Source organism: Thomasclavelia ramosa DSM 1402 (assembly GCF_014131695.1).
Taxonomy (GTDB): Bacteria; Bacillota_I; Bacilli_A; order Erysipelotrichales; family Coprobacillaceae; genus Thomasclavelia; species Thomasclavelia ramosa.
In genome coordinates, this window is the sequence record NZ_CP036346.1 from 1440031 (window position 1) to 1901403 (window position 461373).

Genomic DNA, 461373 nt, shown 5'->3' on the forward strand with positions numbered 1-461373 from the left:
TGTTGTAGATCGACTTGTTTCAATGATAACAATGAAATCAAAAAAACTTCGCGATATTTTTGAAGGACGACCTACATACATTATTTTTAAAGGAAAATTGGATCAAGAAATAATGAAAAAGCAACGATATACTGTTGATGATTTATCACATCATTTACGAGTTAATGATATTGATAGTATTTCTAAAGTTGAATTTGCTTTATTAGAAACAAATGGTTCACTTTCAATTATTCCTAAAGATCAGTGTGTAGTAGAATTACCGGATGCTTTAATCTGTGATGGGATAATTGATGAAGATAATTTAAAATTGCTCAACCGGGATATAAATTGGTTAAAAAAAGAGTTGAAAAAACAAGGTGTAGATAAAATAGAAGATGTTTTTTATTGTGTGCCAGAAAAGGGCCACTTATTAGTAATAAAAAAATAGAGCTGGAATCAGCTCTATCCTAATAGCATGCGATCGTTGTCAAATTCACTACCGCTTGCTTCTTCGAATTTTTTAAGTAAATCATCAACTGTTAATTTGGCTTTTTCTTCACCGTTGACATCATAAATAATACGGCCCTTGTCCATCATAATTAAGCGATTACCGATATTAATAGCATCTTTCATATTATGTGTTACCATTAAAGCAGTTAGCTTTTGTTCAGTGACGATTTCCTCTGTTAAATCAAGAACTTTTTTAGCGGTTCGAGGATCTAATGCTGCAGTATGCTCATCAAGTAAAAGAATTTTGGGTTTTTGAAGTGTTGCCATCAGTAATGTTAAAGCTTGACGTTGTCCTCCTGATAACAAACCAACTTTACTTGACATCCTTGTTTCTAAACCTAAGTCTAAACGTTTTAGTGCTTCATGATATTGTTTTTTTTCTTCTTTGCTGATTCCCCAGCTTAAACCACGACGTTTACCACGACGAAAAGCCATAGCCAGATTTTCTTGAATTTCCATATTAGCTGCTGTTCCCATCATAGGATCTTGGAAAACACGTCCAATAAATTTGGCACGTTTATATTCATCGGCGAGCGAGATGTCTTGATTGTCAATAGTAATATATCCACAGTCAATTGGATAAACCCCAGCAATCATATTTAAAGTCGTACTTTTACCAGCCCCGTTTCCACCGATGATTGTAATAAAATCTCCATCATTAATAGTAAGGTTCAAATCTTGAAGAGCCTTTTTTTCATTAACAGTACCAAGGTTAAAAGTTTTACTTACATGTTCTAATTTAAGCATTCTCTTTCTCCTTTGTTAATTTTTTGTATGTAGCAATTTGTTTTCTTTTACTTACCATAACAGGTACAGTTAATGCTATACCTACTAATAAAGCTGTCAACAGTTTTAAATCATCAGTACTTAGACCCAATTGTAAAACAACTGCAACAATAATACGATACAAAATTGAACCAACAATAATAGCAGTTAAAGTAAACATGAAACCAGGCTTTCTTCCTAGTATTACTTCTCCAATAACGATTGAAGCTAAACCAATAACAATTGCTCCAATTCCCATCTTAATGTCGGCATAACCTTGAGATTGGGTTACTAATGCACCAGACATTGCTATTAAACCATTAGAAATCATTAAACCTAATAATTTAGTTGTATTTGTATTAGCACCAAGTGCTCGAACCATATGTTCATTATTTCCTGTAGCACGGATAGCACTACCAATTTCGGTTCCAAAGAACCAGTAACATATTAAAATAACGATTATCGCACAAATTATTCCGATGATTAAAGTAATCCATGCTTGTGATAGATTGAAAGTATTTGATAAACCTTTGAAGATAGTATCACTTTGAAGTAAAGGTGTATTACTTTTTCCCATGATTCGTAAATTAATTGAATAAAGGCCGATTTGGGTCAAGATACCTGCTAAAATCGCAGGTATTTGACATTTAGTGTGTAATAGACCAGTAATAGCTCCGGCAACAAATCCAGCAATTATAGCTAATAAAACAGCAAGAATAGGATTTATTCCATTGACAATAGCAACAGCACAAACAGCACCGCCAGTGGCAAAACTACCATCAACTGTTAAATCGGCAAAATCTAATAATCTAAAAGTGATGTAGACCCCTAAAGCCATAATTCCCCAAAGGATTCCTTGTGATGCTGCACCTTGAATAGCTAAGATAAAACTCATTACTTATTCACCATCTTTGCTTTAGATTTAAGATCATCAGGAATTGTAATGTTTAATTTTTTAGCAACTTTCTCATTTATTGTTAATTCACATTCTTCAGCAGGTAAATATTCAATTGCCATATCAGCAGGTTTAGCTTCGCCCTTTAAAATTTTTACAGCCTGAAGACCAGCACGATATCCTAGATTATAATAATCGATACCATAAGTGGCTAATCCCCCATTTTCAACCATCCCACTTTCACCAACAATACATGGTAAATTGTTTTCATTAGCAACTTGAGCAACGGTTGCCATACCTTCGGCTAAGAGATTGTCAGTTGGAATGTAAATAGCATCTACTTTTCCAATTAATGACTCAGTAACTTGTTGTATTTGATTAGAATCAGTAACAGATTTATCAACTACAGTTAAATTACGTTTAGCACATTCTTCTTTAGCAATGTCAGCTTGGAAAATTGAGTTATCTTCGGCATTACAATACATGATCCCGATTGTTTTGGCATCAGGAAGTAATTGTTGTAACAAATCAAATTGATCAGCAACCGGTGTTAAATCACTTGTACCAGTTACATTTCCGCCAGGTTTTTCATTGGTTTTTACTAATTTAGCACTAGCAGGATCTGTTACAGCTGATAAAACAATTGGAATTTCTGTTGTTTTGTTTGCTGCTGCTTGAGCAGTTGGTGTAGCAATTGCGAAAATCAAGTCAACGTTATCGTTAACAAATTTATCAGCAATGGTTGTACAATTTGATCCATCACCTTGAGCATTTTGGTCATCAAATGCAACATTGTCCTCACCATAGCCATTGTCTTCTAATGCTTTCAAAAATCCTTTTTTAGCATTATCTAATGCGGGATGTTCTGCGTATTGAACAATGCCAATATTAACATCCTTACTTCCCCCACAGGCACTTAGAGTTAGTGCCATCATTACAGTTAAAGATGCCTTTAATAATTTTTTCATATTTATTCCCTCCATATTTTCAATTATTAAACAAAAAGTCGCCCTCGATAGAGGACGACAAAGTCGCGGTACCACCCCAAGTTTATTATTAACTCACATTAATAATCTTCATAAGTGTAAAACTTTACTACGATAACGGCTAGCCACCGATGATTACCTACTTATCAGTATCCGACTCCATGATGAATTCAATATTTCTTAACGTATTGTTCGCACCAACCACAATATCTCTGATATCTAAGTCATATTTACTACTTCACTTCACTGTCTTTGTTTAATAGATTGTTACCTAAAATAATACGTTATGAAGTTCTATTTGTCAATATAATAAAACTTGTAAAATTAGGATAAATAGCTTTATTTCTAAAAAAGTATTTTTTGTTTAGGATTTAAACAAATTAAATTACTTTAAATAGTATTTATGATAAAAGAATGTCTAAAGACATCATAATGACAAAACCAATCATGAAACTTATTGTTCCCAAATCAATTCCTTCAGTTGCATTAGCTTCAGGAATTAATTCTTCAATACAGACAAAAAACATGGCACCGGCTGCGAAACAAAGAGCGAATGGTAAAACTCCATTGACTAGAGTGGCAAAAATAAAGCCTAATAATGCTGCTGGGATTTCAACAATAGCAGAAAATTGTCCATACATCATGGCAATAAAACGGCTTTTTCCGCATTGATGCATAGGTAAAGAAATAGCAGTACCTTCAGGAAAATTTTGGATACCAATTCCTAGAGCTAAGATTAAAGCTGGTAAGTAATTTCCATCGTGACATCCTGCAAATGCCACACCAACTGCTAAACCTTCAGGAATATTGTGTAAGGTCATAGCTAACATTAATAGCTTGTTTTTTGAAAAGCGACCTGGATTGATTCCTTCTTGTTCATGTGACATCATGTGTTCATGGGGGAGCAGTTTATCAATCAACATCAATAATGCTACACCACAAATAAAACCAAATGGAATGATTAGTAAATCAAGTTTACCTCCAGCTTCAAGCTGGTCTTTTGCTGGAAGTAATAATGAAAAAAATGAAGCAGCAACCATAATTCCAGCAGAACTGCCAAGAGCAATACAAATGAGTTTTTGACTGGCTTTGCGAACAAATAGAACTAACGATGCTCCAAAGAAGGTCATTAACCAGTTAAATGTTGCTACAATTAATACAATTATAAATGGATTTAACGATAATAAATATTCCATTTTTTCACCTCAATTATTACTATGCATAAAAGCCTATTGCATATGGGCATATAAGTTGCTGATGAAGTAATATTATGATATGATTATTCTTAATGAGGTGGAACAAATGGAAGAAATGTCAATTGCGATGCAAAACTATTTAGAATTAATTTATGAACTTTCATTAGATGGAAAAAAAGCTAGAGTCAGTGATATCGCTAAGCATTTAGGTGTATCTAAACCAAGTGTCAATAATGCAGTTGTGGTTTTGGCTAAAGATGGCTATGTTATATATGAAAAGTATGCGGATGTAAAACTAACGCCTAAAGGGAAAGAAACGGCTGAGTTTATCTGTGGTAAACATCAAACAATTAAACAATTATTTGTTGAAGTTTTGAACATAGACGAAGGAATTGCTGATAAAGACGCTTGTTTAATTGAACATGTGATTTCAAATGAGAGTATTAAAGCAATGCAAGAATTTTTAGATAGACAAAAATAATGGTTATTAGGAAGTTTCCTAATAACCATTATTTAATATCCAAAATCCAGATATTCTTCAGTAGTAATAATTAAAATAGCTTTATTTGTAATTTCGTTTTTCTTGTTGTCAAATGTTTCAATTGGGGTATATTCAACTTTATCACGACGTTGAACATCTTCATCGTAAACATAATCGGCTTGTCTAAAGAAAATACCATCTTCATCATAACGCGAGATAGTCCCAAGACCACGCTGATTATTATAATGAACAACTGTTCCTTCAACACGTTCTACATATTTACCTAAATTATTCATTACTTTTTCATATAATTCATCATATAATTCTTCTGATGTTTGATCGTTATATTTTTCACCATAATCAGCAACTGGAGTATATTCACGATTATTTTCAGCAGTTAATTTTGTTAAGAAAGCATCTACAATTTCAATTAACATCGGGTCTTCAGTACGTTGTGTAGCCTCCATCAAGCGTGTATAAATTCCTAAATGATTAATTGAATATCCATTTTCAAAAAATTCATATAGTAAATAAGCATTTGCTTCTTTAATGTTGCCTGTTTGAGCATTAGTTTTATAAAGAACTTCGTAGAAATTAACATTACGGATTCGGTTATGTAAAGATAAGAATACTTTTTTAGCTTCATCGTATTGTTCTAGTTCGACTAATGAACACGCTCTTTGATAATTAATCCATTGCAATGTATTAAAATGCCATTTTAAAGATAGAGATAGTGCATTGTTAGCAGTATCAACACATTCTTTTGAACGTTTGGCCTCGTATAGAGCTTTTACTTTTAATCGATAGTAGCGTTCTTTTTTAGATTCAAATTCTTTTCCTTCATCATTAGTAAATGGTTTATCATCTAATAGATTAGGATCAAGTAAATCAAGCATTTCAACTAATTTGTTAGGATCTTCAGGTTTTTCACGTTGTAAATATTTAATAGCACGATTTACTGAAGGTTCCATTGGAGAATAACGTTCCTGTTTGCATACAGCTAAAATATCTTTTAAGACACTAAAGAAAAGATCTTCATTATCTCTAATTTTTTCATCATCAATATTGATGAACTTATTATAAAGTGCATACCCATATTGATTCAGATATCCGCGAAGATTTGGACATAATGACATAAATGTCTTTCCAACCTCAATTGCCTCTTCATTGTTGTCGCTTTTCTTCAATAGTTTAATGTAATCATTGGCCTGAAAATCATTGAAGGAAGTTGGGTCTTCTTTAAACTTTTCATTGTATACTTCTAAACTTTTTAATTCATTTTCATTCATAAAATCACCTCTAATCAATATTATAGCATCTTTTTAATCTCTTTTGCAGTAGTTAAGTAATAAATTGTTTTGAAATGCAAATTTATATGTTATAATGGCTAGGATAATAGATGAGGTGAAAGAATGAATAAACAAGTGTTTAGTATGGATTTTTATGGTAAAAATCTAAGTGTGGAAGTAGGAGAATTAGCTAAGCAGGCTAATGGAGCTGTATTGGTAAGATATAATGATACAGTTATTTTATCAACTGTTGTGGCAGGGAAAGAACCAAAAAATGTTGACTTTTTTCCATTGACAGTAACTTATGAAGAAAAATTATATTCAGTTGGAAAGATTCCAGGTGGATTTTTAAAAAGAGAAGGGCGACCTAGTGAACATGGGACATTAACAGCTCGAATGATTGACCGTCCAATTAGACCATTATTTGCAGATGGGTTTAGAAATGAAGTGCAAAGTGTTAACACCGTTTTATCTGTAGATCAAGATGCAACTCCAGAAATGGCGGCTATGTTAGGTGCATCACTGGCTTTATGTGTTTCTGATATACCTTTTAATGGCCCTATTGCAGGGGTCAACGTTGGTTTGGTTGATGGTGAATTCATTGTTAACGGAACACCAGAACAGCTAGAGAATTCTTTAATAAATTTAGAGGTAGCTGGAACCAAAGATGCTATCAATATGGTTGAAGCTGATGCTAAAGAAGTTAGTGAAGAGGTAATGTTGGAAGCATTATTGTTTGGTCATGAAAAAATCAAAGAATTAATTGCTTTCCAAGAAAAAGTAGTTGAGGCTTGTGGAAAAGAAAAAATTGAAATTCCATTATTTGAATTAAATAATGATTTAGTTGAAGAAGTTGCAGTACGTGCTAAAGCCGAAATGGCTGCAGCAGTTTCAATTCCCGGTAAATTAGAGAGATATGGAGCAATTGATGATCTAATCGCTCAAGTGACAGAGGAATATGACAATAGAGAATATGAAAATGAAGAAATAAAAGCTGATGTGATGAAACAAGTTGGAATCATTTTACATGATCTAGAAAAAGATGAAGTACGTCGATTAATTACTGAAGATAAAATAAGACCGGATGGACGCAAAATCGATGAAATCAGGCCATTAGATTCGCAAATTGATTTGTTACCTCGAGTTCATGGGTCAGCGTTATTTACACGTGGTGAAACGCAAGTTTTATCGGTTGCAACATTAGGTGCAATTGGAGAACATCAAAAAATAGATGGATTAGGGTTAGAAGATCAAAAACGTTTTATGCATCATTATAATTTCCCGCCATATTCAGTTGGAGAAACAGGACGAATGGGTGCTCCAGGTCGTCGTGAAATTGGGCATGGCGCTTTAGGCGAAAGAGCTTTAGCACAAGTGATTCCTAGTGAAGAAGCTTTTCCTTATACAATTAGAGTGGTTTCTGAAGTATTGGAATCTAATGGTTCCTCTTCACAGGCTTCTATCTGTGCTTCGACAATGGCCTTAATGGCAGCCGGTGTTCCAATTAAGGCACCAGTAGCTGGAGTAGCTATGGGACTAGTAAAAAAAGGGGATGCATATACTATCTTGACAGATATCCAAGGAATGGAAGATCATTTAGGAGATATGGATTTTAAAGTTGCAGGAACTGATGCGGGTATTTGTGCATTACAAATGGATATTAAGATTGATGGTATTACGAAAGAAATTTTACAAGAGGCTTTAGCTCAAGCTAAAGTAGCTCGTAAACAAATTATGGCAAATATGATGGATGCGATTGCAGCACCACGTGATGAATTATCACCATATGCACCAAAAGTACAAATGATGAAGATTGAACCGGATCAAATCAAAGCGGTTATTGGTCAGGGGGGTAAAACAATCAATGAAATCATTGAACAATCTGATGGTGTTAAGATCGACATTGAACAAGATGGTACAGTTGTTATTTATCATTATGATCAAGCTGCAATCAATAAAGCAGTTGAGCTAATTGAAAAAATTGTTAAAAAAGCGCAAGTTGGCGAAGTTTATGATGGTAAAGTAGTAAGAGTAGAAGATAATTATGCTTTTATTAATTTGTTTGACGGAACAGATGGTTTTTTGCATATCTCTGATTATGCATATGAAAGAACTAAAAAAATGGGTGAAGTGATAAAATTAGGTGATATCATTAAAGTTAAAGTCACTAAAGTTGATGATAAGGGAAAAGTAAATGTTTCACGCAAGGCTTTACTTCCTAAACCAATCAAAAAAGAGGAACCTAAAGAGGAACCTAAAGAGGAACCAAAGGCAGAATAATGAAAAGGCTTGTTCTTGCTAGTAGTTCACCTAGAAGAAAAGAATTATTAGAATTACATAAGTTTGATTTTATAATCGACTTTCAAGAAATTGAGGAAGTGCTAGATGAAAGTTTGGCACTTCCTTTACGTTTAGAGAAGTTAGCTTATCAAAAAGCAGCACCCATTGCTTTAAAATACCCTAGTGATATTGTTATTGGAGCAGATACTATGGTATGTTTAGAAAATCAGATGCTGGGAAAAGCTGCTGATCGTCAGGCAGCTTATGAAATGTTAAAATTGTTATCTGATCAGACCCAAACTGTTTACTCAGCGGTAGCAATCATTGATAATGGAAAAGTTTCTACTTACCATGATGGAACTAAAGTCACTTTTAAAAAATTATCTGATGAAGAAATTAACGCTTATCTTGATTTAAACGAATGGCCAGGTAAAGCAGGAGCTTATGCAATTCAAGGTGAAGGTAAGGCATTAGTCGCTAAAGTAGAAGGAAACTTAGAGACTGTTATTGGAATGCCAGTTTGGATCATTGAAGAATATTTAAATAATCATAGATAAAAAATATTGAGTGACTAGAATAAAAAAGTATGATTTCTATTATCTGGAAATCATACTTTTTTGTGATGTTATGTAATCGGTTAGATTTATTTTATTTTGGTAAGCTGTTAGGATATTGTCGGGATCTACAATATTGGGAATTTTCTCTGTTAAAATATGTCCAATCAGCTGACTGTCATTATTAAATGTTTCAGGTCCCAATAAAAAATAAGTTTCACCATCACTAAAATAAAGTGTGATATCTACTTCATACATATCAGTGCTTGGGCCTCCAGTACCTAAACTATAAAGAGGGATAAAACGCTGTCTAGTTTGAACGACAAGTTTTTCAATATCTTGGTAGAAATAAAACTTTTGATATTTATAATGCTGATTAATCAAGGCAGAAAGTACATATTTAAAATGGTGAAAAGAATTTTTACGCTTGAAAATTCTTATTCCTTCTTCTAAAAATTCAATAGATTGGTTTCTTGATTTATCGTAAAGATGCATCATAAATTGGAAGTTAGCAAAAATAAAAATTAAAATATTTATTAAAAAGACGACTGCGACAAAATATAAATTTTCTAAATAATACCATTTTTCGCTCCAAATCCAAATATAAATACCGTAAGTAAAAATCGAAGCAATAATTCCTGCAGAAATGACCTGTCGTATTGCCATGGCTCTAGTTAGTGGGCGATTATAAGCTATTGTTTTACTTGTTTTTCGATATCCAAGCCCTTTTTTCTCTGGAACTAATTTAATATTTTCTAATGCAGGAATTAGTGGAATATGCATATCTTTGAATGTTGATATTGTATTTTGAAGATCTTCTAATTCAGAAATTGTTTGATCAATGTTGCGCTTATGAATCTTTAAACAGTCATCTAAACTGCATTTATTATTTAAGATTGCTTTGATATCATCAATTGAAATATCTAAATTACGTAAAAATTTCACAAGTTTTAACGTTTGTAAATCGTCATGGCTGTAGTTACGGTAACCATTATTTGTTCTTTTGGGTCGGATGATTCCCACTTTTTCATAATAAAGTATGGCATGTTTAGTTAAACCTGTGATTTTTTCAACTTCATTTGTTCTCATGGAGACCCCTCCTATAAAGATATTATAACGTAAAGTAGATATTTTTGTTTTTATAATAATAATTTAATTATTTATTGAATCTTTAAAAGTAATGTAGTCATCTTTATAATAAATAGATGTTGTTTATTTAAGGCAGAAGTTAATATTTTTTATAATATTTTGTTGAATTTTATAAATATTGCGTATTTTATGTAAACGGTAACATTTTTATTGAGTTTTATTATAAAAAATCATATAATAAAGTTTATGGAGGGATGTTTATGGCAGACGTAAAAAGAATCGCATTATTATCTGGAGGCGGAGATTGCCCCGGGTTAAATGCTGTTATTAGAGCAGTAACCAAAGCGGCTATTAATGAATACGGGTATGAAGTTATTGGCTATGTTTATGGTTATCGTGGTCTTTATAACAATGATTACATAGAATTGACAGTTGATAAGGTAGAGAATATTTATAAAGAAGGTGGAACTATTTTATATAGTTCTAATAAAGATAACTTATTCGACTATCTTGTTGATGATGGTCATGGCGGAAAGGTAAAAAAAGACGTTTCTGATGTTGGTGTCGAAAACTTAAAAAAAGCTGGTGTCGATGTGCTGGTTGTTTTAGGTGGTGATGGTACTTTAACAAGTGCTCGTGATTTTTCAAGAAAAGGCGTTAATGTAATTGGTATCCCTAAAACAATGGATAATGATTTGCCAGCGACTGATTTAACTTATGGATTTATCAGTGCTTCTTCAGTAGGAACTGAATTTATTGACCGGTTAAATACAACGGCAAAATCACATCATCGAGTTATCTGTTGTGAGCTGATGGGACGAGATGCTGGATGGATTGCGTTATATTCAGGAATGGCAGGAAATGCCTCATGTATCTTAATTCCTGAGATTCCATTTACAATTGATAACATTGTTAAGCACGTTGCAAAACGCGACGCTGAAGGTTATCCATACACTGTAATTGCAGTAGCAGAAGGTGCTAAATATGCTGATGGGACTAAGGTGATTGGAAAAATCGTTGAAGATAGTCCTGATCCAGTTCGTTATTCAGGATTAGCTGCAAAGGTAGCTGATGATCTTGAACAGGCAATTGCTAACCATGAAGTTCGTTCAGTTAATCCAGGACATATCATCCGTGGAGGAGATATCCAAGCATATGATCGTATTTTATCAATTCGTTTTGGTGTAAAAGCACTTGAGCTGATTAAAGAAGGTAAATTTGGTAATGTTGTTACTTTAAAAGGTGAAGAAATGTCTTATACATCTTTAGAGGAAGTAATCGGTGATGCTAAATTTGGAAAACAAAAACATGTAGATCCTAATGGTGAATTAGTAAAAGCTGCAAAAGCGATTGGAATTTGCTTTGGTGATGAATAAGACTGTAAAACAGTCTTATTTTTTATAAAAATGTAAATAATATTATATGAATAAAAACTATTAAGATTATTTTATTACATAAAAAGAATCAAAGATAGTCGAAATGAATAATTATTATTGCGGTAGATATTAGTCTAGTATAAGAAGTACCATTTGATAATATTTTTTTAAAAATTTTGAATTAAATATTAAAAATAGTACATAATATTATTGAGGTGAATTTATGAAAAAACCAAAACATGGGCAACAGTCAAGTAATGACAATGCTAAAGATCAATTAGGTGATGATGAAATAGTTGTATCAGGAAATCAAGAAGATTCTACAATTAAATATAGATAAGGGAAACTAACTTTAGTTTCCTATTTTTTTACATAATTGAACGATTTTATCCTTAACTATAGTTTGCTATATTTTTTTCAGGAGGTTAAGATATGTTAAAAAATGCATTTCTAAGTATTAAAAAGAATATTGGCAAGACAGTTTTATTATTTGTAATAATGACAGTAATTGCGAACTTGATTATTGCAGGTTTGTCAATCCAGAGTGCTTCGAAAAAATCAATGGAGCAAATTAGAACATCACTTGGCAATGATGTAACATTGACAACAAATATGCAAAATATGATGGGTCAACGTGAAAAAGGGCAAGCAGTTAGTGAAGTAGCAGCAAGTGTTACAATTGCGATGGCTGACCAGTTAAAAGATTTAAAATATGTAAAAAATTATAATTATGCTATTTCAACCACAGCAAGTAGCGATGATATTACAGCTGTTGAATTGACCACAAGTCAAGATAATCAAACAATGGAACGTCCTGATGGACAAGAAAATTTCCAATCAGCAAATCAAGGAGATTTTTCAATCAGTGCAAATACGACGATGGAATATTTAGATAGTTTCACAGAAGAAAGTAGTACTCTAAAACAGGGACGATTATTATCAAGTGATGATGCCGGAACAAATAATTGTGTCATTGAAACAAATTTAGCTACTGATAATGATTTAAATGTAGGTGATACATTTACAGTTTATACTACTATAAATGAAGAAACAGTAACACAACAATTAACTATTGTCGGAATCTACGAGGTGACAGATGCTAAAACAATGGGTGGACCAGGGCAAAGTAATCCGTTTAATACAATTTATACAGATTTATCTATTGGTCAAACATTATCGGGGAGTGAAACAAATATTACATCGGCAACTTATTATTTAGATGACCCTGAGAATATTGAAGCTTTTCAAACCTTAGCACAAAAAAAGAGTGATATCGATTTTGAGACATATACGCTTGATGCAAATGATCGTTTATATCAGCAAAATGTAAGTAGTTTAGAAAATACTCAATCATTTGCAACAATGTTTTTAATCGTTGTAATTGGTGCCGGAAGTGCTATTCTATGCTTGATTTTAATTTTAACAATCAGAAGCAGATATTATGAAATTGGTGTATTTTTATCATTAGGACAAAGTAAAGTGAAAATTATTTTACAACAATTATTTGAGATGCTTTTGATTGCGACTGTTGCCTTTGTTATTTCACTAGGTACCGGAAAGTTAGTATCAAATGTAGTTGGAAATATGCTAGAATCTGGAACGAACAATAATCAAGTTCAAATGCAGATGCCGGAAATCAGAGATCAAAATAACGATAGCAATAACACTGATTCGACATCCGGTAATGATAAAATGTTCGATCAAGCATTTAATGGACCGGAAAATACAGAATTAGATGTGTCTTTAACAACTACTACAGTAATGCAATTAGCGGGGATTACAATTGCAATTTGTCTTGTTTCAATCGCTATTCCATCTGCTTATGTATTACGATTATCACCACGTGAGATTCTTGTGAAGAAGGAGGGGTAGAGATGGAAACAATTTTGAATTTTGAAGATGTTTCATACCATTATTTAGATGGTTCTAGTAATGTAAGTATTTTGAATAAAGCTAATTATAGTTTTGAAAAAGGAAAAATCTATGCAATTGTTGGCGCTAGCGGTAGCGGGAAGACAACAACTATTGTATTGGCTGGTGGTTTAGATAAGCCAAAAGGTGGAAAAGTTATTTTTAAAGGCCAAGATACTGCAAGGATTGGATTAAATAAATATCGTCGGAATGACATTTCGATTGTGTTTCAATCATATAATTTGATTCATTATATGAATGCTTATGAAAATGTTGCTAATGCAATTGAAATAGCTGGACGGAAGGTCCAAAATAAAAAAGAATATTGCCTGGATATTTTAAAAAAATTAGGGCTTTCAAAAGAACAAAGTTTACGAGATATTCGCAAACTTTCTGGAGGACAGCAACAAAGAATTGCTATTGCTCGTGCAATTGCCAAAGATGTTGATTTAATTTTAGCTGATGAACCTACGGGTAATCTTGATGAAAAGAATTCTAAAGAAATTTTAAAAACATTTATCGATTTAGCTCATCAAGCTAATAAATGTATTATAATTGTTACTCATTCGCCATCATTGGCTCAAAAGTGTGATGTTCAATTAAAAATAGAGGACGGACAAATTGTTGAAATTTAAAAGGCTGCTCAAACAGCCTTTTAATCATTGATGGGACTTTTATAAGGATGACGGTGATCAAATAATTTATCACGATTAATTTTTTCATTAATATAATGATCATAATTCAATCTAAAGATACATGAAAAAATCAAATCAAGCAAATAAGAAATCGATGTTTTGGATGAATAAGGAGCTATCTTAGAAAATATCTTTTCTCGTGATCCTGTATTCATAATATAAGTGCAATATTTTGATAATTGATTATCCCCGATAGAAGTAATACCCAAAAGGGGAACATGCATCTTTTTTAAAAATTTCGCAAGTTCTACCATTTCATTCGTTTCGCCGGAATATGATATAAGAATGGCTACATCATCAGGACTACAAGTATATGATAAGAAACCTTGCTCACCAGCATGAGCTCGCATTTCCACCATTTTACCAATTCGCATCATTTTGTGTTGAAAATCAAAACCAGCTAATAAAGAATTACCATTTCCAAAAAGATAGATGCGTCTTGCTTGATCGAGTAAATTAATAATTTTGTCAAGGTTCTTAAAATCAACTAAGTTTAAGGTGTCTTCAATAGCTTCTTGATGCAGATTGGCAATCCGATATGCAATTTGGCTATTTGAGTCGGTGTTTCCAAAAGGAAAGTTGACGTCAACACGTTTTTTGTTTTTTTTATCAAACTGTAATTCAGCTGAATATTTGATTTTAAAGTCACCATAGCCATTAAGTCCTAATTTACGGCAAAGACGAACAATTGTTGCTGGAGAAGTATAAGTTTGTTTAGCTAATTCTTTTACTGATAAATTAAGAATATCTTCACCATTATCTAATATGTATTTCGCAATTGTTTTTTCAGAACTGGAGAAATCTAATTCAAATTCTAATTGAGTCATAATACTCATAAAATCACCTCTATTTAGTATATCATGAAACATTGTTTCATAAAACTGGTATTTATTAAATAAAATATGAAACTTGATTATAAGGTCAGAAAAACTCATTTACTTATCTTTACAGATTAACTAAAATGGTATGTGAAAGAGAGGTATTGTAATGGAAAAGAAATTACCAGATAATTTTTATTGGGGTGGCTCAGTATCAAGTTTTCAAACTGAAGGAGCTCGTAACGAAGGTGGAAAAGGCGTTTGTATTTATGACGTTAGACCAACTGATCCAGAATTTTCTGACTGGTCAGTAGGAATTGATGAATATCATCGTTATGATGAAGATATTGCTTTAATGAAAGATATGGGATTCAATTTTTACCGTTTTTCAATTTGCTGGTCAAGAATTATTCCTGATGGGACTTTAGATGAACCGGTAAATGAAGAAGGAATTAAATTTTACAGTGATCTAATTGATAAATTGATTGCTGCTGGTATAGAACCTATGATAACTTTAGTGCATTTTGATATGCCTTATAAATTAGTAAAAGAACATAATGGTTTTGCATCACGCTATGTTGTTGACTGTTTTGAAAGATATGCTCGTGTATGTATCGAACGATTTGGTAATCGAGTTAAACACTGGATGTCTTTTAATGAACAAAATTTACATGGGATGATGTTGCGTGTATCTAACGCTGAAGAAATTCCTGAAGGTGTGGACCCAGCTAAACATTTATATCAAGTCAATCACAATGTTTTTATTGCTCATTGTAAAGCTGTCAAAGCATTAAGAGAATTACAGCCAGATGCTCAATTCTGCGGTATGAATGCAGTTACTAATATTTATCCATATTCAAATACGCCAAAGAACAATTTATTTGCATGGAAAGCTTATCAATATATGAATGGTTTCCACTGTGATGTTTTTGCTAAAGGAAAATATCCAGATTATATGATAGCATATTTAGAAAACCGTGGATGGATGCCAACATTTGAAGAAGGCGATGATGAATTATTAAAGTATACTGTAGATTATATTGCTTTTAGTTATTATCGCTCTAATACTGTTACTGAAGGTGAATTTGATTATACAAGACCATATCATGAAGTAGTTGGAGAACATACAGTTAAAAATCCACATTGCGAAGCTAATGAATGGGGTTGGGAAATTGATCCTGTTGGTTTTAGATGGACTTTAAATGATTTAGCAACACGTTCTGATTTACCGGTTTTCGTTCTTGAAAACGGAATTGGATGGCGTGAAGATATGACGCAAGAAGAAGTTGATACAATGTTAGCAGCTAATAAAACAATCGAAGATGATTATCGTATTAATTATCATCGTGATCACATAAAAGAAATGAAAAATGCAATGTTTGAAGAAGGCGTTAAATGTCTAGGTTACATTACTTGGGGACCAATTGATATTCTAGCAAGTATGTGTAATATGGATAAACGATATGGTTTTGTTTATGTAAACCGTACTAATAAGGATATTCGTGATTTAAAACGTATTCCTAAAAAATCATATCATTGGGTTAAAAAAGCATTTGAATCAAATGGAGAAGATTTAGACTAAGAAGGAGAAATCCTTCTTTTTTTGCTGATAAAGTTAAAATATCCTAACTTTTTTCTTGGCAACTATTGACTTTTAAGTTAGGCAGGTATAACATAACAGTAGTTAGATAGGACTAACAAGAAAAAGCGAGGAAGTGATGATGATGCCTTTAACTATGGCGACAATTGGTGAAGTACAGACCATAAAAAAAGTCGGAGGAAAACAAGAAGTAAAATTATTTCTTGAATCGCTAGGCTTTACAACAGGAGCGACAGTTACTATTGTAAGTAAGAACCAAGGAAATCTAATTACTAAAATTAAAGAATCAAGAGTAGCGATTAGTCAAGAGATGGCTAATAAAATTATGATTTAACTATTAAAAGGGGGATAATTAATTGAAAACGCTAAGAGATGTAAAATGCGGAACTAGTGCGAGAGTCATGAAACTGCATGGAGATGGAGCTGTAAAAAGAAGAATCATGGATATGGGAATTACTAAGGGGACAGAAGTACTAGTTCGTAAAGTTGCACCATTAGGTGATCCAATTGAGGTTAAAGTACGAGGATATGAACTATCTTTGCGTAAAGCCGATGCAGCAATGATTGAAGTATTATAGTAGTAAAATATATAGGAGGGTGAAAAAATGTCAATTACAATTGCATTAGCGGGGAATCCTAATAGTGGGAAAACAACGCTATTTAATGCTTTGACTGGTTCCAATCAATTTGTTGGAAACTGGCCAGGGGTAACAGTAGAGAAAAAAGAGGGTAAATTAAAAGGTCATAAAGATGTTAAATTAATGGATCTACCTGGTATTTATTCTTTGTCGCCATATACTTTGGAAGAGGTAGTGGCACGTAACTATCTAATTCAAGAAAGACCAGATGCAATTATCAATATTGTTGATGGAACAAACTTAGAAAGAAATCTTTATTTAACTACACAAATTATGGAGTTGGGGATTCCTGTTATTATGGCAATCAATATGATGGATATCGTTGCTAAAAATAATGATAAGATTGATGTAAAAAAATTATCAAAAGAATTGGGGTGCCAAGTTGTTGAAATTTCTGCTCTTAAAGGAAAAGGAATAAAAGAAGCGGCTGATCGTGCTGTTACTTTAGCTAATTCTAAAAGAATAAATGCACCAATTCATAAATTTGATAGTGCTGTTGAAGAAAAATTAGACCAGATTGAAGCAATGTTGCCAAGTGATATTGCAGTGGAACAACGACGTTTTTATGCGATTAAATTATTTGAACGTGATGATAAAATTTCAGGATTAATGAGTAGTGTACCTAATGTTGAAACAATTATTGATCAAAGTGAAAAAGAATTAGATGACGATGCAGAAAGTATTATTACTAATGAACGTTATCAATTTATAACTTCTATTATAGATGATTGTTATAAAAAACATAGTCATGATCAATTATCAGTTTCTGATAAAATTGACCGCATTGTTACAAACCGCTGGTTAGCCTTACCAATCTTTGCAGTAGTAATGTTTGTGGTTTATTATATTTCAGTAACTACTGTTGGTACTTGGGCGACTGATTGGGCAAATGAAGGTGTGTTTGGTGATGGATGGAGTTTATTTGGACTAGCAGTTCCATCAATTCCAAGCTTAATTGAAGGATTATTAGAATCATTAGGAACTGCGGCCTGGTTAAATGGCTTAATTTTAGATGGTATCGTAGCTGGGGTAGGTGCGGTATTAGGTTTCGTTCCACAAATGTTAGTGTTATTCTTTTTCTTAGCGGTGCTTGAATCATGTGGATACATGGCTCGGGTTGCATTTATTATGGATAGAATTTTTAGAAAATTTGGATTATCAGGTAAATCATTCATTCCAATGTTGATTGGAACTGGATGTGGGGTACCAGGAATTATGGCATCACGTACTATTGAAAATGATCGTGATCGAAAAATGACGATTATTACAACTACGTTTATTCCTTGTGGTGCTAAGTTACCAATTATTGCGTTAATTGCAGGTGCATTATTTGGTGGTGCATCTTGGGTAGCACCGAGTGCATATTTTATTGGAATAGCTGCAATTATTACTTCTGGAATTATTTTAAAGAAAACAAGACGTTTTGCTGGTGAACCAGCACCATTCGTAATGGAGTTACCAGCGTATCATATGCCGACGATTACTAACGTTTTAAGAAGTATGTGGGAAAGAGGATGGTCTTTCATTAAAAAAGCTGGAACGATTATCTTATTATCAAGTATTTTAGTTTGGTTTACTTCATACTTTGGATTTGTCGATGGACAATTTACAATGTTAGAAGATACTCAGTTAGATCATAGTATTTTAGCATCAATTGGTAATGCAATTGCATGGATATTTACACCACTTGGTTGGGGTGATTGGAAAGCTGCAGTAGCTGCGATTACAGGTTTAGTTGCTAAAGAAAACGTTGTTGGTACATTCGGTATTTTATATGGATTTGCAGAGGTTGCTGACGATGGAGCAGAAATCTGGGGAACCTTAGCAGCAAGCTATACACAAATTGCAGCATTTTCATTCTTAATCTTTAACTTATTATGTGCACCATGTTTTGCTGCTATGGGAGCAATTAAAAGAGAAATGAATAATGGCCGCTGGACAGCGTTTGCAATTGTGTATCAAACTGTATTTGCTTATTTAGTAGCATTTAGTGTTTACCAAATTGGAAATTTAGTTATTACTGGAACATTTACATTTGCTACAGTAATTGCTATATTAGTAGTGATTGGTTTTGTTTATCTATTAGTTCGACCATATAAAGAAGACAATCGTTTAAATATCGATTTAAATAAAACTGTAACTGAAAAATAGAAAGGGTGATAACAGTGAACTGGCTAATTGAAAATTTATCGACTATCATCGTTAGTGTCATTTTATTATTTGCAGTCCTATTAGCAATCAATTCAATCAGAAAAGATAAAGCTAATGGTAAATCTAGTTGTGGCGGAAATTGTGGTAGTTGTGGTACTAGTTGTCATAGCCGCACTAATAGTTTAGTAGATAGTTATCATCATGATCACGGGAAGTGTTAGTACTTCCCTTTTTCTTTTTTTGTAAAAAGAATACAAATATTCTTTAAAATAGGTATACTTATATAATAAATAATCTTAAGGAGGAATGTTATGGAGAAAAAAGCAATTTTTTTAGATGTTGATGGAACATTGGTTGCTAATCATGGCAAAATGACTGAGCAGGTAAAAAAAGCAATCACTCTAGCCCGTAATCAGGGACATAAAGTATTTATTTGTACAGGAAGAAATAAGATAGGAATTAGAAATGAGTTAGAGGAAGTAAATTTTGATGGTTTTATTGCTAGTGCTGGAAGCTATATCGAAGTTGCTGATGAAGTAGTCCATAGCCGTTATTATGATCGTAAATTAATTGAAAAAGCTTGCGATGTATTTAATCGTAATAATATCGTATATAATTATGAGTGTACCGATATTACATATATGTCACCCAAAATGATGGAATTTTTTGTAGGTGGAAATAATGAGGAAGCGACTAATTCGGAGATGGAACGCTTAAAAGCTGAACAAAGTGATAAATTTAATGTAAGAGATATGAATGAATACGATGGTCGTGGAATTCATAAAATATCCTTTATTGCAATGAAGCAGGAAGATTTCGATCATGCTTTTAAAGAATTGAAAGAGAACTTTAACTTTGTAGTACATGATATGTTTGGCAGTAAAAATATTAATGGTGAAATAATGTCAAAACTTGATAATAAAGGAACAGGAATCAAACGAATTGTTGATTATCTAAATATAGATATGGAAGACACAATTGGATTTGGTGATAGTATGAATGATTATGAAATGATCGATGCAGTCAAATGTGGAGTGGTCATGGACAATGGCAGTGCTCGGCTTAAGGAAATAGCTGATCGAATTTGTAAAAGTGTTGATGAAGACGGAGTCTATTATGAATTTATTGATTTAGGAATAATTTAAGTTAAAAAGATTATAAAATATAAATTGAAATATTATTCTGATATTGGTTGACTTCTTATTGTTGCTGTGATATTATATATGAGTAACGAGCAATGAATATTTAACTTACAGATGTGAAAGTTGTATTTATAAGCAACTTAGCATCTGCTTTTTTTATAGTAATGCTTTTTATAATAAAAATAGGAGGTACGTCTGATGAATACAGGTACAGTAAAATGGTTTAATAGTGAAAAAGGTTTTGGATTTATTACAAAAGATACAGGTGGAGATTTATTTGTTCACTTTTCTGCAATCCAAGGTAGTGGATTCAAATCTTTAGAAGAGGGTGCTAAAGTAAGCTTCGATATCGTTGAATCTGATCGTGGTGAACAAGCAGCAAACGTTGCAGCTTTATAATTAACCAAAAGTCTCAATAGAGACTTTTTATTTTTGACTAATTTAGCACTTTCCTATTGACACTGCTAAATAGTTGTATTAGAATATCTTTAGCACAAATGAATGAGGAGTGCTAATATTTAGAATGGAGATGTGAGTATGGCTGAGAAAAAACAATTTAAAGCAGAATCAAAAAGATTATTAGATTTAATGATTAATTCTATTTATACACATAAAGAAATTTTCTTACGTGAATTGATTTCTAATGCAAGTGATGCAAGTGATAAATTATATTATAAAGCACTTACAGAAAATATTTCTTCAATTAATCGCAATGATTTAAAAATTATGATTGAAATCGATAAAGAAAATCGTGTTTTAACTATTAAAGATAATGGAATTGGGATGGATAAAGATGAATTAGAAACACATCTTGGAACTATTGCTAATAGTGGTTCATTTGAGTTTAAAAATGAAAATGAACATGATGATATTGATATTATCGGACAATTTGGTGTTGGTTTCTATGCAGCTTTCATGGTGGCAAAAAAAGTAGAAGTGATTTCTAAAAAATATGGAACTGAGCAAGGATATACTTGGGTATCTGAAGTTAGTGATGGCTATGAGATTTTTGAAACTAATGTTGCTGATCATGGAACTACAATTAAATTATACTTAAAAGATAATACGGATGATGATAACTATGATGAATATTTAAATCAATATCATATTCGTGATTTAGTTAAAAAATATTCTGATTACGTGCATTATCCAATTAATATGGATATGACAGTTTCAAAGAAAAAAGATGATAGTGATGAATACGAAGATGTTATTGAAAATCAAACATTAAATTCAATGGTACCATTATGGAAACGTAATAAAAAAGATATTACTGATGAAGAATATAATGATTTCTACAAAGATAAATTTAATGATTTTAATGATCCGTTGAAAGTGATTCATAGCCGAGTAGAAGGTAACGTTTCATATGATTCATTATTATTTATTCCTTCAAAACCACCAATGAATTATTATTCAAATGAATATGAAAAAGGGTTACAATTATATTCACGTGGTGTCTTCATCATGGATAAAGCTAGTGAATTAGTTCCTGAACATTTCCGCTTTGTTAAAGGATTGGTTGATTCAGAAGACTTATCATTAAATATTTCAAGAGAAATGTTACAACACGACCGTCAATTAAAAGTAATTGCTGATAAAATTGAAAAGAAAATTCAATCAGAATTAGAAACAATGTTGAAAAAAGATCGTGTAAAATATGAAGAATTCTTTAATAGTTTTGGTTTACAATTAAAGTTTGGTATTTATAATAGCTATGGAATGTTAAAAGAAAAATTACAAGATCTGCTATTATATTATTCTAGTAAAGAAGAAAAACTTATTACCTTAGCGGAATATATTGAACATATGCCTGAAGGTCAAAAGGAGATTTATTTTGCAAGTGGTGAAACTCGTGAAAAGATTGCCACTTTACCACAAGTAGAAGTAGTCAAAGACAAAGGATATGATGTTCTATATTTAACAGATAATGTAGATGAATTCTGTTTCCAAATGATGCGTGATTATAAGGAAAAACCATTTAAGAGTGTAGCTCAAGGTGATTTAGATATCGATAGTGAAGAGGAAAAGAAAGAATTAGAAAAAACTAATGAAGAGAATAAAGACTTATTGACAGCAATCAAAGATTCTCTTGGTGATAAAGTCGTTGACGTAAAAGTATCTTCACGATTAAAATCACATCCTGTTTGTCTAGTTTCTAGTGATGGAGTATCATTTGAAATGGAAAAAGTCTTAAATCAGATGCCTGAAGGTCAAGAAGTAAAAGCAGGTAGAATTTTAGAAATTAATCCTAATCATGATATTTTCAATGCTATGAAAAAGGTTTATGAAAATAATCCTGATAAAGTAAATGATTATGCAAGTATCTTATATGATCAAGCTTTATTGATTGAAGGATTCTCAATCGACAATCCAGTTGATTTTTCAAATAAAATTTGTGATTTGATGATTGAATTGAATAAATAATTGAAGAATTTTAAAGGGTAGATGTTAAGTCTACCTTTTTTTGTACTATTTAGTAAAAAAATTACTAAATACATTAAAAAATTGAGCGATTATGTGTATAATAGACATATATGAAAATAGAGTGAGAGGGTATATATGTTAAATATTTGTGGGATTATTGCTTTTTTTATGATGTACATTTATGATTTGAATTTAATTTATTTAGGTAATAAAATTTTTAAAAAGTTTTTTGCGATTGGGTCAATAATATTAGTATTTGCTACTTTAGCGAATATTATTATTTATTTTCCTAAAAAAATAGATGCACACTTTATTATCTTTTTGGGACTTGCATTACTGGCAGCGATAGGGTTAATCTATACGTTATTTTTTGCGTTAAAATTTGATGATGCATATAAAAATACTGAGAATAAACAGCCGTGTGTAAAAACCGGTGTCTATGCCTTATGTCGTCATCCGGGGGTGCACATGATGATTTTAATGTATTTATGTTTATATCTAGCTTTTCAAAATGAAACTATGTTATTTATGTTGATTGGATTTAATCTATTAAATATTGGGTATGTGATTTTACAAGACATAATTATTTTCCCCAAGCAATTTGTTGATTACGATGAATATAAAAAAATAGTACCATTTCTTGTTCCAACAATTAAAAGTATTAGAAGCTGTATTAGAACATTTGGGGAGGTGTCAAAATGAAATTTGAGGATAAATTAAAAGCACGGAGTCGAGAAGATGTTTGGAATGAATACTGTGGCTTTTTAGATTTATCGATGGATGAATTTGTTCAGATTCAAAATCGTCTGATGGAAGAACAAATTGCCTTATGGTCACGAAGCCCATTAGGGAAAAAAATATTAAAAGGAAGTACACCAAAAAATATTAAGGAGTTTCGTGGACTAGTTCCATTAACTTCTTATGATGATTATGCTAGCGACTTATTACAAAAGAAAAGCGAACTTTTACCAGATGAACCGGTTTTATGGATCCAGACAACTTGGGAGGGTGGTAAACATCCCATCAAGGTGGCTCCTTATACTGAAAGTATGCTGGATACATTTAAACGAAATGTCTGTGCCTGTTTGTTATTGGGAACTTCAACAAAGCGAGGGGATTTTAAAGCCCGTTCGACAGATACGATTTTATATGGTCTAGCACCATTACCTTATGCAACAGGCTTGTTACCATTAGCATTTGAAGAGGAAATCGGTATTGAATTTTTACCGCCTGTTAAGGATGCTGTGAAAATGAGTTTTTCAACTCGAAATAAAGTAGGATTTAAATTAGGATTGTCAAAGGGAATTGACTATTTTTTTGGTTTAGGAAGTGTAACTTATTATGTTAGTTTAAGTTTAGGAAAAATGAGTTCTGGTGGTGGCGGTGCTATTTCTTTATTAAAAAAATCTCCATTACGTTTTGCTAAGATTGTATTAGCAAAATGCAAATGCATAAAAGAAGGACGTGAGTTAAAACCTAAAGATATTTTTAAATTAAAGGGATTTATGGTAGCAGGAACAGATAATGCTTGTTATAAGGATGATTTAGAAGAATTGTGGGGTATTCGTCCAATGGAAATATTTGCTGGAACGGAACCAACTTGTATAGGCACTGAGACGTGGAGCCGAAATGGATTATACTTTTTCCCTGATGCTTGTTTTTATGAGTTTATCCCAAGTGACGAAATGGAGAAAAATTTAGCTGATTCTAGTTATCAGCCTCGAACAGTATTGATAAATGAGGTTGAAGAAGGAATGAGTTATGAATTAGTAATATCTGTTTTAAAAGGCGGAGCCTTTATGCGTTATCGAGTAGGTGATATGTATCAGTGTATTGATCTTAAAAATAAAGATGAGAATATTAAATTACCGCGATTTAAATATCTCGATCGGGTTCCAAATGTCATTGATATTGGCGGGTTTACAAGGATTACTGAAAATTCGATTGATCAAGTTGTCAAATTATCGGGACTTAAAATCACTAATTATATTGCTAAAAAAGAATTTAATCATAATAATCGTCCATATCTGCATCTATATGTTGAAATGGATCCACATGCTCAAATCACCCAAGCTATTTCAATTGAAATACTAAGGGAACAATTAAGCATTTATTTTAAATATGTAGATCAAGATTATCAGGATTTAAAGAAAATTCTAGGTATCGATCCGTTAAAAATAACAATTATAAAAGCTGGAACATTTGCCTATTATGAAAAAAATCATTCTCATAAAATTAAAAAAATTAATCCTCCAACTTTAGAAATTAATGAACTGTTAACGATTCAAGATCAGGATTATCGGGTTGAAATGGGAGGACGACTATATGAATAATTATACATATGTCTCGATTATTGCGCTGTACTGTTATATATTTTTATTTATTTCATTATCGGCTTCAAAGAAAACTAAGTTGATTAAAGCTTTTATGACATTGTTAATGGCGATGATGTTTTGGACTGGTGGTTCTTTCTTTATGCGTTCAATGTTTGGACCATCAGTCAAATTTTGGTATGATATTTCTTTATTGGGTTTATGTCTAGTACCATATGCGTTTATTAGTTTTGTCCATGAATTTTTATTTAATTCACCTCATAAAAAAGATACTATTTGGTTCTTTCTTTTTGTCGGACTTTTCATTATTAATGCTACAACAGAACTCTTGCTGCCAGCACCTGAATATACAATAAGGGCTAGCGGGATTCCAGCATTTTATTATACTTCTAATGTTTATACGTATATTTTTTATTGTTTCTTTCTAGCAAGTATTATTTATTGTGTTTCGTTGATCATAAAAGGCTTTAAAGAAAATCGTAATCAGGTGATCCGGCTAATGCCAATGTTTGCTGGGATTGCATGTTTAATATTTGGAAATACTTGTGTTATGTTGGGGTGGTTTGCTGGTTTTCCAATTGATATTGTTGCTGGGGTTATTAATGCAATATGTATGTTCTATACTTTGTATAAACGACGTTTATTTAGGCTTAATCTTTTAGTTTCACGACGTAGCAGTTATGTAATAGCTGGAATGTTGTCAATTATTTTATTTGCTAATTTAGTTGGTACATTTCAAAATATTTTATTTGAACATTTTGGTTTGATTACTAAAAATTATTATGTATTAGTAATTGCAGTAGCTTTTACGATTGTAACTGCGATAATTTATACAATGTTAAAAAAATTTATTGATGCAATTTTTATAAAAGAAGAAATTCAGCAATCAGATAGTTTAAAAGAGTTTTCTAACTATGTTTCAAAAACTTTGCAAGTAAATGAAATTGTCGGGGCAATGGGTGAAATAATTTTGAAATGTGTCGAAACCAAACAAGTGTATATTTGTCTTTTAGATGACAATGGTGATTATTCAATTGAGTACAGCAGTTCACCGTTAAGAAAAAATAACTATATTATTAATCATGAAAATCCTGTGGTGATTAAATTAATGAATAACGATGATATGATATTTTATAGTGAATTTAGACATTCAATAAATTATCGTTCAATGTGGGACAGTGAGAAACAATTATTTGAAAATCTAAATATTGAAGGAATTATCCCAGTTAAACAAGAGCAATTAATTGGGATGATCCTGCTGGCTCCCAAACCACGGCGCTCGGGGTATAGTTATGGAGAAATTAGTTTCTTGTCTTCAGTTGCTTCAATTAGTGCCATTGCTTTAATTAATTCAAAAATGTATGAGACAGTTTATAATGAAGCACGTAGTGATGAATTAACTGGACTGTTGAATCGTAAATATTTTTATGAGGCTTTGAATAATGAATATGAAAAATTGGGAGAACGCCAATTATCATTGATTTTAGTAAGTGTAGATGATGTTCGGCTTTATAATCAATTGTATGGTAATAAAGAAGGAGATATTGTCTTAATTAATGTAGCACGAATTATGGATGATTATGTAAATACACAAGGTTATACAGCACGTTTAGGGGGAAAGGAATTTGGGATTATTTTACCAAATTATGGACCTTTAGAAGCAAAAGATCTGGCCGAAAACATTCGCGAGCAAATAATGAATATGAATAAACGAGATAGTGACTATACTTTAAAAGTAGTTACTGCAAGCTTTGGTATTAGTTCTATTCCGGTATCTGCCAATACAATTAAACAATTATTAGATTATGCAGATCAAGCGCTATATCAGTCAAAGCGACATGGTAAAAATCGTGTATCAGTTTATAATGCAGGAGTGGTTGAAAGTACAAGTGGTGTGACGATTGTTGATGCACATCGAGAAAAACAGAATATTTACTTAGAGTATGCGCCGACAATTTATGCATTGACAGCTGCAATTGATGCAAAAGACCATTATACTTTTACCCATTCTGAAAATGTTGCTTATTATGCTACAAAATTAGCAATCGGATGTGGATATGATAGTGAATTAGTCGAGATTATTAATGAAGCTGCACTTCTTCATGATATTGGTAAAATTGGGATTTCAGAAAATATTTTAAAGAAAACTTCTAAATTAAGTGATGAAGAATACCAAATTATGCAATCGCATGTGGAAGCTTCAGTTAATATTATTCGACATTTACCTTCATTGGACTACGTTATTCCAATTGTCTTAACACATCACGAACGTTATGATGGGCGTGGATATCCAAGAAGAATTTCTGGTGAAGATATCCCGGCCGGAGGAAGAATTATGGCAATAGCGGATTCTTTTGATGCAATGACTTCAAGAAGGAGTTATAAAGAACCATATTCATTAGAGTATGCTCTTAATGAATTAAAGCGTAATCGGGGATTGCAATTTGATCCCGATTTAGTTGATAAGTTTATTGAACTGATAAATTCTGGTATAATTGAAGTAAGAGGTAATCAAAATAATGAGTAAGGAGGAAAAATAATGTCATTAGACCAAATTATTAAGCAGCGCCGAAGTATTAGAAAATATAAAAAGAAGCCTGTTTCTAACGAGCAGATACAATTGCTTATTCAAGCAGCAGTCGAAGCACCATCTTGGAAAAATAGTCAAACAGCTCGATATCATGTTATTACATCACAACCTTTATTGAATGAGTTTAAAGAGAGATGTTTACCGGAGTTTAATCAAGAAAATTGTAAAGATGCACCGGTTTTAATAGTAACATCTTTCATTCCAAATCGCTCAGGATTTGAACGTGATGGAACGCCTAGTAACGAACTGGCAAATGGCTGGGGCTGTTATGATCTTGGACTTCACAATCAAAATATTCTTTTAAAAGCGACAGAATTAGGATTAGGATCATTGGTCATGGGGATTCGCGATATTGATAAAATCAAGGGATTGTTAGATATTTCTAAAGAAGAAATAATTGTTTCAGTTATTGCTATAGGTATTAGTGATATTGAGCCAGAACGGCCTAAACGTAAAACGGTTGAGGATATTACAAGATTTTATTAACTATTACTTTTGTAATAGTTTTTTTGTGCATTTCTTTTGCATAAAATTTTATTTTGGGCTATACTATATCCGTACCCCCTAGGAGGGGGGAGGAGGTCTTATGAAACGTAAATATAGTGTAAAAGGGATGACTTGTTCAGCTTGTGAAAATCATGTTCATAATAGTGTTTGTAAATTACCGGGAGTTGAACATGTTGAGGTGAATTTATTAACAAATTCAATGAATGTTGAATTTGATGAAACAAAAGTTGATGATAGCATGATTATTAAAGCCGTAAAAGATGGTGGATATCAGGCGAGTAGTTATGATGATGCATTAGTTGATAATGACGACTTAAGTAATTTGAAAAGGAAATTAATTTATTGTTTCATCGCACTTGGATTACTGATGTATGTATCAATGTCATCAATGCTCAGTTATCCAATCCCTAATATTATTAGGGATAATGTTTATTTTAATATCATATTACAAATAATCTTTTTGATTCCAATTTTGATTTTGAAAAAAGATTACTTTGTTAATGGTTTTAAGAATTTGATCCATTTTGATCCAACTATGGATTCGTTGATTGCACTTGGTGCGGGAGCTGCTATTGTCTATAGTATTTATTCAGTTGTTTTAGCTTTAAGCGGATCTTTAATGGAGATGCATTTAGTCCATAATGTTTATTTTGAATCTGCTGGTATGATTGTTACATTGATTAGTTTTGGGAAATATCTTGAGGCTAAATCAAAGAAGAAAACAACTGATGCGATTGGGAAGTTATTAGAATTGGCTCCTGATGTCGCTTGTCGTTTTAATGATGGCAAAGAAGAAATTGTTAAAATTTCCGAATTAAAAATTGATGACCTGGTTCTAGTAAGGGCAAATGAAACAGTGCCAGTCGATGGTAAGATAGTACAAGGATTTAGTTCTATTGATGAATCAATGATTACTGGTGAAAGTCTTCCGATTGAAAAAGAAGTAAGTAGTTTAGTGATTGGGGGAACAAATAATCTCCAAGGTACTTTTATATATACTGTAACAAGAACGGTTGAGGATAGTACATTAGCCAAAATTATTGAATTGGTTGAAGAAGCATCTAGTTCCAAAGCACCAATGACTAGAACTATTGATAAGGTTGTTAAATATTTTGTTCCTACAGTAATCGTAATAGCCCTAATCACTTTTGTAGGATGGTTGATAATGGGAGAAGATTTGAATTTTGCTATTACTAGCGCAATTGCGGTATTAGTTATTTCTTGTCCATGTGCTCTTGGTTTGGCAACTCCAGTAGCAATCATGGTGTCAACAGGAGTTGGAGCAACTAATGGGATCCTAATCAAAAGTGCAGAAGTATTAGAAAATGAAAATAATATTGACGTAGTTGTTTTTGATAAAACAGGGACTCTAACTAAAGGAATGGCTCAAGTTAGTGATATTTATAGTCACAAATTAGAATTAGCACAAGTAATTGCGATCATTGCATCGCTAGAAAAGGGTTCTAGTCATGTTTTAGCGAATGCTTTTATTCAAAAAGCTGCTGAGATGAATTTAGAATTAAAAGAGATTACTGATTTTGAATCATTAAGTGGTTTGGGAATTAGAGGAACAATTGATAATGTTGAATATGCAGTTGGTAATTTAAGGATGATGAAAGAGAGTGGAATTGATTTAAGTCGATATCAAGAAAAAATTGATTTATATTTAATTCAAGGTAAAACATTAGTATTTTTAGCTCATGATCAAGAGCTGATAGGGTTGGTGAGTATTTTTGATGATATCAAAGATACAAGTCGTCAAGCAATTCAGCGTTTAAAAGAAATGAAAATTAAAACAGTTATGCTAACTGGTGATCTAAAAGGTACTGCAAATGCTATTAATAAACAATTAGGTTTAGATGAGGTAATTGCTGAAGTCTTGCCACAAGATAAAGAAAATGTAATCCAACAATTGCAAGCACAGGGCAATAGTGTTTTAATGGTCGGTGATGGAATCAATGATGCTCCTGCGCTAGTTCGTAGTGATGTGGGTGTTGCTATCGGTAAAGGAAATGATATTGCGATAGATGCAGCCGATGTTATCTTGATGAAAGATGATATTCGTGATATAGTGGCATCGATTGAATTATCAAAAAGAACAATTATTAATATTAAAGAAAATTTATTTTGGGCATTTATTTATAATGTGATAGGGATTCCAATTGCAGCCGGTATTTTCTATTATAGTTTTGGATTAAGATTAGATGCCATGGTTGGTTCTTTATGCATGTCATTATCATCAGTTTGTGTTGTTACTAATGCGTTACGATTAAAACGCTTTAAACCATACTATCAAAAGGAGAATAAGAAGATGAAAAAGGAAATTGTAATTGAAGGAATGATGTGTCAACATTGTAAAAAACATGTTGAAGAAGCTTTAAATGGCTTAGCAGACACAACTGCTGCAGTTGATTTAGAAAATAATCTTGCTCGTGTTGAAACAGTTCAAGATGATAGTATTTTGAAAAATGCTATTGAAAAAGCTGGTTATAAAGCGGTAGGAATTAAAAATGTCTAATGAAAAAGTCTTATTACGTTTAAAGACAGCGCGAGGACAAATTGATGCAGTTATTAAGATGATTGAAGATGAGCGTTACTGTATTGATATTTCGAATCAGTTATTAGCTATTCAATCACTAATTAAAAATGCTAATAATGAGGTATTATCTAATCATCTCAACCATTGTGTTAAAAATGCGATTAATGAGCATGATGCAGATCAGAAAATAGACGAAGTAATCAAATTATTAACTAAATTATAAAAAATCAGTTATTGAACTGATTTAGTAGTTAAATGATGTAATTTTTTGATAAGTATTGTTTTCAAGAAGATCTACTGTTGTTTGAACGATGATTAATCGCTTATTCTTAACAAAAGCAATGCAATTATAAATTGAATCATTTGAAAGCAGATAACCATTGGTTATTTGCTTTTTATTTTTAAAGTTAACACTGTTTAAATAATCGTTCAAAGCATTTTTAGCTTTTTTTTCTGAATTATAGTAATAATAATTAACAATCAAAGCATCATTATCATTTTCTTCATTATAACTTATTGCCTCTTTGATCATTAAACTGCTGCTTTTATTAAAAGTATTATATTCATCATTGTTACTAGATAGACCAAGTGCTGATAATGTAATGATCCTATCATTAAGCGGGAGTGTCTCACGCCCGATAAAATCGATTGAAAATCCAGCAATAATTAAAACAATTGAAACAATTAATAACCAATTTGATATAATAAATGGATATTTGCTAATTTTATTATTTGCTTTTTTATTACTTAAAGTTAGTTTGATCTTTTCAGTAGTGAGATGATGATTGAAGAAACGGATTAGTAATGCTGGGCAAAATAATAAGGGAATATAATGTAAAATTATTGACCCGTTCGTGATAAATTCCATTGGGTTTTGATTAGCAAAAACACCTGGAATCAGTAAAAAAGAAAGCAGCATAGCGACAAAAATAAAAATAATATTGGAGATGGTCTTATTGCGTTTAAAATAAGTTAGCAGCAGCGCTTGATCTGTACCCTTAATATTGGCTGCTTGAGCGGCTTTAAAAACATATATCTTTCGTGATTTACCAATAAATTCATAACCGTGGTTTACATAATTTAATAACCACTGATCACGCTGTTCACGATTGTTTTTAGAAGATTTTTTTTGAGGTACAAAAATATCTGCTCTATAATAGAGACGTTGCTCATCTTTTTTAAAAACTGTAAACATATCAACGCTTTTGCAATTATAGCCTGACTTTGATAAATTATTTAGCATATCTTCAAATTGTTTATACTCACTAGTATCATAATTAGTTAATCTTAATTTCATAATCGACTCCTTATAAATATATTATTAGATTATCATTTTTTATCCAAACAATAAAGAAAAACCGTGTAAAACACGGTTTACTTTGAAAATGCTGATTCTGGTTCTTCGTTAAGATAGGCTGATTCATCTAATAAATACGATTCAGAAATATTTTGACAATGATCGCCCATTCGTTCGAGATTAGCAAGAATATCGACGTAAGTTGAATTAACTAGTGCTGAATTTTCAATTTTACGACCAACTCGTTTGATATGACGCTGTTTAGCTTTTTTGTTGAAGTAATCTAAATCTGCTTCTTTGTCGTCAACATAAACAATATCATCCAAATCATGAGTATCAAAGGCTTTAACTGCGTGATTTAACATATCAATGACCATATCCATCATCGCTTCTAGATCTTCACGAGCTTCTGGTGAAAAATCTTCTTTTTCATCATAGATTGCTTCATAATATTTAACAATGTTAATACATAAATCACCAATTCTTTCAAAATCTTTAATAGTTTTCATATTTGCTAAATAGTCATTAGAATCATGGTCATTTAGAGTTTCATGCGAAATCAAAACTAAGTACTCAGTAATTTTACTGTCTAGTGTATTAATAGCATTTTCCATTTCATAAACACCATCTTTAGCTAATGGGTTTTTAGTTTCAAAATAAGCTCTAATTCCTTCAACTGCTTCAATTGTAATATGACCCATCTCGATTATCTTGTTTTTAGCAATAGCTAAAGCATGACTCGGGAATAACTGAACAACATTTTGATCTAATTCGCTTAAATCCATATTTATTTCTTTTTTACTGCTCGGTAAGATTTTTTTGATAAGTTTTACGATTGCTGGTATTAAAGGAAAAAAGAATGCCGTAGTTACAACGTTAAAGATTCCATGAGCTACTGATAATTGTAGCTCAGGTAAAATATTTAATGCTCCAGCAAGCCATTCTATCAAGAGCGTGAATGGCGATAAGACGATCATAAATAATAGTGATCCAACCACATTGAATAATACATGGAAGAAAGCAGCACGTTTAGCTGGTACTGTTCCACCAAATGAAGCTAATACGGCAGTAATCGTTGTACCGATGTTACTTCCAAAAAGGAATGGTAAAGCGATAGATAAACCGATTGCTCCAGCACCGTACATCTGTTGAGCAATTGCAATTACCGCTGCTGAAGATTGAACTGCTGTTGTTAATAATGTTCCACCCAATAATCCTAACCATGGATTTTGTGATAGATAATTCGCTACTTGTGTAAATTCTGGGACTTTTGAAATATTTGCTAAATTATCTCCCATTAACTCTAAACCATAGAATAAACATCCAAATCCAAAGATGATTTGTCCCATATATTTTGTTTTTTTGTTTTTTGAAAACATTAAAAAAGCTGCCCCAAGGATAATAAAGTATACTGCATATTGAGATACTTTTAACCCTACAAATACGGACGTAATAACTGTTCCGATGTTGGCACCCATAATTATTCCAATTGATTGTTCGAGGGTCATCAAACCAGAACGAATTAAACCAATTGCTAATGCTGTTGTTCCTGAACTTGACTGAATCAAACAAGTTACAAATGCACCTATTACTATACCTTTGAATGGACTAGAAGTATACTTATCGATGATATCTTTCATTTTATCACCTGAGTATCCTTTTAAACCATCGCCCATGTACTCAATTCCAAATAAAAACAATCCTAAACCTGCAAGTATCATCGGCCAATCAATGTCCGCTAACGTCATAAAATCACACTCCTATACACAAACATAATATAGAAATGTTAAGTAATTGTAAATTATTTGTAAAATAAATTAACACAATCTTAACATTTGGATAAAATACTTAAAATTATTGGATAAATATGTTATTATATGGTGAAATAAAGAGTACAGAAGGAGGTTGAATAATGAGTGAGAGATCTAAAAAATTTTTATCGTATTACCGTCCATATTTAAAATTATTTTTAGCAGATATGTTTTGTGCAATGATTGCTGCAGGAATTACATTGGTTTTTCCAATGATTATTCGCTACATTACAGGAACAGTTTTAATAGCTGATAATTTTGAAATGGGCATCATATATAAATTAGGGATTTTTATGGTAGTTTTAGTTATTGTTGAGTATTTATGTAACTATTTTGTGGCATATCAAGGTCATGTGATGGGGGTTTATATGGAGCGTGATCTGCGTAATGAATTATTTCAACATTATCAAAAATTATCATTTAGTTTTTATGATGAACAAAAAACGGGGCAATTAATGTCACGTTTAACAAACGATTTGTTTTCATTAACTGAACTTTATCATCATGGTCCTGAAGACATTGTTATTTCATTTATTAAATTTTTTGGTGCATTTATTATTTTAGCAACAATTAATCTTAAATTAACATTAATTGTTTTTGCTTTTATTCCAGTGATGGGTGCATTTATTTATTATTACAATCGTAAAATGAAAAGAGCATTTAAGCGAAATAAACAAAGAGTAGGGGATATTAATGCACGAATTGAAGATAATTTATCGGGAATTCGTGTGGTAAAAAGTTTTGGGAATGAAAGTCATGAAATTATTAAGTTTCATGATGAAAATAGTCGTTATGTAAGCAGTAAGAAAAATAGTTATTTTTATATGGGAAAATTTCATTCAGGATTAGGTGCTTTTACTAGTATGGTGACTGTAGCAGCGGTTTTCTTTGGGGCTATTTTTATTTCTAATGATGGATTAAATACAGCTGATTTAATTGCATTCTTGCTTTATATTAATAATCTTATTGATCCAGTTAAAAAGTTTATTAATTTTACTGAGCAATTTCAAGATGGGATTACTGGGTTTGAAAGATTCATGGAAATATTGGAAATTGAACCTGATATTAAGGATAAAAAAGATGCTCATAATTTATTAGATGTTAAAGGAGCCATTGAGTATCGGCATGTCGGGTTTAGATACAATCAAAAAAGTGATTATGTGTTAAAAGACATTGATTTAAAAGTTGCTCCTGGTGAGTATATTGCTTTAGTTGGTTCTTCAGGGGCAGGAAAAACAACCATTTGCTCATTACTGCCACGTTTTTATGAAGTTAGTGAGGGTGATATTTTTATTGACGGACAAAATATTAAAGATATTAAATTAAATTCATTACGTCAAAATATCGGGATTGTCCAACAGGATGTTTATTTATTCGCTGGAACAATTTTAGATAATATTCGTTATGGTCGCTTTGACGCAACAGATGAAGAAGTCATTGAGGCTGCTAAAAAAGCAAATGCTCATGATTTTATAATGGAATTACCAGATGGCTATGATACTGATTGTGGTCAGCGTGGAGTGAAACTATCTGGTGGGCAAAAACAGCGATTAAGTATAGCTCGGGTTTTTTTAAAGAATCCTCCAATTTTAATTTTTGATGAGGCGACAAGTGCATTGGATAATGAAAGTGAACATATTGTTCAGCAATCATTAGAATCACTGGCCAAAAATCGAACAACGTTAGTTATTGCCCATCGTTTATCAACGATAAAAAATGCTAAACGCATTTGTGTATTATCTACAAAAGGAATTGAAGAAGAAGGAACACATGATGAATTATTGGCAAAAAATGGCCAATATGCAACCTTTTATAAAATGCAGTTTAATAAATAGAAGTAGAAGAACTGAAATGAACTCAGTTATTTGGGTCTCCAAATGAAGAATGGTTTATTTCAGAACTTCTATTTTTTTATAACAATTTAAAGAACAGTATAAATAGTTAAAACAAGATTGTGATAATCTTTTTTATATCATTATTGTTGTGTTAAAAAGCTGAGAAGAGTAAACTGTATCTATACGATTAAAGGAGAAATAGGATGGAATTATATAAAATAATTGCCCTTAATAATTGGAAAAGATCAATGTATTGTCAGTTTTTTTTGAGATAGTAGTGAACAATGTTTTTGTCTGAACTTAGAAGTAGATACTGCGAATTTAAAAAAGAATTTGAGAGCAAAATTATTCATTCACAATGGTTTTGACCTATGCAGTAAGTAAATATGCAAGTGAGATAGAGGCATGCAGGTACTGATTTTTTGACGGTCAAATCGTTCTATATGATCAAATCGACACAGCCCTTACATATTTAGAGCTAGAGATGGGATTATTTGAAGTAGTCATAGTTGCAATACAGCCAAAGATAGAAGACTATATCCAGTTGGCTACAAAAATGGCAAAAGAACAAACTGAATATTTACTGATTCACTAGGAAATAATGTATTTTAATTTTCATTACAGTCTAGGATACCATATTAACATATATTACACACTAACTTTGGTAAGAAGGATAATGAGACTCTCTTATTCGACTAGAGAAAATATTTCTAATATGATGGTGAAATACTTTTACCATTTTTAATTCAAACACACCATCTACTTGTTGATGATCTACATATGGGTAAATGATAAAATATAGTTATCACTTTTTTTAAACTAAATTAAGATGGGAAAATATGAGAGGAATAGTATGATACAGATATTAAAAGATAAACAGTCGATGTATACAATTAATACATCGTTGCATGAGCTGCCTGTAGTAATCAGCTTACCGCATAGTGGAACATATATAACTTCTGAAATGGCTGAAAATTTAATGGACGATGTTATTTTTCCTAATACTGATTGGTATTTACCAAAACTGTATGGCTTTTTAAAAGAATTAGGGTTCACAATTATTATTAATAATATGAACCGGCATTTGATTGATGTGAATCGTGATATTAACGATAAAAAAGGTAGTTCTTATAAGACAAATCTAATTTATACAAAAACCACTCAAGGAGCTTTAATGTATAATCACGAATTATCAGTACAAGAAATTGAAAGACGGATTGCTGATTATTATTTACCTTATCATGAGGCGATTAGACAAGCATTGCTAGAGAAGCAAAAATATTTTAAAAAAGTTTATTTAATTGATTTGCATAGCTTTGGATTGAATTATGGCGCGGATATTATTCTTGGTAATGATAATGGTCGTGCTTGTACTTCTAAAACTACAAATTTCTTTAAAAAAATGATGAAGAAGCAAAATTTTAAAGTGACTGAAAATAATCCTTTTGCAGGAGGCTATATTACTAAATATTATGGAGCCAGTGTTGAAAATTGTGAGGCAATTCAAATTGAATTGTGGTATCAAACATATATAGATAAACGTTCTTTTGGCAATGAGGAGCTGCCGGTAATCAATAACGAGTTATTTGGTGAGACAAGCCGGAGGATGGAAAACGTGTTTATTGAATTAAAAAAATGGCTAAAGGATGAATAATTTTAATGAAAGAACAAGCTATAGATAGTGCATTGATTTTAAGAAAAAGCTTTGAGCATGGTGAAGCTTTTTCTGAAATAGAAATATCTGAATTATTAAAAGAATCTAAATTAGTTGAAAAATTGACAAGAGATTATGAAGACAGTTCCTTCTTTAATATTTTTAGACTTATTTGTTTATCAGAAATACCATTTATTGAACAATTGCCATATACTCAAAAAATCATTGATTTTATATCTAATAATTTAGCTGCTGATGAAGGTTTTTCATATAATGGACAAGGTGATTGCATTGTTCCTTGTTACAATGCAATGCTTTTAGAAGCATATACTCGATTGCAAATGGCAAAGAGTAATGAAGCACAGAATGCTCTAGATTGGATAAAAAGATATCAAGTATTTGAGAGAAATCAAAGAACATCTTGGCGATATGGAGAAATTTGCAAACATGGCGGATGTATGAAAGCTACACCATGTTATATTGGGATTGGTAAAACTGTACGAGCATTGATTACTTATGCTAAATATATTAAAAATGCTGATTCTCATGTCGAACAACTGATTGAACAGGGAATTGTATATATGTTAAAGCACAATATGTATCAGCGCTTATCAAATCAGCAATGCATTAGTAAATATATTGATAAAATCATGTTTCCTCAAGCATATATGTTATCATTGACAGATTTAGTATATATTGTAAATGAACGAAATTTATGGTGGGATCAACGTACGATTCCGTTGAAGAACCTCCTTGAAGAGAAGCAAGTAGGTTCAGGCCAATGGAAAATAGAATATATTTATAGTCATAAGGGATACAAAGCTTTTGAAACTAAAAGAAATTCCTCGAAATGGATAAATTATTTATATAACTTAAATAAGTAGGAAGAAAAATGTGTCAAGAATGTTATGTGGATGAAAGACGCTGTACGTCATTATTAAATTCGCTAGTTTGTTTAGAAAAACATACTCAGTATATTTGTGGAACGTGTGGAAGAAATATCTGTATAGAATGTGATTTAAACGAGGGTTATAAAGGTGGACTTTTCCATTTAAAAGCCTTGAAATTGCTAAGATGTATTTATGTACAGCTGATTATAGTTAAAAAAACATGTGTGATATATCGAATTGAAAATAATAATGGAGAACTTCTTATAAGATTTTTAGTAGTACTGGTTATTTGAAAGAGTATCTAAAGAAAAATAGTGATAAAGTATGAAAGAAATGGCACTAATATTTAAAATGGATAAATATATTAAGTATTCGGGAACTGAAGTGCGTAAATTAACTTTTGCGGAAATAGAAAAATATCTTGATGAAAGGCAATAGAATGTTTTGAAAGTGTAAATTACAAACAGTTTATGTGAAGAGCATGCTTAAATGGAGAAATTAGTGAGAAAAATAATTTTATATGTTGCAATACGCCTTGATGGTTATATTGTTCGTGGAGATGTGGCGTTACATGGGCAAGGTGTTAATTCAGATAATCAAAATAGCAATCAAGAATTTTTAAAGATATAGATACAGTAATTATGGGATGGAATACTTATCATCAAATTGTAACAGAATTGTCACCTAAGATGTGGGTCTATGACAATTTGATTACTCATGTTTTTACACACAAATATTATGAAAATGGAGCTAAAATTAAATTTACTAATGATGATGCTTACGATTTTTTAAATCTTTTAAAATCATAAGTAGGAAAAAATATCTGGATTTATGGAGGCACAAATCTGATTTCACAATTAATTGAAAAAGATTTTATAGATCGTTATCATATGACGATTATTCCTACAATTTTAAGAAAGGAAATTCGTCTTTTTGAAACTACTCATGATTATGAAATAAAACTAAAGTTGATTAAATCACTAAGTTATAATAGAATAAGTGATTGTTTTATGAACGAAGATAACATTTTATTATAAAAGAATTTATATTTTTGTTAAAAATGGTAGTGATGTTATTGATAATATCGCTACCATTTTTAAATTAAAACTAATTAAGTTATTTAATTGAATTATTTAAGAGATAAATTATTTATTATTGATCTTTCCTTGATAACATGAATTACCGACAAGATCATCTTCAATTTTTAATAGACGATTATATTTACAAATACGTTCACTACGAGACATCGAACCAGTCTTGATTTGTCCAATATTTAAACCGACTGCCAAATCACTAATAAAAGTGTCTTCACTTTCACCAGAACGGTGTGAAATAATTGGAGCAATCTGGTTTTTTACAGCCATTTCAATACAATCAATAGTCTCACTTAAAGTACCGATTTGATTTAATTTAATTAAGATACTATTGCTATAGTTTCCTGCGATTCCGGCTTTTAACCGATTGGTATTAGTAACAAATAAATCATCACCAACTAATTGAATTTTAGCTCCTAGTCTACTAGTAAGTTTTTTCCAACCAGTATAATCTTCTTGATCTAAACCGTCTTCAATAGAGATAATAGGGTATTTGCTTACAAGTTGTTCGTAATATTTAATTAATTCATCACTTGTATATTGTTTACCATTAATTGTGTAAATACCATTCTGGTATAGTTCACTGGCAGCTACATCGAGGGCAATTGAAATATCTTTGCCAGGTTCATAATTACATTCTTTAATAGCTTTAATGATTAATTCTAGGGCATCATCATTGGATTCGAGATTAGGCGCAAATCCACCTTCATCACCCACAGAAGTTGCTAGATTACTTCTTTTCAAAATATCTTTTAAAGTATGGAAAACATTTGTTGCCATTTCCATTGCTTGATAGAAAGAATTGGCACTGATTGGCATAATCATGAATTCTTGAAAATCTAGTGAGTTAGTAGCATGGCTTCCGCCATTTACAATATTGATCATCGGGGTTGGTAAGACATGAGCATTGCAACCGCCTAAATAACGGTATAATGGAATTTCAAGATAGTTTGCAGCGCAATTTGCAACCGCCAAAGATACTGCCAGCATGGCATTAGCACCTAATTTTTCTTTATTTTCTGTATTGTCAAAGCGAATCATTGCTAAATCAATTTCTCGTTGTTCTAATACACTTTTTTCTTTAATTAGTTTGGCAATAGTCTCATTCACATTGTTTATTGCTTTAAATACACTTTTTCCACGATACCGTGCATCATCGTTATCGCGTAATTCTAAGGCTTCATATTTTCCTGTTGAGGCACCACTTGGAACAATCGCACTTCCAGAAAATCCACTTTCCGTAGTTACTTCAACTTGAATTGTTGGAAAACCTCTTGAATCTAATACTTGTCTTGCATATACATTTGAAATATATGGCATAATTTTATCACTCCTTCATTTTTTATTATGAACGGCTTTAATTTGCTTTAATCAAATATATTATCTTGTTTTTAATAATTATTATACGGTAATAAAGGAGTTTTTTATTAATGATTCATGTAATTGTTAATTCAAAGGTACTTTACAAGATTGGATACAAGTGCTAATATGCAATTAATTTTAGAGATGTTAATCAAGTGCTAGATAAAGGGGAGAACACGAATGAAAATAAATGAAGAAAGAAATTTACCAATTGGATTCATTGATTCTGGTTTAGGGGGATTAAGTGTTTTAAAAGAGGCGATAAAGATAATGCCTCATGAAGATTTTATATACTATGGTGATTCTTTAAATGCTCCTTATGGAACCAAATCAGTAGATGAGATTAGAGATTTAACCTTTGCTATCGTTGATAAATTATTAAAATTAGGGATCAAAGGATTAGCAGTAGCGTGTAATACTGCAACAAGTGCAGCTGTTCGACAGCTTAGAATAATGTATCCTGATTTAACAATAGTTGGAATTGAACCAGCAATTAAACCAGCAGTTGAATCAAACCATGGTGGTGAAATCTTAGTAATGGCAACACCTATGACAATAAAACAAGAAAAGTTTAACCGGCTGCTAGATATCTATAAAGACCGTGCCAAAATAATACCAGTATCATGTAAGGGGTTAATGGAATTTGTAGAACATGGAAATTTGAATGGGAGCTTTTTAGAAGCATATTTTAATGAAACACTTGTCCCTTATTTAAATGATACTACTGAAACAATTGTTTTAGGATGTACGCATTACCCCTTTTTAAGACCGTATTTAAAAGAATTTTTAGGAGAGCGAAGAATACAGATTATTGATGGCAGTCATGGAACTTCATGTGAATTAAAGCGGCAGTTAGCAGGAAAAAAATTATTGCAGAAAGAAAATCATGAAGGGAAAGTAGTAATAAAAAATTCGATGGATGAACCAGAGATGATTGATTTGAGCTGGAAATTATTGAATTTGCCAATCGATTAAGTTACATACAAATTTTAAAAATGGCCGAATTGGCCTTTTTTAGTGTGATACAAAAAATGTTAAATTATGGTTAAATTTTCGTATAAGAGTGCAATAGAGTATACTTATAAATAAAGGTTAGTTTTAAAATATTTAGCGAGTAAAAGAACATGATTAAATTTTGAATGTTCTTTTTATACTGTTGGAAAATATAATATAACTGCTTATAAAGTGTAAAAAGATAATTCTTTGGGAGGATTCCTTTATGCGTAGAAAATTATTTTTAATTGTTCTAACTACGTCACTATTGTTATCTAGTATTATTTCGATTTATGTAATTCATAATCTTCAAGGAAATGCCAGAGTTATCAATTATACTGGTGTTGTTCGTGGTGCAACGCAACGATTGATCAAACAAGAATTAAGTAATAAGCCAAATGACAAATTAGTGAAAAAAAATAGATGATATTATTGATGAACTACAAACTGGACATGGTGAACTTGGTTTGATTCGTTTAGCTTCTGATGATTTCCAAGAAAATATGACTCAAATGAAATTTGATTGGGAGGGGTTAAAAAAAGAAATTTATTTGGTTCGAGAAGGCAGAGATAATGGGAATTTATATTTTTATAGTGAAGCCTTTTTTGAGTTGGCAGATAATACGGTACATTCTACGGAATTGTATTCTGAAAAGAGCGTGTATTCAGCAGAAGGAACATTAATAATTTTGAATCTAGCGTTAGCAATACTAGTGTTTTTTATTTATAAGTATAATACTAAACAAGAAAAAATACGAAAAAAATTAGAGAAAGAGGAAGAAAATAATAAACAACGTAAAGTATAACTTGCAAGACTGGCTGAAAACATGCGCGCTCCCTTAAATGATATTTCTGAACTTTTATATATTGTTGACTTAGAAACTTATGATTTATTATTTATTAATGAAACCGGAATGAAAATATTTGAGGTTGATTCAATCTATGGAAAAAATGTTATAAAGTCTTACAAGGAAGAGATGCGCCTTGTAATTTTGTACTAACTGCTATTTGAAAGAAGAGGAAAATTATACTTGAGAATTTACTAATCCGCTAACTAAACGGCATTACCTGTTAAAAGATCGTTTAATTGAGTGGGATGGTAAGGTTGCAAGAATGGAAATTGCTTTTGATACTACAGAATCTGAGATAGAAAAACAGCAGTTAAAATTTACACTTGAGGCTGAAAAAACGATTACAGAATGTATTGGTATATTATATCGTGAAAATGGCGTTAGTACTGCAATTATTGAAGTGTTGAGAAAGCTTGGGAATTTTTTATCAGCAGAAAGAACATACATAATCTATATTAAAGATGAACTAATGTATAATGACTATGAATGGTGTGCGGAAAATATTATATCACAAAAAAACACCCTACAAGGAATTCCTCTTGCAATGATTGATCGGTGGATTCCTTATTTTAAAAATGATAAATGTGTAATCATTGAAAATTTAGAAGAAATAAAAGAAATTTCATTGGAAGAATATGAAATACTAGACAGTCAGTCAATAACTAGCTTAGTGTAGCTCCGTTGGAACAAAATGGCGAACTGGCAGGTTATTTAGGAGTTGATAATCCACCTCCAGATAAAATTATTAATATTGCTTCATTGCTTCAAACATTATGTTATTTCGTTTCATTAGCATTACAACATGCAGAGAGTCAAAAAAAATTATCATATTTGAGTTATCATGATAATTCAACGACCTTTTATAATCGTAATCGTTATATTAAAGATACTCAAAAACTTTTTAATATGGATACTTCATTGGGAATTATTTATTTAGATGTAAATGGTTTAAAAGATGTAAATGATCAATTTGGACACGAAGTTGGTGACGCATTATTGGTTGAATGTGCTAGACGTATGAAAATGGTATTTAAAAAAGCTGATTTTTATCGTATTGGTGGGGATGAATTTATTATTATTTGTCAAAGCATAAAAAAAGAGTCATTTGAAAAACGAGTTAAAGAATTAAGTGAAAGTTTTTCTAAAAAACCAGTTTGTCAAGTAGCGATAGGAACACAATGGACTAATGCAGTAGGTAATATTAATGAGATGATTGCTGAGGCAGATGCAAGGATGTATGAAAATAAAAAAGAATTTTATCATAAGCATATGATTTCCAGACGGTATCGTCACCATAGCGATGAGATGCTGCATCTCACTAATATTGATTATCTAGAATCTGAGATTGAAAACGGTCATTTTGTTGTCTATCTACAACCTAAAATTTTATGTGAAGATCGCTCATGTGTTGGGGCAGAAGCATTGATACGTTACTGTGATAATGCTGGGACATTAATTCCGCTTTCAATAAATTTTTCTATAGAATCACTTCGTGGTAAATCTTTTGTTGAACGTATTTTAGAAACTTGTAAAAAATATCAAATACCTACTAAATATATAGAAATAGAAATAACAGAACGAGTACATGACGAAAAGAATTTTGAAATTAAAACGGTAATATCAAAACTTCGTAGTGCTGGATTTATTGTAGCTATTGATGATTTTGGAACGGAGTATGCCAATTTAGCATTATTATCGGATGCTGAGTTTGATATTCTAAAATTGGATAAGAGCTTAATTAGTAATGTTGCATTAAATCCAAGAACTAAGATAATCATGGAATATATTTCAAAAATTTGTCATCGATTAGGGCTGGATATGATAGCGGAAGGAATTGAATCTGAAGAGCAGTTTTTTACGCTGTGTTCATATGGGGTTGAAACAGTTCAAGGTTATTTATTCAGCAAGCCGTTGGCAATAAATGTTTTTGAAGAAAAGTATCTAAGTTAATTTTAAGAAGCTAATTAAAGTTTATTTAAGGTGTTGTATGTGAAGTGTATAAATAATAACATTTATTTGACTTTATTTTTTAGTTGTCATTGACATTGTCTATATAATTATCTAGAATATAAGTATATAGACGTGGTATTACCTTTAAATCAATTATAGCCTAAGTATTAGTATGAGCAATTTTTTTGCTTGCTTTACTTAGGTTTTATTCTTTTAAAAGTAATGAATGTTTACTGATTCAATCAAGTATGACAAAATAGATGGACAAGGAGTGTGAAAAATTAAGGGAAAACAAATATTGTTAGTACTTGGTAATAATCCGCAAGTATCAAATACTTGTTGCAATTTATTTAGGCCTTTGATTTATTTTAGACTAGAGAAGGGTAAAGGAGCAAAAAAAATGAAAAGGTTAGGGAAAAGGAGAATCATTTCGCTAATTATGGCTTTATCAATGGCTGTTACAACTGTATTTAGTGCAAACATTTCTAATGTTAGAGCGCTAACCAATGCAGAAAAAGCAAGGGAACTTGTCAGTAAAATGACATTAGAAGAGAAAATCGGGCAAAAGTTAATGTTATCTTTCCGTAGTGGATGGACAATGAGAGATGGAACTAAAATTTCATCGGTTCAAACTATTAACGATGAAATTCATGAGATTATTGGTGAATATGATATAGGGAGTGTTATCTTATTTGCTGCTAACTTTAATTCCGATGCAAAAGTAAATGTAGAATTGACAGATGGTTTACAAAAAGCAGCAATGGACAAAGATTTAGGTAAAAACAGTATTCCTCTATTAATTGCTACTGATCAAGAGGGAGGAATCGTATATCGTTTAACTGGTGGGACGGCCTTACCAGGAAATATGGCTTTAGGTGCTAGCGGTAATACTGAAAATGCTGTTAAAGCAGGTAATATTATTGGTAGTGAATTAAATGCGGTTGGTGTAAATGTTAATTTTGCGCCAGATGCTGACGTAAATAATAACCCTAATAACCCCGTTATTGGATTACGTTCATTCAGTAGTAATCCGCAATTAGCAGCTAAATTTGTTTCTGCTTATATTGAAGGAGTTCAAAGCAATAATGTGGCAACTGCCGCTAAACATTTTCCAGGGCATGGAAATGTAGCTACAGATTCGCATACAGGTTTACCTTCGGTTCCTGCGACTAAAGAAGAATTATATAAAACAGAGTTAGTACCTTTTCAGGCGGCAATTGATGCTGGAACAGATATGGTTATGACTGCTCATATCCAATTTCCGAATATTGTAACAGAAGAAATTTACTCAGATAAAAAAGATGAGCTGATGAGTCCGCCAGCTACATTATCTAGGGAAATTTTAACTGATTTATTAAGAGATGAAATGAAGTTTGACGGTGTCATTGTAACTGATTCTATGACAATGCAAGGTGTGGCTAATTACTTTGATACAAACGAAAGAAACTTATTAGCTGTTAAAGCTGGAGTTGATATTCTAGATATTCCATTTACGGATATTTCTTCTATGAAAGATATGGAATCTAAATTAATTCCACTGATTAATGCATTTGTCGATGCTTATACTAAAGAAGATGGTTATAATGGAATTAAATTATCATTAGAAGAATTGGATAAATCTGTGGAAAGAATTTTAGTTTGTAAATACAACAGAGATGTCATGGATTTAGCAAATGATACAACTACATTAGATGATAAAAAAGCAATCGCTTCGAAAGTGGTTGGTTCTGTTGAAAATCGTGAAACAGAGAGATTAATTTCTGCAAATGCAGTTACTGTTGTTAAAAATGAAAATAATGTATTACCACTTAAATTGACTAAAGATTCAAAAGTAGTATTTGCATCAACTTATTCAAGGAATAATAATCGTTTTATTTTGGCTTGGCAAAGAGCTAAACAGGCGGGAATTATTCCAGAGGGGGCAGATTATAAGATTTTGCAGCACTATAATTGGACAGGATTAAACGATAAGGTAAACAGTGCTATAAATTCTGACGGAACTAATTTTGTTGGGACAAATAAAGATGTGCTAGATTGGGGTACTGTTCTTGTCCATGCCTCAGAAATCAGTAGTGCTAGTGGAATAGATGGATATTTGGTAGCTTGCCCACAATTATTTACTAAGTATTGTAAAGAAAATGGAAAGCAGACGGTTGTTATTTCATTAAATCATCCTTATGATGTTCAAGCCTTCCCAGATGCTGATGGTATTTTAGCAGTGTATGGAACTACTAGTCTTGGGCTGGATATTACGGAATCATTCGGTGGTGGTACAGTTGGAGCAACAGCAGCATTTAGTCCTAACTTGACAGCAGGTACTGAAGTAGCTTTAGGTACATTTGGAGCTTCTGGGAAACTACCGGTAGATATCCCAAAATATGTTCCAAAATCTGGAGTATATTCAACTGACGAAAATGTCTATGAATTAGGATATGGTATAGAATATGATGCAATTGCTAAAGATCCAGATAAAAAAGGACTAGCAGATGCGATTGCACAAGCTAAAGCTATAGATAAAAGTGTATATACTACTGAGTCTTGGGAGGCAGCTGCAGAAGCTTTAAATACTTTAAAAGTCGTATTGCAAACGGCTGAAAATGTTAATTTGACTCATAAATTGGCACAGTCTGTTGTTGATGAAAATGAAACAGATTTACGTGATAAATATAATACGGTTTTATCATTATTAGTATATAAATCTGACAAAAAAGCTTTATCAGATTTGATTGCCGAAGCGAAGAAATTAGATAAAGATCATTATACTATTGAAACTTGGCAAAATTTTGAAAAAGCATTAGAAAATGCTGAATCTATATATGATGGAAATGTACCACAAGATGAAGTTGATTTAGCTAAAGAAGCATTAGAAAAAGCAAAAAATGAGTTACTTGAGAAAAATAAAAAAGAATTATCAGTTGCTCTTGAAATGGCTAAACAAGTAACACCAGAACAGTTAGATAAGGTTGTACCAGCTGTGGTGACTGAATTTAAGGCTGCATTGGAAAATGCTCAAATAATTTTTGATAAAAAGGATGCAAATGAACTTGAAATAAATAAAGCTTTTGAACGCTTATCTAATGTAATGCAAATGTTGGAATTCTATAAGGGCGATAAAACACAATTAAGTGCATTAGTAGAAAAAATTGAAAAATTAAACAAAAATGATTATTTAAGCGCAACATGGAAAAATTTAGAATCCGTCTTAACAACGGCAAAAGATGTTTTGAACAATCCTGATGCTTTAGAAATAGAAGTAAGTGAAACGCATGATCAATTAGTAAGAACCTTTTTACAATTAAGATTAAAGCCAAATAAAGATTTGTTAAGTGAGTTGATCAATAAAGCTGAAAATACAGATCAAACAAAATATACAGCAGTATCATTATTATCGCTTAAGAGCGCATTAGTAGAAGCAAAAGCAGTTCTTGATAATAACGAAGCAACCCAAGATGAAGTAACTGCTGTAGAAATATTATTGAAAACAGCATTAGACAATTTGGTAGTGAAAGAAATTACTCTAGATGATCCAAATGCTCAAACACCACCAGATGCTAAACCAGGTAATGGTGCTATAACTGCGACAAAAACAGGTGATGATTCTATGATGTTAACATTTGCCTTAGCGGGATTATTGGCTTTAGCTGGCAGTGTGATTGTATTGAAGAAAAAAGAAGAATAATTTATACTTAAGCTAAAAAGTCACTGTATATAGTGGCTTTTTTGTTTTGGTTTGTTTTGAGAAACAGGATGATTTATTTAATAAGAAATATGTTATAATATTCCTAATATTATTTTATAGTACATTGGTTTAAACAATATTTATTTAAAATACTAAATAAACTTCACATTTATTAGTTAGAAAGGGGAATTTTTAATGAAGCAGCAAAAATGGAATATTCATACGCATACAACAAGATGTGGGCATGCAACTGGACTAGATATTCAATACATTCAAAGTGCAATTGAGGCTGGATTTACAATGTTAGGATTTAGCGAACATCTGCCTTATCCTGAAATACGGATTTCTGGGGCACGAATGTTTTATGAGCAAAAAGATGAATATATTGCAACGATAAGAAAATTAAAACAAGATTATCAAGATAAGATTGATATTAAAGTTGGCTATGAGGTTGAGTATTTAAAAGATCATTTTAATGATTTGATGAATTTGAAAAAAGAATGTGATTATATGATTTTGGGACAACATTTTAAATATTTAATTTATGACTATGACAGTTATTGTTCTGATGAGGATGTATATGTTTATGCACAGTAAATAGAGGAGGCATTATCTAAAAATTTTATTACATATGTAGCTCATCCTGACTATTTTATGATGGGGAGAAGGAGTTTTTCAAATGCTTGTGTTGATGCGGCGCATCGAATAGCAAAAGCTAGCATCCGTTATGATACACCGTTAGAAATTAATCTAAATGGTTTTGGATATGGAAAAAAACAATATTATATAAACAATGAATTAAAGGCATGTTATCCATATCCGTTTCGTGAATTTTGGGAGATAATTGCTATGTATGGTTGTAAAGTAACTTTTGGATATGATGCTCATTCACCACTTACGTTATTAGAGCGTGAGCGGGAATGTTGGGCTCTAGATATTTTAAGTGATCTACCACTTAATTTTATTGACCATATCGAATTAAAATGAGCTTTATAGATAAAATATTATGCTTAAAAATTATTATTAACTATATTTTTTGATTCAAATAAGATTAGTAATTTAAGAAAAAGGAGATTAGAAATGTTGTACTCAAAGAAGATAAATATGGCAGATATTAGAGCAAGAATATGAGTATGTTTCTAATGTTCTAGAAGACAAAAATGATTTTGAAAATAAAATTTTGCCAGGTTATATTAATTCTTCCAACGGGATTGGACTTCTTGAGGGATGGGTTCCGGAAACAGAAGTGTTTTTATGGAAGATGATCAAATTATTGACTGATTTAGGATTGGACATTACTTGACTGAAAAGTTGGCTCATGGTACCGGACATATCGGATATGTAATAAAAAAGAATATAGAGGAAACGGGCATACTGTGAAGGATTAAAGGTAACTCTTCAAATAGCTAAAAATATTATTAAAGAGGATAAAATATATCTGTCAGTCCATAAAAATAATCTAGCTTCATTAAAAATCCAATAAAAAAATGGTGCATATATTCATCATGAAGACGATAAGAAATTTTATACACGAATAAAAAATCAGTTTAAAGCTACTCTATAATTAATTAAATACTAGTAAAGCCGGCTAAAAACAATGTACAATAAATAATGGGTTATTTTTAAATACTAATAAATAACTTGAATTAAAAAAATAACTATATTTTAATTTGGAAAGGAAGGTATGCATGCCTGTTAATTGCTAGTTTAGCAAAGCTAGGCAATTGAGATTATTAGTTGCGTACTAAAGGGAGTGGAATTATATATGAGAAAATATTTCTTTTTTGACATTGACGGAACATTAACTAATAGTAATCCTGGGGGAATTATTTTACCCTCAACTTTTGAAACATTAGATAAGTTAAGAAAAAATGGTCATTTTGTTGCAATTGCGACAGGAAGAGCGCACTGGATGGCAATGGATTTTAGTCATGAATCAAAAATTGATAATCTAGTTTGTGATGGGGGAAATGGTTTAGTCATAAATGGAGAATTACTAGGAATTGAACCATTAGATAAAAATATTTGTTTAGAAATAATTGATGAGTGCATAGAAAAGAAATTTCCTTTCGGTGTATCTTTAGGGGATGTTCCTGAACTATATACATGTAATGAGTGGCTAAGTAATTTTAAAATGCATACAAAAATTATTGTAGACCCACAGATTGATTTTCATCGGGTTGATAATATTTATAAGATTTTTATTATGGCTACACACAAGCAGGAAGCTGAGTTGACTGCAATCCATAAACTTGGTTATATGCGATATCATGGTGATCAATTAATTGTTGAGCCGTTGGAAAAATATCGTGGAATTTTGAAAATGATTGAAATACAAGGAGGAAAACCTGAAGATATAGTTGTTTTTGGTGATGGACATAATGATATTTCAATGATGCGACAAGCACCTATTTCAATTGCAATGGGAAATGCAATTGATGAGGTAAAAGAAGTAGCTACATATATAACTAAATCTAATCAAGAAGATGGGATTGAATATGCTTGTAAACATTTTGGATGGATAGATTAGCTAAATGTGGTATACTACTAGTAGGTGATGAAAAATGGAACTAATAAAATGGATTTTAATGATAGCAGGTATTTTGGCTTTTTTAATTATTGGCTGTATGATATTGCTACGTAGTGATGAAAAAAAGCGGAGTCGAACTAAACAGTACCAAGAAAATATTGATATGCTCAACGAAACTAATGAAATGTTAGATACTACATTAATGGAATTAGAATCTTATAATGAACCGCTAAAGAAGATATGTGAACATATTGATAACTTTAATCATAAATTTCTTGGTCAAAAATAACCGAAAACAGTTGACATAAGATTATTTTTTCATATAATACAGGTATATATAAAAACTCGTTGATAAAGAGAGTAATTTAATTAAGTTTCTTAGCGAACTGGCGTTGGTGAAAGGTCAGTAAACAAGATTAAATGAACCGCACTTTGAAGAGGACTGTTTGAACTAATAGTAGGGCAGTCAGTATGTCTACTTTACAGACAAGAGGGGATATAAGACTTTTTATATCAACAAGAGTGGTACCGCGGAAATTTCGTCTCTTAGCTTTTAATTAGCTAAGAGACTTTTATTTTACGCAAGGATAGGAAAGGAAAGGTAAGAAAAATGAAGAAATTATTAAAAGTATTATTAGTATGTACGATGGCATTTACACTTGCTGCCTGCGGCGGAAACAGCGGTAGTGATGGTACGAAAGAAATTTTGATTGGGATTTCTCCAGATTATCCACCATATGAGTCTTTAGAGGGCAAAGATATGGTTGGATTTGATATTGATATGACTAAAGAGTTGTTTAAAATTATGAATGATAACGGTGGTAATTATGAATATAAATTTAAACAAATGTCATTTGATACAATTTCTACAAGTCTGATTTCTGATCAAATTGATTTAGGAATTTCTGGATTTACAATGCATAAAGACTGGGATGTATTATGGTCAGACAAATACAATGATTCTAGACAAGTTGCTTTAGTTGCTAATGATAGTACAATTACTACTAAAGCTGATTTAGAGGGTAAAAATATTGGAGCTCAATTGGCTGCTACTGGTGAAAGTGTAGCTAATGATATTAAAGATGCTAAAGTTAAAGCAGTAAAAGATGTTAAAGTTTTAATTGAAACTTTAAATTCTGGTGGGATTGATGCAATCATCTTAGATGAAGCAGTTGCTAAAAACTATGTAGAACAAGGCGGATATAAGATGTTAGATGAAACTTTATTAGAAGAAGAAAATTTAATCATCGCTAATAAAGGAAGTGAAGATTTAATTAAAGACATCAACAAAGCACTTGCTGAATTCATTAAATCAGATAAATATCAAGAATTAAAAACTAAGTGGGGAGCATAAACGTGGATGCATTAGTTGCTTTTTGCACAGCAGACAATTTGATTTTTTTACTACAAGGGGCTGGTAAATCTTTATTACTAGCCGCTTGTGCTTTGTTTTTTGGCCTTATTCTTGGGGTTTTAGGTGCTGCTGCAAAAATTTCAAAACATAAAATACTAAGACTTATTGGAAATGTTTACGTTGAATTGATACGTGGAACGCCCATGTTGTTACAAATACTTTTTCTCTATATTGCTTTTCCGTTATTAATGCGTTCGATTACTGGGGAAAGATTTATTCCTGATCCATATGTTTGTGGTGCTATTGCGATGAGTATTAATAGTGGTGCATATTCGACAGAATTGATCCGTAGTGGAATTATGGGAGTTGATAAAGGTCAATGGGAAGCTTGTGAAGTATTAGGACTAAATTATACACAAACAATGAAATTAATCATTTTGCCTCAGGCGTTTAAAAGAATCATTCCTCCAATCGTCAGTGAGTTCATTACTTTAATTAAAGATTCATCACTAATTTCGGTTCTAGGAGCAACTGAATTATTATATTCAGCACAAATTTTGGGGGCGAATACATTTAATTTGATTCCGCCATTATTGGCCTCTGCTGTATTATATTTAATTATGACCTTAACAACATCTTATTTTGCGAGAAAGATAGAAAGGCGGTTATCTGTAAGTGATTAAAGTTGAGCATATTACTAAAAAATTTAACGATTTAAAAGCAGTGAATGATGTCTCTTTAGAAATAAGAAAAGGAGAAATCGTTTGTTTGATTGGACCTAGTGGAAGTGGGAAAAGTACAGTGTTACGTTGTATTAATGGATTAGAAATTCCTGAAGAAGGAACTGTTTTCATAAATGAGCAGCCATTGAATGCTAAAAACCCTCAAGCATTTAAAGAACTTCGTAGCAAAATGGGATTTGTTTTTCAGCATTTTAATCTTTTTCCACATAAAACAGTTTTAGAAAATCTAACATTAGCTCCAATTCAGGTTTTGGGAATGGAACAAGAGGCAGCGAATCAAAAAGCATTAGAGCTGTTAAAACGAGTTGGATTGAGTGATAAAAAAGATGTTTATCCAAATAAATTATCGGGTGGGCAAAAACAGCGTGTTGCTATTGCTAGAGCACTATGTTTAGGACCGGAAGTGATGTTGTTTGATGAGCCGACTAGTGCGTTAGATCCTGAAATGGTTATCGAAGTATTGGAAGTAATGCAGGAATTAGCAAAAGAAGGAATGACAATGGTGGTAGTAACTCATGAAATGGGGTTTGCAAGAACAGTTGGAGATCGTGTGATTTTCTTAGAAAATGGAAAAATTATTGAAGAAGCAAAGTCGGAGGATTTCTTTACACATCCAAAATCAGAGCGTGCAAAAGATTTCTTAAGTAAGGTGATGCATTAATGAAAATTGATTTATTTGATGTTGAAGCTTGGATGACTGAATATGAAACCAACTATCGATATAATTTGGCGGAAACTTGTGTAGCTTCAATGAGTATTAATGATTTATTAGAATTGGTTGAAAATAAAAAAGGAGTCATTGATAATTTATTAAATACTAAATTGGACTATGGACCTATTGTTGGTAGTCAAAGATTGCGGGAAGGGATTGCAAGATTATACCAAAATGGTGATGCCGATAACATTACGATTAGTCATGGCTGTATCAATGCTAATGAGATGGTTTTAATTTCTTTGCTCGAAGCTGGTGATCATTTAATTACGATTACACCGACATACCAACAATTTTATTCTTTTCCAGAATCATTAGGTGTTGAAACTACGCTTATTCCGTTGTTGGAGGAAAATGATTGGTTACCTCGGTTAAGTGATTTCGAAAATGCAATTAAGGATAATACAAAAATGATTTGTCTCGTTAATCCTAATAATCCAACAAGTACAAAATTTTCTAGAGAGTTTCTAGAAAATTTGACTGATTTAGCAAAAGAATACCACTTATATATTCTTTGTGATGAGGTGTATCAAGGATTAGGTGATGGTGAAGTCGCAATCAGTGATTTATATGATAAAGGGATATCTACAGCCTCTTTATCTAAAGTTACATCATTTGCTGGTTTACGGTTAGGCTGGGTAAAAGCTAATTATGAAGTAATTAAACTGATAAATGATCGTCGTGATTATCATATTATTTCAACAGGTTATCTTAACGATTATCTTGGAACTTTAGTTATTGAAAATTATCACAAGATACTTGAACGAAGTAGAAAAATTATTAATACTAATCGACAGATTCTCATTGATTGGTTAGCTCAAGAGCCATTGGTTGATTGCGTTGTTCCTGAAGCTGGAACAATAGCCTTTTTAAAATATCATCTTTCGATAAAGTCTAGGGAACTTTGTGCTAAATTACAACAGGATACAGGAGTGTTTTTTGTTCCAGGGGCATGTTTTGATCAAGAATATCATTTACGTTTTGGCTTTGCTAATAACAGTGACGAAATAAAAACAGGATTACAATTATTTTCAAAATGGCTTAAAGAAAATGCTTAATTTTATTCTTTAAGCTTTTTTATTATCGATAAATAGATATTTATAACAAGCGACCATATTAATAAATAGTGCAACGACAATGCCGATTAACATACTGACAGCTATACTGAAAACCCCTAGTGACTGACTAAGAAAATATATTAAAACTATTTCTAAAGTACATTGAATGATGCTGATTGCAAACATTAAACGATTTTTATTCAAAGCTTGAAGCAGTGCACTAAGAGGGGTTTCTAAATAAAAGATAGTGAATGGAATGCACATATATTTTAAATAAGTAGCTCCGCTTGTTGTATCATAAAGGATTTTTAAACAAACTTCTGGATATAAATAAAAAATCAATGTAAACGGTAGACTAATTAAAAAACTACCAATCATAGCAATTAGAATATGATATCTAGCAGCGCTGATTTTATGATAAACTACATCATTAGTGATGATCGGGAGAATCAGGCGATAAATTACGCCATTAAAAAAAGTGGGTGTAACTAATAATGATATGACATAACCGCTTATAATTGCATATTGTTGATGGATCATACTTTCTTTTAAACCGAATTTGGTTAAAACATAGACGAGGATGATTGGCTCTAGAAAGCTAACTAAACATTGATATAAACGTGAACCGGTTAATGGCATAGCGATATTTAACATATCTTTAATTTGCAAATTATTGACAATACTCTGCTTATTAAAGGTTGTAATATGATGGTCCTTGAGACGGGTTGTCAAATAGAGGATGGATGCTAATTCACCAACAGACATTGCCAGTGTTGCAAAACTAACTAGATAGGTATCTGTTAAGAAAGAAAATTGTCTAATCATTAAATAACTAAAACTTAATCGAGCAACTTCTTCGACAAAGCCAGCTTTAGCAACTAAAAAGACATTTTGTTTCGCTAAAAAATAATTTTTAATTATTCCACTAATCCCTACGAGCGGAATAAACAATGCCAGTGACAACAAAGGATAGAAAGCACCCTCATTTTTTAAAAGGTTATGACTAATAAATTTCGATGAAAAAAGTAAGGCACTCATGACAATTATACAAGTAAAAAGACAAATCGTTAAACCGGAGATGACAATTTTTTTATTATTATATTTAGGGTTTGCTACAAGTCGAAAGACTGCTGAAGGAATTCCTAATTGACCTAAGGTAATGCATAATGAAACCGTTGGCATTACTAAGATATATAGTGCCATCGCTTCTTGTCCTAATTGTCGCGCTAAAATCATGCGATTAAGAATACTAAACAATTTTGTGATTGCTGAACTAGCGGAAAGAATGATAAAAGAATTTATTAGTTTTCTTTTCATAAAGCACTTCCTTTCTGGTGAAATTTGTCATATAATATGTAAGTGACTTTTGAATGGAGGGCTGAAAATGGAATCGATTAATGATTTTAAATTTAATAAACGTGACCTAAATTTTTTAATAAAACTAAAAGCCCGTGATTTTAAACAGCAGAATATTCATAATATTTCTGAACAACAAATTAAAGACTACTTATTTGAGCGCAAATGGAAACAAAGAGATGCCGTTCCCATGTGTGAAATAATTGATGATATCATGAATTTAGATTTTTCTGAAATTTTTGATTATCTGAGTTTACAAGTAGTTAAAGAAGCATCTCGTTTGAGTATAAATGATTTTTCGGACTTTATTTCAAAATAGTTGCTAAGGCAACTATTTTTCTTTGAAAGGAGATTATATGGATTGGCGGATTATTAATGATTTAGACTACAACCACTATATGCAAGAATACAAGATTAATGCACTTTTAGCTAAGGTTTTTGCGTATAAACAATATTCATCTCAAGAAATTGAAACAATGTTATCAAGTCGTTTAGTATATCATGATTTTTCTTTATTTTCTGAAGCAGAAATGACATTAGAAAGAATTCATGAGGCAATTGGTAATAAAGAAAAAATCTGTATTTACGGTGATTATGATTGTGATGGGATTTTAGCAACATCAATTTTAGTTGAAGCTTTTAGACAATTAGGAGTGGAAGTGGGATACCATATTCCGAGTCGTTTAGAAGATGGATATGGATTAAATGCAAATCGTGTTGAACAAATGGCAAATAAAGGGTATACATTAATTATTACGGTTGATAATGGAATTAAGGCATATGAGGCAATCGAAAAAGCTAATGAATTGGGAGTGGACGTTATTGTTACTGACCACCATAATTATGATGATGAATTACCAGATGCTTTTTCTATTATTCATACAAAAATCTCACCCGATTATCCTTATAAAGAAATCTCGGGTGGTTTTGTAGCTTATAAATTAGCAAGTGCATTATTAAAAAAGCATGATAAATACTTATTTTCATTGGCAGCTATTACAACAATTTCTGATATGATGCCATTACTTGATGAAAATCGAGCATTGGTAAAAAGAGCATTGGAATTTATGAAAGAAAATAAATATCCTCAATTAGAATTGTTATTGGGGAGTAATCAGACCTATAGTGTTACTAGTATTGGGTTTATCATCGCCCCGAAGATTAATTCATTTGGTCGCTTAAGTGAAATTATTAATCCTAATCATCTCGTTAAATATTTTAGAAGTGATGCTTCAATTGGAATATTAAAAGCAGTTAGTGAAAAAGCAATTGAAGTAAATGCTAAAAGACAAGAATTAACAAATAAACAATATCAAAGCGTTTTAACAATGATTGACCCGAATGAGCAATTTTTATATGCTTATCAAAATGAAATACACGAAGGAATCATTGGTTTAGTGGCAGGAAAATATACTCGACAATATAACCGACCTAGCTTTGTGATGACATTTGATAGTGAAAAAAATCTTTATAAAGGCAGTGCTCGTGGAATTGAAGGGATACCGTTGAATAAAATTTTTGAAAATGTTCAAGATTTGTTAGAAAGTTATGGTGGTCATGCTTTAGCAGGTGGATTTAGTGTAGGTAGTGATAAAGTTGAGGAGCTAAAAGAAAAATTAGAATTGTATTTAAATAAACAATTAAAAGATTATACTCCTCCTTTAGTGGATGTAATTGAAGTTACAGGAAATGAGATTAGTAAAGTTAGTGTAAAACAATTAGAGTTATTAGAGCCACTAGGCAATGGCAATGAAGAAATGCGTTTTTTCATAAAAGATTTACCAGTAAGTAAAGTTACGTCGTTATCGAATGGTAAACATATTCGTTTTGATTTGTCATTACCGCAAGTCAAAGCACAAGCGTTATTTTTTAATCATGGAGATTTTTTTGAACAATTAAAAGATACTAAAATGATCAATGCAGTTGGTAAGTTTAATATTAATGTTTTTAATAATATTGAATCTGTCAACTTAATTATTGAAGATATTAAATAGTTTAAATTAAAGTATAAAAATGTTATAATTAAATATCATAGGATATTATGTGGAGGAAATAGAATGGATTTAACTAAGTATGTTGCAAGTATTGAAAACTTTCCTGAAGATGGTATTATTTTCAGAGATGTAACACCGTTGATGGCTGATAAGGAAGCTTTTAAAGAAACGATTGACCGATTTGTTGAGTGGACTAAAAATCTGGATACTAATGTTGATATTGTTGCTGGACCAGAAGCTCGAGGTTTTTTATTTGGATGTCCCGTTGCATATAATTTAAATGCAGGGTTTGTTCCGGTTAGAAAACCGGGTAAATTACCTCGTGAAACAGTAAGTGAAACTTATGCTTTAGAATATGGAACTAATGAAGTGCACATGCATGCTGACAGTATTAAACCAGGGCAAAATGTTATTATTGTAGACGACTTATTAGCAACTGGTGGAACAGTTGAAGCAACTGTAAAATTAGTTGAAAAATTAGGTGGAAAGGTAGTAGGAATTGCTTTTCTAATCGAACTTGAAGGATTAAAAGGACGTGATAAACTTCAAGGGTATAATATCTATTCAATATTGAAATACTAAAAAGAGATTAAATCTCTTTTTTAATAATAAGAGGGGGTGACATTATGGCTGAATATAAAGGTGCTGGCGATACAGTTACAATTAATGATGTTCTTGAAGTGTGTGGTAAATATATTACAAATCAAGAAAGTATTGATTTAATTAATCAGGCATACGATTTTATTATGGAGAAGCATGAGGGGCAAAAACGCAAAAGCGGTGAACCGTATACGATTCACCTGATTTGGGTAGCATATATTTTGGCAACGTTACAAACGGGACCCGCTACTATTGCGGCAGGACTTTTGCATGATGTCATGGAAGATTGTGGAGTATCTCGGGAAGAAATGGTAGAACGTTTTGGTGAGGAAATCACTACGTTAGTTGAAGGGGTTACCAAGATTGGTAAAATGCCATTTAAAGATGAATCTGATGTTTATGCTGAAAATCATCGTAAAATTTATATTGCTATGGCAAAGGATATTCGCGTTATTTTGATTAAATTTGCAGATCGACTTCATAATATGCGAACATTACAATTTATGCCACCTCATAAACAAAAAAGAATTTCTCGAGAAACGTTAGAAGTTTATACACCAATTGCTCATCGTTTAGGAATCAATGATATCAAAACAGAGTTAGAGGATTTAAGCCTATCTTATCTTGATCCTGTTGCATATAGCGAGATATCAAAATTATTAGCGACTAAACAAGAAGAACGGAAAGAATCAGTTGCAAAAATGATGGCATCGGTTAAACAAATATTGGATGATAATAGCTATCAGTATCGTATCTTGGGACGGGCTAAATCAATCTATAGTATTTATAAAAAAATGTTTGTAAAAAAGAAACGTTTTGATGAACTTTATGATTTATATGCATTAAGGATCATCACTCAAGATAAGATGGATTGTTATGGAATTTTAGGCTTGATTCATGATCAATATCGCCCGATTCCAGGACGGTTTAAAGATTATATTGCTATGCCAAAACCAAATATGTATCAATCTTTGCATACTTCAGTAATTGGTGAGGATGGAAATACCTTTGAGATTCAGATTAGAACTGAAGAAATGGATGAGCTAGCTGAATTAGGAGTTGCTGCTCATTGGCGCTATAAGGAAAATAAAGGCTATTCATCGAAGAAAGAACAACAAGAAATTGGTGAAAAATTGCAGTGGCTTAGAGAATTTATTTCTCTAAGTGACGATATTAAAGACGGTGATGCTAAAGAGTATTATGATTCATTAAAGCGTGATATCTTTGAGGCCAATGTTTATGTTTTAACACCGCAAGGAAAGATCGTAGAGTTACCGAATGGTTCTACACCAATTGATTTTGCTTACCGAATTCATACGGAAGTTGGACATAAAGCAGTTGGAGCTATCGTTAATAATGTTATGGTGCCTATTGATACTAAATTAAATACTGGTGATGTAGTCGAAATTAAAACTAATAAGCAGTCATTAGGACCTAGTGAAGATTGGCTAAAATTTGTTCGAACTGCAGGTGCGCGTAATAAAATTAGACAATTTATTGCTAATCGTGAGGCAGAAACTAAAAAAGAGACAATTGAAGATGGGCGTAAAATGCTTCGTGATGAATTGAAAAAACGCCAATTAGATGAAAAGAAATATATGGATCCAGATACGTATAAAACATACTTAGGTTCTTTTGGTGCCCGCTCATTTGATGATATCTTATATTTTATTGGTAAAAAAAGTTTACCGGCAATGAATCTGCTGGATCGAGTTGTACCTAAAAAGTCGGGGTTCTTTGACAGTATTTCGAAAATGCTTCAGCGAAATAATCAGGTAAATGAAAAACAGCAGTCTTCGCGTAATAATTCGGGTGTTGTTGTTAAGGGATTAGATGGACTAAGAATTCAACTTTCAAAGTGCTGTAATCCAATTCCTGGAGATGATATTATGGGCTTTGTCTCACAAGGTCAGGGAATTAAAGTACATCGTCGAGACTGCCCGAATATTCAACAGCCTGAAATCAAAGCAAGATTGATAGATGTTTATTGGGATTTTGCATCCATTTCAACGATGAAATTTCAAGCAGATTTAGAAATAGTTGGTTTGGATCGACCTAATTTATTGAATGATGTGGTAACATCATTAGGGCAGATGAAAATTAATATTTTGAATATCCATGCTGATGTTGTAGATATGAAAGCAATCATTAAATTAAAGATTTCAGTTGAAGATGCTAGTCGTTTACAACAAGCAATCGATAATATTGATCGGATTCAGGGAATCTATGAAATTAAACGGGTTATTCATTAGTTATTGCAATTTTATGAAATATTATATATAATCAATTTAATCCAATGAACAAGATTAAGTAGTTAAATCCTTTTATAGAGAGAATACGTCTGGTGAAAGTATTTAAAGGATCATTACGGGACACTTGGGAGGAGTTACTTTGAAATCTAGTAGGAGTAAACGTCTGTCGCGTTAAGACATAAGAGCGTGTTATTTAACACGAATTAAGGTGGTACCGCGTTAACTAACGTCCTTATTTTAAGGGCGTTTTTATATTATCAAGGAGGAAATGAAAGATGATGTATAAAGCACCACGAGGAACAGTGGATATTTTGCCAGAAAAGAGTGCTAAATGGCAAACATTAGAACAACTAATTAGAACAATATGTGCTAATTATAATGTTAAAGAAGTGAGAACTCCTATTTTTGAACACACCGAGTTATTCACTCGTGCAGTTGGCGATACAACTGATGTAGTAAGTAAAGAAATGTATACTTTCGCTGATAAAAAGGGGCGTTCAATTACATTACGACCTGAAGGAACAGCTGGAGTTGCGAGAGCTTATGTAGAAAATAAAATGTTTTCTAATCCTGATAAAATTAGTAAATTATATTATATTGGACCAATGTTTAGATATGAACGTCCTCAAAATGGGCGGCAACGTCAGTTTCACCAATTCGGGGTAGAAATGATTGGTTATGAATCACCATATTTAGATGTTGAATGTATGACAATGGCAGTAACATTAGTCGAGGCTTTAGGGTTACAAGGTGTCAAATTACATATAAATACTCTTGGTGATGGTGATAGTCGTGATGCTTATCGTGAAGCTTTGAAAGCACACTTTGCACCATATTTAGATGATTTATGTCAAGATTGTAAAAATCGTTATGAAGCAAATCCGTTAAGAATTTTAGATTGTAAAGTAGATCATAATCATCCAGCGATGGCAAATGCGCCAAAAACAGTTGATTATTTAAGTGAAGCGGCTAAGGCACATTTTACCAAAGTATGTGAGTTATTAGATGATCTAGAAATTGAATATGTTGTTGATACAAATTTAGTGCGTGGTTTAGATTATTACTGTCATACAGTTTTTGAAGTAATATCTGATGATCCACGCTTAGGTGCAGGAGCCACTGTTGGTGGCGGTGGTCGTTATAATGGCTTAGTACAGGAATTAGGGGGACCAGAAGCACCTGGAGTTGGATTTGCTTTTGGAATGGAACGATTATTGATTGCTATGGATGAAGAATTAGAAGAACCTGAGGGGTTGGATGTGTATGTTATGCCAATGGGAGATGAAGCAAGAGATTTAGCGGTACAGATCACGGCAATGCTACGAGCAAATGGCTTTAGTGTTGATATGGACTATCAAGGTCGTTCTTTAAAAGCACAGTTTAAAACGGTTGATCGTTTGAATAGTCATTTTGCAATGATCATTGGTGATCAAGAAATTGCTGACGAAGTAGTCAATATTAAATGTACACATTCAAAGACACAAGATATTGTACCAATTGAAAATATTGTTGCGTATATTGAAAATCATATGGAGGGACATGTACATGAATAGAACTCATAACAATGGTGAATTAAGAATTAGTGATGTTAATAAAATTGTTGAATTAAAAGGCTGGGTTGCTAAAAAAAGAAATTTAGGTTCTTTGGTTTTCATTGATTTAAGAGACCGTTATGGAATCACGCAAATCGTATTAAATGAAGAAATGGAAGCTCTAGGTAAGGATATTAAAAATGAATATGTCCTGCATGTAGTTGGTAAAGTAATTGAAAGAAGTTCTAAAAATCCTAATATGCCAACTGGGGATATTGAAATTGAAGCTGCTCAAATTGATATTATCAATACGGCTAAAGTAACACCTATTTACACAACTGATGATACTGATGCAAGTGAGGATGCAAGAATGCAATATCGTTATCTTGATTTAAGAAGACCGGTAATGCAGAATAAAATAATTATGCGTCATAAAATTACTAGCAGTATTCGAAATTTCTTAGATAATCATGAATTTATTGATATTGAAACGCCCTATTTAAATCGTTCTACTCCTGAGGGAGCAAGAGATTTCTTAGTCCCTTCACGGGTTCATAATGGTTCATTTTATGCTTTACCACAGTCACCACAATTATTTAAGCAATTATTGATGGTTTCAGGATTTGAACGTTATTATCAAATCGCACGCTGTTTTAGAGATGAGGATTTACGATTAGATCGGCAACCGGAATTTACTCAAGTTGATGTTGAAATGAGTTTCATGACTACTGATGAAATTATTAGTATTGGTGAACAGCTGTTAGCACAAGTAATGAAAGATGTTAAAGGAATTGAACTGCAACTGCCATTGCCACGAATGACTTGGCATGAAGCTATGGAAAAATATGGAATTGATAAGCCAGATATTCGTTTTGGATTAGAGTTAGTTAATTTAAATGAAGTGGTTAAAGATGTTGAGTTTATGGTTTTTAAGAGCGCGTTAGAAGCTGATGGGCATGTAAAAGGAATTAATGTCAAAGGTGAAGCTGACAATTTTTCTCGTAAAGCAATTGATAAATTGACGGATGTAGTTAAAACATATAAAGCAAAAGGATTAGCATGGTTAAAAGTTAAAGCTGGAAAGGCTGAGGGACCAATTGCTAAATTCTTTAACGAAGAACAAATGACAAAATTATTAAAAGCAATGGATGCAAGTGATAATGACTTATTATTATTTGTTAGCGATGCTAAATATAATGTTGTTTGTGATGCTTTGGCAGCTTTACGTAATCATTTAGGAAAAGAATTAAAATTATTTAACCCTGATGAATTTGCATTTTTATGGGTCGTAGATTTTCCAATGTTTGAATATGATGATGAAACTGAACGTTATTATGCGGTTCATCATCCATTTACTCGACCTAAAGATAGTGATATTGATAAAATTGAAAACGATCCTGCAAATTGTTTAGCTGATGCTTATGACATTGTATTAAACGGTTTTGAATTGGGTGGAGGTTCACAACGTATCTACGAACAAGAATTACAAGAAAGAGCCTTTAGAGCATTAGGTTTTACCCAAGAGAGAATTGATAGTCAATTTGGCTGGTTTGTTGAGGCCTTTCAATACGGTACTCCACCACATGGGGGATTTGCCTTAGGTCTGGATCGTCTAGCAATGTTACTTACTGGTAGTGAAAATATTCGTGAGGTTATTGCTTTTCCAAAAAATGCAAGTGCAGTATGTCCAATGTCAAAAGCACCAAGTGAGGTAGATAATGCTCAATTAGAAGAATTAGGAATCGCGGTGATTGAAGATGAACAAGAATAGAATTGATGCAGTTGTAAATAATATGAAGGAAGCTGGTCTTGATTATTTGTTGATCAGTGAACCTTCTTCAATTGATTATTTGATTGATTATGTAAATAACCCCGGTGAAAGAATGTATGTATTGATGCTTGCAGCAAATGGTGCCCATAAGTTGTTCTTCAATAAATTATTCTTTGTAGAAAATGATCTAGGGATTGAAATTGTTTGGCATAGCGATACTGATGATGCGACAAAAACAATTGCAGATTATGTTGAAAATTCTGGTACAATTGGAGTTGATAAACATTGGAGTGCAAACTTTTTATTAAGTTTAATGGAAAAACTACCAGATGTTAAATTTGTTAATGGCTCATTTTGTGTAGATTTTGTAAGAATGGTTAAAGATGAAAATGAACAGGTTTTAATGATTGAAGCAAGTCGGATCAATGATCAAGCAATTCATGAAGTGATTCATCAAGTATCTTTAGGATTATCAGAACTTGAAGTAGCCGGTAAATTGAGTGGTATTTATAGCAAATTTGGTGGTGATGGCAACAGTTTTGATGCTATCATCGCTTATGGAGCTAATGGTGCTAATCCTCATCATGAAAATGATGATAGCCATTTAAAACCAGGTGACAGTATCATTATTGATATGGGGTGTAAGTATAACGGATATTGCTCAGATATGACAAGAACTGTCTTCTATCAAGAAGTAAGTGAAGAAGCTAAAGAAGTCTATGGTTTGGTTCGTTTGGCTAACGAAACAGCTGAAGCAATGATTAAACCTGGGGTTAGACTTTGTGATATTGATAAGGCTGCTCGTGATATTATTACTGATGCTGGCTATGGCAAAGAATTTAATCATAGGTTGGGTCATTTCATTGGTAAAGATGTTCATGAATTTGGTGATGTTTCTGTTAACTTTGATTTGGAAGTTAAAGAAGGTATGATTTTTTCGATTGAACCGGGAATTTATTTGCCAGGTAAATTTGGGGTGCGGATTGAAGATTTAGTCATGGTTACAAAAGATGGCTGTAAAGTTTTAAATAGTTATCCAAAGGATTTATTTGTAATTTAATGATTAAGGGTTACAGCTCTTAATCATTTTCTTGTCGAATAAAAAAACATACTTTTTAGGGTTCGGTCAATACATTTATCTTAAATTGTGCTAAAATGGTGAAGTGAGGTGACATAAAGAATGTATTATTTTATTGGAATTAAAGGTTCAGGGATGGCGCCATTAGCTGAAATCCTTCATGAACTAGGAAATGAAGTGTGTGGAAGCGATATTGATAAATACATCTTCATTGAAGAGGAATTAAGAAAGAGAAATATCCCAATCTATTCATTTGATGCTAACAACATTAAAGATGGTTATACAGTTATTATTGGAAATGCTTTTGGTGATGATCACACAGAAGTTAAAGCTGCTTTAGCTAATCCGAATGTTAAATGTTATCGATATTTTGAATTTTTGGGAGAGTTTATGGAAAACTTCATCTCAATTAGTATAGCTGGAACTCATGGCAAAACAACGACAACAGGGATGGCTTATCATTTGTTTGAAGAATTTGATAAAACTACAGTTTTAATTGGTGATGGAACTGGTCATGCAGTAAAAGATAGTAAATATTTTATTGCAGAATCATGTGAGTTCCAAGATCATTTTTTACATTATTATCCTAAATATGCGATTATCAATAATATTGAATTAGATCATGTCGATTATTTTGGAAATTTAGAGCGTTATATTGAGTCTTTTGAAAAATTTGCTAATCAAGTAAAAGATACAGTAATTGTTTGGGGGGATGATCCAAACATTAAAAAAATAAATTTTAAAAAAAGAGTTATGAGATTTGGTTTAAATGACTATAATGACGTTAGGGCGGTAAATGTGCTTGAAAACAGTAATGGTTTATCGTTTGATGTATATATTCATAATGAATTATTTGGTCATTTTAATTTACCTTATTTTGGAATGCATATGTTGTATAATTCATTAGCGATCATTACGCTTGGTTATTTAGAAAATATGACTAATGATTATATTCAAAATAGAATGGCAACTTTCGAGGGAACAAAACGACGATACAGTGTAACTGAAGTAGGGAATAATGTTTACGTAGATGACTATGCCCATCATCCCACTGCAATTAAGTATGTAATTGAAGCAACCCGTGTTAGATATCCGAGTAAAAAAATTGTAGCAATTTTTAAACCTGATCGTTTTTCACGTGGCGCTCGTTTTGCCGTTGATTTTGCCAAATCTATGGATTTAGCTGATTATCCATATTTCTGTCCATTTCCCGAAAATGCAGTGAAAGAAGAAGGAATTGACATAGATATTTATGATATCGCTAATAATCTACCAAGAGCAAAAGTTATTGGTGAAGATGAAGAAGCTGCTAAAGAATTAGCTAAGTTCGATAATGTTGTGTTCTTGTTTATGTCTAGCAAAGATATTTATAAACTTGAAGAAAAAGTTATCGCGATAAAAAAATCTATATAAGTATCTAGAATTATGGTATAATTATTTGTAGAAAGTTGAGGTAATGCTATGACTGCAATTGATGTTTGTTACTGTGTTTTAATACTTTCTGGAGCATTTGCCTTAGTTAGCTTAGGAATTTTATTGCTTCGTAGTTCAACCACAGTTAAACAAGTGGGGAACACAGTCGAAATGGCTCAAAGCACAATTAATAAAGCGGATAAAATTATGGATGATATAACTTACAAGTTAGATCTTTTGAATGCGCCAGTAGAAACAATCGCGCGTTTCTTTGATCCAAATCGACCTAAGTTTAATCCTATAAGTGCTATTATTGGATTGTTCAAAAAGAAATTTTAGAAAGGTGAAATAATGATGAAATTAGGAAAATTTATTGCCGGTGTAGGTATCGGTGCAGTAATTGGAATGTTATGTGCTCCTAAAAAAGGTAGTGAGCTAAGAGGTGAATTAAAAGAAAAGTCTCAAGATCTATATGATAAAGCTCAAAACATGACTAAAGATGATGTTGAATCTTTGATCAACAATACTATCGAAGAAATCAAATTAGCAATTGATGAATTTGATGTTGATGAATTTAAAGATACAGCAGGAGAAAAATTAGGAGATATTAAAACTAAATTAGAACAACTAGCAACTTCGGTAAAATCTAGTGATGAATACGCAAGTTTTAAAGAATCGGTTGCTAAAGTTAGTGATGAGGTTACAACAAAATTTAAAGAAATCAAAACAAAAGTTCAAGACAAAGATTTTAATGTGTTACAAGAATTAGATGATGCAATGGATGATATTGAAGATGAATTAGATGTCATCATTGAGGATCTAAAAGATTAATGAAAAAAGTAACTATTTATGATGTCGCAAGAGAAGCTGGTGTTTCTCTTGCGACTGTTTCTCGAGTAATCAACGGTTCAAATGTTGTTCGAGAAAAAACAAAGCAAAAAGTCTTGGATGTTATTGATCGTTTAGATTTCAAACCAAATGATATTGCTAGAGGATTGGCTACTAGCAAAACAACAACAATTGCAATCGTTTTCCCACAATCACTATTTGCTCATGTCAAAGATATGATTGGTGGAATTGGCGATACTGGTAGACATTTAGATTATAATATCAATATGTATACGACTGATGATATTGGTGATGAAAATACAGTTGCTGATGTTACTGAAAGATTAGTAAAGTCACGTGTTGATGGAGTAATCTTATTTAATAATGATAATATTGACGAAACTGTTGAATCGATTGTGAAGTATAATTTACCTATCGTTGTTATCGGAACAAAAATGTCTGGTGAAAACATTGGTTCTATTTATATTGATGTTAAAAAAGCTGCTGAGGAGATTGTTGATAAATATCTAGCTAAAGGTAAAGATGACATAGTCTATATCTTACCAAAACAAAATTTAATTAAAAGTGATGAAATTATTGAAGGAATCAAGGATACATATAAAAAATATAACAAAGAGTTTACTACCGATCAAATTGTTACAAGCTCTAGCCATTATGAAAATACATATCCGAATTTTGTTGAATATTTTAAAAATCACAAACATGATTTAGTATTCTGTGGATATGATAAAGACGGTGTTGCGATTATTAATGCAGCTCAAGAAAATGGAATTAAAATTCCTGAAGAAATGGAAGTAGTAGGAATGCTGAATACAAGTTATTCAATTATGTGTAAACCGACCCTTTCATCAATGAATGTGCCTGTTTATGATATGGGTGCTTTAGCTGTTCGTTTATTAACTAAGTTCCTACAAGATGAAGAAATTACTTCAAAAGAAATTGCAGTACAACATATGTTTATTAAACGCAATTCGACAAATGACTAAGACTTTCATTATGAAGGTCTTTTTTTTGTCACGATTTATAATTTTCAATTGTTATTTAGATGAAGGGAGGAAATTTAATGGAGGAAGCAATGTTCGAACACCTATTCCAAAAGTATAAAGATATGATATATCGAGTCGCTTTTCTTTATCTAAAAAATGAGGCAGATGCTTTAGATATTGTTCAAAATACATTTATTAAGCTATTAAAGAAAAATGATTTTAACGATGAAGAGCATCTTAAAAGATGGTTATTAAGAGTTTGTATTAATCTTTGTAAAAATAATTTAAAAAGTTATTGGAAAAGAAATGTTAGTGTTTTTGAAGAAAAATTTTATCAATTAGAAAATAGTGATTTAAAATTGCAAGAACTAGTTTTTAAACTGGCTCCTAAATATAAGGGAGTGATTCATTTGTATTATTATGAGGGATATTCAGTGAAGGAAATTTCAGTCATTTTAAAAATTAGTGAAGCCGCTGTTAAGCAAAGGTTAAAGCGAGCTCGTACAAAATTGAAAATAGAACTGGAGGCAGAATCATGAAGAATAATGATTACAAAAAGATTGTCAATGGAATCAAGATACCAGAGCAAAAGCTTGATCTAGTAAAAAATAGTATTTTACAGAAAAAAAGCATCTGTAAATTTAAATATGCTACAGCTTTAATCGTGATAGCAGCTATGATCACGGGAACAATTTATTTTAGAACTTATCCAAGAGGAGATAATGAAACAAAAACATTAATAGATGTTGATTACTTCATTACAAATATTTATGCTAATGATGAAACCTATGAATTAACAGACGATAAAGTTAGTATTGACATGAGTAGTGATATGTTTGGAACAACCTGGAGATGTAATGCTAAACGCTCATGTTTACCATTTGATATTCGTATTGTTGGTGAAAACATTAAGAGTATCAGCTATTCTGTAATTAAGGGGACGAGCTTAGATTTTTATCGGGTTAAATCATTAGATTTATTTCATGATGATTTATCGGAGTTAAATAAAAAAAATGATTTTAGTATCCAATTTAAAATGTTTAACGAATTACGTGATCAAGATAAAGAACTTTTAAAAGAACGCTATCAGTTAACAGAAGAAAATTTAGAATCATACGTTAATGATCATATCATTGATATTATTAAAGATTACCGTGCAGCTTTAGAACAAGCAGGCTATAGTCAGGAAAGCTTAAATATGTATGGCGGACTTTTTTGGATAGAAATTAACCAAGGCGATAGGATGACTGTTCCTTATGATCAGCAAGATCCTCTAAACTATCGAAATATTCTTTATACTGAATTAAATTTAGAAAATAAAGATATTTCAGTAATAGATAACGAACAAATAATCTATCAAACAGTTAAACAGGAATTATTAAGCTATGAAATAAGCATGGTAATAGAGTATAATAATGGTGTTATCAAAGAAAAAATAATTACTTTTGAAGAAGGAACTTGTGAAGAAAGAAATAATGAATGTAGGGATACTATTTATATGAAAATAAAGTAAATCATTAAAATTAAATATGATTAAAATATTTAAATAGTATCAGGAACGATAAGTTTTGACAAAACTATTAGGGTATGTTGACTTATTTAAAAATATAGCATATAATTCTATTACGACGTTGAAGGAAAATAGTAATCAAAATAGGCATTTTAGAGACCTTGTGGCTGGTGTAAACAAGGATGTACTACTGATGAATACACTCTGGAGTTTCTAGGTGAAAAGTCTAGACGGGTAGTTCCGTTATGAATGATGAGTGCATGTATTTTATACGTGAATAAAGGTGGTACCGCGAGATTTCGTCCTTTTAGGAAGAAATCTCTTTTTATTTTATAAATGGAGGATAACGGATGAAGATTTATGATGAATTAGTATGGCGTGGATTAATCAAAGATGTTAGTTCACCAGATTTAGAAGAAAAATTAAATAATGGTGGGATGACTTTTTATATTGGGACTGATCCTACTGGTGATAGTCTCCATATTGGACATTTTTCATCATTTTTAATTTCAAAGCGATTAAAAGAAGCGGGACATAATCCAATTTTATTAGTTGGTGGAGCAACCGGATTGATTGGTGATCCTAAACCAGATACTGAAAGACCAATGATTACCAAAGAGACAGTTGAACATAATTTTGCTTGCTTAAAGAAACAAGCACAAGATTTGTTTGGTTTTGAAGTTGTTAATAATTATGATTGGTCAAAGGATCTTAATTTCATTGATTTTTTAAGAGATTATGGAAAATATTTTAATATTAACTATATGTTAAACAAAGATATTGTAAAACGTCGTTTAGATGCAGGGATTACATATACTGAATTTTCATATATGATCATGCAAGCAATGGACTTTGAATGGTTATACAATAACAAAAATTGTGTTATGCAAGTAGCTGGTCAAGATCAATGGGGAAATATTACTGCTGGAATTGAATTGATTCGCAAAAAAGATGGTAAAGAGGCATATGGTTTTACAATGCCATTATTGACTAAAAGTGATGGAACAAAATTTGGAAAAACTAATGGTAAGGCTATTTGGCTAGATAGAGAGAAAACATCACCATATGAAATGTATCAATTTTTTATTAACTCAGAAGATGATAAAGTAATTGATTATTTAAAATTTTTAACTTTCTTAACACCTGAAGAAATTATGGAATTAGAAGAAAAGAATAAAACGCAACCACATTTAAGAGAAGCTCATCAAGCATTAGCGCGTGAAGTAATCACATTCTTGCATGGTGCTGAAGCTTATGAGGAAGCTGTAAATATTTCAAAAATGTTATTTTCGGGACAAATTCAATCACTAACATTAGCACAGGTCAAGGTTTGCTTTGAAGGTGTACCAAGTATTGAAGTTAATGAAGAATTGAATATTTTAGATGCACTAACTACTTGTGGGGCAGCAAAGAGTAAACGAGAAGCGCGCGAATTTGTTAATGGCGGATCCATTTTAATAAATGGTGAACGAATTAAAGATGTTGAGTTCATAGTTACAAAAGCTAATGCATTTGGAAATGAGGCGACTGTAGTTCGTCGCGGCAAGAAAAATTATTTTGTAATTAAGCATATTTAAAAAAGTAAGTTTTATAACTTACTTTTTTCTTGGCGTTTTTTTCCATAACATTGTATTTTCTTCGTTTGTTAAACTGGTAAGGAGATTGCTTTTAGCTTGCGGATATTTTAAATATAGATCATTTAGTAAATGTTTAAATTCTTCTCGTTTAGTATGCTTATCAGCTGGACATGTTGAAGGGACAATAGGAACATGTGCTTCTTCAACAGCACTAACTATATCTGATTCGTAAGCATAAACTAATGGACGAATAAAGTTCATTTCAGTTCTTGTTAAATACATTTTGGGGGTAAAGGTTGCAATCTTACCACCGTAGATCATATTCATAAATAGTGTCTCAACAGCATCATCACCATGATGCGCAAAGGCAACTTTGTTGCATCTGTATTTCTTTGCACCATCGATTACAAGTGCTTTTTTAAATTTAGAACATAATGAACATTGTAGACGACCATCATCGGTCTTATTTAACTTTAAGATTTCATATACATCACTAGGTTCATGATAAAGTTCAATACCATTTTTTTTACAAAAAGCATCAGCTTCACTAAAATCCATATTTGGGAAGCCCATTTCAATATGTACTCCAATAACATCAAATTTTACAGTTGCGAATTTTTTATATAATGATAAGCAGTATAAAAGGAGCATAGAGTCTTTACCACCAGAAACGCCCACACATACTTTATCACCATCTTGAATTAAATTAAATTCTTCATCGGCTTTACGAATACAGCCAAGTACTTTTTTCATTGTCATTTTTATCACCTTGCTATATTCTAACAAAAATATCATTACTAAGCAAAGTTATTTGCAATTTAATGTAAAGATAGGTACAATGTAAAGCGGTGATGAAAATGGATGGAATTATTTTAGTAAACAAACCTAGTGGTATGACAAGCCATGACGTGGTTAATAAATTAAGACGAATATTAAAAACAAAAAAAGTGGGGCATTGCGGAACTTTAGATCCTGATGCAACTGGTGTTTTAGTTGTGTGTGTAAATAAGGCTACAAAAGTTTTGCAGTTTTTAACAAGCGAAAGCAAAGAATATGTTGCAACACTTAGTCTAGGAACAAGTACTGATACATATGATGCTAGTGGTAAAATTATTGAAACAAAAGAGTTCCATGCCCTTGATAATAATGAAATAGTTGCTTGTTTCAATAATTTTATTGGTTCTCAAGAACAAAAGCCCCCAATCTATTCAGCAATTAAAGTAAATGGTAAAAAATTATATGAGTATGCTCGTGCAGGAGAGCAGGTAGAAGTGCCAACACGATCAGTTACAGTTAATCATTTAGAAATATTACAAATCGAAAATAATTTAATTAAATTTAAAGTGGGATGTTCGAAAGGAACATATATTCGTTCTCTATGCTATGATCTTGCGAAGGCTTTAGGTTATCCGGGACATATGAAAGATTTAATTAGAACTAAATCAGGAAATTTTTCGTTAGAAAATTGTTTTACACTTGAACAGATTGAAAATGGTGAATACACAACAGTAAGTTTAGAAGAAGCTTTAAATTCATATCAACAATTAGTTGTAGATGATGAAAAAATAATTTTTCATGGAAAAAAAATCAAATCAGATTTAAATGAACAGGTTGTTATCTTAAATCGGCAGGGGAAAGTTCTTGCAATGTATGGCCCTGATGGAAATGGTTATTTAAAAAGTATTAGAGGTTTATGGTGATGAAAGTAATATATTTGAATGAAGAAAATATGATTGCTTTGGAACCAAGTTGTGTTGCTTTGGGTTTTTTTGATGGCATGCATCTAGGTCATCAAAAATTGATTGATGAAGTATTAAAAGTGTCAAAAATAAAGAATCTAAAAAAAGGGCTATTAACATTTGACGTTCATCCTAAATCATATCTTTTAGATAGTTCTTTTAAATATTTGATGAGTCTCGAAGATAAAATAGAATTTCTAGAAAAATTAAATTTTGACTATTTATTTGTATTACGTTTCAATCATCAATTAGCTAGTAAGGAACCACGACAGTTTATTGACGAATTTATTATTAAACCAAAAATCAAGCATGTTGTTTGTGGTTTTGATTTTCATTTTGGAAATCATGGTAGTGGCGATAGTGTTTATCTAAAAAATAATAGAAATAATGATTATGAAATTTCAATTATTGATAAATTAGAATATGAACAGCATAAAATCTCATCTTCATATTTACGACAAGTTTTAAGTAATGGTCAAGTTGAATTGGCTAGTCAATTGTTAGGTCGGCAATATCAAGTGACTGGAAAAGTTGTTCATGGACGTGAAAACGGTCGTAAAATTGGTTTTCCGACAATTAATGTGGCAGCAATAGATTATGTACTTCCTAAAAATGGAGTGTATGGTGCTAAAGTAATCATCGATGGTAAAGAATATATAGGAATGGCAAATTTAGGCTATAATCCAACCTTTACTGCTTTGAAGCAAGCTTCATTAGAAGTTAATATTTTCGATTTTGATCAGAATGTATATGGAAAACAAGTAAATGTTATGTTTATTAAACATATTCGCAGTGAGAAAAAGTTCCCTTCAATAAACGATTTAATTGAACAATTAAATAAGGATAAACAGCAGATAATTAATGAAATGATATGATTAGTACATATCATTTTTTTATGTTGCTTTCCTATATTTATTAGTTTTATTTATGAATATCTGGGGAATAATAAATTTGGTGATATGATGTTATATGGATGGTTAATCTTTTCTAGTTTTTTATGGGGTACCAACGTTCTTGTAATGAAATATATGTTAGAAAACACTACAACATATTTTTTAGCTGCTCTAAAAGTACTGTTGTCGGTTATTGCAATTTTTGTAATCATGAAATATAAAAAAATACCTTTTAAATGGTATAAAGGCAGTCTAGGAATAAAGGTATCATTACTTTCGATTACAATTAATTTTATACTTACCTTTGAGGGATTGAATTTAATTACCGGAAGTTCAAATGCAATTGTTAATTCCTTAGCACCGCTAGTGACAATCCTATTGACATGGCTTTTTTATCATACTAAGGTCAATCGTTACCAGTTGATTGCTATGATAATCGCATGCATTGGATTTCTTATTTCTCTAGATTTTAATATTAGTCAGATTTCTCTTGGTCATTTAATGATGATTGGTGGAATTGTGTTATATAGTTATGGTAATTTATTAATGCAGCACCAATGTAAAAAAGAAGACAGTTTGCCTTTTACATTTCAATATTTATGTTTGAGCTTCTTTCAATTAGCGTTAATTACTTTATTTATTCCTAGCAGCAATCATCTTGAAAATATTTCAATAACTTTATGGGTATTTTTCATAATTTTTTCTGGAATTGGATTTGCTATAATTCAATTAACGTATTTTCGAGCTGTTCACGAAATTGGAAGTGTTAAAACAAGTTTTTTATTAGGACTAAATCCAGTGTTTACATATATTGGTTCATTGTTACTACAAGAAAATTTTAATTTTAATAAATTTATGGCGATGATTTTAATGGTTGTAGCCATGGTTATTGCAAACAAAAAAAGATAGTTAGTTCATAACTATCTTTGATAATATTTAATAAGAGCTTGAGTGCCTAAGTTCTCAAATCCGTCGGTTTGTAATTGTTCAAACTGTTGTAAAACAGTATTTAAAACTTCTAAGTCAAGGTTGTTTGTATCATTAACAGCTTTGGCTATTTTCATATCTTTGATATAATGTTTTATGTAAAACCCCGGTGCAAAATCATCAGCAAGAATTCGTGGGGCATTATTAGTCATTTGCCATGAACCAGCAGCTCCACTCGAAATACAGTCAAGCATTATTTGAGGGTCCAAATTGACTGCTTTAGCATATGTAAGAGCTTCACAAACTCCAGCTAAAGCTCCGGCTAAAGCAATTTGATTGGCCATTTTTGTATGTTGACCGTTTCCGGCTGAACCAACATAATTAATGTTGCTTCCTAAGACTTCTAACACTGGTTCAATTTGTTTAAAGACATTTTCATCACCGCCAACCATAATTGACAATGTCCCTTTTTTGGCACCAATATCACCGCCTGATACCGGAGCATCAAGACTGGCTAAACTATGTTTTGAAGATTCTTCAAAAATTTTTTTTGCTAACAATGGACTAGACGTAGTGAAATCAATGAGAATACAATCTTTTTTAGCATTAGCAATTATCCCTTTGGAACTAAAGTAGATTTCCTCAATATCTTGAGGAAATCCTACCATAGTCATGACAATGTCTTGATCTTTGACACACTCAGCAACTGAATCGTGCCATATAATTTTATCACTAATAAGATCTTCAACTTTATTTTTTGTTCGCGTATAAATAGATACAGGATATCCTGCTTGACTCAAATTTTGAACCATTGCTTTACCCATTACTCCGACCCCAATAAATGCAATTTTTTTCATTTTTCTTCCTCCAGTAACTCTTTATATAATTTAATTAAATCTGCTTGAATTTTATCATGATTTTTTTCCGGATGCCATTGTACAGCAATAATATTATCTTTTTCAATGCCTTCAATAATTCCATCAGCAGTAATTGCACTGACAACAAAGCCAGGGGCAATATCATCAATTGCCTGGTGATGAAATGAATTGGTCATAAACTCATTTCCTAAATATTTATTTAGTTTTGTATGAGGAATAGTTTTCACGAGATGATGATATCCTTCTAAATTTTCCTGGAGATGATTATCATATTTTTTTGTCTCAGGAATATCCTGAATCAAAGTACCGTTAAATGCAACATTGATAGTTTGAATTCCACGGCAAATCCCTAATATAGGTTTATGAGCTTTTGAAAACTTATGAATCAACTTAATTTCTAATTCTTCCAATTCTGCTTCCTCTTTATTGGTTAGAGGATTTAATACTTGATGGTATAAAACGGGATCAATGTCAAATCCGCCGCTTAATAATAGACCATCACAGTGAGTGACTAAAAAATCTAGTGTATCATCACTGCTCGGTCCAATAATAATAGGATCTAGATTTGCAGTTTGAAGCATTCTAAAATATTCACGGTAAATATAATAAACTCTGCGTTGAGAATAGCTTCGCATTGGCGTTAAGATTTTTTTATTCATAAACTACCTCCTGTATTTATATATTACGCGAAACAAAAATAATGTAAAGAATTATAAAAATAATTTAAAACTGCACAGATATTACTTAGACATCATATGACACTTATGATATACTTTATTAGTAAGATTTATAAAAAAGAGGGATGTAATATAATGGACTTTTTAGATAATATATTAAAAAAATTTGGAACAAAAAATGTAATCATAGTAGGGGTAGTATTAATTGTAACTATTGTGATCTTAATAACATACTGGATGATTAAATTAAGAATATATCGTAAAGAAATTGTGGTTTTAGAAAATGATATGAATGCAATTAAAACTTTGCCAATTCAATACCGCTTAGGGCGGATTAAAGCAATTGGAAAAAACATGCCAGATGTTTTAGAAAAATATGATGATTTTGAACTAGAATTTAATGATTTAGTAAATCTACAAAGTAATGAAATTGCGCCATTGATCAATGATATTGATGAGCGATTGTTTTATCGAAAATTAAAAGGGGTTCGCAGAGATCTAAATAAATTAAGACAAGATATTGATAATTATGAGAAACGTTCTAAGGCGTTGCTTAAAGAAATTGAGGTGATCACTGAAATAGAAAATGTGCAACGTGTAGAAATTATTAAAATTAAAGAGAAGTTCCGTTTAACAAATGATGAATTTGCTGCTGTACGTTTTAAAATAGAAGATTTTGTACCTGCTATTCCTCAAAAATTTGCAGATATTGAAGAACGCTTTGTTCAATTAGAAGCATTGATGAATAGTCAGCGTTTTGATGAAGCTAAAGTATCAGCAGATAAAATTGATAAAGACATTGATTTATTAAGTGCTTATCTTCGTGATTTACCAACTTATATTTCAATTGTTCGAAAATATATTCCTAAGCGATTAGATGAATTATACCGTGTTATTACTGAAATGAAAGAACGTGATTTTTCAATTGAACGTCTTAATACAACAGTTCGCTATAATAAGATCAATGCTGATCTAGAAAATACGATCCAAGCTATTAAAGAGTTAAATCTAGAAAATGTTGGTGCTTCCATTGAAGTAATGACAGAAGATCTAAATTCTTTAACGGCAGACTTTGAAAAAGAGGAAGCTGCATATAGTCGCTATGAGGAATCACGTAATGCTTGTTACAAACATATTGGGCATTTAGATGAAGGCCTTCGAAATACTATTAATTCTTTAGGTGAACTTCAAAGGAATTATTTATTATCTGATTATGAAATTACTGTTAAAGAAGATTATGAGGCTTTTAAAGGGATTTTAGATGAATTAGATCAATTAACAGTAATAATTGAAAGCAATGATTTTTCATATAGTGTCTTGATTGAGCGTTTTGAAGAATTGATTGATCGTTGTAAACCTTTTGATGAGTCTTTGAATAAGTATATTGAATTAGAAAATTCTTTGAGATTACAAGAAAAACGTGCTTTAGATGAGTTAGATAATATTAATATTGTCTTACTAGAAATAAAATCGGAGATTAAAAATAAACATTTACCAATGATTAATGAATCTTATAAAGATTATATTGATGATTCTTATCAAAAAGCGGATGAAATTTTGAAATTTATCAGACGTCGACCAATTGATTTAGAGCGTCTCTCAGTTCAAGTTGATGCTGCACGAGATGTAATCTATAAATTATATGATAATGTTCATAATTTGATTGTTACTGCAGAAATGGTTGAAGATGCAATTATTTATGGTAATCGTTATCGTAGTTCTTTTTTAGAAGTTAACACAGAATTAACTAAAGCAGAGCTGTTATTTAGAAATGGTGAATATACTAAAGCTTTGACTACTGCAGTAGATATTATTGAAAAAATCAATCCTGGATCATATGAGATGTTGATTAATAAAAATAGTGCAAAATCATAAGATTTTGCCTTTTTTTATGGGTGAGAGTATAATTATGAAGAATGTACAAGGTATTATAGTTTAAAAGTAATATAATGGGGATATTAAAGCTTATTAATAAAAATAGGAGATAAAAATGAAAAAATTATTAATTTGGGGTGCAGGAGATCAAGGACTTGTGACTCTTGAGTGTGCTTTAGCCATGAATGCATATGAACAAATTGATTTTTTAGAAATCAAAGAAAAAGGAAGTAGAAAAATAATTAATCATACTGTATTTAAAGAAAGTGAATTCGATAAAGTAGTAAAATTATATGATGAGGTTATTGTTGCAACTGGTAGCAATGATTTACGAGAAGAAAAAATAAAAATGTTACTTGCTTTTGGTATTCCTTTAGCAACGATAGTCCATCCAACAGCTTTAATTAGTTCATCTGCAAAAATTGGTAGTGGTACAACGATATTGGCTAATGTAATAATTAATATTAATACAAAGGTCGGGATTGGCTGTATAGTCAATAATGGAGCAATTATTGAACACGATTGTATGGTAGGAAATTATGTTAATATTTGTCCTAAGTTTGCGATGGCAGGTCACAGTTCGATTGGATATAAATCTTATCTGGGAATAGGTAGTACTGTCATTGATGATATTAGAATTGGTAATCGGGTAACAGTTGGTGCTGGAGCGGTAGTTGTTTCAAACATTTCTGATAATATCGTTGCGATTGGTGTTCCAGCTAAGAAAATGCTGGTGGATAAGTAAAAAGTGTTGTGTTAAAATATTTAAGATAATTACAATTTGATGGTTTACGTTGGTTTTATAAAAGTAATTATATAGGAAAATTAAAGTACTTTGGAATTGCAAGTAAGAAAATGATTTTATTTCTTTACTTTCGTAGTAAATATTGTAGAATTATTTAATGTTGTTTGAAAGATATTTTGGTGGAGTCATAAGACTTTGGATTTTTATTGCATATAATAATGTAGGGGGTTACGATGATATATTTAGATTATGTGGCAACAACGCCATTAAATTCAGAAGTGTTAAATACTTATCATAATTTATTATCCAATTATTTTATAATGCTGATTCAATGTATGATAAAGGTATTGAGGTAAATCGTTTGATGGAACATTCACGTAAATTAATTAGTGAGTCCTTCAAAGTTAAAGAAGATGAAATTATTTTTACTAGCTGTGGTAGTGAAGCTAATAATATGGCAATTAAAGGTACAGCCTTTCAATATCAAAATCGTGGTAAACATATTATTACTACAGCTATTGAACATTCATCTGTTTATGAAACTTGTAAAGAGTTAGAAAAGTTTTTTGGATTTGAGGTAACTTATTTAGGGGTTGATCATAAAGGGCGGATTTCTTTAGAAGAATTAGAAAAAAGTATTCGTGATGATACGATTTTAGTATCAATTATGTATGTAAATAATGAAATTGGGGTCATTAATCCTATTGATGAAATTAAAAAAATTGTTAAAAAATACGATAAGGTAAAACTGCATTTTGATATGGTACAGGCTTTAGGAAAATTACCAATCGATTTAAATGATGTGGATTTAGCTTCTTTTTCGGCACATAAAATTTATGGTTTAAAAGGTAGTGGCTTATTATTCAAACGACGTTCAACGACAATTGTTCCTTTAATTAGTGGCGGACAACAAGAATTTAGTTTACGAGGTGGAACTTCTAATGCCTGTACTAATATTGTTTTTGCGAAAACTTTAAGATTAGCATTAGATAATTTTGAACAAAAAAATCAACATATTAAAGATATAAATGATTATTGTCGAAAATGTTTACAGGAGATAGAAGGAATTGTTATTAATAGTGATGAAAATTGCTGTTTACCATCAATTTTGAATTTCTCATGCTTAGGTTATAAACCAGAAGTTATTTTACATGATTTGGAAACAAAAGAAATATATTTATCAACGCGTAGTGCTTGTTCATCAAAAACGAGCAATGTTTCACGAGTCATGGCGCAATTACATTTAGATGAAGCAATTAGTTCTAGTGCGCTTAGAATTAGTTTTGGAGAGCATACTACAAGAGAAGAAATCGATCGGTTTTGTTATTATTTACAAGAAAGTATGCGTAAATTAAAGAAGCAGAGGTAGAATATGGAAGCAAATTATATTTTAGTACGTTTTGGTGAATTAACAACAAAAGGTAAAAACCGTAAATTATTTACGAATCGTCTTTTAAAAAATACTAAGGAGATATTAGCAGAATTTAATCATTTAACATATGATTTACAACATGATCGTATGTATGTTGTTCTAAATGGTACTGATCATGAAGCTGTATGTACGAAATTGAAAACAGTATTTGGAATCTATTCTTTTTCAGTAGCATATAAAATGGAAAAAAATCTCGAATTAGCTAAACAAGCGGTTTTACAAATAATTGAAAACAATGATGGGAATACGTTTAAGATTAATACTAAACGTTCAGATAAGAATTTCCCTGGAAGTTCTCAAGAAATTAATCGTGAAATTGCAGGATATGTATTTCATCACACTACAAAAGAAATAAAAGTTGATGTCCATGCTCCAGCAATTTTAGTAACAGTTGAAATTCGTTATGACGCGATATATGTAATGGATAATATTATTAAAGGAGCAGGTGGGTATCCAGTTGGAGTTGGTGGAAAAGCATTATTGATGATGTCAGGAGGAATTGATTCACCAGTAGCTGGATATTTAACATTAAAACGCGGTGTAGATATTGAGTGCATCCATTTTGCTGCACCACCTTATACTAATGAATTGGCACGAGAAAAAGTTTTTGATTTAGTTGATAAATTACGTCATTATACTCACGGTTCAATTAGAGTTCATGTAATTAATTTTACAAAATTGCAATTAGCTGTTTATGATAATTGTGACGAAAGTTATGCAATGACAGTCATGAGAAGGATGATGTATCGTATTAGTGAAAAAATTGCTAATAAAAATAATTGTCTTGCATTAGTCAATGGTGAAAGCATTGGACAGGTTGCTTCACAAACTTTAAATAGTATGCAGGTAATCAATGAAGTTGTTAAGATTCCAGTACTAAGACCAGTATTATGTCTTGATAAATTAGAAATTATTGATATTGCTGATAGGATCGATACTTATGAAATTTCGATTCGCCCTCATGAAGATTGCTGTACTATTTTTACACCTAAAGCTCCGGCAACTAAGCCTAAGTTATATAAAGCGGAAATATTTGAGTCTGGGTTTGATTTTGAAACTTTGATTGATGAATGTGTAGAAACTGCTGAAATTATTACAGTCGATCACAATTATAAGAAAAACGACGATATTTTTTAAAAATAATTAAAAAAGCGTATATCTTTTTTTGTTTGACACAAGATATTAGTGTCAGGAGGTGAAGATATATGTCACAAAGTAACTCTAGTAGAAACAAATTAGTTGTTCCTGGAGCTAAAAATGCAATCGATCAAATGAAGTATGAGATTGCTAACGAATTTGGCGTTAATTTAGGTCCTGATACAACTGCTCGTGATAACGGTTCAGTAGGTGGCGAAATCACAAAACGATTAGTCGCTATGGGTCAAGCACAAATGAGCTCATCAAACAAATACAATCAATCTAAATAATTATTTTTAAAACCCTAGTTAGCTAGGGTTTTTATCTTTAAAAAATAAATTTAAATTTTTTTATTAAAAATGTATATTTTAAAACAAATGACACAAAATATTACTGTCAGGAGGTGAAAATATATGTCACAAAATAACTCTAGTAGAAACAAATTAGTTGTCCCTGGAGCTCAAAATGCAATCGATCAAATGAAGTATGAGATTGCTAACGAATTTGGCGTTAATTTAGGTCCTGATACAACTGCTCGTGCGAATGGTTCAGTAGGTGGCGAAATCACAAAAAGATTAGTCGAAATGGGTCAATCACAAATGAGTTCATCTAATAACTACAATCAATCTAAATAATTATTTTTAAGACCCTAGTTCAATCTAGGGTTTTAAAATATTCTTAAATATAAAACAAATTTATTCGATAATTCCAATAAATACTTTAATAAATGGTGAAAGTGCTTTCAAAATATATTGAGTTTAGTGTTGAATTTAGGTACAATTAATATATGACATGAAGAAATAGGAGGAATTATAATGGTTAAAGTAATGGCAATCAATGCTGGTAGTTCATCTTTAAAATTCCAGTTGATCAATATGCCTAGTGAAGAAGTAATTACATCAGGGTTAGTCGAAAGAATTGGACTAGACCAAGGTAACTTCGAAATGAAATATAATGGTGAAAAATTTATTAAAGAGTGTCCAATTAAAGACCATAGTGTTGCAGTACAATTATTATTAGATGCTTTAGTTGATCACCATGTTGTTGAAAGTTTAGGTGAAATCGAAGCTTGTGGACATCGAGTTGTCCACGGTGGCGAATATTATAACGACGCGGTTAAAGTCGACGAGGAAGTTGTTGCTCGCGTAGAAGAATTAGCTGAATTAGCGCCACTTCACAATCCAGCACATATTGTTGGATATAATGCATTTAAAGCAGCTTTACCAGAGGTTGAACATGTTTTTGTATTTGATACTGCATTTCATCAAACTCTTGATCGGGAAAGATATTTATATCCTTTACCATATGAATACTATACAGATTTAAAAGTTCGCAAATATGGTGCCCATGGAACAAGTCATAAATATGTATCTCAAGTTGCCATTGATATGTTAGGAAATCCCAAACATTCGCGAGTAATTGTTTGTCATTTAGGAAATGGTGCAAGCATTTCAGCAGTTCAGGATGGTATATGTATTGATACTTCAATGGGATTTACACCACTGGCAGGAGTAATGATGGGAACACGCTGTGGTGATGTTGATCCATCTATTATGCCGTATTTATGTAAAAAATTAAATAAAACACCTGATGAAATTTTAGATATCTATAATAAGAAATCAGGGATGTTAGGAATTTCTGGAATTTCTTCAGATTCCCGTGATATTGAAAATGCATTATTTAAGAACGGTGATGAACGTGCACTTCTTACAGGCTTGTTATATGCACGAATCGTTTCAAAATATATTGGAAGTTATTTTGTTGAAATGGGTGGTGTTGATGCTATTGCCTTTACTGCTGGAGTTGGAGAAAATGCTTCTTATCTTCGTCGTTTGATCATTGATAATGTTTCACGTGCGTTAGGCGTTTTCTTAAATGAAGAAGAAAATGAACGTCGTAGTAAAGAAAATCGTCTAATTTCCCATCAATATTCTAAAGTTGATGTTTATGTAATCCCTACTAACGAGGAAGTAATGATTGCTCGTGATACTGTAAGAATTTTAGGTTTATAAGCTCTGATCAATAATCAGAGCTTTTCTATTTATAAATTTGGGTAAATATGGTATAGTCATCTTATTAAATAGAGGAGTTTTATAATGGAAGAAAAAATAATTGCTAAAATTGAAGAATATGATTATATTGCTATTTACCGTCATGTAAATCCAGATTTTGATGCTTTTGGCAGCCAATTGGGAATGTACGATATGATTAAAGCTACTTATCCAGATAAAAAGGTTTTTTTATGTGGTGATTTCAGTTCGGAATTAGTGAAAAAATATACAGTAGTTTTTGAACATCAAGAAGTTGATTATACTAAAGATATTTTAGGAATTGTTCTTGATACTGCTAATATTGAAAGAATTGATGATCAAAGATATCAACTTTGTAAAGAAATTATTAAAATTGATCATCATTTGGTCGTAGATAGTTATGGCACTTTAAATTACGAAGATAGTAGTGCTAGTTCAGCTAGCCAATTAGTTGGAACAATTTTTAAAGATACGGCTATGAAAATTACTAAAAGTGGTGCAGAAGCTTTGTATTTGGGAATTGTTGGAGATACAGCGCGGTTTATGTATCGAAATACTGATGAACGGACTTTTGCAGTAGCTGGAGCTTTGGTTCAAGAAGGAATTGATATTGTTGAAATCTATAATCGAATTTATATGAAGAAGGCTAAGGATTTACAAATTAATAAATTTATTTTAAATAATCATCAGTTTGATGGTGGTGTTGCTTATTATGTTTTAAGTGATGCAGATTTAAAAATGTTAGAAATTAGTCGTGAAAGAGGTTCGGATTTTGTTAATTTATTATCTGGTGTAGAAGAATATAAAATTTGGATGGCTCTAACTGAAAATGTCGCTGATCATAATTGGCGTGTTAGTTTACGTTCACGTGATTACGCAGTCAATAAGGTGGCTGAAAAATATAATGGTGGTGGTCATATGCTGGCAAGTGGCGCAAAGTTAGCTTCATTAGAACAGCTTGGTCAACTGCTTCAAGATTTAAAGGAGATAATCAATGAATAAATTTACTGACATATTTGCAAATTTTATTGAGGGTTTTTCATTTAGACAAGGTTCTCAAGATGTAAAACAAGTAAAAAAAGGTGCTTTTTTAAAGGCGTTTACAATAACTTTAATAATTGGATTGATTGGTGAATATGCTTTTTTGATCCCATTGAATCTTCGTTCACCACAATTTATAATTTATTTTTGTATATTATTATTAATATTTAATGGACTATATTTTATGTTAAGTCAAAGATTTAGTAAGATCACCAAATATAGTCTCATTGTGATTGGAATATTAATTGCATATGTGGCCATTGGAACATTTGTTAGTTCGCCTATCTTTAATGCAGGAAGTTATCAAAAACAATTAAAGTTAGATAAGAAAGCAGACTTCTATGCTGACAATAAAACTATTTCCTATCAATCGATTCCAGTGGTGGATCGAGATAGTGCGATTAAATTAGGTGATCGTAAAATGGGACAGATGGTTGATTATGTATCCCAATTTGAGGTTGATGAGTCGTATGAACAAATAAATTATCAAGATACGCCATATCGTGTGACACCATTAGAATATAGTGACTTGATCAAATGGTTTACTAACCGTAGTGATGGACTGCCCGCATATATCCGAGTAAATATGGTGACGCAAGAATCTGAAGTAGTTAAATTAAAAGAAGGAATGAAATATTCTAAATCAGAACATTTTGGACGTAAAATTGAACGTCATTTGCGCGCTAATTATCCAACTTTAATGTTTGATACATTGGCTTTTGAAATTGATGAAAAGGGGAATCCTTATTGGATTGCACCAGTATATAATTATAAAATCGGTTTATTTGGTGGAAAAGATATAACTGGAGCTGTATTAGTTAATGCAATAAATGGTGATCATGAATATTATGATATTGATAAAGTACCAGAATGGGTTGACCGTGCTTATCCAGCAGAACTGGTTTTAAGTCAATTAGAAAATTATGGTAAATATACAAATGGGTATTTTAATACTTTATTTTCGCAAAAAGGAGTATTACAGCCAACCTCTGGTTACAATTATGTAGCAATCAATGATGATGTCTATTTATATACTGGTTTAACATCGGTATCTAATGATGCTTCTAACGTTGGGTTTGCTATGATTAATTTGCGGACTAAAGATGGAAAGTATTATAATATTTCTGGAGCTGAAGAATATTCTGCAATGTCTTCGGCGGAAGGTCAAGTTCAAAACTTGAAATATACGGCAACTTTCCCGATTTTGATCAATGCGGGAGGGCAGCCAACATATTTCTTATCTTTAAAAGATGATGCTAAACTTGTTAAAAAGTATGCTTTTGTTAGTGTTGAAAATTATCAAATCGTGGCTACCGGTGACAGTGTTGCTCAAGCTGAACAAGCATATTATGCTTTATTAGAAGCTAATGGTAAAAAAACTGACTCAAGTGAATATAAGACTAATGAGTTGACTGGAGCGATTACTGCAATTAATGAAGCTGTCGTTGATGGTAACAGTACTTATTACTTTAAACTTGAAGGTAGTGATACGATTTTCATCGGAGATATCAGTTTATCTAATCAATTCCCATTAGCAAAAGTTGGTGATGTTGTAACCATTGAATATGTTAATAGTAAAGACAATAGCGAGGTAATTACTTCAATTAAATTTGGTTAGTCTTTAATAGAACAAGAAGCTATAACTTATATATAGGTTATGGCTTTTTTATATTTATTATCATCTCTTTAAACTCAAGCTATTTTGCTTTTGTAACTATATATTTAGTTAATAAAATGTGTTATAATCTTACAGTGAATTGAGGTGTAAAGATGAAAGCAAAAGTACTAGTAGTTGATGATGAAAAAGATATTAGGGAATTAATTAATTTTTATTTGAATAAAGAAGGATTTGAAGTTCTGGAAGCTAGCAATGGTGAAGAGGCTTTAGAAATATTCGAAAATGAATATATTGATTTAGGAATCATTGATGTCATGATGCCAGTTATGGATGGTTTTGAACTAGTAGAAAATCTAAAGGAATTTAAAGATGTTCCAGTAATTATGTTAACAGCGAAAGGTGAAAGTAAAGATAAACTTCGCGGTTTTTCTGTTGGTGCTGATGACTATGTAGTTAAGCCATTTGATCCAACTGAATTAATGGCACGAGTGCGAGCAGTTTTAAAAAGATATAGTGTTAATACATCAAATATAATCAAATTAAATGAAGTTGAGTTTGATGGCGATAAATATGAGATACGTTATCAGAGCGAAATCATTCATTTACCGTTAAAACAATTTGAATTAGTTTTTGAGTTAGCAAAGCATCCAGATCAGATTTTTAGTCGTGAACAGTTGATTGAAAAAATTTGGGGAATGGACTATGATGGCTTTGATCGTACTGTAGATGTTCACATTAAGCGAATTAGAGAAAATCTAGGACACTTACCAGGATTTAAAGTTGTAACGGTGAGAGGACTTGGATACAAGGTTGAAGTCGAATGATGAAATCTATTTATGGCAAGCTGATTTGCGGTTTTTTAATAACTATCGCATTTAGTTTTTCGGTTGCTGGATATGTAGCTTTACGTAATAATTATGATCAAATTGAAGATATGGCTAAGAGTGAGTTGAGTGCAACAAGTGAATATGTTGTAGGTATTTTAAATAGCCTTGATGATGCTAATATTAACGATATTATGAATAAATACGCAATTAGCTCAGAGGTTTATATAACGTTGTATTCACCAGAATTGGACTATTATACATATGGTGAAAACAAAGGATATTTTCCTAGTCGCGAGACAATGATTCAATATTATCATGATGAAAACAAAAACGGGCGTTTCGATGAGCGCAAAAGTGTGCAAACCTATGGCAGCAAGGCAAAAATCAATGGTTCTGATGTATATATATTTATTCAAAAGGATACTAGTTATGAAAAAGGAATTTTTGCTAATTCTGCTGTTTTGATTTTGGGTTGTGTCTTTTTATCAGGAAATCTAGTTTTTTTAGCGATTGCTGATATTATTGTTAAACCAATAACGAGATTAACTAACGCCACTAAAGAATTATCAAAAGGAAATTATAGTGTTCGTGTTAATTATGTGGGTGATGATGAAATTTCTCGATTGAATCAGGGATTTAATCAAATGGCACAGCAGTTAGCGAAACAAGAAGAAACAAGACAAAAGTTCATTTCTGATATTTCGCACGAATTTCAAACTCCATTGACTGCAATTCAAGGCTTTGCCAATATTTTAAAAGAGGAAGATCTTCCTAAAGAGCAGCGTCAAAAGTATGCTGATATAATCTTATTTCATTCAAAAAGGTTATCGACTCTTTCTAAGAATATGCTGCAGCTGACGTTGTTGGAACGAGAAGAGGTTGAGTTAGAATTTACAACATATTCAATTGTTGAGCAATTATCTCGGGTTATTTCTACTCAAGAAAACCAAGCAATTTTAAAGGATATAGAAATTCAATTTGAAAAACCGCGCAAAGATATTATGGTTTATGGCGATGAACAACGATTGGAACAAGTTTGGATCAATCTTATTTCAAATGCAATCAAATATACTGGTGAAGGAGGTCTTATTACAGTAACTGTTAAAAAGGCTTCTCGTGAAGTTGAAGTATCAATTGAAGATACTGGATACGGAATGTCTAAAGAAGTTGTTTCACATATATTTGAACGTTTTTATCGTGAAGAAAAAGCCCGTTCTGTAGAAGGAAATGGACTAGGGTTATCAATTGTAAAAACAATTGTAGATTTACATCATGGAAATATAGATGTTATTTCCCAGGTTGATGTTGGCTCTACTTTTGTAGTAAAATTACCAAGCGAACGAAAAGTTTTTGATATTAAAGAAAAACTATCGTTTAATAAATAATCGGAGGAATTTATGGAATTACTTAAAGAGAGAATATTAAAAGACGGGATTGTAATTATGCCGGATATATTAAAAGTGGATAGTTTTTTGAATCATCAAATTGATCCTACTTTGTATCGACAAATAGCTCAAGAATTCAAAACTCGTTTTAAAGACACAAAAATTACTAAAATCTTAACAATTGAAGCTTCGGGAATTGGAATTGCTTTAGCAACAGCTTTTGAATTTGATGATGCACCTGTTGTCTTTGCAAAGAAAGGGACTGCAAAAACAACAAGTACACATTATTATAGTTCTAAAGTACATTCATTTACTAAAGGAATTGATTATGATGCGATTGTCAGTAAAAAATATTTAGATAAAGACGATAATATCTTAATTATCGACGATTTTTTAGCTAATGGTCAAGCTGTATTAGGTTTAGTTGATATTGTTAAACAAGCAGGTGCAAATATTGCTGGTGTTGGAATTGTTGTTGAAAAAGGTTTTCAAACAGGTCGCCAATTAATTGAAGAAAAAGGCTATCGTGTGGAATCGTTAGCAGTAGTAGAAGCATTTAGGGATGGTGCGGTGATCCTGAAATAATGAGAGGAAGAAAGTAATGTATTTAAAAAGAATTGAATTACATGGTTTTAAATCATTTGCTGATAAAGTCAATGTAGAATTTCAACCTGGAATCACAGGAATCGTAGGTCCAAATGGTTGCGGGAAATCAAATATCTCTGATGCTGTACGTTGGGTTTTAGGAGAACAGTCAGTTAAATCGTTGCGTGGTGCAAATATGTCAGATGTTATTTTTGCTGGAAGCGAAGATCGTCGGGCACAAAATTTAGCTGAAGTTACCTTAGTTTTCGATAACAGTGATCGTTTTATGAAATATGATTATAATGAAGTCGAGATTACACGGCGACTTTATCGTATGAATAATGAAGCGGAGTATTTAATCAATAAACAATCTTGTCGTTTAAAAGATATTATTGATTTGATTATGGATACAGGTCTAGGAAAGGATTCGTTATCAATTATTTCCCAAGGTAATATTTCTTCTTTTGCGGACAATAAACCAGAAGAACGTCGTGGTATTTTTGAAGATGCAGCAGGAGTTTCTAAATATAAAAAAAGAAAATTAGAATCGATTCGTAAATTAGAACGTACTAACGAAAATCTTGAACGAATTGGTGATATCGTAGTAGAACTAGAAAAACAGGTTGGTCCTCTTAAACGTCAAAAAGACAAAGCAGAGAAGTATTTAGCGTTGAAAGAAAAATTAACAGCTATAGAAGTTAATGTTTTAATAAATGAGATAACTGAAGCAAAAAAATCACTAGATGAATTGAGTAAGGTAATCAAGGACTTAAATGAGCGTCAAGCTTCTTTAGAGGCTGATATTTTGCTTAAAGAGAGCAGTAACGATGAAATAAAAAAGAAAATGTTTACTCTCGACCAAGAAATAAATGCTTTACAAAGTAAACTATTAGAGGCAGTATCAAATGTCTCGAAACTAGAGACTGCCAAAGTCGAAGTTGATCAAAAGCGAAAACATGCACTTGAGACCTTAAGTAAAGAAAATTTAAAAGAAAATATCGCTAATATGAAGGCGATTTTAAGTGATGTTGTTAATGAATATAATGATCGTGTGGAACGATTAGATAACACTCAAGAAGAGTTAACCACGATAATTGGACAACAAGAGGAGCGTAATAAAAAATTACTTTTATTAAAAAATGAAATTGATCAATTATCAAACAATATTAATAAAAATAAATCACGAAAAGAGATTTTAATAGATGCGATTGAAAATAAATCAAATTATCATCATGGCATTAAAACAGTTTTAAGTCTTGCTAAAAGTAATAAAAATATTATTGGTGTTTTAGGTGATTTAATTACAACTGATGAAGGATATGAATTAGCGTTGTCGTCAGCTTTAGCAGGAGCAATAGAGTTTATTGTTACAACAGATGATTTAACTGCACGAGATGCAATTAAATTTTTACGTGATAATAAAGCGGGACGAGCTACTTTTTTACCAATCAGTGCTATGAAACCACGACATGTGCGTGAAGAACATTTAGTTGTTTGTCAAACCATGGAAGGATATTTAGGTTTGGCTAGTGATTTTGTAACATATGAAGATGAGATTGCTGCCGTTGTTTTAAATCAACTAGGGAATATCATTGTAGCTAAAGATATTGATAGTGCTAATGAAATCAGCAAAGCAACTTTTTCTCGGTACAAAGTCGTTTCTCTTGAAGGTGATGTTGTTAATGTTGGCGGTTCTTTGACGGGTGGAAGTTTTAATCGTCAAAAATCTTCAATAGTTCAAAAACGTGAACTTGAGCAGGTTGCTGTTACTCTTGAACAACAAGAAAAAGAACTTGGGCTTAAGCGTAATGAACATAATGGATTGGATAATGAAATCAAAGAAGTTTCACATGCTCTATTACAAAAGCAGATGGCATATGCTAAATTGGAAGTTGTTGTTCAAAGCAAGAAAGAAGAGTTGATCAAGGCAAAATCCGAGTATGAATCATTAGCTGATCAAAGTGTTGAATTAGAAGAATTTGCTAGTGGAAAAACAGAAAGTAAATTAGTTAATCAGTTAAATGAAGCGATTAAATATCGTGATAATTTAACTGAAGAAATTAAATCAAAACGTGAACTTAGAATGGCCTATGTTAATCAAAATGAAGCTTTAGATGTTGAATTGCGTGAATATCGTAATGATTTAAAAGAGGTTCAAAGTGAGGTTAATACTAGTGCTATTAATGCAACAAAATTAGAAGCAATGTTAAATAATCATTTAGCTAGATTAAATGATGAATATCGGATGACTTATGAGTATGCTGTCGAGCATTACCTTGATGAAATTGATGTTGAACAAGCTAAATTAGAAGTATACGAATTAAGAACAAATATTAATCGTTTAGGAAACGTTAATGTTGATGCAATTGAAGAATATCAAATAATCAGTGAGCGTTATGAGAACATGAATACTCAGCGTATAGATTTGATTCAAGCCCAAGATAGTATCCTTGAAGCGATTAAAGAGATGGATGAAATTATGGTTGAGCGTTTTTCAGAAACGTTTGAGAAAATCAACGAAGAGTTCAATCATGTCTTTAGGAGTTTATTTGGTGGAGGAAAGGCTAGAATAAAGTATACTGATCCTACAAATATTCTTGAAACTGGAATCGATATTGATGTTCAGCCCCCAGGTAAAGCAGTCCAGAATATTACATTATTTTCAGGTGGGGAAAAGGCCTTGATCGCTATTTCATGTTTATTTGCAATTTTACGGGTACGGCCAATTCCGATGTGTATCTTAGATGAGGTTGAAGCTGCATTAGATATTGCAAATGTTGAACGTTTTGCTAAATATTTAAGAGAATTTTCGGGAACGACGCAATTTATTGTGGTTACCCATCGTGAAGGAACAATGGAAGAATGTGACCTTCTTTATGGAGCAACAATGCAACAAAAGGGAGTTACAAAGTTAGTTAGTGTCAAATTAGAAGAAGCAATAGATTTAACAGATCAAAGTTAGGAGGAATCGTATGGGATTTTTTAGTCAAATAAAAGAAAAATTCGTTGGTAAATCTGCTAAACAAAACGAAAAATATGTAGCTGGATTAGATCGGTCTAATAGTACTTTTTCAGATCGAATCAATGAACTTGCAGCTCGCTTTAGAGAAATCAATGATGAGTATTTTGAAGAATTGGAAAATATTTTGATTATGTCCGATGTTGGAGTTTCGATGGTAATGAAGATAGTTGAAGAAATTAAAAACGAGGTACGTTTGCAAAATATTACTGACCCAAAAGAGATTAATGAGATCATCGTTGATAAAATGTTCGTTATTTATGCAAATGATAGTGTCATGACAACTAAGATTAACTATGCTGAGGAAGGATTAACAGTAATTTTAATGGTTGGAGTAAACGGGGCTGGTAAGACTACAACAATTGGGAAATTAGCTAATCGTATCGTTAATGATGAAGGTAAGAAAGTAATGGTTGCAGCTGGAGATACTTTTAGAGCCGGAGCGATTGATCAGTTAGCAGTTTGGGCACAGCGTGTTGGTGTCGATATTGTTAAAGGTAAAGAGGGCGGTGATCCTTCAGCAGTGGTATTTGATGCTTTAAAACAGGCAAAAGAAAAAAATGTTGATGTTTTAATTTGTGATACTGCTGGTCGTCTTCAAAATAAGGTCAACTTAATGAATGAATTAGAAAAAATGAATCGTATTATTAAACGCGAAGTACCTGATGCACCGCATGAAACACTGTTAGTTATTGATGCAACAACTGGTCAAAATGGTGTTTCACAAGCTGTGGAATTTTCTAAGATCACTGATGTCTCAGGGTTAGTTCTAACCAAAATGGATGGAACTGCTAAGGGGGGGATTGTTCTTTCTATCAAAGATCAATTGAATATACCTGTAAAATTCATTGGTCTAGGAGAAAGTGTTGATGATTTACAAGAATTTGATTTAGACCAGTATATATATGGGTTATGCAAAAACCTAGTTGAGGAATAGTATGGAATCAAGTTTAGAGAAAAAACAACGAGTTAATCTACTAATGGATTGTTATAGTGATTTGTTGACAGAAAAACAGCAAACATATTTAGAATATTACTATCAAGAAGATTACTCTTTATCGGAAATTGCACAAATTTTGGATGTTAGTCGTAATGCTGTATTTGATAATTTAAAAAAAGCAGTTCATAGTTTAGAAAATTATGAAGAAAAACTGCAGTTGTTAAAAAAACATCAAGAAAGGCTTGACTTGATCCAAAGAATTGAAGATGATATATCTAGTGATCATAAAAGTCTAGAAGAATATTTAGAATTATTAAGGAAGATTTAGAAAGGGGTATTTATGGCATTTGATTCATTATCAGAACGTCTGCAAGGGACTTTAAAGAAAGTTTCTGGACAAGGGCGTTTGACTGAAAAAAATATGGAAGAAATGCTTAGCGAAATTCGCTTAGCATTATTAGAGGCAGATGTAAACTTTCAAGTTGTAAAAGAGTTTATTGCTGCAACAAAAGAAAAAGCGTTGGGACAAGATGTTTTAGGTTCATTAAAACCGGGACAGGTTGTTGTAAAAATCGTCCATGACGAACTAGTTTCGTTACTGGGAACAAGTGTTGCGGAAGTTGATTTTGATAAGAAGCCAACTGTTATTATGATGGTTGGACTTCAGGGTTCTGGGAAAACTACAACTTCTGGAAAAATCGCAAAATTAATTACCAAGAAATATGGTAAAAAACCATTGTTGGTTGCTGCAGATATTTATCGCCCAGCTGCTGTGGATCAGTTAAAAACATTAGGTGAACAATTGAATGTTCCTGTCTACGAAAAAGGGACATCACAATCTGCTGAATCAATCGTAGAAGAAGCGATGACATTTGCTCGTGACCATAATAATGACGTAATTATTATCGATACTGCGGGGCGTTTACATATTGACGAACCATTAATGAACGAGCTGGCTAATATTAAAAAGATCGCTCATCCAAGTGAAATTTTACTAGTTGTTGATGCTTTAACTGGACAAGATATTGTTAATGTTGCCAGTTCATTTAATGAACAGTTGAGCATTACTGGGGCTGTTTTAACTAAATTAGATGGTGACTCTCGTGGTGGGGGAGCTCTATCAATTCGTCATATTACAAATGTACCAATTAAATTCATTGGTACTGGTGAAAAATTAGATGCTATCGATTTATTCTATCCTGATCGTATGGCTGATCGTATTTTGGGAATGGGCGATGTTGTATCTTTAGTTGAAAAAGTACAAGATGTATATGATGAAAAAGATACAATGAAAGCCTATAAAAAGATGCAATCGGGACAATTTGGTCTTGATGACATGCTTTCTCAAATGCAGCAGTTAAGGAAATTGGGGCCACTATCAGGAATTATGAAAATGATTCCAGGAATGCCTAAGTTACCAAAAATGAATGATGAGGACTCTGAAAAGAAATTAAAAATGACTGAATCAATTATCTTTTCAATGACCAAAGAGGAACGTCGAGATCCAAGTATTATCACTTTATCTAGAAAAGAGAGAATTGCTAAAGGTTGTGGTAAAGATGTTGCAGCAGTTAACCGCTTGCTAAAACAATTTGAAGAATCTAAAAAAATGATGAAGATGTTAGGTAATGTTGATCCTAATACAGGTATGCCAATGCCAGGGGGACGTGCAAAGAACCCTAATATCGGTAATCCTAATCGTAAAAAAATCCGTCATAAAAAGAAGAAAAAATAGCCTGATAAATTCAGGCTTTTTATTACTAAAGGAGAATATGAATGACTCAAAATAAATATGATGATCCAGCTTTTTTTGAAAAATATAGTCAGATGTCGCGGAGTAAAAATGGATTAGAGGGTGCAGGAGAATGGCATGTATTACAACGAGTTTTACCTGATTTTACAAATAAAACAGTATTGGATTTAGGTTGTGGATATGGCTGGCACTCTATTTATGCGATTGAACACGGTGCAAAAAAAGTTATCGCAAGCGATATTTCTAGCAAAATGATTGAAACAGCAAGAATCAAAAACAATGATCCGCGGATTAAATATGAATGCATTTCGTTTGAAGAAAGTAATTTTGGAGAAGCTGTATTTGATATTGTTATTTGCTCTTTAATGATTCACTATTTACCTTCCTACCAAGATTTTGTAAAAAAAGTAAATAAATGGTTAAAAACAGGTGGATATTTGGTGTTTAATGTTGAACATCCTGTATTTACTGCTAAAGGAGATCAAGACTGGTATTATAATGAAGCTGGTGAAATTGAGCATTTTCCTGTAGATAATTATTATCTTGAAGGAAAACGTGAGGCGGTGTTTTTAGGGGAAAAAGTAATTAAATATCATCGCACATTGACGACTTATTTAAATGAACTGTTAAATGGCGGATTTGAAATAATTCAAGTTAAAGAACCAACGGTAAGTTCAAATGCCCTTATTGCACATCCTGAGTTTAAGGATGAGTTACGCCGCCCGATGATGCTGATTGTTTCTGCTAGAAAAAAATAAACACTGTCAAGTAAAAAAGCTTGACACCTTATCTAGAGTATGATAAATTTAGTGAGTAAATTAATTAGGAGGATATGTATATGGCAGTAAAATTAAGATTATTAAGAATGGGTGCTAAGAAAGCTCCTTTCTATAGAATTGTAGCAGCAGATTCAAGAGCTCCAAGAGATGGACGTTTTATTGAACTATTAGGAACTTATGATCCACGCACTAACCCTGCAAAAGTTACAATTAAAGAAGAAGAAGTATTAAAATGGTTAAACAATGGAGCACAACCATCTGATACAGTTAAAAACTTACTATCTAAAGAAGGAATTATTAAAAAATTTGCTGATTCTAAATCAGGTAAATAATCATGGATTACGCAAAGATTCTTAAAGATATCGCGATTGAATTAGTTGAAGATAAAGACCATTTAGAAGTACGTGAAATGCCGTCGTTAGAAGAAGATGTAGTGGTACTACATGTTTATTCAGCTAAATCGGATATTGCGCGATTGATTGGTCGTAAAGGTATGATGGCTAATTCAATTAGACAGCTTATGTCTGTTGCTGGTCGCATGGCCAATAAAAAATTAGATATTAAGTTTGAATCGTATGAACAATAAAAGATGTGCTGAGCACATCTTTTATTATATGGAGGACTAATGGAAAAACTTAAAATTGGAAAAATAGTAGGAACACATGGCTTAAAGGGAGAACTAAAAATTAGATCAAATAGTGATTTTGCTGATAAAAGATTTAAAAAAGGAAACGAAATTATTATACGTTATCAAAATCAAGATTTGGTCTATAAAATTATTACATCGCGGATACACAAAGGAAATTATTTAGTATCATTTAGGGATAATCAAGATATTAATTTGGTTGAAAAATATATTGGTTCTTTTGTTTATGGGTATAAAGATGATGAACTCTTAGATGCTGATGAATATTTTTATACAGACTTAATTGGAATGCAGGTTGTTTCTACAGAGGGAACAAAAATTGGTCCAGTTACTTCAATTTATGATAATACTCGTCATGATATTTTAAATATTGATCATAATGGTAAAAATGTTGCAATACCGTATGTTGATGCATTTATTAAAGATGTTGATGTAGAAAAGAAAATTATTGTAGTTATGCTAATAAAGGGGCTTATTGATGAAGATTGATATTTTAACATTGTTTCCAGAAATGTTTACAGGTTTTTTAAATACGTCGATCATCAAAAGAGCGATTGACAAAGGTTTAGTTACTATTGAATTACATGATTTTAGAGAGTTTTCTATTGATAAACATAAGCATGTCGATGATTATCCTTATGGCGGAGGACAAGGGATGGTTTTAATGTGTGCACCAATTGTTGAATGTCTCAAAACAATTGCAACTGATGATAGTTTTATTATCTTAATGTCACCTCAAGGCATTACTTTGAATCATGGTTGTGCTGTAGAATTGTCAGCTAAAAAACATTTAATTATCATTTGTGGTCATTATGAAGGTTTTGATGAACGAATCCGTGATTATGTTGATATGGAATTATCGATTGGTGATTATGTTTTAACTGGTGGTGAACTAGGAAGTATGGTTGTTAGTGATGCAGTGATACGCTTATTAGATGGAGCAATCAAAGAAGACAGTCATATGGATGATTCTTTTAGCCATGGACTGCTTGAGTATCCTCAGTATACTCGCCCACAATGCTATGATGGTAATGAAGTACCTGAGGTACTAATGAGTGGGCATCATGAAAATATTCGCAAATGGCGCAAGTTCCAATCATTAAAAAAGACCTATTTGAAACGACCGGACTTATTGGAATCGTATCAATTTGATGCTGAAAGTATCGAAATGATGAAAAAAATAAAAGAAAATGATTGATTTTTATGATTGATTAGTCTATAATGTAACAGTCGCAAGACTGCAGATGTTCCGCTGGTTAATCGAATGAACGTTTAAGACAAAATTTTGATAAGGAGAAATAGTAATGAATTTACAATTAGTAGAACAAATCACTAAAAAACAAATGAGAAATGATATTCCTGAGTTCAAAGCAGGGGATACATTAAAAGTTTTCGTAAAAATTAAAGAAGGTGAAAAATTCCGTATTCAGTTATTTGAAGGAGTTTGTATCGCCAGAAAAGGTAGTGGAATTTCTGAATCTTTTACAGTAAGAAAAATCTCTTACCAAGTTGGAGTTGAAAGAACTTTCCCTGTCCACACTCCAATTATTGATCATATTGAAGTTGTTAAAGTTGGTAAAGTACGTCGTGCTAAACTTGGATACTTACGTGGATTATCTGGTAAAGCTGCTAGAATTAAAGAAATTAGAAAATAGAAATGGCTCGCCATTTCTTTTTTTTCTAATTTTTTGTATAATAGACATAATGTAGGAGGACTTTTTTATGTCAAAGAAAAAAGAAGTTATCAAGTTTTCACTACAACTATTGGCAATCGTTGCAGTTACAACTGTAACCTTTACTAAAATAATTATTCCGGTGAGGGTTGATGGTCAAAGTATGTATCCAACTCTTCATGATGAAGATATTGCAATAGTAAATGCGTTATCACTTGAGCGAAGTGATATAAAACGTTTTGATATAGTTGTATTGAAATGTGAAAAATTGGATAAGGATATTGTTAAACGGGTAATTGGGTTACCTGGTGATACTCTTGTTTATAGAGATGATAAACTATATATTAATGGAACATACTATGATGAAAAGTACTTGAATAAAGATTATATCGCAAAAGCTAAAATAAAATATCAAACGGAACTATTTACTAATGATTTTGAAATCACATTAAATGACGATGAGATCTTTGTATTAGGTGATAATCGGTTACAATCTGCTGATTCTAGAACTTTAGGTACATTTAAATATAGTGACATTATAGGCAAAAAAGGTTTAGTTATTTTCCCGTTAAAAAATATGAATTTAATTAAGTAGGAGGTTTAAAATGGTAAAACAGATTCAATGGTTTCCTGGACATATGGCTAAAGCTCGTCGGGAAATTAGTGAAAAAATGAAATTGATTGATATAGTGATAGAGCTTGTTGATGCTAGGGCTCCACTATCTTCAAAAAATCCAATGTTTAACGAAATTTGTAATAATAAGCCAAGGTTGATCGTAATGACGAAAAAAGATTTAGCGGATTCTAAGGCAACAAGTAAGTGGATTGAGTATTTTAAGGGAAAAGGTATTTATGCAATTTGTGTGAATTTAAAGAATTTTAATGAATATCAGTTGGTCATTGATGTATGCAAAGAAATATTGAAAGAAAAAATGGAACGTGAAGCTAAGCGGGGATTAAAACCACGGGCAATGCGAGCAATGGTTTTAGGAATTCCTAATGTTGGGAAGTCAACTTTTATAAATCGTTTAGCAAAAAGAAAAGCGACAGTAACTGGGAATCGACCTGGGGTTACTAAAGCTCAACAGATTATAAGAGTAGACAAAGATTTTGAATTATTCGATACGCCGGGAGTGTTATGGCCGAAATTTGATGATTTGAATGTTGCTCGAAACATTGCTTTGATCGGGTCAATCAAGCAAGATATCTTACCACTTGATGAATTGTTTATTTATGCTGTTAATTATTTAGAAACCCATTATGCAAACATTGTTTGTAATCGCTACAATATTATAATCGACTTAAATACCGATTGGGTAGAAAAAGCATATGATGATATTGCAAAAAATCGTAAAATCAAACCAGTGCGTGGCTATACTGACTATGATCGGGTTATGGAAGTGTTTTTTAATGATATTTTTGATGGTAATATGGGGAAAATAACTTGGGAGTTGCCAAATGGAACGCTATGAGTATGAAGAAAAGTATTATCAAGCTGGATATGACTATATCATTGGTTTAGATGAAGCTGGTCGTGGTCCGATGGCTGGAGAATTGGTTGTTGCTGGAGTGGTTTTTCCTAAAGGGTTTTATGATGAAAGAATTAATGATTCAAAGCAGTTAAGTGCTAAAAAACGAGAAGTATTGTACGATTTGATTATTGAAAATGCATTATATTATGATATTGAAATTATTAGTGTTGCAGATGTCGATCGTTTGAATGTGTACCAAGCAAGTAAACAGGGGATGGAAAAATGTTTAGAACTACTAAAAAAAGAGAAGATGTTTGCATTAACAGATGCAATGCCGATTGATTATCCTGACCATCTTTCAATCATTAAAGGTGATGCTAAAAGTATCTCGATTGCTGGTGCCAGTATATTGGCTAAAGTGACGCGTGATCGTTTGATGGAAGCTTATGCTTTGGAGTATCCTGAATATGGTTTTGAAAAGCATAAAGGATATGTTACGAAAGCACATAAAGAAGCTCTGGGAAAATATGGAGTTTGTCCAATTCATCGTAAATCTTTTGGACCGGTCCAAAAGATATTATCAAAACAGATGTCATTTGATTTTTAATGACATTTTTTTGATTTTTAAAAGTAATTTTAAGTTTAATGAAGTATATAATAATGAGGTGATAAAAATATGGAAGAAATCTTATTATATTTTTCATTAAAATATGCAGGTGATTTTGATTCGATTTTAAAAGCTTTAGAGTGTAAAGAAAAGATAGATGAAAAATTGAAAAAAGAATTGTTTAAAGATATTACAGCCAATTACACTACTTTGATCTCGCCAGATTATCCAACTGCTTTGAAAGAGATTGCCTGTCCGCCATTCGTTTTATTTTATTATGGTAACTTAGCTTTGGTTAAAAATAAATGTATTAGTGTAATTGGGAAGCGACATCCTAGTACATATGGCGTAGAATGCACAGCAGCACTAGCAGCACAGTTGGTTGAAGCAGGTTACACAATTATAAGCGGTATGGCAATGGGAATCGATACGATTGCACATCAAAGTACAATTACAGCTAATGGTCAAACAATAGCTGTTTTAGGAAGTGGTATTGATTATTGCTATCCACACAGAAATCAACAGCTGTATCAGGTTTTAAAAGATCATCATTTAGTTATCAGTGAGTATCCGGGAAAATTTATACCACAAAAAATAAATTTTCCAAGAAGAAATCGCATAATTTCAGGATTGAGTGAATCTATATTAGTAACTGAAGCAAATCAGCAAAGTGGTACGATGATCACAGTCGGGCACGGTCTAGAACAGGGAAAAGATATATATTGTGTTCCTAGCCGTATCAACGATGCTTTGGGTTGCAATTATTTAATTCAACAGGGTGCTAAATTAGTTATAAATGTGAGCGACATTCTTAATGGATAAAAACAGTTTTAAAAAATTTAGTTGACAAAACTTTAAAAAACACTAATAATTGTGTTAATCGCGTGGAGGAAATGAAATGAGCAAAAAATTAGTTATTGTCGAGTCGCCATCAAAATCCAAAACAATTGAAAAATATTTAGGGAGTGATTATGTAGTCACTTCGTCAAAAGGACATGTTCGGGATTTGGCAACTTCAGGAAAAGAAGGGTTAGGTGTCGATATTGAAAATCAATTCGAACCTAAATATGTTATAAATAAAGACAAAAAAGATGTTGTTAAGGAATTAAAACAACTTATAAAAGAATCAGATGATGTTTATCTAGCAACTGACCCTGACCGCGAAGGGGAAGCAATTTCATGGCATTTAGCTCAAGTATTAAATGTCGATATGGATAAAGAAAATCGTGTTGTTTTCAATGAGGTTACAAAGGATGCAGTAGTTGATGCACTAAGTCATCCTCGTAAAATTGACCAAAATTTAGTTAAGTCTCAAGAAACAAGAAGGGTTTTAGATCGGATTATTGGATTCAAACTTTCAAAACTGCTACAAAAAAAGATCAAATCTAAAAGTGCAGGTCGTGTTCAGTCTGTTGCGTTAAGATTGATTGTTGAAAGAGAACGTGAGATTGAAGCTTTTGTTCCCGAAGAATATTGGAAAATAAAAGCAGAATTTGAGAAAGACAAAATTGAATTTAGTGGTGAACTAGCTAAATATAATAATAAGAAGATTGAGATAAAAAATGGTGAAGAAGCTACTGCAATTTATGAAGCTTTAAATAAAGAATTTGAAATCGCTAGTGTCAAAAAAACGACTAAACGGCGTGAATCAAAACCACCTTTTATTACTTCGACTTTACAACAAGAAGCATCTTCTAAATTAGGTTTTAAAGCGAGAAGAACAATGTCAATTGCTCAAAAGCTTTATGAAGGGATTACTTTAGAAAATGAGACAGTCGGATTAATTACTTATATGCGTACTGACTCAACTCGTTTATCAGATACCTTTGTCAGTGCAGCTCAAGATTATATTGGTGAAAAATATGGTAAAGAGTATATTGGAAAAGTAAAAGTAGGAAAGAAAAAAGAAAATGTTCAAGACGCTCACGAAGGGATTCGCCCTACGAGTGCATTAAGAACGCCGGAAAGTGTAAAAGAATATTTAAAGCCAGAAGAGTTAAAATTGTATTCATTAATTTACGCTCGAGCAATGGCTTCATTGATGGCTCCAGCAAAATTTGATGCAACTTCAGTATCATTGATGAATAATGGTTATGAGTTTAAGACTAGTGGTTCAGTAATCAAATTTGATGGGTACCTAAGAGTTTACGGCGATTATGAAAAACAAAGTAATGAAATTTTGCCGGAGCTTAAAGAAAAAGAAATGTTATTAAGTAAAAACATTGAAAAAACTCAACATTTTACTAAACCACCAGCTCGTTATAGTGAAGCAAAATTAATTAAAGAGATGGAGGAACTGGGAATTGGTCGTCCTAGTACTTATGCAATGATTATTGATACAATTCAAACTCGTCAATATGTTGAATTGGTTGATAAAGCTTTCAAACCGACAGAATCTGGAATCTTGACAAGTGATCGATTAACAGAATATTTTAATGATATTATCAATGTTGAATATACAGCGAAAATGGAACATGAGCTTGATGATATTGCTGAAGGGCAAGATGAATATGCTCACGCTTTACAAAAGTTCTTAGATTTATTTCAACCGTTGCTTGATAATGCATATGATAAAATGGAAGTGATTGCACCGAAGAAAACTGGAGAAAAATGTCCTGAATGTGGACATGATCTAGTTGAACGTAAAGGACGTTATGGAACTTTTGTTGCCTGCGAAAATTATCCAGAATGCAAATATGTAAAAAAAGACCCTGTAGAGATTGAATATACGGGTGAAGAATGTCCTAAGTGTGGAAGTAAGATGATTTTTAAAAATGGTCGTTTTGGACGTTTTGAAGCATGTTCAAATTATCCTGAGTGTAAGTATATTAAAAACAGCAAGAAAAAAGAACCTGTTACGACGGATGAAGAGTGTCCAAACTGCGGTTCTCCGATTGTAATCAAACAAGGACGTTGGGGTGAGTTCAAAGCTTGTTCAAATTACCCGAAATGTAAGACAATCATAAAGTAGAACGAAAGTTCTACTTTTGTTTTCAAAATAGAAATGATAAAATTAGAAAAGGTGATAAAATGGAAAAAATTGTAAATGTAATTGGAGCAGGTCTGGCTGGTGTGGAAGCCTGTCATCAATTAGTAAAAAGAGGATATAAAGTTCGACTGTATGAAATGCGTCCTAAAAAGATGACCCCAGCTCATCATAGCGGTAATTTTGCAGAACTGGTTTGCTCTAATTCACTTCGTGCTGATGGGACTGGAAATGCGGTCGGTGTTTTAAAGGCAGAGATGGAAATGATGGATAGTCTCATTATTAAATATGCTAGAAAACATCAAGTCCCAGCGGGAGGATCACTTGCAGTTGACCGTAATAATTTTTCTCAAGCGATAACGGAGTACATTCAGAGTCATCCCTTGATTGAAGTAATTCATGAAGAGGCAAAAGAATTTCCTGCAGGTTACACAATTATCGCATCTGGTCCTTTGACAAGTGATGCTCTTGCAACAGCAATTAAAGAAAAGTTAGGGGAAGATTATTTTTATTTTTTTGATGCAGCAGCACCAATCATTGCAAAAGAAAGCATTGATTTTGCAATTGCGTATTATAAATCTCGCTACGATAAAGGGGATAATGAATATATTAATTGTCCTATGAATGAAGCACAATTCAATGCTTTTTATGATGCCCTAGTCAATGCGGAAGTTGTTAAACCTAAAGATTTTGAAGAAAAATTTTTTGAAGGCTGTATGCCTTTTGAAGAAATGGCTCGCCGTGGAAAACAAACGTTGTTATTTGGACCGATGAAACCAGTTGGACTTACTGCGCCGGATGGGACGCGCCCTTATGCTGTTGTGCAGTTAAGACAAGACAATGTCCAAGCAAGTTTATATAACATTGTTGGTTTTCAAACACATCTAACTTGGCCTGAACAAAAAAGAATTATTCAAATGATTCCAGGACTTGAAAATGCAAGTTTTGTTCGATATGGAGTAATGCATCGAAATAGTTTTATTTGTTCACCAAAACATCTATTAAAGACATACCAGTTAAAAAATTATTCTAATATATTTATGGCAGGTCAAATTACTGGAGTAGAAGGATATGTAGAATCTGCTCAAAGTGGTATGGCTGCCGGAATAAACATGGTCCGGTTATTAGAAGATAAAGAGCCTTTGATTTTTCCGGAGAATACTGTTATGGGAGCGTTGGCTAATTATATAACTAATGCCTCGAAAGAAGATTTTCAACCAATGAAAGCTAATTTTGGAATTTTGCCAGATTTTCCAATACGAATCAAGAAAAAAGAACGTAAAGCTGCTTATGCATCAAGAGCGTTGGAAACAATGAAGGGATTTGTTGATGAAAACAACCTTGGATAAATATTTCCGACAATATCTTGATTATTTACAATATCAGCGTCACTATGCTGATAAAACAATAGAATCGTATAAGCGTCAGATCGATCATTTCAAACAATTTCTTATTGAAGAATCTATTGATGATTATAATGATGTGAGTTATGCAATGCTACGTGGATATCTTACTAAGCTATATGAAAAAAATCTTTCTAAAACAACAATTAATCATAAACTCAGTGCGTTAAGAAGTTTTTTTAACTATTTATTAAAAGAAGAGTTAATAAATGATAATCCTTTTTTGCTGATTGAATCCCAAAAAGTTGCAAAGCGTAATCCGGATTTTCTTTTTCCTGAAGAAATCCTAGGACTATTAGATAGTATTGAAACAAAAGATGATCTGGGAATTCGTAATAAAGCGATGATGGAATTAATGTATGCATCAGGCTTGCGGTGTTCAGAGGTTGTAAATTTACAACTTTCAAATATAGATTTTAATCAAATGGTATTATTTATTCATGGAAAAGGGAATAAAGATCGTTATGTTCCATTTCATGATTATGCTGGAGAATGGTTGATTAAATACATACAAGAAGCTCGTGAAAATTTAATGATAAAAAATGAGGGGCATAATTTCGTCTTTGTTAATAAATTCGGTAATCCTCTAACTAACCGAGGAGTAGAAAACATAGTAGATCGAATAATGCGACTTTATGATTCAACCAAAAAAATTCATCCTCATACAATTCGACATTCCTTTGCTACACATTTATTAAATGCAGGAGCAGATATTAGAACTGTTCAGGAGTTGTTAGGTCATGAAAACTTATCAACCACTCAAATTTATACACATATTTCAAGAGATCATTTAAAAGAGGTATATTTAAAAGCACATCCACGAAATATTGAATAATTCAAGTTAAAATGATGAAAAATATGCTTGTATGATTGAAAAATCTATGATAAAATGTTTCAGGTATGAAAAATACACACATTATGAATTCATTTATCTAGTGCCGTAAGGTGATAAATGTTCGAAATAATGGAGGAAAAAAACAAAAGGAGGAAGTTACAATGTCAGTAATTTCAATGAAAAAATTATTAGAAGTAGGTGTTCATTTTGGACATCAAACAAAAAGATGGAATCCAAAAATGGCTCCATACATTTTCACATCAAGAAACGGGATTTATATTATTGATTTGCAAAAATCATCTAAAAAAATCGATGATGCTTATAAAGCAATGAATGAAATCGCTGCTAAAGGTGGAAAAGTATTATTTGTTGGTACTAAAAAACAAGCTCAAGAAGCTGTTAAAGAAGAAGCTATTCGTTCAGAAAGTTTCTATGTTAACTCTCGTTGGTTAGGAGGAACTTTAACAAACTTCAAAACAATTCAAAAAAGAATTAGAAGATTAATTGAATTAGAAAAAATGGAAGCTGATGGTACTTTTGATTTATTGCCTAAAAAAGAAGTAATCTTACTTAAAAAAGAAGCTGCTAAGTTAGAAAAGAACTTAGGTGGTATCAAAGAAATGAGAAGATTACCAAATGCTTTATTCGTAGTAGATCCTAAAGCTGAACATAATGCTGTAGCAGAAGCTAAAATCTTAGGTATCCCTGTATTCGGTATCGTTGATACTAACTGTGATCCTGATGAAGTTGATTATGTAATCCCAGCTAATGATGATGCAATTAGAGCAGTAAAATTAATTGTTGCTGCAATGGCTGATGCAATTTGTGAAGCTAAAAATGAACCATTAACTGTAGCATATGTTAAAGATGAAGATGATAAAGAAGTATCTATGAACGATGCAATCACTTCAGTTGAAAATAATCAAAGAAGAGCACCTAGAAATAAAGGTGGAAGACCTAATCCTAGAAGAAATAATGCTCCTAGACCAAATAAAGATAACACAGCTGGAACTGAAGGAAAATAATTCTGTAAAATAAGGGAAAGCAAAGCTTTTCCCTTTTTAATAAAAAAAACAAATAAAGGAGAAAATTAAAATGGCAATTACTGCAAGTTTAGTAAAAGAATTACGTGAAAAAACTGGTGCTGGAATGATGGATTGTAAAAAAGCTTTGGAAGCTTGTGATGGTGACATCGAAAAATCATTTGACTGGTTAAGAGAAAAAGGAATCGCAAAAGCTGCTAAAAAAGCTGATCGTATCGCTGCTGAAGGTTTAACTGCTTTCGTATTAGATGGGGATACTGCTGCAATTGTTGAAGTTAACTCAGAAACTGACTTCGTTGCTAAGAACGCTGAATTCCAAGGGTTAGTTAAAAATATCGCTGAAGTTGTTGCTGCTAATAAACCTGTTGATTTAGAAGCTGCATTAAACACTGAAGTAGATGGTAAAAAATTAGAAACTGTTATCGCTGAAGCTAGCGGTAAAATTGGAGAAAAATTAAGTTTCAGAAGATTCGAAGTTTTAACTAAAACTGCTGACGAAGTATTTGGTGCTTATTCTCATATGGGTGGAAAAATGACTGCAATTGTTAAAGTTGCTAATTCTACTGAAGATAAGGCTCGTGACGTGGCTATGCATGTTGCTGCTTCTGATCCTAAATATATTGATAGAACTGCAATTCCTGCTGAAGTTTTAGATCATGAATTATCTGTATTAAAAGCTCAAGCAATGGAAGAAAACGCAGCAGCTGCTAAACCTAAACCAGAAAATATTATTGAAAAAATGGTTGAAGGTAGATTAAATAAAAACTTAAAAGAAATGTGCTTAGTTGATCAAGAATTCATTAAAAATCCGGATGAAACTGTAGCTAAATTCTTAGGTGAAGGTAAAGTAATCAATATGGTTAGATTCCAAGTTGGTGAAGGTATCGAAAAGAAAGAAGAAAACTTTGCTGAAGAAGTTGCTGCTCAAATGAACGCAAAATAATAACTTTTAAAACACTATCATTAGATAGTGTTTTTTCTTTGGATAAGCGTCATTCGACTAGGAATGTACCTTGACTAAACGACGAAAATATGATAAATTTTTTAGAGGAAAAAGTAATCATTATTAGCTGATAATGATGTGCGAATTTAAGCATAAATCTTTTTTTATAAAATATAAATAAGGAGATTAATATGAAGTATAATCGGGTATTATTGAAATTAAGTGGTGAAGCATTGGCTGGAGATGATAAAACTGGTATCAACGCTCATACAGTAGCAGATATCGCTCGTCAAATTAAAGATGCCAAAGATTTAGGAGTTGAGATTGCAATTGTTTGTGGCGGCGGGAACCTATGGCGTGGTAAAACTGGTGCTGATATGGGAATGGATCGTTCAAGTGCTGACTATATGGGAATGCTGGCTACTGTAATGAATGGTTTAGCTGTTCAAAATGCATTGGAGGCCATTGGCGTTCCAACTCGTGTTCTTTCAGCGATTGAAATGCGTCAAGTTGCTGAACCATATATTAGAAGACGAGCAATTCGTCACTTAGAAAAGGGGCGAGTAGTAATATTTGGAGCTGGAACAGGAAGTCCTTTTTTTACAACAGATACAACAGCTGCTTTGAGAGCTGCAGAAATTAACGCAGATGTTATCCTAATGGCTAAAAACGGGGTAGACGGAGTTTATTCAGCTGATCCAAAAGTTGATCCTAATGCAATTCGCTTCGATACTATTTCGTATTTTGATGTATTACAAAAAGATTTAAAAATCATGGATCAAACAGCTATCACTTTATGTAAAGACAATAATATTGATTTATGTGTATTTAATATGTCTGTAGACGGAAACATTGCTAAAGCATGTAATGGCGATGATATCGGAACAACAATCTCAGGAGGAAAATAAAATGATAAATATGATTTTAGATGATACAAATGAAAGAATGACAAAGACGATTGAATCTTTCCAACGTGATTTATCATCTGTTAGAACTGGTCGTGCAAATCCTAATATGCTTGATCGAGTAATGGTTAACTATTATGGTTCACCAACTCCAGTGAATCAAATTGCTGGTATTTCGGTAGTAGAAGGCCGTCAATTAGTTATTAAACCTTATGACAAATCAAGTATTAAAGATATTGAACATGGCATTTATGAAGCGGATTTAGGTCTTACTCCACAAAACGATGGTGAGATTATTCGTATTATGGTTCCCGCTTTAACTGAAGAACGTCGTAAAGAGTTTGCTAAAAATGTTTGGAAATTTGCGGAGAATGCTAAGGTGTCAATTCGCAATATTCGCCGTGACAGTAATGATGAAATTAAGAAAACAGATGGTAGTGAAGACGAAATCAAAGCTGGTCAAGAAAGAGTTCAAAAATTAACAGATAAATTTGTTAAAGAAATTGATGAAATTGCAAAAGTAAAAGAAAAAGATATCATGACTGTATAATTAGATGGGCGTTTTAAACGCCCATTTTATCTAATTTATTTAGAAAGAAGAAAATATATGCATAAAAGACCATGTTCGGATTGAAATTTAGATAGCGAAATATTTCGTAGCTACTATTATTTAAAAGAAGAGCCTGTGGCATTTTGTCGAGTTAATGGATTACCTATGAGTGGTGGTAAAGTGGAAATTACAGAGAGAATTGGTTATTTTTTAGATACTGGTAATATTTCGGATTTGATAAGTTCGAATAAAAGTAAATGTCAAATAGGAATTATAACAGAAGATAGTAAAATTGAAGAAAATTTTGTTTGTTCACAAAAACATCGTGTTTTCTTTAAAGAAAAAATAGACAAAACTTTTTCTTTTAACGTCCCATTTCAAAAATGGTTGAAGACGAACACTGGTAAAATATATCTGATGCAATTAAAGCATATTATGAGATTTTAGAAGCAAAAAAGTCAACAAAAACTGTAATTGATAAAAAATTTGAATATAATACATATATTCTGATTTCTTTAAAAATAACAAAGGAAAGACATTAGAACAGGCAATCAGATGCTGGAATTATAAAAAGCTGTAAAGACCATAATCGTTATGAAGGTGTATATTTTCTTATTTTAATGTAGTAAATTAAATAAATAATTTATATGTACTAGGATGATTAAGTCTAGCAATGTTGCTTAGGCTTTTTTTTGTAATGAATTTATGGTATAATCTCGAATAGTTAAACAGGAGGACGACAAATGTTTTTTAAGAAAAAGAAGAATGAAGAATTTAATTATCATGTTCTTGATAAAGATAATATTCCTCAACATATAGCTTTTATTATGGATGGAAATGGTCGTTGGGCAAAAAAAAGGAAGATGCCACGCACTTATGGACATCATGAGGGGACTAAAACAATTCGAGATGTTGCTTTGCATTGTAATAAGTTAGGAGTCAAAGCTATGACTGTATATGCTTTTTCAACCGAAAATTTTGCACGACCAGAGCAAGAGGTACAGTATATTTTTAAATTACCAAAAGATTTCTTTGAATTGTATATGAAAGAACTGATAGAAAATAATGTAAAAATCTGTACAATCGGACATTTAGAAATGGCTCCTAAAGAAACTCAAGATATTATTAACTCTGCAATTGATAAGACTAAAAATAATACTGGTCTAAAATTATGCTTTGCTTTTATTTATGGTGGACGTGATGAAATTTTAGAAGCAACAAAAAAACTAGCAATGAAAGTAAAAGCTGGTGAATTAGGTGTAAATGAAATTAATGAAACTGTCTTTAATGATGAGTTGATGACTAAGGATCTACCGGAAGTTGATTTAATGATTAGAACTAGCGGGGAACAACGTTTGTCGAATTTCCTGTTATGGCAATTAGCATATGCAGAATTTATTTTTACAGATGTTTTATGGCCCGATTTTAATGAAAATGAACTTGATAAAGCGATTTGGATGTACCAAAATCGTGATCGTCGTTTTGGAGGATTAAAATAATGAAAGAAAGAATTATTACGGCAATCTGTTTGATGCTGGTTGCTGTTCCTTGTGTTATATTTGGGGGATATTATTTTAAAGGCTTGATTGGAGTGATTCTAGCATTGGCAGTGTATGAGATGTTACATATATGCACTCGTCCAAAAATAAAAATGTATTTATATCCAATCGTCTGTGGATTTTTTATCTATGGTTTTTTATTTGACCAGGATGATTTATTTTTAGCTTCTTATGGAATCTTAATCTATTTGATTGTCTTATTTGGAGCAACAATTTTTGATGACACCTTGACAATTGAACGCACTAGTTATATTTTTACGATGGGGGTACTAATATGTGCTGGTTTACACGCTTTAATGTCACTTCGTGATGTATATGGTTTTCAATATATTTTATTGCTTGCGTTAGCTACTTACGGTAGTGATACAGGCGCATATTTTGCAGGAGTTTTTTTTGGTAAACACAAGTTGATTCCTCGATTATCTCCAAAGAAAACAATAGAAGGATCAATCGGTGGGGTGCTGCTTGGGACTTTACTATCAGTTGGGTATGCTAGTTATTTAGGTTTGTTAGAAAATAATGTGATTTTAATTGCAGCATTTTTCGTTTTAACTTTCACTAGTCAAATTGGTGATCTAGTTTTTAGTGCTGTGAAACGTCATTTTGGAGTAAAAGATTACTCTAATTTATTACCTGGACATGGTGGCATATTAGATCGTATTGATAGTATTTTATTTAATGCAATAGTTTTTAGTTTCTTTTTAGTAATGGTGAGGTTATAAAATGAAAAAAATTACAGTATTAGGAGTTACTGGATCAATTGGAATGCAGACAGTTGATGTTGTAATGAATCATCCTGAACAGTTTAAGATTACAGCAATGGCAGCAGGGTATAATGTGGCTAAGGTTGAGGAAATTTTAGCAATGATTGATGTTGAGTATATCTGTATGGTAAAAAAAGAAGATGCTTTATATCTTCAAGAAAAATATCCTGATCTTAAAGTTGTTTATGGTGAAAGTGGATTGATAGAAATTGCAACTTTACCAGAGATTGAGATTGTATTAAATGCAATTGTCGGATTTGCTGGTTTAGTCCCAACAATTGAAGCAATTAAAGCAAAAAAAGATATAGCTTTGGCGAATAAGGAAACTTTAGTCGTAGCGGGGCATATAATTACTGAACTGGTAAAAGAATATGGCGTCAAACTTCTACCGGTTGATAGTGAACACTCTGCTATTTTTCAATCATTAAATGGCGAAGAACACAATAAAATTAAGAAGATTATTTTAACTGCTAGTGGTGGCAGCTTTCGTGATAAGCAACGTGATGAATTAGCAGGTGTAACTGTTAAAGAAGCATTAAACCACCCGAATTGGTCAATGGGAGCTAAAATTACAATTGATTCTGCAACTTTATTTAACAAAGGGTTGGAAGTAATGGAAGCAAAATGGTTATTTGACGTGGATTATGATCAAATTGAAGTTTTAATTCATCCTGAAAGCATCATTCATTCGATGGTTGAATTTGTGGATACTTCAATTATCGGACAATTAGGCAATCCAGATATGCGGTTACCAATTCAATATGCTTTAACTTATCCAGAACGTGATTATTTAATTGGTGGTGAAAGTCTTGATTTAGCAAAGATTGCATCATTAACATTTAAAAAGCCAGATTTTGAACGTTTTAGAGCATTAGCTTTAGCTTATCAAGCCGGCAAAAGTGGTGGAAGTATGCCGTGTGTGTTAAATGGTGCAAATGAACAAGCAAATGAGCTATTTAGAAATGGTAAAATTGAGTTTCTTGAAATTGAAAATTTAGTTGAGAAAGCATTGAATAAACATCAGTTAGTCAAAAATCCAACACTTGAACAGTTGATTGAAATCGATGCTTGGGCTCGAAACTTTGTTTTAAAAGAGATAGGAGAAGATTAATGCAGACATTAATTAATATTGTCGTTTTTATTTTGATTCTTGGAATCGTTGTGCTGATCCATGAGTTAGGACATTTTATTACGGCTAAATCGTTTGGGGTTTATTGTAGTGAATTTTCAATTGGGATGGGACCAAAGATATTTTCGCGCAAAAAAGGTGAGACAGAATATGAAATCAGAGCTTTACCAATTGGTGGTTTTGTATCAATGGCTGGAGAGGCTGATAATGATATTGAGGAATTTAAAGATGTTCCAATTGAGCGTACTTTAAAGGGCATTAGCTGCTGGAAAAAGTGTGTTGTTTTTTTAGCCGGAGTCTTTATGAATTTTGTTCTATCATTAGTAATTTTAATTGGTGTTTATTGTGTAATAGATGTTCAAACTAATACACCTGAAATCGGGAAAGTTACTTCGGACAGTCCCGCAATGATTGCAGGCCTTGAGGCGGGAGATACTATTTCTAAAATTACTTATGATGGTCATGAAAATATTATTGCATCTTTTGCAGACATTCGTGAAGTGTTGAATAATGATAATCTTAAATCAAAAAGTGCTACAATAATGTTGCAAGTTGAATTGGTCCGTGATGGTAAAACAATTACTAAAGAAGTTAATGCAAAATATAATAGTGATTCTAATTCATACACAATGGGTTTGACTCCAGCAACAAGAAATTTAAGCTTTTTTGAAGCTATTAATTATGGGGTAACTAAATTTGTAGAGATGGCGCTGTTGATTTTTACAACATTAGGTAAGCTATTTACAGACTCCGCTAATACAATTGGACAATTGTCAGGACCAGCGGGAATTTACAACGTAACGGCTCAAATTACTGAAACAGGATCAATTAGTCAATTATTAACATTGCTAGCTTTATTATCGACTAATATTGGAATGTTCAATTTATTGCCTATTCCTGGTTTAGACGGTTGTCAAGTTATCTTTGCTGTGGTTGAAAGAGTAATCGGGCGTGAATTACCGTTAAAGGTTAAATATGGTTTACAAATTGCTGGATTAGCCCTTGTTTTTGGTCTAATGATCTTTGTAACCTTTAATGATATTTCTAGAATATTTGGATAAAGGGAATTAATTTTCCCTTTTTTATGCTATAATGTTTGAGTGTTATATTGATAAGAATAATGAAGGATGATTTGATGGAAAATAAATTATTAATATTATTAAAAAATTTAAAGATTGAAAGCCAAGCTAATATTTTAAAAGAAGGAAAAATCAGTAAAGTTGTTGTAGCGAGAGATAATAGTTATACTTTTCACTTAGTGTTTAATCAGATTTTGCCATTTGAGGAGTATCAATTATTAATAAATAACCGCGATAATTTTCCTTATCCTACTAAATATAAAATTAGTTATGAAACTGAATTTTTTAATCAAAATGAATTATTATTATATACCGGATACCTTTTAGAAAAATTAAAAAAAGATTATCCTGTTTGTGCTACTTTAACAGTTGAAAGTTTTAAAATCGAAGATAAAGTTATTAGAGTAGAAACATGTAATGAAATTCAGTTAGAACAATTACGTCAGTTAAGAGCACAAATTGAAGATATGTTCAATGATGTAGGTATCGATAAAAATTTTGATTTTTATATTGATGAAGAAAACGATGTATTTAAAGATATTAAAGAAGAGATGGAAGCTTATGAACCAGTTGAAATTGACCTTTCTTTAATCCAAAAGCCAGATAAACCGGCGTCAGAACAAAATAATTATAAGAATAATTATCGTCAAAAAAATGCAGCAATCGATATGAAAATTGAAGAGATTACTAATCAGACAATGGATAATAATATTGTAATAAAAGGCTTTGTTTTTAAAACAGAAATGATTAAAACAAGAGCGGGAAAACATATTCAAAGTTTATGGGTTACAGATTATACTGATTCAATTATTGTTAAACGTTTTGAAAACAATTCTAATAACTCGTTAGAAGAATTAAAAGTTATCGGTAAAGGCGGAGTTTGGGTAAAAGTTCGAGGTGAAGCCCGTTTTGATAGCTTTGCACGCGAAACAGTTATGATGGCTCGCGAGGTTGAAGTGATTAAGAGCCCAGCACCACGTAAAGATACTAGTGAAGCAAAAAGAGTGGAATTACATACACATTCAAAAATGTCAGCGATGGATGGGGTTGGAACAATTACCCAATATATTAACGCTGTAGCAAGCTGGGGACATAAAGCAATTGCTGTAACTGATCATGGTAATGTCCAATCTTTTCCTGAAGCTCAAATGGCAGCTGGAAAAGCAGGAATTAAAATGATCTATGGTGTTGAATTCAATATGATCGAACCGATTTTGAATATTGTTTATAACGAAATAGATACCTCAATTGAACATGCAACCTATGTTTCTTTTGACTTGGAAACAACAGGTCTATCAGTTATTCACGATGGGATTACAGAATTTGGAGCTGTCAAAATTAAAAATGGAGAAGTAATTGATCGACTGCAAATGTTTGTGAATCCAGGGAAGAGCATTTCCTCAAGAATCACTAATTTAACTAGCATTACTAATGATATGGTACGTAATGAACCGACGATTGATGCATTATTGCCTAGAATTATAGAATTTTTTGATGATTGTATTTTAGTCGCTCATAATGCTAATTTTGATATTGGATTTTTAAATGAGAATTTACGGCGAAATAATATGCCTGAAATTACGAACCCAATTATCGATTCATTGGCTTTAGCACGAGCAATTTTGAAACCGATGAAATCGTATCGATTGGGGAATGTGTGCCGCAGTTATCGAGTAAATTATGATGATGAAGTGGCTCACCGTGCTGATTATGATGCTGAAGTATTAGGTGATGTTTTTAACATGATGTTACATCAAATTATGCAAAGCGGTAAATATAATCTTTTAGACTTGTGTGAATTAACAGGGGATGATGTTTATAAAATTGTTTATCCTTATCATATGACCGCATTGGCGTTAAATAAAGCTGGTTTAAAAAATATGTTTAAATTGGTTAGTGAAGCAAATACTAAATATTTTCATAATGGATCAAGAATTCCTAAAGAACGTTTAGAACATTATCGAGAAGGCTTATTATATGGCAGCAGTTGCTATAACGGTGATGTTTTTGAGGCGGCTCTGAACTTATCTGATGAAAAATTAGAACGGGCCATGGAATTTTATGACTATATTGAAATTCAACCACTTGAGGACTACTATCACTTAGTTGATCGTGGAAAATTGCAAGATACTGATGAGTTAATCAAATCTTTACATCGGATTATTGATTGTGCAAAAAAACTAGATAAATTAATTGTAGCAACTGGTGATGTTCACTTTTTAGAAGTTCGTGATAAAATTTTTAGAGATGTTTTTATCTCTAATCCGACGATTGGAATTGGTCACCGTGCTCATCCGCTGTGTGATCGACGCAATCCTAAGGCTAAAAATCCCTGCCAATATTTGAGAACAACTAATGAAATGTTAGAAGGTTATCCTTATTTACCACAAGACGAAGTATTTGAATATGTTGTTACAAATACAAATAAAATTGCTGATATGGTTGAGGAAATCAAACCAGTGCATGATAAATTGTTCACGCCTAAGATAGATGGTGCAGACGAAAATCTAAAGAAGATTTGTTACGATACTGCGCATAAGACATATGGTAATCCGTTACCGCAAATTGTTGAAAAGCGCCTTGAAAAAGAACTTAGTAATATCATCAAGCATGGCTTTGGGGTCATTTACTATATTTCTCATCTATTAGTAAAAAAATCAAATGATGATGGCTATCTAGTAGGTTCTCGGGGATCTGTTGGTTCTTCATTTGTTGCAACAATGTCAGGAATAACAGAGGTAAATCCGTTACCGCCCCACTATGTATGCCTCCATTGTTCGCATAGCGAATTTTTAGAAGAAGGAATTGTGGCTGATGGCTATGATTTGGAAGATAAAGTGTGCCCTAAATGCGGTAAAATAATGAAGGGTGAAGGACATAATATTCCATTTGAGACCTTCCTTGGATTTAACGCTGATAAAGTACCGGACATTGATTTAAATTTCTCAGGTGAATATCAAGCTAATGCACATGCTTTTACTAAAGAAATATTTGGTGAAGATCATGTTTTTAGAGCAGGAACGATTTCGACAGTAGCAGAAAAAACAGCTTATGGATATGCAAAAGGATATGCTGAATTAATGGGGACTGATCAAACAATTCGTTCTGCTGAATTAGAGCGAATCGCAGCCGGCTGTGGTGGTGTTAAAAGAACAACAGGACAGCATCCTGGTGGGATCATCGTTATTCCAGGGGATATGGATGTATTTGATTTTACACCGTATCAATTTCCGGCAGATGATCTAAATGCTGCGTGGAAAACAACTCACTTCGATTTCCATGCTATTCATGATAATGTTTTGAAATTTGATATTTTAGGCCATGTCGATCCGACTGTAACACGATTTTTGCAAGATCTGACAGGTGTTGATCCTAAGGATATTCCAACTAACGATAAAAAAGTTATGAGTTTGTTTACTAGCAGTGAGGCATTAGGATGTAATCTTGATTTTATTGGTTGCAAAAATGGAGCTTTAGGGCTTCCTGAATTTGGTACCTCATTTGTACGTGGAATGTTAGATCAAACCCAACCTAAAACATTTAATGATTTAGTTATTATCTCGGGGCTATCACATGGAACTGATGTATATTTAGGAAATGCTGAAACGTTAATTAAATCTGGGACTTGTACACTTTCTGAAGTAATTGGATGTCGTGATGATATTATGGTTTATTTGATTGAAAAAGGTTTGCCAAACAAGGATGCTTTCGATATCATGGAATGTGTCCGTAAAGGTAAGTCACCGGTAGTTTTTCCAGAAAAAAAATATGAAGAACTAATGAAAGAATACAATGTACCGCAGTGGTATATTGATTCTTGTAAAAAAATTAAATACATGTTCCCTAAGGCTCATGCTGCTGCCTATGTATTATCTGCAATTCGAGTAGCTTGGTGGAAATTATATTATCCACGAGAATATTATGCTGTTTATTTTACAACGAGATGTGATTTTTATGATATTGAAACACTTGTACAAGGTAAAGATGCTATCATGGCAAGACGAGCTGAAATAACGCAGTTAAGAGCTGAACGGAGTTCTTCAAACAAAGATGAAGGATTATGGGATATTTTTGAAATCGCACTAGAAATGATTGAGCGGGGATTCCATTTTAATCCAGTTAGTTTAGAGTATTCACAAGCTAGCAAGTTTATATTAGATCCAAACGATGAAAAAGGGTTGATTCCACCGTTTAGTGCAATTGATGCATTAGGTGAATCAGTAGCTAAAACAGTTGTAGATGCTCGAGCAGATGGTCCGTTTTTATCTAAAGAAGATGTTATTAAACGAACAAAGTTGAACAATTCACATATTAAAACACTATCTAAAATGGGGGTTTTTAATGGAATGCAGGAGCGTAATCAACTTTCACTTTTCTAAGTAGTTGCAATAATTAAAAAAATGTGGTATTATTTATTTAGTTTCATAGAGAAGCGAGTGGGGTGACCCACTCTTTATTATTGAATAGAGGTGAAAGAATGGAACTTTTAGATACGATTAAAACACTGATAAAACCAATTTTAGAAAATAATGATGTATATCTTGATGATATTGAATACCTTCAGGAAAATGGCGAATGGTATCTTCGCATTTTTGTTGAAAAAAATGAAGGTTCCCTAGACATGGACACATGTGTAGCAGTTAGTGAAGCAATTAGTTTAAAGATGGATGAAGAAGATCCGATCAAAGGAGAATATTATTTAGAAGTTTCTTCACCAGGTGTAGAAAAGCCCCTAAAGACTTTTGAGCAAGTTAAAGCTTCAGTAGGTAAGTATGTCTACGCTAAATTCATTAATCCAACTGCTGGAATGGATGAAGTGGAAGGATTTATTAAAACAATTGAAGATGAAACGATTGAATTTGAATATTTAGTTAAGAATATTAAGAAAAGAATTAAAATTGACTATAGCAATATTAAATTTATAAGACTAGCTGTGAAATTTTAGGAGGATAAAAAAGTGGCAAGTAAAAAATTCATGGATGCACTAAATTTATTAATTGAAGAAAAAGGGATTGAAAAAGATGTCTTTTTAGAAATGCTTAAAGAATCTATTGGTAAAGCATATAAGAAAAATTATTTAAACCCTGATGCTAATGTCCGTGTTGAAATTAATGAAAAAACTGGAAAGTTTAGATTATTTGAACTTCGAACAGTTGTTGATGATCTAGATGATGAAGATATTGAATTATCTCTAGAAGAAGCTCAAGCAATCAATCCTAATTATCAAATTGGAGATGTTGTTGAAACTGAAGCCGATATCGAACATATTGGACGTTTGGCAGCTATTCAAACAAAACAATTATTTAGACAAAAGATTCGCGAAACTGAAAAAGAAACACTTTATAACGAATTTGCAGATAAAAAAGATGATATCATCACAGGTATCGTTGATCGTGTTGAGGATAAATTTGCAATTGTAAATATTGGTAAAACAGGAGCTTTCTTAGCTTCTAATCAACAAATTCCTGGTGAAAAATTAAATGAGGGTCAACATTTAAAAGTGTATGTTAGCGATGTTGATCGTGGAACTAAAGGAACTCATATTGTTGTTAGCCGGACAGAGCCGAGTTTTGTTAAGAGATTATTTGAATTAGAAGTACCTGAAGTATACGATGGAACAGTTGAAATCAAAGCAGTTTCACGGGAACCAGGTGAAAGAAGTAAGGTTGCTGTTTATACTAGTAATGAAAATATTGATCCAATTGGCTCTTGTGTTGGACCAAAGGGAAGTCGAGTTAAAAATGTAGTTGATGAGTTAAATGGTGAGATGATTGATATTATTTTATGGAGTAGTGATCCGGTTGTCTTTATTTCTAATGCCTTGAGTCCATCTGATGTTAAGTGGGTATCTATTAATGAAGAAAATCACAGTGCTTTAGTAGTTGTACCAGATGATCAATTATCTTTAGCTATCGGTAAGCGTGGTCAAAACGCTCGTTTAGCAGTACGTTTAACAGGTTGGAAGATTGATATTAAATCTGTTAGTGAGGCTGTTGAACTTGGTTTAATTGATCTTCAAACAGTTAATAATACAGAAGAATCATCACCTGTTGATGCTAGTTTTGAAGAAGAGTTTGCTCAAGAAATGTTAGATGAAGCAGTTGAGGAAGCTGTTGTGGAAGAAGCTGTTGAAGTTGCAGAAGAACCAGAAATCGAAGAAGAAGTTGTTGAGGTTGAAGAAGAACCTACTCAATCGAAAAAGGTTATTGAATACGAAGATTTTGAAGATTTAGATGATGAATATAGTAAATATGATGAAGAAATCGATTACGATGAATATGATGAATACTATGATAAAGATTAAGGAGTGATTAAATTGCGAAAAATCCCTTTAAGAAAATGTTTAGCAACGGGTGAACAGTTGCCAAAACAACAATTAATCAGAATCGTACGTAATAAAGAAGGTCAAGTAGCTGTCGATCCAACTGGTAAGATGAATGGACGAGGAGCTTATCTGAAACGTAGTCATGAAGCGTTCGTGTTAGCAAAAAAGAAAAAAGTTTTAGCTCGGGCTTTGCAGGTTGAAATTCCTGAAGAAATTTTCGTAGAACTGGAAAAATTTGCGGATGAATAATTATTTAAATACACTTGGCTTGGCTGCGCGAGCTCGAAAAATCATTACTGGTGAAACTTTAATCACAAAGATTAGAAATAACGAAGTAGAATTTGTTATTATTGCTAGCGACGCTAGTGACAATACTAAAAAAAAGATCACCGATAAATGTACAAGTTATAAAGTTGAGTATGTTATAGCTTGTACTATTGATGAACTATCCAGTGCAATCGGTAAAAAAAATCGAGTAGCACTTGGTATCCAGGATACTGGATTTGCTAAAATATTAAAAGAAAAGATAGGAGGGTGAACATATGGCAAAACAAAATAAACAAACAAAAAATAAAAAAGGTGCGCCAAGAAAGAAACAATTAAAGTCTAATTTTCCGACCAAAAAAGAAGAAATAGTTGCTAAAGATGGTGTCATTGTTTATGAAGAAGGTATTACTGTTGGTCAATTAGCTGATAAAATTGGACAAACGCCTGCCAATGTTATTAAAGTATTGTTTCTATTAGGAACGATGGTAACTATTAATTCATCTTTAAATGATGAGCAAGTAGAATTAATTTGTCTTGAATATGGTTTTGAAGTCGAAAAACATGTTGAAGTTAGTGAAGTGAATTTTGAGGAAATTGATATTCAGGATGATGAGAAGGATTTACAGCCTCGTTGTCCAGTAGTTACAATTATGGGACATGTTGATCATGGTAAAACTACATTGTTAGATACAATCAGAAAGTCTGCGGTTGTAGAAGGTGAATTTGGTGGGATTACACAACATATCGGTGCTTATCAAGTTGAAGTTAATGGAAAAAAAGTTACTTTCTTAGATACACCGGGCCATGAAGCATTTACTGCTATGCGTGCTCGTGGAGCTCAAGTAACTGATATTGTTATTATTGTAGTAGCAGCTGATGATGGTGTTATGCCACAAACAAAAGAGGCAATTGATCATGCAAAAGCAGCAGGTGTACCAATTGTCGTTGCGATTAATAAAATTGATAAAGAAGGTGCCGATCCTGAAAGAATCAAAGGAGAAATGGCTGAGCATGGTCTGCTTCCTGAAGGTTGGGGTGGAGATACAGTATACTGTGAAATTTCTGCTAAAAAAAGAATTGGAATTGAAGAATTGCTAGAAACTTTAACTGTTGTTGCAGAATTAGCAGATTTAAAAGCAAATCCTAATCGTTATGCATATGGCAGTGTAGTTGAAGGTAAACTAGATAAGGGGCGTGGACCAGTTGCAACGTTACTTGTTGAAAATGGTACTTTAAGAGCGGGAGATCCAATTGTAGTTGGAACATCATTTGGACGTGTTCGTCAAATGCTTGATGATCGTGGAAAAATTATTAAAGAAGCACTTCCCGCTACTCCAGTTGAAATTACGGGTTTAAATGACGTTCCAGTTGCTGGTGATAAGTTTATGGCTTTTGAAAACGAAAAACAAGCTCGTAGTGTTGGTGAAACACGATTAAAAGCGAAACAAGATAAAGAGCGTAGTTCAGGAGCTGCCTTATCATTAGATGATTTATACTCTCAAATCAAAGAGGGCGAAATGATTGACTTAAACATTATTGTTAAAGCTGATGTCCAAGGTACTGCTGAAGCAGTTAAAGCTTCATTAGAAAAAATTGATGTTGATGGTGTAAGAGTAAATGTTATTCGTTCTACAGCTGGAGGAATTTCAGAATCTGATGTTCTATTAGCATCTGCTTCACAAGCAATTATTTATGGTTTTAATGTTCGTCCAAATGCAAAAGTACGTCAAAAGGCTGAAGAAGAAGGAATTGAGATTCGTTTACACAATATCATCTATAAAATGGTTGAAGAGATTGAAACCGCGATGAAAGGTATGCTTGCTCCAGAAATTAAAGAGGTTGTTACAGGTCAAGCAGAAATTCGTCAGGTAATTAAAGTTTCTAAAGTTGGAAATATTGCTGGATGTTATGTAACAGATGGTTTTATTCGCCGTAATTGTGGAATCCGTTTACTTCGTGATAGTGTTGTTGTATATGAAGGAAAATTAGGTTCATTAAAACGTTTCCAGGATGATGCTAAAGAAGTTGCAGCGGGATTTGAATGTGGTTTAAGTATTGAAAACTTCAATGATATTAAAGAAGGCGATATTGTCGAAGGATATATCATGGAAGAAGTCGAAGTTAAGTAGGTGAATTAAATGATTCTTAAAAAGGATAAGATGAATGGTATTATTCAACGCGAGTTATCACAAATCATTCAAGTTGAAGTACGTGATCCTAAGATAGGTTTTTGTACTATTACTGCAGTTGATACGACTACTGATCTATCAATTGCTAAAGTATATGTGACTTTCTTAGGAAAAGACTTTGATACGCGCAAAGGAATGGAAGCATTAAATCGTTCTAAAGGATTTATTCGTTCTTTATTAGCTAAACGTCTTACAATTCGTAAAGTACCAGAACTGATTTTTGTTAACGATACCTCTTTAGAGTATGGTAATAAAATCGAAAAAATTATTGATGATTTAAATCATCATGATAAATAATTCAAAAGAAGGTCAAATTGAAGTGAAGCCAATTTCTTGGACACTAATTTAGTTATGCTATTAATAAGGATTGATCCTGTATTGCACAGGAGTTGATCCTTTTAATTTTGTTGTTATTTTTTTGAGTATAGTATTGTTTTATACATTCTTCTATTGCAATCTTTAAATTATATAACGATCTAAAAGTATATTCATAACCATAAAAAATTTCATTTTTCCAACGGAATTCTTCATTGGTGAATTATCTAAACAATTTCTTTTTTAATATTGACTGTGGAATTTATTCTTTTCAAAAATTTTTTATACACAATATTTTTTTGTTATCTTGTGAGTTTAACCATAATAAAATGAACTCCACCATTTGAAATACCTAAATAATGGGACTACAATAAATCACCTTCTTTTTATTTGAGTCTTATTTGTTTCATCTAGATAGAATTGTGCTATAATACTATATAGATATAGGAGGACTAAAAGAAATGAAATACTGTATAACAAACGGGAAAGTTATTTTAAAAAATCAAGTAGTAGATGCAAATGTATATGTAGAAAATACAAAGATTACTGAGATTTCTAATCGTCAACCTGATGATGAAACAGTAATTGATGCAAAAGGTAGATATGTGTCACCAGGATTTATTGATGTTCATACTCATGGGCGTGGTGGCAGTGATACAATGTATAACACTTTTGAAGATCTTGATACAATTACAAGTACTGCCGTAAAAACAGGTGTAACAGGAATTTTACCTACAACGATGACGATGTCTAAAGAAGATACTTATGCGGCTATTAAAAATGTTGGAGATAACATGGATAAAGTTGGAGGAAGTAAAATCCTAGGAGTACACATGGAAGGTCCATTTTTTAATACAAAATATAAAGGAGCTCAACCTGAAGAGTTTATGATCAAACCTACAGCTGAAAATTATAGCAGTTTAGTTGGTGAATATGGTAAAATTGTAAAAAAATTAAGTTTAGCACCAGAATTAAAGGATTCTGATAAGTTAATCGAGTATTTAGTCAAAGAAGGTGTGGTTGTAAGTATTGGGCACACTAATGCAACTTATGACGAAGCAGTTGTTGGAATTAAAGCTGGAGCAACTTCAGGTACTCATACTTATAATGCAATGACACCATTAACACATCGAAATCCAGGAGTAGTAGGAGCTATCATGGAACATGATGAAGTTTATGCGGAATTGATTTTAGATGGAATTCATGTCAGCTATCCAGCTGCAAAAGTGCTTTTAAGGGCTAAAGGTTTAGATAAAGTGATTTTAATCACTGATTCTATTGAAGCTTCTGGTTTAGAAGATGGTCAATATAAATTAGGTAATCAGGCTGTATTTGTTAAAGATAATTCAGCTCGTTTAGAAGATGGGACTTTAGCTGGTAGTATTTTAGCAATGAATAATGCAGTAAAGAATGCATATCAACATTTAGGTTTATCAATTAATGAAGCTGTTAATTTAGCTAGTTATAATCCTGCTAAAAATTTGAATTTAATTGATTTAGGGGAAATTGCAGTTAACAAAACAGCGGACATTATTATGTTTGATGAAGAAATTAATGTTGATTTTGTAATGATTGATGGAAATGTAAAAATTGGAGGATAGTATGATTACATTAAAGAATGAAGTTTTAGAGGTTACTCTAGCTAATAAAGGTGCAGAAATTATTAAAATTGTTGGGCAGGATGATCAAATTAATTATATGTGGCGTCGTGATCCAATTCAATGGGCGAATAGTGCTCCAATCCTATTTCCTATTGTAGGTGCGCTACAAAATAATGAGTGTCGAATTGATGGTAAAACTTATACTATGACTCAACATGGTTTTTCACGTCATAGTGAATATGAGGCTAATCAAATTAATGATCAAGAAGTAGTTTTTACACTTATTTCAAATGAGGAAATAGCTAAACAATATCCATATTTATTTAAGTTAGATGTAACTTATAAATTGGATAAGAATGTACTTAGCTGTAATTGTAAAGTTACTAATACCGATAGTCAGACTATTTATTTCCAAATTGGTGGTCATCCTGCATTTGCTTGTCCTTTTATGGAAAATGAATCAAGTAATGATTACTATTTAGAATTTAGTGAGAATGAGACTGTTAATCAAAAAATTATTGATGTTGAACATAAAGGAATGTCAGATATAACATTACCGTTTTTAGATAACGAAAAGAGATTTTTTGTTCGTCAGCAATTATTTGATAATGATGCAATTGTTTTAAAGGACGTGAAATCAAAAACATTATCATTGAAGTCATTAAATCACAATAAATCTTTAGTATTCCATATGGAAGGTTTTAATCACTTAGGTATTTGGGCAGCTAAACATGTGGGTGGACTAATTGCCATTGAACCTTGGGTAGGTCATAGTGATTATGTTGGTTTCACTGGGGAATTTAAGGATAAAGAGGGTGTAGTTAGTCTAAATCCTAGTGAGATTTTTGAATGTACTTTTAAAGTTGAAATCAACCAATAATGACAAAAAAGGAATAAGATAAATTTTATAATTATCTTATGAAAGTAAAAATTATTGAAAAAACACACGAGTTAGATTTAGAAGATGAAATTAATGATTTTTTGGAAAAGAAAAATCCTAAAATTTTATCGCTGCATTATCAAGTGGCAATGACTTTTTCAAGTGAATTAGAATATAGTTTTAGCTGTTTGATTGAGTACGAGGATAAATAATCATATTTATCCTTTTCTTTTCGCATACTTTTAGTATTTTAGTTAAAACTATTTATGGAGGTGATTCCATGGCTAAAGGTGTATGTTGTCACGTTGATACTTGTGTTTACAATCATGATTGTAATTGTGAGGCAAAAGAAATTACAGTTTGTAATTGTAAATGTCACGAAGCGAAAGATATTCAAGAAACAGCTTGTGAAACTTTTAAATGTAAATAGAAAGTTTAATATGACATCACAAAAGGTAAGAAGTAACTTTTGTGATGTCTTTTGTTATAAGTATGAGCTTTACAAAAAGACATTTATATGTTTTATTTTTTGTATACATATAAAAACGTGATATAATAAAAAAGGTGATAAAAATGAAAAAAATTGCTTTGATTCTAATTTGTTGCCTAGTTTTAATAGGGTGCAAAAATAAAGACAATAACGATAATAAATTTTATCGACAATATAAAGAATATGAAAATAAAATAGATAATCATAATGAATTTTTGAATGCTACAAATGAATTTAATATACGTTTAGTAGTCAATAAAGTTGAAGATAAAAAATATCGGTATGATGTTATTATTGACACACCGACAATAAATATGTATCATTTACAAGCAATAGCAAAAGTTGCTGGTGATGATAATGAAAGTCTACCAACCTTAGGAATTCTTGAGGAAGATATTTTTTCATTAGTTCCTGAAGTAGTAGATAAAGCCAATGGAATTTATAAGGGTGTAAATCTATCTGGTATTACTAGTAAAAGTGAATTTAGTGTATTGGTTTATTTGACTTTTTCAACAGATAAACAATCTAATAACAAAGAAGAAAGGTATATTAAACTATATGGTAATGCGACTTGATAAATTGCTTGCAAACTATGGGATTGGTACTAGAAAAGAAGTAAAATCACTGATTCGAAAAGGTTTTGTAAAAGTAAATGGAATGATTATAAAGAAAGATGATTTTAAAGTTGATCATGAAATTGATGAAATAGTATTTGATGATGAGTTGATTGAATACCGGCCATATGTCTATATAATGCTGAATAAGCCAGCGGGATATATTAGTGCAACTAAAGACAATCTTCATCCTACAGTATTAGAACTGATTGAGGGCTATGAAAATTATGATTTATTTCCTGTCGGCCGCTTGGATTTAGATACAGAAGGACTATTGTTAATTACTAATGATGGTGATTTTAGTCATAAATTATTAGCCCCTAGTCGAAATCATTCAAAAATATATTTTGCAAATATTGCGGGAGTTATGGATGAACAAGATATTCAGGCATTTAAAGATGGGATTATTTTAAATACTGGCTATCACTGTAAACCTGCCAACCTAGAAATTATTAATAAAAACAATGATAGTTGTGATGTTAGAATTGAAATATTTGAAGGAAAGTTTCATCAAGTAAAAAAGATGGTTGAGGTTTGTGGTAAAGAGGTAATATATTTAAAACGCTTATCGATCCGCAATCTTGAACTGGATAGGAGTTTATCATTGGGTGATTTTCGAGAATTATCTAATGAGGAATTAGTCGACTTGATGGAGGATTTATGATAGAATATTTTTATATGTAAAGGGGAGTAATAATGCGTTTAAGAAATAATCCAAAAGCATATGATATTATGAAAGAAAATAAATCTTTTGTAATATTGGAGCCGGAAAATTGTAAAAATAAATGGAAAGATATTTTTGGAAATAATCATCCAATATATATTGAAATCGGGATGGGTAAAGGTGATTTTATTTATGAAAATGCTCGTCAATTTCCAGAAATAAATTTTGTTGGTATTGAAAAATACCCAAGTGTTTTAGCAGCAGCAATAAATAAGATAAATGCTCGTGAAGAAAAAGTAAATAATTTGCGTTTAATGCATTACGATGCAATTGAATTGCATCAAGTATTTGAAAAAGATGAAGTTGATAAAATATTCTTGAATTTTAGTGATCCTTGGCCTAAAAGTAAGCATGCTAAAAGACGACTTACATCAAGTAAATTTTTAGATGTATACAAGGATATTTTAATAGATGAAGGAAATATTGAATTTAAAAGTGATAATCGTGGACTGTTCGAATATTCGATTATTTCTTTAAACCAATATCCAATGGATATAGAGTACATTAGTTTAGATTTGCATAACAGTCCTGAAAGTGAAATCAATATTATGACTGAGTATGAGCGAAAATTTTGTGAGAAAGGGCCAATTTATAAATTGGTAGCAAGGTATCGTAAAAATGGATAAATTAGTAGAAATTAAAACAATCGAAGAATTTGACAATATTCGTGTAGGTAAAACGATTATAATGTTTACAGCAGACTGGTGTCCTGACTGTATGTTTGTAAAACCGTTCATTGGCGATATTGTTGATGCCAATCCTGAATACAAGTTTTATATGATTAATCGTGACAATATGATTGATTTGTGTAAGGATCTGGATATTTTAGGTATTCCTTCTTTTGTAGCTTATAACGATAAAGAAGAAAGTGGACGCTTTGTAAGTAAGTTACGTAAGACTAAAGAAGAAATACAGGCGTTTATTGATACGTTAAAATAAGAGGTGTAGGAATGATATTTCATGGATTTTATAATTTAAAACATGTTGGTGATATTTTATTAGCACGATGTGGAGAAGGTAGGACCTTTGATTATGATAAATATGATGATTTAGTCGTATTGAAAGATAGTAAAAATAGGATACTTGGTTTTAATTTGTTGAATGCTAGTAATTATTTGGGAGAATTAAATACTGGACTAGTTAATTTTTCAGATAATCAAATTGAAAAATTTAATGAACTTTTAACAACTCACGGACTTGATCCGGTTGTCTTAGACAAAGAACCTCGTTTTATTGTTGGTGAGGTAACTGCAATGGAAGAACATCCAGATTCTGACCACTTACATATTTGTCAGGTTGATTTAAAGAATACTACTACACAAATTGTATGTGGTGCCCCTAATGTTGAAGTTGGGCAAAGAGTGGTAGTAGCTACTATTGGCGCAGTTATGCCTAGTGGATTGGTTATTAAACCTTCAAAACTACGTAAAATTGATTCTAACGGGATGATTTGTTCAGCAAGAGAGTTAGGACTGCCTAATGCTCCCCAAATTAGAGGTATATTAGTTTTAGATAAAGATAAATATAGTATTGGAGATTCATTTTTCTAGAAAAGGGGGAAACAGTGATGTTTAGAGGCTTATTTAAAAAGCATGAAGAAGATGAAGATATTTTTGAAGTGGATCCTGTCGTTGAACAGCGACGTAAGGAAAAATTTAGCACGCCATTAATATATGATGAAGAATTTAAAGAGGAGCCAGAAGTGACTGTAACGCCTACCCCAAAGACTAAAGAAAAAACTAAGGTTGTTGAGGCAAAGCCTAAGGTAGAAGAAAAACCTCGTCAAATTTACCAAATGAGTGAAGTTATTTCACCAATGATGGGAATTACAAAAGGAAAAAATGATAAAAAAGCTGTAAAGCCAACAACTTCTTCAAAACCTAAAAAACGTAAAAATGTTGATCAATTAGTTCCTGTAATTAGTCCTTTTTTTGGAAATTATGAGGAAAAGGAACAAGTTGAATCAGAAGCAAAACTGACAACTATTAATGATGAACCTAAAGAAAAAAAAGTTATTGAAGATTTGCCTACAGTAGAAGATAATTTACGTAATATAGCTAAAATTGTGGAAGAAGAACAGGATCAGCTTAAAATTATTGAGGAGCGAACTGGTGAGTTCAAATTAGATTTTGGTACTAACGATGTTGAAAAACAAAACTCTTTGATTGATGAAATTGATGATGATATGTCATTGGATGAATTAATGAGTTTGTATGAAAAGAAGTTTAAAGACTAACAATGATAAGTGGTATTGGTTGTGATATTGTTGATCTAAATCGGCTGAATTTAGATAATGAATGTTTTGTTTTAAAACTATTAACAAAAAATGAATTTTTAATTTTTAAAAATAAAAATTCTTTAAAACAAAAAAAAGAATTTTTGGGTGGACGTTTTGCTGCCAAAGAAGCTTTTTTTAAGGCTCATGGGATTGAACATGGCATGCTGTCTTTTCATGATATTGAGATATTAAATGATAAAAACGGCAAGCCAAAAATTAATTATCCTAATACTTTTATTTCAATCGCTCATGAAAATGATTATGCAATTGCATATGTTGTTGTAGAAGAAGGCTAAATTGCCTTCTTTTTCAGTATATATTGGTAAATTTATTAGATAATTATAGATTAGAGCAATAATAAGATATTTGTAAAATTAGTTTTGAAGATTTTATAAAATTATTATATAGTTGGTATATGATTCTTTTATGAGTTACTTGTAATTGGGCAATAATTATATACAAGATACAATAAAAATATTGCAATATTAAATGAGGTATATTTTTATTTTCAACAGTTGTTATAATTTCATTTTTTGGTATAATAACATACGTAAAATTTCAAGTTTGTGATAGGAAGCGAAAATCATGTATGAAGATAAAGTTAAGAAAAGTCTTAGAAAAATAATTATTTTTGCAGTCATTATTGGGATATTTTTAGCATCAATTGGAGCTGGATTTTTCTATGTGATAAGAACAGCTTTTGATCGTTCAACTGATGAAAGAATGATTGAAGAAACAGATAATTATAAAAAGAGATTAGATAAACAAATTAATAATAATTTTCAAATGTTAAATACTGTCGCAAGCATTATTGGAAATTCTAATTTGGATGAGTCTGCTGATTTTGATTCCATTTTGGAAAGGGCATATATTGAAAATGATTTCTTGACAGTTGCTTTTTTTTACAATGATGAAATGGGAACACTATCTACAGGTGATCATATTATTTCTAGTGATATTCATTTATCGTCACTACAGCCTGAAGTACAAGAAGTTGTTCGTAAAGCTTTGCGGGGAAAGGAAAATGTTTCAGAACCATTCTATGGTGATTTTTCCGAAGAAGAGGTTTTTACTTTTGGCGTTCCAGTATATCGAAATAAACAAATTGTTGGAGCTATGATTGCTAGTAGTGTTGTTGATGTATTTTCAGAAATTATAGATGGCGAAAAGGTCTTAAATGGGAGTGCTTATATCCATTTATTGGATGTGAATGGGAAATTTTTGATTCGTTCCTCACATGCAGTTGTTAAAGAAAAAAAGACTGATATATTTAAAGAACCGTATTTGTCTGGAGATGAATTAACAAAAATTAAAAAAAGTATGAAAAATTCTGAAATAGTCCGTTTTACATTTACCTATGAAGGAAAAGAGTATCATTCAATTTTAGAACCGCTTGATGTTAATGAATGGTATTTGTTTTGTATTAACTCTGTTCAAAATAGTAATAGTGGAATTTACTCGGTTGCTTATGCAGTAGCTTGTTTCTTTGTCATTATAGTGTTACTAGTAGGTTATCTTTTAATTTATGGTTATCGGACAATGAAAAAGAATAACCAGCAATTAATGGATTTTGCATATTTAGATCGTCTAACAGGAATTTATAATTTAAATCGTTTTGGGGAATTGGCACACCAGCATATTGAAGAACATTCTGAATATGCAATTGCTGCACTAAATGTACGTAAATTTAAATTTATAAATGAGATTTTTGGAAAAGAACAAGCAGATAGGTTACTGTGCTACATTGGAAGAATTTTAAATGATAATATCAAAGATGGTGAACTTGTCTGTCGTGATAGTGCTGATGTTTTTTATATGTTTTTATTAGAGACTGAAAAAAACATTCTTGAAGTTCGTCTTAAAGAAATTTTAGAAAAAATCAGAACGTCATCGAATGATTCTAATAGTAATTATAGAATTACTATGAGTTGTGGTATTGCAACAGCTACAGACAAGCAGGAACTACAAGTGTCAATGACACATGCAATGTTTGCCTTAGAAATATCGAAAAATAATTTTAAAATACCGCTGTGGTTTTTCGATGCGGCTTTACATGAGCAAGAAAAAATGAATGACTATATCGAAAGGCATATGTACGAAGCCATAGAAAACGGTGAGTTTAAATTGTATTTACAGCCAAAAATAGATTTAAAAACTAATTCTCTTGCTAGTGCTGAAGCCTTGGTACGTTGGATAAGAAACGATGGGACTACAATTTTTCCCTCACAATTTATCCCAATTTTTGAACAGAATGGATTTTGTGTTAATTTAGATATGTATATGGTTGAAAAGGTTTGCCAATTGCTTCGCCAATGGATTGACGAAGGATATCAAGCTATTCCGATTGCAATTAATCAATCAAAATTAGTACTTTATGAAATTGGATACGTAAAGAATCTTTGTGGAATATTAGATAGATATAATATTCCAGCATCATTAATTACTTTAGAAATTCTGGAAGAAATTGCAATCGAAAATGTAGATGACTTAAATAAAAAATTAACAGAATTAAGAGATATTGGTTTTAAAATATCTATGGATGACTTTGGAACAGGATATTCTTCATTAAATACTTTAGGAAAATTAAATATTGATGAATTAAAACTGGATCGTAGCTTTTTAGTTGAGATAAAGGATACTAGAAATCAAAATGCACGTTTAATAATGGAGGAAATTGTTCAACTATCTAAGAAACTTTCTATCTTTTCTGTTATTGAAGGAGTAGAAACAAGTGAAGATGATTTATTGGTTAAAGAAATTGGTTGTGATTATGGACAGGGATACTATTATAGTCGTCCTATTGATTCAAATGATTTTACAAGCAAGATGCTAAATAAGTTTAATAAATAATTTTAATTGGGAGAATTTTAATGGAAAATTTATTAATAGATAATATGCTGGAAAATGCTAAAATTGGAATTTGGGTTATTGAATTGTCTCATAATAAAAAGAATGACCCTAAAATGTTTGGTAATACTCATATGAAATTACTGTTAGGAGTAGCGGATTCTTATTCGCCGGAGGAAGTTTATCAATTTTGGGTAGAACGAATACATCCAGCTTATGTTTCTTATGTAGAGGAAGCAGTTGAACGTTTAATAAGTGGGAATAAGGCAGAAGTCGAATATCCTTGGAAACATCCTGAAAATGGCTGGATGTATATACGATGTGGCGGGTATCTCAATACTAATTTTACACAATGTTATCGATTGGAAGGGTATCATCAAGATATTAGTAATTTAATTTTCCGTTTCGAACCATTCTCATTTGATTATCAAATTCAAGATCAACTTTTATTTAAAGAATATTCACGCTATTATATGGATATATACGATGAATTATGTGAAATTGATCCGGTTACGAATACGATGGAGATTGTTTTTCAACGAAAAGATAAATATTTATCCATATTTTCGGGAATTAATTTTTTTGAATTTATAAAAAAATATATTTATTCTATGGATCATCTTATCATTTGTGAAACTTATAATGAATTATCTTCAGCAAAAAAACAAAAAGTGACGATTGATGTTCGTATTCATAATAGTAATGATGGGTATTCATGGATACGGCTTGTTTTTGTACTAGCACAAATGAACTATAGTCCTAAAGTTTTAATGGGAATTATGGACATTCAAGAACAAAAACGAAATATGGAGTTTTTTATTGATAGTGATGCAATACTCTCAACGATTATCGAGGAAAATGCTTATATTTTTGATATAGATATAATGACACAAAACATATCTGCTATTAAAGGTGAAAATTTATCAATTCATGATATGTCTTATAACAAATTTTTATCTTTATTTATGCAGAGATGCAGTGATATTTCTGAATTAGAATATCTTAATAGTTTTTTATCATTTAACCATTTAAAAGAACTTGTTTTTCAAAAAAAGAATGCACATATCGATATCCGTGAAAAAACAGAGCATTTTCTTTATGGCTGGTATCGGATCCATTTAATGGTTCCTAAAGCATTAGAAGACCGTATTTTAATTCTAATTAAAAAAATCGATAAAGACGATGTATTTCAAACGGTAATTACAAAATATGTACAAAAGAATTTTGAATCGCTCTGTTATATTGATTGCGATAGTGGCAAATATTTACAATTTGTTACTGAAGGAATGAAGGAACTAATTTTTAATGAAAATGAATTTGATTATAAAGATGCCTTAGATACATTTATTGAAAGTCAGGTGGTTATAGAAGATCGCAAAGTAGCTCAAACTAAAATGAATCTCGATTATATTTTTTTAACTTTGCAAAAAGATGGCGACTATTTTTGTAATATACGAATTTTGGATAGTTGTGGAGAATTTCACCAAAAAACAATACACTATTATATTTATGATGAAGATACAAAAATCATATTAATGATGGTTGCAGATACCACAGAACAATATTTATTAAATCAAAGTGAAAAAGAGCAAATAGAAAGATTAAAGCTAAAAGCAAATACAGATGAGTTAACTGGACTATATAATCGATATTATTGTAAAACACATATTAATGAATATTTACAAGAAGTACCTCAAGGACAGCAGGCGGTTTTTTTATTAATTGATCTAGATAATTTTAAAAATCTTAACGATTCTTTAGGACATTTAGCTGGTGATCAAGCATTAGTTGATGTAGCAAATGTTTTGAAAAATTCATTTTGTGATGATGCTATTATTTCACGTTTTGGAGGAGATGAATTTGTGGTTTTTGTAAAAAACATTCAAGACATCAAGCTTTTTAATCGTTTAATATCCAGACTTCTTCAACAATTAGATTTGTATTATCAAAGTGAAAAGGATCAGATAAACATCCAAGCTTCTATTGGAATAGCACTAGCACCTATTGATGGTAGAGATATGAATACTTTATATTTAAAAGCAGATAAAGCGTTGTATCAAGCAAAAGAAGGCGGAAAAAATAGATACAAGTATTACAATAATTAGTTTTGTTTAGATAAGATGTTAACTAAATATTTAGCCCAATTTAATATTAATTGAACTCTAGCAAAATAAATTGGAATTCTAAAGATAAAGTATGTACAAGCAAGATGAGTTAAGGTACTATAATGGAGCATAATCAAAAATATATTTATTTCTGTGTTTAAGAAAGTATAAGAAAATATCTTTTTTATATTGTCCTCATTATGATGGGGTGGGAATAATAAAAAATGAATCTTAATTTGGGAATATTAAACTCTATTTTTATAGAGTTTTTTTTGTTATTGGAGGTATTGAAAAATATTATATAAAAATAAATATAGTAGTTATTTTGGGCGAAACAGGGATAAGATGGACTTTTTTTGCAAAATATGTATATTTTTTTCGACAATTTTTTATAGACTGATATAGTCTATTTAAGCATATCTGTTAACTTTTGCTACACATCTGAAAGAAAAAGTTTCACCAGTGACCCATTTTGACAATGTCGTTAATTATGGTTAATTTTACAGTGTTGTAATCTTTTTATAATTATGCCTATAATTTTGTCATAAAGGAGGGGTAAATAATGTTAAATACTGTAGCATTAGTAGGGAGATTAGTAGATATCCCGGAAATGAAAACAACGATTGGAGGTGTAAAAGTAGCAAATGCAACTATTCAAATCGAACAAGGTTTTAAAAATAGTCTTGGTGCATTTGAAAATGATTACATTGTTGTAAGTTTATGGCGCGGTATCGCTGAAATGATTATTGATTGTGCAAGACCAGGATGCATGATTGCAGTTAAAGGAAGACTGCATTCGAGAACATTAGAATGTGCCGAGTCAAAACAAATTACTTCAATTGAAGTAATTGCAGAACGAGTTTCTTTATTAGATAAATATTTCAAAAACTATGATTAAATATCATTTGAGTTTAACCGGCTTATTTGTTATAATGATTTAACGAAAGTGGGTGAAAAAATGACTATTGATCAAAGTAAAATTAGAAATTTTTCAATTATCGCACATATCGATCATGGTAAAAGCACCCTAGCAGATCGAATTTTGCAAATAACTGGAGCTGTCGCAGATCGTGAAATGAAGGCACAGTTACTCGATAGTATGGATTTAGAGCGAGAAAGAGGAATTACCATCAAATTAAACGCAGTTCAACTGAATTATACTGCTAAAGATGGTCAAACATATTTGTTACATTTAATTGATACACCAGGCCATGTCGACTTTACTTATGAGGTATCGAGATCGTTGGCTGCTTGTGAAGGTGCAATATTAGTTGTTGATTCAGTGCAGGGAGTTGAAGCACAAACGTTGGCAAATGTGTATTTGGCTCTAGATAATAATTTAGAAATATTGCCAGTTATTAATAAAATCGATTTGCCAAGTGCTGATCCGCAACGAGTTATACGTGAAGTTGAAGAAGTTATTGGTTTGCCGGCAGATCATGCACCGTTGATTTCAGCAAAGAGCGGTTTAAATGTTGAAGAAGTTCTTGAAAAAGTTGTACAGGAATTTCCTGCTCCTAGTGGAGATGTGAATAATCCAACACAAGCTTTGATTTTTGATTCTTATTATGATAGTTATCGCGGAGTAATTGTATTTGTTAGGGTTAAAGAAGGAACTATTAACGTTGGAGATCATGTGAAGTTTATGGCAACAGGAGCAACATATGAAGTAACTGAATTAGGTGTAAGAACTCCTCGTGAAGTAAAAAAAGAACAGTTAGTGGTAGGTGAAGTAGGCTGGTTTGCCGCTTCAATAAAATCCATCCAGGATATTCATGTGGGGGATACTGTAACTACAGTTGAAAATGAGTCTAATATTCAATTACCCGGATACCGCCAATTAAATCCGATGGTATATTGTGGTTTATATCCTGTTGATAACGCTCGTTATAAAGATTTACGGGAAGCGTTAGAAAAAATGAAATTAAGTGATTCATCATTAATGTTTGATCCAGAAACCTCACAAGCATTAGGATTTGGATTTAGATGTGGTTTTTTAGGCTTGTTGCATATGGATGTTATTCAAGAACGTTTAGAAAGAGAATTTGATCTTGATTTAATTGCAACGGCACCATCAGTTATTTATCATTGCTATTTGACAGATCGTAGTGAAGTAATCGTTGATAATCCAGCGATGATGCCTGAGCCGCAAGTAATTGATCATATTGAAGAACCTTATGTTAAAGCTTCTATTATGACTCCAAACGAATACGTAGGGGTTATCATGGAATTATGTCAATCTAAACGTGGAGAATATCAGGATATTGAATATATTGATGATACTCGACGTAATGTAATTTATGAAATTCCTTTATCTGAAATTGTATATGATTTTTTTGACAAATTAAAATCAGGTACTAAAGGCTATGCATCTCTTGATTATGAATTGATTGGCTATCGTACTAGCAAACTTCAAAAAATGGATATTTTATTGAACGGAGAAGTCGTTGATGCACTTTCAACAATTGTGCATAAGGATTTTGCATATGGACGAGGAAAAATTATCTGTGAAAAATTAAAAGAAATTATTCCAAAACAAATGTTTGAAGTGCCAATTCAAGCAGCACTACAAGGGAAAATAATTGCCCGTACTACAATTAAGGCGATGCGTAAAAATGTATTGGCAAAATGTTATGGCGGCGATATTTCTCGTAAAAAGAAATTACTAGAGAAACAAAAAGAAGGTAAAAAACGAATGAAGGCAGTTGGAAATGTTGAAATTCCACAAGAGGCATTCATGGCGATATTATCTGTTGACGATGAGTAGGATAAATTATCTATCCTACTTATTTTTTTGTTGTAAATAGTCTTGATAGCCATTACAATATAAATATATACGAATAAAGGAGAATGAAAATGACAATCAAATTACCAGACAATTTTTTCTTTGGGGCGGCTTTATCTGGTCCGCAAACTGAAGGTGCTTATAACGTTGGTGGTCGCCTAAGATCATACTGGGACATGTGGTCTGACCAGGAAATCAATGCTTTTCATAACAATGTTGGCTCATATGTCGGAAATGATATGTATCACCGTTATGAAGAAGACATCAAACTGTTCAAATCAATGAACTTTAAATCTTTTAGAACATCAATGCAGTGGACTAGACTGCTTGATCAGGATGGAAATATTAATCCAGAAGGAGCTGCATGGTATCATAAACTGATCGATTGTGCCAATGAAAACGGAATCGATATCTTTATGAACATGTATCATTTCGATATGCCTGAATATTTATATAAACGTGGTGGTTGGGCTAATCGTGAAGTTGTTGAAGCTTATGCAAATTTTGTTAAAAAGGCAATGGAGGAATTTGGTGGCAAAGTTAAATATTGGTTTACATTCAATGAGCCAATCGTTGAACCAGAACAGCAATATTTGCATGGGGTTTGGTTTCCCTATGAAAAGAACATTAAACGTTCATTGGATGTCCAATATAATATCACATTAGCACACTGTCTAGCAGTAATGAACTTTAGAGAACTGCAGGCTGAAGGGAAAATGGTTGAAGGAGCGAAGATAGGGATGATTAACTGCTTTGCACCACCATATACAAAAGAAGATCCAAGTCCAGAGGATCTGGAAGCAGTAAGAATGACAGATGGGTTGCATAACCGCTGGTGGTTAGATGTAGTAGCACACGGACATCTGCCAAAGGATGTAATTGATACAGTAGAAAATGAATGGAAGATCAAAATGAATCGTCGCCCTGGAGATGAAGCAATCTTAGCTGGAGGAAAAGTAGATTGGTTGGGATTTAATTATTACCAGCCGACAAGAATTCAGGCGCCAGATCAGAAATTTGATGAAAATGGATTGCCATGTATAGCGAAACCATATATCTGGCCAGAGAGAAGAATGAACGAACACCGTGGCTGGGAGATTTATCCGAAAGGAATCTATGATTTTGGGATGAAGATTAAAAATGAATGTCCGGATCTGCCTTATTTCATATCAGAAAATGGAATGGGGGTAGAAGGAGAAGAAAAATATATGGATGAGAATGGATCGGTACAGGATGATTATCGAATAGAATTTGTAAGGGATCATCTGGAATGGATTGCAAAAGCAATAGAAGATGGATCAAACTGTTTAGGATATCATTACTGGGGAGTAATAGACAACTGGTCATGGGCAAATGCTTTTAAAAATCGTTACGGATTCATTCGTGTAGCATTAGATCAGGGATACAAGAGAATTGAAAAGAAGAGTGCTAACTGGATAAGAGAAGTAGCGAAGAATAATGAATTCGAGTAGGAAGTGAGTAATCACTTCCTTTATTTTTTATTAATAATATTTTAATGTACTATCTAATTATTATAGTTTATAATTAATAACGAATAGGGTGATATCTCTAATTGTTGTATTAATATTTTTATTATTAGGAAATTAGTAACATGTTTTGTCTTTAATCAATGATATTTTAATTTTTAAAACCTATTTTGTCATAAAATATTTTAATAAAATTATGGCAGTTATTTTTACTTTGTGGTAAATTTTGTTTTTAATTTACTTACAAGTAAATTTGTTTTATAATGAACAAATGATAAGGAGGCGTAGAAATGGCATTTAATTTTCGAAATAAAATACCTAAGGTACGTTTTTATGGGGCGTCAGAACAAGAACGTGAACAAAAAAATTTACAAGATAACATTGTTAGTCGGCGATTAATCGGACTACTTTGTTTTGTTATTGCTGTTACTTCCGTAATGGCAATACGTTTAGGAATTATACAATTTAAACAGGCTGATGAATTGGCAGTAAAGCTGGAACAATATGGTACTACTACATATACGAGTGATGCTCCTAGAGGAGAAATTGTTGACCGTGAATATGTAAAATTAGTGGAAAATACAAGTGTAATTTGTGCAACATATTATGCACCTAAAAAAATTGATAATGATGTTTTAAAAGAATCAGCTGCTTTTTTAGCAAAAAATATCAATATTGATGTAAATGATAAAAAAATCATTTCTGATCGAGCAAAAAAGGATTATTTTATTTTAGCTTTTAAAGATGTTGCTGACGGATTGATTAGCGATAAAGAAAAAGAAGAAATCAAAGCTCAAGAAAATGCAGACAAAAGATTATATAGTCTTAAATTAGAGAGAATTACTGATGAATTAATTAGTCAATATATGGATGAAGCAACATTAAAATATACTCACTTTTTATACTTGATGCAAAATTGTACGAGTGGTTCGTCAATTTTGGCTGAAGGTTTAACTGATGAGGAGGCTAGTATTATTGGTGAAAATGCAGATATCTTACCCGGGGTGACAGTTACAACAGATTGGGCACGTCAATATTCAAATTCAACAGAGTTTGCTTCAGTTTTAGGCAAAGTGACGACTAAAAAACAAGGGTTACCTGTAGAATTAAAAAATGAATTATTAGCATTGGGATACCAAAATGATTCTAGAGTAGGAACTTCGGGCTTAGAGGAGCAGTATGAAGATATTTTACGAGGGAATGACAGTACCTATACCTTAAATTATGATAGCTCAGGAAACCCAATAATAACAAGTACTAAAGCAGGAACTGCAGGTTCAAATATTCGTATTTCAATTGATTGGGAACTTCAACAATTGGCTAATCAAAAAATCGAAGAGGAATTAAAAGCTTGTAATAGCAGTAATAAATATTTTAATAAAATGTTTTTTATTCTAATGGATCCATATACGGGTGAAATTATTGTAATGGCCGGCAAAACAATCGATAAAGCAACTGGTGAAGTTAGTGATTATGCTTCAGGGAATTACCTAGATGCAAATAAAATCGGTTCAACAATTAAGGGAGGTTCAATTTATACTGGTTTCAAAGAAGGAGTAATTGGACCAAACACTTATTTTGTTGATGAGCCAATCAAAATTAAAGGAACAAAAGCTAAAAAGTCTTGGAAATCTTTTGGAACTATTAATGAAGTTGATGCTCTGGCTTATTCATCAAATGTTTATATGTTTAGGATAGCAATGCTTTTAGGTGGGGCAAATTATGTTTATGATGGGCCGTTGAAAATAAATGAAGAAGCTTTTGATACTTTAAGAAATGATTTAGGTGAGTTAGGGTTAGGAGTTAAAACAGGATTAGATGTTTCAAATGAAGCATTAGGATATCGAGGAAAACAACGTACAGGTGGGTTGTTATTAGATGCAATGATTGGTCAGTATGATACTTACACAAATATTCAATTAGCACAATACGCATGTACATTGGCTAATGGCGGGAAAAGAATCCAGCCCCACTTACTTTTAGACTCATATACTACTGATGAGGATGGAGAAATACAAGTTAATTATGAGGCAAATACAAATGTATTAGATGATGTTAGTAATCAAGCGACGGCGTTTAGCCAAATTAAACAAGGAATGAGAGCTTGTGTTACCCGAACTGAAGGAACTGCACATTCTTGGAATTCAAAACCATATGTAACTTATGCTAAAACCGGAACAGCAGAAGATTATACAACTGATGATGGTAAGACTGGAACAACCGATTATCCTAATCATTTACAAATAGGTTATGTGCAAACAACGGAGGATTCTAGACCAGAAGTTGCTTTTGCTTGTATGAGTTATCGACAAACTACTGCAACAAGTGGATCTAGTTCTGCTCCGATCGTTGCTCAAGCAGTAATTGATCGTTACTGGGAGAAGTATCACTCAACAAATTAAAAAAAGTGCTAGTAATTATTTAAATACTATGATAATATATTAGACGGAAGTTTACTAATGGAGGTGTAACTAATGAGAGAAAATATCATTTATAAATGTACTGAATGTGGTGAAGAAAACTATATCAACACAAAAAATAAAAGAAATCATCCAGATAGAATGGAAATCAACAAATACTGTCCAAGATGTAATAAAAAAACTGTACATAAAGAAAAGAAATAAGCCTTATTGGCTTTTTTTCTTTATAGGAGGAAGAAGATGAAAATAAAAACATTACTGCTAGGTAATATGCAAACTAATGGCTATGTGGTAAGTGATGAGAATCATCATTGCTTAATCATTGATCCTGGAGCTAATGGTAAGAAAGTTGTGCATTATTTGACGGAAAATGAACTAGTTCCAGAAGCTGTTTTATTAACTCATGGACATTTCGATCATATTGGTGCGGTTGACTATTTATACGAACATTACCACTGTCCTATCTATCTTCATCAAGACGATTTAGAAATGCTAGATAATCCTCAGTTAAATTTATCAGTGTATGAAAATCCTTTTACTGTTAAAGCACCAGTTCAGTCAAGCCATGAGGAGATGAAGTTTGGGGATTTTGATGTACAATGGCTACATTTACCAGGACATTGTCCAGGATCGTCAATGATTTATTTAAAAGATGAAAATATAATTTTTTCTGGAGATGTATTGTTTAAAGGGTCAATTGGACGCTTTGATTTTCCAAATTCATCAAAGTATGAAACAATCGAAAGCATAAATAAAATAAAGGAATATGATTTTGATGCTGTTATTTATCCTGGTCATGGACCAAACTCTACGTTAAGTGAAGAACGCCTAAATAATCCATATTTAAAAAAGTCGTAATTTTTATAGTGAACTGCCTTTGTTGGACAAAAAATAATTTAAATTAATTGTAAGGCTTGATTCCTAATTTGTATAGGGGTTAAGCCTTTTCTTTTTACTGTAATTATAGAATTATTATGGTATTCGATATAATCTATAATATCTTGTTTTAACTCTTCTAATGATTTGAATGTATCTTCAAATCCATAAAACATTTCATTCTTCATTTTTTCCAAGAAGTTTTCTATTAGTAAATTATCCTGACCGTTCCCTTTCGAGACTTTGATTAAGTAATTCCTTTTTCTTTTAATTTATTTTAATATGAGAAATGTTGGTACTGCCATCCTTGATTACTATGGAAAAATTTAGAGAAAGCCATATCTAACATTCGGTATGTTTGAAATAGACTTGGTGTAGTTGATATATCGTATCCTACGATTTTTCTACTATGCATATCTAAAATTGGAGATAAATATAATTTACTCATAGCTGTTTTAAAATCAGAAACATCAGTTGTCCATTTTTGATTAACCGATGTAGTTTTAAGGTTTCTATTAAAATATGTTTTTCTAATATACTTATTCTCTCGTTTATCAAGAAGTAAGTTCTTACAAGTTCCATTCATTTCCCCCTTATAGGAGTTATAACGTTGCTTAGGAGTAGGATTAAGTGCATATAAACCCATATGTGACATAGTACCACTATTCTTTGTTTATTCGTAAGTTTGGACATATAAAAAGTGAACCGAATAGGTTGGACAACTTATTCGGTTCGCTATAATTTTTTACGATTTTTTTAATAATTCAATTATTGTAGTATTTTACAATAATGCGTGTTGATCGCTGTGAGTTTATTTTAGGAAAGAATCTCATGGTTGAAATAATAAAAAATGAGTCATGATATAATTATCTTAGTGTAAATATATTGCAACTTGATATTCTACTAGCTTATATAATTAATGAATATATTAACTTTTCTGCCCGCATGCTCTTTCAAATTATAAAACCTGCTTGCAAAAAATGAAAGCAGCTTGCATAAAGGAATGTGGCGTTCTTATTCCTTCTTCGGATAGAATGTTAGTGAAAGGAAGGGATAACATGAATAAAAAGAATTTGTTATTGTCAGTGGCATTATCAGGAACTATGCTAATGTCCAATGGTATTACCGCATTAACGGCTCAAAATGCTGTATATAGTCCGGGCGTAACGGTAGAGAAAAATACTAATCCAGACTGGGATGCCGATTATACCGCAACCTTTGTTTATGAAGACAAAGATGCACGTGACGCAGAAAGAGTAACAGTTTCAGGTAATTTTCAGTTTTACTCATTAAATGATCCGGTTGTTAAAAATTATGAAAAAACAGCTGATCCTACCGGAGCCAAGGTTTACAGTGCTTATGACTATGATAAGGATAACGCAATGTTCAATGTAAGTAGCGGACAAAATAACGATACACCCATTTATGAACTGGAGGAAACAGGAGACGAAAGATTCGAGATTACACTGCCGTTACCGGGCAATCAGTATTTTTATGATTATACAGTAGAGTATAGTGACGGTTCAAAAGTTACGATTCAGGATCCGGTAAATCCATCAAAGAAAAACAGCTTAACTGATCATGATTCGGGACACAGTGTTTTCTATGTTGGAAACAGTGAAAATACAACAGCAGGACAGGAGTATATTTATCCAAGAGCTGACGGTCAAACAGGGAAATATGAATTTATTGAATACAAGGATGCACATAACACAGATGAAGAAACACAGTCATTAGGTGTTTATCTACCATACAACTATGATCCTTCAAAAACATATAAAACGATTTATGTATCACATGGCGGTGGCGGAAATGAAGCCGAATGGATGGAAATTGGTTCATTGCCAAATATTATGGATAATATCCTTGCGGAAAAAGAAGCAGCAGAAAGTGTTGTTGTAACAATGGATAACAGTCACTTTGGATGGGATTATGATTTAATTGCGAAAAATTTCAAAGAAAATATCATTCCGCTGATTGAAGAGAGATACAGCGTATCTACGAAAGTGGAGGACAGAGCGCTGTGTGGTCTATCAATGGGAGCATTGACAACAGGGACAATCATGTTCAGTTATACAGACATGTTTGGAGCGTATGGAAATTTTTCAGGGACAGCAGATCCACTGATTTGTAAAGACTGGGAGTTATTAAAAACAAAGACAGTATATCTAACTGGCGGGAATCTAGATATGGCTATTCAGGCGACGCAGGAATCTGGAGATTCAGCATTTAACAGAGGGAAGACAGTAAGAGCACATGAATATTTAGAAGAGCTGGGAGTAGAGCATTTTTATGATTTAAAATACGGTTCACATGACTGGGGCGTATGGAGAGATGCATTTACAACATTTGTTAAAGATATTTTATGGGGTTATGAATATCCTGGAGAATCTACTTATCAAGCCGGTGTGACAGTAGAAGAAAACATTAATCCAGCATATGATGGTGATTATATAACAACTTTTGTATACGAAGATCAAGATATCAAGGATGCGGTCAAGGTAACTGTTTCAGGAAATTTACAATTCTATTCTAAAGATGATGAAGCGGTTAAAAACTATACTCAGACTTTAGATTTTTCACAAGCAAAAGTATATAATGCTTACGAGTATAAAGATGGAATGTTTAATACTGGCTATGGGTTAAATAATGATACTGCCATTTATGAATTGACAGAGACAAAAGATGAACGTTTTGAAATTACTTTACCATTACCAGGGAATCTTTACTACTATGACTATACAGTTACTTATGCTGACGGCACTACAGTAACAATTCAAGATCCAGCAAATCCGTCACTAAAAAATGACTACAATAATCATGATGCTGGCCACAGTTTGGTGTATGTTGGTTCTTCAAAGAATACTATTGATGGACAAGAATATGTTTATGCTAGAGATGATAATCAAAAAGGAACATATTCATTCGTAAATTATGATGCGATTGATGGAACAAAACAACCATTAGGTATATATCTACCATATAACTATGATGCTACTAAAAGCTATAAAACTATTTATGTATCACACGGTGGCGGTGGTAATGAAGTTGAATGGATGACAATTGGTGCGGTTCCAAATATAATGAATAATTTATTAGCTGATAAAGAAGTAGCTGAAGCAATTGTTGTAACAATGGATAATACATATTTTGGTTGGGACTACGATCAAATTAAAAATAACTTAATGAATCATATTATTCCATTTATTGAAGCTAACTATAGTGTTTCAACTATCAGCAATGATCGTGCATTCTGTGGATTATCTATGGGTGGTCTTACAACAACGTCTATTTATACGACCTTAGCAGATAAATTTGGATATTTAGGAATTTGGTCAGCAACTGATCCAAATACTGATATATCAGCAATAAAAAATGCGGACAAACCAACATTATTATTAGCAGCTGGTATTGTTGATTATGGTAAAGTTGGATTTACAGGAAATAAAGATTTTGCAGGATTATTAGCAAATCTAGATGAAGCAGGCATTAAATATGATTATATTGAAACTTATGGTGCTCATGACTGGGGAACATGGCGTAGTCTGTTTACAACATTTGTAAAAGACTATTTATGGGATATTAAAGAAGTAAAGGATGAGCCAACAGTAAATCCTGGAGATACGACAAAACCGGTTGTAAGTGTAAAAACTGGTGATAATGTTGATATAAATGGACTGTTACTCATTTCTGGACTATCATTATTAGGTATTTCTATTCAATACTATTGTAAGGCTCATAGAGGACATTAAAAGACTATATATTTTGAAGCGAACCCCAAAAGTTGGACATAACCAACGTGAGGGGTTTTTATTATGGTAAAGTTAACGAGAAAAAAGATGCTATAATTTATAGAGAGGGATTACAAAACCCGCTATAAATTATAATGAGAGATTATGAAGATAATCCATAATCTCTTTAAAGTATAGTGGGGAAAATGTCCGGATTATCATTCCTTTCACTTTTTTATTTTGTGGACTAATAGAATAAGATTCATATTTATTTTGTGAATAAATATTATCCTTTTTATTGACCTAAACCTTAGGGCATAATATGTAATAAGCGCAAGGAGAATGAATGCTATGAAGACCATGAAGTTGAAGAGTGGTTTCATATTACCAAGAAAGCACTCATATATTATGAAAAAGTTGGTTTAATAAAACCAGATAGAGATGATAATGACTACCGAAATTATAGTCAAAGCGATGCTGATAGTGTGAAACTTATTGTATTTTTAAGATCAATGAAAATATCACTAGAAGAAATAAAAAAATCAATATATCAATGTATAGCAGATTGGGAAAAAGATGGACGATACAATCATGTCGCTTTTGTAGTCGCATCTGGAAGTAAAATATCTAGCGGGTATGATGATGTAACAATTGCACAACATACAAGTAACTGTTGTGCTAGAGTAACCTCTTTCGTAACCGGATTGGGAAATACCTCTGCAGTATAAAATTTACAATCGAAGAACTACGAATGAGAATATAGAAATTGAAAAATAGTTACTTGCAGATTCTAGTACTAGATAAGAGTATAAAATATAGGCGCTTTAAAATAATGTAGGGTGCCTAACAAAAAGTAGGGTTGGAAGATGTAATGTCTTCATTAATAACCCTATTTTTTATGTGTCTAGATATATTATCCAATTTATATTTTATTTAGATTTGTTTTGCTTAAAAGGTTAGAATAATCGTATTTTTTTATTTTTTAAAAGTAATTTCTATATTACAGGCGTAAATGATAATAGGAGGTATTTTTATGGATGAACTATTTGAAAAAATCTTAAATCATGCAATTAATTATAAGACATCAGATATTCATATTTTAATGAAGCAAAAATGTTCTATTTCTTTTCGGCAACATGGTGATTTGGTATTATATGATACATTTGAAAGTCATATCGGATTAAAATTATTTAATTATATTCGTTTCAAGTCAAATATAGATATTAATTATCGTTTACGACCACAAACGGGTCATTTAAATTATATTTATCAAAATCAAATTTACTATTTACGAATATCTAGTTTACCTGGTAGAGAATTAGATAGTATTGTAATTAGAATTTTAAACAATCATCAACAAATTGCCCTTGATAAATTGACTATTTTTAAAGAAACAACTGTTTTTTTAAAACATATCACGACTTTAGAAGCCGGACTATTTATTGTAAGTGGAGCAACTGGTTCAGGAAAGTCAACCACACTATATACCCTACTAGATTCAATTAACGCTACTCAACAAAGAAATATTGTCACTCTTGAAGATCCAGTCGAAATAAAAAAGGAGTATTGCTTGCAAATTCAAATAAACGAAAAACTAGGAATTACATATAATAACTCTTTAAAACAAATCTTACGCCATGATCCTGATGTAATAATGATAGGTGAAATACGCGATGAGCAAACTGCTCGTCTAGCTGTTACATGTGCATTAACAGGCCATTTAGTATTAACAACAATCCATTCGTCAAATTGCCTTACAACAATCAGACGTCTTTTAAACTTAGGACTTTTAAAAATTGATATAGAGGATGTTTTAATTGGCATAATATGCCAAAAAATGCTCTATCACAAGTATACACATCAGCCCTTAATTTTACCAGAATATTTAAATCGTCAAAAAATTTTAACTTTTTTCAATAATGAACCTGTTAAGTATCAAACATTTGAAATGAATGCAAAATATTTATTAAAAAATAATTTAGTTGATTATACACAGGTTGCAGGAATTATTTATGAATGATGATTTACAATTATTAGAAAATATCGCTAACTTTTTAAAACAAGGTTATTTAATCAAAGATGTTTTAAATTTATGTCTGATAATCCATCAAACTGAAAAAATAAAGCTGATTGAACAAAATTTGGTTGCTGGTAAAGCATTTGATGAGGTTATTATAGAAATTGATTTTGACAATACATTTATTGAATACTTTAAATTTTTTCGATTTAAAAATAATATTTCAACTGCAATTGAGCATAGCTTAAAAATATGCAGAAAAAAGGAACAAATATTTACACAGCTAAAAAAAGAATTAACGTATCCAGTTTTACTCATTATTTTTTTAATGTTTTTTTCATTGTTTATTGTATATGGATTATTACCATCAATCATGCAATTGTTTGTCGAATTTAATATTAGTCCAAGTATTATAACTAGAATTATATTTAAGCTTTTTGAAATTATTCCAATTATAGTAATTTTCATTATACTTAGTTTTACAGTATTTTTCACAATAAGTATTTATGCTATTAAAAGAAAATATTTTAAACTTATTGATTTGTTAATTGAAAAAATAGTTTTAATAAGAAGGTTAATCCAAAAATACTATTCACTAAAATTTGCTCTGTATTATAATGAATTACTGATCAATGGCTATGATTCAACTGATATTATTGTCATGCTTTATGAGCAAATAGATGATAGTGATATTAAAATGATAATTTACGAAATTTATCGACAAGTTTTAGAAGGAGAAGCTTTAGAGGATATAATAAATGATTTTGAATATTTTGAACCATTATTTATAGCATATTTTAAATTATTAATTCATGATAATCAAAAAGATAAATCACTCGATAATTATTTAAGGGTATCTATTGATACTTTGCATATGCAGGTAACGAGATTGATTAAACTCTTTGTACCAATAATATATTGTTTTGTGGCTGGTTTTGTAATTTTAGTTTATGTTGCAATTGTTATTCCGATGATGAATGTAGTCAGTAATTTATAGGAGGTATGAAAGATGAAAAGGAATAATGGCTTTACATTGATTGAGATGATTTTTTGTATTTCAGTAATTTTAGTTATTTTGTTACTTGTTATTCCTAATGTAACTAGTAAGAATCGGGTTGTTAAAGAAAAGAGTTGTGATGCGCAAATAGAAGTAGTTAATTCACAAATAGTTTTATACGAAATTGAAAACGGAGAACTTCCAACAAGTATTAGTGATTTGACTTCTGGAGAACATCCATATTTGACAGAAAAGCAGGCAACATGTCCAAGCGGACTTAGGATTTCAATCAGTGATGGACAAGCATATGTACGATGATAGCGGATTCACTCTGATTGAAGTTGTCTTTACAATTAGTATAATCTTAATTTTAAGTACAATTACACTTCATTTTGTAATTAATTCAAAACCAGTAATTTCTTTACAGCAGCAATGTCAACAGGTAATTTCATTGTTAGAAGAAGGAAAAAGTAGAGCTATGATCAACCACGAGCAAATAAATATAGTTATTCAAACAAAACAAATTAGTTATAATGGACAAAAGGATCAACGAACTCTTACGATTAACGACAACTATTATATTGACGATTATTATGAGTTTCACTTTAATCATAATGGAAATATCAGTTCGGGTGGTCATCTAAAGATTTGTAGTTCAAATGGATGTAAAAGTATAATTTTAAATGTTGGAAGTGGAGCATTTTATGTTAAATAAGCAAGGGATGACATTAATTGAAACATTGATGGCTTTTTCTATTTTTATCAGTATTATAGTATTGTTTCTTTCTTGTTATAATAATGCAATAAATCATCATTATCAGATTAATCAGGATTATATGAACTATTTAAAACAGCAACAAGAAAAGGAGGTAGAGCTGTGGCAGACAAGTGGTTTGAGCGAATCAGTCAACGAGGTTTTACATTGATTGAAGTTCTTTTTTCTTTATCAATATGTTTATTAATTATTTTAAACAGTGTCCCCATTTTAAGAATAGTTACTGCAAAAGATAAATTATCCTTTAATCTTTCTAGTTATGCTCTTGGAGTTAAACAAATTTCATCAATTTTGCATACGGCTAAGGATATTGAAATCAATGATGATTTAACTTACACAAATGCAAATAACGAAATCTTTACTATTTCACTAAATCATCATAGGATAGTAAAAGAGCCAGGTTTTGATATCATTATACACAATGTTGATGAATTAAATTTTTATCAAAAAAATAAGAATATTTATATGAAAATAATAGTCGATAATAAAGAACATGTTTATCTTATTGCTACTGATTATCAAATAAGTGAGAATGAAAAAGATGAAGTTGAAACAGTATTGTAATAATCGGGGTACGATTCTTCAAGTCGTGTTAGTTATTTTTATTGTTTTAATCTTAAACATAAGTCTTGTTTTTAATAATATAATAGAGAATAGCCGCAGTCTAGAACGAATCAGAGAATTAGATAGGGCACGTTTGTTGGAAATAACAATACTGAGATATTATAAAGAAACAATTTTAAATGATCTTCTTTTTAGTGATGAAATAAGTATTGATGATTATTTCATTAATTATACAGTGGATGATATGGGGAGTTACTATTATATTGTTACAACAATCAAACAAAATGATTCATCATACAGTTTTAATTTGGAGATTAATATCGAAACGCTAGTAATATCATCGTTTGATTATCAATAGTTACTAAAATCACTTCACTTTATCGATGATTTTTGATATAATCACAAAGTAAATTACAAGTAAGGAGATTTTAAAATGATTAGTGTTGGAGATTTAAGACCAGGAATTACTTTTGAATATGAAGGTAACTTATATGTAGTGCTTGATTATTCTCATAATAAAACAGCTCGTGCGGCTGCAAATATCAAAGTTAAAATGAAAAATATGCGTTCTGGAGCAACTACTGAAATTACTTTTGGTGGAAATGATAAAGTAAAAAAAGCACATATCGATAAACGTAAAATGCAATATTTATATAATTCAGGAGATGCTTTAGTTTTCATGGATAATGAAACTTACGAACAAATCGAAATTCCTGCTGGAAACTTAGAATGGGAAATGAATTTCTTAAAAGAAAGTGATGAAGTTGAAGTAACTAGTTATGAAGGAGAAGTATTAGGGGTATCTTTACCAATTAATGTACCTTTCACTATTACAGAAACTGAACCAGCAGTAAAAGGTGATACAGCTACTGGGGCAACAAAAAATGCAATTATCGAAACTGGATTTCAAATTAAAGTACCTTTATTTATTTCTGAAGGTGAAGTTGTCATTGTTAATACGGTTGATGGAAAATATCAAGGAAGAGCTTAACACTAGTTTAACTAGTGTTTTTTTTCATATATTTTAACTTTTAGCATATATTAAAGTAGTTGATAAAAGGAGAAATAATATGAATAGACAAGCCATTACTTTTTTAACCCTATTTAGTCTAATTTTGGTACTTTCAATTTACTATATTCTTCTACCACCTGAAGGTGAAGCCAGTGAAGTATCTGTTAATAATGAAGAATTATCGCAAATTGAAGTATTACAACAAAATTTAGAAAAAGAAAGAGCAGATTTAATTAGTGAAAATAATGCAATTATTGCATCAAGTGATAGCGATAGTAATAAAATCGCTGCTGCTTTGGCTAATATTAGTGAAGCTAAAGAAACTGCTGCTTTAGAAGCAAAAATTACAAAGATAATTAATGATGCTGGTTTTAAGAATGCATTTGTTGAGGTTGAGAATAAAACGATTAAAGTAGTTATTGATAAAAAGGAAGCAAGTAGTAGTGATGCTAACAGTATTATTAAAACAGTTATGGAAAAGACTAAAAATGAGTATCAAGTTGAAGTCAAGTTTATCAGTGAGACTTGAATTTTATCTTAAATTTATATACAATGGGAGTATATAAAGGAGCATTTAATATGAGTCAAGAATATTATTCAGTAGAAAAAGAATCTAATTTAGGAGCTTTAAATATTGGTTTGAGCGTTTTTCAAGCTATAGTTGTAAAAGCAGTTGAGTCAGTTGATGGTGTTCAATTTGAAGGAAATATGATCCCAATGCCTGGAAGTGGGCCAGTTAGAACAAATATTAATAAAAATAACCAAGTAATTATTGATGTTGATGTACTAATTGATTATGGATTGAATGTTGCATCAGTGACTAGTGCCTTACAAAATAAAATAGCTCAAAGCTGTTTTGAAATGACAGGAATCAAAAATGTTAAAGTAAATATTGAAGTTAAAGGAATTAATTTTTAAGGTTATCTTCGGATAATCTTTTTTGTTTTATTATGATGCATTTCGTTTATTTTAAAGTGCAAATATGGTAAAATCATGATAGATATTTTGGAAGGACGGATTAGATGAAAAAATATAGAAAAAAAATAATTAGAGAAAAAGCAGTAATTGCAACTTATCAAAAACTGCTAGTAGATACAAATGAAGATGAGATTCGTGAATATTTAAACAGTGATAAGGATTTATCTAGCAATCAAGATGATTTTGATTATTGTTTTATGTTTATTATAAGTATTGCTAGTAACATTGAACGTTATAAAGCTGAAGTTGCTAAATATTTAAAACCCGGATGGACGTTAGATAGATTATCAAAAATGGAACTTGCAATTTTATTAGTTGGATGTTATGAACTTTTAGAAACTGAACAAAGTAAAGAAGTAATCATTAATGAAGCGGTTGAATTATCAAAAAAATATTGTGATAGTGATGCTTATAAATTCATTAATGGATTACTTAATAGGATTAAATAGTGGAAAAACGATATCTGACGGTTAGTGCACTTAATCGTTATTTAAAAGCTAAAATTGATTCTGATAGTCAATTACAGCGAATCTTAATCAAAGGTGAGGTTTCTAATTTTAAACATCATAGTTCAGGACATTTTTATTTTACGCTAAAAGATGAGCATTCAAGAATAAATGCAGTAATGTTCTCTTCAAAAGCTAGTAAAGTTCCTTTTGATTTGACCAATGGGATGAAAGTACTTGTTCAAGCTAGTGTGTCAGTATATGATGTAGCAGGCACCTATCAATTGTATGTTGATACAATTGAACAAGATGGATTAGGAAATTTATTTTTAAAATATGAACAATTAAAAAAGCAGTTAGCTAGCGAAGGTTTATTTAACCCTGAAAATAAATTAGTAATTCCTAAATTTCCTAGTAAGATTGCAGTTTTGTCAGCCTATCCTAGTGCTGCTCTTGCTGATATTATTAGAACCATTCACTTGCGTTTTCCTGTCGTTCGTGTAATCGTATTTCCAATTCCAGTCCAGGGTAAGGATGCATATTTGGAAATAATTAGAACACTTAGATATGTTGATACACTAGGATTTAGTGAAATTATTATTGCAAGAGGCGGAGGTTCATTAGAAGACTTATGGAACTTCAACGAGGAAGGATTAGCTCGAGCAATTTATCAATGTAAGACACCTATTATTAGCGGTGTTGGTCATGAAGTTGATTTTACTATTTGTGATTTTGTTGCAGATTATCGTGCTGCAACACCAACGGCTGCGGCAATTAAAGCAACACCGGACTTATTTGAATTACAGCAGGCTGTAGACAATATAAAATATACTTTAAATAATTTAATGAAACAAAAAATTATATTAAATAAAGAAAATTTAAATCGATTAAAGTCATTCTATTTATTTAAAAATCCTCAAAAAATGTTTGAAGATAAGACGGCTAAAATTGATTATTTATATGATCAATTAAATAATGTTTTTAACCATGATTTGATTGAAAAACAAAACAAAGCAAGCAATTTAATACAAACTTTTAATCATCAAGCCAATTTATTTACACTAAATCAGCGAAATCGTTTAGATACAATTAATCGAACGATGAGTCTTGAGATTAAACGTAAATTACAACATAATCAAGAAAAGTTTTATTATTCATTATCAAAATTAAATACTTTATCACCCCTTAAAACATTAGAACGTGGTTATGCAATTGTTTTAAAAGAAGATCATGTTATTTCATCAGTTGATGATTTAAATAGTGGTGATAAAATTGAATTAAAATTACATAATGGCATTAAAAAGGCCATTATAGAATAGAGGTTAATTTATGGACAATATAACATTTGAACAAGCAATGAGTCGCTTAGAAGAAATTATTGCGGCTCTCGAAAATAACCAAATATCACTTGAAAAAAGTGTAGATTTATTTCAAGAGGGAATAAAACTATCAAAGATTTGTAGTGATAAGTTAGCTAGAATTGAAGATAAAGTAGCAAAAATCTTAGTGGATGGAAAGTTAGAAGATCTAAAAATCGAGGAATAACATGGAAAATTTAATTGAACAAATTAATGAACGATTATTAGAAATCATTGAGGAATTTGGCGATTCTAAAGTTAAAGAAGCCATGAAATATTCTTTGATGGCCGGTGGAAAAAGGATTCGTCCGGTAATGATGCTGCAGGTGATTCGTAGTTATGATAAAAATTACCAAGATTATCTAGATATTGCTTGTGCAATTGAGATGATACATACGTATTCATTGATTCATGATGATTTACCAGGTATGGATAATGATGATTTAAGACGTGGGCGACTAACTTGTCATAAACAATTTGATGAAGCAACTGCCATTTTAGCTGGCGATGCATTATTGAATGAAGCTGTTAATGTAATTATTAAAACAAAAGTTCCTGATGAATTAAAAATCTCGTTGTTAGCAACTTTATATCAAGCCAGCGGTATTAACGGAATGATTTTAGGGCAAGCATTGGATATGGAATACGAAACTAAATTGGCTACTCGTGATCAGTTAGATTTGATTCATCACCATAAAACAGGAGACTTAATCAGTGCAGCGATGAAAATGGGAGCGTTAATTGCTAATCCCGATGACCAAAAAACATGGGTAGAAATCGGTTATAAGATTGGTTTAGCTTTTCAAATTCAAGATGATGTTTTAGATGTAGTTGGTGATAGTAGTTTATTAGGAAAAAAAGTTGGTAGTGATCAAGTAAATCATAAATCTACATATGTAACTTTGATGGGAGTAGAACAATCTCAAATGATTGTTGAGCAATATTTTAAAGAAGCAATGGAATTAATTTATAAATTAAAGATTAATCATGGATTAATTCTAGAAATAATGGAAAAATTAAAGAAAAGAGTGAAATAATGGATCTAGAAAAAATTACAGATCCCTCTTTTTTAAAAGAGCTGGATATTAGACAATTGAATCAATTAGCCGATGATATCCGCAAATTTTTGATTAATAATATTTCAAAAACGGGAGGACATCTTTCGAGTAACTTAGGAGTTGTAGAATTGAGCATTGCACTGCATTATGTTTTTAATTCCCCTAAAGATAAAATTTTCTTTGATGTAGGACACCAGTCTTATGTTCATAAAATTTTAACGGGACGTGCTGGTCAATTTTCTACACTACGCCAATATAAGGGACTTTCAGGCTTTCAAAAGCGTTGTGAAAGTGAACATGACCCTTGGGAAGCTGGTCATTCCTCAACTGCATTAAGCGGGGCCTTGGGAATGGCAGTAGCAAGAGACTTGAATCATGAAAATTATCATATTTTACCTGTGATTGGCGATGCTGCAATGGTTGGGGGTGAATCTTTAGAAGCATTAAATCATCTTGGCTCAATTAATAATAAAGTGATTATTATTTTAAATGACAACCAAATGGCAATTGGTAAAAGTGTTGGTGGTTTTGGTGATTTTTTATCTTCAATAAGAATTAGTGGTACATATAATAATTTAAAAGAGGATTATCGCAATATTACTTCGCACAATAAAATAGGTAAGATGATTTTTAATGTTTCCAAACGAGTTAAAGATTTTGTTAAGCATGGATTGATTGATGATACAATTTTTGAAGATTTTGGGGTTGATTATCTGGGTCCGGTAAATGGTCATGATTTTGATGATCTAATTAGGGTTTTAAATTTAGCTAAAAGTGCAAAAACTAGTGTTGTAGTTCACGTGGTTACGAAAAAAGGGCGTGGCTATAAATACGCCGAAAATGATATTGCCGGTAAATGGCATGGGATTGCCCCATTCAATATTGAAGACGGAACTATGAAAGGTGCGGGAACTAGTTCGAAAATAAGTTGGTCAAAAATGGTTGCTGATCATATTGAAAGGCAGATGAAATCAGATCAGGATATTGTTGCTATTACCCCTGCCATGATTCATGGTTCTGCAATGGATAATATTTTTATGCATTATCCTGAGCGAAGTTTTGATGTTGGAATTGCTGAAGAGCATGCTTTGACTTTTACAGCAGGGTTAGCAATTTCTCAAAAAAAGCCATTTATTTCTATCTATTCTTCATTTTTACAACGTGCATATGATCAAATAAATCATGATATTGCAAGAATGGATCTGGGCTGCTTGATTTGTGTTGATCGCTGTGGATTTGTTGGAGCAGACGGACCTACACATCATGGTGTTTTTGATTTAGGAATATTAACACCTCTGCCAAATGTAATAATTTGTACTCCAAGTAATAGTTATGATGCTAAACGCTTTATTAACACATATTTAAAGAATAACGATCATCCTTACATTTTAAGAATCCCTCGAGGCGATATTGAAGATATGAATGTAGGTGATGAGCTTTTAACTATTGGTAAATGGCAAGTTGTAAATCGAAAAGATTACGATGTAACAATTATTTGTTATGGTCAAAACGTTAACTTGATTCGTGAATTTTTTAAAGATAAAGAGATAAAAGTTAGAATTATTGATGCTTTATTTATTAAACCTATGGATGAAGATATGTTAAATGAAATTATTGATGAAAAACCGTTGATTGTTTATGAAACAGAATTAAAAACTGGTTCTTTAGCTAGTAATATTGCTTATTATTATAGCCAAAATAATATTTTAAAACGGATTCATAGTTTTGGAGTAGATGACCACTATTCTGTTCAAGGAACAGTTGCACAAATTTTACAAGATGAGGGTTTAGATATGGATACTTTTTATCAAAAAGTTAAGGAGATACTAAATGAAGAAGGAAAGAATTGATGTTTTATTAGTCGAACAGGGCTTTTTTGATTCTCGTGAAAAAGCTAAACGCGCGATTATGGCCGGGATTGTTCATGATGATTATGATATTATTGATAAACCGGGAACAAAAATTCCAATAGATTCAAATCTTCATGTTAAAGGAAACATAATGCCATATGTGTCACGTGGTGGCTTAAAACTGGAACGTGCCTTAAAGGAGTTTGAATTAGATATAACGGATAGAATAATGGTCGATATCGGCAGTTCAACAGGTGGGTTTACCGATTGTGCTTTACAGAATGGTGTAAAACTAGTTTATGCAATTGATGTTGGAACCAATCAATTAGTTTGGAAATTACGCAATGATCCACGTGTTATTGTAAAAGAACAAACAAATTTTAGATATGCAACAAGTGAACTGTTTGAACATGGAATTCCTACTTTTGCTTCAATTGATGTATCTTTTATTTCTTTGAAGTATATTTTTGATGCATTAAAAAATATTTTACATAGTGGTAATCAAGTTGTAGCACTAATCAAACCGCAGTTTGAAGCTGGACGTGAAGAAGTTGGGAAAAAGGGAATAGTCAAAGAACCATCTGTCCATCAAAAAGTAATTCAACATGTTATTGAATATGCAAATCATGATGGCTTTGTTTTAGAAAAGTTAACTTATTCGCCAATAACTGGTGGTGAAGGGAATATCGAGTTTCTAGGGCTTTTTGTTAAAGATGGTAATAATGTTGCCATTGACATAGAAAGAGTTGTAGAAACAGCACATAATTGTTTTAAAGGGTAGGTGAGATAATGTTAGAGAGTATATATATTGAAAATTTTGCTATTATCGACCGTCTTGAAGTCGATTTTCATAATCATATGACTGTTCTTACGGGAGAAACTGGGGCAGGAAAATCAATTATTATTGATGCGATTGGTCAATTAATGGGAAATCGTAGTCAATCAAGTTTTATTAAAGCTGATTGTGATGAATGTTTTATTGAGGGTGTTTTTACAATTGGTGCTAAGTCACCAGTCTTAAATAAATTAAAAGAATATCGTATTGATTATGAAGATAAATTAGTTGTTTCAAAATCTTTTAATCGTGATAATAAATCGATTATTAAAATTAATTATCGTAATGTTTCAAAAATGGTATTACAATCAATCATGGCTGATTTAATTGATATTCATTCACAATTTGAAACCCATAGTCTTTTTGATGCTGAAAATCATTTAATTATTTTAGATGAGTTCATTAATCAGCCTTTAAAAAAATTATTTCAGACATACTCACTAGCATATCGTACTTATAGAGAAATAAATCGTGACTATCAAAAAGCATTAAACGAAGAGCTGAGTGATGAGCAATTAGAATTTTATCAAGCTCAATTAGCTGAAATTAATAGTCTTGATCTTGAAGAATTAGATGAAGATGAGTTAGAACGTGAAAAAAAACTGCTTCAAAGTTATGAGAAAACAAATGAGCAAATTTCTAAATATCGACAATATATGAATGGTGATCGTGGTGCTCTAGCAACATTAAGCAATGCATTAAGCGAATTAGAAGAATTAAACGATAATCCTCAATATCAAAATACGTATGAAAGGATGTATGACCTATATTATAATTTAATTGATCTTGATGATGAAATAATCAATGAATTTAATAGTACTAATTTTGATGAATATCGTTTAAATGAAATTCAAGAAGTCTTTTTTAAATTAAATCGTTTAAAAAGAAAGTACGGACAATCAATTGAGGCGATTAAAGAAGCTAAAGAAGATTTAGAAATGAAAGTTGCAGCTTTTAACAATCGGGAAACATATTTGAATGATTTAAAAAAACAATTGGATATTGCTTATCAAGAGACCAAATCAATAGCTGAGCAAATTACTAGATTAAGGCAATCAAAAGCTAAAGAATTTACTGAATTAGTTACAAAAGAATTAAAATCTTTATATTTAGATAAAGTTGTTTTTAAGGTTGATTTTAAATTAGTTGATTTTCAAAAAAATGGACAAGATAATGTAGAATTCTTAATTTCTACAAATGCTGGACAAACATTAAAACCGTTGAATAAAGTAGCTTCAGGTGGAGAAATGTCCAGAATTATGTTGGCAATCAAGATATTGTCCTTATCTTCGAGCTCTGTGGAAACAATTATTTTTGATGAAGCTGATACTGGCGTTAGTGGTAAAGTGGCTGAAAGTATTGGAGCAAAGATGAAATATATTAGCAAGCAGCATCAAGTATTGTGCATTACTCATTTAGCACAAGTTGCCGCTTTTGCTAAAAATCATTATTTGATCCAAAAATCAAGTAATGACAATTATACAAATGTAAAGATTAAAGAATTATCTTATGATCAAAGTATTAATGAAATTGCTAAATTGATTTCTGGAAAAGAAGTATCTCAGGAATCAATAAATCATGCAAAAAAATTAAAAATAAGTAGTGAATAATTAAAAGCATAGAAACCAAACTATGATGTAACGAATGTTACAAGGAGGTTTCTATGCTTTTTAAAAAGCTAATCCTTTCCTTTATCTTAGCTTTAGCCATTATTAATCCAATTGCAATATATGCTATTTCTCTAGTACCTGGTGGAGATTCCATTGGAATCGAGCTAGATTATCAAGGTGTGGTTATTACAGGAGGATATAAGATCAAAGTCGGTAATGAAAGCTACGATCCACTAGCAAAAGATTTTAAAGTTGGAGATATTATTGTCGCAATTAACAATCAAAAGGTAACAAGTATTGAAGAATTAAGCAATGTTATTAAAGAAGGCGATATAGCTAATCCCAGATATGATTTAACCATTAAAAGAGGTAAAGAAACCCTCCACCACGACCTCCAGGTCGTTTATGAAAATCAGCAATTTTCTACGGGATTATATGTCAAAGATGCAATTAGCGGGGTTGGAACACTTACATTTTATAACCCGGCAACTAGTACTTTTGGAGCTTTAGGACATGCAATGAGTGACTCTAAACTTGACAGCGAAGAGCTTATTCAAAATGGTAATATTTTTGAAAGTACAGTAACTAGTATTAAAAAAGCAACAACGCAATCTTCAGGAAATAAAATTGCAGACATTTCCAATATTGAAATAGGTAGTATAAACAGCCATAGTCAATTTGGTATTTATGGAACTTATAATTATGATATTTCAAAACGAGAAATGATGGAAACTGCATCTATTGAAGAAACTAAATTAGGAAAAGCCTACTTTTTAACTGTTTTAGATGGTGATAAAATCCAGAAGTGTGAAATTGAAATCACTAAATTGAATGACCAGGATTCTATAAAAGAAAAGGGAATTGAATTTACTGTGACAGATCAAGAAGTAATTAATAAAGCTAATGGAATTGTACAAGGAATGAGTGGATCACCGATTATTCAAAATAACAAAATAGTTGGGTGTGTGACTCATGTATCAGGTAATAATCCAATTATTGGCTATGGTCTATATATAGATTGGATGCTTGAGATGGATAAATAAGGATAAAAAGGTGCTCAAATTGAGCACCTTTTTATTTCAATTTGGTGAGATTTTTAGTATAATTATACAGTTAAGGGGGAAACATGATGAATTTATTAACGATAAAAAGTGCATTTAAAGAAAGTATCCCCGTTATGATGGGATATTTAGTCTTAGGATTTGCTTTTGGAATGTTGCTTGTTTCTAAAGGATTTCCAATTTATTATGCATTTATTATGAGCTGTTTTATATATGCGGGAAGTATGCAGTTTGTAACAATTTCTTTATTAGCTGGTCAAGCTTCTTTTATTAGTTCATTTATTATGACACTGATGGTTAATGCAAGGCATTTAGTTTATGGATTATCAATGTTAAAAAAATTTAATTTTTTAGGGAAATTAAAACCTTATATGATTTTTTCATTAACGGATGAAACATTTTCTTTACTTGTGAAAAATGATTTTAAAAGTAAGAATGAGGTTTTTTTAATAAGTTTTTTAGATCAATGCTATTGGATCATTGGTTCTTTGGTGGGGGCAACAATTGGAAATAATGTATCTTTTAATACTCAAGGTTTAGAATTTTCAATGACAGCATTGTTTATAGTTATTGTAATTAATCAAATTAAAAATAATTCTAATCATTTAGCGACATTGATTGGTTTTTTTGTCAGCATAATTTGTTTGATTATTTTTGGTAGTGATAACTTTGTTATTTTTTCTATGATTTTAATCATGATAATATTAATTTTAGTTAAACCGAGGTTAAAAAATGAATAATGATGTCTTGATAATAATAGCAGTAGCTTTAGGAACAATCTTAACAAGGGTCTTACCATTTCTGATATTTAATGATGCTGAAAATTTACCACCGGCAATTAGTTATTTATCTAAAGTGTTGCCATATTCAATTATGGCAATGTTAGTTGTATATTGTTTAAGGGATACAACTTTTATTTCCGGAAATCATGGTTTTCCAGAAATAATTGCCGTTTCAATTACCATTATAATTCATTTATTAAAGGAAAATACTTTATTATCGATTTTAGTAGGCACAATTACATATATGATTTGCATTCAAGTGATTTTTGCATAAAGGAGGTATAGTAATGCAAGTTGTTTTCCACATTGATCTTAATGCATTTTACGCAAGTGCAGAAATATCACGTAATCCTGACTTAAAAGGAAAACCAATAGTTATATCTGGTAAATCACGACGAAGTATTATTACCACAGCTTCTTATGAAGCCCGTGAATTTGGCATTCACTCTGCAATGCCACTATTTCAAGCATTAGAATTGTGCAAAGATTTAATTGTTTTACCTGCCGATTTTGAATTATATCATCGTTTATCTAATGATTTTTTTTCAATAGTAGCTTCTTATAGCGAAATTTTAGAGGTTGCTAGTATTGATGAATGCTATGTAGATGTAACTAAAATAATTATAGATAAACAGATTCATCCAATATTACTTGCTAAAGAAATTCAAAAAAATATATATGAACATTTAAGTTTACGCTGTTCTATTGGAATCGCACCGAATAAATTTTTAGCAAAAATGGCAAGCGATATGAAAAAACCAATGGGAATTACTATACTTACAAGGTCTAATTTAAAAGAAATAATGTGGCCATTAGATATTAAGGATATGTTTGGAATTGGTAAAAAAACTCAGCCAAAGCTTAAAGCAGTAGGAATTAATACAATTGGTGATATTGCAAATTATGATAACTATAATAAACTAAGACAAATTATTGGCAAAAATGCGCTACTATTGTATCGTAAAGCCAATGGAATTGATAATAGCGCTGTTGATGCTAAACAAAATGAATTAAAGTCTGTAGGAAACTCAACTACTTTACCATATGATACAAATGATGAGGAAATACTAAGGGATACATTAAAGAGTTTAGCTCGCCAAGTTTCAGCGCGAGCTAATAAGCGCAACTTAATTTCAAATTCAATCTCGATTACTATAAAATATACTCGCTTTGAAAGTGTTACTAGACAAACTACTGTCAATTCATTTATTAATGATTATGAAACCATATTATCTACTGCAAAAATGTTATTTGATGCTAATTATAGCGGTCGACCTGTGCGTCTTTTAGGCATCAGTTTAAATAATACAATCAATAAGAAGAACTACAAAGAACAACTTAATATTTTTGAAATGGCGCAAGAGGATGAAACCAATGATGATTCTCTTGAACAGTTACTAAATGCTATCAATAATAAATTTGATAAGAAGCTGGTGACTAAAGCTTCATCATTTGCAAAAAAGACTCCCCAAAAGAAATATTTAAAATAAAAGAATAAAATAATGATTTGCTCATAAGTTGTATAAACGGAGGATAACTTATGAGCATTTTAAATAAAGTTTTTAGAAATGAAAAAGTTTTAATTAATATATTTTCTGCAATATTATTTGTTTTTGGTATCTTATTTGGCATTATTTATTATTTTTATGGTAATGAAGCCCTATTAAATTTATGTAAATATATCTTTTTTTTCAAAGATAATGAGACAACCAATAATTATAATCTATATATTACAATTACTAGTTTCTACATATTTTTATCTCTAATAATTTCAACTAGTTTTTTAGGAACAATTTTTAATAGTTTTGTTATTTTTACAAAAGGAATGCAATTATCGATTGCAAGTATTTTTTATTTTACTTTAAATACGTTTGATGCATCTATGCTTTTTTTAGGTTTTTTTCCACAATTAATTATTGAATTAGCATTAACTTATATTATTTCTATAATTTCTATTAGATTATCAATAAATTGTTTTACAATTTCATTTTTGACAACAGAAGTATTTAATAGTCGAAAAATAATTAATTATATCTTAGATTACGTAATAATTATCTTAATAATAGTCACATTATCAATGGCATTTAAGGTTTATGCACTTTAGTTAGCAAATCGTTAGTATGGTTAAATTTAAACGTGATATAATTATTAAGTGAAGGTGAGGTGAAAGTAAGTGTAGTACTTGCTAAATTTATGTTAATTAAAGATGCCTTAAGTGAATATAAGCAATATTTGATTGTTGAAAAAGGTTTGAGTAAGAATACTATTTATTCTTATCTACGAGATTTGATTGCTTTTTCTAATTTTATCGGTGAGGAATATGAAATTAATCAAATTGAAAATATTAATAAAGAACATATTCATCTTTATTTAAAGGAGTTATCGAAAACAAACTGTACTAATTCAATTTCTCGTAAACTTGTTTCTTTACGAATGTTATATATTTTTTTAGTGAAAGAAAATATTGTGAAAGAAAATCTCATGAGTAGTTTTACCTTACCGAAAAGAGATAAAAAATTACCTATTGTTTTGTCTCAAGAAGAAATGATAGAGATACTTGATGGGATCATTGTTTGTGATGCAATTAGTTCGAGAAATAGATGTATGGTTGAATTGCTATATGCAACGGGTATGCGTATTTCAGAATTGTTGAATCTTACTTTGAAAGATTTAAATATTAAAATGGGATTTATCAAAGTTATTGGAAAAGGAAACAAAGAGAGAATGATTCCAATCGGTTCATATGTTGGAGAGATATTGGAACAATACATAAATGATTATCGAGCTGAATTTAATATAAAAAATGATAGTTTATTATTTTTTAATAAGCATGGTCAAAGATTAAGTAGAGAAGAATTTTATTCTATATTACAAACAATTGTAAATTCAACTTCTATAACTAAAAAAGTCTCGCCTCATACTTTTCGGCATACGTTTGCAACTCATCTTTTAGAAAATGGTGCTGATTTGCGTTCTATTCAAGAATTGCTTGGCCACAGTGATATTAGTACAACAACTATTTATACACATATTTCGAATCAAAAGATTAGAAGTGAGTATCAGCAATTCCACCCACGCATAAAAAAGCATAATGATGGGTAAAATAATGTCTAGATATGGAAACAATTTAATGATATACTTATGATTGCGTAAAAAGTGACGCAAGGAATGGAGGACAAGATGAAATACAACAGAGTTTTTTTAATTGTGTGTGATTCCTTAGGAATTGGTAATGCAAAAGATGCTAATTTATATAACGATGAAGGATCAAATACTTTAAAACATATATGTAATGCCTGCAATGGCCTTGATTTACCAAATTTGGAAGGATTAGGATTAGGAAGTTTGGGTAATTTTTCTGGAATACATCAATTAACTTCACAATTAGGATATACTTTAGCTTTAAACGAGATTTCTAATGGTAAAGATACTATGACCGGTCATTGGGAAATGATGGGGCTTAAAACTGAAAAACCATTTATTACATTTACCGAAACCGGCTTTCCTCAAGAATTTATTGAACTTTTTGAAGAAAAAACTGGACGTAAATGTGTTGGCAATAAGGCTGCAAGTGGTACAGCAATTCTTGATGAGTATGGTGAACATCAGATAAAAACAGGTGATTGGATCGTATATACTTCAGCTGATTCAGTTTTTCAAATAGCTGCAAATGAAGAGATTATCCCGTTAGAAGAATTGTATAAAGCATGCGAAATTGCTCGTGAAATAGCCATGGATGAGCGTTGGAAAGTTGGTAGAGTTATTGCTCGACCATATGTAGGAAAAAGGGTAGGGAAATTCAAACGTACTGCCAATCGTCATGATTTGGCCTTAGCACCATTTGGACGGACTGTTCTTGATAATTTGAAAGATAAACAGTTTGATGTTATTGGAGTTGGGAAAATTCCGGATATTTTTGTTGATCAAGGAATTACTAAAGCAGTTAAGACGGTAAGTAATCAGGATGGAATGGAAAAAACTGTTGAACTTGCAAAATCAGAATTTAAAGGATTGTGTTTTGTTAATCTTGTAGATTTTGATGCAGTATACGGTCATCGGCGTAATCCTGAGGGCTATGGGCAAGCAATTGTAGATTTTGATAAGCAATTGGAGGAATTAATGAAATATTTAAATCATGATGATTTATTAATGATCACTGCTGATCATGGTAATGATCCAACTTATAGTGGTACTGATCATACTCGTGAACAAGTTCCATTAATTATTTATTCAAAGGAATTATTGAAGCCACGTCATTTACATGATATGGAATCTTTTGCTGTAATTGGTGCTACAATTGCAGATAATTTTGGTATCGAATTACCAACTATTGGCCAATCAATTTTAGAATTAATTAAATAGGAGAATTTATGGAAGATAATACAAAACGATTGATCGTGATGTCAATTTTAGCTTATGCAATTGGAACGTTTATCTTTGCTGCAGGATTAATGACCAAGACAGCCGTTAGCATAATATTATTTTATATAATTGCAAGCATATTAATAATTTGCGGTATTTTAGCATTATATAATAATTATAAAAAAAATCATCAAATTAAATTATACTTATACTTAATAGTGGTAGGAATTGTTTTCTTGTTTTTAAATACAACGGCATTAATTAATAACTTATAGTTTATAAAAGCATTCTAAGATTATTGGAATGCTTTTAATTAGGATTTATCGATCAATTTATTTGTGTTTGTCTATTAAAAATCAATTATAAAATTTACATAATATACATTATGCGAAGTAGTATATATTCAAAAAAATTAAATTTTATCTTTGATAAGGTTAACTAAGTCGTTAGCCTTTTCCACATTTAAATAATGATCATAATAGTCAGCTTTAAGAAACATAGTTAAATGAGGTCTAGCAATACCCGTCTCTTTACAAAAAGATGTAAGATTAAGATATTGTTTTCTTTCATTGATAAATTCACGACATTCGCTTTTAGATAACATAGGCAACACTCCTTTATAATATAAGTGTTCGCATATGTATATTATGTAATGTATAAGTATATAATTAACTTACAAATTAAATATATCATAAATAAAACTTTATGTAAATATAATTACATAAAGTTGATTAAATTATTTATATAATACAATATTGCCAATATAATTTATATAATTAAACATACTAATTTTTTTTATACATAAATAGTCAACTTCATTATGAATAAGCAAATCATAAACAATAGCAAATCTTTCAAAATCAACACAATAAATATATTTAATAGTTTTTTTAACAATATAACTAATACAATAGTATTCATAAGTTCTCATATTAATCACCTCATAAATAAATTATAATAAATTTATTTCTTATTTACTATTTTTATATAACAAAAATCATTCTCATATAAACCATCTTCGTCCAAAAAGAAATCTATATCTACCTCTTTATTATATATAACTTTAGGTTCACTAATTAAACCATTACTACAGTAATAATATTTACTAAATATCCTATCTTCCATTTTTGTAATATACTTACTAATATAACTAGAAATTTTAGAATGACTTTCCAACCCTTTATCTATTTTAACCGCAGTATTATAACCTTTATTATCTTGCCATGAAACAATATTATATACATCTCTATCCGTTTTACTTTTTATATTTGCATTTACCAATTGCATTTTATTATTACTATCCCGTATTAGCCCGTGCCAATGCAAAGCACCGTCCTTATGCAGTTCGGGAACAATTATATACTTAATACCATGTTTCTTAGACTGATTTTTTAAATACTCTAGTGTTCTTTTTTTTAAATCTTCCAAATTATACCTATCTTCTACTTTATCCTTAGAAAATGTAAGAGTTATAAAATAATCCCAATCATTGAGAATAGCCATATTAAACACCTTAGACTTAGAACGTCTCTTAGACCTTGCAATATTATATTTCCTAATATCTTCATAATCATAAAGCAAACCCAACTTTTTAAGAAACCTGTCTAAATCAGTTAAACCGTCATTGTAAACCGATATATCATACTTACCGTCTTTATCCTCTTCTATATAGTCCCTAATCTTGACATTATTCTTAAAAAGTATTTGCTTTTCAAAAGACCCGTAATCTTTTACAACGTAGTTAGTATAGACGTTACATTCTTTATCATGCAATCCACTTAAATCTATAACAATCACCTACAATCTAGGGGGTACCCCGATAGTGTCCCTATATCAAGTAAGGGACACGCCTTTAAACCATTTTTTTCACTCGCCGTTAGGCGTCCTAAAGTGTATATATACACTTTAGGGTTGCAACAGTGTTTATGCCTTACACTTCCACAACAACAAAAGTGCATAACCGCTGCGCTTTTATAACTTTTGCGGTTGTGTCGTTGTCGGCTACGTATTATAATTTAGAACCTACTCGGCTCGCTTTGCTCGTGGACCCTCGTTGGATCTAAATTAAAATACTATGTTTTTAATTTTTCACCATTATCCCAACCATAAGAATTATATAGAGAACGTATATAATCACTTTGAATGAACTTAATTTTCTTGAACGGGTGTATCTTCATTTTTTTATTAATATCGACTTCCTCATAAAGTGCTTTATAATCATAGTCCCGATACCACCGAACTTTTGTATATCGTCCAAATATAGTCTTGCACACTCCATATTCGATAGTTAATCTACGAATAGTCTTATGTACTAATTCGTGGTCTTGACTAGCCCAATAGAACATTTTGCCATTACCTTTGCGGTTTAAGGACAATGCTTGTCTTATCTCTTTAGGAAATACCTTATCAGTAGCGGGGAATTCATTTTGAACTTCGTCCCACATAAATACTATAGGTTTATCGTACTGCACACCCGTTTGTCTAACATCATTAAACTCAAAATCTTGGATTGACAAACCGAAATTAGTACAAATATAAATATCATTTCCATGTTTATTCCTTAAATTTAAAGCAATTTTAGTCATTGCCATAGTTTTTCCACAACCATACATACCCGTTAAACAACGTACACCGTACATGTGCAATTTTTTACCATATTTTTTAAATCTATATAAATCAATTAATTTCCATTTTATTAAATCTAAAAGTATTATCTTAAATTCAAATTCCTTTATCTTTTGTTTAGTTTCATTTTTCATAAAAAACCCCTTTATATAAATACTGTTGTTAATACACTGCGCCGTAGAACGTTGCGCAGTGTATTAATTAACACCAGGTATCTTTATATATACCCATTCTATAATTGCCCAAAGTATATCAATGCTAGCCCACAACACTACACTAGCGAATACCATTGCAAACGGCGAACTGCCAAAGAAATATATACCATACTGCAACAAATCATAAAATACACTTGTAATAGAGCCTTGCTCACTATTCATCTTAGGTAAAAGACCAATAAGAAAATTTGCAAAGCCAAAGAAAACTTTTAGCACCAATTCAGTTATCATTTTTCGCTACCTACCTTATTATTAGCATTTTGACCACTATGTCCGTCTCCCTCTATTGGTTTAGATTTTCTAATTAAAAACAAAACGTGAGAATAATGGTACCAACACAAGAATATAGCAACTAACCCCGTACCTAATGCACGAGTATAAGGCTGAGCATAAGAAAGGAAAGATAAGTCTATAGACTGTCTATGTCCAAAGATTGTAAAAACTATAGGAGTAAATATATCGCCCCTAACCTCTTTAGTTTTAGTAAGACTATCTAATATACTTAAATCTATACCAATTTTATTACTAAGAGTATCTTGTATAGTTTTAAAATTACTATCTAGAAAATTATCACTAGGAACAAATAGACCTTTTAATAAATTTCCTAACAACTCTAGAAAATAGCTAAGAACTTCCCCTAAAACATCAAAGAAAGTACCTATAAAATCAAATAAAGGCTGAAAAATAAGTTTGATTAAGTTACCAATAGCTGAAGTTAAAGAAGAAACAAGACCACCAAGAAAATCTAAAACTTTACCTACTGCACCCGTTACTTTATCAACTGAACCAACAACAAAATCAAAGCCACCGCTTATTAAACCGCCAATCGTATCGAACGCCGAACCAAGAAAATCAGTAAGCCCGCCGAAAATATCGCCAAACCAACCGGTAATATCTTCCCACCATCCGCTACTATCTTCCCCGGAATCTCCGCCACTACCTCCGGACGGATAACCGGTTCCACTAATAGCGCCGCATGAAAACCCATAGAATTAATCCTATCTAACAACGTAGTATCATTGGTTTCATAGCGAAATGAAGCATTAGAATTATTGACCTCTGCTACACCAACATTAGCAGTTGTAGCGTCGAACCAACCATCAGCAGAATTATAAATAGCATCACCAACAAATGAAATATTAAGAACAGGTTTACCACCGTAAGAACCTTCCTTAAAAGTGGCGCTATTATAATAATAAAATTCTATTTCCTTATCATTTTTTAATAAAATAAAACAATACTTGTACTCTTTATCTTGAACCGTATAAGCATTAACACTAGAACCAGTAATAAATATAGAACTAAATACAATACCTAAAGTAAGAAGTATTTTTTCAATTTTGTGATTTTCCTTAAATTTAAGAATATGATCACGCGCATTTTTTATAATTTTCATAAATTTTTATCCTTTCTATAAAATTAAAGGGCTAGGAATAAATATCCTAACCCAATATAAGAAGTTAATCTTATAAGAATTTATAAACAATTCTTGGGATAAGACTAACGCCAATCATAATTCCCATGATTGTAATGCCGACAGGTAATAAAATACCTAAATCCGAATTAATACTGTCAGTAATCGGCTTTAACATTTCAGCAGTTAACATTTTTGATTTCCTCCTTATATAAAATTTCTTAAGAATTTATAAAACATAACTAAGAAGAATACAGCTAGAGCAACAACAAGACCCAAGTAAACAACATTATTATTTAATTGTGTATTGTATTGAAGTGTTTCCAAGTTATGGTTTATACTTTGTAACTCAACCAATAATTGGTCTTGATTGTCTAACTGTTGGTTAGACGTTTCGTTTTGCATTTGGGCTTGTTCATCTTTTGTATAAAAATACTGACTAAGCAGTTGATTAAGTACCTCAATATCAATGCTTGATGTTTCATCAACTGAAGTGCCCTCTTGAATATCTTCATCCATAGTCACCTGTTACCTTTCAGCAATCCATAAATTGTACCAATAACTAAAGCACCTACAAAAAGCCATATCATACTCATATTATTGACCTCGTTTAATGAAACCACATACATTGACATAATTTCCATTTTTACGATAATTGAAATCGCCCTCTAAACCTAACATAGAAACAGTTTTTAAACCTTCGCACATCTGTTCATAAGCAACTGGTGTAAGCCATTCATAACCGCACAAACTGCCTTCAACATTATCCTTACCATGCTCCATATCGTTATAATGGACTTTTACACCCGTAACATGTTTACCTTGTTTATTTTCATAATCTAAACTTTCAATTCCTACAATCTTAATCATTTTCTTTTTCCTCTTTTCTTTATTTTTCATTTAATTAAATAAGAATACTTTATGTAAGAATAATTACGTATGTATACATTATGCGAAGTTATATATGTTATATCTACTTTACTAATTATAAGAGGTAAGGAGTTTTTAATATTCCTTACCTTTCTTGATTTTATCCATTTCAAATGAATCATATAAATTTGTTACATATTCACCATTGAAACAAGCTAAACATAAACTACATTTATGTTTTTCTTTATTAAAATGGATAGATTTATCAATTCCTTCTTCAGTAATAAAGGCAAGTGAATCAGCTTCAATATAATTGCATAATTCATTAACATTCAAACGATTAGAAATTAATTCGTCCATGGTTGACATATCAACACCATAAAAACAAGGATATTTGATTGCTGGTGAAGCAATTCTTACATGCACTTCTCTAGCACCAGCTTCTTTTAACAATCGTACAATTCTTTTAGAGGTAGTTCCACGTACAATTGAATCATCAATCATAACAACACGTTTTCCTTTAACAATTGAAGAAACCGCAGATAATTTCATTCGAACCCCCTGCTCTCTCATTTCTTGAGTAGGTTGAATAAAAGTACGACCTACATATTTATTCTTAATCAGACCCATTTCATAAGGAATATTAGCTGCTTCTGCATATCCGATTGCAGCAGAAATAGAAGAATCAGGAACACCAATAACTAAATCAGCTTCTACTGGTGCTTCTTTAAATAATTGTTTACCAGCAAGTTTTCTAGTTGTATGAACATTTATTCCATCTAAATTACTATCTGGTCGTGAAAAATAAATATATTCCATTGCACATATTTTATCAGTAACATCATTTGTATAAAGCTTTGATTTGATTTGACCGTCTTTGACTCTAACGATTTCACCAGGTTCTAAATCACGAACAAATTTTGCACCAACAACTTCAAATGCACACGTTTCTGATGAAAATACATATGCCCCATTAGGCAATTGACCAATAGAAACAGGTCGCAAACCATACTTATCTCTTGCTACATACAAAGCATTCTCAATCAAAATCAAAAAGGCAAATGCACCATCAAGTTTGTTTAAGGAATTACAAATACGATCAATCATATGACCTTCTTCACGCATAATTAAATGACCTAAAATCTCAGTATCTGAAGAACTAGAAAAAATGCTTCCTTTTTTTTCTAAGTCCGCCTTTAAGACATTGGCATTAACAATATTTCCATTGTGTGCAATTCCTAAAGATCCATTTAAGGTTCTAAATAATAATGGCTGAACATTAGCAATTCCACCACCACCAGCTGTTGAATAACGAACATGACCAATAGCATGATCACCTTTCATTTTGCTAATTTTATCTTGATCAAATACTTCAGTAACTAGCCCTTCACCCTTTTGAATTGACAAAGCTTCTTTATTTTTTACAACAATACCAGCAGCTTCTTGCCCCCGGTGTTGTAAACTATGTAATCCATAGTAGCACATTGCTGCAGCATTTTCATATCCACAAACTGCAAATACTCCACATTCCTCATGTAATTCTCGATCTTTTGAAAACATTAACTAACCTCCTCTTAAATACTTTTACATTTTATAATGCAGAGATAGGTTAGTCAATAAAAAATAGGTATTATAGGCACTCATTTATATAAAATTTATTATCTTGACAACTATTTTTTAAAAAATTGGTCAACATTGTACATATATACGTACAATCACCAATTATTTCATTGTTTAAATCACTTTCAATAATCAGTTCTTTGTTTGTTTTTGATAAGAAACAAACGATTTTATTTAGACTTTCATAATTAGTATAGATTATTTCACTGACCTCAATTTTAGAAGCACTTTCATGATAAATTGCATATCCAATTATTTTAGCATTATCATAAAATAATTTTATTTGATCGTTATAAGCACGGCAACGTGCAATTAAGTAATTTTGGTAATAGTCGATATCTCTTTTACGATAACCATTAAAATCTTTTGTGAAATCATTATATAATTTAAGTGAATTTACAAAATCCAGATCTTCAATAACTGTTAAATCATAATCATTTTGATATGATTTTTTGTCAACATTTGTAATTTTATGATAATAATCTTTATTAAATCCAAAATTATAATAAATTTCTGGCATGTAAGCTTGAAGTAAAATCTTTTGACCAGCATATTTTGGCAAGTTAAGCACATAGTTCATTAACTTTTTCATCATTCCTTGCTTTTGATAATTCTTATTAGTAGCAACACCAAGAATAAAGTATGCCTTTATCTCCTGATTATCCAGAACAATGGTATATGGGACTATTTGCATCATTGAAACAAGGAAGTTGTTATTTTTTAATAGATATGTATTTTCTTTGCTGTAACATTTCATAAAATAAAAGTTAGTTGTTTGCTTGTCTTCATCTTCAAAACTATCACGCCATAGGTCAATAATTGAATGCAGATCATTATCTGCTGCCGGCATAATTGATAGGTTACTAGGAACAATATTATATTTCTTAACCATTTTAACTGGGTGCAGCATTTGTTTAGCACGGCGTAGTGATTCTAATCCCATATCTTCCTCACGGTTAACAAATTCATAACCCTCAAAATTTCGTTCTAGGAAGAATTTACCAATCGCCACATATAATCCTCTAATATCTTTATTAGCCTTCTCTACGTGAATTTGAACGGTACTGTGTTTAAGTGGGGAACCAATAATAAATGCTTCTAACTGTCCGTTAATGTAAATACAGCCAGTTTTTATTTCCAATTCATGACGATGTACTAACAAGTAGACAATCCCGATATACTCAGAAATAACACTCTCTTCTATTCGATGAGAAAAATCCCATTTTTTGAGACACTGTAAAACATTATCAACATCTTCATCTTCAATTTCTTTATAAATATAATTCGGATTTTCTTTAACAAACGCATTAAAGTGATTTCTTCTCTTTTGCATTTTTTTTCCTGCCAAAGATTCTAGAGATTTTTTTGTATAGACATAATCATCAAAATCTTCATTATGCAAATACAAAAACTTATCTCCATATCTTTCTTTAATTAAACTCATAGATTCTTCAACAGCTAAATCGATTCTAAAAAGAAAGTTATGCTCTTTAGCATAGTTTTGCATATATTCGATTGCTTCATAGTAGTACTCTGGTTTGCAAAAAGGCATTGCAAAAAACTTTTCGTCTAAATATGTGTGTAACATAACCATGAAATTATCTTTTATTTCATAATATATTTCATATTCATGATCCCACATCATCATTGTGACAAAATTAGAATTATAGCCCTCATAATTTGCATCGTCTAAATATTTTTTTATTTTGTGATAATCGTTTAATAATAATTTTCGCATATTACTCCTATTGTTTTATTTACCTAGCATTGCATTAATAAATTGTTTGGCAGTTCTTCCTGAAAATCCACCGTGACGAATTTCCCAAGTTAATGCTTTTTGATGCAATTCGTTACGCTCCATCATTAAACCATATTGTTCGGCTAAACCATCAACAATATCTAAATAATTTTGACGATCTGGATGCATAAATAAAATTTTAACACCAAATCTTGAACTTAATGATGTTTTTTCTTGTTTAGCATCATTTACATTAACCTCATCCTGATCTTGACGATCACCCCATGTTTGTTTTACTAAATGACGGCGATTACTTGTTGCATAAATCAAAATATTATCAGGTTTCTTTTCTAACCCGCCTTCAATGACTGCTTTTAAGTATTTATACTCAATTTCAAATTCCTCAAACGATAAATCATCCATGAATAATACAAATTTATAATTACGTGACTGTAATTCTTGAATAATACTAGGAAGATTTATAAACTGATGTTTATAAACTTCTATCATTCTTAGACCATCTTTATAATATTCGTTTAATAAAGCTTTAATACTACTTGATTTACCAGTTCCACTATCACCGTATAATAAAACATTGTTTGCTTTTTTTCCTGCTAAAAATGCCTCGGTATTTTGGGTAAGTTTTTCTTTTTGGCTTTCATAACCAATCAACTGATCTAGTCGCCCATTACCTATATGTATTATAGGACTAATTTGCTCATTTTCATAACGAAATGCTTTATTTAATCCAAATTTTCCAACTCCATACGTTAAAAAGAAGTTTTCTAATACATTATAAAATGATTCAACATCATTACAGGCAGTTAAATTGTCCTGTAATGTTTTTGAAACTTCGAATAGTTCAATATTAATGACAGGCTTTGAAGGTGTGAATCCTGTTATCAAATTTTGTTGTGCTAATGGCAAGACACTAAAATCCGTATTAAACATTTTGAAAATAATCTTAAAATCATTCATAACAATTTCTTTTAAATTAGCAGCTATTGTTTTTTTTCTTTCTAATGCTAGAGTAAACGAATTTTCATTATTAATTAACAAATAAGTTAATAAACTATTAAATAGATTATCGTACAAGTTGTATTTTTCAGCTAATTTAATTAACAATGAAACAAATTTACTGCTATTTTCAAGTTTCCCATCTACTACTTCAGTATATAATGCAAAACACTCAGCAATATCTTTATTTTTATACAATGGATTAAAAACTATTAAATCATTCATTTTACATTTTCCTTTCAATATAATGAAAAAGACGAGTTAACGTCTTTTAATTTTTAAAACTATGAATTGGTGCAGGAATTCTACCACCACGATTAATAAATTCAGCACATCCAAATTGGTTTACTGGCATTACAGGTGCATAACCCAATAGTCCCCCAAATTCTACTACTTCACCAACATTTTTACCGATTACAGGAATAATTCTAACAGCTGTGGTTTTTTGATTGATCATACCAATTGCCATTTCATCGGCAATGATTCCAGATAAAGTAGTGACTGGAGTATCTCCAGGAATCGCAATCATATCAAGTCCAACTGAACATACACATGTCATAGCTTCTAATTTTTCAAGTGTTAATGCGCCACGGTTTACAGCATCAATCATACCTTGATCTTCACTGACTGGAATAAATGCTCCACTTAATCCACCAACATATGAAGAAGCCATAACGCCACCTTTTTTAACTTGATCATTCAAGATTGCTAATGCAGCTGTTGTTCCTGGAGCACCAACACTATCCAAGCCCATTCCTTCTAAACAATCGGCGATACTATCACCGATTGCTGGAGTTGGAGCTAATGATAAATCGATGATTCCAAAAGGAATCCCCAATTTTTCCGACGCTTCTAAAGCAACTAATTGACCTACGCGAGTAATTTTAAACGCAGTTTTCTTGATAATTTCACATAACTCTCCAAAATCTTTTCCTTTGGCATTGGCAATAGCATTTTTAACAACACCCGGGCCACTAACTCCAACATTGATAATTGCGTCTGCTTCACTAACCCCATGGAAAGCCCCAGCCATAAATGGATTATCGTCAGGTGCATTGCATAAAACAACTAACTTAGCACAACCAATAGAATCATTTTCCTTAGTTAAATCTGCAGTTTCATGAATGATTTCCCCCATTAATTTTACTGCATCCATATTAATACCAGTTTTAGTTGATCCAACATTTACCGAACTACAAACATTACTAGTAACTTTCATTGCTTCAGGAATTGAACGAATTAATAATTCTTCCGCCTTTGTCATTCCTTTGGAAACAATTGCTGTATAACCACCGATGAAATTAACTCCAGTTTCATGAGCACATTTATCCAATGTTTTAGCAATTTTAACAAAGTCCGCTGTTGATTTGCAAGCATTAGAGCCAACAAATCCAATTGGTGTTACTGAAATTCTTTTATTGACAATAGGAATTCCATATTTCATTTCGATTTGTTTACCCGTAGAGACTAGATTCTTAGCTACGGTAGTAATTTTTTTATAAATATTTTCACATAAAACATCAATATCATGATCCATACAGTCTAATAAACTGATCCCTAATGTAATTGTTCTCACATCAAGATTTTCTTGCTCAATCATTTTATTTGTTTCTGCTACTTCAAATAAATTAATCATTCCGATTCTCCTTAAATACGATGCATTTTATTAAAAATGTTTTCATGTTGTAATTTAATATTTACTCCGATTTCTTCACCTAATTTATCTAAATCTTCACAGATAGTTCCAAATTCTTCGGTAATTGAACTTAGTTCTACAATCATCATCATGTTAAAATAACCTTGAATGATAGTTTGAGAAATATCCAAGATATTAACTTGTTTTTCCGCTAAAAAACTACAAACCTTAGCAATAATTCCTACTTGATCTTTTCCTACTACTGTAATAATCCCCTTTTGCATACTATTACCTACCTCCTAATTATTTAGGATATTATATCATAGTTGTATACAATATAAAACCCCTATTTCTTGAAATTTCGTCAAAATAAAAACGGATAAATTTTATCCGTTTTTATTTAATCGTAAGGAATTATCTTCCCATTAATTTTTTAGCAAATTCGTAAACAGCTTTACCATTCATCATTCCGTAATCTTTCATTTCAATTACATCATAAGGAATATCTTTTCCAGTATCTGCAATAATTTTTTCAACTTCTTTTTTTGCATATCTAACTTGTGGGCCAAGTAATACACAATCTACAGTATCAATAATTTTTTCACCTTCTGTCAAAGGTAAAGCAAAGATTTCTACTTCTTCTCCAGCTTCTTTTGCTGCTACTTCCATTTTTGTTACTAATAAACTAGTAGACATACCTGCAGCACATACTAACATAATTCTTGTTGCCATAACTAACTCTCTCCTTTATTGTTAAATTTCATATAAAAAGGGCATCACAAAAAACGCCCGTTTTATCTTTTGTTATTTCAGTTTAAGCTTTTTGATTACCCAATCATTTTCATTGCAGCTTCAAATACAGCTTTACCGTTCATAGTTCCATAATCTCTCATATCGATTACATCAACAGGGATAGCTCCTGCTTTACGTCCAGCAGCCAATTTTTCAATAGCAGCTTTTTGGAATCTAACTTGTGGGCCAAGTAAAATACAATCTACTTCTTCTAATACTCTTGGTGCATCAGAGAATGGTAATGCAAAAATTTTACATTCAACACCTGCATCTTTAGCAGCACCTTCCATTTTTGTTACTAGTAAGCTAGTAGACATACCTGCTGAACACACTAATAAAATAGTTTTCATAATAATATACACTCCTTTTTTTTTACCTAAATTAATTTTACACCGAATGGCTTAGAATGTAAACACTTTCTTGGCTGAAATGCTTTATTTTTTTACAATTAAAAATGAATTTTTTAGTAAAAAATAACTTCTACTCTTAGTTAATAAATCTTACCATTTTAAAATTTTCCTTGTTAGAATCATCAATTTTTAAAGCTCTTTAACACCGTTTTTTTGAAGTGGAATTATAAAAAAAGAATCTAAAAATTTTAATTTTTCTTTTATAAAATATTTCAAATAAATCTTTTTTTATAGTATAACAGACGCTATTCTTCTGTACTTGTCTAGACCATTGGTGTCAAAGAATAATTATCTTTATTTTTATCCTTTTTCAAATATGTTATGATAGATAAAGAAGGAAGTGATTTTACATGCAGGTATTAGTAATTAGTGATACTCATTTACAAAATGAATTATTTCAAAAAATTAATCAAACATATCCTAAGATGGATTATTATTTACATTGTGGAGATTCATCCTTAAAAAAAGATGATTTCTTGTTAAACAAATATTATACTGTAAAAGGTAATCATGATGATGAAGATTTTCCAGTCAATATTATTTTAGAAATTGGAAAATATCGCTGTTTAATTACTCATGGAAATGCTTACGATATATACTACGGAAATGATAAAATAAAGCAATATATGATTGCTAATAATATTGATATCTGTTTTCACGGACATACTCATGTTCCTGCATATACCCAAATTGGTAACCGTTATATTATTAATCCAGGCAGTGTGATGATCAATCGAGGTTCATATGGTTTCGGAACCTTTGCAATCGTGGAAATCGGTGATACTATAAAAGTAAATTATTATAATAGTGAAACTTTTGAAGAATGCTCAAAAATGGTTCTAGACGATGGAAAAATCGTTTTAGAAGAATTTAAGCAAATACTAAAATAGAAGTGAGATTTAAAATTTCTCACTTCTATTTTTTTCTTCATTTCGCTTACGCTTATATTCAATCATAAACATTACTTCTTTTAAATCTTCATCCGGTAACTCTGTTAACAACCGTGCGATATTAGCAATATTATAGTAGTCGTATTTTTTACCACTCATTATTTCTTCTACACTTCGTCCATACAAGTTAGAAAATATTCTTAATTCCCCTACTGTAATATCCCTCTTACCATTTTCAATATCTGAAATGGCTGAATGTGGTACTTTTAAATAAGCAGCAACATCCTTTTGTGTCAGGTGTTTGAAATTCCGATAAGATTTTAATCGTGCCGCTAAATCTTTATCAATCATCATTATACCTCCGATAAATAGATTTTAGCATTTTCCTTATTTTTCTTCAATAAGATTTTGTATATTTATAATTTATTTCGACAAATAATAATTTTTATTTATATAATTAGATAATTAGTCATAAAAATATCCATTAGTTAGTTTTGTTTTTAAACTAATTTGTCGAGGTTTAGCAAACATAATATTATTTTTGAAATCCCTAAATACAGCTTTGGTGATTTCTGGTGCTTCATTACTAAATGAAAGCAAAATAAAATCAACTTCTAGTTTTTCTAAATGATCAATGTAAAGACAGTGACTATTGAATATTAAGTTATTACAGTCTTGATCTGGGAAAATATCAAATTGTTCACCTTTACGATCAATTAAAGTAAACTTTCCTTGTTTACAAAGATTACATTTGATTTTTTTACAATTAAAATAATGATCACTTATTAAGCAGTGTTTTAGATGCATATTGATTGTTTTGCCATACACTGTCATTATAATATTTTGTTTAATATTATTTAAATGATTAACTTGTTTTCTACTCATCTCGAGAGAAAGAATAGCATCATGATTATTAAAATAATTCAAAGCATAGCTATTATAAAGGTTGAAAGTACTATCTAAAATACATTTTTTATCTTTAAAAATTTGTAATGCTCCATAGTCACCTACTAAAATACTATTTATCTTATTGTATGAGACACTATTTTTAAACTTGATTAAAATATCCTGATTATTCAAAAAGCTTGTAAATGGGATTATTTCTTTATTTACAGAATGCGCTAAACTTATAGCTTCATCAAGTTCTTCGTTGATAGGAAAATAATATGCATCCACTTCCTCTGTTAACAATGCTTTTAATTGTGCCAAATTATAAATTTTTACCACAATCCCTTTAATTTGTTTATTAATATGATTATGTTTAGTTTTAATCATTGGTTTTTTAACTTTTTTTATCTTTACTATCATATTAGAAAGTTCATCTATTGCTTGACGACGCATTTCATTAATTTCTTTAATACTAAAAAAACCATTATCAGGAAAGTCAATAGTAATATCATTTGCCTTAAATACTGTATTTCCTAATTTTCCTAATTGTTGTCTGATTCTTTGAGGATCTAATGGCAATTTAGCTGCTGATTCAATTAGAAGATTAGAAACTTTTTCAACTTTTAAATCTTTATAGTTGATGGTTAATCGTGCTGGTTCGTTGATTTGACCTGAAAATGCCATAGTTACTGTATTTTTAATATTTTCATTTTTATAACTTGCTAAAGCTTCATTGATTAGATCTATATCAATAACCTTATATACTGTTTCATTCTTTTTTACTGGGGTATTCAATTCGATTTCAACAATATCACCAGCATTGCCTTGATTAATCAAATTATTAAATAAATATAACTTTGTAATAGTTCGAGTAAACCCAACACTCTTGAAATTAATCCGATCTCCTTGTTTCAACTTATCTTGTAATTGAATTTTTACAATTTTTCGATGTTTATCATAATCTATCACTGTACCAACTTCAATTCCTCGGTTTCCAGGATAATCTTTAGCCACAAAATTTTGATCTTTTAAAATATATCCACCAGTGAATCCACGGTTGAACATTTGCTTCATTTTTTTTATACGCTGCTCAAATGCATTAACTGTCGTATTTTTTAAATATGCATCTATTGCTTCACGGTATTGTTTAACGATTGTAGCAACATACTCAGGTCGTTTCATCCGTCCTTCTATTTTAAATGATGTAACACCAGCATCAATTAATTGCCCAATATTCTCAAAGGTACATAAATCTTTAGGTGATAATAAATAGCTTGGAATTTTATCTAAATTCATACTATCTTTTTGCAATTTATAAGCGAGCCGACAAGGCTGTCCACAAGCTCCTTTGTTTCCACTTCTTTTAGCAATCATACTCGACATTAAACACTGTCCCGAATATGACATACATAGAGCACCATGAACAAACACCTCAATATCTAGAATTGTGTTTTGACAAATATCAGCTATTTCATCAAGTGTATTTTCGCGCGCTAAAACAACACGATCAACACCAGCATCTTCAAAATATTTAACTGCTGACAAATTATAAATACTAGTCTGTGTTGACATATGAATTTCAAAATCTGGAAAGTATTGTTTAACAAAACTCATCAGTCCGATATCTTGAATAATTAAAGCATCAACTTTTATTGTTTGTAAAAACAAAAGATAATCTTGTAGTTTTTCAAACTGATTATCTTCATATAAAGTATTTACAGTTACATAAATTTTAACGTTGCGTAAATGGCCATATGCAACTGCAGCTTGTAATTCCTCGCGATTAAAGTTTGTTGCAAAAGCTCTGGCACTAAATTCATTTCCTCCTAAATAAATTGCATTTGCACCATTTTGAACCGCTGCTACTAAAGCTTCATAACTTCCAGCTGGAGCAAGTAATTCTATATTTTGCATATGTATTAATGCTCCGTTTCTGCAATTAATGCTATACACATTTTAGCTGACGCTTGGGATGCTTTTTTTAAATATTCATCAAATTGGACAGAAGAATCTCCCTTACCAAAAACATCACTTAAAGAACGTGTAATAATAAAACTAGTCCCGAATTTATAGCATGTTTGAGCAATTGCTGCTGCTTCCATTTCAGTACATTTTGCATCAGGAAAATTATTTTTAATGCGTGTTGCTACTTCCGGTGTAGCAACAAATTGGTCACCAGAAACAATTAGACCAATTTCGCAATTTAAATTTAAGTTTGATAATATTGTTTTAGCTTGAGTAATTAGTTGACGATCTGCTTCTATTCTTGGGGGTAAACCTGGAACTTCACCAATCACTCGATTGGGAAATGCCGTAATATCAAAATCATGTTGACAAACTTCATTAGAAATAACTATATCCCCAACTTCTTGAGTTAAACACAGTCCACCAGCAGAACCGATATTTATGACATAATCTATTTTATAGTTAGTCAGTAATAAAGTAGTACAAATAGCAGCATTAACTTTTCCTACTCCACCCTGTAACAAAACGACTTGGCGCTCTTTTATCGTTCCTTGATAAAATGTACAATCAAGAATAGAGCGTGTTTCAGTAATCTCCATATATTCTTTAATTGCTGCCACTTCTTCTTCCATTGCTCCGATAATTCCAATCATTCTACTTACCTCCCCTTCTTTTATGACATATAAAAATAATTCTTTGTGATTTATCATGATATTCCTCAAACTCACCATAATATTGTACATCCGTAAAACCTGCCTGTTTCAATAAGCTAAGATAAATTTCAATATCGTAAGTTTGCTGATAATGCATTTCTTTTATATGTTCATTATTTTCCTTATCAATTATCTCAATTTCATGTTCCACTTTACCAAGAGCAGTCTTTTCTACATGCCATTTAAAATAGAAATCATCAGCATCTTCTTCTTCAAAATAGCCATCTAGAATTTCATCCATCTTATAAAGACTATCAACATCAAATATAAAGGTTCCATTATATTTTAGTGATTCATATACATTTTTAAAAGTTCTTAATACTTTCTTTTTACTCAAAACATAATTAATTGAGTCACAAAGGCATAAAATCAAATCTACTGCTTTATCGGTTACAAAATCAGTCATATCAACTCGACCTAATAAAAGATTAACATCTGCTTCCATTGCTTTCAAACGTGAAACTTCAAGCATATCTTTAGAAAGATCAGTTGCATAAATCTCTTTACCTGCTTTAGCTAAACGAATTGCAATTTCACCAGTTCCACACCCAAGTTCAAGCACGCTTTTAAAATCAGCGTGCTCATTTATAAACTTGAAATAATCATCATAAAATTGTTCATCCATTAAGCTGTCATAGTAATAAGCAAAATTTTCGTATGACATTAAGCTAAATATTTTGATACGTCAATTCGTGGCATATCAGACCATAATTTCTCAAGATTATAACTGTTTCGTTCGTCAGCATCAAATATATGCACAACGATATCACCATAATCCATCAATAACCACTTGCTATTGCGTAACCCTTCAATTTTTTTAACTTCATAACCATTTTCATGACAGCTGTCTTCGACACTGTCACGTAAAGCATTCATCAATCTCTCGTTACTTGCTGAACAAATCACAAAAGTATCAAAAATAGGACTAGCTAACTGCATGTCAATTACTACAATGTCCTCTGCTAATTTATCATCTAATGCTTTTATAATTACTTCTAATTTATTCATTAATATCTCCTTTTGCATATTTATTATAAATTTCAAAAAAACATTCATCAATTTTTCGCCCTTTTTCATGGGAAAAATCATAAAAATCTTGTAAACACCCTTTAAAGCCAGCAACTACATCTTTTTTGCATAATGCAATTTTTTTTGAAGAATCGTAATCTCGACTTGGATCGTATTTATCAGCTTCATAAATACACATATCAAGTTTTGACATATATAAAGAAGCAGTTGTATGATGCCTAATTGCTTGTAATATTTCAGGATCATCAACTAAATACTCATTTTTTGCAACATATTCAGATAACCATTGATGCCAAACCGCCTCTGGTTTATTAAGATAATCTGGATAATTTTTTTGCATTATTACAACAGCTTCATCATGAGGCATTTCTTTAGCAATATCATGAAGCATTCCTGCTACATATGCTTTTCTACCATCTAGATTATTAGCTAATGCAATTTCTTTAGCTAAATGAGCCATGCTCACTGTATGACGATAGCGTTTTAAAGACATTTTATTTTTCACAATTGTTTCTAAATAAATACCATTATTAACAATATATTTTAAAACTTCAGGATTTAAAGCATGTAATGCACCATTCCGGATATTATTACTAGCGTCATCACTGGCAACCAAATCTAAGTGAATAAAATTATATTTATCTAAATTATCATTAATTTGATAACCTATGCGATCGAATACCACTAATTGAGCTAATTGACTCAATTCTTTAGCAGCAATCCATTTATGATATAAACTTGCTTGATCCATTCCCATCATAAAATATAACTGATCATTTGGATATATTTTTTTTAGATATCTAATTGTATCGATCGTATAATTTTTTTTACTACTATCTTGATCAATCTCGTAGCGGCAAATTTCAACATTTTTATAGCGCTTTAAAGCAATTTCCAACATCGCTAATCGTTGTTGTTTAGTTGCTCCTGTAGAGTCTTTCCATGGGTTGTTAGCAGTCGGCATAACTAAAATTTTATCTAACTTTAATTGCCTGATTGACTCTTCAATCACGCGTACATGAGAACGATGAATTGGGTCAAAACTACCGCCAAAAACACCTATTTTTATCATGGTAATTTATAAATTTCCTTTTCACTTGGGCGATATAAAATAATTGTTCTTCCTAAAATTTGCACAACATCTGCTTTTGTTTTCATACTTAACTCTAGCGCAATCTCATTTTTTGAATCAGCACATGATTCAAGAATTTTTACTTTGATCAATTCATGAGCTTCTAGAGCATCGTCAATACCTTCAATTTGAGTTTGATGAACTCCTTCTTTACCAATTTGAAAAATAGCATTTAAATTATGTGCTATCCCTCTTAAATATCTTTTTTGCTTTCCTGTTAACATAACCCGATTCCTTTCTAAATTAATGCTTCTCTAATAAAAACACCAACACCTTGTGGTGCATGAACTCTAACATTGGCATTGGGACAATTAACACTGACAAATCCTAGACCGGAAATAACAATATCAATTTTACCCTCTGGTAATTTAAAATCATAACTTGCCATTTCATTAATATCCTTAATACTTTCAATTTCCGGCATCAGAGTCAAGTGCCGATTATATAAATTATCACTGTTTCCCAATTTAGTTCTATGAATTTTTAATAATTTTGGAAAAAAACAAGTAAAAGAACTACGCGGTCCTTTAATGAAATCAACGCGTGCCAACCCACCAAAATATAGTGTTTGTTGGTCGTTTAATTGAAAATTAATTGGTCTTAATTCGCTTTTAGGAATAATTATTCTCAAATCTTCATCTTTAACTAAATGAGCCATCTGATGATTATTAATGATACCAGGCGAATCATATAAATAATTTTTATCATCTAGTGGAATTTCAATTAAATCAAGCGTTGTTCCAGGAAATTCACTTGTTGTTATTAAATTATCAGTTACTCCTGCATAATGTTTTAATAAAGAATTAATCAACGAAGATTTCCCGACATTAGTAACTCCAACAATATAAACATCTCGACCATGACGATATTCATTAATCTTATCTATTAATAAATCTAAATTATAATTTTTGGTTCCACTTGATAAAATAACGTCAATAGGTTTAATTCCTGATTCTTTCAACTGTCTTCTTAGCCAATGCTCAATTTTACGATCTTTTAGTGATTTTGGCAAAATATCTCGTTTGTTTCCAAGAACTAAAATATCATTATTATTAAGATGCCGTGATAATCCATTTATTAAGCTGCCATTATAATCAAATAAATCAACTAAATAAACAACAAGACAATCATGATTTCCGATTTCTTGAAGAATTTTTAAAAAATCATCACTAGTAAGATCTGTTTTTTGTAATTCATGATAATTTTTTAAGCGAAAACAGCGTTTACAAAGAATTACATCTTTTTCTAAAGCATTTTTAGGCACAAAACCTATCTTTTTTTCGTCTTCACTTTGAATTATGGCTCCACAGCCAAAACATCTAATCTCTTTAGTCATACTATCTCCTTTTCAAACCACTCCCATTGTACCTTATTTTAAGCCAATTTTAAAGTAAATAATCGTTAAAATAAAACTTGGTATAATTTTATTTATTTGGATGAATATAAAGATTTTTGTCCTAAATTAAAAGATTGACAATATATATGTATTAGAGGTGAAATATAAATGTTTTCAACATTATTATCCTTACTTACTAATGGTTTCTTTGTCTCATACATTAAATCAAAATCTTTTGAGTTACCACTAACAGCTAAAGAGGAAGAAAGATATCTTGAACAGTTTTTTAATGGTGACAAAGAGGCTCGGAATGTTTTAATTGAAAGAAATTTAAGATTGGTAGCTCATATTGCTAAAAAATACGAGAACAATAAAGATATGCAGGAAGATCTGATTTCAATTGGAACAATAGGACTGATTAAAGCAGTCGATAGTTATAAACAAAACCATAAAACTAAGTTAGCCACTTATGCTTCCAGATGTATTGAAAATGAGATATTAATGCATCTTAGAACTAATAAAAAGACTAACTTAGATATTTCATTAAATGAGACAATCGGTATTGATAAGGATGGCAGTGAAATAGTTTTAGGTGATATCATTGCCGCAAAACAAGAGGAGTTTATCGATATAGTAGATAAAAAGGATACTTTAGATAAATTTACAACATATTTTAGTGTTCTTGAACCCCGCGAAAAAGATACTTTGATTATGCGTTATGGCTTGAATAATACCAAAAAGTATACTCAAAAAGATATTGCTAAAAAATTAAATATCTCACGTTCTTATGTTTCACGTCTTGAAAAACGTGCATTAATTAAATTATTGCGTGAACATATGAAAGAAAAACCGTAAATTATATAATTTACGGTTTAAAAATCATCTTCTTTTAGAATATCTTCTAGAGATATTTTTTCATATTTAATTGGTTCTGTTTTTTTGGGTACTTTAACAACCGCTTTATTTTTGGTAGTTTCAACCTCATCACTTTCAAAATCATCTAATAAGGTATGCTCTTTGGGTTGTTTAAAGATTTCTAAATCAACTTCGGTTTTCTTAGCTACATCATAATCGCTTGTTGAAATTGGAGAATTTATATAAACATCATCAATTACTTGATTAGCCGTTAATTTATTAGCTACACTTGGTTTTTGCTCAAGATTAGCATTATTATAGTCAGTTGCTTTAAATTCAAATGAAGTCTGATCGTTTAAAGTGACTGTAATTAATTGTGAATTATCAACAATTACGGAATCTTTTACATAAATAATTTTAGATTTAGGATTCTTATACAATAAAGTTCCTTTTGTAGCACGATTGCAAGGTGTTATATCGCCAATTTTAATTCGTTTAACCCCACCTTCTTCGCTAATAACGATTAATGAACTGCTAACTAATGGATTAAAAATATTGAGACTAACTAACTCATCATTTTTTAAATTTACAGCTCTAATCCCAGCGGCTTTGATTCCAACGATTGAAACTTCTTGCTCTGAATATAATGCTCCATACCCAGCTTTAGTCGTTAAGATAATTCCTTGATTATTATCAGTCAATTTAACATCGACTACCCGATCATCATTCTTTAATCCCATACATTTAAGGGGCTTTGAATATCGAGTAACTTCAAAATCTTTTAAATTCGTCCGTTTGATTTGACCATTTTTTGTTGCTAGCATAACGTACAATGGTAAATTAAAATCTTTTACCAAAATAGTTCCGATGATTTTTTCACCAGCATTTAGTTTTACTAAATAACTAACATGTTTACCAGCATCTTTCCATTTAAATTCTTCAATCTTATGAACTGGAATAAAGAGATAATTTCCAGCATCAGTAAACAGCAATAAATGATCTAACGTATTGGCTTGATACATTGAAACTAGATAGTCATTTTCTTTTTTGCCGAACGGAATACCTTCACTAGCCTTGATAGAACGATTACTAATTCGCTTAATATATCCATCACGGGTAATAGAAACATTGATATCCTCAGATAGGATCATTGCTTTCTCATCTATTTTAATTTCTTGAACCTCATCACGAATTTTTGATAGACGTGGCATTGGATATTTTTTCTTAATACCTTTTAATTGATCAATAATAACTTTACGTAGAACCTCATCACTGTTTAAAATATTATTTAAATATGCAATTCGATTATCTAATTCTTTATTTTCATTTTCCAATGTGACAATATCAGTGTTTGTTAAACGATACAATTGTAACATTACAATTGCTTCAGCTTGTTTTTCGCTAAAACCATATTTTTCAATCAAGTTATTTTTAGCATCGCTTTTATCTTTTGATTGTCTAATTGTTTTTACAACCTCATCTAAAATTGAAATTGCTTTAATCAATCCTTCAACGATATGTTTACGCTCATTAGCCTTATTAAGATCATGAATTGAACTTCGTGTAACAACATCTATTTGATGTGCAATATAGCCATCTAAAATCTCAATTACCCCCATTAAGACTGGTCGCTTATCTTTGATTGCAACCATATTATAGTTGTAATTTTTTTGTAGATCAGTATTTTTGTATAGATAGTTAAGAGTATTTTGTACATTTATATCCTTTTTTAAATCAATAACAATCCGTAATCCAGTACGATCAGATTCATCACGAACTTCGATAATTCCATCGATATTGCGATTAAATCGAATTTCATCAATTTTACGAACTAATTCTGCTTTGTTTACTTCATAGGGAATTTCAGTAATAACGATTTTATTCATCGTTTTCTCTTCAATCATTTCACTAGTACTACGAACAATCACTTTCCCACGGCCACTTTTAAAGGCATTTAAAATTCCTTGTTTTCCTTCAACAATAGCTCCAGTTGGAAAATCTGGACCTTTAATAAATTCCATTAGTTTTTCCAAAGAACAGTTAGGGTATTTAATTCGATGAATCGTTGCATCGATTACTTCTTCAAGATTATGTGGAGGAATATCTGTTGCATAACCGGCCGATATTCCCGTTGCACCATTTACTAATAAATTTGGATAGGCCGCTGGTAATACAGTTGGTTCATATTCTGTATCATCAAAGTTTAAAGACATTAATACTGTATCTTTATCTAAATCTTTTAGTAATTCAACAGCAATTGCTGATAGACGAGCTTCAGTATAACGCATTGCTGCTGCCGGATCGTTATCAATAGATCCATTATTTCCTTGCATATCAACTAATGGAACACGCATTTTCCAATCTTGGGATAAACGGACCATTGCATCATATACTGATGTGTCTCCATGAGGATGATAATTACCAATAACGTTCCCAACTGTTTTTGCTGACTTACGATATGGTTTTGAATATAAATTTCCTTCTTTATACATCGAATAAAGAATCCGGCGCTGTACTGGTTTTAAACCATCACGAACATCAGGTAAAGCACGATCTTGAATAATATATTTAGAATATTTTCCAAAGCGGTCACCCATGATAGTTTCTAATGACATAATTATTTTTTTATCCACGCTTATTTTCTCCTTACTCAATTGCAAAATTATCTTCTAATGTAAATTGGACATTTTGTTCAATCCATTCTCGTCTTGGTTCTACTTTATCACCCATTAATACAGAAACTCGACGTTCAACAATTGCCGCATCTTCAATTGATACTTGAATTAAAGTCCGAGTTTCTGGATTCATAGTTGTTTCCCATAATTGAGAAGCATTCATCTCCCCAAGTCCTTTATACCGTTGTACATTATATCCACGACCAATTTTCTTCTTTGCTTCTTCTAATTCGTCTTCTTCCCAAGCGTAAACGATATCTTCCTTTTTCCCACTTTTCTTTGACACTTTATAAAGTGGTGGTAAAGCAATATATACTTTTCCTGCAGTAATTAGATCTCGCATATATCGATAGAAGAAAGTTAGTAAAAGAATTTGAATATGGGCACCGTCGGTATCAGCATCGGTCATGATGATTACTTTATTATAATTACTATCTTTTTCGTTAAAATCAGCTCCAACGCCAGCCCCAATTGTATTAATAATTGTTGCAATTTCTTCATTTTTTAAAATGTCAGCCATTGCTGCCTTTTCAGTATTAACAACTTTTCCTCGTAATGGTAAAATTGCTTGATATTTACGATCGCGACCTTGTTTTGCACTACCGCCTGCTGAATCTCCTTCGACTAAGTATAGCTCTTTACGTTTTTTATCTTTAGATTGAGCAGGTGCTAATTTTCCACTTAAAATTTTTTCTTGACGTGGGCCTTTACCTTTACGAGCAGCTTCTCGAGCTTTACGTGCCGCATCACGAACTTGAGCAGCTTTAATCATTTTCTTAACAAGATTATCTGCTGTTTCTTTATGCTCTTCTAAAAAATATGTAAGTTTTTCATAAACTACTGTATCTACAACATTTCGTGCCTCTGGCGTTCCTAGTTTAGATTTTGTTTGTCCTTCAAACTGTAAATAATGTTCAGGTACTTTAATTGAAATAATTGCCGAAAGTCCTTCACGAACATCATTTCCTTCTAAATTCTTGTCCTTTTCTTTTAATAACCCATATTTACGAGCATATTCATTAAACGTTCTAGTTAAAGCTGATCTAAATCCTGTTTCATGAGTTCCACCATCACCAGTTCTAACTAAATTCACAAAAGATAAAGTAGTTTCTTGATAACCACTAGTGAACTGCATAGCGACATCAACTTCTATTTCATTATTTGTACCCTCAATATTAATAATTTCATTAAGAGTCTCTTTTTCATAATTTAAATATTCAACAAATGCTGTTAAACCATTATCGTATTGATAACTTATCTCTTTACCTGTACGTTCATCAACTAAATCAATTTTGATTCCTTTTAAAAGGAACGCACTTTCCATCAATCGTTCACTAATCGTAGAAAAATTATATTCATAAACTGAAAAAATGCTTGAATCGGGCATAAAATGAATCGTTGTTCCAGTTTGATTTGATTTACCAATCACTTTTAACTTCCCAACTTTACTACCACCATCTTCAAATCTTTGCTGCCAAATTTTTCCATCACGATAAATTGTTACTTCAAGCCATGAAGATAGTGCATTAACGACCGACGCCCCAACTCCATGTAATCCGCCAGAAGTTTTATAACCGCCGTCTTCGTTAAACTTACCGCCGGCATGTAAAATCGTAAGGATTACTTCTGTTGTAGGCTTACCTGAAGCATGCATCCCTGTCGGCATTCCCCGACCATGGTCAGTTACTTTGATACTGTTATCCTTACAAATCGTTACTTGTATATTATCACCAAATCCTGAAAGTGCTTCATCAATTGCATTATCAACAATTTCCCAAACTAAGTGATGCAGTCCGCGTGCATCAGTCGAACCAATATACATTCCTGGTCGCTTACGAACTGCTTCTAAGCCTTCAAGTATTTGAATATTTGACTCATCATAATTACTTTTAGCTGCCATATAATTCATCTGCCTCCTTTAATCACTTGTACCATTATACCTAAATTTTAGGTTTTTTTCAAAGATTATTGCATTTTTATAATGATAATATATAATAGTCACAGGTGATAAAAAATGGATATAATGATTTCAATAATTTTAATTATACTCAGTTATCTATATGGATCGATTCCCTTTGCATTAGTTATTGGGCGATTAGTCTATAAAACTGATGTTAGAAACTATGGTTCCGGTAATTTAGGGGGAACAAATACTGGTCGTGTTTTAGGAAAAAAAGCTGGTGTTGCTGTAATTCTTTTGGATGCTTCAAAGGCATTATTAGTAATGCTTTTAACTAGTTACTTATGTTCACTATTAAAAATGAATAATGATTTAGCATATATATGTGCTTTAGCTTGTGTGATTGGGCACTGCTATCCTGTTTTTGCAAATTTCAAAGGCGGTAAAGCAGTTTCAACTGCAATCGGTTTTTTTATGGCTGTCAATCCTATAGGTGCTGTCTTAGCCTTAGTCGTTTTCTTCATTGTTCTAAAGCTTTCTAAATATGTTTCACTGTCTTCAGTTTTAGCATCGTCTTCAGTATTGTTTGCAATTCCGTTTTTAAATATGTCAATGACTGGTAAAATCGTAACTGCAGCGGTTATTTTACTGTTAATTTATCGACACAAAGAAAATTTAATTAGAATTAAAAATGGGACAGAAAATAAAATTACTTGGATGTAAATATGCTCGTTAATACATAAAGTTGTGAATTATCACGGCTTTTTTATTTAATAAAAATAAGGATGCATTATCCAAAAAGAGATGCATCCATTAGGTAATTATTTATATGTAATTATTTCACTACTTTTTAGATGACTATCATCACCAATATATTTAATCTTAAATTCTTTTCCATCATATTCAACTTCACTTAAAGAACAACCACGAACAACATATTTATTGATTTTTGTTAATTCGGATGTTTTATAATTAAGCATTATTCCGTGAAGAATAATAAATAACATCCCATGAATCGTAATAAAAATTGTATCATCATGATGTTTTTTATAAATATCATTAAAAAAATCTTTTAACCGCATTTGGACTTCATGATATGTTTCACCACCAGGAGTGCTAACATCATCATCCGGAAGATTCCATAATCGATTATAAATTGGATCATTTAATAATTCATTAATAAGGCATCCTTCGTATTTACCAAAATTCATTTCTTTTAATCGTTTGTCAACAAGAAAATGATCAAATAATATTTCACTTGTTGCTTTAGCACGTTCTATCGGACTGCTATAACAATAATCAATTTTAAGTTCTGTGATTCTTGCTTTTAGCAACTTAGCATCTTCTATGCCTTCTGCTGTTAGCGGTGAATCTTGCCATCCCTGTAATCTTTTTTCTTGATTCCACAATGTTTTTGAGTGTCGAGTAAGGTATATTTTCATAAAGTAAAAATAAGGGTTACCCCTTATTTATATTGTGACATAACAGATGACATGATTTTTTTAATTTGAGCCTCACTAGGTTTACGACCCATTTCCATATACATTGCACGAATCATTTTTTCGTTGATTGGTGGATTTTTTTGTAATTGTTTTTTAAACATATAACGTGCTGCGAAAAAACCGATAATCGCACCAACGATTAAACCCAAAATTATATTCAACATATTTATACCTCCAAGTTTTTAGATTGCTCTACCATTATAACATAACTTTTTGATATTTGGTATAAAATATCCAAGAATATATTTGTTTTTTTATTTGCTTCAATAATTATATAGTAATCATGAATAACGCAAATCATTTCTTCTTTTGTTAATTGATTATCAATAACATGTTTATTTTTATCCCGATGATAATCGTATCGGTCTTTTAACTTGTATTCGATAAAGTCACTAACTCCTTCATTATTTCCAAATAAACACTCCATTTGCTTCGTAAAAAAAACATTTTTAGGTTCAATATTAATGATTTGATTTTTCACCTCTGGATATTGTTCAAGTAATCCAACAACATTAGGATTTAACTTATATATTTTATATGTATTCATTTCTATCACCATGATTAGTGTATCAAAGAAAATCTAAGTATATTGTCAAATCATGCCCAAAAATCAATAAAAGTGATGTTATTACATCACTTTTACTAGTCCTTATAAAATATCTTTAACGTTTTTTACTACATTTTCAACTGTAAAACCATAGTTTTTAATAACGATATCAGCAGGTGCACTAGCACCAAATTTATTTACTGACATTGTTTTACCATCTAAACCAACATATTTATGCCAACCAAAATCACTGGCCATTTCAATTGATAAACGAGCTCTAACATTGTGTGGAAGAATCTCATCTTTATATTTAGCATCTTGCTGTTCAAATAACTCCATTGATGGCATTGATACAACACGAACATCGATATCTTCTTTCAATAATTCTTCTTTAGCTGCCATTGCTAAATTTACTTCACTACCTGAAGCGATAATAATTGCATCTAATTTATTGACTTCTTTACCTACAATGTAGGCTCCATGACAAACACCTTCGTATGAAGTTGCAGTCATTGTGGTAACATTTTGACGAGTCAAAATTAGAGCTGTAGGATTATTAGTTGATTCAACTGCTAATTTCCATGCAGATGCCATTTCGACAGCATCTGCTGGTCTAAATACTCGCATATTTGGCATTGAACGTAACATTGTTAGTTGTTCAACGGGTTGATGAGTTGGTCCATCTTCCCCAACTGCAATCGAGTCATGAGATAATGGTAAAATGATTGGCAATTCCATCAAACAAGCCATTCTCAAAGCGCCTTTAAAGTAGTCAGAGAAAACTAGGAAACCACCTGCAGATACTTTTATTCCTGTGTGTAAAGTGATTCCATTCATCATTGCAACCATAGCAAACTCACGAATTCCAAACGCTAAATTACGGCCATCATAATTTTCAACACTAAATGTTTTTTCGCCTGCAATATTTGTTTTAGTTGAAGATGCTAAATCAGCTGTTCCTGACATAAATGTAGGATTTTGTTGAGCAACTTCTTGAATCATTTCTAATGAAGTGTTTCTTGTTGCATCGTTATGACCAGGTGAATATTTTTTCATTATTTCATCTAAATCTAATGAAAAGTTCCCAGCAATAGCATTTTCTAATTCTTGAGCAAGTTCTGGATAAGCATTTCTATAGTCTTTCATTAACCGCTGCCACTTATTATAACGATTTTTTCCACGTTTAATACATGTATTAGCAAAATCATCATAAACTTCTTCAGGAACATAAAATTCGTCATGATCAAAGCCATAAGAAATTTTAGCATTTTTACCATCTTCTTTTCCTAATGGATTACCATGAACTTTATTAGTTCCTTCATTACTTGAACCAAAACCAATCACTGTATCAATAATGATCAAAGTTGGTTTATATAATTCTTTTTTCCCTTTACGGATTGCTTTTTGAATTGCACTAACATCATTTCCATCTGTTACACGAATTACTTGCCATCCGATTGCTTCATAACGCTTTTTCACATCTTCACTAAAAGACATTGATAACGGCCCATCAAGCGTAACTTTATTGGCATCATATAAAACAATTAATTTACCTAACGATAAATGCCCAGCTAAAGAAGCAGCCTCATAAGTAACGCCTTCTTGCATATCACCATCTCCGCATAATGCATATGTATAGTGATCGACAACATCATAACCCTCACGGTTATATTTTGAAGCTAAGAATTTTTCTGCTAAAGCCATTCCTGCTGCCATTGGAATTCCTTGACCCAAAGGTCCTGAAGAAGCATCGACACCATCAGTAATATCACATTCAGGATGTCCTGGAGTAATAGAACCCCATTGTCTAAAATTCTTTAAGTCATCAATAGAAATTTGATAACCAGATAAATGCAGCATTGAATATAACAATGCTGAAGCATGACCAGAAGCCAATACAAAACGATCGCGATTAAACCATTTTGATTGTTTGTGATAAAAATCCATTTCCTTAGTAAATAACGTATAGATTGCCGGTGTTGACCCTAATACCATCCCTGGATGACCAGAGTTAGCTTTGTTGATGGTATCAATACCTAACGCACGAATTGTTGCGATTGATAAGCTTGATGTTTCCATTAATTTCTAATTCTCCTTTTTTGCACATAAAAACTTATTCTTATTATACACAAAATCGTATAAATTAAAATAAGTTTTTCGACAAATTATATTAATTTTTTAATTTTTCATCTTTTAGCTTTTGTGGCGTGATATCATTTCCTTCTTCGTCAACAACTTTAACACCCATTAATTGTTGCTTAAACCCACTACGAAAAGCTTTTAAATATTTTTGACGTAATTCTTTTTGTTCTTCTAATTCAGCCTCACTGATTGTACCATCTTTTTTCTTTTTAGCCAATTCATTAATTCTTACAATTAATTCTGGATCTATATTACTCATTTTAATTTTCTCCTTAAATATAAAAAAGGTAGAGAGCTTTAGATATTTCCCTGTTAAGTACAGGTGGGCACCTTTAAATATACTTTAGGATCCCTATTCAAAGACAGGTTTTCAACACCGCAATTTAGATCAGGTTCCCTTATCTATGATGTGGAAATTTATTTACTCTCTAACCAAAATTATTATAACACAGCCACCTTAAGTGTCAACACTTTAAGCATAGCGATATGTGACAAAATTATTACTTTTTCTTAACAATACAAGTACTAGTGTATTCAATATCAAAATATTTAAAAGTGTTATAAATATCTTTAAGTTGAATATCAGCCACCTCATCGACTAAATTCAAAGCGATAGTTCCTTCAAAATAATAGCGACTGAATAAATTCGCAATACTTTCAGGACTATTAAATAAATTTATAAATAATCCAATATTTTTCTTTTTAATTCTTTCAAAGTCTTTTTCTTCAATCTTAAGCTCTTTAAAATTTTTAATTAAGTCGAGCAAATGATTTTTTAATGTTTCATAGTCATCACAATCACATCCAATTTGAATAAATGCATAGTCTCTTTCTTGCGTAAAACTTGCACTAAATGAATCGTTAATAATCCCTTTATTTAACCAGTCGTTATATAATTTTGAACTTTTTGAAAATAGTAAGTCAAACAATAGATTCATTGATAACTCACGTTTGATTTTTTCTTTAGGTTCAGAAAGAATTTCATTTATTTTAATTGAAACAATTATTTTATTCATTTCAACATCCATTGATAAAATATTTTCTTTTGTTTTAACCTTACAAGGTTCAATGTTTTTCTGGCAAATAATTGGTTGTGCTGTTTCAAAATTCTTTTTAGCCTGATTTTCTCTAATTACATTTATGGCTGTATCGGCATTAATATTACCTACGACAAATAACATCATATTACTAGGATGATAGAAAGTATTATAGCAAGTTTCCAACATTGTTTTATCAGTGCGATTTACGGTTTCAACTGTTCCCGCAATATCAATGGCTACAGGATGATTATTGTAAAGGTTTTGAATTGATCCAAAATAAACACGCCAATCTGGGTCATCATCATACATTTTTATCTCTTGACCAATAATCCCTTTTTCCTTCTCAACGCTTTCAGGAGTAATATCTAATCTTTGAACAAAATCTAATAGTAACTCAATACATGGATATTCATTTGAAGTAGTACTAAATAAATAGGCTGTTCTACTTGATGAAGTGAAGGCATTGGTACTGGCACCTAATTTAGCAAACTCATCAGAAGCATCAGTACCATTCATATCAAACATTTTATGTTCTAAGAAATGAGCTATTCCGTCTTCTACTTTAATCATTTCATTACCATTTAAAGGTACAAAAGTTGTATCAATAGCGCCGAATTTGGTTGAAAACAACCCGTAAGTTTTTTCAAACCCTTGTTTTGGTAAAAGATAAACTTCTAATCCGTTATCCATTTTTTCATGATATAAAGTTTCTTTTAAAGTATCAAAGTATATTTTTTCCATTATTTATCACTCCCTGTTAATAAGAAAATTGTATCTAAGTGTACTTTTTTGCTGGCAGCAATAATTTCTTCTTTGGATACACGCATTAATTTTTCTAAATATTCATCATTTGTTTCTTGAACACCTGTTAAATCCCGGTTATAAGCCAATGTAATCAAACTAATTGGTTCATCTTTAGTTTTTGTTAATGAGCTTTTTAACATCAGTTTTGCTAAATCAATTTCATCATTACTAAAATCACCATTTTGAATATTCTTTAATTCTTGGGCAATTAAGTCCTTAGCTTTTTGATAGTCACTGCCTTCAATTCCCGCATTAACTGTCATAATCCCACTAAATGCCCCATAGCTTGATGATATATAGTAACATAAACTATGCTTTTCACGGACAATTTTGAATAACCGTGATTGTGAAAATCCGCCAAAAATTGCATTAAATACAGTCATCGCATAAGTGCCAGGATCCTTAAAGTTACAATCAACAACATATCCCATATTTAATTTAGCTTGAGTAATATCTTGTTTTTCAACTACTTCTAAGATGTCATTCTTGCTTGATTTGAAATTAGTAACTGGATCAAGCGGTTGACTGCTGCTGCTAAAACTTAGATTTTCTTTAAATACATCTACAATACTTTCATCAACATCACCAACAACATATAAATGTTTAACATCATTCTCTAAGCATTCAACTAAGTATTTATAGACCTCTTCATTAGTGATTCGATCAAGTTCTTCTACATAGCCATTATTACTAATGGATAAAAAACCACCCTCACCCATATTTTTGAATAATTGATCTAATCCGTACATAAATTTATCATCATTTTGAACAATCAAACGCTCTTTTAATTCTTTTTTCTTAATAGCAAAAGTTTGTTCATCAAATTTTCCATTTCTAACATTGGGATGAAATAAAACGTCATTAAACATTTTGATTTGTTGCACTAATAAATTTTCTTGATACGGCAAAAATGTTTCATTAATACAAACACTTGAAATATTTAACACTTGTCCAATTCCCTTAGTCGCTAAATTAGTGCCAAAACTCATTCCATAAAGATCTTCCAAATGAGTTGATAATGCTTGAGTTGAGGGATAGTTTTCTGTTCCTCCAGTAAGCATAAAAGCCAATAAAGAACGTTTAGTAACATTTTCTTTTGTTAACTTTCCTTCTAATTTTAATGACATTGTTATATTCTTAAATTTTTTGCTTGGAATAACATGTAGTGTATATCCAGCTAATTGATAACTTTTTTTCATAAAAATCTCCTTTACAAACCTAATGTATATATTATACACTAAAAAATAAAAATTAAAACCGCATCTTAAAAAGAACAAGTTAAAAAGAACATCATGATGATGTTCTTTTTAACAAATTAACGTTTTGCTTTATCAAAAGGTTCTCCAGCAGCTTTTGGTGCTGCAGAATTTTTTGAAGTAAAAGCTAATAATATTAAAGTGGCAACATAAGGGAAGATTTTAAAAACTACACCTGGAACTCCAGAATTTAATAAAAATGGAATTGAAGCATATGTTACAGCTAAAGTCTTAGCAAAAGCAAAGAAAATTGCTGACAATGCGATTCGCCAAGGTGTCCAGTTACCAAAAATTAAAACTGCTAATGCTAAGAATCCATATCCAGCAACTGTACTAGAATACTCACTTGTTATTGGGATTACATAGATTAAACCACCCATACCAGCCAATATTCCAGATAGAACAACGCCTAAATAACGCATTTTATATACATTTACTCCAGCAGCATCAGCAGCTTGTGGGTTCTCACCACATGTCCTAATTCTTAATCCTGTTTTCGTTTTATAGAGATACACGTATGTAGCAATCAAAATAGCAATACCAATAAATGTAGAAAGATAAAAATCTTTAAAAAACATATCACCAATTATTGGAATGTCTGAAAGAACTGGAACTTTTTTTATTAAAAATTCATTACTGAACGGAATACTTTTCACTCCACCAAAAATAGTCTTAGCAACAAAAATTCCAAAAGCAGGAGCAAATAAATTCAATGCAGTCCCAGAAATAGTCTGATCAGCTTTCATACTGATTGCAGCAAAAGCATGTAACAGCGCAAATAATCCACCGATTACTCCAGAAATTAATAAAGCTACTAGAAACAATGCTTGCCCACTTAACCAGCCGGCATTTTGAGCAGTATGCATAAACCAAATCCCAAAAAAAGCTCCAAAAATCATAATTCCTTCTAAGGCAATATTAACTACTCCAGAGCGTTCACTAAACAACCCGCCTAAAGCAACGATCAACAGAGGGATCGAAAACATCAAGCTTTGTCTAAATAAGAAATAAAATAAATCCATTATTCATCCCCTCCAATCAAAGCTTGTTTTTTATCTTTTTTACGCCCCTTTCGGCGTTCTAAAATTAATCGAATAAACAATGTGAAAGAACTAAAATAAATAATTGCTGCAACAATTACATCGATAATTTCTACTGCAATATGTACTGCTTGAACATAGTTTCCGCCTAAATTGATATATGCGATAAATAATGCAGCGAAAATCACGCCAAGTGGATTGTTAAACCCTAATAAGGCAACAGGAATACCATTAAAACCTTCAGCGGCTAAAACTTCTGCTGTTCCTATTGTTCGTCCAGTTCCCGCCATATAAACCAAAGCTCCACCTAGTCCTGCAAAAAAACCGGCAATTACCATCGATAAAACAATACTTTTTTTCTCATTCATTCCCGCGTATTTACTCGCATCTGGATTATATCCAGTTGCTTTTAGTTCATAACCAAATGTTGTTTTATTCATAATAACATAAGCAAGAATACATACACCAATAGCAATGAACGTTCCTAAATTAATGCTCGAACCATTAAAAACCTGATCTAATCCTAAATTTGGTATTGCTAAACTTGTAGGAATAGTATACGATTCAGCGCCAGTGGGATTATACATAAATTTTTTTACTCCTTCAATTACTAATAGCATCCCAATATAATTCATCATGATACTAGATATTACAACATTAACATTGCGATAAGCTTTAAGTAATCCAGGAACACTGGCCCATAAGGCTCCTGCTAATCCTCCTGCAAGCACAGCAAAGATCCAACGAATAGATTCGGGGATAAAAGTTGCATTAAAAGCTATAAACATTGAAGCAAAGGCTCCTACAATATATTGTCCTGGTGTTCCAATATTAAATAGACCACATTTAAATGCAAAAGCCACTGAAAGACCGGTCATCATAATTGGTACTGATAAATATAATACTTCACCAACGCTTTTAATTCCACGATAAAAACCACCTCGAAGTAAGATTGAAAATCCTTCTAATGCCTGATTAGGAATTACTAAAAACATAATTAGTAGTCCAAAAATCAAACCGCATAAAATCGCAATCAAAGAAGATAAAAATGATTTTGTCCATGCTTTATTTTTCATATCCAACACCTCGCTTTGATCCCGCCATATACAATCCTAATTCTTCAACGTTAGTTTCTTTTGGATTTAAGTCAGTAACAATCTCTCCTTCATACATTACCAGAATTCGATCACTGACATTCATAACTTCATCAAGTTCTAAACTAATTAGTAAAACCGCATGTCCCTCATCGCGCTGTTGAATCAACTGTTTATGAATAAATTCTATTGCTCCAACATCAAGCCCACGAGTAGGTTGAACAGCAATCAATAAATCACAATTACTTTCAATTTCTCGCGCAATAATTGCTTTTTGTTGATTTCCACCAGACATTCCTCGAACAATCGAATGTGACCCTTGACCAGAACGAACATCAAATTTTTCAATCAATCTATCTGCATAATTATAAATGTTCTCAAATTTTAAGAAACCATGTTTCTGGTTATCTTTATTAAAATAATTTTTTAAAATCATATTTTCTGCTAAATTATAATCTAGTACTAGTCCATGCTTATGACGATCTTCAGGAATATGGGAAATTCCTTTTAAATTTCTTTGCCTAACCGAATAATGGGTTATATCCTCATTATTTAAAATTATCTTACCTGTATATCCAGTTAACATTCCAGTTAATGCATATACAAGTTCACTTTGCCCGTTTCCATCAATTCCTGCAATACAGACTATTTCACCACGTTTAACTTCAAAATTAATATCTGTCAAGGCATTTTTCATAGCGTTTTTCTTACAATAATTGAGATTTTCAACCTTTAAAACCGTTTGCCCAGGAGTTGCTTTTCCTTTTTCAACAATAAAATTAACATCACGGCCTACCATCATCTTTGACAATTCTTCTTTTGAGGTCGTTGTAACATCAACAGTAGCAACGTACTTTCCTTTTCTAATAACAGTACATCGATCAGCTACCGCTTTGATTTCATTTAATTTATGTGTAATAAAAATAATTGATTTTCCTTCGGCAACTAATCCTTTCATAATTTTCAATAATTCTTCAATTTCTTGAGGGGTTAAAACTGCAGTTGGTTCATCAAATATTAAAATCTCATTATCCCTAAAGAGCATTTTTAAAATTTCAACTCGCTGTTGCATCCCTACTGTTATATCTTTTATAAGAGCATCAGGCTCGATATTTAAATGATATTGTTTGGAAAGATCAAGAACCTTTTTACGAGCATTGTCTTTGGCTAATAATCCATTTTTAGTTTCTTCAACACCCAAAATAATATTATCCAAAACTGTAAATGTTTCGACTAATTTAAAATGTTGATGAACCATTCCAATTTTATAACGATTAGCATCGTTAGGATCATTTATTTCAGCAATTTCACCGTTAATTTTAATGCATCCCTCGTCAGGTTGATACAGCCCGAATAGGATTGACATCAATGTTGATTTTCCTGCTCCATTTTCTCCTAACAAAGCATGAATCTCACCTTTTTTTAGTTGTACGGTTATATTATCATTAGCCTTAATTCCAGGAAATTCTTTAGTGATATTCAACATCTCTATTACATATTCCATACCGTCACTCCTTTCTTATCTAATGTTGATTTTTCTCGGTTAGATTGAGAAATACTTTTAAAAAAAGCGAGTTGTCTCGCTTTTTATTATTTATCATATGTAATATTTACATTAGTGACAGGTACTTTAGTAGGATTACCATTATCATTGTCAGTAATATCTGTCATTGATTTGATTTTAATTTCACCACTTGCCACTTTATCAAATACTTCCTTGTATGCTGCAGCATTAAAATCACCCAAACGATCAAAGTCATCTGGTAAACCAACATAACCACCTGATGCATCTAATGTTTCGATACCACCTTTAAATTTATCATTTTTGTAATCGACTAATTTATCATAAACTGTCTTTTTTACATCTTTTAATGCTGAAGTAATAACAACACCTGTCTTGTCATCATTTTGGTTGCTATCAACACCAATTGCATATTTGCCAGCTTCTTTTGCTGCAGGGAAAATAGAGTTACAAATTCCACCACCGCATGAGAAAATAGCTTCAGTTCCAGCATCATACCACTTAGCAGCTTTAGTTTTAATCGCAGGATCTTCATTAAATGTTCCTGTATATGTATACATCATATCGACTGTAACACCTAATTCTTTTGCTGCATCATTTGCTCCTTGAATATATCCATAACCATAATTAATTACAGCTGGTAATGCAATTCCACCCATAAATCCAAGTTTAGTGTGACCTGCTTTGACAGCTGCATACCCTGCTAAATATCCAGGTTGTGTTTCTGTATACAATGCACAATAAACATTATCACCAGGATCAACTGGATTAGATTTAGTACTATCCTTCTCATCTGGAACTGTTGGTGTAGCATCAATCAAGATAAATTTGACATCTTTGTATTTATCTTGTAATTCACCAATTGCATTACAGAATTTAAAACCTGGACAAACAATAATTTTTGCCCCATTTTCTACAGCTTCTTCAATTTGTGATTTGTAGCCAGCATCATCAAAACTTGCTGGTTTATAGTATTTGATAGTTGCATCATGATCTTTTTGATACTGTTCAACAGCTTCCCATGCAGACTGATTAAACGATTTATCGTTAATATCCCCTGCATCTGTTACAAGTGCTACTTCAAATTCTTCACTGCTACTACCACCGCATCCCACTAATAGAAATGAGAATACAACAAGTGAAGCCAAAAGCTTTTTCATATTCAATTTTCCTCCTTCAATAAACTATAGCTTTATTTTAACATTCTTCCTTAAAAATTGAAAGCGATTACATTTATTATTCCCGTTTTTTTATAAAATATACAAAAAAAGACATCTATTTAGATGTCCTCTTCTTGATATCCGCGAATGTAAACTTCACGTGGCTTAGAGCCAATCTGTGGTCCAATAACACCGTCTGCTTCTAACTGATCGATGATTCGTGCTGCTTTATTGTATCCAATTCGAAACTGCCGTTGTAATAAAGATGTACTTGCTTTTTGAGCATTGATTACAAAACTGCGACACATTTCATATTCTTCATCTTCCTCTTCTTCTTTCGAAGCAGCACTTGGTGAAGTAGTATTTAATTTTACATTTATGTATTTGTCATCATAGCTAGCCTCCTGCTGAGTAGCAGTGTGGTGAGTAATTGCACTAACTTCATCGTCAGATACAAAAGCACCTTGAACCCGCACCGGTGAACTAGAACCCATTGGTGAAAATAACATATCTCCTTTTCCTAATAATTTTTCCGCTCCAGAAGCATCCAAAATTGTTCGTGAATCAATTCCAGAAGAGACTGCAAAAGCAATTCTTGATGGAATATTTGCTTTGATGACTCCAGTGATAATATCAGTCGATGGTCTTTGTGTTGCAACGATCAAATGAATCCCTGCTGCCCGCGCCATTTGAGCAATCCTCATGATACAATCTTCAACTTGTTTGCTTGCGACCATCATCAAATCAGCAACCTCATCTAAAATAACTACATGAAAAGGTAAGATCTCTAATTGTTCGTCCAAAGCTAATTCTTCATTTTTTTTACGTGCATAGTTATTATAGCCTTCGATATTCCGTACATTTGCCCCAGCAAAAAGGTCATAGCGATGCTCCATTTCCACTACAACTTCCTGCAATACTGCAGCTGCCTTTTTAGGATCAGTTACTACTGGAGCTAATAGATGAGGTATACCATTATAATTAGTTAACTCTACTTTTTTAGGATCGACAAGAATAAATTTCACCTCATCCGGTCGAGCACGCATCAAAATACTACAAATAATAGTATTTACACAAACTGATTTTCCACTTCCAGTTGCCCCAGCAATCAATAAGTGGGGCATTTTATTTAATTCCGCATAAATAATCTTACCACTAACATCCTTGCCTAAAGGAACTAACAACTTGTTATCCTGTAAATCTTTTGGAATGTCTTTAATTACTTCTTTGAAACTTACCATTGTTGCAACACTATTAGGAATTTCCACTCCAACTGCCGGTTTACCAGGAATTGGTGCTTCAATACGAATATCTTTTGCAGCTAAGGCTAATTTTATATCATCTTGTAATTGCATAATTTTATTAACACGCGTGCCCGTTTCCAATTTTAATTCATATTTAGTAACCGATGGTCCAATAAAAATATCACTAATTGTTGCGTTTACTCCAAATTCATGAAGAACATTTGTTAGTGCTTCAGCTTTAGATAATGCATTTCCTTTATTATCACCAGACTTTTTTGCTGTAGGATTTTTTAATAGGGATAAGGCAGGTAAACGATAATTCTTATTAATCTTTTTCTTAGGTTTAGACATATCATTTTCATGGATCTTTGGTTCTTTATCTTTAATTTCTAAAGTCATAGAATCCTCATCAAATTCAAATGTAGAGGGTACTGATTCATCTTCTTCTAAATGAGTAGTATGGATTCGAGCTGAACTCTTTCCAGGGGGATCTTGCTCTTGGCTTGAAGTATTTTCATCACCAAATATCTCCTCTGGAAAAAAGCCTTTTGCTTTATCTTTTTTAGGGGTAAAAAAATCTGTGAATTTACTAGCGCTTTGATGCATTTTAATATCTTTTTTAGTGGGTTTCTTTTTCTTTCTTTCAGCAACATTTTTACGATGTTCTAAATAAAACTTACTACCTAACAAAGTTAAACCAATTACTAAAATAAAACCAGCAGCAATCATTGCCCCCGTTTTATCAAACAAAGCACTTAAAATGCCATATAAAACAGCTCCTAGAAATCCACCTCGATTACAAGGTGCTGTTGAGACATATTGATTAATTACTTTCATTCCAACCATTAAATCATCATTTAAAGATGACATAAAAGTCAAAACTGCCCCTACCACCATGTATAATCCGATTGCACGAGGACCAGTAAATTTTGGTAATTTAGCAAAATAAATTACATACCCACTAATCAAAACCAATGAAATATAACTAATTCCAACAAAATTTCCAATTATATAAGTACACAAAAAATTCAGTTGTTCACCAATTGGTCCTAATTTCATTGCCCCGACAACAATTAAAAACAAGCCTACTGTAGCAATGATTCTTACTTTTAAATCCTCACTAATTTGATCTTGTTTTGATTTTTTTGAACGACTTGTTTTCGCCATGACTCACACTCCCAACTCTAACTCAATCATTATACCATATCATATCTATTTAGCAAAAGAAAAAGCAAGGATAAACTTGCTTAAACTTCGATGATAATTGGCAAGATTACAGGTCTTTTACCTGTCTCTTTAATAATAAACTTATTTGCTTTATCTTTAATATTTTGTCGAACTTCTACTGCTTCTAGTTTAGGATCATCTTTCATTTCACTAACACATTTTTCAGCAATATCAATAACTCCCTTAATAATATGTTCAGAATCCCTTAAATAAACAAAACCACGTGACTGAACATCAGTATTGGCAATAATTTCATGAGTTTTACTATCAATCGTGACTCCAATAATGACTACTCCATCATTTGACAACTGAATTCGATCATCAATAACTTTATCACCTACATCACCAACACCAATTCCATCAATCATTACATCTTCAACTTCAATAGTATCGCGATAATCTTCTAGTTTTCCACTTTTAAACGATAAAATTTCACCATTATCGATAATAGCAATATTTTCTGGTTTAATTGCCATATTTTTAGCAACTTCCAAATTTGAAATAAAATGTTGATACTCACCCTTAACTGGTACAAAATATGTCGGATTAAAAATTTGTATAATTACTTTAATATCTTCCTGCGATGCATGCATCGAACATAATTCTTTATTTTTTAATACATGAATATTTGAATCTGTCTTATATAATTCATTTACCGCTTTATTTGCAATTTTTTCTGTTCCAGGAATAACTGGAGAAGCAACAATAAATGTATCATTTTTATTTAATTTTAAAAACTCATCTCCACCATCAATGATATCACAAATATCATGATAGATTCTTTGCGGTGTCCCACTGAGCAACACTACTAAATTATCATCAATTCCTTTTTTACCAATATCAGTAGAAAAAGCAATAAGATTTTTTGGTACTTGAATCACTGCTTTTTTTAAACGCTGTCCAATGCGGACAATACTATTTGTGCTATCATATTTATCACGACCATAAAAAACAATTTTTCGATTATATTTCTTCGTCAGTTCAACAATTTCTTTAGTTCTAAAAATGTTTTGAGCATAACTTGAAATAATGATTCGTCCTTCACTATCTTCAAAAATATTATCAATTTTATCTGTCAATTTATGTTTTGGTGATGTATAACCTGGATTTTTAGAATAAGATGACTCACATAAAAGTGCTAATACACCTTTTTTTCCAATCTCCATCATTTTTTGAATATCACATCTAAATCCTTCTGGGGCACCAAAATCAACAATAAATTCACCGCTATAAACGATATATCCATTATCAGTCCATAAAGCCACTCCAACACTACCAGGAATCGAATGAGTTACTGGAAAAAATTCAACAGGAATGCCAGCAATAATAATTGAATCATTGCGTTTTACACGATTTAACTGATAACTCACTCTAAAATTATTATGTTTTTTATGTCGCTTGATCATTTGTTCAATTAGATCAGCTGTTAGTGCTGGAGCATAAACTGGGGCATTGACCGCTTCTAACAAGTAAGGCAAAGCTGCCATCACATCATCATGACCATGCGTTATGATGATAGCTACAACTCGTTCTTTATTTTCTTTTAAGTAATCAAAACTAGGAATAATGATATCCACTCCTAATTTACTTACTTCTGGGAATCTAAACCCGGCATCTAAAATAAAAATCTGTTCTTTTATTTCGATGCAGTACATACTTTTACCCATCTCAGCCTGTCCGCCAAGTGGTAAAATTTTAACAACATCTTTCTTCATTTTTTCCTCCATTATTATAATCTATATTATTTCTTAATCATCGCTGAAAAACAATCTTTACCATATTAACATATTATAGTATCGTTTGCTAATACTTTCTACGTTCATTGTATCAAAATTCTCAAGAAAAGAGAAATGATTTAATTTTTACTAACATCTTTAACATGTAATATTATTAACACAATAACCTTTTTTAGCCGTGTTCATTTAAGAAATTATTTAGCAAAAGTGAGATCGTAAATTTCATCTTGTTCTGGTAAATGCGTAACATACCCAATTGGTATTTTATTTTCCGTCACTTCAATTATAGTTTTAGCTCCTGCTTTTCCAAAAGCACCGCATAATTCGATGCAGTCAACTCCCTCAATAAATAATTTTTTGCCACAATACTTGCTTCTGCTAAATTAGTAACGCCAATTATTTGTGCTGTCTGTTGATGGATTGCGGCATGATCATATTTCAAATTAAAATCTCCCATGATTATAAATGCAAATTTCATTATATTGTCTCCTTAAAATTCAAACTCTAATCTTTAATTAGACTTTACGAGTATCTACTTTTTCATAGTTATCTAGCCGTTTTTAATAGTATATAACATCCGCCTCATTAAATAAATAAATTTAAAGTATCTTTTTTTATTTCGTGATTCAAAAATAATGGAGAAATAAATTAATATTTCTCCATTATTTTATTCAATTGTTCTTTTGACTCATCACTGATTTTAACTAATGGCAAACGTAACTTATAAAGAATATTGCTACTTTGGCTCAACGAATATTTTAATGTACTTACAATATTATCTTGATAAAAATATTTAACTATTAATTTAAAAAAATCAAAATATAAATCATTATGCTGAGTAATTAATTCTCTATACTTTTTATAACTTAGATTAGTTAAGTTACTAATAAGTCCATCATAATTATTAATTTCATTTTGCACTAGCATCTCTTCTATACCGTATAGACCTAACCCGTTATTTCTAATAATCTGATAACCTGTGCTATTTACTTCAGTAATCAAGCCAGTTATATTTTCATGTTTTTCTTTCAATTCCAATAAATGATTAACAGCAATCATATTTTGCTTATGTTGTTGAATAACAATCGATTTATTAGTTGCAGTAGCAATTAGATCAAGATGCCTAATCAATCCGTTTTGGGTTAAACTAAAAATTTCTGGTAACTCGATCATATAGCCAGCAAATTCGCTAATGTCTTTAAGGTCTCCTATCTGTTTAATTACTTTTTTTGTACATGATTCACTAAGCTGCATATATATTTCAAGACCAGGATAGTGATAGCAAACATATCGTAATAAGTGTTTTTGTTCTAAAAAAGTCAATGAAGCAGCTTCCCCTGTCCTGCTGCCAATAATAAATTTATTATTTCCTTGATTTACTAATTTTTCAATATGATTATCTAGCGCTTGATAATCAATCATATCATCAATATCAAAGGGAGTAATTAAATTAGTAAAAATATCTATTTTAATCACTCCTTACAACCAAATCATGTAAAAGATTCAAATCTTGTTTTTGATTTTTTGCTTTCACATAATAACTATCATGTTCATTTTTAGAAACAATTGCAAATTTTTCAAGAAAATTCCGATAAATCTCATCATTTTCTAATCCACAACCAACAAAATGTACTTTTGTATAAAGATCTATTTTAGTATAATCAGTTTCTAGTTTAGCTAAATCTTCTTCAAAAATTAAATAATCATCGTCAAAGCAATCATGAAGGAAACTATAATCGCTTTTAGCTATTGTTTCTTCAAAACGAATTAGCCAATAATTAAAATCAATTGACATTGTTCGGATATTTGTATCATCATGATTAATCAAAGTACCAATCCTATCATCTTTAAAAGAACGTAACTTGATTTTAAAGCCATCTTTTTTATACCCTTCCATCAATGCTTTGTAACAAATGATCCGAGCTTTGTGCTTGGCTAAATCAAGAGCTTGACGATAGCCAATATGCTTGATAAGTCGTGCTTCATTAATATATTTAGGATCACCAGTAAAAATGCCACAAACATCACTATAAATATATACCTCATCCAAATTCAAACGTCGTGCTAGGTATACTGCTGTATAATCGCTATCCCCTTTTTCTAGAATACGAATATTTTTAAATTTATCTATTCCCTGAAATCCTGGCACGATAATGACATCATATGTTTCAAAATACTTATTGATTACTTTGGTATCTAAGCCAACTAAACGATTATGCTTAACTTTAAGATTTAACTGCATACTTGAAAGCGAGATTGCATTAATTCCTTGTGATTTCAAATTACTAGATAACACGATACTACTTATTATTTCTCCACAACTAAGCAATCGACAATGTTCATCGTAGTTAGCATTAAGTGCTAGTGCATTTAATGTATCAGTGGCATAAGCATCTGGATAACGTCCCATAGCACTTACAATAACTAATAATTTATGATCCAAATTATTAATTATAACATTAGTAACTAGTTTGATTGAATCATTTGTTTTTAAAGCAGTTCCACCAAATTTTAAAACTCTAATCATCTTTTACACCCTCAAAAACGGGCTGGAGCTGATTATTATTAATTGCATTGATTACTGTTTGAATTACAAGAGTCTCATCAAATAACATGCTATTTGGTTTTTTTATGCAGTCATCTTGATACATTGGGACAAGATAAAAATGTTTAGTATTTAAAATTTGCATGATATTTTTACCAGAATTACTTAAAGCATCGTTTGTCGCGATTGCTAAAACAACATTATGTTCATTACGAAGTGTTGATTTACAAGCCATTGTGACAGCATTATCGTTTATCCCTATAGCTAATTTTGCTAATGTGTTGCCACTACAGGGCATTACAATCATTAGATCCAAAGGAATTTTGGGTCCAAATATTTCACTGTCTACAACATTAGTAATTACTTTTCTTTTAGAAAGTTTTTCTAATTCATCAATTAATTCGTCAGCTTTATTAAAACGAGTATTACAATTTAAAATTTTTTCACTTGCAAATATATATAAATCACATTCTAAAGCTGCTAATTCTTTTATTACAGCCAGCGTCTTTTGTAGCGAACAAAAAGACCCTGTTAATCCAATTCCGATTTTCTTGTTTTTAAGCATATTGATCAACTGCCCGTTTAATTGCTTTATAAAGCGCTTTTGCACTACTATCATAGGCATACTTAGTCGGAAGCTGCTTTAATAGATGATAACTTTCATCACGATCACAAGTTTTTAAACCATATGGTGTTGAAGCAACATCATAAATCTTACAATTAACATCTTTTGTTTTTAGAATATCGCTGTCAATTATTTGACTAGGAATAGTATTAATAACAAAATCATACCCATTTAAAGTGAGCTGATCCAACCGAATATAACGATATCCTTTTTCAACAACTTCATCATGATAATGATCACTGCGATTACTAATGCTGACTTTCGCATTAAATTTTTCAAGTTTAGCTGCTAAATCGCGTCCACAATGACCATAACCTAAGATTAACACATTAGAATTTGACAAACTAATTGAATTATCAATTATCATATACGCAATCACTGCTTCATCACTAATATGTGTATTTTCAACAACAAAGTCTTCATCACTATACAAGTAACGATAATTAAATCCCTTTAACTTACTTAAATAACATAATCGCTGATTCTTTAATAATGAAAGTACTATAGCATTATTTTTAAAATCAACTTGTTCAAACCCCTGACCATCTTTACCTAAATAAATAATATCACAAGAAGATATCAGCCTACTATCTTCTTGAATTTGATAACCATCTGCAATCATTAGCTTTGCTAATTGTTTACAACGATTATCATTTCCATTTATATAAACTATCATATTCCACCTCTACTATAAAATATGATAATTAATTTAGTTTGTTACTCGATAATCACTTTCATCATGAAAGTAATTCAAAACCCATTTCTTCAGTTAATAAGGCTAATATAATTTCAATACGTTCTTGTAAATTTTCTACTGCTTCATTTAAAATCTCTTTTTCAGACATTTCTGTTGAGAAATCAATCAAGACAAAAGAACACTTAATAACATATAAATGCCCACTGTTTTGCTTACCTACAGATATATGATAATTAAGCTGCAATCGATTTTTTTCATCGTGACTATATCCAATTTCTATCTGTGCTCGAACATCCGTGGCACTTGCTGATACGGTTTCATTAATAATGTTTGCATGAATACTTTTCATTTTGATTTTCATTTTAAAATCCTCCTATAATATTATTTACTATTCAATGTTCATTTTTTCTTTTATTATTTACAATTTTTTAGAATTTTATTAAAATAACATTATTGGGGGTTGAAAAATGTATCTATTTATGTTTATAATCACCTTTTTAATGTCGTTAAAAACCTCTTGGGCATATAATAATTTTACTTACTTATCTTATCAACCTCATTTAAGAATATATTATTTAATTTGGGTTACATTAATTTCATGTTTCTTATTATTTAAGGTAATTAAACTTTTTAAACATATTACGTATCTAACGATTGCAAATAAGTTCTTAATCGGGAGTTGTTTTATTTCCATGCTGACAGGTTCCTATTTACCTTATCATCCTGATAATGAAAATATTGTTTCGGTTCTCCATGTCCTCATTTCATCATCAGGAACCATCTCCCTATTATTTATTATCCAATTACTAATTAATCGTATCATGTTAGATGATTATCAGTTTTATAAAAAAATGTCTACTCTATTTAGGAGTTTAGTCTTATTAATTGGAATGTTTATCATTATGTTTGGCGTAATCAATAGTATTGTTGAACTTTTCTTTACTTTTACTGTGTTGTTTTCACTTGCTCAAATTGAAAAGCACTATTTTTAAATAAATTAAGCATAATAAAAAGTAGGTATACTTAAAGAAATTTTATCTTTTTATATACCTACTTTTATTGCTTTAATTTAAAAAATTATTCTTAATTATCCGAAATAGCGTTTTAATAATCCAGCAAACGCTTTTCCATGACGTGCTTCATCACGTGCCATTTCATGCACTGTATCATGAATTGCATCTAAGTTTAATGCTTTAGCTTTCTTAGCTAATTCTGTTTTACCCATAGTTGCTCCATTTTCAGCTTCAACACGCATCTCTAGGTTCTTTTTTGTTGAATCAGTTACTACTTCTCCTAATAATTCTGCAAATTTTGCTGCATGTTCAGCTTCTTCATAAGCTGCTTTTTCCCAATATAATCCAATTTCTGGATATCCTTCACGATGTGCAACTCTTGCCATTGCTAAATACATTCCTACTTCTGAGCATTCTCCTTCAAAGTTTGCTCTTAATTCTTTTTTGATCTCTTCATCTACGTCTTTAGCAACACCTACAACGTGTTCTGCTGCCCAAGTCATTTCACCTGTTTGTTCAACGAACTTGTCAGCCCCAACTTTACATACTGGACATTGTTCTGGAGCTGCATCTCCTTCATAAACATATCCACATACAGAACATACAAATTTAGCCATATCATTTTCCTCCTTATTTAACAGTAATATTATAATCCTATTCATTTACCATTTAAAGTAATTTGATTAAATATTTTTTTCTAAATAAGTATACTGCATTCCCTCTTTTATCACACTACTATCACACCCAAGTGCTTCTAGCAATGTGTACCCAAAAGCTAGAGCTGCTGCTGGTCCTTTTCCGGTAATAATATTCTCATCTCTTTGGACAAGTGTTTCTTGATAATTAGAACCAATTAACTGTTCTTCAAAACCTGGATAACAAGTTACGGTTTTTCCTTTAATAACATCTGCTTCCTGTAAAACAATCGGTCCCGCACAGATTGCTCCAATTATTTTACCATCATGATTAAATTGTTTAACAAGATCAATAACCCGTGAATCATCTCTTAAATTACTTGCCCCAGGCATTCCTCCAGGAATAACAACTGCATCATAGTTATCTAACCCATCATAGATTTGGTCCATTTTAATTTTAATTTGATGAGAGCTAGTGACTTCTAATTTATCCATTCCTACCATTGTGCATTCTACATTTGCTCGACGCATAATATCTACAACACTTAAAGCTTCAACTTCTTCAAATCCATCATGAAATAATACTGCGACTTTTTTCATTCAACTCACTCCATTTCTTTTTTTATTATTTTAGCACCAATCAGACAAAAGGTACAATTTAAATGATTGAATTATTATTCATTAAGTAATATAATGGCTTTATCATTTAGTGATGATCGCTCATCATTAATCATTTATAAATCATGATTGACACCGTATCTAGGAAGAACGGTAGTGGAGGCAAAATGAAATATAGAAAAGTTAATTATTATATATTCTAGTATTTAATCCAAGCTCATTCCCAATGAATAAAAGATGGTGATGAAGCATGATTGATACTAGAATTGTTTTTAAATTATTAATCAAATTTGAGATAGTTCAAAGATAGAAAGGAAGTAATATGAAAACAATTATTGTAGGTATTAGTGGCAGTGTTGCTGCTTATAAGACTTGTGATTTAGTTCGAGCCTTAAAAAAATTAAATTATGATATTGAAGTAATTATGACTGAAAATGCAACAAAATTTATCAGTCCCCTAACTCTTGGTGCTTTAATCAACAAACCTGTTCTGGTCGATGACTTTGACGATCAAGGTTATCAAATTAAACATATCAGCTATGCAAAGAAGGCAGACTGTTTTATCATTGTCCCTGCAACAGCTAATATTATTGGTAAAATTGCTAATGGTGTTTGCGATGATATTGTTACTTCAACCTTTTTAGCTGCTACTTGTCCTAAGCTGATTGCACCAGCAATGAATGTTAATATGTATGACAATTTAGCAACGCAACGTAATATTGAAAGATGCAAAACTTATGGCATTAAATTTGTTGAGCCTGGCTACGGGTTACTTGCTTGCGGAGATGTTGGCCGTGGAAAATTAGCTGATACTGATGATATTATTAACATGGTTGAATATTGTTTAAGTCCTAAGCCATTAAAACATAAACGTGTTTTAGTAACTGCCGGTCCAACTCAAGAAGCGATTGATCCAGTTCGTTACATCACTAATCATTCAAGCGGAAAAATGGGTTATGCATTGGCAAAACGCGCCTATCAATTAGGTGCTAAAGTAACTCTGATTAGTGGTCCGACAGATTTAAGGGTTCCGTATGGAGTTGAAGTAATCAATATTAAATCTGCCCGTGCTATGTTTGAAGCCGTCAAAGAAAGTTATGAAAAACAAGATTATATCATTAAAGCCGCTGCTGTAGGTGATTATCGGGTCAAAGAAATTGCTACTAATAAAATAAAAAAGCATGAAGATTCATTAATTTTGGAGATGGTTAAAAATGATGATATTCTTACTTATTTAGGCGCTCATAAAACAACTCAAACAATTTGCGGTTTTGCAATGGAAACACAAAATCTAATTGAAAATGCTAAGGATAAATTCAAACGTAAAAATTGTGATTTATTAGTTGCTAATAATTTAAATGAAAATGGTGCTGGTTTCAAAAAAGATACTAATAAAGTCACTTTTATTAGTAAAAATGACGTACAATCAATTGAACTTATGTCTAAAGATGAATTAAGTGATTTAATCTTAAAAAAATTAATAAAAATCAAGGAGAGTCATTCATGTTAATTGTAATTGATATTGGAAATACAAATATTACGATGGGATTAGTTGATAAAGATGAAATTATTGACAATTATCGTCTAACAACAAAATTAGAACGGACTTCTGATGAATATGGATTTATGCTGCTAAGTTTCTTGCAGGCATCTAGCATATTAGTTGATGAAATTGAAGACATTATTATTGCCTCAGTTGTACCTAAAATTATGTATTCATTTACTAATTCGATTAAAAAATATTTTAATAAAGAGCCGATTATTGTTGGTCCTGGCATTAAAACAGGAATCCGAATTAAAATCGATAATCCTAAAGAATTAGGAGCCGATCGCCTGGTTGATGCTGCTGGAGCATATTACATTCACGGTGGCCCTTGCCTTGTAATCGATTTTGGAACTGCGACTACTTTTGATGTAATAAGTAAAGATGGTGATTTTTTAGGCGGTGCAACAGCTCCCGGGATTGGCATTAGTATTAATGCGCTATCTAGTCAGGCAGCAAAATTACCAGAAATTGAAATCAAAAAACCTAAAAGTGTAATCGCCAAAAATACTGTATCTAGTATGCAAGCTGGAATAATCTATGGATATATTGGATTAACTGAAAATATTATTCGTGAAATTAAAGCCGAGTATAATGAGAAACTTAAAGTTATTTCTACTGGTGGACTAGGTCGGATTATTTTTAATGAAACCGATTTAATTGATATATACGACCCTGATTTAACCTTTAAAGGTTTGAAAATCATTTATGATAAATATCGAAAAAATAACAAATAGGAAGTAATAATACTTCCTATTTGTTGTCTAAATTTCAACTCACGCATTAATTAAATTTTTTTTCAATTTCATTAATAGTGTATACAACTAGATTACTATTATCCTCTTGATACATTAAAATAATATCTGATAACGGTACTCCTAAAACATTTAGTTCCCGCTCAAGCCAATCAACATCATGATTAATTGATTTTAAATTTTCATGAAAAATCGTTCCTTCTTTAACTAATAAAGTCGGCGGATTAACTTTATTAATTTTAATATTTAAATCATTGACCACAGTAGGACGATATTTTTCTTTTGGAAAAAAACTTAAGCTTCCATTTGTTTCTAATACAACCATCTGTAATTCATTTAAATCAAAGTAGCCCCCTATTCGACATTGCATTAAAAATTCATCAACATCAAGTTTAGCCTTTTCCAATTCTTCATTATATATTTGATCATTTTCAAATAAAACCACCGGATGCCCGTCAATAATATTTCTCATCGTTAAAGAAGTACTTGCTAGTTTGGAAAGGATAATTATTACAATTGTATATACGATCATAGCAATAAGCGGCTTTAACATATTATCAAACCCACCCATGACTAGCTCACTGGCAATACTCCCAATTGTAATTCCATTTATATAATCATACATATTTAATTGGCTAACTTGTCGATATCCCATCATTTTTGTTATTCCAAATAGAACTGCTAATGATATAACAGGGACAACTATATATTCTAATATCTGCATATTCTCACCAATTAAAGTATGTCCTTAATATGCAAAAATAAACGAAAAAGATTAATCTTTTTCGTTTACATAAATACTTTCTATTTCACCAATATAAATATAATGATAATCATGATCTGGATAATTTTTCACATCTAGAGAAACATCAATGAACCCTGTTGGTTCAATTTTACCCCGATATAATTTTTTACAAACCATTCCCATTGTGCCTTGTTTGAATAAAGGCTGTTCATTAATCATCTCAACATTAAAACCAACTTCTCTTATTTTATCACTGTCACGTCCAGATTTTGAACCTAGAACCCCTAATTCTTTTTTATAGCCATCAAAAAAAGTTAACGTGAAATAATCTGCACTATCTACAAATTCCTTAGTATATCGCTGTGGTCTAATATACACAGTCACAACATTTTTATTCCAGATCACTCCAACGCTACCCCAAGAGGCAGTCATTGTATTTATTTTTCCATCTTTGACAGCACTAATTAAAAGCCAATCTTTTCCGATTGTTTTAAACGGATTTAAACTTAATTCATTGACATCTATTTTTTTATAACTCATTTTAATCCTCACTTTTTAGTTTATTAAATAATTTAAAAGCTTTCTCAACTAAACTCATGTTTGATACACGATAAGTCCAATTGGTATCATTAACTTCTCCCGGAATATTAAACCGTTGTTCATTATCTACTTCCAGCAAATCCCAAACTGGAACAATTACATCACTGGCATTGGAATGTAAGCAGAATTTAATAATTGCTAAATTTAGCGGCAGTTTTTCATCAACTATTTTCTTTATTTTATTCAATGCTTCTTCATTAAGGCTATCGCTCCATCCTTTGATTGTTTCGTTATCATGAGTTCCGGGATAAAAATATGAATGTTCAAGATCATTAAAACCATCATCTAACATAAATTGAAAAACTTTCATTCCTTTGAGATGATAATGATTTTTTAATTCAATAACTTCAGGACGCAGATAACCTAGATCTTCTGCTACTAAATCAATACTTCCTAGAGAGGCATATAATTGATCAAATAGTTCGTAGCCGGGAGCATATTTCCAACTTCCTTCAATCGCTGTTGGTGCATCAACAGGAATATCCCAATACGAATCAAATGCTCGAAAGTGGTCAATACGAGTAATATCGAAGATCTTACTAGCCCAGCCAATTCGATCAGTCCAAAATTTAAATTTATTAAATTTTAGATATTTCCAATCATAAAGAGGATTTCCCCAATATTGCCCAGTTGGACTAAAATAATCGGGTGGAACACCAGCAACACTTGTTGGATAACCCGCTTCGTCCAATAAAAATGACTGATTATCCAACCATACTTCGACTGAACCGTGATCAACATAAAATGGCATATCACCAATAATTTTGATTCCTTTATCATTAGCATATTTTTTAAATGAAAACCATTGATGATAAAAAATAAATTGAACAAATTGATAGTAAGCAATCTGCTCTGTATATTTTGTTAAATTTACCTGATGATATTTAGGATAATCTTTAAATTCAGTCGGCCATGATGCCCAATCATAACTTTTATTAATTGAAGCAAACGTACAGTAGAGAGCATAATCAAAAACCCAAGGGCATTTAGTTAAAAAACGATCGTACTGATCATTGCCCTTAAAATTGTTATATGCCAATAATAAATATTTATGCTTAAATTTTCTGATTTTGTCATAATCAACATTTGATGTTTCAGAATAATATTCAGGTACTTCATCTAACAGCCCATTTTCGACTAAACTGTTTAAATTAATATAGATTTCATCTCCGGCATATGTACTTACCGCACGATATGGTGAATTAGCTTGAGTAGAAGGATGAAATGGCAAAATTTGAAGATATTGACCTTTATTTGCAGCAAGCTGGTCAATGACCTTATAAGCTTCTTTTCCTAAATCACCAATCCCATGTTTTGAAGGAAAACTTGATAAAGGAAATAAAATTCCACTCTTCATCTTAATAACCTAAATCTTGATCAACAATAACGATCTTAATTCGATTAATGTTACCTTGATACCCCAATTTGACATAGCTGCTGCATATTCTATCTGCTGATAAACAATTCATACATGTCCCTGTTTTAGTACATGGTGTTTTTTTATTTAAACGAACAGCATTTGCGGGAGCACTAATTGATTTAATGTGATTGATTGCTTCTTCTTCACTATCAAAAATCTTATTTTTCCCAGCGATTACAACAACTTCTTTTGGACCATAGATCATAGCTGCAACACGATTTCCATTTCCATCAACATTGTATAAACATCCATTTGTAGTTAGAGCATTTGTGCTCGTTATAAATAAATCGCTAGTAAAAGCTTTTCTGAATATTTCCTGCATTTGTTCTCGCTCTAATCCCTCTTGATAGCGATCATGCAATAAAACATCAGATTGATGAATTAAATCAATTACTCCTGTTTCAAATAAAGTCATCGAACCACCTAAGGCAACTGTTTTGTGATTACATAAATATTTTTTTAAATAATTATGTAATTGTTCAAAGTTATCAACAAAAGTAATTTGCATATTATTTTGTTCAAACGCTTTGATCATCCCATCTTGTTTAATTTTAATAATAGTTCCTAAATTTTTATCCATAATGTAAGTCCTTTCATTGGTTATCTATTTATAATTATATTATTTGTCAATCAAGAAATCAATAAAGCTAAATGATAAACAATAAAAGCAACTACGTAAGCAATTCCTGTTTGATAACCTGCTGTCAAGATTGCCTGTAGCCAAGAACCAAGTTCTCGTTTTGTTGCCGCAAAAGCAGCCACACAAGGCATATATAATACTGTAAAGGTTAAAAAAGCAAATGCACTTGCTGGTGTAAGTAAAGTATTCAAAGCATGATATAAAGCATCCGGGCTACTTGAATTAGTAAGGACAGATAAGGTTGAGACAACCGATTCTTTTGCTGTTATTCCAGTAATCAAAGATGTCGATAAGCGCCAATCAGAAAATCCTAAAGGTGCAAAAATAAATGATAGTTTATTTCCGATGTAAGCTAAAATACTTTTTGAACTATCAGTGACCATTTCAAAACGAAAATTAAAGCTTTGTAAAAACCAAATTAATAAAGATGCAATAAAAATAATTGTAAAAGCTTTTTTTAAAAAATCCTTTGCTTTCTCCCACATATGCATAATCACATTTTTAGCTGTTGGGATTCGGTAACTTGGTAATTCCATTACAAAAGGAATTGGATCACCAGGGAAAATTGTCGCTTTTAATAATAATGCAGAAAAAATTGCAACTAAAATTCCAATACAATATATAGTAATCATCACCAGTGGGGCTTTCGTACTAAAAAAAGCTGCAATTATCATCCCATATATTGGCAATTTAGCACTGCATGACATAAATGGTGTCACAATAATTGTCATTTTACGATCACGTTGAGACGATAATGTTCGTGAAGCCATAATTGCAGGTACAGAACACCCAAATCCAATTAACATCGGAACAAAAGATTTACCAGATAAACCTATTTTTCTTAACAGCTTATCCATTACAAAAGCTACCCGTGCCATATATCCGCTATCCTCTAACATCGATAGAAAAAAGAATAATACAACAATTAACGGCAAGAATGATAAAACACTTCCAACTCCAGCAATTACTCCATCTCGCAGTAGCGAAATTAGCCAAGGTGCAACTTGATGATTAGTTAAAAATGTAATAATCGTACTCCCGATAAAATCAACTGCTATTTCCATTAATGACTGTAACGGTGCACCAATAACATTAAAGGTCAGAAAGAAAATCATTAGCATAACGACAATGAAGATTGGTATTCCAAAATATTTATGAGTTAAAATAGAATCTATTTTTTCAGAACGTACTTGACCCGCAGTTTCTTGCTCTTTAAAAACAGTTTGTCGTGTGATATTTTCAATTACTTGATAGCGCATATCCACTAAGGCCGCATCTTTATCCAAGCCTTCCTTTTCTTCCATATCCTCAATAATATGTTTAATAATATGGAGTTGCTGAACATCAAGATGTAATTGCCTGATAATATCTTTATCACCCTCAATAATTTTTGTAACGGCAAAACGTTTTGGTAGTTTTGCCTTAACTGCATTATCTTCAATCAAATGGGTTATTGAATGTATCGCTTTGTGAATCTCACCTGAACAAAGATCTAAATGTGAACAGTTATTTTCTTTTAGAGTTGTTTCAATAGCCTCGATCAATTCTTCAATTCCCTCATTTTTACTTGCTGATAACGGAATAACCCGTATTCCTAACGCCTGTTGTAATCCTTCTACATCAATGCTATTACCACTACTAATAACCTCATCCATCATATTCAGCGCCAAAATCATTGGAATATTTAATTCTAAAAGCTGCATTGTTAAATACAAATTACGTTCAATACTAGTCGCATCGATAATATTTATTATCATTGATGGTTTTTCTTTAATCAAAAAATCAGTTGAGACGATTTCTTCCATTGTATATGGTGTTAATGAATATATTCCTGGCAAATCAACTAATTTAATCGATGGATGTTTTTTAATAGTTCCAGATTTTTGTTCAACTGTTACACCTGGAAAATTACCAACATGCTGATTCGAACCAGTTAAAGCATTAAAAAGAGTTGTTTTACCACAATTCTGATTTCCAATTAAAGCTATTGTTTTAGTTGGCATCACTAATCACCTCTACTTCAATCATCGCTGCATCATCTTTACGAATCGTTAAAACATAACTTCGTAAATAAAGTTCAATAGGATCACCCATCGGTGCAATCTTGCGAACTTTTACAACTGTTTTTGGAGTCAATCCCATTTCCAACAAACGACGACGCAATAAGCCCTCTCCGTGAACAATCGTAACTTTCCCACTCATTCCTGGAATTAATTTATCTAGTGTCATGTTACTCCTCCTACAACCTATATTCTTCCAGATCATCAGGCACAAAGATATTTCCATTAAAATATTGCTTTGCTTCATCAGTGTACAATTTTTTACGATGACTAAGATTTTTTTCCTCAGTATGATATAAAATCAAATTCTTGATATTTAATGTTTGTGCTAGTTCGCTAGCTTCTCTTACTGTTGAATGATACTTTTCGTATGGCTTAAAAAAATCACGTTCTTGATATAAACAAAAAGCTTCACTTAATAACCATTTTGAATCAACAGCATATTGATAACATAATTCATTGAATGGCTCATCACCTAAACATGTCAATTTTCCATCATCTAATTCAATCGAAAAACCAAATTGTTTTGCTTTTGTTGAGTAAATATCAAAGAAAGTCACAAGATGTTCACAAATTGTGATTTTTTGTCCATCTTGTACTTCATTAATAAATATGCGCTCATCAATTAAATTATAGAGTTTCTCTTGTACTGTTAGTTTGATAATTGTTTTTATTGTAGAAACCAATTCATCATGACAGTATATGTTGAAGTTACCGTCATATTCACCACTTTTGATTTTGGTTGCAACCATTCTAAAAATCCATACTACTCCCAATACATGATCAGTGTGGCTATGCGTAACAATCATATTTGTTATTTGGGATAATTCAATCTTTGCCAGTTCAAGCTGCTTTAAAATACCATTTCCACCGCCGGCATCAACCAATAAATATTCATTTTTATTTTTCAAAGCAAAGCAAGTATTATAACAATTTTTTACACCTGCATTTCCTGTTCCTAATATAATTACCTTCTCCATAAATATCCTCCGCGCTAAATTATACACCATATCAAATAAAGTTTATAGACTCTAACTTTAAATTAAAGAAAATTAGGACCGGCTAACCAGTCCTAATCAATTATCGTAATATTCTCATTGAATTTAAGATTGCAATCAATGTTACTCCAACATCAGCAAACACACCCATCCACATATTGGCGTATCCAAACATTGTTAATAATAAGACTCCAATTTTAATAATCAATGTAAAAGTCACATTTTGTTTTAGAATTTTATTTGTTTTTTGTGAAATACAGATTGCTTCACCAATCGTAACAATATCATCATTCATCAATACAATATCAGCTGCTTCAATAGCGGCATCACTTCCAACACCACCCATAGCAATTCCCAAATCAGCTCGAGCTAGAACTGGTGCATCATTAATACCATCACCGACAAATGATAATTTTGCTCCCTGATTGATTAGAGTTTCTACTTGAATTACTTTATCTTGTGGCAACAACTCACTATAAACTGTGTCAATTCCAATTTTTTTAGCAATATCTTCGGCTACTTCGCTACGATCCCCTGTCAACATTACAGTATTTTTAATACCATATTTTTTCAGATGTTTGATTCCTTCAATAGTAGTTTCTTTTATTTTATCTGCGACAACAATATTACCTAAATATTTACCTTGACAAACAATATGCACTACTGTCCCTACTGTAGATGGATTATTGACTGTAATTCCTAAACCTTCAATATAAGATTTATTACCTAAATTATATACTTTATCATCAATTTTAACTTCAATACCTTTACCTGCTATCTCTTTAAAGTCACTAATTCGCTTTTGATCAATTTCTTGACCATATTTTCTTAAAATACTTTTAGCAATTGGATGATTTGACATACTTTCACCATATGCTCCAAGCATCAATAAGTCATCGGCACCATTAATTTCTACAACTTCAAAGCTACCTTCTGTAAGTGTTCCAGTTTTATCAAACACAACAGTATCAATATCCTTTAATAATTCAAGATAATTACCGCCTTTGATTAATGCCCCAACTTTACTTGCTTTCCCTAATCCTGCATATAGTCCCAATGGAATTGAAATAACCAATGCACATGGACATGAGACAACTAAGAAAGTTAAAGCCCGATATAACCAATCTGTAAATACTGCATCTTTAAAAATCAGCATTGGAACAATTGCAAGTGCAACAGCCAAAAATACAACAGTTGGCGTATAGATTCTTGCAAAGCGTGTAATAAATTGTTCAATTGGAGCTTTTTTACTAGCTGCATTTTCAACTAAATCTAAAATTCTTGAAACAGTTGAATCTTCATAAACCTGAGATACTTTAAGATTAATAATTCCTGTTAAATTAACTACGCCTGCTAATACTTCGTCACCTTTGCTAACATTACGCGGCAGTGTTTCACCAGTTAAACTAGATGTATCTAGAGTACTAGCACCTTCAAGTACAACTCCATCAAGAGGTACCTTTTCACCAACTTTAACAATAATCTCGTCACCAATCTTAATTTCTTCTGGAGCAACTTTTTTTATTTCCTCACCCACTAATAAATTAGCATAATCACTTTTTAAATCCATTAATGAACTAATTGAAGTTCTTGTTTTATTAACTGCATATGCTTGAAAAATTTCTCCAACAGAATAGAATAACATAACTGCAATAGCTTCTTTATAGTCACTGATACAAAATGCTCCAATCGTTGCAATACACATTAAGAAATTTTCATCAAAAACCTCACCACGCCTGATATTCTTTAATGCTTTTAATATAACTTTATACCCTACTAATAAATATGCAATTCCATAAACAATTGCTGCATAATCAAACTCGCCCGCTATAATACCAGCAATATAAACTAAGGTTCCACCAATTAACCCAAGATGTTCCTTAGGAACAAATAATTTTGGTTTTTCAACTACTTTAATTTCATCTTTTAATGTCAAAGTCACATCGTCTTCAACTTGATCAACTACTTTTTGTAGTTTTTTCAATAATTCATTTTGAGCAATCGATGTCTTAGGTTTTACTTTCAGTGTTTCAGTAGAAAAAATAATCATTGCTTCATCGATTTCATTCATTTTATTAATTGCTTGTTCAACTTTCATAGCGCAATTTGCACAATCCAATCCACTGATTTTAATATTAATCGCACCTTTTAAATCACCATGTTGAACTGATTCAATATTATGCTCATGGTCATGTCCACAGCTGCATTCCTTGTGATCATGGTGATGTTCATGCTCGTGTCCGCAGCCACATTTCTCGTGATCATGATGATGTTTGTGATCATGTTCACCGTTACATTCTTCGTGATTATTAGAAACATTATAATCTTGACCATTTTTTGATAAATTGATTACTTCTACATCCGGTTCAACGCTTTTAACAGCTTCAACAATTTTTGATTCATCAAACAAATCAGTATCTGTTTCAACAAACATTTTTGTCGTTGCGAACACAACACTGCACTCTCTAACATTTTCAAGTTTACTAACTCGCTCTTGAACCTTTTGAGCACAATTAGCACAATCTAAACCTTTCAAACTATACTTAAGTTTCATAAATACCCTCTCCTTACTCAATTACATGTTTATACCCAGCGTCAAATATCTGCTTAACGTGTTCATCATCAAGTGAATAATACATCAATTTCCCATCTCTCCTAAATTTAACTAGGTTTGCTTGCTTTAAAATTCTTAATTGGTGTGAAATAGCAGACTGTGTCATATCTAAACACGCCGCTAAATCATATACACACATTTCTGATTCAAACAAAGCACAAATAATTCTGATTCTAGTTGAATCACCAAAAACTTTAAACAACTCAGCAACATCATAAAGAATTTCCTCTTCCGGCAATGCTGCAGCAACTTTATTAACAATAGCTTCGTTTACTACTTTATCCATTTCTTATCTCCTTTCGTATGAATATTTATTCATATGACAATATGATTATATATCCATATATTTACATTGTCAATCAATAATGATAAAATATTTTAAAAAGTATGGAGGGTTCACATGAAAAAATTACTAGTAGTGATTGATTATCAAAATGATTTTGTAAATGGTAGTTTAGGATTCCAGGAAGCAGTGGCCTTGGAAGACTATCTTGCAGATCTTATCAAGGAATACCATAATAACAACGATGATGTTATTTTTACTTATGACACTCATCAAAAAAATTATTTAACTACCCAAGAAGGAAAAAATCTTCCTGTGGCGCATTGTCTTGAAAACACTGAAGGATGGCAACTATATGGAAAAATCCATGATTTAGCAAAAAATGATAAAAAAATAATAAAAGAAACTTTTGGCTCATTAGCATTAGGTAATTATTTAAAAAATAAACAATACAATGAAATTACTTTAGTCGGTGTCGTTTCAAATATCTGTGTAATATCTAATGCAATAATTATTAAAGCAGCCTTACCCGAAGCATCTATCATTATTGATTGTTTAGGAATTGCAAGCAACGACCCCCTTCTTGAACAGAAATCAATTGATATTATGGAAAATTTACATATGAAAATTATTAATAAAAAAAGATAGCTGTATTGAAGATTTAAAACAGCTATCTTTTTTTATTAACATTTCGATATGCAACACCACGAGTAATCCGTAATAATTTCTCTTCGCCAGGAAAATGAACTGGATTATTAGGGAACGTCCGATAAATTTCAATTATATCTTTTGCATCTGCAACTATTTCTTCTAATTGCATAAAACCGTACATTTTAGGCGGTAACAGATAAATTGGAACTGATATGGTCGTCTCCTGTAAAAGACGTTCAACATAAATTTTTAAGTGAGGGCAGCACATAATTATGTCAAAATCAGCTTCTTTTTCTTTAACAAGAGAAAACGGATAAAATTCAAGATAAACCTCTTCTTGTAATCCTTTCTCAACTACTTCTTTTTTCATTCTCTCAGTTACATAACTAGAAGAGAATCCTCCGCCACAACATATTAATATTTTCAACATAACTATTCCTTCCTTTATAATTTACTATTCATAACTATTAATGGCCTTAGAATTTTAACTTCTGCAAATATTTATACTACTATATATCTTATCATATAATCTTCGTTTCCAACAAACTAATTGCTTTTTTTAGGATAAGAACATAATTAGTTACATTATCATAGTTTATTAGATAAATTCTATCTTGTATCACTAGCTAAATGAGAGTATACTTATAAATAAATTAAGGGGGTTGTTTAATAATGGAAATCAAAATTGAAAGAGCGAAAACTCTAAAAGAAAAACCAAATCAAGATAATTTAGGTTTTGGAAATTATTTTACTGATCATATGTTTATGATGGACTATACAGAAGGAACAGGATGGCATGATGCACGCATCGTTCCATACGCACCAATTCCAATGGATCCTGCTACAATGGTACTTCACTATGCCCAAGAGACTTTCGAAGGTTTAAAAGCATATCGTGATCCTAACGGTAACATAACTTTATTCAGACCAGAAATGAATGCTCGAAGAATGATTAATTCAAATAGACGTATTTGCATGGCTGAATTACCTGAAGAAATGTTTGTAGAAGCGGTTGAAGCAATTGTTAAATATGAACAAGATTGGATTCCAACTGCAAAAGATACTTCTTTATATATTCGTCCATTCATGTTTGCAAGTGAAGCTGGTGTTGGGGTACATCCTGCTAAAACTTATACTTTTATTATCATTTTATCACCAGTTGGTAATTACTATCCTGAAGGTGTAAATCCTGTAAAAATTTGGGTTGAAGATGAATATGTAAGAGCCGTTAAAGGTGGCACTGGATTCACTAAATGTGGTGGTAATTACGCTGCCAGTATTGCAGCTCAAGTAAAAGCAGAATCTCATGGTTATACTCAAGTTCTTTGGCTTGATGGTGTACATCGCAAATATGTCGAAGAAGTAGGAACAATGAATGTAATGTTTGTAATTGATGGTAAAGTTGTTACAGCACCTTTAGAAGGTTCAGTATTACCAGGAGTTACTCGTGATTCTATCATCCATATTCTTAAAGATTGGGGATATGAAGTCGAAGAACGTGAATTAAGTATCGATGAATTAATGGCAGCTGGTCGCAATGGTAAATTGACAGAGGCATTTGGAACTGGAACAGCAGCTGTAATTTCCCCTGTTGGTCAACTTTATTATAAAGGTGAAGAAGTTATTATCAATGATTTTAAAACTGGTGACTTGACACAAAAATTATATGATACTTTAACCGGGATCCAGTGGGGTCGTTTAGAAGATAAATATGGTTGGGTTCGTCACATCAAATAAAACTGGAGACACTCCAGTTTTTTCTTATAAATATAAAAATAAGAACATCGGTATGTTCTTATTTTCGTTTATTCATAGGTATATATTCATATGTTTCTCCAACATATTTAGCAGCGGGACGAATAATCCGTCCTGAATATAATTTATTTTCAATATTATGAGCTAACCATCCAACTGCTCGACCAACTACGAACATCAATGTATATAGTTCTGTTGGAATACACAACATATCATATATTAGTCCGCTATAAAAGTCGACATTCGCACAAACAGTAATTCCTTTACGATTTTTTATTGCCTGAATAGCAGCCTGTTCAAAACGATAATAGAAATCAAATTCTGCTTCTCGCCCCTTTTCAAGAGCTAGTTCGCTACATTGTTGTCTTAAAATAACACAACGCGGATCACTAACCGTGTATACAGCATGACCAATCCCATAAATCAATCCACTATTATCATTGTATTGTTTATCTAAAATTCTTTCGACGATCTCATTAATTTGTTCATCACTTGCATCTAGACCAATTTCATTAATTATCAGTTTCATTTGATTCATTACAGCAAGATTTGCCCCACCATGCTTAGGACCTTTTAAAGAACCAATTGCCCCAGCAAAACTCGAATAAATATCTGTTCCGGTCGAACTTATTACAACATTAGTAAACGTTGAATTATTACCACCACCATGATCAGCATGCAGAACTAAGCACATATCGAGTACTTCAGCTTCTTTAGGTGTGAAGTGTTTATGGTCACGCAATAAATATAAGATATTCTCTGCAATTGATAGATCTGGCCTAATTTGGTGAATATATAAACTTTCTTTGTCAAAATAATGCACTTTACTACGATATGCATAACAAACAATTGAAGGAATTTTAGCAATTAGATTCAATCCTTTGTACATTGTTGATGAAGGACTAATATTATCTGGATCCTCATCATACGAATATAACATCAAAACTTCCTGTTGTAATTTATTCATTAAATTTTTAGATGGAAACCCAAGAATTTTAGATTCCAAATAATGCGGTGGTAATTCATAACGCTCAGATAGCTCCTTTTTAAAATTTTCTAATTCCTCTTTGTTTGGCAAATAGCCAAACAAGATCAGAAAACAAGTCTCTTCAAATAAAAAGCGTTGATGCGGTTCGCGTTTATTGATAATGTCTGATACTGCGATTCCACGATAATAAAGCTCCCCATCACAGTCAACTTTCTTACCATCAATTTTTTTATACCCTACAACATCAGCAATCTTGGTTAAGCCTACTAATACCCCAGTACCATCCTCGTTCCGTAATCCTTTTTTTACATCAAATTTTGAATATAATTCATTATCTATCTTGTTATTACTTTCTTTTGCTTTTTCAATAAAACCATCAATAAATTGACTCATATAAGCACCCCCATAAATTTAAGTAGTTTTATTATAACACTTCTTCTTTTGATTGTATACAATCTTTGTGACAAATTGTATACAATAACAAGTTGTCCAATTAACTTTAGAATCATTTAATATATTCTTAAGTAAAATTAATGAGATGATTAATTTTAACTTATTGTTTAATCATTATAATTAAGTTAAAATATTCTAAAGAGGAGAATTATATGAAAATAAATAATCAAGATTATCATGGTTTATCAACCGCTGAAGTTAATCAGCGTATAAGTAATGGTAAAATCAACACGGTCGATAATAAAATCACTAAATCTTATAAACAGATTTTTTTAAATAATACAATTACTTTTTTTAATATTTTAAATGCTGCTTTACTCGGCTTAGTACTTTTTGTTGGTTCATATAAAAATACACTATTTATTTTAGTAATTATTATTAATACGATCGCTGGAATATATCAAGAGATTAAAGCGAAAAGAACGTTAGATCGCCTATCTATTCTTACTACCTCACACGTTGAAGTTATTCGTGATGATGAATTAAAAGAAATTGATATTGATCAGATCGTTCTGGATGATTATATTGTCTTAACTACAGGAGCCCAGATTCCAACTGATAGTATTTTAATTGATGGGCATATGGAGACTAATGAATCACTGCTCACTGGTGAATCAGATCCTGTTTTAAAACAAAATGGCGATACTTTGTATTCCGGTAGCTTTATTACCTCTGGTAAAGGAATTTGTAAAGTTATTCACGTTGGGGATGATAACTATATGAATCAGATTACACAGGAAGCAAAACGTTTAAAGAAACATAATTCTGAATTAAATCGTTGTTTAAATAAAATTTTAAAATATGTAAGCATCGTTATTTTACCGATTGGCGGTCTATTATTTTTAAAGCAATTTTTTTATGGAAATCAAACATTTAACAGCTCAATCGTTAGTACCGTTGCTGCTATACTAGGAATGATTCCAGAAGGTTTAGTGCTGCTTACAAGTGTTGCTTTGACCTTAAGTGTTTTACGATTAGCAAAACAGAATACTTTAGTTCAGGAATTATTTTGCATTGAAACTTTGGCACGTGTTGATGTCTTATGCTTAGATAAAACCGGGACTATTACTGAAGGAACAATGAAAGTTGAATTTGATGTTAAAATGAGCAATGTTGATATTAGTGAAATCGTTGGAAACTTAATGCATTCTCTAACAGATGTTAATGTCACTGCTCAAGCATTAAAAGAGCATTATCAAACAAAAACTAATTTTAATCCATATTTTGTTATCCCTTTTAGTTCTGATCGAAAATATAGTGGTACCTCCTATTTTAATCGTGGTACATATTATATTGGAGCTTATCAGTTTTTATTTCCAAAGGGAAATGAAGAATTGGAAGAAAAATGTGTTGACTATGCTAGTGAAGGCTATCGTATTTTAGTTTTGGCACATACTGATGAAGTAATGAGTAATGAAGCTTTGCCTGTCGATTTAGAGCCTTTAGGTATTATTGTGTTAAGTGATGTAATTAGGAAAGACGCTAAAGAAACATTAGCTTATTTTAACGAGCAAGGTGTTGATTTAAAGGTTATTTCTGGTGATGATCCGATTACAGTTTCATCTATCGCGAAACGAGCTGGATTGAATAATGCCCACCATTATGTTGATGCAACTACCCTTTCAACTTCTGAAGAAATAGCAGAAGCTTTAAATAAATATTCGGTCTTTGGGAGAGTCACTCCGCAACAAAAAAAGGCTATGGTCGTTGCCTTAAAACAACAGGGTCACACTGTTGCAATGACTGGAGATGGAATCAATGATGTTCTAGCTTTTAAAGAGGCAGATTGCTCTATTGCAATGGCATCAGGAAGTGATGCAGCTAAAAATGCAGCAAATCTAGTTTTGCTTGATAACAATTTTGATGCAATGCCTCATATCGTTGATGAAGGACGGCGTGTTATTAATAATATTACGATGTCAGCATCTATGTTTTTGATTAAAACTATATTTTCTGCTCTCATAGCTATTTCAACTATCTTTTTTGGTCAAGCCTACCCTTTTGAGCCAATACAATTATCACTTATCAGCGCATGTGGTGTAGGAATACCAACTTTCTTCTTGACATATGAAGCTAACTTTGCACGAGTTGAAGGAAATTTTTTAGAAACCGTTTTAGAAAAGTCTTTCCCTTCTGCTTTTACAATTGCCATAGGAGCTACTTTAATTACAAATATTGGTCTTGCTTTGAATTATGATCCTAACATGCTTTCAACTGTCTGTGTTTTATTTACAGGATGGAATTATACAATAGCTCTTTTAAAGATATATAGACCACTAACTAAATATCGCAAGTTTATTATTTATTCAACTCAATTTTGTTACTATATTTCAATGATGATCGGGCAGTCAATTTTAGAATTAACAGGCGTTTCATTTAACTGGCTAATGATACTATTAGGATTAATTGCGTTTTCATCAATTATTGTTGACTTGTCTGCTGAACTATTTAAATATATAAAAATATTTAAAGAATTTCTTGAAAAACGTCGAAAAAAGAGATTGTCAAAAGGTTAAGGATTTTCCTTAGCCTTTATTGTTGCCAAAATAACATAAATATTGATAGAATAGAATAAAGGAAGAAGGTATATTATGTATAATAAAATAAAATTATTGGCACAACAATACCACCAAGAAACAATTCAAACTCGACGTGATTTTCATAAATATGCTGAGCGCGGCTGGTTAGAAATGCGAACTGCTTCACTAGTAGCCCGTAGACTTGATAGTTTAGGGTACCAAGTCTCAGTTGGCAAGGAAGTTATGCGTGAAGAGTTCCGGATGGGATTACCAAGTAAACGCCTATTAACTTTAAATTACAATCGTGCCCTCCTTCAAGGAGCCGACCCCTATTACATAGAAAAAGTAAAGAATGGTTTTACCGGGGTCGTTGGAGTAATGCACAACGGAATTGGACCTGTTGTAGCAATTCGTTTTGATATAGATGCTCTTAGCATTACTGAAGATGATTCAGCAGATCATAATCCTGGTAAAAATGGCTTTATTTCTTGTAATCCTGGTGCTATGCATGCTTGTGGTCATGACGGTCATACTGCCATGGGATTAACTGTGGCCAAAATACTAGCACAAATAAAGGAACAACTACATGGAACAATCAAATTAATTTTTCAGCCTGCTGAAGAAGGTGTACGTGGCGCTAAAAGTATTGCTTTAAGCGGAATTCTTGATGACGTTGATTATATTTTTGCGGGTCATATTTGGCAGCAGGTCGAAGGGGAAGATTATGATATTTATTTGGGAATGAACGAAACATTTGCAACAACAAAACTTGATGTAACCTATCATGGTGTTTCTTCTCATGCTGCAGGAATGCCACAATTCGGCAAAAACGCCTTATTATCTGCTGCTTCATGTATCCTAAATCTTCATTCAATTCCACGTAATAGTGATGGTTGTACCCGTATCAATGTTGGTACAATTAGAGCAGGAACAGGAAGAAATGTAGTCCCAGAAACAGCTAAATTAGAAATCGAAGTACGTGGCGCCACTACAGAATTGAATAATTATATGGAAGTTTATGCTCGGGATGTTATTAGAGGAGCAGCATTAATGCACGATACCATTGTAGAGATAAACGAGATGGGAAAAGCTTATTCGCTTGACTGTGATAAAAAAATGATGGATTTAATTCGCCATATTTGTATCGATCATTTAGGTGATATTAAAGTTGCCAAAGAGGATTTAAGCCCGCTAGACGGTAGTGATGATTTTTCCTATATGATTGCCACTGTCCAAGCACATGGCGGAATAGGCACTTATATGAAATTGACAACTGATCTAGTCGCTTCACCTCATAACTGTACATATGACTTTAATGAAGATGTTTTGTTAACAGGAACAACTGTCTATAGTAGCATTGCCTACTATTTATTAAATCAAGATTAATATTTGTGATAGAATCAAGATTCTATCACTTTTTAAATTAAAAAAGAGCACAATTTGTGCCCTTATTTAAAGAAATCCATAAATTTATCAACTGCAGTATCCACACCACTATCAAGATCGGTTTTAAATTGATCAAATCGAACTTTAGCATCAGCTATAATGTCATCAACTTCTCCATCTTTAGCATTATAAACTTTTGCAGCGTATTCTTTTGTGCTGATCCCTAAATCTCTAATTGAATTATCATCGTCAACTTCTCCCTTATCTGCAGCCATTTCTAAATAACTACCATGTTCGTAAAGCTTTTTCGCAACCTCTTTGTCTTTAACATCATCGATATTATCGCGAATATAATTTACTGCTTCATTTACATCATCACGATTAACTTTATAGTCACTACTAAATTTATTTTTAACTCTACTATCAATTCCCTCTAATCCATTATCCTCATCTGATTCATTAGTGGTAGTATTGTTATTACTATCTTTGTTAGTATCATCATTGTTTGAACATCCAACAATCGAAAAACTCATTGCAAATAATAACAATAAACAGCATATTGATTTTAAAATACGTTTCATATCTATTCTCCTTTAACTTATCTATCTATATTTTTCACCAAAATTATTTTTTTAAACAAAATATCATAAAAATCATGTATAATGAATTTGGTGATTTTTATGAAAGAACAACAATTAGATGCATTACTAGAAAATATTAATTATGAAATAAGTTTATTATCCAATGCAAGTGCCTTTATCAAACAAGTCTTTTCTGATATATCTTGGGTTGGTTTTTACCTTTGCCAAGATAATCAGCTGATCTTAGGTCCATTCCAAGGAAAAACAGCTTGTACACTCATCCCCTTTAACAAAGGTGTATGCGGTGCCTGTGCAACAAATCTTAAAACTTACTGTGTTCCTGATGTTCATCAGTTTCCTAGTCATATTGCTTGTGATAGCGCAACAAACAGTGAACTTGTTATCCCGTTGATTATAGATAATAGCTTGTATGGCGTTCTAGATTTAGATTCTCGTTGTTTTGCACGGTTTCAACCTGATGACCAGGAAGAGCTAGAAAAATTAGCACTCATAATTATTAAACATTTAAAACGAATAAAGGAAGAAACAAAATAGTTTCTTCCTTTTAACTTTTTTTATCAAATTTTTGTTTACATTTAGGACAAGTAATTGTAATTTGTCCCCGACCACGTGGCACTCTAACAGTTTGCTTGCAGTTAGGACATAGAAAATATTTATGCATTTTATCATTTTTATTACTTTTAATAATATTAATTCTTTTTTTGACAGGCTGGATTAAAGATAAAAATTTATCATTTTCAGCTCGCCTTTTATAAATATTACGAGAATAGGTCCTAAAAATATTAATAATTAAAATTATCCAAATAATTGTTGCAAGATATGGATTGCGAATTACAAAAAGATTTAAAATTAATAAAATTAATGCAAATATTAATAAAAAATTGTTTAGTTGATCCGATCCATAACGACCTGACATAAAGCGATACAGCGCATTTTGAAACTTATTCGTGTTAACCCTCTTTTCAAATTATACATTAAGTATAATTTGAAATTATTAAATCTTTATGAATTATTTTCATTAGTATCTTTTTTCTTATGTTCTTTACGACTACAATCGTATGTCTCTACAATTAACGTTTTAAAAAATTGAATTAATGCATTTCTTGTATCGCTGTTCATATTTTTGATTTCTTTAATAGCCGTAATTAGATGTGATAATGATTTTTCTGAAAAATCATTAATTTTTTCAATTTTAGCTGCTTCTAAAATTGAAAATACTGCAGTAACTGCATCCTTTCGTGTTTTACTGTCGACTTTACTTAGCCATGATTTAAAAGCTGCATCCATAGTTTGGCTGTCCTTACTCATTTCAGTAGCACAAACAAATTGTGTTCCTTCTACTGACCAGCTAAAGCCACTATGTTGCATTAAACCTTTAGCGCTACTTTTAACTACTATTTTTTCTTCAAGATTCTCAAGCATTATCCCGAATACGGAACTTTCTGGAATGAATTTTTTTATCCTAGTAGAAATATTGCGGTAATTATCTGTATTTAGCATTTTTTGATTAAAACCAGGGCCGTCATTATTATAAATCTCAATAATTCGTTTAGATATTTTAGAATTCACACAACTAGATGCATAAACTGCTAAATTTCCTCCTTTTGAATGACCACCAACACGAATTTTAACACCAGATATCTTTTGGGTGATATATATCCTAAAAATTTGATACCACTTCATTTTATAATCACAATGGCATAAAAGATAAAAAAGTGATTTAGAAAAATCGATTTCAGCAATTTTAGCCAAATACTCAACTGCTCTTTGCTGAGAAGCAACTGGAAATTGATAAGTCATTTGAAAATCCTCACGCCAGCCTAAAATTGTATCATCAGTGCCACGAAAAGCAACATAAATACTACTATCTTCTAATTGAAAAGTAATTGCTGCAAATTGTTTTATACTTTGATAGTCCAGTTCATTAATATAATTAGATAGCAGAATATTTTGATAACGCGGACATTTAGCTAATTCTTGTAATAATGTAATTGATTCCTTAGTGAAAGATATCTCATCTAGTAATTCTTCAATATTATTTACTTGACTAAAATTATTAGCAACATCTTTTAAACAATAACTTTGTTCATTGGGAAATGTGGGAACTATTTTATCAAAATCAACATAAACTAATTCACTTAAAATCAAGCCATCAATATCATTAAATGGATCTATTCTCATTGACAGATCACCTCGCCATTTTAAATAATCATATATATTGGACATTTTTGTTCCCCCTTTCCTTTTTTGGCATTATACCATATTAAAAAAAAATTATACAACTTCATGACATTTATTGACAATAAGTTTTTGAGACCTATAATGTTTATGGAAAGGTCGAGAAAAATGAAGTTATTCAATAAATTTTCAAAAAAACAAAAAATTACCTTTATTTCAGTATTATTTATTTTAATTATTAGTACAGTTTATTTAATCTGGCAAAAAAATAACCAATTGTTAACTTTTGTCAAAGACCCAATACTAGAAATCAACCATGAGTTTGATTATCAAAAAATAATTAAAAATATTAAAAATGTCCAAACATCCGATATTAAGGTCGACACATCTAAATTAAAAAATGATAAAATTGGCAGCTATCCTGTTACCTATATTTATCAGGGCAAAAAGTTCACAGTAAATATTAACGTAGTTGATAAAACTAAGCCTAAATTTGAAATTAATAATATTGAAATAGATGCAGGAATGGATGTTGATCCAACAATGTTAGTTGATAACATTGTTGATGAAACAAAAACAACTATTTCTTTTAAAGATGCATATAATTTTTCAAAAAAAGGAAAAGTCAAAGTGACAGTAATTGTTAGCGATGAAAGTAATAATAAATCAACAAAGCACGCTACTGTTACAGTTTTATCTAAAGATACAACAAAACCAACTATTTCTGGTCTTAATGATCTAACTGTCACTTTAAATGGTAAGGTTGATTATTTAGCTGGCGTTAAAGGAAATGATAATCGTGATCCACATCCACAATTGACTATTGATAACAAAAAAGTAAGATTGGATAAATTAGGTGATTATATTGTAACCTATACTTGCAAAGATAGGTCTGGCAATAAAATAGTTGCTAAAAGGAAAGTTTCAGTTGTTGAAAAGAAAGAAATTGGAGTTTATGCTCAAACTGAAGAAAAAGTTATTTATTTGACATTTGATGATGGTCCTTCAAAAAATACCAAACGTATTTTAGATATTCTTGACAAATATCATGCAAAAGCAACTTTCTTTGTGACTGGTACAAACCAAAACTATAATTACTTGATCAAAGAAGCATATCAACGAGGTCATACAATCGGTTTACATACTTACAGCCATGATTATAAAACCGTTTATACTTCAGTAACCGCATATTTTAATGATTTAGAAAGAGTTGGAAACATGGTTAAAAATGAAATTGGCTTTATTCCAAAGTATATTCGTTTCCCTGGTGGAGCTTCAAATACAATTTCACGTAAATATTGTCCTGGAATCATGAGTATTCTAGCAAACGAAGTAATTGACCGTGGTTATCAATTTTATGATTGGAATTATGGTACAGGTGATGCCGGTGGAAACAATATTCCAGTTAATCAAATCATTGCTACTGCTACAGCTGGAAATGCCAATAATCAAGTGATTCTTGCTCATGATACAGATGCCAAAAATACCACGGTAGATGCCCTTCCGGCAATAATCGAGCATTATCAGGCACTAGGTTATTCTTTTAAAAGTATAGATGACAATTCTTATGTTCCTCATCATCATATTAATAATTAAAAGTAGTTTTCGAAATTGGCTCTAGAATTTGATTTTTCAAAAGATGGAACCTATTTCAATAAAACTATTTTTATTTTTAAGATTTATTAAGAGATTCTTAGGATTTATTATGATAGAATTTTTAAAATAGCGTGTTATGATTATAATTGTTATGTATTGGTTAATTCTTGCTAATTCATTGCAAAGCAATTGTAGTTATATTACAATTAGATAAATTTTGTTTTTTATGAGGATGTTATTTATGGGAAAAATTAAAGGTTTAAATAAACAAGAAGTTGCAAAGCGTATTAGTGAAGGGAAAGTGAACCTTTCCCCTAAACCAGTAGTTAAAAGTAATTTTCAAATTATTATGGGGCATGTTTTTAACCTCTTTAATGCCTATAATTTTATTATTGCTGCTGCTCTAATTGCTGTTCAAGCATATTCAAGTTTATTTTTTGTTGTTATTGTCATTTCAAATACTGTTATTAGAGCGCGACAAGAAATAAAATCTAAAAATATGGTTGCTAAATTAAACTTGATCGTTTCGCCAAAAACTAAAGTTATTCGTGAGGGAAAAACGATTTCAATCGATAACGAAGAAATCGTTCTAGATGATGTAGTTTATTTTGAAACCGGTAATCAAATCAGTGCTGATTCAATTATTATTGAAAATAATGTTGAAGTTGATGAATCACTTTTAACTGGTGAAGCTGATCCAATTTCTAAAGGGCCTGGTGACCATTTATTATCTGGTAGTTTTATTTTGAGCGGTGCTTGCTATGGTAAGGTTGAACATGTTGGAAAAGATAACTATGCAAATAAAATTACTGATCAGGCAAGAACTCGTAAGCCTGTTAGTTCTGTCTTATTAAACACTTTTAATAAAGTTACTCGTTATACTAGTTATTTAGTTTTACCATTAAGTATTTTAATGCTCTATCAGGCTTATATCATTCGTGATCAAGGAATTACAAGCACAATCGTCAACACTGCTACAGCTCTGCTAGGGATGCTTCCTAAAGGACTAGTTCTATTAACAAGTGTATCTTTAGCTGCTAGTGTTGTTAAATTAGGGAAAATGAACACTTTAGTTCAAGAAATGTTTAGTATTGAAACCTTATCACGAATTGATGTTCTATGTTTAGATAAAACCGGTACCTTGACTGAAGGAAAAATGGAAATCGAACAAGTCATTAAATTAAAAAATCCATTAAATCTTGATCTGGATGAGATTATGTGTTCCTTTGTTAAAGGATCTCTTGATAATAATATTACTTTTAAAACACTTAGTAACTATTTTACTGGCCCTGCAAAGTATGAAACATTAGACCGTATAGCTTTTTCTTCAGCCCGGAAATGGAGCGCCATTGAACTAGATTCAATAGGAACAATTATTGTTGGAGCACCAGAAATAATTCGTCCTGATTATCAATTATCACCAAGAATTATTGAGATGCAAAAAAGCGGCGCACGTGTTTTATTAATTGGCCATCACCCAACATTAAATATCTTACAGGAAACTTTAGGACAAACAACACCGATTGGGCTAATTGTTATTAAAGATCCTATTCGGAAAGATGCTCATGAAGCCCTTAAATTTTTCAGTGATAATGATGTTGCTGTAAAAGTTATATCTGGTGATAATCCAGCGACAGTTAGTGCAATCGCTAGTCAAGCAGGTGTTGCTAATGCAGAAAAATACATTGATGCTTCAACAATCGTTACTGATCAACAATTAGAAGATGCAATTTTAAACTATAATGTCATTGGTCGTGCTAGTCCTTTTCAAAAGCACCAGATGATCTTATGTTTACAAAAACATAATCAAAAGGTTGCGATGACGGGTGATGGAGTAAATGATGTTTTAGCATTAAAAGATGCTGATGTTTCAATTGCGATGGGTTCTGGTTCCGATATTGCCCGCCAAGTATCGCAATTTATTATTATTGATGGTAAATTACAAACATTAGTAGAAGTTGTTCGAGAAGGTCGCCTAGTTATTAATAATGTTACACGTTCTGCGTCAATGTATTACTTGAAAACAATTTACACGATTTTACTTTCAATATTATCTATTTTAATGAATATACCTTATCCTTTTATTCCTTTCCAAATGACTTTATTGGATATGTTTATTGAAGGTTTCCCTTCATTTATGATTTTATTTGAACGAAATATCGAAAAACCAAAAGAATCAATTGGTCATCATGCTATGCGTTTTTCCTTACCTAACGCATTAGCAATAGTTTTAAGCGTTGCTGGTATAAGATTACTCGCACCAACCTTACAATTGTCGTTAGCAGAAACTTTTTCAGTCCTATATTTTACAACTGCTTTTGTGTCTATTCACATGATTTATCGTATTTATAAACCATTAAACTGGTATCGAGGTGGAGTTTTAATAATTGATATTATTGGCTTTATCCTCTCTACACCGATTTTTTGGCCACTTTTAGAAATGCATGTATTAACACCTAAGTTAATTCAAATTATCCTAATTACGATTGTTATTAGCATTCCTGTTTTAATCATCCTGACAAGGAGTGTTAGTTATTATCTTAAGAACCTAAATAGTAAAAAAGCTTTATAGCATTAATAAGCCTGTTCAAGTTTTTCTTGGACAGGCTCCCATTTAAAACAAATCTATTTATCTAAACAAAAAGATATATTTAGATACATTACTGTACCTTCTATATCTATTTTTCATTTAAAAGTTGAATTAACTTAATCACATCTTCTTGAATCCGAGGTGGTAAATATTGCGGCTTGGCTAATAAAAAACCTTGAAGATAATCAACTTTAAGCTTAATCACCTGCTTTAATTCATCAATCGTTTCAATTCCTTCAGCAATTAATTTCATATCCCGTTCATGAGCATAATTAACAATGTTTTCAACAATTTTACACTTATCAGGATCACTATCAATATTACGAATTATATCCATATCGATTTTAATAAATTTAGGTGAAATCAGCAATAAGATTCGATCACTATTATATCCACTTCCATAATCATCTAATGCTAATTCTGCTTGCCATTTTTTCATTAATTCTGCTTTTTGCTGATGATAATTTTCGTCAATGTACTCAACTTCAGTAACTTCTAAAACAACATTTTTTAAATACTTTGAATACTCCTTTTCTAGCTCATCAATTTTTTTAGTACTTAAAATTTGATTTGAAATAGAATTAATAAATATTTTACAATCCTTATTAATTCGCTCATTTCGTAAATGGTTGGCAAAGGTTTCAAGTGATGAGGACCATGTTAATTCTTCAATTTCTGCTAAACGTCCCTCCTCTTTAGCTATTTTTAAAATATCAAGGGGATTTTTTAATGATGGCATAAATGATCTCATTAATGATTCATATGCATAAATAGTTCCATCTTTGCTACTTATAATTGGTTGAAAATAAAACTGAATTGCTCGATCTTCAATAATAGTGTTTAATTCTTCTTTACTTTCGCTTAAAAAAGAATCCGCAATATAATCATTGAGATTAAACTCTGTTAAATTACCTTTACTTGTACGTTTGATCTTATACATTGCATAATCAGCATAATGTTGGAGTTTTTCAAAAGATTCACTATCCCGTGGATACCAGGCAATACCGCCTGATGCATTGACATGAAAATTACTATTATCAGCCAAAGGAATAAAAGCCTTGCTAATTGCTTCCTTTAATTTATTAATTAACTGCTTAATTACATTTTCATCATCATAACCATAAAAGAAAACAAAAAATTCATCACCAGAAATCCGTGAAATAATAGTATTTTCTGGGGTGCTGTTTACAAATGTTTCAGCAGCTTTAGAAATGTAATTATCACCAATTTCATGCCCATAATTATCATTAATGTACTTCAGATTATCTAAATCTAACATCAATAGTGCTGCTATTTTTATTTTGTTTATTTCATTTTCAAATAAACTATTCATGATCCTAATAAATGCTCTCCGATTCAAAAGTCCAGTTAGAGCATCATGATCACGTTCATATTCAATCACATTCTTTTCAACAATTGTATTAGTTACATTCTCAATTACCCCAGTATATGCATTATCATTTACCAATAGCCGTAGATTCACAAAAACATAATTATCATCATCAGGAATTTTGAAGAGATATTCTTTTTTGCTATAATCATGTGAAACAATATATTGTTTATAGCCTTCAAATGTTTCTTTAAATTTTGTCATTGTTAATTCTGAAGTATTAACATCATATTTTAGTAAAACCTCAAAAAAGTTTTCTGATATAAACAATTCTTCAGTGTTTATATTATATTCGAACCCTGCTAGCTTAATACTTGCCATTTGTAATAAATTAGTGAATTTCAAGGCAGTATCACGAACATTTTGATTTAGTTGTTCCATCATATTTGCAAGATGATCAATTTCAGCAATATTTGTACGTCTGAAAGAAATCTTATTTTTAATATTAGCTTTTACGACTTCATCTGATAATTTTTTTATTGGTTTTGAAATGATATAACTAAAAATGAAACTTCCACCAATTCCAACTGTCAAGGTTAAAAAGATTGCGAACATCAAAATCGAAGTGATTTTATTTGTAAATGCAAATAAATCTGAAGTATCAACTATTCCTACTAAAGCCCAGCGTTGATTACTGTATGGTGTATTAGAATTATAAATATTCAAATATTTTAATGAACTATATAAAGTGTTAGAACCTTGATTGATATAATAATCATTCTCAGATTGCATTAATTCAGTTGTAGGACTTTTCGTCGTATAAATATTTCCATTAGTTAAAATATTACTTAAAATCAATGAATCATCTTGATTGATTGCCAACAAATAGCTTCCATTACCTTCATCAAGTAACTCTGTACTGGGCAATAATTTGTTCAAATAATCTAATGTAATATCAATTCCAACGACACCATAAACAGCTCCTTGATCGTTGATTAGCGGTAATGAGTAGGTGAAAGCCTCATTTTCAGAATCTCTCAGGCGAAAACTCCCACCCCAATAGCCTATATCAGTACTCGAAAATTCTTGTGAATTACTAATTGCCCGCTGGTATGGAGTATAGAAAAAATCATAATATTTTATGTTTGCTTTTTTAAATTCAAAACGTGGCCGCCATGATGAATCAGTAGCAATATTTAAAGATTTAACCACTTCAGTTGGAGCTCGTTCAATTAATAAATCCCCATTTTCTGCTGAAGCTTTTGATAATGGATCAAGATCTCTTAAATATATTCCAGGTTTATCTTCAAGTCCCTTATCCAAGTCATGATTATTAAAAATGATATATGCCCCTGTAACATGCTGAGAGCGCATTGTTGAAATCAATTGATCTACAACTGCCAAAATAAGTGGTGTTGCTGTTTCAGAGCTGTCATCAAGATGCTCATAATCAACCTTTCCTTCACTAACAAGCTGCTTAGCTGTCGTATTTATGTGGTCTGTCAATTGAGATAAATTGGACCAATTGTTTAACATTTCATTTTGAAGATAACTGCTTCGATTAATAACTCGCTGATCAACAATATCTTTAGCGTTCTGGTTTAATTTAGCAAACATTCCACCAGTTGAAAGGCTACCAACAAGGATTGTTGTCTCGATTAACACTAAAATACACATTACTACAAGTAAATATGAAAAAATTGATTTGTTTTTCATGATTTTACGAAACATCACAATCCTCCTTCTATAGAACTATTTAATTAATGATTCTAATTGGCTTTTAGTATTAGTATACCACTGATTAAAATAAGTATCATTATTAAATTGGCTAATTGCTTGTTCTAAATTCATTCCATTTGAAAGATTAGTAATAACTGTTTCACGATCTTGTTTAGCTAAATTACTCATTGTTGTTTCTAAAACATTTCTTGCATCAGTTCCCTTTTCAAAAGGAACTGATGTATACATATTATTATCTGAAATCATTTTAAGACTAGTATTTAACGTTTTCTTTACTGACTCATTGACTTCTACTTCATCAGTAATCTTATCAAGATCATTTGCACTTTTGGTAACTGGCAAATAACCACTAGCATTTGAAAAAGCAATATTTTGTTTATCACTAGTAAACCATTTCAAAAATTCAACAGCTGCCTGTTGTTCTTTTTCTTCACTTTTGAGAACAACCATTCCTGCTCCTTGTTGAACGACATAATCTTTACCATCTTTAAATTTAGGGCAAGCAAATGTCTCCAATTCAATTGAATGGCTTTCTTCGTCATTTAAAATAACTTCTTTAGGAAAATATGTGACACTCGAAGATGAAGAAACACAAGCAAGAATATTTCCGATTTTTATATCATCACTTCTAAATTTACCTGATGAACTAAAATAACCACTTATGTAAGGAACATAATAATTATCCCATAATTTTTTAGCAATATCTGCTTCAAAATTTAATACGATTTTATTATCCTTTTTACTAAAAATATCTGTTGCTAGCTGGCGATAGCCAACGAGCATATAATTTGCAAAAGCATCACGACCAAAAAATGCTTTTCCATCATTTGGAGCAGCTGTCAAACTATCAGTCCAGTTATAATATTGCTCTGCAACCTTAGTAACACCCTCAATTGTATTTAAATCATTTGTTGAAGCACCCGTAGCATTTGCAAACTTCTCCCAATCTGTTTTATTCAACATAAATAACTCTACTGATTTAGCCACTGGAAAAATTTTTAATGTATCTTTACTTGAAAAGTGTCCTTCTTCAAGATAACCATCGACATACTTAGATAGCTCGTCTTTACTAAAATATTTATTTAAATCTACTGCATAACCTAACTTATCCACTTGATAAGCTGTGTCACCATACGCTGCAAAAATATTCGGAATATCTGCAGCCCCAGCTTTTCCATTAATTGAATCTAAGACATTTCTTTCTAAATCAGAAATTGTTCCTTGACCAGAGCCCTCAACAATTATCCCTTTTTCTTTACCGACTGTTTTGTTAAATTCATCGACTAGACGATTAAATTCTTCTTGTTGCGCACCATTATAATAATGCCATACTTGAATCGTCGTTGGATCATCCTTGTCTAATAAGTTTTTATCCTCATTACTACATCCAGTTACAGCAAAAAACATTAATAAAGATATCAAAACTAATCTTACTTTTTTCATATGCTTATCTCCATTCCCTTATCCCCTAAAGGATAACACAAATTGGTCATTTATACAATCTTCACACTTTATCAATACAAAAAAGGATACCTATTGATATCCTCTATGACAACTCCATTTTTCCAGTATACAATTGATAATATCTTCCTTTTTGATTAATTAATTCATCATGATTCCCACGTTCTATGATTTCCCCATGATCGAGTACCATAATTGCTTTTGAATTACGAACTGTAGAAAGACGATGTGCAATTACAAAAACGGTACGATCTTTCATTAAACTATCCATCCCTTTTTCAATCAATTTTTCAGTATGAGTATCAATAGAACTTGTAGCCTCATCCAAAATTAAAACTGGGGGATTAGCAATTGCTGCACGAGCGATAGCTAATAGCTGACGTTGTCCTTGTGATAAGTTAGAACCATCACCAGTTAACATTGTTTGATAGCCTTGCGGAAGTCGCCGAATAAATGAATCTGCATTTGCTAGTTTAGCTGCTGCCACCACTTCTTCATCACTAGCATCTAATTTACCGTAACGTATATTATCTTCAATCGTTCCTGTAAATAAATGAGTGTCTTGCAAAACCATTGATAACGATTGTCGCAATGCTGCTTTTTTTATTAATTTAATATCAATTCCATCGTATGTTATACTGCCAGAATCTAATTCATAAAAACGATTAATCAAATTAGTAATAGTTGTTTTCCCAGCTCCTGTAGAGCCCACAAATGCAATTTTTTGACCTGGTTTTGCATATAAGTTTAAATTTTTTAAAATAGGATGGTTGGAGACATAACTAAAACAAACATCATGGAAGCGAACATCACCTTTTAACAAAACCAGTTCTACATCACCATTAGAACGGGGATGACGCCAAGCCCAAAGTCCAGTATTTTCATGACACTCAACTAGCTTACCATATTCATTGCGAACATTTGTTAAAGTGACATTTCCTTCATCTATTTCAACCTTTTCATCCATAATTTCAAAAATACGTTCTGCACCTGACATTGCTGCCAAAATAAAATTCATTTGTTGGGAAAATTGATTTACTGGCATCGCAGTTTGTCGAACAAAAACCAAATATGATGATAAACTTCCTAAATCCATAATCCCATAAATTGCCATAAACCCGCCTATTACAGCAGATAATGCATAATTCAAATATGAAATACTGACAACTGTTGGTATCATAGTTCCTGAATAAGTAACTGCTTTCGTAGCTGCTTGTCGTAAAGCTTGATTTCTTTTTTCAAACTCGGCAAAGTTCACCTGTTCATGATTGAAAACTTTAACTACTTTACTTCCTTCGACCATTTCTTCAATAAAACCATTTAAACTTCCCATATATTTTTGTTGTTGATTAAAATACTGCTTACTCTTTTTACTACTATAACGAATAAAAATAAACATCATTACCATTGAAGCAATTACAATGATTGATAGATAAGGATTTAAAATAATAATCATCGTAATTGTTCCTACAATCATTATAAAACTTTGAATCAACATTGCAAAACTATTATTTAAAGCTTCTAAAATTGTATCAATATCACTAGTAAATCGACTCATCAACTCACCATGAGTATGCTGATCAAAAAAACTAAGCGGTAAGTTTTGTATCTTATCAAATAAATCTTCACGAATTTCTTTAACGATTTCTTGAGCAGTTTTTACCATTAATTGATTATATAGATGACAAGCCCCGACACCAGTTAAATACATAATTGCCATCGTTATTATTGCTTGTAATAGTCCAGCATTATTACCTGGTAGAATGTAATCGTTAATAACCGGTTTTAATAAATAAGTACCTAAAATATTTGCACCTGCACTAATTAATACTAAAATAGCAATGATTATGAGTGTTCCTATATGTCGAGTTAAATAACTAGCCATTGCTTTTAAAGTTTTCTTTAAATTTTTAGGGCGTGGAGTTCCGTTTATTCTAGCCATATTATTTATCTCCTTCTTGAATTTTACATAAATCTTGATAGATATGATTACGATTTGCTAATTCTTCAGGTGTTCCTATATCATCAATTTTACCATCAGTTAAAATAACAATTTTATCTGCATGGGCAAGTGATGATAATCGCTGTGAAATAATAATTTTAGTTGTCTTAGGCAAATAGTATGCTAATCCATCTGTTAGTTTTCGTTCAGTTGCTGTATCTAATGCACTGGTAGAATCGTCAAGAATTAAAATTTTTGGTTTCTTTAATAATGCACGTGCAATACATAACCTTTGTTTTTGCCCACCAGAAACATTAACTCCACCTTGCCCTAAATCTGTATTGATTCCCTTAGGCAATGCATCGATAAATTCACTGGCACAAGCAATGTCTAAAACTTCATTAAGTTCGTGATCACTAGCATCTGCTTTACCCCATAAAATATTTTCCTTAATCGTTCCAGAAAATAGAGTGTTTTTTTGTAATACCATAGCAATTTCATCTCGAAGATGTTCGATTCCATATGATTTTATATCATGACCATCGATTAATAAATCCCCTGCTGTAATATCATATAATCTAGGAATCAATTGTACTAATGAAGTTTTGGCACTACCTGTTCCTCCGATAATACCAACAGTTTCACCAGGCTCAATTTCCAAATTTATATTATTTAATACATATTCTTTTGCTTTTAAGTCATATTTAAAAGCAACATTTTTAAATATGATTTTTCCCCTCGTAATCTTTATGTCACTTTTTTCATCTTTAATATCTATTTCTTCATCAAAAACTTCTTGAATCCGATATGCCGAAGCTAGAGAACGAGTTAACATCAAGAAAACATTTGAAATCATCATTAAGGAATTTAAGATTTGCATAATATAGCTTAAAAATCCTGTTAATTCACCTACTTGCATATTTCCAACCTGAATCATCCCACCCCCAAACCATAGAATTGCAATAATCGTCGAATACATCACAAATTGAAAACACGGCATATTCATAACTGCATAATGGAATGATTTACGTGAAACTTGTTGATAATTCAAATTAACTTCATTAAATTTAGCTTGTTCGTAATCTTTTCTAACATATGACTTTACAACTCTGATCGCAATTAGATTTTCCTGAACTATCGAATTGACAGAGTCTAAAGCTCTTTGCATTTTCCCATATAAAGGACGAACTTTTGACATAATTATAATTAAGCATGTTGCTAGAACAGGAATAGCTATTAAAAAAACAACAGCTAATTTAGCATTAATTAGTATTGCCATAGTTAGTGCAGTTAACATCATAAAAGGTGCTCTAACTAACGGACGAATCCCATTACAAATAGCGTTTTGTAAAATAGTAACATCACTTGTAAGTCGAGTAACTAACGATGAAGTACTAAAATGATCTGTATTTTTAAACGAAAATTCTTGAATCTTTTGATATTGTGCTTTTCGCAATTCATAGCCAAACCCCTGTCCTGCTTTGGCAGCAGTCTTTGCATACAATAAGCCTAAACCAAGCGACAAAAGCGCACATATAATCATTAATCCCCCTTTGATCAGAATATAATTTCTATCTTTATTTGCTACACCGATATCAATAATATCAGCCATTATCAAAGGAATAATCAACTCAAAAAGAGTTTCTAAAATAACAAACACTGCACTTAAATAAAGATATTTTTTATAGTTTTTAAAATAGCCAAAAAATTGTTTGAACATCTTATTCCTCCTTTAACAAGGCGTCATAAAGGCGCTCTAAGTAATTAATAAATTGTTTTCTTTCTTCCTTGCTAAAATCTCTCAAGGTAATATCTTCACGCTCATCTAGATATGCTTGCCATTTAAGAAAAGTGATTTTTCCTAATTCGGTAAGTTGAATATATACATTTCTCTTATTTTCCTCACTATAATTCCGTTTAATAAAACCATTACTTTCTAATTTGTTTAGCATAATTGAAACTGTAGCAGGCTCAATATCACAACCTTTAGTAATATCTTTTTGTAAACATTCTCTTTTCTGTTCATACAAATATCGTAAAACCTTTGGCTGTCCTGGTGCTAAATTCAGTTCTTTTAAAAAAGGAATATTCTTTTTCCTTTGTGTATGCGCTGTTTTAAATAATAAATAATATAATGAATTAGCCATCTTTCCTCCTATTATTAGTATCCTAACTATTAGTATACTAATCTTATTAATAAAGTCTGTCAAGGTATTTACTAAAATTAAAAACCGGCTTCTATTTAGAGCCGGTCATTTTATATATTTTACTTAGTGTATTATATGCTGTTTTAATCGTACCATCGTATTCCTCAGCAAAAACAATAGTCATTTCCTCTTTTAAAATAATAGCTAAACAATATTTTAATTTACGATTCAATCGTCTATCTAATAACGCCATTCGTCCAAATAATAAAACATTTACAGGATCCAGCTGTTTTTTTAATTCCTCGATTTCACCATATTTCACTTCAATAATATCGTTATAAGAAAACTTTCTACTTTTGAAGATACCATCAACTGAAAAGCTATTTTCTTTAAGATTTAAGGTATAAATAGCACGCTTTTGATATTCAGCAATACCACCAATATAATTAAGATTATATTTAAATGTTTTTTTCATTTTCAAACTCCTAATCCTGATTAAAATTCTTAAGTTCTTCTAATAAATAATTATGACTCTTAGGTTGTTTACGTCGGAATTCTTCTAATTTTTCTTGATCAAGTTGTGCTACTTCTAATCGAAGTTCGCGAGAAGATATTCTTTTCCCACCTTGCCCTAATACGATTAATTGTTCTAACGCATCAGATGTGGCCACTGTAATATTGTATTTACTTGCCAACTCATGAGTTGCCCGCTCAATATACATATCAGCAGTTTGTGCTTCTTTAGTATATGCGATATAAATATTATGATATTTAGTAGTTGAACCAATATTATCTTTAACCTTATATGCATCAAATACTAAAATCAAAATACATTTTTTGTAACCTTGATAGTTGCACATAATATCAATTAATCGCATTCTAGCTGCGTCTAAATTATCTTTTGCTAACTCTTTTAATTCTGGCCAGGCATGAATAACATTATAGCCATCAACTAATAAACATTCTGGAATGTATTTATAACTTGACTCATTAAATATTTTTTTAGTTACTTGATGTTCGCCAGATCTTTGTTTAACTGGTCCATAAGTGCGTGTGAAAATATTTTCTAACTCGTCATCAATATTATCAAATTTAGATTTATCCTGAATATTATTAGCGGTCTTCTTTATTTTTTTAAAAACAAATGGTATGTGCATATGTTGGGCAACTTGATCCCACCTTACATTATAACCAGCACCATGACTGCAAAATACTGATCCTGTTGGATTTTCTACATCTGCCTCACTATCATAGTTGAATGATTTAATTACTTCAGCCTGATTTTGACATGGGCGATAATCACTTAACTGACAAATTAGGCGCCCTTTTCCTTTAGTATATCTAACAACTTCACTTTGATAATTTTGCATTTTACTGACTGGTGCACTTCCGGTAATAACAGCAATGTCAGTTTGATTTTCCGGTAATTTAAAGTCCCCTGCCATTGCCTCAATATCATAAATCGCTCGACTCAGATATTCAATCGGTAATTCAAGTGAAAAATCAAAATACGGCTCTAGTAAAACCGATTTTGCTGTTTTCAAGCCTTGACGTATCGCCCGATATGTTGCCTCTCTAAAATCACCGCCTTCAGTATGCTTTAAATGTGCTTTTCCAGCCACTAAAGTTATTTTCATATCTGTGATTGGCGAGCCCGTAAGTACTCCCAAATGCTCTTTTTCTTGTAAATGCGACAAAATTAATCGTTGATAGTTATTCGCTAGAAGATATTCTTGACAATTTGTATCGAATTTTAATCCCGACCCTGGTTTCCCGGGTTCTAAAAGTAAATGTACTTCAGCATAATGACGTAATGGTTCAAAATGTCCTACCCCTTCAACAGTTTCTTCAATCGTCTCTTTATAAATAATTCTTCCATAATCAAAATCAACTTCAACTTTAAACCGCTCTTGGATTATATTTTTAAGCACCTCAATTTGAATTTCACCCATTAATTGAACATGAATTTCTTTGGTTCTAACGTTATAATTGATATGTAGCTGAGGATCTTCTTGTGCTAATAAATTTAACTTTTTTAACACTTGATGTTGATCACAATCAGGAGGCAATTTAATTTGATAATCCATGTATGGTGACAACAATGGCTGAGTCGTATTATCTTCTATACCTAATCCCTGACCAGCAACTATACTTTTAAGCCCTTTAATCGCACAAATATCCCCAGCCATCACTTCATCAGTTAAATGATACTTATTCCCAGAATAAATACGAATTTGATCAACTTTTTCATCATTTAAAAGTTGCGTTTTCACTTTTAAACTACCGCCAGTAATTTTTAAATGTGTCAATTTGTTTCCTTGTTCGTCATGACTTATTTTAAAAACTCGCGCTCCAAAAGATTCAGAATAATCCTTATTCTTTATATAATTAGTAAATTCATTAAAAAAATTATCAATCCGTTCCATTTTTAACGCAGAGCCAAAAAAACACGGAAATAATTGGCATCTAGCAATTTCATTAATTAACATCTCTTTGTTTAAGGTATTATATTCTAGATAATAATTCAATAAATCTTCGCTATTTAAAGCAACACTTTCATAAAATTCATCATTCAAATTACTAAAATCAAAACAATGTTCATCTAGTCGTTCTTTTAAATTCTGCATTAATTCAGATTGCTCATAACGACTAACATCCATTTTATTAATAAAAATAAAGGTTGGTATTTTATAATATCTCAATAAATTCCAAATTGTTTCACTATGACCTTGGACACCGTCTATCCCACTGATTACCAAAATAGCATAATCGAGCACTTGTAGCGTACGTTCCATTTCTGTCGAAAAATCAATGTGACCTGGCGTATCAATCAAAGTAATTTGGCTATCATGCCAATTTATTATTGCCTGCTTAGAAAAAATTGTAATCCCTCGATTTCTCTCTTGAAAATCATAATCTAAAAAAGTATCCCGATGATCAACTCGACCTAATTTTCGTGTTGTTCCTGTTAAATATAATATACTCTCAGTTAATGTTGTTTTTCCTGCATCAACATGTGCAAGAATTCCTAATACTATCTTTTTCATTTATATCATCCTACTTATTTTCTAATAATATAATTATAAAGAATATTGCTATAATTACAATTGATATTACCAATTTATCTAATTCAGCTTAAAAATATGCTTAATTCAACTAAAATTATTTTGAATTGTTGTAAAAGCATGAATCAATGACTCATGCTTTTATAATAGTTTAAACAAATTAATGATTTTTGTGCGACCCCAATATAATTAGCAATAACTTCACATTTAACCATCAATAAAAAATAAATATTTTTCTCTTGTTCACTCAAACTTTCAAAGTTTGCCTGCCCTTTAGCAATAACTATATCGGCACTTCGGTATATCCTTTTAAATTCATTACTCGTACGTTCTAATACCGTACCCAAAGAATTATCACCATTACTGATAATTGTAGCGTATTCATCCATTCCAACAAAATATGCATCAGCTTCAATTGAATCATTTACTACTGGTTTTCCTCTTACACCAAAATATATATCAATCTCCGGATTGAGTTTTTTAATTCTTCTAATTAATAATTTATCAAGACAAATTTCACCACAATTATCACCTAAATATAAAAGTACCTTTGCACTTTTTATATCAGTTATCATTTCTTCAAGCTGATTAATTGCTAATTTTAATTGATCAATATTTTCAAACCACTTATCAATGTCTTTAATTTGGGTATTATAGATAGGACTAAAATCAATAATATTTCCAATAATTGCATATTTAACAGCCGTTTCAAAAGAGTTGATCTTATTTTCAAATTCAGTACTACGTGATAAGAAAAGTTCGTTATAATATTTCCGAAGTTCAAAATATGGATCCTCATCATTAACTTGCTGCTTGATCATTTCAAATGTAGCACCAATTATCTCTGGATTAGTTTTAGTAAAATTTAGTTTTCCCAAATACTGAAATACTCCTCGATAAAACATATCACGATTTTTTATATTTGTAATATTGGCCACTTTAATAACTTGACTGATCAAGCATGGTAAACAATTTTCATTTATTTTCATTCGACTCACCCTCCTTTAGCATAGCATTCTTATATTTAAATAAATATTATTTCCAAAAAATGGAAATTCTATTTTATCAAATTTTTTTGATATTTCATAAAAATCAAATCAACAAGACATTGCAAAGTATAGTTATATAAATCATGTTTTATTGGAACCAAAATAACTTCATTGACATATTCGAGCTCCTGCACTAAATTATTTTTAGTAATTACGTAAACCTTTGCTTTACTACTTTTTAAATAATCATAAGTATGATAAAAACGTGAATAGCCATTTTTCATGACATAGTTACCAGAAAAGCTAAAAATTACAATTAAAGTATTACTATCTGCACTTTTAATAAAATCTAGTTGGTCTTGAAAGTTAGTGTAAGAAATGCAAATTTTTCCCCAGCCAATTAAATTATACTGTAATTCTTTTGCTCCATTATCACTATTTAAAATTCCAAAAATTGCTATTTTTGGATATTTGTAAAAATCATAGACAAGTTTATCCACTCGACTTTCATCAAAATTCTGATAAAAATACGTAATCTCCTCAGTAACCATTTTCTGATATACTCTATAATCAATTATTTCTCTTTGTAAACCTGTATGTCGCTTTTGCTCCCCGTGATATACCAAGGCTTCTTTAAAATCAGAAAAAGATTCAATCCCTAACGATCGTACAAATCGGCTTACTTGCGATATTGAAACATTTGTATTTTTCGCTAACTCACTAATTGATAGACTATTAATATTTTCGTGATTTGCTATTAAATATTTAGCAATATCACAATCAACTACACTATTGTGAGAATTATTTATTACATTTATTAACATTGTTGTCACCAAATTCATCCAATTTCTCCTATTCATAATTCAATACCAGGCTTTACTATTGTTTTTTATAAAAGTAATTTCATTTTGATAATAATTAATCTCATTATTTTTTGAAAAGCTTTATTTCCAGCCAATACCTCATGATTAGTCAAATTACAAAGTTCTTCGATTCAACATATCCCCCAAATAAAGAGATTATCTGGTATAATCATTCCGTAAGCTTTAAAAAATATTTTTATTCTTTCTTTTCTAAACAAAGTATCATTTGTCTTATAATCTCTTATTGTTCCATCCGAATTAGTCTGATAACTAGCATCATTGTGACAATATAATCTGTCCAAACAATTGCATGACAATTAAGAAAGTTGTTACCAGATATATATTCATGCAAAAAAGATAATATCTCACGATTATTTTCATCATCGCCTAAAAATCTTGGAACTCTATTACACTTTTTAAATTCTAAATATTGTGAAAAATCATGGATATAAGGTTTCCAATAGCTGTTACGATAGATTCTATCCCCTTTCTTTTCAATAGTTTGATTTACGTTTCCATTTAACCTTTCTATTTCTTTATTCCATGTAATATAAATACCTATTTATCATTAAAATTATCTTATCATACAATTTAAAAGGCAACAATTAAATGATCCATATCATTTCTATTTACAAGCTGCGATATGGATCAATAAACATAAATTTAGTTTTTATCCGCCATTTTTTAAATACTTAATTAATATGTTATCAATAACTAATGAATTATCCCTATTAGGATTAATAATTATTGCATTTTTCTCTTTAAATCTTTTCATTAACATAAAACAATCATAAATACTCAAAGTAACAAAATAGCGATATTTTGAATTGAATAAAACAGGACTAGAATATACAGGTAAATAATTTTGAGTAGTTTCTCCAGATAAATTATCTAAAATCATTATTAGATCATCATTGGGGATCTTTAGTAATTTTTGTTTTGAAATCTTAATTGTCGAAGGCATATAAATTGGTTTTGATTTTAAATAATCAAGAATATCTTTTAAACGATTGAGTTCAATATCATGATTGTATGCTTTTATTAGCTGGTTTAAATTATCATTAGTTTCTATAGTCATATACTCACCGACTTTCAAATTGATTTTCAAGGATATTATTGTAACATATCTAAGCTTATAAAGAAACGCGTTATTCACCTTTTCTTATACATTATGTTTAATACTAAATGATACGCGACTACCTTGCAATCACAGAGTAATTCACAAATTGTGAATTACTTGTGCATATTCTTAAATATTATAAAAAATGATGATATTTAACCATCATTTATATTTTTCTAAGATTTTATTCATTTCAAGATCATCGGTAATAAATTTACAATCAGGATCACTTTTAATTGATGTCACAAGCATATTTTTCATTTCTTGAACAAAGGTCTGATCAATTTTTTTTGCTGTAATATGGCGATATAAAGGAGAAGTATTGATATTCCATCCTTTATTAATTGCATTGAACATTTCTTTTAATATTTTTAAACACTCTAACCGTTTTTTACGATTTATACATAATTGAAAATGTGCAGTATAACTAGAATATTTCCATAATTTAAAAACTTCATGCATTTCTTTATATATATCGGCGATTATTTCAGCATCATCATACCGCTCTTGTTTAATTGCAATCTCCATTAAAGTTAAAAGCATAGTTGGAATCTCATTAACTGTCACTAAAAGTTTTTCTTCTTGTAATTTAGCGGCTACTTCTAATTTTGCTTGAGCTATGTAGAGATTGACTAACTTTTGTTTTTTATCTATTAAATGTTGTTCTGGTAATTCATTAATTAGCTTCTCAGCCTGTTCAAGTTTCCCTTGATTAATATACTTGTTGATCAAAACTGCTTGAGCTTGATTTTTAATCATTGGATTGTCACTAGTTAAACACTGTTCCAATAAACTGTCAATTTTTTGCTGATATTTTATAGCTTCATCCATCTCGTTTAATGAAAGCAATCCTTCTAAAACAACTGCTACATTAACAATTAGATTATCACAAGTTGGATATTCATTTATTTTATCTATTGCAATTCTATATGCCTGCTGAAAATCTTTGATTGCAGCTAAATCGTTTAAAAACAACACAACTTCATAATCTGACAAATCATCTTTAAATGACAATAGAGTATTTAAGTCTGTTTTTAGGATTCTTGCTAGAGCTGGTAAAATAGTAATATCTGGATAACTAATCCCCCGCTCCCATTTATTGACTGCTGGCGTAGTAAGATTTAAAAACTTGGCTAATTGCTCTTGTGTATACCCTAAAGCTAATCGCTTTTCTTTAATTATTTCATTAATTTTCATTAATTTTCACCTCATTATAGTAATATAATAACATATGCATTCTAAGATACAATTGACCGTTAGTTACTATTGCTGGGAAAAAATAAACGAATTGTTAATTAAACTGTTACTTCCTCGCTACTTTGAGTTACTTTTAATTCTTTACGTTTATAAATCCATCCACCAATAAAGACAATATTCGCAAAAAGCCACGCTAATGGATTTGCAAAACAAATTGCATTAAAACCAAATGATGAAACAAAAAAGAAAGCAACAATACAGCGAGCTATCATTTCTGCAACACCGCCAAACATTGCTAAAAAACTATAACCTAATCCCTGTAGTAAATTACGCAATATAAATAAAATACATAAGATATAATATCCCATCGAATTAATTAACAAATATTGTTTAATTTCTGCCATAATAACAACTTCTTTAGCATCGATAAATAACAATGATAGATAATCAGAAGTAAAGTAAACAAATATAAATACAATAGCACAATAAGCAGCGCCAATAATACAACTTACTCGTAATCCGGCGAAAATCCGTCCTATTTTATTTGCGCCTAAATTCTGACCGCCATACGTTGCCATTGTTAACCCTAAAGTTTCTAATGGCTGAGTCAACATAACAGAAATTTTAATCGCAGCAGTAACTGCAGCTACAACATCTGAACCTAAAGTATTAACAGCAGATTGAATCACAACACTGCCAATTGCAGTAATCGAAAACTGCATTGCCATCGGTAAGCCCATTTGTAATAATCGAATACTGTGTTTTTTACTGAATTTTTTATCATCATGTTCGAAAGTTAAAACGTCGGTTTTCTTTTTCATATAAATATAGCAGGCTGCTCCAGATAGAAATTGGGCAATTACTGTTGCATAGGCAGCTCCTACTGCTCCCATATCAAATTGAGTAATAAAAATCAAATCTAGAACAATATTAATTATTGATGATAAAATCAAAAAATATAACGGTGTCCTTGAATCTCCGATTGCTCTTAAAATACTTGATAAAATATTATATAGCATTGTGGCAAATAATCCAATAAAGATAACCACGATATAATCATATGCCTGCTGATAAATATCACTTGGTGTTTGCATCAACTCTAAAACTGATGGTAAAGCAATAACAGTAGCAATTGTCATAATTGCTGTAATTAACATACATAAATAAAATGAATTAACTATATATTTTTTCATGTCTTGTATTTTTTTACCACCAAAACTTTGGGCAATTGGAATTCCAAAACCACTACATATACCAATTCCAAAACCAATAATCATAAAGTTTAGTGATCCGGTCGACCCCACAGCTGCTAAAGCTGTTTTCCCAACATATTTCCCAACAATAATTGTATCAACCATACTATAAAACTGTTGAAAAATATTACCTATTACTAAAGGTATCCCAAAAGCAATAATCAGCTTAAGAGGACTACCTGTCGTCATATCCTTTTTCATCATTTTCCCTCCTTAAACATGTTTATTTATTATACATTATTTTCTAACAATGTTAAGAAAATTTATAAATATGAAAAACTATTTATATCAAGTAATCACTTTATTAAAAAATATAGTTTAATACATTTATTGACTAAAATTGACAGTATCTTTAATTTATTATATATTCATTTGCAGAAGGTAATATTTATGTTAATATTTACTGCTTTATTAGATAGGAAAAAAAGAAAATGAGTTTATTAACAATTAAAGATTTATCTCATGATTTTAGAGATAAAATATGATATAAAAATGTAAATTTTAAAGTTTTTAAAAATGAACATATAGTCATCTTAGGAGCCAATGGTGCTGGTAATAGCATATTAATGAAATTGCTTACCGGTGCTTATTTACCAGAGTATGGTCAAATTATTTGGCATTCTAATATTAAAGTCGCCCACCTTAATCAATATGCTACTCTTAATCAAGAATAAATAATCAAAGAATATCTTAGTCCTGTCTACAATGAAGAATATTTTTTAGAACAAAAAATGCTAACACTGTATCAAAAAAAGAAGTTTTAATAATAATGAAGAACTTTTGACTTTAGCTGGTAGATATCAAGAAAAATTGATTAACAGTGGTTATTATACTATCGATACTTCAATAAATATGGTAACTGCAGGACTTGGGATTAATCTAATTGGACTTGATAAAAAAATTAATAAAATCAGTGGTGGACAATGTGCTAAAGTGATTCTAGCTAAATTGTTATTAGAAAAACTAGATGTTTTATTATTGGATGAACTTACTAATTTTTTAGACACTAAACATATTAATTAGCGAGTTGACTTTTTAAATAATTTTATGGACACCTATATTGTTATCTCGCACGATTTTGATTTTCTAGATAAAATTACTGATTGTATTTTAGATATTGATTATTATACAATAAAAAATATCGTGGAAAATATTCATCTTTTTAAAACAAAAAAACGTCTTCGCACTGATTATCTAAGACGTTATCAAAAACAACAAAAACATATAAAAAACGGAACAATTTATCCGCAAAAATATAGCTGGGAATAATTCAGAAATAACTCAAGGAAGACGTAAACAATTAGCTCACTTTGAACGTCTAACATCACCTATTACAATTATAATACTAGATTTTAAATTTAAAAATCTACCACTTTTAACGAAACAAATTCTTAAAGCAGCTAATTTAACGATTGGATATCATAAGCCTTTACTTTCAAAGATCAGCTTTTCACTGTCCGCTCAAGAAAAATTGCCATTACTGGATTTAACAGTGTTGGAAAATCAACACTTAAAAAACGTTACTAGGTGAAATTATTCTGATATCAGGAACCTTTATTTTTAATGATCAAATAAAAATTGCTTATTATAATCAAGATTTAATTTGGACTAATGATTATCAAACACCGTTAGAAATAGTTCACGATAGTCATCCTAAATTAGGCATTAAGACAATTCGAACCAATCTTGCACATTTCAATATTACGACCGATCTTATTGATAAACCAATTATCCAATTAAATGGTGGTGAGCAGACAAAAGTAAAATTATGTATGTTGCTATTATTACTAGCCATTTATTGATTTTAGATGAACCAACTAATCATCTAGATCAAGAAATAAAAAAAGCATTGGCAAAAGCAATTAAAAATTATTCTAGTAGTGCTATTTTAGTTTGCCATGAGCCTGATTTTTATCAAGAATTAGTTGATCACATAATTAAAATAGAAAACTGTAATTTCTAATAAAAACCTACATAGTAGTTAATGATCTGATGCCTCTTTAATATTCAGCGTTTCATTTATTTACACAGTCTGCTTTAGAAGTACCATACCATAACATCTACTAGTAGGTTTTAGATTTATTAAATTTGAAAATTTTACTATAATAATTTTTTTCTTAATTCATCACCAGATTCAGGATGTAAGTAAGCAGGCGCTATATCAAAAACAGTTTTACATCCATGTTGACCCTCTTGATACATCCGATGCGCTGCTCGAGCATATGCAACTAATACACTTGACGTGAATTCCGGATTTGAATCTAAGGTTAATTTATACTCAATTACATGTTTGTTTTCTTGTTCGAATCCAGTTGTACCACTTCTTAATACAACCCCTCCATGAGGAATTCCTTGGTGATCACGTAATAATTCAGCTTCACTTATAAAATGAACAGTAGTATCATAGTCTGCAAAATAATTAGGCATTGTCTTAATTTCTTCTTCTATTCTTTGTAAATCAGCCCCTTCTTCAGCAACAACAAAGCATTCACGAGTATGTTTTTGACGTGTTACTAAAGTTGGATTCTCCCCATTACGAACACTTTGAAGAGCAGCTTCTACTGGAATAGTATACTGTCTTGCATCCTTAACTTCGTCAATTCTTCTGATTGCATCAGAATGTCCCTGACTAACCCCTTTTCCCCAAAAAGTATAATCATGACCCTGCGGTAAAATAGCTTGTCCATAAAGACGGTTTAATGAAAATAACCCTGGATCCCAGCCAACAGAAATAATACTTATATGTTTATTCTTTTTACTTGCCTCATCAACATTAGCAAAATGTTCAGGGATTTTAGCATGTGTATCAAAACTATCAACTACATTAAAATATTCTGCTAATTCTACTGTTTGTTTTGGTAAATCATTGGCACTACCACCACATAAAACAAGAACATCAATTTGATCTTTCATATCATAAACTTTATCCATACTATAAACAGGTACATCACTATGTGTTTTTACTGATTTAGGATTTCTTCTTGTAAAAACCCCAGTTAGTTCCATATCTTGACTATGTAATACTGCACATTCTACCCCACGTCCTAAATTTCCGTATCCTACAATTCCTATTTTTATCATGTTTCCACTCCTTATATTTTTTAATATTTTATCATTCTTTTATCAAAAAAACACGAATATGAAATTTTTCTTACATCAATATATTTTTTCTCATATATAAACTTCTACTATTAAATATATTTATTTTGGCAACTAATAACTATTAGCTAAAAAGGGGAGGAAATGATTTCAACAAAAGAAAAAATATTATTAGAAGCACTAACTTTATTTTCAAAAAATAGCTACGATGCAATAACTGTTAACCAAATTGCTCAAATCGTTGGAATCAAGGCTCCATCACTGTATAAACATTATCGAAGTAAACAATATATTTTTATATGATAACATTAAAAATATGAATGGTATCAAAAATTTGTCGAAAGTCTAGAAATGAATGGAATTGCTCTAGAACAAGAGATGTATCGATTCATTAATATTGATGAGAATATGTTTCCTTATTTTCTCCACGACGAATTTCAAAGTAAGTTTGAAAAATAATGACAGTTGAACAGTTTAAAAATAAAGATTTTGCCAACTAATATATCAAAGAATATTTTGACGATTCATTACCCTATCAACAATTCATTTTTCTGTTTTAACCAAGCATAATATTTCAAAAGACGAAAATTCATATATTATTACTTTACACTTTTATACTCCTATTTACATTCTTATCTCTTTATGTAACAGTACCCCAGAACGTGAAGATGAGGTAGTTAATATTTTGGGACTTCGCATTAAACAGTTTAATCGTTTATATGCTAATAATGGTAAAATTTAATGAATCGCATTAGCATTTTTACAAGTTGCTTTTTATTTGCAATTTATTATCATATTGAAAATCGAAATCTTCCTTTTGTTCTACCAGCATGATTATTTTTCCGATCACGATATGTTTTCTATGTTTAATTTAACTTTATGCAAAGGATACCAGTTTTTAAAAAAATATATTTCTAACCATCAGCTTAATCCAATACTTTTTAAAAGGACTGTTCAAATATATAATCACAGAACCGTCTTTACTTTGAGTTTCTAGATTTCTTTATCAAATTTCTCTGTCTTCTTTGCAAATTTTAGCTGGTATCCTTTTAACTCTTTATTTATCAAACCACAACGTTACATGGAATGCCGTATCTATAATTAAGATTCTATTTTCAGTACAGCCTTTTAGTTTTTATCCCTACTCCATTTACAATTTAGCTTTTTGTTTAGTGTCTATATTGGAATAAGAATATAGACATTATCATCATCCTGAGCATTTTTATAAAATCAGTAATAAACACTCAACTTGTGAAAACTACAACTTAGATACTTGTCATAAACATGAAACAAAATTATTTCATAAAGCACTCAAAGATAAATATCAAAATAAATAAAAAGATAACTACAAAATCTAATATATTTAAAGTTATCCTCTTATTTATATGATTTTAAAATTAATTTAATCGTACTCTGTTTTACTTAAAATTATTAAAGAGCTTATTTTATATTAATAATTTCCATAAGTATTTTGGAAATATCATCATAATCATTGATCCAAATGACATTTATCCCCAAACTATTAAAATAATGCTACCTTATAATTATAATAGTTTTTTATGTACTTATCGTTATTAGCTGCAATATCATCACAATTCTCTTCAATGATATCTATATTCTCTTCTAACTTTGAAGTCGGAATATATACTTGATTATTTCTTATTACCAAAACAACCGCTTTATCATCAATGTTTTCTCCATTATATATATCACTGATTTTCCAAATTTCTCCCCTATTATTCATATATTAGTTTAGTTATCTTTCAATATATAGTAATTCCAAGTATACTTAAGCTTTGATTGCCCATCTCATTTTTGTTGATTTAGCACGACTATTCATATGACACTCTTCTTTACTTGGTCTAATCACATTTCTAGCTACATCACTATAAATTCCAAGATTTTTCATTTCTTTAAATGCCTTTTTAACAATTCGATCTTCACCAGAATGAAATGTTAATATCGCAACTCTGCCTCCAGGTTTAAGAATCGTTGGGAGTTTATCCATAAATTCTATGAGAACATCAAATTCACGATTAACTTCAATCCGTAAAGCTTGGAATACCCGTGCAGCTGATTTCTTCACTATGTCTTTTCGTTCTGTCACTGGAATAGAAGACAGGCTTTTTTCAATTATTTTATACAGTTGTGTTGTCGTTGTAATTAATTGGCCTGATTTTAAGTATGAATCAATATTTCTAGCTATTTCTTTTGCGTATGGCTCATCAGAGTTTTCAATAAAAAGCTGCTCTAACTGATCTCTATTTAACTCTTGTAGCTTAATAGATGCTGGAACTCCTTTTTGAGGATTTAATCTTAAATCTAAGGGACCCTCTTTTTTATAGGAAAAGCCCCGTTCTGGATTATCTATTTGCATAGATGATACCCCTAGATCAGCTAAAACAAAATCAAACAAACCAACCTCTTTTGATATGATATCAATGTCTTTAAAGTTACAATTTTTTATTGTTAAAACATCTTCGCCATATCCTTTACCTAATAAGCGTTCTTTAGTTTTTATACTTTCAATTGGATCAATATCTAAAGCATACATATGACCAGTATAATTTAAACATTCCAGCATTTTTAAAGTATGTCCGCCATAGCCTAAAGTACAATCTAATCCTATTTGCCCTTCTTGAATATCTAAAAATTCTAAAATTTCATCAACCATGATTGATAGGTGCATACCTACTGGCGTGCTACCTTTTTTAATTACTTTTTCAATTGTTTCTGGATATAATTCTGGATTTAATTCTTTATACTTCTCATTGTATTTTTTAGGATGCGTTCCCTTATATCTAATCCTTCTTTTATGTTTAGGTTCCATAATTAGATTCCTCTCTTTTTTAGCTACTAATTTTTTATTTACTAACAACTATCTTATCATCATTAGATAGTAAATGTCTAGGATATATGCAAATCATCTATGCTTACTGAGATAATCAAAAATATTTATTAAGTAATTTAGAAAATTTTATATAAAAAGGATAAAATGTTTTAAAACTAACCTTTTATCCTTTCTTCAAAATTATCCTCTTTATATAATTTTTTCATTTCTACTGCAGTATTATTACCCAAATAAAATGCAATGGGTAGAACTCTCAATTTTTTTAATTTTAAGTAACAATTTTAATACTCTTTAAATTCCTCATATCAAAATTTATTGATATCTTTTAATATAAAACAGCATATTTATACAACACTTTATTATATATACAAAGCTTATAATTGATTATATTTTTTACTATTTCCTTTAGCTTTTTCAACAGGATATTTCTTTTCAGTCTTTTTCAATTTCTTTAATACTATATCTTCCAAATCAACATCTAACTTATCAGCCATCAAAATACAATAATTTACCACATCAGCCAATTCCATATACTAATCTTTCTATCTTTTCATCTATTTTATCATTATATACATCTAATAGAAATTGTTCTTTTGTTTCTTGATACACTATCATAACTTCACCCCAAATTTAAAATTATTTATTTAAGTATATCATAGATAAGTATATCATATATTATTTTTTTAATAATTATTATTAAAAATTCCTACAATCATATTAATCAACTAAATCAAATCATAAGTCTTTGGGTTATGGGTTATTTTCTTTATTTGTGAAAATCTACTATATGATTTATATTCATTTTAATTTTGAATAGCTATAAATTATATGATTATTTTCTCTATATCTTATTTACCACTACGCATGCCTGCATGCTCATCTCTCATATATGTTACAAATTCAAAAATTTTTAAAACTTACTAAGCCGTATTCATGATGAAAACTATCTTAATCATATTAAATATGTACAAAATATTAATAACAGCTACTGTTTTGTTGAAAGTATGTTCATTATATTATAATGATAATGTGGTTAAAATTTTCAATCTAGTTGTGCCAAACTTTTGATAAGTCACCTTGCAATCATGAAATCAAGAATAATTCAATAAGAAAATGCTTTAATATCACACATTTTAATCCTTAGTTACTGCTTTATACTTGTTGTTTTTTTATTTTCTCAATTTATTAATATTTCTTCAATAGATATCAATGCAATTAATCAAGAAATGTGTATAATAAACAATGTATTATTTATAGGAGGTTTTTTATGATACTTGATCAAATAAATCCGGATCTACTTACTTTAGCTAAAGAATCTGATACAGTTTTACATGATATCTACGAAAAGATCGACTCTATTTGTCTAACAAATTCTAATCGAATCTTATCTGCTTTTATTGAAAACAAAGTCTCTTACTCAGATTTTAGTGATATCAACGGTTATGGAAACTATGATGAGGGAAGAAATAAGATTGAAAAGATTTTTGCAACGGTTCTTGGTTGTGAGGATGCATTAGTACGGCCTCAAATTATGAGCGGAACAAATGCCTTATACATAACTCTTTCAGCCTTATTGAAACATGGTGATACAATGATTTCATTGTCTGGTGCTCCTTACGATTCGCTTCAGGAAATGATTGGGATAAGCGGAGATTCAAGTCAGTCGCTAAAAGCTGCCGGAGTGAAGTATGAACAAATTGAATTAATTAATGACGATTTTGATGATCAAATGATTATTGAACGCTTAAAAGAAAAGAATATTAAATTAGTTGAAATTCAAAGATCTAGGGGTTATTCGCATCGTAAGTCATTATCGATAGCAAAGATTGAACGGATCATTAAAAAGATTCGTGAAGTAAATGATGAAGTAATTATTATGGTAGATAATTGTTATGGCGAGTTGGTAGAAACCAAAGAACCTGGGCATGTTGGTGCTGATATTGTTGTCGGATCTTTAATGAAGAATCTTGGTGGCGGGATTGCTCCAACTGGAGGATATGTAGCCGGTAATCAAAATTTAGTTTATATGGTAGCGGAAAGATTAACAGCTCCAGGAATTGGAAAAGATTTAGGGGCTAATTTCAATTTAAACAATGCTTTTTTTAAAGGAATTTTTATGGCACCCAATGCTGTAAAAAACGCATTAAAAACTGCTATATTTACAGCTTATATGTTGGAAAAACTAGAATATTCAAACGTATCTCCTCGCTATGATGAACCACGGACTGACATTATTCAAACATTAGAACTTAAATCTAAGGAGAATTTAGTAAGCTTTACTCAAGGCATTCAACAAACTAGTCCGATTGATTCATTTGTCCATGTTTTACCAGCTCCAATGCCAGGGTATCCTTTTGATGAAGTTATGGCTGCCGGCAGCTTTACTCAAGGCAGTACGATTGAATTAAGTGCTGATGCCCCAGTTATTGAACCATATACCTTATATCTGCAAGGCGGTTTAACTTTTGAGTATGGAAAATTATCTATTTTATTAGCATTATCAAATATGAAAAGGAAGTTGAATTAGCAACTTCCTTTTTGTCCACCATCAATTCGAATTACGGTATTATTAATAAAATCAGCTTCTTTGCTTACTAAAAACTTTACTAAATAAGCTACTTCTTGAGGATCACCATAGCGATTGACCATGATTTTTTCAACTTCTTCTTTTAAAAATTGCTCATCATAACCATTCAGTTCATTTTCCGTACCAATGAAACCTGGAGCAATGCAGTTTACATTAACAAAGGGTGCAAATTCAAAGGCAAGATTATGTGTCATAGAAATCAATGCAGCTTTAGATGCATCATAATCAATACACATCGGATAATAGGTATTAATACCATTGGTCGAAGCGATATTAATGATTTTTCCATATTCTTGATCGATCATATGGCGATAAACACGTTTACTGCAATTAAATGCTCCTACTACATTTACATCTAATGTTTTTCTAAATTCTTCAGCATTTTTTAAATGAAATAAATTTGATAAATCTACGGCTGCATTATTGATCAAAATATCAACGCCACCAAGTTTTGACTCAATCAAAGATACCATTTCATCTACTTTATCTTCCTTAGAAACATCTCCTGCAATAGCCAAACAACGTACTCCATAATTATCAATAATCATATTTTTTAATGCCTCAGCTTCTTTTTTGGATGTTAAATAATTAATTACAATATCATATCTTTGTTTTGCCAATTCTAAAGCAATTGCTTTGCCAATTCCTTTAGCCCCCCCAGTAATCAATACAATTTTATTCATAATTTTAAAAAAGAGCTTATTAAGCTCTTCCAGCATACTTTCCATCAGTTGTAAACACAACGATTTTTTCTCCAGTATCAATGAACTGAGGAACCCGTAATGTTAACCCTGTATCAGTAACGGCATCTTTTGTCTGGTTAGATGGTGCACCCTTGATGGCTGGATCCGTTTCAACCACTGTTAATTCTACTTTTTCAGGAACAGATACTGATAACAATAACCCGTCAAAGAACATTAATGAAACAGTTGAACCTTCAATAATATAATATTTATTGTCCCCTACTTGATCCTCTGCCAATTCATATGTTTCATATGTTTCTAGATCCATAAAATAAAAAGTAGCATCTGCTTCATATGAATATTGCGCATCTTTTCTTGAAATATTTGCTGCTTCAAACTTAGTCGAAGCATTAAAGTTTCTTTCTTGAATCGATCCAGTTTTTAAGTTTCTCATCTTTGTTTTTAAGATGGCCGCTCCTTTACCTGGTTTTACATGTTGAAAATCCATAACTTGACAAGGATCACCATCAACAATCAAAGTTAATCCTGTTTTAAAATCACCTGCTAATATAGCCATATTTTCACTCCTAATCTTGCTCATATTAATATATACTTTATTCTATCAATTTTAACATCATTCCTCAAGACACATTATGATATTTGTGCTTGTTTCTCTGTTGTATGTTCCTTAATATATCTGCTCCACTTGATATAGCCATATGTTGTATTAGTAAAATAGCCTAATTTTAGAACTAATAAAACATATTGTCCCGAAATAATATTTATAACGGCTTCAAGAAATGCACAAATATACCATGCAATCCACTGCTCTTGCAACCTAAAGAAAATAAATAAACCATTTGCAATCCCTACTGCTGAGGCACAAGCATCAATATAGATAATGAATGTTTCTAATAATTCATTGTTGTAGAAATCCGTGGCAATATTTAAACCACTAATAAGATATCCAATTACAAACGTCCAAACAATGATTCCGATGATAACTAAAACTTCCTGGTATCCTCTTAGTTTTCTTACTACTGTTAATTCATTTTCTTCATCATCTTTATGTTTTGACCAATTTATGTAACTAATAATATCAATTGGCAGCCAGAAAAATAATGTTGTTGCCATTGTAGCAAATCGATACATTAATACTACACATATAGCAATTTCAACAATTTCAACTAATACCGAAACAAGAAAATTATATCGTGATTGTTTAGAAATCAATAATTCACAAAGAATATTTAAGAATGTATCCAATAAATAAAGCAGCATAATGATAATTCCATTTACCCCATTAGCACTTTCTTCTGGGAAAACTACGGAAAAAATCGTTGCTAGAACCATGATCGAAATAAACCATGATTTTTCATAGGTTGTAAATTGTTTTGCAAATAACATCATAATTAAAATGGATAACATCAAGATTAAAGAAGCAATCCCAAAGTTAAATAATGAGGCTAATTCATTAGCTCTTACTTGTTTGTAGGCATACTGTACTTCTTGATCGTTTATATTTTGGTGATCAAAATATAATTTTGTCCCATTTTTTGTTTCGTATTCATATGCTGTAATTATCTTATCATCTAATTTAACATAGTCTTCATATGAATAAGATACAATTAGCTGCTTGTCACCATTTATATAGGTAACATCACAAATCGTGTTATCTTCACTGTAGTCTTCTAAGTCAGTATCTCTTGTCATCTGGATACTTTGTTTAAACTGTATATCTTCAATATTAGCATTAATATCAAACAAGCCATATCCAATTGATATAATTGAAGCAATACATAATCCTATTGAAAATATTACTTCTATCATTCTCAACCTTTTTTTAGGTTCCATGTTTACTTTAAAAAATTTAATCATATCAAACCTTCTTCCCCTATATATTTACATTTTTAATGCTTTTACATTATAATATATTTTTGTAAATATGAAATAACTTTTTTATAAATAGTAAGAACAAAATAATATAGTGTATTAAAAAAGCCAATATTCTTTGTAACCAAAGAACTTAGCTTTTTATTTACATCTATTTATTCTTGAAAATTTTCTTTTATAAAAAATTCTTTTCTTCTTAAACTATTATCTAATTCACCAATTTCAAATTTACTTCTGACTTTTGAAAAATATCTTCGCAACCATCCTGTCAAGTAAATATCTTCATTTTTTCAATTTTCAAAATAGCTTTTGGAATCATCTATGTTATTCAAATAAAAATCTGACAAATAACGTTTTACAGTACATATTTTTATTTCTTTTGAATATTGTAATTTTCTACCTATAGTAAGTAAAAACCTCCTATAAAAAGCACCTATATCAGGTGCCAACACTGTTAGCGTGCTTATCCTTTCTACAGGTACTATTTTAGACATTGTCTTTTTTAGTATACAGACTTAACCATTTTAGTTCATTACAAATCCTTAAAAATACAGCACATGTTAAACAATATTTAAATGAAAAATATTCTCTATCAAATTATAATTTATCTCCAATATGTTTAAATTTCTCTACAAAAGCAGATATTTTCTGAAATACTGTTTGCTTTTTTGTTAAATACCCTGGATTAAGTGGGCTCATTTTAGGTAATATTTCATTTAAATCTATACCATTTTCACTCGCATATTCTCTTTTCAATGAAACTAGAATATATCTCTTTGCAGCATCTACATTAAGTCCTTCCTCGTTGATTAATTCCTCTGCTTCTCTTTTTTGCTCCTGTTGAGCAAACTCATAGAAGTCAGCAAGAATACTTACTTTATCCTGTATTTTATTTAAATCTGTTTGATTTATAAAATCCACTATCAAACTTTCTTTAGCACGATTTTCTATACTAGAACGAATAATACGACGTATTTCATCAACTAATGTATCTTTGTCTTTTACATCTTTATTCTTCTCATAAATTAATTCAAGAATATAATCCAAATTTATTTCTTGTGACTTTAATAAATCTATTTCAAAAATTACGTCATCCCAATTAACAGAAGACTTTTCTTTATCATTTCCTGCCCTTTCTCGATGAAGCCATTCGCGAATATCATTATATGTAGAACGATAATCTTGAATCACTCTCTCATCAGGAACAACTATTTGTTGCATAGCAGCAATATCCTCATCACTTATATAATGAGTTGTTTTAAATTCTTCTATAGCTTTTTCATCATTTACATCAATCTTTTGTAATGCTCTTAGATTTGTAAATTCATCAAAGTTTTGAAGAATATTTTCAATTCTTAAATATTCACTAAACAATTTTGTAAATTCTTTTTTATCACTTTCTGTAACTATTTTATCAACATTTGGGAAACGAGTATTTAATTCATTAACTACATCAACATAACCACGTCGTGCTTCTCCTGTAGATATATCTGTGAATCCTTCCATGTATTCTTTATAATTATTTTCAAGTATTATATTCTTTGTGTTATCATCACCAAAGCATTTGATTGCAGCAATTGTAGCCTGTTCTAAATCTCTAAAAGTAACAATATTTCCAAATGTTTTTGTAGAATCATAAATACGATTTGTTCTTGAGAATGCCTGTATTAACCCATGGTAACGAAGATTTTTATCGACAAATAATGTATTTAGTGTTGGGGCATCAAATCCTGTTAAAAACATACCAACTACAATTAAAAGATCAATTTCTTGATTCTTCACACGGTTAGCAAGGTCTCGATAATAATTTTGAAACTCTTTGCTTTCTACACTAAAATTAGTTTTAAACATCTTATTGTAATTTTTGATAGCTAACGTTAAAAATTCTTTTGCACTACTATCCATAGCAGTAGGTTCAAAGTTTTCATCAGCAATTTCTCCTATTGCATTTTGTTCTTCGTTTGCTGCATATGAAAATATAGTAGCAATTTTTAAAGGTTTTTCACTGTTTTTTTGTAAATCGTTGAGTGTTTCATAGTACAATTTTGCTGCATCAATACTACTTACAGCAAACATTGCATTAAATCCTTTTGCACCAATATGTCCACGATGTGTCTTAATTCTAAAATTATTTAAAATATATTGAGAAATCTCTCTAATTCTTTCAGGATGTAATAATGCTTCTTTAGTTTCTGCAGCAGATAATTTTTTCTCATCTTGCTCCATTTCGATAGATTTAAATTTAGGACGAACATCGTTGTAATCTACTTTAAATTTAAGAACTTTTTCATCTCTAATAGCATCTGTAATAACATAAGAATGTAGTTCACTCCCAAATACAGAAGCAGTAGTCTCTGCACCTAATGCATTTTCAGGAAATATCGGTGTACCAGTGAATCCAAATTGATAATATTTCTTAAACTTCTTCTTTATGTTTTTTTGGGCCTCACCAAATTGAGAACGGTGAGCTTCATCAAAAATAAAAACCACTTCCTTATTGTAAATTGCTAAATTCACGTCACTTTTTATAAGATTATTTAATTTTTGAATTGTAGTTACAATGATTTTATTATCCTCTTTTTCAATATTTCGTTTAAGTCCAGCAGTACTTTCAGAGCCATTTACACTATCAGGCGAAAACTTTTGATATTCTTTCATTGTCTGATAATCTAAATCTTTTCTATCCACCACAAAAAACACCTTGTCTATAAAATCAAGTTCTGTTGCTAAACGAGCAGCCTTAAAACTAGTTAAGGTTTTTCCTGATCCTGTTGTGTGCCAAATATAGCCACCGCTTTCTGTAGTACTCCATTTTTTTAACTCATGCGCACTTTTAATTTTCCATATAATTCGTTCAGTAGCTGCTATTTGATAAGGTCTCATGACTAATAAGTTATTACTTGAATCAAAAACAGAATATTGTAATAAAATTCTTAATATTGTATTTTTTTGAAAAAAAGTAGCAGTAAAATCTTTAAGGTCTTTTATTAAAGTATTATCAGCTTTTGCCCAATTCATTGTAAAATCAAAGCTATTTTTATCTCTTTTTGTCGTATTTGCAAAATATCGAGTATCTGTTCCATTAGAAATAACACAAATTTGTAAATACTTGAATAGAGAATGCTCTGAGTTATAACTTTCTTTACTATATCTATTTACTTGATTAAATGCTTCTCTAATAGCAACTCCACGTTTCTTAAGTTCCACCTGTATCAAAGGAAGACCGTTTACCAAAATAGTAACATCATAACGATTTGCTTGGGCTCCTGTTATTTCAAATTGTGAAATAACCTGCATTCTATTTTTGGTTATATCATCTTTATTTACAAGATAAATATTTTTTATATGACCATCGTCAAATACAAAATCATAAATATAGTTATTGTGAATTTTGCGAGTTTTATCTATATGGCTATCACTTGATTTATCTAAATATTCTTTACAGAATCTTACCCATTCTTCATCACTAAATACCACATTATTAAGTATTTGTAATTGTTCACGCACATTTTTAAGCATTGCTTCAGGGGTTGTTAACTCTGGTAAATATTCATATCCTTGATTTACTAAATCTTGAATAAACTCTTTTTCAAGAGAAGCTTCTGTTTGATAAATGGAAGCTTCTTCTCGTATAAGTGAATACTTTTCATACTTGTCGAGGACAATAAAGTTTTTTGATTCTACAATAGGTTTATATTCAAACATTTTATTCCTCCTTCCAAAAGCCATAATTATTTATTAAGTGTTCAAGTAATAATTTTACTGTTTGTTTCTCTTGTGGCGTAGGCTCAGCTACAATTTCATTTGCTAGCGTGGAATGACTAGTGAACTGGATGATTCGATTATAATAAGCCTCTTTGTTTTCTGGTAAGAGTTCTGACCATCTTGGAAATCCTAAGAAACTAGCAGTTTTTTCATAAAGGTTTCTTAATAAAGTAAAATGAAATTTTTCTATATTATCATTTGCAACTGCCTCTTCAAGTATTGCTTTTAGATGTAAATGATATGAAAAATTTTTATTGGAATCGCTTTTCTTTTCTGAAAGATCAAAAGTCCCATCTTCTAAACGTTCTAGCATATAACATTTTTTCTTATTTATTTCATTATATAATACATTATAAAATATAGGGTTATGTGTGGTAATAATAAATTTTAACTCAGATTCACTTTTCCTAATTACTTCCGCTAAATCAACTGCCATCTGAATCAAATGATTATCATCTAATGAGGTTACTGGATCATCAATAAAAATATAATTTAAGTTGTCAAATTGATTTGTTTCTCTATCACTTTCCTCTACTACATTTAATACGCTAACGACTTGTTCAAGCAATGCATAAAAAACACTCCATATAAAACAACTTTCTTCACCTTTAGAAACCTTAATATTGTTTGCAATTGAATTATTTCCACGTTTATATGAAAATATTACTTCTGTAAAAGCATTTACGGTTATTTCTCTTTCATCGTTATTCTTAGTAGTATACTGAGAATTAAAACTTGGATTTAATTTATCATCTGTATAGTGTTGAAAAAATTTAACAACATTTTGATCTTGTCCTTGATCTTCAAAAATCCATTTTGTAAAAACATTGGGATGTATTTTAAGTTTTGGTTTAGCATCTTCTTTCAAATCATTATCCCAATAGAATAAATCTTCTGTAAAAGCATTGTAATAAAGGATTTTTTTGTTTTCCAAACCTGCATCTTCAGTTTCCTCTTGATCTATTTCAATTTTAGGAGAAACAAGTGCTTTAAATTCTCTTGAGAGCCTTGTCTTTCCGTTTCCATTAAATGCATAAATTAACTGCACTTTTTTGTTATTATCTTTTAATTCCTGTGCGATTTCTTTTAAAGTCTTCCCCATATCTATACCTCAGCATTTATATTCTTAAACGTTAAAAGTTTATTCCTATAATATTCGTATTGTTTTTGTCTCTCCGCTATTTCAGCAGGAAGTCCTTTAGAAATATCGTTACAAAGTGTGTCAAAACGATCAAGAATGTCAACAATACGTTGTTGCTCAGATAAAGATGGAAGCGGTACTATAATATCACCTAATTTACTTGGTGTGACCTCTATAACTTTTGTACCATGAGCTAGTTTTTTCTTATCTTTAAAAAACATAGCAGTATGAAAATAATATGCAAGAAACTTTGCATTCTGATTGTGTTTGATTATTGCAGTGTGACCACTTATTGCAACTTTTTCCTCACCTAACCACACAACACATTTACAAACATCTTCTATATTTTCACTTGTAACAGCCATTATAATATCATTTGTATTCGCAAATTTAGATTTTTTTGCAACATCTCCATCTATAAAGGTTATAGTTTTAGTAGCAGATAAACCATATCTTGTATATATTTGCCCATAATGAATACAAGGTATCCCCTTCTCTGTAAAATCTTTCTTTTGAAAATTACCACCTCTGATAATTGTAGCAATTTCCCTAAGCGGTTTCCTTTCAACATCATCACCAAAGGTAAGTAAGCTATCCCTATAATACTCATACTGTTTTTTTCTTGCTGTAAGCTCTGCTGTAAGCTCTGCTGTAAGCTCTGCTGTAAGCTCTGTGAAATTATCCAAAATACGCACAATTTCCTCTTGTACTGGTAAAGGTGGGAAAGGAATTAATGTATTTTTAGCAGCACTCCAGTGACGAGTATATTTTCCAGTTGTCTTATAAAAATTAACAAAGCAATAGTACAAGTATTTGCAATTAATATTTTTACTTGTCAATATTTTTATTCCATCTGCGCCTTGTGCAAATGGAAAATCGACATATTTTATTATCTCTGTATGATCTCCAAAAATTATATATTCATTTTTAGGAAATAATGCAGTTTTATCATTTGTATAACCACTTATGTAATCGCTACCTTGATTTATTACAGGATAATCACCTGTAATTAAAATATTTTTAGATAATATTTTAATTGATGGTGTATTAATTGTTACAAGTTTAAACAAAGGTTTCAAGACTACTCCATCAGGACATAATTCATTTATTAGCTCATTTAGTTTACTCATTTATTGCACCTCGATTTCTGCAATTATCTCATCAATCTCAGTACGAAGTCTATCTATGTTAGCCACTGTTTTTTTAATTTTAGCATTTAATTCAACTATATCGATAACTTCTCTTGTATCCTTAGCCTCAACATAAGTACTTACCGAAAGATTATAATTTTCTAATGATATCTCACTATTATCTACAGATTTTGAAACATGATCGATATCTTTTTTATTAGCAAACAGCTCTAAAATAGCATTGATATGTTCTTCTGTTAAAATATTATTGTTTGTTTCTTTTTTGAAATAATCTTCACCACTTGCATCTATAAACTGAGTTTTAGTTTCCGTTTTGTGTTTTGAAAGCACTAATATATTAACTGCAATTGATGTTCCAAAAAATAGATTAGGTGCAAGTGAAATAACAGCTTCTACAAAGTTATTATCAACTAAATACTTTCTAATTTTTTGCTCTGCTCCACCACGATAGAAGATACCCGGAAAACATACAATTGCTGCTCGCCCTCTACTTGAAAGATAACTTAATGCATGAAGCACAAAAGCAAAATCAGCTTTAGATTTTGGTGCAAGTACCCCTGCTGGTGCAAAACGTACATCATTAATAAGAGTTGGATCACTGTTACCAATCCATGGTATTGAATAAGGAGGGTTTGATACGATTGCATCAAATGGTTTCTCATCTCCAAATTGTGGATTTAATAGGGTATTACCTAGTGCTATATTAAATTTATCATAGTTAACATTATGCAAAAACATATTCATACGAGCAAGATTATAGGTTGTATGATTAATTTCTTGTCCAAAGAAACCATCTTCAATAATATGCTCATCAAACTGTTTCTTTGCTTGTAATAATAAAGAACCCGAACCTGCTGCTGGATCGTAAATTTTATTAATTGTAGATTGACCATGCATTGCAAGTTTTGCTATAAGTTTAGATACACTTTGTGGTGTAAAAAACTCTCCTCCAGACTTTCCAGCATTAGCAGCATAGTTAGAGATTAAAAATTCATAAGCATCCCCAAATAAGTCTATTTGATTTTCTTCGAATTTACCAAAACTAAGCCCTTCAACTCCCTTAATTACAGCTGCTAAACGACTATTTTTATCTTTAACTGTATTTCCTAGCCTATTACTTGTTGTATCAAAATCAGCGAATAAACCTTTGATATCTGATTCAGAAGGATATCCACTTGCAGAACTTTCAATTGCTGAAAATATCTTTGCTAAATCTGTATTCAAACTATCATTTGTGTTTGCATTTTTTGCAATGTTGCAAAATAATTGGCTGGGATATATAAAATATCCTTTTGTCTTAATTGCATCTTCTTTTATTTCTTTTGTAATAATACTATCATCTAATTCTGCATAGTTAATACTATCGTCCCCTCCTTCAATATAATTTGAAAAGTTCTCACTAATAAAACGGTAAAAAAGGGTTCCTAATACATATTGTTTAAAGTCCCATCCGTCAACTGACCCTCTGACTTCATTTGCTATTTTCCATATCTGTGATTGTAATTCTGCTCTTTGTGCTGCACTTGACATTTCAATTCCTCCGTTTAATATAATTAATACATTGATAGCTTTAAAATCAATTTGTTATGTGCTATTTCACTTTATATTTAGTGTATTAATGTTTTTTTATTATAGCATATTTAAACCCTTTAAATCATTTTAATTTACAGTTTTATTTCATTTGTTGATATGTAGAAAATTCGACTTAATAGCAAGATACTCTCCCATGACATATGCCTTACGAACACTATTTCCTTAATTTAATCTATTATCACTTAACCAAATTTTCATACAAAATAGGTGTTTAAATTTCAAAGATTAAAAAGTATTTTAGGTGTCTACAATCTTTTATGTGCAATGACATAAAAAAGTTACAACAATGAATAAATCATATTTATTATTTGTTATTCATTGCCATAAACAAATAGTAATCCCTAGAAGCACTTACTGGTTCCATACGAGATAAAACTCTATTACACACTTCAGATTACCAATATATATTTAGATATTTCTTTGCCCTTGTTATAGCTGTATAAAATATATTATGAGTAATCTTTTCTTCACTGTCATCAGCTATTACAATCTTTACTGATTCATATTCTAAACCTTGTGACTTATGTATTGAAACAGCATATGCAATTTGAAATGGTAAAATAGATTCATCATCGGTATTTTCATTATCGCTATCAAACGGCTTACTTCTACTAACGTAAAATCCAATAACAGTAGATTTCTTATCTTTTTTTATTAGATATAAGCCGTCAGCAATATCTATTAATGATTCCGATAATACTATATCTACACTTATAGCAAAATATACTCTATCTTCCAAGTCATTTATATCCTCAATTCTGCCTTTTAAATTATTATAAAGTAATTCAAATCTTCCTGAATCATTAAATAATATAGGGTCATTTATTTTAAACTCATATATACCAATTTTAACTGCATTGTTTGGATTGTCTAGTTGAAGTAATTTATTGATATTATTTAAACCATAAAGCCCGTTATAATTTAAACAAAGAATAATCTCATCATCTGATTTACTAATAAAAATTTCTTCATCAATTTTATGCGAATAATCATTTTTAACAATTTGTTCTAAAATTAAATTATTATTTTTTATTTCTCTTGTTTCTTTCCAAAGGTCTATTAAATTTTTGTTCTCACTTCTAAATGGCTCTGTCAGTTCACTTATTACATTATCATCAAATACATACTTACAAAGATTAAACCAGTTTCCTAAACCAATTGATTCAATTTGATAGATATCACCTACTAATATTAGTATAGCATTATTGGTTTTATCTAAAATTTTAATCATATCTTCATTTTTTACTGTACTACACTCATCGACTACAATTAAATCGTATTCTAGTAAACTATATGAGGGCTGGTTTATGAATTTATCAATTGTCATATAATCTGAATTACCATCATCATTTATTTTTCTTCTTAAATTATTTACTGCCGGATTAGTTTTTGCAATAAATAGTTTCTGCTTATCTTTCATTAAAAAAGAAACATAATTAATAAGAGTAGTTTTACCTGTTCCAGCAGCACCATAAATCAATCTAACTTTTGTTGATAAAAACATATTTTTTAATATTTCTTCTTTTTTTATATCATCTAATTCAACAATTTCTGTACTAGTCTTTAAACTATTAATTTTATCACTAGAAAATAGTTCATTTAATAGTGTCGTACTTTCTGAAAGTATTGTTAATTTTGCTATAATTTCTTTTATAGCATTTAATTCACCTACCTTATATAAATACTTTTTATAGATTCCAATTTCACTAGCTGGTCGAAAGCCAGAATATAAAGAATCATTATATATCTTTATCAAACCTTTAATCTCATTCGTGTTTCCAAAAAAACTAAAATCTCCGATTGGTATAAAAATCTTATTCTCTGTAAAAGACTTTATATGAACTAATCTCGCAAGTAAATCTTCATGATAATTTTTTACATTAATACAATGATATAGGTCTGAAAGATTAGAGATATGTCTTTTAGGATTAAAAGAATATGGTTTTTTTTCAAAAGGATAACATTTTGCTGATAAAAACAAATCAGAAAATTCATTTTCTTTGCTAGTTGGCCATTGATCATGGATAAAAGAATTGTTCATACTAATTAGTATATACCTTATTATATTTTTCCCATTTAAATTATTATTTGATATATTTCTTGACTTTCTCAATAATATTGCTATTGAAGATTGTTTTGATTTAGTAGTATTATCTAAATCACTCATAAAATTATTAAACTCTTTATATGGTAGATCAATAACATCAACTAATGTAGCTCTCTTATCCTTTATATAATTCATTAGTAGTTTATAATCTTTGCTTCCTCTTTGAATATTAGTACTTATTTTTAAAATTTTAGCATAGTTATTTATCTCACAAGGTCTTATAGACACATGCCAATCAGTTATTAATCTAATGGGAAACTCAACTCCAAACATTGATATGGTAGTATCAAAAAATTCTAAAGCTACACAATAATTTTTAAATATGTCATATTTAGTAAAAGCCGTAATTCTATTAAATTTATTTTGCTTATCTGTTCCAGGTTCTAGTGTAACTTCAAAATAAGTATTTTGGTTGATAAAAAAAGGTTTAACAGCTCGAATATAATAATTATCAAAATTTTGAGTACTAATAGTAACCATATTTATTTTTTCAGCAACTTTTTCATAATATTCCTTTGTTTGAACATCTAAATCAGGCAAAAACAAATCGATATTTTGAACAATTTCCATTCCAAATCTAACTTTCATTAACTTTTTTAGTTCTAAAATATACTGATAATATTTTAATATTAATCTATCTGCACCATCTTCTGTAGGTGTAAAATGTGAAACAGATTTACTAAGGTATTTATGAAATATACTTATAAATTTATAATTTTTCTCACTTGCAAATTCTTTAGCAACATTTTTAACACTTTTCATCTCATTAGGGTGTAAATCTAACCAAAGTTTTAAAGCAATATTGTCATTGAGATTTCGAACTATAGATAATATTCGTATTGCTACTTCACCTCTATTACTTTTATTAAAAGATAGTAGAGCTTTATCAATAGCGTTGCTTGCTTTTATAATTTCACTATCTGTATCATTTAATATTTGTCGAGTTTTATTATCCATCATTGAAATTTTAATCCTCCTCTAAAATCTCGAGGACGCAAAGTTATTAAAAGAAAGTACTAAACAGTAATTACAATGATTTTTCAAAAATATATACAATTTTATATTTAAATAATATCCCTTAACTATATTGTTGGTATTTAATTATAATAAAGTGCTTTTTGCATCAAATAATATTTTAAAACCTATTTTCCATTAATTACTCTACTTTATCCCTCATAAAGATTTATATCCTATACAGTATATTGTATCAATGAAACTATACAAATACCAATAAATTAATAATATTTTACATGTACTATTCTTGATTTAAAAAAATGAAAACCCGATTTACATGTACTTCTTCTTAGTATTATAATATTCTTTAATGAAAATAATATTATATCTGCAGCTGATTTAAGTTCAATGCTTGATACACTGCACTACTTTTAGTAAGAGCCATATAGTATTCATCTACTAATAGGCAATTTTATAAAGTCACAACAAAACATGTCAAAAGTATTATTTAATTTTGATTAATAGTATCAAATACTAGATAAATTTTCTGAATTCATACATTTTACTAATTTTTTAAATTAAGAATTATTACCTATTCAAAATTTTACACTATTTTTATAATATTATTTTTGTTTTTATAAAAAAGATCATTTTAATATTTCCAACTTTTTCTTTATTGACAAGCTTTAATTATAATTTTTTAGCCATATATCTTCTACCATATTTCATTGTTTAATTATCTCTAATTTTTGATATAATAATATTTTTCAATTCATATACAATTTTATTTGCATTATTACTAAAAAAGCTTAACACCTTAAGATATTATCTTTAGGCGTTAAAAATACTAACTATATTTTATATAATAATTTAAATCAACTAATGATTTCTTAATTGTTTTCTAAGACTCTGAGTTTCTACAATCCTATAATTAGATAACCATAATTGTTTATCATTTCCTGCCAATTGAGGGTTATTATTTGATTCAAATGTATTTTGAATTATACTTGAGCCGACTTCATTCCAAATTTCAATTGGGTCAAAAATCCATTCAACTTCTTCAGATTCCTTTCTAAATTTCAAAAGAGCTCTAAATGCCCCAAATACTGGGTAAATATAACCACTAGAAATAGAATAATTACTCATATTACCTAAAAAGGAATATGAACGTTTAGGCTTCATTCTTGTACTTTCTTTGTTTTCCCTTGTCCATATCCATGTGAAAATCCCATACACCCCATACCTATTTCAGAAACTTCTAAATTTCTTATTACATTCATAGTTGTCTTCGGTATCAAAATAGCGTACAAAATCAGGACCCCTATTTTCCCCGATTTAAAGGCTGCGAACCCTTCTGAATCAAAAGATTTTATTTTCATTCCACTTGGACCATATAGATTTACATTATCATTTAATCGCAATCATCACTTAGCCCACAAAAAAAGCATCAGTTTTCAAGATTTATCTCAAGAAAACATTATGATTATAAAACCTGGAATCAGCCCTATTTACGATGAAATCAGAAATAAAATAATCAGTAAATATCCTGATATCAATATCATTGATATCAATCCATATTATGATATTTCTACATTTAACCACTGTGCTGAAAATCAAGATATTCTTTTATCGTTAGAATGTTGGAAAAATATACATCCATCATTAGTCACTATTCCATTAAAAGAAAAAATTTTATCTTCCTTATGGTATTGTTATTGCTAAGAAACATATACACAAAATGCAAGAATTTATACAAAATATTGAAAAAATTATTAACAGTAAAAAATCCTAATCAGTATGATAGGATTTTTTATTGATATTTAAGATTTGGCTTCATCTGGATTAAAACGCATTCCCCTACAATATGGAATAGCATCAATTATTTGCATATCTTGAGAACTTATTTCAAAATCAAATACCTGCATATTTTGAATCATTCTTTCTTCATGGGTTGATTTCATAATAGGTAAAATATTTTTTTGAAGAAGCCATCGGATACATATTTGTGCTGTGCTTTTTTATATTTATCTGCAAGTTGCTTTAATGTTTTATTTTGTAAAACTTCACCACATCCTAACGGACTCCATGCTTCAACAATAATACCATGTTCTTGATAATACTTAGCACTTTCAGTTTGACCAAATCTAGGATGATATTCAATCTGGTTTACCATTGGTTTTATATCAGTATCTTCAATAAGTGCTTCTAGATGATGAGCAAGGTAATTAGCAACACCTATTGATTTAATTTTACCTTGTTTATAATAGTTTTCTACTGCTCTATATGTATCTGCATTAATATCACTCCAATTGTCATGCCACTTTGCAACTGCTGGCCAATGTAGCATATAAAGGTCAATATAATCTAAACCAAGATTATCTAAAGATGTTTCAATTGCTTCTACTGCTTTATCATATCCTCTATGGTCATTCCACAACTTTGTACTTACAAATATTTCTTCTATTTTTATACCATATTCTTCCATTGCTTGACGAATACCTTCACCAACTTCCTTCTCATTATGATAAGCTGCTGCTGTATCAATATAACGATAACCTGCTTTTAATGCTAACTTTACACAATGTGCTGTCACTCCTTTTGGTATTTGCCATACCCCAAATCCTATATTAGGTAGTTTCATTCCATTATATAATTCTTGAAATTCATTCATTTCTTTTTCCTCCTTATCTCCTCTTGTATTTTATCCAGTTACACATGAAAATAGAAGTTTCAAAAATAGACATTCATTGTTAATGAAAGTTACAGCAAAATAAACTTTAAAAATTCTTCTTTATATTTTTATACTTTTTTTGATTAATTGTAAAAATATAATTATTATTATGAAGAAAAAACTCAAAAATATTTGTAGTCTATTTTACAATCAATATATTCTAGCTAAAAAAATTTGATGGGAAGGCAACTGCTTTCCCATTTCTTATTGATAAATATATTCTCTCTTTATAAACTCTTCAACACATTGTTGAATGTTATTCATCTCTTTAACCTATCTCATTTGATTCTTTTCTTTCAATTCTTCAGTAATATTGTAAGCGTAAAATAAAAGAGCCATATCACTTTTTAAGGTATATTTAAGGTCATTTATTATTTTCAATTCAAAAAACACCCTGTCAAAAGGCGTTTTTTCATTTCATCTACTATTCGAATTCAATCGTTCCTGGTGGTTTTGAAGTAATATCATACATTACTCTATTTACCCCACGAACTTCATTAATAATTCTAGACATAACCTTATTTAATACTTCATAAGGAATTTGAGCAGCTTCTGCTGTCATGAAATCAATTGTGTTAACAGCTCTAAGCGCGATAGCATGATCATAAGTTCTTTCATCACCCATAACCCCCACTGAACGCATATTTGTAAGAGCAGCGAAGTATTGACCGATTGAACGATCTAATCCTGCTTTTGCAATCTCTTCTCTGTAAATTGCATCAGCATCTTGAACGATTCTAACTTTTTCTGCTGTTACTTCACCAATGATCCGAATACCAAGTCCAGGCCCTGGGAACGGTTGTCTAAATACTAAGTATTCAGGGATTCCTAATTCAAGACCCACTTTACGTACTTCATCTTTGAAAAGATCACGTAATGGTTCAATGATTTCTTTGAAATCCACTGCATCAGGTAAGCCCCCAACATTATGATGAGATTTGATTACTGCTGATTCACCACCTAATCCACTTTCAACAACATCAGGATAAATAGTTCCCTGAACTAAGAAATCAACAGTCCCAATCTTTTTAGCTTCTTCTTCAAAAACACGAATAAATTCTTCACCGATAATTTTACGTTTGGCCTCAGGTTCTTCAACACCCTTTAACTTTTCATAATATCTTTCTTGAGCATTAACTCGAATAAAGTTTAAGTCATATTGACCATCAGGTCCAAATACCGTTTCTACTTCATCACCTTCATTTTTACGAAGTAATCCATGATCAACAAAAACACAAGTTAATTGGTTTCCTATTGCTTTAGATAATAATACCGCTGCCACTGATGAATCAACTCCACCAGACAAAGCACATAATACTTTACCATTACCAACTTTTTCTCTAATAGCTTTAATTTGTTCTTCAACAAATGAATCCATACGCCAATCACCACTACAATTACATACATCTAAAACAAAGTTAGATAACATTTTTGTTCCATATTCAGTATGTAAAACTTCGGGATGAAATTGAATTGCATACAATTTTTTACTTTCATCTTCACATGAAGCAACTGGACAGTCTTTAGTGTATGATGTAATTTCAAAGCCTGGAGCAATTTTTGAGATATAATCAAAATGACTCATCCAGCAAATCGACTCTACCGCCACATCTTTCATTAATTTAGATTCTTGTTTACTAACAATTAAATGAGATTTACCATATTCTCTAACATCAGCTTTTTCTACTTTACCACCTAACACATGCTGCATTAACTGAGCCCCGTAGCATAAACCTAATACCGGTATCCCTAATTCAAATAATTCTTTTTGATAAGTAGGTGAATCTTCTAAATAACAACTATTAGGGCCACCCGTTAATATAATTCCTTTCGGATTCATCTCTTTAATCTTTTCAATATCTACTTTATAAGAATAAATCTCACAGTAAACATTACACTCACGTACTCGACGTGCTACTAATTGGTTATACTGACCACCAAAATCAATTACAATTACTAATTCATTTTTCACTAGCTATCCTCCTATTTAAAAATTTCTCTTAACACAATTGTTTGCTCTCTATCAGGACCAACAGAGAAAATGGCAATTGGACAATTAATTAGTTCTTCAATTCTTCTTAAATACTTTTGACAATTTTCAGGTAATTCCTCGAAAGAAGTAACCTTAGTAATATCTTCATCCCAACCTGGCATTTCTTCATAAACAGGTTTAACTCTATTCAACTGTTTAATCGTTGAAGGTAATGCTTTGATGATTTTACCATCTAATTCATAAGCTGTACAGATTTTTAATGTCTTTATTCCCGATAATACATCTAATAACATTAAACTAATCCCCGTCAATGAAGACATTCTTCTTGATTGATTAACAACAACAGCATCAAACCATCCAATTCTTCTTGCTCTTTTTGTTACTGTACCATATTCATGGCCACGTTCACGGATTTGATCAGCCAATTCACCTTCAATTTCTGTTGGGAAAGCCCCACTACCTACTCTTGTTGTATAAGCCTTAACAATTCCCACTGCTTCATTAATATATAATGGGCCAATTCCAGAGCCTTCAGCTACTCCATTAGCACCGGGATGTGAACTAGTAACAAATGGGTATGTACCATAGTCAATATCTAACATTGTCCCTTGAGCCCCTTCAAATAATACATTTTTACCAGTTTGAAAACATTCATCTAAAAAAACACCAGTATCACAAACCATTGGTGCAATGATTTTAGCATATTCTTTATATTCTTCAAAGATTTCCTCGGCACTACATGTAAGTTCAGGATATTGCGCTTTTTTAGAAGCCAAAGCTTCTTCTAATCTTTCTTTAAATAATTCCTCATCAATGAATTCACCCATACGGATTCCCACCCGTTCATATTTGTCGACATATGTAGGTCCAATTCCTTTTTTAGTCGTTCCAATATTATTAGCTCCACGCCTAGTTTCTTGAATTTCATCGATTTCTAAATGATAAGGTAAGATAACATGAGCCCGATCACTAATCATGATCTTATCAGTGCTAATATTAGCATCATTTAAATATTTCATTTCTTCAAGTAAAGCTTTAGGATTAATTACCATTCCGTTACCTAAAATAACATCATTACCACTAAAAACCCCTGAAGGAATCAAACGTAAAGCAAACTTTTGACCATTAAATTCAATTGTATGCCCGGCATTATTACCACCTTGATATCTAGCAACGATATCTGCTTTTTGAGCCAGGTAATCAGTAATTTTACCTTTACCCTCATCGCCCCATTGACTTCCTACTACAACAACTCCAGCCATTAAATTCACACCTTTCTTATTTACTATTACATTATATACAATAAACTAACAAAATGCATCAATAAATATACATTAATATAATAGTTTGACTAGTTTACAGAATAATTATATTATAGTCTTAGCTATTAGTAAAATTAATATATTATAATTATGATATAAGGAGAACTTATATGTATATCAAACTAGAACAATACAAAATATTCAATGAAGCTGCTACGACCCTATCTTTTTCAATCGCAGCTAGAAATCTTTTTATTTCTCAATCTGCAGTTTCCCAAACAATCAGCAGTATTGAAAAAGAACTACAGACTCAATTATTTATTCGCAATTCTAAAGGTGTTAGTTTAACTAAAGAGGGTAAATTATTACATCAGCAAATTGACAAAGCTTTAGCATTGATTACCGGAGTAGAAAACCAGTTATCAAATTATCATGAATTAAAAGATGGTCAATTAATTATTGGAGCCGGTGATACTTTTAGTGAGTATTTTTTAACTAATTATATCGTTAAATTCAAACAACTATATCCTGGGGTTAAAATCAAAGTAATCAACCGAACCAGTCTAGAAACCCGTGAATTGTTGAAATCTGATCAAATAGATCTCGGTTTTTTAAATCTTCCCATCAAAGATGATTCTTTAGTAATTAAAGAATGCTTCCAAGTTCATGATATTTTTGTTTCTAAAAAGCCTGATAATCATATTTACACCTTCAATCAATTAGCTGATCAGCCCCTAATTCTTTTAGAAAAGTCATCAAATACCCGTAATCGTATCGATAATTACTTTGCTAATAAGGGACTATTATTAAAGCCAACAATTGAACTTGGAGCTCATAATTTATTGTTGGACTTTGCCAGAGCAGGACTAGGAATTTCTTGTGTCATTAAAGAATTCTCCCAAGAATTACTTGATCAAGGGATTCTTCATGAAATAAAAACATCACAACCATTGCCTAAACGCAGTATCGGTTATGCTTATCCAAAACGACGAACTCAATCTGTTGCTACAAACAAATTTATTGAACTAATTGCTAATGATCCAACTTTACATATCTAAAAACGTCACTGATTAATTTAGTGACGTTTTTTATTTATCCTTTTAACCCTCTTGACTGACGTTCCATATCCTCAACAACGATATCATAGATTTCACCAAGTGATGCACAATATTCCAACACTTGCCACGGTTCGTTAGTATGGAAATGAATCTTGATCAACTCATCATCACCAACCGCTAACAAACAATCTCCTTTAAAATGTTCAGTAATGTAATCATTGATAACATCTTCATCGAGATTTTTACCTTCAATCAATAGTTGAGTATCATATCTAAATTCTAGCATCTTATTCTCCTAATTATAACCTGGTTGAGTTAAAAATTTATAAACTCGCTCAATAATTTTTGATTCTAACTTATTATATGATAAAGTTGGATCTTTTAATAAAGGTATTTCGAAAACATCTTTTCGTCCTTGATAATCAATCGTTACTTTAATAATTGATCCTAAAGGATGTTCACGGCAATCGATTAATAAATTCATTGTATCTTCAGTATGGTTGTGACCAAGATTAAAATCATCTCTAAGCGTAAAATTATCACATTCATAAATTGTCCAATAAGATGGCATTATATTTGCTAAGGCCTCTTTTAAATTCTTCTCTTTGATAATATAATCTTTTAAAATCTTTTCAATTTCTGTCTTAATTGGAGCAATTTTTTTATCAGCAGTTTCTTTATCGCTTGCTTTACAACCTAATCGAACCCGCACTGTTTCTTCTGAAGCATAAAGAGCAATACTAACTTCTTCTTGGTGATCAATTAAATCTGCTAAGACCTCATCAACCCGACTTTCCCCTATTCCCATGGTTAGAAAATCATATGTGTAAATAATATCCTGCTTAAATTGACTTAAATAATCTTTTAAAACATGATCAACAACATAAGTCATTTCTTTAGGCGGACCAGGCAAATTAACAATCATCTTTTCATCTTTCGACATTACACAGCCATTTGCTGTCCCTACTTCATTTTCTAAAATATAACAATCTTTAGGAAAAAAAGCTTGTTTAAAATTATTTTCCGGAATATCACCCCATCCCGTTACAAATCGACATTTTTCTTCTACCTTTTTAGCTTCTTCTTCATTATATAATAATTCTAAACCCAAATATTCTGCCGATAATTCTTTTGTTAAATCATCTTGGGTAGGTCCTAATCCCCCAGTCGTAATTACACAATTAGCACCACGTTTAAAAGCTACATCTAGACATTCTTTAAAACGATCATGATTATCACCAACTGTCGTTTGATAGTAAACATTAAACCCCAAGTCTTTACACATTTTTTGAATATAAGTTGCATTAGTATTAACAATTTCTCCTAATAACAATTCTGTCCCAACATTAATTATTTCAACATTCATGAAATTATCCTCCTTAATGATTAACTATATTATAGTTAATTTTAATCATTTTGCTAGTCTTTTAATCATTAAAATTATTTCTTGCATATTTTCCTTCTAGCACCTAAGACCAAAGGTCTAGTTGAATACCAAAATAAACTAACAAAAATGACTAAACAAGCAATAAAAGTTAATTATTAGCTGAATTATTCCTAAATCGAATTCAATATACATATCACTCACTCCCTCGTCAACTTCACTTCAATAGTAATAAAAAATTTCTATCAGCTGACTTAGCATCTCTAAATAATCGTATTTGGCAATAAACTGACTATCACAAAATGCTAAAATAAAATCTTTGATAATAGTACTTTTGAATTCTAATAACCCCTTATCAATAATAGTTGCTATCCTCACTTTCGGACTATCCAAATATTACTTATAGCGATTTACACTCTATAAACGTTTCAGTCCTTCATCATTTCTGACTGCTATGACTTCATCTGATTTCTTGTGATAAATCTTTTTCTATCGATGGTATCATTACTGTTTTTAAAGTTTACTGGACTTCATCGTCCACAAGGCCTCCCGAGGTAAGGCATACATCCTTTTTATCTTCACAGGTTTTTGATTTACTGTCTTGGTTTTACGTTTACCTTTTGGACTTGGTTTGTTCTGCAACCTTGTCCACCATTCAGCCTCATCAAATTTCTTTTCGTAACCTCGAAGATTTTTCCACACCACTTCCTCCGCCCATAGCATCACTACTAACGGCTTGTGGTTCACTACTCTTGGCGGTAAATACCCGTGGTTGGACTTTCACCAGCTAGATGTATGCCATGCTCGACACACAGAAAAAGAAGTCATTGGTTTTACAATCAATAACTTCTTTTTTATATTTTAACTATTGAATCTTAGATAATCCAAGAACAATGATTCCTCCTAAAATAACTGCAATAATTGATGTCACAACTAAACTTAAATTATAACTTACATCAAAAGGAATCAATACTAATGATGAAGCAACGATCAATCCTAAAATCAAACTCAAGAATCCAGCTTTATGAGTTTTAGTGAAATATGAACATAATTTTGCACTAACAACTATTCCTACAGCAATACCAATTGCCATAAATCCTAGCGGCATAATAACATCCAGACTAAAACTAGTAACATTTGCTAGATAAGACTTAAATAGATAATATTCTCCTAAAATTAATAAAACCATACTACCGCTAACACCGGGCATAATCATAGTTGCTCCTGATACGGCACCAATAATTATCATTTTAACAAACAAACCAGCACTTAGAGCAGGAAAATCAGGATTAACAACTACTTTCCCTTCTCCAGGATTTAAAAATTCTAACCCAAAGATAATTGCTAAACCACAAATAAAAGGGATAATTACAAGTTTTTCACCTTTCATTTCCCCTTTTAAAAATAAAGGAATACTAAAAGCAATCAAACCAATAAACCAATAAATCGTCTGCGTTGGATAATATTCAAATAACACTTCCAATATTTTCGCAAATCCAATTATTCCAACTCCAGCGCCAACCAAAACCTGAAAAATAAAGATAATATCTTCTTTGCGATTAGGATTTTCTTTTTTAAAGATTCCACTAATAGCATCCATCATGCGATTAAAGATACCTAGAATTACCATCATGGTTCCACCACTAACGCCTGGAATAACGTTAGCAATACCAACAGCGATTCCGCCAATTATGTTTTTTATCATTGAAACTTCTCCTTTAAATACCTCATCATTATAATAAAATATCACCATTATCACAAGCAGTATTTTATTTCCCTTTTAAAATCAAGTGATAAATTGCTTCTTCACTCTCTAAATCATAATCTCCTAAATGGCTGTTAGGATAATGGTAAATTACTCCATTAGACTCATTTTTCCTTAAACAAGCAATTAATTTTTCTTCCCCATATTGTCCAATAAATTTACAAAATGTTCTAATCCGTAACTTGTGTAAAATACTATCCTGACAAGGAAAATCAGGACATTGGCAACAACTATCATATCCTGACTTTGTGCAGCACTGATAATTTTTACAAAAATCCTTTTCTGGACACCCACCTTTTTTACAACCAACACAGCTTTCATTTTCACTACACAGCCCACAAACAAGACCACAATATCCTAATCCTAATTCATCCTTCATATTTAATCCCTAATCCTTATGATGCTTTCGTAAATATTCAATTTGTTCCATCCGTTTAATCACCTTTGCCTCTGTTCCTTGATTAGTAGGAAAATAATAACGATGATCCTTAATATTATCTGGTAAACACTGCATATTTGTAATTTTATCATCATAATCATGCGCATACTGATAACCTTTACCATAATTTAATTCTTTCATTAATTTAGTTGGCGCATTGCGAATTTGTAAAGGAACGGGATCAGCAATTGTATTCAAAGCGTCATGTTTTGCTCGTTCATATGCATTATATAACGCATTAGATTTAGGTGCCAAGGCCATATAAGTTACACAATGAGCTAAATTAACATTACATTCTGGCATGCCATTATAATGGCATGCTTGATATGTTGCTACTGCAATTTCCAAAGCACGACTATCAGCCATTCCAATATCCTCTGAAGCAAATCGAATCAGCCTCCTTGCTACATATAGAGGATCTTCACCAGCTTCAATCATTCGTGACATCCAATAAATTGAAGCATCAATATCACTATTACGCATTGATTTATGCAAAGCACTAATAATATTATAATGTTCTTCACCTTTTTTATCATATAATAAAGATTTTTGATTGATACATTGTTCAATCGTTTCTTTATCCACTACGATTCGATCATGAGTAATTGCTCCATTTAAGACTGCCATCTCTAAAGTATTTAAAGCAACTCGAGCGTCACCGTTAGAAAAACCAGCAATCATGTATAATAAATCATCATCAATCATAACATTTTGATCTTTAAACCCTTTCGGACTTATCAGCGCATAATGCAATAAACCAAATAAATCATCGGTTGTTAGTGCTTTTAAAACAAAAACTTTACATCTTGATAATAAGGCAGAATTAATCTCAAATGAAGGATTTTCAGTAGTAGCCCCAATTAATATAATACTCCCCTGTTCAACATATGGTAAAAAAGCATCTTGTTGAGCTTTATTAAAGCGATGAATTTCATCTACAAAGACGATTGTTTTTTCGCCTAGATCCTGAACTTCCTGTGCTTGTTTCATAACTGCCCGTATATCTTTAATGCCGCTAGTCACCGCACTAAAATTAATAAACTTAGCTTTTGTTTGATTTGCAATAATGCGTGCTAAAGTTGTTTTCCCAACTCCCGGTGGTCCCCAAAAAACCATTGAGGGAACAACATCACTATTGATTAGCTGGTACAAAATCTTTCCCGGTCCAATTAAGTGCCTCTGTCCTACATATTCAGTCAAAGTTGTTGGTCTTAGGCGATTTGCCAGTGGTTCATTTGACATGTTTTTAAACATTGCTTGCTGCTTCATCATCATCACTTCCATTTCCTTATAATTATAACTAATTCCCGCTTTAAAAGCAAAAAAAGAAACAGTTGTTTAAACTGTTTCTATTCATCTGATCCCTCGAATTGAGAACGATACAATGAGGCATAGAAGCCATCTTTAGCCAATAATGAATCATGATTTCCAAGTTCTACAATGTCACCATCTTTCATTACAATAATTGTGTCAGCATCACGAATTGTTGATAAACGATGGGCAATGACAAAACTTGTTCTTCCCTCCATTAGCTTTTCCATTCCTTTTTGAATTAATACTTCTGTTCTTGTATCTACTGAAGAAGTTGCTTCATCAAGAATCAAAATTTTTGGATCTTTTAAGAAAGCACGTGCAATTGTTAAAAGTTGTTTTTGCCCTTGAGAAATGTTAGATGATTCCTCATTGATCATTGTTTCATATCCATTCTCTAATGTTTGTACAAAATGATCAACATAAGCGACTTTACAAGCCTCCTTGACTTCTTCATCACTTGCATCTAATTTTCCATACATTAGGTTTTCCTTAATTGTTCCATTAAACAACCAAGTATCTTGTAAAACCATTCCAAATAATGATCGTAAATCCTGACGTCCAAAATCACGAATATCTTTACCATCAATAAGAATCGAACCACTATTTAATTCATAGAATCGCATTAATAATTTTACGATCGTTGTTTTTCCAGCACCAGTCGGTCCTACAATTGCAACAGTTTGCCCCGCATGAACATGTAAACTAAAATCATTAATAATCGTTTGATCTTTTAAATACCCAAAATTAACATCAGCAAAGGTAACAGAACCTTCAACTTTAGCCACCTCATCAGCAGTAACTTTTGGTGTTTCTGGTTCTAATTCTTCTTCACCTAAAAATTCAAAAACACGTTCAGCCGCTGCTGCTGTACTTTGTAACATATTCATTGTCTGTGCTAATTGTGTTATTGGTTGATTAAATTGTCTTACATATTGAATAAAGGCCTGAATATCACCAATTGTGATACTACCACCACCAGCAAGAACACCACCTAATAAACATACCGCAACGTATCCAACATTTCCAACAAATCCTGTGATTGGCTGCATCAAACCCGAAAAGAATTGTGACTTCCAAGCACTTTCATATAAATTATCATTATACTCATTAAATTGTTCTACTGAAGCAGCTTCACCATTAAATGCTTTAACCACATTATGACCACCATACATTTCTTCAATATGACCATTGACATCACCTAAAGCAGCTTGTTGACGCGCAAAATATTTTTGTGAACGTTTCATTACTAAACCAATCAAAACCATTGATACTGGTAATACGCAAACTGCGATCAAAGTCATAACTGGTGAAATAGTCAACATCATGATAAAGATTCCAATTACCGTTACTGTCGACGTAATTACCTGTGACATACTTTGATTTAGTGATTGTGCGATTGTATCGATATCATTTGTTACTCGGCTTAAAATATCACCACTAGTATGTTTATCAAAATAACTTAATGGCATCCGATCCATCTTTTGAGAAATTGATGTTCTTAAATCATAAGCAACTCGTTGTGAAATAGTTGAAGTAATAAAACCTTGTATATAACTAAATAAAGCACTAATCAAATACAATCCAACTAAAATCAAAATAATTTGACCAATATAATCAAAATCAATTCCACCAGTACCAGCTACTTTAGCCATGATACCTTCACTTAATTTATCTGTTGCTTTAGCTAAAATCTTTGGTCCTACGATTGCAAAAACCGTTGATGCTGAAGCAAAAATCACAACTATAACTAAACGAAAATAATACGGTCTTAAATATTTAAATAATTTACCTAAAGTACCTTTAAAATCTTTAGCTTTTTCACCGCCACGCATTCCGTGCATACCACCAGGTCCGAATTTAGGACCATTTCTTTTTGGTTGATTACTCATGTCCTAATTCCTCCTTTGATAATTGTGAATATGCGATTTCTTGATAGACATCGCAATTTTTCATTAACTCTTCATGGGTTCCTTTTCCAACAATCTTACCTTCATCTAAAACAATGATTTGTTCAGCTCCCATAATTGAAGCAATACGTTGTCCGACAATCAATACTGTATTTTTAGTCTTCTTAACCATCTTATCTAATTCTTGACGTAATTTAGCATCTGTCTTGAAATCTAGAGCTGAAAAACTATCATCAAAAATAAAGATTTCTGGATTTTTAGCAATAGCTCGAGCAATTGCTAAACGTTGTTTTTGACCGCCAGATACATTTGTTCCACCTTGTGAAATTTCACTATCTAATCTTTCTTCTTTATTATCAATAAATTCTTTTGCCTGAGCTACCCGAATTACTTCTTCAAGTTCATCGTCTGTAGCCTCAGGTGCACCATAAGTTAAATTTGATCTAATGGTTCCTGAGAATAATAATCCTTTTTGAGGTACTAAACCAATTTTATCTCTTAAATCATGTTGATTAACATCACGAATATCAACACCATCAATCTTAATATTACCTTCAGTTACTTCATAAAAGCGAGGAATTAAATTGATTAACGTACTTTTACCGGATCCCGTTGAACCGATAAATGCTGTAGTTTCACCAGGCTTTGCAGTAAAACTAATATTTTCTAATACTGCTTCATTAGCACCAGGATATTTAAATGTAACATTATTGAATTCAACTAAACCTTTTTTACTTTCAATAAAAGCTTTAGGTTCCTTAGGATCAACAATTTTAGGTTCCATTGAAATAACTTCATAAATACGATCTGCTGCTACACTAGCCCGTGGCAACATAATTGAAATCATTGCAATCATCAAAAATGACATAATAATTTGCATTGCATACTGCATAAAAGCCATCATTTGTCCGATTGCAATATTACCTAAATCAATTTGTTTTGCTCCATAATATACAATCAATAATGTTACTACATTAAAAATGAACATCATAATCGGCATTAATGAAGCCATTGTTCGATTGACAAACAAATTGACATTTGTTAGATCACCATTAGCCTTTTCAAATCTTTCTTCACTATGCTTTTCATTACCAAATGCCCTAATTACTAGCATACCTGAAAGATTTTCCCGCATTGTTAAATTTAAACGGTCAATTAATGATTGTACGATCTTAAACTTTGGCATCACAATTGCAAAAGTAACACCAATCAAACAAAAAATCACCAATAAAACTAAACCAATAATCCAAGTCATTGATGGTGTATTATTAAAAGCTTTGATCAAGGCCCCAATTCCCATCATTGGAGCAAAACATACTATTCGAATGAACATAATTACGACCATTTGTACTTGGGTAATATCATTCGTTGTTCTTGTAATCAGTGATGCAGTTGAAAACTTATTGAATTCTTCATTTGAAAAACTTTCAACTTTCTCAAAAACATCACGACGTAATAATCTCGAAACACCAGCCCCAACCTTACTAGCCAAGAACCCACAAGCAACAGCACATACAGTACCAGCTAATGCAATTGCTAACATTTTTAACCCAGACCATAAAATATAGTCATTTTGAATCTTATCAGTATCACAACCTAGTCTAGAATATTCTGCTTTTACACCGTTACCGGCAGCAATTTTTAAAGTTGATTCACCCATCGTTTCCATCTGACTATCAATTTTACTAAACATTTTAGCTTTAGTTGTATTATCCATCATTGCTAAAGCATCGTAAGGTGTCATATTTGGCGGTAATTGCCCAAACTGTTCTTGATATTCTTTACTATTTTTATCCATTCCATCAATTGATGTTACCATCAACATTGGTTTAACTAAAATACTCTCTAAACGGTCTAATTTTTTTTCACTTAGATCTTTTAATTTATAGATATTTTGACCTTTTGCTTTAGGAAACTTATCTAAAGTATCTTTATCAAGATTACTGGGTTCAACTAATTTATATGCATCCATAAATTGTTGCTGATCCTCTTCATCCATCAGTACTAATAAATGATTATATGTTTCTTCACTCAAAACATCACTTACTGCACTATCAAAGCCACCAGCCTGAATTCCTACCGAAACGATATCCGACATATAATCAGGTAATGCTAATTCTGATTGTGATTGTAAGAATAATAATCCTACACAAAGTAGAATTGGTGCCCAAAACTTTTTAAAATAATGTTTTAATTTTAGCATTATTCTTCTCCTTTACATTTTTCAATATTCTTTTTCATGATATTAATAACATCATTAATAACAGTTATCTGTTCCTTAGAAACCCCTTCAAACATAATCATTGTTTTTTCTTTCATAATTTTGATTGCCGCCTCAATAAATACCTCTCCAGTTTTTGTAATATTTAAAATATAATTACGTTTATCATTTTTATCTTGTGTTCTAGTTAAATAACCCAGTTTTTCAAGGCGCTGCAATCTCACTGATAAAGTCGCTTTAGTAATATTTAACTTCTTTGCTAAAGCATTTTGATTAATGTTTTGATGATTCTGCAACATAAATAATAACCTTGTTTGATCCGGTGATATATCAAACTTTTCTGTTTTTTCCATCATCATATAATGCATTGTTTTATTTAACCCTTGAAAATTATTAATTACTTCTTCAACATCATCAAAACTTATCTCTTCCATGATGTACCTCCTTTCATTAGTTAGATGACTAACTATTCCGTTAGTACACTAACTATTATAGTTAGTCTACTAACCATTGTCAACTATTTTATAATCAAGTAGCGAAAAATTTTAAATAATTTTCCTCTCTTACACCACTGTCCATACGGTTCCATATACGGCAGTTTAATTAAATTTCAATTTATATCTCAATAAATAATAATCCAAACAACTAACTAGTCTTTATGTGCTAGCCTTTCTTTTGCTACAGCACGCACAACACATGTTTTAGTTATCACGAATTAATAGCGTATGATATTTGTCTTGCTCTACCATGATTGACCCAAGTTTTCTAACACCATGACTAGGCTTTGGTATTTCAACCCTTTTAACAGGTTGTGGTTTGTAAAACCTTGTTTCGATTTGTCTTTTGATGTCTTTCTAGTTTTAATTAACATAATCTTTTATTTCATCATTGGCTACATACATTATCCACACGACTTGTACTTTTATAGACAAGTATCATATTTTTCTTAGATAAGACTTCCTCTAATAATTTAGACATAATTTGCATGCTCTTCTCCTTTTCACTTTCTAATGCCTAGATCCTAGTGTATATGTCCTTTGGCTCAAATACATTTCCGATGCACTATGCGATTCGTCGACAACTACGTTCACGAAGGACTTTCACCCTAAATGTATGACAAGTCGTCATACTTAAAAAGATGTCAAATTTGACATCTTAATCAACTAAATATTTTTCTAGTAATCTTACTACTTCAGCAATTAAATCATCACAAGTAGCACGATTAACTTTTTTATTTGTTTCCCGTAATCCTAGTAGTTCTCCACAAACCACTGATCCATGAGAATCTTCAAATTCTTTACACAAAGCTGCTACTTTTTCATTAACAAATTTTTTTTGTTTAACATCTGCTTCACCTTTACCATATTTAAGTCCTAAAGCCATAGCCCCACCAGTTAAAGTTCCGCAAATTTCTCTTGTCATCCCGACACCGCCACCAAAACCATAAGCAATAGTCATTGCCCTATCCATATCTAAATCAAATAAATCCACATATGCCCCAAGTACTGCCTGAGCGCAGTTATAACCTGAATGATGTAAAGCATATGCTTTTTTCACTCTTTCATCAATATTCATAATTTAGCCTCACTTTTATATAATTTAATTATAGTTTAGTGATAATTATAATCGATGTCAAGACATTAACAATTATGTATTCGTCTTGAATCTAACCCTTTAGAAAAAACTCACCATACAATAAATCATGATCAGAAAATGATGATTTTTTCAAACCACAATTCTTTAATTCAAAAAAATCTGCATAAAAAATATTATCAGGTGCTGCAAATTCGCAGAAAGTCTTGTATTTTTTATTCTCGTTGATACACTTTACCCCTTCCATTTTAAATTTATTGTTCATTTTAAATGAATTAAAATCACCAGCTAAGATGCTGTAACTGTTAAAATCAACATGCTTTTTTACATAATCCATTTGTTTAATACGATATTGATTATCCGCATAAGTTAAATGGGTATTATAAATATTAATTATCTGCTCATTAAAATAGAGCTTTGTTCTTGTAAGGATACGCGGTTCCCTTATTATGCTATTTGGTAATCGTTGAGCCATAACTTCTATTATAGAATATTTACTTAAGATTCCCAAACCATAGTAACCACTTAAAATCCACATGGTAGGATAAAAATAATAATAACAATATCCACTAGAATTTGCCATGATTTTTAGCATGTCAAAATTGCCTGAACGTAAAGAATTCTTATCTACCTCTTGCAAACAAATAATATCAAGTTTTAAATCAATAATATCCTTATTAAAACTTTTTAAATCATTTTTCCCATAATTTAAGGATTTTATATTATATGTTCCTATCCCCAAGGTATTAGTCTTTAAATTTTGAATCTTTTTTTGATCAACAAATTTATAACAATACTCATTAGTTAAGATGCTATAATAATAACGACCTGATATTATCATCAATAATATCTTAATTATTAATTTAAACTGTTTATTCATTTATTTACCTCAATTATTTACTAATTTATTATTGGATAAATTAGTAATTTTAATACAATCAAAATATTTATCTAACTTTCAAAATTCTAATCTGATTCAACTAAAAATAAAAAAGATATAGACAGTTAATTTGCCTATATCTATCTTATTTGCCCATTCCCAAATATTTTATATTTTGTTGATGTCATTTCCTGCAGTCCAATTGGGCCACGTGCATGTAATTTTTGAGTACTAATTCCAACTTCAGCGCCAAATCCAAATTCTCCACCATCAGTAAAACGAGTTGAAGCATTATGATAAACACAGGCAGAATCTAAAGAATCCATAAAATATCTAGCTGTATCTTCATTATCAGTAATAATACTTTCAGAATGTTTGGTTGAATAATCATAGATATGCTCAATCGCTTCATTGATATCATTCACAACTTTAATATTACAAATATAATCATCATATTCAGTAGCATAATTCTTGGTTGTTGCCTTATTGCCTTCTAGATATTTTAAAACTATTTCATCACCAAATATCTTAATTTTATCAAACCTTGGTTTTAATAACGTTAAAAATTCATTTGCAACACCTTGATGAACTAAAATAGTTTCAATCGCATTACAAACTGAAGGACGAGAAATTTTAGCATTAACTGCAACTTCAACAGCCATTTCTAAATCAGCTTCTTGATCAATGTATAGATGACAAATTCCTGCACCAGTTTCAATTACTGGGACAGTTGCATTATTTACAACATGTTGAATCAACCCTGCTCCCCCCCGAGGAACGACAACATCTATATAATTATTGGCTGTGATAACTTCAGTAACAACACTACGATCTGTTTTCTCAATCAAATTAACAACATTTTCAGGTAAAATATTTGTGATTGCCTCTTTGATTACCCTTACTAGAGCAATATTAGAATTAATCGCTTCTTTTCCGCCTTTTAGAATACAAACATTATTTGTCTTTATACAAATAGCAGCTATATCAACTGTAACATTAGGGCGAGATTCATAAATAGTAGCTACTGTTCCAATGGGAATACGAACTTGTTTAATGATTAAGCCATTTGGACGTTTTATCTCACGAACAACTTCACCAATGCAATCATGTAATCCAGCTACTTTTAAAACATCATTAGCAATACTTTCAATACGTGACCTAGTTAATAAAAGTCGATCAACCATTGCCTCACTGATTCCGTTTTCCTTGGCGCAAGCAACATCCTTCTTATTTTCGGCCACGATATAATCAATATTAGAAATCAAATTTTTACTAATAGCTTCTAAAGCTTTTATTTTAGTATCTTTATCAATATTTTGCATCTTTCGACAAGCTAGTTTAGCCTGTTTTAATTGTTCTTCTATCATTAATTTTTCACTCCTTCTACTAATACCAGGTTATTTGCGTGAACTACTTCATCATAATCTTTATAATGTAAAACATCCTCGATTTCACTAGTGTTCAATCCTTTAATCAATCTTATCTCATCACTTGAGTAATTTACCATTCCACGTGCTAACAGATTATCATTACCATCAACAATATCAATAATCTGCGAAATTAAAAAATTTCCTCTTACCTCAATAATTCCCTTAGGCAACAAACTTGAGTGGCATGTAACTAATGCTTTTTTAGCACCTTCATCAACAACGATTGTTCCTTTTGGCATACTTCGATACATAATCCAATGTTGTCTAGAATTAAGGAGTCTTCCAGGTTTACCATCAAAATAAGTACCCACATCTTTTCCTTCAATCAGATCAATCAAAACGTTTGGTTGGTTACCATTAACAATAGCCATATCACAGCCAAAGTCATTACAAACTTTAGCTGCTCTAATCTTAGTAATCATTCCTCCAGTTCCAACCTTGCTTGAAGCATCTTTTGCCATGCTTTCAATTTCTTTAGTAATCCCATCGACATTACGAATCAATCTTGCATTCTTATTCGTATGTGGATTATCATCATATAATCCATCAATATCACTGACTAGTACAACCATATCTGCATTAACAGCCGGTACTACCAGTGATGCTAATGTATCATTATCACCAACTTTAATTTCTTCGACCGCTAAAGTATCATTTTCATTAATAATTGGAACTACGTCATATTCAATCAATGCCTGCATTGCATTGTTAAAATTCATCAACCGCTTACGATCATCAAAATCATCATGATTTAATAAAATTTGTGCACATTTTAAATTAAATAAGCTAAATAAATCTTCATATATTTGCATTAATGAAGCCTGTCCAATAGCTGCCAGAGCTTGCTTTTGAGGAATAGTTTGCGGGCGACATTCAAGATTCATTACATGAACTCCAGCATTAATAGCACCACTGCTGACTAATGTAATACTTATCCCTTTACGCTTAATATATGCTATTTGTTGAATTAAATTTAAAATTTTCTCTTTATTAATATTCCCTTCATCATCACATAATGATGATGAACCTATTTTAATAATTAGATTTTTAATATTGCTTAAATCTCGCATTCTAACTTCCCCCTGTAATTATTTTCTTAATTATACAAGGTTTATCTCATCTTCTCAACAAAAAAGTGTTTAAGCATAAATTACTCAAACACTTTATCTATCGATTTCAACTTCATAAATATATTTAAATTCACCATTGACCTTTAGCATAAATTTATTACAAGTATACTCGATTTCAAAAACGTGAATGCACTTGTTTGCTAATATAGCTGTTTCACCAGTTAAAGCAATTTTTAAAGTTCCATTTTTATTCTATATAACAATTTTTTCATAATCAATATTTTGACCAACTAAAATTAGATATTTTTTTATTGATTTTATAGACGGAAATCGTCTTATAACTTCTTGCAAGTGTTTATAGACCTACCGAAAATTCCTGTGTTTTCAATGGTTTTCCCATATCTCTATATATTCTGTCATATCTCCGCACAGCTTCGTTTTGTAAGCGCGGGCGTCAAAAAAGCGTCAAATACAAAAGCAAAAATCAAATGCAGAAGATGATTTTTTCCTACTCTCTATGTTACGCATTAGAGGCTCATTAAGCCTTGCACGAACGGCATTGCAGACACGAAAACTGATAGGGTAAGGTGTTTGTATCTTTTCCCTGAAAAATATCATTTGACTGCGTAACATTCCAAAGCAAGCTGCTATCTGTTCTGATTATCCTTTTCCTTTCCATTCCTTTATGAAAAGTTCCGTAGCAAGCATAGGAAAGGGGTACCCTTTCCGTAAAATGCAAGCATTTTTTGTCGTTGATAAGTTAACCTCATTTGCCTTATTTTCTACCTTTATAACAAATCAGTATGAGGTCTTTGGCAATTTTAAGGGGAAAACCGCAACAACTTTTCTCTGTTTCATATCACGGACAAGGACATTGAAAACACTAAAAATTAATTAAAACAGGTATCTGCCGTCAAATAAATAAAATCCTGTATCAATCAGCAATACGATAGCAATGATTAATAATACGGCATAGATGGTATAGGTGATAGGCTTTATATTTTTCGCTTTCAGTTTATCAACCAATGCAACCAACTTGTCCAATAGATTTAGGCTGTTGGCGACATAGACAATTAGTGCCATAAACTGACTGACTACAAACCAAATCGTCATGAGCAGAGTTGCGGTCAGAAAGTTTCCCACTTCACCGCCCATAAGAATAACGGCATAATAAGTGGGGTCAGTAAAACAAGAGATTGCAAATACAAAGCCGGTACTTAGGTACTTAATCCAAGCCCCATTAACAGTTTTCTTCTCCTTTTTCTCATTTTTTTTGCTAATATCCAAAAATCTTCGTAGCACCCATATCAGAATAAAAACGGATACCGTAAACTCCAGAACTGCCCAAAACGGGCTATTGTCCCCAGGCACTATACTTTTAAGAATATCTACTGCCGTAGCACCGAAAATAGCGGAAAGTATAGCGCCGATAAAAACGCTAAATCCCGCATAGGAGAGGAAGAACAGCGTAATATTCGACTTCTTTTCTTGCCGCAGTCCCATAGACAAAAGGTAAACTGCTGTAAATGGGTCAACACCTAAAATGCCCAACCCGATTGTACTGATTAATTTGTGTATCATCATTATTCCTCTTATAGATTTTCAATTTTACTGCGGAAAGATGTTAGATATTTTTCCACCAAACGCAATATCTCTTGATGTTCCTTTTCTGTCATTTCCTCAAAGACTTTGTTTTCCACTTGTTCAATAGGCAATATTTTTTCCCTTACAAGTGCCTCGCCTTTTGCTGTCAAATAGATTTTTAATTCTCGTCCGACACCTGCTTGAAATTCAATCACTCCGTCTTGATTTAGTTTTTTTGCCGATGAATTGACGGTTTGCTTATTCAAGAGTGTGTACTTGTAAATTTCTGTCTGCGTACAGCCGTTTCCTAACACAAGAATTGCCTGCAAAATCGCATAAGCACTATCGGAAAGTCCTTGCATTAGGCAAATATCGTGATAAAGCTCATCAATCGCATTATTCAAACGGTCAAATTCTTGTAGAACGGGATGTTTTTCAAACTTCATATTTGCTCTCCTTTAAGTATGAAATCATACTCAATATTATAGTATGATTTCATACTCCTGTCAATGCCTTTCAGAAAACAAATAGCAGAACCAGCCGCCCTTGCTTGCGTGGCATCCAAGAGAGCAAAAGCAACAAGTGCTTTCGCTCTCGAACAGTATGATTTTTCTTATATCTGCCCGTATCGTTTCATATTGCCTTATTGAGTTAGGGCGGCAAAAAAGCGTCAAAGTGTTTTTTTGAGCATTTGAAACCGCGGTTGTATATACCGGAAAATCAAGCATTTATGCGGGTTCGGGGCGTTTTGTTTGTTGCACCGCTAAAAAATAATACTATTTTTTATTATTTATTCAATCATTATCAATATGTGCATTTTCTCAAAAATAAAAATCAGTATATACTAAAACTTTTTTAGTATTGTTATTGTGATTCTTTAGCCACTTTTAATAGATTATCACTCTTAACCTCTAAATCATAATCAAAATTATAATTATCCAAATTAGCAGCAAAGATTTCTAACCCCATTTCAATCAAAAAATCATAATAATACATATCATCGTTGTATATTGAAGATAATTTGTGCTTTGATTAAATAATATATATGTTTTATTTTCACAAATTTATACATGTACTTTTAAAATTACCAGATCTCGATAATTAAAATGTAGAATTGCCAGCCATTGGCAACTATCATAAGTAATATTTTTCTTTTCTTGTGTTGAAACCAAATTCAACCATCTAATAACTCCTTATAACTCAATTCTAAAGCTTTTGCAAGTATTGGATATCGTGATAGCTCCCATTTGCTGATTATCTTGTCTGATACACATAATTTTTCTCCAAATTCTTTTTGTGTCAAACCTTTCTCTTTTCATAACTCCATCATGAAGGATCCGCATTTTTCATTATCTATATTGCTCATATCTTTCACTCCTTGAGCCTATACTACTATTAAAATTCTGATTATTCAATCAACCATCGGTAGAGTTTATATTTATGACAAAATTACTTATATATAAAACTAATCAGGATATTTAGCTTTTATTTTCTGATTAATTTCCAATTTTCAAAAATATGATCTTTTTTGTTACAGTGTTTCTAACAATTCCAATAATTTATCAGCATGCATAACTGCTTTTTCTTTCATTTCAGCCATTTTTTCAATATCATTTCTATTTTGATAAGATACTCCGCCTGTATAGACATATCCAAAGTAATCCAATCCACACAAATTACACATTGCCTTTATCGGCGGGAGGAAATCTTCAATAGGATATTTCTGTGCCCCTTCATAACTATACATAAATTCTGGAGCACCAGTCGTAAAAGAAGCAATCAATTTCTTTCCTTTCAATTTATCACCGGTTGAACCGTGGGAAAAGCCATGCTGAAATGTTTCTTCAAGCCAGCGACTTAGTAATGAAGGCATAGCATACCAGAAAATAGGAAATTGCAAAACAATTATATCTGCATTTAAAAGTTTTTCTTGCTCTGCTTCAACATCAATTTGAAAATCTGAATAAAGTTTGTCTAAATAGACAAATTCAGCCTGTGGTAATTTATTTTCAAGCCTTTCTAATATTGCCTTATTTGCAACAGAATTATTTAAGTCTGTGTGTCCAGATACTACTAATATATTTTGCATAAGTCATTACTCCTTTTATTTCATTTTTTTAACCCAATCAGATAATTCATCTGCACTAACATTTTCGTCAAATCTTTGCCCTTTCATCAAACGAGCACCCTTGCATGAATTTTCTAAATAATCGTTTGTTTTTCCCATTCCGCTCATTCCAGATGTCGCAAATGGAATAATTGTTTTATCCCTTAAATCGTATTGTTCAAGAAAAGTATTGATGATTGTAGGAGCAATATACCACCAGATAGGAAATCCTAAATAGATTATGTCATATTCTCCCATATCACTTATTTTTTCTTTAACGGCTGGTCTGAACGATTTATCGTTCATTTCTACTGATGAACGGCTTTTAGGATTTGTCCAATTCAAATCAGCACTTGTGTAAGGTTGTTCTGGTACGATTTCAAACAAATTCCCCTGCACAACTTCATTTAATCTTTCTGCTACTTTTTTGGTTACACCACTTGCACTAAAATACGCTACTAAAGATTTACTCATTTTTACACTACTCCTTTTCATATTCTACTTGTGTTAATATAAAATTATCTGTTCTGAAAAAGTCTGGTGCTGTTGCACTTACCTTTTGATGAGCAACACTTTGAATAACTTTGTCAAAATCTTGTTTACTTTCTACATCAATCGTCATAGTAACAACATCACTTAGACCAATCCACCCTTTACTTTTTTCTACGATAATTTCTTTGATTTCCGGAAGTTCATTTTTCATGCTTCTCATCAATTCCATTTCTTTTTGGATTTCACTGTCAGTTACTCCCTCTTTGATTGTTGCAATAAAAATATGTCTTATCATTTTTCATCTCTCCTTTTTATTTCTGCCCGACATGAAACATTTTGAAAAATTTATCAATATCCTCTGCATTTTCGTGGTTCATAAATACATTTTCACCCAAGTCCAATTCTTCAATTTTTTTCATTTCTTCATCTGATAGTGAAAAATCAAATATATTAAAGTTTTCTTCCATTCTATTTTTATGAGTCGACTTAGGAATAGCGATTATTCCATTCTGAATTAGAAAACGTAATGCTACTTGCCCGATTGTTTTATTATGCTGTTTTGCAATTTTCATTAAAACTTCATTCTCAAAAATACCTTGACTACCTCTGGCAAATGGTGCCCATGCTTCCAATTTTGTTCCATATCTCTCTAAAAACTTTTTATCATTTTTATGCTGTTGGAAAACATGAGTTTCTAATTGATTTACCATAGGCTTAATTTCACTGAAAGTTGCTAAATCCATAAATCTGTCGAGGTAAAAATTAGACACTCCTATTGCCCTTACTTTTCCTAATTTATATGCTTCCTCTAAGGCTTTCCATGTTCCGTAATAGTCATTGAACGCCTGATGAATAAGAACTAAATCAATGTATTCTATCTGTAATTTTTTCAAAGACTCATGAAGCGAAGCCTTTGCCTTTTCATATCCAGCATTTTCAATCCAAATCTTTGTTGTAATAAATAATTCTTCTCTAGGTACACCACATTTTATGATTGCATTACCAACACCTTCTTCATTGTAATATGCTTGTGCTGTATCAATCAGTCTATATCCAGTTTTAATTGCTTCCAAAACGCAACGCTCTGTTTCCTCATTGCTCATTGTGAATGTTCCATATCCAAGTGCAGGCATTTTTACGCCATTGCTTAAAGTGATAAACTCCATTTTTTTCAACTCCTTTTCATTTACGCATTCTGTAATTCATGCCGTAAAAAATCTATTTCCTGTAATTGATTTTCTTTTACATGAATTTCTTCAAGAATTTTTCTACGTTTTTCGCTTACTATCTGTATTCGTTTTTCTTTTGTTGAAGTGCCTAAATGTGAAAGTCTAATATATAATTCAATTTTTGCATTTGTGAACCCCAAATCATTAAGGATTGTATTGTATTTTTCACCCCTCATGTAAAGGTTCAATTTTCCACCCCTTTCAAAGAAAATAGGTGCACCAAGATAGCGGGTTATCTTGTTACACCTATATTTTAAAGTTCATTCATTGATATGTCTAATGCTTATGTTGGATTAACAGAAATACAAATATTGAATTTCTATTTTAATTATGTTTATAGCGGTCTTTTATAAAACTGATAAAGGTATTTGTTGCCTTAGAATATGATTGACGGTCTTTCCATGCAAGTACAGAAGTTAATTCAAGTTTAGGTTCAAAAGGAATAAACTTCATGTCATCATAATAATTATCTAACTTCACACAGATAACTGCTCCTTTTTTCTCTTTGGCAACAATTACAGCATTATACAATAGATTATAATTTGCACATGATTCCATTTCTTTCGCAAAATCCCCTGACCAACTTGCCAACTCATGATGAACTGGCGTATCAAGGTGTATTGTTATAACCTTTGTGCCTACTAATTCACCAGGGTAGATTACCTGTTTCTTAGAAAGGGGATTATCTTTATGAATGAGAACGCCCCATTGTTCTTTTGTCCTCATACGGATAAAATCATACTTTACGACATTCATTGGTTCTAATAACAAGCCCAAGTCTAAAGTACCTTGTTCCATACGTTCCTTAATATTTTCGTTGTTTCCGCTATATAACTCAAATTGTACGAAAGGGTATATGTTTTGAAAATCAGTGATAAGTTTTGCGATTTCTTGTGCACTTCTCATTTCTCCACAGCCAATTGCAATGTTTCCTGATAATACATCAGTATCTTGTTTTAATTCCGCCTGTGCCTTATCTGCCAAATTCACGATTTCCTGTGCTCTACGGCGAAATAATAAGCCGTCATTTGTTAAGTATATACTATGATTACTCCTTTGAAACAATTTGACACCCAATTCTTCCTCTAGCTGCATAAGCTGCCTTGAAAGCGTAGGCTGTGTGATATGAAGAAGTTGTGAAGCTCTTGTTATATTTTCTTCTCTTGCAACCATTAAAAAATAATTTAAAACTCTAATATCCATTTCCCCACCTGCTTTTTGTTTCATTATAGAATAATAAAAATACATTTACAACATTTCTCTTATACCTATATTCATTTGCAAGCAGGTAAATACAGGTTATTCCTTAATATCCTTTTGTTTAGGAAATTCCACATTCCCATTTTGAAATTATTTTATCACTAATCCTCAATTAATCAGTCAGTTGTTTTGAGATGATTTTTCTCTGTCATCATAAATATACTATTTCTCCAATATTTTCATTTTATACCACATGATTATAATTTTAACTCATTCTATAAAATAATAAACACTTCATAGCATACTAATAAAATAAAAAGTTAGCAGTTTGTCATGATCTTAATTATTTCTTTATCTGTTTCTTTCATTCCTTCTTTACCAAGACGAGCAACATTACGAATCGTATTCTCTACACCTTTAACAACGATTCCATCACCGTCTTTGAATTCTTGACCATCTAAATACATCTTATATCCAAGAATACCAGCATCCACACTAGCTGCAATTTTTGCCGCACAAGAAGATTTTGCACCATCACAAATAATTCCTGAAGTTATTGCTAGTGAATTTACAATTGTGTGAGCAATGCATTCATAATCAGCACCATATAAATAAGCAATTCCACATCCAGCTGCACATCCGGCACTAACAGCCCCACAATAAGCAGATAAACGACCAATTCCATTTTTTTGATGAATCGCAATCAAATTTCCTAGTACTAAAGCACGGTATAACTTCTCATCATTAACATTTAGCTCTTTTGCATATTCAATGATTGGTAAAGAAACGGTCATTCCTTGATTGCCGCTTCCAGAGTTAATAACAACTGGCAATTCACACCCTGACATTCGTGCATCACTTCCTGCAGCGGCAAATGCCTTTGCACGAGTAATAATATCCTGTCCTGAATTTAATAAAACACTACCAATATTGGCGCCATAATTATTAGTTAATCCTTCTTTTGCAATGGCACTATTATAAGCAATTTGTCTTGAAATAATCTCTTTGACATCATTTAGATCAACAATATTGGCAAATTCCAAAATATCCTTAACGTTTAGGCTACAACGATCAATTACCATTTCATTATTACAAATTTTATTTTCTTTAGAGAATAAAACTCTATGATTTTTTTCAATTGATATAATATTAGTGTGTTGATCAACAATTCTGACCATGGCATAATTATCATCATCAAATAAAGTAATTTTAATATCTAAGATATGCTCCGTTTCTAATGGTCTTACTATAATACAATTATGCTCTAAATAATCTTTTATTTCCTTGATTTGATCTTTTTTTACATCAGCAATTACTTCCAATACCTTGTTCGCATTGCCAGCAATTATCCCTGCTGCTACTGCTGCTTCAATCCCTTTTAATCCGTTTGTATTAGGTACAATTACACTCTTAACATTTTTTATAATATTACCACTTATTTCAACTAGACAGCGTGTTGGAGTAGTTCCTAAAATATCACGGGCCTTACTAGCACAATAAGAAAGAGCAATTGGCTCTGTACACCCCATCGCCGGTACTAATTCCTCTTTTAAGATTTGTACATATGTCTGATATTTTATTTCATCAAGTGCCATTTTTATGCCTCCTTCTATTGTAATTATAATCTTATCGTCTTTTTTTACTTTTTACAATAAACGTTTATAAAAATTACTCGATTTTATAGTTGTATACATGTATTTATACATGTTACAATGTAGAAAATAATTAAAAGGAGATTAATAATTACAATGAACTTAATTATACCTGAAAACTACGATCCAGTTTTGGATCTTCGTCAAACCCAGGAAGCAATTAAATATATTCGTGATACTTTCCAAAAAGAGATTGGACGCGCTCTACATTTATCAAGAATATCTGCTCCGCTATTCGTTCAAAAAAGTAGTGGTTTAAATGATAACTTAAATGGTTTCGAATCACCTGTCTCATTTACTATTAATGAAATACCTGGAGAACAAATTGAAGTAGTTCATTCACTAGCTAAATGGAAAAGAATGGCACTTAAAAAATACGGTTTTAAAATGCATGAAGGTTTATATACAAATATGAACGCCATTAGAAAAGATGAAGAAGTTGATAATTTACATTCTTATTACGTAGATCAATGGGATTGGGAAAAAGTGATTGCTAAAGAAGAACGTACTGAAGAAACTTTAAAACGTCATGTTAAAAAGATTTTTAAAGTAATCAAACATATGGAACATGAGGTATGGTATAAATATCCACATGCTGTAAACCGCCTTCCTGATAAAATTCATTTCTTTACATCTCAAGAATTAGAAGATCGTTACCCCGATTTAACTCCTAACGAAAGAGAAACAGCGATTTGTAAAGAATTAGGATGTGTTTTTGTAATGGGCGTAGGCTGTAAATTAAAAAGTGGAATTAAACATGATGGTCGGGCTCCTGACTATGATGATTGGAATTTAAATGGGGATATTTTATTCTGGTTTGAACCATTACAATGTGCATTAGAAATTTCTTCAATGGGAATTAGAGTCGATGAAGATACACTTGTAAAACAATTAAAAGCTGAAAATTGTTTAGATCGTCTTAAACTCCCTTATCATAGTCAAATCGTTAACAAAGAATTACCATACACAATTGGTGGTGGAATCGGGCAATCAAGACTATGTATGTTATTATTGAAAAAAGTTCATGTTGGAGAAGTTCAGGCAAGTATTTGGCCACAAGAAATGATTGATGAATGTACTAAACACAATATTAATTTACTATAAAAAACATTGGAAGATACTCCAATGTTTTTTAATTATGACGATAATAGTCACATAGGTATTCTTTTGCAGCAGCTTTACCAATTGATTTATCTACATCATTTCCAGTTAAATATATAATTGCATCATGCCATTCTTTCATACTATAATCATCAACATTTAAAGACAGAATTGCAGAATACAATACATCTTTACCAACATACCTTAAATCAGAAATAATCATACAATTTGTAATATTTCTTAATTGACCTAATAACTCTTCTTTTTCCACTTCTGTACCCCTCAATATCTTATTAAATATATATTATTTACCACATAACACGTATTATGTGGTATTGATTAACAAAATATTCTCTGAATATCATTTTACATCATTAAGTTAATTTTAACAAGGAATTTGAAATATTATTAACAGCATTTTTATGGAATCTCGGACAATTATTTCTTTTTCTAAAATATATTTTTTAATATTTTAAAATTTATTCACACTTAAAGAACTCAATTTTAATTTTAAGTGTTTTGCAGTGTTATTTTTATAGTAGTTACCACATAATACGTGTTATGTGGTATTTGATTTTTATTTTAATTATTTTTTCGGTTAGAAAATACTAGATCCATCTGATCAAAATATCTTTTAAATTCACGACCACTTGACATTGTATAAATACGAGTAGTGTCCATACTTGAATGTCCTAATAAATCTGCTAAACGTGCAATATCTTTTTTTAAATTATAGTAAGTAACCGCAAAAAGATGACGTAAATTATGAGGATAAACTTTACTGCGCTCAACCTTAGCATCATCACACAAATCTTTCATCGCTTTCCAAATATTACTGCGATCTAACGGTCTTCCGCTTCTGGTTACAAATATTGCCCCATTTTCAATTTTATTTTTATGACAATATTTTAATAAGATTCTTTTTAGATCATCACTAAAAAAAATTTCTCTTACTTTTCCTTTATTATATATTTGCGCATACCCATCCTTAAGTGCTTGGACTGTAATGTATCGATGTTCGCTAACACGTATTCCAGTTGAGCAAATTGCTTGCAGTAAAACATATAGACGCTCGTTTTTTTGCTTTCGGGCAGCATTAACTAATCGTTTATATTCATCTTTTGATAGTTCTTTGCTTTCTTCTAAAAAAACTCTTTTTTGAATTTTTAGTTCTTTGATTTTACATTCTAGCCAACCATTATATTCAAAAAACTGATTTAATGCTGCAAGCATACTATTTATGCTAGTAGGCTTATATGATTTCATTAATTCTTCTTTATATAATTTAACTAATTCCTTGGTAACTTCCTTTTTATCCGCATATTGATAAAATTTTTCAATATCCCGTATATATTTAGTTATTGTTGCTAAACTTTTTTCTTCATCAATTAGATGATTTTTGTAATTAACGATTAATTTTTGATTTATTTCTCTTTTATTCATCTATAATAATCTCCTTAATCTCAATAATCTAATATAAAATAATAACATATACATCTCATATTATTAAATAAATCATATATATTATTGGATTTTTTACGAAAAATAAACAAACAAAAAGAAGAAGTAATTTATCTTTACATCTTCTTTATTCAAACATCTTTTTTTTACTTATATACCAGTCAACTACCTCTAATACACCATGTTCCTCATTAGAGGAAATTGTGTAATCCGCAATTTTCTTAATTGCTTCTTTTGCATTTGCCATGGCAAAACCATATGTAGCCTGCTCAAGCATCTCTAAATCATTACCACTATCCCCAAATGCCATTGTTTCGGCATCACTAATTTTCCAACGTTCCATTAACAGGTTAATTCCATGTGCTTTATTAATCCCAGGGATAATCAAATCAATTCCAAAATGTCCACAATCAACTGGTGTCATAATATGTCCGATCTTCTCTTTCAATTCTGTTAAAATCGTTTCAAAATTATCTTTTGAACAATGCAGATATATCTTAAAAATAGTATCATCAAAATCATCAAAGTTATCTACTTTAGCAAGACGATGATAGTAAAAGTTCATTGTATTATAAAAATCTTCATCTATGTATTTACTAATATAAGCACTTTTTCGACCACAGACAATTTTTTCTACTTCAGGATATTGATTAACTACCTTTAAAACTGTCTGAATATCCTCTTTTGCAAGTTTTGCAACAAAAACATCTTTTCCTTGATCAACGATATAAGCTCCGTTTTCAGCAATGAAAGCTAACTCGTTATGAATATCTGGAAAAAAAGATCTTAGTTGATAATATTGATTCCCACTAGCAACTACAAAATGAATTCCCTTTTCCTTCATAAATTCGTATTGCCTCGTAAATCGTTCTTGATCATATTCATTATTATTTGTTAAAAAAGTTCCATCCATATCTACTGCTATTAATTTTACATTCATATTTACATCCTTTCCATCTTTCGTTATAACGTGACGTATCTTTATATAACTTAGTATATATTGTTTATAAAAAGATTGTAGATTATTTCATAAAATGAAAAAATGACTGGAAACCAGTCATTTTCTACTATTTATTTAATTCGATTTTAGCAAGTTCTTTAGCTAAACCAATATAAGAAGCCGGTGTCATATCAACTAAAGTTTGACGATCTTGATCTGATAAGATATCCAGACTTTCAGCAAATTTTAGAATATCCTCTTTAGAAATACTTTTACCTCTTGTTAAAGCTTTTAAAGTATCATAAGCATCAGGTACTCCATACTTTCTTAACATTGTTTGAATTGGTTCTGCTAATACTTCCCATTTTTCATTTAAGTCACTAGCTAGTTTGTCTTTATTAACTACACACTTAGCCAACCCATTCATCGTTTCATTGATGGCTTGTAAAGAATAACCAAATGCTAAACCTAAATTTCTTTGGCTTGAAGAGTCTGATAAGTCTCTTTGCATTCTTGACTTAGGAAGTTTATTAGATAAAGCAATACAGATATTATTAGACATATCAATATTAGCTTCACTGTTTTCAAAGCGAATAGGATTTACTTTATGTGGCATAGTACTGCTTCCAACTTCACCTTTAACTGGAATTTGTTTAAAGTATTCCATTGAAATATACAGCCACATATCAACATCAAAATCGACTAATACATTATTGAAATGACGAATACCATCCAAAATATGACAAGTATAATCATGACTTTCAATTTGAGTAGTCAATGGGTTAAATGTTAAACCTAAGTACTCTTCAACAAATTTTTTTGCTAAAACTTGCCAATCTTCATTAGGGAAAGCCGTTAAAATAGCACTATAGTTACCTGTTGCACCATTGAACTTAGCTTTGATTTTAACTGCTTCAACATTTTCAATACTAGACAAAAAACGATAAGCATAAACTTTAAATTCTTTACCAATTGTTGTTGGTGTTGCAGGTTGTCCATGAGTATGCGCCAACATAGCATCATTACTATGTTCTTCAGCCCATTTATCAATGATAGCAGCAAATTCTTTAGCTTTTGGTAACCATACATCTTTTAATCCATATTTTAGCATGCAAGCATATGAAGTATTATTAATATCTTCAGATGTACAACCAATGTGAACAAAGCTTTGTAAATATCCAAATCCTAAAGCATCAACTTTTTCATCAATAAAATACTCCACTGCTTTAACATCATGGCGTGTTGTATTTTCAATTTCTTTAATTCGAGCAAAAGAGTCGTAATTAAACTCACTTGAAATAGTAGTAAGTTTATCCATATCTTGTAAATCAAATTTAGCTAAAACGTCACTTTCAACATTTTCAATTAAGAACTTTAGCCATTGAATCTCAACGAAAACTCTATATTTAACTAATGCATATTCAGAGAAATATTCTCCTAAAGCATCTTTAACACCTGAATAGCGACCATCTAATGGACACAGGGTTAGACATTCAAATTCTTGTTTTTCCATTCTATTTTCCACCTTTAAAATAATCTACACCAGCTTCAAATAATTTTTGGTCCATTTCACCATAAACATTTTTAAAGCGGTTTTCACCTTGACGCTCACTATGTCCCATCTTACCAATAACACGTCCATCTAGAGAAACAATTCCTTCAATCGCATACATTGAACCATTAGGATTGTATGGTGTTTGCATTGTTACCTTACGATTAGGATCAACATATTGTGAGAACACTTGTCCATTTTCAAACAATTCTTCAATCACTTCCTCAGGAGCTACAAAACGCCCTTCTCCGTGACTTACTGGAATTGTATGAATATCATCAACATTGACATATTTTAACCATGGTGATTTAACACTTCCAATACGCGTATCAACCATCTGAGAAACATGGCGACCAATTGTATTGAATGTTAATGTTGGATCATCTTTAGACATTTCTTGAATTTTACCATATGGTAATAATCCTAATTTAACTAATGCTTGGAATCCATTACAAATTCCAATCATTAAACCATCACGATTATCTAATAAATCCGTAATTGCTGCTTTTAAACGTGGATTCTTCAATACTGTGGCAATAAATTTACCAGAACCTTCAGGTTCATCGCCAGCACTAAAACCACCTGGTAACATTACAATATTAGCTTGTTTAATGGCAACTTCTAATTCATCAATTGAATCTTTAAGCATTTGTTCAGTCTTATTTCTAATTAAAACTAATTGAACTTTAGCTCCCGCTTTTTCAAAAGCACGTTTTGAATCATATTCGCAGTTAGTTCCTGGGAATACTGGAATAACAACTAGAGGTGTTTCTACTGTTACTTTTGGTTTAAGATCCGCTCTTGTTTTACAAGCTGCCACTTTGATTTTACTAGTAGGTGCTTTTTCTCTTGTTGGATATACTTTTTCTAGAGGCGCTTTATTAATTGCATAAGCTTCATCTAATGAAATTGTTTCACCACCATAAGATAATAATTCACTATCATTAGTAGTTCCAACAATACGATAATTATCAAAGATACTTAAATCTTTTTCAGATTTAACCTCAATAATAATATTACCATAATCACGCACTATGTAGCTTTCAAGACTATTTTCATTATTAAAAGCTACTCCAACACCATTACCAAAAGCCATTTTACTAACGGCTTCAATAACACCACCATCTTTAACAGTATAAGCACTATAGATTTTCTTATCTTTCATTAATTCCATAATCGCATCGTATTGTTTTTGAAGATGATTAAAATCAAATATATGATATTGATCTTTATTAATAATAATTTCAGCTAAAACATGACCAGTTTCTTTAATTTCAGGTGTCATGATATCATTAACATCTCCACTTGTAATAGCAAAAGAAACTAGAGTTGGTGGTACATGTAAATCTTCAAAAGATCCTGACATACTGTCTTTTCCACCAATTGAAGCTAATTTTAACGCACTTTGAACACGGTATGCCCCTAATAAAGCAGCCGTTGGTTTTCCCCAAGTAATTGGGTTGTCTAGAAGTTTCTCAAAGTATTCTTGGAATGAAAATCTAATTGTATGATAATTTCCACCCATAGCCACAATCTTCGCTACCGATTCAACAATTGCATACATTGCTCCGTGATATGGTGACCATTTTGAAATCAATGGATTATAACCATAAGTCATAACTGAAGCTGTTGTTGTCTCTTTTCCTAACACTGGAATCAATGCTGCCATTCCTTCAGTTTCAGTATGATATTTAATTCCACCAAATGGTGATAATACTGTTCCATTACCAATTGAAGAGTCAAATCTTTCAATTAACCCTTTTTGTGAAGCAACACTTAATTTTGATAAAGTTTCTTTCACAGTTTCAACAAAACTAGTTTGTGACTGTTTATCAAAAGGTGTCTTTTCAAAATCTGGTAAAGTGATCTTAACATCTTGATAACGTTTAGCGCCTGCAGCATCAAGAAAATCACGAGAAATATTAACAATATCTTCACCCATATGTTTCATTACTAATCTGTTTTGATCAGTAACCACTGCAACTTGAACTACTTCTAGGTTTTCTTTAGCACACTCAGCTTTAATGAAATCCGCATCTTTTTCATCAATTACAATAGCCATTCGTTCTTGTGATTCAGAAATAGCTAACTCTGTTCCTGTTAACCCTTCATATTTTTTCAAGACTGCATCTAAATCGATTACTAATCCTGGAGCTAATTCACCAACGGCAACACAAACACCACCAGCTCCAAAGTCATTACAACGAACCACTTTTTCACTAACTTCTTTATTTCTAAATAAACGTTGAATTTTTCTTTCTTCAACCGGGTTTCCTTTTTGAACTTCAGCCCCAGCTGTTTCAATTGATTTAACATCGTGAGATTTAGAAGAACCTGTCGCTCCTCCAATACCATCACGTCCAGTACGACCACCAATCAATAAAACTATATGATCTTTTAAAGGTTCTAGACGTTTTACTTGTTCTTTTGGTGCCGCTGCAACAACTGCTCCTAATTCCATTCTTTTAGCTACATATCCGTCATCATAAATTTCATGAACATAACCTGTAGTTAACCCAATTTGGTTACCATAAGAGGAAAAACCATGGGCAGATTCTTGACACAATTTACGTTGAGGTAACTTACCAGCCATTGTTTCTGCTAATGATTTACGAGGATCTCCAGCCCCTGTAATCCGCATACTTTGATATACATAAGCGCGACCAGATAACGGATCCCGGATTGCTCCGCCTAAACAAGTAGCAGCTCCACCAAATGGCTCAATTTCAGTTGGATGGTTATGTGTTTCATTTTTAAACATTAATAACCATTGCTCATCACCATCAGTTGTATGTACCGTAATCTCAACTGAGCAGGCATTAATTTCTTCAGATACTTCCAAATCATCTAAATAACCAGTTTTACGTAACTCTTTCATTGAGATTGTGGCTAAATCCATCAATGTTAAAGGTCGTTTTGTATCAATACCATAAACTAAATGACGACTAGTTTTATAATCCTCAATATCCTTTTCTAAGATCTCTTTAAAAGCTCCATTTTCAATATCTAAATCTGTAATAACTGTTGCAAATGTTGTATGCCGGCAGTGATCAGACCAATAAGTATCTAATACTTTTAATTCAGCTTCAGTAGGATCTCTTTTTTCTTCATTTTTAAAATAATCTTGAGTTACTTTTAAATCTTCATAGTTCATAGCCATACCATTGTCAGTTAAGAACTTTTCAAGACCGGTTTTATCTAATTCATTAAACCCATTAATTGTAGGCACCGGTTTAATTTCTGGAGCAACATCATTTAAATCAGCTGGTTTTTCTAAAATAGCAAGACGCTGATCAACAGGATTAATCAAGAAGCTTTGAATCTTCGTCAAAATTTCATCTTTATCGCCTTTAAAAGTAATGGCAAATACCCGTGCACATTTAACTTTAGCACTACTATTCCCTGTTAAAATAGCAAAGCATTGTTCACATGAATCTGCTCTTTGATCATATTGACCAGGTAAAAATTCGATTGCAAAAACTACTTCTTGATTATTAGTAGGAAATTCTTCTTGATAAACATCGTCGACCATTGGTTCAGCCAAGATAGTGTTGATTCCTTGTTTTAAAATGCCATCACTAACTCCTTGAACATCATAACGGTTGATAATTCTTAAGGTATCAATTTCTAACCCTAATTGTTCAATTAAATTATGTTTAATTTCGTTTGCTTCTGTTGCATACGCTGTTCTTTTTTCAACGTAAATACGCTTTACATCACTCATTTTCATCCCCCTATCTAAGTCCGATATCACTTCGGTAATATTTGCCTTCAAAATCAATCTTTTTTGCTACCGCATAAACTTTTTCACGAACCTCATCTAATGAAACTCCTGTAGCACAAATATTTAAGACCCGACCACCATTAGTAACTAATTTTCCATCTTTGATTGCTGTCCCCGCATGGAAAACAACACAGTCATCACAGTCATCAATATTCTCTATTTCAATTCCTTTTTGATAATTACCTGGATATCCTCCACTTGAAAGAACTAAACAAGCAACGTGTTGATTATTCCATTTAACTTCAACATCTTTTAAAGTTTTTGTAGCACAACCAACCATGATATCATATAGATCACTATCTAAGCGAAGCATAATTGATTGTGTTTCAGGATCACCAAAACGAACATTAAATTCTAATACTTTCGCTTTACCATCTTCAATCATTAAACCAATAAACACAACACCGCGATAGTCCATATTATCATCTTTTAATCCTTGCATAAAAGGATCAAGAATATCTCTTTTAATTACCTCATCCATACCTTCTGGCATAAATGGATTTGGTGAAACAGTTCCCATACCACCAGTATTAGGACCCTTATTCCCATCAAAAATTTGTTTATGATCTTTAGCACTTACCATTGGAACAATTGTTTCTCCATCTGTAAAACAAAGAAGTGAACATTCAAATCCGGTTAAAAATTCTTCTAAAACAACTTTACTTCCTGCTCCATCAAGACTTCCGTCAATCATCATTTCTTTTAAAGTTACAGTAGCATCTTCATGGTTGTCAACAATAACGACTCCTTTTCCTGCTGCTAAACCATCAGCCTTAATAACTAACGGATAATCAAATTCGCTAATTGCTTTAACGGCTTCATCATAACTATTAACTTCTTTATATTTAGCAGTTGGAATACTGTGTCTAATCATAAAGTCTTTTGAAAAAGCTTTACTACCTTCCAATGTAGCTGCATGTTTAGTTGGTCCAAAAGCCATTAACCCGGCTGCCTCTAAATCATTTGCTAGACCATTACAAAGTGGTACCTCTGGTCCTATAACAGTTAAATCAATTTGATGTTCTTTAGCAAAATTAACGATCATTTCATTATCTTCAACCTTACCATCAATACACTCACCAATTTTAGCAATTCCCGGATTCCCTGGAATCGCATAGATTTTATCTACCTTACTGCTTTGATTCAATTTATACGCAATGGCGTGTTCACGACCACCACTACCAATTACAAGTACTTTCATATATTCTAGGCCTTTCTATTAATGTCTAAAATGTCTGTATCCAGTAAATACCATTGGGATACCTTTCTCATTACAGAAATCAATTGAATCTTGATCTCGAACCGATCCCCCTGGTTGGACGATTGCTCCAATTCCAGCTTTATATGCTACCTCAGCACAATCGCTAAATGGGAAAAAGGCATCACTAGCAAGAACTGCACCTTTAAAATCTTTATCTTTATTATTGATAATCGCATTTTCTAAAGCCCAGATTCTTGATGTTTGTCCACCACCAACAGCCAATGTAACACCATCTTTAACGATACAAATAGCATTTGACTTTACAAATTTAACGACCCGCATACCAAATTCCATATCTTTAAGTTGAGCTTCTGTAGGTTTGGCTGTTGTTACACAATTCATTTCTTTAATCATTTCAGTATTGATATCTTGAACTAAAACTTTACCCTCTAAATATTTAATATCATATTTAGCTTCACGCGCATATAGATTTTTAAGTTTTAAGATTCGTAAATTTTTCTTTTTCTTCAATACTTCTAAAGCATCATCATCAAAGTCAGGTGCAGCTACGATTTCTAAGAAGATCTTATGCATTTCTTCAGCCGTTTTTTTATCGATTTTATAATTTACTGCTACAATTCCGCCAAAAATACTTTGAGGATCAGCCTCATAAGCTTTCATATAAGAATCATAACCATCTTTGCCAATCGCTACCCCACAAGGAGTTGAATGTTTAATCGCAGCTGTAACAATTTGATCTTTAAATTCACGTACTACGGCAATAGCACCATATAAATCATTAACATTGTTGAAAGAAATTTCTTTACCGTGTAATTGTTCATAATCCAATAAAGTTTCTTGCACAAATGGATCAACATAGCCGTTAGCTCTTTGTTGAGAATTTTCACCATAACGCAAATGTTCCGTTTTCTTTAAGGAAATGTTTAAAGTATCTGGGAAATCATCCCCTACAACACCTGCAAAATAACGAGAAATCATCGCATCATAAGCGCCAGTAGTTGAAAATGCTTTATATGCAAGATTTAATCTAAAATCAAAATCATCAGTTTTATCTTTGATTGCAGTTAAGACGTTATCATAATCAGCAGGATCGGTAACGATTAAAACATCTTTAAAATTCTTTGCTGCTGAACGAATCATCGATGGTCCCCCAATATCGATATTTTCAATCATATCTTCCATCGGTTTACCAGCTTTTAACGCTTTTTCAAATTCATATAAATTAACACAAACCACATCAATTGGTTGGATGTCCATTTTTTTAACTGTGTCAACGTGTTCTTGAAGATCACGACGGAATAATAATCCACCATGAACTTTTGGATGTAAAGTTTTAACTCGACCATCTAAGATTTCAGGAAATCCGGTTACATCATCAATTGCAATACATGGTACATTTTCTGCTTGTAATTTAGCCATCGTTCCCCCAGTGGAAACAATTTCAAAACCTAAATCTACTAGGCCTTTACAAAAATCAACGATACCATCTTTATTAGTAACACTAACTAATGCTCTTTTCATTTTAAATCACCTTAGCCCTTTCATTTTCAACAATAATTTTACCATCACAAAATAAAGCAACTGCTTTAGGTAAAATGCGATGTTCAATTTCTAATACCCGTGCTTGGATATCTTCAGCATTATCTAAATCATCAATATTGCACGCCTCTTGAAGAATAATCGGTCCTCCGTCAACCTCACTACTAACAAAATGAACTGTTGCACCAGTCACTTTTACCCCTCGCGCTAAAACTTTTTCATGAACATGCATTCCATAATGCCCTGGTCCACAAAATGATGGAATCAATGAAGGATGAATATTAATAATTTTATTAGGATAAGCATCAATCAATACATCCGTAAGGATCGCTAAATATCCCGCTAAAACAACTAGACCAACATTGCGTTCTTTTAACATTTTAACAATTAATTCATCATCTTTACGCACTACAGCAGTTTCAATTCCTGCCTGTCTTGCACGTTCAAGTCCATATGCATTCTTACGATTAGAAATAACGATTGCAATTTCACCATTGATGCTGTTATTTTTAACAGCATCAATGACCGATTGCAAGTCTGTTCCTCCCCCAGAAACAAAGACAGCAATTTTTAGCATAATTGCACTCCTTTGTCACCTGCTTCAATACTTCCAATAATATAACATTCATCACCTGCTGCTTTAATTGCCGCCATACTAGTTTCAATATCAGCTGGATCTAACGCAATGACCATACCTAATCCCATGTTAAATGTGTTATACATCATTTCCTCTGCAATATCACCTTTTTTAGCAATCAGATCAAAAATTGCGGGTACTTTATAGCTATCTTTTTTAATAACTGCTTTTACTCCATCGGGTAACATTCTTGGGATATTTTCATCAAAACCACCACCAGTTATATGAGAGCAGCCTTTTATTCTTACCCCAGCATCTTTAACATTTTTTAATGCTTTTACATAAATTCTAGTTGGTGCAATTAGGGCTTCGCCTAATGTTTTTCCAAGTTCATCATAATATGTATCTAAGGTTTCTTTATTCATCTCAAATACGTTTCGAACTAATGAGAATCCATTACTATGAACTCCACTTGAAGCAATTCCCACTAAAACATCACCTGGTTTAATGTTTTCACCATTAATAATATCTTTTTTATCAACCACCCCGACTGCAAAACCAGCTAGATCATAGTCGTCTTCAGGCATTAATCCAGGATGTTCCGCTGTTTCACCACCAACTAAAGCACAACCAGATTGTTTACAGCCTTCAGCAACCCCACTTACGATCGTCGCAATTTTTTCCGGATAGTTTTTTCCACACGCAATATAATCAAGGAAGAACAATGGTTCTCCACCTGAACAGGCAATATCATTAACACACATTGCAACTGCATCAATACCAATTGTATCATGTTTATCCATTACAAAAGCAAGTTTTACTTTTGTTCCGCATCCATCAGTTCCTGATAAAAGAACAGGTTCATCCATATCTTTGATTGCACTTAAATCAAATGCTCCTGCAAAACCACCAAGACCACCTAAAACCTCCGGACGCATTGTTTCCTTAACGTGTTTTTTCATTAATTCAACTGATTTGTATCCTGCTTCAATATCTACTCCAGCCTTTTTGTAATCCATTTTTAATCTCCTTTATTATTTTTGCATTCTTGCTAATACTGCTTTATAAGTTTCGATTAAATCACCAATATCTTGTCTAAATACATCTTTATCGTATTTTTGATTAGTTTCAACATCCCATAAACGACAAGAATCTGGAGAAATTTCATCAGCTAACAAGATTTGACCATCAGGTGTTTTCCCAAATTCAATTTTAAAATCAACTAATTTTAAATTTAAGCTTAAGAAAAATTCCTTTAATAATTCATTTATTTTTAATGTTTCTTGTTTAATAAAATTATATTCTTCTCTTGTACATAGTTTTAAGGCAACTGCGTGATCTTCATTAATCAATGGATCACCATAATCATCATTTTTATAACTTAATTCAAAAATTGGTTCGTCTAAAACGATTCCTTCAGGAGCTCCTAATCTTTTACAAAAAGACCCTGTTGTAATATTTCTAATAATTACTTCTAATGGGAAGATATCAACTTTTTTTACTAAAATATCTCGTTCATTTAATTTCTTGATCATATGAGTTTTAATTCCTGCTTCTTCTAACATATCAAAGATAATGCAAGAAATTGTATTGTTTAAAACTCCCTTACCTTCAAACTGATCATGTTTTACACCATTTCCAGCAGTTGCGTCATCTTTATAATGAATCAAATATTCATCTTCTTTATCTGTTTTGTAAACTTGTTTTGCTTTTCCTTCATATAATAATTCTGCCATTTTGATTTCTCCTCTTATCTTTTATTTATATTTTGCAATAACTTCTTCATTAGCACTCATTGCTTGCTTTTCCATATCTTTACGATATGCTAATAACTTTTCTTTAATCTTATCATGTTTGATTGCCATGATTTGTAACGCCAAATATGCAGCGTTCTTGCTCCCGTTAATTGCCACAGTAGCCACAGGAATTCCTGAAGGCATTTGAACGATTGATAGTAACGCATCCATACCATCTAATGTAGCCCCGCTAATTGGTACCCCGATAACTGGCAATACTGTTTGAGAAGCGACAACTCCAGGTAAAGCTGCTGCCATTCCAGCCGCTGTAATAATTACTTCGGTTCCATCAGTCTCTGTTTCTTTAATAAATGTACTTAATCCTAAATGTGCCCGATGAGCTGAAAGACATCTTACATTTACTTCAACACCATAGTCTTTCAAAATTCCAATTGCTGGTTCAACCTTACTTAAATCGCTTGTAGAACCCATAATAATTGCTACTTTCATAATTTCTTCCTTTCTTTTTAAACCACTAAAAGTGACAATGAGTCACTTTTAGAATAAGCCTACTATCTTACCATCTTTATCAATGTCCATATTAACCGCTGCCGGACGTTTTGGTAATCCTGGCATTCTCATAATACTTCCAGAGATAGCTACTAAAAATCCTGCTCCAGCAGATGGGATAAGATCATTAATCTTAATCGTAAATCCCCTAGGGCGACCAAGCAGCGTCGGTTGATCAGATAAAGAGTATTGGGTCTTAGCTACACAGATTGGTAAATCAGCTAATCCTTGTGCTTCGTACTTTTTCATCTTTGTTAATACTTTTTTATCAAACGCTACTCCGTCAGCACCATAGATTTCTTTCGCGATAGTTTCAATTTTTTCTTTGATTGATAAATTTAAATCATATAATGGTTGATAATTAGCTTCTTTAATATCTAAGATTTCTAATAGTTTTTCAGCAAGCTCGATTCCCCCATCAGCACCTTTTTCCCATACTTTAGAAATAGCTACATCAACACCCATTTTATTACATGTATCTTTTAATAATTGCAACTCTGCTTCACTATCAGTTGGAAAAGCATTGATTGCTACCACTGAAGGCAGGTTATATTTCGCAATATTTTCAATATGTTTTTCTAAATTTTTAATTCCTTTTGCTAAAGCTTCAAGATTTTCTGTGCCTAACTCTTTTTTATCAACACCACCATGCATTTTTAGCGCTCTAACAGTTGCAACGATCACAACTGCTTGAGGATCAAGATTAGCTTGACGACATTTTATATCTAAGAATTTTTCTGCTCCTAAATCAGCACCAAATCCTGCTTCTGTAATTGCATAATCACCTAATTTAATAGCTAATTTAGTTGCCATCACTGAGTTACATCCATGAGCAATATTAGCAAACGGTCCCCCATGAACAAAGACCGGCGTATGATCTAATGTTTGTACTAAGTTTGGTTTAATTGCGTCTTTTAATAATAAAGTAACTGCACCAGTTGCTTCAATATCATTTACTGTGACTGGATTTCCAGCATAGTCATAAGCAACGATCATTTTACCTGCTCGTTCTTTTAAATCTTCAAGGCTCGTTGCCAAACATAAAATTGCCATTACTTCACTAGCGACAGTAATATCAAAACCGTCTTCTCGAGGCATTCCATTGACTTTTCCGCCAAGACCACAGATAGTATTACGTAAAGCGCGATCATTTAAATCAACAACTCTTCTCCAAACAATATTACGTACATCGATATTTAGAGGATTTCCCTGATGAATAGAGTTATCAAGCATTGCCGCAATAAGATTATTAGCAGCAGTGATTGCATGGATATCACCAGTAAAATGTAAATTAATATCTTCCATTGGAACTACTTGTGCATATCCTCCACCGGCAGCTCCACCTTTGATCCCAAAACATGGCCCTAAAGATGGTTCTCTCATTGCCACAACTGATTTTTTTCCTAACTTATTTAAGGCTTGAGACAATCCGATCATCGTTGTCGTCTTACCTTCCCCAGCTGGAGTAGGATTAATTGCAGTAACCAAGATCAATTTTCCATCAGGATTGTTTTCCAGCCGATTAATCGCCTCAAGTGCAATCTTGGCTTTATACTTACCATATAATTCTAAATCATCATCTTCTAAACCAACCTTTTTAGCAATCTCACTAATTGGTTTCATCTTTGCACTTTGTGCAATTTCAACATCAGTTAACATAACGCCACCCTTTCAAATATAATTTTTAAATAAACATTCTAAGGTCACCAATAATCAAAACAAAAATACACCTAATTTATATCATATTTCAGCTTTTTTCTCAACCAGTACAGTTGTTTTAAAACCACTCTTTTCGCCCTCAAAACAAGCAATTTGACCAAAGAATTAAAAAAGAGCCTACACTCGTCCAGACTCTTGCCCAGACGGTCGGCTCTTACATGATTATACTCCCTGTGGTTAATTCCACTTCCGTCAGTCGTATAACTATTTGCATAATATCATTTATTGATTCAAGATTCAAGCATTTACAAAAAAATTGTCGCATTTTAAACTCAACAAAAATAATTGATAATAAAAATAATTACTAACGGAATTATCATTATAAACAACTCTTTGATTAAAATAGCATCATCACGGCTTTCTAACTTATCTTTGATGGTCTGTTCTGTATCAATTTGACGAGTTGGATAACCAACAAAACCACCACAACAAAAAGCTAAAACACCAATAAAAATAAATAAACAGATAATATTTAAAGTACCTTTACTGATACTATTAGCAAAACGGCTTCCCAATAACCCAACCAAGAAAACAATATAACCACTATAAAGAAAATATACTAATTTGCGCTTCATAATTATCACCTTCTATGTTAATTATAAAGATAATATAATGAGATTACAAATATTATATATATTATTTTATAATAAAAGATGGTTTTATCCCATCTTCTAGTAACTATATTTTTGTATTTTAGTTAGTACTCTCTCTTTTTCATTACCTTCTAAAATTATTGGCTGATAATTATTTCGTCCTTTAACCGAGGTAACTGAACAAGGAATAATTTCGTGACTATCTCCAGTATAAACACCGTCAGTGAAATTCATTGTAATTGAGTAAATCATTGAATCTGTATCACTAGGATTGCGATTTCCACCAAAACAAAAGTTTCCTAATGAATAAACGATTTGTTTTCCATTATATTCTTCTGTTCCTTGAACAACATGCGGATGTGAACCCATAACTAAATCCGCACCACTATCTATTGAAAATTTTGCTAACTCACGCTGATCACTATTCGCATAGTATTCCCGCTCAATTCCCCAGTGATAAAAAACGACTACGGCATTAGCTCCCTGGTTATTTTTCAAGTCATTGATTGCTGCTTTAATTGTTGCACGCCCTTTTTCGTTATTCATTGATAAAGACATTGAACGATACCCCAAAAAGCCAATTTTAATTCCTTTAATTTCCTTGACACATGACGTTTCATAGCCAAAATAGCCAATTCCCTTTTCATCAAGTACTTGCTTAGTATCCGTCATCCCTTGTTCATAATAATCTTCTGAATGATTATTGGCAATAGAAACCAGCTCAACACTACCGCTAGTTAAAATATTAACATATTCTTTTGGTCCGCTAAAAGGAAACTGTTTTTCTACATGTGAAGTCGCACTTGTCAATGGGCCTTCAAGATTAACAATTGTAAGGTCATCATTTTCGAAAACATTTTTGACATTCTTAAAAAAATATGTAGCATCATTTCCCTGTTTGGCATACTCTTGATTAAACGATCCATCATAAGCTTGTCCTGCATAATTTCCCAATGTACAATCCCCTGCAAAATTTAATTTAATACTAGTATTGACAGGCTCTTTTTCTTCTGTTTTTTCTTCTTTCTTGACTGTTTCTTCTTTTTTATTCTTTTGATTCGATGATGAGCAGCCAACCACTAAAAATAACATCATCAAACAAATTAATATTTTCTTCATCTTTGCTGCACTCCTTTGTCCATTAGTATATCATATAATTAGATTCTTTTACATTAGATAAAACTTTGTTATAATACATCTTGGGAAGTGAAAACAATGATAAAAGAAATAAACAATAAAATGGATTATGATCACCTTTTAACTGAAAGTGATCCTAATATTAATTTAGTTAGAGATTACCTAGAAAATGGTGCTCTGTATGGCTTTTATTTAAAAGACGAACCAGTTTCATTCATTGCAGTAGAAATAATTGATGGCGAAGTTGAAATCAAAAATCTCCTTACATTAAGTGAACATCGTGGTCACGGCTATGCCAAAGCATTAATCAAATTTATTGAAGAAACGTACAATTCATATGATACTTTTCTAGTTGGTACTGCAAATTCCAGTCTTGAAAATATCACTTTTTATACACGTTTAGGATATGTTTATAGTCATCGGATTGAAAATTTCTTTATTGACTATTATCCTAATAAGATAATTGAAAACGGAATGCAGGCAACCGATTTAATGTATTTTAAAAAAAGTCGACAAGGCTTAAATTAAGAGCAAAGACATATTTGATATAATTATCTTTAAATAGCCAAGGCAAATAACCAAAATCTATTTAAGAGGGAATCATATCATCTAAACACTTTGCTTTTTTATTTATTATGATGTTTTTAAATCAGTATCTATGTTAGAATATTAATATAAGGCTGGTGAGAAAGATGATTGAACTTCCTGAAGCATATGCAATTGCTGATGACTTGGAAAAAGAAATACTTGGTAAGACTATAATTGATCTCGGGGGTAACTACACTGATCATAAATTTACTTTTTATGAAGGAAATCCTAATTCATACAAGGAATTATTAGTTGGTAAAAAAGTAACAGGTATTATTAAGCGAAATTACTATGTTGAAATAGTAATTGAGAATTACCGTTTAACCTTTCGTGACGGCGCTAATATTCGCTACTACCAAAAACCAACTAAATTAAAAAAAAGCAAATTACTAATTACTTTTGCTGATCAAAGTTTCATCAATGTAACAACATCAATGTATTGTTTTATTGGACTTTTTGATCAAATAACAGGATCAAATAATGAATATTATCAAACAGAATTAACCAGTATTGGTCCTTTAGATCAAGAATTTACTCTTAATTACTTTAAAACATTAATTACTGATGAAACTGAAAAACTCAGTATCAAAGCCTTTTTAGCAACTAAGCAAAGAATTTTAGGGATTGGTAATGGTGTTGCTCAAGATATTATGTTTAATGCCAAACTCTTTCCCAAACGAAGGATTAAGACATTAAATGAACAAGATATAAAAAATTTATATGATGCGCTTATTAGAACTCTAACAAAGATGGTCGAAAACCACGGTCGAGACAGTGAAAAAGATATATACGGAAATCCTGGTGGCTACAAAACTATCTTATGCGCTAAATCTTATAAAAGTGGTTGCCCAATCTGTCACTGTGAAATAAAAAAAGAACAATATCTAGGTGGTAGTATCTATTATTGTCCTAATTGTCAAAAATAAAAAAGTAAGATAGAAATTAATCTAAGGGCTATCAGGTAGATACACAAAATAAATAAAATTTTTAACCCGGCTAACTTAGTGATATGCTCCCACCTCCATAGATACCCATTTGGTTATTTCGTGTGTCTACTTTAGTGGAATCATCATATCATGTTTTCATCTACTTTTTTATCTTTCTGTTTAAATCAAAATAAAAACCTGTTTATTTTCAATCAGTTATAGCATTCATCTAATCATTTGAACTTAAATCTTTTATCTTCCATAAAGGATTTTCGTGAAGGATTTCCTTCAACTCGAAAAATCCTTTTATTTTTCACATCATATATGACCGACCAAACTGTATCCTTTCCTGTTTTTCGATCGTACTGACAAATATAACCATACCTACCTGATAATAAAGCAGCCGCATCATTAAAATCGTTGATTTTATCAGTTAAAATCGCTTCTTTGATAGTTTGATAGCGCTTTTGAGCTTGCCAATTATCAATAAGATGATTATTATATTCCCGCATTGCTTCACTGAAGAACCAGTTAGTTGCAAAAGCATTCTGATTATTTCTATTGATTTTAATTTGTTTACTATTGCACTCAATCAATGCAATATCACCACCAGTATCAACCAGTGTAAAAGTTTGACTTGAAGCAATCGGTAATGTATTCAACAATTGAATTACTTCATCAACTGTTTTACACTTCTCCAAAAATAGCCGCAGCATCATTCCGGCATTTAGCCCCAGTTGTTTTACAGTTGGATAAACAGCAGTTAATCCAATTGCTAAACCATACTCGTTGATACCATCTTCCATCTCAACGCACGCTGTAGTGTTGCCATTAAACGCATATGAATCATTAGTAAATTGATATATACAATTAGTATACAGTTTTTCAATTTTTGTTAAAAAATCACTATTTCGTCCAAATAAGATTTCATTTTCATTTCTAAAAGCAAAACAAGAACAATGTACTTCTGGAACAATGCAGTACATACTCAACAAAACAGCACAAATACTTTTAAATGAACATTTTTGTCCATCAGCAATTCCCCTTATTTCTTCAATAATCTCTGGGAAAAATTTTTGATAAATCGGTAAACATTGTAAAGCAAAATCATAGTGCTCTAAAGTAATTTCAAAGGGTACATTAGTTAAAAACAGTTGCTTATGTTTTAATAAATTTCTCCCCCACTTAAATCCAATCTGATAATGTTCTCCTTTAAATCTTGAATGATACATAATTTTTCGCTCCTTTTTATAAGAGCCACCGGTAACTCATAATCCAAGCATAAATCAATAAAATTTTATTGTCAATGAATTAAATTTATTAAATCAATTACCCGTTTTACTTATTAAAAATCATGAAATTATCTATTTAAAGGCAAATATAATCACTCCTATGATAAAAAGAGATAGCGGAGCAATTAAAAACTAAAATCAAAATAGCTAACGTACGTTTAGGAAAACTACTATTTATTAAAGACTTTAATATAAATAATTTATTTCCTCTTCTCCCTTTTTCAGTATTATTTATATAAGTATGAAGCTTATCAATCTGTTGAGAAATTTCGCTACCTCAAGGGTTATCCAAGCCATATTTTTTTGCTATTTAGACATATTATTATCAAAATATTTTTCAAGCTCAGACAAATTTTGATATTGGGTAAAAATACCGTTCAAATTGAGCGGATCTTCGATTATGATATCCTTATCTTTTAAAATAGCAAAGATTTCATGAATATTATCTAGAGAAATACTCTCAAATAAATGACAACTATATTCAGCATATATATCCAAATCTATATAAATACCGTGATAATAATCCAATATGTGACCACATTGCAAATAGCAAATACCCATGATCGCCAGCTAACGCCGGAATATAAGTTCTGGAACATATCGAAAAAACCACTCTCTTGATATCCTGATAATTATATTTGGCAATCCTTTCTTATGTTCTCCCTAATCATTATTTCTTCATTTGAGAAAAGAACGTGTACTTTATTTTCAATGTCTACTGGAATTTTTAAATAACCTAAAAAGCTTTCTTGCGTGATAAGTTTTTTTCAATTAAATCAATGATTCTCTGCTTTTTACCTATCTCTTTTAATAAATATTCTTTTTTCTGATTCAAACATGTATTTAAAGAAATTTCATTGTTAAATATACGTCTGATGTCTTCAATTGAAAGATCAAAAGAGCGCAACATAATAATATTTTTTATTATTCGAATATCTTCATGACTATAATTACGATAACCATTATCATCACGTGATGGCGAAATTAATTCCTCCTTTTCATAATAACGTAAGGTATCCTTTGTAGTCCCCAATAATTTTTCAAGTTCATTTGTTTTCATAACAACCTCTCCCTGTTATAAAATATAAAAATCTTAAAAAACCAAGAAAACGTAAGAAGCCTTCTTGCATCTTACGTTCAATTACTTGTTTAAAAACTTTTTAATTCCTTCAAATACTTCATCACTTATAATATGTTCAATCTTACAAGCATCATCCTCAGCTACTTCTTTAGAAACCTTTGCAGTATGCATTAAAAATTCTGTAAGACATTCATGTTTTTCATAAACAGCAGTAGCCTTTTCCGTTCCTTTTTCAGTTAGTTCAATATATCCTTTACTATCAACAATAATATATCCGTCATTCTTTAGAATGCCTACACCACGACTAACACTTGGTTTACTAAATCCCAACTCTCGAGCAATATCAATCGAACGAACATTACCGTTTTGTTTTTTTAATAATAAAATTGTTTCCAAATACATTTCACCAGATTCGTGCATCATCTACTCTTCCTCCAATCGTTTTATATAATTATACCAATAAAATAAAAAAAAGAAAACCAGAATGCTTCCGGTTTTGAAAGTTACGAACTTAATGTAAAGAATGATAATTATAATGGCTAAATTATTTATCACTTACTTGGATGTGGATTTAAAGTTCGTTACATTTGAAAATATTATTTATAACTTGAAGGATATTTTATAAATTACATTTTCTATCACTTTCTAATATGCCATGATTTCAAGGACAAAATACCATGGACGAATGTTTAGAGAATGAACTGATATAAAGGAAATTCACTACTATGTTTAAGGAATTTGGAAAATAGTTAAATCTATTATTGTTTTCGACGGGATAATTTAGTAAGAAGTATCCGTCTATGTCTTCGAGAAAAAGGTGAATAGCTTATCACGGATACCTTTCTTACTATTTTTTACTTTTAAAGAGTGCTAATAATTATATTAGGAAATTTTATCGTTGTAGGTATGATATATCAGCAACCTCTATCAGCAAATATTTAACTATTGATTATTAATTATTTTTTTAATTTCCTCTATATCTTCATCAGTTCCATCATTCTCAACTTTGTAAAGACAAGGAACATTGTATTGTTCAGCAATAACGTCACCAGCTTTACAGAATGCTTCACCGTATCCTTGATCACCACTAACTATAACACCTTTTAAATGGTCACCATTACTATTTAAAAATGATTCAACTTCCATAGGGACATCACCATAACCATCAGTATAAGTGATTAAGAGAAACGGCTCGCTAACAGCCTCATCTCCAGAAGATATTTCTAAGGCGTCGACACTTAAACGATCAACAATACTTTGAACATTACCTGTTCTTGATGCAAATACTACTTTCATACATTTCTCCTTTTCTCTAGTTAGCTTTAACTAACTATCTATATGTTAGCACAGACTAACTGACTATGCAATAGTTTTTATAAAATTTATCCAAATTATTTATTCAATTGGTAAAATCCTGATAATCCAGAATATTTACTTTGTTTACCTAGACGATCTTCAATTCTAATTAATTGATTATATTTAGCAATTCGGTCTGTTCTTGATGCAGAGCCAGTTTTAATTTGTCCCGCATTTGTTGCTACCGCAATATCAGCAATAGTTGTATCTTCTGTTTCTCCTGATCTATGAGAGATAACTGCTGTATAATTTGCTTTTTGGGCCATTTCAATAGCTTCTAAAGTTTCTGTTAAAGTACCAATTTGATTTACTTTAATTAAGATTGAATTAGCTACACCGCGTTTAATTCCTTCTTCAAGACGTTTAGTATTAGTTACAAAGAAATCATCACCGACTAACTGTACTTTGTCCCCTAACTTCTCAGTTAGATAATCCCAACCTTCCCAATCATCTTGATCTAAACCATCTTCAATTGAGATAATTGGATATTTAGAACATAATTCAGCATAAAAATCAACTAATTCTTTTGAAGTAAATGATTTATTATTTTCTCCTGGTAATACATATTTACCATCTTGGTAAAACTCACTGCTTGCAACATCCATTGCCAATTTAATATCTTCACCTGGTTTATAGCCAGCCTTTTCTACTGCCTCTAGAATAGTTTTAATAGCATCTTCATTAGAAGCTAAATTTGGAGCAAAGCCTCCCTCATCACCAACTGCTGTATTTAATCCTTTTCCTTTTAAAACGGCTTTCAAAGCATGGAATACTTCCGCACCCATTCTGATTGCTTCTTTAAATGTTGGAGCGCTAACCGGCATAATCATAAATTCCTGAAAATCTACATTATTATCTGCATGAGCTCCACCATTAATGATATTCATCATTGGTGTAGGTAATACATAAGCATTAGCTCCTCCAATGTAACGATATAATGGTAAATCTAAGCTCGTCGCAGCACATTTAGCAATAGCTAAAGATACACCTAAGATTGCATTTGCACCTAACTTACCTTTATTTGGTGTTCCGTCCAAAGCAATCATCGTTTCATCGATTTCTCTTTGATTTGTTACTTCTTTACCAATTAATTCTTTAGCAATAATCTCATTAACATTTTTTACTGCTTTTTCTGTTCCTAATCCTAAATAACGGTTTTTATCACCATCACGTAATTCAACTGCCTCATGAACACCTGTTGAAGCTCCACTTGGTACTATCGCACTAGCGAATGCTCCACATTCTGTAGTTACTTCTACCTCTACAGTAGGATTACCACGTGAATCCAAGACCTCACGGGCATATACACTTTTAATTTTACTCATTTGTTTTCCTCCTTCATGATTCCTTAACCTGGGTGACTAAGCCAGGTTAGAAAGAATCATTTATTCACACGAAGTTAGTTTTACCTAACTACAATAAGGTTAGCACATACTAACTTTATATGCAAGTAAAAAGCATTAAAAAAATCACAGAAATTTCTGCGATTACAAATCTTTTGTTAACTCATTATCCCAATCCAGATCATTATAACAAGCCCATAGACCATTAAGTGATAATTGAACCATACTGCTAACAGCTGCATCAGTATAAAAAGCTAAATGTTGTGTCATGACAACATTAGGAAATTGACGTAAATATGCCATATTTTTATTTTTAATTATATCAGTACGCATATCTTGATGATAAATTCCTTCTTCACCTTCAACCACATCAAGTCCTAAAGCCCCAATCTTCTTATTTTCGATTCCCCTGATTAAAGACTCGGTATTGCATAATTGCCCCCGAGCACAGTTAATAATGATTATTCCATCTTTCATTTTACTTATTGTTTGATCGTTAATTAGATGGTGCGTACTTTTAAGATACGGCATATGCAAAGAAATAATGTCACATTCTTGATAAAACTGCTCTAGGTCGACATAAGTTGCATATATTTTAGCGGTTTCATTTTGATGAATATCATAAGCTAATAAACGAGCTCCAAAGCCGGATAAGTTTTTTAAAACTGCTTGACCTATTCGTCCGGTCCCCATAATTCCTATCGTTAAATCTTTCATCTCTCGCCCTTCTAGCCCTTGTAAAGAATAATCATTTACCTGTCCTAACCACAAAGCTTTTTTATAATGACGTAACGATAACAGCATTAGCATAACAGTAAAATCTGCAACTCCTTCCGGTCCATAACTAGAATTACAAACCTTTATTCCTAATTCTTTGGCATATTCGATATCAATATGATCATATCCTATTGTTCTTGTTGCAATAACTCCAATTCCTGCTTTAGCAATAGCATCTAAAATTTCATGATTAATCTTACTCTCCCCTAAAAAAGCAATTCCATCATATCCATTCAATAAAGATAAATTTTTTTGGCATAGATATTCCTTATAATAAGTTATTTCAAAGTTATTTGAATTATTCATAATTTCAAAATCTGCCATCTCGTCACTTCGTACTTCAAATGCAATAATCTTCATTCTCGTCCTCCTCAATATCAATATTATATCATCTCAAAATGAATTCTAAACATTTTGTTGAATTTCATACACTGAAGTTCTATCCTACATTATCTCTTTTAAAAGCAAGATTGTGTTTTCTACCATATCATTAGTTGCCTAATCGCAACACTCTACCAATTTCTTTGAATTAATCAATTCATCACATTCTGTATCAATAATAATGATTCTACCTTTCACCTTTATAAAAATTATCCTTATTAATAGCATGATATGTTTTAGCGCTGACTGGAATATGTAAAGAAATAAAGTCCGCAATTGAACTAACTGAATAAGGATTATTTGAAATACCAATTCCTAATACCTTGGTAGCCTTAATATTAATATGATCATATCCAATTGAATGGATATTAATGAATTTAACACCATTCCTTTTTAATAAGATTAATAATTCATGATTCAAGATTGAATTTTCGACAATGCTAATTGCTTCAAAAATTGCTATTATAAATAATTTTCTTTAGTCAAAGGTTCCTTGAGTAGTTTAATTTCTCCCCCATATTTCAATAAAAATCATCTTAGTGTTATCCCTATATATCTTTACGATGATTAAACATGGGTATTTTCATACTCATAGCCTGTTCAATATGTTTTTATTAGTGTAATAATATTATATTAAAAGGTATTCATAAACTCCTTTTTTTACCGATTATTTTGTCGAATTTATTTTGATAATCGTTGATGTTTCATTGACTTTAACTCGGCTTTATTCTATACTTTACTCAGGTGATTTTAGTTCGCCTTAAATAGCATGACTAGCTATTTATAATCGAAAACACGAAGGGAGTTAGAAAAAATGATTTATTCACACGAAGTAGAACAAATGTGTAGTGTCGCTCAAGGTGCTTCACATGGATGTGCTCCAATTCCTGAAGAAGGAAAATGGGTATATTCTAAAGAAATTAAAGATATCTCTGGTTTAACTCACGGTATCGGTTGGTGTGCTCCTCAACAAGGTGCTTGTAAATTAACATTAAACGTTAAAGAAGGTATCATTGAAGAAGCATTAATTGAAACTATCGGATGTTCAGGGATGACTCACTCTGCAGCGATGGCTTCAGAAGCATTAGTAGGAAAAACTTTATTAGAAGGTTTAAATACTGACTTAGTTTGCGATGCAATCAATACTGCAATGAGAGAATTATTCTTACAAATCGTTTATGGACGTACTCAATCTGCATTCTCTGAAGGTGGTTTACCTGTTGGAGCTGGATTAGAAGACTTAGGAAAAGGTTTAAGAAGTATGACTGGTACTTCTTATTCAACAAAAGCTAAAGGTCCTCGTTATCTTGAATTAACTGAAGGTTATATTAATAGAATCGCTTTAGATGCTAATAATGAAATTATTGGTTATGAATTTGTTAACTTAGGTAGAATGATGGATATGGTTAAAGCTGGAAAAGATGCTAATGAAGCAATGAAAGAAGCTACTGGAACTTATGGTAGATTCGATGATGCTGCTAAGTACATCGATCCAAGAAAGGAATAATAGGAGGGTACGAAAATGGCATTATTTGAAAGTTATGAAAGAAGAATTGATCAAATTAACGCTGCACTAGCTAAATTTGATATCAAATCAATCGAAGAAGCTAAAGCTATCTGCGATGAAAAAGGAATTGATGTTTACGAAATCGTAAAATCAACTCAACCAATCTGTTTTGAAAATGCTTGTTGGGCATACACTGTCGGTGCTGCAATGGCAATCAAAAATGGAGATGTTAAAGCTGTAGACGCTGCAAAAACAATCGGTGTTGGTTTACAATCATTCTGTATTCCAGGATCAGTTGCTGATGACCGTAAAGTAGGTTTAGGACATGGTAACTTAGGTTCTATGTTATTAGATGAAGGTACTGAATGTTTTGCTTTCTTAGCTGGACATGAATCTTTCGCTGCTGCTGAAGGTGCAATCAAAATCGCTGAAAAAGCTAATAAAGTTAGAACTAAACCATTAAGAGTTATCTTAAACGGTTTAGGAAAAGATGCTGCAAAAATCATCTCAAGAATTAACGGATTCACTTACGTGGAAACTCAATTCGATTATTTTACAGGTGAAGTAAAAGTATTATCTACAACAGCTTACTCTGATGGTCCTCGTGCTAAAGTTAACTGCTATGGTGCTGATGACGTTAGAGAAGGTGTTGCTATCATGCATAAAGAAGGTGTAGATGTATCAATTACTGGTAACTCTACTAACCCTACTCGTTTCCAACATCCAGTTGCTGGAACATATAAAAAAGAATGTATTGAACAAGGTAAAAAATATTTCTCAGTTGCTTCTGGAGGAGGAACTGGACGTACTTTACACCCTGATAACATGGCTGCTGGTCCTGCTTCTTACGGTATGACTGACACTATGGGACGTATGCATTCAGATGCTCAATTCGCTGGTTCTTCATCAGTTCCTGCTCACGTAGAAATGATGGGATTAATCGGTATGGGTAACAACCCTATGGTTGGAGCTACAGTTGCTGTTGCCGTAGCTATTGAAGAAGCTTGTAAATAGACAAGATGTTCTTAAAAAAGTGTGATTAATTCACACTTTTTAATTTCTAAATATAAACACTATTTAACACGCTTATACAATCCTTCAACTTTAATAAAAAGAGCGCTATTTTTCATTCTCGTCCACAATTCCACTTATCAAGACGAATAAATATAAAAGAGTCTTTTTTATTATGGTCTTAAAAAAGTTTTATCTCATCATTTTTGAGACTACTATCATTGTTCTAGACTCTATTTTTTAATTTTCATTAATGCTTTTTTCTTGTAACATCAAGATACTTAATAAAAAATACTAACTATACTTTAGATATTCAATAACTCATTTATAAGTCCTAATGTGGTACCCTATTTCAGTTTATAATTTTCAGGTATATTTCTTCTCTATCTATACTCATCAAACAATGCCCATATCACTAGAAAACGTAATTTTTTACATATATTTAAAATTGCTACACTATTTTTATTACTTATTTTTAAATATACAAAATAATAGATATCAATTTAAACAGAAAAATAATATAATAATTTCTATTATTTGATAAAAACATTTAAAACCAATATGATTTTTTATCATATTTCATCTTTTACCTTTATAAAAATAGAATTATCATGTAATCTTATATTATAAAGTAAAGGAGGGTTTAATATGCTAAAAGCAATTATCTTTGACATGGACGGTTTGATGGTTGATACCGAAATCATCTCATTCCAATGCTACAAAGATATTATTGAAAGTTATGGTTTTAACTTTACAAAAAAAGAATACATAGAAGATTATCCTGGAAAATCTGTTATTTCATCAATGAACTTTATCAAAAATAAGTATAATATAGACTTTGATACGGATGAAAAGATAAATCAATTTAAAATATTGGAAGAGCAATACTTACTAAAAAACAGTGTAGAATTAAAAAAAGGACTAATTCAACTATTGAAGTATTTAAATATTCACTATTATAAAACGATTGTTGCAACTTCCAGTGGTAAAGAAAGGGCCGAAAGAATACTTGGTGAACATAATCTTATGAAATATTTCAATGGTATTGTATGCGGTAGTGAAGTAGAACATGGAAAGCCGGCTCCAGATATTTTCTTAAAAGCTTGTGATAAATTAAATGTTGAACCAGAAGAAGCACTTGTATTAGAGGATAGTGAAGCGGGTATTCAAGCTGCATCTGAAGCAAAAATATCAGTTATCTGTATCCCTGATATGAAATTTCCTCAAGAAAAATATCTAAAAAAAGTTGAGCATGTCTATGATTCATTAGAAGATGTTATTTCTTATTTAGAAATGAAAAAAGATATTTCAAAATAGAAATATCTTTTTCTCTTATCTAGCTATCTATTTAATCACTTAAATCATCACCATTAGTGGCAATAACTTTTTTGTACCAATAGAATGAATCTTTACGATAACGATCTAAAGTTTTTAAATCAAATTCTTCACGGTCTACATAAATAAATCCATAACGTTTGACCATACCTTCATGTGTTGAAATCAAGTCTACTGCTGACCATGGACAGTATCCCATCATTTCACAACCGTCTGTGATTGCTAATTGTACCTGTTCAAGATGTTTTCTTAAATATTCAATTCGATATTGATCATGTACTTTACCGTCTTCTGTTAATTTATCATATGCTCCTAGTCCATTTTCAGTAACGATCATTGGCAGACGATAACGTGAGTACATTTCACGGATTGTTGCCCGGAATCCCATTGGATCAATTTCCCATCCAAATTCAGTAGTTGGTAAATTAGGATTTTTAAATCCACGATAGAATCCGGCTTCACCACGAGCAGTTTGCTGATCAGCTCCAGGATCCATTGTTTCAGTTCCATCACTAGCTTCACAGGTAGCAGTATTGTAATAGTTGAAACCAATAAAATCAGGATGTCCATTTTTCAATGCTTCAGCATCTCCAGGTGCAAATGTTGGGCAGGCATCATGTTCTTCTAAGTAAGCCCAAACTAAATTATTATATACACCGTAAACCGCCATATCCAAATATAACCAGTTTCTTATAGCATTATAGTTTTGTGCTGCTAGAACATCTTCAGGTTTACAAGAAGCAGGATAAACTAATGAAATATTTGGTGCAGGTCCGATTTTTGCTCCAGGAATCATTTCGTGGCATAATGCCATTGCTTTAGCTTGTGCTACCAGCATATGATGGTTTTGCTGATAGATTTCTTTGATTTCGTTTGTGCATCCTTCCGGCAAGTGTAATGTACCAATTACCGGTCCAACTAAAGTCAGCATATTTTGTTCGTTGATCGTTAGCCAATATTTAACACGATCACCATAATTTTCATACATAACTTTTGCAAAGTTTACAAACCAGTCAACCGATTCTGGATTACCCCAGCTTCCTCTTTCATCTAAAGCAGCCGGCATATCAAAATGGAACATTGTTACCAATGGTTCAATACCGTATTTTAAACATTCATTAATAACATTATTATAATATTCAATTCCTTTTGGATTGACCTCACCAGTTCCATTAGGTAAAATTCTTGTCCAAGCGATAGAGAAACGATAAGTCTTGAATCCCATTTCTGCCATCAATGCAATATCTTCTTTATAACGATGATATTGATCAGCACACACATCAAGTTCTGAAGTTCCTTCAGGTACTTTTTTGACATCCTGACAAGATGGTCCTTTTCCATCGATTAAGTTAGCTCCTTCTACTTGATAAGCAGATGTTGAAGCTCCCCATAAAAAATCACTTGGGAATGGTTTTAGTTTTTTGTGTAACATTTTATTTCCTCCTTTTAAATATACGGTTTTATAGTAATTTAAAACTTAATTATTTTCAATCGGTTTTCCAAAGAAAGAAACAATGTGACATAATTTAAAGAAAATAAGTAAAAAATATGCAACATTGTTGCATATCACTTTAAATATATTTTTTCATATTCGTCATTAAATTGAACAATCGACTGATAATCGTCTGTAAATAACAAAGAAAATAGACAATTAATAATATATTGAGCAGAAACCTGAAAAATCATATCTCTTAATTCAACAAAAGAGCCAATATGAATCGCAGATAAAATTTCATCGCAATATCTTGCAATTGGACTATCTTTTCTCCCAGTTATTGCAATAATTTTTATTTCCTTATTTTTATGTAACTCTTGAACAACTTTAAGAATCTTTTCATCTTCTCCCCTACGGCTAATCACAAAAACAACATGCTCCTTTAATTCAGTTAAAGTTAAATAAAGCTGCTGATTTGATGTTGTATAATTGTTAGCTATCTTTCTCTCTAAGAAAAATAAATGACATGCATAATCTGCAATACATGCATTTGCATCACTACTAATAAAATCAATATATGTAGTTTTCTTTAGGAGTTCTGCTATATATTCTATTTGTTGTAATGATAATTGATTTTTTGTTTTTTCAATGACATTTTTTTCTAGTTCACTAATTTTATCAACAATTGAAATACTTTTTTCTTTTTCTGTAATTTTAATATCAGCAGCTTGATATTCTTTTAAATCATGAACAAGATGAATTTTAAAATCATTATAATTTTCATATCCAATCTTTTGCACAAACCGGATAATCGTTGAAGCATTTGTATAAGTTTCTTTTGCTAATGCTCTTGCACTCATCTTAACAACATCTTCACTGTGATTTAAAATATACTGACAAATTATATTTTGCGTTTCATTAAATTGCTTACTGTCATTTAGCAGGTCTACTAAATTCATATTAATCACCCACTCATATTTTACAATAAATTTTCTAAAAACCAAACAATTATAATTCTAACTGTAGTTATTTCATTAAAAATATTTAAATTTAATAAACTATCCTAATCTTGAGTAAAAACAATTCTTTTAATTTTACCATTTGCCTCACGTTGAACGCCTCTAGCATAACGAATTTCAGGATAACCAAACCCAACCATTAAACTAATATAATGATCCTCAGGAATTTGCAATAATTTCATTACATTAGGCATATTACCTAGAACTGCCAATGGATAACTCATACATATTGCGCCCAATCCATTTGCATTACATAACAATTCAAAATATGCAGCTGCCATATTAACATCCTGAACAGCACAAGGAATATTTTTTGGTGCATGAGGAATCAAAATATGCGGTGCTCCACAAAAAATAGAGTCTGGCCGAACTGATTTTTCCCATGCCATCATTTGATTATATGAAGTTTTATCAAACCCTTGTGGATATATGCCATTATTAGCTAATTTAATCATTTCATCTCTAACTAATAAGCGAAAATAGTCCATTTCTTTACAATCATCAATAATGGTAAACTCTAACTTTCGCTTATTGCCACCAGTTGGTGCATATTGAATACTCCCCATTAATTCTTTTATAATTTTTTTATCAACATCTTTATTAAGATAACGTCTACAAGCACGACGAGTACGAACCAACGCCGACATCATTTTCCCAGCATCTTGATAATCTGGTAAAGTTACACTATTTTGAGGATCTTTATTAAAAATAGAAATTGCCCCAGTTGGACATACAGCCAAACAATGATCACACTGCCAACATCCATCCCAACCAAAACAATCAATTTCTTTTATTTTTAATTCATTCTTATCATCAAAAATAAACAAATCGCCTGGACAAACCTTCAAACATTTTCCACAATGAATACATTTTCCAAGACTCCATTTAAAATTAGTAATATTCATAAATATTTTCTCCCTTTCAATAGAATTAATTTTATAATTTTTAAGCTACTATTATAATATCAAGTAATTATTGATTAAAAAAGAAGGCACTTTTTTGTTAGAAATGAGATTTATAACACAACTACCGGCTTAGCTCTATCTTGCTTAAATGACTCTAACTATTTATAATAAAATTAACTTATCTAAAGGAGAACAGGACCAATGATAAAAAAAGAAAACTTGCCAGAATGTCCAGTTGCAACAACTGTTGAACTAATTGGAAGCAAATGGAAATTATTAATTCTGAAATATCTTCTTAACAAAACAATGCGTTATAATGAATTGAAAAGAGAAATTGATGGAATATCTCAAAAAGTCTTAACCTCAACCTTAAAGTCAATGGTTGAAGATGGAATCGTGATTAGAACATCCTATCCAGAAGTCCCACCACGTGTTGAATATAGTTTAAGTGAAATTGGTGAAAGTATGCGACCAGTAATCGACGTAATGGCTGATTGGGGAAATACATATAAAAATAAAAAATAAATTTGTGATATATCAAAAATGATTCACATATGCCATTATTTCCACAAGAGTTAATATAAAATACATATATGATTTTAGTATTTAAAACTAATTGACCAATTTCAAAGATGTTAGTATCCTATTTACTTTTATTTAAATTAAAATTACTATTGTAACTTAGCCACAATAATAGTCAATAATTTTATTTAATATGTCTCTCATTTATACAATGACTATCAAAAATAATGAATATTTGTTAAAATCAAATAGTAAGAGGTGATTAACTATTGTAAATCAAACGATTTATAAAAAAATTTATATATAGATATCAAATAACGCCAGAAAGGAGTTTTTCAACTCCAAAAAAATTAATAGTGACAACTATTGATTATTATTTTAATAATTTGGAATCAAAATCCATGCCGTTTTTTCTAGGTAAAAAATGATACGGATAAGTTTTCTAGCAAACGTGAGTCTGTGCAACTCGCCAGTGTTTTCCTTCTTTGATTGATAGTCATATATAACAGGATTGTTTAATGCAAAAGTATCTACAACATTCATGATAATTTGACGAAGATGAGAAGAGCCATGTTTTGCCATGTGACCTTTAAAATTATCTTGTCCAGACTCATTTCTGAATGATTCCAGCTTCAATATCTTTTATTTTAGCATTAATATTTTTGTAGATTTCAAGCAAGGTGCTATGACTGGTTCGAAGTAGGTTTGTAGTCAACGGTCGTAAGATATCAAGGAATCAAAACAGAATCAATCTTATCAGTTTTAGTTTTCCTAAGAGTTGAGGCTTTGGAAAATTGTTTGATTAAAAAAGAATTAATCTCCATAAAGTCAAAATTGTAGGCTTTGAGGAATTGTTTAAGGCTGCTTCCATAATGACCAGTGGCTTCAAAACCTATTTTTATTTTTTGATTCTTATCCAAAAAATTTAAGAATAAGAAGCAATTGATTGAACCCATTCTAGTTATTAACGAAAGTAAAAGAATGACGAATGGCTTCACCATTATGATCATGAATGAAGCAGTCATGCTTGTATTTAGCAATATCGATACCAACTAAATAAGTTATAAAAAACCTCCATAAAATAATTCGCACTGTCAGTAAGACCACAAGTTTTTTCTTCATGTATTCACGTTGTTCATAAAGCATCGAGTGCTAATTAACTTAATCAACAATTTGAAAAAGAACTGTGGCAGGTATAACCTCTAAACAGTCAAGCTGTAGAAAAATAGGGACAAATCCACAGTGCTAATAAAATTATATCATCATTGGCCCTGGATGATATAAATGTATATAAGGGCAGAAAGGAGAATACTCAACTTAGTGACCTAAATTGAGTATACGTGATAAAATGGAAATAACAATGGAAATCTTATATAATATCTTAGATGCTTATGCTTATGAAATAGTCTTCGTTGATCGAAATCATATTGTACGCTATATGAATAAAACCGCAAAGCAAAGATACGGCTCAAGAGTTCAAGTTGGCAATAGTTTATTCAATTGTCATAATGAAAATTCAAAGAAAAGAATTGAAGAATTTCTAGAACGCGCCGATGCTGGTGAAGAAGAAATGTTTGAAGTTCTTAATGGTAAAACTGGAGAAAGAGAGTTTTTCGTTCCTGTTAAAGATGCATCAAAAAAAGTTATTGGCTATTTTGAAAGACATGAAATGTTCTGGTCAAAAGACAAACCAGAGGCTCCTATATTTGAATATTGGAAATCAAAAAATTAAATAAAAAAGACAGCAATATATCTTACTATCTTCTAAATATACATTTTGTATTCTATTAGAAAAGAAATTCATATGACTGTCTTTTTATTTGTTTTAAATGATTAACCCCCTACCATAAATTTCTAATTATTATTTTATAATGGCAAGTCTTTTTTTGAAACCATATAATACCGATTATATATAAAATAATTGCAATTAACAGCATAGCCATTAATCCGCTTTTATATCCACTACCTTCTAAAATACTTTTTGTATCATATAAAGTATTAAATGTAATATATTTCAAAAATTCTAAATTTTCTGACAACTTTATCAACATAATTACTACAAAAATACAACGGAATACCTGACCCAAACATCAATGAGTTCTTAGAAGTATTAAATATACATGATGAACAAAAACATATACCGCTTATTCCCAGCTGATACAAAAAAGCACCTAAATTTATCAATAAAAATGTATCAATATCAAGACCAGACAGTTTCGCAGCAAGATGTTCTCAAAAAAATATTTTTGATTTCATCAAACGGAGTTTTTAATTCATTAAAACAAGAACTTGATAATTTATATGAAAACAATGATATTTTAACGTGAAAAATCTTATATTCTGCATAATAAAAAGCCTAGTTGAAATTGCTGAATGCATATTCAATCAAGACTTTTTATCAAAAACAATTATTTAGAACATTCTTTAACAAGAAATTCATAATGATCCTCATATAGATCTAAAATAATATATGTTAAGGGCAATGAGAAACGTTTTTTTCCACAACTTCCAGGATTTAAATATAATGTTCTACCTTTTTGATAACATGCTAATTGATGTGAATGTCCATAAATATAAAAATCAACATCCTTTTTAGTGTCTAATTGATGAACCAAATAAAATGAATAACCTCCAATATTAAAATATTCTTCTTCATTCAGACTCAGCTTGTCATTATTCCCCTTTACAACAAATACCTTTGTAATTGTTTGTAGACGCTCCAATATTTTTATATCAACTATATCACCAGCATGAATAATATAATCACATTGTTTCAGTTCATTTAACACTTCTTCTTTTAATATGTCATGTGTATCAGCAATCACTCCTACTCTAATCATTATCATTTCATCCTTTCCCAAAATAGCAAACGCCTCATCTTCCATATGCTTCTTTTCAAAAATTAATATAACAAAGTTATTCTATATTTACAATCACTCATATCATGAAAAATAAAGTATCCAATATAAATACTTAAAAAATTTAATATTAGCATATTTCAATCGGGAGGAATACAAATCAGCTGAATTTATTCTATGAAACCCCTTCCTTTAATGCTATAATCATAACAAACAAGAAATAATAGACTTTATTTCCTGTTTCATAAATTTATTCTAAGGAGTAAGTAAAAATGAGTTTAATCGATAATTTAAGTAATGAGAAACTTTTTACAAAAAGTGAGATCGAAGTCATCAATTTTATTAAAGAAAATCCCAATCTAGTCTTAAATATGACAATTGGAGAATTAGCTAACCAAACATTTTCGTCAAATACAACAATTATAAGAATTTGTAAAAAACTAGGATTTAATGGCTTTAGAGATTTCAAAATAGAATACCTAAGAAATATCGAATCTTTAAAATATCTAAATAACGAAACTGATTTCACTCTACCTTTCCAAGAAAATGAACCAACCTGGCAAATTATTAACAGTATTTCAAATGTCTATAAAGATAGCATTAATCTAATTAACAGTGAATTAAATATTGCTGAATTAGAAGATATTGTAGAAGTTCTTGATACTAGTCCACGAACTTTTGTTTTTGGAATTGGTGATTCTAAAATTACAGCGATGAATTTTATAAATAAGCTAGTTAAAATTGGTAAATTTTTCATTTTGACAACTGAAAATAATGAACAGGAATCTTTTTGTAAAGGAATCACTAAGGATGATTGTTGTTTATTTATCACTTATGATAAAAATGAATCCTATAAAGCCTGTTTAAAAATTCTTTTTCAAAAACGCTGCAAGATCATTGTCATTACTTCTAACTGTGACAATCCATTAGTCAAATATAGCAATTATCATATAATTATTCCTCATAAAGAAAAAGATGAAAAAATTGCTACTTTTTATTCACAACTTGCATTTAATTATATTCTTAGTATTATCTATTCACTGATTTATAAAAGAAATAAACACTAATAACTTACATAACATAAAAACGATAGTCTTTAATCACTATCGTTATCTATGTTATTTTTTAATAAAAAATCATGTAATTCCTTATCCGTTAAATCTTTTATTTTTGTTTGATAATAACGCATTGTATCTTTAGTTTTATTGCTGATATAAGCATTATAATCGATTTTTTCATTATAAATACCGTAGAATTCATATACATATGCCATCCCACCTTGTTCACTGATACTCTTTTTAAATGTTTTAATAATATTTTTTAAATCAAGGCTAGTATCAATATAAAGAAAAACCTTTGGCCCAACGTTTTTAATTTTATAGATTGCTTTAATTCCTTCATAATTACGATTGTTTATCCACTCTAAAAGTTTTTTATATCTTGCTGCAATTAATACAATAACCATAATTTATAATTCTCCATTCCTTATTACTATTACTCTAATCTCAAATATCTTATATTTTACACTATATCAAATTAAAAAACATTATTTTTTCATATATCCAAAAAAACATCTCGGATTGAGATGTCTTTAATAAAATATCTATCATAAATACTGATGTATTTTTATTATTCACTAAATTATAAAATTATTTTACTTTTTAGTAACTAGTTGGTAACTTTCATCTAATAATTTTTCTACTTGTGTTATCTGGACAGTACGATCAAGTAAAATACTGATCCAATGCTTTTTATTCATATGATAAGCAGGAAAATAATGAATATGATCAATTAAGGCATTGATTTTTTCAGGTGTATTTTTAACATTTAAAATATCTACTTTTCCTTCTTTATCAATATTTAAACATCGATATGGGATATTTATAATCAATCCATACCATTTTTTAGTTTCTAATATTTTTAAGGTAGCTGACATTGGATCACGTGTCCACGGATAATCTGCTTCAGTTTGATATTTATCATTTACATAAGCTAATATCTTTTTTCTAATACTAATTGGTTTAAAGCATGATTTTAAGATTTCATCCGTTAAACTTGCAACTTCTTCCTTTATCAGTGCAGTATAGCCCCAACTACATTTTTTATATAAAAAGGTAAAAATTTTTCACCGTTATTTTCAAACACATCAATGTTGAAGCAACTATTACTTATTTCAAAACGAGCATAAAATTCATTGTTTTTCAAAGTTTTTTCAACAATAAAAAGATTATCAAGACGTTTGAATCCATATTTTACTAGGGCATCTTCTTGCATATAATAATTATTAAGTACCTCATCTCTATCCATGATCTAGTCCCCCTATAATTCATCGTTACTATAACATTATAGCGTATCTAGTCATTGTTTTATAGTCAATCTTATCTTACTTATATTTCTTTAACGGGTACATCTTATTGATAATATTTTTAAACCACTCAATATTTTCTATTACTTGTAAAGATGTAATAGTACCTTGAGGTTTATCTAATAACCGCCAATGACATGGTAATGTTAGTTCTAAAAAAGTATAGCCGTTGGCTTCAAGTTGGTGTCCAATTGCCTCTTTCATATAACGCTTTACTTCAGTAATTCGTTTAATATCTGTAAAACTTCCACGAGCAACTAATGCAGCGTCTTTTGAAATACATAGTATTTCGCAAAGATCTATAGCATATTCATCAGAAGTTGGTTTTAATTTTAAATTAGAAAAATAATTAAGCATGTGAAAAATAGTAATTGGTGTATTATCAAGTTCTTTAAAATCACTGATTGCTTGTTTATGCTGCCATGGCTCTTCATCAGTATAATATACAACAACTATCTTTTCTGGATGATTATGTTTATACTCTAACGCATCTTTAAGATAATTATCACTTCCGTAAATTTCTACGTTTATTTCAAAACGGGCATCTTTTGATTTAAATATAACTAATTTATTCTCAAGTTTCATCGCTTCACAAACCTCTGCCAATAGCCGCTCAATCATCCCTTGATAACAACCTGTATGAAAAGGAATCGTCACTCCCTTTAATAACACGGGAAAAGTACTCTTTTCTTCATTTTTAAACTCAATTGCAAGATATGGGCAAACCTGTTGACAAATTTGACACCTAGGACACCTAGTGCATTTATCAAAATCTGTGATTACACAATGACCATTAGAAATTTTTAAAATTTTTTGTGGACAATTAATCGTACAAATTCCACAACCTGTACATCTATTTTGATTATAAACTCGTTTCAACATTATCATTATCCTCCGTGTTTATTAGATTTTTACCCTTACTAGCAATTACTTGTTGATACCAGTAAAAAGATTTTTTCTTAGTTCGAGTTAATGTTCCATTGCCAAAATCATCTAAATCAACATAAACAAAACCATATCGCTTTTTCATTTCACCAGTACCCGCCGAAATAATATCGATTGGTCCCCACATTGCATAACCAAAACAATTTACTAAATCAATCTCAATTGCTTCTTTCATTGCTCGAAGATGTTCTTGTAAATATGAAATTCGATAATCATCAATAATTGTGCCATCCTTTTCTATTTGATCAATCGCTCCTAATCCGTTTTCACTAATAAATAAAGGAAGTTGATAGCGATCATACAATTGATTTAAAGAATAACGTAAACCAACAGGATCGATCTGCCAACCCCACTCAGTCGTTGTTAAATATGGATTTTTCCCGCCAGAAGATAAATTTCCCTCTACCATCTCAATATCAGCTACGCCTTCAACAGCAGAAAAATAATAACTAAAACTAATATAATCAACTGTTCCTTGAAGCAAAATTTCTTCATCACCGGCTTCAATTACTAAATGACCATTACATTTTTTTAAATAAGATTTACAAGTATTTGTATAGTAACCTCGCACCTGAACATCACCAAAATAATATGTTGGTAATAGCTTTTCACGGGCAATCACTTGATCTGTGGGATTACAAGTTGCCCCATAGGTACAAGGGTATAATAACATGTTTCCAATCATAAAATTAGGATTAATTTTATGTCCTTCTATGACAGTTAAAGCACTTGCCAGCAGCTGATAATGAGCAACCTGAAACTTAACTTGATTTAAATCTTCATCTTGCTGATAGATAATTCCTGCCATATGCCATGGTCGATCAGTTAAAAAGAGTGCATTGATTTCATTAAAAGTCATCCAATATTTAACTTTATTTCGATATCGTTCCATGACCGTCTTTGCATATCTAACCGATAATTCAACTAATTTTCGATTTCTCCATCCCCCATATTTTTTTACTAATGATAACGGTAATTCAAAATGATGCAAAGTAACAATTGGTTCTATCCCATATTTGATTAATTCATCAAATATTTTATCATAAAATTCTAATCCAGCTTCATTACATTCCAAGTCATCTCCATTTGGAAAAATCCGCGACCAGGCAATTGACATTCTAAAACATTTAAATCCCATCTCCGCCATTAAATCAATATCCTCTTGGTAATGATGATAAAAATCTGTAGCTATATGACTTGGATAATAAGTATCTTTATGCACATATTCATGAATTTCCCTGATTTTTCCATGTCCTGCTCCCAACTCAACATCATTAATACTAAGACCTCGACCATCTAAATTATATCCACCTTCATATTGATTAGCAGCACTTGCACCACCCCATAAAAAATTACTATCCATGCTTATTTCCTCCTCGACATTATAAATTTTATCAAGTTATTTTAAAAGACTAAAGAATTAAAGGAAATGTTGTATCAAGATTACGCTTTTTAATAAATTGAAATAAAAAAAGCGGAATTACGTTCCGCTTTGAGTATTATCTTCTTTCATTATCTCTAACGTAGACTCCCGTCCCACCTCTGCTTGTTTCGAGATTGCAATTCGTCGAGCTAAATTATCATCATACATTAAATTAAAATAACATGAATACAAAATATCAAGAATTAGTTTAATACTATTTTCATTAGAATATCCAGCAATTTTTGAATATAATTTTTCGCGAGTTGAAATATGAAGGACAACATCAGCATATTTTTTTAGCTCATTATCCCCTAAACTTGTTATTGCAATAATTGGCACGCTTCTTCCTTTTAAAGTCCTAGCCAAACTACATAAATTATGAATTTCTCCTGAATACGAAATAATGATTATGCAATCATTATTTTTAATTACCGCAGGTAAAAATAACTCTTCACCATTAGTGTTACAAATATTAACATTTTTTCCAATTCTAAGCATGTCTAATTTAAAAATTTGTCCCAATAATAAAGAATAAGAAATTGCCGCTAAATGAATTTGATTGGCCTTCTGCATAATTCGAAGAGCTTTTTGTAAATTATCATGCTCTAGCAAAGCTAATGTATCTGATAATGTCTCTTGTGCAAGTAATGTTACTTTACTTGCAATTTTTTGAATATTATCAGTTTTAACAAATGGGAAATTGGGATCAATATTCTTAAAATGAGTATCTAAATAATAAACTTCTTTTAAAAAATCAGCCTTAAAATCTTCATAACCATGATATCCCAATTTTTTGGCTAATCTGATAATCGTTCCCGTTGATGTATATGTTGCTACAGCTAGTTCCTTGATTGTCATATCCTTTATATTACTTCTTTTTTCCAGAAGATAATCAGCAATTAATTGTTGGCTTTGAGATAATCTTGCACGTTCTATTTTTTGTTCAATCAACATATATTTCCACCTCATCTAATTTTATTCTATTATAAGTAATGATAATAAGCAAATATTGAATATAATAAAAATAAAAGAACTAAAAAGTCAACTTAGACCTTTTAATTCTTCTATTATAGCCTATTTTTCAAAATGAGCAGCCACTTCTTGAAGTCCTTCAATAATATTTAAATGTTGTGGACAAACATTCTCACATTGACCGCATGCAATACAGTCACTTGCTTTACCAAACGTTTTTGTCAGATTTGCATAATATTCGCCTTGTGGAGTCCAGCCCTTTTCTGCTACTTCTTGTAAATCTGCATTATATAATGAAAAATATTTTGGAATATTAATATTCATTGGACAACCATCTGTACAGTACGAACATCCCGTACAAGGAATTTTTATAGTAGAATTAATAGCTGCAACTGCTTTATTAATAAGTTTGTATTCCTTGTCATTTAAAGGTTTAAAATTAGCCATATATTCAGTATTATCTAACAATTGTTCCATATTAGACATACCACTTAATACCATGACTACATTATCTAGACTAGCAACAAAACGAATCGCCCAAGATGGAATTGAACTTTGTGGAGCATAGTCCTTAAACATTTTCGTAACTTCCTCAGGCACATTTGCTAATGTTCCACCTTTAACCGGCTCCATTACAATAACTGGCTTATGATGTTTTGTCGCAACTTCATAACATTTACGAGATTGTACTCCTGCACTATCCCAATCTAAGTAATTGATCTGTAATTGAACTAGTTCAAATTCAGGATGCTCAGTTAAAACTTTATCCAGTAACTCCGGCCCATCATGATAAGAAAAACCTATTTTCTTTACTAACCCTTGTTTTTTCTTTTCAACAATCCAATTAAAACAATCTAATTCATTATAAGTATCAATACTATGGGTATTAATATCATGCAATAAGTAATAATCAAAATATTCTACCCCTGTCTTTTTTAGCTGCTCATTGAAAATGCGATCACGATCTTCTTTTGATTTTAAAAATCCTGCATGTAATTTTGTTGTTAATGTAAAACTATCACGAGGATAGCGGTCCACTAATGCTTCTTTAGCAGCATTCTCACTTGCAAAACCACAGTACATCCAAGCTGTATCAAAGTAAGTAAATCCCCTTTCCAAAAATAGATCAACCATTTGCTTTGTTTGTTCAATATCAATCTTCGCTGGATCATTAGGATCCAATGAAGGTAAACGCATTAAACCAAATCCCAATTTCTTATTATCCATATTTTGCCCTTCCTTTCAAAACTATTATAAGCCTTAAAGCATACTTTAGCGCAAGAATTTTTTTAAAGATAATATAAATTATTTACTAATACAAAGACAGCATTTTTGCTTATTTATCATTTCAAATTTTTTTAGTGCAGCTTCTATTAAATTATATTGATAATCATAAATATTTAGCAATAAAATTGAAAAATCCTGCATAATTTCATAATTATCAAATTTTTTAAAAATAAAATAATCTGCTTCTAATTCCTTAATTAATAAATGACATTGATTAGATGGTACTATAATTGTAATTACTTTCATCTCAATACTCCTCCATAATTGTTCAAATAATACTTTATTTCAATTATAAAACTTATAGTGAACTATAAGTCAATTAGAAATATTCGACTATAGCTTCATCCTATAGCCAAACAGCTTTTTTTAGTATTATAAAAGTATGCCATTTTTCTTTATAATATTTATATTAAAATAAAAGGAGAACAAAAATATGTTGAAGATAAAATATGATATTGTTGGTTCTTTTTTAAGACCTGAAAAAATCAAAGAAGCACGAGCAAAATATTTTAATCAAGAGATTGATCTAAAAACACTTAGAAAAATTGAAGATGATGAAATTGCTAAACTTGTCGATAAACAAGTTGCTCATGGACTAAAAATTGTCACTGATGGCGAGTTTAGAAGAAGATGGTGGCATTTGGACTGGTTAAAAGAATTTAATGGCTTTACAACTCAACATCTTGATAAAACGAGAAATGGTGTAACAAATCACATTGAATTAGGAATGATCAACGGTAAAATAACCTATGATAAAGATAAATATCATCCAGAAATCGAGGCTTGGGACTACTTATTCAACCTAGTAACAAAATATCCTGGAATTGAGGCCAAAAAATGTATCTCTGGACCAAATATGATCTTAGTTGATCATTTTCTTCAATTAGGTTTAAAAGAGGTACCATATTATAATGGTGATATTGATGCTCTTATCGATGATATTGGAAAAGCATTTCAAATTGCAATTAAAGATTTATATGATCATGGTTGTCGTTATTTACAAATTGATGATACATCATGGACCTATATGATTGATGATAATTTCCTTTTAAAAGTAAGCTCACTTGGATACAAAAAAGAAGATATTTTAGAATGGTTTAGAAAAGTATCTACAAAAGCATTAGAAAATAAACCTATTGACATGACCATTGCTAACCATTTTTGTAAAGGAAATTTTAAAGGCTATCCTCTTTTTTCTGGTTTATATGATACTGTTGCCCCTATCATTTGTCAAATCCCATATGATGGCTTCTTTGTAGAATATGATGATGAGCGTTCAGGTTCATTTACACCATGGGCACGATTAAAAAATACTAATGTTACTTTTGTAGCTGGCTTAATTTCAACTAAAAATCCTAAACTAGAAACATATGATGAAATAAAAACACGTTATTTTGAAGCAAAAAGAATTGTTGGTAAAAATATTGCATTATCACCTCAATGTGGCTTCGCCTCTGTTGAAGAGGGAAACTGTATTGATGAAAAAACTCAATGGGCAAAAATAGACCTTTTAGTTTCATGTCAGGATTTTTTATAAATTTTATTAGAGAAACAATTAGTTTCTCTTTTTTATTTTCTTCATTATATAAAAAAACAATTGACTTAGAGTCAAGTCGAGGTTGTATTATATGAAAAACGGAGGAATATATATGTTTAAATTTATTGAACCAAAAATACAATTAGATAAAAAACGGCAAATCTTTACAAATAAGCATCTACGAGCTCTAATCATCCCCTTGATCATTGAACAATTATTGATCTTATTAGTTGGGATAGCTGATACTCTAATGGTTAGTTATGCTGGTGAAGCAGCCGTATCTGGTGTCTCACTAGTCAACCAGTTGAATACGGTCTTCATTCTTGTCTTTACTGCATTAGCATCTGGTGGTGCCGTTGTTGCCAGCCAATATATCGGTAATAAAAACAAGGAAAATGTAGTGTTAGCAGCTAGTCAATTAGTTATGATAACAACAATAATTTCAGTTATTTTATTAGTATTATCGGTTATTTTTCGAGAACAATTACTAACATTATTGTTTGGAAAAGTCGCTCCAGATGTAATGGATGCCTGCTTAAAATATTTAGTTATTTCTGCTTTTTCTTTTCCTGCTTTAGCAATCTATAACAGTTGTGCCGGATTGTTTAGAAGTATGTCTAAAACAAGTGTTATCATGTATGTATCAATCATCATGAATATTATTAATATTATTGGTAATGCTATTGGAATTTTTATTCTTCATGCAGGTGTTGCAGGAGTCGCATACCCTTCACTAATTTCTCGAGTCGTTGCGGCTTTAATTTTATTAATTATATCTTTTAATCAGAAAAATATTATTTATATTCGCATTAAGGATATTTTTAAATGGAATGCTCAAATGATTAAGCGTATCCTAAATATTGCTATTCCCAACGGCATTGAAAATGGCTTATTTCAATTATCTAAAGTTGCTTTAAGTAGTATTGTCGCAATGTTTGGAACTAGCCAGATTGCTGCAAACGGGGTTGCACAAAGCTTTTGGTCAATGGCCGCTCTTTTTTGTATTGCAATGGGACCAGCTTTTATCACTGTTATCGGTCAATGTATGGGAGCCGGTGATAAAGAAGCGGCGGACTATTATATGAAAAAATTATTAAGAATCACTTATATTGGCGGGATCATTTGGAATATTGTATTTTTCCTATTTACCCCTATCATTCTTAAATTGTATAGTTTATCGAACGAAACGATTAAACTAATTATTATTTTATGTTTTATTCATAACCTATTTAATGCCTTATTATGCCCTATAGCCTCATCATTATCAAATGGCCTTAGAGCAGCTGGTGACGTAAAATACACGATGTATACTTCAATTTTTTCAACTGTTGTGTGTCGTGTCATCTTATCATTTATTTTTGGGGTTTGGATGAACCTTGGTGTAATTGGAATTGCATTAGCAATGGTTGGCGATTGGGCTATTAAATCTGCTCTTATCTTAGTACGTTATTTACAAGGGCAATGGAAAAATTTTAAAGTCATCTAATTATCTTGACTATTTATTTTTAAACAAACTGATTATTTTTCATTTTTATCTGTGCTATAATTAAACAGAGGAGTCTAGTTATAATGAAAAAAATAATAAAACCTATTCAACCAATAAAACCAAGCCCACCAACAAAAAACAAACCAAAAAATTCTTCAATTAAAAAGCCATCTAAATAAATGGCTTTTTATTATTATAAAAATTCTCTTTTTATTTCAGAAGAAATATTTTTAATTACTTTAGATGTAAAAGGATTACTGAAACCTGAGTCTTTTAATGCATCTAAGTAATCAACATTGAGAGTGTTTTGAGTCATATTGCGATATGCATTTAATGCATCTTCACGATTTTTTGTACCTACTAACCATAATTCTAATGATGAAACTGCACTCGTAGCATAACTAATATAATAAAACGGCGTTTCAAAATGATGATGAATATCGACCCATTCATACTCTAAAGGATAACCCATATATTTTTGATAAATTTGACCATGTAAAGTATTCATTTCTTCTAATGAAATATCTGGATTTTCAAAAACTTTTCGTTGAAATTCATCTTCTATGCATCCTTGTAAGATGCTATTTAACATATCATTAATAACCTTTATCTCCATTAGTTTTGCATCACTACCGTATATTTCATCATAATATTCAAACATCAACAGCTCAAATGCTTGTGAATGAATCTCGGCAATATCGAGATTATTACCATCATTCCAAGATGTTCCTCCCATCAAATAAAAATTGTAATAATGCCCAAATTCATGAAATAAAGTTGAAGGATCTTTGTAGTCTGAAGTATTAATAAATAAAAATGGCTCATTCCCAATAATTGTCGTATACCCAGCATGGAGCATATTTGAATCGTCATCAATTTGGTAAAGGTGATGTTTTTGCATATAATCATAAGCATCTTGCATTGCTTTAGGAAATTCCTGTTTTAATGCTGTTTTTAAATATGAAAAACCAGATTCGACTGTAATTTCACTAGTATCCAATTTTTGTAATTTTTCTTGATATTTTGTATCCATCTTTGCTGCTAGTGGTGCCACATACTCTAAAACTGCTTCCTCAAATTTTTCTGCATCTTCTTTACTAAAATCTCGACCTAACAAATCATAAGCATAATCCGTATAATTTTCATATCCTAATTTTTTCGCAATTTCAACTCTAATACTGACTAATTTTTTATAAATCGTTCCTAACTCTTTATTTTTTTGTTCATAAATATCATAATACCCGTCAATATCTTCTTGTTTATTAAAATCTAAGTCATCAATTGTTTTACTCTGCCCATTGATCATCGTAGTATATTCTTTAGCAGCAGTTTTACTGTATTCATTAATCAGCGCTGTTTCTTGTTCACTTAGTTCCTCAATTTCTGGAGAATTGAGTTTCTTATTCTTCTCATAACGTTCGATAAAATCTTCTCCCATCTTTTTAACAAACGCATCTTTATATGAAGTTGTCAAAATAGCTTCGGTTAATTCGTTCATACGATTATCTAGTTTTACAAAAGCACTAGTAAGAAATTGGTATTCTTCTTCATAATAAGAGTCTGACAAATCAATATTATTTTTTATAGATGCTAATGACTCCATTTGATCAACCTCTTTTAAATCATTTAATATTTCATCATATCCTTTTAAAATTTCTTCTTGATTTCCTTCTAGCACTACCTTCGCTAATAAATCATTTATTTTTTGATTTATTGCATCAATATCTGGTCGCTCATAGCTCATATCTTCAAAATTTAAATCAGAATGTTCAGGAACAACCTCAGCTTGTGGTTGCGGAATATTATAACCATCTGTAGTACATCCAGTTAACCCCAACATAAAAACCAATAAACATGTCAATAATCTATACTTCTTTTTCATCTTTATCCTCCTTATCTATCTTTAATAATTTTTTAGTTATATACAATAAAATATAAAGTATTACCCTAATTTTTAACAAAATATTCTTTTGTAAACATTACTAATAAATCTTTTCATATAATAAAAAAACGTAAAATGCGATAGTTATAATAAACGATTCAACGAATAAACTTAAAGTAATAATCAATAAATATGTCTTTATCAGAGTAACAAAAAAATTAATCTACTAAAAAAATGAATGTATCTAATTAAATATAGACAACAACCCTTTTATTTGAATTAATGCATCCATTTTTAGAGATACTATCTTTTTTACCTTTACAGATTATTTTAACTGTTGTGCCATCCATTGCCAAACTCTAATTCCACAACGATCAGATACTGCCTCATTATTAAAGAAGTAAATCCATGACCAATGACCACTATATCGTAATGGCTCTCCATCTTTATCATTAAAACGCCCAGAAGTATCAATAACATGCTTTGAAACAAAAGTATGAACGTTGCTGGCCCCAGCCCCTAACAAGCGCCTAATCGTTGGCAATTCATGGGTTTCAGGGGCTACGACATCATCATCTCTGGAATAAATAAAGAATATTGGCAATTTTTTTAATTGTTTAATTTCTTCATCAGATATTTTTTCATTTAAAAAAGCTTCACAAATTGGCACATAGGCATTATATTCTTTACCATACTTAAGTGCCATCAACATTGTCATATAGCCACCATTTGAACATCCTGTGATAATAACTTTCTCACTTTTAGTTTCTTTTCGATAAAAATTAATCAATTCATGTAAAGAATCACAATAATATGAAGTCCCATCTGCTTCCGTAAATTTAGTTGCTAAACTATCACCAGTTTTATCCATCCAAAAAGTTGGACACTGAGGTACCAGAATATTAGCCCCACCAATCGTATTTTGGAACTCTTGACCCGCTAATGAACTAACCTTGTTAGCTAATACAGTAATATAAGGATCAGTATTAATTGTTCCTCCCTCACCTAGCCCATGTAACCAAACAACCAAAGTATCACTTGCTTGCACAGGATTATAAGCAGCATATTTATAACTCACTCCATCACAAGATTCATATAACGCTTCTTCAAACAGATCTGCACTAGTAATCTTATCTTTCATTTTTTTAGCAATATTTATTTGTTTAACTTTTTGACCTAATGAGGTCATTTCATGTCCATCAGCTATCATGATGTCCAATTCATATAAATCATTATATGTATTATATTGTGTCTGCATTGAAAACAATAATGGATTTCCTTCTGCTGGACTGATTTTCATTTCTATCATAATAAAATTAGATGGTTCACTAGTTATTTGACCACTATAGTCTACTAAATAAACATTTGTTACAGTTCTATAAATAATACTTTCAATAATCGGATATAGCGTATCACAATAATCTGTAGTCAACTTCTTCTCTTTAACCACAAAACTCAGATTATTAACCTGATCAATTTTATGATCGAGACTTAGCAATATTTTATTGACACCGCATCCCCAGTCATCGCCTTTAATAAAAGCTGTATAACTTCCAGATACAATCAAATCTTTTAAATTATTATTTTTACTTTCCATACATTTTCTCCCTTTAATAACTCCTTTATTATAACATATTTAAGTTATTCATTTAGAGTCTTTAAAATAAAAATCCTACATAACGTAGGACTTTTTAGTCAATTAAACCATATTTTTTCATTGAATTATAAATACCATCATCTTTAATATCGTCTGTCACTTCATCAGCAATTTCTTTTAATGCCTCTTTAGCATTACCTACCGCAATCCCATATTGACAAAATTCCAGCATATCTGCATCATTTAATCCGTCACCAAAAGCATATGTATTTTCTTTAGGGATACCTAACTCATCAATCAAAGCATTAATAGCTGAAGCTTTGTTAACTCCAGGAACCGATAACTCTCCACTGTTATCACCAAAAATAGGAACAGTGCAATGAATTACATTAAACTCTTGCTCAAATTCTTTTTTTATTTTTTCAAAAGGGAAATTATCTTTTTCCAAAAAACAAATCTTATTAACATCATCACGATGAAGATCATAACCTTCTTTTAATGATCCAATAAAATGATTAGGAGTTTCAGCTTTAGTTCTACGTGCAACTGGATCATTTTCCAAATCCCCATACATTATTCTTTCTAATCGTGGAATTAAATTCTTACTTGCATATAATCCACCATTACTTTCAATGTAATAATCAAATTCATTAGCCTCAAAATAATCAACAACATGGTTGATTGCTGTGCGAGAAACTTGTTTGTGATATAACATTCGATCTCCAATTTCAACGAAACCACCACCAGCTCCAATAATTCCATCAAAACCAACATCCATGATATGATCAAAAATCTCAGCTTTACTTCTTCCCGTACACAAAAAACATAAATTTCCTTTAGCTCTTGTCGCTTGGACAGCCTTAACGGTCGAAGCAGGAATATATTCTTGTGATGGTCGAACATCTACTAAAGTTCCATCAACATCAAAAAAAATAATTTTCTTTGTCATAATACCCTCCAATATTTTTATAATTAATACGATTATACTATTAATTAAAATGTATTTAACTTTTTTTCTAAATAAAAAAATTTATGTCTGAATTATCATAATTAACTATGAAAATATCTAAATTATACTAGATTTACTACTAAAAATAGTTTTATGAGGACAAGAAAAGTTTTTCCCATATTCCTCCATCGATTCAAGATCAGGATTTTCTAACCATTCTCTCAATAACACAACAAGCCCTAAAATAAAAATATTTAAAGTTTGTCGAACTTCTTGACTACATGAATACTCTTTTAATAATTGTAAAATAATAACTTTCTTAATATCTTGATAAAAAGAAAATGAAAAATCTTGATTCACTAAAATCTTATATGTTTCATAATCTTTTTTAAGATACTTATTACCTCATTGAGTAATAGATCTATTTTATCATTTAATCCTCGTCCTTTATTTTTTCAGTAAAGCTGCTTGGTTGAGCCAAAAATTCTTTTTGAAAGCTTTCCGACAAATCTATTGTATCTTAATAATGTGCATAAAAAGTCCTACGACTAATACTAGCACTTTTAATATTATCAGTGACTATAATCTTACGTGTAGGTTTCTTCTTCAATAATTCAATAAGCACCTCTTTGTTCAAAGCTTTAGATCTTAGGGTATTTCTATATTTTATTGGCATAATTATTCCTCCCAATTTTATACAATGATTACAAATTTATCTATGATTAAATAAATCTAAAGATATTGAATATTGTTGTTTTATTTTCTTAACAGTATAGTATAAATATACAGTTAAGATAAGCATTTTATAAAAAAGTAGAGGAATGCTTATGCCAAATTGGAAACTTATAAATTATTGATCACAAAATCTATCTCCTACAGTCTTTAAAAAATATATACTAATCATAACATAAATTTAGCTGATAATGATTTAAAAATTATTCTTGATATTATTAAGAACAACCTTTATTCTATTCTTAATGAAACGTATTTCCCAATTATATTTTTTAAAGACACATGAAAGAATATCTAACTATTTTAAACTCTTAATAGCAAAGCATTAACTGATTCAAAAAATTTCAAAGGCGTATTCTTAGAATATGCCTAAACCTTTTTATATGTTAATTCTCCGGCCCATTCAAAACCTTTTTTTGCAAATATTACACCAATCAATTCATTAATCACTGCGGCAGTAGCAATCGTTCTTTGAATAATCTAAGCAGCTGGAGTTGAAACAGCAATTCCAGTAAATACTAAAGATACTCAAGAATGCGGTAATAGTGTAAAACCAAGATATTTAATGACTGTAGCAGGACACATAATCAAAGTTACCCCTAATCGTGCAATTCATAATATTGGATTAAACTCATGCATTAGTGAAGATAATTCAGACTCACTAAACATATTTGCAAAAACAGCTGAAAGTATCATTCCAATCAATATAAAATTAAGAATTGGTTTTGGTAAAAAATAGTCATTAATGATCATTCCTAAAACTGTAGCTATAATAATTGTTTTCACCTTAAATAAACATTATCTATTTTTTAGATCAATTGGCATCAAAAACTATATCCATCTTATTCTTAATTCTTAAAAATATCATAATTGACCCTAATGAATGACTGATTAAAATAACTTTTCCAATGCTTTTACAATGACTTGGTGATCTTCATGAGGTCTTAATCCAGTAACAGTAATTGCCCCTGCTGGTACTCCTTTTATAAATATAGGAAAACTTCCCCCACAAAGACCATATTCTTCATCAAAAATCATTTGATTATAATTATGGGTATCTATATTATCAAGAAAAATAAAATACGAGGAATGTTTTGTTTCAAGACATACCCGCTCTTTACGGCCTAACCATTTAATACTTTCTTCATTATAACTATTAACAAAACATTGCCTGATTATTTTATTGTTATAAACTATTCTTGCAGCAAATGGTCGATTATAATATTTAGCTTCATCAATTATTTTATCCATAATCAAAGCAGCAGTCTGGAGATTAAAATATTCAAAAATATATTTATGTTCTTCTTTTAAAATATCTAGTTTATTTGGATGATTTCCTTTATTTACAAAATAGTTATAATAATTTTCCATTTTATTCCTCCTGATAAGAAATCTAATTAATTATATTGTTGAACCCATTTGATAAGCTTCATCATAACTTGGGTGTGTGTAAGCATCACCTTTATTAAATGCTCCTAAACCATAAATAATTCCTCCTTCATCCACCTTTTTGAGCACCTTAATAAACCCTCTAAAGCTTTCAATTGTTCCGTGCATTTGTTCACGATCAGTACTTCCACTTGTTAAAATTAAATAAGCTGTTTTTCGTTTAGGGCTATTTCTGATTTCATATTCACGTGCAAACATACGATCAATTAAAATTTTAAGCTGTGCACTCAAACTATAAAAATAAACTGGTGTTGCCATTACAAATACATCAGCATTAACAATTTCCTCAATTACCTTATTCGCATCATCTTTTAAAACACACCTATTGTGATGTCCTCGACAGTATTCACAAGCTAGGCATGGAGCAATTCTATAATTTGCTAAATTGATTTTTATTACTTTGTGTCCCACGCTCGTCGCACCTTTGATAAATTGATCAGCTAAAATTTCACTATTACCATTTTTTCTAGGACTTGATGATATAACGACTATCTTTTTCATATAGGCTTCCTCTTTCATTTTTTATTAATTTTCTTTTTATTATCATAGCCCTTCAACTTTACTTTAAGTCAAGGGGTTTATTAAGTCTAAAATAAAAGATTATGGATAAGTTCATAATCTTTTATTTCTATTAATTATCTAAAACCATATTGATTGTGTGGCACATATGGTTCTTCCAAATATGCTATCTCATCTGGAGTCAGGACGATATCTAGTGCTTGTAAAGCATCTTCTAAATAGTTAATTTTAGAGCTACCTACTAACGGCGATGTAATATATGGCTTACTTAAAACCCATGCTAAAGCAATTTGACTAGTTGGTTTTTGATATTTTTTAGCTAATTCATAAACTCTTTTAATGATTTCGCAATCATGAGCTAATTGATAATCATTTTGCAGTTTACCACAGCCATCTGTCCGCGGAGTATCAACCGCCTTATTAAAGACACCGTGAGCAAGTGGTGAAAATGGTGTAAGAGCAATATTTTCGTATTGACACATTGGAATCATTTCTTTTTCTTCTTCACGATACACTAAATTATACATATTCTGCATACTAATAAATTTTGCCCATCCATTCTTTTCTGCAATACTATTAGCTTTCACAAACTGCCAAGCATACATCGCACTAGCTCCAATATAACGAATTTTCCCCATTCTTACTAAATCATTCAACGCTTCCATTGTTTCTTCGATCGGAGTAGTATAATCCCAGCGATGAATAATATACAGATCGATATAATCCGTCTGTAATCTCTTTAGCGAATTTTCAACTTCTGTAAAAACAGCTTTGCGTGATAATCCTTTTGCATTAACACCATCAAACATTGGGTAATACAATTTAGTTGCAATTACAACATCTTCTCGATTAGCATAATCTTTTAATGCTTGTCCAAGAATTTCTTCGCTCGCACCAAGACTATAATAATTAGCTGTGTCAAAAAAGTTAATACCATGTTCTAGCGCATATTTAATAATTTCTCGAGCTTCTTTTTCTGCAGTTTTTCCAGGGATTCCCCCACGATCTAATTCACCAAATCCCATACATCCTAAACATATTTTAGAAACTTTTAATCCTGTTTTTCCTAAATTTACATATTCCATACTTTTCTCCTTAAATTAACTTTTATTTTTTGGTTTTAGTGGTCCATAAAAATATGCAGCAGTAGCCCCACCGTCAATTAAAAAATCTGCACCTGTAATAAATGCTCCTTGGGGTCCCATCAATAGTTCTGCTACATTTGCAACTTCATCAGCCGTTCCAGGCCGCCCAGCTGGACACTTTGCAAACATATTTTTATAAAAATCTCCTCTTGGACCATTAAATTCATCAATAGCCAATGGAGTTACAATAATTCCAGGTGAGATGGCATTTATCCGAGCACCCTTTTGTCCCCATTTAATTGCCTCAGCCATTACTCTTTTTTCATTACAGCGTTTAGCAAGCTGATACGCATGAAGTGTATCTTGAATATTATGTGGCTGCAGTACTTCTAAGTCCAATAATTTATTCGTTTCTGTAATAGCCAGCATTTCATCAATTTCAACTCCTAAAGCTGGCATTCGATGACCTGACTGACTTGAAATCGTCACCCCAACTCCACCGTCTTTTATTACTTTACCTATTTCTTCTAATAAAACTGCAGTTCCATATAAATCAACTTTTAAAATTGTTTCAATCGATGCTTGACTAGGTGAAACTCCTGCTCCATTAACAAGCATACTAATTTCCCCATAATTCTGAGCAACCTTAATCATCTTTAAAATAGACTTTCTAGATGATAAGTCCATTTCAACTGGTATTACATCAAAGCCAGCATCATTCATTATCTTTGTAATCCTATTAGCATTATCAATATTTTTATCACCAATAATAATTTTTTTACCATATCCAAGTCTTCTTGCAATAGCCATACTAATCTGACCAGCACCGGTTACGATCATAACTTCCTTATTCACTTTTCCTACCTCCTCATTATTTGTATGGAATCCCACATACTTTTTAAATTATTTTATTACTTCATTAATACAACGTAAAGCATTTAAACTTCTTGGATATCCAAGAAAAGGAATTCCTCTAGAAATCACCTTTATTAAAAAAGCTCTATCGTTCCCTAATCTAATATTTGCTTCAATATGTGATACCAACTGTGGCTCACATCCTCCTTGTGCTGCTAAAAAGCAAAATGTAATCATTTCACGCTGTTTGTAATCTAAGCCTTTTCTAGTATAATAATCTCCAAAACAATTATCTGTTAACCAATAATTGATGTGTTTTATATCTGCTGTTCCACTTTTATAAAATTCACACATATCCTGACCAAAAATATCAACCTGTGCTTGTATTCCTTTTTCTAAACGATTGCTTTGATTAGTCGTAGATTGTCCTTGTAAAGGTAAAGTAATACCATTTTTAGTACAAAAATCGTTAACTACGTGTAAAAAAGGAAATACTCTCCCAATCCCTAAATAAGCTGTTGCTTGATAAATAATTTCTTTCATTTCAATTGGTGTTACACCAAAATTATACGCAGCAGTCAGCATCGCTTTAAATTCATCAATACCTTGGCAGCCTAGAAGCATTGCTAAAATTGCAATCATACTTGTTTTATCATCTAAATCATTTTGATTAACTACTTCGTCAAATGCGAAATTATCAAATAATTCAATAAATTCTGGATCTGTTTTTAATAATTTTGACTCATAGCCTGGAAACATTCGTTCATGATAGTTTTGAGCATTTTTAGTTATTGCCATATTTCAATTCTCCTTTAACCACTTAAATATTTTTTCGTCACTGTCAAATACTTGACTACCAAAAATATCCAATCCCTGATGAATTATTGCATTAGGACAAATTTTATTTAAATCACTAATACTTTTACCTAACCCACTTCCTTCATGAGTACAAAATGGATATATGTGTTTATTGGTGAAATCGTAACTTTCTAAAAAAGTCCAAAGACACATCGGCATCGTTGACCACCAATTTGGATAGCCAAGATAAATATTTTCATATTCCTCAAAATGACTAATAATATTTATTATTTTTGGTCTTGCATTAGTCTCTAATTCATCTTTAGCTAATTTTGTACACTCATCATATTTAGACGGATATTCATGAAGAGGATGAATTTCAAATAATTCTGCTCCTATTATGGCTTGAACTTTTTTAGCAATCACTTCCGTATTCCCTATTTTTAAATCTTTAATAGCACCTGCTACATAATTTTCTTTCCGATGCGAAAAGTATACAATCAAACTTTTTTTCATCTTACTCACCCTTTCTTTTACAGTTATATTTTAAAATATTAATAAAACTATAACAATTTTAATTGCTAATCATTCTCATAAGTAAAACTTATATGAAAAAAGAACTCCAAAGAGTTCTAAAAATATAATAAGCCATATTTAATCATTATTTAATAAATTACGTAGTAATTCAGCAAATTCTTCAATATAATAATTAGTCTTTTCCTTATGCCAAAAGGCACAATAATTACGTTGTAATGGCTTGTGATGGTGATAAAGTGGAATTCGTGTAATTCCAGTCGCAGGTGGTGGTAATGTTCCAACTGCTTCAATTGGCATAAATCCTCGATTACTTACAACCATTAAACGTCCCTCTTCTAAAGTATCAGCAAATAAAAATTGATTAGCAAAACCAAGTGTATTTTGATAAAAATCTTTTTCAACCTCTTGTTGTTCTTTAGTTGAAATTAAAATACAGGTATTTCTCTTTAAATCAGTAATTGTTAGAATATCCCGCTGACTTAATGGATGCCGACTTGAAATCTCAATATAACAATCACTATACAATAACTCATAATTGTAATAATCATCATTAAATGCTCGTCGTTGATCACTGATTACCAAATCAACTTGTCCAGAGCGTAAAAGATCATATAACTCCTCATGAGTTCCATTAACAATTGATAGTGATACCTCGGAATATGTTTTGCTAAATTTAGCGATTGCATGATGTAATTCTTGAGCTCCATAACATCTTAAATATCCTATCTTTAAAGATAACTCCTGATCTTGTCCGCGACGTACAGTTTCTCTCTTTAAATTATCTATTTCGCTTACCAGCTCCACTCCATGACGATAAAAATACTCACCAGCAGGAGTCAAGGTAAATTGTCGATTATTACGTTTGATCAAATCAACACCTAATTCCTGCTCTAATGCTTTAATTTGTTGGGAAATTGCAGATTGAGATATATAACATTGTTCAGCTGCTTCTGTAAAACTATTACACTCGACTACACTAATAAAATATTTCATTTGTTTCAACAACATATATTATCCTCCCAAAAAACTTGTATAAAAATTATATCATATTTTTTACAATTAAAGCTAGCTTAAGCTTTCGCCATTACTTTTAATTACTTTTTGATACCAATAAAATGACTCTTTGCAGCTTCTTTTTAATGTTCCTTTACCATTATCATCCATATCAACATAAATAAAACCATATCGTTTTTTCATTTCTCCAGTTCCCGCTGAAACTAAATCAATACATCCCCATGGTGTATACCCAATTAATTCTACTCCATCTTCATCTACAGCTTTTTTCATTTCAATAATATGTTCTCTTAAATAATCAATGCGATATTCATCATGGATTTTTCCATCTTCAGCAATTTGATCATTTGCACCTAAACCATTTTCAACGATAAATAATGGTTTTTGATAACGATCCCATAATAAATTTAAGGAAATTCTTAATCCTATAGGGTCAATTGGCCATTTCCACTCACTTTCTTTTAAGTAAGGATTTGCTGCCATTTTAATACCATTGCCTAATGTCATTTCGGCATCCTTGCGAGTTGTTACTACTCCAGAATTATAATAGCTAAAACCAATATAATCAACACAACCATTTTTTAAAAGGTTATCATCATCTTCTAAACTGTTAATCGTTATCCCTTGCTGTTTTAAAGAATTTACAATATAAGAAGGATAATATCCTCGACATTGAACATCACTGTAAAAATATTTTAATTTACGCGAAACATCTAATTCTAAAGCAACATCTCTAGGATTGCAAGTTTTACTATATGTAAGAATATTTGCCAACATCATCCCAATTTGATTATTTGAATCTATTTTATGTCCTAAAATAACTGCTTTTGCACTAGCAACGAAAATATGATGTAAGGCTTGATAGTAGCGAGCGGGGGTCATTTCATGTACTCCCAATGTATCATATCCCCTTAACAAATTAATTTCATTAAAAGTCATCCAATATTTTACTTTGCCCCGATAATATTTAAAAACAGTTTTGCAATATTGTATAAAATATTCAACAGTTTGCCGATTTAACCAGCCATTTTGATGATCAGCCAAATAAATTGGCATATCAAAATGATTAAGAGTAACAATTGGTTCTATTCCATATTTCAAACACTCGTCAAAAATATGATCATAGAAATCTAGACCTGCTTGATTAGGTGAGCTTTCATTTCCCCTAGGATAAATACGTGTCCATGATATTGACATTCTAAAACACTTAAAACCCATTTGAGCAAGTAAAGCAATATCATCTTCATAACGATGATAAAAATCCACTGCTCTATGACTTGGATAATACATTTTCTCATCAATAACACTTTGATAAGCTTGGGGAATTTTTTCACTACCATGTAAATAAACAATCTTACCATTAGAATCTAAAAAACTATGTTTTCGTTTTTTATTCATTGACCCATTTGTTTTAGTATCCGATGTCGCAAGACCACGTCCTCCTAAATTATAGCCACCTTCAAACTGGTTAGCAGCAGTAGCTCCACCCCATAAAAAATTATTTTTAAACATTTTTTATCCTCTTTTCTTAAAATTTTATATCTTCTAAAAACAAATCATTATACAATAATATTGAAAGGATGATTTTATGATTCAAACGAAACAAGAATTAATCAATCTACTTCCCACTATTTATCAAAATTTAAATACTCCACTATTTTTAATTTCTCCTGATTTAAAGATCATTGCTTCTCCAAAAAAATTTTTAAAATTAGAAATAAATTATTTTCAACAAATTTTCAATTTTACAATTATGAAACAGCATGAAATATATATTCACTTTCATCAAAATGCCACATATTTCTTTTTTTGTACTAAGCTAGATGAAATTCCTTATATTTGTGTAGGACCTATTTTTAATCGAAAAATAACAACCCAAGATTCACCTGCTGAGTACGAGTTATTTCAACATGTAATCTCATCGTATACGCTAGATGATTTCTTTAATCTCCCCAGCATTACTGTAGAAACAAAAAATCATTTTATTTTTATTTATCAAATAATTACTGGTAAAATTCTTGATTCTAAATTACTAAAAATTACTTTTAAAGGTTCTAAGGATAATCCTTTAAAACAAGAAAATTCTCTTGAAAAAGAAATCTTTCAAATTCGCGAAACACCTTTGCATGAATTTAGTTATACTTATGAACAAAAAATTCTAAATTATATTCAAAATGAGGATAGTACCAGTGCTAGAATCTTAATGATTGAACTGCTTCAAATCAAAGATGAACGTCATTTATCTAAAAATCAGCTTCAGTCAGCTAAATATAAAGTTGTTGCAGCTATCGCGGTATTTACTCGTGGAGTAATCAGTATCGGTGTTCCTGTCGATAAAGCTTATTCGTTAAGTGATGTGTATATTGTTAAAGTCGACCAGTCTAATACTATTAATCAACTTCACAAACTTATTTCTGACGCAATCATTGATTTTACACAATTAGTTAAACGTTATCGAAATATTCAAAATCCCTATTGGGTAAAAATTTGCAAAAACTATATTTCTCATAATTTACATAAGAATATTACTTTATTAGATTTAGCCAAGGTAACAGAGATGAATACTACTTACTTATCAACCCAATTCAAAAAAACAACCGGTCAATCAATTAAACAATACATTAATCATAAAAAAATCCAAGAAGCTCAATTTTTAATTAAAAACTCTCAATACTCTTTAGCTCAAATTGCTGATATTTTACAATTCTCAAGTCAAAGTCACTTTAATAAAGTTTTTAAACAAATTGTTGGAAAAAGCCCTATTCAATATAAAAATAGTTAAACGATGAAAGTTTATCTCTCATCGTTTTTTCTTAAATAGTGAAGATAAGCGCCTACCATATTAGCATCATTACAGTACTTGCACTTAACGATCTCTGGCTGAGGAAATGGAATAGGCAATGATTGATAAAATCGTTTTACTGCCGTCTTAATTCCATCAATAAAAATTTGATTTTCACTAACTCCACCCCCTATACAAATGCGTTGTGGATCTAGGATACATTGAATATTATGAAGCTGCCAAATCACATCATCACAATAGTCATCAAAAAGCTCACAGCTAATCAAATCACCTGTTTTGATCCAATCAAAGATCAATCTGCCATCATCCGTTTTAACACCTTTAGCAGCTGCTATTTTATCAATTAGGTTTTTAATACTACCCAATGCTCCAAAAAGATGATGATTAGTTACGTCACTGATTCTATGTGCAAAAATCATACTAACTTCGCCGCTAATCAAATGACTTCCTTTAAAAATATCACCATTAATAATAATTCCACCACCTACCCCAGTTCCAAAAGTAAGTACTAAACCATTTTGAATGCCTTGCATATTTCCTTGTTCAAGTTCTGCAATGGCTGCACACCGAGCATCGTTTTCAGCCTGAATAGGCAAATTAAAATAATTTTCCCATTCTTTCAAATCACAGTGATCGTTATATCTTAGACTCCCACCCGCATAAATATACTGCCGATAAACATCGATGACCCCTGGCAACGAAAAGGCAATTCCTTCAATATTGCTCATTTTATCTAAAACTGCTTTAATTGCTTTTAAGAAACTTTCTTGACTATCTTGAGGAGTTGGTATTTTGCCAGCTTGCGTTATTTTACCATCAATCATCAGGCAATGTTTAATAAATGTACCACCGACATCAAAAACTGCTATATTCATAAATCTTCTCCATCAGTAGCAATAACTTTCTTATACCAGGCAAATGATTTTTTCTTACTACGTTTTAATGTTCCATTTCCCTGATCATCACGATCAACATAGATAAAACCATAACGTTTTTTCATTTCTCCAGTCCCTGCAGAGACAAGATCAATACATCCCCAGGGTGTATAGCCAATTACGTCAACACCATCTTCAAGAATAGCACTTTTCATTTCTTTAATATGTTCTTTTAAATAAGTAATCCGATAATCATCTTCAACATAGCCATTCTCATCCACCTGGTCATCATATCCGAGGCCATTTTCAACAATAAATAACGGGATTTCATAACGCTCATAAAATCGATTTAAGATATATCGTAATCCTTTGGCATCAATTTGCCAGCCCCATTCACTAGTCGGTAAATATGGATTTTTAACCCCGGAAACTATATTTCCAGCTGTTGTTTCAACATTAGTATCCGTTGATGCAGCCGATGAAGAATAATATGAAAATCCAACAAAGTCAACACAACCTTCTTTCAAACTTTTTAAATCATCCGGCTTTACTTCAATTTTTAAATCTATTTTTTGTATTAGTTTTTTTACATAATTAGGATAATGTCCACGAACTTGTATATCGCTAAACGCAAATGTTCCATAACGCATTTTTTCTTCAGCTAATAGCACATCTTCAGGTTTTGCTGTAAGAGGATACTTGATCAAAGTTAATACCATGCATCCAATCATATTTTTTGAATCAATTTGATGTCCCAATTTAACAGCTTTCGCACTAGCAACAAACTGGTGATGTGCAGCCTGAAAACTTCGTTGTTTAAAATCTGCTTGTTCACGGCCAATAATTCCTGCGACTTCCGGCATAAAAATAACTGAATTAATTTCATTAAAAGTCATCCAATATTTAACTTTACCACTATATCGTTTATAAATTACTTCACAAAAATTCAAATAAAAATCAATTAACTTACGATTAGCCCAGCCACCATATTGCTTAGCTAAATATAACGGCATTTCATAATGAGAAATAGTTACAACCGGCTCCATTCCTCGTTTAATCATCTCATCAAATAAATCATCATAATATTTTAAACCTAATTCATTAGGAAGCTTTTCATCACCATTAGGGAAAATACGGCTCCAAGCGATTGAGGTCCTAAAACATTTGAAACCCATTTCTTCAAATAAAGCTAAGTCTTCTTTATATTTATGGTAAAAATCTATCCCCTCATGATTAGGATAATAAATTCCTTTTTTAATCCCATCTGTAAACTGTCGTGAAACATCTTTGCTGGCACTAGTCGCAATATCCATTAAAGATAACCCCTTACCATCGGCATCATATGCTCCTTCAGCCTGATTTGCAGCAATTGCACCTCCCCATAAAAAATCTTTACTTAACTTACTCAATTTTTCCACCAACTTTCGCTAATTGCTCTTCTTCGTAGGCTTTCTTATCAGCAATTCTAAAAAATGGATAATACATTAAAGTATTTACTACCAATAAAATTAGTACCATGATCAATAATGAAATTCCTCCTGCTAAAAATGCTTTTACAAAAAATGGAGTTGTCCATGGTAATAATGACATAGCCGGATTGTATGTAAATGTAAAAATTTGGGTTGCAAACAAACCAATAAAGCCCATTACAACATTACAGAAAACCATTGGAATAAAGAAAACAGGATTCAACATTACTGGCATTCCAAAAATCAATGGTTCATTGATATTAAACAAATTAGGAATAAAAGCTAATTTTAGCATCTTCTTATATCTCTCACTTCTCGCTGTAAACATCGATAAACATAATCCAAGTGTATTACCATTACCGCCAAAAGATGCAAACAGTGAAACTAAAGTGATTGTTAAATAAGTTAATGGTTTTCCTGCTTGAGCATCAGCAATATTTGTCATAATTAGTGTCATTTGTAATGGTACAAATGCACTATATACCGTATTTGGATGAATTCCAAAGAACCATAATAAATTAGCAACAAAATATAATAAGAAGATTGTCGGTAATGATAATCCAATTTTAATAATGAAGGCTCCAATTGTTTGATCGAAAAAACTTAAGAAATTTCCAAATGGAGTATAACCAAAACCAACTCGAACTACGAAAGCAAAAGTAACTATGATCATTGATATAAAAATTGGTTCAAAAGATTCACTAACCATTGGTGGAACCCCTTCTGGCATTTTAAATTTTAATCCTTTACCAGCTAAATAATGAAACAAATGTCCTACGATAATAGCAAAAATCAAAGCCACTAAAATCCCTGTACCGCTTAAATAGGTTATATCAAAAGCTGTTATATCCCCTTCAACTCCAGCTACTGTTTGAGGAATTATAATCAGGAAACTTAATAATGATAAAATTCCACAAGATAAAGCATTATCGCCTTTTCTTTTGGCAAAAGAATGAGCAACTGTAAATGAAACATATAAAGCTAAAATATTTAAACTAGCATTTGAAATAGCATCAAAATGTACTTTAAGACCAACGTTTGTTAACCAATCCGAATAACCAGTAAAGGGTAAATTCCCCAAAATAACAAATATACATACTCCAAAAGTGACAGGCCCAGTTCTCATAAACCCCTCTGCTACAGACTGAATTGTATCATTCTCACTCATCTTCTTAGCGATTGGTCCAATAAATCTATTCAATAATTTCTCTAACTTTTCCATATATTCTCCTTATTTTTTTGAAATACGTATTTCATTCTATCGACAATTATCATTATAGAGATTAAAAAATATTGATTTAATAAATATTTTTGTTTTTTTATATTTTTTATCACTTGATTATTATACTTTTCAATAAATACAAAAATAAAAGAGTTTCTTGTTAAGGAAACTCTTTTAAATCCTATTCACTTCTTAAAGCTGTTACAGGATCTTCTAATGCTGCTTTCTTAGACGGAATCAAACCACCTAGCAAAGTCAACAAGACACTTAATACAATTAGAATAATTGCTCCCATGATTGGTAATGTTGCACTAACACTAGTATTACCAGCTATTTCATGAATTAATGCATTCCCCGGAATAAGTAGAATCAAAGTTATCCCTATTCCTAATACTCCAGCTAGTAATCCAATAATAAAAGTTTCTGCATTAAAGACTTGTGAAATATTTTTCTTAGAAGCACCAATCGCTCTTAAAATTCCAATTTCTTTTTTTCGCTCTAGAACACTAATATAAGTGATAACTCCTATCATAATAGAAGATACTACTAATGAAATAGCGACAAAAGCAATTAATACATAACTAATCACATTTATAATATCTGTAACTGAAGACATTAATGTCCCAACATAATCAGTATATGAAATTACTTTATCCTCATCAATCTTTTTAATATTTTCATTATAACTATCTAAAATATTGATTACTTCCTGTTTCGTTTCAAAATCCTTAGGATAAATATTTATTGCACTAGGCTTATCAAAATCAGCATATCCTAGATTTTTAAGATTCCCCTCATATGAAGAAGACTCAGTGGTCATTAATGACATCATTAATTCTGAGAGCTCTTCTTCATTCATATTCATTTTTATCGCTTGGGCAAAAACACTTGTATCAATCTTTATCGCATCTTGCATACTATTGGCAAGATTTCCCATTTGCTTAGTTATTTGTATACTTATTTGTTGTTGTAATGATTTAGTGATCGTTTCGGTATATTGAGTCATTACTGTTTGCATTTGCCTTTCCAACTGAGCTTGAAACTGTTCAGTTGCCCCACTTGACTGGAGAAGTTTGATCATCTCATCCTGCATTAATTTTTGAGCCTGATCAGTTTGTAAAAATGCCATAAAGTATTCATTCATTTTAGTTGGATCGATTAATCCATTATCTTTTAAATATTGTTGAAACTGTGTCATAACTGCCTGCGTAAAACTCTCAATATTCTCTTTAGGAATATCGACTTTCATATTAGCAAAAATGTTATCCATATTAATACTCGGTAAAGAAGCTGAATCCAGTTTAATCTGACTTAAATCTAAATCTCCCATATCAAAAGAAAGTTTATTTTGATCAAATGAAAAAGCTTTCTTCATCATCTCTCCATCGACAGTAAATAAAGAGTTCATATCTAATTGATTGCTATTTTTATCACTGAATTCTTTTCCTGTAAAAACATCAATATTAGGATTACTTATTTGTTTATTAACAATCTCACTTGAAGCTGCCTGCTCAATTACATGATTAGTCAACGCTGCAGGATATCCAATTCCAGATTGTAACATCGTTGCGCTGGCAGAATCTTTAGGCTGTACAATTCCAACGATTTTAATATTCTCGCCATTTTGAATCAGATTTTTCATATAATTTTCATCATCAGTTTTATCTTTATAAACATTATATTTACTATCATATTGATAATAATCTGAGGCATTAACAAGTTTAAACTCTATTCCTAAAATATCTTTATAAGAATATGACTTAATATCTGTAGGCACATTAACGGTTTCTTCTTTTGAAAACTGTTCAATCATTTTATCAAGTTCTGAATAATCACGTAAGCCTAAAGTATAAAGCATAAAATCGTTAATATTTCCATTTTTAGTTAACACTAGAACACATTCATTATAATTCTTTGGCCAATTTCCAGCTTTAATATCATATTGATCTTCATAAAGGCTTGTATTACTTGGCATTTGATAAAATACATCCGTACTCATCATCGAAGACATTAGGCTATTTGAATTGGCTGATGAGCCTAGTCCTAATGATGAAAATGACTTATCAGGATTTACTTGACGAATTAAATCAGTATTAGTACTGTAAATTTGTGGCGCAACATTATAAGTATATTCAATTGAATTAGTATTCTCTTTGATATTACTTTTTCCACTATCAAGATACTTCTTTAATGAAGTCAAATCATTAGAACCTATTTTCGAGAACATATTTGTAATCATTTGTGATACATGTATTTTAGTATCATCTTTTTCCTCATTATTCTGATTAGGCTGTGTATCAGTCATCATTGACGTTATATCAAAACCTGTACTTTGAATCTGTAATGGATACTCTGAAAGAGTTTCTTCTTCAATTGACTGTATATATTGATTAACCCCATTTGAAAGTGAAAGAATTAAGGCAATTCCAATAATTCCAATTGAACCTGCAAATGAAGTTAAAATCGTTCGTGCCTTTTTTGTACGAAGATTGTTAAAACTTAACAACAGTGATGTTAAAAAAGACATTGATGATTTCCCCATATTTTCATGTCTTGGAACTTCTAGTTTATCTGAACTAACTTCATAAGGATTAGAATCACTGCGAATGATTCCATCTCGTAATTCTACAATTCTAGTTGCATAAGCTTCGGCTAGTTCAGGATTATGAGTAACCATAACTACCAAACGATCCCGGGCAACTTCTTTGAGTAATTCCATTACTTGAACACTGGTTTCACTATCAAGCGCCCCTGTTGGTTCATCTGCTAAAAGTATATCCGGATCATTTACTAATGCTCGAGCAATCGCGACTCGCTGCATTTGTCCCCCAGACATCTGATTAGGTCGTTTATGAAGATGTTCTCCGAGTCCAACTTCCTTTAAAGCATCAATTGCTCGTTTACGTCGCTCATTCTTGGAAATTCCTGAAATTGTTAATGCTAATTCAACATTAGCTAAAACTGTTTGATGGGGAATTAGGTTATAACTTTGAAAAACAAAGCCAATTGTATGATTACGATATGAATCCCAATCACGATCTTTATATCGCTTTGTTGAAATACCATTAATAATTAAATCTCCACTGTCATAACGATCTAAACCGCCAATTATATTTAAAAGTGTTGTTTTTCCAGAACCACTAGGTCCAAGAATTGCAACAAATTCATTATCACGAAGATTTAACGAAATACCATTTAATGCTATTTGATGTAAATCTCCAGTAATATATTCCTTAGTTATCTTCTGTATTTGAAGCATATGATTTTCTCCTTTTTCAATAATAAGTAAATTCTACTCCTCTTAAATAAACTGAAGATTAACAAAAATATTTTCAATAAAAAGTTTATATCAACATAATTACTAAAGTTAATTAAAAGAAAAAAGAATCCAAATAAATTAATCCTAAATCATTAATACTATATATTTCTATAATTATACCACTTAGAGTCGTTATAAAGTTAAAGAAATAATATTTTTTCTTTAACATATATTAAAAATACTATTGTCATTCCAATTTAATTTATTTTATAAAAAAAGATCATATCTTAATGATATAATCTTTATTGATAATATTTTTGATAATAACGAATCCGCAAAATATCAAAAATCATCATAATTTGATAATTAAATTGCAAACCATCAAATTTACCAAGAACATGCGCAAAATAATCAGCACAAACATTCTCATAATCACGATATGCCAGATTTTGTGTAATTAGAACCAAATAAGCATCACAAATATTTTGTGGCTTTAATTTTTTTACATTTCTTTCCATCATTCTACCAGTTGCTGTAATAAAGAAGACAACATCGTCATCACTAAACTCAAAATTCAAATCAAAATGATGATACTCAACAACTTCTTTTCCCAATGAAATTAAATCTGTCTGGAAATCAACTGCTACACTACTTGGATATAGCGCTCCAAGAATAACAATTCTCTGCTTATTAAAAATCAATTCACAAAGTTCATCAATCCACTGTATAAATTCTTCCTTAGAATAATCAGTATTTACATGCTCAAGGAAATCATTTATATCAGTGTTTAACATCCGCGCATGAATTTGTTCAAGACGTCCCTGATGATCGGCTAAAAGACGTTCTTTAAATTCATCAAAACTATGTATTCCAAAATGTTGACAAAAGTCCAAGAGTTCTTCTTGACTGCATTTTGCTGCATCAATAAATGATACCATAGTATGATTTTCTATCAATGTATAATTTTTAATTATAAAATTACCAATCCTATACATATGATCATCATCTAAACACCCATTTAAATATTTTAAAATCCGTGAAATCATTAATTCCATTATTATTCCTACCTCCTTTTATCAAACATTAAATAATCCATTACCTATATTATATAATAATTAAGTTAAAAATTAAATTAATACATCTTTTCTAACTAATTTTTTTGCCTTTATAGCCTATCTTCTTAACCATGCCATCATTGCTCAATTGATAATCTAAACGATTAATAATTAATAACAAATACGACTTTAATATTAAAGAAACTCACTATAATATACAGTGAGTCATAAATATTCAAAATTTAGTCTTTATAAAAATACTTCCTGCACACGAGAAACAATATTATTACAATTATATTGTGCAAAATCAACAGGATTCATTATTAAAAAACGTTTGTGATACTTCGCTGCCATACTTTTAGTATAGTGTTGAACTTGTGGTGCCATCAACACTAAATCATATTCTTTCGATAGCGTATCATCATCATAGATACTAGTGGCTGAAAAATGGTATGGTAAATGATTATTATTACTAAAATCTTGTAACATTTGAGCAAACATTGCTGTTGTTAACCCACTAGAACAACACAGTAAAATATTTCGTTCACCATCATCTTCACTCACTTCATACTCTTTCTGGCAAACACAAAACATTCTTCGCTTAAAACTTTTGATTAATTCTTTAATCTGATTACGATCTTCCATCTCATAATGAAGATAAAAAATTTGTTCATTATTTGTACAATCAGTGATGATTTCTTCTACAACCGAATTATTCCATACGACAATTTGTCCAAAAAGATTATCTTTAAGATAATTATATGTCTCTTTTTGATCATCCTCTTTGATACAAAATTCAGTTCCCGGCTGTTCTTCGTGTAAAGTGGATAGCCATGCTTTAAATTCATCAGTATTAAAATTTCTTCTACAACATCCCATTTTTAGCCCTCCTATCTACTTATATCTATAAATAAATAATATCATCATCAAACTAAACTTTCAATTTAGTTAATTTAATTTCGAATCTTAAAAGTATTCCCAGCCCACTTAAGTACTAAAATACAAGCAATGACACAATAGCCAATACAAAATAGAATACAAACAATTCCAAAGGAAAGAATTGGTAACTCAAGTTTAGTAAAAGCATAACAAATAATATAGGTCAATGAAATAATTGTTGAATAAATAGGACTTTTTACTTCAGTATGCGCATTATATGGCTGCAATAAATAATATAAGATTAAATAGTGTGTTGAAAAAAATATGCTCATTGAAATTATTGAGATAAAAGATATAAATGCCAGAAATGCTTGATCAATTCCTCCACAAATAAATAAAATAGCCATATATCCTAATGCTAAAACAACTGCTGGCAATAAATTGATTTTAACTATTTCTCTTAAACGAATTTTAAATAATATTAAAATATTTTTAGGAATTCGATAAAAAGAATAAGTCAACATTGAATGATCGCAGTTTACAAACATTGCTTGTGTAATATTTTTAGCAGTATTTAATAAATACATAATAAAAACAAAAAAAGGTAAAATACTTGTCATAGCATTATTTGCATCTTTTTGAGTTTCAACATCATAAAATAAGATACCAATTATCACAACTATTATAAATGCAATCATATAAGTTTGTCGTTTAGCTGTTTTCCATAAAATTTTCTTATGTCTTTGCATAAATAATTCATTAAAATACTCAAAACCAGTTTTATTACTTTTAGTATCAGCTTCTAAAGTAATCATTTTATGATATGAATCATTAATAATATCTTGAGTATCTGTATTTAATAACGAATCGATATTTTTTAATAATTTATGACTAAGCTGATGATAATCATCATACTTTAATACATAACTCATCAAAATAACCGCTAATATACTAAGGATTATTAAAACAATCAGCATCATCTTAATCGGAATAATCAGATTAGAAAAAATAAGTGCATAACCCACTAATAAACATCCGATACTAAATCCAATTATTGCTGGTGAATTATTATTTTCACTTCGTACCTTTCGATTCCTTTTAAAATCTTTAAGATAAGCACTAACAGCCATTAGCTTTAAACCAATAATAAATAACGGTAATATATAACTTAACCAAAAAGGGTATTGTAATGTAAAAGATAAAATCATGAATGCTGTCATATATCCAACATAATGTCGGAACAGAGTATATAAGTATTGTGATAGTACAAACTCTCGTCCATCCATTTTCATTAAAATAACTGCATAATATTTATCTTTCGAGGGATCAAACATTCCTGTATTAAAAAATGCTCCGCCTAAACTTAGAAAAAATAATAATTGTAACATTGCACGAAAGTTAAATACATTCATAAAATTCAAAGGTATTATGAGCATAATTGCAAAATATATTATTTTTCCTAAAAAAACTGATATAATTTCCCAAATAGTATTTAAGATAGTAACAAATATTTTTAGACTTTGATTTTTATAAAGTGACATAGGTAACACTCTTCTAATAATTGGAATTTGTTTAAACATATAAATAATGCTATTAACACGATAAGTATTTTTCAAACGAAATGAAATTAGAAAGGTATCAAGCATGATCTTCATCCTTTAAAATCTTGATTATCTTTTCTTGAAAAGCATCATCATCCAGATCCTCTTTATTAATTAATGATAATTGTCCTTTATTAAGGATAACTATCTCGTCACATAAATCAACTGCCAACTCCATTATATGAGTTGAAAAAATAATAATATGCTCTTTTTTTATACTTTTTAAAAGCTTTTTCATCTCATCTGCAACAACAACATCTAATGATGTTAACGGCTCATCTAACAATAGAACATCAGGGTGTGCAATGAACTGAATCAACATCTGCATCTTATTTTTCATTCCGTGTGAAAAATCTTTTAATAAACGATCACGATCTTCTTCCAATAAATTAACCATATCAAAATATTGATCAATAGTTTTTAAATTTTTTATATTCTTAATATTGATCTCAATAAAAAACTTTAAAAATTCTCGTGCCGTTAGAAATTCCGGTACTGTTGGAGTTGATAAAACATAACCAATATCACTCATCGTTAATGGCTTACGGCCATTATCTTCAAGATAAAAATCGCCTTTATCTATTTCTAAATCTTGGTTCAAACAATTAAACAAAGTTGTTTTGCCAGCTCCATTACGACCTAATAAACCATAGATTTTTCCTTTCTCAAAGCAAAAACTGATATCTTCTAAAACTTTTTTATCTTCAAAATTCTTTTGTAGATGTTCAATAATTAGTTTCATAACTTCCCTCCCTATTTTTACTAAGTATATCATCGTTAAACTGTCATCACAATAATAAGCATAATAAAACACCTTCATGCACTTTACAAAATATTATTTATAAAACAAAAATAAGAATAAACTAACTAATAGTTTATTCTTACTTAAATTTCTTTATTTAAAAAATTGTGGTAAATACTTCTTGTGTGCTTCTAACATTTCATCGAGTATTTGTCGAGCTGTTATTTCACTTTGAACTAATGGATTAATTGCCATAGCAACTAGGGCATCATCATAATTGCCACTAACTGCCACATTGGTAGTTAAGATTTCAAATGTCTTTAATTGCTGAATTAATCCAACTACTTGAACTGGTAATTCTCCTACTGGGATAGGAACAGGTCCATCTTTAGTTATAATACTACTAACTTCAACGACTACATCATTAGGTAAGTTAGTAATTGCACCATTATTTAGTGTGTCAACTACTTGAATATCTCCTTTATCATTGTATAATGAAGAAATTAAATTGCAAGCTGCATCACTATAATAAGCTCCACCACGTTGTTCTAATTCCTTAGGCTTCACATCCAAATTTTCATCTTTATATTTCTCAAATAGTTCTTTTTCAACCTTCTTCACAACTTGAGCACGACATTGATGTTTAGCTGCATCCTCTTGACAATGTTCCAGCATTTGCTGTTTTTGTAAATAATAGCGTAAATATCCAATCCCTAAATAACCATAGCTATTTAAAAATTCATTGCTCCATGGTAAATCAACAATATTTTTTAAAGATTCTTTATTTCCATCATTTATCATCGTATCAATCAAATTACGATTAGCATTTTTACCGTTTAATTGAATATCTAATGCATAGATCATATGATTAATTCCACCAATTTTAACATCTAAATGGTCTTCTTCTTTAACTTTTAAAATTTTTTCAATGTCTTTGATCATATTTACAGGTCCATTACATAACCCAATAAATTTTTTCCAGCCAGTATGTCTAAACACTGCTTCAGCATTGATTCCAGAAGGATTTGTAAAAGAAATGATCCAAGCATTTGGACACAATTCTTCACAGTCTTTAATAATTTCAAAAATAACCGGAATAGTTCTTAATGCTTTGAACATTCCACCTGGACCATTTGTCTCTTGACCAATCACTCCATATTTTAGGGGAATCAACTCATCTTTTTCTCTAGCATCTAATTGTCCGACTCTAAACTGAGTTGTTACAAAATCAGCATCTTTTAGTGCTTCACGACGATTTAAAGTCAAATGCACTTCCATATCAAGTCCAGCTTTTTTTATCATTCGTTTAGCCAGATTACCAACAATTTCTAATTTTTCTTTTCCCTCTTCAATATCTACTAACCATAATTCTTTAACTGGTAATTCTGCATATCTTTTAATAAATCCTTCTACTAATTCTGGAGTATAACTGCTGCCTCCTCCAATTGTAACGATTTTAACGCCTTTCATAAGTTTCCTCCTTCAAATTGGCTGCTGCACATTGATCTAATACTACAATTACATTATTGTGTGTTTGAATTATAGAGCTAGGAAAGTCTTCACTAACTGGACCATATAACATTCTTTCCACTAATTTAGCTTTTTTATTTCCTTTGGCAATCATAATTAGTTGTCTTGCCTTCATAATCGTTTTGATTCCTTGCGTAACTCCTTGCGTTGGAACATCTTCAATTTTTGTAAAACCATAATCCAATGAACTTTGAATTGACTCGGGGTGTAAATCAACAACATGACTTTCACTATCAAATGAACTACCTGGTTCATTATAAGCAATATGACCATCCATTCCTATTCCCAATATTTGAATATCGATAGGATTATTAATGATCAATTGATCGTATTCTTTACATTCTTTTGTCATATCCTTAGCATTTCCATTTAAAGAATAAATATTTTCTTCTTTAATATTAATTTTACTGAAAAGATAATCTTTCATTGCTCTTGCAAAGCTTTGAGGATGATCTTTTTCAATCCCAACATATTCATCAAGATTAAAGGCTCTAACTTTTGAAAAATCTGTTTTTCCACTTTGGTATGAATCAATTAAATAGTCGTATGCTCCTAATGGTGTAGACCCCGTGGCAAAACCAATCACTGGAGCATCATTATCTTGAATAAATGTACTAATTTGCTGTCCAACATATGTATCAACATCTTGTTCGGTTTTAAATACATAAACTTGCATAAAGTCCTCCTATTCTTGTAGCAATTCTTTTTTCTTAGCATTTTTTAATAAATCACGATCTAACACTTTTACAAATGGGAAATAAATAGCAGTAGCAACAGCAAAATTGACAATTTGAAGAATCAATGCGTTCCATCCCCCTGCTATCCAGCCAGAAATAAATACTGGTGTTGTCCAAGGAATCTCAATCCCCTGTAATAATGGTACAAGACCTAAACTCATTGCCAGATATGTCGTAACACATAAAACTATTGGTACTATTACAAATGGTATCATCATTATAGGGTTTAAGACAATAGGTATCCCAAAAATAACCGGTTCATTAATATTAAATATAGCAGCTGGTCCAGATAACTTAGCAACTGTCTTTAATTCTGGACTCTTTGCCCCAAACCAAATAGAAACAAGCAATGATAATGTTGCTCCCGTTCCTCCTGCAATTAAATATACATCTCTAAATTGTTGACAAATAATATTAATTGGCTCTTTACCAGCTTGGACTAGAGCTAGATTTTCTGCTGATAAACCGCGCCAAATTGGACCCATAATAGCACTAACGACGTTATCACCATGAACTCCGAAGCACCAAAATAAACCAATTAGCCCCTCACTGATCATCTGTGATGGCAATGAATTTCCTAGTGCAGATAACGGCTGTTGTAAACATTGATAAATTAAATCAAATACAGTTGCATATGGTGTATATTCAAAAATAACTTTAATTAAAAATACTACTGTTAAGATAATTGCCGCAGGAATTAATGAAGAAAATGAGCGACTTACAGCCGGCGGAACAGAATCAGGCATTTTAATTACCCATCCTCTTTCTTTGATCCAATGATAACTCTCAACTGTCAAAATAGTACAAATCATTGCAACAAACAAACCTGCAGCTCCAAGATATCCCATAGGAATAACTCCCCCTGAAGTGACTGTTTCACCAGCTTCAGTTGTCAATGTAATTGTAAAATTATTTAACAATAAAAACGTAATAATTGGTAAAATCAATGCACTTGTATCTTTAATATGATGATATTCTAACAATGATTTAGCAATTCCAATAATTACAAGCAGTGCCATAATATTAAAAGTCGGTTCTAACAAATAACCCAACTTAGCAATATTTTCAGCACCAAAAATACTTCCTAAAAAATTATTTAAAGCTTCCGAAGGTAAATTTGATAACAACAAGAATATTGAACCAATGATTAAAAAAGGCATGATGCTCGTGAAGCCCTCACGAATTGCACTTAAATAACGGTTTTGTTCAACCTTCTCAGCAATTGGCATTAGAGTTTTCTCTAACATTTGTGTAAATCTATCCATAATAGTTTCCTCCCTTTCTTTACAATTACATTATATTATTTATAAATGAAAGTTACCTTACACATAATTTCGCTATACTTAGAGCAATTCTATGCAAACTCTGGCTCTAATGCTTGATTTTCATAAATAATTCTTTTGCTTGATTATAAATTTTTTGGCCATCCAACTTCCCATATGCTTTCATATCGATTAGTCCTACTATTTGTGTACGCAGCGTCATCATTCGTTCAATTACAGGCATTCGATAACGGATCTGTGGACTCACCAAAACAACATCATAATCACCTATCACACCTACTAGTTCTTCAAACGATGATGATTCAATATAATCCCCTTCATCAGCATATAAATACATTGTTTGTACTAACAAACTTGTTGACATCCCCTGTCCGCATACAAGCAATACTCGCATATTTTTTTGTTTTTGAAAATTTTCTATACCTAAATATGTTTTTATTTCTTGAACTTGCTCATAAAGACTAATAATTTCTTTTGCCATTTCTAATTGTGTTTGTGCCCCACAAAGATGATCTTGAGCATGAACTAAAAGCATATTTGGATTAAAATGATCTACTTTTGCACTTTTAGCTAACAATTTTGATTGAATTTTATGCGCTAATAATAACTCTTCTTGAGCCTCGTTCATTTTAAAATCTGCTTCTTGAATATCCCCCTGACGAGCATATTCAATTGCTTCCATCGAAGATGATTTAGAATTTCCAGAATGTAAAATTAATTCAAAACTTGTTTCATTCATCTTTTCTCTCCCCCTTATCCAATCAGTTTTCCTAAATTCTTTGTAAAAGTTTGATAATCACCTCTACAAATAACATCTTGAACACTTTGCTGATCCATCATAAATTTTGAAATACACTCAAATAATACTCTTAAATCTTTTTGATTTCCTTTTTCAACACAAATCAAAAAAATCAATTGTGCCTTTTGCTTCGACCATACGATCGGTTTATCTAAAATAGCGGTAATAACAATCGTTTTTTGAGAAATCAAATGATCAGGATGCGGTAAAGCAATCAGCTGTCCATATGCCGTACTGCCTAATTCCTCGCGACGAATACATGATTGAAACAAGTCTTCTTCAAACTCATTATATTTATTTGCAACTTCACACATCAATTGAATAACTTCTTTTTGATTTTTGGCATCAATCATGCCCATAAAACACTCCTCTTTAAAATACTTTAATAATTCACCTGCTTCACTTTGACCTTGTAAAGAATTTTTTATTCTTTGAATATCTTTTTGATCAATAAAAAAATTTATTCTTAAAGCTCGTTTAGGAATCAGTGGATGATTCAAAAATGTTGCAAAAATACAGTCATAATCATCTAAATTATATTGTGGTATCTCTAACGCATTGATAATCTCTAAATCACTGATCATTTCATTAAACTCTTTTAAAAAAGTATGTTGAATCATTAAATAATCGCCTCTACGAGCATTACAAATTATTAAGACTTTTTTAGGATTAATTTTATTTTCTTTTTTTGAAAGCGATAAAGAAAAATGCACTGCTAAATAACCTACCTCATCACTGCTTAGTTGATAATGTTTTTGTTCACTGATATACGATGCCGCAATAACTGCCACATCATACGCTAAAGGATAATTCGCCTGAATATCTTGAATCATTGTATTTTGTAATTGCATTTGGCTTTCTAGCCGAACTAATAAGGGCACCAGATGTAAAGCCAATGAAATCTTCAATTCAACATCACCATAAAAATCAATATCAGTTTTAATCTTAATTTCCTCCAACATGCCATTAACAAAATAATCGATTTCTTTGCTGATTAAATCATTTTCTTCATAACTACGCTTTCCAAGTAGATGAATTGCTAAAAAAGATATTTCATTTTCAGTAACAATAAAATGATATATTGAAGCTAATTCATCCAAAATTTTTTTGGCAATTACATGCTCATGCCCATATTGCCTTGCCATTTGTGGATTATCAATGTATATTCCATGCTGCATTCGTTGAATTGAAACACATATGTGTAAAACCAAGTTTTGTAAGACCACATCGCTAATCCGATATTTTGCTTTCATCAGACTATCAACAACTATATCACTTATAGTAGCTAGCCATTCCTTTTTAATTGTTGAATGTCCTAATTGCAATTCTAATTGCTCTTTAATAATACAATCTCTTTTATCCTTCTCTAAGCCAACAACAATCATGCCATAATTAGGCTTATGTTCTATTTTTAATTGATATTTTTCGAGAACTCTCTTGACTATCTTTAAATCACTTGAAACACTGGATCGTGAAACATACATTTGACTAGCCAAATCATCCGCTTTAACAAAATGATTATCAGATAATAATGTACTTAAAATATATGTAATTCGATAACCCTGATTATTAAAATCTTTTTTATCATCACTTTCTAATAATAACTGTTTAAAATCATTATATTCTTGTTGATCATGGATAATCAGATTATATCCTTTGCTTGTCATTGAAATAATTTCTAGTTGATATTTTTCTAAAATTATTTTCATCTCTTTTACTGTATTTTGTAATGTTTTCAAACTACAATTTACTTTATTAGCTAATTCAATCCCTTTAATAAAACTATTTTTATTCTCATCTAAGCATAAAAATATTTGTTTCTGTCGTTCATTTAGCATCATAATCTCTCCTTATCCATAATAAATATACTCTATTAATAATTATTTGTCCTTGCAGTCTTTTCGCCAAGCTTAGAGTAATTTTCTGTAAGGATATTTTAAAAGAATTGTCTATACTAAAATTATAAGAAGATTCTTAAGGAGCGTCAATCATGAAAAGAATATTTAACCATTCATCAGTACATAATCACCAAGCACCATTTGTTAAACGACTAATTGCATATTTTATTGACTGGTATATCATCAGTGTCATGACAATTTTACCTATAAACTTGATTTATAGCATTATCTATCATCAAAAGAATTTTACTAGTTCAATTGTCAATCTTCCTCTAATTCCCGCAATTAGTGCATTTTTAATAGGCTTACTGCTCTCTTTACTATATTTAGTTTATTTTCCTTACAAATATAATGGTCAAACAATTGGTAAAAAAATCTTTGGTTTAAAAATTGTTAAGAATAATGAAATTAATATTGATTTAAAAACTTTATTAATTAGAAATGGAGTTGGATTAATTTTAATTGAAGGTACATTTTATAGCTGCTCAATCTATTTTTGGGAACTGATAAACATTATCTTTGAAGCATCAATAGCTTCATTTGCATTATCAATTTTAGGAATAGTATCGTTTATTTCAATGTTTATGAGCCTCCTTAATTCTAATCATCGTATGTTGCATGATTATCTTTCAAAAACTAGTGTGGTCACGGTTCATAAATAACAAAAATGGTAGCAAGTTTATTTACAAACTTGCTACCATTTCTTATTTTGAAAATGATTAAAAATCAAATTCATCCGCCCATGCAAAATAAGCCGATTCTTCAAGATTTGGTGTATATGGATTGATATCAATATAAGGGATACTAACTATCTCTGTTTGATAATCGATTACGATGACTTCTACAACACTTAAAGCAATTGGATATTGAAATCTTATACTGAGCATTTTTTGTAACCAATTTACTAATGATAAATAAGTATCAGCAATATTAGAAAAATCTCCATATATCACCATACAAGCCATTATTTCAACAGCTGAGGTGTATCGAAATTTAAAAAGCTTCTCGATAGTGACAGCTTTTTAAATTTCGATACTCACAATTCTACATCAACATCATATTCACGGTAATCTTCATCATAATAAATTGAAAAATATTTTGCTGAAACATCTCTTCTATGCTCAGCAGTAAAGTTTAATAATTCTTCCTACAACTTACTTTCAGCATAATAATCAGAAATTATTTTTCTAAATGAAAGTACAAAATAACTTGGAGTTTATTTTATTAGAACATTATAATTCATCCCATTTTTATTACCTAATAATTCTTTTTTTGCTAATTCGATTTTTTAATTTTACTTGTTCCTCCAATATATTTTTGCTCCAGTTATTCAATAATAAACTGATTTCCTTGGTTATTTAAAACAAGTGCTATCTCTGTTAATTAAATCCACTACCTTACAAATATATAATTTTATTTAAGCGAAGAATTTGTTCACTTGAATACATGGCGCGATATCCAGTTGTTTAATCAACTGCAGCCAGTTTTAAAAGTCCCATTTCATCATAATATCTTAACATTCTAACAGTAGCCTATGTTAATTTAGAAAACGCTCCAATTTTAAACATGATTTCATCCATCTTTACAATATTTCCTTCTGTGTATTTATCAATAAAATCAAAATATTCTATTTCATGATCAGCATAATACTGTTCATCAATTTGATCTAATTGATTACTGATTTCTTGATTTGAGTACATCTCGATTCGTTTATTTGGGTAGATATTAATTGCAGCTTGTAAATAATCTTTACTTATCGTTAGTTCCAAATCTCTAAAAGCTTCAAGCGTAAAATCAGAATGATGATAATAATTTGAAATAAACTGCTCAACTCCCCCCACATTCAACTTCCATATGAAAATTATAGAGAAACCAAAAATTTTGCTCTACCAGAGTACAATCATTAAACCGTTCACCATAATTAGATTTTTCGTCAATTAATGTAAAGAGATTAAATAATCTTTCTTCCCTCTCTTGAACTATAATTTCTGTGATTGACAAATCAGGATTATAACCATTAAGTAGATAATTAAATAATTCTCCATCTTCATCAGATAATCAAGGCTTATTTAATAAAAAATAACCAATCCCTAATAGACATATGACTATTCCCATAATAATTGTTTTCTTCTGCATTATTTCTTCCCTTCCAGCCTTTATATCACTATTCTATTCATAGTCTCATCAAGAAACAAAAAATGACCTCTGCCTTGACACAAATGGAGTTCTACAAATGAAAACTGTGATAAGATTTGCGCAGTTTTTCGAATATTTTTAAAACTGGCTTGACTATAAATTATATTAACCGGGCAGTTGATTTGTTGACATCGCTTAATATGATTTTGTTTTTCATACTCATTCATAAGCTTTAAATAAAATGAATTAACAGTACGATTCCATTCCCTTGACGATATTCTTATTCGTTCTGATGAACTAATGTTTTTGAATTTCGTACAACATTCTAATATTTTAAATAACTTAATCTGCTTTTGAAATATTCGATAGCCGCTGCAGTATCCTGGCAACAGTGTCAACCATAACCATTTCGGTAAATAAATCATTGTTTCTATCAAAATTAAACGCTCAATAAAATATGGATTACGAATCGCAAAATCAAGTGCAAATACACCCCCTAAACAATATCCAACAATAGTACAAGATTTGATATTTTCGCACTTCACTAATTTTAATACCAGCTGATTAAATACTACCATATTAAAATTCTTTGTTTCTATCGAAGAATCCCCATATCCGCATAAATCAACTAAAACCAAAGAATAATTTTTTAATAAATGTTGCAGTTGATCTGTTTTATACATTTCTCTAGTCATATTCATTCCATGAAAACAAATACAGACTGGTTTATTTAAATTTTCAATTTCATAGCAAAGAATATTTCCTAAATAAGTCACTTGCTTTCTCATTTTTTATAACCTCGCATTAGTTTATAAAATCGAGGTAATTGTTTACAAATATCACAATTTTTAGCAATACATTGACAATGCGGGCCATTTATTGCTTTTGACATTTTTACCCAAATATATTGAATATTTTCATTCAACACATTTCCAAATGTCGGCTCAATAAAGTCACAGGGACCAAAATTACCATGTCCATCAATATATGAATGCTGTACTCCAGCTCCACAGCCAAATTGTTCAGCACTTTCAAAATATGGAAAGACACTGGCTTTAGGATATCGAGAATCTCTATTTAATGTAATATGCAATTGCTTTAATTGTTCTTTTTCGTTATCAGTTAGAACTTCTTCCAATTTGTTTTTTAAAGCACCACAAGGTAAGGGCTCCATGATTCGCATTTCATCTATTTCTAATTTTTTTAAATACAGTGCCAGCTTTAAAATTCCTCCATTAATCAGTAATTCTCGTGTACATACCGTTTGACTCATTGTATAAAGCCCTGCCTTTTTAGCATTTTTAATAGCTTCAACAGCATAATCGTAAGCATGATCATTATGGCGCATTCCATTATGTCTTTGGGCATCTAAAGAATCGAGACTTATTGCAATACCAAATAACCCCGCTTCTTTTAAAGCCAGAGCACGTTGATAAGTTAATTTATATCCGGTTGTAAAAATATAACTAACACTACGTTCATCAATACTTGCAATAAGCTCCTCTAAATCTTCACGCAATAAAGGTTCACCACCTGTAAAACCAATAATTGCTACACCTAATCTTTGTAATTGGGCAATGATTTTTTTTAATTCTAAAGTCGAAAATTGACTATTTGATGTGGCATCTTTCATAAACTTAGATGCACTGCAATGCCAGCAATGGTACATACATTTATCTGTAACAGCAATATATGTAGAAATCGGAGCCAGCCGAATCCCTTCAGTGTGATTAACAAAAAAATTTTTTCCTTTACCAGGAACCATCTTAACTACTGTCCTAAAAGCTTCAGTATTAATCGGTGGAATAAATGAATTCACTAAATAATAACCATCATGCTGGACTAAATGATCATTTATAATTATATTTAATCCACATTTTACCATATTTCTAACCTTATAATCTTCATGCTTGCGAAATTGGCAATGCAAATTTAAAAATGTTTTAATAATGTGGGGATTGATACACATTTTAATAATCATCCGTTTGTTCACTCAGGTCACCCCTTCTTAAATATTCCCATCACGAAATGATGAGTAATGCATGGTTTAGTAAAAAACTTCTGCAGCTGCTCAACAAGAGTATTAAAAATTTTTTCATTTTTCAAATCCAACATTGCATCATAACCAGCCAAAGCACCTGTTGAGGTAACAAATTTTGCGGCCCGATTCCAATCTGTGAAATAAAATTCTTGTTTTTTTGAAGTTACTCGACAATTTTTTAATCCTGCTTTTTTAGCCCAACGTTCCAATTGCTGCGCATTGTTTGGCATTGGTAAATCAAACATTAATTTATTAATTGAGCCTACATATTCAATTAATAATTTTGGATAAATTTTTCGAATTTGTGGCAATGTTTGCTGATCATTTACTAAGATATACAAATATCCCCCATTTTTTAATAACCGCTGACATTGATTTAATACTTTTTGTGGTTGTTCGTACATCAATGCCCAAGTACATACGATTGCATCATAGCAACAACTTTCTTGTACCGTTAAAAATTCAAGCATTCCTTTACACACTTTATTAATGCTTGAATTCTGACATTGTTTTAACATTTGCTTTGAAATATCCACAAGATCAATTGAATAATCATTATATTCTTGGATAAAATTTGAATTATAACCAGTTCCTCCAGCCAAGTCTAGAATACGGCCTTTAGAAATATGTTTGATTAGATGATTTAAAAGAATATCATTATATGTATGCATTATTTTTAAATATTCTTGCTGATAAGTTTTACTAACCAGATCATAAGAATTGCCAATATCACTTCTAGTCACAATTTTTCTTGTTATAAATAAATATCCTACCTTTATTCCTAAATGGAATAAACTAATTATTTTTCTTTTTTTAACATGCATATATAGTCCCACTTTCCTTGATGTAGAAATACTATATTCAGCTTATTTTGAAGCGAAAAATCAACCAACTGTTCAGGTTTGACTGGTTTTATTTTTTCAAAACAACAACGTTCAAAAAGAAAAAGTAATTTTATTCTAAATGCTCTTTGATTAAAATCATGAATCAAAATAAAACCGTTATTATTTAGATAATTTAGCATCAATTTAAGACATTTTTCTTGATTCATTAAATGATGTAAACAATCTCGACAAATGATAACATCGACTTTATTTATTGGAAGACCTTTTTGTATCGATGCATGAATTAATTTTACATTAGTGTTTTTCTTTTTAGCTTCTTTAAGCATTGATAAACTAGAATCCACAATTGTGACTTGATGACCAGCAGCTTGTAAATCAGCGGCTAGTGTTCCACTTCCTCCGCCAACATCCAAAATATGATATTGCCCCTTCGATAATTTGTGTTCAATAACACTTGTATCATCTAAATGAAACAAGCGCATAAAATGATCATATATCTTTGCATAACTATCAAATAAATAGCTCATAATTATCACCCTTTATTTCATTATATTATATATAATTAGTTATAGCTAATAAAAAAGATACCTAGTAAAGTGAACCCAAGTATTTTATCCAATTATCAGATCATGATAACAGAGCAGCTTTCAAAGCATAATTAAACTTCTTCCAATATAAACTGCTAATTTGGAGATTTTCTCTTTGAGCATTAGTTAATTTCATCAATAACTAAAAATCTCTCTAAAACTTTTATTTTATATGCGGTAACCCATCTTTATTTCTTTCTATAGCTTAAATTATTTAGATTATCACCATTATTTTAAAATAAAATTAATATAAAAATGGACTATTAAAAATCCATTTTCTACAATTTATGAAAAATTGGTTTCATTTGTTTAAAAGTACAAAATTCTTTAAAGCCAATCTTTTTTAAATCCTTTTTCATCGTTTCAATATGAGCACCTAGATGAACTTTTTCGTGACTATCACTACCTATTGTAATAATTCTTCCCCCAAGATCGTAATATAGCTGAAAAATATCACGTGATGGCATTAAATCATCAAGACCATATCTAACTGAAGATGTATTTAATTCAATTCCCTTTCCATCTTCAATAATATATTTAAGTATCCTAGTGATTATCTCCTTGTGTTCATTGAAGGCATCATAACCATCTTTATCATCATAACGTTTAATTAAATCCATATGTCCCAAAACACTGTAATCATGATAGTTTCTTACAACATCATACATTTCTTGGTAGTATCTTTGATAATATTCAGCCTCACTTAGTCCAGCTTGAAAATCATTAGTCCAAAACTCTTTATTTTCAACTTGATGAATTGAAAGAATAATAAAATCAAATGGATATTTATTAAAAAGTTTTTGAAATTTATCAATAGTATGCATTTGTATTCCAAATTCCATTCCTTTTTTTATCGTAATTTGGTTACAATATTTCTCTGTTAAAGAATCAATTTTTTGAAAATACTGTGGATAATTGACATTGGCAATAGTCTTTTCATTCTCTTTAATTATTAAATTTGGATCATCCCAATCTAATTTGATTCCATAATCAACATGATCTGTAAAACATATTTCTTTAATACCTAAAACGATTGCATCCCTAATAACATCCTCCATTAGATAGCAAGAATCATCGCTATACTCTGTATGTACATGATAATCACAAAACATTTTCAAGCTCCCTTCTATTAATGACTAAATTATAACAGTTATCCTATCTTTTTGTTACTATACCAAATTTTGAAAAAATTTTTTCTATTCTTCTAACTACTTTAATCAAAAAGCTGCAAAAATATTCCATAATGTTTAAAGAGTCTATAATCTGTTCCCATTTTTTGTATAATAAGCACAATGATAGATAAAGGAGTGAGATAATATGAATAACTTTTTAAAACAAGTAAACTATTTGGTTATGTATCAGTGGGCAAAAGATAAATTTCCAAATGAATATTATGAAAACAATGAAAGATTTTAGATGTATTGATAATACTTGAAAAAAGTTTTAATTTATTGCAGCTAGGGATTTACTTCTTCTTTTTTGCTTACAACATACAAAAATTCCTTGATTTAAATCAAGGAAAACTAAAAATAGAATCTGTTGATATTAACACTCTAAATAAAAATATTAATAACAAAGATGATTTGATTCTTTTATTACCACTTATCAATCGCTGTAAAGCTAACTTAAAAATAAATTTATTACTAACATAATTTCCATTCTAAACAGTGAGCATACTTGCAATAAATATCCCAACGTTTTATCTATCATTAATAAAGATACTTAAGATGAAAATATTGTTGGTTAGCAATACAGGAATGACAGTTAACCTACTTGCTGTGCAAATGAAAAAATATCCACTTCATTATGAAGTGGATATTTTTAATTATATTTGTGTCTAATTACTTCTTCCAACTTAAATACTCCATCATTAAATTGATAAACAAAAATACAGCAATTTCCAAACCCTTTATTTAATTCTTCAGTTGGATCTTGAATTGCTCTTAAAAAGTTAAAGCAAGCTCCACTATGGCTAACAGCTAAAACATTAAAATGATCATCTCGTTCCATAATATTTGTCAATGTCTGCATCATTCGATCTCTAACTGTATTTGAAGACTCTCCACCATATTGTAAATAGAAAGTTTCGCAATCCTTTGGTGTCAAGTGACAATTTAACCTTTCACTCTCACCTTCTAATTGACCATAAAAATTTTCTTTTAACCCTTTTAAACGCGTATACGGCATATCTGTAACTAATTCTAAGGTATCACTACATCTCTCACTAGTAGAACAATAGGCATGATCAAAAGTAATTTGATGATCTTTAAAATATTGTCCGGCTACTTTAGCTTGATACTGCCCCAACTCTGTTAATGGCGAATCACACCAGCCTTGAATTTTATTTTGAAGATTAAATAGTGTTTGTCCATGACGCATTAAATATAATTTTTTCACCATTTTTTCATCCTTTCTAATTATGTCCCATAATTACATGAGGCTGATAGCATTCTTCTAAATATTCTATATCTTCTTGTGTTAGTTTAACTGTTAAAGCACCCGCAAAATCGTCTAAATATTTTTCTTTTGTAATCCCTACAATTGGTGCAGTCACGCCTTTAGCCCATAACCATGCAACAGCAACTTGAGATTTAGTGACTTGATATTTATCTGCAATTTCAGCAACTCTTTCAACAATTTTTCGATCTGTATCTACAGTACTATCATATTTTCGTTTTGCAACCAAATCTTCTTGAGCTCTTTTTGAATCTGAATTCCAATCACGAGTTAATCGTCCTGCCGCTAGTGGACTATAAGGCACCAAAGCTACTTTCATATCTTTGCATAAAGGAATCATTTCTCGCTCTTCTTCACGATATAATAAATTATAATGACCCTGCATTACAGAAAATTTAGTCCATCCATTTTTTTCTGCAAGATACTGTGCTTTTTGAAATTGCCAGGCATACATCGATGAAGCACCTAAATAATGAACCTTTCCTGCTCTAACCAAATCATTTAGAGCACACATCGTTTCTTCAATTGGAGTATTATAATCCCAGCGATGAATATAAAGTAAATCAATATAATCGGTTCCCAATCTTTTTAAACATTGTTCAACTTCATGCAAAATTGCTTTTCGCGATAATCCTTTCCCATTTGGTCCTTCATGCATTTGACCGCTTACTTTTGTAGCGATTACAATTTCTTCCCGTTTAGCATACTCCTGAAGCGCTCGTCCTAAAATTTCTTCACTGGCCCCTAATCCATAAACATTAGCAGTATCAAAAAAATTGATTCCTAAATCTAATGCTTTTTTTATAATCTTACGAGAATCAGTTTCATTCAGTACCCAACTATGGATCCAACGTTGAGGATCCCCGAAACTCATACAACCTAAACATATTTTAGATACTTCTAAACCTGTATTTCCTAATTTTACATATTCCATTGTCTTATCTCCTTTTATAATTTTTCATATTCTTCATCTGTAACTGGTTCACACCACTCATTAGAAGCATCCTTAGCCGGCACTTCAACAGCTAAATGACTAAACCAGCTATCCTTTACTGCTCCATGCCAATGTTTTATCTCAGGTGGAATATTTACAATATCACCTGGTTTTAAACATTGTACTGGTTTTCCCCACTCTTGATAATAACCTTTTCCACCAGTAACGATTAAGATTTGACCACCTTTATGATGAATATGCCAATTATTACGACAACCGGGTTCAAATGTGACATTGACAACACCAACTCCTTCTGTTGTTAGATGTTTCAAATAACTTTGACCAATAAAATATTTTGCATACGCATCATTAGGTTCTCCTAATTCAAATACTGCAGATGGTCCTAAACTTTCTTCACGATTCATTTTACATTCCTCCATTTTTATTTCTTAGTTATTTCATTAATAATTGCAATTGCATTTAATGTTCTTGGAAATCCTATATACGGTTGACATTGAGTGATTGTTTCAATTAAAGTATCACGATTATTTCCAACTGTTAGATTTGCCCCAACATGAGCTCGCAATTGATTCTCACAACCTCCTAAAGTAGCTAACATCACCATTGTAATCAATTCTCTTGTTGGTAAATCCAAACCATTTCTTGTATAAAAATCTCCAAAACAGTATTCAGATAAATAATTTTGAATGTGCTTTAATTCCTTTGGAGCATGGTCGTGACCTGCTTGAATATGCTCTTGTCCAAATGCAGCACTTTGAACTGCAAATCCCTTTTCAAATCTATTATCACCTTGTACCGTTGCTTGTGGTAATAGTGGTAAACTAATATTTTTCTCTTCAAAAACAAGATTAACTATTTCTAATGCTTCTTCTACTTTGCCTAATCCTATATAGGGAGTGCATTGATATACTGCTTCTTTAATTTCTACAGGTGTTACTCCGACACTCAAGCCACTTGTCACATGTTCCTTTAAAGCCTTTAAAGTATGATTGGTAGTATTAACGACAATTAAAATAAGCTCTCTTAATTTAAAATCAAGGTTACCATGGTGATAGACATCCCCATAAAGATAATTAATCATAATTTCCCGAAGTTCTGGATCCTTTACTAAAAAATCCTTTCCATCATTTAAATCACTAAATAACTGTTCTGCTTTCTTATTCATAATCTTTCCTCCTCTATTCTTTTGTTTTGGCAGTTAATGTTAAAGTAATTACACAAACTGCAATCATTGCTAGAGCAATGATAAATGCATATAAATAAGAGCCAAAGAAATCATATATATACCCTACCATAGATAAAGAAATTGCTGCTCCTAAATTAGAAGCAAAAGAAATCTTTGGGAAAACTCTTGCATAATTATCTATTCCAAAGAAGTATTTGGTTAATAAAGGCAATGCCACTGCTCCAATTGAATAACATGAACCAAACAAAAATGCTCCAATAATTAATAGCCACGCTGTTGAACCCCACATTAATAAAATAATTCCTACAGTATTAGCTATGATCATTGTAACAGTTGCTTTAATTGCCCCTAAATGATCACTTAAAACTCCAATAATCAATTTGGAAATAATATTTCCTACCATTCCCGATGACAAAAGCATTGCTCCTAATGCAGCACTATAGCCCAATGATTGACCATATCCAGGTAAATGCTGAGTAACACTAGTAATACAACTACATAATAATCCGAAGACAAAGAAACTAATAAATGCAACTGTTGTAAAGCTAAATGAATTTGACACTTGTGTCACCATATCTTGTGGCTGCTCCACATGTCCATAAGGTAAACAACCATCTTTTTGTGGATCAAGGTGAAATGGATATAAGACAGCGGGCAAACATAATCCTAATATAATTGCAGCTTTGATTAAATAACCAGTTTGCCATCCAAAATTTTCAATAAAGCTTGATAAAATCGGTGAACAAATCGATCCTGCTAAACCACTGAATCCAAAGACAATACTAGTAGCCAAACCATGACTTTTTTCAAACCAATTATTAATAATTATTGTTAAGGGAACAATTGAAAACATACCTGTACTAAGTCCTCTGATAGCTCCCAGCAGATAAAATCCCGGAATTGATTTAGTTACTGCCATCAATCCTGTAGCAACTACTGCTATTACAACACTAATTGTCAGTAATAGTTTGTAAGATACTTTATTCATAATTCTAGGTATGAATAAAGCCCCAATTGCTGTTGTTAATGAAAAGATAGTCATATGCATAGAAAATGTTCCACGCATAATTCCAAGACTAGTTGAAACAGGTGTATAAAAGACACCTGACGAATTAATTGAAACCCCTATTGAAGATGCCGCTAAACCACAACATACAATTAAAACTAACCAATGTTTACTACTTTTGCTCACCATGTTTTATCTTCTCCTTATCTTTTAACTGGTAAATCAAATAATCCAAAGAATCTATATTTTTCTGTTGATTATGAATACTATCTAATAGCTTTTGACGTTCTAACTTCAAAACCTGAATTTGCTGTTTCTTCGTATGTGCCCCTTGTTCATTTAATTCGATATATTTCAAAATAGTTTCATTGCTCAAGCCAATATTTTTCAATGTTAATATTAAACTTAATCTTTCAATATCTTTATCTTCATATTCTCTAATACCATTAACACGGTTAACATCTTCAAATAGACCAACTTTTTCATAGTATCGTAAAGCTGTTATTGAAACATTAAATCTCTTACTTACCTCTTTTATTCTCAAGATGTTTCACCTCCATTACCTTATCTATACACTTATATTTTAAGTTAATTATATTGTTATGTCTAATACCTATATTGTATTATCAATAATACCTAAAAAGCATTATTGATATATCAAAAAACCAAGCTATACTAATGACAACTTGGTTCTAACAATTTTATTTTTTTAATACAAAAGCTTCCCCTGGAGCTACAACTCTAATCCTTTCTGGATTAACAACACGTCCATTCAAAGACTTAGGATCACCATTAAATGCATTCATTTCCGGAGCATCAACAGTTCCCCAATGAATTAAAATTAATTCTGTATTAGGATATGTATTGGCCAATTTAATCGCATTATCTAAGCCGATATGCCAAGAATTATCTGAAAAATCAAATAACATAACATCTGGTTCTGGCATTTGCAGATGTTCTTGTAAAAGTCTCGAATCTCCAACCATCCAAATCGTCCCATCAGGTGTATCAATCCAATAACCGCAATAATCTTCAAACTGATATTTACGAATTTTACTATACTTACTACTTTCATTTTGCCAAGCATGATCAGCAGGAGTTAATTTTATTTTCATGTTTCCAATTTCAAATGATTCACCAATATCATATCCATTTCCTTTTAAATCTTCTTCTGCGAATAATTCTGCTAAATAATGAGGACCATGAAATGATTTAGTCACTGGAGCTAAATTTTTACAGGTTAATCGACTAAAATGATCATTATCGCAATGTGTAATCAATACTCCATCTAAACTAGGTACATCTTTAGGTAAAATTGGCATTTCAACTAATAAAGGTAGATCAAATCCTTCTAATAATGGATCAATCATCAAAGTAGTACCGTGACTATTGATCATCACACCAGCGCTTGATAACCAATAAATTCTAGTTTCATCAATGGGCTGAAAATCCTTTTCCGTCATAAAAATTGTTCGTGGTGCAACAGCTTGTTTTGTCATTATAATTCATCCTTTCTTTTCAATGTTATTATAAATCGTCAGAAATTATATGTCTAATACCTATAATCTATAATCAATCATGCTTTTAGAGAATGCTTTATTTTTTCAATAAATCGCGCTGTAGCAGGTGAAAAAATTTGATGCTTTTTCCATACGATTACTGTTCCAGTTAACAATGGAGGATAAAATGGAATAAAGCGAATTTTTGTTTCATCATTAATATTGACTAACTTTTCTAAACAAATCGCATACCCAATCCCCTCTTCTACCATAATTGCAGCATTATAAATAAGATTGTATGTCGCAATAATATCTAATTGCTCATAATCTTGCCCAAACCAATTAGCTATTTCATTTTGAACGATTGTTCTTCGAGTACTTAATAATGGCAATTTTAATAAATCTTGTGGTGTTGCATATTCCTTAGCTGCAAGTTTACTATCTTTAGGTGCTAAAATACCCCAAACTTCCTTTTGCTCTAAGCGTACAAACTCATACTTTTCAATATCAACTGGTTCAGTCAGCAAACCAATATCAATCAATCCTTTATCTAAACGCTCTTTAATATCATCAGCATTCCCACTATAAAATTGATATTTGATTTGAGGATATTCTTCTTTAAATTCTTTGATTATTCTAGCAAGAATATGCATAGCATTTGTTTCCCCACCACCAATAAAAATTTCTCCTGTAACTAGATTATCTTGTTCTAAAAATTCTTTTTCCGTTTTATTAGCTAGATCTACAATTTCCTCAGCTCTTCTTCGAAGCAGCATTCCTTCATCTGTTAAAACAATTCGATTTTTTCCTCGGATAAATAATTGCGCGTTTAACTCCTCTTCAAGCTGCATCAGTTGTCTTGATAAGGTTGGTTGAGTTATATGTAAAAACTCAGCGGCTTTTGTGATATTTTCTTCACGTGCTACCGCTAAAAAATACTTAAGTACTCTTAATTCCATGCTTACACCTCACTTTATTTTATTATATAAAATTTATGACAAAATTCCTAATCCAATCTAAAGCAATTTAAAATAAGTCCATCGTACTATAAAACAGTCTATCCTATTATAGACTGTTTTCATTATATAAATTCTACTTCTCTTTCATTTAATCTTATGACATTCATACTTACATAAGTAAATACATTAATAATTCCACTGAATATATGCCAAAAACTAGTGAATTCTTTTGATTTGTGTTGTCTAGTTATATAAAATATTTCAGTATTTTTCTAAGATTCCTTCCCAAAATACAAATATTCAATTTTATTTAAATGAATTTTCATCAAATACACTTGCTTCAGACAGTACGAACATATTTATAAATGGTTGAAAACCATATATTAACATTAATCCATTTTCTTTTAAACAACTTGTTACCTTTAAAAATTGTACTTCTAAATCTTCAAACTAAGTAGTTACTTCAATCATTTGATTGATTATGTTATCCATAATATCAAATCATACCTTCATTTTACAATATTTCTAGACTGCAAGGGTCAGTAACGTATTTTTAATACGATTTAATTCTCGAATAGCTTTATCAACTTGAAATCGAGCATCTTTGATCTTTGATTGAACCATCCAATCAGCAATGATTCCATCAAAGAAATAATCTGCAAAACTTAAAAAATCACTAATATTTAAATCAACATCAACCAGCTGATCTACATCACTTAATTCTTTTTTTAGATTTCGTATCGAATTACGTGCTGCTGCCATTGCTCTTTCAGCTTCATTCATTTTACCATGTTTGATCATCGTTGTAATAAAACCACCACCAATCATATCAAAAAGTCCCCAGTTTCCTGCACTACTTAAATAATCCTGAGCCCTTGATAAATGACCTAAAGTTTCTTCAATTGCATGAAGTGCTTCATTAACTTCTTTTTTCTGATTATTTTCCATAAACTTTCCCCTTTGTTATCAAATTTCAAGAATATTTTACCATATAAAAAAATAATAATCAGTTAATTATATAATGGCTTGTAATTTTCTTTTCTAATTAATATAACATTCCAATAAAAAATATGCTCCCTTCTAAGTACAAGTTTTTATTTCACTTATTTTCCTAGAAAAGAGCAATTTAATATAATTTTTTAATTAAATTTTTATTAATTGATCCAACACCCTTAATTCTTCGTCAGTCAACGTAAAATCTTGCATTGCTAGAGAATCTGCATTTTCTCTTTGCAAATAGTATTGTTCCATAATTTCTTGAGTAGTTTTATTATAAAATATTTCCATATTAATAACATCTTCAAATTGATGCATTTTTTCTATGTCAATCTCTTCCATTTTTATTTCTCCTTGCTGATAGGCTCTTATACCCTCTTTAAATCTCTCTAAACCGTCGAATAATCGTGATTGTGGACAAGCTATATTCATTCGAATAAATCCATTACCATTTTCACCATACTCAATTCCGCTAGTCAAATACAAACCCGTCTTATCGCGAATAAATTGTGTTAACATTGTACTGTCAGTTGTTATTCGTGAACAATCAAGCCACAATAAATAAGTAGCCTCACTAGGAATTAAATAAATTTCTGGTAAATAGCATCGAATAAATTTAGATACTATATTTTTATTTTCTTCAATATATTCCCTCAATTCATCAAGCCACACTGCCCCTTTAGTAAACGCAGCAACTGTTGCCGTAATAGCAAAACTATTAGGTTCTGCCACTTCATCAGTATTAATGCCCCGATTTACCTTATGTCGTAATTGTGGATTAGCGACAACAATACAAGCAGTTTGTAGTCCAGCTAAATTAAAAGCTTTAGTTGGAGCAATACAAGTAATACTATTCATCTGATTAACTTTTGAAACACTAGCAAACGGAATATAATTCTTATTAGGTGCAGTAAGATCACAATGAATCTCGTCACTAATTACTAAAACATTATATTTAGCGCACATTTCACCGATCCGCTCTAATGATTCAATGTCCCATATTTTTCCAATTGGATTATGTGGATTACAAAGAATCATCATAGTTGTTTGAGGATCTGCCAGCTTCATTTCTAAATCTACAAAATCAATATAATATTCTTTTCCATCAAAAATTAAATCACTCGAAATAATATGCCGTCCATTATTTAAAATAGAATTATAAAAAATATTATATACTGGTGCTTGAATTAAAATATTTTCTCCTACACTTGTCATCTTTCTAACGAGTGAAGAAATTGCTGGGACTACCCCTGTACAAAATAACATCCACTCTTTTTCTAGATAATAATTATGCCTTTTTAGCCACCAGGTCTGAATACTTTCAAAGAATTCATCAGGAACGATGTTATATCCAAAAATACCATGCTCAACTCTTTGTTTTAGAGCCTCGATTATTTCTGGCGCAGTTTCAAAATCCATATCCGCTACCCACATAGGAAGTTCATTCTCTTTAATTTCCCACTTCAAAGAACCACTATTCCAGCGGTTCGTCAGTTTTGAAAATTGATTTTTCATTTTCTCCTCCTCTAACAACATATACATTCGATATTTGTTTGGCTTTTTATTGGAGGATTTGTTATCACAATTTTTGTTTCACTAGGATTTATTTTGGTCTTGTCTAGAATTAATTCACCGATACTATGTGCTTTAATTACACCTGAGATTGGATTCACAACACTATCAATATGCGAATTTACCTCAACTTCAACTGTAGAATATTCAAATGCAAGTGTTGTATTAATAAGTTTGCAGTTAATCAGTTTTAAATTTTCAATATAACAAAGTCCTTGTAAACTCTCAATCGTACAATTTATAAACGTTATATTTTTAGAATTCCATCCTAAATATTCACCAATGATCGTTGAATCATAAACTGTAACATTTTCACAATTCCAAAAGGCATCTTTTGAAATCAGCTTTGAATTATGCACTTCAATATTTCTTCCACCATCAAAACTATAATTTCCTGTTAAATTCAAATCATCAATCTTAATATTTATACTATTAAACCCAAAATAGTCACCATGTACCCTCGCTGCCTTTAAAACAATATCCGTGCAATTCCAAAGCGTTTCTTGCGCTATTGGCAAATCTACATTTTCTAAATAAATATTTTGTGCTCGACGAAATGTTTTTGGTGCCTCAATAACACTATCTATAATACTAATATTTTTAGTGTACCAAATTCCTGAGCGTGCCGTTTCCAACAATGTTGAATTAGTGACTTTAACATCATTACAATACCATAATGGATATTTCCATTTAAAAATAGTCTCATTGATTTCTATATCCTTACTTTCCTTTAACGGTGATTCACCATCAGCAAAAATAGAATCTTCAATTTTTAGATTATTACTTTTAAAAAGTGCTCTTTCACCGCTTAAATATTTTTGTTTAATTATTTCCATTTTCTTCTCCATTTCTATATTTCATAAAGCTAACTACTAGATCTCCTGCACCCACAATTTGATTTATATTACCTGCATCATCTATTTGACCAATTCGCGTATACTGATACTTAGATAAGAAGTCTTGATAGAATAATACTAAGCAATTGTCATGAAATAGCATCAAGTCTCCTTTATTAATTTGATTAACTGATTGACTAGTTACTGGCAAAGAGTATTCTAAATTATAGAATTTTTCATTACCATTTAACTCTTTCATTGTAAGTACCATCGGCAATTTTTCCAATAAAGCCTGGGATGTTGGAGTATCATCTAATGTAGCTAAAAACATTTGTCCATTAATCTCAATCTTTATTTTTATCATTTCTTTTGATTCTTCTTTTCCTTGTTTATCTATATTTTGTTTAACCAGATAGCCTATCAATATTAATACTAGAAGTAAAAAATATATTTCTTTTTCATCTTATTTATTAACTGCAAATAATTGCAGTATGATTTTTATTGATAATATTGCTATATTTTAAACGTTCCGTTTCAATGATCTCTAGCGTATGCTGAAGTTCTTCAATTTGTTCAATAATTACAGTATGTTGTTGATCAAGTATCATAATTTTTTGTTCAAATGACAGTTTTCCCTTTGAATATAATTGATTGAAATTCTTAATATCTTTTAATGTCATCCCCATATCTTTTAGTTTTTTTATTCGCTTTAAATCAGTAATATTTTCATTTGTAAACACACGTTTTCCTTCAATTCTTTGAATTACTGGTAATAACCCCAAATTTTCATAATAGCGAATCGTCGAAACTGGTATTTTTAAAATTTCAGATACTTCTCGAATAGTGTAACCCATCAAAATCTCCCCTTTGTCATATAAATAATCAATTAGTCATTTAAATAAAGCTTTTTTATTTTATAAATTAAATAATCCAAACAGTCTAATTCTTTTTGAACTAGATGAAGTTCATCTAATAATTCCTTTCTTTGTTCTGACAAAATTTGTAATTGTCCTTGATAGTTTTTATGTGCAAATAATAGCATAAATCTATCTACTAATTTACTATCACAACCTGCATCTAATAAGTTTTGATATACCGCTTCAGGTGTATCATTTGAACACATCACTTTATCATCTCCTTCAGCTATATTCTAAAATATAGCTTTTCGGATAGCAAATACTTATATTAAATAGTTTCCTATGCTTGAAAGGCATATTGATGCATGTTAAAATATTTTAAAGGAGTTGATCTGTATGGAACTTAGAGTTCTAAAATATTTTATTACTGTAGCTCGTGAAGAAAGTATTTCTGCTGCAGCTGATTATTTACATATGACCCAACCAACCCTGTCAAGACAATTAAAAGATCTTGAAAATGAACTTGGTAAGCAGTTACTAATTAGAGGTAATCGTCGGATTACCTTGACAGATGATGGAATTCTCTTTAGAAAAAGAGCCGAAGAAATTATTGACTTAGTTAATAAAACTGAAGCAGAAATGACTTCTGATAATGAAACTATTAGTGGTGATATTTATATTGGTGGTGGTGAAACAGAAGGAATGCGATTAATAACGAAAGCGATTAAAGAAACGCAAAAAATTCATCCAGAAATCAAATTTCATCTCTATAGTGGAAATGCCCAAGATGTGACTGAAAAACTTGATAAAGGTCTATTAGATTTTGGAATTTTAATTGAGCCGACTAATTTTTCAAAATATGATTTTATTAAGCTCCCTTATACCGATTGCTGGGGTGTATTGATGAAAAAAGACGCTTTTCTAGCATCCAAAGAATATATCAACCCCCAGGATTTAAAAGACCTGCCACTAATTTGTTCTAACCAAGACCTTGTTCGAAATGAACTTTCAGGGTGGCTAAAAGATGATTTTGACAAATTAAATATTGTCGCTACTTATAATCTAATCTACAATGCTTCATTATTAGTTGATGAAGGTTCTGGATATGCCTTAACACTTGATAAATTAATTAATACATACAATAGTACATTATGTTTTAAACCATTAGAGCCAAAGCTTGAAGTTGGACTAGATCTTGTTTGGAAAAAATATCAAATTTTTTCCAAAGCTGCAGATTTCTTTTTAAAAAAAGTAATTGAACTTATCTAATGCTTCATTAATTAACTGCTTTTTTTATAATGGCATTAAAATCATTCGTTGCAAAATCTAGCGAATCAATAATAAAAATCTTATTTCCATATTTATTTTTCAACTGTGGCAGTAAATAAGCAACTTGTGGTGCTAATAAAACCATATCATAATCATCAATAACTTTATCAATTTCCATATATCCTACCGCATCAACAACTATATCCAAGCCCTGACGTTTAAAAATTTCCTGCATTGAATAAGCAAAATATGAAGTTGTCAGACCGCCACTACAACTAAGTAAAATTTTATTAGTATTTACATTATTGAAAATGCTCTCACCAAGCTTAATTGTGGGTAAACAAAGATAATTAAAAAATGTATTAAATTGATCCATTGTAGATTTAAAATCATGCATTTGAAAATGTAAATAAAACAGTATTTCATCACTATCTTTATTCTTTACACTCAATTCAACGATTCCCTCATTATGAAAACTGATTATTCCGGTACTGTTACTTCCATCAATACATAGAGTGCATTGATTTTCACAGACTTTGATATGTTCATGCGTCTTAACCCAGCGATAAACAACCGGTTCTAATAAATCTTGATAAAATTCATCCATATTAATTTTCCCCCTTACATTGCCTAGTATAAACCTAAAGTTAACTTTAATGTCAAGAGGGTAAGTAACTGAAAAATATTCTATATACAAAAAAGCTCTATCTTAGTAGAGCTTTAACACATAATTTTAAATATTTTGCAACGTAAAAATTGAAAAAGCATCTTTCAGGGTACATTCAAAATAGGCTAACCCAACCTTTGAATTGAACCTACTCAAAGTATAACTATAAAAAATGTCATTATCTAAATACATTTTTACAAGTTCTTTTTCACCAAATTCTAATATATCATTTTTACATTGCAAAATAAGATGTTCAGAATCATAAGAAAGATAACGATTTGCTGTCTTAATAAAATCTAAGTCATATCCTTCCCTTTCCAAAAAATCGATTACGTCTCCGGTTGCCATATAATTATCCCTCCAACCTTATTATAGTATTAAGAATAAGGATTGTATATCTACTTGTACATTTTTTTAGAAGCTTTATTATAACAACAAAGGATAACCTCAAAAATTTATCATTAAAGTGGCTATCCTTTATTATTAGTTATTGTGGCGGTACCGTAAACGAGATTGCGCCCTTAAATCGAGCCCATAAAAAATATACTAACGGTAATAAAAACCGATCTTCACTATTTACATCTTTAATAATAAAATAGTCTCGACCTGCATCCTCAACTATACCAACAAAAACTTCATCTCGCCATTTCTCACTATCACTATAAGTGAAATAAAAAGTCCCAAGCTTACCGATATTCAAACGAATGATATTTCCCATATATATTTGTGGTACAGCTGCCGGATTAGGGTTTTTAGGCGGTATCAGTGTACCGTCAGGATTCACTTCAGCATCTGGATCCTGTCTAACAAAATAAGGATTTAAATCTTCAAAATAATTCATAAATGCATCTCCTTTAGATTTCACATACTAAATTTGGTCCGGGATTATAAAAACAATGATTCTTAAATCGACCCGAAAATTCTCCATAAAATGTTTTTGGGCAAGTAACATTATCCCCAGGGTTTTTGAACCATAACGCATATGTTGCTGGAGCATTCCGATAACCTTTAATTGTTTTAAGCGCTAGTTCTTTTTCTTTGGTATTAACAGGTCCATTAAATAAATCTGTTCCAACTCCAGCAAAAGCATTTTTCTGATAAATTGCTTCCGTAATAGTAACAACATTTTTAAATACATCACAAACTGCAGCAACTCTATTAACGACAACATTCCCAACTAACAGCATTCCTTCTTGACCTTCGCCTAATGCTTCAGCCTTGATCAACCGTGCTAGTAATTCTACTTCCTTACTGTTGTAAGCAATCCTTGAGCTCATCTTCTGATATCACCTCTTTAAGACTATATGCCGATAAAGCAACAATATAACTAATTTATACAGTAATTTAAGCTTTTTTCGACTTATTCAAAAAATATTATTAGATATAAAATTAATCTTTCGAATAATAACTTTATTCCCGATATTTTGTTAACAACATTAACAGAACTATGATAAAAAAACTTCTAATTTTGTTAATAGTATTTAAATCAACTATTTTTTACTTTCCAAAATTATCAGTAACGATTATGATACGAGTGTAGTTAAGGAAAGAAGGTAATTAAAATGAATAAGAGAGAAATTGAAAAACAAGCACTCAATTCATTAAACACTTACTTTAAAGATAATCCCGATAAAGTATTGAATGATTTTGAGCGAAAGCCTTTGGATAAAGAAGATATAACTAAAATTGTCAACGAAGAAATCCAAGCTCAAGAAAAAAAAGTTGAATCACTTGAAGTGCTGAGAAAAAATATTGCTATTGAGGCAGAAGAATCGTTAGAAAAGGTTTTAGGTAAAAGGATTACCAGCAAAAAATCTCCAAATAAATTAACTGTTGATGAGATGGCAGTTAAACTACAAGAAGAAAAAACTCATCAAATTGAAACTGCAAATAAATTAAAAACAGCTAAATTAAGGAAATAACATTTGTTAATGCCATTAACAAATAATCTAAATTGAAAGTAGAAATTTTGTTAACAGCATTTATAAATGATTATTATATATAGAATTATTTTGCACAGAAGCATATATTACAAATGAAAACAAAAGAAAGAGGGAAATTATTATGAATACTAAAAAAATCAATGAACAAGCTATTGAATCTTTAAAAACTTATTTTAACGAAGGTAAAGATCTTATTAAAGAAAATGTTACACCACTTACTAAAGATCAAATTAAAGCTATCGTTAATGAAGAAATTGCTCATCATGAAGCTAAATTACATGAATTAAATGATTTAAAACAAAAAATTGATTTAGAAGCAGAAGAAGCTTTTGAAAAAGTTTTTGGTAAAGCTAAAGAAGAACCAAAAACACATAAACTAACTACTGATGAAATGGCAGTCAAACTTCAAGAAGAAAAAGAACATCAAATGGATGTTGCTAATAAATTAAAAGAAGAAAAATTATCTCATTAAATTAATTATTCTAAAAAAAGTCACGACAAATCAATATCGTGACTTTTTTATTAATCTGATAACATTATAAAAAGCAGTTATCAAAATAGCCATACAAACGTACAGTTATTTCATTAGTTCTTTTTCAAACATTTTTTTACTTGTTAAAAAAGCAATTACAAGAATCGCAAAAGAAATATCAAAAGGACTCTTTAAAGTAAGTATTACAATGAACAAACCAACAATAATTCCAAAAATTTGAAAAGAGAAAGGCTTTAATGACAACCGATTTTCCTTAATTAGTTTGTATTGATTAACTAGATTATGTAATGTAACATAGAAAGCAATAATCGCAATCAAAACATCAACAGAAAAACTGACTAAATAATTATCAGTTAATAATTCTTTGATAAAAAGTAAAACAATATAGCCACACATCGTTTGCCATAAACCAGCAATAATATACTTTTCAAGTACTTCTTTTTTTATCTCTTTTAATCGCTTTTTACTAGTTTTTTCTTTTTTCATTATTTAGTAACCTTTAAAATATGTCCACTCATTTCTTCAATATGACTATTAAAGAATTCTTCCATCACTTTAATCATATAAGCAGTATCTTTGACACCAGCTGTTTCATAAGATGAATGCATTGCTAATTGAGGTAATCCTATATCAACACTGTTCATTGAAACTTGTACCATTGCAATATTACCTAACGTGCTACCACCAGCAGTATCACTGCGATTAGAGAAAAATTGTACTGGAACTCCAGCCTTTTTACATAATCCCTTAAAAACAGCTATACTAACTGCATCACTAGTATATTTTTGACCAGCATGAGATTTTACAACAATACCCTCATTCATATAAACACAATTATTAACATCTGTTTTCGCAGGATGATTTGGGTGTACAGCATGAGCATTATCAGCACTTAACATAAAGCTTGAAGCCAATGCCCGATAATATTCTTCTTCACCTTTTCCTAAAGCATTGTTGATTCTACGCATAGCATCATATAAAAATGTTGATCCTGCACCCTGTTTAGTACCTGAACCTACTTCTTCGTTATCAAAACAGGCAAATACATTGATTGATTGCTTATTTGCTCCCTTGAGAAAACCTTGTAATGAAGTATATGCACATTGTAAATCATCTAGTTGTGGACATGAAATAAATTCTTCATTAGCTCCCCAAATTGATGGTTCCATGCGATTATATAAATATAGATCTGTTCCATAAATAGTTTCAACATCAACACCTAATTCATCAGCAATCAGTTTCTTTAAATCTCCTGGTTTAGTTTCAGATCCACCAAATAACGGTAACATATCAACTTGTTTATTATAAGCATAACCATCATTGACAGTACGATTCATGTGAATTGCAACATTCGGAATCATTACTAGATCTCGATCAATATTTACTAGTTTGGTAACATAGTTATCACCTTCTTGAACTAAAACCCTACCTGCAATAGATAATGGGCGATCAAACCAGGTAGCACATAACATCCCACCATAACCCTCTGTATTTAATTGCGTATACTTACCTTTTATTTCAATTTCAGCATTCTCTTTGACTTTAAAAGTTGGTGAATCACTATGTGATGCAGCAACATTAAAACTATAATTATCTAAATTCTCACCAAGATTAAAAGCAATAATGCTGGAATTATTTCTAGTGACAAAGTAATGACCACCCTTCTTAATTTGCCACGTTTGTCCTTCTAATAATTCTTCATACCCATGTTCAATTAAAATGTTCTGCATATTAGCTACAGCATGAAAAGCAGTTGGGCTTTGCTTAATAAAAGTTACTAATTCCTGTGATATTTGTTTATCCATTTTCATGACCTCCATAATTACGGCTTTATTGTAACATATCCTTTAACATGTGTTAAAGGATATGTCTAAGATACTATTGACTTGTCTTACCACGTTTAGCTAGAGCAGGCATAATTGCTCCTAATCCAACTAAAATAATTGGGGTAATAATATTCATTGCGATTTCAAATGCACTTCCTTTAAACATTCCTAAAGCACAACAAGCTGCAGTGACAATAAAACACCACCATCCAAAAAATTTCGCAAAAAATTGACTTTTAGTAAAGCGATATTCTGCTGGAAATTTATCAATTGCTTTACGCAATGCAATATATGCAATAAACACCCATAAATAACGCAGTGGCATACAAACTGAATTTAGTTGGGTCAAGAATTTTAAAAATGCCGTAACACTTCCTATTCCTAACGCCGGAATTAAAATTAATGGTGTAACAATTGCTACTACCAACAAAATTCCATTGGTATATGCGCCTTTGTCATTTTTCTTTAATAATTTTGCAGGAATAAATTGACGCGCATTTTCATTGTCTAATAACATTCTAAGTGGCGCATCGATAGAAATTACCAAAGTTGATAATTGCCCGACCATATTACATACTGCATAAACAATTAAGAAGGTATTACCAATACCATAATACTCTCCTAATTTTTGGAATGACCAATATGCTCCATTAGCTACATATGAATCAAAATTAGCATTAATTTCAGCAACATTAAACATCATTCCCATTGAAATTGTACCCAAAATGGCACAAATAATTACCATGATTGCCAATGCAATCATCCCCTTAGGAAATCCTTTTGAAGGATTTTCTACTTTATTTACATATGGTGAAATTTTTTCACATCCACCTACGGCAAATACTAATATCGATAATGAAGTAAAATATTCTAACCTAAACGATGGAATTAAATTTTTAAAACTCCAATCAATAGTTTGATATCCTCCATTAGGATTTAAAGCCGGTGCTGCCATCATTAAGATAATAAATAAAATTGACATTACAAACATCGACGATCCAGCAATAGTCGCCAATGATTTTAATGGATTTAACCCCCGTGATGCTACCCAGGCAAATACTAAAAATACTACCAGGGTAATAATTTGGACTAGGCGAATATCCAAAGAATCATAAAAAGATGAATTTTGGAACAATACCCAACTTAAAGCTTTTAGCCCACCTGATGCTTTAGAAGCAATATAAGGCATATGAACAACCCAATAAGTCCATCCAGCATAGTAAGCTAATTTTGGTCCTAAAGTTTCTTGAATCCATGAACTCACACCACCACCAGCATTTTTAAATGCTGAGCCTAACTCTCCTACCATTAATGCATATGGTACGAAGTATAGTGCAAACATCATGATCCAACTAAAAATTACTTGGACTCCGTTAAAGTATACAAAACCATTAACCACATTTCCGAATCCCCAAACAGTCGAAAAGGCCATAAAGGCTAAGTTATACCAAACGATTTTCTTCGAATTTGACATAAAACCCTCCTAATCTTGAACAACACCGTGTTCGTTTTAGTCCCGTCGGGTTGCAAAACTAATTGTTTATAAATAAAAACAGTTCATTTGCTTCGCAACGTTTCTATTATAACAAAAATCTTATATTTAGCCTACACATTTACATTTTTTTATTATAATAATGAAAATTATTCCCGCTGTATAAAAAAAGATACCCAATTATCCTCAGATATCTAATTTACTTTTTTTAAATAACGATATTTAACCCATCCTATTTCGTTATCTTTGATCACATAAGCATAAGGACCGTATATTCCCACTAATTTAATTACCTCACCTTTTTCCAAAGGAATCAAATAATCAACATAGTCATCCAAACAATAATATTTTTGATTATTTAAATACAAAAATTCATTCTTGATCTTAAAAATCTTACCTGTTTTAATTTGTTTGCAGGTTGAAAATAATTTTCCCTGCTTAAGCACCTCGACTTCAAAATTAGGCCATGCCACTTTATTGACAACTTGTTTTTCTACATTAACATCAACTACTGCCTGATATAACGGTAACGGCTGTATATATTCTTTTGATAACTTAAATCTATCGCCATCACCAGTAATTATTAATGCATTTAATTGACTAATAGATTTTACCCCAGTTCCCCCATCAATACTAATAATACGCTTTTGCTTATCAATGATAATATCATTATTGATTGCATTAGCATATTGATTTGATGTCGGTAAATGTCCAACCACAACATATTTATCTAAACAGTGACCAGTTTGATAAAACGTTCGCATTTCAATAAGCGATGAAGTAGATGAATTTTGCCAGTCTTTTCGATTTTCAATTCCTGCATGAACAAAAATAAAATTATTGAATTCTAGTATTGTTGGTAAAGTTTTAAAATATTGAAAATATGGCCGCAAAAACTGTTTTATTTTTACCTGCATTACTTCAGGATTTTCTTTTTTTATGTCTATATTCAATTTTTCTAGAGCTTGTCGAATCATTCCGCCTTTACCAATACGATTTAAATAGTGAACTATTTGGTTAGCATATTTAGGATTATCTACCATTTCTTCTAACGCATATTCACAATTACCAAGAATCACATATACGCGCTCACTTTTTGCCTGAAGTTCTTGTAAAAATCTAACAGTTTCTAAAGCTTGCGTACCTTTTTCAATAAAGTCACCTAAAATAATCAAGTAATCATCGTATCGATAATCAACCTTTTTTAGCAGTGCTTTAAATCGATCTAAGTGAGAGTGAATATCACTGATTACAATACAGCGATATTCTCCTACTACTTTTATTTTTATATGCTGTGCCTCCAACATTCACTTCACCTCTAGTCCTACTATAGCATAAATATATAAATAATTTACAGTAATATTATCTTAAGTATTTATAAATTCTGCGTTATAATCATACTAGAAACGAGGTAATAAAAATGTTAAAAGAAATTGAACAACGTCAAAGCATTAGAAAGTATTTGAACAAACCAGTTGAACCTGAAAAAATCTTAGAACTTTTAAAAGCAGCAATGAACGCGCCGACAGCCCGTAATACACAAGAATGGAAATTTAAAGTTATTACAAATTCTCAAGCACTAAATGATATGACGAAATTATCACCATATACAACAATGATGAAAGAAGCTCCTTGTGCTATTCTCGTAATAGCTGATTTAAATAAAGCTATTTCACCTGAATATGGTCTAATCAATTGTAGTGCAGCAATTGAAAACCTTTTAATTGAAGCAGTCAATCAAGGGCTTGGTTGCTGCTGGTGTGGAATCGCTCCAGTTTCGGAAAGAATTGAAGGTTTTAAAAACTATTACAATCTAGCTGATAATGAATATCCCGTTGGTGTTGTAGCTATTGGTTACAGTAATGAAACAAAGCCACTGATTGATCGCTTTGATTCTAAAAATATTAGCTATTTTAAATAGAATCAAAAATTATTCTTTGTTAAAACTATTTTTATTTATTCAAATATTGACTTCTAGTTAACTCTAAGATGTATGATAAATTTATTAATACAACTATAATAGAAAGAAGGTTAATTATGGAAAATAAATTTGGTTTTGGTTGTATGCGACTACCAATGAAAAATGATGAAGTCGATTATGACGAGTTTAATCAAATGATTGATTTGTATATGCAGGAAGGATTTAATTATTTTGATACTGCCCACGGGTATCTAGGCGGAAAAAGTGAGACCGCACTTCGTGATTGTTTAGTCTCACGCTATCCCCGTGAATCATATGTCCTTACTAACAAACTAACTAAAAGTTTTTTTAACAGCAAAGAAGATATTCTTCCACTATTTAATGAGCAATTACAAAAAACAGGTGTTTCATATTTTGATTATTATTTAATGCATGCACAAGACCGTGAAAATTATAAGCATTTTCAAAAATGTCAAGCTTATCAAGCTGCTCAAGAATTAAAAGCAACAGGAAAAGTCAAACATATTGGAATTTCATTTCATGATACTGCAAATATTTTAGAGATGATCTTAAGTGAACATCCCGAAATAGAAATTGTCCAAATTCAATTTAATTATGCTGATTTTAATAATCCTAGTGTTGAAAGTAAGAAGGTTTATGAAGTATGTCGCAAATTTAATAAACCTATTTTAGTAATGGAACCAATTTAAGGCGGTGGTCTTGCGAATCTTCCCGAAGCAGCAAGTAGAATTTTAACTGATCTAAATAAAAATGCCAGCAACGCTAGTTATGCTCTACGCTTTGCAGCGTCTTTTGAAGGTGTATATAAAGTTTTATCAGGTGTTAGTAATTTAGAGCAAATGAAAGATAATTTGAAGGTTATGAAAAATTTCATTCCTTTTAACGATGAGGAATACGAGGCGGTAGCAAAAGTTCGAAAAATATTAGATTCCTTAGGAGGAATTCCTTGTACCGCTTGTCGTTATTGTACAGACGGCTGCCCGATGAAAATTTCAATTCCTGACTTATTTGGCTGTTATAATGATAAAAAAATATTTAATGACTGGAATAGTGATTATTATTATGGAGTTCACACAAAAACTAGTGGCAAGGCATCTACTTGTATTGGATGTCAACAATGCGAACATATTTGTCCGCAGCATCTGCCAATTATTAAATATTTAAAAGAAGTCGCTGAAACATTTGAGTAATTAAAAAGATACTCCATGATGCAAATGTAATGAAAAGGTAGATATTAGTTCCAATATCTACCTTTATTTTACTTCTGTATCATTTGAATAGTCCTTTTAATATATAACTTTATCCAAGATTCCATTTACATATGCAATAAAAATGCCATAATTTGTCATCGGAATCATTTGCCCTTTTGCCTGATTAACTCTTGTCATAATATACCGGCGATTAAACATACAGCCACCACAAGTAATAATTAAATCGTACTTGGTTAAATCATCTGGAAAATCTGTTCCACTAACAATTTCAACACCAATTCCAGGAAATTTTTTCTTTAACATTCGAGGAATTTTAACCCGTCCAATATCTTCACTTAATGGTGCATGACTACAACATTCTGCAATTAAAACTGTCGAATCACCATTCAGCCGTTCTAAGATTTCAACACTTTTAGCATAATAATTTAAATCTCCCTTATAACCTGCCATTAAAACAGAAAATGATGTCAATTTGCTTTCTGAAGAAATATTTTCATAAACATATTTAAATACTTGTGAATCTGTAATAACAAGATCAGGGGCTTGATTTAATTTTTGTAAAGCTGATTTTAGTTGTTCCGTTGTTACAGCCATAATTTGACAACCTTTATCAAGCAATTCACGCATTACCTGAACTTGGGGTAAAATTAATCTGCCTTTGGGAGCTTGAATATCTTGTGGCATTACTAATAGTATAAGATCACCTTTTTTTGCTAATTCACCTGTAATGCTTTCTTTTTCAAAATCAGCCGGTACCTTTTCAAGCAATTTTTCTTGTAACTCTTTTATTCCTTGCTTCGTTAACGAACTAATCAGTAATGGTGTTTCACTAGTTGCTTCAGTAATTTTCTTTAGAAGATTATCATTCCTTTGTAAATCAGCTTTACTTATTACTAATATCGTAGGAATATGCTTCTCTTTAAAATAATGATACCAGTCTAATTCTTGACAAATCTTTCTATCATTAAAAAGAATGATTGCAATATCAATCTTTTCACTAGCTTTTTTTGTCTTATCGTTTCGCAATTGCCCTAGAGTCCCAATATCATCAAAACCTGCAGTATCAACTAACAAGCATGGTCCCAAACCATCAATTTCCATCGCCTTATAGACAGGATCAGTAGTTGTTCCCGGTTCACTTGAGACAATTGAAACTTCTTGATTAACAAAGGCGTTGATCAATGCCGATTTGCCACTATTACGTTTTCCAAAAAAACCAATATGGAGCCGATTAGCTCCTGGTGTTTTATTTAACCCTGCCATTATTAGAACCTGAAATCACGTTTCCCGTCTTCAATCATCGTAAGACGTTCTTGACAAATTTTTCTAACTTTATCACTAGTGATATTATCTAATTCCTTCATAATTAAATTATCAGCTTTTAACTTAGTATCATCACCGGCATAATCTTGACTATATTCCTTTAATGTCATCAAAGCATTAGGATGACAACAATTCGAGATTTGACCAGATTTACATAATTGCATAAAACGATCTCCCGTTCTTCCTTCGCGATAACAAGCAGTACAAAAACTTGGAATATAATTTAATTCACATAACCACTTAACAACCTCATCTAAAGTTCTATTATCACTAATATCAAATTGTGCAGAAGTAGTATCTTCTTCAGTTTCAGGTTCATCATAACCGCCAACACTTGTCTTAGAGCCACCACTAATTTGTGAAATACCTAACTCTAACACTCTTTCTCGAACCCGTTTAGATTCACGTGTTGAAATAATCATTCCCGTATATGGTACTGCCATTCTGATGATCATTACAATCTTTTCAAAAATTTTATCGCTGATAGCATTACTAAAGTCTGATTTATCAATATCATCTGCTGGACAAATTCTCGGAACACTAATCGTATGTGGTCCAACTCCTTTTGCGGCCTCTAAATGTTCGGCATGCATCAATAAACCCACAAAATCATATCGATACATTTCTAGCCCAAATAAAACCCCAATACCGACATCATCAATTCCACCATCCATAGCCCGATCCATTGCTTCAGTATGATAAGCATAATCATGTTTTGGTCCCGTTGGATGCAGTGCTTCATAATTTTTCTTATTATATGTTTCTTGGAAAAGAATATAAGTTCCTATCCCAGCCTCTTTTAGCTTTTTATAGTTTTCAACTGTTGTTGCAGCAATATTAACATTAACCCGCCTAATTGCTCCATTTATATGTTTGATCCCATATATAGTTTTAATGCTTTCCAATACATATTCAATTGGATTATTGATTGGATCCTCTCCTGTTTCTAATGCTAAACGCTTATGCCCCATATTTTGAAGTGCGATGACTTCTTTTTTTATTTCTTCTTGAGTTAATTTTTTTCTTGCAATATGCTTATTTTTTAAATGATAAGGACAATAGACACAACCATTAACGCAATAATTTGATAAGTATAAAGGTGCAAACATTACAATTCTATTACCATATAATTTTTGCTTAATCATTTTAGCAACTTTTTCCATTTCATCAATTGCTTCAGGAATTTCACACTCCAATAACAGCATTGCTTCACGGTGCGTTAATCCTTTACAGTCTTTAGCACGCTCAATTAAAGAAAAGATTAATTCTCGATTATCTTTATTTTCTTTAGCATATGCAATTGTTTCCAGTATTTCTTGATCATCAATAAATTCTTCAGCCTTATTAGATTTTACATTATACATTTTCCTTTTTCTCACTTTCTTTTACTTAGGTCTAACCCTCGTAATCAAATTTACAATAATCTCCACGCTCATATACAACTTCATATCCCGCCGTCTTTAGCGTATCAATTAATTCTTTTAATCCTTCACTCGCTTCTTGTCCACTCGCTGCTTTTCCATCATATAACGAGTATTTTTTTCTTACCTCCTGAGGTGATAAATTAGGCATCACAACATTACAACCATGGTTAATTCCCTCTAAGCGCCCATTAGAATCTAAAGTTGCTAAAGCAGTTGTTGCAGGCAATAGAACATCCTTTGTCATAATTCTAATCAAACTTAATAAAAAAAGAGTAAGTTTTAAATCACCATTTGGTTGGTTTTTAAAAGGCGTATTTTGATGCACTAAATATGGTCCAATCCCTACCATTTCCGGCTTTAGCTCTTTAATAAACAATAAATCATTAACCAGACAATCAATATCCTGATGATAACTTCCTACCATAAATCCACATCCTGTTTGAAACCCAATTGCTTTTAAATTCAAAAGACAGTCAATTCGATTATCAAATGACATCTCATGAGGATGAAGCTGATAGTAATGCTCTCTATTATAAGTTTCATGACGAAGCAAATAACGATCAGCACCTGCATTAAAATACTTTTGATAAGTTTCTTTACTTTTTTCTCCTAACGATAGCGTAATTGCACAATCAGGATATAATTCTTTTATTTTCTCAATAATTTCTACCATTCGTTCATCTTGGTAATATTCGTCTTCTCCACCTTGTAAAACAAATGTTCGAAAGCCTAAGCGATAACCTTCTTTGCAGCATAATAATATTTCTTCTAAATTTAGCCGATAGCGTAATGCTAATTTATTACTGCGACGTAATCCACAATAATAACAATCATTTTTACAATAACTGCTGATTTCAATTAATCCCCGAATATAGATCTTATTTTTAAATATTTGTTCAGTGATTTTCGCAGCAATCTTCTTAGCGTAATCAAAATCGTTTTGATCAAATGTTTTTAATAATCTTTTAAACTCATCAAAATCCAATGCGCCTTCTTGATGAAGCTTGTTAATTAAATCAATATTACTCATTCTATCCTTTTGAATATAGTGCCTTTACACTGACACCTTTGAGCATTCCGATTTTTCCCGATAAAGCCCCTATTACATCATTTGGTCCATCAACGATAACAGACATAACTGATACTTGCTTATCTTTATAGGGAATTCCCATTCGCCCAATAATATAGCGACTATATTTATGCAACAAGTCATTAATCTTATTAGCACTGTCTAATTCATAAACAAAAATTCCTAAAATTGCAATTCTACTTTCCATTTTACCTCCTTAAACTAAAAACCATTAGGGCGTACTAATGGTTGAACAAAACAAAAATAATTGTTCACCCTTTGACTCAGAAATTTCCTCATCATTAGCTGCATACTTATATTCTACCACATTTGAAATGAAAACGTTATCATTTTAATTCTTTTTGGTTTACTCTTTTGTCTTCGACACGTATAATGAAATAAAGCGAGGTAAAAAATATGTTAATAATTCACAAACTTGAACATACTCACTTTTCATCAAGTGAAGCTATTATTATTGACTACATTCTTGAACAAGGTTTAAAAATAAAGAATATGTCAGCCAACAGTATTGCTAAAGCAACATTCACTTCTGCCCCACTTTTAGTACGTATTGCCAAAAAATTAGGTTATTCCGGCTGGAACGCCTTTAAAGAAGATTTTATTGCAGAACTCGAATATTTATTTAAAGAACAAAAGGTCGATGCTAGTATTCCTTTTGTTGTTAGTGATGATATTATGACAATTTCTAATAATATCGGTCAACTTCAAATTGATGCGATTCAAGACACGATGTCCATGCTGAATCATGATGACTTACAAACGGCCTTACGTTATCTTCGAAATGCTAAAGAATTAGATCTCTATGGAGTTTCTAATAACCTTTTATTAGCAGAAGGATTTAGAAGTAAATTATTTTATATTCATCGTAATGTAAATATCTGTCGTCTGCCTGGCAATCCCAAGGTTCAAGCGGCAATGAGTGATGAAACCCATTGTGCTATTTTAATTTCATATTCTGGAGAAACAGAATTTATTATTGAGGTTGCTAAGGTATTGAAAAAGAAAGAAACTCCAATCATCGCGATTACCTGTATTGCAAATAATCGCCTTTCTAAAATTGCTGATGTAACATTACGAATTTCATCACGTGAAATGTTACATACAAAGATTGGAGATTTTGCAACAACAACATCGATTAAATACTTACTGGATACTCTTTATGCAGGAATTTTTTCATTTGATTATCAAAAAAATCTTGATTATAAAATTCAAATTGCTAAAGCTGTTGATGACCGTCACTCGGGTTATGAGTTTATTGATGAAGATGAATTTCCTCAATAAACTCGTCAATTCAAAACCAAACAAAAAAACACCCCTTACGTGGGTGTTATTTTTATTTGGTAGCCTGTACGGGGTTCGAACCCGTGAATGCTAGGATGAGAACCTAGTGTGTTGACCGCTTCACCAACAGACCATGTAAATATTATAGCACTATTTATAAAAAAAAGACAATCATTATTCAAAACAATTTTTATCAATATAATTATTAGATGTTTTAGATAGTGTAGTGAATCTATGGCAAAATTATCTATACAGTTGAGTATATTTTAGACATGGACCCAGAAATATCAACATCAATAATTATAAAACTTATATTCATTATAATAATAAGTACCAACTTTAAAGCAATCAGAGCTAATAAAACAGTAATATATGCCACTTTTAAAAGCCTTTTTAATGGAAACAAAATTCCTGTAAAAAAGGCTTTTATGTATATTCAAAATACTATTTCAATTTAAGTATCAAATTATTTCATACTTAATAACTTAATGGCCAGATCGATTCTTTTAAGTGATTCATTTTTCCCTAAAATATGTGCAATTTCAACAGCTCCGCCCGGAGTAAATGACTTAAAAGTCAAAGCAACTCTGACAGGATACATAATCCGTCCATTCTTCACTTCTTTTTCTTGAGCTAAATTAATAAATAAATCATGTAACGCTAGATCATCATTAAAATTATCAAAAGTACTTAAAGCATCTCTAACCCAAATAAGAGCTTCTAATGAGTTTTCAGGATTTGTTTTCATCTTTTTATTTTTAAATAATGTTTCATCAGCATTACATGGTTCATTAATAAAATCAATCATCTCCGGTATTTCATTTAAATAGGAAATCCTCAATTGTAGTACTTGACTCAGTTCTAATAAATCAACATCGCGTGTAATTATTTTTTGATAATACGGCATTGCTAGTTGATGAAAATTTTCTAACGTTAAATTTCGTAAATAAAGTCCATTCATCCACTTTAATTTATCGAGATCAAAAATTGCTGGTGCCTTTGATATTCTTTTAATATCAAAATTTTTAATCAGTTCGGATAAAGAAAAAATCTCTTCCTCACCTTCTGGAGCCCACCCTAATAAAGCAATATAATTAATGACTGCTTCATTTAGGTATCCTTGCTTAATTAAATCTTGATATGAAGCATCTCCATTGCGCTTTGATAGCTTATGCTGCTCATCTTTCATCACTGGCGGAACATGAATGTACGTTGGAATTTCCCAATTAAAAGTTTGATAAATTATATTATATTTCGGCGTACTAGCTAAATATTCATTTCCTCGTACTACATGGGTTATACTCATCAAATGATCATCGATGATATTAGCAAAATTGTATGTTGGATAACCATCACTCTTTAGTAACACCCCCTCATCTAAAGTATCATTATCGACAGTTATTTCTCCGTATACTTCATCATTAAAAGTTGTTTGCCCCTGCTTAATTGTTTGTCTGATAACATACGGTTTATTTTCTGACAATAGTTTCTCTATTTCTTCATCAGATAATTGATGACATGGATCTTTAAATATTTGATCCTCTTTATTACCCTTAACATTTTCTTGATTACAAAAACAGTAGTGAGCTCCATTCAGCTTAACAAGCTCATGAGCGTACTTTTGGTAAATTTCTAATCTTTGTGATTGAATATATGGTCCATATCCGCCATCTTTATCAGGTCCTTCATCATATTCAAGTCCAGTATCTGATAATGTTTGATAAATTACATCTATTGCCCCAGCTACTTCCCGGGCTTGATCTGTATCTTCAATCCTCAAAATAAAATCACCATCGTCTTTTTTAGCAATCAAATAACCATACAAAGCTGTTCGTAAGTTACCTATGTGCATATAACCAGTTGGACTAGGTGCAAATCTTGTTCTAATTTTCATAAATTTCATTCCATCCCCTTGTATTTTTTCCAATAAAGTTTTAAAATTATAAATGTCCACTAATTAGGGTATAGCCAAGCGGTAAGGCATCAGACTCTGAATCTGACATTTCCTTGGTTCGAATCCAAGTACCCTAGCCATGCATTTAAAAGTAGAGCTTTCTACTTTTTTTATTATATTCCTTTCTTATAAGTAAATCTATAAAAAACAAGTTGAATTAACATACGTTAACCAACTTGTTTTTATTAATTGCCTCCGGGACCATCTTGACGCTCGCGTTCATCAGGATAATATTTGGTATTATTATTTGTCCATTGATTATTACCAGCTGTTTTTACTGCTTCATTTGACTTATTTTGTTTTTTCTTATTCTTCACTATTATCACCCCATAATAGTTTGTCTCCAATAAATAAATTAATACTACATTTCTAACTTATTCATAACTTTCTAACTACTTATTGTTAAAAAGTATGTAGCTAAATATTTTTAAGCTTATAACATTATTGAAAATAATATTTATCTAAAATTTATAACTATAAAACTATCTTAACATACTCTAAATTTATTTTCTTTACCATCACGATCAGCTACAATACTTTCAATCGAATGTTCAACCATATCACTGACTGCTTGTTCTGTATAAAAGGCCATATGTGGAGTTAATAAAACATTGGGCATATCTCGTAATATAGATAATTCATGGTTTCCAATCACTTTGTATTTATAATCATTATAATATAATCCTAATTCATTTTCGATTACATCTAAAGCACAGGCAGCGATTTTACCGCTCTCTAACGCACTAATCAAATCACTGGTATCGATAATACTTCCACGAGCGGTATTAATTATAATAACACCATCCTTCATTTTTTCAATAGTTTCTTGACAAACAAGATGATACGTATCTTCTAAAGCCGGAACATGAAATGTTATGATATCGCTCTTAGTAATAATTTCTTCCATTGCCACATAATCTGCATATTTTCTTACTTCTTCTTTTTCAAATGGGTCATAAGCAAGTATCTGACAGCCAAAACCACTTAGATTTTTAATCACTTTTTGACCTATAGCACCTGTTCCTATCACCCCAACAACCATATTTTCAAGTTCTAATCCAATACTCTCGTTTAATGAATAATCAAATCCAATTGCTCGACGCATGATCATTTTCATTTTTCTTAAAGCCATTAACATTATCATTACTGTATAATTTGCAACGCTGGCAGTCGAATAGGTTACATTACTTACGATCATCTTATTCGCCTTAGCTGCTTTCAAGTCAATATGATCATAACCAATAGTTCTTGTTGAAATATGTTTTACACCTTGTTCATGCCAAATCTCAATAATTTCCTTAGTGATTGCTGTAGTAATAACACTTACCCCGTTACAACCTTTTGCTAAAACTGCATTTTCTTTATTTGGTGAATCATATATTTTAATTATTTCAACACAATAATGTTGTGAAAACTTTTCAAAATATTGTCCCTCATCAAATTCTCGATAATTATATACTGCAATTTTCATGTTTTACCCCCTATTATTTACAACTACTATAGTTTAGCACTTGCCTTAGAAGATGTAAACTCTTTGTCAACTGTCACTAGGATTAACATGAACATTACAATGTTTGACTGTTGGAAAATTATTTTCAATCAAATCATGCACTTGATGAGCAATAGCATGAGCATGACGTAAATTATCATTTCCATCAACCTGTACTTCTAAATCTACATATACTTTATTACCAAATAATCTTGTTTTCAAATCATCAATATTAATTATTTCACTTTGCTCCGTAATTAAAGAAATCAAATCCTCTTGAAATTCTCTACTACAGGCATGATCAATCATTTGATCAATCGCATCATTAAAAATCTCGATCGCTACCTTTAGAATAAAACCACAAATGAGAATACTAGCAATTGCATCTAAAATATAATATCCTAAATAAAAACCAATAACGCCGACTAAACTGCCAATTGAAGAAAAAGCATCACTTCGATGATGCCAGGCATCTGCTTTCATTGCATTTGAATTGATACGTTTTGCTTCAATAATCGTATACCAATACATCGCTTCCTTAGCCACAATCGATATTACAGCTATAACAATAGCTAACGATCCATATTTTAATTTAACATTACTTGGGTTAATAATTTCTATAATACCGCTATATCCTATCAACAACGCCGTTAAAAACAACATAACTGCAAGAATAATTGCTGCCACACATTCAAACCGTTCATGACCATATGGATGTTCTAAATCACTTTCTTTACTGGATAATTTTACGCCAACCATAACTACAACTGTACTTAAAACATCTGACGCAGTATGGATACCATCGGAAATAATTGCATTAGAAAAAGATATAAACCCAATTAAGATTTTAAAAAATGCTAAAATTAAATTTCCTAATAATGTAACTGTTGAAACACGCATTACCGTTTTTTGATACTCTTCCATATTATCACCTAAGTTATTATATGCAAAAAAAGTAATCTAGTGACCTAGATTACTCATCATTTTCCTTAAATTCTTTAATAATTGTTTTAGTCGAACTTGTCCCAATTCGTTCAACTCCCAAATTTATAAATTCATTAAAAGTTTTATAATCCCTAATCCCGCCTGCTGCTTTGACTTTACAAACACCATCTACAGTTTCTAACATTATTTTCACATCTTCGATCAAAGCTCCACCTGGTCCAAAGCCAGTAGAAGTCTTGATAAAATCCGGTTTAACTTCTTTAGCAATTTGTGCACATTTCCTGATTTCATCTTTTGTTAAATAACAATTTTCAAAAATTACTTTACTAATGATTCCTGCCTCACGGCAAATCTTAACAATTGTTTCCATCTCTTCCTTGATATAAGTAAAATCACCGTCTTTAACTTTAGCAAGATTTAAAACATAATCAATCTCGTCAGCACCATCTTTGATTGCCTCAATAGTTTCAAAAGCTTTGACTGCTATTGTTGTTTGACCTAAAGGAAAAGAAATAGCTGCGCCAACATGGATTGTGGTGTCTTTTAATAATTCTTTACAAAATTTAGTATAGTAAGAATTTATTGCGACCATCTTTACCTTTAATTCTTTTGCCTCATTACAAAAAGCTTGCATCGCTTCTTTTGACGCATATGGCTTTAATAATGTATGATCAATATACTGAGTAATTTCTTCTAATGTTCGTTGCATTTATATCCCGCCTTTCTATTTATCATAATTATACTACAAACCCTCTATTATGATAACGTATTTTTATTTAACAGGATAACGTATTACTGTTTTTAAATTTTCAGGTTTACATTTTCTTGGATCACTTAAATAAATTTCATGATGTCGGCGGACTTCATTGAGATCAATTTGTAATCCTTGAGTTTCGATAAATTGATATATTTTTTCAATACTCGTATTTTCTTCATCATAACTGCCTAGATGCATAATTTGAACACATTTCCCTTCTTCAATAATTTCGTAATTTACTTTATCAAGATTTAAGTATGGTTTTTTTACTTTTAATAATTCTTTAGCATGTTCAAAAACTTCAAGTGTAACAAATTCAGGTAATCTAATCATTGATTTCCAATAAAATTTACTTTTATCACCGATTACTTTTTCAGTTGGTTTTTTATCCAGCCACCATAAGCCTTCCAAAGGGGGAACTACATATTCAAAATAGCCATCTATTTTATTATCCGTCATTTTGGACATTTTAATTGTAAAAGAAATACCATATAATAATTCTAGAGCCTCTTTATATTCAGCTGATGTATTAGGATTACCTTTACCATCAACTGTTACATACGTGATTTTATCTACATTAATCAACATTGGGGACCTTTTTGGTAAATATAAATCTTTATATTCTTTCTTATAATCTAATTTAGTCATATTAATTCCTCCAATATTTTCTCAAATTTTTTAACCGATAAAATTTCTCTTGTAATAAATTTATGATTATAAAACAAACTATATGTGGTAAAAAGAATTCCCGCATTTTTTGCTTCCTCACTACTATTTAATAGTTTTAATTTAATTATTAAACCTTTTTCTTGACAATACGCTTCAATCATCGGGGCATATTTAGCTGTAAAAGGACACTGATGACTATAATATAAAACTAATCCACCTTCCTCACAAGTCATTTCTTTAATCGTAAAACTTGGTTGAACTGCTTGAGAATCTAAACTTAAATACATTAATTCATATTTATCTAGACTCATTATTGAAATAAAACCATGCTTAATTAAAAATTTATAATCCATTACAAACGGCATTTTCCTTTTTGCAGAAATAACAGTTATTCCATGTTTCTTCTGTTTACGACAATCTTTAATACAAGCTTCCAACAATTTTTTAGCTAATCCCTGTCCTTGATATTTTCCAGATACCCAAAGACAATTAATATGCATAAGATCATCACCTACGATAGGTACCCAAGCTTCTTCAAGTGGTAAATATTCAATAAAACACTTTCCCCTTACATCCATCTTTTTAAAAATCAATCCGCATTTAAACTGTTCCTCAAGCCAAGCTTTTTTAGCTTTAACTTGGATATCATTATTACTAGAAATTGCACAACAAATATGCTCCTTCTCCAAATTATTTTGATCGACTGTGATTATTTCCATTTAACTCATCCTTTCTATAGAATCATTATAACAAAACAAACTTGACATCCTCTGTCAAGTTTGTTTATAAACAGCCTTAATTTTATTAATTTCTATAATTACCTTATCTTTAAGGTCTTGAGGTTCTATTACCTCAACTTTAGACCCAAATGAGAGAATAAAACTAATCAACCAGTAATCATCAGGGACAACACTACTTACTATATAATTTCCAGCAGTATCCTCACAGATTACACCATCACCGAATTCATCAAAAACAACACTCCCTATACTTTTATCAAATTTTAAAATCACTTTAATCCTCGGGGTATTCAAATTAGGAATTTTATTTATTTTTGGTGGTAAAGCAATTTCTTCAAGTTGAAAATAATTTGATGTCGTTAGTAATTCTATAATTCTTGTTAGCCGAAAAACACGATAGCTATTTTTTTGAAGACAATATCCTTGTAAATACCAAGTATTTGCTTTAAAAAACAGTTTATTTGGAAAAACACATCGCTGTGATTTCTCACCATAAGAATTAATATATTTAAATTTAATTTCCTTTTGTTCAAAAATAGCTTTTTTTATTGTTTCAAACTTTTCATTTTGACTATTGTTATGATGCCAAGTAGTAAAATCAACTTCAATCCAATCTAGTTTATTTTTATTAAATAACGCTGCCATCTTATCAATTAAGCCTGCTTCATCTCTATCTTGAAGCCTCTCTATACATTGAAGTGCCATTAAAATTTGATTCTGTTCATCATCACTGAATGTCATTTTATCCAAAACAAATTCACTATCTATATAAATTCCACCCTTAGCTCCTTGATTGGCATAAATTGGAAATCCAGCTACGATCAAGCGATCTAAATCACGATATATTGTCCGGGTTGAAACTTCAAAGTGTTCAGCCAATTCTTTAGCAGTAGTCTGCTTATGTTCAATCAGATAATAAATAGTTTCAAATAGTCGATTAACGGACATATTTAGTCGATCCAGCCAAAATGTTTACAGGCATTATAAATACCGTCTTTGTCACAATCATCTGTAATATATGCAGCTTTAGCTTTCAAAGCATCAATTGCATTTCCCATTGCGATACTAGTCCATTCATCAGTAAACATACTCAAATCATTTTTTTCATCACCAAAAACAACTACATCACTATAATCCCCATCAAAATGATCAACCATCATTTTGATTCCAACTGACTTATCGCCAGGTTCTACAAACAAGTATTCTTGATGAAAACGACACCAAGGCAGTTCCTTTAAAGTTTCCAGCTTTTCTTCCTCTGGAGCATAACAAGCCACATATACTTTATAAATTTTATCAAAGTCTTTTGGATCCAAACCTTCTTGAACTATGGTATCCATATAGATATCATGTGTAAAATCATAAAAGCGATTATCTGGTGCCAATCGTCTTGTCGCATTATCAGGTGAAATTGCCCAAATATATCCTTTTTCCTTACATTCATTAATTAAATTGATACATTTATCGTAATCTAAGGGTTTAATTTCTACTAATTTATTATGTATTGTAATTCCATTTCCACCGTCACTTACCATATTTTCAAACCCTAGTTCTTTCATATGTTCTACTGCCATCGCATAACTCCTTCCAGTAGCAATAGCAACAAAATGACCAGCCTCTTTTAATTTTGAAATAGCTATTTTAGTCGATTCTGGTACATATTGATTTCCTGGTGTCCCAACTGCCAAAGTACCATCAATATCAAAAAAGAAAAATTTACGTTTCATTATTAAAACCTCCAACTGTTTTATCCTATCATATTTTAATATAATTATTTTTTATTTACTGAATATGAAAAGATAAAAATTTACTCATCTGTTAGCTTGTCGCTTCCATTATAATTGCCAGTAATTTCAATTTCATTACCATCTGGATCTTTGATTGTAAAATACCAGTATGGCATATGGATATTGACAAATAACAGTTCAGATACAGCCCCTATCTTTAATTTTTTAATTCGTTCATATTCACTTATTAAATCCTCTACTTCAAAATTGAATATAACTGATGTATTTATTTTATCACTATTTTCATTTTTCAAAGTTGTCAAATATGAATGATTATAATGGCCACGATAATCGTTATTTACAAGAAAATCAATATCAAATTGTCGATTATATAATGATAATGAATTCCCACAATCAAATGTAGCCCACCGATCATCATTACAATATAATGGCTCTTGCTCCAATAAAAGCTGATAAAAAGCCAGTGACTTAGCAAAATCATTGACACTAATATATGTTGTTCCTAGCCTCATTTAGTGTTCTCCTCTATTTTAAATAAAACCATCTTTTTTATTAATTCTACTGGTAATTCTTGTTCAAACATAAATTGCACTGTATTTTTATTATTTGTCTTATAATTAGCTAATTCTGTTTTAAAAGCTTCTATTGTTTGCGGTGATGTATAGAAGCCGATATGTTTTTTATATGCTGCAAACTGGACTAGAAAACCGTCTTGAAAATATGTTGGTACACCCCATGATATTTTTTCTTGAGCTTCAGGCGCCGTTTCTTTAATTATTTTTCTTAACTTAATTAAATTTATTTGTATCTGTTGGTAAAAACTATTAATATATTCGTCTACTGTTATAGTCATCATCTTCTCCTTTATCTTAGAATAACTGAATTGAAATATCTCTCTTGAAACTCTGTTAAGGCTCTAATCTGTTCATCACTATAATCAACATTATGAGGAACAACAATCAATTTATCATCATTATCATTAGTCCGCTGGATAACTGCAATAACTACCCCACGATATCTTTCTACCGGCTCAAAGACACCAAGCAAATAAGCATCAAGTTCTTCTCCATCTCCGCTAACTGTGTTTTCAATGAAACCATAATTAAGAGGATATATGAAGCCGTATTGAGGATGCTGAGAACCTAATGGACGATCAATGAGAACCTCTACTTCTTGATACAAATAATCTCTACATAACATTGGTAAAACCTCCTAACTTTAAAAATTATATGTTATTTTCTGTATCTACGCAATCGCCATAATAAAAAAAGATGCCTAAGCATCTTTATTTAACCGGAATCACTGATCCATCACTATACGTATTGGTAATAAAATCTTTAATTTTTTGAGATTGTAATACTGCTACTAAAGCTTTGATTTTTTTATCATTTTCATGTCCCTTTTGACACGCCACGATATTAACATATGGATTACTTTCATCTGCTGATTCTAAAAGAATCGCATCTTTAGTTGGATTCAAGCCAGCATCAATTGCATAATTCCCATTGATTGCGATTAATGCACCTTCATCATTTTTATACGCATTAGTTAGCAATTCTGGTTTAATTTCCTTGAATTCCAAATTTAATCGATTAGTCTTAATATCTTCAATCGTTGCATCTTGCACTTTCACTTTATCATCTAATTCAATGATCCCTGCTTCATCTAAAATAGCTAGAATTCGTCCATGATCAGCAACAGAATTAGAAATAACAACAATATCATTTTTCTTTAATTCATTAATATTTTTAATTTGTTTTGAATAAAAACCAAATGGTTCAATATGCACTCCACCAGCATTAACTAGATCATATTTATTATCCTTAATATCCTTTTCAAAAAATGGGACATGTTGGAAAAAGTTTGCATCTACATCACCATCATTTAAAGAGCGATTAAAAATATAATAGTCATCTAAAATTTTTATCTCTAGATCAATATCATAATCATCCTTTAAAATGTTCTTAGCTTCTTCCAAAATATCACCATGTGGCTTTGAGGTTGCAGCCACTAATAATGTTTTATCATCACGTTCTGTTTTTCCACCACATGCAGTTAGTGTAACTGCTAATAATAAACTAATAATTCCGATAAATAATTTTTTCATAATATTTCCCTACCTTTTATCTATTTTCCTTACAAAATAATCACCAATAAATTGAATAATAAAAACAATAACTAAAATTAAAAATGTGGCTGTATACATTACATAATTGTTAGTTCTTACAAACCCATATAGATATGCCAGATTCCCAAGACCACCAGCTCCTATGGCACCTGCCATTGCTGTATAACCAACTAATGAAATGGACATAACTGTAATCGAAGAAATCAAAGCTGGTTTAGCTTCTGGAATTAAAACCTTAGTAATGATTTGAACATTACTTGCCCCCATTGCTTTACTTGCTTCAATCGTTCCACCATCAACTTCATTTAAAGCAATCATGACCATCCGTCCATAAAATGGTGCACTTGATAAAATCAATGACGGTAATGCTGCCTTAGCACCTAACATTGAACCAACCAAAAATGTAGTCAATGGAATTAGCAAAAATACTAAAATAATATATGGTACCGCTCTAAATACATTAACGATCAAATTTAAAATTTTATTAACGATCAAATTAGGATACAGTCCATCATCTTGAGTTAAATATATAGCAATTCCCAAGACCATTCCAAGAATTACCGCAAAAATCAATGAAATCAATGTCATAAAGAGCGTTTCATTTAGAGCTGCTATCATCGCATTGATATCAATGTTTTCTAAAATACTTCGCATCTACATCACCTCCACTTTAGCTAAATATTTTTCAAATAAAGTTATTACTTTTTCATAATCACCGATTACTTGCAAAATCATAATCCCAAATGAACTATCGATAGTATTGCTTAAATTAGCTTCAATTACATTTATATCACTATCACATTCTCTAATTACTTTAGTCAAAATTGGCAAACGACTAACATTTTCATCAAACACTACTTTCAATAATCGTCCTTTAGAATAAATTTTCTTTAGAACAGTCTCATCAAATTCATTATGATTTTTTCCTTCTTGAATAAAACTTTTAGTTACTGAATGTTGCGGCGAAGTAAAAATCTCTTTAACAGTTCCTTCTTCGATAACTTTTCCTTCTGACATAACTGCAATATGATTACAGATTCTTTGGACTACTTCCATTTGATGTGTGATCATAATGATCGTAATATTTAATTTCTTATTTATTTTTAATAATAATTCTAAAATCGATTTTGTCGTATCGGGATCTAATGCACTAGTAGCCTCATCGCATAATAAGATTCTAGGATCATTAGCAAGAGCTCGCGCGATCCCCACCCGTTGCTTTTGTCCACCTGATAATTCGCTAGGATAAGCATTCTCACGACCTGTTAAACCAACTAGCTCTACTAGTTCTTGAACCTTTTGCTGACGAATCCTTTTATCTTTATTACCAGCAATTTCTAAAGCTAATTCAATATTTTCACTTACTGTTCGTGACCACAATAAATTAAAATGCTGAAAAATCATTCCTACTTTAGTTCTCAATTTTCTTAATTCTATTTGTGATAAATTCCCTAAATCTTGTCCATCAATAAATATTTTACCACTATCTTGTACCTCTAATTGGTTAATTAGACGCACTAATGTAGATTTACCAGCTCCGCTATAACCAATTATTCCATAAATATCGCCATCTTCGATAGTTAAAGAAACATCATCTACAGCAACTACTTCACGATCCTTTAATCGATAAACTTTACTAACGCGCTTAATTTCAATCATAAAATCCTCCTTAAAATATAAAAACTCGTCCTTTAAGCCAAAGGACGAGCATTGCCCGTGTTACCACCTTAATTCATTATTACCTCACAGCAATAACCTCTTCGAGTACAATCATACTCTAGTGCGCTAACGGGCACACCCGTCATAGGCTAAATATCGCCTACAAGACTCCAAGACCATCTTCATTCATTATCCCCTATCCTTTTCCACCATCCAAGGATTCTCTATAAAGTTCAAGTGAACTACTCTTCTTTTCATTGTCGTTGGCAATATATTAACTAAATCTATTTTAAAAGTCAAGAGTATTTTTTAATTATTTCCTACTTTTTTACTATGCATTATTTTCCTGTCTTTTTTATATCTAAATTTATTCCCGTTTGTATCGACATTTATTCATTTTACTTGATTATCTATCAATAGTTCATATAATTATAAAAAAGGAGATGTTTATGAAAGAGCTTGAAAATAAAATTATTGAATTTGTTCAAAAACGTGGTTGGGATCAATTAGAACATCCCGAATGTCTAATTAAAAGTATTTCTATTGAAGCTGGGGAATTACTTGAATGTATTCAGTGGGATAATGATTACAAAACAGAAAATATTAGTGAAGAACTTGCCGATGTAATGATATATTGTTTTCAACTGGCATACTCACTAAATCTTGATGTAAGTACAATTATTGAAAAAAAACTTATAAAAAATGCTGAAAAATATCCTGTTAAAGAATTTTAATCTTTAGCAGGTTTTTATTTTGCAAAGTTAGCTTGACATATATTGCAAAGCAAACTATACTTTAATTGTAAAGTGTACTTTGCAAAGATAGGAGTGTTATAATGAAAACTAAAATTCCTGAACTTAGAAAAGCCTATAAAATTTCTCAAGAAGAACTAGCAAGGTCTGTCGGGGTAACCCGACAGACAATTACTTCAATTGAAGTAGGCAAATACACAGCTTCATTAATTTTAGCTTATAAAATTGCAAAATATTTTAACTTGACAATTGAAGAAATATTTGATTTTGAGGAGGAACTAAATAATGGATAAAAGAATTGTTCTAGCACGTGAAGACTTGAAAAAAACTAATTACTGGATGATTACTTTAATGATATCTGCTTTAACTTTAATCATCTTGTCCTTAACTAATGTTTTAACTATTAATTCAAATAACGAACATTACATTGACTTTGTACATGGATATCAAACAGGACTTTCTTTTGCTTTATTTGTTTTTCCGTGCATTAATCTAATTTCTAACTTCTTTTTAGCTAAAAATGAAGTAAAGTTAATTGAAAAATATATAAATGATCATGATGAACGTAAATTATTTATTGCTGACAAGGTTGGGGGAAATTTTTCTTTTACCTTTGAGATTATTACAATGGCATTGGTTTCTGTGATTGCCCCACTCTACAGTTTTGACTTATTGCTTGGAATCGTAGCTTGTATTTTCATTATCATTATAATCCGAGGATGTTTATATTTATATTATAATCATAAATATTAATTACAAAATGTAATATATATTTGACATTTATTAAAATATACACTACTATTATCTTGAGGTGATGAGATGTCTAAAAATCTAAGGATAAAAGCAGCTCGAGCTGCACTGGATATGACCCAAAAAGATTTAGCAGATGCTGTTGGGGTATCACGTCAAACAATGAATGCGATTGAAAAAGGAGATTATAATCCAACAGTTAAACTTTGTATTAAAATTTGTAAAGTTTTAAATAAATCGTTGGATGAATTATTTTGGGAGGATATTCTTGATGAAGAAATTTAAGTCATTATTTAAATGCCGACTCGATGAACGACAATTGAAAATTAGAGGAAATATCTATTTTAAGAGTTTTTCAGTATTGAGTTTTATTATTATTGCAATATTTTTTATTAAAGAGATATTTAATATTGACCTAATGATTGGTGATTGGGAATATTTAATTGCTTTGTTCATTAGTATTACTTATTGTTTTATTTTAATGATCTACTATGAAATATATCCTCTAACAAAGGCCCGGTATCGTTTATTATTTATATTTTTTGGTCTTTATGGATTTGGTTTTTTTGGTTTATATCTATTTTTAATTATCAATGGAAAACCTTTAATCATAGACAATCAATTATCCGTATTAGGCTGTGAACTAATTTTCACTTCCTTTTACATCATTATCTTTATCACCTATGTAATCAAAGTAATTTATAACCATTATCATCAAGATGATGATAATTAATGGAGGGGAAGAACATGTTAAAAGTAGAAAACTTAACAAAGACATTTAAAAAAATTAATGCTGTTGAAAATGTATCTTTCGAAGTCAACGCTGGAGAAATTATCGGTCTATTAGGAGAAAATGGAGCCGGTAAAACAACAACATTAAGAATGGTAGCAACAATGTTAAAGCCAACTAGCGGTAACGCTTATATTGATAATTATAATATTATTGATAATCCTAGTAAAATTAGAGAACATATCGGTATTTTATTTGGTGGTGATGTTGCTTTATATGATCGTTTATCAGGACGAGAAAATATGACATATTTTGCTAAACTAAACGGGATGAGTGATCAAGAAGCTAAACAAGCAGTTGATCAAATTGCTCAAGATTTAGAAATGGTAGAATATATTGATCGTCCTGTTGGTAAGTATAGTCGGGGGATGAAACAGAAAGTATCATTAGCAAGAAGTATCATTCATCATCCTGATGTTATGTTATTTGATGAACCAACTACAGGATTAGATGTTTTATCAAGTAAATTAATTCATGACTTTATCTTAAAATGTAAGCAAGAAAATAAAGCTATTGTTTTTTCTAGTCATAATATGTATGAAACTGAAAAACTATGTGATCGCGTTATCATAATTCATAAAGGAAAAATTGTTGCCAGCGGCACGATTGAACAATTAAAAAAGGAATATCAACAAGATAATCTTGAGGATTTATTTATTGAATGTATTGGAGGTAATGATCATGAATAATATTATGACAATTGTAAAAAAAGAATTTAAAGATATTTTACGTGATCGTAAAACATTACTAATGACTTTCGTTATCCCAATCATAGTCATGCCCCTATTGTTTACCTTTATCTTTTCATCAATTGGTGATATGGCATCACCAAGCGAAGATAATAAATATAAAATTGTTTTAGAAACAAATAATCCGGAAATCACTGCTCTTTTTAAAGAAGCGGGTATTTACGAACTTGTTAATAGCAAAGACCCTATTAACGAAGCTTATGATGGGAAAATCGTAGCTTACATCATCGCTAATGATATTAATGAATCATTAACACAAGGAAGTACACCTGAAGTTGACCTATATTATGATACAACCTCGCAACGTGCAATGACTGCTATAAGTACTGTTCAAACAATGTTCAGTACTTATCAAAATAGTTATTTAGCATCATATTTAGAAGCAAATCATTTATCAAGTAAAGTTTTACAACCATTTACTTATAATGAACATGCTAAAGACGAAGAAGCTGATAGTATGTCCTTAATGATGCTAGGAATGTTAATTCCTATGATGATCATTGGTTATTCTGGTTCAGGAATCGTACCTATTGCAACCGATTTAGGTGCTGGTGAAAAAGAACGGGGAACTTTAGAACCATTACTTTCAACAAGTATTTCTAGAAGTTCTATTTTAATTGGTAAACTGATTGTCACTGCAACTTTTGGTAGCATTACTTCAATTTTATCAGCAGTCGGTTTACTGCTTGCTTTTAAATTTGGAATGAGTGATACGATGGCCATCACTATCGATTTATCACTTCAAAGCATGCTGTTAATCGTATTATTAGCAGTATTATATGTAATCTTTATTTCTGCAGTGATGTTATTAGTTTCAACATATGCTCGTTCTTTAAAAGAAGCTAATACGTATTTAACTCCTGTAACCCTTATTCCGGTGTTACTTTCAGTAATTACAATGTATATGGAGCCAAGTTCAGTTTCAATGGCGATGATGAATATCCCAATTCTCAATGTTGTAATCGTTATTAAAGAAATTATATTCAATCAATTAAATTATGTTCATCTATATATGACAATTGGCTGGTCAATCGTTTATGTAATTGTTTCAATGATTGCAGCTAAAATGATGTATGAAAAAGAAGAGGTAATCTTTAGAGCATAAAGAGCCGCTGCAGATAAACTGCAGTGGCTCTTTTTTAAATAAAACTATGTTCAATTTGCATAACCGTATAGTAATTAGGGTTAATTGCACGTAGTTTCGTATTGATTTCTTCTTTTAAAACTTTATGTTTAATTTCATCATTTGAAGGAATCATAACGTCAAAAATTAAATTTGTATGTGTTGGTCCAGTAACAATTCTAAAATCGTGAATACTGTATTCTTTGTTAATTCCTTTGACAACTCCTAAGACTACTTGTTTTAATTCATTTGTTAGAGCATCATTTGTGTCTACTGGATCCATATGAATCGTTGTCAGGATATGATATTTCTCCAACATTGAACGCTCAATCAAGTCCATCGCATCATGAACTGCCATAATATTATCATTACAATCAACTTCAACATGCAAAGTTAAAAATTTTCTACCCGGTCCATAATCGTGCATCATTAAATCATGGATTCCTAAAGCTTCTGGATAAGAAAGAATATATTCTTCGATTTCATTAATCAATTCCTTATCAGGTGCCATCCCCAATAAAGGATCAACAGTATCTTTAAAGATATCAATTCCTGCTTTTAAAACAATAATTGATACAACAGCTCCCATTATCCCATCTACTGGTAAATCAGTATAAAGGGATAAAATTAATGAAATTAAAGTCGCTGATGTCGCCATCACATCGTTTAAACTATCTTGACTGGCAGCCATTAAGGTAGCAGAATTAATATTTTTAGAAACCGTTCGATTAAACATTGCCATCCATAATTTAATTAAAATTGAAACAATTAAAATAACTACAGCTACGATTGTAAAAGTTACTTTTTCAGGAGCAATGATCTTAAAAATAGAATCTTTTAAAGCTTGAAAACCAACTAATAAAATTAAAAAAGCGATTATTAGACCAGCTACATATTCAATTCTACCATGACCATAAGGATGCTCTGAATCAGGATGACGATTAGCTAATTTAAAACCAAATAATGAAGCTAAATTACTACCAACATCTGAAAGGTTATTCAACCCATCAGCCTGAATGGCAATACTATGAGTAATAGCCCCCATTGTAAGTTTAAAAATTACTAAAACAATATTGCAGGCAATCGAAACGATTGAACAAAGCATGCCATACTGTTCTCTTACTTTAGGGTTATTATAATCATTATAATTCTTAATGATTTTTTTAGATATAAATTTAAACATTAATCAATATGATAAATATAAATGTCTTGTTTATTAATCTCGATTAAATTAGCTTCTATTAGTTCATCTAGGTATTTAGCTACTTTTGCCTGATTTACCTCTTTATTTGCCATCGCTGCCAAAGTTTGAGCAATTACTGGATTATCTATTTTTAACAAAGCAATATTTTCTTGATTAAAAACAGGCTTTCTTAATAATGTATCTAGTAAAGCAGCATATGCTAGTTTTGTTTCTAAACGAATATTTCCAAATTTACTGCCTTGAAATAAAGCTTTTGGCAGATAATAAGTACTATCATCGACACTTTCTTTCAATGCTTTTAATGTTTCCTTGTTGTATAATTCCATATTTTTACCTCCAAATATATTATCCATTATACCATAAATGATTAATGATTATGATAATAAATTAAAAAGATTAGATTTTTGCTATCTAATCCTTTAAACGCCCTGTAAATGTACTAACATCCTCAAAGCCGATTTTAATTAAATTTTCTTTAACGTCATTGACATACTGACCAACTCGATCACTTGTATGACTATCTGTACCAATAGTAATAATACGACCTCCTAAATCATAATAACGTTGAACTTGTTCAAAATTTGGAAAGCCGCAAGTCTGATTAACTGCATATCCAGAAGTATTTACCTCAATCCCCTTATTTTTAATAATCAAATTTTTAAATATTTCATCAATTATATTCTGATATTTCTTATGTTCAACTTTTTTATCTTCATAAGGCCCGTATCGCATAATGTAATCTAAATGTCCTAAAACATTAAAACAGTCAAAATTTTTAACGCACCTTAGCGTTTCTTCAAAGAAAGCCTGATGAGCTTGCTCTTTATTTAGATTTTTAAAAAAATCCCCATAATAAAATTCAGTATGATCAATTACATGAATTGAGCCAATTACAAAATCAAAAGGATACTGGTTAATCAAATTATTAATCTCTAATTGATGATTCATATCTAGACCTATTTCAATGCCCCATTTTATTATAATTTTATCTGCAAATTCTTTTTTTAAAGCCATAATTGTTTGATAATAACCTTCGACATCTAGATCAAAAACATCAATTGGGTAATCGAAATCACGATGATCAGTAAAACAAATCTCATCTAGTCCCATTTTAATTGCTTGAATTACATGTTCACGCGGATCAGCCTCACTATCACCTGAAAATCTAGTGTGCATATGATAGTCAATGGAACGCATTTTAATAGTCTCCTTTAGTATGAAAATCTTTCTTATTTCCAGTTATTTTATGACGATCTTTTAACTTATTTTCAATATCGTCAAGTGTTACCCCTTGATTATTCATTAAAACAAAAACATGATAAAATAAATCACTGATTTCACCGATTAATTCTTCCTTATCATCATTTTTAGCCGCGATAATCGTTTCACTTGCTTCTTCACCTACTTTTTTACAAATTTTATCAACACCTTGATCTAATAAGTAATTAGTATATGATTTTTCAACTGGGTTTTGTTTCCGATTTTCAATTAGATTTGATAGACTTCTAAAAATATTAGTATTATCATAAGCCATTATTTCATTAAAGAAACAAGAGTACGCTCCAGTGTGACATGCTGCTCCAATTTGTTCAACAAAAATTAACAGTGTATCTAAATCACAATCTAAATACATCCCTTTAATATTTTGAAAATGACCTGATGTTTCACCTTTATGCCATAGTTCATTCCTACTTCTTGAAAAAAAACAAGTTTGATTTGTTTCTAACATTCTTTGATATGCTTCTTCGTTGACATAAGCTAACATCAAAACTTCATTTGTTTTATAGTCCTGAACAATAGCAGGAATCAACTCCATTTTTGTAAAATCTGGTTTCATTACATTGCTCTCCTTACATTTATATCATGTTTTCTTAATTCTCTGCGGACATCTTCAACAGTTGCTTCACCAAAATGAAATAATGAAGCCACTAAAGCTGCATCACAATTTGTTTTTTTAAAGACATCTACAATATCTTGAATACTGCCACAACCACCACTTGCAATTACTGGGATATCAACAGCATTACATACCGCATTGATCATTTCAATATCATAACCCGCTTTGGTTCCATCTGCATCCATTGAAGTCAATAGAATTTCCCCAGCACCCAATTCTTCACATTTAGTTACCCATTCTATTAAATCAATTCCAGTATTTTCACGGCCACCTTTTACATAAACATCATAACCGTCATCATCACGTTTTTTAGCATCGATTGCAACGACTACACACTGTACCCCAAATTCATCAGCAGCCGCTTTTATTAAATCAGGGTTTGCAATAGCTGCCGAATTAACAGATACTTTATCTGCTCCACTAGCTAAGATCGTTCGAAAATCATCAAGCGTCCGGATTCCCCCGCCAACAGCTAGAGGAATCGTTAATTCACTAGCCCCGCGTTCAATAATATCTTTAATAATATCACGTTCTTCATAACTTGCAGTAATATCTAAAAACACTACTTCATCAGCACATTGCTGATCATAACGTTTAGCTAATTCAATGGGATCTCCAACATCTTTCAATTCTACAAAATTAATTCCTTTTACAACTTTACCATTTTTTATATCCAAACAAGGTATTATCCGTTTTGTAAGCATGTAATAACCTCCTTGAGATCTACTTTACCCTCATAATAAGCCTTACCAACAATACATGCATAATAGTTCTTACTAGCTACATCTTTAATATTTTGAGCATCTTTAATGCCCCCTGAAACAACAAAGTTAATAGTAGAAGTTCTAGCGATCTGTTCATACATATCAAAGTTAGGACCTTGTAATGTTCCATCTTTACTAATATCTGTAGCAACAATGTATTTAACCCCTAACTTCTCTAACTCTTTGATAAACTCCAAGTATGGCACGTTACTGATTTTTAACCAGCCTGAAGTTGAAACAAAGCCATCTTTAACATCAACTCCTACGACAATTTTTTCAGGACCATAGGTATTAATAGCACTTTTTAAAAACTCTGGATCATTAATTGCAGCAGTTCCTAAAATTACCCGATCTATTCCTACTTCATCTAAATATAAAGCAACTGTTTCAATATTTCTAATCCCCCCACCAAGTTCTACTTGCATTGAAGTATTTTGTTTTATTTTTTTAATTGTTTCAAGATTAATACATTCACCATCTTTAGCACCATCTAAATCAACGACATGAAGCAATTTAGCGCCCATTTCTTCAAAAGCTTTAGCTAATTTTGCCGGTTCATTACTATATACTGTTTTTTGATTATAATCACCTTTAAACAATCTAACGGCTTGACCATCTTTTAAATCTATTGCTGGAATAACTAACATTCGATCATCTCCTTAAACGCTAATAATATTTTTTGTCCTACAGCTCCACTTTTTTCAGGATGGAACTGGCAACCAATCACATTGTCTTTAGCCGCAATTGCCGTTATATTTGTCTTACCATAATCACTATAAGCAATTAATTGTTCATTTGGGCATGTTGCCATAAAAGAATGAACAAAATAGACATCATCATTTTCATGAATATTTTTTAAAATTGGATGGTTTTGGTTGAAATGTAATTGATTCCAACCCATATGAGGAACCTTTTCATCAATATCCATAAAGACTACTTCTCCATCCAGGAAACCTAATCCTTTAGTTTCTTCAACTTCATACCCTTTTTCAAATAAAATTTGCATTCCCAAACAAATTCCCAAAATTGGTATTCCAGCATCTTTTCGTTCATTTAAAACATCAATTAAATCAAACTTTTTTAAATTATTCATAGCTACCGGAAAAGCCCCTACTCCAGGTAATACAATTGCTTTAGCTTGGCGAATAATATCTTTGTCACGAGTAATTACAGCTTCAATTCCGACCCTTTTTAAAGCGGAAATAACACTACTTAAATTACCAATATTGTAGTCAATGATTACTACCATCTAAATCCCCCCTTGATTTTTATAAGACTCCTTTTGATGAAACAACTTTATCTTTGTTAGCTTCATCAATACTAACCGCTTCTTTTAAAGCTCTTCCTAAACTTTTAAATATAGCTTCAACAATATGATGATTATTAGTTCCATACTGTTCATTAATATGTAAAGTAATCAGTGAATTAAATGCCAATGCCCGAAAAAATTCTTCCGTCATTTCTGTTTCAAATGTGCCAATTCTTTCACAAGTTAGATTAACATTATAAACTAAGAAAGGACGCCCACTAATATCTAAATTGGTTGTTACTAGCGTTTCATCCATCGGAATAGTAAAAGCTCCATATCTTTTAATCCCGAGTTTATTGCCAAGCGCTTCTTTTAAACAAGTTCCTAAAGCAATTCCAATATCTTCTACTGTATGATGAGTATCAACTTCTAAGTCACCTTCGCATTTAACGATTAAATCAAAACCTCCATGAAAAGCAAATAGTGTTAACATATGATCAAAGAATCCGATTCCAGTACTAATTTCACTTTTACCTTCTCCATCTAAATCTAATTGCACAAGAATTTTCGTTTCTTTTGTTTCACGTTCAATCTTTCCAATTCTCATGACTATTCCTCCTCAAATCTTACTGCTACTGAATTTGCATGGGCATCTAAACCTTCACTTTTAGCAAATTTAATTACATCTTCCTTGAATTCGCCTAAGACTTTTTTAGGATAATAGCTATAAGATGAATATTTAACAAAATCATATACCCCTAATGCCGAATAAAACTTAGCAGTTCCTCCAGTTGGTAGTACATGGTTAGTTCCACTCATATAATCGCCTAATGGTTCCGGTGAATATTCTCCTAAGAAAATAGAACCGGCATTTTTAATTTTTGGTAACATATTTACAGGATTATCTACTAATACTTCTAAATGTTCTGGTGCTAAATAGTTGGAAACATCAAATGCTTCATTCAAATTATCAACAATGATTGCTCCACCATAATTAACCAAGGATTCTTCGATAATATCTCTTCTTGATAAATAAGCCATTTGGCGAACTAATTCACCATTTACTTTAGCCACTAAATCACGACTTGTCGTAACTAATAAAGCACTAGCCAGTTTATCGTGTTCTGCCTGACTCATTAAATCAGCAGCAATATATTTAGGATTAGCGTTCTCATCTGCAATTACCAATACCTCACTTGGGCCTGCAACCATATCAATATCAACAAGTCCATAACTAAGTTTTTTAGCCGTCGCAACGAAAATATTTCCAGGACCTACGATTTTATCGGCTTTCTTTATTGTTTCAGTACCATGAGCAATGGCAGCCACCCCTTGAGCGCCACCAAATTTATAGATTGTATCGACCCCACTTACTTTTGCTGCAGCAATAATAATCGGATTAACTTTTCCATCTTCTTTTACCGGTGTAATAATTACTAAATCTTTAACTCCCGCTAACTTTGCTGGAACAGCATTCATTAATACTGTAGAAGGATAACTAGCGGTTCCCCCAGGAACATATAATGCCACCCGTTCAATTGGACGCACCATCTGTCCCATGATTACCCCATTATCTTTAAATAAAGACCATGATTTATCAATTTGATTTTTATGAAATTCAGTAATTTGTTCTTTAGTTCTTTCAAGGATACGTAGATAATCTGCATCTATTTGTTTTAATGCTTCTTCTTTTTCTATCTCACTAACGATTAAATCTTTTTCATCATTAATTTGATAACCATCAAACTTTAAACAATACTCATATAATGCTTTATTTCCACGTTCATTAATATCTTCAATAATTTTTAATACAGCCTCATTTACTTCCTTATTAACACTTTCCTTACGGCTGTCTAATTTAGTCGCTACCGCTTCTAAATTGCCTTTATAATCAACGATCTTTAACATTATTTTCCCTCCGTAACAGTTTCTAATTTAGTAACCAAATTCATAATTTCATCTTTTTTAAACTTAAAACTAACTTTGTTGGCCACTAATCTAGTTGAAATATCACTAATTTTTTCAATCACTTCTAAGCCATTTGCTTTTAAAGTCGACCCCGTTTCTACAATATCCACAATTGCGTCACTGATTCCCACGATTGGTCCCAATTCTACAGATCCTTCTAATTTAATGATTTCAACATCTTCTTGTTTTGTTGCAAAATATTTTTTTGCTACTTTAGTATATTTACTTGCAATTTTTTTACGCCGTTCAAATTTCTTGTTACGATACTCTGGATAAGCCGCTACAGCAAAGTAACATTTACCTATATTTAAATCCAATAATTCATAATAATCTTCAAAATCAACATCGTCTAATGTATCTTTACCAACAAAACCAATATCGACAATTCCGTGTTCTAAGAAAGTTACTACATCATTGGCTTTACCAAAAATCATTTCAATTCCATCTTTTGTTGCAATTAATAATTCCCGATCCTTATTAAAAATTGGTTCCATATCAAATCCCGCTTCTTGTAACAACTTACAGACCTGCTTTTCAATTCTACCTTTAGTTATTGCTATTTTAATCATTATTGCCTTCCCCCTGCTTATCAATCGCTTTTAAAATATGATTCATATGGTAGCAAAATCCAATTGCACCGACATTTTTATTGAATCTTGGTAATAAGTCATCATATCTTCCCCCAGAAATGATTGGCTGCGCACTTTTATCACTATATCCTTTAATCATTAAGCCAGTGTAGTATTTCATTGTTGGCACCATTCCTAAATCAAAAATGATACTTTCTTTATTATCCAAAGAGTTATATAACTCTTTTAATCTTTCCAAAGCCTTTAACAATATTTCATCATTTATTCCTTTGATTGCAGTATCTAATAAAGTGATATCACCAAAAGCAGTCGGCAATTTTAATAATAGTTCATTTAACTGCCCATCAAATTCATTATCGGCAACAAACTTTTTCATTTCACTTATATCCCGATACTTCAATATTTCTGTTAATTCAACTGCCTTATCACCAACCAGTGTGCATAGGCGATTAAAAAAACGTGCTGAACCAATTTCTACAAGAATATTTTTTAATCCAAGATGTGGTAAAGACTCTTGAATCATGTTTAAACATTCTTTATCACCAGCAATTCCAGGCTTGTTGATCAACTCAACTCCACCTTGAAAAAACTCACTGGAACGTCCTTTATGCATAGTTTCCTTACGGTATACTTTACCAAAATAACAATAACGTGCTTCTTCATCACCATAATTGTTTGTTGAATAGAAACGTGCTAATGGAATTGTAAAATCACAGCGCATTGCAACATTTTTACCTTCATGATTAATGTACTGAAACATTTTTTCTTGTTCAAAACCACAATCTAATTGAGTATATAAGTCAACATACTCAAATGATGGCATTAACACTTCATTATAGTTATTCTTTGCAAAGATAGCTCTTAAACTATTTTCAATCTCTCGTAATTTCGATACATTAGTAATAATTGCGTCAATGCTTTCTTCCGGTATTAAATACTTAAATTCTTCCATTTTATTTCCCCCTTTAGTTACAAAAAAACGAGTCATTACACTAATGACTCGCTAAAGTAATATTGTCATTAGATACACCCAAATAATATTTAACACAAAATGGGTTGTATCAATAAACTGATAAAACCCTAGGCAATCCAATGATGGTGATGTAATTGTAAATTTGTTGTTGTTTTCATAATTAACACCTCTCATTGTATACAATATATCATATCTAATGATAAATGAAAAGATAAAATTAATTAAAATTATAGATTTATCATAAAGTTTATTTATCTAACTTGTTAAAATCTTAAATTTTTATCTTCAACATTACCATTGCCATTTATAATCAAATATTTACCAAAATTCGTGAGTATTAGCAAATATTCGTTAAATATTAGCTAAAAAAGGCGAAATATTTTAGAAAAACATGAATCTTATTACCTAGTTTACTAAAAGAAAATAAATAATAACAATTCCCCTTTTACTAAAATCATTGTCTTTATATAATAGTTTTTGTCATTATTTGGAAGGAGAATAATATGAAACAATACTACATATATATTTTAGAAGAAGATGAAGAAATATCTGCTGAACTGATTGATCATTTATCAAACAATAATAACATTTGGATAGAAGCAGTCAATAATCTTCAGTCCACAAATCATAGTGAAGTTAAACTTGAACATAATATTACAACAATTCTAAAGCAGGTTGGCATTCCGGCTCACTTGAAAGGCTACATGTATTTAAGAACTGCTATTTTAATGGTATACTCTGATATCGAATTATTAGGTCAAATAACAAAAAGACTTTATCCAAATATTGCTCGCCAATACAGTACGACAGCCTCAAGAGTTGAAAAAGCAATTCGTCATGCAATTGAAAACAGTTGGAATCAAGGTGACAAAAGAAAAATTAATACCATTATTAGGGCCGCCCCAGATTCTCTTAAAGGAAAACCAACAAATTCTGAATTTATTGCTTTAATTGCAGATAAACTCAAAATAAAAAATCGTTATGCATTTGAAAGCAGATAAAAAGAAGTTTTATATGAACTTCTTTTTATAAATTACTCATTATATATTTTATATTCTGACAACAGTCGATCAGTTACCATTGAAATAAATTCTGAATTACAAGGTCGATGTTTAGCTCGATAACCAAACATTTTTTCTAACTCTACAAGATTACCGTTTGACCAAATAACCTTGATTATATGTCGGATTGATTGTTCCACCCGTGACGAAGTTGTAGAATACTCTCTTGCTACACTTGGGTATAATTCTTTTGTAATTTCTGTCAAAATTTCAATATCACTGCATGAACGTTTTATTGCTGAAACTAAATAACCAAATCCGTTTAAATGATTTGGTGCACCTATCGATAAAAATATTTCATATAGTCGTTTCATTATAAATATATTTTTATCTCTACTATTCTTTTCTATCATTTGATCCTTTGGTAAGATCACAATACTAAATTCCCTATTCATTTTTAATAACTTAGTGTCTAATACACTTATCTCCTCACTTTAAACTTTATCCCATATTGAATCTGTTTTTGAGCGCATTAAAGCCCTTATCCCGAGATAACCTTGTACTTCACTAAGAATTTATATCTTAATATATTTTTTATATCAAAATAATTCATTATACTCACTCCCCTCTCTTTATCCCAGGATTAGTATAACAAATTTAGGCCCTTTAAAATATAAAAATTATGTGTATTGATCAAATTTAGCTAAGCTTTTCACTTAGCCGTAATTGAGATACTATTTTTGAGTATGATCTCATCTGCATAAATTGCATTTGATATTTTTTTATAAATACTTTTATTATCTTCTTTTCTTCATCCATTAACGAAAGACCTGTTAATTTCAAAATTTTCGACCATTTTTTTTCATAATTTTTAACTACATAAAAAGCATTAGAACGTTCAATGGTTGGATATACCATCAAAAATTCTTCAAGTCTATGATTATAATATGAACGCAACAATTCAATTTGAGTTGTTACTAGTAACATTGACGAAGGAACCATACATTCTACAAAAAGCGCATGTGTTCTACCGCAATGTTTACACATCACTCGTTGAATTTGAATACATATTTTTCGCGTGGATGTTTTATAATACCTTTGATAATAGCCAATTTTAACTAGTTTACCATTGCTGCCACAGTCACATTCAAGCCCCTTCATATCAACCCGTATCAGTGCTTGATCATATGTTTCTTGTGTGAATTCCTTTTTTAAATATACTGTATCATTTGAAATTATAATCATTTTTAGCTCTCCCGTTTATACTTATATATTACGCTTAATCAGGTAATCAAATCAATAAATATTTTGCTATTATTTGATATACTAAAGATAAAAAACTACGTCTTACTAAACCATTTCCATTAAATACTTATATATATGAAATTTAGTTCAAATAACGTAGTTTTATTTTATTTAGTTTCTTGAGGCGGAATATAAGTAACTAATTCTTCTATGTTACACTCAAGATAATAACATAGTTTACAAATAAGATTTGCATCGATCCTTTGAAAAGAATTTTTGCAATATCGATTAAAATTAGGTCGAGGTATATCCAATTCTTTGCATATTTTATTTTTGCTTATTCCTTTATTTTTTAAAATCTGCTCTATATTCATTATTATATGTCCATATTCATTCATTGAAATCACCTCTTTGAAATAAGTATAAATAATAAATTGCCTTTTAGTAATTATCTATATAGATATTTGCTATTTAGTAAGGTATTATATTGATGTAGCTATTTTTCCCAAAATTAATACTTATAACAAAGAAGGAGTAAAATTTATGTATATGTATGATTTTTTTAATTCATTAGACTTATTACAGCAGGTTCCCAATATTAATGATTTACCAAGAGGTAACTATCTATATTTTGGTATTTGTAAAAAAGATGAATTAATTCAAAGAGGTTATAAAGTTAGCTGTGACAAATTGTATCTAACCTATGCAAGATATGATGATTTATCTAATTTATCATACTATCCAATTGATAAGTTCTATAACTATATGAATCAGCTCACATCAAATCTAATTGATTTAAATGAGTTAGACAATAATGAACTTAAAGCTAGCTTATTTGAAGCAATATGGCTTATAAATGAGATTGCATATTTAGAAGAAATTCCTTTTTTTAATGCTAAATTAAACATTGAAGTTTCTACTTTATGTGACATGATCGATCATAATGGTGATGAATTTGATCACAGCATTGACTATTTTGATAATATTGGTTTATTGAAAAAAATTCATATTGCTCAAATTAGATATTTTATTTCACAGTATCTTCGTGCTAAATTGAAAATTAATAAAACTTATTCAAACATTGATTTAGCTAAATTTGATAGTTTCGTTTTAGATTCAATGAATCGATTTATTGAAGTCGCTCCAATTAAGTATAAAGTTGAAATTTATACTAATCTGGATAATCCTGAATTTGACAGTATTTTTGAACAAATCGTAGTTTTAAATGAGCGACAAAGTAACAAAACCTAGTCTTCTTTATTTCTGAATATACGTCATAAAAAAATTCCCTTATTAGGGAAACTTGATTTAATTATACTTTTTAAATTATGGCTTTAACTATAAATGCTCCTATAACAACAATTATCAAAAATTGAAAAAATATACTAATTATATCTATCACTAACGAGGATTTAATCATTTTATGCAATTCTTTCATCAATGGTATCTCATATTTAAATGTAAATAATAAGTTTATTAGAACTATAATTAGATAGAAAACAATAAGTGTAGATTTATTACCATAAGAGAAATTCCCTGACAAATCAGCATGAATAATGACTGGTGATTCAATTGTTTGCCAATTTAGTAACAAGGCTATACCTAAAAGAGCAATAATGATCCAAGAAATAATCTTAATAATTTTCTTAATATTTACCATAGTTTCTCTCCTTTACAGCTTTTCAATAAGCGAATTATAACTCTTTTTCATTAATAATCTCTATTTGACAGCTAGCACATCTAAATACTTTAATTCGACAGCCTTTTATCAAATTTAATTTTGCTAAAATAACCTGCTGTTTATTTGGATGATTAATAATCCAGCTATTTTTTTCATTATCCAGAGTCCAACAAATATCATTTTTCCCCGAATAAATATAACCAAGGATCATCTCGCTAGCACAATATGGAGATTTCATTGATACTTTCTCAACTTTCATAATTATTTAAATAATCAATTTAAGTATACAATTTTTTATTCAAAAATAAAAATGATTAGATAAACTAACAGCTATTAGTTCTAATCATCTCTATTTTGATACCATAAAATTATCATTAAAACTAAAATATTATATACATCCAGCCACATGAAAATAGCAATATTTTTTTACTAAAATAAACTTATCTCATAATAACCATTAACTTATTCAAGCTCGTATATATCATCAATATTTATTTTTACACCGTTTTCAAGCACTAATAAATTTTCATATTCGTTAATTTTTTTTAGGTGATTTATAATTGTAATGTATTGTCCACCCGATTTTTTTTGATCTGCTTCAAAATATGTTATTTTTATTAACGGTGCTTCAGTAAGATGCTTTAATAATTGTTGTAATCTGAAATTAATAATTGCTATACGATCTTCATCCAAGATTTTTCTTTGAGCTGTTAGTCGCTCAGTTTCCTTAATTGAGTCCTTATGTCCTGTCAGTGCAGCAAAAGGAGCAAATTGAGCTGCACGATCTTCTAATGACATCTGTGGATGCTTGATTGAAATATGATGTGGTAAATTAATAATATCTTGATAGTCATGAATGTTTTTTGTCATGCTTTATGCCCGCCTATTGTTTTATTACGTTCTCTCCCTGTTGCTCCTTCTGCTAAGTTCATCCCTTTTAAAACTGCATTCTTACCATATTTCTTTTTTAACTCCAAAGTTGTTTTTTGAAGTCTTTTTTCTTTCTCTAAATCACGTCTTTGTTTTTCTTCATCTTTCTTTTGTTGATCATAATCAGTAAATAGATCCATTTGTTGTATTGTCGGCTTTATTTTAATACTGCTTTCATCAATAATATGATTGGCAGAAATATTAAACCTTCTAATTGTTAAGAATCTTTTAACATGTTCTTCATACCATTTTAAAACTGCCAAGATAATTAATTTTGCTGATGCAGTATAACTATCAAGATTAATTGTTCCATGGGCATGCTTTGGAATCTTTCGCCCATATCTATCGGTAATTATTTCCTCGCGATAAAGACTACCCGTAGTTACATTTTCAATATCATATCCAATAGTAATAATAATTTGGTTTGTAACAAGCTTTTTATCAACTAAACTTAATGCTAATGCGTCCAGCATTTCTTTAAGTATCAATTTACCTTTTTCGAATGAATAAGGTGAACTCAAAACCTGTCCAATTCCAATGCTATTATTTTCTGGTTTATATGCCTTAATATGTTGCATTGTACAAGGTTCACATCCCCAAGCATGATCAATCAGCAATTCAGCGTTAATACCAAATATACTATAAAGAAGGTCTTCATTATAATATTCATCTTCACTGCCCACTGAACATTTGGCAATATCGCCCATTGTAAATAAACCTATTTTCTTTAATTTTTTTTCATAACCTCGTCCTATTCGCCAAAAATCTGTAATCGGCTGATGATGCCATAAATATTTTCGATATCGCATTTCATCTAGATAGGCAATCCGAACCCCATCTTCATCCGCTTTAACATGTTTAGCAACAATATCCATTGCCACTTTTGCGAGGTATAGGTTTGTTCCTATTCCTGCAGTAGCTGTTATGCCAATCGTTTCTAGAATATCTAATATTATCATTTTAGCAAATTCTCCAGGTGTTTTTCTTGAAGCTTTCAAATAACTAGTTGCATCAATAAAAACTTCGTCAATCGAATAGACGTGGAGATCCTCAGGTGATACATATTTCAAATAAATGTTATATATTCGTGTACTATATTCCATATACAAAGCCATTCTGGGTGATGCTGCTATATAGCTTAATTCTAAATAAGGATTTTTCTTTAGTTGAGAATCAAAATAAGATTTATCTATAAAATTTCTGTCGTTAATTGCTCTTTTTCTTTGAAAATTAACTTCTTTGACTTTTTGTATGACTTCAAACAATCTTGCTCGGCCTGAAATACCGTACTGTTTTAAAGATGGTGATACCGCTAAACAAATCGTCTTCTCTGTTTTACTAGTGTCAGCTACAACAAGATTAGTAGTTAAAGGATCTAAATTTCTTTCAATACATTCAACTGAAGCATAAAAAGATTTTAAATCAATCGCCATATATACATGTCCCGCTGCTTCCATTTTAACACTCCATTTCTAAAAAGAATCCACTGTTTATTCTACTATAGTTTGCCCTTTTTCACAAAGAAAAATCTATTATTATCAAATAATAAATTTTATTTTTAATCCTCACGCTAAGTATACAAAAAATAAGTTTATTAACTTATTAGCTCACTATATTGGAAACTCTCTTTATAGCAGCTATGTATTTATTGATATACAAATAGTATTTTAAAAGACAATATTATAAAGATGGTATTTTTTATGCGATATAATAATTATATTTATTTATAATATTTTTTTCTTAAATGATTTATTTATTATCAGACTAATAGTATTATATTAAATATACAAGAAGGAGGACAATATAAAAATGGATTATATTACTAAAGTATTTAATCAAGTAAAAGAAAAAAATGCTGATCAACCTGAATTTATTCAAGCAGTTGAAGAAGTATTAGAAAGCTTACGACCTGTAATCGAAGCTCATCCTGAATATGAAAAACAAGCTATTCTTGAAAGATTAGTAGAACCTGAAAGAACTTTAATGTTTAAAGTACCTTGGATGGATGATAATGGTCAAGTACAAGTAAACCGTGGATATCGTGTTCAATTCTCAAGTGCAATTGGACCATATAAAGGGGGATTAAGATTACATCCTAGTGTAAATCTTGGAATTATCAAATTCTTAGGATTTGAACAAATTTTCAAAAATGCATTAACTACACTACCTATCGGTGGTGGTAAAGGTGGATCTGATTTCGATCCACAAGGAAAATCTGATAACGAAATTATGCGTTTCTGCCAAAGCTTCATGACTGAATTATATCGTCATATTGGACCAGACGTAGATGTACCTGCTGGGGATATTGGTACAGGTGCCCGTGAAATTGGTTATATGTATGGTCAATATCGTCGTATTCGTGGTGCTTTTGAAAATGGTGTTTTAACTGGTAAGCCATTGCCATATGGAGGAAGTTTAATTCGTCCCGAAGCAACTGGATTTGGAGCATGCTACTATGGTAAAGAAGTATTAGAACATTTCAATGATTCTTATGAAGGAAAAACAATTGCTTGTTCTGGATATGGAAACGTAGCATGGGGTGTTTGTTTAAAAGCTCGTGAATTTGGAGCTAAAGTCGTATCAATTTCTGGACGTGATGGATATGTATATGATCCTGAAGGAATTACTACAGATGAAAAAATTGATTTCTTATGTAAAATTCGTGAATCAAATGATGTTAAACTAAAAGACTATGCTGAAAAATTCGGATGTGAATTCCACGCTGGTGAAAAACCTTGGGGATTAAAAGTAGATATGGCTTTCCCATGCGCTACACAAAATGAAATTGGTATAGAAGAAGCTAAACAATTAACTGCTAATGGTGTTAAATACATTATTGAAGGTGCTAATATGCCTACTACACCTGAAGCAATGGAATACTTTATTAGTAACGGTGGAACTCTAGGACCTGCAAAAGCTGCTAATGCTGGTGGGGTTGCAGTTTCTGCATTAGAAATGGCTCAAAACTCAATGCGTTATAATTGGACACGTGAAGAAGTTGATGCTAAATTAAAACAAATTATGAAAGACATTCACGATCATTCAAAAGCTGCGGCTGAAAAATACGGTCTTGGATATGATCTTGTAAAAGGTGCAAACATTGCCGGATTTGAAAAAGTTGTTGCAGCAATGATTTCTCAAGGAATTTATTAATAGATAAGATAAAAGCGCTAATCTTCTTGATTAACGCTTTTTTTATATTCTTTGATATTTTCCATTACTTCTTCATAAAATGACTCAGCATCTAAAATATAAAGTGTTGAAATACCTTTATGTTTTATCTTAACTTTGTGTTTGCTCACTAATTTTATTTCTTTAACATCTTTATAGTCTATCAAAGCTGGTAAGATTCCAATTCCTTTAAATTCATAAACTAGCATCGAATCATTAAATATCTTCATATTATATTTTGTTGTTAACATCATTAATACAACAAACGATAAGATTACACCAATAATCACTTTTGAACGATTATGATCTAGTGCAAAATAAACACACACACCGCCAATCACAAAGAAAAAGATAATTGAAAAAATTAACATTCTAAACTCTTTATATTTCATGAATCCACCTCTTATTAATATTCAATAGTATATCATAATCAAAAATAAAAACAACCCAAAGGTTGCTAATTTCAAATGGTGACCTGTACGGGATTCGAACCCGTGAATGCATGCGTGAAAGGCATGTGAGTTAACCGTTTCTCCAACAGGCCAAATCAATGGTGGTTCCGGCCGGAATCGAACCAGCGACACGAGGATTTTCAGTCCTCTGCTCTACCGACTGAGCTACGGAACCATTGGCGGTCTGGACGGGACTCGAACCCGCGACCTCCGCCGTGACAGGGCGGCATTCTAACCAACTGAACTACCAGACCAATGGTTGCGGGAGAAGGATTTGAACCAACGACCTTCGGGTTATGAGCCCGACGAGCTACCAGACTGCTCCATCCCGCGATATTTTTTGCATTATTTTATTTCGGCTGAATTTTAAATTAAATGGCGAGGGATGAGGGATTCGAACCCCCGCGGGACGTTAATCCCCTGTCGGTTTTCAAGACCGATCCCTTCAGCCGGACTTGGGTAATCCCTCGCATTCTTAAATTGGTGGACCCTGTTGGACTCGAACCAACGACCGATCGGTTATGAGCCGATAGCTCTAACCAACTGAGCTAAGGGTCCTTGTTGTTTCTTGACTTACGGGCACCGTTATTAAATTGGTAGCGGGGAAGGGATTCGAACCCCCGACCCACCGGGTATGAACCGATTGCTCTAGCCAACTGAGCTACCCCGCCGTAATCAACTACAGCAATGCTATAATTTAATAATTAATGGTGGAGCCTAGCGGGATCGAACCGCTGACCCCCTGCGTGCAAGGCAGGTGCTCTCCCAGCTGAGCTAAGGCCCCAATTATTATTTTAAATGGTCGGGAAGACAGGATTTGAACCTGCGACCCCCTGGTCCCAAACCAGGTGCACTACCAAGCTGTGCTACTTCCCGTTCTATTTTTACTCAAATGGCGCGCTAGGCAGGAATCGAACCCACAACCTCTTGATCCGTAGTCAAGCACTCTATCCAGTTGAGCTACTAGCGCATCGTTCACTTACAACGCCTATCTATATTAACACATCTTATTAGCTTTTGCAAGATTTATTTATACTTTTTTAGACAACACGCCATCAATGCCCGAAATAAAAACGAACCATTGTTCGTTATGTTTTAAATGGTGGTTCCGGCCGGAATCGAACCAGCGACACGAGGATTTTCAGTCCTCTGCTCTACCGACTGAGCTACGGAACCATTGGCGGTCTGGACGGGACTCGAACCCGCGACCTCCGCCGTGACAGGGCGGCATTCTAACCAACTGAACTACCAGACCAATGGTTGCGGGAGAAGGATTTGAACCAACGACCTTCGGGTTATGAGCCCGACGAGCTACCAGACTGCTCCATCCCGCGATATTTTTTGCATTATTTTATTTCGGCTGAATTTTAAATTAAATGGCGAGGGATGAGGGATTCGAACCCCCGCGGGACGTTAATCCCCTGTCGGTTTTCAAGACCGATCCCTTCAGCCGGACTTGGGTAATCCCTCGCATTCTTAAATTGGTGGACCCTGTTGGACTCGAACCAACGACCGATCGGTTATGAGCCGATAGCTCTAACCAACTGAGCTAAGGGTCCTTGTTGTTTCTTGACTTACGGGCACCGTTATTAAATTGGTAGCGGGGAAGGGATTCGAACCCCCGACCCACCGGGTATGAACCGATTGCTCTAGCCAACTGAGCTACCCCGCCGTAATCAACTACAGCAATGCTATAATTTAATAATTAATGGTGGAGCCTAGCGGGATCGAACCGCTGACCCCCTGCGTGCAAGGCAGGTGCTCTCCCAGCTGAGCTAAGGCCCCAATTATTATTTTAAATGGTCGGGAAGACAGGATTTGAACCTGCGACCCCCTGGTCCCAAACCAGGTGCACTACCAAGCTGTGCTACTTCCCGTTCTATTTTTACTCAAATGGCGCGCTAGGCAGGAATCGAACCCACAACCTCTTGATCCGTAGTCAAGCACTCTATCCAGTTGAGCTACTAGCGCATCGTTCACTTACAACGCCTATCTATATTAACACATCTTATTAGCTTTTGCAAGATTTATTCTTTTAAGAAATGGTGCCCAGGGCCGGAATCGAACCGGCACGGATTTTAAGGTCCGCAGGATTTTAAGTCCTGTGCGTCTACCAGTTTCGCCACCTGGGCAACACATTAATGGAGGTTCCAACCGGACTCGAACCGATGATAACAGAGTTGCAGTCTGTTGCCTTACCAACTTGGCCATGGAACCATTAACTTGTTGTTCTTGTTTTTATCAGTCGGTGTCATCACCAGACTGCTCATTTATTATATGTTAAACAGAAAATAATTTCAAGTATTTTTTATAAAAAAATTACCATTTTCTTATATATAAGAAAAAACACACTAAAAAAGATTCATTTTATCAATAATTTTTATATTTATATTTTTAAAAAAACTGCTGATTTTTAATCAACAGTTTTAACTATTTTGCTTTCACTTTCGTCCAGCGAGAATTATACATCTCTTTTACAGCATTATCCTGATAAGCAAATACTTCATCATTCGGGCCAGTGCGCAGTCCATAAGCACTAATATCTTTAAACTCCTCTTTTTCAGCCTGAGCCGCTGCATTAACATTTGCAGTTAAATATCCTACTTCGACAGTATTCTTATAAGATACTTTATCACTTATCATATAATTAATAAATTCATTTGCAAGTTTTGTTTGCTTGCACTCTTTCGAAATAACAAATCCATCAAACCAGACATTAGTCCCTTCTTTCGGCATATAGTAACCCATATTAGGATTTTCCGACATTACTGCTGCTGCATCACCAGAATACATTATCGCCATCGCCTTAACACCACTGATCATTGTATCAATTGACTCATCACCTACATAAACCGGATTCATTTCTTCACGTTGCTCTAACAGCCACTGATAAGCTTCATTTATTTCACGTTCTTTTGTAGTATTCATTGAATATCCTAAAGCTTTGAGAGCAACCATAAAACTATCACGCTCTGAATCATACATATAAATTTGATTTTTGTATTTTGTGTTCCGTAAGATACTCCATCCTGCTTCTAAATCTTTTTCATCTACAACAGTTTTATCATACAAAATACCTACATTACCACAAAAATATGGTACCCAATAATTATTACTCAAATCGAATGACTGTCCTAAAATTCCTTCATTAATATTATCCAAATTAGGAATTAATGATTTATCAACAGGCTGTAATAAATCCTCTTTGATCATTCGTTCAATCATATATTCTGAAGGAACTAGTACATCATAACTATTTCCACTCATATATTTAGTGTACATAATTTCATTTGAATCAAACGTTTCATAAATAATCCGACAATCGAACTTATCTTCAAAATCACTAATAACTGTTTTATCAATATACTCTCCCCAATTATACACTCGTAACGTTTTACGACTGACACCAGTAGAAATTGACCACACTACAGATAAAACTAGACAAACAGCAATAACTATCTTAGCAGTTTTACTGCTTAATAGTTTATTTGTCGCTTTTGGAAAGAATTTCGGCACTAATGTTCCAATTGCCACAAAAAGTAATACAACGACTAATATAATAGTCGCAAGTGCATAAATACTAGGATTAGTTCGCTTTGACATATTGTAAATAACGATCGAAATATTTTCAATTCCATTCCCGCTAACAAAATAAGAAATAATAAAATCATCAAATGACATAGTAAAAGCCAATAAAGCCCCTGAAATTATTCCCGGTTTGATCTGAGGGATAATTACTTTTGTAAGAGCCTGAAATGGAGTTGCCCCCAAATCCATCGCAGCATCGGCTAAATTAACATCTAACTGTCGTACCTTTGGTAAAACATTTGTAATTACAAATGGAGTACAAAAAGCTACATGAGCTAATAACATAGTTAAATAGCCCTTTTCTACTTTAATAAACGAAAACAACAACATCAAGGATATCCCGGTAACTATATCAGGGTTCATTATTGGTAAATTATTTACTTGTAAAACTAACTTACGTAATAATGGTTTTGACTTTGATACTCCAATTGCTGTGATTGTTCCCAAAACTGTTGAAATAACGGTTGAAAGGATTGCGATACTAACTGACACAACAATAGCATCGATCATTTGTTGATTTACAAATAACTCTTGATACCAGCGTAATGAAAAACCACTCCAGCTTGAAAGTGATTTAGAATCATTGAACGAAAAAATTGCCATAATCACAAGCGGTAAATACAAGAACGCTAAAGCAAAACCAATCCATAAACTACTATTAAAATTAAACTTAAAGTTTTTTAGTTTTTTCACGTTTAGCCTCCTCTTGATACCCCGCATATTTTTCAACCCGGTTAATAAGTCCCATGAGGACAATAACTAAAACAGCTAAAATCAAAGAAACAGCACTACCAAAATGCCAATCCCCTACATTAATAAATTGCTGTTCAATAAAATTACCAATTAGAGAGTACTGTCCACCCCCTAACAATTTTGGAATTACAAATGAGGAAATAGCTGGTAAAAATACCATTGTAATTCCTGTTAATACTCCACCTAATGACAATCTAAAAGTAATTTTCCAAAAAGTAGTAATCGGATTCGCTCCTAGATCATTGCTTGCCTCAACTAAAGATTTATCCATTTTAGTTAAAGCGGTATGAATAGGTAAAATCATAAATGGTAAGAAATCATAAACCATTCCTAAAACAACGGCAAAGTCCGTATATAAAAAGCTAACTTCACCAAATCCTAGAAATTGGACAAAATTACTGATGATTCCCTTACTACTCAATATATTGATCCACGCATATGTTCGCATCAACATATTGATCCAAGTTGGAAACGTAATCAATAAAATAAGAAGTGTCTGCGTTTTTTCTTTACACCTTGAAATTGCATAAGCCACTGGATATCCAATTGCCAAGCATAAAACCGTTGTAATTGCACCTAAAACAAACGATTTGACTAATACTGAAACAAAAATTGGATCAAAAAATTTAGAAAAATTTTCTAATGTAAAATTAAATGTAGTAATCGTATTTCCTTTTTGAACAAAGGCATAGATCATAATTAAAAGCATTGGTACAACTGTCAAAACAAACAGCCAAAAACAATATGGGCCAACCAACTTACGAAACTGTTTCATTAATAGCTACCCATTTTATCCATAACATGAATATCTTCAGGCCAAAAATCCAAATTAACTTTTTTCCCTACTTCACTAATATCTGTTGTGTGTACCATATAATCACGATCTTTTGTCTCTACAATAATCTCGTAATGAACGCCTTTAAAAACAATAGAAGTTACAACCCCTTCTATTTTTCCTTTACCAACTTCAACAATATCTAAATCTTCTGGTCGCAAAACAATATCAACATCTTGACCATCATCAAAACCTTTATCAACACATTCAAATTGCTTTCCATCAAATTCAACTAAGTAATCTTTTACAAAAATCCCTTCAATAATATTTGATTCTCCTATAAATTGAGCTACAAAACGATTTTCAGGTTCATTATAAATATCGATTGGTGTTCCAATTTGTTGAATTTGTCCCTCATTCATAACTACGATCGTATCTGACATCGTTAGAGCTTCCTCTTGATCATGAGTAACATAAACAAAAGTAATTCCTACTTCCTGCTGAATATTTTTTAATTCTATTTGCATCGTTTTACGCATTTTTAAATCCAAGGCTCCCAAAGGTTCATCCAATAACAACACTTTAGGCTCATTTACTAAAGCTCGTGCAATCGCTACTCGCTGCTGCTGTCCACCTGATAACTGATTTATATTTCTTTGTCCAAAGCCAGCTAACCCAACTAAATCAAGCATCCGATTAACTTTATGCTTAATTGTTTCTTTGTCCATTTTTTTTATTTTTAAACCAAAAGCAATATTATCAAAAACATCCATATGAGGAAATAACGCATATTTCTGAAAAACTGTATTTAGTTCTCTTTTATACGGCGGTAACCCACTAATATCTTGACCATCAAATAAAACAGTTCCACCATTTGCTTCTTCAAAACCACCCATAATTCTTAAAGTTGTAGTCTTACCGCAACCACTTGGTCCAAGTAAAGTTACAAATTCTTTTTCATTAATTTCTAAATGAATACCTTTTAAAACAACTTGACCATTATATTCTTTTGTTAGATTGTCTAATTCAATTAATTTTGTCATAATGTCTCCTTTAAAATAATGGTGGTGTTGAAACCCAAATAACCTTAGCCTTAGTTTCCCCAGGATTAAATAAATAATGCGATACTAATCCCTTCAAATAGAAAGTTTCTCCTTTTTTCAACACAAATTCATTATCACCATAAATCAACTTAACCCGTCCTTGAACAACATACCCAAATTCCTGTCCTTCATGAGGAGCAATTATCATTGACTGTTTATCTTTTTCTAATTCAATTAAAATTGGTTCCATATCATTTTTTTGAGCGTTAGGAATAATATATGAAATTTTATAATCATCTTGAATATTTTCAAAAAAATCATCTTGTTTAAAAACTAGTTGTTCCGCTTCTTTTTCACTAAAGAACTCTTGCAGATTAGTTCCCAAAGCTTCTAAAATATCTTCTAAAGTAGCAACCGAAGGTGATGTCAAATCCCGTTCTAATTGCGATAGAAAGCCTTTTGTTAATTCACTGCGATTGGCTAGTTCTTCTAAAGTTAAACCATTAGCTTGCCGTAATCTTTTTACCTTACTCCCGATATCCATAAGACACCTCCATCATTTATTCTTTTCAACAGTCTAATTATAACGAATCTTGTCAATAAAGCAACTATCATTTAACAATTTGTTTAATATATTATACTTAATAGCAAAAAAATAATAGGCCTAGACCTATTATTTCTCTAATTTTTCCCGTCGTAACGAAGATTTAATAAATAAATCTTTTAGTAATCGTTCGTCATTATCTTTTAAAGCCACTTTAATTAAGTCTAGTTGTTCTTCAAATGCTTCAATTGAAGCCAACAAATAATCACTATTTCGTAAAAATAACTCTGACCATAAATTTTCATTAATATTTGCAATTCGAGTTAAATCACGGTATGAATCTCCTATGTACTTACCAGTTTCATATTTTTCATTATCACTATTAATCAAAGACACTGCAATTGCATGTGGCAACTGTGATGTAAATGAAATAATTTCATCATGAGCTTGTGGCGACATGATTTTAACACTCTTAAAACCTAAAGTTCCAACAAAACGTTCCATAAAACTAATGCATTCTTTTTGATTAACCGGATGTTCAATCAGTATATAATTAGCATTTTTAAAAACTTCTTTACTAGCGTACCCATATCCTTTTTTCTCTCGTCCAGCCATTGGATGTCCACTAACAAATTCAACTTCAGGATCAATAATTGTCATTGCTTCTTCTAAGAAATAAGATTTAATCCCTACCGCATCAGTAATGATACTTCCTTTTTTAAATTTATTCTCTTTAATAAATTTTAAAACCAATGAAGGATATAAACATATAATAGTTAAGTCAGATTGTGCAATAATTTCTTTTCCATCTGTAAATCCCTCAATTATAGTTCCTTCATTTTTCGCCATTTGTAAAGTCTTTTCATCGATATCAATCCCATAAACTTCATGACCTTGACCTTTTAAGGCTTTAACAAAACTGCCTCCAACTACTCCGAGACCTACTACTGTAATAATCATAAAGACCTCCTCGATTATTTAATTATCTGGTCTTACCTTATATGTAATATTATTCTCAGTAAAAGTAAGCTCCATAAAATTATAATATTTCTTACACTTTAAACTAAAAATACTGCAATCAATGACGTTGCCCCTAAAAGCAATGCCATAAAACAATAACGAATAAACAAAGCGCTTAGTGGCGGTTTCTCTTCCTTATTGATAAAATAGAATGTTAAAACTACTAACAAACTCGTCAATACCCCATGCCCTAAAATAAAGGCAGTTTTAGCATCATAGTATTTCATTAATAAAGGAATGAAAGCTAAACTTACAGCCAAAAAATCTAAAACTATATAAATCACTGTTCGTAAATTTATCTTTATCCACCGAAAACTAAAATTTTCTTTAAATTCAGTCATCTTAGATTTTTTAGTTTTTTCTTTATGATAAAAATCAAATTCCTTTTTTTGTCTTTCAACCTTACGATCAAATCTTGCCACTTTTATTCCTCCATTAACTACTTTCTTTTTTCTTCTAACATCTTAATTTTATAATCTAACAGTTTTTTTGTTAAATCAACATAGTAATCATGAGGGTATTCTAAGCGGAACACTTCATCCCACAAACGTGCTTTTTGTTGATTAGAATATTCACGAATTTCTTCTACAGTATATTCGGGGTATACCCGTTTACCATTAATAAAGACTGGTACTTGTAACTCTTCTACACTGTATGTATTAGCAGCTATTGTCTTAAATTTCCAAATATTCGATTGATGATATATTGTTAAATCGTGACTACTGGAAATCTCTTCATCATGAAAAGC

The 461373-nt window shown here is 31.1% G+C and carries 464 protein-coding genes, 23 tRNA genes, 3 pseudogenes, 1 riboswitch and 5 other annotated features (2 of these 496 cut by a window edge); of the genes and pseudogenes, 201 read left to right on the top strand and 289 right to left on the bottom strand.

All coding sequences use genetic code 11. The annotated features are described in order from the left end of the window. A protein-coding gene (locus tag EYR00_RS06845) for a YetF domain-containing protein (RefSeq protein WP_003538116.1) crosses the window boundary here: on the top strand, positions 1-427 show its 3' portion. The gene continues 206 nt to the left of window position 1, outside the view; the window shows 427 of its 633 coding nt (coding positions 207-633); the start codon falls outside the window, past its left edge; its stop codon occupies positions 425-427. 14 nt (positions 428-441) lie between these two features. Here EYR00_RS06845 and EYR00_RS06850 read toward each other — a convergent pair whose 3' ends face one another. From EYR00_RS06850 to EYR00_RS06865, 4 genes are all read right to left on the bottom strand, one after another. Then, a complete protein-coding gene (locus EYR00_RS06850; protein WP_003538117.1) occupies positions 442-1236 on the bottom strand; it encodes an ABC transporter ATP-binding protein in 795 nt (264 codons plus the stop codon). Beyond that, positions 1229-2149, bottom strand: coding sequence for an ABC transporter permease (locus EYR00_RS06855; RefSeq protein WP_003538120.1), 921 nt, complete (start codon positions 2147-2149; stop codon positions 1229-1231). The genes EYR00_RS06850 and EYR00_RS06855 overlap by 8 nt, the downstream gene beginning before the upstream one ends. Next, a complete protein-coding gene (locus tag EYR00_RS06860) occupies positions 2149-3117 on the bottom strand; it encodes an ABC transporter substrate-binding protein (protein WP_008791798.1) in 969 nt (322 codons plus the stop codon). The genes EYR00_RS06855 and EYR00_RS06860 overlap by 1 nt, the downstream gene beginning before the upstream one ends. Positions 3118-3164: 47 nt before the next feature. Further along, positions 3165-3391: a binding site (T-box leader), on the bottom strand. Between the two features lie 145 nt (positions 3392-3536). Continuing rightward, the gene (locus EYR00_RS06865) at positions 3537-4331 is read right to left on the bottom strand and encodes a ZIP family metal transporter (RefSeq protein WP_003538122.1); all 795 of its coding nucleotides are present in this window, start codon (positions 4329-4331) and stop codon (positions 3537-3539) included. Between the two features lie 106 nt (positions 4332-4437). Between EYR00_RS06865 and EYR00_RS06870 the strand changes: the two genes are divergently transcribed. Next, entirely contained in the window at positions 4438-4812 is a 375-nt protein-coding gene (locus tag EYR00_RS06870) for a metal-dependent transcriptional regulator (RefSeq protein ID WP_008791797.1), read from the top strand. Positions 4813-4844: 32 nt separating this feature from the next. Here EYR00_RS06870 and EYR00_RS06875 read toward each other — a convergent pair whose 3' ends face one another. Continuing rightward, positions 4845-6101, bottom strand: coding sequence for a hypothetical protein (locus tag EYR00_RS06875; protein WP_003538124.1), 1257 nt, complete (start codon positions 6099-6101; stop codon positions 4845-4847). A gap of 123 nt (positions 6102-6224) precedes the next feature. Between EYR00_RS06875 and pnp the strand changes: the two genes are divergently transcribed. Together pnp and EYR00_RS06885 are read left to right on the top strand one after the other, a co-directional pair. Beyond that, positions 6225-8381 (top strand): polyribonucleotide nucleotidyltransferase, encoded by a 2157-nt coding sequence (gene pnp / locus EYR00_RS06880; RefSeq protein ID WP_003538125.1) that lies wholly within the window; start codon positions 6225-6227, stop codon positions 8379-8381. Further along, on the top strand, positions 8381-8938 hold the full coding sequence (locus EYR00_RS06885; RefSeq protein WP_003538127.1) for a Maf family protein: 558 nt from the start codon (positions 8381-8383) through the stop codon (positions 8936-8938). Before pnp ends, EYR00_RS06885 begins: the two co-directional genes overlap by 1 nt. A gap of 39 nt (positions 8939-8977) precedes the next feature. On the opposite strand, the gene EYR00_RS06890 is transcribed toward EYR00_RS06885, so the two are convergent. Continuing rightward, positions 8978-10024 carry a MerR family transcriptional regulator gene (locus EYR00_RS06890; protein WP_003538128.1) on the bottom strand — a complete coding sequence of 349 codons (1047 nt, stop codon included), beginning with the start codon at positions 10022-10024 and terminating at the stop codon, positions 8978-8980. Between the two features lie 260 nt (positions 10025-10284). Between EYR00_RS06890 and EYR00_RS06895 the strand changes: the two genes are divergently transcribed. From EYR00_RS06895 to EYR00_RS06905, 3 genes are all read left to right on the top strand, one after another. Next, positions 10285-11400 (top strand): 6-phosphofructokinase, encoded by a 1116-nt coding sequence (locus EYR00_RS06895; RefSeq protein ID WP_003538129.1) that lies wholly within the window; start codon positions 10285-10287, stop codon positions 11398-11400. A 432-nt stretch (positions 11401-11832) separates the two neighbouring features. Further along, positions 11833-13272, top strand: coding sequence for an ABC transporter permease (locus tag EYR00_RS06900; RefSeq protein ID WP_003538130.1), 1440 nt, complete (start codon positions 11833-11835; stop codon positions 13270-13272). 2 nt (positions 13273-13274) lie between these two features. Then, a complete protein-coding gene (locus EYR00_RS06905; protein ID WP_003538131.1) occupies positions 13275-13946 on the top strand; it encodes an ABC transporter ATP-binding protein in 672 nt (223 codons plus the stop codon). A gap of 20 nt (positions 13947-13966) precedes the next feature. Here EYR00_RS06905 and EYR00_RS06910 read toward each other — a convergent pair whose 3' ends face one another. Then, positions 13967-14842 carry a MurR/RpiR family transcriptional regulator gene (locus EYR00_RS06910; RefSeq protein WP_008791791.1) on the bottom strand — a complete coding sequence of 292 codons (876 nt, stop codon included), beginning with the start codon at positions 14840-14842 and terminating at the stop codon, positions 13967-13969. 151 nt (positions 14843-14993) lie between these two features. On the opposite strand from EYR00_RS06910, the gene EYR00_RS06915 reads away from it, so the two are divergent. The 14 genes from EYR00_RS06915 to EYR00_RS06980 all read left to right on the top strand — a co-directional run bounded on the left by EYR00_RS06915 (position 14994) and on the right by EYR00_RS06980 (position 30974). Then, positions 14994-16406 (top strand): glycoside hydrolase family 1 protein, encoded by a 1413-nt coding sequence (locus tag EYR00_RS06915; RefSeq protein WP_003538133.1) that lies wholly within the window; start codon positions 14994-14996, stop codon positions 16404-16406. 136 nt (positions 16407-16542) lie between these two features. Further along, complete coding sequence (locus EYR00_RS06920; protein ID WP_008791790.1) at positions 16543-16758, top strand: FeoA family protein; 216 nt, start codon at positions 16543-16545, stop codon at positions 16756-16758. 22 nt (positions 16759-16780) lie between these two features. Next, on the top strand, positions 16781-17002 hold the full coding sequence (locus tag EYR00_RS06925) for a FeoA family protein (RefSeq protein WP_003538135.1): 222 nt from the start codon (positions 16781-16783) through the stop codon (positions 17000-17002). Between the two features lie 27 nt (positions 17003-17029). Further along, complete coding sequence (gene feoB / locus EYR00_RS06930) at positions 17030-19213, top strand: ferrous iron transport protein B (protein WP_003538136.1); 2184 nt, start codon at positions 17030-17032, stop codon at positions 19211-19213. Positions 19214-19227: 14 nt separating this feature from the next. Continuing rightward, positions 19228-19434, top strand: coding sequence for a FeoB-associated Cys-rich membrane protein (locus tag EYR00_RS06935; protein WP_003538137.1), 207 nt, complete (start codon positions 19228-19230; stop codon positions 19432-19434). Positions 19435-19524: 90 nt separating this feature from the next. Then, on the top strand, positions 19525-20358 hold the full coding sequence (locus tag EYR00_RS06940; RefSeq protein ID WP_003538138.1) for a Cof-type HAD-IIB family hydrolase: 834 nt from the start codon (positions 19525-19527) through the stop codon (positions 20356-20358). A gap of 195 nt (positions 20359-20553) precedes the next feature. Beyond that, positions 20554-20754 (top strand): cold-shock protein, encoded by a 201-nt coding sequence (locus EYR00_RS06945; protein ID WP_003538140.1) that lies wholly within the window; start codon positions 20554-20556, stop codon positions 20752-20754. Between the two features lie 138 nt (positions 20755-20892). Beyond that, on the top strand, positions 20893-22782 hold the full coding sequence (htpG, locus tag EYR00_RS06950) for a molecular chaperone HtpG (RefSeq protein ID WP_003538141.1): 1890 nt from the start codon (positions 20893-20895) through the stop codon (positions 22780-22782). A gap of 135 nt (positions 22783-22917) precedes the next feature. Then, entirely contained in the window at positions 22918-23484 is a 567-nt protein-coding gene (locus EYR00_RS06955; protein ID WP_003538142.1) for a hypothetical protein, read from the top strand. Continuing rightward, positions 23481-25115, top strand: coding sequence for a GH3 domain-containing protein (locus tag EYR00_RS06960; RefSeq protein ID WP_003538143.1), 1635 nt, complete (start codon positions 23481-23483; stop codon positions 25113-25115). The genes EYR00_RS06955 and EYR00_RS06960 overlap by 4 nt, the downstream gene beginning before the upstream one ends. Beyond that, positions 25108-27642: a histidine kinase N-terminal 7TM domain-containing diguanylate cyclase/phosphohydrolase gene (locus EYR00_RS06965; RefSeq protein WP_003538144.1), complete on the top strand. Its 2535-nt coding sequence runs from the start codon at positions 25108-25110 to the stop codon at positions 27640-27642. The genes EYR00_RS06960 and EYR00_RS06965 overlap by 8 nt, the downstream gene beginning before the upstream one ends. Positions 27643-27654: 12 nt before the next feature. Then, positions 27655-28191: a nitroreductase family protein gene (locus EYR00_RS06970; RefSeq protein WP_003538145.1), complete on the top strand. Its 537-nt coding sequence runs from the start codon at positions 27655-27657 to the stop codon at positions 28189-28191. 100 nt (positions 28192-28291) lie between these two features. Continuing rightward, positions 28292-30730: a heavy metal translocating P-type ATPase gene (locus EYR00_RS06975; protein WP_003538146.1), complete on the top strand. Its 2439-nt coding sequence runs from the start codon at positions 28292-28294 to the stop codon at positions 30728-30730. Further along, entirely contained in the window at positions 30723-30974 is a 252-nt protein-coding gene (locus tag EYR00_RS06980) for a metal-sensing transcriptional repressor (RefSeq protein ID WP_003538147.1), read from the top strand. The genes EYR00_RS06975 and EYR00_RS06980 overlap by 8 nt, the downstream gene beginning before the upstream one ends. A gap of 21 nt (positions 30975-30995) precedes the next feature. On the opposite strand, the gene EYR00_RS06985 is transcribed toward EYR00_RS06980, so the two are convergent. Together EYR00_RS06985 and EYR00_RS06990 are read right to left on the bottom strand one after the other, a co-directional pair. Then, on the bottom strand, positions 30996-32048 hold the full coding sequence (locus EYR00_RS06985; protein WP_003538148.1) for a DUF2812 domain-containing protein: 1053 nt from the start codon (positions 32046-32048) through the stop codon (positions 30996-30998). A 77-nt stretch (positions 32049-32125) separates the two neighbouring features. Continuing rightward, positions 32126-33796: a Na/Pi cotransporter family protein gene (locus tag EYR00_RS06990; protein ID WP_003538149.1), complete on the bottom strand. Its 1671-nt coding sequence runs from the start codon at positions 33794-33796 to the stop codon at positions 32126-32128. 164 nt (positions 33797-33960) lie between these two features. On the opposite strand from EYR00_RS06990, the gene EYR00_RS06995 reads away from it, so the two are divergent. The 7 genes from EYR00_RS06995 to EYR00_RS15575 all read left to right on the top strand — a co-directional run bounded on the left by EYR00_RS06995 (position 33961) and on the right by EYR00_RS15575 (position 39275). After that, the gene (locus EYR00_RS06995; protein ID WP_003538150.1) at positions 33961-35694 is read left to right on the top strand and encodes an ABC transporter ATP-binding protein; all 1734 of its coding nucleotides are present in this window, start codon (positions 33961-33963) and stop codon (positions 35692-35694) included. Positions 35695-36547: 853 nt separating this feature from the next. Continuing rightward, complete coding sequence (locus tag EYR00_RS07000; protein ID WP_009300620.1) at positions 36548-37348, top strand: N-formylglutamate amidohydrolase; 801 nt, start codon at positions 36548-36550, stop codon at positions 37346-37348. 5 nt (positions 37349-37353) lie between these two features. Beyond that, on the top strand, positions 37354-38232 hold the full coding sequence (locus EYR00_RS07005) for a hypothetical protein (protein ID WP_003538152.1): 879 nt from the start codon (positions 37354-37356) through the stop codon (positions 38230-38232). 8 nt (positions 38233-38240) lie between these two features. Beyond that, positions 38241-38531, top strand: coding sequence for a hypothetical protein (locus tag EYR00_RS07010; RefSeq protein ID WP_003538153.1), 291 nt, complete (start codon positions 38241-38243; stop codon positions 38529-38531). A gap of 196 nt (positions 38532-38727) precedes the next feature. Continuing rightward, positions 38728-38868 (top strand): hypothetical protein, encoded by a 141-nt coding sequence (locus EYR00_RS15565; protein WP_003538154.1) that lies wholly within the window; start codon positions 38728-38730, stop codon positions 38866-38868. 11 nt (positions 38869-38879) lie between these two features. Continuing rightward, entirely contained in the window at positions 38880-39047 is a 168-nt protein-coding gene (locus EYR00_RS15570; protein ID WP_003538156.1) for a hypothetical protein, read from the top strand. 66 nt (positions 39048-39113) lie between these two features. Then, positions 39114-39275, top strand: a complete 162-nt coding sequence (locus tag EYR00_RS15575) for a hypothetical protein (RefSeq protein ID WP_232254059.1) — start codon at positions 39114-39116, stop codon at positions 39273-39275. A 108-nt stretch (positions 39276-39383) separates the two neighbouring features. On the opposite strand, the gene eno (EYR00_RS07020) is transcribed toward EYR00_RS15575, so the two are convergent. Next, positions 39384-40652, bottom strand: coding sequence for a phosphopyruvate hydratase (eno, locus tag EYR00_RS07020; protein ID WP_003538158.1), 1269 nt, complete (start codon positions 40650-40652; stop codon positions 39384-39386). 222 nt (positions 40653-40874) lie between these two features. On the opposite strand from eno (EYR00_RS07020), the gene murI reads away from it, so the two are divergent. The 14 genes from murI (at position 40875) to EYR00_RS07070 (ending at position 54564) form a co-directional block, all read left to right on the top strand. Continuing rightward, a complete protein-coding gene (gene murI / locus EYR00_RS07025; RefSeq protein ID WP_003538159.1) occupies positions 40875-41669 on the top strand; it encodes a glutamate racemase in 795 nt (264 codons plus the stop codon). A gap of 244 nt (positions 41670-41913) precedes the next feature. After that, positions 41914-42114: a hypothetical protein gene (locus tag EYR00_RS15580; RefSeq protein WP_003538160.1), complete on the top strand. Its 201-nt coding sequence runs from the start codon at positions 41914-41916 to the stop codon at positions 42112-42114. Positions 42115-42154: 40 nt separating this feature from the next. Beyond that, positions 42155-42493 carry a hypothetical protein gene (locus EYR00_RS15840; protein WP_229107887.1) on the top strand — a complete coding sequence of 113 codons (339 nt, stop codon included), beginning with the start codon at positions 42155-42157 and terminating at the stop codon, positions 42491-42493. A 307-nt stretch (positions 42494-42800) separates the two neighbouring features. Beyond that, positions 42801-43214 carry a hypothetical protein gene (locus EYR00_RS15590; RefSeq protein WP_003538163.1) on the top strand — a complete coding sequence of 138 codons (414 nt, stop codon included), beginning with the start codon at positions 42801-42803 and terminating at the stop codon, positions 43212-43214. Positions 43215-43219: 5 nt separating this feature from the next. Continuing rightward, entirely contained in the window at positions 43220-44488 is a 1269-nt protein-coding gene (locus EYR00_RS15595) for a bifunctional diguanylate cyclase/phosphodiesterase (protein WP_003538164.1), read from the top strand. A gap of 400 nt (positions 44489-44888) precedes the next feature. Beyond that, complete coding sequence (locus EYR00_RS07035) at positions 44889-48167, top strand: glycoside hydrolase family 3 protein (protein WP_040434366.1); 3279 nt, start codon at positions 44889-44891, stop codon at positions 48165-48167. A gap of 195 nt (positions 48168-48362) precedes the next feature. Continuing rightward, complete coding sequence (locus EYR00_RS15845; RefSeq protein WP_003538166.1) at positions 48363-48764, top strand: PHP domain-containing protein; 402 nt, start codon at positions 48363-48365, stop codon at positions 48762-48764. Between the two features lie 57 nt (positions 48765-48821). Further along, the gene (locus EYR00_RS15850; RefSeq protein ID WP_003538167.1) at positions 48822-49154 is read left to right on the top strand and encodes a PHP domain-containing protein; all 333 of its coding nucleotides are present in this window, start codon (positions 48822-48824) and stop codon (positions 49152-49154) included. Positions 49155-49932: 778 nt separating this feature from the next. Beyond that, positions 49933-50697, top strand: a complete 765-nt coding sequence (locus EYR00_RS07045) for an HAD hydrolase family protein (protein ID WP_003538170.1) — start codon at positions 49933-49935, stop codon at positions 50695-50697. 34 nt (positions 50698-50731) lie between these two features. Continuing rightward, positions 50732-50986 (top strand): hypothetical protein, encoded by a 255-nt coding sequence (locus tag EYR00_RS07050; RefSeq protein WP_003538171.1) that lies wholly within the window; start codon positions 50732-50734, stop codon positions 50984-50986. A 50-nt stretch (positions 50987-51036) separates the two neighbouring features. Further along, positions 51037-51247: a binding site (T-box leader), on the top strand. A 60-nt stretch (positions 51248-51307) separates the two neighbouring features. Continuing rightward, positions 51308-52051 carry a transporter substrate-binding domain-containing protein gene (locus tag EYR00_RS07055; protein WP_003538172.1) on the top strand — a complete coding sequence of 248 codons (744 nt, stop codon included), beginning with the start codon at positions 51308-51310 and terminating at the stop codon, positions 52049-52051. A gap of 2 nt (positions 52052-52053) precedes the next feature. After that, on the top strand, positions 52054-52734 hold the full coding sequence (locus EYR00_RS07060; RefSeq protein WP_003538173.1) for an amino acid ABC transporter permease: 681 nt from the start codon (positions 52054-52056) through the stop codon (positions 52732-52734). Continuing rightward, positions 52727-53455: an amino acid ABC transporter ATP-binding protein gene (locus EYR00_RS07065; RefSeq protein WP_003538175.1), complete on the top strand. Its 729-nt coding sequence runs from the start codon at positions 52727-52729 to the stop codon at positions 53453-53455. The genes EYR00_RS07060 and EYR00_RS07065 overlap by 8 nt, the downstream gene beginning before the upstream one ends. After that, positions 53455-54564 (top strand): aminotransferase class I/II-fold pyridoxal phosphate-dependent enzyme, encoded by a 1110-nt coding sequence (locus tag EYR00_RS07070; RefSeq protein ID WP_003538176.1) that lies wholly within the window; start codon positions 53455-53457, stop codon positions 54562-54564. The genes EYR00_RS07065 and EYR00_RS07070 overlap by 1 nt, the downstream gene beginning before the upstream one ends. A 9-nt stretch (positions 54565-54573) precedes the next feature. On the opposite strand, the gene EYR00_RS07075 is transcribed toward EYR00_RS07070, so the two are convergent. Then, positions 54574-55881: an oligosaccharide flippase family protein gene (locus EYR00_RS07075; RefSeq protein ID WP_003538177.1), complete on the bottom strand. Its 1308-nt coding sequence runs from the start codon at positions 55879-55881 to the stop codon at positions 54574-54576. 67 nt (positions 55882-55948) lie between these two features. Between EYR00_RS07075 and EYR00_RS07080 the strand changes: the two genes are divergently transcribed. The 14 genes from EYR00_RS07080 to tyrS all read left to right on the top strand — a co-directional run bounded on the left by EYR00_RS07080 (position 55949) and on the right by tyrS (position 71482). Next, the gene (locus EYR00_RS07080; protein WP_003538178.1) at positions 55949-56239 is read left to right on the top strand and encodes a post-transcriptional regulator; all 291 of its coding nucleotides are present in this window, start codon (positions 55949-55951) and stop codon (positions 56237-56239) included. A gap of 37 nt (positions 56240-56276) precedes the next feature. Further along, positions 56277-57914, top strand: coding sequence for a single-stranded-DNA-specific exonuclease RecJ (gene recJ, locus EYR00_RS07085; protein ID WP_003538179.1), 1638 nt, complete (start codon positions 56277-56279; stop codon positions 57912-57914). A 63-nt stretch (positions 57915-57977) separates the two neighbouring features. Beyond that, positions 57978-58496, top strand: coding sequence for an adenine phosphoribosyltransferase (locus tag EYR00_RS07090; protein ID WP_003538180.1), 519 nt, complete (start codon positions 57978-57980; stop codon positions 58494-58496). 44 nt (positions 58497-58540) lie between these two features. After that, entirely contained in the window at positions 58541-60766 is a 2226-nt protein-coding gene (locus EYR00_RS07095) for a RelA/SpoT family protein (protein WP_003538181.1), read from the top strand. A 35-nt stretch (positions 60767-60801) separates the two neighbouring features. Beyond that, positions 60802-61003 (top strand) — a binding site (T-box leader). 38 nt (positions 61004-61041) lie between these two features. Then, entirely contained in the window at positions 61042-62319 is a 1278-nt protein-coding gene (gene hisS / locus EYR00_RS07100) for a histidine--tRNA ligase (protein WP_003538182.1), read from the top strand. Beyond that, entirely contained in the window at positions 62312-64069 is a 1758-nt protein-coding gene (aspS, locus tag EYR00_RS07105; protein ID WP_003538183.1) for an aspartate--tRNA ligase, read from the top strand. Before hisS ends, aspS begins: the two co-directional genes overlap by 8 nt. Then, complete coding sequence (locus EYR00_RS07110; protein ID WP_003538184.1) at positions 64056-65129, top strand: M24 family metallopeptidase; 1074 nt, start codon at positions 64056-64058, stop codon at positions 65127-65129. The genes aspS and EYR00_RS07110 overlap by 14 nt, the downstream gene beginning before the upstream one ends. Before the next feature lie 120 nt (positions 65130-65249). Beyond that, complete coding sequence (locus EYR00_RS07115; RefSeq protein WP_003538185.1) at positions 65250-66560, top strand: UDP-N-acetylmuramate--L-alanine ligase; 1311 nt, start codon at positions 65250-65252, stop codon at positions 66558-66560. Between the two features lie 48 nt (positions 66561-66608). Next, positions 66609-66899, top strand: coding sequence for a DUF948 domain-containing protein (locus EYR00_RS07120; protein WP_003538186.1), 291 nt, complete (start codon positions 66609-66611; stop codon positions 66897-66899). 15 nt (positions 66900-66914) lie between these two features. Next, entirely contained in the window at positions 66915-67391 is a 477-nt protein-coding gene (locus tag EYR00_RS07125) for a YtxH domain-containing protein (protein ID WP_008791774.1), read from the top strand. Then, positions 67391-68395, top strand: a complete 1005-nt coding sequence (locus EYR00_RS07130; RefSeq protein ID WP_003538189.1) for a LacI family DNA-binding transcriptional regulator — start codon at positions 67391-67393, stop codon at positions 68393-68395. The genes EYR00_RS07125 and EYR00_RS07130 overlap by 1 nt, the downstream gene beginning before the upstream one ends. A 77-nt stretch (positions 68396-68472) precedes the next feature. Beyond that, positions 68473-68934: an RNA polymerase sigma factor gene (locus EYR00_RS07135; protein ID WP_040434370.1), complete on the top strand. Its 462-nt coding sequence runs from the start codon at positions 68473-68475 to the stop codon at positions 68932-68934. Beyond that, a complete protein-coding gene (locus EYR00_RS07140; protein ID WP_003538191.1) occupies positions 68931-69908 on the top strand; it encodes a hypothetical protein in 978 nt (325 codons plus the stop codon). Before EYR00_RS07135 ends, EYR00_RS07140 begins: the two co-directional genes overlap by 4 nt. Positions 69909-70017: 109 nt before the next feature. Continuing rightward, positions 70018-70215 (top strand) — a binding site (T-box leader). A gap of 40 nt (positions 70216-70255) precedes the next feature. Continuing rightward, positions 70256-71482 (top strand): tyrosine--tRNA ligase, encoded by a 1227-nt coding sequence (gene tyrS / locus EYR00_RS07145; protein ID WP_003538192.1) that lies wholly within the window; start codon positions 70256-70258, stop codon positions 71480-71482. An 18-nt stretch (positions 71483-71500) separates the two neighbouring features. Here the strand turns inward: tyrS and EYR00_RS07150 are convergent, their stop codons facing one another. Continuing rightward, on the bottom strand, positions 71501-72277 hold the full coding sequence (locus EYR00_RS07150) for a tRNA 2-thiocytidine biosynthesis TtcA family protein (RefSeq protein WP_003538193.1): 777 nt from the start codon (positions 72275-72277) through the stop codon (positions 71501-71503). 62 nt (positions 72278-72339) lie between these two features. On the opposite strand from EYR00_RS07150, the gene truB reads away from it, so the two are divergent. The 3 genes from truB to EYR00_RS07165 all read left to right on the top strand — a co-directional run bounded on the left by truB (position 72340) and on the right by EYR00_RS07165 (position 75023). Then, positions 72340-73182, top strand: coding sequence for a tRNA pseudouridine(55) synthase TruB (gene truB / locus EYR00_RS07155; RefSeq protein WP_009300648.1), 843 nt, complete (start codon positions 72340-72342; stop codon positions 73180-73182). Then, positions 73182-74096, top strand: coding sequence for a bifunctional riboflavin kinase/FAD synthetase (locus tag EYR00_RS07160; RefSeq protein ID WP_003538195.1), 915 nt, complete (start codon positions 73182-73184; stop codon positions 74094-74096). Before truB ends, EYR00_RS07160 begins: the two co-directional genes overlap by 1 nt. An 87-nt stretch (positions 74097-74183) precedes the next feature. After that, entirely contained in the window at positions 74184-75023 is an 840-nt protein-coding gene (locus EYR00_RS07165; protein WP_003538196.1) for a DMT family transporter, read from the top strand. Positions 75024-75034: 11 nt separating this feature from the next. On the opposite strand, the gene EYR00_RS07170 is transcribed toward EYR00_RS07165, so the two are convergent. Together EYR00_RS07170 and EYR00_RS07175 are read right to left on the bottom strand one after the other, a co-directional pair. Further along, positions 75035-75898: an NAD(P)-dependent oxidoreductase gene (locus tag EYR00_RS07170; protein ID WP_003538197.1), complete on the bottom strand. Its 864-nt coding sequence runs from the start codon at positions 75896-75898 to the stop codon at positions 75035-75037. After that, a complete protein-coding gene (locus EYR00_RS07175) occupies positions 75895-76578 on the bottom strand; it encodes a gamma-glutamyl-gamma-aminobutyrate hydrolase family protein (RefSeq protein WP_040434374.1) in 684 nt (227 codons plus the stop codon). The genes EYR00_RS07170 and EYR00_RS07175 overlap by 4 nt, the downstream gene beginning before the upstream one ends. Before the next feature lie 153 nt (positions 76579-76731). Here EYR00_RS07175 and EYR00_RS07180 point away from each other — a divergent pair, with 153 nt between their 5' ends. The 64 genes and pseudogenes from EYR00_RS07180 (at position 76732) to EYR00_RS07495 (ending at position 141541) form a co-directional block, all read left to right on the top strand. Next, complete coding sequence (locus EYR00_RS07180) at positions 76732-78471, top strand: septation ring formation regulator EzrA (RefSeq protein ID WP_020994356.1); 1740 nt, start codon at positions 76732-76734, stop codon at positions 78469-78471. Positions 78472-78586: 115 nt separating this feature from the next. Beyond that, positions 78587-79216: an acetyltransferase gene (locus tag EYR00_RS07185; protein ID WP_003538201.1), complete on the top strand. Its 630-nt coding sequence runs from the start codon at positions 78587-78589 to the stop codon at positions 79214-79216. Between the two features lie 233 nt (positions 79217-79449). After that, positions 79450-80585: pseudogene (locus EYR00_RS07190) on the top strand (cysteine desulfurase family protein). 3 nt (positions 80586-80588) lie between these two features. Next, on the top strand, positions 80589-81785 hold the full coding sequence (gene thiI / locus EYR00_RS07195) for a tRNA uracil 4-sulfurtransferase ThiI (RefSeq protein WP_003538203.1): 1197 nt from the start codon (positions 80589-80591) through the stop codon (positions 81783-81785). Between the two features lie 68 nt (positions 81786-81853). Further along, a complete protein-coding gene (locus EYR00_RS07200) occupies positions 81854-82075 on the top strand; it encodes an alpha/beta-type small acid-soluble spore protein (RefSeq protein ID WP_003538204.1) in 222 nt (73 codons plus the stop codon). 123 nt (positions 82076-82198) lie between these two features. Further along, positions 82199-82420: an alpha/beta-type small acid-soluble spore protein gene (locus tag EYR00_RS07205; RefSeq protein ID WP_003538205.1), complete on the top strand. Its 222-nt coding sequence runs from the start codon at positions 82199-82201 to the stop codon at positions 82418-82420. A 180-nt stretch (positions 82421-82600) separates the two neighbouring features. Then, on the top strand, positions 82601-83797 hold the full coding sequence (locus EYR00_RS07210; protein WP_003538206.1) for an acetate/propionate family kinase: 1197 nt from the start codon (positions 82601-82603) through the stop codon (positions 83795-83797). A gap of 84 nt (positions 83798-83881) precedes the next feature. Then, the gene (locus EYR00_RS07215) at positions 83882-84817 is read left to right on the top strand and encodes a DHH family phosphoesterase (protein ID WP_003538207.1); all 936 of its coding nucleotides are present in this window, start codon (positions 83882-83884) and stop codon (positions 84815-84817) included. Then, a complete protein-coding gene (locus tag EYR00_RS07220) occupies positions 84810-86474 on the top strand; it encodes a hypothetical protein (RefSeq protein WP_003538208.1) in 1665 nt (554 codons plus the stop codon). The genes EYR00_RS07215 and EYR00_RS07220 overlap by 8 nt, the downstream gene beginning before the upstream one ends. Positions 86475-86626: 152 nt before the next feature. Next, positions 86627-87298 (top strand): response regulator transcription factor, encoded by a 672-nt coding sequence (locus EYR00_RS07225; RefSeq protein ID WP_003538209.1) that lies wholly within the window; start codon positions 86627-86629, stop codon positions 87296-87298. Continuing rightward, positions 87295-88686: a HAMP domain-containing sensor histidine kinase gene (locus EYR00_RS07230; protein ID WP_003538210.1), complete on the top strand. Its 1392-nt coding sequence runs from the start codon at positions 87295-87297 to the stop codon at positions 88684-88686. Before EYR00_RS07225 ends, EYR00_RS07230 begins: the two co-directional genes overlap by 4 nt. A 12-nt stretch (positions 88687-88698) precedes the next feature. Further along, entirely contained in the window at positions 88699-89271 is a 573-nt protein-coding gene (locus tag EYR00_RS07235; RefSeq protein WP_003538211.1) for a xanthine phosphoribosyltransferase, read from the top strand. 16 nt (positions 89272-89287) lie between these two features. Then, positions 89288-92233, top strand: coding sequence for a chromosome segregation protein SMC (locus EYR00_RS07240; RefSeq protein ID WP_003538212.1), 2946 nt, complete (start codon positions 89288-89290; stop codon positions 92231-92233). A 10-nt stretch (positions 92234-92243) separates the two neighbouring features. Continuing rightward, positions 92244-93227, top strand: coding sequence for a signal recognition particle-docking protein FtsY (gene ftsY / locus EYR00_RS07245; RefSeq protein WP_003538213.1), 984 nt, complete (start codon positions 92244-92246; stop codon positions 93225-93227). A gap of 1 nt (position 93228) precedes the next feature. Further along, positions 93229-93558 carry a YlxM family DNA-binding protein gene (gene ylxM, locus EYR00_RS07250; RefSeq protein ID WP_003538214.1) on the top strand — a complete coding sequence of 110 codons (330 nt, stop codon included), beginning with the start codon at positions 93229-93231 and terminating at the stop codon, positions 93556-93558. A 12-nt stretch (positions 93559-93570) separates the two neighbouring features. Beyond that, complete coding sequence (ffh, locus tag EYR00_RS07255) at positions 93571-94965, top strand: signal recognition particle protein (RefSeq protein WP_003538215.1); 1395 nt, start codon at positions 93571-93573, stop codon at positions 94963-94965. Between the two features lie 41 nt (positions 94966-95006). Further along, positions 95007-95741 carry a class I SAM-dependent methyltransferase gene (locus EYR00_RS07260; RefSeq protein WP_003538217.1) on the top strand — a complete coding sequence of 245 codons (735 nt, stop codon included), beginning with the start codon at positions 95007-95009 and terminating at the stop codon, positions 95739-95741. 80 nt (positions 95742-95821) lie between these two features. Further along, positions 95822-96094, top strand: a complete 273-nt coding sequence (rpsP, locus tag EYR00_RS07265; protein WP_003538218.1) for a 30S ribosomal protein S16 — start codon at positions 95822-95824, stop codon at positions 96092-96094. A 2-nt stretch (positions 96095-96096) separates the two neighbouring features. Further along, positions 96097-96348: a KH domain-containing protein gene (locus EYR00_RS07270; protein ID WP_003538219.1), complete on the top strand. Its 252-nt coding sequence runs from the start codon at positions 96097-96099 to the stop codon at positions 96346-96348. Between the two features lie 39 nt (positions 96349-96387). Beyond that, the gene (rimM, locus tag EYR00_RS07275; RefSeq protein WP_003538220.1) at positions 96388-96897 is read left to right on the top strand and encodes a ribosome maturation factor RimM; all 510 of its coding nucleotides are present in this window, start codon (positions 96388-96390) and stop codon (positions 96895-96897) included. After that, positions 96887-97606, top strand: coding sequence for a tRNA (guanosine(37)-N1)-methyltransferase TrmD (gene trmD / locus EYR00_RS07280; RefSeq protein WP_003538221.1), 720 nt, complete (start codon positions 96887-96889; stop codon positions 97604-97606). The genes rimM and trmD overlap by 11 nt, the downstream gene beginning before the upstream one ends. Positions 97607-97712: 106 nt before the next feature. Continuing rightward, a complete protein-coding gene (gene rplS / locus EYR00_RS07285; RefSeq protein WP_003538222.1) occupies positions 97713-98063 on the top strand; it encodes a 50S ribosomal protein L19 in 351 nt (116 codons plus the stop codon). 67 nt (positions 98064-98130) lie between these two features. After that, positions 98131-98676 (top strand): signal peptidase I, encoded by a 546-nt coding sequence (lepB, locus tag EYR00_RS07290; protein ID WP_003538223.1) that lies wholly within the window; start codon positions 98131-98133, stop codon positions 98674-98676. A 10-nt stretch (positions 98677-98686) separates the two neighbouring features. After that, on the top strand, positions 98687-99553 hold the full coding sequence (ylqF, locus tag EYR00_RS07295) for a ribosome biogenesis GTPase YlqF (RefSeq protein WP_003538224.1): 867 nt from the start codon (positions 98687-98689) through the stop codon (positions 99551-99553). After that, a complete protein-coding gene (locus EYR00_RS07300; protein ID WP_003538225.1) occupies positions 99540-100160 on the top strand; it encodes a ribonuclease HII in 621 nt (206 codons plus the stop codon). The genes ylqF and EYR00_RS07300 overlap by 14 nt, the downstream gene beginning before the upstream one ends. A 69-nt stretch (positions 100161-100229) precedes the next feature. Next, complete coding sequence (dprA, locus tag EYR00_RS07305) at positions 100230-100982, top strand: DNA-processing protein DprA (RefSeq protein WP_003538226.1); 753 nt, start codon at positions 100230-100232, stop codon at positions 100980-100982. Between the two features lie 76 nt (positions 100983-101058). Next, positions 101059-103131 (top strand): type I DNA topoisomerase, encoded by a 2073-nt coding sequence (gene topA, locus EYR00_RS07310; protein ID WP_003538227.1) that lies wholly within the window; start codon positions 101059-101061, stop codon positions 103129-103131. Positions 103132-103190: 59 nt separating this feature from the next. Next, positions 103191-104495, top strand: coding sequence for a methylenetetrahydrofolate--tRNA-(uracil(54)-C(5))-methyltransferase (FADH(2)-oxidizing) TrmFO (gene trmFO, locus EYR00_RS07315; protein WP_003538228.1), 1305 nt, complete (start codon positions 103191-103193; stop codon positions 104493-104495). Next, the gene (xerC, locus tag EYR00_RS07320; RefSeq protein WP_003538230.1) at positions 104476-105384 is read left to right on the top strand and encodes a tyrosine recombinase XerC; all 909 of its coding nucleotides are present in this window, start codon (positions 104476-104478) and stop codon (positions 105382-105384) included. Before trmFO ends, xerC begins: the two co-directional genes overlap by 20 nt. Before the next feature lie 161 nt (positions 105385-105545). Further along, positions 105546-106409, top strand: a complete 864-nt coding sequence (gene rpsB / locus EYR00_RS07325) for a 30S ribosomal protein S2 (RefSeq protein WP_009300653.1) — start codon at positions 105546-105548, stop codon at positions 106407-106409. A 70-nt stretch (positions 106410-106479) separates the two neighbouring features. Beyond that, positions 106480-107370 (top strand): translation elongation factor Ts, encoded by an 891-nt coding sequence (gene tsf, locus EYR00_RS07330; RefSeq protein WP_003538232.1) that lies wholly within the window; start codon positions 106480-106482, stop codon positions 107368-107370. Between the two features lie 191 nt (positions 107371-107561). Further along, positions 107562-108278 (top strand): UMP kinase, encoded by a 717-nt coding sequence (gene pyrH, locus EYR00_RS07335; protein WP_003538233.1) that lies wholly within the window; start codon positions 107562-107564, stop codon positions 108276-108278. A gap of 1 nt (position 108279) precedes the next feature. After that, positions 108280-108825 (top strand): ribosome recycling factor, encoded by a 546-nt coding sequence (gene frr, locus EYR00_RS07340; protein WP_008791757.1) that lies wholly within the window; start codon positions 108280-108282, stop codon positions 108823-108825. Positions 108826-108960: 135 nt separating this feature from the next. Next, positions 108961-109272 (top strand): DUF6434 domain-containing protein, encoded by a 312-nt coding sequence (locus EYR00_RS07345; protein WP_003538235.1) that lies wholly within the window; start codon positions 108961-108963, stop codon positions 109270-109272. A gap of 296 nt (positions 109273-109568) precedes the next feature. Further along, a complete protein-coding gene (locus tag EYR00_RS07350) occupies positions 109569-110324 on the top strand; it encodes an isoprenyl transferase (RefSeq protein ID WP_008791755.1) in 756 nt (251 codons plus the stop codon). Further along, the gene (locus EYR00_RS07355; RefSeq protein WP_003538238.1) at positions 110324-111106 is read left to right on the top strand and encodes a phosphatidate cytidylyltransferase; all 783 of its coding nucleotides are present in this window, start codon (positions 110324-110326) and stop codon (positions 111104-111106) included. Before EYR00_RS07350 ends, EYR00_RS07355 begins: the two co-directional genes overlap by 1 nt. A gap of 1 nt (position 111107) precedes the next feature. After that, positions 111108-112259: a 1-deoxy-D-xylulose-5-phosphate reductoisomerase gene (locus EYR00_RS07360; RefSeq protein ID WP_003538239.1), complete on the top strand. Its 1152-nt coding sequence runs from the start codon at positions 111108-111110 to the stop codon at positions 112257-112259. Next, the gene (locus EYR00_RS07365) at positions 112259-113338 is read left to right on the top strand and encodes a M50 family metallopeptidase (RefSeq protein ID WP_003538240.1); all 1080 of its coding nucleotides are present in this window, start codon (positions 112259-112261) and stop codon (positions 113336-113338) included. Before EYR00_RS07360 ends, EYR00_RS07365 begins: the two co-directional genes overlap by 1 nt. A 74-nt stretch (positions 113339-113412) precedes the next feature. Then, the gene (locus EYR00_RS07370) at positions 113413-117735 is read left to right on the top strand and encodes a PolC-type DNA polymerase III (RefSeq protein ID WP_008791753.1); all 4323 of its coding nucleotides are present in this window, start codon (positions 113413-113415) and stop codon (positions 117733-117735) included. A gap of 98 nt (positions 117736-117833) precedes the next feature. Next, positions 117834-118301, top strand: a complete 468-nt coding sequence (locus EYR00_RS07375; protein ID WP_003538242.1) for a ribosome maturation factor RimP — start codon at positions 117834-117836, stop codon at positions 118299-118301. 12 nt (positions 118302-118313) lie between these two features. Further along, positions 118314-119660: a transcription termination factor NusA gene (gene nusA / locus EYR00_RS07380; protein WP_003538243.1), complete on the top strand. Its 1347-nt coding sequence runs from the start codon at positions 118314-118316 to the stop codon at positions 119658-119660. 12 nt (positions 119661-119672) lie between these two features. Continuing rightward, positions 119673-119930: an RNase P modulator RnpM gene (gene rnpM / locus EYR00_RS07385; protein ID WP_008791752.1), complete on the top strand. Its 258-nt coding sequence runs from the start codon at positions 119673-119675 to the stop codon at positions 119928-119930. Next, on the top strand, positions 119923-120219 hold the full coding sequence (locus EYR00_RS07390) for a L7Ae/L30e/S12e/Gadd45 family ribosomal protein (protein WP_003538246.1): 297 nt from the start codon (positions 119923-119925) through the stop codon (positions 120217-120219). The genes rnpM and EYR00_RS07390 overlap by 8 nt, the downstream gene beginning before the upstream one ends. 4 nt (positions 120220-120223) lie before the next feature. Beyond that, positions 120224-122077 (top strand): translation initiation factor IF-2, encoded by a 1854-nt coding sequence (infB, locus tag EYR00_RS07395; protein WP_003538247.1) that lies wholly within the window; start codon positions 120224-120226, stop codon positions 122075-122077. Positions 122078-122086: 9 nt separating this feature from the next. Further along, positions 122087-122434 (top strand): 30S ribosome-binding factor RbfA, encoded by a 348-nt coding sequence (rbfA, locus tag EYR00_RS07400; protein ID WP_003538248.1) that lies wholly within the window; start codon positions 122087-122089, stop codon positions 122432-122434. A 479-nt stretch (positions 122435-122913) separates the two neighbouring features. Continuing rightward, positions 122914-124053: an N-acetylglucosamine-6-phosphate deacetylase gene (gene nagA / locus EYR00_RS07405; protein WP_003538250.1), complete on the top strand. Its 1140-nt coding sequence runs from the start codon at positions 122914-122916 to the stop codon at positions 124051-124053. Position 124054: 1 nt separating this feature from the next. Next, a complete protein-coding gene (locus EYR00_RS07410) occupies positions 124055-124933 on the top strand; it encodes an aldose 1-epimerase family protein (protein ID WP_003538252.1) in 879 nt (292 codons plus the stop codon). 38 nt (positions 124934-124971) lie between these two features. Further along, complete coding sequence (locus EYR00_RS07415) at positions 124972-125145, top strand: sporulation protein Cse60 (protein WP_003538253.1); 174 nt, start codon at positions 124972-124974, stop codon at positions 125143-125145. A 68-nt stretch (positions 125146-125213) separates the two neighbouring features. Continuing rightward, positions 125214-125363: a DUF1540 domain-containing protein gene (locus EYR00_RS07420; protein ID WP_003538256.1), complete on the top strand. Its 150-nt coding sequence runs from the start codon at positions 125214-125216 to the stop codon at positions 125361-125363. A gap of 143 nt (positions 125364-125506) precedes the next feature. After that, entirely contained in the window at positions 125507-125998 is a 492-nt protein-coding gene (locus EYR00_RS07425) for a hypothetical protein (protein ID WP_003538258.1), read from the top strand. Continuing rightward, positions 125982-126701 carry a pseudouridine synthase gene (locus EYR00_RS07430; protein ID WP_003538260.1) on the top strand — a complete coding sequence of 240 codons (720 nt, stop codon included), beginning with the start codon at positions 125982-125984 and terminating at the stop codon, positions 126699-126701. The genes EYR00_RS07425 and EYR00_RS07430 overlap by 17 nt, the downstream gene beginning before the upstream one ends. 32 nt (positions 126702-126733) lie before the next feature. Then, positions 126734-127387, top strand: coding sequence for a tRNA (guanosine(46)-N7)-methyltransferase TrmB (gene trmB, locus EYR00_RS07435; RefSeq protein WP_003538263.1), 654 nt, complete (start codon positions 126734-126736; stop codon positions 127385-127387). Next, the gene (locus EYR00_RS07440; protein WP_003538265.1) at positions 127380-127700 is read left to right on the top strand and encodes a thioredoxin family protein; all 321 of its coding nucleotides are present in this window, start codon (positions 127380-127382) and stop codon (positions 127698-127700) included. Before trmB ends, EYR00_RS07440 begins: the two co-directional genes overlap by 8 nt. A gap of 11 nt (positions 127701-127711) precedes the next feature. Beyond that, on the top strand, positions 127712-128311 hold the full coding sequence (gene ytpR / locus EYR00_RS07445; RefSeq protein ID WP_003538266.1) for a YtpR family tRNA-binding protein: 600 nt from the start codon (positions 127712-127714) through the stop codon (positions 128309-128311). Positions 128312-128328: 17 nt separating this feature from the next. Further along, positions 128329-128997 carry a hypothetical protein gene (locus EYR00_RS07450; protein WP_003538268.1) on the top strand — a complete coding sequence of 223 codons (669 nt, stop codon included), beginning with the start codon at positions 128329-128331 and terminating at the stop codon, positions 128995-128997. 2 nt (positions 128998-128999) lie between these two features. Continuing rightward, positions 129000-129335, top strand: coding sequence for a holo-ACP synthase (gene acpS, locus EYR00_RS07455; RefSeq protein WP_003538269.1), 336 nt, complete (start codon positions 129000-129002; stop codon positions 129333-129335). 289 nt (positions 129336-129624) lie between these two features. Next, positions 129625-131889, top strand: a complete 2265-nt coding sequence (locus tag EYR00_RS07460) for a bifunctional diguanylate cyclase/phosphodiesterase (RefSeq protein WP_003538272.1) — start codon at positions 129625-129627, stop codon at positions 131887-131889. Positions 131890-131909: 20 nt separating this feature from the next. After that, positions 131910-133991 (top strand): sensor domain-containing diguanylate cyclase, encoded by a 2082-nt coding sequence (locus EYR00_RS07465; RefSeq protein WP_003538274.1) that lies wholly within the window; start codon positions 131910-131912, stop codon positions 133989-133991. Between the two features lie 562 nt (positions 133992-134553). Then, entirely contained in the window at positions 134554-134889 is a 336-nt protein-coding gene (locus EYR00_RS07470; RefSeq protein WP_003538275.1) for a single-stranded DNA-binding protein, read from the top strand. Positions 134890-134949: 60 nt separating this feature from the next. Further along, positions 134950-136758: a translation elongation factor 4 gene (gene lepA / locus EYR00_RS07475; protein ID WP_008791747.1), complete on the top strand. Its 1809-nt coding sequence runs from the start codon at positions 134950-134952 to the stop codon at positions 136756-136758. 89 nt (positions 136759-136847) lie between these two features. Then, positions 136848-138248, top strand: a complete 1401-nt coding sequence (locus EYR00_RS07480; RefSeq protein WP_040434386.1) for a glycoside hydrolase family 1 protein — start codon at positions 136848-136850, stop codon at positions 138246-138248. A gap of 305 nt (positions 138249-138553) precedes the next feature. Continuing rightward, on the top strand, positions 138554-140665 hold the full coding sequence (locus EYR00_RS07485) for a peptidoglycan D,D-transpeptidase FtsI family protein (RefSeq protein ID WP_003538278.1): 2112 nt from the start codon (positions 138554-138556) through the stop codon (positions 140663-140665). Between the two features lie 72 nt (positions 140666-140737). Further along, positions 140738-140887: a 50S ribosomal protein L33 gene (gene rpmG / locus EYR00_RS07490; RefSeq protein WP_008791745.1), complete on the top strand. Its 150-nt coding sequence runs from the start codon at positions 140738-140740 to the stop codon at positions 140885-140887. Positions 140888-140923: 36 nt separating this feature from the next. After that, positions 140924-141541 carry an MBL fold metallo-hydrolase gene (locus EYR00_RS07495; protein ID WP_003538280.1) on the top strand — a complete coding sequence of 206 codons (618 nt, stop codon included), beginning with the start codon at positions 140924-140926 and terminating at the stop codon, positions 141539-141541. A gap of 38 nt (positions 141542-141579) precedes the next feature. Here the strand turns inward: EYR00_RS07495 and EYR00_RS16085 are convergent, their stop codons facing one another. After that, a complete protein-coding gene (locus EYR00_RS16085) occupies positions 141580-141756 on the bottom strand; it encodes an IS3 family transposase (RefSeq protein ID WP_418080409.1) in 177 nt (58 codons plus the stop codon). Positions 141757-141836: 80 nt separating this feature from the next. Then, positions 141837-142145, bottom strand: coding sequence for a DDE-type integrase/transposase/recombinase (locus EYR00_RS07505; RefSeq protein ID WP_158561777.1), 309 nt, complete (start codon positions 142143-142145; stop codon positions 141837-141839). A 472-nt stretch (positions 142146-142617) separates the two neighbouring features. Between EYR00_RS07505 and EYR00_RS07510 the strand changes: the two genes are divergently transcribed. The 27 genes from EYR00_RS07510 to EYR00_RS07640 all read left to right on the top strand — a co-directional run bounded on the left by EYR00_RS07510 (position 142618) and on the right by EYR00_RS07640 (position 165270). Beyond that, positions 142618-145311, top strand: coding sequence for an alpha/beta hydrolase (locus EYR00_RS07510; protein ID WP_232254035.1), 2694 nt, complete (start codon positions 142618-142620; stop codon positions 145309-145311). Between the two features lie 299 nt (positions 145312-145610). Further along, positions 145611-146018, top strand: a complete 408-nt coding sequence (locus EYR00_RS07515) for a MerR family transcriptional regulator (protein WP_081446379.1) — start codon at positions 145611-145613, stop codon at positions 146016-146018. A 305-nt stretch (positions 146019-146323) separates the two neighbouring features. Then, positions 146324-147310: an ATPase, T2SS/T4P/T4SS family gene (locus EYR00_RS07520; RefSeq protein WP_040434391.1), complete on the top strand. Its 987-nt coding sequence runs from the start codon at positions 146324-146326 to the stop codon at positions 147308-147310. After that, positions 147303-148304, top strand: coding sequence for a type II secretion system F family protein (locus EYR00_RS07525; protein ID WP_003538290.1), 1002 nt, complete (start codon positions 147303-147305; stop codon positions 148302-148304). Before EYR00_RS07520 ends, EYR00_RS07525 begins: the two co-directional genes overlap by 8 nt. Positions 148305-148316: 12 nt before the next feature. After that, entirely contained in the window at positions 148317-148622 is a 306-nt protein-coding gene (comGC, locus tag EYR00_RS07530; protein ID WP_003538293.1) for a competence type IV pilus major pilin ComGC, read from the top strand. Next, positions 148600-149019 (top strand): competence type IV pilus minor pilin ComGD, encoded by a 420-nt coding sequence (gene comGD / locus EYR00_RS07535; RefSeq protein WP_224209103.1) that lies wholly within the window; start codon positions 148600-148602, stop codon positions 149017-149019. Before comGC ends, comGD begins: the two co-directional genes overlap by 23 nt. Beyond that, positions 149009-149230: a hypothetical protein gene (locus tag EYR00_RS07540; protein WP_003538295.1), complete on the top strand. Its 222-nt coding sequence runs from the start codon at positions 149009-149011 to the stop codon at positions 149228-149230. The genes comGD and EYR00_RS07540 overlap by 11 nt, the downstream gene beginning before the upstream one ends. Continuing rightward, positions 149182-149643 (top strand): competence type IV pilus minor pilin ComGF, encoded by a 462-nt coding sequence (locus tag EYR00_RS07545; protein ID WP_008791741.1) that lies wholly within the window; start codon positions 149182-149184, stop codon positions 149641-149643. The genes EYR00_RS07540 and EYR00_RS07545 overlap by 49 nt, the downstream gene beginning before the upstream one ends. Then, positions 149621-150001: a hypothetical protein gene (locus EYR00_RS07550; RefSeq protein ID WP_008791740.1), complete on the top strand. Its 381-nt coding sequence runs from the start codon at positions 149621-149623 to the stop codon at positions 149999-150001. Before EYR00_RS07545 ends, EYR00_RS07550 begins: the two co-directional genes overlap by 23 nt. A gap of 75 nt (positions 150002-150076) precedes the next feature. Beyond that, a complete protein-coding gene (efp, locus tag EYR00_RS07555; RefSeq protein WP_003538298.1) occupies positions 150077-150634 on the top strand; it encodes an elongation factor P in 558 nt (185 codons plus the stop codon). A 79-nt stretch (positions 150635-150713) separates the two neighbouring features. Then, positions 150714-151184, top strand: coding sequence for a SpoIIIAH-like family protein (locus EYR00_RS07560; protein ID WP_003538299.1), 471 nt, complete (start codon positions 150714-150716; stop codon positions 151182-151184). Positions 151185-151234: 50 nt separating this feature from the next. Further along, entirely contained in the window at positions 151235-151573 is a 339-nt protein-coding gene (locus EYR00_RS07565) for an Asp23/Gls24 family envelope stress response protein (protein ID WP_008791739.1), read from the top strand. 104 nt (positions 151574-151677) lie between these two features. Next, a complete protein-coding gene (nusB, locus tag EYR00_RS07570; protein WP_003538301.1) occupies positions 151678-152082 on the top strand; it encodes a transcription antitermination factor NusB in 405 nt (134 codons plus the stop codon). Further along, positions 152082-153398 (top strand): exodeoxyribonuclease VII large subunit, encoded by a 1317-nt coding sequence (gene xseA, locus EYR00_RS07575; protein WP_003538303.1) that lies wholly within the window; start codon positions 152082-152084, stop codon positions 153396-153398. The genes nusB and xseA overlap by 1 nt, the downstream gene beginning before the upstream one ends. A gap of 10 nt (positions 153399-153408) precedes the next feature. Continuing rightward, the gene (xseB, locus tag EYR00_RS07580; RefSeq protein WP_003538305.1) at positions 153409-153624 is read left to right on the top strand and encodes an exodeoxyribonuclease VII small subunit; all 216 of its coding nucleotides are present in this window, start codon (positions 153409-153411) and stop codon (positions 153622-153624) included. A 1-nt stretch (position 153625) separates the two neighbouring features. Continuing rightward, a complete protein-coding gene (locus tag EYR00_RS07585; RefSeq protein ID WP_003538307.1) occupies positions 153626-154474 on the top strand; it encodes a polyprenyl synthetase family protein in 849 nt (282 codons plus the stop codon). Beyond that, a complete protein-coding gene (gene dxs, locus EYR00_RS07590; RefSeq protein WP_003538309.1) occupies positions 154474-156345 on the top strand; it encodes a 1-deoxy-D-xylulose-5-phosphate synthase in 1872 nt (623 codons plus the stop codon). Before EYR00_RS07585 ends, dxs begins: the two co-directional genes overlap by 1 nt. After that, positions 156326-157126, top strand: coding sequence for a TlyA family RNA methyltransferase (locus EYR00_RS07595; protein ID WP_003538311.1), 801 nt, complete (start codon positions 156326-156328; stop codon positions 157124-157126). The genes dxs and EYR00_RS07595 overlap by 20 nt, the downstream gene beginning before the upstream one ends. Positions 157127-157134: 8 nt before the next feature. Next, complete coding sequence (gene recN / locus EYR00_RS07600; RefSeq protein WP_003538312.1) at positions 157135-158790, top strand: DNA repair protein RecN; 1656 nt, start codon at positions 157135-157137, stop codon at positions 158788-158790. A 53-nt stretch (positions 158791-158843) separates the two neighbouring features. Next, positions 158844-159833 (top strand): SpoIVB peptidase S55 domain-containing protein, encoded by a 990-nt coding sequence (locus EYR00_RS07605; RefSeq protein WP_003538314.1) that lies wholly within the window; start codon positions 158844-158846, stop codon positions 159831-159833. 86 nt (positions 159834-159919) lie between these two features. Further along, positions 159920-160591: an AzlC family ABC transporter permease gene (locus EYR00_RS07610; RefSeq protein ID WP_009301112.1), complete on the top strand. Its 672-nt coding sequence runs from the start codon at positions 159920-159922 to the stop codon at positions 160589-160591. Continuing rightward, on the top strand, positions 160584-160907 hold the full coding sequence (locus EYR00_RS07615; protein ID WP_003538318.1) for a branched-chain amino acid transporter permease: 324 nt from the start codon (positions 160584-160586) through the stop codon (positions 160905-160907). The genes EYR00_RS07610 and EYR00_RS07615 overlap by 8 nt, the downstream gene beginning before the upstream one ends. A gap of 13 nt (positions 160908-160920) precedes the next feature. Continuing rightward, complete coding sequence (locus EYR00_RS07620; protein ID WP_008791734.1) at positions 160921-162123, top strand: DNA polymerase IV; 1203 nt, start codon at positions 160921-160923, stop codon at positions 162121-162123. A gap of 50 nt (positions 162124-162173) precedes the next feature. Further along, positions 162174-162737 carry a hypothetical protein gene (locus EYR00_RS07625; protein WP_003538324.1) on the top strand — a complete coding sequence of 188 codons (564 nt, stop codon included), beginning with the start codon at positions 162174-162176 and terminating at the stop codon, positions 162735-162737. A 59-nt stretch (positions 162738-162796) separates the two neighbouring features. Beyond that, entirely contained in the window at positions 162797-163735 is a 939-nt protein-coding gene (gene xerD / locus EYR00_RS07630; RefSeq protein ID WP_003538326.1) for a site-specific tyrosine recombinase XerD, read from the top strand. A gap of 78 nt (positions 163736-163813) precedes the next feature. Further along, the gene (locus EYR00_RS07635; RefSeq protein WP_040434395.1) at positions 163814-164995 is read left to right on the top strand and encodes a phosphopentomutase; all 1182 of its coding nucleotides are present in this window, start codon (positions 163814-163816) and stop codon (positions 164993-164995) included. Positions 164996-165003: 8 nt separating this feature from the next. Beyond that, positions 165004-165270 (top strand): hypothetical protein, encoded by a 267-nt coding sequence (locus EYR00_RS07640; RefSeq protein ID WP_003538330.1) that lies wholly within the window; start codon positions 165004-165006, stop codon positions 165268-165270. 137 nt (positions 165271-165407) lie between these two features. Here the strand turns inward: EYR00_RS07640 and EYR00_RS07645 are convergent, their stop codons facing one another. The 17 genes from EYR00_RS07645 to EYR00_RS07725 form a co-directional block, all read right to left on the bottom strand. Then, positions 165408-165599, bottom strand: coding sequence for a hypothetical protein (locus EYR00_RS07645; RefSeq protein ID WP_003538332.1), 192 nt, complete (start codon positions 165597-165599; stop codon positions 165408-165410). Positions 165600-165731: 132 nt separating this feature from the next. Next, the gene (locus EYR00_RS07650) at positions 165732-165926 is read right to left on the bottom strand and encodes a hypothetical protein (RefSeq protein WP_003538335.1); all 195 of its coding nucleotides are present in this window, start codon (positions 165924-165926) and stop codon (positions 165732-165734) included. 32 nt (positions 165927-165958) lie between these two features. Further along, the gene (locus EYR00_RS07655; RefSeq protein ID WP_040434397.1) at positions 165959-166768 is read right to left on the bottom strand and encodes a rolling circle replication-associated protein; all 810 of its coding nucleotides are present in this window, start codon (positions 166766-166768) and stop codon (positions 165959-165961) included. Between the two features lie 299 nt (positions 166769-167067). After that, positions 167068-167754: a hypothetical protein gene (locus EYR00_RS07660; RefSeq protein ID WP_003538338.1), complete on the bottom strand. Its 687-nt coding sequence runs from the start codon at positions 167752-167754 to the stop codon at positions 167068-167070. Positions 167755-167817: 63 nt separating this feature from the next. Beyond that, the gene (locus EYR00_RS07665; protein ID WP_003538340.1) at positions 167818-168066 is read right to left on the bottom strand and encodes a hypothetical protein; all 249 of its coding nucleotides are present in this window, start codon (positions 168064-168066) and stop codon (positions 167818-167820) included. Continuing rightward, complete coding sequence (locus tag EYR00_RS07670) at positions 168063-168446, bottom strand: hypothetical protein (protein WP_003538343.1); 384 nt, start codon at positions 168444-168446, stop codon at positions 168063-168065. Before EYR00_RS07670 ends, EYR00_RS07665 begins: the two co-directional genes overlap by 4 nt. 203 nt (positions 168447-168649) lie before the next feature. Next, complete coding sequence (locus tag EYR00_RS07675; RefSeq protein WP_003538345.1) at positions 168650-169231, bottom strand: hypothetical protein; 582 nt, start codon at positions 169229-169231, stop codon at positions 168650-168652. A gap of 70 nt (positions 169232-169301) precedes the next feature. After that, the gene (locus tag EYR00_RS07680; RefSeq protein WP_003538347.1) at positions 169302-169442 is read right to left on the bottom strand and encodes a hypothetical protein; all 141 of its coding nucleotides are present in this window, start codon (positions 169440-169442) and stop codon (positions 169302-169304) included. A gap of 14 nt (positions 169443-169456) precedes the next feature. After that, on the bottom strand, positions 169457-169768 hold the full coding sequence (locus tag EYR00_RS07685; protein WP_003538348.1) for a hypothetical protein: 312 nt from the start codon (positions 169766-169768) through the stop codon (positions 169457-169459). A gap of 78 nt (positions 169769-169846) precedes the next feature. Then, positions 169847-170119, bottom strand: coding sequence for a hypothetical protein (locus tag EYR00_RS07690; RefSeq protein ID WP_040434400.1), 273 nt, complete (start codon positions 170117-170119; stop codon positions 169847-169849). 135 nt (positions 170120-170254) lie between these two features. Then, positions 170255-171679: an amidophosphoribosyltransferase gene (gene purF, locus EYR00_RS07695; RefSeq protein ID WP_003538353.1), complete on the bottom strand. Its 1425-nt coding sequence runs from the start codon at positions 171677-171679 to the stop codon at positions 170255-170257. A 70-nt stretch (positions 171680-171749) separates the two neighbouring features. Further along, complete coding sequence (locus tag EYR00_RS07700) at positions 171750-173477, bottom strand: GNAT family N-acetyltransferase (protein ID WP_003538355.1); 1728 nt, start codon at positions 173475-173477, stop codon at positions 171750-171752. A 15-nt stretch (positions 173478-173492) separates the two neighbouring features. Then, a complete protein-coding gene (locus EYR00_RS07705; RefSeq protein WP_003538357.1) occupies positions 173493-174719 on the bottom strand; it encodes an ATP-binding protein in 1227 nt (408 codons plus the stop codon). A gap of 46 nt (positions 174720-174765) precedes the next feature. Further along, entirely contained in the window at positions 174766-176130 is a 1365-nt protein-coding gene (locus EYR00_RS07710; protein WP_008791731.1) for a PFL family protein, read from the bottom strand. A gap of 11 nt (positions 176131-176141) precedes the next feature. Next, the gene (locus EYR00_RS07715; RefSeq protein ID WP_003538362.1) at positions 176142-176414 is read right to left on the bottom strand and encodes an ACT domain-containing protein; all 273 of its coding nucleotides are present in this window, start codon (positions 176412-176414) and stop codon (positions 176142-176144) included. A 130-nt stretch (positions 176415-176544) separates the two neighbouring features. Beyond that, entirely contained in the window at positions 176545-176862 is a 318-nt protein-coding gene (locus EYR00_RS07720) for a PTS sugar transporter subunit IIB (RefSeq protein WP_003538363.1), read from the bottom strand. Positions 176863-176957: 95 nt separating this feature from the next. Further along, complete coding sequence (locus EYR00_RS07725) at positions 176958-177272, bottom strand: PTS sugar transporter subunit IIB (protein ID WP_003538364.1); 315 nt, start codon at positions 177270-177272, stop codon at positions 176958-176960. Between the two features lie 410 nt (positions 177273-177682). Between EYR00_RS07725 and EYR00_RS07730 the strand changes: the two genes are divergently transcribed. After that, a complete protein-coding gene (locus EYR00_RS07730) occupies positions 177683-178222 on the top strand; it encodes a metallophosphoesterase family protein (protein ID WP_003538365.1) in 540 nt (179 codons plus the stop codon). A 9-nt stretch (positions 178223-178231) separates the two neighbouring features. Here EYR00_RS07730 and EYR00_RS07735 read toward each other — a convergent pair whose 3' ends face one another. The 8 genes from EYR00_RS07735 to yqeH form a co-directional block, all read right to left on the bottom strand. Next, positions 178232-178576 carry a helix-turn-helix domain-containing protein gene (locus EYR00_RS07735; RefSeq protein ID WP_003538366.1) on the bottom strand — a complete coding sequence of 115 codons (345 nt, stop codon included), beginning with the start codon at positions 178574-178576 and terminating at the stop codon, positions 178232-178234. Positions 178577-178687: 111 nt separating this feature from the next. Continuing rightward, on the bottom strand, positions 178688-181024 hold the full coding sequence (locus EYR00_RS07740; protein WP_003538367.1) for a U32 family peptidase: 2337 nt from the start codon (positions 181022-181024) through the stop codon (positions 178688-178690). 5 nt (positions 181025-181029) lie between these two features. Then, positions 181030-181728, bottom strand: a complete 699-nt coding sequence (locus EYR00_RS07745; protein ID WP_009009920.1) for a 5'-methylthioadenosine/adenosylhomocysteine nucleosidase — start codon at positions 181726-181728, stop codon at positions 181030-181032. Between the two features lies 1 nt (position 181729). After that, positions 181730-182452 carry a class I SAM-dependent DNA methyltransferase gene (locus EYR00_RS07750; RefSeq protein ID WP_003538372.1) on the bottom strand — a complete coding sequence of 241 codons (723 nt, stop codon included), beginning with the start codon at positions 182450-182452 and terminating at the stop codon, positions 181730-181732. Beyond that, entirely contained in the window at positions 182452-182796 is a 345-nt protein-coding gene (rsfS, locus tag EYR00_RS07755) for a ribosome silencing factor (protein WP_009301104.1), read from the bottom strand. Before rsfS ends, EYR00_RS07750 begins: the two co-directional genes overlap by 1 nt. Beyond that, a complete protein-coding gene (locus EYR00_RS07760) occupies positions 182789-183889 on the bottom strand; it encodes a nicotinate-nucleotide adenylyltransferase (protein WP_003538375.1) in 1101 nt (366 codons plus the stop codon). The genes rsfS and EYR00_RS07760 overlap by 8 nt, the downstream gene beginning before the upstream one ends. After that, positions 183886-184173, bottom strand: coding sequence for a ribosome assembly RNA-binding protein YhbY (gene yhbY, locus EYR00_RS07765; protein WP_003538377.1), 288 nt, complete (start codon positions 184171-184173; stop codon positions 183886-183888). The genes EYR00_RS07760 and yhbY overlap by 4 nt, the downstream gene beginning before the upstream one ends. Before the next feature lie 14 nt (positions 184174-184187). Beyond that, positions 184188-185285, bottom strand: coding sequence for a ribosome biogenesis GTPase YqeH (gene yqeH, locus EYR00_RS07770; RefSeq protein ID WP_003538378.1), 1098 nt, complete (start codon positions 185283-185285; stop codon positions 184188-184190). A 168-nt stretch (positions 185286-185453) separates the two neighbouring features. On the opposite strand from yqeH, the gene sigK reads away from it, so the two are divergent. Next, on the top strand, positions 185454-186140 hold the full coding sequence (gene sigK, locus EYR00_RS07775) for an RNA polymerase sporulation sigma factor SigK (protein ID WP_003538379.1): 687 nt from the start codon (positions 185454-185456) through the stop codon (positions 186138-186140). Between the two features lie 17 nt (positions 186141-186157). On the opposite strand, the gene parC is transcribed toward sigK, so the two are convergent. Further along, positions 186158-188773 (bottom strand): DNA topoisomerase IV subunit A, encoded by a 2616-nt coding sequence (gene parC, locus EYR00_RS07780; RefSeq protein ID WP_050754564.1) that lies wholly within the window; start codon positions 188771-188773, stop codon positions 186158-186160. A 13-nt stretch (positions 188774-188786) separates the two neighbouring features. Further along, the gene (gene parE, locus EYR00_RS07785; protein ID WP_008791726.1) at positions 188787-190715 is read right to left on the bottom strand and encodes a DNA topoisomerase IV subunit B; all 1929 of its coding nucleotides are present in this window, start codon (positions 190713-190715) and stop codon (positions 188787-188789) included. 114 nt (positions 190716-190829) lie between these two features. Here parE and plsY point away from each other — a divergent pair, with 114 nt between their 5' ends. Continuing rightward, the gene (gene plsY / locus EYR00_RS07790; RefSeq protein WP_003538383.1) at positions 190830-191438 is read left to right on the top strand and encodes a glycerol-3-phosphate 1-O-acyltransferase PlsY; all 609 of its coding nucleotides are present in this window, start codon (positions 190830-190832) and stop codon (positions 191436-191438) included. A 98-nt stretch (positions 191439-191536) separates the two neighbouring features. On the opposite strand, the gene EYR00_RS07795 is transcribed toward plsY, so the two are convergent. The 20 genes from EYR00_RS07795 to EYR00_RS07885 form a co-directional block, all read right to left on the bottom strand. After that, complete coding sequence (locus EYR00_RS07795) at positions 191537-192157, bottom strand: histidine phosphatase family protein (protein ID WP_003538384.1); 621 nt, start codon at positions 192155-192157, stop codon at positions 191537-191539. A 23-nt stretch (positions 192158-192180) separates the two neighbouring features. Then, on the bottom strand, positions 192181-192381 hold the full coding sequence (locus EYR00_RS07800) for a YneF family protein (protein WP_003538385.1): 201 nt from the start codon (positions 192379-192381) through the stop codon (positions 192181-192183). Between the two features lie 2 nt (positions 192382-192383). After that, positions 192384-192764 (bottom strand): sporulation inhibitor of replication protein SirA, encoded by a 381-nt coding sequence (locus EYR00_RS07805; RefSeq protein ID WP_008791723.1) that lies wholly within the window; start codon positions 192762-192764, stop codon positions 192384-192386. Positions 192765-192866: 102 nt separating this feature from the next. After that, positions 192867-194843, bottom strand: a complete 1977-nt coding sequence (tkt, locus tag EYR00_RS07810) for a transketolase (protein ID WP_003538393.1) — start codon at positions 194841-194843, stop codon at positions 192867-192869. 91 nt (positions 194844-194934) lie between these two features. Beyond that, the gene (locus EYR00_RS07815) at positions 194935-195165 is read right to left on the bottom strand and encodes a DUF896 domain-containing protein (protein ID WP_003538394.1); all 231 of its coding nucleotides are present in this window, start codon (positions 195163-195165) and stop codon (positions 194935-194937) included. Positions 195166-195406: 241 nt separating this feature from the next. Beyond that, positions 195407-196687, bottom strand: a complete 1281-nt coding sequence (gene yfmH, locus EYR00_RS07820; RefSeq protein WP_003538395.1) for an EF-P 5-aminopentanol modification-associated protein YfmH — start codon at positions 196685-196687, stop codon at positions 195407-195409. Then, complete coding sequence (yfmF, locus tag EYR00_RS07825; RefSeq protein ID WP_003538396.1) at positions 196687-197949, bottom strand: EF-P 5-aminopentanol modification-associated protein YfmF; 1263 nt, start codon at positions 197947-197949, stop codon at positions 196687-196689. The genes yfmH and yfmF overlap by 1 nt, the downstream gene beginning before the upstream one ends. A gap of 116 nt (positions 197950-198065) precedes the next feature. Beyond that, on the bottom strand, positions 198066-199028 hold the full coding sequence (locus EYR00_RS07830) for an ABC transporter permease (RefSeq protein ID WP_003538397.1): 963 nt from the start codon (positions 199026-199028) through the stop codon (positions 198066-198068). Beyond that, positions 199028-200122, bottom strand: a complete 1095-nt coding sequence (locus EYR00_RS07835; RefSeq protein WP_003538399.1) for an ABC transporter permease — start codon at positions 200120-200122, stop codon at positions 199028-199030. Before EYR00_RS07835 ends, EYR00_RS07830 begins: the two co-directional genes overlap by 1 nt. Beyond that, on the bottom strand, positions 200112-201644 hold the full coding sequence (locus EYR00_RS07840; RefSeq protein ID WP_003538401.1) for an ABC transporter ATP-binding protein: 1533 nt from the start codon (positions 201642-201644) through the stop codon (positions 200112-200114). Before EYR00_RS07840 ends, EYR00_RS07835 begins: the two co-directional genes overlap by 11 nt. A gap of 86 nt (positions 201645-201730) precedes the next feature. Continuing rightward, the gene (locus EYR00_RS07845) at positions 201731-202822 is read right to left on the bottom strand and encodes a BMP family lipoprotein (protein ID WP_003538403.1); all 1092 of its coding nucleotides are present in this window, start codon (positions 202820-202822) and stop codon (positions 201731-201733) included. A 119-nt stretch (positions 202823-202941) separates the two neighbouring features. Then, on the bottom strand, positions 202942-205233 hold the full coding sequence (locus EYR00_RS07850; protein ID WP_003538406.1) for an FtsK/SpoIIIE family DNA translocase: 2292 nt from the start codon (positions 205231-205233) through the stop codon (positions 202942-202944). An 80-nt stretch (positions 205234-205313) separates the two neighbouring features. After that, the gene (locus EYR00_RS07855) at positions 205314-207008 is read right to left on the bottom strand and encodes a ribonuclease J (protein ID WP_008791720.1); all 1695 of its coding nucleotides are present in this window, start codon (positions 207006-207008) and stop codon (positions 205314-205316) included. A 215-nt stretch (positions 207009-207223) separates the two neighbouring features. Next, complete coding sequence (locus tag EYR00_RS16090) at positions 207224-207376, bottom strand: DUF6506 family protein (RefSeq protein ID WP_220476838.1); 153 nt, start codon at positions 207374-207376, stop codon at positions 207224-207226. Then, positions 207313-207507: a hypothetical protein gene (locus EYR00_RS07860; RefSeq protein ID WP_003538417.1), complete on the bottom strand. Its 195-nt coding sequence runs from the start codon at positions 207505-207507 to the stop codon at positions 207313-207315. Before EYR00_RS07860 ends, EYR00_RS16090 begins: the two co-directional genes overlap by 64 nt. Before the next feature lie 170 nt (positions 207508-207677). Then, complete coding sequence (locus tag EYR00_RS07865) at positions 207678-208505, bottom strand: dihydrodipicolinate synthase family protein (protein ID WP_003538419.1); 828 nt, start codon at positions 208503-208505, stop codon at positions 207678-207680. Continuing rightward, positions 208498-209556 carry an amino acid kinase family protein gene (locus EYR00_RS07870; protein WP_003538421.1) on the bottom strand — a complete coding sequence of 353 codons (1059 nt, stop codon included), beginning with the start codon at positions 209554-209556 and terminating at the stop codon, positions 208498-208500. Before EYR00_RS07870 ends, EYR00_RS07865 begins: the two co-directional genes overlap by 8 nt. Then, positions 209549-210139, bottom strand: a complete 591-nt coding sequence (locus tag EYR00_RS07875) for a dipicolinate synthase subunit B (RefSeq protein WP_003538423.1) — start codon at positions 210137-210139, stop codon at positions 209549-209551. Before EYR00_RS07875 ends, EYR00_RS07870 begins: the two co-directional genes overlap by 8 nt. Further along, entirely contained in the window at positions 210132-210875 is a 744-nt protein-coding gene (locus tag EYR00_RS07880; protein ID WP_003538425.1) for an NAD(P)-dependent oxidoreductase, read from the bottom strand. The genes EYR00_RS07875 and EYR00_RS07880 overlap by 8 nt, the downstream gene beginning before the upstream one ends. A 61-nt stretch (positions 210876-210936) precedes the next feature. Then, a complete protein-coding gene (locus EYR00_RS07885) occupies positions 210937-211257 on the bottom strand; it encodes a hypothetical protein (protein WP_003538427.1) in 321 nt (106 codons plus the stop codon). Between the two features lie 106 nt (positions 211258-211363). Between EYR00_RS07885 and EYR00_RS07890 the strand changes: the two genes are divergently transcribed. After that, the gene (locus tag EYR00_RS07890; protein WP_008791716.1) at positions 211364-211888 is read left to right on the top strand and encodes a hypothetical protein; all 525 of its coding nucleotides are present in this window, start codon (positions 211364-211366) and stop codon (positions 211886-211888) included. A 95-nt stretch (positions 211889-211983) separates the two neighbouring features. Here the strand turns inward: EYR00_RS07890 and EYR00_RS07895 are convergent, their stop codons facing one another. Together EYR00_RS07895 and EYR00_RS07900 are read right to left on the bottom strand one after the other, a co-directional pair. Next, positions 211984-212526: a rubredoxin-like domain-containing protein gene (locus EYR00_RS07895; RefSeq protein ID WP_003538430.1), complete on the bottom strand. Its 543-nt coding sequence runs from the start codon at positions 212524-212526 to the stop codon at positions 211984-211986. Between the two features lie 66 nt (positions 212527-212592). After that, positions 212593-213144: a DJ-1 family glyoxalase III gene (locus tag EYR00_RS07900; protein ID WP_003537735.1), complete on the bottom strand. Its 552-nt coding sequence runs from the start codon at positions 213142-213144 to the stop codon at positions 212593-212595. A gap of 340 nt (positions 213145-213484) precedes the next feature. Between EYR00_RS07900 and coaBC the strand changes: the two genes are divergently transcribed. Together coaBC and EYR00_RS07910 are read left to right on the top strand one after the other, a co-directional pair. Continuing rightward, positions 213485-214672, top strand: coding sequence for a bifunctional phosphopantothenoylcysteine decarboxylase/phosphopantothenate--cysteine ligase CoaBC (gene coaBC, locus EYR00_RS07905; protein ID WP_003537733.1), 1188 nt, complete (start codon positions 213485-213487; stop codon positions 214670-214672). Beyond that, positions 214666-215442 (top strand): type III pantothenate kinase, encoded by a 777-nt coding sequence (locus tag EYR00_RS07910; protein WP_003537732.1) that lies wholly within the window; start codon positions 214666-214668, stop codon positions 215440-215442. The genes coaBC and EYR00_RS07910 overlap by 7 nt, the downstream gene beginning before the upstream one ends. 46 nt (positions 215443-215488) lie before the next feature. On the opposite strand, the gene EYR00_RS07915 is transcribed toward EYR00_RS07910, so the two are convergent. The 9 genes from EYR00_RS07915 to EYR00_RS07955 all read right to left on the bottom strand — a co-directional run bounded on the left by EYR00_RS07915 (position 215489) and on the right by EYR00_RS07955 (position 224823). Next, positions 215489-216184, bottom strand: a complete 696-nt coding sequence (locus EYR00_RS07915) for a DUF421 domain-containing protein (RefSeq protein WP_003537731.1) — start codon at positions 216182-216184, stop codon at positions 215489-215491. Between the two features lie 51 nt (positions 216185-216235). Beyond that, positions 216236-216745 (bottom strand): flavin reductase, encoded by a 510-nt coding sequence (locus EYR00_RS07920; RefSeq protein WP_003537729.1) that lies wholly within the window; start codon positions 216743-216745, stop codon positions 216236-216238. Position 216746: 1 nt separating this feature from the next. Beyond that, positions 216747-218162, bottom strand: coding sequence for a 4-alpha-glucanotransferase (gene malQ, locus EYR00_RS07925; RefSeq protein WP_003537728.1), 1416 nt, complete (start codon positions 218160-218162; stop codon positions 216747-216749). Position 218163: 1 nt separating this feature from the next. After that, entirely contained in the window at positions 218164-218805 is a 642-nt protein-coding gene (locus EYR00_RS07930) for a lactate utilization protein (RefSeq protein WP_182481619.1), read from the bottom strand. A 50-nt stretch (positions 218806-218855) separates the two neighbouring features. Further along, positions 218856-220868 (bottom strand): ferrous iron transport protein B, encoded by a 2013-nt coding sequence (gene feoB / locus EYR00_RS07935; RefSeq protein WP_003537725.1) that lies wholly within the window; start codon positions 220866-220868, stop codon positions 218856-218858. Beyond that, a complete protein-coding gene (locus EYR00_RS07940; protein ID WP_003537724.1) occupies positions 220858-221094 on the bottom strand; it encodes a FeoA family protein in 237 nt (78 codons plus the stop codon). The genes feoB (EYR00_RS07935) and EYR00_RS07940 overlap by 11 nt, the downstream gene beginning before the upstream one ends. Before the next feature lie 10 nt (positions 221095-221104). Further along, positions 221105-221905, bottom strand: a complete 801-nt coding sequence (locus tag EYR00_RS07945) for an MBL fold metallo-hydrolase (RefSeq protein WP_003537723.1) — start codon at positions 221903-221905, stop codon at positions 221105-221107. A 100-nt stretch (positions 221906-222005) separates the two neighbouring features. Continuing rightward, positions 222006-224477: a heavy metal translocating P-type ATPase gene (locus EYR00_RS07950; RefSeq protein WP_003537721.1), complete on the bottom strand. Its 2472-nt coding sequence runs from the start codon at positions 224475-224477 to the stop codon at positions 222006-222008. A gap of 13 nt (positions 224478-224490) precedes the next feature. Then, a complete protein-coding gene (locus tag EYR00_RS07955) occupies positions 224491-224823 on the bottom strand; it encodes an ArsR/SmtB family transcription factor (protein ID WP_003537719.1) in 333 nt (110 codons plus the stop codon). Between the two features lie 114 nt (positions 224824-224937). Here EYR00_RS07955 and EYR00_RS07960 point away from each other — a divergent pair, with 114 nt between their 5' ends. Beyond that, positions 224938-225468, top strand: a complete 531-nt coding sequence (locus tag EYR00_RS07960; protein WP_003537718.1) for a cysteine hydrolase family protein — start codon at positions 224938-224940, stop codon at positions 225466-225468. Positions 225469-225490: 22 nt separating this feature from the next. Here EYR00_RS07960 and EYR00_RS07965 read toward each other — a convergent pair whose 3' ends face one another. After that, positions 225491-225901 carry a PTS sugar transporter subunit IIB gene (locus tag EYR00_RS07965; protein ID WP_008791711.1) on the bottom strand — a complete coding sequence of 137 codons (411 nt, stop codon included), beginning with the start codon at positions 225899-225901 and terminating at the stop codon, positions 225491-225493. Positions 225902-226143: 242 nt separating this feature from the next. Here EYR00_RS07965 and EYR00_RS07970 point away from each other — a divergent pair, with 242 nt between their 5' ends. Beyond that, positions 226144-227208, top strand: coding sequence for a branched-chain amino acid aminotransferase (locus EYR00_RS07970; protein WP_003537716.1), 1065 nt, complete (start codon positions 226144-226146; stop codon positions 227206-227208). Between the two features lie 58 nt (positions 227209-227266). On the opposite strand, the gene EYR00_RS07975 is transcribed toward EYR00_RS07970, so the two are convergent. Next, complete coding sequence (locus EYR00_RS07975) at positions 227267-228607, bottom strand: citrate synthase (RefSeq protein WP_003537715.1); 1341 nt, start codon at positions 228605-228607, stop codon at positions 227267-227269. Positions 228608-228819: 212 nt separating this feature from the next. Between EYR00_RS07975 and EYR00_RS07980 the strand changes: the two genes are divergently transcribed. Together EYR00_RS07980 and EYR00_RS07985 are read left to right on the top strand one after the other, a co-directional pair. Beyond that, complete coding sequence (locus EYR00_RS07980; protein ID WP_003537714.1) at positions 228820-231183, top strand: cation-translocating P-type ATPase; 2364 nt, start codon at positions 228820-228822, stop codon at positions 231181-231183. 75 nt (positions 231184-231258) lie between these two features. Then, positions 231259-232572, top strand: coding sequence for an amidohydrolase (locus EYR00_RS07985; RefSeq protein WP_003537713.1), 1314 nt, complete (start codon positions 231259-231261; stop codon positions 232570-232572). 62 nt (positions 232573-232634) lie between these two features. Here the strand turns inward: EYR00_RS07985 and EYR00_RS07990 are convergent, their stop codons facing one another. Next, positions 232635-233153: a hypothetical protein gene (locus EYR00_RS07990; RefSeq protein WP_008791709.1), complete on the bottom strand. Its 519-nt coding sequence runs from the start codon at positions 233151-233153 to the stop codon at positions 232635-232637. An 81-nt stretch (positions 233154-233234) separates the two neighbouring features. Here EYR00_RS07990 and EYR00_RS07995 point away from each other — a divergent pair, with 81 nt between their 5' ends. Further along, on the top strand, positions 233235-233708 hold the full coding sequence (locus EYR00_RS07995; RefSeq protein ID WP_003537711.1) for a GAF domain-containing protein: 474 nt from the start codon (positions 233235-233237) through the stop codon (positions 233706-233708). Positions 233709-233718: 10 nt separating this feature from the next. Here the strand turns inward: EYR00_RS07995 and EYR00_RS08000 are convergent, their stop codons facing one another. Further along, positions 233719-234090: a hypothetical protein gene (locus tag EYR00_RS08000; RefSeq protein ID WP_003537710.1), complete on the bottom strand. Its 372-nt coding sequence runs from the start codon at positions 234088-234090 to the stop codon at positions 233719-233721. Between the two features lie 86 nt (positions 234091-234176). Further along, positions 234177-235400, bottom strand: a complete 1224-nt coding sequence (locus tag EYR00_RS08005; protein ID WP_003537709.1) for an Mbeg1-like protein — start codon at positions 235398-235400, stop codon at positions 234177-234179. Positions 235401-235520: 120 nt separating this feature from the next. Between EYR00_RS08005 and EYR00_RS08010 the strand changes: the two genes are divergently transcribed. Next, the gene (locus tag EYR00_RS08010; RefSeq protein ID WP_008791706.1) at positions 235521-236948 is read left to right on the top strand and encodes a polysaccharide deacetylase family protein; all 1428 of its coding nucleotides are present in this window, start codon (positions 235521-235523) and stop codon (positions 236946-236948) included. Positions 236949-237189: 241 nt separating this feature from the next. Continuing rightward, positions 237190-239520 carry an HAD-IC family P-type ATPase gene (locus EYR00_RS08015; RefSeq protein WP_009301061.1) on the top strand — a complete coding sequence of 777 codons (2331 nt, stop codon included), beginning with the start codon at positions 237190-237192 and terminating at the stop codon, positions 239518-239520. A 106-nt stretch (positions 239521-239626) separates the two neighbouring features. On the opposite strand, the gene EYR00_RS08020 is transcribed toward EYR00_RS08015, so the two are convergent. The 12 genes from EYR00_RS08020 to EYR00_RS08075 all read right to left on the bottom strand — a co-directional run bounded on the left by EYR00_RS08020 (position 239627) and on the right by EYR00_RS08075 (position 256846). Beyond that, positions 239627-242599: an EAL domain-containing protein gene (locus EYR00_RS08020; protein WP_040434315.1), complete on the bottom strand. Its 2973-nt coding sequence runs from the start codon at positions 242597-242599 to the stop codon at positions 239627-239629. A gap of 21 nt (positions 242600-242620) precedes the next feature. Beyond that, positions 242621-244051, bottom strand: coding sequence for an extracellular solute-binding protein (locus EYR00_RS08025; protein WP_008791703.1), 1431 nt, complete (start codon positions 244049-244051; stop codon positions 242621-242623). A gap of 103 nt (positions 244052-244154) precedes the next feature. Then, entirely contained in the window at positions 244155-246011 is a 1857-nt protein-coding gene (locus tag EYR00_RS08030) for an ABC transporter ATP-binding protein (RefSeq protein ID WP_003537704.1), read from the bottom strand. 1 nt (position 246012) lies between these two features. Continuing rightward, positions 246013-247731 carry an ABC transporter ATP-binding protein gene (locus tag EYR00_RS08035; RefSeq protein ID WP_003537702.1) on the bottom strand — a complete coding sequence of 573 codons (1719 nt, stop codon included), beginning with the start codon at positions 247729-247731 and terminating at the stop codon, positions 246013-246015. A gap of 1 nt (position 247732) precedes the next feature. Beyond that, positions 247733-248158: a MarR family winged helix-turn-helix transcriptional regulator gene (locus EYR00_RS08040; protein WP_008791701.1), complete on the bottom strand. Its 426-nt coding sequence runs from the start codon at positions 248156-248158 to the stop codon at positions 247733-247735. A 91-nt stretch (positions 248159-248249) separates the two neighbouring features. Beyond that, positions 248250-248633 (bottom strand): hypothetical protein, encoded by a 384-nt coding sequence (locus EYR00_RS08045; protein ID WP_003537699.1) that lies wholly within the window; start codon positions 248631-248633, stop codon positions 248250-248252. Positions 248634-248643: 10 nt separating this feature from the next. Next, entirely contained in the window at positions 248644-251205 is a 2562-nt protein-coding gene (locus EYR00_RS08050; RefSeq protein WP_003537696.1) for a translation factor GTPase family protein, read from the bottom strand. A gap of 143 nt (positions 251206-251348) precedes the next feature. Continuing rightward, entirely contained in the window at positions 251349-252212 is an 864-nt protein-coding gene (locus EYR00_RS08055) for a damage-control phosphatase ARMT1 family protein (RefSeq protein ID WP_003537694.1), read from the bottom strand. A 68-nt stretch (positions 252213-252280) separates the two neighbouring features. Continuing rightward, a complete protein-coding gene (locus EYR00_RS08060; protein ID WP_040434313.1) occupies positions 252281-253054 on the bottom strand; it encodes a MurR/RpiR family transcriptional regulator in 774 nt (257 codons plus the stop codon). A 691-nt stretch (positions 253055-253745) separates the two neighbouring features. Then, entirely contained in the window at positions 253746-254153 is a 408-nt protein-coding gene (locus tag EYR00_RS08065) for an SseB family protein (RefSeq protein ID WP_008791697.1), read from the bottom strand. A 204-nt stretch (positions 254154-254357) separates the two neighbouring features. Continuing rightward, positions 254358-255392: a helix-turn-helix domain-containing protein gene (locus EYR00_RS08070; protein ID WP_003537691.1), complete on the bottom strand. Its 1035-nt coding sequence runs from the start codon at positions 255390-255392 to the stop codon at positions 254358-254360. A gap of 98 nt (positions 255393-255490) precedes the next feature. Next, positions 255491-256846: an MATE family efflux transporter gene (locus EYR00_RS08075; protein WP_040434310.1), complete on the bottom strand. Its 1356-nt coding sequence runs from the start codon at positions 256844-256846 to the stop codon at positions 255491-255493. A 296-nt stretch (positions 256847-257142) separates the two neighbouring features. Between EYR00_RS08075 and EYR00_RS16095 the strand changes: the two are divergent. The 3 genes and pseudogenes from EYR00_RS16095 to EYR00_RS08090 form a co-directional block, all read left to right on the top strand. Then, positions 257143-257319, top strand: a pseudogene (locus EYR00_RS16095) (ATP-binding cassette domain-containing protein); the annotation flags it as partial. A gap of 106 nt (positions 257320-257425) precedes the next feature. Then, entirely contained in the window at positions 257426-257668 is a 243-nt protein-coding gene (locus EYR00_RS08085) for an ATP-binding cassette domain-containing protein (RefSeq protein WP_003537689.1), read from the top strand. A 745-nt stretch (positions 257669-258413) separates the two neighbouring features. Then, positions 258414-258608, top strand: coding sequence for a P-loop NTPase family protein (locus EYR00_RS08090; protein WP_003537685.1), 195 nt, complete (start codon positions 258414-258416; stop codon positions 258606-258608). Between the two features lie 137 nt (positions 258609-258745). Here EYR00_RS08090 and EYR00_RS08095 read toward each other — a convergent pair whose 3' ends face one another. Next, entirely contained in the window at positions 258746-259726 is a 981-nt protein-coding gene (locus EYR00_RS08095; RefSeq protein WP_003537683.1) for a diaminopimelate dehydrogenase, read from the bottom strand. A 162-nt stretch (positions 259727-259888) separates the two neighbouring features. Between EYR00_RS08095 and EYR00_RS15855 the strand changes: the two genes are divergently transcribed. After that, positions 259889-260047, top strand: coding sequence for a TetR/AcrR family transcriptional regulator (locus EYR00_RS15855; protein WP_003537681.1), 159 nt, complete (start codon positions 259889-259891; stop codon positions 260045-260047). Positions 260048-261266: 1219 nt separating this feature from the next. Here the strand turns inward: EYR00_RS15855 and EYR00_RS08105 are convergent. The 3 genes from EYR00_RS08105 to EYR00_RS08115 form a co-directional block, all read right to left on the bottom strand. After that, entirely contained in the window at positions 261267-261488 is a 222-nt protein-coding gene (locus tag EYR00_RS08105) for a hypothetical protein (RefSeq protein ID WP_003537680.1), read from the bottom strand. A gap of 45 nt (positions 261489-261533) precedes the next feature. Beyond that, entirely contained in the window at positions 261534-262574 is a 1041-nt protein-coding gene (rsmH, locus tag EYR00_RS08110) for a 16S rRNA (cytosine(1402)-N(4))-methyltransferase RsmH (RefSeq protein WP_040434308.1), read from the bottom strand. 395 nt (positions 262575-262969) lie between these two features. Then, a complete protein-coding gene (locus EYR00_RS08115) occupies positions 262970-263125 on the bottom strand; it encodes a MazG-like family protein (RefSeq protein WP_003537678.1) in 156 nt (51 codons plus the stop codon). Between the two features lie 737 nt (positions 263126-263862). Between EYR00_RS08115 and EYR00_RS08120 the strand changes: the two genes are divergently transcribed. Next, positions 263863-265122: a methionine gamma-lyase family protein gene (locus tag EYR00_RS08120; protein ID WP_003537677.1), complete on the top strand. Its 1260-nt coding sequence runs from the start codon at positions 263863-263865 to the stop codon at positions 265120-265122. On the opposite strand, the gene EYR00_RS08125 is transcribed toward EYR00_RS08120, so the two are convergent. The 9 genes from EYR00_RS08125 to EYR00_RS08165 form a co-directional block, all read right to left on the bottom strand. After that, a complete protein-coding gene (locus tag EYR00_RS08125) occupies positions 265119-265865 on the bottom strand; it encodes an SDR family NAD(P)-dependent oxidoreductase (RefSeq protein ID WP_040434323.1) in 747 nt (248 codons plus the stop codon). The two genes, EYR00_RS08120 and EYR00_RS08125, sit on opposite strands and share 4 nt — an antisense overlap. A 19-nt stretch (positions 265866-265884) precedes the next feature. Continuing rightward, positions 265885-266442, bottom strand: coding sequence for an elongation factor P (efp, locus tag EYR00_RS08130; RefSeq protein ID WP_040434306.1), 558 nt, complete (start codon positions 266440-266442; stop codon positions 265885-265887). Positions 266443-266516: 74 nt separating this feature from the next. Beyond that, the gene (pnuC, locus tag EYR00_RS08135) at positions 266517-267743 is read right to left on the bottom strand and encodes a nicotinamide riboside transporter PnuC (RefSeq protein ID WP_003537673.1); all 1227 of its coding nucleotides are present in this window, start codon (positions 267741-267743) and stop codon (positions 266517-266519) included. A gap of 612 nt (positions 267744-268355) precedes the next feature. Then, a complete protein-coding gene (locus EYR00_RS08140) occupies positions 268356-271463 on the bottom strand; it encodes a type I restriction endonuclease subunit R (RefSeq protein ID WP_040434304.1) in 3108 nt (1035 codons plus the stop codon). Position 271464: 1 nt separating this feature from the next. Then, positions 271465-272625: an ATP-binding protein gene (locus tag EYR00_RS08145; RefSeq protein ID WP_003537667.1), complete on the bottom strand. Its 1161-nt coding sequence runs from the start codon at positions 272623-272625 to the stop codon at positions 271465-271467. A 2-nt stretch (positions 272626-272627) separates the two neighbouring features. Then, a complete protein-coding gene (locus EYR00_RS08150) occupies positions 272628-273794 on the bottom strand; it encodes a restriction endonuclease subunit S (RefSeq protein WP_003537666.1) in 1167 nt (388 codons plus the stop codon). After that, positions 273795-275345, bottom strand: coding sequence for a type I restriction-modification system subunit M (locus EYR00_RS08155; RefSeq protein WP_003537665.1), 1551 nt, complete (start codon positions 275343-275345; stop codon positions 273795-273797). Between the two features lie 457 nt (positions 275346-275802). After that, positions 275803-278475 (bottom strand): ATP-dependent DNA helicase, encoded by a 2673-nt coding sequence (locus tag EYR00_RS08160; RefSeq protein ID WP_003537664.1) that lies wholly within the window; start codon positions 278473-278475, stop codon positions 275803-275805. 873 nt (positions 278476-279348) lie between these two features. Further along, positions 279349-279651 (bottom strand): hypothetical protein, encoded by a 303-nt coding sequence (locus EYR00_RS08165; RefSeq protein ID WP_003537663.1) that lies wholly within the window; start codon positions 279649-279651, stop codon positions 279349-279351. Between the two features lie 297 nt (positions 279652-279948). Here EYR00_RS08165 and EYR00_RS08170 point away from each other — a divergent pair, with 297 nt between their 5' ends. Further along, positions 279949-280191, top strand: coding sequence for a hypothetical protein (locus tag EYR00_RS08170; RefSeq protein WP_003537661.1), 243 nt, complete (start codon positions 279949-279951; stop codon positions 280189-280191). 98 nt (positions 280192-280289) lie between these two features. On the opposite strand, the gene EYR00_RS15960 is transcribed toward EYR00_RS08170, so the two are convergent. From EYR00_RS15960 to EYR00_RS08185, 4 genes are all read right to left on the bottom strand, one after another. Then, positions 280290-280430 (bottom strand): hypothetical protein, encoded by a 141-nt coding sequence (locus EYR00_RS15960; protein WP_003537660.1) that lies wholly within the window; start codon positions 280428-280430, stop codon positions 280290-280292. Beyond that, positions 280427-281140: an aldo/keto reductase gene (locus tag EYR00_RS08175; RefSeq protein ID WP_003537659.1), complete on the bottom strand. Its 714-nt coding sequence runs from the start codon at positions 281138-281140 to the stop codon at positions 280427-280429. Before EYR00_RS08175 ends, EYR00_RS15960 begins: the two co-directional genes overlap by 4 nt. 484 nt (positions 281141-281624) lie before the next feature. Further along, positions 281625-283172: a glutamine-hydrolyzing GMP synthase gene (gene guaA, locus EYR00_RS08180; RefSeq protein WP_003537657.1), complete on the bottom strand. Its 1548-nt coding sequence runs from the start codon at positions 283170-283172 to the stop codon at positions 281625-281627. An 11-nt stretch (positions 283173-283183) separates the two neighbouring features. After that, complete coding sequence (locus EYR00_RS08185; RefSeq protein ID WP_003537656.1) at positions 283184-284455, bottom strand: adenylosuccinate synthase; 1272 nt, start codon at positions 284453-284455, stop codon at positions 283184-283186. Positions 284456-284625: 170 nt separating this feature from the next. Between EYR00_RS08185 and EYR00_RS08190 the strand changes: the two genes are divergently transcribed. Further along, positions 284626-285513 carry a LysR family transcriptional regulator gene (locus EYR00_RS08190; RefSeq protein WP_003537655.1) on the top strand — a complete coding sequence of 296 codons (888 nt, stop codon included), beginning with the start codon at positions 284626-284628 and terminating at the stop codon, positions 285511-285513. A gap of 34 nt (positions 285514-285547) precedes the next feature. On the opposite strand, the gene EYR00_RS08195 is transcribed toward EYR00_RS08190, so the two are convergent. The 24 genes from EYR00_RS08195 to EYR00_RS08300 all read right to left on the bottom strand — a co-directional run bounded on the left by EYR00_RS08195 (position 285548) and on the right by EYR00_RS08300 (position 307723). Then, the gene (locus EYR00_RS08195; RefSeq protein WP_003537653.1) at positions 285548-285799 is read right to left on the bottom strand and encodes a hypothetical protein; all 252 of its coding nucleotides are present in this window, start codon (positions 285797-285799) and stop codon (positions 285548-285550) included. 9 nt (positions 285800-285808) lie between these two features. Then, positions 285809-286879, bottom strand: coding sequence for a competence/damage-inducible protein A (locus EYR00_RS08200; protein WP_003537650.1), 1071 nt, complete (start codon positions 286877-286879; stop codon positions 285809-285811). Positions 286880-287119: 240 nt separating this feature from the next. Then, on the bottom strand, positions 287120-287275 hold the full coding sequence (locus EYR00_RS16100; RefSeq protein WP_003537648.1) for a DUF6323 family protein: 156 nt from the start codon (positions 287273-287275) through the stop codon (positions 287120-287122). A gap of 487 nt (positions 287276-287762) precedes the next feature. Then, complete coding sequence (locus tag EYR00_RS08205) at positions 287763-288602, bottom strand: DUF368 domain-containing protein (RefSeq protein ID WP_029480110.1); 840 nt, start codon at positions 288600-288602, stop codon at positions 287763-287765. 64 nt (positions 288603-288666) lie between these two features. After that, entirely contained in the window at positions 288667-289041 is a 375-nt protein-coding gene (locus EYR00_RS08210; RefSeq protein ID WP_003537644.1) for a DUF3795 domain-containing protein, read from the bottom strand. A 9-nt stretch (positions 289042-289050) separates the two neighbouring features. Beyond that, positions 289051-290373, bottom strand: coding sequence for a replication-associated recombination protein A (locus EYR00_RS08215; protein ID WP_366250547.1), 1323 nt, complete (start codon positions 290371-290373; stop codon positions 289051-289053). 77 nt (positions 290374-290450) lie between these two features. Beyond that, positions 290451-292304: an ABC transporter ATP-binding protein gene (locus EYR00_RS08220; protein WP_003537635.1), complete on the bottom strand. Its 1854-nt coding sequence runs from the start codon at positions 292302-292304 to the stop codon at positions 290451-290453. Beyond that, complete coding sequence (locus EYR00_RS08225) at positions 292297-294525, bottom strand: ABC transporter ATP-binding protein (protein WP_008791655.1); 2229 nt, start codon at positions 294523-294525, stop codon at positions 292297-292299. The genes EYR00_RS08220 and EYR00_RS08225 overlap by 8 nt, the downstream gene beginning before the upstream one ends. Beyond that, positions 294525-294977, bottom strand: coding sequence for a MarR family winged helix-turn-helix transcriptional regulator (locus EYR00_RS08230; protein WP_003537632.1), 453 nt, complete (start codon positions 294975-294977; stop codon positions 294525-294527). Before EYR00_RS08230 ends, EYR00_RS08225 begins: the two co-directional genes overlap by 1 nt. A gap of 721 nt (positions 294978-295698) precedes the next feature. After that, positions 295699-296118 (bottom strand): C-GCAxxG-C-C family protein, encoded by a 420-nt coding sequence (locus EYR00_RS08235; protein ID WP_003537631.1) that lies wholly within the window; start codon positions 296116-296118, stop codon positions 295699-295701. Between the two features lie 91 nt (positions 296119-296209). Then, positions 296210-297016 (bottom strand): endonuclease/exonuclease/phosphatase family protein, encoded by an 807-nt coding sequence (locus tag EYR00_RS08240; protein ID WP_003537630.1) that lies wholly within the window; start codon positions 297014-297016, stop codon positions 296210-296212. Between the two features lie 140 nt (positions 297017-297156). Continuing rightward, positions 297157-298383 (bottom strand): glutamate-5-semialdehyde dehydrogenase, encoded by a 1227-nt coding sequence (locus EYR00_RS08245; protein ID WP_003537629.1) that lies wholly within the window; start codon positions 298381-298383, stop codon positions 297157-297159. Then, positions 298383-299516 carry a glutamate 5-kinase gene (gene proB, locus EYR00_RS08250; protein ID WP_003537628.1) on the bottom strand — a complete coding sequence of 378 codons (1134 nt, stop codon included), beginning with the start codon at positions 299514-299516 and terminating at the stop codon, positions 298383-298385. The genes EYR00_RS08245 and proB overlap by 1 nt, the downstream gene beginning before the upstream one ends. A gap of 894 nt (positions 299517-300410) precedes the next feature. Then, positions 300411-301097: a hypothetical protein gene (locus EYR00_RS08255; protein ID WP_022007388.1), complete on the bottom strand. Its 687-nt coding sequence runs from the start codon at positions 301095-301097 to the stop codon at positions 300411-300413. A gap of 11 nt (positions 301098-301108) precedes the next feature. Further along, entirely contained in the window at positions 301109-301546 is a 438-nt protein-coding gene (locus tag EYR00_RS08260) for a MarR family winged helix-turn-helix transcriptional regulator (protein WP_003537624.1), read from the bottom strand. A 418-nt stretch (positions 301547-301964) separates the two neighbouring features. Beyond that, the gene (locus tag EYR00_RS15860; protein WP_003537621.1) at positions 301965-302096 is read right to left on the bottom strand and encodes a hypothetical protein; all 132 of its coding nucleotides are present in this window, start codon (positions 302094-302096) and stop codon (positions 301965-301967) included. Positions 302097-302274: 178 nt separating this feature from the next. Continuing rightward, on the bottom strand, positions 302275-302403 hold the full coding sequence (locus EYR00_RS08265) for a helix-turn-helix domain-containing protein (RefSeq protein ID WP_003537620.1): 129 nt from the start codon (positions 302401-302403) through the stop codon (positions 302275-302277). Positions 302404-302631: 228 nt separating this feature from the next. Continuing rightward, positions 302632-303189 carry an NAD(P)H-dependent oxidoreductase gene (locus tag EYR00_RS08270; protein WP_003537619.1) on the bottom strand — a complete coding sequence of 186 codons (558 nt, stop codon included), beginning with the start codon at positions 303187-303189 and terminating at the stop codon, positions 302632-302634. A 15-nt stretch (positions 303190-303204) separates the two neighbouring features. Beyond that, on the bottom strand, positions 303205-303681 hold the full coding sequence (locus EYR00_RS08275) for a flavodoxin (protein ID WP_008791649.1): 477 nt from the start codon (positions 303679-303681) through the stop codon (positions 303205-303207). A gap of 7 nt (positions 303682-303688) precedes the next feature. Next, entirely contained in the window at positions 303689-303994 is a 306-nt protein-coding gene (locus EYR00_RS08280) for a Dabb family protein (protein WP_003537617.1), read from the bottom strand. 16 nt (positions 303995-304010) lie between these two features. Continuing rightward, complete coding sequence (locus tag EYR00_RS08285; RefSeq protein ID WP_003537616.1) at positions 304011-304865, bottom strand: aldo/keto reductase; 855 nt, start codon at positions 304863-304865, stop codon at positions 304011-304013. A gap of 20 nt (positions 304866-304885) precedes the next feature. Beyond that, positions 304886-305116: a hypothetical protein gene (locus EYR00_RS08290; protein ID WP_226814607.1), complete on the bottom strand. Its 231-nt coding sequence runs from the start codon at positions 305114-305116 to the stop codon at positions 304886-304888. 136 nt (positions 305117-305252) lie between these two features. Further along, positions 305253-306131, bottom strand: coding sequence for a LysR family transcriptional regulator (locus tag EYR00_RS08295; protein WP_040434319.1), 879 nt, complete (start codon positions 306129-306131; stop codon positions 305253-305255). Positions 306132-306448: 317 nt separating this feature from the next. Next, positions 306449-307723 (bottom strand): L-cysteine desulfidase family protein, encoded by a 1275-nt coding sequence (locus EYR00_RS08300; protein ID WP_003537612.1) that lies wholly within the window; start codon positions 307721-307723, stop codon positions 306449-306451. Positions 307724-307876: 153 nt separating this feature from the next. Between EYR00_RS08300 and asnA the strand changes: the two genes are divergently transcribed. After that, positions 307877-308884 carry an aspartate--ammonia ligase gene (gene asnA / locus EYR00_RS08305; protein ID WP_003537610.1) on the top strand — a complete coding sequence of 336 codons (1008 nt, stop codon included), beginning with the start codon at positions 307877-307879 and terminating at the stop codon, positions 308882-308884. A gap of 28 nt (positions 308885-308912) precedes the next feature. Here asnA and EYR00_RS08310 read toward each other — a convergent pair whose 3' ends face one another. The 14 genes from EYR00_RS08310 to EYR00_RS08375 form a co-directional block, all read right to left on the bottom strand. Further along, positions 308913-309152, bottom strand: coding sequence for a hypothetical protein (locus EYR00_RS08310; protein ID WP_008791643.1), 240 nt, complete (start codon positions 309150-309152; stop codon positions 308913-308915). 311 nt (positions 309153-309463) lie between these two features. Continuing rightward, positions 309464-310324 carry a tyrosine-type recombinase/integrase gene (locus EYR00_RS08315; protein WP_003537607.1) on the bottom strand — a complete coding sequence of 287 codons (861 nt, stop codon included), beginning with the start codon at positions 310322-310324 and terminating at the stop codon, positions 309464-309466. Between the two features lie 145 nt (positions 310325-310469). Next, the gene (locus EYR00_RS08320) at positions 310470-311282 is read right to left on the bottom strand and encodes a Cof-type HAD-IIB family hydrolase (protein WP_003537606.1); all 813 of its coding nucleotides are present in this window, start codon (positions 311280-311282) and stop codon (positions 310470-310472) included. Between the two features lie 127 nt (positions 311283-311409). Further along, on the bottom strand, positions 311410-312795 hold the full coding sequence (gene purB / locus EYR00_RS08325; RefSeq protein WP_008791642.1) for an adenylosuccinate lyase: 1386 nt from the start codon (positions 312793-312795) through the stop codon (positions 311410-311412). Position 312796: 1 nt separating this feature from the next. Further along, positions 312797-316558, bottom strand: coding sequence for a phosphoribosylformylglycinamidine synthase (locus tag EYR00_RS08330; RefSeq protein ID WP_040434297.1), 3762 nt, complete (start codon positions 316556-316558; stop codon positions 312797-312799). Between the two features lie 10 nt (positions 316559-316568). Next, positions 316569-317819 carry a phosphoribosylamine--glycine ligase gene (purD, locus tag EYR00_RS08335; RefSeq protein WP_003537603.1) on the bottom strand — a complete coding sequence of 417 codons (1251 nt, stop codon included), beginning with the start codon at positions 317817-317819 and terminating at the stop codon, positions 316569-316571. An 18-nt stretch (positions 317820-317837) separates the two neighbouring features. Next, a complete protein-coding gene (purH, locus tag EYR00_RS08340; RefSeq protein ID WP_003537602.1) occupies positions 317838-319361 on the bottom strand; it encodes a bifunctional phosphoribosylaminoimidazolecarboxamide formyltransferase/IMP cyclohydrolase in 1524 nt (507 codons plus the stop codon). A 1-nt stretch (position 319362) separates the two neighbouring features. Next, complete coding sequence (gene purN / locus EYR00_RS08345; protein WP_003537601.1) at positions 319363-319956, bottom strand: phosphoribosylglycinamide formyltransferase; 594 nt, start codon at positions 319954-319956, stop codon at positions 319363-319365. Then, positions 319950-320975 (bottom strand): phosphoribosylformylglycinamidine cyclo-ligase, encoded by a 1026-nt coding sequence (purM, locus tag EYR00_RS08350; protein WP_003537600.1) that lies wholly within the window; start codon positions 320973-320975, stop codon positions 319950-319952. The genes purN and purM overlap by 7 nt, the downstream gene beginning before the upstream one ends. Positions 320976-320990: 15 nt before the next feature. Beyond that, the gene (purC, locus tag EYR00_RS08355) at positions 320991-321692 is read right to left on the bottom strand and encodes a phosphoribosylaminoimidazolesuccinocarboxamide synthase (protein WP_003537599.1); all 702 of its coding nucleotides are present in this window, start codon (positions 321690-321692) and stop codon (positions 320991-320993) included. 21 nt (positions 321693-321713) lie between these two features. After that, positions 321714-322202, bottom strand: a complete 489-nt coding sequence (gene purE, locus EYR00_RS08360; protein WP_003537598.1) for a 5-(carboxyamino)imidazole ribonucleotide mutase — start codon at positions 322200-322202, stop codon at positions 321714-321716. A gap of 48 nt (positions 322203-322250) precedes the next feature. Continuing rightward, entirely contained in the window at positions 322251-323921 is a 1671-nt protein-coding gene (locus tag EYR00_RS08365) for a formate--tetrahydrofolate ligase (RefSeq protein ID WP_003537597.1), read from the bottom strand. A 190-nt stretch (positions 323922-324111) separates the two neighbouring features. Then, a riboswitch (ZMP/ZTP riboswitch) is annotated at positions 324112-324191 on the bottom strand. A 62-nt stretch (positions 324192-324253) separates the two neighbouring features. Then, on the bottom strand, positions 324254-324556 hold the full coding sequence (locus tag EYR00_RS08370) for a hypothetical protein (RefSeq protein WP_003537596.1): 303 nt from the start codon (positions 324554-324556) through the stop codon (positions 324254-324256). A 96-nt stretch (positions 324557-324652) separates the two neighbouring features. Beyond that, complete coding sequence (locus EYR00_RS08375) at positions 324653-325693, bottom strand: CapA family protein (protein ID WP_003537595.1); 1041 nt, start codon at positions 325691-325693, stop codon at positions 324653-324655. Positions 325694-325789: 96 nt separating this feature from the next. Here EYR00_RS08375 and EYR00_RS08380 point away from each other — a divergent pair, with 96 nt between their 5' ends. Beyond that, the gene (locus EYR00_RS08380; RefSeq protein WP_003537594.1) at positions 325790-326239 is read left to right on the top strand and encodes a GNAT family N-acetyltransferase; all 450 of its coding nucleotides are present in this window, start codon (positions 325790-325792) and stop codon (positions 326237-326239) included. Positions 326240-326403: 164 nt separating this feature from the next. Then, positions 326404-327225 carry a formamidopyrimidine-DNA glycosylase gene (locus EYR00_RS08385; RefSeq protein WP_003537592.1) on the top strand — a complete coding sequence of 274 codons (822 nt, stop codon included), beginning with the start codon at positions 326404-326406 and terminating at the stop codon, positions 327223-327225. A gap of 233 nt (positions 327226-327458) precedes the next feature. Here EYR00_RS08385 and EYR00_RS08390 read toward each other — a convergent pair whose 3' ends face one another. From EYR00_RS08390 to EYR00_RS08425, 8 genes are all read right to left on the bottom strand, one after another. Then, the gene (locus tag EYR00_RS08390; RefSeq protein ID WP_003537589.1) at positions 327459-328457 is read right to left on the bottom strand and encodes a C45 family autoproteolytic acyltransferase/hydolase; all 999 of its coding nucleotides are present in this window, start codon (positions 328455-328457) and stop codon (positions 327459-327461) included. A gap of 366 nt (positions 328458-328823) precedes the next feature. Then, entirely contained in the window at positions 328824-329045 is a 222-nt protein-coding gene (locus EYR00_RS08395) for a hypothetical protein (protein ID WP_224209004.1), read from the bottom strand. Between the two features lie 208 nt (positions 329046-329253). Continuing rightward, a complete protein-coding gene (locus EYR00_RS08400) occupies positions 329254-329577 on the bottom strand; it encodes a MerR family transcriptional regulator (RefSeq protein WP_003537584.1) in 324 nt (107 codons plus the stop codon). 81 nt (positions 329578-329658) lie between these two features. Then, positions 329659-330021 carry a metal-dependent transcriptional regulator gene (locus EYR00_RS08405; protein ID WP_003537583.1) on the bottom strand — a complete coding sequence of 121 codons (363 nt, stop codon included), beginning with the start codon at positions 330019-330021 and terminating at the stop codon, positions 329659-329661. Positions 330022-330540: 519 nt separating this feature from the next. After that, the gene (gene nrdI, locus EYR00_RS08410) at positions 330541-330894 is read right to left on the bottom strand and encodes a class Ib ribonucleoside-diphosphate reductase assembly flavoprotein NrdI (RefSeq protein WP_003537582.1); all 354 of its coding nucleotides are present in this window, start codon (positions 330892-330894) and stop codon (positions 330541-330543) included. 95 nt (positions 330895-330989) lie between these two features. Next, complete coding sequence (gene eno, locus EYR00_RS08415; RefSeq protein WP_003537581.1) at positions 330990-332279, bottom strand: phosphopyruvate hydratase; 1290 nt, start codon at positions 332277-332279, stop codon at positions 330990-330992. Between the two features lie 162 nt (positions 332280-332441). Continuing rightward, the gene (locus EYR00_RS08420) at positions 332442-333434 is read right to left on the bottom strand and encodes a D-isomer specific 2-hydroxyacid dehydrogenase family protein (protein WP_003537580.1); all 993 of its coding nucleotides are present in this window, start codon (positions 333432-333434) and stop codon (positions 332442-332444) included. A 208-nt stretch (positions 333435-333642) separates the two neighbouring features. Continuing rightward, positions 333643-333921 (bottom strand): hypothetical protein, encoded by a 279-nt coding sequence (locus EYR00_RS08425; RefSeq protein WP_308214325.1) that lies wholly within the window; start codon positions 333919-333921, stop codon positions 333643-333645. Between the two features lie 348 nt (positions 333922-334269). Here EYR00_RS08425 and EYR00_RS08430 point away from each other — a divergent pair, with 348 nt between their 5' ends. From EYR00_RS08430 to EYR00_RS08440, 3 genes are all read left to right on the top strand, one after another. Further along, entirely contained in the window at positions 334270-334962 is a 693-nt protein-coding gene (locus EYR00_RS08430; RefSeq protein ID WP_003537578.1) for an iron-sulfur cluster assembly scaffold protein, read from the top strand. Positions 334963-334977: 15 nt separating this feature from the next. Next, positions 334978-335976: a GGGtGRT protein gene (locus tag EYR00_RS08435; protein WP_003537576.1), complete on the top strand. Its 999-nt coding sequence runs from the start codon at positions 334978-334980 to the stop codon at positions 335974-335976. Positions 335977-336621: 645 nt separating this feature from the next. Then, entirely contained in the window at positions 336622-337290 is a 669-nt protein-coding gene (locus EYR00_RS08440) for an HAD family hydrolase (protein ID WP_003537575.1), read from the top strand. 31 nt (positions 337291-337321) lie between these two features. Here EYR00_RS08440 and EYR00_RS08445 read toward each other — a convergent pair whose 3' ends face one another. The 3 genes from EYR00_RS08445 to EYR00_RS08455 all read right to left on the bottom strand — a co-directional run bounded on the left by EYR00_RS08445 (position 337322) and on the right by EYR00_RS08455 (position 340667). Then, entirely contained in the window at positions 337322-338740 is a 1419-nt protein-coding gene (locus tag EYR00_RS08445) for a glycoside hydrolase family 1 protein (protein WP_003537573.1), read from the bottom strand. A 134-nt stretch (positions 338741-338874) separates the two neighbouring features. Further along, on the bottom strand, positions 338875-339702 hold the full coding sequence (locus tag EYR00_RS08450; protein WP_008791559.1) for a MurR/RpiR family transcriptional regulator: 828 nt from the start codon (positions 339700-339702) through the stop codon (positions 338875-338877). 104 nt (positions 339703-339806) lie between these two features. Continuing rightward, the gene (locus tag EYR00_RS08455; RefSeq protein WP_003537569.1) at positions 339807-340667 is read right to left on the bottom strand and encodes a nitroreductase family protein; all 861 of its coding nucleotides are present in this window, start codon (positions 340665-340667) and stop codon (positions 339807-339809) included. 201 nt (positions 340668-340868) lie between these two features. On the opposite strand from EYR00_RS08455, the gene EYR00_RS08460 reads away from it, so the two are divergent. Continuing rightward, on the top strand, positions 340869-341192 hold the full coding sequence (locus tag EYR00_RS08460; protein WP_003537566.1) for a winged helix-turn-helix transcriptional regulator: 324 nt from the start codon (positions 340869-340871) through the stop codon (positions 341190-341192). A 725-nt stretch (positions 341193-341917) separates the two neighbouring features. Here the strand turns inward: EYR00_RS08460 and EYR00_RS16105 are convergent. Next, complete coding sequence (locus tag EYR00_RS16105; protein WP_003537564.1) at positions 341918-342214, bottom strand: IS110 family transposase; 297 nt, start codon at positions 342212-342214, stop codon at positions 341918-341920. A gap of 323 nt (positions 342215-342537) precedes the next feature. Between EYR00_RS16105 and EYR00_RS08470 the strand changes: the two genes are divergently transcribed. After that, entirely contained in the window at positions 342538-342921 is a 384-nt protein-coding gene (locus EYR00_RS08470) for a PAS domain-containing protein (protein ID WP_003537561.1), read from the top strand. 676 nt (positions 342922-343597) lie between these two features. Here EYR00_RS08470 and EYR00_RS08475 read toward each other — a convergent pair. Continuing rightward, complete coding sequence (locus EYR00_RS08475; RefSeq protein ID WP_009300227.1) at positions 343598-344029, bottom strand: metallophosphoesterase family protein; 432 nt, start codon at positions 344027-344029, stop codon at positions 343598-343600. A 290-nt stretch (positions 344030-344319) separates the two neighbouring features. On the opposite strand from EYR00_RS08475, the gene EYR00_RS08480 reads away from it, so the two are divergent. Beyond that, on the top strand, positions 344320-345114 hold the full coding sequence (locus EYR00_RS08480; protein ID WP_003537556.1) for a MurR/RpiR family transcriptional regulator: 795 nt from the start codon (positions 344320-344322) through the stop codon (positions 345112-345114). A 29-nt stretch (positions 345115-345143) separates the two neighbouring features. On the opposite strand, the gene EYR00_RS08485 is transcribed toward EYR00_RS08480, so the two are convergent. The 8 genes from EYR00_RS08485 to EYR00_RS08515 all read right to left on the bottom strand — a co-directional run bounded on the left by EYR00_RS08485 (position 345144) and on the right by EYR00_RS08515 (position 351285). Continuing rightward, positions 345144-345512 carry a hypothetical protein gene (locus EYR00_RS08485; protein WP_003537554.1) on the bottom strand — a complete coding sequence of 123 codons (369 nt, stop codon included), beginning with the start codon at positions 345510-345512 and terminating at the stop codon, positions 345144-345146. 189 nt (positions 345513-345701) lie between these two features. Further along, positions 345702-345983, bottom strand: coding sequence for an MmcQ/YjbR family DNA-binding protein (locus EYR00_RS15865; RefSeq protein ID WP_217294969.1), 282 nt, complete (start codon positions 345981-345983; stop codon positions 345702-345704). 137 nt (positions 345984-346120) lie between these two features. Beyond that, the gene (locus EYR00_RS15870; protein ID WP_259394434.1) at positions 346121-346354 is read right to left on the bottom strand and encodes a hypothetical protein; all 234 of its coding nucleotides are present in this window, start codon (positions 346352-346354) and stop codon (positions 346121-346123) included. Between the two features lie 76 nt (positions 346355-346430). Further along, a complete protein-coding gene (locus EYR00_RS08495; protein WP_040434291.1) occupies positions 346431-347294 on the bottom strand; it encodes a 4Fe-4S binding protein in 864 nt (287 codons plus the stop codon). After that, complete coding sequence (locus EYR00_RS08500) at positions 347275-348720, bottom strand: family 1 glycosylhydrolase (RefSeq protein WP_003537548.1); 1446 nt, start codon at positions 348718-348720, stop codon at positions 347275-347277. The genes EYR00_RS08495 and EYR00_RS08500 overlap by 20 nt, the downstream gene beginning before the upstream one ends. Before the next feature lie 117 nt (positions 348721-348837). After that, positions 348838-349734, bottom strand: coding sequence for a MurR/RpiR family transcriptional regulator (locus tag EYR00_RS08505; protein WP_008791554.1), 897 nt, complete (start codon positions 349732-349734; stop codon positions 348838-348840). Between the two features lie 120 nt (positions 349735-349854). Next, the gene (locus EYR00_RS08510; protein WP_003537544.1) at positions 349855-350979 is read right to left on the bottom strand and encodes an aldo/keto reductase; all 1125 of its coding nucleotides are present in this window, start codon (positions 350977-350979) and stop codon (positions 349855-349857) included. 78 nt (positions 350980-351057) lie between these two features. After that, on the bottom strand, positions 351058-351285 hold the full coding sequence (locus EYR00_RS08515; RefSeq protein WP_009300224.1) for a hypothetical protein: 228 nt from the start codon (positions 351283-351285) through the stop codon (positions 351058-351060). Between the two features lie 187 nt (positions 351286-351472). Here EYR00_RS08515 and EYR00_RS08520 point away from each other — a divergent pair, with 187 nt between their 5' ends. Both EYR00_RS08520 and EYR00_RS08525 read left to right on the top strand, forming a co-directional pair. Next, positions 351473-352576, top strand: coding sequence for a uroporphyrinogen decarboxylase/cobalamine-independent methonine synthase family protein (locus tag EYR00_RS08520; RefSeq protein WP_003537542.1), 1104 nt, complete (start codon positions 351473-351475; stop codon positions 352574-352576). A gap of 112 nt (positions 352577-352688) precedes the next feature. Next, positions 352689-354062 carry an MATE family efflux transporter gene (locus tag EYR00_RS08525; protein WP_040434288.1) on the top strand — a complete coding sequence of 458 codons (1374 nt, stop codon included), beginning with the start codon at positions 352689-352691 and terminating at the stop codon, positions 354060-354062. Positions 354063-354255: 193 nt separating this feature from the next. On the opposite strand, the gene EYR00_RS08530 is transcribed toward EYR00_RS08525, so the two are convergent. The 13 genes from EYR00_RS08530 to EYR00_RS08590 all read right to left on the bottom strand — a co-directional run bounded on the left by EYR00_RS08530 (position 354256) and on the right by EYR00_RS08590 (position 366991). After that, a complete protein-coding gene (locus tag EYR00_RS08530) occupies positions 354256-355944 on the bottom strand; it encodes a gluzincin family metallopeptidase (RefSeq protein WP_008791550.1) in 1689 nt (562 codons plus the stop codon). Between the two features lie 325 nt (positions 355945-356269). Beyond that, positions 356270-357541: a hypothetical protein gene (locus EYR00_RS08535; RefSeq protein ID WP_003537539.1), complete on the bottom strand. Its 1272-nt coding sequence runs from the start codon at positions 357539-357541 to the stop codon at positions 356270-356272. A 94-nt stretch (positions 357542-357635) separates the two neighbouring features. Further along, positions 357636-358490, bottom strand: coding sequence for a Cof-type HAD-IIB family hydrolase (locus tag EYR00_RS08540; RefSeq protein WP_003537538.1), 855 nt, complete (start codon positions 358488-358490; stop codon positions 357636-357638). A 117-nt stretch (positions 358491-358607) separates the two neighbouring features. Further along, complete coding sequence (locus tag EYR00_RS08545; RefSeq protein WP_003537537.1) at positions 358608-358850, bottom strand: hypothetical protein; 243 nt, start codon at positions 358848-358850, stop codon at positions 358608-358610. Between the two features lie 984 nt (positions 358851-359834). Continuing rightward, a complete protein-coding gene (locus EYR00_RS08550; RefSeq protein WP_009010026.1) occupies positions 359835-360008 on the bottom strand; it encodes a hypothetical protein in 174 nt (57 codons plus the stop codon). Between the two features lie 105 nt (positions 360009-360113). After that, the gene (locus EYR00_RS08555) at positions 360114-360593 is read right to left on the bottom strand and encodes a heme-binding protein (RefSeq protein ID WP_003537535.1); all 480 of its coding nucleotides are present in this window, start codon (positions 360591-360593) and stop codon (positions 360114-360116) included. Between the two features lie 30 nt (positions 360594-360623). Beyond that, entirely contained in the window at positions 360624-361172 is a 549-nt protein-coding gene (locus tag EYR00_RS08560) for a flavodoxin family protein (protein ID WP_008791548.1), read from the bottom strand. Between the two features lie 134 nt (positions 361173-361306). Continuing rightward, entirely contained in the window at positions 361307-362275 is a 969-nt protein-coding gene (locus tag EYR00_RS08565) for an aldo/keto reductase (protein WP_003537531.1), read from the bottom strand. Between the two features lie 15 nt (positions 362276-362290). Next, on the bottom strand, positions 362291-363130 hold the full coding sequence (locus EYR00_RS08570) for an SDR family oxidoreductase (protein ID WP_009300219.1): 840 nt from the start codon (positions 363128-363130) through the stop codon (positions 362291-362293). Positions 363131-363178: 48 nt separating this feature from the next. Beyond that, entirely contained in the window at positions 363179-363928 is a 750-nt protein-coding gene (locus EYR00_RS08575; RefSeq protein ID WP_003537529.1) for a carboxymuconolactone decarboxylase family protein, read from the bottom strand. Between the two features lie 3 nt (positions 363929-363931). Then, positions 363932-364444, bottom strand: a complete 513-nt coding sequence (locus EYR00_RS08580; RefSeq protein WP_003537528.1) for a flavodoxin — start codon at positions 364442-364444, stop codon at positions 363932-363934. A 138-nt stretch (positions 364445-364582) separates the two neighbouring features. Next, positions 364583-365473 (bottom strand): LysR family transcriptional regulator, encoded by an 891-nt coding sequence (locus EYR00_RS08585; protein ID WP_003537527.1) that lies wholly within the window; start codon positions 365471-365473, stop codon positions 364583-364585. Positions 365474-365530: 57 nt separating this feature from the next. Further along, entirely contained in the window at positions 365531-366991 is a 1461-nt protein-coding gene (locus EYR00_RS08590; protein ID WP_003537526.1) for a glycoside hydrolase family 1 protein, read from the bottom strand. Positions 366992-367067: 76 nt separating this feature from the next. Between EYR00_RS08590 and EYR00_RS08595 the strand changes: the two genes are divergently transcribed. Further along, positions 367068-368261, top strand: coding sequence for an AraC family transcriptional regulator (locus tag EYR00_RS08595; protein ID WP_003537525.1), 1194 nt, complete (start codon positions 367068-367070; stop codon positions 368259-368261). An 11-nt stretch (positions 368262-368272) separates the two neighbouring features. Here the strand turns inward: EYR00_RS08595 and EYR00_RS08600 are convergent, their stop codons facing one another. The 13 genes from EYR00_RS08600 to EYR00_RS08660 form a co-directional block, all read right to left on the bottom strand. Beyond that, positions 368273-369157, bottom strand: a complete 885-nt coding sequence (locus EYR00_RS08600; protein WP_003537524.1) for an ROK family protein — start codon at positions 369155-369157, stop codon at positions 368273-368275. Then, the gene (locus EYR00_RS08605; protein WP_008791544.1) at positions 369154-370566 is read right to left on the bottom strand and encodes a 6-phospho-beta-glucosidase; all 1413 of its coding nucleotides are present in this window, start codon (positions 370564-370566) and stop codon (positions 369154-369156) included. Before EYR00_RS08605 ends, EYR00_RS08600 begins: the two co-directional genes overlap by 4 nt. Beyond that, complete coding sequence (locus tag EYR00_RS08610) at positions 370559-371848, bottom strand: PTS sugar transporter subunit IIC (protein WP_003537522.1); 1290 nt, start codon at positions 371846-371848, stop codon at positions 370559-370561. Before EYR00_RS08610 ends, EYR00_RS08605 begins: the two co-directional genes overlap by 8 nt. A gap of 181 nt (positions 371849-372029) precedes the next feature. Then, a complete protein-coding gene (locus EYR00_RS08615; RefSeq protein ID WP_003537521.1) occupies positions 372030-375107 on the bottom strand; it encodes an ABC transporter ATP-binding protein/permease in 3078 nt (1025 codons plus the stop codon). A gap of 302 nt (positions 375108-375409) precedes the next feature. After that, entirely contained in the window at positions 375410-376162 is a 753-nt protein-coding gene (locus tag EYR00_RS08620; protein WP_003537520.1) for a MurR/RpiR family transcriptional regulator, read from the bottom strand. A gap of 249 nt (positions 376163-376411) precedes the next feature. Continuing rightward, positions 376412-377041, bottom strand: a complete 630-nt coding sequence (locus EYR00_RS08625) for a PTS sugar transporter subunit IIB (RefSeq protein WP_003537519.1) — start codon at positions 377039-377041, stop codon at positions 376412-376414. Positions 377042-377115: 74 nt separating this feature from the next. Next, positions 377116-378687: a hypothetical protein gene (locus tag EYR00_RS08630; RefSeq protein WP_009300204.1), complete on the bottom strand. Its 1572-nt coding sequence runs from the start codon at positions 378685-378687 to the stop codon at positions 377116-377118. Next, positions 378680-379384, bottom strand: coding sequence for an ABC transporter ATP-binding protein (locus EYR00_RS08635; RefSeq protein WP_008791541.1), 705 nt, complete (start codon positions 379382-379384; stop codon positions 378680-378682). The genes EYR00_RS08630 and EYR00_RS08635 overlap by 8 nt, the downstream gene beginning before the upstream one ends. A 153-nt stretch (positions 379385-379537) precedes the next feature. Further along, a complete protein-coding gene (locus EYR00_RS08640) occupies positions 379538-380854 on the bottom strand; it encodes a 6-phospho-beta-glucosidase (protein ID WP_003537516.1) in 1317 nt (438 codons plus the stop codon). Continuing rightward, the gene (gene nagB, locus EYR00_RS08645) at positions 380841-381590 is read right to left on the bottom strand and encodes a glucosamine-6-phosphate deaminase (protein WP_003537514.1); all 750 of its coding nucleotides are present in this window, start codon (positions 381588-381590) and stop codon (positions 380841-380843) included. Before nagB ends, EYR00_RS08640 begins: the two co-directional genes overlap by 14 nt. A 9-nt stretch (positions 381591-381599) precedes the next feature. Beyond that, on the bottom strand, positions 381600-382916 hold the full coding sequence (locus tag EYR00_RS08650; protein ID WP_003537512.1) for a PTS sugar transporter subunit IIC: 1317 nt from the start codon (positions 382914-382916) through the stop codon (positions 381600-381602). A gap of 106 nt (positions 382917-383022) precedes the next feature. Beyond that, a complete protein-coding gene (locus EYR00_RS08655) occupies positions 383023-383673 on the bottom strand; it encodes a PTS lactose/cellobiose transporter subunit IIA (RefSeq protein WP_003537510.1) in 651 nt (216 codons plus the stop codon). A 14-nt stretch (positions 383674-383687) separates the two neighbouring features. Beyond that, positions 383688-385571, bottom strand: a complete 1884-nt coding sequence (locus EYR00_RS08660; protein ID WP_227141130.1) for a BglG family transcription antiterminator — start codon at positions 385569-385571, stop codon at positions 383688-383690. A gap of 152 nt (positions 385572-385723) precedes the next feature. Between EYR00_RS08660 and EYR00_RS08665 the strand changes: the two genes are divergently transcribed. After that, positions 385724-386293, top strand: coding sequence for an RDD family protein (locus EYR00_RS08665; protein WP_003537507.1), 570 nt, complete (start codon positions 385724-385726; stop codon positions 386291-386293). Positions 386294-386350: 57 nt separating this feature from the next. Here EYR00_RS08665 and EYR00_RS08670 read toward each other — a convergent pair whose 3' ends face one another. From EYR00_RS08670 to EYR00_RS08770, 21 genes are all read right to left on the bottom strand, one after another. Further along, on the bottom strand, positions 386351-386596 hold the full coding sequence (locus EYR00_RS08670) for a Cas5 family CRISPR-associated protein (RefSeq protein ID WP_003537505.1): 246 nt from the start codon (positions 386594-386596) through the stop codon (positions 386351-386353). A gap of 567 nt (positions 386597-387163) precedes the next feature. Continuing rightward, positions 387164-387511 (bottom strand): DMP19 family protein, encoded by a 348-nt coding sequence (locus tag EYR00_RS08675; RefSeq protein ID WP_418361533.1) that lies wholly within the window; start codon positions 387509-387511, stop codon positions 387164-387166. Between the two features lie 276 nt (positions 387512-387787). Continuing rightward, positions 387788-388555 carry an alpha/beta hydrolase gene (locus tag EYR00_RS08680; RefSeq protein WP_003537503.1) on the bottom strand — a complete coding sequence of 256 codons (768 nt, stop codon included), beginning with the start codon at positions 388553-388555 and terminating at the stop codon, positions 387788-387790. Further along, positions 388552-389760 (bottom strand): radical SAM/SPASM domain-containing protein, encoded by a 1209-nt coding sequence (locus EYR00_RS08685; protein ID WP_008791535.1) that lies wholly within the window; start codon positions 389758-389760, stop codon positions 388552-388554. Before EYR00_RS08685 ends, EYR00_RS08680 begins: the two co-directional genes overlap by 4 nt. Before the next feature lie 5 nt (positions 389761-389765). Beyond that, entirely contained in the window at positions 389766-390632 is an 867-nt protein-coding gene (locus EYR00_RS08690; protein ID WP_003537501.1) for a class I SAM-dependent methyltransferase, read from the bottom strand. Then, on the bottom strand, positions 390608-391180 hold the full coding sequence (locus tag EYR00_RS08695) for a class I SAM-dependent methyltransferase (protein ID WP_003537500.1): 573 nt from the start codon (positions 391178-391180) through the stop codon (positions 390608-390610). The genes EYR00_RS08690 and EYR00_RS08695 overlap by 25 nt, the downstream gene beginning before the upstream one ends. A gap of 338 nt (positions 391181-391518) precedes the next feature. Further along, positions 391519-392352, bottom strand: a complete 834-nt coding sequence (locus tag EYR00_RS08700; protein ID WP_003537499.1) for a histidinol-phosphatase HisJ family protein — start codon at positions 392350-392352, stop codon at positions 391519-391521. 709 nt (positions 392353-393061) lie between these two features. Continuing rightward, complete coding sequence (locus EYR00_RS08705) at positions 393062-393640, bottom strand: histidine phosphatase family protein (protein ID WP_003537497.1); 579 nt, start codon at positions 393638-393640, stop codon at positions 393062-393064. 13 nt (positions 393641-393653) lie between these two features. Beyond that, positions 393654-394631: an aldo/keto reductase gene (locus EYR00_RS08710; RefSeq protein WP_003537496.1), complete on the bottom strand. Its 978-nt coding sequence runs from the start codon at positions 394629-394631 to the stop codon at positions 393654-393656. A 14-nt stretch (positions 394632-394645) separates the two neighbouring features. After that, the gene (locus EYR00_RS08715) at positions 394646-395056 is read right to left on the bottom strand and encodes a cupin domain-containing protein (RefSeq protein WP_008791533.1); all 411 of its coding nucleotides are present in this window, start codon (positions 395054-395056) and stop codon (positions 394646-394648) included. Between the two features lie 17 nt (positions 395057-395073). Continuing rightward, a complete protein-coding gene (locus EYR00_RS08720) occupies positions 395074-395817 on the bottom strand; it encodes a carboxymuconolactone decarboxylase family protein (RefSeq protein WP_003537493.1) in 744 nt (247 codons plus the stop codon). Between the two features lie 13 nt (positions 395818-395830). Further along, entirely contained in the window at positions 395831-397033 is a 1203-nt protein-coding gene (locus EYR00_RS08725) for an MFS transporter (protein WP_003537490.1), read from the bottom strand. Continuing rightward, entirely contained in the window at positions 397017-397388 is a 372-nt protein-coding gene (locus EYR00_RS08730) for a MerR family transcriptional regulator (RefSeq protein WP_003537488.1), read from the bottom strand. The genes EYR00_RS08725 and EYR00_RS08730 overlap by 17 nt, the downstream gene beginning before the upstream one ends. Before the next feature lie 157 nt (positions 397389-397545). Beyond that, positions 397546-398343 (bottom strand): MBL fold metallo-hydrolase, encoded by a 798-nt coding sequence (locus EYR00_RS08735; RefSeq protein WP_003537485.1) that lies wholly within the window; start codon positions 398341-398343, stop codon positions 397546-397548. 77 nt (positions 398344-398420) lie between these two features. Further along, a complete protein-coding gene (locus EYR00_RS08740; protein WP_003537483.1) occupies positions 398421-399302 on the bottom strand; it encodes a LysR family transcriptional regulator in 882 nt (293 codons plus the stop codon). Between the two features lie 525 nt (positions 399303-399827). Next, positions 399828-400250 (bottom strand): hypothetical protein, encoded by a 423-nt coding sequence (locus EYR00_RS08745; protein WP_003537482.1) that lies wholly within the window; start codon positions 400248-400250, stop codon positions 399828-399830. 195 nt (positions 400251-400445) lie between these two features. Next, positions 400446-401813 carry a MalY/PatB family protein gene (locus EYR00_RS08750; protein ID WP_020994566.1) on the bottom strand — a complete coding sequence of 456 codons (1368 nt, stop codon included), beginning with the start codon at positions 401811-401813 and terminating at the stop codon, positions 400446-400448. 11 nt (positions 401814-401824) lie between these two features. Further along, positions 401825-402706 (bottom strand): DUF3737 family protein, encoded by an 882-nt coding sequence (locus EYR00_RS08755; protein WP_040434281.1) that lies wholly within the window; start codon positions 402704-402706, stop codon positions 401825-401827. Continuing rightward, on the bottom strand, positions 402693-403070 hold the full coding sequence (locus EYR00_RS08760) for a cyclophilin-like fold protein (RefSeq protein ID WP_224209007.1): 378 nt from the start codon (positions 403068-403070) through the stop codon (positions 402693-402695). Before EYR00_RS08760 ends, EYR00_RS08755 begins: the two co-directional genes overlap by 14 nt. Before the next feature lie 106 nt (positions 403071-403176). Further along, positions 403177-403560 (bottom strand): MerR family transcriptional regulator, encoded by a 384-nt coding sequence (locus EYR00_RS08765; RefSeq protein WP_003537478.1) that lies wholly within the window; start codon positions 403558-403560, stop codon positions 403177-403179. 32 nt (positions 403561-403592) lie between these two features. Further along, on the bottom strand, positions 403593-403829 hold the full coding sequence (locus EYR00_RS08770) for a hypothetical protein (protein WP_003537477.1): 237 nt from the start codon (positions 403827-403829) through the stop codon (positions 403593-403595). A gap of 130 nt (positions 403830-403959) precedes the next feature. On the opposite strand from EYR00_RS08770, the gene EYR00_RS08775 reads away from it, so the two are divergent. After that, complete coding sequence (locus tag EYR00_RS08775; RefSeq protein ID WP_003537476.1) at positions 403960-404832, top strand: LysR family transcriptional regulator; 873 nt, start codon at positions 403960-403962, stop codon at positions 404830-404832. Positions 404833-404839: 7 nt separating this feature from the next. Here EYR00_RS08775 and EYR00_RS08780 read toward each other — a convergent pair whose 3' ends face one another. The 4 genes from EYR00_RS08780 to EYR00_RS08795 all read right to left on the bottom strand — a co-directional run bounded on the left by EYR00_RS08780 (position 404840) and on the right by EYR00_RS08795 (position 406776). Next, on the bottom strand, positions 404840-405439 hold the full coding sequence (locus EYR00_RS08780; protein WP_003537474.1) for a PTS sugar transporter subunit IIB: 600 nt from the start codon (positions 405437-405439) through the stop codon (positions 404840-404842). A gap of 126 nt (positions 405440-405565) precedes the next feature. Then, positions 405566-405847: a hypothetical protein gene (locus EYR00_RS08785; protein ID WP_003537472.1), complete on the bottom strand. Its 282-nt coding sequence runs from the start codon at positions 405845-405847 to the stop codon at positions 405566-405568. A gap of 139 nt (positions 405848-405986) precedes the next feature. Further along, positions 405987-406340 (bottom strand): spore coat protein GerQ, encoded by a 354-nt coding sequence (locus tag EYR00_RS08790; protein WP_008791530.1) that lies wholly within the window; start codon positions 406338-406340, stop codon positions 405987-405989. 13 nt (positions 406341-406353) lie between these two features. Next, complete coding sequence (locus EYR00_RS08795; RefSeq protein WP_003537467.1) at positions 406354-406776, bottom strand: cell wall hydrolase; 423 nt, start codon at positions 406774-406776, stop codon at positions 406354-406356. Positions 406777-407061: 285 nt separating this feature from the next. On the opposite strand from EYR00_RS08795, the gene EYR00_RS08800 reads away from it, so the two are divergent. Together EYR00_RS08800 and EYR00_RS08805 are read left to right on the top strand one after the other, a co-directional pair. Beyond that, positions 407062-407421, top strand: coding sequence for a hypothetical protein (locus EYR00_RS08800; protein ID WP_003537465.1), 360 nt, complete (start codon positions 407062-407064; stop codon positions 407419-407421). 142 nt (positions 407422-407563) lie between these two features. Continuing rightward, complete coding sequence (locus EYR00_RS08805; protein WP_003537463.1) at positions 407564-407914, top strand: hypothetical protein; 351 nt, start codon at positions 407564-407566, stop codon at positions 407912-407914. Between the two features lie 105 nt (positions 407915-408019). Here the strand turns inward: EYR00_RS08805 and EYR00_RS08810 are convergent, their stop codons facing one another. The 4 genes from EYR00_RS08810 to EYR00_RS08825 all read right to left on the bottom strand — a co-directional run bounded on the left by EYR00_RS08810 (position 408020) and on the right by EYR00_RS08825 (position 412560). Next, a complete protein-coding gene (locus tag EYR00_RS08810) occupies positions 408020-408421 on the bottom strand; it encodes a hypothetical protein (RefSeq protein WP_003537461.1) in 402 nt (133 codons plus the stop codon). Beyond that, entirely contained in the window at positions 408421-409740 is a 1320-nt protein-coding gene (locus EYR00_RS08815) for a M18 family aminopeptidase (RefSeq protein ID WP_040434279.1), read from the bottom strand. The genes EYR00_RS08810 and EYR00_RS08815 overlap by 1 nt, the downstream gene beginning before the upstream one ends. 73 nt (positions 409741-409813) lie before the next feature. Beyond that, positions 409814-411235, bottom strand: coding sequence for an amino acid permease (locus EYR00_RS08820; RefSeq protein WP_003537458.1), 1422 nt, complete (start codon positions 411233-411235; stop codon positions 409814-409816). Positions 411236-411447: 212 nt separating this feature from the next. Beyond that, a complete protein-coding gene (locus tag EYR00_RS08825; protein WP_003537457.1) occupies positions 411448-412560 on the bottom strand; it encodes a metallophosphoesterase in 1113 nt (370 codons plus the stop codon). A gap of 113 nt (positions 412561-412673) precedes the next feature. Here EYR00_RS08825 and EYR00_RS08830 point away from each other — a divergent pair, with 113 nt between their 5' ends. The 3 genes and pseudogenes from EYR00_RS08830 (at position 412674) to EYR00_RS15875 (ending at position 414385) form a co-directional block, all read left to right on the top strand. Next, a complete protein-coding gene (locus EYR00_RS08830) occupies positions 412674-413174 on the top strand; it encodes a nitroreductase family protein (protein ID WP_003537456.1) in 501 nt (166 codons plus the stop codon). Between the two features lie 116 nt (positions 413175-413290). Beyond that, positions 413291-414097 (top strand): annotated as a pseudogene (locus tag EYR00_RS08835) (aldo/keto reductase); the annotation flags it as partial. 39 nt (positions 414098-414136) lie between these two features. Next, complete coding sequence (locus tag EYR00_RS15875; RefSeq protein WP_259394519.1) at positions 414137-414385, top strand: 4Fe-4S dicluster domain-containing protein; 249 nt, start codon at positions 414137-414139, stop codon at positions 414383-414385. 96 nt (positions 414386-414481) lie between these two features. Here EYR00_RS15875 and hydF read toward each other — a convergent pair whose 3' ends face one another. From hydF to EYR00_RS08855, 4 genes are read right to left on the bottom strand one after another with little or no spacing between them, the layout of a single operon-like run. Beyond that, positions 414482-415669, bottom strand: a complete 1188-nt coding sequence (hydF, locus tag EYR00_RS08840) for a [FeFe] hydrogenase H-cluster maturation GTPase HydF (RefSeq protein ID WP_003537453.1) — start codon at positions 415667-415669, stop codon at positions 414482-414484. 2 nt (positions 415670-415671) lie between these two features. Next, positions 415672-417093: a [FeFe] hydrogenase H-cluster radical SAM maturase HydG gene (hydG, locus tag EYR00_RS08845; protein ID WP_003537452.1), complete on the bottom strand. Its 1422-nt coding sequence runs from the start codon at positions 417091-417093 to the stop codon at positions 415672-415674. Positions 417094-417124: 31 nt separating this feature from the next. Then, on the bottom strand, positions 417125-418183 hold the full coding sequence (hydE, locus tag EYR00_RS08850; protein ID WP_003537448.1) for a [FeFe] hydrogenase H-cluster radical SAM maturase HydE: 1059 nt from the start codon (positions 418181-418183) through the stop codon (positions 417125-417127). A 1-nt stretch (position 418184) separates the two neighbouring features. Beyond that, positions 418185-418430, bottom strand: a complete 246-nt coding sequence (locus tag EYR00_RS08855) for a TM1266 family iron-only hydrogenase system putative regulator (RefSeq protein WP_003537447.1) — start codon at positions 418428-418430, stop codon at positions 418185-418187. A 209-nt stretch (positions 418431-418639) separates the two neighbouring features. On the opposite strand from EYR00_RS08855, the gene EYR00_RS08860 reads away from it, so the two are divergent. Beyond that, positions 418640-419524 (top strand): MurR/RpiR family transcriptional regulator, encoded by an 885-nt coding sequence (locus tag EYR00_RS08860; RefSeq protein WP_003537446.1) that lies wholly within the window; start codon positions 418640-418642, stop codon positions 419522-419524. Positions 419525-419581: 57 nt separating this feature from the next. Here EYR00_RS08860 and EYR00_RS08865 read toward each other — a convergent pair. Together EYR00_RS08865 and gltX are read right to left on the bottom strand one after the other, a co-directional pair. Beyond that, positions 419582-419657 (bottom strand) — tRNA-Glu (locus EYR00_RS08865). A gap of 333 nt (positions 419658-419990) precedes the next feature. Further along, positions 419991-421427 carry a glutamate--tRNA ligase gene (gene gltX, locus EYR00_RS08870; RefSeq protein WP_008791524.1) on the bottom strand — a complete coding sequence of 479 codons (1437 nt, stop codon included), beginning with the start codon at positions 421425-421427 and terminating at the stop codon, positions 419991-419993. 55 nt (positions 421428-421482) lie between these two features. On the opposite strand from gltX, the gene EYR00_RS08875 reads away from it, so the two are divergent. Then, positions 421483-421558 (top strand) — tRNA-Gln (locus EYR00_RS08875). 105 nt (positions 421559-421663) lie between these two features. Here the strand turns inward: EYR00_RS08875 and EYR00_RS15880 are convergent. The 14 genes from EYR00_RS15880 to EYR00_RS08940 form a co-directional block, all read right to left on the bottom strand. Further along, the gene (locus EYR00_RS15880) at positions 421664-421795 is read right to left on the bottom strand and encodes a hypothetical protein (protein ID WP_003537439.1); all 132 of its coding nucleotides are present in this window, start codon (positions 421793-421795) and stop codon (positions 421664-421666) included. Between the two features lie 170 nt (positions 421796-421965). Then, positions 421966-422949 carry a D-isomer specific 2-hydroxyacid dehydrogenase family protein gene (locus tag EYR00_RS08880; RefSeq protein WP_003537437.1) on the bottom strand — a complete coding sequence of 328 codons (984 nt, stop codon included), beginning with the start codon at positions 422947-422949 and terminating at the stop codon, positions 421966-421968. Between the two features lie 66 nt (positions 422950-423015). Beyond that, positions 423016-423891, bottom strand: coding sequence for a cation diffusion facilitator family transporter (locus tag EYR00_RS08885; protein ID WP_003537436.1), 876 nt, complete (start codon positions 423889-423891; stop codon positions 423016-423018). 49 nt (positions 423892-423940) lie between these two features. Next, the gene (deoC, locus tag EYR00_RS08890) at positions 423941-424621 is read right to left on the bottom strand and encodes a deoxyribose-phosphate aldolase (protein WP_003537435.1); all 681 of its coding nucleotides are present in this window, start codon (positions 424619-424621) and stop codon (positions 423941-423943) included. A gap of 63 nt (positions 424622-424684) precedes the next feature. Further along, positions 424685-425317: a GyrI-like domain-containing protein gene (locus tag EYR00_RS08895; RefSeq protein WP_003537434.1), complete on the bottom strand. Its 633-nt coding sequence runs from the start codon at positions 425315-425317 to the stop codon at positions 424685-424687. Further along, positions 425314-426057 carry a GNAT family N-acetyltransferase gene (locus tag EYR00_RS08900; protein WP_003537433.1) on the bottom strand — a complete coding sequence of 248 codons (744 nt, stop codon included), beginning with the start codon at positions 426055-426057 and terminating at the stop codon, positions 425314-425316. Before EYR00_RS08900 ends, EYR00_RS08895 begins: the two co-directional genes overlap by 4 nt. 54 nt (positions 426058-426111) lie before the next feature. Then, a complete protein-coding gene (locus tag EYR00_RS08905; RefSeq protein WP_003537432.1) occupies positions 426112-427026 on the bottom strand; it encodes a helix-turn-helix transcriptional regulator in 915 nt (304 codons plus the stop codon). Positions 427027-427028: 2 nt separating this feature from the next. Further along, entirely contained in the window at positions 427029-427805 is a 777-nt protein-coding gene (locus tag EYR00_RS08910) for an HAD-IIB family hydrolase (RefSeq protein WP_003537431.1), read from the bottom strand. Between the two features lie 80 nt (positions 427806-427885). Further along, the gene (locus EYR00_RS08915) at positions 427886-428338 is read right to left on the bottom strand and encodes a VOC family protein (RefSeq protein WP_003537430.1); all 453 of its coding nucleotides are present in this window, start codon (positions 428336-428338) and stop codon (positions 427886-427888) included. Beyond that, on the bottom strand, positions 428335-428679 hold the full coding sequence (locus tag EYR00_RS08920; RefSeq protein ID WP_008791519.1) for an iron chaperone: 345 nt from the start codon (positions 428677-428679) through the stop codon (positions 428335-428337). The genes EYR00_RS08915 and EYR00_RS08920 overlap by 4 nt, the downstream gene beginning before the upstream one ends. A gap of 11 nt (positions 428680-428690) precedes the next feature. Beyond that, positions 428691-429026, bottom strand: a complete 336-nt coding sequence (locus tag EYR00_RS08925) for an inorganic diphosphatase (RefSeq protein WP_003537426.1) — start codon at positions 429024-429026, stop codon at positions 428691-428693. Positions 429027-429111: 85 nt separating this feature from the next. Beyond that, entirely contained in the window at positions 429112-429933 is an 822-nt protein-coding gene (locus EYR00_RS08930; protein ID WP_003537424.1) for a MetQ/NlpA family ABC transporter substrate-binding protein, read from the bottom strand. 9 nt (positions 429934-429942) lie between these two features. Continuing rightward, positions 429943-430608 carry a methionine ABC transporter permease gene (locus tag EYR00_RS08935; RefSeq protein ID WP_003537421.1) on the bottom strand — a complete coding sequence of 222 codons (666 nt, stop codon included), beginning with the start codon at positions 430606-430608 and terminating at the stop codon, positions 429943-429945. Beyond that, positions 430609-431613 carry a methionine ABC transporter ATP-binding protein gene (locus EYR00_RS08940; protein ID WP_003537420.1) on the bottom strand — a complete coding sequence of 335 codons (1005 nt, stop codon included), beginning with the start codon at positions 431611-431613 and terminating at the stop codon, positions 430609-430611. Between the two features lie 37 nt (positions 431614-431650). After that, positions 431651-431880, bottom strand: a binding site (T-box leader). A gap of 176 nt (positions 431881-432056) precedes the next feature. On the opposite strand from EYR00_RS08940, the gene EYR00_RS08945 reads away from it, so the two are divergent. The 7 genes from EYR00_RS08945 to EYR00_RS08975 all read left to right on the top strand — a co-directional run bounded on the left by EYR00_RS08945 (position 432057) and on the right by EYR00_RS08975 (position 435759). Continuing rightward, positions 432057-432347, top strand: coding sequence for a nucleotide pyrophosphohydrolase (locus EYR00_RS08945; protein ID WP_003537419.1), 291 nt, complete (start codon positions 432057-432059; stop codon positions 432345-432347). 101 nt (positions 432348-432448) lie between these two features. Further along, a complete protein-coding gene (locus tag EYR00_RS08950) occupies positions 432449-432658 on the top strand; it encodes a helix-turn-helix transcriptional regulator (protein ID WP_003537418.1) in 210 nt (69 codons plus the stop codon). Then, a complete protein-coding gene (locus tag EYR00_RS08955) occupies positions 432651-433118 on the top strand; it encodes a hypothetical protein (protein WP_003537417.1) in 468 nt (155 codons plus the stop codon). Before EYR00_RS08950 ends, EYR00_RS08955 begins: the two co-directional genes overlap by 8 nt. A 66-nt stretch (positions 433119-433184) precedes the next feature. Continuing rightward, entirely contained in the window at positions 433185-433400 is a 216-nt protein-coding gene (locus EYR00_RS08960) for a helix-turn-helix transcriptional regulator (protein ID WP_003537416.1), read from the top strand. Continuing rightward, positions 433387-433848 carry a hypothetical protein gene (locus tag EYR00_RS08965; RefSeq protein ID WP_003537415.1) on the top strand — a complete coding sequence of 154 codons (462 nt, stop codon included), beginning with the start codon at positions 433387-433389 and terminating at the stop codon, positions 433846-433848. Before EYR00_RS08960 ends, EYR00_RS08965 begins: the two co-directional genes overlap by 14 nt. A 14-nt stretch (positions 433849-433862) precedes the next feature. Then, the gene (locus tag EYR00_RS08970) at positions 433863-434594 is read left to right on the top strand and encodes an ABC transporter ATP-binding protein (RefSeq protein ID WP_008791516.1); all 732 of its coding nucleotides are present in this window, start codon (positions 433863-433865) and stop codon (positions 434592-434594) included. After that, complete coding sequence (locus EYR00_RS08975; RefSeq protein WP_003537413.1) at positions 434587-435759, top strand: ABC transporter permease; 1173 nt, start codon at positions 434587-434589, stop codon at positions 435757-435759. The genes EYR00_RS08970 and EYR00_RS08975 overlap by 8 nt, the downstream gene beginning before the upstream one ends. Positions 435760-435793: 34 nt before the next feature. Here the strand turns inward: EYR00_RS08975 and EYR00_RS08980 are convergent, their stop codons facing one another. The 11 genes from EYR00_RS08980 to EYR00_RS09030 form a co-directional block, all read right to left on the bottom strand. After that, positions 435794-436960, bottom strand: a complete 1167-nt coding sequence (locus EYR00_RS08980; protein WP_003537412.1) for a cation diffusion facilitator family transporter — start codon at positions 436958-436960, stop codon at positions 435794-435796. After that, positions 436960-437307 (bottom strand): hypothetical protein, encoded by a 348-nt coding sequence (locus tag EYR00_RS08985; protein WP_008791514.1) that lies wholly within the window; start codon positions 437305-437307, stop codon positions 436960-436962. Before EYR00_RS08985 ends, EYR00_RS08980 begins: the two co-directional genes overlap by 1 nt. Positions 437308-437392: 85 nt before the next feature. After that, positions 437393-438178: a histidinol-phosphatase HisJ family protein gene (locus tag EYR00_RS08990; RefSeq protein WP_008791513.1), complete on the bottom strand. Its 786-nt coding sequence runs from the start codon at positions 438176-438178 to the stop codon at positions 437393-437395. Position 438179: 1 nt separating this feature from the next. After that, the gene (gene hisIE, locus EYR00_RS08995; RefSeq protein WP_003537400.1) at positions 438180-438818 is read right to left on the bottom strand and encodes a bifunctional phosphoribosyl-AMP cyclohydrolase/phosphoribosyl-ATP diphosphatase HisIE; all 639 of its coding nucleotides are present in this window, start codon (positions 438816-438818) and stop codon (positions 438180-438182) included. Then, positions 438818-439582 carry an imidazole glycerol phosphate synthase subunit HisF gene (hisF, locus tag EYR00_RS09000; RefSeq protein ID WP_003537398.1) on the bottom strand — a complete coding sequence of 255 codons (765 nt, stop codon included), beginning with the start codon at positions 439580-439582 and terminating at the stop codon, positions 438818-438820. Before hisF ends, hisIE begins: the two co-directional genes overlap by 1 nt. Then, a complete protein-coding gene (hisA, locus tag EYR00_RS09005) occupies positions 439564-440289 on the bottom strand; it encodes a 1-(5-phosphoribosyl)-5-[(5-phosphoribosylamino)methylideneamino]imidazole-4-carboxamide isomerase (RefSeq protein ID WP_003537397.1) in 726 nt (241 codons plus the stop codon). Before hisA ends, hisF begins: the two co-directional genes overlap by 19 nt. Continuing rightward, positions 440283-440891 (bottom strand): imidazole glycerol phosphate synthase subunit HisH, encoded by a 609-nt coding sequence (gene hisH / locus EYR00_RS09010; protein WP_003537396.1) that lies wholly within the window; start codon positions 440889-440891, stop codon positions 440283-440285. The genes hisA and hisH overlap by 7 nt, the downstream gene beginning before the upstream one ends. A 19-nt stretch (positions 440892-440910) precedes the next feature. Further along, a complete protein-coding gene (gene hisB, locus EYR00_RS09015; protein ID WP_003537394.1) occupies positions 440911-441498 on the bottom strand; it encodes an imidazoleglycerol-phosphate dehydratase HisB in 588 nt (195 codons plus the stop codon). Positions 441499-441500: 2 nt separating this feature from the next. Beyond that, positions 441501-442799 (bottom strand): histidinol dehydrogenase, encoded by a 1299-nt coding sequence (gene hisD / locus EYR00_RS09020; RefSeq protein ID WP_003537393.1) that lies wholly within the window; start codon positions 442797-442799, stop codon positions 441501-441503. After that, positions 442799-443428, bottom strand: a complete 630-nt coding sequence (gene hisG / locus EYR00_RS09025) for an ATP phosphoribosyltransferase (RefSeq protein ID WP_003537391.1) — start codon at positions 443426-443428, stop codon at positions 442799-442801. Before hisG ends, hisD begins: the two co-directional genes overlap by 1 nt. Next, positions 443421-444401 carry an ATP phosphoribosyltransferase regulatory subunit gene (locus tag EYR00_RS09030; RefSeq protein WP_009009018.1) on the bottom strand — a complete coding sequence of 327 codons (981 nt, stop codon included), beginning with the start codon at positions 444399-444401 and terminating at the stop codon, positions 443421-443423. The genes hisG and EYR00_RS09030 overlap by 8 nt, the downstream gene beginning before the upstream one ends. Before the next feature lie 524 nt (positions 444402-444925). On the opposite strand from EYR00_RS09030, the gene EYR00_RS09035 reads away from it, so the two are divergent. Next, complete coding sequence (locus EYR00_RS09035) at positions 444926-445423, top strand: sporulation initiation factor Spo0A C-terminal domain-containing protein (protein WP_003537379.1); 498 nt, start codon at positions 444926-444928, stop codon at positions 445421-445423. A gap of 32 nt (positions 445424-445455) precedes the next feature. Here EYR00_RS09035 and EYR00_RS09040 read toward each other — a convergent pair whose 3' ends face one another. The 3 genes from EYR00_RS09040 to EYR00_RS09050 form a co-directional block, all read right to left on the bottom strand. Next, complete coding sequence (locus EYR00_RS09040) at positions 445456-445857, bottom strand: sporulation initiation factor Spo0A C-terminal domain-containing protein (RefSeq protein WP_224209009.1); 402 nt, start codon at positions 445855-445857, stop codon at positions 445456-445458. A 265-nt stretch (positions 445858-446122) separates the two neighbouring features. Next, complete coding sequence (locus EYR00_RS09045) at positions 446123-446668, bottom strand: DUF6431 domain-containing protein (RefSeq protein ID WP_003537377.1); 546 nt, start codon at positions 446666-446668, stop codon at positions 446123-446125. Positions 446669-446835: 167 nt separating this feature from the next. Further along, positions 446836-447066 carry a helix-turn-helix domain-containing protein gene (locus tag EYR00_RS09050; RefSeq protein WP_003537376.1) on the bottom strand — a complete coding sequence of 77 codons (231 nt, stop codon included), beginning with the start codon at positions 447064-447066 and terminating at the stop codon, positions 446836-446838. 145 nt (positions 447067-447211) lie between these two features. Here EYR00_RS09050 and EYR00_RS09055 point away from each other — a divergent pair, with 145 nt between their 5' ends. Further along, a complete protein-coding gene (locus EYR00_RS09055) occupies positions 447212-447919 on the top strand; it encodes a hypothetical protein (RefSeq protein ID WP_003537374.1) in 708 nt (235 codons plus the stop codon). Positions 447920-447989: 70 nt separating this feature from the next. Here the strand turns inward: EYR00_RS09055 and EYR00_RS09060 are convergent, their stop codons facing one another. The 4 genes from EYR00_RS09060 to EYR00_RS09075 all read right to left on the bottom strand — a co-directional run bounded on the left by EYR00_RS09060 (position 447990) and on the right by EYR00_RS09075 (position 450736). After that, positions 447990-448328 carry a hypothetical protein gene (locus EYR00_RS09060; RefSeq protein WP_003537373.1) on the bottom strand — a complete coding sequence of 113 codons (339 nt, stop codon included), beginning with the start codon at positions 448326-448328 and terminating at the stop codon, positions 447990-447992. A 34-nt stretch (positions 448329-448362) separates the two neighbouring features. Then, entirely contained in the window at positions 448363-448587 is a 225-nt protein-coding gene (locus EYR00_RS09065; RefSeq protein ID WP_040434275.1) for a PF20097 family protein, read from the bottom strand. Positions 448588-448811: 224 nt separating this feature from the next. Beyond that, complete coding sequence (locus tag EYR00_RS09070) at positions 448812-449219, bottom strand: YolD-like family protein (protein WP_003537370.1); 408 nt, start codon at positions 449217-449219, stop codon at positions 448812-448814. Next, complete coding sequence (locus EYR00_RS09075; protein ID WP_003537369.1) at positions 449216-450736, bottom strand: Y-family DNA polymerase; 1521 nt, start codon at positions 450734-450736, stop codon at positions 449216-449218. The genes EYR00_RS09070 and EYR00_RS09075 overlap by 4 nt, the downstream gene beginning before the upstream one ends. A 352-nt stretch (positions 450737-451088) precedes the next feature. On the opposite strand from EYR00_RS09075, the gene gdhA reads away from it, so the two are divergent. Next, on the top strand, positions 451089-452432 hold the full coding sequence (gene gdhA / locus EYR00_RS09080; protein ID WP_003537367.1) for an NADP-specific glutamate dehydrogenase: 1344 nt from the start codon (positions 451089-451091) through the stop codon (positions 452430-452432). Between the two features lie 17 nt (positions 452433-452449). Here gdhA and EYR00_RS09085 read toward each other — a convergent pair whose 3' ends face one another. From EYR00_RS09085 to EYR00_RS09225, 29 genes are all read right to left on the bottom strand, one after another. Then, positions 452450-452842, bottom strand: coding sequence for a hypothetical protein (locus tag EYR00_RS09085; protein ID WP_003537366.1), 393 nt, complete (start codon positions 452840-452842; stop codon positions 452450-452452). A 76-nt stretch (positions 452843-452918) separates the two neighbouring features. After that, positions 452919-452994, bottom strand: a tRNA-Glu gene (locus tag EYR00_RS09090). A 7-nt stretch (positions 452995-453001) separates the two neighbouring features. Next, positions 453002-453077, bottom strand: a tRNA-Phe gene (locus EYR00_RS09095). A 2-nt stretch (positions 453078-453079) separates the two neighbouring features. Continuing rightward, positions 453080-453156: transfer RNA gene (locus EYR00_RS09100), tRNA-Asp, on the bottom strand. Positions 453157-453158: 2 nt separating this feature from the next. Next, positions 453159-453235 (bottom strand) — tRNA-Met (locus tag EYR00_RS09105). Between the two features lie 43 nt (positions 453236-453278). Continuing rightward, positions 453279-453371 (bottom strand) — tRNA-Ser (locus tag EYR00_RS09110). A 12-nt stretch (positions 453372-453383) separates the two neighbouring features. Next, positions 453384-453460: transfer RNA gene (locus tag EYR00_RS09115), tRNA-Ile, on the bottom strand. 36 nt (positions 453461-453496) lie between these two features. Beyond that, a tRNA-Met gene (locus tag EYR00_RS09120) sits at positions 453497-453573 on the bottom strand. Positions 453574-453610: 37 nt separating this feature from the next. After that, positions 453611-453686: transfer RNA gene (locus EYR00_RS09125), tRNA-Ala, on the bottom strand. 15 nt (positions 453687-453701) lie between these two features. Continuing rightward, positions 453702-453778 (bottom strand) — tRNA-Pro (locus EYR00_RS09130). Between the two features lie 17 nt (positions 453779-453795). Continuing rightward, positions 453796-453872 (bottom strand) — tRNA-Arg (locus EYR00_RS09135). 130 nt (positions 453873-454002) lie between these two features. Further along, a tRNA-Phe gene (locus tag EYR00_RS09140) sits at positions 454003-454078 on the bottom strand. Positions 454079-454080: 2 nt separating this feature from the next. Beyond that, positions 454081-454157 (bottom strand) — tRNA-Asp (locus EYR00_RS09145). A 2-nt stretch (positions 454158-454159) separates the two neighbouring features. Next, positions 454160-454236 (bottom strand) — tRNA-Met (locus EYR00_RS09150). Positions 454237-454279: 43 nt separating this feature from the next. Next, positions 454280-454372, bottom strand: a tRNA-Ser gene (locus tag EYR00_RS09155). A gap of 12 nt (positions 454373-454384) precedes the next feature. Then, positions 454385-454461 (bottom strand) — tRNA-Ile (locus EYR00_RS09160). A gap of 36 nt (positions 454462-454497) precedes the next feature. Then, positions 454498-454574 (bottom strand) — tRNA-Met (locus EYR00_RS09165). Positions 454575-454611: 37 nt separating this feature from the next. Beyond that, positions 454612-454687: transfer RNA gene (locus EYR00_RS09170), tRNA-Ala, on the bottom strand. Positions 454688-454702: 15 nt separating this feature from the next. Next, positions 454703-454779, bottom strand: a tRNA-Pro gene (locus tag EYR00_RS09175). Positions 454780-454796: 17 nt separating this feature from the next. Then, positions 454797-454873, bottom strand: a tRNA-Arg gene (locus EYR00_RS09180). Between the two features lie 72 nt (positions 454874-454945). Beyond that, positions 454946-455034 (bottom strand) — tRNA-Leu (locus EYR00_RS09185). Positions 455035-455044: 10 nt separating this feature from the next. Continuing rightward, positions 455045-455119: transfer RNA gene (locus EYR00_RS09190), tRNA-Cys, on the bottom strand. 213 nt (positions 455120-455332) lie between these two features. Beyond that, positions 455333-457183: an extracellular solute-binding protein gene (locus tag EYR00_RS09195; RefSeq protein WP_003536787.1), complete on the bottom strand. Its 1851-nt coding sequence runs from the start codon at positions 457181-457183 to the stop codon at positions 455333-455335. Further along, on the bottom strand, positions 457161-458018 hold the full coding sequence (locus EYR00_RS09200) for an ABC transporter permease (RefSeq protein ID WP_003536786.1): 858 nt from the start codon (positions 458016-458018) through the stop codon (positions 457161-457163). The genes EYR00_RS09195 and EYR00_RS09200 overlap by 23 nt, the downstream gene beginning before the upstream one ends. After that, entirely contained in the window at positions 458018-459061 is a 1044-nt protein-coding gene (gene potA / locus EYR00_RS09205) for a spermidine/putrescine ABC transporter ATP-binding protein (protein ID WP_003536785.1), read from the bottom strand. The genes EYR00_RS09200 and potA overlap by 1 nt, the downstream gene beginning before the upstream one ends. Positions 459062-459071: 10 nt before the next feature. After that, complete coding sequence (locus tag EYR00_RS09210) at positions 459072-459605, bottom strand: helix-turn-helix domain-containing protein (protein ID WP_003536784.1); 534 nt, start codon at positions 459603-459605, stop codon at positions 459072-459074. 129 nt (positions 459606-459734) lie between these two features. After that, positions 459735-460565 (bottom strand): prephenate dehydrogenase, encoded by an 831-nt coding sequence (locus tag EYR00_RS09215; RefSeq protein ID WP_003536783.1) that lies wholly within the window; start codon positions 460563-460565, stop codon positions 459735-459737. A gap of 98 nt (positions 460566-460663) precedes the next feature. Next, complete coding sequence (locus EYR00_RS09220; RefSeq protein WP_003536782.1) at positions 460664-461047, bottom strand: hypothetical protein; 384 nt, start codon at positions 461045-461047, stop codon at positions 460664-460666. 17 nt (positions 461048-461064) lie between these two features. After that, a protein-coding gene (locus EYR00_RS09225; protein WP_003536781.1) for a nicotinate phosphoribosyltransferase crosses the window boundary here: on the bottom strand, positions 461065-461373 show its final stretch. Its footprint extends 1152 nt past the window's final position; the window shows 309 of its 1461 coding nt (coding positions 1153-1461); its start codon lies off the right edge, out of view — the gene reads right to left on this strand; its stop codon occupies positions 461065-461067.

Bases quoted from the DNA above. Each gene is read 5' to 3' on its own strand.
- EYR00_RS06850 (WP_003538117.1), bottom strand. From the start codon at position 1,236: ATGCTTAAATTAGAACATGTAAGTAAAACTTTTAACCTTGGTACTGTT.
- EYR00_RS06855 (WP_003538120.1), bottom strand. From the start codon at position 2,149: ATGAGTTTTATCTTAGCTATTCAAGGTGCAGCATCACAAGGAATCCTT.
- EYR00_RS06860 (WP_008791798.1), bottom strand. From the start codon at position 3,117: ATGAAAAAATTATTAAAGGCATCTTTAACTGTAATGATGGCACTAACT.
- EYR00_RS06865 (WP_003538122.1), bottom strand. From the start codon at position 4,331: ATGGAATATTTATTATCGTTAAATCCATTTATAATTGTATTAATTGTA.
- EYR00_RS06870 (WP_008791797.1), top strand. From the start codon at position 4,438: ATGGAAGAAATGTCAATTGCGATGCAAAACTATTTAGAATTAATTTAT.
- EYR00_RS06875 (WP_003538124.1), bottom strand. From the start codon at position 6,101: ATGAATGAAAATGAATTAAAAAGTTTAGAAGTATACAATGAAAAGTTT.
- pnp (WP_003538125.1), top strand. From the start codon at position 6,225: ATGAATAAACAAGTGTTTAGTATGGATTTTTATGGTAAAAATCTAAGT.
- EYR00_RS06885 (WP_003538127.1), top strand. From the start codon at position 8,381: ATGAAAAGGCTTGTTCTTGCTAGTAGTTCACCTAGAAGAAAAGAATTA.
- EYR00_RS06890 (WP_003538128.1), bottom strand. From the start codon at position 10,024: ATGAGAACAAATGAAGTTGAAAAAATCACAGGTTTAACTAAACATGCC.
- EYR00_RS06895 (WP_003538129.1), top strand. From the start codon at position 10,285: ATGGCAGACGTAAAAAGAATCGCATTATTATCTGGAGGCGGAGATTGC.
- EYR00_RS06900 (WP_003538130.1), top strand. From the start codon at position 11,833: ATGTTAAAAAATGCATTTCTAAGTATTAAAAAGAATATTGGCAAGACA.
- EYR00_RS06905 (WP_003538131.1), top strand. From the start codon at position 13,275: ATGGAAACAATTTTGAATTTTGAAGATGTTTCATACCATTATTTAGAT.
- EYR00_RS06910 (WP_008791791.1), bottom strand. From the start codon at position 14,842: ATGAGTATTATGACTCAATTAGAATTTGAATTAGATTTCTCCAGTTCT.
- EYR00_RS06915 (WP_003538133.1), top strand. From the start codon at position 14,994: ATGGAAAAGAAATTACCAGATAATTTTTATTGGGGTGGCTCAGTATCA.
- EYR00_RS06920 (WP_008791790.1), top strand. From the start codon at position 16,543: ATGATGATGCCTTTAACTATGGCGACAATTGGTGAAGTACAGACCATA.
- feoB (WP_003538136.1), top strand. From the start codon at position 17,030: ATGTCAATTACAATTGCATTAGCGGGGAATCCTAATAGTGGGAAAACA.
- EYR00_RS06940 (WP_003538138.1), top strand. From the start codon at position 19,525: ATGGAGAAAAAAGCAATTTTTTTAGATGTTGATGGAACATTGGTTGCT.
- EYR00_RS06945 (WP_003538140.1), top strand. From the start codon at position 20,554: ATGAATACAGGTACAGTAAAATGGTTTAATAGTGAAAAAGGTTTTGGA.
- htpG (WP_003538141.1), top strand. From the start codon at position 20,893: ATGGCTGAGAAAAAACAATTTAAAGCAGAATCAAAAAGATTATTAGAT.
- EYR00_RS06955 (WP_003538142.1), top strand. From the start codon at position 22,918: ATGTTAAATATTTGTGGGATTATTGCTTTTTTTATGATGTACATTTAT.
- EYR00_RS06960 (WP_003538143.1), top strand. From the start codon at position 23,481: ATGAAATTTGAGGATAAATTAAAAGCACGGAGTCGAGAAGATGTTTGG.
- EYR00_RS06965 (WP_003538144.1), top strand. From the start codon at position 25,108: ATGAATAATTATACATATGTCTCGATTATTGCGCTGTACTGTTATATA.
- EYR00_RS06970 (WP_003538145.1), top strand. From the start codon at position 27,655: ATGTCATTAGACCAAATTATTAAGCAGCGCCGAAGTATTAGAAAATAT.
- EYR00_RS06975 (WP_003538146.1), top strand. From the start codon at position 28,292: ATGAAACGTAAATATAGTGTAAAAGGGATGACTTGTTCAGCTTGTGAA.
- EYR00_RS06980 (WP_003538147.1), top strand. From the start codon at position 30,723: ATGTCTAATGAAAAAGTCTTATTACGTTTAAAGACAGCGCGAGGACAA.
- EYR00_RS06985 (WP_003538148.1), bottom strand. From the start codon at position 32,048: ATGAAATTAAGATTAACTAATTATGATACTAGTGAGTATAAACAATTT.
- EYR00_RS06990 (WP_003538149.1), bottom strand. From the start codon at position 33,796: ATGACGTTAGCGGACATTGATTGGCCGATGATACTTGCAGGTTTAGGA.
- EYR00_RS06995 (WP_003538150.1), top strand. From the start codon at position 33,961: ATGAGTGAGAGATCTAAAAAATTTTTATCGTATTACCGTCCATATTTA.
- EYR00_RS07000 (WP_009300620.1), top strand. From the start codon at position 36,548: ATGATACAGATATTAAAAGATAAACAGTCGATGTATACAATTAATACA.
- EYR00_RS07005 (WP_003538152.1), top strand. From the start codon at position 37,354: ATGAAAGAACAAGCTATAGATAGTGCATTGATTTTAAGAAAAAGCTTT.
- EYR00_RS07010 (WP_003538153.1), top strand. From the start codon at position 38,241: ATGTGTCAAGAATGTTATGTGGATGAAAGACGCTGTACGTCATTATTA.
- EYR00_RS15565 (WP_003538154.1), top strand. From the start codon at position 38,728: ATGGAGAAATTAGTGAGAAAAATAATTTTATATGTTGCAATACGCCTT.
- EYR00_RS15570 (WP_003538156.1), top strand. From the start codon at position 38,880: ATGGGATGGAATACTTATCATCAAATTGTAACAGAATTGTCACCTAAG.
- eno (WP_003538158.1), bottom strand. From the start codon at position 40,652: ATGCCATATATTTCAAATGTATATGCAAGACAAGTATTAGATTCAAGA.
- murI (WP_003538159.1), top strand. From the start codon at position 40,875: ATGAAAATAAATGAAGAAAGAAATTTACCAATTGGATTCATTGATTCT.
- EYR00_RS15580 (WP_003538160.1), top strand. From the start codon at position 41,914: ATGCGTAGAAAATTATTTTTAATTGTTCTAACTACGTCACTATTGTTA.
- EYR00_RS15590 (WP_003538163.1), top strand. From the start codon at position 42,801: ATGGAAATTGCTTTTGATACTACAGAATCTGAGATAGAAAAACAGCAG.
- EYR00_RS07035 (WP_040434366.1), top strand. From the start codon at position 44,889: ATGAAAAGGTTAGGGAAAAGGAGAATCATTTCGCTAATTATGGCTTTA.
- EYR00_RS15845 (WP_003538166.1), top strand. From the start codon at position 48,363: ATGAAGCAGCAAAAATGGAATATTCATACGCATACAACAAGATGTGGG.
- EYR00_RS15850 (WP_003538167.1), top strand. From the start codon at position 48,822: ATGATGGGGAGAAGGAGTTTTTCAAATGCTTGTGTTGATGCGGCGCAT.
- EYR00_RS07045 (WP_003538170.1), top strand. From the start codon at position 49,933: ATGAGAAAATATTTCTTTTTTGACATTGACGGAACATTAACTAATAGT.
- EYR00_RS07050 (WP_003538171.1), top strand. From the start codon at position 50,732: ATGGAACTAATAAAATGGATTTTAATGATAGCAGGTATTTTGGCTTTT.
- EYR00_RS07055 (WP_003538172.1), top strand. From the start codon at position 51,308: ATGAAGAAATTATTAAAAGTATTATTAGTATGTACGATGGCATTTACA.
- EYR00_RS07070 (WP_003538176.1), top strand. From the start codon at position 53,455: ATGAAAATTGATTTATTTGATGTTGAAGCTTGGATGACTGAATATGAA.
- EYR00_RS07075 (WP_003538177.1), bottom strand. From the start codon at position 55,881: ATGAAAAGAAAACTAATAAATTCTTTTATCATTCTTTCCGCTAGTTCA.
- EYR00_RS07080 (WP_003538178.1), top strand. From the start codon at position 55,949: ATGGAATCGATTAATGATTTTAAATTTAATAAACGTGACCTAAATTTT.
- recJ (WP_003538179.1), top strand. From the start codon at position 56,277: ATGGATTGGCGGATTATTAATGATTTAGACTACAACCACTATATGCAA.
- EYR00_RS07090 (WP_003538180.1), top strand. From the start codon at position 57,978: ATGGATTTAACTAAGTATGTTGCAAGTATTGAAAACTTTCCTGAAGAT.
- EYR00_RS07095 (WP_003538181.1), top strand. From the start codon at position 58,541: ATGGCTGAATATAAAGGTGCTGGCGATACAGTTACAATTAATGATGTT.
- hisS (WP_003538182.1), top strand. From the start codon at position 61,042: ATGATGTATAAAGCACCACGAGGAACAGTGGATATTTTGCCAGAAAAG.
- aspS (WP_003538183.1), top strand. From the start codon at position 62,312: ATGAATAGAACTCATAACAATGGTGAATTAAGAATTAGTGATGTTAAT.
- EYR00_RS07110 (WP_003538184.1), top strand. From the start codon at position 64,056: ATGAACAAGAATAGAATTGATGCAGTTGTAAATAATATGAAGGAAGCT.
- EYR00_RS07115 (WP_003538185.1), top strand. From the start codon at position 65,250: ATGTATTATTTTATTGGAATTAAAGGTTCAGGGATGGCGCCATTAGCT.
- EYR00_RS07120 (WP_003538186.1), top strand. From the start codon at position 66,609: ATGACTGCAATTGATGTTTGTTACTGTGTTTTAATACTTTCTGGAGCA.
- EYR00_RS07125 (WP_008791774.1), top strand. From the start codon at position 66,915: ATGAAATTAGGAAAATTTATTGCCGGTGTAGGTATCGGTGCAGTAATT.
- EYR00_RS07130 (WP_003538189.1), top strand. From the start codon at position 67,391: ATGAAAAAAGTAACTATTTATGATGTCGCAAGAGAAGCTGGTGTTTCT.
- EYR00_RS07135 (WP_040434370.1), top strand. From the start codon at position 68,473: ATGGAGGAAGCAATGTTCGAACACCTATTCCAAAAGTATAAAGATATG.
- EYR00_RS07140 (WP_003538191.1), top strand. From the start codon at position 68,931: ATGAAGAATAATGATTACAAAAAGATTGTCAATGGAATCAAGATACCA.
- tyrS (WP_003538192.1), top strand. From the start codon at position 70,256: ATGAAGATTTATGATGAATTAGTATGGCGTGGATTAATCAAAGATGTT.
- EYR00_RS07150 (WP_003538193.1), bottom strand. From the start codon at position 72,277: ATGATATTTTTGTTAGAATATAGCAAGGTGATAAAAATGACAATGAAA.
- truB (WP_009300648.1), top strand. From the start codon at position 72,340: ATGGATGGAATTATTTTAGTAAACAAACCTAGTGGTATGACAAGCCAT.
- EYR00_RS07160 (WP_003538195.1), top strand. From the start codon at position 73,182: ATGAAAGTAATATATTTGAATGAAGAAAATATGATTGCTTTGGAACCA.
- EYR00_RS07165 (WP_003538196.1), top strand. From the start codon at position 74,184: ATGTTATATGGATGGTTAATCTTTTCTAGTTTTTTATGGGGTACCAAC.
- EYR00_RS07170 (WP_003538197.1), bottom strand. From the start codon at position 75,898: ATGAAAAAAATTGCATTTATTGGGGTCGGAGTAATGGGTAAAGCAATG.
- EYR00_RS07175 (WP_040434374.1), bottom strand. From the start codon at position 76,578: ATGAATAAAAAAATCTTAACGCCAATGCGAAGCTATTCTCAACGCAGA.
- EYR00_RS07180 (WP_020994356.1), top strand. From the start codon at position 76,732: ATGGACTTTTTAGATAATATATTAAAAAAATTTGGAACAAAAAATGTA.
- EYR00_RS07185 (WP_003538201.1), top strand. From the start codon at position 78,587: ATGAAAAAATTATTAATTTGGGGTGCAGGAGATCAAGGACTTGTGACT.
- thiI (WP_003538203.1), top strand. From the start codon at position 80,589: ATGGAAGCAAATTATATTTTAGTACGTTTTGGTGAATTAACAACAAAA.
- EYR00_RS07200 (WP_003538204.1), top strand. From the start codon at position 81,854: ATGTCACAAAGTAACTCTAGTAGAAACAAATTAGTTGTTCCTGGAGCT.
- EYR00_RS07205 (WP_003538205.1), top strand. From the start codon at position 82,199: ATGTCACAAAATAACTCTAGTAGAAACAAATTAGTTGTCCCTGGAGCT.
- EYR00_RS07210 (WP_003538206.1), top strand. From the start codon at position 82,601: ATGGTTAAAGTAATGGCAATCAATGCTGGTAGTTCATCTTTAAAATTC.
- EYR00_RS07215 (WP_003538207.1), top strand. From the start codon at position 83,882: ATGGAAGAAAAAATAATTGCTAAAATTGAAGAATATGATTATATTGCT.
- EYR00_RS07220 (WP_003538208.1), top strand. From the start codon at position 84,810: ATGAATAAATTTACTGACATATTTGCAAATTTTATTGAGGGTTTTTCA.
- EYR00_RS07225 (WP_003538209.1), top strand. From the start codon at position 86,627: ATGAAAGCAAAAGTACTAGTAGTTGATGATGAAAAAGATATTAGGGAA.
- EYR00_RS07230 (WP_003538210.1), top strand. From the start codon at position 87,295: ATGATGAAATCTATTTATGGCAAGCTGATTTGCGGTTTTTTAATAACT.
- EYR00_RS07235 (WP_003538211.1), top strand. From the start codon at position 88,699: ATGGAATTACTTAAAGAGAGAATATTAAAAGACGGGATTGTAATTATG.
- EYR00_RS07240 (WP_003538212.1), top strand. From the start codon at position 89,288: ATGTATTTAAAAAGAATTGAATTACATGGTTTTAAATCATTTGCTGAT.
- ftsY (WP_003538213.1), top strand. From the start codon at position 92,244: ATGGGATTTTTTAGTCAAATAAAAGAAAAATTCGTTGGTAAATCTGCT.
- ylxM (WP_003538214.1), top strand. From the start codon at position 93,229: ATGGAATCAAGTTTAGAGAAAAAACAACGAGTTAATCTACTAATGGAT.
- ffh (WP_003538215.1), top strand. From the start codon at position 93,571: ATGGCATTTGATTCATTATCAGAACGTCTGCAAGGGACTTTAAAGAAA.
- EYR00_RS07260 (WP_003538217.1), top strand. From the start codon at position 95,007: ATGACTCAAAATAAATATGATGATCCAGCTTTTTTTGAAAAATATAGT.
- rpsP (WP_003538218.1), top strand. From the start codon at position 95,822: ATGGCAGTAAAATTAAGATTATTAAGAATGGGTGCTAAGAAAGCTCCT.
- EYR00_RS07270 (WP_003538219.1), top strand. From the start codon at position 96,097: ATGGATTACGCAAAGATTCTTAAAGATATCGCGATTGAATTAGTTGAA.
- rimM (WP_003538220.1), top strand. From the start codon at position 96,388: ATGGAAAAACTTAAAATTGGAAAAATAGTAGGAACACATGGCTTAAAG.
- trmD (WP_003538221.1), top strand. From the start codon at position 96,887: ATGAAGATTGATATTTTAACATTGTTTCCAGAAATGTTTACAGGTTTT.
- rplS (WP_003538222.1), top strand. From the start codon at position 97,713: ATGAATTTACAATTAGTAGAACAAATCACTAAAAAACAAATGAGAAAT.
- lepB (WP_003538223.1), top strand. From the start codon at position 98,131: ATGTCAAAGAAAAAAGAAGTTATCAAGTTTTCACTACAACTATTGGCA.
- ylqF (WP_003538224.1), top strand. From the start codon at position 98,687: ATGGTAAAACAGATTCAATGGTTTCCTGGACATATGGCTAAAGCTCGT.
- EYR00_RS07300 (WP_003538225.1), top strand. From the start codon at position 99,540: ATGGAACGCTATGAGTATGAAGAAAAGTATTATCAAGCTGGATATGAC.
- dprA (WP_003538226.1), top strand. From the start codon at position 100,230: ATGGAAGAAATCTTATTATATTTTTCATTAAAATATGCAGGTGATTTT.
- topA (WP_003538227.1), top strand. From the start codon at position 101,059: ATGAGCAAAAAATTAGTTATTGTCGAGTCGCCATCAAAATCCAAAACA.
- trmFO (WP_003538228.1), top strand. From the start codon at position 103,191: ATGGAAAAAATTGTAAATGTAATTGGAGCAGGTCTGGCTGGTGTGGAA.
- xerC (WP_003538230.1), top strand. From the start codon at position 104,476: ATGAAAACAACCTTGGATAAATATTTCCGACAATATCTTGATTATTTA.
- rpsB (WP_009300653.1), top strand. From the start codon at position 105,546: ATGTCAGTAATTTCAATGAAAAAATTATTAGAAGTAGGTGTTCATTTT.
- tsf (WP_003538232.1), top strand. From the start codon at position 106,480: ATGGCAATTACTGCAAGTTTAGTAAAAGAATTACGTGAAAAAACTGGT.
- pyrH (WP_003538233.1), top strand. From the start codon at position 107,562: ATGAAGTATAATCGGGTATTATTGAAATTAAGTGGTGAAGCATTGGCT.
- frr (WP_008791757.1), top strand. From the start codon at position 108,280: ATGATAAATATGATTTTAGATGATACAAATGAAAGAATGACAAAGACG.
- EYR00_RS07350 (WP_008791755.1), top strand. From the start codon at position 109,569: ATGTTTTTTAAGAAAAAGAAGAATGAAGAATTTAATTATCATGTTCTT.
- EYR00_RS07355 (WP_003538238.1), top strand. From the start codon at position 110,324: ATGAAAGAAAGAATTATTACGGCAATCTGTTTGATGCTGGTTGCTGTT.
- EYR00_RS07360 (WP_003538239.1), top strand. From the start codon at position 111,108: ATGAAAAAAATTACAGTATTAGGAGTTACTGGATCAATTGGAATGCAG.
- EYR00_RS07365 (WP_003538240.1), top strand. From the start codon at position 112,259: ATGCAGACATTAATTAATATTGTCGTTTTTATTTTGATTCTTGGAATC.
- EYR00_RS07370 (WP_008791753.1), top strand. From the start codon at position 113,413: ATGGAAAATAAATTATTAATATTATTAAAAAATTTAAAGATTGAAAGC.
- EYR00_RS07375 (WP_003538242.1), top strand. From the start codon at position 117,834: ATGGAACTTTTAGATACGATTAAAACACTGATAAAACCAATTTTAGAA.
- EYR00_RS07390 (WP_003538246.1), top strand. From the start codon at position 119,923: ATGAATAATTATTTAAATACACTTGGCTTGGCTGCGCGAGCTCGAAAA.
- infB (WP_003538247.1), top strand. From the start codon at position 120,224: ATGGCAAAACAAAATAAACAAACAAAAAATAAAAAAGGTGCGCCAAGA.
- rbfA (WP_003538248.1), top strand. From the start codon at position 122,087: ATGATTCTTAAAAAGGATAAGATGAATGGTATTATTCAACGCGAGTTA.
- nagA (WP_003538250.1), top strand. From the start codon at position 122,914: ATGAAATACTGTATAACAAACGGGAAAGTTATTTTAAAAAATCAAGTA.
- EYR00_RS07410 (WP_003538252.1), top strand. From the start codon at position 124,055: ATGATTACATTAAAGAATGAAGTTTTAGAGGTTACTCTAGCTAATAAA.
- EYR00_RS07415 (WP_003538253.1), top strand. From the start codon at position 124,972: ATGAAAGTAAAAATTATTGAAAAAACACACGAGTTAGATTTAGAAGAT.
- EYR00_RS07420 (WP_003538256.1), top strand. From the start codon at position 125,214: ATGGCTAAAGGTGTATGTTGTCACGTTGATACTTGTGTTTACAATCAT.
- EYR00_RS07425 (WP_003538258.1), top strand. From the start codon at position 125,507: ATGAAAAAAATTGCTTTGATTCTAATTTGTTGCCTAGTTTTAATAGGG.
- EYR00_RS07430 (WP_003538260.1), top strand. From the start codon at position 125,982: ATGGTAATGCGACTTGATAAATTGCTTGCAAACTATGGGATTGGTACT.
- trmB (WP_003538263.1), top strand. From the start codon at position 126,734: ATGCGTTTAAGAAATAATCCAAAAGCATATGATATTATGAAAGAAAAT.
- EYR00_RS07440 (WP_003538265.1), top strand. From the start codon at position 127,380: ATGGATAAATTAGTAGAAATTAAAACAATCGAAGAATTTGACAATATT.
- ytpR (WP_003538266.1), top strand. From the start codon at position 127,712: ATGATATTTCATGGATTTTATAATTTAAAACATGTTGGTGATATTTTA.
- EYR00_RS07450 (WP_003538268.1), top strand. From the start codon at position 128,329: ATGTTTAGAGGCTTATTTAAAAAGCATGAAGAAGATGAAGATATTTTT.
- acpS (WP_003538269.1), top strand. From the start codon at position 129,000: ATGATAAGTGGTATTGGTTGTGATATTGTTGATCTAAATCGGCTGAAT.
- EYR00_RS07460 (WP_003538272.1), top strand. From the start codon at position 129,625: ATGTATGAAGATAAAGTTAAGAAAAGTCTTAGAAAAATAATTATTTTT.
- EYR00_RS07465 (WP_003538274.1), top strand. From the start codon at position 131,910: ATGGAAAATTTATTAATAGATAATATGCTGGAAAATGCTAAAATTGGA.
- EYR00_RS07470 (WP_003538275.1), top strand. From the start codon at position 134,554: ATGTTAAATACTGTAGCATTAGTAGGGAGATTAGTAGATATCCCGGAA.
- lepA (WP_008791747.1), top strand. From the start codon at position 134,950: ATGACTATTGATCAAAGTAAAATTAGAAATTTTTCAATTATCGCACAT.
- EYR00_RS07480 (WP_040434386.1), top strand. From the start codon at position 136,848: ATGACAATCAAATTACCAGACAATTTTTTCTTTGGGGCGGCTTTATCT.
- EYR00_RS07485 (WP_003538278.1), top strand. From the start codon at position 138,554: ATGGCATTTAATTTTCGAAATAAAATACCTAAGGTACGTTTTTATGGG.
- rpmG (WP_008791745.1), top strand. From the start codon at position 140,738: ATGAGAGAAAATATCATTTATAAATGTACTGAATGTGGTGAAGAAAAC.
- EYR00_RS07495 (WP_003538280.1), top strand. From the start codon at position 140,924: ATGAAAATAAAAACATTACTGCTAGGTAATATGCAAACTAATGGCTAT.
- EYR00_RS07505 (WP_158561777.1), bottom strand. From the start codon at position 142,145: ATGAATGGAACTTGTAAGAACTTACTTCTTGATAAACGAGAGAATAAG.
- EYR00_RS07510 (WP_232254035.1), top strand. From the start codon at position 142,618: ATGAATAAAAAGAATTTGTTATTGTCAGTGGCATTATCAGGAACTATG.
- EYR00_RS07520 (WP_040434391.1), top strand. From the start codon at position 146,324: ATGGATGAACTATTTGAAAAAATCTTAAATCATGCAATTAATTATAAG.
- EYR00_RS07525 (WP_003538290.1), top strand. From the start codon at position 147,303: ATGAATGATGATTTACAATTATTAGAAAATATCGCTAACTTTTTAAAA.
- comGC (WP_003538293.1), top strand. From the start codon at position 148,317: ATGAAAAGGAATAATGGCTTTACATTGATTGAGATGATTTTTTGTATT.
- comGD (WP_224209103.1), top strand. From the start codon at position 148,600: ATGGACAAGCATATGTACGATGATAGCGGATTCACTCTGATTGAAGTT.
- EYR00_RS07540 (WP_003538295.1), top strand. From the start codon at position 149,009: ATGTTAAATAAGCAAGGGATGACATTAATTGAAACATTGATGGCTTTT.
- EYR00_RS07550 (WP_008791740.1), top strand. From the start codon at position 149,621: ATGAAGTTGAAACAGTATTGTAATAATCGGGGTACGATTCTTCAAGTC.
- efp (WP_003538298.1), top strand. From the start codon at position 150,077: ATGATTAGTGTTGGAGATTTAAGACCAGGAATTACTTTTGAATATGAA.
- EYR00_RS07560 (WP_003538299.1), top strand. From the start codon at position 150,714: ATGAATAGACAAGCCATTACTTTTTTAACCCTATTTAGTCTAATTTTG.
- EYR00_RS07565 (WP_008791739.1), top strand. From the start codon at position 151,235: ATGAGTCAAGAATATTATTCAGTAGAAAAAGAATCTAATTTAGGAGCT.
- nusB (WP_003538301.1), top strand. From the start codon at position 151,678: ATGAAAAAATATAGAAAAAAAATAATTAGAGAAAAAGCAGTAATTGCA.
- xseB (WP_003538305.1), top strand. From the start codon at position 153,409: ATGGACAATATAACATTTGAACAAGCAATGAGTCGCTTAGAAGAAATT.
- EYR00_RS07585 (WP_003538307.1), top strand. From the start codon at position 153,626: ATGGAAAATTTAATTGAACAAATTAATGAACGATTATTAGAAATCATT.
- dxs (WP_003538309.1), top strand. From the start codon at position 154,474: ATGGATCTAGAAAAAATTACAGATCCCTCTTTTTTAAAAGAGCTGGAT.
- EYR00_RS07595 (WP_003538311.1), top strand. From the start codon at position 156,326: ATGAAGAAGGAAAGAATTGATGTTTTATTAGTCGAACAGGGCTTTTTT.
- recN (WP_003538312.1), top strand. From the start codon at position 157,135: ATGTTAGAGAGTATATATATTGAAAATTTTGCTATTATCGACCGTCTT.
- EYR00_RS07605 (WP_003538314.1), top strand. From the start codon at position 158,844: ATGCTTTTTAAAAAGCTAATCCTTTCCTTTATCTTAGCTTTAGCCATT.
- EYR00_RS07610 (WP_009301112.1), top strand. From the start codon at position 159,920: ATGAATTTATTAACGATAAAAAGTGCATTTAAAGAAAGTATCCCCGTT.
- EYR00_RS07615 (WP_003538318.1), top strand. From the start codon at position 160,584: ATGAATAATGATGTCTTGATAATAATAGCAGTAGCTTTAGGAACAATC.
- EYR00_RS07620 (WP_008791734.1), top strand. From the start codon at position 160,921: ATGCAAGTTGTTTTCCACATTGATCTTAATGCATTTTACGCAAGTGCA.
- EYR00_RS07625 (WP_003538324.1), top strand. From the start codon at position 162,174: ATGAGCATTTTAAATAAAGTTTTTAGAAATGAAAAAGTTTTAATTAAT.
- EYR00_RS07635 (WP_040434395.1), top strand. From the start codon at position 163,814: ATGAAATACAACAGAGTTTTTTTAATTGTGTGTGATTCCTTAGGAATT.
- EYR00_RS07640 (WP_003538330.1), top strand. From the start codon at position 165,004: ATGGAAGATAATACAAAACGATTGATCGTGATGTCAATTTTAGCTTAT.
- EYR00_RS07645 (WP_003538332.1), bottom strand. From the start codon at position 165,599: ATGTTATCTAAAAGCGAATGTCGTGAATTTATCAATGAAAGAAAACAA.
- EYR00_RS07650 (WP_003538335.1), bottom strand. From the start codon at position 165,926: ATGAGAACTTATGAATACTATTGTATTAGTTATATTGTTAAAAAAACT.
- EYR00_RS07660 (WP_003538338.1), bottom strand. From the start codon at position 167,754: ATGAAAAATGAAACTAAACAAAAGATAAAGGAATTTGAATTTAAGATA.
- EYR00_RS07665 (WP_003538340.1), bottom strand. From the start codon at position 168,066: ATGATAACTGAATTGGTGCTAAAAGTTTTCTTTGGCTTTGCAAATTTT.
- EYR00_RS07675 (WP_003538345.1), bottom strand. From the start codon at position 169,231: ATGAAAATTATAAAAAATGCGCGTGATCATATTCTTAAATTTAAGGAA.
- EYR00_RS07680 (WP_003538347.1), bottom strand. From the start codon at position 169,442: ATGTTAACTGCTGAAATGTTAAAGCCGATTACTGACAGTATTAATTCG.
- EYR00_RS07685 (WP_003538348.1), bottom strand. From the start codon at position 169,768: ATGGATGAAGATATTCAAGAGGGCACTTCAGTTGATGAAACATCAAGC.
- EYR00_RS07690 (WP_040434400.1), bottom strand. From the start codon at position 170,119: ATGATTAAGATTGTAGGAATTGAAAGTTTAGATTATGAAAATAAACAA.
- purF (WP_003538353.1), bottom strand. From the start codon at position 171,679: ATGTTTTCAAAAGATCGAGAATTACATGAGGAATGTGGAGTATTTGCA.
- EYR00_RS07700 (WP_003538355.1), bottom strand. From the start codon at position 173,477: ATGCGAAAATTATTATTAAACGATTATCACAAAATAAAAAAATATTTA.
- EYR00_RS07705 (WP_003538357.1), bottom strand. From the start codon at position 174,719: ATGAATGATTTAATAGTTTTTAATCCATTGTATAAAAATAAAGATATT.
- EYR00_RS07710 (WP_008791731.1), bottom strand. From the start codon at position 176,130: ATGATTAATTTATTTGAAGTAGCAGAAACAAATAAAATGATTGAGCAA.
- EYR00_RS07715 (WP_003538362.1), bottom strand. From the start codon at position 176,414: ATGCAAAAGGGGATTATTACAGTAGTAGGAAAAGATCAAGTAGGAATT.
- EYR00_RS07720 (WP_003538363.1), bottom strand. From the start codon at position 176,862: ATGGCAACAAGAATTATGTTAGTATGTGCTGCAGGTATGTCTACTAGT.
- EYR00_RS07725 (WP_003538364.1), bottom strand. From the start codon at position 177,272: ATGAAAACTATTTTATTAGTGTGTTCAGCAGGTATGTCTACTAGCTTA.
- EYR00_RS07730 (WP_003538365.1), top strand. From the start codon at position 177,683: ATGCAGGTATTAGTAATTAGTGATACTCATTTACAAAATGAATTATTT.
- EYR00_RS07735 (WP_003538366.1), bottom strand. From the start codon at position 178,576: ATGATGATTGATAAAGATTTAGCGGCACGATTAAAATCTTATCGGAAT.
- EYR00_RS07740 (WP_003538367.1), bottom strand. From the start codon at position 181,024: ATGCAAAATATAGAATTACTTGCTCCAGCTGGAAGTTATGAAGCTTTA.
- EYR00_RS07745 (WP_009009920.1), bottom strand. From the start codon at position 181,728: ATGATTGGAATTATCGGAGCAATGGAAGAAGAAGTGGCAGCAATTAAA.
- EYR00_RS07750 (WP_003538372.1), bottom strand. From the start codon at position 182,452: ATGTCATACGAAAATTTTGCTTATTACTATGACAGCTTAATGGATGAA.
- rsfS (WP_009301104.1), bottom strand. From the start codon at position 182,796: ATGAATAAATTAGAAGTAATTATAAAAGCATTAGATGATAAATTAGCA.
- EYR00_RS07760 (WP_003538375.1), bottom strand. From the start codon at position 183,889: ATGATAAAAATAGGTGTTTTTGGCGGTAGTTTTGACCCAATTCATCGT.
- yhbY (WP_003538377.1), bottom strand. From the start codon at position 184,173: ATGTTAACAGGAAAGCAAAAAAGATATTTAAGAGGGATAGCACATAAT.
- yqeH (WP_003538378.1), bottom strand. From the start codon at position 185,285: ATGACTAAAGAGATTAGATGTTTTGGCTGTGGAGCCATAATTCAAAGT.
- sigK (WP_003538379.1), top strand. From the start codon at position 185,454: ATGTTTTCAACATTATTATCCTTACTTACTAATGGTTTCTTTGTCTCA.
- parE (WP_008791726.1), bottom strand. From the start codon at position 190,715: ATGGCAGCTAAAAGTAATTATGATGAGTCAAATATTCAAATACTTGAA.
- plsY (WP_003538383.1), top strand. From the start codon at position 190,830: ATGGATATAATGATTTCAATAATTTTAATTATACTCAGTTATCTATAT.
- EYR00_RS07795 (WP_003538384.1), bottom strand. From the start codon at position 192,157: ATGAAAATATACCTTACTCGACACTCAAAAACATTGTGGAATCAAGAA.
- EYR00_RS07800 (WP_003538385.1), bottom strand. From the start codon at position 192,381: ATGTTGAATATAATTTTGGGTTTAATCGTTGGTGCGATTATCGGTTTT.
- EYR00_RS07805 (WP_008791723.1), bottom strand. From the start codon at position 192,764: ATGAATACATATAAAATATATAAGTTAAATCCTAATGTTGTTGGATTA.
- tkt (WP_003538393.1), bottom strand. From the start codon at position 194,843: ATGGAAACATCAAGCTTATCAATCGCAACAATTCGTGCGTTAGGTATT.
- EYR00_RS07815 (WP_003538394.1), bottom strand. From the start codon at position 195,165: ATGAGTAATATAGATCCAGAATTAATTGTAAGAATTAATGAATTGGCT.
- yfmH (WP_003538395.1), bottom strand. From the start codon at position 196,687: ATGGAAAAAATATACTTTGATACTTTAAAAGAAACTTTATATCATGAA.
- yfmF (WP_003538396.1), bottom strand. From the start codon at position 197,949: ATGAAAAAAAGTTATCAATTAGCTGGATATACACTACATGTTATTCCA.
- EYR00_RS07830 (WP_003538397.1), bottom strand. From the start codon at position 199,028: ATGGATTTATTTTATTTCTTATTTAGACAAAGCTTGATGTTTTCGATC.
- EYR00_RS07835 (WP_003538399.1), bottom strand. From the start codon at position 200,122: ATGAAAAATAAAGCATGGACAAAATCATTTTTATCTTCTTTGATTGCG.
- EYR00_RS07840 (WP_003538401.1), bottom strand. From the start codon at position 201,644: ATGGAATATGTAATAGAGATGTTGAATATCACTAAAGAATTTCCTGGA.
- EYR00_RS07845 (WP_003538403.1), bottom strand. From the start codon at position 202,822: ATGAAAAAGCTTTTGGCTTCACTTGTTGTATTCTCATTTCTATTAGTG.
- EYR00_RS07850 (WP_003538406.1), bottom strand. From the start codon at position 205,233: ATGGCGAAAACAAGTCGTTCAAAAAAATCAAAACAAGATCAAATTAGT.
- EYR00_RS07855 (WP_008791720.1), bottom strand. From the start codon at position 207,008: ATGAAGAAAGATGTTGTTAAAATTTTACCACTTGGCGGACAGGCTGAG.
- EYR00_RS07860 (WP_003538417.1), bottom strand. From the start codon at position 207,507: ATGAAATTTGCATTTATAATCATGGGAGATTTTAATTTGAAATATGAT.
- EYR00_RS07870 (WP_003538421.1), bottom strand. From the start codon at position 209,556: ATGATTAGAGTTTTAAAATTTGGTGGAACTGCTTTAAAAACAAATGAT.
- EYR00_RS07875 (WP_003538423.1), bottom strand. From the start codon at position 210,139: ATGCTTAAAAACAAGAAAATCGGAATTGGATTAACAGGGTCTTTTTGT.
- EYR00_RS07880 (WP_003538425.1), bottom strand. From the start codon at position 210,875: ATGATAGTTTATATAAATGGAAATGATAATCGTTGTAAACAATTAGCA.
- EYR00_RS07885 (WP_003538427.1), bottom strand. From the start codon at position 211,257: ATGAAAATCAAAATGAAAAGTATTCATGCAAACATTATTAATGAAACC.
- EYR00_RS07890 (WP_008791716.1), top strand. From the start codon at position 211,364: ATGTATCTATTTATGTTTATAATCACCTTTTTAATGTCGTTAAAAACC.
- EYR00_RS07895 (WP_003538430.1), bottom strand. From the start codon at position 212,526: ATGGCTAAATTTGTATGTTCTGTATGTGGATATGTTTATGAAGGAGAT.
- EYR00_RS07900 (WP_003537735.1), bottom strand. From the start codon at position 213,144: ATGAAAAAAGTCGCAGTATTATTTCATGATGGATTTGAAGAAGTTGAA.
- coaBC (WP_003537733.1), top strand. From the start codon at position 213,485: ATGAAAACAATTATTGTAGGTATTAGTGGCAGTGTTGCTGCTTATAAG.
- EYR00_RS07910 (WP_003537732.1), top strand. From the start codon at position 214,666: ATGTTAATTGTAATTGATATTGGAAATACAAATATTACGATGGGATTA.
- EYR00_RS07915 (WP_003537731.1), bottom strand. From the start codon at position 216,184: ATGCAGATATTAGAATATATAGTTGTCCCTGTTATATCATTAGCAGTT.
- EYR00_RS07920 (WP_003537729.1), bottom strand. From the start codon at position 216,745: ATGAGTTATAAAAAAATAGATGTCAATGAATTAAGTTTAAATCCGTTT.
- malQ (WP_003537728.1), bottom strand. From the start codon at position 218,162: ATGAAGAGTGGAATTTTATTTCCTTTATCAAGTTTTCCTTCAAAACAT.
- EYR00_RS07930 (WP_182481619.1), bottom strand. From the start codon at position 218,805: ATGGATAAAAATTTAGGAACTATTATTAAAATTAAACAAGATGGGATG.
- feoB (WP_003537725.1), bottom strand. From the start codon at position 220,868: ATGCCAACTAAAACAATAGCTTTAATTGGAAATCAGAATTGTGGTAAA.
- EYR00_RS07940 (WP_003537724.1), bottom strand. From the start codon at position 221,094: ATGACACTAGATAAATTAATTCCAGGAATGAGTGGGAAAGTTACGATT.
- EYR00_RS07945 (WP_003537723.1), bottom strand. From the start codon at position 221,905: ATGGAGAAGGTAATTATATTAGGAACAGGAAATGCAGGTGTAAAAAAT.
- EYR00_RS07950 (WP_003537721.1), bottom strand. From the start codon at position 224,477: ATGAAACTTAAGTATAGTTTGAAAGGTTTAGATTGTGCTAATTGTGCT.
- EYR00_RS07955 (WP_003537719.1), bottom strand. From the start codon at position 224,823: ATGGATAAAGTAGTAAACGAAGCTATTGTTAATAAAGTTGCTGCAGCA.
- EYR00_RS07960 (WP_003537718.1), top strand. From the start codon at position 224,938: ATGAAAAAATTACTAGTAGTGATTGATTATCAAAATGATTTTGTAAAT.
- EYR00_RS07965 (WP_008791711.1), bottom strand. From the start codon at position 225,901: ATGTTGAAAATATTAATATGTTGTGGCGGAGGATTCTCTTCTAGTTAT.
- EYR00_RS07970 (WP_003537716.1), top strand. From the start codon at position 226,144: ATGGAAATCAAAATTGAAAGAGCGAAAACTCTAAAAGAAAAACCAAAT.
- EYR00_RS07975 (WP_003537715.1), bottom strand. From the start codon at position 228,607: ATGAGTCAATTTATTGATGGTTTTATTGAAAAAGCAAAAGAAAGTAAT.
- EYR00_RS07980 (WP_003537714.1), top strand. From the start codon at position 228,820: ATGAAAATAAATAATCAAGATTATCATGGTTTATCAACCGCTGAAGTT.
- EYR00_RS07985 (WP_003537713.1), top strand. From the start codon at position 231,259: ATGTATAATAAAATAAAATTATTGGCACAACAATACCACCAAGAAACA.
- EYR00_RS07990 (WP_008791709.1), bottom strand. From the start codon at position 233,153: ATGAAACGTATTTTAAAATCAATATGCTGTTTATTGTTATTATTTGCA.
- EYR00_RS07995 (WP_003537711.1), top strand. From the start codon at position 233,235: ATGAATTTGGTGATTTTTATGAAAGAACAACAATTAGATGCATTACTA.
- EYR00_RS08000 (WP_003537710.1), bottom strand. From the start codon at position 234,090: ATGTCAGGTCGTTATGGATCGGATCAACTAAACAATTTTTTATTAATA.
- EYR00_RS08005 (WP_003537709.1), bottom strand. From the start codon at position 235,400: ATGTCCAATATATATGATTATTTAAAATGGCGAGGTGATCTGTCAATG.
- EYR00_RS08010 (WP_008791706.1), top strand. From the start codon at position 235,521: ATGAAGTTATTCAATAAATTTTCAAAAAAACAAAAAATTACCTTTATT.
- EYR00_RS08015 (WP_009301061.1), top strand. From the start codon at position 237,190: ATGGGAAAAATTAAAGGTTTAAATAAACAAGAAGTTGCAAAGCGTATT.
- EYR00_RS08020 (WP_040434315.1), bottom strand. From the start codon at position 242,599: ATGTTTCGTAAAATCATGAAAAACAAATCAATTTTTTCATATTTACTT.
- EYR00_RS08025 (WP_008791703.1), bottom strand. From the start codon at position 244,051: ATGAAAAAAGTAAGATTAGTTTTGATATCTTTATTAATGTTTTTTGCT.
- EYR00_RS08030 (WP_003537704.1), bottom strand. From the start codon at position 246,011: ATGGCTAGAATAAACGGAACTCCACGCCCTAAAAATTTAAAGAAAACT.
- EYR00_RS08035 (WP_003537702.1), bottom strand. From the start codon at position 247,731: ATGTTCAAACAATTTTTTGGCTATTTTAAAAACTATAAAAAATATCTT.
- EYR00_RS08040 (WP_008791701.1), bottom strand. From the start codon at position 248,158: ATGGCTAATTCATTATATTATTTATTATTTAAAACAGCGCATACACAA.
- EYR00_RS08045 (WP_003537699.1), bottom strand. From the start codon at position 248,633: ATGAAAAAAACATTTAAATATAATCTTAATTATATTGGTGGTATTGCT.
- EYR00_RS08050 (WP_003537696.1), bottom strand. From the start codon at position 251,205: ATGAAAAAGATAGTATTAGGAATTCTTGCACATGTTGATGCAGGAAAA.
- EYR00_RS08055 (WP_003537694.1), bottom strand. From the start codon at position 252,212: ATGAAAATAAATGAAAATTGTTTACCATGCTTGATCAGTCAAGTTATT.
- EYR00_RS08060 (WP_040434313.1), bottom strand. From the start codon at position 253,054: ATGAATTTGGTGACAACAATGTTAATAAATGTAATAAATAATTCTCAC.
- EYR00_RS08065 (WP_008791697.1), bottom strand. From the start codon at position 254,153: ATGACTATAGAAACTAATGATAATTTAAACCAGCTAATAAAAGCATAC.
- EYR00_RS08070 (WP_003537691.1), bottom strand. From the start codon at position 255,392: ATGAAAATTAATGAAATAATTAAAGAAAAGCGATTAGCTTTAGGGTAT.
- EYR00_RS08075 (WP_040434310.1), bottom strand. From the start codon at position 256,846: ATGAAAAAGGATATGACGACAGGTAGTCCTCTTAAGCTGATTATTGCT.
- EYR00_RS08090 (WP_003537685.1), top strand. From the start codon at position 258,414: ATGTATGTTGCTATTATTACTAGCCATTTATTGATTTTAGATGAACCA.
- EYR00_RS08095 (WP_003537683.1), bottom strand. From the start codon at position 259,726: ATGATAAAAATAGGAATTGTAGGATACGGAAATTTAGGACGTGGGGTA.
- EYR00_RS15855 (WP_003537681.1), top strand. From the start codon at position 259,889: ATGATTTCAACAAAAGAAAAAATATTATTAGAAGCACTAACTTTATTT.
- EYR00_RS08105 (WP_003537680.1), bottom strand. From the start codon at position 261,488: ATGAATAATAGGGGAGAAATTTGGAAAATCAGTGATATATATAATGGA.
- rsmH (WP_040434308.1), bottom strand. From the start codon at position 262,574: ATGGAACCTAAACATAAAAGAAGGATTAGATATAAGGGAACGCATCCT.
- EYR00_RS08115 (WP_003537678.1), bottom strand. From the start codon at position 263,125: ATGGAATTGGCTGATGTGGTAAATTATTGTATTTTGATGGCTGATAAG.
- EYR00_RS08120 (WP_003537677.1), top strand. From the start codon at position 263,863: ATGATACTTGATCAAATAAATCCGGATCTACTTACTTTAGCTAAAGAA.
- EYR00_RS08125 (WP_040434323.1), bottom strand. From the start codon at position 265,865: ATGAATAAAATTGTATTGATTACTGGGGGGGCTAAAGGAATTGGCAAA.
- efp (WP_040434306.1), bottom strand. From the start codon at position 266,442: ATGGCTATATTAGCAGGTGATTTTAAAACAGGATTAACTTTGATTGTT.
- pnuC (WP_003537673.1), bottom strand. From the start codon at position 267,743: ATGATTAAATTTTTTAAAGTAAACATGGAACCTAAAAAAAGGTTGAGA.
- EYR00_RS08140 (WP_040434304.1), bottom strand. From the start codon at position 271,463: ATGTTTGAATATAAACCTATTGTAGAATCAAAAAACTTTATTGTCCTC.
- EYR00_RS08145 (WP_003537667.1), bottom strand. From the start codon at position 272,625: ATGGGGAAGACTTTAAAAGAAATCGCACAGGAATTAAAAGATAATAAC.
- EYR00_RS08150 (WP_003537666.1), bottom strand. From the start codon at position 273,794: ATGAGTAAACTAAATGAGCTAATAAATGAATTATGTCCTGATGGAGTA.
- EYR00_RS08155 (WP_003537665.1), bottom strand. From the start codon at position 275,345: ATGTCAAGTGCAGCACAAAGAGCAGAATTACAATCACAGATATGGAAA.
- EYR00_RS08160 (WP_003537664.1), bottom strand. From the start codon at position 278,475: ATGATGGATAATAAAACTCGACAAATATTAAATGATACAGATAGTGAA.
- EYR00_RS08165 (WP_003537663.1), bottom strand. From the start codon at position 279,651: ATGAAGCCTAAACGTTCATATTCCTTTTTAGGTAATATGAGTAATTAT.
- EYR00_RS08170 (WP_003537661.1), top strand. From the start codon at position 279,949: ATGATTATAAAACCTGGAATCAGCCCTATTTACGATGAAATCAGAAAT.
- EYR00_RS15960 (WP_003537660.1), bottom strand. From the start codon at position 280,430: ATGAAATCAACCCATGAAGAAAGAATGATTCAAAATATGCAGGTATTT.
- EYR00_RS08175 (WP_003537659.1), bottom strand. From the start codon at position 281,140: ATGAATGAATTTCAAGAATTATATAATGGAATGAAACTACCTAATATA.
- EYR00_RS08185 (WP_003537656.1), bottom strand. From the start codon at position 284,455: ATGGCTGGAGTTGTTGTAGTAGGAAGTCAATGGGGCGATGAGGGTAAA.
- EYR00_RS08190 (WP_003537655.1), top strand. From the start codon at position 284,626: ATGTATATCAAACTAGAACAATACAAAATATTCAATGAAGCTGCTACG.
- EYR00_RS08195 (WP_003537653.1), bottom strand. From the start codon at position 285,799: ATGCTAGAATTTAGATATGATACTCAACTATTGATTGAAGGTAAAAAT.
- EYR00_RS08200 (WP_003537650.1), bottom strand. From the start codon at position 286,879: ATGAATGTTGAAATAATTAATGTTGGGACAGAATTGTTATTAGGAGAA.
- EYR00_RS08205 (WP_029480110.1), bottom strand. From the start codon at position 288,602: ATGATAAAAAACATAATTGGCGGAATCGCTGTTGGTATTGCTAACGTT.
- EYR00_RS08210 (WP_003537644.1), bottom strand. From the start codon at position 289,041: ATGAAGGATGAATTAGGATTAGGATATTGTGGTCTTGTTTGTGGGCTG.
- EYR00_RS08215 (WP_366250547.1), bottom strand. From the start codon at position 290,373: ATGATGAAGCAGCAAGCAATGTTTAAAAACATGTCAAATGAACCACTG.
- EYR00_RS08220 (WP_003537635.1), bottom strand. From the start codon at position 292,304: ATGAGTAATCAACCAAAAAGAAATGGTCCTAAATTCGGACCTGGTGGT.
- EYR00_RS08225 (WP_008791655.1), bottom strand. From the start codon at position 294,525: ATGCTAAAATTAAAACATTATTTTAAAAAGTTTTGGGCACCAATTCTA.
- EYR00_RS08230 (WP_003537632.1), bottom strand. From the start codon at position 294,977: ATGGAAGAGATAAGTTTTGATGATGTTGAAGAAGTAATTAATAATTTT.
- EYR00_RS08235 (WP_003537631.1), bottom strand. From the start codon at position 296,118: ATGAATATTGATGAAAGAGTGAAAAAAGCATATGCTTTACATCATTCA.
- EYR00_RS08240 (WP_003537630.1), bottom strand. From the start codon at position 297,016: ATGAATAAACAGTTTAAATTAATAATTAAGATATTATTGATGATAATA.
- EYR00_RS08245 (WP_003537629.1), bottom strand. From the start codon at position 298,383: ATGATAGAAGAACAATTAAAACAGGCTAAACTAGCTTGTCGAAAGATG.
- proB (WP_003537628.1), bottom strand. From the start codon at position 299,516: ATGCGAGATTTAAGCAATATTAAAAATCTAATTATTAAAATAGGTTCA.
- EYR00_RS08255 (WP_022007388.1), bottom strand. From the start codon at position 301,097: ATGATACACAAATTAATCAGTACAATCGGGTTGGGCATTTTAGGTGTT.
- EYR00_RS08260 (WP_003537624.1), bottom strand. From the start codon at position 301,546: ATGAAGTTTGAAAAACATCCCGTTCTACAAGAATTTGACCGTTTGAAT.
- EYR00_RS15860 (WP_003537621.1), bottom strand. From the start codon at position 302,096: ATGTATTATTATGATTTTTTGATTGAAATGGGGTTAGAAATCTTTGCT.
- EYR00_RS08270 (WP_003537619.1), bottom strand. From the start codon at position 303,189: ATGCAAAATATATTAGTAGTATCTGGACACACAGACTTAAATAATTCT.
- EYR00_RS08275 (WP_008791649.1), bottom strand. From the start codon at position 303,681: ATGAGTAAATCTTTAGTAGCGTATTTTAGTGCAAGTGGTGTAACCAAA.
- EYR00_RS08280 (WP_003537617.1), bottom strand. From the start codon at position 303,994: ATGATAAGACATATTTTTATTGCAACAATCAAAGAGGGAGTAACTGAC.
- EYR00_RS08285 (WP_003537616.1), bottom strand. From the start codon at position 304,865: ATGGAGTTTATCACTTTAAGCAATGGCGTAAAAATGCCTGCACTTGGA.
- EYR00_RS08295 (WP_040434319.1), bottom strand. From the start codon at position 306,131: ATGGATATTAGAGTTTTAAATTATTTTTTAATGGTTGCAAGAGAAGAA.
- EYR00_RS08300 (WP_003537612.1), bottom strand. From the start codon at position 307,723: ATGGCACTTGATGAAATAAAATATCAGACATATGTACAAATCTTAAAA.
- asnA (WP_003537610.1), top strand. From the start codon at position 307,877: ATGAACTTAATTATACCTGAAAACTACGATCCAGTTTTGGATCTTCGT.
- EYR00_RS08315 (WP_003537607.1), bottom strand. From the start codon at position 310,324: ATGAATAAAAGAGAAATAAATCAAAAATTAATCGTTAATTACAAAAAT.
- EYR00_RS08320 (WP_003537606.1), bottom strand. From the start codon at position 311,282: ATGAATGTAAAATTAATAGCAGTAGATATGGATGGAACTTTTTTAACA.
- purB (WP_008791642.1), bottom strand. From the start codon at position 312,795: ATGGAAAAACAAGAATTTGAATGTCTAACCCTGTGTCCATTAGATGGT.
- EYR00_RS08330 (WP_040434297.1), bottom strand. From the start codon at position 316,558: ATGAGTGATGTAAAGCGTATTTACGTTGAAAAAAGAACAGCGTATGCA.
- purD (WP_003537603.1), bottom strand. From the start codon at position 317,819: ATGAAAGTACTTGTAATTGGTAGTGGTGGTCGTGAACACGCCATTGCG.
- purH (WP_003537602.1), bottom strand. From the start codon at position 319,361: ATGAAAAGAGCATTAGTTAGTGTTACTAATAAAGATGGTATCGTTGAT.
- purN (WP_003537601.1), bottom strand. From the start codon at position 319,956: ATGCTAAAAATTGCTGTCTTTGTTTCTGGGGGAGGAACAGACTTGCAA.
- purM (WP_003537600.1), bottom strand. From the start codon at position 320,975: ATGGATTACAAAAAGGCTGGAGTAGATATTGAAGCAGGATACAAATCA.
- purC (WP_003537599.1), bottom strand. From the start codon at position 321,692: ATGGCAGAATTATTATATGAAGGAAAAGCAAAACAAGTTTACAAAACA.
- purE (WP_003537598.1), bottom strand. From the start codon at position 322,202: ATGAAAGTAGCAATTATTATGGGTTCTACAAGCGATTTAAGTAAGGTT.
- EYR00_RS08365 (WP_003537597.1), bottom strand. From the start codon at position 323,921: ATGTTAACTGATGTTGAAATTGCACAAAGTGCAAAGATGAAACCAATT.
- EYR00_RS08370 (WP_003537596.1), bottom strand. From the start codon at position 324,556: ATGAAGCGCAAATTAGTATATTTTCTTTATAGTGGTTATATTGTTTTC.
- EYR00_RS08375 (WP_003537595.1), bottom strand. From the start codon at position 325,693: ATGAAGAAAATATTAATTTGTTTGATGATGTTATTTTTAGTGGTTGGC.
- EYR00_RS08380 (WP_003537594.1), top strand. From the start codon at position 325,790: ATGATAAAAGAAATAAACAATAAAATGGATTATGATCACCTTTTAACT.
- EYR00_RS08385 (WP_003537592.1), top strand. From the start codon at position 326,404: ATGATTGAACTTCCTGAAGCATATGCAATTGCTGATGACTTGGAAAAA.
- EYR00_RS08390 (WP_003537589.1), bottom strand. From the start codon at position 328,457: ATGTATCATTCAAGATTTAAAGGAGAACATTATCAGATTGGATTTAAG.
- EYR00_RS08400 (WP_003537584.1), bottom strand. From the start codon at position 329,577: ATGAAAACAAATGAACTTGAAAAATTATTGGGGACTACAAAGGATACC.
- EYR00_RS08405 (WP_003537583.1), bottom strand. From the start codon at position 330,021: ATGATGCACGAATCTGGTGAAATGTATTTGGAAACAATTTTATTATTA.
- nrdI (WP_003537582.1), bottom strand. From the start codon at position 330,894: ATGAAAGTAGTATTTGCATCAAGAACAGGTAATGTTCAAAGTATTGTT.
- eno (WP_003537581.1), bottom strand. From the start codon at position 332,279: ATGAGTAAAATTAAAAGTGTATATGCCCGTGAGGTCTTGGATTCACGT.
- EYR00_RS08420 (WP_003537580.1), bottom strand. From the start codon at position 333,434: ATGAAGATTATTGCATTTGAAGTACGAAGTGACGAGATGGCAGATTTT.
- EYR00_RS08430 (WP_003537578.1), top strand. From the start codon at position 334,270: ATGATTTATTCACACGAAGTAGAACAAATGTGTAGTGTCGCTCAAGGT.
- EYR00_RS08435 (WP_003537576.1), top strand. From the start codon at position 334,978: ATGGCATTATTTGAAAGTTATGAAAGAAGAATTGATCAAATTAACGCT.
- EYR00_RS08440 (WP_003537575.1), top strand. From the start codon at position 336,622: ATGCTAAAAGCAATTATCTTTGACATGGACGGTTTGATGGTTGATACC.
- EYR00_RS08445 (WP_003537573.1), bottom strand. From the start codon at position 338,740: ATGTTACACAAAAAACTAAAACCATTCCCAAGTGATTTTTTATGGGGA.
- EYR00_RS08450 (WP_008791559.1), bottom strand. From the start codon at position 339,702: ATGAATTTAGTAGACCTGCTAAATGACAGTAAGCAATTTAATGAAACG.
- EYR00_RS08455 (WP_003537569.1), bottom strand. From the start codon at position 340,667: ATGAATATTACTAATTTTAAATGGAGTCTTGGAAAATGTATTCATTGT.
- EYR00_RS08460 (WP_003537566.1), top strand. From the start codon at position 340,869: ATGATAAAAAAAGAAAACTTGCCAGAATGTCCAGTTGCAACAACTGTT.
- EYR00_RS16105 (WP_003537564.1), bottom strand. From the start codon at position 342,214: ATGACTGCTTCATTCATGATCATAATGGTGAAGCCATTCGTCATTCTT.
- EYR00_RS08470 (WP_003537561.1), top strand. From the start codon at position 342,538: ATGGAAATAACAATGGAAATCTTATATAATATCTTAGATGCTTATGCT.
- EYR00_RS08475 (WP_009300227.1), bottom strand. From the start codon at position 344,029: ATGATTAGAGTAGGAGTGATTGCTGATACACATGACATATTAAAAGAA.
- EYR00_RS08480 (WP_003537556.1), top strand. From the start codon at position 344,320: ATGAGTTTAATCGATAATTTAAGTAATGAGAAACTTTTTACAAAAAGT.
- EYR00_RS08485 (WP_003537554.1), bottom strand. From the start codon at position 345,512: ATGGTTATTGTATTAATTGCAGCAAGATATAAAAAACTTTTAGAGTGG.
- EYR00_RS15865 (WP_217294969.1), bottom strand. From the start codon at position 345,983: ATGTCAGCTACCTTAAAAATATTAGAAACTAAAAAATGGTATGGATTG.
- EYR00_RS15870 (WP_259394434.1), bottom strand. From the start codon at position 346,354: ATGGATAGAGATGAGGTACTTAATAATTATTATATGCAAGAAGATGCC.
- EYR00_RS08495 (WP_040434291.1), bottom strand. From the start codon at position 347,294: ATGTTGAAACGAGTTTATAATCAAAATAGATGTACAGGTTGTGGAATT.
- EYR00_RS08500 (WP_003537548.1), bottom strand. From the start codon at position 348,720: ATGGATAGTAATTTTTTATGGGGTGGTGCAAGTGCTGCTAATCAATAT.
- EYR00_RS08505 (WP_008791554.1), bottom strand. From the start codon at position 349,734: ATGTTGATTGAACAAAAAATAGAACGTGCAAGATTATCTCAAAGCCAA.
- EYR00_RS08510 (WP_003537544.1), bottom strand. From the start codon at position 350,979: ATGGATAATAAGAAATTGGGATTTGGTTTAATGCGTTTACCTTCATTG.
- EYR00_RS08515 (WP_009300224.1), bottom strand. From the start codon at position 351,285: ATGAAAGTAATTACAATTATAGTACCATCTAATCAATGTCATTTATTA.
- EYR00_RS08520 (WP_003537542.1), top strand. From the start codon at position 351,473: ATGTTGAAGATAAAATATGATATTGTTGGTTCTTTTTTAAGACCTGAA.
- EYR00_RS08525 (WP_040434288.1), top strand. From the start codon at position 352,689: ATGTTTAAATTTATTGAACCAAAAATACAATTAGATAAAAAACGGCAA.
- EYR00_RS08530 (WP_008791550.1), bottom strand. From the start codon at position 355,944: ATGAAAAAGAAGTATAGATTATTGACATGTTTATTGGTTTTTATGTTG.
- EYR00_RS08535 (WP_003537539.1), bottom strand. From the start codon at position 357,541: ATGGAAAGTAAAAATAATAATTTAAAAGATTTGATTGTATCTGGAAGT.
- EYR00_RS08540 (WP_003537538.1), bottom strand. From the start codon at position 358,490: ATGACAAAGAAAATTATTTTTTTTGATGTTGATGGAACTTTAGTAGAT.
- EYR00_RS08555 (WP_003537535.1), bottom strand. From the start codon at position 360,593: ATGGAAAATTATTATAACTATTTTGTAAATAAAGGAAATCATCCAAAT.
- EYR00_RS08560 (WP_008791548.1), bottom strand. From the start codon at position 361,172: ATGAAAAAGATAGTCGTTATATCATCAAGTCCTAGAAAAAATGGTAAT.
- EYR00_RS08565 (WP_003537531.1), bottom strand. From the start codon at position 362,275: ATGGAATATGTAAATTTAGGAAAAACAGGATTAAAAGTTTCTAAAATA.
- EYR00_RS08575 (WP_003537529.1), bottom strand. From the start codon at position 363,928: ATGGCAATAACTAAAAATGCTCAAAACTATCATGAACGAATGTTTCCA.
- EYR00_RS08580 (WP_003537528.1), bottom strand. From the start codon at position 364,444: ATGAAAAAAAGTTTGATTGTATACTTTTCGCATCGGAAAGAAAATTAT.
- EYR00_RS08585 (WP_003537527.1), bottom strand. From the start codon at position 365,473: ATGTTGTTGAAACAAATGAAATATTTTATTAGTGTAGTCGAGTGTAAT.
- EYR00_RS08590 (WP_003537526.1), bottom strand. From the start codon at position 366,991: ATGTTTAAAAATAATTTTTTATGGGGTGGAGCTACTGCTGCTAACCAG.
- EYR00_RS08595 (WP_003537525.1), top strand. From the start codon at position 367,068: ATGATTCAAACGAAACAAGAATTAATCAATCTACTTCCCACTATTTAT.
- EYR00_RS08600 (WP_003537524.1), bottom strand. From the start codon at position 369,157: ATGAATATAGCAGTTTTTGATGTCGGTGGTACATTTATTAAACATTGC.
- EYR00_RS08610 (WP_003537522.1), bottom strand. From the start codon at position 371,848: ATGGAAAAGTTAGAGAAATTATTGAATAGATTTATTGGACCAATCGCT.
- EYR00_RS08615 (WP_003537521.1), bottom strand. From the start codon at position 375,107: ATGCTTCAAATACAGAAGATAACTAAGGAATATATTACTGGAGATTTA.
- EYR00_RS08620 (WP_003537520.1), bottom strand. From the start codon at position 376,162: ATGGAATTAATGATTTCACGGATTTTAAAATATTTAAATGGGTGTTTA.
- EYR00_RS08625 (WP_003537519.1), bottom strand. From the start codon at position 377,041: ATGGGATGTTGTAGAAGAAATTTTAATACTGATGAATTTAAAGCATGG.
- EYR00_RS08630 (WP_009300204.1), bottom strand. From the start codon at position 378,687: ATGCTTGATACCTTTCTAATTTCATTTCGTTTGAAAAATACTTATCGT.
- EYR00_RS08635 (WP_008791541.1), bottom strand. From the start codon at position 379,384: ATGAAACTAATTATTGAACATCTACAAAAGAATTTTGAAGATAAAAAA.
- EYR00_RS08640 (WP_003537516.1), bottom strand. From the start codon at position 380,854: ATGAAAGGCGTTAAAATCGTTACAATTGGAGGAGGCAGCAGTTATACT.
- nagB (WP_003537514.1), bottom strand. From the start codon at position 381,590: ATGCAAGTTTATGTATTTAAAACCGAACAAGATGTTGATACATATGTT.
- EYR00_RS08650 (WP_003537512.1), bottom strand. From the start codon at position 382,916: ATGGATAGATTTACACAAATGTTAGAGAAAACTCTAATGCCAATTGCT.
- EYR00_RS08655 (WP_003537510.1), bottom strand. From the start codon at position 383,673: ATGAATGAAACAAGTTTTGAATTAATTTTACATTCTGGAAATTCTAAA.
- EYR00_RS08660 (WP_227141130.1), bottom strand. From the start codon at position 385,571: ATGCTAAATGAACGACAGAAACAAATATTTTTATGCTTAGATGAGAAT.
- EYR00_RS08665 (WP_003537507.1), top strand. From the start codon at position 385,724: ATGAAAAGAATATTTAACCATTCATCAGTACATAATCACCAAGCACCA.
- EYR00_RS08670 (WP_003537505.1), bottom strand. From the start codon at position 386,596: ATGGCTTGTATGGTGATATATGGAGATTTTTCTAATATTGCTGATACT.
- EYR00_RS08680 (WP_003537503.1), bottom strand. From the start codon at position 388,555: ATGAGAAAGCAAGTGACTTATTTAGGAAATATTCTTTGCTATGAAATT.
- EYR00_RS08690 (WP_003537501.1), bottom strand. From the start codon at position 390,632: ATGCATGTTAAAAAAAGAAAAATAATTAGTTTATTCCATTTAGGAATA.
- EYR00_RS08695 (WP_003537500.1), bottom strand. From the start codon at position 391,180: ATGAGCTATTTATTTGATAGTTATGCAAAGATATATGATCATTTTATG.
- EYR00_RS08700 (WP_003537499.1), bottom strand. From the start codon at position 392,352: ATGTTTTGTGATTATCATGTACATACAGAGTATAGCGATGATTCTTGC.
- EYR00_RS08705 (WP_003537497.1), bottom strand. From the start codon at position 393,640: ATGGTGAAAAAATTATATTTAATGCGTCATGGACAAACACTATTTAAT.
- EYR00_RS08710 (WP_003537496.1), bottom strand. From the start codon at position 394,631: ATGGAATATGTAAAATTAGGAAATACAGGTTTAGAAGTATCTAAAATA.
- EYR00_RS08715 (WP_008791533.1), bottom strand. From the start codon at position 395,056: ATGAATCGTGAAGAAAGTTTAGGACCATCTGCAGTATTTGAATTAGGA.
- EYR00_RS08720 (WP_003537493.1), bottom strand. From the start codon at position 395,817: ATGAATAAGAAAGCAGAACAGTTATTTAGTGATTTAAATGATGGAAAG.
- EYR00_RS08725 (WP_003537490.1), bottom strand. From the start codon at position 397,033: ATGGTGAGCAAAAGTAGTAAACATTGGTTAGTTTTAATTGTATGTTGT.
- EYR00_RS08735 (WP_003537485.1), bottom strand. From the start codon at position 398,343: ATGACAAAACAAGCTGTTGCACCACGAACAATTTTTATGACGGAAAAG.
- EYR00_RS08740 (WP_003537483.1), bottom strand. From the start codon at position 399,302: ATGGAATTAAGAGTACTTAAGTATTTTTTAGCGGTAGCACGTGAAGAA.
- EYR00_RS08745 (WP_003537482.1), bottom strand. From the start codon at position 400,250: ATGGAAAATAATCAGAAAAAAGAAGTTAATGAAGCACTTCATGCAATT.
- EYR00_RS08750 (WP_020994566.1), bottom strand. From the start codon at position 401,813: ATGAAAAATCAATTTTCAAAACTGACGAACCGCTGGAATAGTGGTTCT.
- EYR00_RS08755 (WP_040434281.1), bottom strand. From the start codon at position 402,706: ATGGAAATAATTAAACAAAAATATTTAAGCGGTGAAAGAGCACTTTTT.
- EYR00_RS08760 (WP_224209007.1), bottom strand. From the start codon at position 403,070: ATGATAAAAATAAAGATTGAGATTAATGGACAAATGTTTTTAGCTACA.
- EYR00_RS08765 (WP_003537478.1), bottom strand. From the start codon at position 403,560: ATGGGTTACACTATTCGAGAAGTATCTGAAATTTTAAAAATACCAGTT.
- EYR00_RS08770 (WP_003537477.1), bottom strand. From the start codon at position 403,829: ATGTGTTCAAATGATACACCTGAAGCGGTATATCAAAACTTATTAGAT.
- EYR00_RS08775 (WP_003537476.1), top strand. From the start codon at position 403,960: ATGGAACTTAGAGTTCTAAAATATTTTATTACTGTAGCTCGTGAAGAA.
- EYR00_RS08780 (WP_003537474.1), bottom strand. From the start codon at position 405,439: ATGGATGAATTTTATCAAGATTTATTAGAACCGGTTGTTTATCGCTGG.
- EYR00_RS08785 (WP_003537472.1), bottom strand. From the start codon at position 405,847: ATGGCAACCGGAGACGTAATCGATTTTTTGGAAAGGGAAGGATATGAC.
- EYR00_RS08790 (WP_008791530.1), bottom strand. From the start codon at position 406,340: ATGAATTATTTTGAAGATTTAAATCCTTATTTTGTTAGACAGGATCCA.
- EYR00_RS08795 (WP_003537467.1), bottom strand. From the start codon at position 406,776: ATGAGCTCAAGGATTGCTTACAACAGTAAGGAAGTAGAATTACTAGCA.
- EYR00_RS08800 (WP_003537465.1), top strand. From the start codon at position 407,062: ATGAATAAGAGAGAAATTGAAAAACAAGCACTCAATTCATTAAACACT.
- EYR00_RS08805 (WP_003537463.1), top strand. From the start codon at position 407,564: ATGAATACTAAAAAAATCAATGAACAAGCTATTGAATCTTTAAAAACT.
- EYR00_RS08810 (WP_003537461.1), bottom strand. From the start codon at position 408,421: ATGAAAAAAGAAAAAACTAGTAAAAAGCGATTAAAAGAGATAAAAAAA.
- EYR00_RS08815 (WP_040434279.1), bottom strand. From the start codon at position 409,740: ATGGATAAACAAATATCACAGGAATTAGTAACTTTTATTAAGCAAAGC.
- EYR00_RS08820 (WP_003537458.1), bottom strand. From the start codon at position 411,235: ATGTCAAATTCGAAGAAAATCGTTTGGTATAACTTAGCCTTTATGGCC.
- EYR00_RS08825 (WP_003537457.1), bottom strand. From the start codon at position 412,560: ATGTTGGAGGCACAGCATATAAAAATAAAAGTAGTAGGAGAATATCGC.
- EYR00_RS08830 (WP_003537456.1), top strand. From the start codon at position 412,674: ATGTTAAAAGAAATTGAACAACGTCAAAGCATTAGAAAGTATTTGAAC.
- hydF (WP_003537453.1), bottom strand. From the start codon at position 415,669: ATGGCAGGGTTAAATAAAACACCAGGAGCTAATCGGCTCCATATTGGT.
- hydG (WP_003537452.1), bottom strand. From the start codon at position 417,093: ATGTATAATGTAAAATCTAATAAGGCTGAAGAATTTATTGATGATCAA.
- hydE (WP_003537448.1), bottom strand. From the start codon at position 418,183: ATGAGTAATATTGATTTAATTAACAAGCTTCATCAAGAAGGCGCATTG.
- EYR00_RS08855 (WP_003537447.1), bottom strand. From the start codon at position 418,430: ATGGAAAGTAGAATTGCAATTTTAGGAATTTTTGTTTATGAATTAGAC.
- EYR00_RS08860 (WP_003537446.1), top strand. From the start codon at position 418,640: ATGTTAATAATTCACAAACTTGAACATACTCACTTTTCATCAAGTGAA.
- gltX (WP_008791524.1), bottom strand. From the start codon at position 421,427: ATGAAATTTATGAAAATTAGAACAAGATTTGCACCTAGTCCAACTGGT.
- EYR00_RS08880 (WP_003537437.1), bottom strand. From the start codon at position 422,949: ATGAAAATTGCAGTATATAATTATCGAGAATTTGATGAGGGACAATAT.
- EYR00_RS08885 (WP_003537436.1), bottom strand. From the start codon at position 423,891: ATGGAAGAGTATCAAAAAACGGTAATGCGTGTTTCAACAGTTACATTA.
- deoC (WP_003537435.1), bottom strand. From the start codon at position 424,621: ATGCAACGAACATTAGAAGAAATTACTCAGTATATTGATCATACATTA.
- EYR00_RS08895 (WP_003537434.1), bottom strand. From the start codon at position 425,317: ATGACTAAATTAGATTATAAGAAAGAATATAAAGATTTATATTTACCA.
- EYR00_RS08900 (WP_003537433.1), bottom strand. From the start codon at position 426,057: ATGGAAATAATCACAGTCGATCAAAATAATTTGGAGAAGGAGCATATT.
- EYR00_RS08905 (WP_003537432.1), bottom strand. From the start codon at position 427,026: ATGTCCGTTAATCGACTATTTGAAACTATTTATTATCTGATTGAACAT.
- EYR00_RS08910 (WP_003537431.1), bottom strand. From the start codon at position 427,805: ATGAAACGTAAATTTTTCTTTTTTGATATTGATGGTACTTTGGCAGTT.
- EYR00_RS08915 (WP_003537430.1), bottom strand. From the start codon at position 428,338: ATGAGGCTAGGAACAACATATATTAGTGTCAATGATTTTGCTAAGTCA.
- EYR00_RS08920 (WP_008791519.1), bottom strand. From the start codon at position 428,679: ATGACTATAACAGTAGACGAATATATTAATAGTTTTTACCAACAGATA.
- EYR00_RS08925 (WP_003537426.1), bottom strand. From the start codon at position 429,026: ATGTTATGTAGAGATTATTTGTATCAAGAAGTAGAGGTTCTCATTGAT.
- EYR00_RS08930 (WP_003537424.1), bottom strand. From the start codon at position 429,933: ATGAAAAAATTATTTATCGGAATTATTAGTTTATTATTAGCAGTTACA.
- EYR00_RS08935 (WP_003537421.1), bottom strand. From the start codon at position 430,608: ATGCGAAGTATTTTAGAAAACATTGATATCAATGCGATGATAGCAGCT.
- EYR00_RS08940 (WP_003537420.1), bottom strand. From the start codon at position 431,613: ATGATTGAAATTAAGCGCGTTAGTAAAGTTTATCGATTAAAGGATCGT.
- EYR00_RS08945 (WP_003537419.1), top strand. From the start codon at position 432,057: ATGTTTATGAAAGAGCTTGAAAATAAAATTATTGAATTTGTTCAAAAA.
- EYR00_RS08950 (WP_003537418.1), top strand. From the start codon at position 432,449: ATGAAAACTAAAATTCCTGAACTTAGAAAAGCCTATAAAATTTCTCAA.
- EYR00_RS08955 (WP_003537417.1), top strand. From the start codon at position 432,651: ATGGATAAAAGAATTGTTCTAGCACGTGAAGACTTGAAAAAAACTAAT.
- EYR00_RS08960 (WP_003537416.1), top strand. From the start codon at position 433,185: ATGTCTAAAAATCTAAGGATAAAAGCAGCTCGAGCTGCACTGGATATG.
- EYR00_RS08965 (WP_003537415.1), top strand. From the start codon at position 433,387: ATGAAGAAATTTAAGTCATTATTTAAATGCCGACTCGATGAACGACAA.
- EYR00_RS08970 (WP_008791516.1), top strand. From the start codon at position 433,863: ATGTTAAAAGTAGAAAACTTAACAAAGACATTTAAAAAAATTAATGCT.
- EYR00_RS08975 (WP_003537413.1), top strand. From the start codon at position 434,587: ATGAATAATATTATGACAATTGTAAAAAAAGAATTTAAAGATATTTTA.
- EYR00_RS08980 (WP_003537412.1), bottom strand. From the start codon at position 436,960: ATGTTTAAATTTATATCTAAAAAAATCATTAAGAATTATAATGATTAT.
- EYR00_RS08985 (WP_008791514.1), bottom strand. From the start codon at position 437,307: ATGGAATTATACAACAAGGAAACATTAAAAGCATTGAAAGAAAGTGTC.
- EYR00_RS08990 (WP_008791513.1), bottom strand. From the start codon at position 438,178: ATGCGTTCCATTGACTATCATATGCACACTAGATTTTCAGGTGATAGT.
- hisIE (WP_003537400.1), bottom strand. From the start codon at position 438,818: ATGAAACCAGATTTTACAAAAATGGAGTTGATTCCTGCTATTGTTCAG.
- hisF (WP_003537398.1), bottom strand. From the start codon at position 439,582: ATGCTTACAAAACGGATAATACCTTGTTTGGATATAAAAAATGGTAAA.
- hisA (WP_003537397.1), bottom strand. From the start codon at position 440,289: ATGTTAGTTATTCCAGCAATAGATTTAAAAGATGGTCAAGCCGTTAGA.
- hisH (WP_003537396.1), bottom strand. From the start codon at position 440,891: ATGGTAGTAATCATTGACTACAATATTGGTAATTTAAGTAGTGTTATT.
- hisB (WP_003537394.1), bottom strand. From the start codon at position 441,498: ATGAGAATTGGAAAGATTGAACGTGAAACAAAAGAAACGAAAATTCTT.
- hisD (WP_003537393.1), bottom strand. From the start codon at position 442,799: ATGTTAAAGATCGTTGATTATAAAGGCAATTTAGAAGCGGTAGCGACT.
- hisG (WP_003537391.1), bottom strand. From the start codon at position 443,428: ATGATTAAAATAGCAATAACTAAAGGTAGAATTGAAAAGCAGGTCTGT.
- EYR00_RS09030 (WP_009009018.1), bottom strand. From the start codon at position 444,401: ATGGAAGAATTTAAGTATTTAATACCGGAAGAAAGCATTGACGCAATT.
- EYR00_RS09035 (WP_003537379.1), top strand. From the start codon at position 444,926: ATGAAACAATACTACATATATATTTTAGAAGAAGATGAAGAAATATCT.
- EYR00_RS09045 (WP_003537377.1), bottom strand. From the start codon at position 446,668: ATGATTATAATTTCAAATGATACAGTATATTTAAAAAAGGAATTCACA.
- EYR00_RS09050 (WP_003537376.1), bottom strand. From the start codon at position 447,066: ATGAATGAATATGGACATATAATAATGAATATAGAGCAGATTTTAAAA.
- EYR00_RS09055 (WP_003537374.1), top strand. From the start codon at position 447,212: ATGTATATGTATGATTTTTTTAATTCATTAGACTTATTACAGCAGGTT.
- EYR00_RS09060 (WP_003537373.1), bottom strand. From the start codon at position 448,328: ATGGTAAATATTAAGAAAATTATTAAGATTATTTCTTGGATCATTATT.
- EYR00_RS09065 (WP_040434275.1), bottom strand. From the start codon at position 448,587: ATGAAATCTCCATATTGTGCTAGCGAGATGATCCTTGGTTATATTTAT.
- EYR00_RS09070 (WP_003537370.1), bottom strand. From the start codon at position 449,219: ATGACAAAAAACATTCATGACTATCAAGATATTATTAATTTACCACAT.
- EYR00_RS09075 (WP_003537369.1), bottom strand. From the start codon at position 450,736: ATGGAAGCAGCGGGACATGTATATATGGCGATTGATTTAAAATCTTTT.
- gdhA (WP_003537367.1), top strand. From the start codon at position 451,089: ATGGATTATATTACTAAAGTATTTAATCAAGTAAAAGAAAAAAATGCT.
- EYR00_RS09085 (WP_003537366.1), bottom strand. From the start codon at position 452,842: ATGAAATATAAAGAGTTTAGAATGTTAATTTTTTCAATTATCTTTTTC.
- EYR00_RS09200 (WP_003536786.1), bottom strand. From the start codon at position 458,018: ATGAAACAGTTTCGTAAGTTGGTTGGCCCATATTGTTTTTGGCTGTTT.
- potA (WP_003536785.1), bottom strand. From the start codon at position 459,061: ATGACAAAATTAATTGAATTAGACAATCTAACAAAAGAATATAATGGT.
- EYR00_RS09210 (WP_003536784.1), bottom strand. From the start codon at position 459,605: ATGGATATCGGGAGTAAGGTAAAAAGATTACGGCAAGCTAATGGTTTA.
- EYR00_RS09215 (WP_003536783.1), bottom strand. From the start codon at position 460,565: ATGATTATTACAGTAGTAGGTCTCGGAGTAGTTGGAGGCAGTTTTGTT.